The organism is Pseudomonas sp. 13159349 (assembly GCF_013305685.1).
In the GTDB taxonomy this organism is placed as follows: Bacteria; Pseudomonadota; Gammaproteobacteria; order Pseudomonadales; family Pseudomonadaceae; genus Aquipseudomonas; species Aquipseudomonas asiatica.
Map to the genome: position 1 here is coordinate 3429795 of NZ_CP045553.1, position 450784 is coordinate 3880578.

The 450784-nt window shown below is 63.9% G+C and carries 406 protein-coding genes, 3 tRNA genes and 4 pseudogenes (2 of these 413 only partly in view); 244 read left to right on the forward strand and 169 right to left on the reverse strand.

Annotation, left to right across the window (positions count from 1 at the left end; all coding sequences use genetic code 11):
* The 4 genes from GEV38_RS15945 to GEV38_RS15960 form a co-directional block, all read left to right on the forward strand.
* Positions 1–389: the 3' portion of a hypothetical protein gene (locus GEV38_RS15945; protein WP_015270634.1), read on the forward strand. 70 nt of this gene lie to the left of the window's left edge; only the last 389 of its 459 coding nucleotides appear in the window; its start codon lies beyond the left edge, outside the window; its stop codon occupies positions 387–389.
* Positions 390–640: 251 nt separating this feature from the next.
* The gene (locus GEV38_RS15950) at positions 641–1021 is read left to right on the forward strand and encodes a Mor transcription activator family protein (RefSeq protein ID WP_015270635.1); all 381 of its coding nucleotides are present in this window, start codon (positions 641–643) and stop codon (positions 1019–1021) included.
* Between the two features lie 64 nt (positions 1022–1085).
* Positions 1086–1745 (forward strand): DUF2589 domain-containing protein, encoded by a 660-nt coding sequence (locus GEV38_RS15955; RefSeq protein ID WP_173895881.1) that lies wholly within the window; start codon positions 1086–1088, stop codon positions 1743–1745.
* Between the two features lie 75 nt (positions 1746–1820).
* Complete coding sequence (locus GEV38_RS15960) at positions 1821–2375, forward strand: DUF2589 domain-containing protein (RefSeq protein WP_054573526.1); 555 nt, start codon at positions 1821–1823, stop codon at positions 2373–2375.
* 18 nt (positions 2376–2393) lie between these two features.
* Here GEV38_RS15960 and GEV38_RS15965 read toward each other — a convergent pair whose 3' ends face one another.
* Genes GEV38_RS15965 through GEV38_RS15975 form a run of 3 tightly spaced genes read right to left on the reverse strand, consistent with a single transcriptional unit; the run spans position 2394 to position 8510 of the window.
* Positions 2394–6068 (reverse strand): translocation/assembly module TamB domain-containing protein, encoded by a 3675-nt coding sequence (locus GEV38_RS15965; RefSeq protein WP_054573527.1) that lies wholly within the window; start codon positions 6066–6068, stop codon positions 2394–2396.
* Positions 6065–7807 carry an autotransporter assembly complex family protein gene (locus GEV38_RS15970; protein ID WP_015270639.1) on the reverse strand — a complete coding sequence of 581 codons (1743 nt, stop codon included), beginning with the start codon at positions 7805–7807 and terminating at the stop codon, positions 6065–6067. The genes GEV38_RS15965 and GEV38_RS15970 overlap by 4 nt, the downstream gene beginning before the upstream one ends.
* A gap of 52 nt (positions 7808–7859) precedes the next feature.
* Positions 7860–8510, reverse strand: coding sequence for an N-acetyltransferase (locus GEV38_RS15975; RefSeq protein ID WP_013972919.1), 651 nt, complete (start codon positions 8508–8510; stop codon positions 7860–7862).
* A 133-nt stretch (positions 8511–8643) separates the two neighbouring features.
* Here GEV38_RS15975 and xthA point away from each other — a divergent pair, with 133 nt between their 5' ends.
* Positions 8644–9456 (forward strand): exodeoxyribonuclease III, encoded by an 813-nt coding sequence (gene xthA, locus GEV38_RS15980; protein WP_013972920.1) that lies wholly within the window; start codon positions 8644–8646, stop codon positions 9454–9456.
* 99 nt (positions 9457–9555) lie between these two features.
* On the opposite strand, the gene GEV38_RS15985 is transcribed toward xthA, so the two are convergent.
* Positions 9556–10239 carry a TetR/AcrR family transcriptional regulator gene (locus GEV38_RS15985; protein WP_015270640.1) on the reverse strand — a complete coding sequence of 228 codons (684 nt, stop codon included), beginning with the start codon at positions 10237–10239 and terminating at the stop codon, positions 9556–9558.
* Positions 10240–10609: 370 nt separating this feature from the next.
* Between GEV38_RS15985 and GEV38_RS15990 the strand changes: the two genes are divergently transcribed.
* From GEV38_RS15990 to GEV38_RS16005, 4 genes are all read left to right on the forward strand, one after another.
* Positions 10610–11590, forward strand: a complete 981-nt coding sequence (locus tag GEV38_RS15990; protein ID WP_039614223.1) for an aliphatic sulfonate ABC transporter substrate-binding protein — start codon at positions 10610–10612, stop codon at positions 11588–11590.
* Positions 11591–11606: 16 nt separating this feature from the next.
* Positions 11607–12998, forward strand: a complete 1392-nt coding sequence (locus GEV38_RS15995; protein WP_015270642.1) for an LLM class flavin-dependent oxidoreductase — start codon at positions 11607–11609, stop codon at positions 12996–12998.
* Positions 12999–13104: 106 nt separating this feature from the next.
* Positions 13105–13941: a bifunctional allantoicase/(S)-ureidoglycine aminohydrolase gene (locus tag GEV38_RS16000; RefSeq protein WP_013972924.1), complete on the forward strand. Its 837-nt coding sequence runs from the start codon at positions 13105–13107 to the stop codon at positions 13939–13941.
* Positions 13942–14101: 160 nt separating this feature from the next.
* Positions 14102–14701 carry an START domain-containing protein gene (locus tag GEV38_RS16005; protein WP_054573529.1) on the forward strand — a complete coding sequence of 200 codons (600 nt, stop codon included), beginning with the start codon at positions 14102–14104 and terminating at the stop codon, positions 14699–14701.
* Between the two features lie 134 nt (positions 14702–14835).
* Here the strand turns inward: GEV38_RS16005 and GEV38_RS16010 are convergent, their stop codons facing one another.
* Positions 14836–15717 (reverse strand): LysR substrate-binding domain-containing protein, encoded by an 882-nt coding sequence (locus tag GEV38_RS16010; RefSeq protein ID WP_015270644.1) that lies wholly within the window; start codon positions 15715–15717, stop codon positions 14836–14838.
* Positions 15718–15787: 70 nt separating this feature from the next.
* Positions 15788–17578, reverse strand: a complete 1791-nt coding sequence (gene ggt, locus GEV38_RS16015) for a gamma-glutamyltransferase (RefSeq protein WP_054573530.1) — start codon at positions 17576–17578, stop codon at positions 15788–15790.
* 117 nt (positions 17579–17695) lie between these two features.
* Between ggt and GEV38_RS16020 the strand changes: the two genes are divergently transcribed.
* Entirely contained in the window at positions 17696–18346 is a 651-nt protein-coding gene (locus tag GEV38_RS16020) for an ankyrin repeat domain-containing protein (protein WP_015270646.1), read from the forward strand.
* Between the two features lie 139 nt (positions 18347–18485).
* Here the strand turns inward: GEV38_RS16020 and pobA are convergent, their stop codons facing one another.
* A complete protein-coding gene (gene pobA / locus GEV38_RS16025; RefSeq protein ID WP_054573531.1) occupies positions 18486–19673 on the reverse strand; it encodes a 4-hydroxybenzoate 3-monooxygenase in 1188 nt (395 codons plus the stop codon).
* A 172-nt stretch (positions 19674–19845) separates the two neighbouring features.
* On the opposite strand from pobA, the gene GEV38_RS16030 reads away from it, so the two are divergent.
* The 3 genes from GEV38_RS16030 to GEV38_RS16040 all read left to right on the forward strand — a co-directional run bounded on the left by GEV38_RS16030 (position 19846) and on the right by GEV38_RS16040 (position 22241).
* Positions 19846–20724 carry a helix-turn-helix domain-containing protein gene (locus tag GEV38_RS16030; protein ID WP_015270648.1) on the forward strand — a complete coding sequence of 293 codons (879 nt, stop codon included), beginning with the start codon at positions 19846–19848 and terminating at the stop codon, positions 20722–20724.
* 199 nt (positions 20725–20923) lie between these two features.
* Complete coding sequence (locus GEV38_RS16035; RefSeq protein WP_013972930.1) at positions 20924–21322, forward strand: MerR family DNA-binding transcriptional regulator; 399 nt, start codon at positions 20924–20926, stop codon at positions 21320–21322.
* A gap of 19 nt (positions 21323–21341) precedes the next feature.
* Positions 21342–22241, forward strand: a complete 900-nt coding sequence (locus tag GEV38_RS16040; RefSeq protein WP_015270649.1) for a hydroxymethylglutaryl-CoA lyase — start codon at positions 21342–21344, stop codon at positions 22239–22241.
* A 532-nt stretch (positions 22242–22773) separates the two neighbouring features.
* On the opposite strand, the gene GEV38_RS16045 is transcribed toward GEV38_RS16040, so the two are convergent.
* On the reverse strand, positions 22774–23292 hold the full coding sequence (locus GEV38_RS16045; protein ID WP_015270650.1) for an MgtC/SapB family protein: 519 nt from the start codon (positions 23290–23292) through the stop codon (positions 22774–22776).
* Positions 23293–23528: 236 nt separating this feature from the next.
* Between GEV38_RS16045 and GEV38_RS16050 the strand changes: the two genes are divergently transcribed.
* From GEV38_RS16050 to GEV38_RS16070, 5 genes are all read left to right on the forward strand, one after another.
* Positions 23529–23768: a DUF3203 family protein gene (locus GEV38_RS16050; RefSeq protein WP_013972933.1), complete on the forward strand. Its 240-nt coding sequence runs from the start codon at positions 23529–23531 to the stop codon at positions 23766–23768.
* Positions 23769–23889: 121 nt separating this feature from the next.
* The gene (gene ccoG / locus GEV38_RS16055) at positions 23890–25293 is read left to right on the forward strand and encodes a cytochrome c oxidase accessory protein CcoG (protein ID WP_054573532.1); all 1404 of its coding nucleotides are present in this window, start codon (positions 23890–23892) and stop codon (positions 25291–25293) included.
* A 50-nt stretch (positions 25294–25343) separates the two neighbouring features.
* A complete protein-coding gene (gene mapR / locus GEV38_RS16060) occupies positions 25344–26753 on the forward strand; it encodes a GntR family transcriptional regulator MpaR (protein WP_013972935.1) in 1410 nt (469 codons plus the stop codon).
* Between the two features lie 57 nt (positions 26754–26810).
* Entirely contained in the window at positions 26811–28466 is a 1656-nt protein-coding gene (locus GEV38_RS16065; protein WP_054573533.1) for a PAS domain-containing sensor histidine kinase, read from the forward strand.
* A 63-nt stretch (positions 28467–28529) separates the two neighbouring features.
* Positions 28530–30224 carry a response regulator gene (locus GEV38_RS16070; RefSeq protein ID WP_054573534.1) on the forward strand — a complete coding sequence of 565 codons (1695 nt, stop codon included), beginning with the start codon at positions 28530–28532 and terminating at the stop codon, positions 30222–30224.
* A 9-nt stretch (positions 30225–30233) separates the two neighbouring features.
* Here the strand turns inward: GEV38_RS16070 and GEV38_RS16075 are convergent, their stop codons facing one another.
* Together GEV38_RS16075 and GEV38_RS16080 are read right to left on the reverse strand one after the other, a co-directional pair.
* Positions 30234–30980 (reverse strand): SDR family oxidoreductase, encoded by a 747-nt coding sequence (locus GEV38_RS16075; RefSeq protein ID WP_024087260.1) that lies wholly within the window; start codon positions 30978–30980, stop codon positions 30234–30236.
* A 76-nt stretch (positions 30981–31056) separates the two neighbouring features.
* Positions 31057–32073: an FAD:protein FMN transferase gene (locus tag GEV38_RS16080; protein WP_043935679.1), complete on the reverse strand. Its 1017-nt coding sequence runs from the start codon at positions 32071–32073 to the stop codon at positions 31057–31059.
* A gap of 250 nt (positions 32074–32323) precedes the next feature.
* Here GEV38_RS16080 and rsxC point away from each other — a divergent pair, with 250 nt between their 5' ends.
* Both rsxC and GEV38_RS16090 read left to right on the forward strand, forming a co-directional pair.
* Positions 32324–33724, forward strand: coding sequence for an electron transport complex subunit RsxC (rsxC, locus tag GEV38_RS16085; protein ID WP_015270656.1), 1401 nt, complete (start codon positions 32324–32326; stop codon positions 33722–33724).
* Positions 33721–34671, forward strand: coding sequence for an RnfABCDGE type electron transport complex subunit D (locus GEV38_RS16090; RefSeq protein WP_015270657.1), 951 nt, complete (start codon positions 33721–33723; stop codon positions 34669–34671). The genes rsxC and GEV38_RS16090 overlap by 4 nt, the downstream gene beginning before the upstream one ends.
* A 42-nt stretch (positions 34672–34713) precedes the next feature.
* On the opposite strand, the gene GEV38_RS16095 is transcribed toward GEV38_RS16090, so the two are convergent.
* The 5 genes from GEV38_RS16095 to GEV38_RS16115 form a co-directional block, all read right to left on the reverse strand.
* A complete protein-coding gene (locus GEV38_RS16095) occupies positions 34714–36249 on the reverse strand; it encodes a DHA2 family efflux MFS transporter permease subunit (RefSeq protein ID WP_013972942.1) in 1536 nt (511 codons plus the stop codon).
* On the reverse strand, positions 36246–37439 hold the full coding sequence (locus GEV38_RS16100; protein WP_054573535.1) for an HlyD family efflux transporter periplasmic adaptor subunit: 1194 nt from the start codon (positions 37437–37439) through the stop codon (positions 36246–36248). The genes GEV38_RS16095 and GEV38_RS16100 overlap by 4 nt, the downstream gene beginning before the upstream one ends.
* A gap of 30 nt (positions 37440–37469) precedes the next feature.
* A complete protein-coding gene (locus GEV38_RS16105; RefSeq protein ID WP_054573536.1) occupies positions 37470–37943 on the reverse strand; it encodes a MarR family winged helix-turn-helix transcriptional regulator in 474 nt (157 codons plus the stop codon).
* A 243-nt stretch (positions 37944–38186) separates the two neighbouring features.
* On the reverse strand, positions 38187–38822 hold the full coding sequence (locus GEV38_RS16110; RefSeq protein ID WP_054573537.1) for a response regulator transcription factor: 636 nt from the start codon (positions 38820–38822) through the stop codon (positions 38187–38189).
* A 6-nt stretch (positions 38823–38828) separates the two neighbouring features.
* The gene (locus GEV38_RS16115) at positions 38829–40235 is read right to left on the reverse strand and encodes a sensor histidine kinase (RefSeq protein ID WP_054573538.1); all 1407 of its coding nucleotides are present in this window, start codon (positions 40233–40235) and stop codon (positions 38829–38831) included.
* A gap of 194 nt (positions 40236–40429) precedes the next feature.
* Here GEV38_RS16115 and GEV38_RS16120 point away from each other — a divergent pair, with 194 nt between their 5' ends.
* The 3 genes from GEV38_RS16120 (at position 40430) to GEV38_RS16130 (ending at position 45233) form a co-directional block, all read left to right on the forward strand.
* Positions 40430–42052, forward strand: a complete 1623-nt coding sequence (locus GEV38_RS16120; RefSeq protein ID WP_054573539.1) for an acyl-CoA synthetase — start codon at positions 40430–40432, stop codon at positions 42050–42052.
* 135 nt (positions 42053–42187) lie between these two features.
* Positions 42188–43957 (forward strand): acyl-CoA dehydrogenase C-terminal domain-containing protein, encoded by a 1770-nt coding sequence (locus GEV38_RS16125; protein WP_054573540.1) that lies wholly within the window; start codon positions 42188–42190, stop codon positions 43955–43957.
* Positions 43958–44225: 268 nt separating this feature from the next.
* On the forward strand, positions 44226–45233 hold the full coding sequence (locus GEV38_RS16130; protein ID WP_054573541.1) for a FecR family protein: 1008 nt from the start codon (positions 44226–44228) through the stop codon (positions 45231–45233).
* Positions 45234–45246: 13 nt separating this feature from the next.
* On the opposite strand, the gene GEV38_RS16135 is transcribed toward GEV38_RS16130, so the two are convergent.
* Positions 45247–46566: a Na+/H+ antiporter family protein gene (locus tag GEV38_RS16135; protein ID WP_013972950.1), complete on the reverse strand. Its 1320-nt coding sequence runs from the start codon at positions 46564–46566 to the stop codon at positions 45247–45249.
* 518 nt (positions 46567–47084) lie between these two features.
* Between GEV38_RS16135 and GEV38_RS28050 the strand changes: the two are divergent.
* The 8 genes and pseudogenes from GEV38_RS28050 to GEV38_RS16170 all read left to right on the forward strand — a co-directional run.
* Positions 47085–48050 (forward strand): annotated as a pseudogene (locus GEV38_RS28050) (HAMP domain-containing protein); the annotation flags it as partial.
* Positions 48051–48152: 102 nt separating this feature from the next.
* Complete coding sequence (locus tag GEV38_RS28055; protein ID WP_371034575.1) at positions 48153–48908, forward strand: methyl-accepting chemotaxis protein; 756 nt, start codon at positions 48153–48155, stop codon at positions 48906–48908.
* Positions 48909–49013: 105 nt separating this feature from the next.
* Positions 49014–50030, forward strand: a complete 1017-nt coding sequence (locus tag GEV38_RS16145; protein ID WP_054573542.1) for an ABC transporter substrate-binding protein — start codon at positions 49014–49016, stop codon at positions 50028–50030.
* On the forward strand, positions 50027–50875 hold the full coding sequence (locus GEV38_RS16150; protein WP_015270666.1) for a proline/glycine betaine ABC transporter permease: 849 nt from the start codon (positions 50027–50029) through the stop codon (positions 50873–50875). The genes GEV38_RS16145 and GEV38_RS16150 overlap by 4 nt, the downstream gene beginning before the upstream one ends.
* 108 nt (positions 50876–50983) lie before the next feature.
* On the forward strand, positions 50984–51847 hold the full coding sequence (locus GEV38_RS16155) for a LysR family transcriptional regulator (RefSeq protein WP_015270667.1): 864 nt from the start codon (positions 50984–50986) through the stop codon (positions 51845–51847).
* Positions 51848–52098: 251 nt separating this feature from the next.
* Complete coding sequence (locus GEV38_RS16160) at positions 52099–53016, forward strand: AEC family transporter (RefSeq protein WP_013972955.1); 918 nt, start codon at positions 52099–52101, stop codon at positions 53014–53016.
* Positions 53017–53051: 35 nt separating this feature from the next.
* Positions 53052–53663, forward strand: coding sequence for a cell wall hydrolase (locus GEV38_RS16165; RefSeq protein WP_015270668.1), 612 nt, complete (start codon positions 53052–53054; stop codon positions 53661–53663).
* A gap of 219 nt (positions 53664–53882) precedes the next feature.
* Complete coding sequence (locus GEV38_RS16170; RefSeq protein WP_015270669.1) at positions 53883–54734, forward strand: CAP domain-containing protein; 852 nt, start codon at positions 53883–53885, stop codon at positions 54732–54734.
* Between the two features lie 151 nt (positions 54735–54885).
* Here the strand turns inward: GEV38_RS16170 and GEV38_RS16175 are convergent, their stop codons facing one another.
* Positions 54886–55860: a GlxA family transcriptional regulator gene (locus GEV38_RS16175; protein WP_015270670.1), complete on the reverse strand. Its 975-nt coding sequence runs from the start codon at positions 55858–55860 to the stop codon at positions 54886–54888.
* A gap of 106 nt (positions 55861–55966) precedes the next feature.
* Here GEV38_RS16175 and GEV38_RS16180 point away from each other — a divergent pair, with 106 nt between their 5' ends.
* Complete coding sequence (locus GEV38_RS16180) at positions 55967–56578, forward strand: LysE family translocator (RefSeq protein ID WP_004376275.1); 612 nt, start codon at positions 55967–55969, stop codon at positions 56576–56578.
* A gap of 170 nt (positions 56579–56748) precedes the next feature.
* Here GEV38_RS16180 and GEV38_RS16185 read toward each other — a convergent pair whose 3' ends face one another.
* Positions 56749–57948, reverse strand: coding sequence for an MFS transporter (locus GEV38_RS16185; RefSeq protein ID WP_054573544.1), 1200 nt, complete (start codon positions 57946–57948; stop codon positions 56749–56751).
* 105 nt (positions 57949–58053) lie between these two features.
* Positions 58054–58959 (reverse strand): LysR family transcriptional regulator, encoded by a 906-nt coding sequence (locus GEV38_RS16190; RefSeq protein WP_054573545.1) that lies wholly within the window; start codon positions 58957–58959, stop codon positions 58054–58056.
* Between the two features lie 117 nt (positions 58960–59076).
* Between GEV38_RS16190 and GEV38_RS16195 the strand changes: the two genes are divergently transcribed.
* From GEV38_RS16195 to GEV38_RS16205, 3 genes are all read left to right on the forward strand, one after another.
* Positions 59077–59427 (forward strand): cupin, encoded by a 351-nt coding sequence (locus GEV38_RS16195; protein WP_015270673.1) that lies wholly within the window; start codon positions 59077–59079, stop codon positions 59425–59427.
* Between the two features lie 334 nt (positions 59428–59761).
* Positions 59762–62179 (forward strand): glucose/quinate/shikimate family membrane-bound PQQ-dependent dehydrogenase, encoded by a 2418-nt coding sequence (locus GEV38_RS16200; protein ID WP_173895883.1) that lies wholly within the window; start codon positions 59762–59764, stop codon positions 62177–62179.
* 128 nt (positions 62180–62307) lie between these two features.
* Positions 62308–63576, forward strand: a complete 1269-nt coding sequence (locus GEV38_RS16205) for a carbohydrate porin (RefSeq protein ID WP_054573546.1) — start codon at positions 62308–62310, stop codon at positions 63574–63576.
* A 324-nt stretch (positions 63577–63900) separates the two neighbouring features.
* Here the strand turns inward: GEV38_RS16205 and argE are convergent, their stop codons facing one another.
* Entirely contained in the window at positions 63901–65061 is a 1161-nt protein-coding gene (gene argE / locus GEV38_RS16210) for an acetylornithine deacetylase (RefSeq protein ID WP_173895884.1), read from the reverse strand.
* Positions 65054–65731 (reverse strand): DUF1028 domain-containing protein, encoded by a 678-nt coding sequence (locus GEV38_RS16215; RefSeq protein ID WP_013972966.1) that lies wholly within the window; start codon positions 65729–65731, stop codon positions 65054–65056. The genes argE and GEV38_RS16215 overlap by 8 nt, the downstream gene beginning before the upstream one ends.
* Positions 65732–66104: 373 nt before the next feature.
* On the opposite strand from GEV38_RS16215, the gene GEV38_RS16220 reads away from it, so the two are divergent.
* Together GEV38_RS16220 and GEV38_RS16225 are read left to right on the forward strand one after the other, a co-directional pair.
* Positions 66105–67424: an NAD(P)/FAD-dependent oxidoreductase gene (locus GEV38_RS16220; protein WP_015270678.1), complete on the forward strand. Its 1320-nt coding sequence runs from the start codon at positions 66105–66107 to the stop codon at positions 67422–67424.
* Positions 67424–67840, forward strand: coding sequence for a RidA family protein (locus GEV38_RS16225; protein WP_015270679.1), 417 nt, complete (start codon positions 67424–67426; stop codon positions 67838–67840). The genes GEV38_RS16220 and GEV38_RS16225 overlap by 1 nt, the downstream gene beginning before the upstream one ends.
* Positions 67841–67940: 100 nt before the next feature.
* Here the strand turns inward: GEV38_RS16225 and GEV38_RS16230 are convergent, their stop codons facing one another.
* The 4 genes from GEV38_RS16230 to pgm form a co-directional block, all read right to left on the reverse strand.
* A complete protein-coding gene (locus GEV38_RS16230) occupies positions 67941–70346 on the reverse strand; it encodes a TonB-dependent receptor (RefSeq protein WP_173895886.1) in 2406 nt (801 codons plus the stop codon).
* Positions 70347–70412: 66 nt separating this feature from the next.
* Positions 70413–71357, reverse strand: coding sequence for a FecR domain-containing protein (locus GEV38_RS16235; protein WP_054573549.1), 945 nt, complete (start codon positions 71355–71357; stop codon positions 70413–70415).
* Positions 71354–71866 (reverse strand): sigma-70 family RNA polymerase sigma factor, encoded by a 513-nt coding sequence (locus GEV38_RS16240; protein WP_015270682.1) that lies wholly within the window; start codon positions 71864–71866, stop codon positions 71354–71356. The genes GEV38_RS16235 and GEV38_RS16240 overlap by 4 nt, the downstream gene beginning before the upstream one ends.
* A gap of 78 nt (positions 71867–71944) precedes the next feature.
* Positions 71945–73582, reverse strand: coding sequence for a phosphoglucomutase (alpha-D-glucose-1,6-bisphosphate-dependent) (gene pgm, locus GEV38_RS16245; protein WP_173895888.1), 1638 nt, complete (start codon positions 73580–73582; stop codon positions 71945–71947).
* 301 nt (positions 73583–73883) lie between these two features.
* Here pgm and GEV38_RS16250 point away from each other — a divergent pair, with 301 nt between their 5' ends.
* Together GEV38_RS16250 and GEV38_RS16255 are read left to right on the forward strand one after the other, a co-directional pair.
* Positions 73884–74531, forward strand: coding sequence for a DUF1345 domain-containing protein (locus GEV38_RS16250; protein WP_015270684.1), 648 nt, complete (start codon positions 73884–73886; stop codon positions 74529–74531).
* A 274-nt stretch (positions 74532–74805) separates the two neighbouring features.
* Positions 74806–75066, forward strand: a complete 261-nt coding sequence (locus tag GEV38_RS16255) for a DUF1652 domain-containing protein (RefSeq protein ID WP_013972974.1) — start codon at positions 74806–74808, stop codon at positions 75064–75066.
* On the opposite strand, the gene GEV38_RS16260 is transcribed toward GEV38_RS16255, so the two are convergent.
* The 9 genes from GEV38_RS16260 to GEV38_RS16300 form a co-directional block, all read right to left on the reverse strand.
* Entirely contained in the window at positions 75063–77153 is a 2091-nt protein-coding gene (locus GEV38_RS16260; RefSeq protein WP_054573551.1) for a bifunctional diguanylate cyclase/phosphodiesterase, read from the reverse strand. The two genes, GEV38_RS16255 and GEV38_RS16260, sit on opposite strands and share 4 nt — an antisense overlap.
* Before the next feature lie 269 nt (positions 77154–77422).
* Positions 77423–78910, reverse strand: coding sequence for an efflux transporter outer membrane subunit (locus GEV38_RS16265; RefSeq protein ID WP_054573552.1), 1488 nt, complete (start codon positions 78908–78910; stop codon positions 77423–77425).
* Positions 78907–82014, reverse strand: a complete 3108-nt coding sequence (locus GEV38_RS16270) for an efflux RND transporter permease subunit (RefSeq protein ID WP_054573553.1) — start codon at positions 82012–82014, stop codon at positions 78907–78909. Before GEV38_RS16270 ends, GEV38_RS16265 begins: the two co-directional genes overlap by 4 nt.
* Entirely contained in the window at positions 82011–85109 is a 3099-nt protein-coding gene (locus GEV38_RS16275; protein ID WP_013972978.1) for an MdtB/MuxB family multidrug efflux RND transporter permease subunit, read from the reverse strand. Before GEV38_RS16275 ends, GEV38_RS16270 begins: the two co-directional genes overlap by 4 nt.
* The gene (locus tag GEV38_RS16280) at positions 85106–86428 is read right to left on the reverse strand and encodes an MdtA/MuxA family multidrug efflux RND transporter periplasmic adaptor subunit (RefSeq protein WP_015270688.1); all 1323 of its coding nucleotides are present in this window, start codon (positions 86426–86428) and stop codon (positions 85106–85108) included. Before GEV38_RS16280 ends, GEV38_RS16275 begins: the two co-directional genes overlap by 4 nt.
* 463 nt (positions 86429–86891) lie before the next feature.
* Positions 86892–87392, reverse strand: a complete 501-nt coding sequence (tpx, locus tag GEV38_RS16285) for a thiol peroxidase (protein WP_015270689.1) — start codon at positions 87390–87392, stop codon at positions 86892–86894.
* A 164-nt stretch (positions 87393–87556) separates the two neighbouring features.
* The gene (locus GEV38_RS16290; RefSeq protein WP_054573555.1) at positions 87557–88837 is read right to left on the reverse strand and encodes a serine/threonine transporter; all 1281 of its coding nucleotides are present in this window, start codon (positions 88835–88837) and stop codon (positions 87557–87559) included.
* Positions 88838–89183: 346 nt separating this feature from the next.
* The gene (locus tag GEV38_RS16295) at positions 89184–90380 is read right to left on the reverse strand and encodes an amino acid aminotransferase (protein ID WP_054573556.1); all 1197 of its coding nucleotides are present in this window, start codon (positions 90378–90380) and stop codon (positions 89184–89186) included.
* Between the two features lie 234 nt (positions 90381–90614).
* Entirely contained in the window at positions 90615–91640 is a 1026-nt protein-coding gene (locus GEV38_RS16300) for an Ldh family oxidoreductase (RefSeq protein ID WP_054573557.1), read from the reverse strand.
* 143 nt (positions 91641–91783) lie between these two features.
* Here GEV38_RS16300 and GEV38_RS16305 point away from each other — a divergent pair, with 143 nt between their 5' ends.
* From GEV38_RS16305 to GEV38_RS16355, 11 genes are all read left to right on the forward strand, one after another.
* Positions 91784–92656 (forward strand): MurR/RpiR family transcriptional regulator, encoded by an 873-nt coding sequence (locus GEV38_RS16305; protein WP_015270693.1) that lies wholly within the window; start codon positions 91784–91786, stop codon positions 92654–92656.
* 22 nt (positions 92657–92678) lie between these two features.
* Positions 92679–93431, forward strand: coding sequence for a transporter substrate-binding domain-containing protein (locus GEV38_RS16310; RefSeq protein ID WP_013972985.1), 753 nt, complete (start codon positions 92679–92681; stop codon positions 93429–93431).
* A gap of 171 nt (positions 93432–93602) precedes the next feature.
* Positions 93603–94322 carry an ABC transporter permease gene (locus tag GEV38_RS16315; protein WP_054573558.1) on the forward strand — a complete coding sequence of 240 codons (720 nt, stop codon included), beginning with the start codon at positions 93603–93605 and terminating at the stop codon, positions 94320–94322.
* Positions 94319–95029, forward strand: coding sequence for an ABC transporter permease (locus GEV38_RS16320; RefSeq protein WP_054573559.1), 711 nt, complete (start codon positions 94319–94321; stop codon positions 95027–95029). The genes GEV38_RS16315 and GEV38_RS16320 overlap by 4 nt, the downstream gene beginning before the upstream one ends.
* A 16-nt stretch (positions 95030–95045) precedes the next feature.
* Complete coding sequence (locus GEV38_RS16325; protein WP_054573560.1) at positions 95046–96290, forward strand: FAD-binding oxidoreductase; 1245 nt, start codon at positions 95046–95048, stop codon at positions 96288–96290.
* A 22-nt stretch (positions 96291–96312) separates the two neighbouring features.
* The gene (locus GEV38_RS16330; protein WP_013972988.1) at positions 96313–97095 is read left to right on the forward strand and encodes an amino acid ABC transporter ATP-binding protein; all 783 of its coding nucleotides are present in this window, start codon (positions 96313–96315) and stop codon (positions 97093–97095) included.
* Positions 97096–97585: 490 nt separating this feature from the next.
* Positions 97586–98395 carry a gamma-glutamyl-gamma-aminobutyrate hydrolase family protein gene (locus GEV38_RS16335; protein ID WP_015270696.1) on the forward strand — a complete coding sequence of 270 codons (810 nt, stop codon included), beginning with the start codon at positions 97586–97588 and terminating at the stop codon, positions 98393–98395.
* Between the two features lie 428 nt (positions 98396–98823).
* On the forward strand, positions 98824–99735 hold the full coding sequence (kdgD, locus tag GEV38_RS16340; protein ID WP_015270697.1) for a 5-dehydro-4-deoxyglucarate dehydratase: 912 nt from the start codon (positions 98824–98826) through the stop codon (positions 99733–99735).
* Positions 99736–99839: 104 nt separating this feature from the next.
* Positions 99840–101201, forward strand: coding sequence for an MFS transporter (locus GEV38_RS16345; protein ID WP_015270698.1), 1362 nt, complete (start codon positions 99840–99842; stop codon positions 101199–101201).
* 77 nt (positions 101202–101278) lie between these two features.
* Positions 101279–102832, forward strand: a complete 1554-nt coding sequence (gene garD, locus GEV38_RS16350; RefSeq protein WP_054573561.1) for a galactarate dehydratase — start codon at positions 101279–101281, stop codon at positions 102830–102832.
* A 165-nt stretch (positions 102833–102997) separates the two neighbouring features.
* A complete protein-coding gene (locus GEV38_RS16355; RefSeq protein ID WP_054573562.1) occupies positions 102998–104578 on the forward strand; it encodes an aldehyde dehydrogenase (NADP(+)) in 1581 nt (526 codons plus the stop codon).
* Positions 104579–104747: 169 nt separating this feature from the next.
* Here GEV38_RS16355 and GEV38_RS16360 read toward each other — a convergent pair whose 3' ends face one another.
* Positions 104748–105497, reverse strand: a complete 750-nt coding sequence (locus GEV38_RS16360) for a FadR/GntR family transcriptional regulator (protein ID WP_015270701.1) — start codon at positions 105495–105497, stop codon at positions 104748–104750.
* A gap of 114 nt (positions 105498–105611) precedes the next feature.
* On the opposite strand from GEV38_RS16360, the pseudogene GEV38_RS16365 reads away from it, so the two are divergent.
* The 3 genes and pseudogenes from GEV38_RS16365 to GEV38_RS16375 form a co-directional block, all read left to right on the forward strand.
* Positions 105612–105985: pseudogene (locus GEV38_RS16365) on the forward strand (DUF998 domain-containing protein); the annotation flags it as partial.
* 74 nt (positions 105986–106059) lie between these two features.
* Complete coding sequence (locus tag GEV38_RS16370) at positions 106060–106389, forward strand: hypothetical protein (RefSeq protein WP_023660807.1); 330 nt, start codon at positions 106060–106062, stop codon at positions 106387–106389.
* A gap of 261 nt (positions 106390–106650) precedes the next feature.
* Positions 106651–107559 (forward strand): LysR family transcriptional regulator, encoded by a 909-nt coding sequence (locus tag GEV38_RS16375; RefSeq protein ID WP_054572581.1) that lies wholly within the window; start codon positions 106651–106653, stop codon positions 107557–107559.
* On the opposite strand, the gene GEV38_RS16380 is transcribed toward GEV38_RS16375, so the two are convergent.
* Entirely contained in the window at positions 107560–108078 is a 519-nt protein-coding gene (locus GEV38_RS16380; protein WP_054572580.1) for a DMT family transporter, read from the reverse strand.
* Positions 108079–108282: 204 nt separating this feature from the next.
* Here GEV38_RS16380 and GEV38_RS16385 point away from each other — a divergent pair, with 204 nt between their 5' ends.
* Positions 108283–109047 carry a hypothetical protein gene (locus GEV38_RS16385; RefSeq protein WP_054572579.1) on the forward strand — a complete coding sequence of 255 codons (765 nt, stop codon included), beginning with the start codon at positions 108283–108285 and terminating at the stop codon, positions 109045–109047.
* 4 nt (positions 109048–109051) lie between these two features.
* On the opposite strand, the gene GEV38_RS16390 is transcribed toward GEV38_RS16385, so the two are convergent.
* Positions 109052–109633, reverse strand: a complete 582-nt coding sequence (locus GEV38_RS16390; RefSeq protein ID WP_013973000.1) for a hypothetical protein — start codon at positions 109631–109633, stop codon at positions 109052–109054.
* Positions 109634–109861: 228 nt separating this feature from the next.
* On the opposite strand from GEV38_RS16390, the gene GEV38_RS16395 reads away from it, so the two are divergent.
* Positions 109862–111991, forward strand: coding sequence for a TonB-dependent siderophore receptor (locus GEV38_RS16395; protein ID WP_054572578.1), 2130 nt, complete (start codon positions 109862–109864; stop codon positions 111989–111991).
* 220 nt (positions 111992–112211) lie between these two features.
* Positions 112212–112511, forward strand: a complete 300-nt coding sequence (locus GEV38_RS16400) for a hypothetical protein (RefSeq protein WP_003260568.1) — start codon at positions 112212–112214, stop codon at positions 112509–112511.
* Positions 112512–112528: 17 nt separating this feature from the next.
* Here GEV38_RS16400 and GEV38_RS16405 read toward each other — a convergent pair whose 3' ends face one another.
* Complete coding sequence (locus GEV38_RS16405; protein WP_015270707.1) at positions 112529–113341, reverse strand: class I SAM-dependent methyltransferase; 813 nt, start codon at positions 113339–113341, stop codon at positions 112529–112531.
* Positions 113342–113622: 281 nt separating this feature from the next.
* A complete protein-coding gene (locus tag GEV38_RS16410; RefSeq protein WP_013973003.1) occupies positions 113623–115809 on the reverse strand; it encodes an OsmC domain/YcaO domain-containing protein in 2187 nt (728 codons plus the stop codon).
* A gap of 389 nt (positions 115810–116198) precedes the next feature.
* Between GEV38_RS16410 and GEV38_RS16415 the strand changes: the two genes are divergently transcribed.
* The 4 genes from GEV38_RS16415 to GEV38_RS16430 are packed head-to-tail and all read left to right on the forward strand — an operon-like array spanning position 116199 to position 121310.
* A complete protein-coding gene (locus GEV38_RS16415; protein WP_003259224.1) occupies positions 116199–116654 on the forward strand; it encodes a (2Fe-2S)-binding protein in 456 nt (151 codons plus the stop codon).
* On the forward strand, positions 116654–118903 hold the full coding sequence (locus GEV38_RS16420) for a molybdopterin cofactor-binding domain-containing protein (RefSeq protein ID WP_015270709.1): 2250 nt from the start codon (positions 116654–116656) through the stop codon (positions 118901–118903). Before GEV38_RS16415 ends, GEV38_RS16420 begins: the two co-directional genes overlap by 1 nt.
* Positions 118904–118920: 17 nt before the next feature.
* Entirely contained in the window at positions 118921–120264 is a 1344-nt protein-coding gene (locus GEV38_RS16425; protein ID WP_015270710.1) for a cytochrome c, read from the forward strand.
* Positions 120265–120290: 26 nt separating this feature from the next.
* A complete protein-coding gene (locus GEV38_RS16430; RefSeq protein ID WP_015270711.1) occupies positions 120291–121310 on the forward strand; it encodes an XdhC family protein in 1020 nt (339 codons plus the stop codon).
* Positions 121311–121436: 126 nt separating this feature from the next.
* Here the strand turns inward: GEV38_RS16430 and GEV38_RS16435 are convergent, their stop codons facing one another.
* The 4 genes from GEV38_RS16435 to GEV38_RS16450 all read right to left on the reverse strand — a co-directional run bounded on the left by GEV38_RS16435 (position 121437) and on the right by GEV38_RS16450 (position 123610).
* The gene (locus GEV38_RS16435) at positions 121437–122225 is read right to left on the reverse strand and encodes an ABC transporter substrate-binding protein (RefSeq protein ID WP_054572575.1); all 789 of its coding nucleotides are present in this window, start codon (positions 122223–122225) and stop codon (positions 121437–121439) included.
* Between the two features lie 166 nt (positions 122226–122391).
* Positions 122392–123033 carry a LysE family translocator gene (locus GEV38_RS16440; protein WP_015270713.1) on the reverse strand — a complete coding sequence of 214 codons (642 nt, stop codon included), beginning with the start codon at positions 123031–123033 and terminating at the stop codon, positions 122392–122394.
* A gap of 50 nt (positions 123034–123083) precedes the next feature.
* Positions 123084–123284 (reverse strand): DUF1289 domain-containing protein, encoded by a 201-nt coding sequence (locus tag GEV38_RS16445; protein ID WP_003259230.1) that lies wholly within the window; start codon positions 123282–123284, stop codon positions 123084–123086.
* An 8-nt stretch (positions 123285–123292) separates the two neighbouring features.
* Complete coding sequence (locus GEV38_RS16450) at positions 123293–123610, reverse strand: hypothetical protein (protein ID WP_054572574.1); 318 nt, start codon at positions 123608–123610, stop codon at positions 123293–123295.
* 316 nt (positions 123611–123926) lie between these two features.
* On the opposite strand from GEV38_RS16450, the gene GEV38_RS16455 reads away from it, so the two are divergent.
* The gene (locus GEV38_RS16455; protein ID WP_054572573.1) at positions 123927–125675 is read left to right on the forward strand and encodes a BCCT family transporter; all 1749 of its coding nucleotides are present in this window, start codon (positions 123927–123929) and stop codon (positions 125673–125675) included.
* 66 nt (positions 125676–125741) lie between these two features.
* Here the strand turns inward: GEV38_RS16455 and GEV38_RS16460 are convergent, their stop codons facing one another.
* Positions 125742–126221: a VOC family protein gene (locus tag GEV38_RS16460; protein ID WP_015270715.1), complete on the reverse strand. Its 480-nt coding sequence runs from the start codon at positions 126219–126221 to the stop codon at positions 125742–125744.
* A gap of 206 nt (positions 126222–126427) precedes the next feature.
* Here GEV38_RS16460 and GEV38_RS16465 point away from each other — a divergent pair, with 206 nt between their 5' ends.
* Entirely contained in the window at positions 126428–127078 is a 651-nt protein-coding gene (locus GEV38_RS16465; RefSeq protein WP_015270716.1) for a TIGR04211 family SH3 domain-containing protein, read from the forward strand.
* A 123-nt stretch (positions 127079–127201) separates the two neighbouring features.
* Here the strand turns inward: GEV38_RS16465 and GEV38_RS16470 are convergent, their stop codons facing one another.
* The gene (locus tag GEV38_RS16470) at positions 127202–127474 is read right to left on the reverse strand and encodes a hypothetical protein (RefSeq protein ID WP_013973013.1); all 273 of its coding nucleotides are present in this window, start codon (positions 127472–127474) and stop codon (positions 127202–127204) included.
* Positions 127475–127580: 106 nt separating this feature from the next.
* Positions 127581–128489 carry a LysR family transcriptional regulator gene (locus GEV38_RS16475; protein ID WP_054572572.1) on the reverse strand — a complete coding sequence of 303 codons (909 nt, stop codon included), beginning with the start codon at positions 128487–128489 and terminating at the stop codon, positions 127581–127583.
* A 124-nt stretch (positions 128490–128613) separates the two neighbouring features.
* Between GEV38_RS16475 and GEV38_RS16480 the strand changes: the two genes are divergently transcribed.
* Together GEV38_RS16480 and GEV38_RS16485 are read left to right on the forward strand one after the other, a co-directional pair.
* Entirely contained in the window at positions 128614–129348 is a 735-nt protein-coding gene (locus tag GEV38_RS16480) for an SDR family NAD(P)-dependent oxidoreductase (RefSeq protein ID WP_054572571.1), read from the forward strand.
* Between the two features lie 17 nt (positions 129349–129365).
* Complete coding sequence (locus tag GEV38_RS16485) at positions 129366–129572, forward strand: 4-oxalocrotonate tautomerase family protein (RefSeq protein ID WP_015270719.1); 207 nt, start codon at positions 129366–129368, stop codon at positions 129570–129572.
* Between the two features lie 117 nt (positions 129573–129689).
* On the opposite strand, the gene GEV38_RS16490 is transcribed toward GEV38_RS16485, so the two are convergent.
* Positions 129690–130571: a LysR family transcriptional regulator gene (locus GEV38_RS16490; RefSeq protein ID WP_025338802.1), complete on the reverse strand. Its 882-nt coding sequence runs from the start codon at positions 130569–130571 to the stop codon at positions 129690–129692.
* 108 nt (positions 130572–130679) lie between these two features.
* On the opposite strand from GEV38_RS16490, the gene argC reads away from it, so the two are divergent.
* The gene (argC, locus tag GEV38_RS16495; RefSeq protein ID WP_054572570.1) at positions 130680–131621 is read left to right on the forward strand and encodes an N-acetyl-gamma-glutamyl-phosphate reductase; all 942 of its coding nucleotides are present in this window, start codon (positions 130680–130682) and stop codon (positions 131619–131621) included.
* Positions 131622–131700: 79 nt separating this feature from the next.
* Positions 131701–132387, forward strand: a complete 687-nt coding sequence (locus GEV38_RS16500) for a GNAT family N-acetyltransferase (RefSeq protein ID WP_013973019.1) — start codon at positions 131701–131703, stop codon at positions 132385–132387.
* Positions 132388–132484: 97 nt separating this feature from the next.
* On the opposite strand, the gene GEV38_RS16505 is transcribed toward GEV38_RS16500, so the two are convergent.
* From GEV38_RS16505 to GEV38_RS16525, 5 genes are all read right to left on the reverse strand, one after another.
* Positions 132485–133240 (reverse strand): ABC transporter permease, encoded by a 756-nt coding sequence (locus tag GEV38_RS16505; protein ID WP_015270722.1) that lies wholly within the window; start codon positions 133238–133240, stop codon positions 132485–132487.
* Entirely contained in the window at positions 133240–134445 is a 1206-nt protein-coding gene (locus GEV38_RS16510; RefSeq protein WP_173895890.1) for an ABC transporter substrate-binding protein, read from the reverse strand. The genes GEV38_RS16505 and GEV38_RS16510 overlap by 1 nt, the downstream gene beginning before the upstream one ends.
* Positions 134432–135253 carry an ABC transporter ATP-binding protein gene (locus tag GEV38_RS16515; protein WP_054572569.1) on the reverse strand — a complete coding sequence of 274 codons (822 nt, stop codon included), beginning with the start codon at positions 135251–135253 and terminating at the stop codon, positions 134432–134434. The genes GEV38_RS16510 and GEV38_RS16515 overlap by 14 nt, the downstream gene beginning before the upstream one ends.
* Positions 135250–136314, reverse strand: coding sequence for an acyl-CoA dehydrogenase family protein (locus GEV38_RS16520; RefSeq protein WP_054572568.1), 1065 nt, complete (start codon positions 136312–136314; stop codon positions 135250–135252). Before GEV38_RS16520 ends, GEV38_RS16515 begins: the two co-directional genes overlap by 4 nt.
* A 99-nt stretch (positions 136315–136413) precedes the next feature.
* Positions 136414–136974: a carboxymuconolactone decarboxylase family protein gene (locus GEV38_RS16525; protein WP_003259243.1), complete on the reverse strand. Its 561-nt coding sequence runs from the start codon at positions 136972–136974 to the stop codon at positions 136414–136416.
* A 102-nt stretch (positions 136975–137076) separates the two neighbouring features.
* Here GEV38_RS16525 and GEV38_RS16530 point away from each other — a divergent pair, with 102 nt between their 5' ends.
* The gene (locus GEV38_RS16530; protein ID WP_054572567.1) at positions 137077–137988 is read left to right on the forward strand and encodes an AraC family transcriptional regulator; all 912 of its coding nucleotides are present in this window, start codon (positions 137077–137079) and stop codon (positions 137986–137988) included.
* Between the two features lie 153 nt (positions 137989–138141).
* On the opposite strand, the gene GEV38_RS16535 is transcribed toward GEV38_RS16530, so the two are convergent.
* Positions 138142–139548: a cytosine permease gene (locus GEV38_RS16535; RefSeq protein WP_015270727.1), complete on the reverse strand. Its 1407-nt coding sequence runs from the start codon at positions 139546–139548 to the stop codon at positions 138142–138144.
* 317 nt (positions 139549–139865) lie between these two features.
* Here GEV38_RS16535 and GEV38_RS16540 point away from each other — a divergent pair, with 317 nt between their 5' ends.
* The 10 genes from GEV38_RS16540 (at position 139866) to GEV38_RS16585 (ending at position 149228) form a co-directional block, all read left to right on the forward strand.
* A complete protein-coding gene (locus GEV38_RS16540; RefSeq protein ID WP_003259250.1) occupies positions 139866–140351 on the forward strand; it encodes a flavin reductase family protein in 486 nt (161 codons plus the stop codon).
* 75 nt (positions 140352–140426) lie between these two features.
* Positions 140427–141467, forward strand: a complete 1041-nt coding sequence (locus GEV38_RS16545; protein ID WP_054572566.1) for an LLM class flavin-dependent oxidoreductase — start codon at positions 140427–140429, stop codon at positions 141465–141467.
* A 322-nt stretch (positions 141468–141789) separates the two neighbouring features.
* Positions 141790–142386 carry an amino acid synthesis family protein gene (locus GEV38_RS16550; protein WP_003258678.1) on the forward strand — a complete coding sequence of 199 codons (597 nt, stop codon included), beginning with the start codon at positions 141790–141792 and terminating at the stop codon, positions 142384–142386.
* Positions 142387–142454: 68 nt separating this feature from the next.
* A complete protein-coding gene (locus tag GEV38_RS16555) occupies positions 142455–143288 on the forward strand; it encodes an alpha/beta fold hydrolase (RefSeq protein WP_054572588.1) in 834 nt (277 codons plus the stop codon).
* On the forward strand, positions 143285–144766 hold the full coding sequence (locus tag GEV38_RS16560) for an aldehyde dehydrogenase (protein ID WP_024087305.1): 1482 nt from the start codon (positions 143285–143287) through the stop codon (positions 144764–144766). Before GEV38_RS16555 ends, GEV38_RS16560 begins: the two co-directional genes overlap by 4 nt.
* Positions 144767–144779: 13 nt before the next feature.
* Positions 144780–145265 (forward strand): flavin reductase family protein, encoded by a 486-nt coding sequence (locus GEV38_RS16565; protein WP_054572589.1) that lies wholly within the window; start codon positions 144780–144782, stop codon positions 145263–145265.
* Positions 145266–145452: 187 nt separating this feature from the next.
* The gene (locus GEV38_RS16570; protein WP_008100863.1) at positions 145453–145842 is read left to right on the forward strand and encodes a carboxymuconolactone decarboxylase family protein; all 390 of its coding nucleotides are present in this window, start codon (positions 145453–145455) and stop codon (positions 145840–145842) included.
* Between the two features lie 90 nt (positions 145843–145932).
* Positions 145933–146679, forward strand: coding sequence for a GntR family transcriptional regulator (locus tag GEV38_RS16575; protein ID WP_013973031.1), 747 nt, complete (start codon positions 145933–145935; stop codon positions 146677–146679).
* Positions 146680–146700: 21 nt separating this feature from the next.
* Positions 146701–147264, forward strand: a complete 564-nt coding sequence (locus GEV38_RS16580) for an NUDIX hydrolase (protein ID WP_054572590.1) — start codon at positions 146701–146703, stop codon at positions 147262–147264.
* A gap of 182 nt (positions 147265–147446) precedes the next feature.
* Positions 147447–149228: an ATP-binding protein gene (locus GEV38_RS16585; RefSeq protein WP_054572591.1), complete on the forward strand. Its 1782-nt coding sequence runs from the start codon at positions 147447–147449 to the stop codon at positions 149226–149228.
* A 3-nt stretch (positions 149229–149231) separates the two neighbouring features.
* Here GEV38_RS16585 and GEV38_RS16590 read toward each other — a convergent pair whose 3' ends face one another.
* Complete coding sequence (locus GEV38_RS16590; RefSeq protein WP_054572592.1) at positions 149232–149864, reverse strand: LysE family translocator; 633 nt, start codon at positions 149862–149864, stop codon at positions 149232–149234.
* A 240-nt stretch (positions 149865–150104) separates the two neighbouring features.
* Positions 150105–150719 (reverse strand): LysE family translocator, encoded by a 615-nt coding sequence (locus GEV38_RS16595; RefSeq protein WP_015270734.1) that lies wholly within the window; start codon positions 150717–150719, stop codon positions 150105–150107.
* 112 nt (positions 150720–150831) lie between these two features.
* Between GEV38_RS16595 and GEV38_RS16600 the strand changes: the two genes are divergently transcribed.
* On the forward strand, positions 150832–151284 hold the full coding sequence (locus GEV38_RS16600) for an Lrp/AsnC family transcriptional regulator (RefSeq protein WP_015270735.1): 453 nt from the start codon (positions 150832–150834) through the stop codon (positions 151282–151284).
* 412 nt (positions 151285–151696) lie between these two features.
* The gene (locus GEV38_RS16605; protein WP_015270736.1) at positions 151697–153109 is read left to right on the forward strand and encodes a cytosine permease; all 1413 of its coding nucleotides are present in this window, start codon (positions 151697–151699) and stop codon (positions 153107–153109) included.
* Between the two features lie 126 nt (positions 153110–153235).
* Here GEV38_RS16605 and GEV38_RS16610 read toward each other — a convergent pair whose 3' ends face one another.
* The 5 genes from GEV38_RS16610 to glnT all read right to left on the reverse strand — a co-directional run bounded on the left by GEV38_RS16610 (position 153236) and on the right by glnT (position 159056).
* Complete coding sequence (locus tag GEV38_RS16610; protein ID WP_013973038.1) at positions 153236–154540, reverse strand: ammonium transporter; 1305 nt, start codon at positions 154538–154540, stop codon at positions 153236–153238.
* 166 nt (positions 154541–154706) lie between these two features.
* A complete protein-coding gene (locus GEV38_RS16615) occupies positions 154707–156032 on the reverse strand; it encodes an FMN-binding glutamate synthase family protein (RefSeq protein WP_013973039.1) in 1326 nt (441 codons plus the stop codon).
* Positions 156033–156047: 15 nt separating this feature from the next.
* Positions 156048–156722 carry a protein glxC gene (locus GEV38_RS16620; RefSeq protein ID WP_013973040.1) on the reverse strand — a complete coding sequence of 225 codons (675 nt, stop codon included), beginning with the start codon at positions 156720–156722 and terminating at the stop codon, positions 156048–156050.
* A 27-nt stretch (positions 156723–156749) separates the two neighbouring features.
* Positions 156750–157655, reverse strand: a complete 906-nt coding sequence (locus tag GEV38_RS16625; RefSeq protein ID WP_015270737.1) for a glutamine amidotransferase family protein — start codon at positions 157653–157655, stop codon at positions 156750–156752.
* Between the two features lie 66 nt (positions 157656–157721).
* Positions 157722–159056, reverse strand: a complete 1335-nt coding sequence (gene glnT / locus GEV38_RS16630) for a type III glutamate--ammonia ligase (RefSeq protein ID WP_015270738.1) — start codon at positions 159054–159056, stop codon at positions 157722–157724.
* A 346-nt stretch (positions 159057–159402) separates the two neighbouring features.
* Here glnT and GEV38_RS16635 point away from each other — a divergent pair, with 346 nt between their 5' ends.
* Positions 159403–159996: a cupin domain-containing protein gene (locus GEV38_RS16635; protein WP_015270739.1), complete on the forward strand. Its 594-nt coding sequence runs from the start codon at positions 159403–159405 to the stop codon at positions 159994–159996.
* Between the two features lie 63 nt (positions 159997–160059).
* On the opposite strand, the gene GEV38_RS16640 is transcribed toward GEV38_RS16635, so the two are convergent.
* Positions 160060–160764: an NUDIX domain-containing protein gene (locus GEV38_RS16640; protein WP_015270740.1), complete on the reverse strand. Its 705-nt coding sequence runs from the start codon at positions 160762–160764 to the stop codon at positions 160060–160062.
* A 137-nt stretch (positions 160765–160901) separates the two neighbouring features.
* Between GEV38_RS16640 and GEV38_RS16645 the strand changes: the two genes are divergently transcribed.
* Complete coding sequence (locus GEV38_RS16645; RefSeq protein WP_015270741.1) at positions 160902–161552, forward strand: isochorismatase family protein; 651 nt, start codon at positions 160902–160904, stop codon at positions 161550–161552.
* Positions 161549–162748 (forward strand): nicotinate phosphoribosyltransferase, encoded by a 1200-nt coding sequence (gene pncB / locus GEV38_RS16650; RefSeq protein WP_054572593.1) that lies wholly within the window; start codon positions 161549–161551, stop codon positions 162746–162748. The genes GEV38_RS16645 and pncB overlap by 4 nt, the downstream gene beginning before the upstream one ends.
* A 114-nt stretch (positions 162749–162862) precedes the next feature.
* On the opposite strand, the gene GEV38_RS16655 is transcribed toward pncB, so the two are convergent.
* On the reverse strand, positions 162863–163750 hold the full coding sequence (locus GEV38_RS16655; protein ID WP_015270743.1) for a LysR family transcriptional regulator: 888 nt from the start codon (positions 163748–163750) through the stop codon (positions 162863–162865).
* A gap of 111 nt (positions 163751–163861) precedes the next feature.
* Between GEV38_RS16655 and GEV38_RS16660 the strand changes: the two genes are divergently transcribed.
* Entirely contained in the window at positions 163862–164923 is a 1062-nt protein-coding gene (locus tag GEV38_RS16660) for a YeiH family protein (RefSeq protein WP_054572594.1), read from the forward strand.
* Between the two features lie 207 nt (positions 164924–165130).
* Entirely contained in the window at positions 165131–166504 is a 1374-nt protein-coding gene (gene ppnN / locus GEV38_RS16665) for a nucleotide 5'-monophosphate nucleosidase PpnN (protein WP_054572595.1), read from the forward strand.
* A 398-nt stretch (positions 166505–166902) separates the two neighbouring features.
* Here the strand turns inward: ppnN and GEV38_RS16670 are convergent, their stop codons facing one another.
* The 3 genes from GEV38_RS16670 to katG all read right to left on the reverse strand — a co-directional run bounded on the left by GEV38_RS16670 (position 166903) and on the right by katG (position 172063).
* Positions 166903–168045, reverse strand: a complete 1143-nt coding sequence (locus GEV38_RS16670) for a GGDEF domain-containing protein (RefSeq protein ID WP_054572596.1) — start codon at positions 168043–168045, stop codon at positions 166903–166905.
* A gap of 226 nt (positions 168046–168271) precedes the next feature.
* On the reverse strand, positions 168272–169600 hold the full coding sequence (gene pssA, locus GEV38_RS16675) for a CDP-diacylglycerol--serine O-phosphatidyltransferase (RefSeq protein ID WP_081013954.1): 1329 nt from the start codon (positions 169598–169600) through the stop codon (positions 168272–168274).
* A gap of 216 nt (positions 169601–169816) precedes the next feature.
* Entirely contained in the window at positions 169817–172063 is a 2247-nt protein-coding gene (katG, locus tag GEV38_RS16680) for a catalase/peroxidase HPI (RefSeq protein WP_015270751.1), read from the reverse strand.
* A 362-nt stretch (positions 172064–172425) separates the two neighbouring features.
* Between katG and GEV38_RS16685 the strand changes: the two genes are divergently transcribed.
* A complete protein-coding gene (locus GEV38_RS16685) occupies positions 172426–173331 on the forward strand; it encodes a LysR family transcriptional regulator (protein WP_013973059.1) in 906 nt (301 codons plus the stop codon).
* A gap of 98 nt (positions 173332–173429) precedes the next feature.
* A complete protein-coding gene (locus GEV38_RS16690) occupies positions 173430–174026 on the forward strand; it encodes a hypothetical protein (protein WP_015270752.1) in 597 nt (198 codons plus the stop codon).
* Positions 174027–174203: 177 nt separating this feature from the next.
* Here GEV38_RS16690 and GEV38_RS16695 read toward each other — a convergent pair whose 3' ends face one another.
* On the reverse strand, positions 174204–175082 hold the full coding sequence (locus tag GEV38_RS16695; protein ID WP_015270753.1) for a DMT family transporter: 879 nt from the start codon (positions 175080–175082) through the stop codon (positions 174204–174206).
* Positions 175083–175329: 247 nt separating this feature from the next.
* Between GEV38_RS16695 and GEV38_RS16700 the strand changes: the two genes are divergently transcribed.
* On the forward strand, positions 175330–176154 hold the full coding sequence (locus GEV38_RS16700) for an aldo/keto reductase (protein WP_137137569.1): 825 nt from the start codon (positions 175330–175332) through the stop codon (positions 176152–176154).
* 136 nt (positions 176155–176290) lie between these two features.
* Here the strand turns inward: GEV38_RS16700 and GEV38_RS16705 are convergent, their stop codons facing one another.
* The 5 genes and pseudogenes from GEV38_RS16705 to GEV38_RS16725 all read right to left on the reverse strand — a co-directional run bounded on the left by GEV38_RS16705 (position 176291) and on the right by GEV38_RS16725 (position 181241).
* Positions 176291–178387, reverse strand: a complete 2097-nt coding sequence (locus tag GEV38_RS16705; protein ID WP_043935690.1) for a bifunctional diguanylate cyclase/phosphodiesterase — start codon at positions 178385–178387, stop codon at positions 176291–176293.
* Positions 178388–178515: 128 nt separating this feature from the next.
* The gene (locus tag GEV38_RS16710; protein ID WP_015270756.1) at positions 178516–179010 is read right to left on the reverse strand and encodes a GNAT family N-acetyltransferase; all 495 of its coding nucleotides are present in this window, start codon (positions 179008–179010) and stop codon (positions 178516–178518) included.
* 221 nt (positions 179011–179231) lie between these two features.
* Positions 179232–179600, reverse strand: a pseudogene (locus GEV38_RS16715) (catechol 1,2-dioxygenase); the annotation flags it as partial.
* A gap of 174 nt (positions 179601–179774) precedes the next feature.
* The gene (gene catC / locus GEV38_RS16720; protein WP_013973066.1) at positions 179775–180065 is read right to left on the reverse strand and encodes a muconolactone Delta-isomerase; all 291 of its coding nucleotides are present in this window, start codon (positions 180063–180065) and stop codon (positions 179775–179777) included.
* Positions 180066–180113: 48 nt separating this feature from the next.
* Entirely contained in the window at positions 180114–181241 is a 1128-nt protein-coding gene (locus GEV38_RS16725; protein ID WP_054572600.1) for a muconate cycloisomerase family protein, read from the reverse strand.
* A 135-nt stretch (positions 181242–181376) separates the two neighbouring features.
* Here GEV38_RS16725 and catR point away from each other — a divergent pair, with 135 nt between their 5' ends.
* Both catR and GEV38_RS16735 read left to right on the forward strand, forming a co-directional pair.
* Positions 181377–182255, forward strand: a complete 879-nt coding sequence (gene catR / locus GEV38_RS16730) for an HTH-type transcriptional regulator CatR (protein WP_015270758.1) — start codon at positions 181377–181379, stop codon at positions 182253–182255.
* The gene (locus GEV38_RS16735) at positions 182252–183586 is read left to right on the forward strand and encodes a D-serine ammonia-lyase (RefSeq protein ID WP_054572601.1); all 1335 of its coding nucleotides are present in this window, start codon (positions 182252–182254) and stop codon (positions 183584–183586) included. Before catR ends, GEV38_RS16735 begins: the two co-directional genes overlap by 4 nt.
* 155 nt (positions 183587–183741) lie before the next feature.
* On the opposite strand, the gene GEV38_RS16740 is transcribed toward GEV38_RS16735, so the two are convergent.
* The 16 genes from GEV38_RS16740 to GEV38_RS16815 form a co-directional block, all read right to left on the reverse strand.
* Positions 183742–184575 carry a LuxR C-terminal-related transcriptional regulator gene (locus tag GEV38_RS16740; protein WP_224765910.1) on the reverse strand — a complete coding sequence of 278 codons (834 nt, stop codon included), beginning with the start codon at positions 184573–184575 and terminating at the stop codon, positions 183742–183744.
* A 53-nt stretch (positions 184576–184628) separates the two neighbouring features.
* Positions 184629–186041, reverse strand: coding sequence for an aminotransferase (locus GEV38_RS16745; protein WP_054572603.1), 1413 nt, complete (start codon positions 186039–186041; stop codon positions 184629–184631).
* 34 nt (positions 186042–186075) lie between these two features.
* Entirely contained in the window at positions 186076–187179 is a 1104-nt protein-coding gene (locus tag GEV38_RS16750; RefSeq protein ID WP_015270762.1) for a polyamine ABC transporter substrate-binding protein, read from the reverse strand.
* Between the two features lie 437 nt (positions 187180–187616).
* Complete coding sequence (locus GEV38_RS16755; RefSeq protein WP_054572609.1) at positions 187617–188318, reverse strand: NAD(P)H-dependent oxidoreductase; 702 nt, start codon at positions 188316–188318, stop codon at positions 187617–187619.
* A gap of 43 nt (positions 188319–188361) precedes the next feature.
* Positions 188362–189777 (reverse strand): aldehyde dehydrogenase family protein, encoded by a 1416-nt coding sequence (locus GEV38_RS16760; protein ID WP_054572605.1) that lies wholly within the window; start codon positions 189775–189777, stop codon positions 188362–188364.
* Positions 189770–190960: a pyridoxal phosphate-dependent aminotransferase gene (locus GEV38_RS16765; protein WP_015270765.1), complete on the reverse strand. Its 1191-nt coding sequence runs from the start codon at positions 190958–190960 to the stop codon at positions 189770–189772. Before GEV38_RS16765 ends, GEV38_RS16760 begins: the two co-directional genes overlap by 8 nt.
* 23 nt (positions 190961–190983) lie before the next feature.
* The gene (gene alr / locus GEV38_RS16770; protein ID WP_015270766.1) at positions 190984–192213 is read right to left on the reverse strand and encodes an alanine racemase; all 1230 of its coding nucleotides are present in this window, start codon (positions 192211–192213) and stop codon (positions 190984–190986) included.
* 34 nt (positions 192214–192247) lie between these two features.
* Entirely contained in the window at positions 192248–193855 is a 1608-nt protein-coding gene (locus GEV38_RS16775) for a 5-guanidino-2-oxopentanoate decarboxylase (protein ID WP_054572606.1), read from the reverse strand.
* Positions 193848–195965 (reverse strand): acetate--CoA ligase family protein, encoded by a 2118-nt coding sequence (locus GEV38_RS16780; RefSeq protein WP_054572607.1) that lies wholly within the window; start codon positions 195963–195965, stop codon positions 193848–193850. Before GEV38_RS16780 ends, GEV38_RS16775 begins: the two co-directional genes overlap by 8 nt.
* 17 nt (positions 195966–195982) lie before the next feature.
* Positions 195983–197143 carry an acyl-CoA dehydrogenase family protein gene (locus GEV38_RS16785; protein WP_054572608.1) on the reverse strand — a complete coding sequence of 387 codons (1161 nt, stop codon included), beginning with the start codon at positions 197141–197143 and terminating at the stop codon, positions 195983–195985.
* 33 nt (positions 197144–197176) lie between these two features.
* On the reverse strand, positions 197177–197971 hold the full coding sequence (locus GEV38_RS16790; protein ID WP_015270770.1) for an enoyl-CoA hydratase/isomerase family protein: 795 nt from the start codon (positions 197969–197971) through the stop codon (positions 197177–197179).
* A gap of 462 nt (positions 197972–198433) precedes the next feature.
* Positions 198434–199840, reverse strand: coding sequence for an amino acid permease (locus GEV38_RS16795; protein ID WP_013973081.1), 1407 nt, complete (start codon positions 199838–199840; stop codon positions 198434–198436).
* A gap of 217 nt (positions 199841–200057) precedes the next feature.
* Positions 200058–202310 (reverse strand): hybrid sensor histidine kinase/response regulator, encoded by a 2253-nt coding sequence (locus GEV38_RS16800; RefSeq protein WP_054572621.1) that lies wholly within the window; start codon positions 202308–202310, stop codon positions 200058–200060.
* Positions 202307–203083: an ABC transporter substrate-binding protein gene (locus tag GEV38_RS16805; RefSeq protein ID WP_015270772.1), complete on the reverse strand. Its 777-nt coding sequence runs from the start codon at positions 203081–203083 to the stop codon at positions 202307–202309. The genes GEV38_RS16800 and GEV38_RS16805 overlap by 4 nt, the downstream gene beginning before the upstream one ends.
* A complete protein-coding gene (locus GEV38_RS16810) occupies positions 203080–203796 on the reverse strand; it encodes a response regulator (RefSeq protein WP_015270773.1) in 717 nt (238 codons plus the stop codon). Before GEV38_RS16810 ends, GEV38_RS16805 begins: the two co-directional genes overlap by 4 nt.
* A 75-nt stretch (positions 203797–203871) precedes the next feature.
* Positions 203872–204516, reverse strand: coding sequence for a TetR family transcriptional regulator C-terminal domain-containing protein (locus GEV38_RS16815; protein WP_015270774.1), 645 nt, complete (start codon positions 204514–204516; stop codon positions 203872–203874).
* 102 nt (positions 204517–204618) lie between these two features.
* On the opposite strand from GEV38_RS16815, the gene GEV38_RS16820 reads away from it, so the two are divergent.
* Complete coding sequence (locus GEV38_RS16820; RefSeq protein WP_015270775.1) at positions 204619–205365, forward strand: enoyl-CoA hydratase; 747 nt, start codon at positions 204619–204621, stop codon at positions 205363–205365.
* Positions 205366–205565: 200 nt separating this feature from the next.
* Here the strand turns inward: GEV38_RS16820 and GEV38_RS16825 are convergent, their stop codons facing one another.
* The 3 genes from GEV38_RS16825 to GEV38_RS16835 are packed head-to-tail and all read right to left on the reverse strand — an operon-like array spanning position 205566 to position 209738.
* A complete protein-coding gene (locus tag GEV38_RS16825; RefSeq protein ID WP_173895892.1) occupies positions 205566–206621 on the reverse strand; it encodes a lipocalin-like domain-containing protein in 1056 nt (351 codons plus the stop codon).
* Positions 206611–209073: an ABC transporter permease gene (locus GEV38_RS16830; protein WP_054572619.1), complete on the reverse strand. Its 2463-nt coding sequence runs from the start codon at positions 209071–209073 to the stop codon at positions 206611–206613. Before GEV38_RS16830 ends, GEV38_RS16825 begins: the two co-directional genes overlap by 11 nt.
* Entirely contained in the window at positions 209070–209738 is a 669-nt protein-coding gene (locus tag GEV38_RS16835; protein WP_015270778.1) for an ABC transporter ATP-binding protein, read from the reverse strand. Before GEV38_RS16835 ends, GEV38_RS16830 begins: the two co-directional genes overlap by 4 nt.
* A 343-nt stretch (positions 209739–210081) precedes the next feature.
* Here GEV38_RS16835 and tssG point away from each other — a divergent pair, with 343 nt between their 5' ends.
* Genes tssG through tssJ form a run of 3 tightly spaced genes read left to right on the forward strand, consistent with a single transcriptional unit; the run spans position 210082 to position 212434 of the window.
* Positions 210082–211092 (forward strand): type VI secretion system baseplate subunit TssG, encoded by a 1011-nt coding sequence (gene tssG / locus GEV38_RS16840; RefSeq protein WP_054572618.1) that lies wholly within the window; start codon positions 210082–210084, stop codon positions 211090–211092.
* The gene (locus tag GEV38_RS16845; RefSeq protein WP_054572617.1) at positions 211089–211658 is read left to right on the forward strand and encodes an FHA domain-containing protein; all 570 of its coding nucleotides are present in this window, start codon (positions 211089–211091) and stop codon (positions 211656–211658) included. The genes tssG and GEV38_RS16845 overlap by 4 nt, the downstream gene beginning before the upstream one ends.
* Positions 211655–212434: a type VI secretion system lipoprotein TssJ gene (gene tssJ / locus GEV38_RS16850; RefSeq protein WP_054572616.1), complete on the forward strand. Its 780-nt coding sequence runs from the start codon at positions 211655–211657 to the stop codon at positions 212432–212434. The genes GEV38_RS16845 and tssJ overlap by 4 nt, the downstream gene beginning before the upstream one ends.
* 117 nt (positions 212435–212551) lie before the next feature.
* Here tssJ and tssM read toward each other — a convergent pair whose 3' ends face one another.
* On the reverse strand, positions 212552–216214 hold the full coding sequence (tssM, locus tag GEV38_RS16855; RefSeq protein WP_054572615.1) for a type VI secretion system membrane subunit TssM: 3663 nt from the start codon (positions 216212–216214) through the stop codon (positions 212552–212554).
* A gap of 293 nt (positions 216215–216507) precedes the next feature.
* Between tssM and tssF the strand changes: the two genes are divergently transcribed.
* From tssF to mrdA, 10 genes are all read left to right on the forward strand, one after another.
* A complete protein-coding gene (gene tssF / locus GEV38_RS16860; RefSeq protein ID WP_173895900.1) occupies positions 216508–218271 on the forward strand; it encodes a type VI secretion system baseplate subunit TssF in 1764 nt (587 codons plus the stop codon).
* Positions 218272–218286: 15 nt separating this feature from the next.
* Complete coding sequence (icmH, locus tag GEV38_RS16865) at positions 218287–219090, forward strand: type IVB secretion system protein IcmH/DotU (RefSeq protein ID WP_025338729.1); 804 nt, start codon at positions 218287–218289, stop codon at positions 219088–219090.
* Positions 219091–219332: 242 nt separating this feature from the next.
* The gene (locus GEV38_RS16870) at positions 219333–222068 is read left to right on the forward strand and encodes a type VI secretion system Vgr family protein (protein ID WP_054572613.1); all 2736 of its coding nucleotides are present in this window, start codon (positions 219333–219335) and stop codon (positions 222066–222068) included.
* A 4-nt stretch (positions 222069–222072) separates the two neighbouring features.
* Positions 222073–226722, forward strand: a complete 4650-nt coding sequence (locus GEV38_RS16875) for an RHS repeat-associated core domain-containing protein (protein ID WP_173895903.1) — start codon at positions 222073–222075, stop codon at positions 226720–226722.
* A complete protein-coding gene (locus GEV38_RS16880; RefSeq protein WP_054572612.1) occupies positions 226719–227180 on the forward strand; it encodes a hypothetical protein in 462 nt (153 codons plus the stop codon). Before GEV38_RS16875 ends, GEV38_RS16880 begins: the two co-directional genes overlap by 4 nt.
* Positions 227181–227458: 278 nt before the next feature.
* Entirely contained in the window at positions 227459–228112 is a 654-nt protein-coding gene (locus GEV38_RS16885; protein WP_139832811.1) for a hypothetical protein, read from the forward strand.
* 197 nt (positions 228113–228309) lie between these two features.
* Positions 228310–228660 carry a hypothetical protein gene (locus tag GEV38_RS16890; RefSeq protein ID WP_054572611.1) on the forward strand — a complete coding sequence of 117 codons (351 nt, stop codon included), beginning with the start codon at positions 228310–228312 and terminating at the stop codon, positions 228658–228660.
* Between the two features lie 745 nt (positions 228661–229405).
* On the forward strand, positions 229406–229660 hold the full coding sequence (locus GEV38_RS16895) for a hypothetical protein (protein WP_054572610.1): 255 nt from the start codon (positions 229406–229408) through the stop codon (positions 229658–229660).
* 180 nt (positions 229661–229840) lie between these two features.
* On the forward strand, positions 229841–230305 hold the full coding sequence (locus tag GEV38_RS16900) for a hypothetical protein (RefSeq protein WP_152976805.1): 465 nt from the start codon (positions 229841–229843) through the stop codon (positions 230303–230305).
* A 1243-nt stretch (positions 230306–231548) separates the two neighbouring features.
* On the forward strand, positions 231549–233444 hold the full coding sequence (gene mrdA, locus GEV38_RS16905) for a penicillin-binding protein 2 (RefSeq protein ID WP_015270786.1): 1896 nt from the start codon (positions 231549–231551) through the stop codon (positions 233442–233444).
* A 209-nt stretch (positions 233445–233653) separates the two neighbouring features.
* Here the strand turns inward: mrdA and GEV38_RS16910 are convergent, their stop codons facing one another.
* Positions 233654–233962: a hypothetical protein gene (locus GEV38_RS16910; protein WP_015270787.1), complete on the reverse strand. Its 309-nt coding sequence runs from the start codon at positions 233960–233962 to the stop codon at positions 233654–233656.
* Between the two features lie 20 nt (positions 233963–233982).
* On the opposite strand from GEV38_RS16910, the gene GEV38_RS16915 reads away from it, so the two are divergent.
* Positions 233983–234225, forward strand: a complete 243-nt coding sequence (locus tag GEV38_RS16915; protein ID WP_015270788.1) for a hypothetical protein — start codon at positions 233983–233985, stop codon at positions 234223–234225.
* 94 nt (positions 234226–234319) lie between these two features.
* Here GEV38_RS16915 and GEV38_RS16920 read toward each other — a convergent pair whose 3' ends face one another.
* Positions 234320–234946 carry a glutathione S-transferase family protein gene (locus GEV38_RS16920; RefSeq protein ID WP_054572630.1) on the reverse strand — a complete coding sequence of 209 codons (627 nt, stop codon included), beginning with the start codon at positions 234944–234946 and terminating at the stop codon, positions 234320–234322.
* A gap of 171 nt (positions 234947–235117) precedes the next feature.
* Here GEV38_RS16920 and GEV38_RS16925 point away from each other — a divergent pair, with 171 nt between their 5' ends.
* Positions 235118–235435 carry a DUF2388 domain-containing protein gene (locus GEV38_RS16925; protein ID WP_003260922.1) on the forward strand — a complete coding sequence of 106 codons (318 nt, stop codon included), beginning with the start codon at positions 235118–235120 and terminating at the stop codon, positions 235433–235435.
* Positions 235436–235564: 129 nt separating this feature from the next.
* Here the strand turns inward: GEV38_RS16925 and glcC are convergent, their stop codons facing one another.
* Positions 235565–236365: a transcriptional regulator GlcC gene (gene glcC / locus GEV38_RS16930; protein WP_162491230.1), complete on the reverse strand. Its 801-nt coding sequence runs from the start codon at positions 236363–236365 to the stop codon at positions 235565–235567.
* 159 nt (positions 236366–236524) lie between these two features.
* Between glcC and glcD the strand changes: the two genes are divergently transcribed.
* The 7 genes from glcD to GEV38_RS16965 all read left to right on the forward strand — a co-directional run bounded on the left by glcD (position 236525) and on the right by GEV38_RS16965 (position 245370).
* Positions 236525–238024, forward strand: coding sequence for a glycolate oxidase subunit GlcD (gene glcD / locus GEV38_RS16935; RefSeq protein WP_054572628.1), 1500 nt, complete (start codon positions 236525–236527; stop codon positions 238022–238024).
* Complete coding sequence (gene glcE / locus GEV38_RS16940) at positions 238024–239076, forward strand: glycolate oxidase subunit GlcE (RefSeq protein ID WP_054572627.1); 1053 nt, start codon at positions 238024–238026, stop codon at positions 239074–239076. Before glcD ends, glcE begins: the two co-directional genes overlap by 1 nt.
* A gap of 9 nt (positions 239077–239085) precedes the next feature.
* Positions 239086–240321 (forward strand): glycolate oxidase subunit GlcF, encoded by a 1236-nt coding sequence (gene glcF / locus GEV38_RS16945; protein WP_054572626.1) that lies wholly within the window; start codon positions 239086–239088, stop codon positions 240319–240321.
* On the forward strand, positions 240314–240712 hold the full coding sequence (locus tag GEV38_RS16950) for a heme-binding protein (protein ID WP_054572625.1): 399 nt from the start codon (positions 240314–240316) through the stop codon (positions 240710–240712). The genes glcF and GEV38_RS16950 overlap by 8 nt, the downstream gene beginning before the upstream one ends.
* A gap of 152 nt (positions 240713–240864) precedes the next feature.
* Positions 240865–243036, forward strand: coding sequence for a malate synthase G (locus GEV38_RS16955; RefSeq protein ID WP_054572624.1), 2172 nt, complete (start codon positions 240865–240867; stop codon positions 243034–243036).
* Positions 243037–243204: 168 nt separating this feature from the next.
* Entirely contained in the window at positions 243205–243543 is a 339-nt protein-coding gene (locus GEV38_RS16960) for a hypothetical protein (protein ID WP_015270796.1), read from the forward strand.
* Between the two features lie 393 nt (positions 243544–243936).
* Positions 243937–245370, forward strand: coding sequence for a PLP-dependent aminotransferase family protein (locus GEV38_RS16965; RefSeq protein ID WP_015270797.1), 1434 nt, complete (start codon positions 243937–243939; stop codon positions 245368–245370).
* On the opposite strand, the gene GEV38_RS16970 is transcribed toward GEV38_RS16965, so the two are convergent.
* Together GEV38_RS16970 and GEV38_RS16975 are read right to left on the reverse strand one after the other, a co-directional pair.
* On the reverse strand, positions 245363–246559 hold the full coding sequence (locus tag GEV38_RS16970; protein ID WP_043935700.1) for a CynX/NimT family MFS transporter: 1197 nt from the start codon (positions 246557–246559) through the stop codon (positions 245363–245365). The two genes, GEV38_RS16965 and GEV38_RS16970, sit on opposite strands and share 8 nt — an antisense overlap.
* On the reverse strand, positions 246556–247014 hold the full coding sequence (locus GEV38_RS16975; RefSeq protein ID WP_054572069.1) for a nucleoside deaminase: 459 nt from the start codon (positions 247012–247014) through the stop codon (positions 246556–246558). The genes GEV38_RS16970 and GEV38_RS16975 overlap by 4 nt, the downstream gene beginning before the upstream one ends.
* A 196-nt stretch (positions 247015–247210) precedes the next feature.
* Between GEV38_RS16975 and GEV38_RS16980 the strand changes: the two genes are divergently transcribed.
* Positions 247211–247648, forward strand: coding sequence for a carboxymuconolactone decarboxylase family protein (locus tag GEV38_RS16980; RefSeq protein ID WP_015270800.1), 438 nt, complete (start codon positions 247211–247213; stop codon positions 247646–247648).
* 130 nt (positions 247649–247778) lie between these two features.
* Here GEV38_RS16980 and GEV38_RS16985 read toward each other — a convergent pair whose 3' ends face one another.
* Entirely contained in the window at positions 247779–248789 is a 1011-nt protein-coding gene (locus GEV38_RS16985; protein WP_003259468.1) for an AraC family transcriptional regulator, read from the reverse strand.
* 168 nt (positions 248790–248957) lie between these two features.
* On the opposite strand from GEV38_RS16985, the gene GEV38_RS16990 reads away from it, so the two are divergent.
* Genes GEV38_RS16990 through GEV38_RS17000 form a run of 3 tightly spaced genes read left to right on the forward strand, consistent with a single transcriptional unit; the run spans position 248958 to position 251598 of the window.
* Positions 248958–250142 (forward strand): acetyl-CoA C-acyltransferase family protein, encoded by a 1185-nt coding sequence (locus tag GEV38_RS16990; protein ID WP_013973108.1) that lies wholly within the window; start codon positions 248958–248960, stop codon positions 250140–250142.
* A gap of 13 nt (positions 250143–250155) precedes the next feature.
* Positions 250156–251004, forward strand: coding sequence for a 3-hydroxybutyryl-CoA dehydrogenase (locus GEV38_RS16995; RefSeq protein WP_054572070.1), 849 nt, complete (start codon positions 250156–250158; stop codon positions 251002–251004).
* 12 nt (positions 251005–251016) lie between these two features.
* Positions 251017–251598, forward strand: a complete 582-nt coding sequence (locus GEV38_RS17000) for a TetR/AcrR family transcriptional regulator (RefSeq protein ID WP_173895905.1) — start codon at positions 251017–251019, stop codon at positions 251596–251598.
* A gap of 109 nt (positions 251599–251707) precedes the next feature.
* On the opposite strand, the gene GEV38_RS17005 is transcribed toward GEV38_RS17000, so the two are convergent.
* Genes GEV38_RS17005 through GEV38_RS17025 form a run of 5 tightly spaced genes read right to left on the reverse strand, consistent with a single transcriptional unit; the run spans position 251708 to position 258207 of the window.
* Positions 251708–252085, reverse strand: a complete 378-nt coding sequence (locus tag GEV38_RS17005) for a response regulator (protein WP_003256176.1) — start codon at positions 252083–252085, stop codon at positions 251708–251710.
* 44 nt (positions 252086–252129) lie between these two features.
* On the reverse strand, positions 252130–253356 hold the full coding sequence (locus tag GEV38_RS17010) for a hybrid sensor histidine kinase/response regulator (protein WP_015270804.1): 1227 nt from the start codon (positions 253354–253356) through the stop codon (positions 252130–252132).
* Positions 253350–253925, reverse strand: coding sequence for a chemotaxis protein CheB (locus GEV38_RS17015; protein ID WP_013973112.1), 576 nt, complete (start codon positions 253923–253925; stop codon positions 253350–253352). Before GEV38_RS17015 ends, GEV38_RS17010 begins: the two co-directional genes overlap by 7 nt.
* Positions 253922–254743: a protein-glutamate O-methyltransferase CheR gene (locus GEV38_RS17020; protein ID WP_003259474.1), complete on the reverse strand. Its 822-nt coding sequence runs from the start codon at positions 254741–254743 to the stop codon at positions 253922–253924. Before GEV38_RS17020 ends, GEV38_RS17015 begins: the two co-directional genes overlap by 4 nt.
* Positions 254740–258207: a response regulator gene (locus GEV38_RS17025; RefSeq protein WP_054572071.1), complete on the reverse strand. Its 3468-nt coding sequence runs from the start codon at positions 258205–258207 to the stop codon at positions 254740–254742. Before GEV38_RS17025 ends, GEV38_RS17020 begins: the two co-directional genes overlap by 4 nt.
* Positions 258208–258453: 246 nt before the next feature.
* Here GEV38_RS17025 and GEV38_RS17030 point away from each other — a divergent pair, with 246 nt between their 5' ends.
* Complete coding sequence (locus GEV38_RS17030; protein WP_015270807.1) at positions 258454–258804, forward strand: response regulator; 351 nt, start codon at positions 258454–258456, stop codon at positions 258802–258804.
* A 77-nt stretch (positions 258805–258881) separates the two neighbouring features.
* Here GEV38_RS17030 and cobF read toward each other — a convergent pair whose 3' ends face one another.
* Positions 258882–259631, reverse strand: coding sequence for a precorrin-6A synthase (deacetylating) (cobF, locus tag GEV38_RS17035; protein ID WP_013973115.1), 750 nt, complete (start codon positions 259629–259631; stop codon positions 258882–258884).
* A gap of 67 nt (positions 259632–259698) precedes the next feature.
* Positions 259699–260988 (reverse strand): OprD family porin, encoded by a 1290-nt coding sequence (locus tag GEV38_RS17040; RefSeq protein ID WP_015270809.1) that lies wholly within the window; start codon positions 260986–260988, stop codon positions 259699–259701.
* A gap of 361 nt (positions 260989–261349) precedes the next feature.
* Between GEV38_RS17040 and GEV38_RS17045 the strand changes: the two genes are divergently transcribed.
* From GEV38_RS17045 to GEV38_RS17055, 3 genes are all read left to right on the forward strand, one after another.
* Entirely contained in the window at positions 261350–261709 is a 360-nt protein-coding gene (locus tag GEV38_RS17045; protein WP_015270810.1) for a histone-like nucleoid-structuring protein, MvaT/MvaU family, read from the forward strand.
* A 225-nt stretch (positions 261710–261934) separates the two neighbouring features.
* Positions 261935–262462: a lactoylglutathione lyase gene (gene gloA, locus GEV38_RS17050; protein WP_015270811.1), complete on the forward strand. Its 528-nt coding sequence runs from the start codon at positions 261935–261937 to the stop codon at positions 262460–262462.
* A 97-nt stretch (positions 262463–262559) separates the two neighbouring features.
* A complete protein-coding gene (locus GEV38_RS17055; RefSeq protein WP_013973119.1) occupies positions 262560–262802 on the forward strand; it encodes a hypothetical protein in 243 nt (80 codons plus the stop codon).
* 126 nt (positions 262803–262928) lie between these two features.
* Here the strand turns inward: GEV38_RS17055 and GEV38_RS17060 are convergent, their stop codons facing one another.
* Positions 262929–263750 carry a shikimate 5-dehydrogenase gene (locus tag GEV38_RS17060; protein WP_015270812.1) on the reverse strand — a complete coding sequence of 274 codons (822 nt, stop codon included), beginning with the start codon at positions 263748–263750 and terminating at the stop codon, positions 262929–262931.
* Positions 263751–263912: 162 nt separating this feature from the next.
* Here GEV38_RS17060 and GEV38_RS17065 point away from each other — a divergent pair, with 162 nt between their 5' ends.
* Both GEV38_RS17065 and GEV38_RS17070 read left to right on the forward strand, forming a co-directional pair.
* Positions 263913–264257, forward strand: a complete 345-nt coding sequence (locus tag GEV38_RS17065; RefSeq protein ID WP_015270813.1) for a hypothetical protein — start codon at positions 263913–263915, stop codon at positions 264255–264257.
* Between the two features lie 93 nt (positions 264258–264350).
* Positions 264351–264533 carry a hypothetical protein gene (locus GEV38_RS17070; RefSeq protein ID WP_014590513.1) on the forward strand — a complete coding sequence of 61 codons (183 nt, stop codon included), beginning with the start codon at positions 264351–264353 and terminating at the stop codon, positions 264531–264533.
* A gap of 73 nt (positions 264534–264606) precedes the next feature.
* On the opposite strand, the gene GEV38_RS17075 is transcribed toward GEV38_RS17070, so the two are convergent.
* A complete protein-coding gene (locus GEV38_RS17075) occupies positions 264607–265092 on the reverse strand; it encodes a glycoside hydrolase family protein (protein WP_015270814.1) in 486 nt (161 codons plus the stop codon).
* Between the two features lie 64 nt (positions 265093–265156).
* Complete coding sequence (locus GEV38_RS17080; protein ID WP_015270815.1) at positions 265157–265522, reverse strand: hypothetical protein; 366 nt, start codon at positions 265520–265522, stop codon at positions 265157–265159.
* Positions 265523–265684: 162 nt separating this feature from the next.
* Between GEV38_RS17080 and GEV38_RS17085 the strand changes: the two genes are divergently transcribed.
* Entirely contained in the window at positions 265685–266509 is an 825-nt protein-coding gene (locus GEV38_RS17085; protein ID WP_015270816.1) for a S24 family peptidase, read from the forward strand.
* Between the two features lie 137 nt (positions 266510–266646).
* Here GEV38_RS17085 and GEV38_RS17090 read toward each other — a convergent pair whose 3' ends face one another.
* Entirely contained in the window at positions 266647–266970 is a 324-nt protein-coding gene (locus tag GEV38_RS17090) for a DUF1654 domain-containing protein (RefSeq protein WP_043935705.1), read from the reverse strand.
* A gap of 237 nt (positions 266971–267207) precedes the next feature.
* On the opposite strand from GEV38_RS17090, the gene GEV38_RS17095 reads away from it, so the two are divergent.
* Both GEV38_RS17095 and GEV38_RS17100 read left to right on the forward strand, forming a co-directional pair.
* Positions 267208–267882 carry a polysaccharide lyase family 7 protein gene (locus tag GEV38_RS17095; protein ID WP_015270817.1) on the forward strand — a complete coding sequence of 225 codons (675 nt, stop codon included), beginning with the start codon at positions 267208–267210 and terminating at the stop codon, positions 267880–267882.
* A gap of 211 nt (positions 267883–268093) precedes the next feature.
* On the forward strand, positions 268094–268351 hold the full coding sequence (locus GEV38_RS17100; RefSeq protein ID WP_015270818.1) for a hypothetical protein: 258 nt from the start codon (positions 268094–268096) through the stop codon (positions 268349–268351).
* A gap of 97 nt (positions 268352–268448) precedes the next feature.
* Here GEV38_RS17100 and GEV38_RS27780 read toward each other — a convergent pair whose 3' ends face one another.
* Entirely contained in the window at positions 268449–268748 is a 300-nt protein-coding gene (locus GEV38_RS27780; protein WP_015270819.1) for a hypothetical protein, read from the reverse strand.
* A gap of 329 nt (positions 268749–269077) precedes the next feature.
* Here GEV38_RS27780 and pbpG point away from each other — a divergent pair, with 329 nt between their 5' ends.
* Positions 269078–270004, forward strand: a complete 927-nt coding sequence (pbpG, locus tag GEV38_RS17105) for a D-alanyl-D-alanine endopeptidase (protein ID WP_023662495.1) — start codon at positions 269078–269080, stop codon at positions 270002–270004.
* Positions 270005–270161: 157 nt separating this feature from the next.
* Here the strand turns inward: pbpG and GEV38_RS17110 are convergent, their stop codons facing one another.
* Complete coding sequence (locus GEV38_RS17110) at positions 270162–270596, reverse strand: hypothetical protein (protein WP_054572072.1); 435 nt, start codon at positions 270594–270596, stop codon at positions 270162–270164.
* Between the two features lie 202 nt (positions 270597–270798).
* Between GEV38_RS17110 and GEV38_RS17115 the strand changes: the two genes are divergently transcribed.
* From GEV38_RS17115 to GEV38_RS17155, 9 genes are all read left to right on the forward strand, one after another.
* Positions 270799–272133: a lysine N(6)-hydroxylase/L-ornithine N(5)-oxygenase family protein gene (locus GEV38_RS17115; RefSeq protein ID WP_054572073.1), complete on the forward strand. Its 1335-nt coding sequence runs from the start codon at positions 270799–270801 to the stop codon at positions 272131–272133.
* A gap of 261 nt (positions 272134–272394) precedes the next feature.
* The gene (locus GEV38_RS17120; protein WP_015270822.1) at positions 272395–273588 is read left to right on the forward strand and encodes a PepSY domain-containing protein; all 1194 of its coding nucleotides are present in this window, start codon (positions 272395–272397) and stop codon (positions 273586–273588) included.
* The gene (locus GEV38_RS17125; protein ID WP_054572074.1) at positions 273585–274124 is read left to right on the forward strand and encodes a hypothetical protein; all 540 of its coding nucleotides are present in this window, start codon (positions 273585–273587) and stop codon (positions 274122–274124) included. Before GEV38_RS17120 ends, GEV38_RS17125 begins: the two co-directional genes overlap by 4 nt.
* Positions 274121–274441, forward strand: coding sequence for a hypothetical protein (locus tag GEV38_RS17130; protein WP_013973133.1), 321 nt, complete (start codon positions 274121–274123; stop codon positions 274439–274441). Before GEV38_RS17125 ends, GEV38_RS17130 begins: the two co-directional genes overlap by 4 nt.
* Entirely contained in the window at positions 274438–275007 is a 570-nt protein-coding gene (locus tag GEV38_RS17135; RefSeq protein ID WP_015270824.1) for a DUF6162 family protein, read from the forward strand. Before GEV38_RS17130 ends, GEV38_RS17135 begins: the two co-directional genes overlap by 4 nt.
* A gap of 16 nt (positions 275008–275023) precedes the next feature.
* Entirely contained in the window at positions 275024–275926 is a 903-nt protein-coding gene (locus tag GEV38_RS17140; protein WP_015270825.1) for a metal ABC transporter substrate-binding protein, read from the forward strand.
* Positions 275923–276669, forward strand: a complete 747-nt coding sequence (locus GEV38_RS17145; RefSeq protein ID WP_015270826.1) for a metal ABC transporter ATP-binding protein — start codon at positions 275923–275925, stop codon at positions 276667–276669. The genes GEV38_RS17140 and GEV38_RS17145 overlap by 4 nt, the downstream gene beginning before the upstream one ends.
* Entirely contained in the window at positions 276669–277568 is a 900-nt protein-coding gene (locus tag GEV38_RS17150) for a metal ABC transporter permease (RefSeq protein ID WP_015270827.1), read from the forward strand. The genes GEV38_RS17145 and GEV38_RS17150 overlap by 1 nt, the downstream gene beginning before the upstream one ends.
* Positions 277565–278428 (forward strand): metal ABC transporter solute-binding protein, Zn/Mn family, encoded by an 864-nt coding sequence (locus GEV38_RS17155; RefSeq protein ID WP_015270828.1) that lies wholly within the window; start codon positions 277565–277567, stop codon positions 278426–278428. Before GEV38_RS17150 ends, GEV38_RS17155 begins: the two co-directional genes overlap by 4 nt.
* A 178-nt stretch (positions 278429–278606) precedes the next feature.
* Here the strand turns inward: GEV38_RS17155 and GEV38_RS17160 are convergent, their stop codons facing one another.
* From GEV38_RS17160 to GEV38_RS17180, 5 genes are all read right to left on the reverse strand, one after another.
* Entirely contained in the window at positions 278607–279659 is a 1053-nt protein-coding gene (locus tag GEV38_RS17160; RefSeq protein ID WP_054572075.1) for a DUF1615 domain-containing protein, read from the reverse strand.
* Positions 279660–279685: 26 nt separating this feature from the next.
* Positions 279686–280237: a hydrolase gene (locus GEV38_RS17165; protein WP_015270830.1), complete on the reverse strand. Its 552-nt coding sequence runs from the start codon at positions 280235–280237 to the stop codon at positions 279686–279688.
* 57 nt (positions 280238–280294) lie between these two features.
* Positions 280295–281014: a thioesterase II family protein gene (locus GEV38_RS17170; protein ID WP_015270831.1), complete on the reverse strand. Its 720-nt coding sequence runs from the start codon at positions 281012–281014 to the stop codon at positions 280295–280297.
* Entirely contained in the window at positions 281011–281232 is a 222-nt protein-coding gene (locus tag GEV38_RS17175) for an MbtH family protein (RefSeq protein WP_003256222.1), read from the reverse strand. The genes GEV38_RS17170 and GEV38_RS17175 overlap by 4 nt, the downstream gene beginning before the upstream one ends.
* A 103-nt stretch (positions 281233–281335) precedes the next feature.
* Positions 281336–281737 (reverse strand): hypothetical protein, encoded by a 402-nt coding sequence (locus tag GEV38_RS17180; RefSeq protein ID WP_015270832.1) that lies wholly within the window; start codon positions 281735–281737, stop codon positions 281336–281338.
* Positions 281738–281976: 239 nt separating this feature from the next.
* Here GEV38_RS17180 and purU point away from each other — a divergent pair, with 239 nt between their 5' ends.
* The 6 genes from purU to GEV38_RS17210 are packed head-to-tail and all read left to right on the forward strand — an operon-like array spanning position 281977 to position 288801.
* Positions 281977–282843 carry a formyltetrahydrofolate deformylase gene (gene purU, locus GEV38_RS17185; RefSeq protein ID WP_054572076.1) on the forward strand — a complete coding sequence of 289 codons (867 nt, stop codon included), beginning with the start codon at positions 281977–281979 and terminating at the stop codon, positions 282841–282843.
* A complete protein-coding gene (gene folD, locus GEV38_RS17190; RefSeq protein ID WP_015270834.1) occupies positions 282840–283751 on the forward strand; it encodes a bifunctional methylenetetrahydrofolate dehydrogenase/methenyltetrahydrofolate cyclohydrolase FolD in 912 nt (303 codons plus the stop codon). The genes purU and folD overlap by 4 nt, the downstream gene beginning before the upstream one ends.
* The gene (locus GEV38_RS17195) at positions 283733–284974 is read left to right on the forward strand and encodes an FAD-dependent oxidoreductase (RefSeq protein WP_015270835.1); all 1242 of its coding nucleotides are present in this window, start codon (positions 283733–283735) and stop codon (positions 284972–284974) included. Before folD ends, GEV38_RS17195 begins: the two co-directional genes overlap by 19 nt.
* 12 nt (positions 284975–284986) lie before the next feature.
* Positions 284987–285292, forward strand: a complete 306-nt coding sequence (locus GEV38_RS17200; RefSeq protein ID WP_054572077.1) for a sarcosine oxidase subunit delta — start codon at positions 284987–284989, stop codon at positions 285290–285292.
* Positions 285289–288192 (forward strand): 2Fe-2S iron-sulfur cluster-binding protein, encoded by a 2904-nt coding sequence (locus tag GEV38_RS17205; RefSeq protein ID WP_054572078.1) that lies wholly within the window; start codon positions 285289–285291, stop codon positions 288190–288192. Before GEV38_RS17200 ends, GEV38_RS17205 begins: the two co-directional genes overlap by 4 nt.
* 3 nt (positions 288193–288195) lie before the next feature.
* Positions 288196–288801, forward strand: a complete 606-nt coding sequence (locus GEV38_RS17210; protein WP_054572079.1) for a sarcosine oxidase — start codon at positions 288196–288198, stop codon at positions 288799–288801.
* A gap of 236 nt (positions 288802–289037) precedes the next feature.
* Here GEV38_RS17210 and GEV38_RS17215 read toward each other — a convergent pair whose 3' ends face one another.
* Positions 289038–289922 carry a LysR family transcriptional regulator gene (locus GEV38_RS17215; protein ID WP_054572080.1) on the reverse strand — a complete coding sequence of 295 codons (885 nt, stop codon included), beginning with the start codon at positions 289920–289922 and terminating at the stop codon, positions 289038–289040.
* A 145-nt stretch (positions 289923–290067) separates the two neighbouring features.
* Between GEV38_RS17215 and GEV38_RS17220 the strand changes: the two genes are divergently transcribed.
* Both GEV38_RS17220 and GEV38_RS17225 read left to right on the forward strand, forming a co-directional pair.
* A complete protein-coding gene (locus GEV38_RS17220; RefSeq protein WP_054572081.1) occupies positions 290068–291087 on the forward strand; it encodes an alpha/beta hydrolase in 1020 nt (339 codons plus the stop codon).
* Between the two features lie 54 nt (positions 291088–291141).
* A complete protein-coding gene (locus GEV38_RS17225) occupies positions 291142–291864 on the forward strand; it encodes a pirin family protein (protein ID WP_015270841.1) in 723 nt (240 codons plus the stop codon).
* Positions 291865–291990: 126 nt separating this feature from the next.
* Here the strand turns inward: GEV38_RS17225 and GEV38_RS17230 are convergent, their stop codons facing one another.
* Positions 291991–292284 carry a DUF1330 domain-containing protein gene (locus tag GEV38_RS17230; protein WP_015270842.1) on the reverse strand — a complete coding sequence of 98 codons (294 nt, stop codon included), beginning with the start codon at positions 292282–292284 and terminating at the stop codon, positions 291991–291993.
* A gap of 78 nt (positions 292285–292362) precedes the next feature.
* Between GEV38_RS17230 and ribBA the strand changes: the two genes are divergently transcribed.
* The 7 genes from ribBA (at position 292363) to GEV38_RS17265 (ending at position 300666) form a co-directional block, all read left to right on the forward strand.
* A complete protein-coding gene (ribBA, locus tag GEV38_RS17235; RefSeq protein ID WP_015270843.1) occupies positions 292363–293484 on the forward strand; it encodes a bifunctional 3,4-dihydroxy-2-butanone-4-phosphate synthase/GTP cyclohydrolase II in 1122 nt (373 codons plus the stop codon).
* A gap of 354 nt (positions 293485–293838) precedes the next feature.
* Positions 293839–294864 (forward strand): ABC transporter substrate-binding protein, encoded by a 1026-nt coding sequence (locus GEV38_RS17240; protein WP_013973153.1) that lies wholly within the window; start codon positions 293839–293841, stop codon positions 294862–294864.
* Positions 294861–295778, forward strand: a complete 918-nt coding sequence (locus GEV38_RS17245) for an ABC transporter permease (protein ID WP_015270844.1) — start codon at positions 294861–294863, stop codon at positions 295776–295778. The genes GEV38_RS17240 and GEV38_RS17245 overlap by 4 nt, the downstream gene beginning before the upstream one ends.
* 6 nt (positions 295779–295784) lie before the next feature.
* On the forward strand, positions 295785–296594 hold the full coding sequence (locus GEV38_RS17250) for an ABC transporter permease (RefSeq protein WP_015270845.1): 810 nt from the start codon (positions 295785–295787) through the stop codon (positions 296592–296594).
* A 19-nt stretch (positions 296595–296613) separates the two neighbouring features.
* Positions 296614–297762: an ABC transporter ATP-binding protein gene (locus tag GEV38_RS17255; protein ID WP_013973156.1), complete on the forward strand. Its 1149-nt coding sequence runs from the start codon at positions 296614–296616 to the stop codon at positions 297760–297762.
* A gap of 239 nt (positions 297763–298001) precedes the next feature.
* Positions 298002–299309 (forward strand): substrate-binding domain-containing protein, encoded by a 1308-nt coding sequence (locus tag GEV38_RS17260; protein WP_054572082.1) that lies wholly within the window; start codon positions 298002–298004, stop codon positions 299307–299309.
* 292 nt (positions 299310–299601) lie between these two features.
* A complete protein-coding gene (locus GEV38_RS17265) occupies positions 299602–300666 on the forward strand; it encodes a TerC family protein (protein WP_015270847.1) in 1065 nt (354 codons plus the stop codon).
* A 139-nt stretch (positions 300667–300805) separates the two neighbouring features.
* On the opposite strand, the gene GEV38_RS17270 is transcribed toward GEV38_RS17265, so the two are convergent.
* A complete protein-coding gene (locus GEV38_RS17270) occupies positions 300806–302035 on the reverse strand; it encodes an acyl-CoA dehydrogenase (protein ID WP_054572083.1) in 1230 nt (409 codons plus the stop codon).
* 140 nt (positions 302036–302175) lie between these two features.
* On the opposite strand from GEV38_RS17270, the gene GEV38_RS17275 reads away from it, so the two are divergent.
* Positions 302176–303102: a LysR family transcriptional regulator gene (locus GEV38_RS17275; protein WP_015270849.1), complete on the forward strand. Its 927-nt coding sequence runs from the start codon at positions 302176–302178 to the stop codon at positions 303100–303102.
* 171 nt (positions 303103–303273) lie between these two features.
* Complete coding sequence (locus tag GEV38_RS17280; RefSeq protein ID WP_054572084.1) at positions 303274–304428, forward strand: cysteine desulfurase family protein; 1155 nt, start codon at positions 303274–303276, stop codon at positions 304426–304428.
* 7 nt (positions 304429–304435) lie between these two features.
* On the opposite strand, the gene GEV38_RS17285 is transcribed toward GEV38_RS17280, so the two are convergent.
* From GEV38_RS17285 to GEV38_RS17295, 3 genes are all read right to left on the reverse strand, one after another.
* Positions 304436–304873 (reverse strand): RES family NAD+ phosphorylase, encoded by a 438-nt coding sequence (locus GEV38_RS17285; RefSeq protein WP_054572085.1) that lies wholly within the window; start codon positions 304871–304873, stop codon positions 304436–304438.
* Complete coding sequence (locus tag GEV38_RS17290; protein ID WP_013973163.1) at positions 304870–305319, reverse strand: antitoxin Xre/MbcA/ParS toxin-binding domain-containing protein; 450 nt, start codon at positions 305317–305319, stop codon at positions 304870–304872. The genes GEV38_RS17285 and GEV38_RS17290 overlap by 4 nt, the downstream gene beginning before the upstream one ends.
* Positions 305320–305417: 98 nt before the next feature.
* Entirely contained in the window at positions 305418–306071 is a 654-nt protein-coding gene (locus GEV38_RS17295; protein ID WP_054572086.1) for an oxygen-insensitive NAD(P)H-dependent nitroreductase NfsB, read from the reverse strand.
* 104 nt (positions 306072–306175) lie between these two features.
* On the opposite strand from GEV38_RS17295, the gene GEV38_RS17300 reads away from it, so the two are divergent.
* The 3 genes from GEV38_RS17300 to GEV38_RS17310 are packed head-to-tail and all read left to right on the forward strand — an operon-like array spanning position 306176 to position 308612.
* The gene (locus GEV38_RS17300) at positions 306176–307099 is read left to right on the forward strand and encodes a LysR family transcriptional regulator (protein WP_054572087.1); all 924 of its coding nucleotides are present in this window, start codon (positions 306176–306178) and stop codon (positions 307097–307099) included.
* Between the two features lie 47 nt (positions 307100–307146).
* A complete protein-coding gene (locus GEV38_RS17305) occupies positions 307147–307977 on the forward strand; it encodes an AraC family transcriptional regulator (protein ID WP_015270854.1) in 831 nt (276 codons plus the stop codon).
* 50 nt (positions 307978–308027) lie between these two features.
* Complete coding sequence (locus tag GEV38_RS17310; RefSeq protein WP_054572088.1) at positions 308028–308612, forward strand: LysE family translocator; 585 nt, start codon at positions 308028–308030, stop codon at positions 308610–308612.
* A gap of 139 nt (positions 308613–308751) precedes the next feature.
* Here the strand turns inward: GEV38_RS17310 and GEV38_RS17315 are convergent, their stop codons facing one another.
* On the reverse strand, positions 308752–309951 hold the full coding sequence (locus tag GEV38_RS17315) for a sugar transporter (protein WP_054572089.1): 1200 nt from the start codon (positions 309949–309951) through the stop codon (positions 308752–308754).
* Positions 309952–310155: 204 nt separating this feature from the next.
* Here GEV38_RS17315 and GEV38_RS17320 point away from each other — a divergent pair, with 204 nt between their 5' ends.
* Positions 310156–311475, forward strand: coding sequence for a hypothetical protein (locus GEV38_RS17320; protein ID WP_054572113.1), 1320 nt, complete (start codon positions 310156–310158; stop codon positions 311473–311475).
* 179 nt (positions 311476–311654) lie between these two features.
* Here the strand turns inward: GEV38_RS17320 and calA are convergent, their stop codons facing one another.
* Positions 311655–312707: a vanillin reductase gene (gene calA, locus GEV38_RS17325; RefSeq protein ID WP_054572114.1), complete on the reverse strand. Its 1053-nt coding sequence runs from the start codon at positions 312705–312707 to the stop codon at positions 311655–311657.
* A 180-nt stretch (positions 312708–312887) separates the two neighbouring features.
* Between calA and GEV38_RS17330 the strand changes: the two genes are divergently transcribed.
* Positions 312888–313793: an AraC family transcriptional regulator gene (locus tag GEV38_RS17330; protein WP_054572090.1), complete on the forward strand. Its 906-nt coding sequence runs from the start codon at positions 312888–312890 to the stop codon at positions 313791–313793.
* Between the two features lie 132 nt (positions 313794–313925).
* On the opposite strand, the gene GEV38_RS17335 is transcribed toward GEV38_RS17330, so the two are convergent.
* Positions 313926–314522 (reverse strand): TetR/AcrR family transcriptional regulator, encoded by a 597-nt coding sequence (locus GEV38_RS17335; protein ID WP_054572091.1) that lies wholly within the window; start codon positions 314520–314522, stop codon positions 313926–313928.
* A 93-nt stretch (positions 314523–314615) separates the two neighbouring features.
* Between GEV38_RS17335 and GEV38_RS17340 the strand changes: the two genes are divergently transcribed.
* Complete coding sequence (locus GEV38_RS17340) at positions 314616–315212, forward strand: NAD(P)H-dependent oxidoreductase (protein ID WP_054572092.1); 597 nt, start codon at positions 314616–314618, stop codon at positions 315210–315212.
* 1 nt (position 315213) lies between these two features.
* On the opposite strand, the gene thpR is transcribed toward GEV38_RS17340, so the two are convergent.
* Entirely contained in the window at positions 315214–315759 is a 546-nt protein-coding gene (thpR, locus tag GEV38_RS17345) for an RNA 2',3'-cyclic phosphodiesterase (protein ID WP_054572093.1), read from the reverse strand.
* A gap of 124 nt (positions 315760–315883) precedes the next feature.
* On the opposite strand from thpR, the gene GEV38_RS17350 reads away from it, so the two are divergent.
* The 6 genes from GEV38_RS17350 (at position 315884) to GEV38_RS17375 (ending at position 320961) form a co-directional block, all read left to right on the forward strand.
* A complete protein-coding gene (locus GEV38_RS17350; RefSeq protein WP_054572115.1) occupies positions 315884–316684 on the forward strand; it encodes a hypothetical protein in 801 nt (266 codons plus the stop codon).
* 148 nt (positions 316685–316832) lie between these two features.
* A complete protein-coding gene (lpxO, locus tag GEV38_RS17355) occupies positions 316833–317732 on the forward strand; it encodes a lipid A hydroxylase LpxO (protein ID WP_015270864.1) in 900 nt (299 codons plus the stop codon).
* A 119-nt stretch (positions 317733–317851) separates the two neighbouring features.
* Complete coding sequence (locus tag GEV38_RS17360; RefSeq protein WP_039614473.1) at positions 317852–318196, forward strand: carboxymuconolactone decarboxylase family protein; 345 nt, start codon at positions 317852–317854, stop codon at positions 318194–318196.
* A gap of 78 nt (positions 318197–318274) precedes the next feature.
* Positions 318275–318844 (forward strand): GNAT family N-acetyltransferase, encoded by a 570-nt coding sequence (locus GEV38_RS17365; protein WP_015270865.1) that lies wholly within the window; start codon positions 318275–318277, stop codon positions 318842–318844.
* Positions 318845–318922: 78 nt separating this feature from the next.
* Entirely contained in the window at positions 318923–320134 is a 1212-nt protein-coding gene (sstT, locus tag GEV38_RS17370; RefSeq protein WP_015270866.1) for a serine/threonine transporter SstT, read from the forward strand.
* 179 nt (positions 320135–320313) lie between these two features.
* Complete coding sequence (locus GEV38_RS17375) at positions 320314–320961, forward strand: YceH family protein (protein WP_025339663.1); 648 nt, start codon at positions 320314–320316, stop codon at positions 320959–320961.
* A 4-nt stretch (positions 320962–320965) separates the two neighbouring features.
* Here the strand turns inward: GEV38_RS17375 and GEV38_RS17380 are convergent, their stop codons facing one another.
* The 8 genes from GEV38_RS17380 to GEV38_RS17415 all read right to left on the reverse strand — a co-directional run bounded on the left by GEV38_RS17380 (position 320966) and on the right by GEV38_RS17415 (position 328521).
* Positions 320966–321154, reverse strand: coding sequence for a hypothetical protein (locus GEV38_RS17380; protein WP_013973178.1), 189 nt, complete (start codon positions 321152–321154; stop codon positions 320966–320968).
* A 169-nt stretch (positions 321155–321323) separates the two neighbouring features.
* Positions 321324–322886 carry an alkyl hydroperoxide reductase subunit F gene (gene ahpF / locus GEV38_RS17385; protein WP_054572094.1) on the reverse strand — a complete coding sequence of 521 codons (1563 nt, stop codon included), beginning with the start codon at positions 322884–322886 and terminating at the stop codon, positions 321324–321326.
* A gap of 124 nt (positions 322887–323010) precedes the next feature.
* Positions 323011–323574, reverse strand: a complete 564-nt coding sequence (gene ahpC, locus GEV38_RS17390; RefSeq protein ID WP_004375926.1) for an alkyl hydroperoxide reductase subunit C — start codon at positions 323572–323574, stop codon at positions 323011–323013.
* A 325-nt stretch (positions 323575–323899) separates the two neighbouring features.
* Positions 323900–325255, reverse strand: coding sequence for a glutathione-disulfide reductase (gene gorA / locus GEV38_RS17395; RefSeq protein ID WP_015270869.1), 1356 nt, complete (start codon positions 325253–325255; stop codon positions 323900–323902).
* 188 nt (positions 325256–325443) lie between these two features.
* Positions 325444–326283 (reverse strand): UTP--glucose-1-phosphate uridylyltransferase GalU, encoded by an 840-nt coding sequence (gene galU, locus GEV38_RS17400; RefSeq protein WP_013973181.1) that lies wholly within the window; start codon positions 326281–326283, stop codon positions 325444–325446.
* Between the two features lie 239 nt (positions 326284–326522).
* Complete coding sequence (locus tag GEV38_RS17405; protein WP_054572095.1) at positions 326523–327437, reverse strand: c-type cytochrome; 915 nt, start codon at positions 327435–327437, stop codon at positions 326523–326525.
* Positions 327434–328084 carry a cytochrome c gene (locus GEV38_RS17410; protein WP_015270871.1) on the reverse strand — a complete coding sequence of 217 codons (651 nt, stop codon included), beginning with the start codon at positions 328082–328084 and terminating at the stop codon, positions 327434–327436. Before GEV38_RS17410 ends, GEV38_RS17405 begins: the two co-directional genes overlap by 4 nt.
* Positions 328085–328161: 77 nt before the next feature.
* A complete protein-coding gene (locus tag GEV38_RS17415) occupies positions 328162–328521 on the reverse strand; it encodes a hypothetical protein (RefSeq protein WP_015270872.1) in 360 nt (119 codons plus the stop codon).
* Positions 328522–328681: 160 nt separating this feature from the next.
* On the opposite strand from GEV38_RS17415, the gene GEV38_RS17420 reads away from it, so the two are divergent.
* The 8 genes from GEV38_RS17420 to csrA all read left to right on the forward strand — a co-directional run bounded on the left by GEV38_RS17420 (position 328682) and on the right by csrA (position 334437).
* Complete coding sequence (locus tag GEV38_RS17420) at positions 328682–328984, forward strand: DUF1883 domain-containing protein (protein WP_004375922.1); 303 nt, start codon at positions 328682–328684, stop codon at positions 328982–328984.
* A 7-nt stretch (positions 328985–328991) separates the two neighbouring features.
* Positions 328992–329162 carry a hypothetical protein gene (locus GEV38_RS17425; protein ID WP_013973186.1) on the forward strand — a complete coding sequence of 57 codons (171 nt, stop codon included), beginning with the start codon at positions 328992–328994 and terminating at the stop codon, positions 329160–329162.
* Between the two features lie 43 nt (positions 329163–329205).
* Positions 329206–330294 (forward strand): nitronate monooxygenase family protein, encoded by a 1089-nt coding sequence (locus GEV38_RS17430; RefSeq protein WP_054572096.1) that lies wholly within the window; start codon positions 329206–329208, stop codon positions 330292–330294.
* Between the two features lie 80 nt (positions 330295–330374).
* A complete protein-coding gene (modA, locus tag GEV38_RS17435; RefSeq protein ID WP_054572097.1) occupies positions 330375–331133 on the forward strand; it encodes a molybdate ABC transporter substrate-binding protein in 759 nt (252 codons plus the stop codon).
* Positions 331133–331813, forward strand: a complete 681-nt coding sequence (gene modB / locus GEV38_RS17440; RefSeq protein ID WP_015270875.1) for a molybdate ABC transporter permease subunit — start codon at positions 331133–331135, stop codon at positions 331811–331813. Before modA ends, modB begins: the two co-directional genes overlap by 1 nt.
* Position 331814: 1 nt before the next feature.
* The gene (gene modC, locus GEV38_RS17445; protein WP_054572098.1) at positions 331815–332906 is read left to right on the forward strand and encodes a molybdenum ABC transporter ATP-binding protein; all 1092 of its coding nucleotides are present in this window, start codon (positions 331815–331817) and stop codon (positions 332904–332906) included.
* A gap of 57 nt (positions 332907–332963) precedes the next feature.
* Positions 332964–333986, forward strand: coding sequence for a DNA topoisomerase IB (locus tag GEV38_RS17450; RefSeq protein WP_015270877.1), 1023 nt, complete (start codon positions 332964–332966; stop codon positions 333984–333986).
* A gap of 253 nt (positions 333987–334239) precedes the next feature.
* On the forward strand, positions 334240–334437 hold the full coding sequence (csrA, locus tag GEV38_RS17455) for a carbon storage regulator CsrA (RefSeq protein ID WP_004375914.1): 198 nt from the start codon (positions 334240–334242) through the stop codon (positions 334435–334437).
* Positions 334438–334482: 45 nt separating this feature from the next.
* Here the strand turns inward: csrA and GEV38_RS17460 are convergent, their stop codons facing one another.
* From GEV38_RS17460 to GEV38_RS17475, 4 genes are read right to left on the reverse strand one after another with little or no spacing between them, the layout of a single operon-like run.
* A complete protein-coding gene (locus GEV38_RS17460) occupies positions 334483–334836 on the reverse strand; it encodes a response regulator (RefSeq protein WP_015270878.1) in 354 nt (117 codons plus the stop codon).
* Positions 334837–334847: 11 nt separating this feature from the next.
* Positions 334848–336293, reverse strand: a complete 1446-nt coding sequence (locus tag GEV38_RS17465; protein WP_015270879.1) for an ATPase domain-containing protein — start codon at positions 336291–336293, stop codon at positions 334848–334850.
* Between the two features lie 6 nt (positions 336294–336299).
* On the reverse strand, positions 336300–337457 hold the full coding sequence (locus GEV38_RS17470) for a nitrogen regulation protein NR(II) (RefSeq protein WP_043935714.1): 1158 nt from the start codon (positions 337455–337457) through the stop codon (positions 336300–336302).
* A gap of 42 nt (positions 337458–337499) precedes the next feature.
* Positions 337500–337775 (reverse strand): hypothetical protein, encoded by a 276-nt coding sequence (locus GEV38_RS17475; RefSeq protein ID WP_043935716.1) that lies wholly within the window; start codon positions 337773–337775, stop codon positions 337500–337502.
* A 201-nt stretch (positions 337776–337976) separates the two neighbouring features.
* On the opposite strand from GEV38_RS17475, the gene GEV38_RS17480 reads away from it, so the two are divergent.
* Positions 337977–338061 (forward strand) — tRNA-Leu (locus tag GEV38_RS17480).
* Between the two features lie 103 nt (positions 338062–338164).
* Positions 338165–338578, forward strand: coding sequence for a DoxX family protein (locus GEV38_RS17485; RefSeq protein WP_015270882.1), 414 nt, complete (start codon positions 338165–338167; stop codon positions 338576–338578).
* 1 nt (position 338579) lies between these two features.
* On the opposite strand, the gene GEV38_RS17490 is transcribed toward GEV38_RS17485, so the two are convergent.
* The gene (locus GEV38_RS17490; protein WP_015270883.1) at positions 338580–338777 is read right to left on the reverse strand and encodes a hypothetical protein; all 198 of its coding nucleotides are present in this window, start codon (positions 338775–338777) and stop codon (positions 338580–338582) included.
* A gap of 459 nt (positions 338778–339236) precedes the next feature.
* Between GEV38_RS17490 and adhP the strand changes: the two genes are divergently transcribed.
* Together adhP and GEV38_RS17500 are read left to right on the forward strand one after the other, a co-directional pair.
* Positions 339237–340247 (forward strand): alcohol dehydrogenase AdhP, encoded by a 1011-nt coding sequence (gene adhP, locus GEV38_RS17495; protein ID WP_013973198.1) that lies wholly within the window; start codon positions 339237–339239, stop codon positions 340245–340247.
* A gap of 165 nt (positions 340248–340412) precedes the next feature.
* Complete coding sequence (locus GEV38_RS17500; protein WP_013973199.1) at positions 340413–340649, forward strand: hypothetical protein; 237 nt, start codon at positions 340413–340415, stop codon at positions 340647–340649.
* A 317-nt stretch (positions 340650–340966) separates the two neighbouring features.
* Here the strand turns inward: GEV38_RS17500 and GEV38_RS17505 are convergent, their stop codons facing one another.
* A complete protein-coding gene (locus tag GEV38_RS17505) occupies positions 340967–342181 on the reverse strand; it encodes an aldose 1-epimerase family protein (RefSeq protein WP_054572099.1) in 1215 nt (404 codons plus the stop codon).
* 217 nt (positions 342182–342398) lie between these two features.
* Between GEV38_RS17505 and GEV38_RS17510 the strand changes: the two genes are divergently transcribed.
* From GEV38_RS17510 to GEV38_RS17535, 6 genes are all read left to right on the forward strand, one after another.
* A complete protein-coding gene (locus tag GEV38_RS17510) occupies positions 342399–343292 on the forward strand; it encodes a LysR substrate-binding domain-containing protein (RefSeq protein WP_054572100.1) in 894 nt (297 codons plus the stop codon).
* Between the two features lie 98 nt (positions 343293–343390).
* A complete protein-coding gene (locus GEV38_RS17515) occupies positions 343391–344095 on the forward strand; it encodes an SDR family oxidoreductase (protein ID WP_173895907.1) in 705 nt (234 codons plus the stop codon).
* Positions 344096–344150: 55 nt separating this feature from the next.
* Positions 344151–344705, forward strand: a complete 555-nt coding sequence (locus GEV38_RS17520) for a pyridoxamine 5'-phosphate oxidase family protein (protein WP_054572101.1) — start codon at positions 344151–344153, stop codon at positions 344703–344705.
* A 40-nt stretch (positions 344706–344745) separates the two neighbouring features.
* Positions 344746–345036 carry a DUF1330 domain-containing protein gene (locus tag GEV38_RS17525; RefSeq protein WP_015270891.1) on the forward strand — a complete coding sequence of 97 codons (291 nt, stop codon included), beginning with the start codon at positions 344746–344748 and terminating at the stop codon, positions 345034–345036.
* A gap of 721 nt (positions 345037–345757) precedes the next feature.
* Positions 345758–346051 carry a hypothetical protein gene (locus tag GEV38_RS17530; protein ID WP_054572102.1) on the forward strand — a complete coding sequence of 98 codons (294 nt, stop codon included), beginning with the start codon at positions 345758–345760 and terminating at the stop codon, positions 346049–346051.
* A gap of 202 nt (positions 346052–346253) precedes the next feature.
* The gene (locus GEV38_RS17535; RefSeq protein WP_015270895.1) at positions 346254–346475 is read left to right on the forward strand and encodes a hypothetical protein; all 222 of its coding nucleotides are present in this window, start codon (positions 346254–346256) and stop codon (positions 346473–346475) included.
* Positions 346476–347210: 735 nt separating this feature from the next.
* Here the strand turns inward: GEV38_RS17535 and GEV38_RS28060 are convergent.
* Complete coding sequence (locus tag GEV38_RS28060; protein ID WP_015270896.1) at positions 347211–347396, reverse strand: hypothetical protein; 186 nt, start codon at positions 347394–347396, stop codon at positions 347211–347213.
* A gap of 348 nt (positions 347397–347744) precedes the next feature.
* Between GEV38_RS28060 and GEV38_RS17540 the strand changes: the two are divergent.
* Positions 347745–348185: pseudogene (locus tag GEV38_RS17540) on the forward strand (Rad52/Rad22 family DNA repair protein); the annotation flags it as partial.
* A gap of 425 nt (positions 348186–348610) precedes the next feature.
* Here GEV38_RS17540 and GEV38_RS27785 read toward each other — a convergent pair.
* Positions 348611–348907, reverse strand: coding sequence for a hypothetical protein (locus tag GEV38_RS27785; RefSeq protein ID WP_054572103.1), 297 nt, complete (start codon positions 348905–348907; stop codon positions 348611–348613).
* A 114-nt stretch (positions 348908–349021) separates the two neighbouring features.
* Entirely contained in the window at positions 349022–349234 is a 213-nt protein-coding gene (locus GEV38_RS17545) for a hypothetical protein (protein ID WP_054572104.1), read from the reverse strand.
* A gap of 399 nt (positions 349235–349633) precedes the next feature.
* On the opposite strand from GEV38_RS17545, the gene GEV38_RS17550 reads away from it, so the two are divergent.
* Positions 349634–349900, forward strand: coding sequence for a hypothetical protein (locus GEV38_RS17550; RefSeq protein ID WP_054572105.1), 267 nt, complete (start codon positions 349634–349636; stop codon positions 349898–349900).
* 93 nt (positions 349901–349993) lie between these two features.
* On the opposite strand, the gene GEV38_RS17555 is transcribed toward GEV38_RS17550, so the two are convergent.
* Both GEV38_RS17555 and sohB read right to left on the reverse strand, forming a co-directional pair.
* A tRNA-Cys gene (locus GEV38_RS17555) sits at positions 349994–350067 on the reverse strand.
* A 154-nt stretch (positions 350068–350221) separates the two neighbouring features.
* Positions 350222–351241 (reverse strand): protease SohB, encoded by a 1020-nt coding sequence (gene sohB / locus GEV38_RS17560; protein ID WP_054572106.1) that lies wholly within the window; start codon positions 351239–351241, stop codon positions 350222–350224.
* Between the two features lie 197 nt (positions 351242–351438).
* Between sohB and GEV38_RS17565 the strand changes: the two genes are divergently transcribed.
* The 4 genes from GEV38_RS17565 to GEV38_RS17580 all read left to right on the forward strand — a co-directional run bounded on the left by GEV38_RS17565 (position 351439) and on the right by GEV38_RS17580 (position 354641).
* Entirely contained in the window at positions 351439–352149 is a 711-nt protein-coding gene (locus GEV38_RS17565; RefSeq protein WP_015270903.1) for a histidine phosphatase family protein, read from the forward strand.
* A gap of 56 nt (positions 352150–352205) precedes the next feature.
* Positions 352206–352523: an SCP2 sterol-binding domain-containing protein gene (locus GEV38_RS17570; RefSeq protein WP_003257405.1), complete on the forward strand. Its 318-nt coding sequence runs from the start codon at positions 352206–352208 to the stop codon at positions 352521–352523.
* A gap of 246 nt (positions 352524–352769) precedes the next feature.
* Positions 352770–353837 carry a phosphotransferase family protein gene (locus GEV38_RS17575; RefSeq protein WP_015270904.1) on the forward strand — a complete coding sequence of 356 codons (1068 nt, stop codon included), beginning with the start codon at positions 352770–352772 and terminating at the stop codon, positions 353835–353837.
* A gap of 36 nt (positions 353838–353873) precedes the next feature.
* Complete coding sequence (locus GEV38_RS17580; protein ID WP_054572108.1) at positions 353874–354641, forward strand: SDR family oxidoreductase; 768 nt, start codon at positions 353874–353876, stop codon at positions 354639–354641.
* Here GEV38_RS17580 and GEV38_RS17585 read toward each other — a convergent pair whose 3' ends face one another.
* Both GEV38_RS17585 and GEV38_RS17590 read right to left on the reverse strand, forming a co-directional pair.
* On the reverse strand, positions 354642–355463 hold the full coding sequence (locus GEV38_RS17585) for a bifunctional 2-polyprenyl-6-hydroxyphenol methylase/3-demethylubiquinol 3-O-methyltransferase UbiG (RefSeq protein WP_015270906.1): 822 nt from the start codon (positions 355461–355463) through the stop codon (positions 354642–354644). It abuts the gene before it with no gap.
* 151 nt (positions 355464–355614) lie between these two features.
* Complete coding sequence (locus GEV38_RS17590) at positions 355615–355965, reverse strand: hypothetical protein (RefSeq protein ID WP_015270907.1); 351 nt, start codon at positions 355963–355965, stop codon at positions 355615–355617.
* Positions 355966–356079: 114 nt separating this feature from the next.
* Between GEV38_RS17590 and GEV38_RS17595 the strand changes: the two genes are divergently transcribed.
* From GEV38_RS17595 to GEV38_RS17615, 5 genes are all read left to right on the forward strand, one after another.
* Complete coding sequence (locus GEV38_RS17595) at positions 356080–356370, forward strand: RcnB family protein (RefSeq protein WP_054572109.1); 291 nt, start codon at positions 356080–356082, stop codon at positions 356368–356370.
* 129 nt (positions 356371–356499) lie between these two features.
* On the forward strand, positions 356500–356691 hold the full coding sequence (locus GEV38_RS17600; RefSeq protein WP_003257401.1) for a hypothetical protein: 192 nt from the start codon (positions 356500–356502) through the stop codon (positions 356689–356691).
* Between the two features lie 74 nt (positions 356692–356765).
* Positions 356766–357149 (forward strand): glycine zipper domain-containing protein, encoded by a 384-nt coding sequence (locus GEV38_RS17605; protein WP_013973215.1) that lies wholly within the window; start codon positions 356766–356768, stop codon positions 357147–357149.
* Positions 357150–357287: 138 nt separating this feature from the next.
* A complete protein-coding gene (locus GEV38_RS17610) occupies positions 357288–359117 on the forward strand; it encodes an SLC13 family permease (protein WP_039614496.1) in 1830 nt (609 codons plus the stop codon).
* 137 nt (positions 359118–359254) lie between these two features.
* Complete coding sequence (locus GEV38_RS17615) at positions 359255–360679, forward strand: GGDEF domain-containing protein (protein WP_015270912.1); 1425 nt, start codon at positions 359255–359257, stop codon at positions 360677–360679.
* A 1-nt stretch (position 360680) separates the two neighbouring features.
* Here GEV38_RS17615 and GEV38_RS17620 read toward each other — a convergent pair whose 3' ends face one another.
* Positions 360681–361442: a TSUP family transporter gene (locus GEV38_RS17620; protein WP_015270913.1), complete on the reverse strand. Its 762-nt coding sequence runs from the start codon at positions 361440–361442 to the stop codon at positions 360681–360683.
* Between the two features lie 98 nt (positions 361443–361540).
* Here GEV38_RS17620 and GEV38_RS17625 point away from each other — a divergent pair, with 98 nt between their 5' ends.
* From GEV38_RS17625 to GEV38_RS17640, 4 genes are all read left to right on the forward strand, one after another.
* The gene (locus GEV38_RS17625; protein ID WP_054572110.1) at positions 361541–362446 is read left to right on the forward strand and encodes a LysR family transcriptional regulator; all 906 of its coding nucleotides are present in this window, start codon (positions 361541–361543) and stop codon (positions 362444–362446) included.
* Positions 362447–363284: 838 nt separating this feature from the next.
* On the forward strand, positions 363285–363863 hold the full coding sequence (locus GEV38_RS17630) for a cysteine hydrolase family protein (protein WP_054572111.1): 579 nt from the start codon (positions 363285–363287) through the stop codon (positions 363861–363863).
* A gap of 120 nt (positions 363864–363983) precedes the next feature.
* The gene (locus GEV38_RS17635; RefSeq protein ID WP_013973221.1) at positions 363984–364184 is read left to right on the forward strand and encodes a hypothetical protein; all 201 of its coding nucleotides are present in this window, start codon (positions 363984–363986) and stop codon (positions 364182–364184) included.
* A 320-nt stretch (positions 364185–364504) separates the two neighbouring features.
* Positions 364505–364690: a hypothetical protein gene (locus tag GEV38_RS17640; RefSeq protein ID WP_015270917.1), complete on the forward strand. Its 186-nt coding sequence runs from the start codon at positions 364505–364507 to the stop codon at positions 364688–364690.
* A gap of 347 nt (positions 364691–365037) precedes the next feature.
* On the opposite strand, the gene GEV38_RS17645 is transcribed toward GEV38_RS17640, so the two are convergent.
* A tRNA-Ser gene (locus GEV38_RS17645) sits at positions 365038–365125 on the reverse strand.
* Positions 365126–365259: 134 nt separating this feature from the next.
* Here GEV38_RS17645 and GEV38_RS17650 point away from each other — a divergent pair.
* The 8 genes from GEV38_RS17650 (at position 365260) to GEV38_RS17685 (ending at position 371342) form a co-directional block, all read left to right on the forward strand.
* Positions 365260–365931 (forward strand): Bax inhibitor-1/YccA family protein, encoded by a 672-nt coding sequence (locus GEV38_RS17650; RefSeq protein ID WP_003251184.1) that lies wholly within the window; start codon positions 365260–365262, stop codon positions 365929–365931.
* A gap of 317 nt (positions 365932–366248) precedes the next feature.
* Complete coding sequence (locus tag GEV38_RS17655) at positions 366249–367628, forward strand: nucleobase:cation symporter-2 family protein (protein ID WP_013973275.1); 1380 nt, start codon at positions 366249–366251, stop codon at positions 367626–367628.
* A 279-nt stretch (positions 367629–367907) separates the two neighbouring features.
* Positions 367908–368300 carry a sulfurtransferase complex subunit TusD gene (gene tusD / locus GEV38_RS17660; RefSeq protein WP_054573031.1) on the forward strand — a complete coding sequence of 131 codons (393 nt, stop codon included), beginning with the start codon at positions 367908–367910 and terminating at the stop codon, positions 368298–368300.
* 1 nt (position 368301) lies between these two features.
* Entirely contained in the window at positions 368302–368661 is a 360-nt protein-coding gene (tusC, locus tag GEV38_RS17665) for a sulfurtransferase complex subunit TusC (protein WP_054573030.1), read from the forward strand.
* The gene (gene tusB, locus GEV38_RS17670) at positions 368661–368957 is read left to right on the forward strand and encodes a sulfurtransferase complex subunit TusB (protein ID WP_054573029.1); all 297 of its coding nucleotides are present in this window, start codon (positions 368661–368663) and stop codon (positions 368955–368957) included. The genes tusC and tusB overlap by 1 nt, the downstream gene beginning before the upstream one ends.
* Positions 368954–369289 (forward strand): TusE/DsrC/DsvC family sulfur relay protein, encoded by a 336-nt coding sequence (locus GEV38_RS17675; RefSeq protein WP_015270963.1) that lies wholly within the window; start codon positions 368954–368956, stop codon positions 369287–369289. Before tusB ends, GEV38_RS17675 begins: the two co-directional genes overlap by 4 nt.
* The gene (locus tag GEV38_RS17680; protein WP_015270964.1) at positions 369286–370290 is read left to right on the forward strand and encodes a glycosyl transferase family protein; all 1005 of its coding nucleotides are present in this window, start codon (positions 369286–369288) and stop codon (positions 370288–370290) included. Before GEV38_RS17675 ends, GEV38_RS17680 begins: the two co-directional genes overlap by 4 nt.
* A gap of 92 nt (positions 370291–370382) precedes the next feature.
* Entirely contained in the window at positions 370383–371342 is a 960-nt protein-coding gene (locus tag GEV38_RS17685; protein ID WP_013973281.1) for a glutathione S-transferase family protein, read from the forward strand.
* 116 nt (positions 371343–371458) lie between these two features.
* Here GEV38_RS17685 and cysG read toward each other — a convergent pair whose 3' ends face one another.
* The 6 genes from cysG to GEV38_RS17715 all read right to left on the reverse strand — a co-directional run bounded on the left by cysG (position 371459) and on the right by GEV38_RS17715 (position 379118).
* A complete protein-coding gene (cysG, locus tag GEV38_RS17690) occupies positions 371459–372850 on the reverse strand; it encodes a siroheme synthase CysG (protein WP_013973282.1) in 1392 nt (463 codons plus the stop codon).
* Positions 372851–374131, reverse strand: a complete 1281-nt coding sequence (gene serS / locus GEV38_RS17695) for a serine--tRNA ligase (RefSeq protein WP_003258877.1) — start codon at positions 374129–374131, stop codon at positions 372851–372853.
* 30 nt (positions 374132–374161) lie between these two features.
* Positions 374162–374536: a fluoride efflux transporter CrcB gene (gene crcB, locus GEV38_RS17700; RefSeq protein WP_015270966.1), complete on the reverse strand. Its 375-nt coding sequence runs from the start codon at positions 374534–374536 to the stop codon at positions 374162–374164.
* On the reverse strand, positions 374533–375858 hold the full coding sequence (locus GEV38_RS17705; RefSeq protein WP_013973284.1) for a replication-associated recombination protein A: 1326 nt from the start codon (positions 375856–375858) through the stop codon (positions 374533–374535). The genes crcB and GEV38_RS17705 overlap by 4 nt, the downstream gene beginning before the upstream one ends.
* Before the next feature lie 12 nt (positions 375859–375870).
* A complete protein-coding gene (lolA, locus tag GEV38_RS17710; protein WP_054573028.1) occupies positions 375871–376506 on the reverse strand; it encodes an outer membrane lipoprotein chaperone LolA in 636 nt (211 codons plus the stop codon).
* 62 nt (positions 376507–376568) lie between these two features.
* Entirely contained in the window at positions 376569–379118 is a 2550-nt protein-coding gene (locus GEV38_RS17715) for a DNA translocase FtsK 4TM domain-containing protein (protein WP_371034493.1), read from the reverse strand.
* Positions 379119–379503: 385 nt separating this feature from the next.
* Here GEV38_RS17715 and aat point away from each other — a divergent pair, with 385 nt between their 5' ends.
* The 3 genes from aat to infA all read left to right on the forward strand — a co-directional run bounded on the left by aat (position 379504) and on the right by infA (position 381268).
* A complete protein-coding gene (gene aat / locus GEV38_RS17720) occupies positions 379504–380184 on the forward strand; it encodes a leucyl/phenylalanyl-tRNA--protein transferase (RefSeq protein WP_054573027.1) in 681 nt (226 codons plus the stop codon).
* Positions 380185–380239: 55 nt separating this feature from the next.
* Positions 380240–380947 carry an arginyltransferase gene (locus GEV38_RS17725; protein ID WP_013973288.1) on the forward strand — a complete coding sequence of 236 codons (708 nt, stop codon included), beginning with the start codon at positions 380240–380242 and terminating at the stop codon, positions 380945–380947.
* 102 nt (positions 380948–381049) lie between these two features.
* Positions 381050–381268: a translation initiation factor IF-1 gene (gene infA, locus GEV38_RS17730; protein WP_002553999.1), complete on the forward strand. Its 219-nt coding sequence runs from the start codon at positions 381050–381052 to the stop codon at positions 381266–381268.
* A 171-nt stretch (positions 381269–381439) separates the two neighbouring features.
* On the opposite strand, the gene clpA is transcribed toward infA, so the two are convergent.
* Together clpA and clpS are read right to left on the reverse strand one after the other, a co-directional pair.
* On the reverse strand, positions 381440–383710 hold the full coding sequence (gene clpA, locus GEV38_RS17735) for an ATP-dependent Clp protease ATP-binding subunit ClpA (protein WP_013973289.1): 2271 nt from the start codon (positions 383708–383710) through the stop codon (positions 381440–381442).
* A 30-nt stretch (positions 383711–383740) separates the two neighbouring features.
* Positions 383741–384103: an ATP-dependent Clp protease adapter ClpS gene (clpS, locus tag GEV38_RS17740; RefSeq protein ID WP_013973290.1), complete on the reverse strand. Its 363-nt coding sequence runs from the start codon at positions 384101–384103 to the stop codon at positions 383741–383743.
* A gap of 229 nt (positions 384104–384332) precedes the next feature.
* Here clpS and cspD point away from each other — a divergent pair, with 229 nt between their 5' ends.
* The gene (gene cspD, locus GEV38_RS17745; protein WP_054573025.1) at positions 384333–384587 is read left to right on the forward strand and encodes a cold shock domain-containing protein CspD; all 255 of its coding nucleotides are present in this window, start codon (positions 384333–384335) and stop codon (positions 384585–384587) included.
* 73 nt (positions 384588–384660) lie between these two features.
* On the opposite strand, the gene icd is transcribed toward cspD, so the two are convergent.
* The gene (gene icd / locus GEV38_RS17750) at positions 384661–385917 is read right to left on the reverse strand and encodes an NADP-dependent isocitrate dehydrogenase (protein ID WP_054573024.1); all 1257 of its coding nucleotides are present in this window, start codon (positions 385915–385917) and stop codon (positions 384661–384663) included.
* Between the two features lie 427 nt (positions 385918–386344).
* Here icd and GEV38_RS17755 point away from each other — a divergent pair, with 427 nt between their 5' ends.
* From GEV38_RS17755 to GEV38_RS17810, 12 genes are all read left to right on the forward strand, one after another.
* Entirely contained in the window at positions 386345–388570 is a 2226-nt protein-coding gene (locus GEV38_RS17755) for an NADP-dependent isocitrate dehydrogenase (protein WP_013973293.1), read from the forward strand.
* A gap of 202 nt (positions 388571–388772) precedes the next feature.
* Positions 388773–389213 (forward strand): NUDIX hydrolase, encoded by a 441-nt coding sequence (locus tag GEV38_RS17760; RefSeq protein ID WP_015270971.1) that lies wholly within the window; start codon positions 388773–388775, stop codon positions 389211–389213.
* A 60-nt stretch (positions 389214–389273) separates the two neighbouring features.
* The gene (gene mnmA, locus GEV38_RS17765) at positions 389274–390398 is read left to right on the forward strand and encodes a tRNA 2-thiouridine(34) synthase MnmA (protein ID WP_015270972.1); all 1125 of its coding nucleotides are present in this window, start codon (positions 389274–389276) and stop codon (positions 390396–390398) included.
* Positions 390395–391021, forward strand: a complete 627-nt coding sequence (hflD, locus tag GEV38_RS17770) for a high frequency lysogenization protein HflD (RefSeq protein WP_015270973.1) — start codon at positions 390395–390397, stop codon at positions 391019–391021. The genes mnmA and hflD overlap by 4 nt, the downstream gene beginning before the upstream one ends.
* 237 nt (positions 391022–391258) lie before the next feature.
* The gene (purB, locus tag GEV38_RS17775; RefSeq protein WP_015270974.1) at positions 391259–392629 is read left to right on the forward strand and encodes an adenylosuccinate lyase; all 1371 of its coding nucleotides are present in this window, start codon (positions 391259–391261) and stop codon (positions 392627–392629) included.
* Positions 392630–392710: 81 nt separating this feature from the next.
* Positions 392711–393877 carry a cupin domain-containing protein gene (locus tag GEV38_RS17780; protein ID WP_013973298.1) on the forward strand — a complete coding sequence of 389 codons (1167 nt, stop codon included), beginning with the start codon at positions 392711–392713 and terminating at the stop codon, positions 393875–393877.
* Positions 393870–394298, forward strand: coding sequence for a GNAT family N-acetyltransferase (locus GEV38_RS17785; protein ID WP_003258855.1), 429 nt, complete (start codon positions 393870–393872; stop codon positions 394296–394298). The genes GEV38_RS17780 and GEV38_RS17785 overlap by 8 nt, the downstream gene beginning before the upstream one ends.
* A 161-nt stretch (positions 394299–394459) precedes the next feature.
* A complete protein-coding gene (locus tag GEV38_RS17790; RefSeq protein ID WP_015270975.1) occupies positions 394460–396415 on the forward strand; it encodes a DNA topoisomerase III in 1956 nt (651 codons plus the stop codon).
* Between the two features lie 233 nt (positions 396416–396648).
* A complete protein-coding gene (locus GEV38_RS17795) occupies positions 396649–397938 on the forward strand; it encodes an FAD-binding oxidoreductase (protein WP_054573023.1) in 1290 nt (429 codons plus the stop codon).
* An 80-nt stretch (positions 397939–398018) separates the two neighbouring features.
* Positions 398019–398849, forward strand: coding sequence for an alpha/beta fold hydrolase (locus tag GEV38_RS17800; protein ID WP_054573022.1), 831 nt, complete (start codon positions 398019–398021; stop codon positions 398847–398849).
* 226 nt (positions 398850–399075) lie between these two features.
* Complete coding sequence (locus tag GEV38_RS17805; protein ID WP_015270978.1) at positions 399076–399981, forward strand: RHS repeat-associated core domain-containing protein; 906 nt, start codon at positions 399076–399078, stop codon at positions 399979–399981.
* 128 nt (positions 399982–400109) lie between these two features.
* A complete protein-coding gene (locus GEV38_RS17810; protein WP_039613166.1) occupies positions 400110–400889 on the forward strand; it encodes a TSUP family transporter in 780 nt (259 codons plus the stop codon).
* Here the strand turns inward: GEV38_RS17810 and nudC are convergent.
* Entirely contained in the window at positions 400857–401687 is an 831-nt protein-coding gene (nudC, locus tag GEV38_RS17815; RefSeq protein WP_054573020.1) for an NAD(+) diphosphatase, read from the reverse strand. The genes GEV38_RS17810 and nudC overlap by 33 nt on opposite strands.
* Positions 401688–401723: 36 nt before the next feature.
* Positions 401724–402536, reverse strand: a complete 813-nt coding sequence (locus tag GEV38_RS17820) for a crotonase/enoyl-CoA hydratase family protein (RefSeq protein WP_015270981.1) — start codon at positions 402534–402536, stop codon at positions 401724–401726.
* Between the two features lie 150 nt (positions 402537–402686).
* Here GEV38_RS17820 and nhaB point away from each other — a divergent pair, with 150 nt between their 5' ends.
* From nhaB to GEV38_RS17850, 6 genes are all read left to right on the forward strand, one after another.
* Positions 402687–404189, forward strand: coding sequence for a sodium/proton antiporter NhaB (gene nhaB / locus GEV38_RS17825; protein WP_054573019.1), 1503 nt, complete (start codon positions 402687–402689; stop codon positions 404187–404189).
* Positions 404190–404384: 195 nt separating this feature from the next.
* Entirely contained in the window at positions 404385–404999 is a 615-nt protein-coding gene (locus tag GEV38_RS17830; RefSeq protein ID WP_015270983.1) for a dihydrofolate reductase family protein, read from the forward strand.
* Between the two features lie 80 nt (positions 405000–405079).
* The gene (locus GEV38_RS17835) at positions 405080–405625 is read left to right on the forward strand and encodes a lipocalin family protein (RefSeq protein ID WP_015270984.1); all 546 of its coding nucleotides are present in this window, start codon (positions 405080–405082) and stop codon (positions 405623–405625) included.
* An 80-nt stretch (positions 405626–405705) separates the two neighbouring features.
* Entirely contained in the window at positions 405706–406167 is a 462-nt protein-coding gene (locus tag GEV38_RS17840) for an NUDIX hydrolase (RefSeq protein ID WP_015270985.1), read from the forward strand.
* A 16-nt stretch (positions 406168–406183) separates the two neighbouring features.
* Complete coding sequence (locus GEV38_RS17845) at positions 406184–407143, forward strand: ribonuclease Z (RefSeq protein ID WP_139657817.1); 960 nt, start codon at positions 406184–406186, stop codon at positions 407141–407143.
* 34 nt (positions 407144–407177) lie between these two features.
* A complete protein-coding gene (locus GEV38_RS17850) occupies positions 407178–407717 on the forward strand; it encodes a hypothetical protein (protein WP_015270987.1) in 540 nt (179 codons plus the stop codon).
* A 141-nt stretch (positions 407718–407858) separates the two neighbouring features.
* Here the strand turns inward: GEV38_RS17850 and GEV38_RS17855 are convergent, their stop codons facing one another.
* Both GEV38_RS17855 and GEV38_RS17860 read right to left on the reverse strand, forming a co-directional pair.
* Positions 407859–409142, reverse strand: coding sequence for a Zn-dependent hydrolase (locus tag GEV38_RS17855; protein ID WP_015270988.1), 1284 nt, complete (start codon positions 409140–409142; stop codon positions 407859–407861).
* 136 nt (positions 409143–409278) lie between these two features.
* Positions 409279–410769: an NCS1 family nucleobase:cation symporter-1 gene (locus tag GEV38_RS17860; RefSeq protein ID WP_015270989.1), complete on the reverse strand. Its 1491-nt coding sequence runs from the start codon at positions 410767–410769 to the stop codon at positions 409279–409281.
* A gap of 342 nt (positions 410770–411111) precedes the next feature.
* Between GEV38_RS17860 and hydA the strand changes: the two genes are divergently transcribed.
* The 3 genes from hydA (at position 411112) to preA (ending at position 415359) form a co-directional block, all read left to right on the forward strand.
* Complete coding sequence (hydA, locus tag GEV38_RS17865) at positions 411112–412551, forward strand: dihydropyrimidinase (protein WP_054573017.1); 1440 nt, start codon at positions 411112–411114, stop codon at positions 412549–412551.
* Positions 412552–412716: 165 nt separating this feature from the next.
* On the forward strand, positions 412717–414084 hold the full coding sequence (locus tag GEV38_RS17870) for an NAD(P)-dependent oxidoreductase (protein ID WP_054573016.1): 1368 nt from the start codon (positions 412717–412719) through the stop codon (positions 414082–414084).
* Positions 414085–415359, forward strand: coding sequence for an NAD-dependent dihydropyrimidine dehydrogenase subunit PreA (preA, locus tag GEV38_RS17875; protein WP_054573015.1), 1275 nt, complete (start codon positions 414085–414087; stop codon positions 415357–415359).
* Positions 415360–415506: 147 nt separating this feature from the next.
* On the opposite strand, the gene GEV38_RS17880 is transcribed toward preA, so the two are convergent.
* The 4 genes from GEV38_RS17880 to gnd form a co-directional block, all read right to left on the reverse strand.
* A complete protein-coding gene (locus tag GEV38_RS17880; RefSeq protein ID WP_015270992.1) occupies positions 415507–416127 on the reverse strand; it encodes a TetR/AcrR family transcriptional regulator in 621 nt (206 codons plus the stop codon).
* Positions 416128–416386: 259 nt separating this feature from the next.
* Positions 416387–418183: a glycoside hydrolase family 15 protein gene (locus tag GEV38_RS17885; protein WP_054573014.1), complete on the reverse strand. Its 1797-nt coding sequence runs from the start codon at positions 418181–418183 to the stop codon at positions 416387–416389.
* A gap of 144 nt (positions 418184–418327) precedes the next feature.
* A complete protein-coding gene (gene zwf, locus GEV38_RS17890) occupies positions 418328–419833 on the reverse strand; it encodes a glucose-6-phosphate dehydrogenase (protein ID WP_015270994.1) in 1506 nt (501 codons plus the stop codon).
* Positions 419830–420864, reverse strand: a complete 1035-nt coding sequence (gnd, locus tag GEV38_RS17895) for a phosphogluconate dehydrogenase (NAD(+)-dependent, decarboxylating) (protein WP_152976822.1) — start codon at positions 420862–420864, stop codon at positions 419830–419832. Before gnd ends, zwf begins: the two co-directional genes overlap by 4 nt.
* Before the next feature lie 152 nt (positions 420865–421016).
* Here gnd and GEV38_RS17900 point away from each other — a divergent pair, with 152 nt between their 5' ends.
* The 9 genes from GEV38_RS17900 to GEV38_RS17940 all read left to right on the forward strand — a co-directional run bounded on the left by GEV38_RS17900 (position 421017) and on the right by GEV38_RS17940 (position 434867).
* Positions 421017–421184, forward strand: coding sequence for a DUF6026 family protein (locus GEV38_RS17900; protein WP_015270996.1), 168 nt, complete (start codon positions 421017–421019; stop codon positions 421182–421184).
* A 594-nt stretch (positions 421185–421778) separates the two neighbouring features.
* A complete protein-coding gene (glgA, locus tag GEV38_RS17905) occupies positions 421779–423338 on the forward strand; it encodes a glycogen synthase GlgA (RefSeq protein WP_013973326.1) in 1560 nt (519 codons plus the stop codon).
* A gap of 14 nt (positions 423339–423352) precedes the next feature.
* Positions 423353–425095 carry a malto-oligosyltrehalose trehalohydrolase gene (gene treZ / locus GEV38_RS17910; protein ID WP_054573012.1) on the forward strand — a complete coding sequence of 581 codons (1743 nt, stop codon included), beginning with the start codon at positions 423353–423355 and terminating at the stop codon, positions 425093–425095.
* Entirely contained in the window at positions 425092–427161 is a 2070-nt protein-coding gene (gene malQ / locus GEV38_RS17915; RefSeq protein ID WP_054573011.1) for a 4-alpha-glucanotransferase, read from the forward strand. The genes treZ and malQ overlap by 4 nt, the downstream gene beginning before the upstream one ends.
* On the forward strand, positions 427158–429932 hold the full coding sequence (locus GEV38_RS17920; protein ID WP_054573010.1) for a malto-oligosyltrehalose synthase: 2775 nt from the start codon (positions 427158–427160) through the stop codon (positions 429930–429932). The genes malQ and GEV38_RS17920 overlap by 4 nt, the downstream gene beginning before the upstream one ends.
* A 14-nt stretch (positions 429933–429946) precedes the next feature.
* Positions 429947–430195 (forward strand): DUF2934 domain-containing protein, encoded by a 249-nt coding sequence (locus GEV38_RS17925; RefSeq protein WP_043935743.1) that lies wholly within the window; start codon positions 429947–429949, stop codon positions 430193–430195.
* Between the two features lie 153 nt (positions 430196–430348).
* The gene (gene glgX / locus GEV38_RS17930) at positions 430349–432502 is read left to right on the forward strand and encodes a glycogen debranching protein GlgX (RefSeq protein WP_015271001.1); all 2154 of its coding nucleotides are present in this window, start codon (positions 430349–430351) and stop codon (positions 432500–432502) included.
* A gap of 178 nt (positions 432503–432680) precedes the next feature.
* Positions 432681–433490 (forward strand): endonuclease/exonuclease/phosphatase family protein, encoded by an 810-nt coding sequence (locus GEV38_RS17935; protein WP_015271002.1) that lies wholly within the window; start codon positions 432681–432683, stop codon positions 433488–433490.
* A 300-nt stretch (positions 433491–433790) separates the two neighbouring features.
* Positions 433791–434867 carry an autotransporter outer membrane beta-barrel domain-containing protein gene (locus GEV38_RS17940; RefSeq protein ID WP_054573009.1) on the forward strand — a complete coding sequence of 359 codons (1077 nt, stop codon included), beginning with the start codon at positions 433791–433793 and terminating at the stop codon, positions 434865–434867.
* 117 nt (positions 434868–434984) lie between these two features.
* On the opposite strand, the gene glgB is transcribed toward GEV38_RS17940, so the two are convergent.
* The 3 genes from glgB to GEV38_RS17955 form a co-directional block, all read right to left on the reverse strand.
* Positions 434985–437195: a 1,4-alpha-glucan branching protein GlgB gene (gene glgB / locus GEV38_RS17945; RefSeq protein ID WP_054573008.1), complete on the reverse strand. Its 2211-nt coding sequence runs from the start codon at positions 437193–437195 to the stop codon at positions 434985–434987.
* Positions 437196–440513, reverse strand: a complete 3318-nt coding sequence (gene treS / locus GEV38_RS17950) for a maltose alpha-D-glucosyltransferase (protein WP_054573007.1) — start codon at positions 440511–440513, stop codon at positions 437196–437198. It abuts the gene before it with no gap.
* Positions 440514–440685: 172 nt separating this feature from the next.
* Positions 440686–442704: an alpha-1,4-glucan--maltose-1-phosphate maltosyltransferase gene (locus GEV38_RS17955; protein WP_054573006.1), complete on the reverse strand. Its 2019-nt coding sequence runs from the start codon at positions 442702–442704 to the stop codon at positions 440686–440688.
* 140 nt (positions 442705–442844) lie between these two features.
* Here GEV38_RS17955 and GEV38_RS17960 point away from each other — a divergent pair, with 140 nt between their 5' ends.
* Positions 442845–443006: a hypothetical protein gene (locus GEV38_RS17960; RefSeq protein WP_015271006.1), complete on the forward strand. Its 162-nt coding sequence runs from the start codon at positions 442845–442847 to the stop codon at positions 443004–443006.
* 340 nt (positions 443007–443346) lie between these two features.
* Here the strand turns inward: GEV38_RS17960 and GEV38_RS17965 are convergent, their stop codons facing one another.
* Positions 443347–445029, reverse strand: coding sequence for an AMP-binding protein (locus GEV38_RS17965; protein WP_054572482.1), 1683 nt, complete (start codon positions 445027–445029; stop codon positions 443347–443349).
* Positions 445030–445352: 323 nt separating this feature from the next.
* On the opposite strand from GEV38_RS17965, the gene GEV38_RS17970 reads away from it, so the two are divergent.
* The 4 genes in view from GEV38_RS17970 to GEV38_RS17985 are tightly spaced (at most 19 nt apart) and all read left to right on the forward strand, a layout consistent with a single transcriptional unit that may run on beyond the window.
* Complete coding sequence (locus GEV38_RS17970) at positions 445353–446516, forward strand: isovaleryl-CoA dehydrogenase (protein WP_025339821.1); 1164 nt, start codon at positions 445353–445355, stop codon at positions 446514–446516.
* A 19-nt stretch (positions 446517–446535) separates the two neighbouring features.
* Positions 446536–448143, forward strand: coding sequence for a carboxyl transferase domain-containing protein (locus GEV38_RS17975; RefSeq protein WP_054572481.1), 1608 nt, complete (start codon positions 446536–446538; stop codon positions 448141–448143).
* Between the two features lie 3 nt (positions 448144–448146).
* Positions 448147–448962, forward strand: coding sequence for a gamma-carboxygeranoyl-CoA hydratase (locus GEV38_RS17980; RefSeq protein ID WP_015271009.1), 816 nt, complete (start codon positions 448147–448149; stop codon positions 448960–448962).
* Positions 448959–450784 carry the 5' portion of an acetyl/propionyl/methylcrotonyl-CoA carboxylase subunit alpha gene (locus GEV38_RS17985; protein WP_015271010.1) on the forward strand. Its footprint extends 127 nt past the window's final position, so 1826 of the gene's 1953 nt are visible here — the first part of the coding sequence; it begins with the start codon at positions 448959–448961; its stop codon lies off the right edge, out of view. Before GEV38_RS17980 ends, GEV38_RS17985 begins: the two co-directional genes overlap by 4 nt.

The window sequence follows — 450784 nt, forward strand, 5'->3', positions numbered from 1 at the left end:
AGACCTCGGCCGAGCAACTGCTCGAACTGGGCCGCGAACTGGCTGCCCAAGCTGGCGCCAGCCAATGGCAACAACTGTGGCAGCGCGTGCGCCAGGCCGGTTACCTGCAGGCAAAAGGTGCGTCGGTGCATTTCACTGCCCCCCAGGCGCAACTGCCAGAGCTGGCCCGGCAAACCCTGGCCCAGGCCGACCGGGTACAAGCGCAACAGCAGACCCAGGCACTGTATCGCCGCCGCTTTGCCGACCAGGTCATCGGCCAGCGTGACGGGCAGCCGCTGCATGCCCTGTGCCTGCTGGTCGATTGGCGCACGCTGCCACAAGGCATGCGCGACTCCCCTCAGGCCTACCTGCGCAGCGCCAGCCTGTTGAGCAGCTATCCGTGTGATTGATGGTTATCACACCCTGCGCGCAACACAAGGAGTGAGCTGATGGGAAATCACCCGCTACAGCCAGATGTTGAAGCCATGTCCTACAACGCCGGATATCGCTGCCTGCAAAACCTGTTCGCGGAAGCTACAACCCCCAACCCATATGCCGCCTAGCGACATGCCTCGGCTGTCACAGAAAATCCAGTCACACCTTCGACATAACGCCGCTGGTGATCGGGTAGCACAGCCCATCCGTCCCGAAGGAGCGCCATATGCAAATGCCAGACTTGAGCCACATCGATATCAGCCAACTGCCCCACTCGCTGCAGGCCCTGATCGACTGCATCGGCATCGACAACGCCTACCAGCTGACCTGCGCCTACGGCGGCAGGCCCAAGTACATCCCCAAGCACCGCGAGCGCACCAAGCTTGCCGACGTGCTGCCGCCCGAAGCGCTCGACGCGCTGATCAAGCGCTTTGCCGGTGTCGCCCTGGAAATCCCCAAGGCTGACCATTTCATGCGCCAGTTGCGCAACCTGCAGATCCAGAAGGAAAGCGCCAGCGGCCTGTCACGCAGCCTGCTCGCTGACAAGTACGGCCTGAGCCTGCGCCAGATTGGCAACATCCGCCGGCAAGAACCTTGCGCGCGCTGAAGCCCCGGCATCGTCACCACCATTGACGGCCACGTTTTGAACCTAACCAGAAGAGAACCCAGCAATGTCGATAGATAACAGCCTCATCGGTTCCGTAATCAATGCCTTGCCGATGGACCGCATGATCGCAGGCCCCCTGCAGGCCATGGTCCAGGCCCAGGTCACCGCCAGCAAATCCTACGCCGACTTCCTGATGCAGGTGTGCGTCCAGGACGGCAAGGCCGTGGCCATCCAGTTCGACTACGACGAAACCATCGTCGACGAACAAGGCGAGTACAAGGGCGTGGTCAGCAAGACCATGAAAGTGCCGCTGGTGGCAGCCATCACCCACCCGAACATCTCCATCGAAGAAGGCAACGTCGAGTTCGAGCTGGTCATCAACCAGATGTCGGAAGACGTTTCCAGCAAGGACATGAGCGCCGAGGCAAGCGGTTCGCTGGGTTGGGGGCCGTTCAGGCTCAACGTGAAAGGCAGCGTCAGCCACAAGTCCACGCAAACCCGCAAGACTGACACCCGCGCCCGCTACGCCTTCAACACGACCTTGAAGCGCCAGGACCCGCCTGAAGCGATGATGCGGGTGATCGACTTCCTGGCCGACGCCGCGACAAAGCCGACCGTGGTCAAAACCGCCACACTGGAAAGCCAGGACTTGATTTCCCAGGCCGATACCTTGAAGAACCCTGCCGCCGACGGCGCTTCGGCCCTCGCCGCCGCCACCTCTTGAGACGCACCTCCCTGCCCCGAACAGCCCCCCTGACCAGCAACAGGGGGGCACCACCTGGCCTGAGGAGTCGAAGCATTGGATAAATCCCCCGCCCCCATGACTTCCATCGACCTGCGCGAAATCACCCGTGGCCTGCAGGAAGCCGCCAGTGCTACCAACAGCCTGATCGCGCAGCAGTACATCAACCTGTTCGACCAGTTCTTCGAATGCGACACCGAAGCGTTGGGCGCGCCCATGAAAGCCAAAATGGTCGAAGTGGCCATGGACGGCCAGCACATCATGCGCGTACCGCTGTTCGCGCTGGTGTCGCCAAAAGGCCTGGCCCTCGAGCGCATGCAGGTCGACCTTTCGGTAAGGGTCAAAGGCACCGAAGCACAGCAGGCACTGCTGACTGCAGGTGAAAACAAGGCGGCCAGCTTCAAGGTCACCATCGGCGGCCAAAGCCGTCAGGGCGACAGCCGTGACCCCGATGAAGTGCAGATCCGCATGCAGTTCCAGGCCAGCGAACCGCCGGAAGCCCTCAACCGGTTGATCGAGGAATACACCAGCCTGATCATCCCGGTACGCGCCCCCAGCCCGCCGCCATCGCCCGATACCAATGAGTTCATCGAAGCGGCCACTGTCCGTTGACGGCCGCCCTGCGCCAGCTCAGAAGTCGCGCTTGTAGAAGATGTCCAGTGAACTGGCCAGCCCGCTGGCAGCTTCGAGGTACACCTTCTTGCTCAGCTTGTAGCGCAATGCAATGGTGTTGGCGGGCTCGAACACCCCCACCCCGTAGCGCAGGCTCAGTTTCTCGGTGAGGTTGCCGCTGGCGACCACGCTGGTGGTATTGCCCGAACCTTCGGTGTCCAGCTGGAAGTCGTCGATGCCCAGGCTCGAGGCCAGGCTGCCGGTGATGCCGGCGCTACCCGCCAGGCCCAGGCCCAAGGCAGCCTCGGCGAGCATGTTGTTGTCTTCACCGGACGTGCCCAGCGGCCGCCCCAGTACCAGGTACGACAGCGCCTGCTCCTGGCTCATGGCCGGTTCCGAGAACACCTTGCTTGTGGGCTGCTCGGCACTGCCGCTCAGGCGGATACCGGCAATCACATCGTCGACCTTGCGGATCGCTTCAATGTCCAGGTATGGCTGGTCGATCGGGCCTGCGAACAACAACCGCGCACGGCGGATGGTCAGGCGCTGGCCGTAGGCGCGGTAGCGGCCATCGGCCAGGTTCAGCTCGCCACGGGTGTCGAGGTTGTCGCCGATGTGCACATGGCCGAGCAGGTTGGCCGTGAGACCAAAGCCGCTGAACGAAAGCTTGTCGCGGCCCACTTCGACATCGATGTCCATGGCCATCGCCATGGGCGGTTTGCCCTCTTCGGTCTGGTGGCCGACGATCACCGTGTCATCCGAGACCTTGACGGTGGACGGTGGCAGCTCGCGCACAGTGATCGCACCCTTGGGCACCTGTACCTTGCCGGTCACCGCCAGCTTGTCGTCGATCAGGCGCAAGGTCAGGTCTGGGGCGACCTCCAGCGTCGCATAGGGCTCGACCGTGACGGGCAGTTGCTGGCCCTGCAGACGCAGGTCCATGCCCAGTGCCTGGCCCCAGGTCAGGTTGCCATTGAGCTGGCCACGCCCCGCCTCGCCACTGCGCCAGCCGCCGTTGAGCTGTACCTGCTCGCCGGCAATCAACGCCTGCAATGACAGGTCCTCGAGGCTGACCGGCAGCTCGGCACCACTGACTTCGCCGCCACTGAGCATCAGGTTGCCGTTGACCTGCGGCGCCAGCAAGGTGCCCGACAACCTGCCACTGCCATTGAGCTGCCCGGCCAGACGCTCGACCATCGGCACGAACGGGCGCGCCACCGAAAGGTCGAGGCCTGCCAGCTGGAAATCACCCGACAGCGGTTTGTTGCTGCCCAGTGGATCCAGGCGGGTGTTGACGTTCAGCTCGCCCAGGCGCTCGCCGCGGAACGCCAGGCGGGTATCGATGCGCCTTGGCGCCAGCGTGCTGTCCAGGCGCAGGGCCTGGTACGGGAAGTCGACCCAGCGGTCCTTGTCGCGCACGCGCAGGGTACCGCCACTGGCGTCGACGACGATGTTGCCCTTGGGGCCGCTGGCCGGGATGTCCAGATTGATGTCGGCATTGAGCAGGCCCTGCCAGGCGAAGTCCTTCGGCAGCCACTGGGCCAGGCTGTCCAGCGGGAACTGCTTGAGGTGGTAGCGCAAGCGTGGCTCGGGGGCCAGACGCTGGTCGTCGCCGCACAAGCTGGCCTGGCCGGAGCGCCAGCAGTGCGCAGCAAAGTCCAGCTGGCCGCTGGCCAGCCGCTGCAGGCGCGCCGGTGCCTGCAGCCGCCAGTCCTGGCCGCCGGCCTGGATCCGCCCACTGGCCAGGCGCCCGCGCCAGTCACCCTTGTTCAACTGGCCATCCAGGCCGAGGTCGAGTTTGAGCTGCGGGCCGTCCAGCGCCAGGGTCAAGGCTTGCTGGCGAATGTCGCCTTTGCCGTTGGCCTGCAAGGTGCCCAATGCCGTGTCACCCAGGTGAATGCCGCTGGCCTTCAGTTCGATCACGCCACGCTGGGCGTTGTCCAGGCGGGCGTCCAAGTCCAGCTGCTGCACGCGGTTTTCCGCCTGGGCCAGCCGCTGGCCCTGCAGGGCCAGCGTACCTTGCGGGGCCTGCAAGGTGCCGGCGACGTCAAGCCGGCCCTTGACCTGGCCCTGCAACCTTGGCCACAACTGGCCCAGGCGCGGCAGGTCGAGGTCGAGCCGCCCGGCCAGGCGTTGCTGCAGGCTGCCACTGCCATTGATGCGGTTATCCCCCAGCTGGACTGCCAGGGTACCCAAGGTCCAGCTCTGCCCTGCCCCCTGGGCCTCGACCTTGAGCACTGCCGGCTGGCCGCGCAGGCGGCCTTTCAGGTCTAGCTGGGCATCGAGGCTCAAGGCGTCGCCTTTCATCTCGCCTTTGCTGCGCAGCGGCCCCGCCAGGGTACCCGGCAGCTCGGCCAGCCAATAGGCTGGGTCGAGCGCCGACAACTGCAGGTCGACATCCCATGCCAAGGTGTCGGCAAAGCGCACGGCGACACTGCCGGCAGCCTTGCCTTGACCGGCGGTCAGCGCCAACTGCGGCAGCTTCACCTGGCTCAGGTCACCTTCGAAGGGGCTGGCCAGGCTGAACGCGCCAGCCGGGCCATCCAGGTCGCCATTGAAGGTGCCCTGGTAGTTGCCATCGCGATAATGCACCTGGGCCATGAGCCGCTTGAGGGTGACCTCAGGGGGCGTCTCCAGCGGATACAGGCGCAGCCACGGAAAGTCCTGCCAGTCCAACTGGGCGTCGGCGACCAGGCCTTGCTGCCAGTCAGCCGTGGCTTGCATCTTGACCCGCTGGGTATCGCTGGCGCTCAGGTCCAGGGCATCAAGCCTGGCGCCTTTGCTGTCGACCAGCCCGGACAACAGCAAGGCGATCGGCGACTGCTCGGCTGGCAGGCTGGCCGACCCCGACAGTTGATAGCCCTTGAGCAGGTCGCCGCGGGCGTCGAGCTTGAGCTGGTTGAACTGCACGGTGTCGGGCAACGAGGCGGCCGGCTTGAATGCCTCGGAGCGGATCTGCAAAGTCGCCGGCAGGTGCTCGGCCAACGCCTGCAATTGCCCGTTCAGCGTGGCGTCGAGGTAACCGCTGCTGGTGCCGGCGAGTTTCAGGGTTTTCTGCAACTCGCCGGTGGCAGTCAGCGCCAACTGCCAGGGTTTGCCGTCTACCGTTGGCAGTTGCAGCTGCGCCTGGAGTTGTACCGGCCAGTCAGCTTCGGGCTGCAGATTGCCTTGCAGGTTCAATTGCAGGTCGTCACGCTTCAGCTGCAGGCTGTCGACGCGCAGCCCGGCATTGGTCCAGTGCGCCGCCAGTTGCAAGTCGCCAAGCAGGTCATTGCCATCCAGCCGCAACTGGCCAACCTTGACCTCACCCAGTTCGATGGCCAGCGGCAAACGCAGGGCCGGCAACTGCAGCGGGCCACTGTCGGCCGATTCGGCGCTGGGCGCAAAGGCCATGTCGATACGTTGCGCCTGCAACTGGTCAATGCACAAGGTAGAGCGCAGCAGGCATGCCGGCGACCAGGCCAGCAGCGGTGCCTGCAAATCTACCGTGCTGCCGGCATCGGCCCAGATAAGCCGGCTGGCTTGCCAGCTACCGGCCAGGCGGCCCTGGAAATCAGCCACCTCAAGCCCGGGCACCTTGCCCAGCACCCAGCGGCTGCCGGCTTCGGTCCCCAGCAACAGGCCGAGTACCAGGCCCAGGCTTGCGGTTACCCCCAGCAGGCCCGCCAGAATGTACTTGATCACGCGTTTCACAGCTCAGGCCCCATGGAAAAGTGCAGGCGAATTCCCCCTTCATCATCCAGCGCCTTGGCCAGGTCCAGGCGCAGCGGCCCGACCGGCGACACCCAGCGCACGCCAAAACCGACACCGGTCTTGAGGCTTGGCAGTTCCAGGTCGTTGAACGAGTTGCCCTGGTCGACGAAGGTTGCCAGCCGCCACTTCTCGGTCAGTGAATACTGGTACTCGACGCTGCCGGCGACCAGGTAGCGCCCACCAATGCGGTCGCCGTCGCTGTTCTTCGGCGACAAGGTCTGGTAGTCATAGCCACGCACGCTCTGGTCGCCACCGGCGAAGAAGCGCAGCGACGGCGGGATGTTGTTCTTGAAGCCATTGGTCGCGCTGCCACCGAACTGCACCCGGCCGAGCAAGCGATGGTCATGGCCAAGCGTGGTCAGGCCCTTGAGCAGCACGTTGCCATGCAGCAGGTTGGTGTCCGAGACCAGCCCTTCCTTGGCTACCTGTACATCGAACTGCAGGCGGTAGCCGTTATGCGGGTCGATGCGGTTGTCACTGCGCAGGAAGGAGTAACTCACCCCCGGCATCAACAGGTTGCTCAGCCCGGAGTCATCACCCAGACGGTACTCCTCGCGCTGGTACTTGAGAGAAATCACCCGCTGCCAGCCGCTTGGCAGCTTGCTGTGCCACTCGGGGCCCACCGTCAGCAGTTTGCTGAGGGTGTCGGTGCCGGCAATCTCTTCGTTCTGGTAGCCGCCGGCAAAGCGCAACTTGTCGGTCAGCGGCGGGTCGAGGGGGATGTCGTACCAAAGGCCGACGTTCTGCCGGGGTGCCGACAGTTCGGTTTCCCAGCCGTAGCTATGGCCTTGCGGGTTGACCCAGTGGCGGGTCCAGTTGGCCTTGCCGCGGGGTCCGACGTCGGTCGAGAAGCCCAGGCCCAGGCCCATGGTGCGCGGTTTGCGGGTTTGCAGGCGGACATCCACGGGGATTTCTTCGCCCACGGCGGCGGTGGGCGCCGCATCCACGCGCACGCCTTCGAAGTAGCCGCTCGATTGCAGGTCATTGTTCAGCTCGGCGATCAGTTCCGAGTCGTAAGGTGTACCCGGCTTGAACGAGACCATACGCTGCAGCAGATCGTCGTCCAGCGGTGTGTCGCCACCGAAGGTGACCGCGCCCAGGCGATAGCGCGGGCCGCTCTGGTAGACCAGTTCGATATCGGCCACACCGGCCTGGGGGTCTACCGCCAGGCGCTGGCGGCTGAAGCGCCCACTGAAGAAGCCGTAGCGCGACGCCTGGTTCTGGATCAGCCGCTTGGCATCTTCGTAATGGCCGTGGTTGAGTTGTTCACCCGCGCGCAGGGCCTTGCTGTCGGGCACGCGGAAAGCCTTCATCTCACTGGCGGGGCCTTCGATGCGTATGGTCACGTTGCGCAGGCGAATCGGCTCGCCAGGGTCGATGGTGATGATCAGTTGCGGGGAACGGTCAGCCTCGCTGGCGGGCTTGACCTCTGTGTCGATCTGCGCCTGGTAGTAGCCAAGTGCCTGCGCGGCTTTGCGCGCCTGCTCCTGGGCGCCGCGACTGAAGCGCAGCAGCGCTTCTTCATCGCGGTCGCCAAGGTTACCGATATAGCCTTCGACATTGGCCTTGAGCGCCTTGTTGGCCGGTTTGACCTTCACCAGCAACTCACTCTGGCCCCATGCTGCGAAACTGGCGACCCAGATAACCAGGCCCCAGGTCAATCTTCCTGAATACGTCATGCGGCGCATGCTACCAGAGCCGGGCGCTCAAGGGAGCCGTCGCGCGGTTCGCTCAGGCAAAAGCAGAATTGGAAGAGACCGGGTTGGGATGGAAGAACACCCTCTCACGGATTGGTCCTACAGCCACCTCGCCAATTTCCTCATAGCCCTGGCGCTGGTAAAAGGCCAGGTAGTGCTCGTTGCCGGTGTCCAGCACCACTCCCTGCGTACCAGGGTCGTCTGCACACCAGTCATGCACAGCTTGTAACAATTGCTCGCCGTAGTGCTTGCCCTGGAACTGCGGGTGCACGCCCAGCAGCGGCAGCACATGCACCTCGTCGGTGGGCAGGCAGGTGGCCAGGGCGGCCTGGTAGTCCATGTAGCGGCGCGTACAGCGCAGGCCGGTGCCCATTATCATGCGCAGGCGCCAGGCCCAGCTGTCGGCTACGCCCAGCCGGCGCATCGGCGGCACGATCAGGGCCATGGCGATCAGGCGGTCTTCCACCAGCAGGCCGATGGCGGGCAGTTGCAGGTAGAAGTGCTGGCGTACCCACTCGCGCACCATCACCCGCAGACGCCGCTCGTAGCCTGGGCGCTGGGCCTCGAAGATATAGGCGAAGGTAGGTTCGTGACGGTAGGCGTTATACAGAAGCGAACGCGCCTCACGACTGTAGCCGTCATCGAGCAGGCAGACACGGGCCGGAGCGGCAGTGGTTTCGGGCATTGCGGGCAGTCCTCCTGGAATGGGCTCATGGGTGCCTTGGAAAGGACGTTAGCAGCAGGCTGCCGAAGCCGCCATGCTGGTGATGGCAAGCGATGTCGGCTAGCATCGCGCCTTTTACCGGGATCATCTTTCCATGAAGATCGTCTGTTTCAACATCAACGGCCTGCGGGCCCGCCCGCACCAGCTGGCGGCGCTGATCGAAAAGCACCAGCCGGACGTGATCGGCCTGCAGGAAACCAAGGTCAGCGACGATCAGTTCCCGCTGGCCGACGTGCAGGCGCTGGGCTACCACGTGCATTACCACGGCCAGAAAGGCCACTATGGCGTGGCCCTGCTGTCCCGCCAGGCACCGCTGAGCCTTCACAAGGGTTTTGCCAGCGATGAGGAAGACGCTCAGCGCCGCTTCATCTGGGGCACCTTCGCCGATGCCGATGGCAACCCGATCACCATCATGAACGGCTATTTCCCTCAGGGTGAAAGCCGCGACCACCCCACCAAGTTCCCGGCCAAGCAGCGCTTCTACAGCGACCTGCAGGCGTTGCTGGAGGGCCAGTTCCGCAACGACCAGCCACTGCTGGTGATGGGCGACATGAATATCTCGCCGCAGGACTGCGACATCGGCATCGGCCCGGACAATGCCAAGCGCTGGCTCAAGACTGGCAAGTGCAGTTTCCTGCCGGAAGAGCGCGAGTGGATGGAGCGCTTGAAGGGCTGGGGCCTGGTGGACAGTTTCCGCCACCTTTACCCGGAAGTGGCCGACCGCTTCAGCTGGTTCGACTACCGCAGCCGCGGTTTCGAGGACGAGCCCAAACGCGGCCTGCGCATCGACCTGATCATGGCCTCCCAGCACCTGGTGCCGCGGATCAAGGATGCAGGTGTGGACTACGAACTGCGCGGGATGGAAAAGCCGTCGGACCATGCGCCGATCTGGCTGGAATTGAGCTGATCGCCGGGGGCTGCTACGCAGTCCATCGCCGGCAAGCCAGTTCTTGCACCCGTGGGCTGGCTTGCCGGCAAAGGAGCCGGCCCAGCCACTGGAGAATTTTCAGGGGCGGTGCTCGGTCTGGATATACCGCAACACAGCATCACAGATCATGGCCTTGTGACGCAGCTTGACCTGCTCATCGGACAGGTCGATCTGGAAGATCTCGCCAAAGGTGTGGCGGTTCGAAACCCGGTAGAAGCAGAACGAGCTCATCAGCATGTGCAGGTCGATGACCTCGATGCCGGTGCGGAACACACCTTCCTGCACCCCACGGCGCAAGGTATTGCCCAGAGCCTCGAGCACCAGGCTGCTCATTTCGCGAATCGCCGGCGACTGCTTGACGTACTCGCCATAGTGGATGTTTTCGGTGCAGATGATCCGCACGAAATCGACGTTGCGGTCGTGGTGATCGAAGGTGAACTCCACCAGCCGGCGGATCGCCTGCTCGGCCGGCAGCGACTCAAGGTCCAGGCTTTGTTCGGTCTTGCGGATGTCGCCGTACAGCTTGATCAGGCACTCGCAGTACAGCTGCTCCTTGCTGCCGAAGTAGTAGTAGATCATGCGCTTGGAGGTGGCGGTGCGCTCGGCGATGGCGTCGACGCGGGCACCAGCCAGCCCTTGCTGGACGAACTCGTTGATGGCGGCCTGGAGGATGTCCTCGCGGGTTTTCTCGGGGTTGTTCTTGCGCGTCTTGCGCCCCCCTTCGGTTTCAGGCTGGCCGAGGCTGACTACGGAATCACTCATACCCACTCACAGGCTGTTTATTGGAATGAGGGGGATTATCCGCGAGCGCGGCCATGCAGGGAAGCGCGCTGTTGGTCGGGTAGCCACCACCCCACGGCTGCTGCCTACCCGCAAACGCTGCCTGCACTGGCCAAGGGCCACGCTGGTCGCAGAACAGGCACCTCGGAGTGCGAAGGCCCTGCACGCTCTCGTCATCGAATGGCCTGCCGGGAGCCTGGCAAGTGAATGTGAAATGGACCAGACGTCACAAAACAAAAGGATATAAAAATAACAAAACAATCTAACAAAAAGAGATATAAAAATTGAATGCCAAACGCCACCTCCCTAGTCTGGGCGCATCGCTTCCCTCCCCGTTCAAGGAGCAATGCCCATGCCCGCCCGTGCCTTTTCCCCCCTGCGCCGCCTGTTGATCGGCGGCTTGCTGGCCAGTGTCGCCAGTACCCTGTTGCCCTGGTCCCAAGCCCTGGCCGACGAGGCCAGGACCCTGCGTATCGGTTACCAGAAGTTCAACAGCATCAACATCCTCAAGGGCAGCGGTGCCCTGGAGAAGGCCCTGGCGCCGCAAGGCGTGAAAGTCAGCTGGCACGAGTTCGCCGCCGGCCCGCAGTTGCTCGAAGCCTTGAGCACCGGCGCCATCGACCTCGGCCATGCCGCCGACGCCCCCTCGGTGTTCGCCCAGGCCGCAGGCAAGCCGGTGGTGTACCTGGCCGCCGAGCAGCCCTACCCACGTGGCATCGGCCTGGTGGTACGTGAGCAGGACCACCTGGCCAGCGTGCAAGACCTCAAGGGCAAGCGCGTGGCCACCGGCCGCGGCTGGAACGCCCAGTATCTGCTGGCCGTTGCCCTGGAACAGGCCGGCCTCAGCTACCAGGACATCACCCCGGCCTACGTCAACAACGCCGCCGATGCCGTGGCTGCCCTGCAATCGGGCAGTGTCCAGGCCGTGACCCTGTGGGACCCGTTCCTCGCCGCGGCAGAAAGCCAGCCGGGCCTGAAGAACCTGCGCGACGGCAGCGGCCTGTCCAACAACCGCACCTTCTACCTGTCCACCGCCAGCTTCGCCGACCAGCATCGCGCATTGCTGAAGACCTTCTTCGCCGAGCTGGCCAAGGTCAGCCAATGGGCCAACGCCAAGCCTGCGGAAGTCGCCGCACTGCTGGCCCCACAACTCGGGATCAACGCCAACGTGCTGCAAGCGGCCAGCGAGCGGCGCAACTACAATGCCGTGGCCATCACCCCAGAGATCGTTGCCGAGCAACAAAAGCTGGCCGACACATTCCAGGGCCTGGGCCTGATTCCACGCAAGCTGCAGGTGGCCGACGCGGTCTACCCGGCTTCCGTGTTGCCTTGAGCGGAGCGCGCCCACCATGCCCCGCCCGATTCGCTTCAACGCCTTCAGCATGAATGCCGCCAGCCACCAGTCCCCCGGCCTGTGGCGCCACCCGCGCAACACCAGCGTGGCCTTCAATTGCCTGGGCTACTGGACCGACCTGGCCCGCCTGCTCGAACGCGGCTTGTTCGATGCCCTGTTCATCGCCGATGTGCTGGGCATCTACGACGTCTACCAGGGCGGCCCCGAAGCCGCCCTGCGCGGTGGCGTGCAGGTGCCGGTCAACGACCCGCTGCTGCTGGTGCCGGCCATGGCCGGGGTTACCGAGCACCTGGGCTTCGGCGTCACCTTCTCGCTCACCTACGAACACCCCTACCCGTTCGCCCGGCGCATGTCGACGCTCGACCACCTGAGCAATGGCCGGGTCGGCTGGAACATCGTCACCGGCTACCTCGACAGCGCCGCGCGTAACCTGGGCCTGGCGCGCCAGTTGGGCCACGACCAGCGCTACGACCTGGCCGAGGAATACCTGCAGGTGCTGTACAAGCTATGGGAGAAAAGCTGGGACGACGATGCGGTGCTGCTGGAGCGTGACAGCGGGCGCTATATCGAACCCGCCCGGGTGCACCCCATCAACCATGTGGGCGAGCACTTCCAGGTGCCGGGCATGCACCTGTGCCAACCTTCGCCGCAACGCACGCCGGTGCTGTTCCAGGCCGGTGCTTCGGCACGCGGCCAGCAGTTCGCGGCGCGGCACGCCGAATGCGTGTTCATCAGCGGGCCGACGCCCACGGTACTGCGCCGCTACGCCGACGGCATCCGCCAGGCCAGCGAGGTGGCCGGGCGTGGCCGGGACGAGGTGCTGATCTACGCCCAGGCGCTGTTGATCGTCGCCCCCACGCGGGAGGAGGCCGAAGCGCGCTTCGCCGAATACCGCCGTTATGTCGACCTGGACGCCGCCCTGGCACTGCTGTCGGGCTGGACCGGCATCGACTTTGCCGGCCTCGACCCCGATGCGCCCATCGAATACGTCGAGAACGATGCCGGCCGCGCAGCCCTGGCCGCCTTCACCGCCGCCGACCCGAACCGCCGCTGGACCGTGCGCGAGGCTGCCGAGTTCGTCGGCCTGGGCGGCCGTGGCCCGGTGCTGGTGGGGGCTGCCAGCGAGGTGGCCGACCAGCTGGAAAGCTGGCTGGACCAGACCGGCATCGATGGCTTCAACCTGACCTACGCAGTGCAACCAGACGACCTTGCAAATGTGGTCGAGCTGCTGGTGCCGGAGTTGCAACGCCGTGGCCGCTACCCGCTGAGTTATGCCGAAGGCACCTTGCGCCACAAGCTGTTCGGCCAGGGCGACCGCTTGCCGGAAGGGCACGCTGGCCGGCAGGTTCGCATTCAGCCGGCAAATACCGGGTATTCCAACATTTAATTTGTGGATGGCACGCACTCGACCCTATTCTGTCGCCACATCCCCTGCGCCGCACCGGCCGGTGCGGTTCACGGCATGGGGAGAGAACAACAAGTCGAGATCGTCCATGTCGAACCATTCGTACTTCGCCCCCCACGGTGGGCACCCGGCTCAGACCGAGCTGCTGACTGACCGTGCCATGTTCACCGAAGCCTATGCCGTCATCCCCAAGGGCGTGATGCGTGACATCGTCACCAGCCACCTGCCGTTCTGGGACAAGATGCGCATGTGGGTCATCGCCCGCCCGCTGACCGGTTTTGCCGAAACCTTCTCCCAGTACATCGTCGAAGTGGCCCCGGAAGGCGGCAGCGAACGCCCTGAGCTGGACCCGAACGCCGAAGCCGTGGTGTTCATCGTCGAAGGCGAACTGGACATCACCGTCGAAGGCAAGCACCACACCCTGGTACCGGGCGGCTACGCCTTCCTGGCCCCGGGCGCCGAGTGGAGCCTGCGCAACAACAGCAAGTCCAACGTGACCTTCCACTGGCTGCGCAAGCACTACCAGAAGGTCGAAGGCCTGGACGTTCCCGAGTCGTTCGTCACCCACCGTGACAACGCCACCGTCATCGAGATGCCGGGCACCGAAGGCCGCTGGGTCACCACCCGCTTCGTCGACATGGCCGACATGCGCCACGACATGCACGTGAACATCGTCACCTTCCAGCCGGGCGGCGTGATCCCGTTCGCCGAGACCCACGTAATGGAACACGGCCTGTACGTGCTGGAAGGCAAGGCGGTGTACCGCCTGAACCAGGACTGGGTCGAAGTGGAAGCCGGCGACTTCATGTGGCTGCGCGCCTTCTGCCCGCAAGCCTGCTACGCCGGTGGCCCAGGCAAGTTCAGCTACCTGCTGTACAAGGACGTGAACCGTCACGTGCACCTGACGCTCAACCCTAAGCGTTGATGCATTGGGGGCGCTCTGCGCCCCTTTCGCGACACAAGGCCGCTCCCACAAAAGTACGGTGTACCCCGAACCCTGTGGGAGCGGCCTTGTGTCGCGAAAGGGCTGCAAGGCAGCCCCAGTAGCCGCATACTGAAAATCCTGCCCCCGCGCGGTACCAGCCATGAACCGCTGCCTGCTGCTCACCGCCCTGCTGTTCTGCACCCCCGCCCCAGCCGCCGACGACTGGAACCTGGCCTACGACCGCGAAGGCATCCGCGTTTACCTGAACGCCGCCCCCGACTCGCCCTACCAGCAATTCCGTGGTGTCAGCACCATGAAAGCCAGCGTTCGCACGCTCACCGACCTGCAGGAGAACCTGCGGGTGGCCTGCAAGTGGCTGTACGCCTGCGCCGAGATGCGCTTGCTGGATGTGCAAGGCGAAAACACCTGGGTGTACCTGACCACCAACCTGCCGTGGCCGACGATGCCGCGGGACATCGTGCTGAAGGTCACCACCGAACGCCTGGACGACGGCACGTTGCTGCGCCACCTGAGCGCCGAGCCAGACAGGATCCCCAAGGTAGATGGGCTGATCCGTGTGCAGCAGCTCAACGGCGAGTGGCGGATGAAACCGCTGGGTGAGCGCAGGACCGAGGTGACCTACCAACTGCAGGCCGACCCTGCCGGGGATGTGCCGGGGTGGCTGGCCAACCGGTTTGTGGTGGATGCGCCAGTGGTGACGTTGCGGACCCTGCGAGCGGTGGCCGAGCGCCAGCCCTAGAGGGTATTGAAAACCTGCACCGGCCTCATCGCCGGCAAGCCAGCTCCCACCTCGACCGCATTGGCCTCAAGCCATACGCAAACACTGTGGGAGCTGGCTTGCCGGCGATGGGCCGCAAAGCGGCCCCAACCCTGTCAGATCCCGCCACCCGCAAGCAATTGCGTCATCACCTCGGCCAGCGCCTTGACCATCACATCCGCCGTCGGCCGGTGGACGATGACGATTTCATAGCTGTCGACCTCAGGTAGCCCCTGCTCCGCACCGAGCACCCGATGCTCGCCGGTCGCCGCCCGTGGCGGCAGCAGGCTGATGCCCATGCCATCGGCGACCGCTGCCTGGATGCCGCTGAGGCTGGAACTGGTGAAGCTGATGCGCCAACGCCGGCCCATGCCTTCGATGGCGGTAATCATGTCGTCGCGGTACAGGCCGCGGGGCGGGAAGGTCACCAGCGGGATCGGGTCCAGTTCGAAGGCGGGCGTGCGCGCGCTGTCGATCCACTGCAGGCGCTCGGGCCAGCAGGCCACGCCTTCGCGGCTGTTGCGCCGCTGCTTGAGCAACACCAGGTCGAGCTCACCGTTGTCGTAGGCCTGGCTGAGGTCGCGGCACAGGCCGCTGGTCACTTCCAGCTTCACCTGCGGGTGCAGCCGGCTGAACGCCGACAGCGCATTGGTGGTACGCCCGCCCACGAAGTCCTCGGGCACGCCAAGGCGCACGGTCATGCCAACCATCGCCCCGGCCAAGGCTTCGAGCATCTGGTCGTTGAGGGCCAGCATGTGCCGGGCATAGCCGAGCAGGGTCTGCCCGGCGTCGGTCGGCAGCACGTCGCGATTGCCACGCACCAGCAGACGGTGGCCAACCATATCCTCCAGGCGGCGCACCTTCTGGCTGATGGTCGATTGGGTGGAGTGCAGGCGCGCAGCAGCCGTGGTGAAGCTGCCGCAATCGGCCACCACGACAATGGCACGCAGCAGGTCGAGGTCGAACAGGGCCCTATTCGATTTCACGCTGATGGACATCTTGGTATTCAACTTTTGAATGGCAAGACTAGCTTCTATCACGCCACCTGCCGCACCGCAACGCACACTGCTAGTCGCCGACTGCCACGCCTTCGCGCCGAGGGTCGGCACCACCCGACCAACCCTCGCCACTGCGCTGGATGATCTGCATGCCACTGGTCATGATCATCGGCGTCACCTCATGCCCCCAGGCTGCCAACTGCCGGATCAGTGCCGGGCTGGCCAAACCCGCCTCTACTTCGGTGCCGGCATTGCGGCTGCCGAAGTTGGGCAGGCCGGCGGCCTGCTGCGGGTCGAGCTGCCAATCCAGCAGGCCGATCAGCGCCTTGTTCACGTAGCCGATGATCTGCGAGCCGCCGGGCGAGCCCAGGCTGGCCACCAGTTCGCCGGAAGCTTGCGAGAACACCAGGGTCGGCGCCATGGCCGACAGCGGCCGCTTGCCCGGTTGCACCCGGTTGGCCACGGGCTTGCCTTGTTCCCGGGGGATGAACGAGAAGTCGGTCAGGTGGTTGTTGAGCAAGAAGCCCTTGACCATCAGGTGCGAGCCGAACGCTGCTTCCACCGAAGTGGTCATGGCCAGGGCCTGGCCGCGGTCATCCACCGCGCTGAGGTGCGAGGTGGAAATGCGCAGCGGCGAACGGTCAGGCGCCAGGGCCAGGTCGGCCCCCTGCGGCTGGCCCGGGCGGGCGCGTTTCATGCTGTACTCGCCGACCTGCGCGGCGCGGCTGGCCAGGTATGTGGAGTCGGTCAGGCCCTTGAGCGGCACCGGCACGTAATCGCTGTCGGCCAGGTACTGGGCGCGGTCGGCATAAGCCAGGCGCTCGGCCTCGGCAACCAGGTGCACGGCCAGCGGCGGGGCTTCCAGCCCGGCAACGGTCGAAGTGCGCAGCGGCCGCATGGCGGCAAGGTCGCGCTGTGGCGAAGCCCGCTGCAGTGCCTCCAAGATGCCCAGGGTCTGCAGCACCGTCACCCCGCCCGACGATGGCGGTGGCATGCCACAGATGCGCCAGGCCTTGTAAGGGCCACACAGCGGCTCGCGCACTTTGGCTCGGTACTGCTGCATATCCTGCAGCGACAGGTAGCCGGCATTGGCATGGCTGCGCACCTTGGCGACGATGGCTTCGGCGATCTCGCCGCTGTAGAACACCTCGGGGCCCTGCTCGGCAATCTGCTCGAAGGTTTGCGCAAGCTCGGGGTTGCGCAAGGTAGTCCCCACCGCCAGTGGCTTGCCCTGTTCATCCAGGAAGTAGCGGGCCATGGCGGGTGAACGGGCAATGAACGGGTCGCCCGCCACCAGGGTGTGAAGGCGTTCGGAAACCGCGAAACCGTTGCGTGCCAGCGCGATGGCAGGGGCAAACAGGTCGCGCCAGGGCAGCTTGCCGTGCTGCTCATGGGCCAGCTTCAGGGCACGCAGAACCCCTGGTACGCCCACCGAACGCCCGCCTATCTGCGCTGCCCTGAATGGCATCGGTGAACCATCGGCTTGCAGGAACAGGTTTTCCGTTACCGTCGCCGGGGCTGCCTCGCGGCCATCGAAGGCCTGCACGCGCTGGCCGTCCCAGTAGAGGATGAACGCCCCGCCGCCAATGCCACTGGATTGCGGTTCGACCAGGGTCAGCACCATCTGCATGGCGATGGCCGCGTCGATGGCGCTGCCACCGGCACGCAGCATCGCCCGCCCCGCTTCGCTGGCCAGCGGGTTGGCAGCTGCGGCCATGTGCCGGCTGGCATGCACCGGCTGCAGGCCAGTGCGGTAGCCAGAGGCCAGTTCCGGTGGCGCGGGCAGCACCTGGTCGGCACAGGCCCAGCCACTGGCAGCTACCAGGCACAAGGCGCCCATCAGAGGGGTGGAGAATTTCATCGTTGTGCTTCCTGCCATTACCTATTCAGCACGGCACTGTCTTTCATGCGCAAACTTAACTTCAAGCCCTGGCGTGTTTTTTCTAGGATGCGGGCAGGTCATCGAGGAGCCTGCCCCATGCGTTCACTACTTGCTGCGATGCTGTTCGCCCTGTGCACCAGCTTTGCCGCCCACGCCGAGAGCACTGCCATGGACAACCGCCTGCACAACGCTGCCCGTCACGATGATGTGCGCACCCTGCAACAACTGCTGGCACAAGGTGCGCAGCTGGAGAGCCGTGACGAGCAAGGGCGCACTGCCCTGCTGGTGGCCACCCACGGCAACCACATTGCGGCCGCGAAAGCGCTGATCGAGGCCGGTGCCAATGTGAATGCCAAGGACAACATCGACGACAGCCCGTACCTGTATGCCGGGGCTCGTGGCCTGAACGACATCCTGAGGCTGACCTTGAGCCACGGTGCCGACCTCAAGAGCACCAACCGGTATGGAGGCACTGCGCTGATACCCGCCGCCGAACGCGGGCATGTCGAGACCGTGCAGTTGCTGATCGATGCCGGGGTGGACGTGAACCATCTCAACCGCCTGCACTGGACTGCGCTGCTGGAGGCGGTGATCCTCGGTGACGGCGGGCCGCGGCATGTGGAGATCGTGCGCCGGCTACTGGCGGCCGGGGCGGATCGGCAGATTGCCGACAAAGATGGGGTGACCGCGCTGGAGCATGCGCGGCAGCGGGGGTATCGGGAGATGGAGGCGTTACTGGCCCGCTAGGCAAGGTTGCATGGCACGGGCTTCGCCCGTGATCGCCGGCAAGCCAGCTCCCACCAGGACCGCATCGACTCCAAGCCATACGCGGTCCCTGTGGGAGCTGGCTTGCCGGCGATGAGGCCAGGACAAGCAGCACAGGACCTCAGGCTACTTCTTCGAACGGCAGCCCTACATAGTTCTCGGCAATGTTCACCAGCCCCGCCGGCGAGGTCAGGAAGTACTCGCGGTCGGCTTCCTGCATCTTCTGGTCCCAGGCGTCCTTGTGGCTGCCGAAGTCATGCAGGAGCTGGGTCATGAACCAGCTGAAGCGCTCGCCTTTCCACACCCGGCGCAGGGCCAGCGGAGAATACTGCTGCAACAGGTCGGTGCGCCCTTCGCGGTACACCTTGACCAGGATCCGGTACAGGTAGTTGACATCCGATGCCGCCAGGTTCAGGCCCTTGGCGCCGGTCGGCGGGACGATATGCGCAGCATCCCCGACCAGGAACAGGTGGCCATACTGCATCGGCTCGACCACCAGGCTGCGCAGCGGCGCGATGCTCTTCTCCAGGGCCGGGCCGGTGACAAGGCGCGCAGCCACATCTTCGGGCAAGCGTGCCTTCAGCTCCTCCCAGAAGCGCTCGTCGGGCCACGCCTCCACCTGCTCGTCCAGCGGCACCTGCAGGTAGTAGCGGCTACGGGTGTGCGAACGCTGGCTGCACAGCACGAAACCGCGTTCGTGGTGGGCGTAGATCAGTTCGTGGTTGACCGGTGGCGTGTCTGACAGCATGCCCAGCCAGCCAAACGGGTAGACCCGCTCGTACTGCTTGAGGATGCCCTCGGGGATGCTCTGACGCGAGACACCGTGGAAGCCGTCACAGCCGGCAATGTAGTCGCAGTCCACGCGGTGCATCTGGCCGTCTTTTTCGTAGGTCAGGTAGGGCCGTTCGCCCTTGAGTTCGTGCGGCTGGACATTGCCTGCCGAATAGATGATCGGCGCACCGCTGGCTTCACGTGCCTGCATCAGGTCACGGGTGACTTCGGTCTGGCCGTATACCATCACCGTCTTGCCACCGGTCAGGGCCTTGAGGTCCAGGCGTTGGCGGCGCCCGCCGACCAGCAGTTCGACACCCTCGTGTACCAGGCCTTCACGGTCCATGCGCTCGGCCACACCGGCTTCACGCAGCAGGTCGACCGTGCCTTGCTCCAGCACCCCGGCACGGATGCGGCCAAGCACGTATTCGGGCGTCTGGCGTTCGACGATGACGGTATCGATACCGGCCTTGTGCAGCAGTTGGCCCAGCAGCAGGCCAGACGGACCTGCACCAATAATTGCGACCTGAGTTTTCATTGTTGTTGTCTCTGTGCGGACGATGCCGGCCCTGGACTGGCAGTGGGGCGGCATCTGCTGTTAGGGTTTGCCCTTGCATTTTTACTGGCAAAAACAGCCATTGAAGTGTGCTATCCCATGCATAACCTGCACTTTTACAAAAAACGTTCGATTAACGGACAGGCCTGCACGCATGAAATCCACCCTCCCCGGTGTCCCCTTGTTCAAGTTGTACGGCGAAAACCAGGCCTGGCCCGGCACCGACCTGCTGCACTGCGAGTCGATCCCGGCGCGTAGCCGTTTGCATCACTGGGAAATCAAACCGCACCAGCACGCCGAGCTGTTCCAGTTGCTGTATGTGCAACGCGGCCGGGCCGAAGTGGAGATCGAGGGGGTGCGCAGCGCCATCAGCGAAGCGGCAATCCAGGTGGTACCGCCGATGACCGTGCACGGGTTTCGCTTCAGCGCCGATATCCAGGGGCATGTGCTAACCTTTGGCACGGCACTGGTGGCCAACCTGGAGCAGCGCCTGGGCGCGCCGCTGGCGGTACTGGCGAAGGCGGCGTGTTACCCGCTGGGCCGGGACCGGGTGCATCTGCGCAGCCTGATCGACACCCTGCAGCAGGAGTACCAGGGCAACGCCCCGGCGCGGGCGGCCTTGCTCGAAGCACTGGTGACGGCGCTGATGGTGTGGATCAGCCGCCGCCAGCAGCTGGTGCAGGCACCGCGCAACCGCGATGAACGTGACCGCCACTTGCTGGGGCAGTACCTGCGCCTGGTCGAGGCGCATTACCGTGAGCACCTGTCGGTGGAGGATTTTGCCGCGCGGTTGAATATTCCGAGTCTGCAGTTGAACCAGCTGTGCCGGGCACTGAGTGGGCAGACCGCGCTGCAGGTGGTGCACCAGCGGTTGCTGCTGGAGGCTCGGCGCAACCTGATCTATACGCGGATGAGCATCGGGCAGTTGTCGGATAGCCTGGGGTTTACCGACCCGACGTATTTTGCCCGGTGGTTCAAGCGGTTGACTGGGCAGACGCCGAATGGGTATCGCAGGTCGGGGTTGTCTGAGTAAATTTTTCGCCTGTGCAGGCCTCTTCGCGGGCTTGCCCGCTCCCACAGGTATTGCATTGACCTAGAGGGCACCGCTGTCCCTGTGGGAGCGGGCAAGCCCGCGAAGAGGCCGGTACAGGCAACACACATTCCGCGCCCCTGCTTGACGTATACGTCAACCTGCCCTCAGGATACCCGCATACCCCACGCCGAGCCCCAGCATGAGCACCCAGACCTACAGCATTTCCGACCTGTCCCGCGAACTGGACATCACCACCCGCGCCATCCGCTTCTATGAGGAACAGGGCCTGCTGAGCCCCGAGCGCCGTGGCCTGGAGCGTATCTATTCGGCGCGTGACAAAGTCAGTTTGAAACTCATCCTGCGCGGCAAGCGCATCGGCTTTTCGCTGGCCGAATGCCGCGAGCTGATCGAACTGTACGACCCCTCCAGCGGCAACCTAAAGCAGCTCAACAGCATGCTGGCGAAAATCGCCGAGCGCCGCGCCCAGCTGGAACAGCAGATGCTCGACATCCACCAGATGCAGCTGGAGCTGGACACCGCCCAGGAGCGCTGCGAACAAGCCCTGGCCGCCACCCTGAACAACAAAGACAACCGCTGAACGCCACAGGAAACCCGCCATGTCCTTGCCCAAACACGTCCGCCTGGTCGAAGTAGGCCCCCGCGACGGCCTGCAGAACGAAGCCCAGCCCATCAGCGTCGCCGACAAGGTGCGCCTGGTGGACGACCTCACCGAAGCGGGCCTGGCCTATATCGAAGTGGGCAGTTTCGTCTCGCCCAAGTGGGTGCCGCAAATGGCGGGCTCCGCCGAAGTGTTCGCCGGCATCCACCAGCGCCCGGGTGTCACCTATGCGGCGCTTGCCCCCAACCTGCGCGGTTTCGAGGACGCCCTGGCCGCCGGCGTGAAGGAAGTGGCGGTGTTCGCCGCCGCCTCCGAAGCCTTCTCGCAACGCAACATCAATTGCTCGATCAGCGACAGCCTCAAGCGCTTCGAGCCGATCATGGAAGCCGCGCGCAACCACGGTGTGCGCGTGCGCGGCTATGTGTCGTGCGTGCTCGGCTGCCCCTATGAAGGCAAGGTCAGCGCCGAGCAGGTCGCCCCGGTGGCCCGTGCCCTGCACGACATGGGCTGCTACGAGGTATCGCTGGGTGACACCATCGGCACCGGTACCGCCGGCGAGACCCGGCGCCTGTTCGAGGTGGTCGCGGCACAGGTACCGCGCGAGCAACTGGCCGGGCACTTCCACGATACCTATGGCCAGGCCCTGGCCAACGTGTATGCCAGCCTGCTCGAAGGCATCAGCGTGTTCGACAGCTCGGTGGCCGGGCTGGGCGGCTGCCCCTATGCCAAAGGCGCTACCGGCAATATCGCCAGTGAAGACGTGGTGTACCTGCTGCAGGGGCTGGGCATTGAAACCGGCATCGACCTGGACCGACTGATCGCCGCCGGCCGCCGCATCAGCAGCGTGCTGGGCCGCGACAACGGGTCGCGGGTAGCACGGGCGCGCAGCGCGCAATAAGTCATACGGGTGTCACATTGGTGTGGGTGAAGTGTTACCGCCCCCACGTTTTGCAGCAAAAAATCGGGTAACAGGGAAACAAATCGGCAGAATTTCAGGCCAGTCGATTTCGACTGAAATCGCCAAGTGCTTGATTTTAAAGGGCTTTCAAAAGTTGGCACGCACCCTGCTATATCTCTGGTACAACAACAAAAAAAATGTGACACCCAATAAAAACAACAGGTAACGGCTCTGACATAACAAGAACAACACGGCAGAGGCGTAGCAAGCAGATTTTTTTGGAGTCGACACGCTTTTCAGGGGTACGCCCCGCGGTCTGGCACAGAACAATAAAACTACCTCCAGGTAGCGGCAGCCAGGTTCGGATCAGCAATGATGAAAGCAGGTCAGCGCTCAAAAAAATACGTTTGCTCTTGACCCCGCATGGGGGTCGCCCGCAACACCAGGACAGGCTGACAAAAACAAAAACAGGCCGGTCCCAATAATAAAAAAAGAGCAGGCAACAACGCTTTGAGGGGAGCTTCGGCTCCCCTCAGTGCTTCCTGCCCTCTTCCTCCTCCTGCTTTCCCTCATCCTGCCCTTCGAGCTTGTCCACCAGCAACGGCATCGTGCCCAGCACCAGCAGGGCCAGTATCGTGCTGATCAACGCCGTGGCTTCGCGGCCCATGCCGGCTGCCGTACCGATGGCGGCGGTCATCCACAACCCGGCAGCAGTGGTCAGGCCCTTCACATGGCTGGCGTCCTGGCCGTTGCCCTTGAGAATGGTGCCCGCACCCAGAAAACCGATACCGGCGACAATGCCCTGGATCACCCGGCTCAGCGCTTGCTCGTCGGCCCCGGCCATGCTCGGTGTCAGCACGAACAGCGCGGCGCCCAGCGAAACCAGCATATGCGTACGCACCCCGGCGGCCTTGCCCTTGTGCTCGCGCTCGAAGCCCAGCACAGCGCCAAGCAGGGCTGCCATCAGCAGGCGTACGAGGATTTGCGTGACCTCGCGCTCGTCGGTGATATCGGCGAATTCGGCCTGGATTGCTTGCCAGATGAGGTCCATTGCTTTCTTCCCATGTGGAGCATTGTGTTGTCAGGCCCGGCCCGTTCGCGGGCACGCCCGCTCCCACAGGGATCTGAGAAACACCTGTGGGAGCGGGCGTGCCCGCGAAGAGGCCAGGCCTGCCATCTGCAAGGGTTGACCCCCGAACAAATGACAAAGTGCCGTTCAGCCTGCTGATGCAGCAACCTTCCCCTCAGCACGGTCCACCCTGTAACCACCCCCAGGAGGACTACTCCATGCCCATTGAAATCGACGAAACCACCCGCCGCTGCACCCTGATCGCCGAAGACCTGCGCATCGAGGGTGATGGCCCGTCCATCGAAATCGTCACCGACGAACAACTGCGCATGTCCGTGGCCCTGCTCGCCGGCCAGCGTGTGCCCATCACCGAAGCCGAGGCCGATGCACTGACCGTGGCGGGTGCGGTGGATAGCCGCAGGCATCTGAAGGCCAGCACGCCAGGCTCGGTAATCTGAGGCCTGGCGGGGCCTGCCGGGAAATCTGATACGGTTTTTATCGCAAAATCTGAGCCTGTGCTGATAACAGTCTCAGGGCCATAGTGCTCATGCCTGATCGAGGCCTGATGAGCACCGAGCCATGAACGATAGAATCCCTTTCACAGAGATCGCCACCGCCCCAGCCAGCCCCCAGCCACGCCGCGCCGACAATGGCATCCATACCCGCAGCTTCACCGGGCTGTACCGCAACCTGCGCATCGGCTTCGCCGGCGCCCTGTTCGTGCTGTTCTTCGGCACCGCCTGGCTGAACTGGAACGGCCGCCAGGCCGTGCTGTGGGACCTGAGCAACAGCAAATTCCACATCTTCGGCGCCACCTTCTGGCCGCAGGACTTCATCCTGCTGTCGGCGCTGCTGATCATCTGCGCCTTCGGCCTGTTCGCCATCACCGTGTATGCCGGCCGCGTGTGGTGCGGCTACAGCTGCCCGCAAAGCACCTGGACCTGGCTGTTCATGTGGTGCGAAAAGGTCACCGAGGGCGACCGCAACCAGCGCATCAAGCTGGCCGCCGCGCCCTGGAGCCTGAACAAACTGGCCCGGCGCATGCTGAAGCACAGCCTGTGGCTGGCCATTGGCGTGCTCACCGGGCTGACCTTCGTCGGCTACTTCACCCCGATCCGCCCACTGGCCGCGGAACTGTTCACCTTGCAACTGGGCGGCGTGGCGCTGTTCTGGGTGCTGTTCTTTACCGCCGCCACCTACATCAATGCCGGCCTGCTGCGCGAAGCGGTGTGCCTGCACATGTGCCCCTATGCACGCTTCCAGAGCGTGATGTTCGACAAGGACACCCTGGCGGTCGCCTATGACCCGCGTCGCGGCGAAGCCCGTGGCCCGCGCAAGAAAGGCAGTGACCTCCGCGCCCAGGGCCTGGGCGACTGCATCGACTGCACCTTGTGCGTGCAGGTGTGCCCCACCGGCATCGATATCCGCGACGGCCTGCAAATGGCGTGCATCGGTTGTGCGGCGTGCATCGATGCCTGTGACGGGGTAATGGACAAGATGGGCTACGCCCGTGGCCTGATCGGCTACAAGTCCGAACGCAGCCTGCAAGGTGGCACCCCCCATTGGCTGCGACCGCGCCTGCTGGGCTACGCCGCCGCGCTTGGGGTGATGATCGCGGCACTGGTGGTGGCCTTGCAGCTGCGCCCGATGGTGTCGCTGGACGTGATCAAGGACCGCGGCCTGTTCCGCGAGAATGCCCAGGGCCAGATCGAGAACATCTACCTGCTCAAGGTCATCAACAAGACCGAAAGCACCCGGCACTATGAGCTGCGCCTGCTGGACGCCGACGGCTTCAGCTTGCAGGGCAAGACCTCCTTCGTGATCCCGGCCGGTGAAATGAGTGAACTGCCGGTGTCGGTGGCGATGCTCGCCGAGCGCCCGGCCAGCAGCTCGCAGACGCTGAGCTTCGAAATCAGCGAGCGCGACGACCCCGCCATCCGCAGCGTGGCCCACAGCCGCTTCGTCGCGCCGATGAACCGTTGATCCCTTACACTGAGTCCAGCTTGCCTGCCAGGCTTCGACAGAAGGCCAGAATGAAACGCTACGAACGCTTTGCCGACGACATCGCCGAACTGATCCGCTCCGGGGTGCTGGGCCCCGGCCAGCGCGTACCCTCGGTGCGCTATGCCAGCCAGACCCACGGGGTCAGCCCGTCCACCGTGTTCCAGGCCTACTACCTGCTGGAGCGGCGCGGGCTGATCCGTGCCCGGCCGCGCTCGGGCTATTTCGTCAACGCCCACGCCCCGCGCCAGTTCAGCGAGCCGCAGGCATTGCAGCCGGTAAGCGAATCCACCGACGTAGACGTCAGCGCGCTGGTGTTCTCGATCCTCGACTCGATCAAGGACCCCAACACCGTGCCGTTCGGCTCGGCCTTCCCCAGCCCCGAGCTGTTTCCGCTGCAACGCCTGTCGCGCTCGCTGGCCAGCGCCAGCCGCAGCATGGACCCGCGCATGGTGGTGACCGACCTGTCACCCGGCAACCCGCAGCTGCGCCGGCAGATTGCCCTGCGCTACATGGTTGGCGGGCTGATGCTGCCGATGGAGGAGCTGCTGATCACCAACGGCGCGCTGGAAGCCCTGAACCTGTGCCTGCAGGCCGTCACCCAGCCCGGTGACCTGGTGGCCATCGAAGCCCCCGCGTTCTATGCCTGCCTGCAGGTACTGGAGCGTCTCAAGCTAAAGGCCGTGGAAATTCCTGTGCACCCGCGCGAAGGCATGGACCTGGGCGTGCTGGCGCAAACGCTGGAGAAACACCCGGTCAAGGCCGTGTGGTGCATGACCAACTTCCAGAACCCGGTGGGCGCCAGCATGCCGGAGGCGAAAAAGCAGGCACTGGTGGAGCTGCTGGCGCGTCATCAGGTGCCATTGATCGAAGACGACGTGTACGCCGAACTGTACTACGCGCAACAGGCACCCAAACCGGCCAAGGCGTTCGACACCCAGGGGCTGGTGATGCACTGCGGCTCGTTCGCCAAGAGCCTGGCGCCTGGCTACCGCATCGGCTGGGTGGCAGCCGGGCGCTTTGCACAGAAGATCGAGCGGCTCAAGCTGATGACCTCGCTGTGCGCCTCGATGCCGGCCCAGGCGGCCATCGCCGACTACCTGCAGCACGGCGGCTACGACCGCCACCTGCGCAAGCTGCGCTATGCCCTGGAAGGCCAGCAGGCCAACATGCTGGCGGCCATCGCCCGGCACTTTCCGGCGCAGACGCGGGTCAGCCAACCGTCCGGCGGCTACTTCCTGTGGCTGGAGCTGCCCGAACAGATGGACGCCCTCAAGCTGTTCCACATGGCCTTGGCCCAAGGCATCAGCATCGCCCCCGGCCCGATCTTCTCGCCCACCCGGCGCTTCGGCAACTGCATCCGCCTGAACTACGGCAGCCCCTGGCATGAGGATGCCGAACGGGCCATGGAAACCCTGGGGCGGATCATCCGCTCGTTCTGATGACTGGCGCCCCGGCAGGCGGCTATAGTTGCTTGATCCGCTCACCGGTCCCTCGCCATGCAAGCAGACTCGCTCCCGTCATTGGCACAACTGCAAGCGCGTGTCGCAGAACTGGAAGCTCGCCTGGCAGAGCGCGACGACACTGCACAGGCCCACATCCAGCTACTGGGCGAACTGCTCGACAACAGCCGGGCCAACGTGTTTGCCGCCGACAGCGAGATGCGCCTGGTCGCGATCAACCGCACGGCCCGGGAAACCTTCGAGCATTACCGGGGCTTCGTGCCGCAGATCGGCGATTACGTGCCACAAATTCTGCTCAACCACCCTGACATCATGGGCCGCCTGGCACCGGTGTGGCCACGCGTGCTGGCCGGCGAAGCCTTCATCGACACTATCTCACTCGGCCCCTCCGATGCCCCCCGCCATTACGAAATCCGCTATCACGCATTGCTCGATGCACAACAGCAAGTCCAGGGCGGGTACCTGTTCGCCTATGACATCACCGAGCGCATGGCCGAGCAGGAACGCCTGCGCCAGGCCGAAGAGGCCCTGCGCCAGTCGCAGAAAATGGAGGCGGTCGGCCAGTTGACCGGCGGCATCGCCCACGACTTCAACAACTTGCTGGGTAGCCTGCTTGGCGCGCTGGAGCTTGCAGAGCAGCGCCTGGGCGAGCAACGCCTTGCCGACACCGCCCGCATGCTCGGGCTCGGCCGCAGCAACGCAATGCGCGCCGCAGCCCTGGTGCAGCGGTTGCTGGCCTTTTCGCGCCAACAGACGCTGATGCCACAAGCGGTGGATGTGCACCGCCTGGTCGCCGACATGCATGACCTGATCCGCAGCTCGACCGGCCCGCACATTGACTTCCAGGACCGCACGCTGGCCGCGCAATGGTCGATCCGCATCGATCCGCAGCAGCTGGAGAACGCTCTGCTCAACCTGTGCATCAATGCCCGTGACGCCATGCCGCTGGGCGGCACCTTGCGCATCGGTTGTGAAAACGCCGATCTCGCAGCGGCCGAGGCCAAGCGCCTGGACCTGCCGACGGGGCACTATCTGCACATTCGTGTCGAGGACACCGGCGTGGGCATGCCCAGTGAGGTGCTGCAACACGCTTTCGAGCCCTTCTTCACCACCAAGCCGCTGGGCCAGGGCACTGGCTTGGGATTGTCCATGGCCTATGGTTTTGTTCGCCAGTCCGGGGGGCAGTTGCTGATCGACAGCGTCACCGGGCAAGGCACTTGCGTTCACCTGTACCTGCCCCGTGACCAGAGCGCTTGCGCAACCGGCCACGGCGAGCCAGCCACATCCGCCACCGCGACGTTGCAGCCGCGGATGCACCGGATCATGCTGGTGGCGGACCAACCGGCCCTGCGCCTGGTACTGGTCGAAGTGCTGACGGAACTGGGCTATCAGGTGCAGGCTTTCGAGAGTGGCCACCGGGCTCTGGAATCGTTGCAGAAAGGGCCGCCACCGGACCTGCTGATCACCGATGTCGGCCTGCCTGGGCGACTCGACGGTTACCAGCTTGCAGAGGCCTGCCAGGACCTTGTGGCGGATGCCCCGGTATTGCTGATTACCGGCTACGAAACTGCCGAAACGGTGCACTGTGCCCGGCCCGGCAGGCGCACCGAACTGCTGCACAAACCCCTCGACCTGAACACCCTCGGCGAACGGATCGAGCGCCTGTTGGGCATTGCGTCACACCCGCGTTGACTGGCTATTCGCCTGTTGCCGAACACGCTAAAGTCTGGGCTTCATCCACTGTCGGACGTCGGCATGCCCTCCCGCGACCTGCTTTCACTGCGCCAACAAGTCGAAGCCCTGCAGCAACAGAACGCGCTGCTGGAAGCCCGCCTGGCAAGCCATCAGCAACACGATCAGGACTTCTACCGCTCGCTCTTCGACACCATGGACGAAGGCTTCTGCATCATCGAGTTCTTCGACGGCCCGCACGGCCCACTGAGCGACTATGTGCATGTGCTGGCCAATGCGGCCTATGCCAAGCATGCCGGCATCCCCAACGTGGTCGGGCAGAAACTGCGCGAGATGGTGCCCGATGAGGCCGACGATTGGGTCGCCCGTTATGGCGCGGTGCTGCGCACGGGCGAGCCGCTGCATTTCGAGCAGGAACTGGTCGCCACCGGCCATGTGTTGTCGGTGACCACCTTCCGCGTAGAGCCTGCCGAAAAGCGCCAGGTGGCGGTACTGTTCAAGGACGTCACTGCACGCCGACGGGCAGAGCAGGCCCTGCAGCGCCTGAACGAGGAACTGGAACAACGGGTGAATGCGGCACTGGCAGAACAGGCCAAGGCCGAGGAAGCCCTGCGCCAGGCACAGAAGATGGAAGCGGTCGGCCAGCTCAGTGGCGGCATCGCCCACGACTTCAACAACCTGCTGGGCGGCATCCTCAGTGCCCAGGAGCTGATGCGCCAGCGCCTGGAGCAATCCCGTTTCGACGCCCTGGAGCCATTGCTGAAGCTGTCCAACGGCTCGGCGCAGCGGGCCTCTTCGCTGGTACACCGGCTGCTGGCATTTTCCCGTCAGCAGACCCTGCAGCCCTGCTCCACGCAGGTAGCCACGCTGGTGGGCGGCATGGAAGAGCTGCTGCGCCGCACCATCGGCCCCTCCATCACCCTGACCAGCCGATTCCCCTGCCAGCTGTGGCCGACCTTCATCGACCCGCCGCAACTGGAAAGCGCCCTGCTCAACGTGTGCATCAATGCCCGCGATGCCATGCCTGCCGGCGGCGTGATCGATATCCTCGGTGACAACCTCCTGCTCGACGACCAGCAAGCCCGTGCACTGGAACTGCCAGCTGGCGAATACGTACGGCTGAGCATCAGCGACAACGGCAAGGGCATGTCGGCGGAGGTGGCCGAGCGCGCCGTCGACCCGTTCTTCACCACCAAGCCCATGGGCCAGGGCACTGGGCTGGGCTTGTCGATGACCTATGGTTTCGTGCGCCAGTCGGGCGGGCAGCTACGGGTGTTGTCGACACTGGGCGAAGGCACCCGCATCGAGCTGCTGCTTCCCCGCCACCACCAGCACCCCGAAGCCCCGGCACCCAGGCCACCGCGCACACTGCTGGAAAAAAGCAGCAGCGCCACGCAGCGTATCCTGCTGGTTGAAGACCAGGCCGCCTTGCGCGTGGTCGTCTGCGAGGTGCTGGAAGAACTGGGTTATCGGGTCGATGCATTCGAGAACGGCCCAGCCGCCCTCGCCCACCTGCAAGCTGGCGAGCGGCCAGACCTGCTGTTGAGCGATATCGGCCTGCCCGGCGGCCTGAATGGCCGCCAGTTGGCTGAACGTTGCCGCGAGCGCCACCCCGACCTCAAGGTACTGTTCATCACCGGCTACGACGAAAGCGCGGCGCTCAGTGACGGCCAGTTGTTGCAAGGCACTGAGGTGCTGACCAAGCCGTTCGAGCTGGCAGTGCTGGCCGAACGGGTACGCACGCTGTTGGAGGATTGACCGGCGCGTTCAGCGCCCGCCGCCCAGGTCGATGAAGCTGCCGGTGGAGTACGAGGCTTTGTCCGAGAGCAGCCAGAGGATGGCCTCGGCCACTTCCTCCGGGCGCCCGCCGCGGCCCATGGGCAAGCCGGGCTCGAGCTTGCTGACCCGGTCGGGGTCGCCCGACAGCGCGTGGAACCCGGTATGGATGTAGCCTGGCCGCACACCATTTACCCGCACGCCCTCGCCTGCCACTTCCTTTGCCAGGCCAATGGTGAAGGTGTCGAGGGCGCCCTTGGAAGCGGCATAGTCCACGTATTCGTTGGGCGAGCCCAGGCGGGCGGCCACCGACGACACGTTGACGATGGCCCCGCCCGGCCCGCCGTGCCGGCGTGCCATGCGCTTCAGTGCGTGCTTGGCGCAGAGCATGGGGCCGACGACGTTGGTCTTCATGACCTTGAGCAGGCGGAACTCGGACATGTCCTCGACCCGGCTTTGCTGGCCAATGGTGCCTGCGTTGTTGACCAGCGCGGTGACCGGGCCGAGTTCTTCGTCAACGCGCTGGAACAGCTGGATGACCTCATCCTCGACACTGGCGTCGGCGCGCACGGTGATGGCCTTGGCGCCCAGGGCTCGGACCTGGCCGAGGATGTCCTCGGCGGCCTGGTCGTCGGCGTGGTAGTTGATGCAGATGCGGTAGCCCTGACGGGCGGCCAGCAGCGCCGTGGCGGCGCCGATGCCGCGGCTGGCACCGGTGATGACTATGACTTGCTCCATGGGTCTGCCAATCGTTTGGAAAGGGAGCATCGACAATAGGGGAAAAGGCAGCGCGTGGGAATGACCTTTCCTTCTGCTACTGCGTGGGTTTGCCTTGCCCGGGAAACAACGTCTCGAACCGCGGCGTCGCCCGCGCAACGAACCCCAGCCCCTGGTGCATGATGAAGTAGGCAGCGATTTCATTCCGCTCGGCGAAGGCATAGCCTTCCTCCGGGCCCAGCACCATCAACAGTGTGTCCAGGGCATCGGCACGCAACACCGAAGGGTCGACCACCGACACTGCCGCCAGCGCGTGCTTGACCGGCCTGCCGACACGGGGATCGAAGGTGTGCGAATAACGCTGGCCACCTTCCTCGAAATAGTTGCGGTAATCGCCGGCGGTGGCAACGCCGTAGCCATCCAGGGCGATGGCGCGCTCCACTTGCTGTTCGCCCCCACCACTCGGTACCTCGAGGGCGATGCGCCAGGGCGAGCCATCCGGTTTGCGGCCAACCCCCTTCAGTTCGCCGGTGATCTCGACCAGATAGGCCTGGATACCCAGGGCCGCAAGCCTGTCACCCACCCGATCCACTGCATAACCGGCGAGCATGCTGTCGAAATCCAGCTGCGCCGCCACATCCTTGCACAGCTTTTCTCCATCCAGGTGCAAGTGCTGCAGGCCTACCCGTGCCTGCTCCCGCGCCAGCGTGCTGGCATCCGGCACCTGTCTGCCGCGTGACTGTGGGCCGAAGCCCCAGAGGTTCATCAAGGGCAAAACCGTCAGGTCGAAAGCCCCGCCACTCTGGCGGAACAGAGAAACACCGTACGCCAGCAATTGCTGCATCTCTTGCGGCACTGCCTGACAGGCGCCGGCCGGCAGGTTGTTGAAGCGGGAAACCACGGAATCGCCGCGCCAGTTGGAGAACTGCTTGTCGAGGGCCTGGAGAACAAGCTCGACTTCGGCCTTTACCTGCCGCGAATCGGGCGTCTGTGCAGTGGGTACGTACTGGATCGAATACGTACTCCCCATGGTCGGCCCGCCAAAGCGTTCAATCCTGTCGCCGCAGCCATACAGCAACGTCACCAGCATCACCAGCAGGCTTGCGCGCATCATTGGACACCTCGCAGACTCTGGCCGCCCGTTCGCGGCGCAGGCTATTTCACCAGAGTTGCGAGATGGCAATTGGCCTACCGTTCATCAGCAAACCTGGTCAAAAACCGAACAAACTCCTCTTCGAACACTCTGATCTGCGCGGGTGATCATTCATCCCCCTCCCTTTCCGCTTAACGTCCCGGAAGCAATAAAACAACCATGTGCATAAGCGCACAGGGGCGTTCTTTGCCCAAAAATTGGAGGACATTACATGTCTAGCCATTCGTTGCAGAGCGTCGAACGCCTGCAGAGCCGCATCCGCGCCCAGCGTCAGCCGCAACAGAAACCTTTCTGGCGCCGTCTGCTGGCCATCGCCTCATCCTCTCAGCGTAGTTGGCACGGAGGGATCGAGCTCAGGGGATACAAGGAACTATCCAACGCCACGACGGTTGCCCCGGTCGTGGTCGGTAAAATCCAGCTGGCGATTCCGCTCGGGCGGGGTCGGCGGTTTGTCCAGCCTTGCGTGCAGCCGGGGCAGCATGTGCGCAAGGGCGAAGTGATCGGTATTGGCGACAACACCACCGCTTGGGTGCATGCCAGTACCTCCGGCATCGTGGACCGGATCGATCACGTCTTCGCGGCCGACTCGGCCGAACCAGTCATGGCCGTCATCCTGAACGCAGATGGCCTGGACGAGTGGCTCGAACGCCCGGCACCGGGCCTGCCGCAAACGCCAGAGGCGCTGGTCGAGCACGCATTGCAGATGGGCATAGTCGGCCTTGGTGGTGCGGGTTTCCCCACGGCCCTCAAGCTGGCCGGCGCACAGCAGCCCGACCTGCTGCTGATCAACGGTGCCGAATGCGAGCCCTTCCTTACCTGCGATGACCGCCTCATGCGTGAAAATGCCGAAGCGTTGATCGAGGCTGCCGACTATGTCGCCGCGCTGCTGGGAATAACGGCAACCCGTTTCGGCATCGAAACCAACAAACCGGAGGCGATGGCCACGTTACGTGCCGCCGCACGCCAGGCGCGCACCCGGGTCGAGATTTGTCCACTTCCGGAGCGTTACCCAGCAGGTGGGCAGCCGTTGATGATCAAGAGCCTCAGTGGCCGCAACCTGGCCCCGGGGAGCCGCCCCGCCGATATCGGCGTCCTCGCCCTGAATGTCGCAACGCTCTACGCGCTGGGCCGGGCCGTCTTCCAGGACGAACCACTGACCAGCCGCGTGCTGACACTGACCGGTGACTGCGAGCGCCCCGGCAATGTGCGGGTGCCGGTGGGTTACCCGGTCAGCGAACTGCGCGCGATTGCTGGCGCGTCCCCCACAGGGCAGTTGACCCAGGTCGGTGGCCCGATGATGGGGCAGCCGCTACCGGACGCCAACGCCTTCGTCAGCAAGACCAGCAGTTGCCTGATTTTCGGCGCCGAGCGCTACCTGCCGGCTGCTCGCCCCGCCAGCAGTTGCATTCGCTGCACGCGCTGTGTGGATGTCTGCCCGATGTCGCTGCGGCCGCTGGACCTCTACGCTGCCGCCGAGCGCCTGGACAAGGCCAGCCTGCAGGAACTGCGCCTGGACGCCTGCATCGAATGCGGCAGCTGCAGCAGCATCTGTCCAAGCAATATCCCGCTGCGCGAACGCTTCCGCCAAAGCAAGACGGAGGTCCGCGCATGAGCCTGATACGCCACCCCATCCCGCAACGGCTGCGCACGGTGATGCTGCTGGTCGTCCTGTGCCTGCTGCCGGGCACCGCCCTGTATGCCTGGCAATTCGGCGTCGTGGTCTGGTTGCAGGTGTTCTGGTGCGTGCTGTTCGCCCTGGGCTTCGAAGCCGCCCTGCTGCGCCTGCGCGGGCATGACGTACGCAAGGGTTTGAGCGACCTCAGCTGGCTGGTGCTGGGCCTGATACTGGCTCGGGCATTGCCGCTGATGGTGCCGTTGTGGATGATCGCCCTGGCCAGTTTTGCTGCTCTGGCACTGTGCAAGCACGCCAGTGGAGGCCTTGGTCGCAACCGTCTCAACCCTGCCATGGTTGGCCTGGGGGTGGTTGCCATCTGCTTCTATCAGCAGTTGTACCCCGCGCCATCGAACCATGCCCCCTGGACCGCAACCCTGGACGCCAAGGCGGTTCTGCTGCAACAGCTACAGTTGGTGCCACGCCTGGAGCTCGATGCGTTCGCCGGCGCCACTCAACTGGCGCAGAACGAGTTCACCCATATCACCCACAATCTTTCGGGGTTCGGCTACATTGCCGGCGGTTTGCTGCTGGCTTCGCTGCGGGTGATCCGTATCGAGATTCCGCTGGCGATGATCGCGAGCACAGTATTGCTGTGCATGGCTGCCGGCCACAGCCTGCAGGAAGCCGTTTACAACCTCAGCCTCGGCGGCTATCTCTTCACCGCCTTCTTCATCGCCACCGATCCGGTCACCAGCCCCGATACCCGCGCCGGTCGCATCCTCTTCGGCGTGACCGTCGGCACGCTGACCGAGCTGATTCGCGAGTTCGGCCTTTACGCCGATGGCCTCTGCTTCGCCGTGCTGGCCGGCAACCTGCTGGTGCCGCAAATCGACCGGTTGGTGCTGCGCATGCAGCGGCCCTGGTACGCAGCAGCGAGTGCCTGACATGGCATTTGGCAAAGAGCCTGGGCCTTGTTCTGGCCCGGCTCAGTGCCCTGCCGACGCCGGCCCCGCCTTGGCGGTAAAGGGCGGTTTGGCGAACCACACCAGCAGGATCAACCCGGCAAACACCCAGGTCATCAGGGTGAAGTAGTCCACCGTCGACATCATGTACGCCTGCCCGTTGAGTATCTGCTCCAGCTGCGCATAGCTCTGCGGGCTGGCCCCGCCCAGCTGCTCCAGGGTATGCCGCGTGGCCGGGTCGAACTGGCTGATGTGCTCGCTCAGGTAGGCATGGTGCTGGTCCGCCCGGCGAATCCAGATCCAGGTGGTCAGCGACGCCGCGAAACTGCCGCCCAAGGTACGCAGGAAGGTCGCCAGGCCCGAGCCATCGGCGATCTGCTGCGGTGGCAGGTCGGACAGCAGGATGCTCAAGGTCGGCATGAAGAACAGCGCAACGCCAATACCCATGAACAACTGCACCAGCGCCACATGCTGGAAGTCCACCTCGCTGGTGAACCCGGCACGCATGTAGCAGCTGCTGCCGATCGCCAGGAACGCCAGCCCGGCCAGCACACGCAGGTCGAAGCGGTGCGCGTACTTGCCCACGAACGGCGACATCAGCACCGGCAACAGGCCGATCGGCGCCACCGCCAGGCCGGCCCAGGTAGCGGTATAGCCCATCTGCGTCTGTAGCCACTGCGGCAGGATCAGGTTGATGCCGAAGAACCCGGCATAGCCCCCTACCAGCACGATGGTGCCCACGCGGAAGTTGCGGTGCGCGAACAGGCGCAGGTTGACCACCGGGTGACGGTCGGTCAGTTCCCAGATCACGAACACCGCCAGGAACACCAGCGAGACCAGGCTTCCGGCAATGATGAACGACGATTCGAACCAGTCCAGATCGTTGCCTTTGTCCAGCACCACCTGCAAGGCGCCAACGCCGATGATCAGCGTCAGCAGGCCGATGTAGTCCATCGGCTGGCGACTGGTGACCACCGGCCGGGTGCGCATCTGCTGGCGGACCACGGCGGCGGCGAACAGGCCGATGGGCACGTTGATGAAGAAGATCCACGGCCAGCTGTAGCTGTCGGTTATCCAGCCGCCGAGAATCGGTCCGGCAATCGGCGCCACCACCGTGACCATCGCCAGCAGCGCCAGGGCCATGCCGCGCTTGGCCGGGGGATAGACGGCGATCAGCAAAGTCTGGGTCATCGGGTACAACGGCCCGGCCACCACACCCTGCAACACGCGAAAACCGACCAGCTCCGGCATCGACTGGGCAATACCGCACAGGAACGAGGCCAGCACGAACAGCAGCGTGGCCCAGATGAACAGCTTCACCTCGCCAAACCGTCGGCTGAGCCAGCCGGTGAGCGGCAAGGCAATGGCGTTGCTCACCGCGAACGAGGTGATGACCCAGGTGCCCTGCTCGTAGCTCACCCCCAGGTTGCCGGAAATGGTCGGCAAGGCCACGTTGGCGATGGTGGTGTCGAGCACCTGCATGAACGTCGCCAGCGACAGGCCGATGGTGGTCAGCAGCAGGCTCGGCGGCGTGAACTGGGCAGCAGCGTTGTTGCTCATCGCTGGGCCGTCTTGCCGGTTGCGCTGTTTTCGTGGATCAGCCGGGCGATCAGGTTGTCGGCTTCGACCAGCTGGCGGTCATACACCTGGGTGGTATAGCTGGCCTGCTGCGGTGGCTGCAGGGCCAAGGTCGGGCCGCTCTGGTCGTGCAGGTCGACCTCGACCACGGTGGACAGCCCGATACGCAGCGGGTGGTCCTTGAGCTGGTCGGGGCTGAGGTGGATGCGTACCGGCACGCGCTGGACGATCTTGATCCAGTTACCGGTGGCATTCTGCGCCGGCAACAGGGCGAAGGCGCTGCCGGTACCAGCGCCAAGGCTGTCGACCGTGCCGCTGTACTTGACCTCGCTGCCGTACAGGTCGGCGCTGATCTGCACCGGTTGGCCGATACGCATGTCGCGCAGCTGGGTTTCCTTGAAGTTGGCATCGATCCACACCTGGTCCAGCGGGATCACCGCCATGGTCGCGGTACCCGGTTGCAGGCGCTGGCCCAGCTGCACGGTACGCTTGGCAACGTAGCCGGTTACCGGTGCCACCAGGGTGGTGCGGGCATGGTCGAGGTAGGCCTGGCGCAGGTCGGCGGCGGCGGCCATCACCTCGGGGTGCGAGGACACCACGGTGTCGTCGACCAGTGCGCTGCTGGTGCTGAGCTGCTGGCGTGCACTGTTGACGGCGGCCTCGGCCACGCTCAGGTCGTCGCGGGCATGGGACAATTCTTCCGCAGCTATCGCGCCGCTGTCGGCCAGTACCTTGCGCCGGTTGAAGTCCTGGCGGGCCTTGCGCAGCTCGGCCTGGCGGGTTTCCAGCTGGGCCTTGAGCGCGTCGACGTTGCTGTACAACCCGCGCACCTGGCGCACGCTGCGCGCCAGCCTGGCTTCGGCGGCCTGCAAGGCCACCTGGCTGTCGGCCGGGTCGAATTGCAGCAATACCTGGCCGGCGTGGACCAGGTCGCCGTCATCGGCACCGATGCTGGTGACAGTGCCGGTGACCAGCGGGGTGATCTCTACCACGTTGCCGTTGACGTAGGCATCGTCGGTGCTTTCGTGCCAGCGCCCGACCAGGCTGTACCAGGCCCAGGCTCCGACGCCGGCAAGAATCAGCAGCAACACCAGGCCAAGCAGCCAGGCCTTGCGCTTGCGCGACGGTTCGGGCGCGGCGGAGGGAGTCGGGGTGTCTGCGGGAGTGGCCATGGCAATACCTTGGATAATTCGTGACAGGGATCAACGATCGCCGAAGCGGCGGATCGTCAACGGGTCGCCGGCAGCGAGCAGGACCTTGGCCAGCAGGCCTTCCAGGGTCTCGAGCTCTTCGGGTGCCAGCGCGCCGCACAGCTCGTTCATGGCCGCCGCGCCGATTTCCGGCAGGCGGTCAGCCAGGCGCTGGCCATCGGCGGTAAGCGCCAGGCGCACCTGGCGACGGTCGTCGGCGCAACGGTTGCGCACGATCAGTTCCTTCTGCTCGAGGCGGTCGAGCATGCGGGTCATCGATCCGCTGTCCAGGCCCAGGTACCGGCACAGCTCGGCCGGGGTGTCCACCTGGTACTGGGTGACGATGATCAGCACCTTGAACTGCGCGGCGGTGACGCCTTCGGATTCGAGGTGCCAGTCGAGAATGCGGTCCTTCAGGATCGCCGCCCGGCCAAGCAGCATGCCGATGGCGCAGGTCTGGAAGTTTTCGGGAGAGAAATGGGCCATCGGAGACTGCTCGGGTAATTGTGTGGAAATATTACTGCCTAGGCAGTGAATGTCAAAGCTTTGATTAGGTTGCTATGAAAAATTTCATGATTTCTGCCCCTTGCGCCCCCCTGTAGGAGCGGCCTTGTGTCGCGATGGGGCGCGAAGCGGCCCCGCAATTTCTGCTGGGGCACAAAACCTGGGGCCGCTTCGCGCCCCATCGCGACACAAGGCCGCTCCTACAGGGCCATGCGTCAAGGCCTGCTACGGTGTTCGCAGGCCCAGTGCCTCCACCGCCCCGCAGGCAATGGCCATGCCCACCAACTCCGCCAGGCTATCGGCCTGCAACCGCTTCATCACCCGCCCCCGGTACAGGTCCACCGTCTTCACGCTGACGCCCAGCCGTTCGGCAATCTCGCGGTTGTTCAACCCTTGGGCCAACGGCACGAACACGTCGCGCTCGCGCGGGGTCAGGCCATCGATGCGCGCCTGCACCCGGGCCAGCGCCTGGTCGTCCTGGCGTGCCCGCCCGGCGCTTTCCAACGCGGCCTGCACGCTGTCGAGCAGCAACTGGTCGTTGTAGGGTTTCTCGATGAAGTCGCAGGCGCCGGCCTTGAATGCCCGCACCACGATCGGCACATCGGCATGCCCGCTGACGAATATCACCGGCAAACCCAGGCCACGCTCGCGCATCGCCTGCTGCACCGCCAACCCGCCCAGCCCCGGCATGCGCACATCCAGCAGCACACAGGCCGGCCCATCGTCGACGCAGGCGTCGAGAAACGCCTGCCCGCCGGCGAACGGCAAGGCCTGCAAACCCACCGACTGCAACAACCACACCGTCGAGTCCCGCATACCCTGGTCGTCATCGACCACATACACCTTCGCTTGCACCGCCATCTCCCCTTACCCCCTGCTGACCGCCAGGCGGCAGCACAGTACCAGTCCGCCATTGTCACCGGCTCGCGCCCACAGGCTGCCGCCAAAACCTTCGATCAGGCTACGGCTCATGCTCAAGCCCAGGCCCAGGCCGTCGGCCTTGCTGGTGGTGAACGGCGTGAAGATTTCATCCAGGCGCTCGGGCGCCACGCCCGGGCCCTGGTCCGCCACCTCGACCAGCACGCCATCACCATCGCGCGCAGCGCCCAGCAGGATACGTGACGGCCGCTCGCCATGCTGCTCGCGGTTGGCATCGATGGCGTTGCGCAACAGGTTCAACAGCACCTGCTCCAGCAGTACCCGGTCGGCATACACCAAGGGCAGCTGCGCGCTCATGCGCAACTCGACCACCACCTGGTCACGCGCGGCTTCCCAGGCGCACAGGCGCATGGCTTCGCCGGCCACCTCGGCCACGTCCAGAGCCTGCAGGCGGCGCGGCCCCTTGCGCAGGAAGGCGCGCAGGCGGCGGATCACTTCGGCGGCATGGGTGGCCTGTTCGCTGATGCGCTGCAGGCCCTGCCCTACCCGCTCTCGGGCCTGCGGGTCGCGCTCCAGGCCCAGCAGGTAACGCTGGCTGGCGTTGGCATAGTTGACCACCGCGGCCAACGGCTGGTTGATCTCGTGGGCAATGCCCGAAGCCAGCTCGCCCAAGGTGGCCAGCCGGGCACTGTGCGCCAGGCTTTCCTGGGCCTCGATGCGCAGGGTGATGTCGCGAGACACGCTGACCACCTCCACCACCGCGCCGGTGTAGGTTTCGCGGATGGCCCGGCTGGCGATCTCGAACCAGCGGTAGCCGCCTGCGGCCTGGCGCACTCGACAGGTCATGGTGTGGTAGCCGTCCTGGTCCAGGGCGGCGGCGGCCTGGCGCAGCACCTGGCGGCGCTCGCGCGGGTGCAGCAGGGTATGTACGGCCATGCCGCGCAGTTGCTCGGGCCACAGGCCAAGCAGGCGGAATGCTGCCGGCGAAGCATCGAGAAAACGGCCATCGGGGCTATGCCGGGAGATCAGGTCGGTGGTGTTCTCGATGATCAGCCGGTACAGGCGCCGGGCGCGGCTGGCCTCGCGTGCGCCATGACGCTCGTCGCTGGCGTCGCGGCCACGCGCCAGCACCTGCTGGCCCTGGTCGTCAGGGATGAAGCTCCACAGCACGATGCGTTCACCGACCTGCACCTCGACATCGGCGATCGCCCGGCGCTGGCGCAGGCAGGCGCGCACCAGGGCGGCGCAGTTGCCCGGCAGCCAGCTGGCCAGTGCCGGGCCTTCATCGACCCAGGCCTGCAGCGCCGGGTTGAGTGCCAGCGGCCTGGCGTCGCCGGCCAGCATCAGGCTGGGTTGCGGGTCCTTGGCGAGCAAGGGATAGGCAGTGTTGTCCACGGTAGGCGGCTCGTTGTTATAGTAGTTTTACTATATTGCTATAGTCGATATTCCTAATACCATAGCGACTCGCGTAAAACTGCGACAAGGGGAGCGGCCCACCGTCCGCCTCCCTGCACCCTGAACAGAGCTAACAATCAGCCACCGGGGGTCAAGCGCACAGGTTGTGCCTGCCTCCTCTACAGGATTACCGCATGTCGATCTATGCCCAGGGCCTGATGCCCGCTGCCGTCAACCATGTCGCCCTCACCCCGCTGAGTTTCATCGAACGCACCGCTGCCGTATATGGCGATTATCCGGCGGTGATCCACGGTGCCATCCGCCGTAACTGGCAGCAGACCTACCAACGCTGTCGGCGCCTGGCCAGCGCCCTGGTGGGCCGGGGTATCGGCCGTGGCGACACCGTAGCGGTGATGTTGCCCAACATTCCGGCCATGCTCGAAGCCCATTTTGGCGTGCCCATGACCGGCGCCGTGCTCAATACCCTGAACGTACGCCTGGACGCCGAGGCCATCGCCTTCATGCTGCAGCATGGCGAGGCCAAGGTACTGATCACCGACCGCGAGTTCCACACGGTCATCGAGGCTGCCCTGGCCTTGCTCGAGCACCCGCCATTGGTGGTGGATGTGGATGACCCGGAGTACGGCGAAGGCCGTGCGGCCAGCGAACTGGATTATGAAGCGTTCCTCGCCGAAGGCGACCCGGACTTTGCCTGGGAATGGCCCGATGACGAGTGGCAGGCGATCTCGCTCAACTACACCTCCGGCACCACCGGCAACCCCAAGGGCGTGGTCTACCACCACCGTGGCGCTTACCTGAACGCCCTGGGCAACCAGATGGTCTGGGGCATGGGCCATCGCCCGGTGTACCTGTGGACCCTGCCGATGTTCCACTGCAATGGCTGGTGCTACCCATGGACCATCACCGCGCTGGCCGGCACCCATGTGTTCCTGCGCCGGGTCGACCCGCAGAAGATCCTGACCCTGATCCGCGAGCACCGGGTCAGCCACCTGTGCGGCGCGCCGATCGTGCTCAACGCCCTGGTCAACATGCCCGAGGCAGCCAAGGCGGCCATCGAGCACCCGGTGCAGGCCATGGTCGCCGGCGCCGCGCCACCTGCAAAGGTCATCGGCGCAGTGGAAGAGATGGGCATCCAGGTCACCCACACCTACGGCCTGACCGAAGTCTACGGCCCGGTGACCGTGTGTGCCTGGCATGACGAATGGGATGAACTGTCGCTGGAAGAGCGGGCACGGATCAAGTCCCGCCAGGGCGTGCGCTACCCGACCCTCGACGGCCTGATGGTCGCCGACCCGCAAACCCTCGAGCCGGTACCGCGCGACGGCAACACCCTGGGCGAGATCTTCATGCGGGGCAACACGGTGATGAAGGGCTACCTGAAGAACCCCGAGGCTACCGCCGAAGCCTTCCGGGGCGGCTGGTTCCATACCGGTGACCTGGCCGTGTGGCATACCGACGGCTATGTCGAGATCAAGGACCGGCTCAAGGACATCATCATTTCCGGTGGCGAGAACATTTCCACCATCGAGGTCGAGGACGCCCTGTACAAGCACCCGGCGGTACTGGAAGCCGCGGTGGTGGCGCGCCCGGATGAAAAGTGGGGGGAAACCCCGTGCGCATTCATTGCCCTCAAGCCGGGCCGCGAAGACACCCGCGAAGCCGACATCACCAGCTGGTGCCGCGAGCACCTGGCCGGGTTCAAGGTGCCGAAGACCGTGGTGTTCGGCGAACTGCCCAAGACCTCCACCGGCAAGATCCAGAAGTACGTGCTGCGCGACCGGGCCAAAGCCCTCTGATCCAGTGGTGGCCTCTTCGCGGGCATGCCCGCTCCCACAGGGACCGCACCGGCCTCGCACCCTGTGCTTTACCTGTGGGAGCGGGCATGCCCGCGAAGAGGCCAGCCCATGTTTCCATTATTCCAAGAGCCCCCGATGACTACCTACTCCGCCCCCCTGCGCGACATGCGCTTCGTCCTGCATGACGTGTTCAACGCCCCGGCCCTGTGGGCCCGCCTGCCCGCCCTGGCCGAGCGCATCGACGCCGATACCGCCGATGCCATCCTCGAGGAAGCAGCCAAAGTCACCGGCCAGCTGATTGCCCCGCTCAGCCGCAACGGTGACGAGCAAGGCGTGCGCTTCACCGCTGGTGAAGTCACTACACCCGACGGCTTCCGCGAGGCCTGGCACACCTACCGTGAAGGCGGTTGGGTCGGCCTGGGCGGCAATCCTGAACATGGCGGCATGGGCATGCCGAAAATGCTCGGTGTGCTGTTCGAAGAAATGCTCTACGCCGCCGACTGCAGCTTCAGCCTGTATTCGGCATTGAGCGCCGGCAGCTGCCTGGCGATCGATGCCCACGCCAGCGAAACACTCAAGGCCACCTACCTGCCGCCCCTGTACGAAGGCCGCTGGGCTGGCACCATGTGCCTCACCGAACCCCATGCCGGCACCGACCTTGGGCTGATCCGCAGCCGCGCCGAGCCCCAGGCCGACGGCAGCTATCGCATCAGCGGCAGCAAGATCTTCATCACCGGCGGCGAACAGGACCTGACCGAGAACATCGTCCACCTGGTGCTGGCCAAACTGCCGGATGCGCCCACCGGCGCCAAGGGCATCTCGCTGTTCCTGGTGCCCAAGTACCTGGTCGAGGCCGATGGCCGCCTGGGGGCGCGCAACGCCGCCCATTGCGGCTCGATCGAACACAAGATGGGCATCAAGGCCTCGGCCACCTGTGTGATGAACTTCGATGGTGCCGTCGGCTACCTGGTCGGCGAGCCGAACAAGGGCCTGGCGGCGATGTTCACCATGATGAACTACGAGCGCCTGTCCATCGGCATCCAGGGCATCGGCTGTGCCGAGGCGTCCTACCAGAGCGCCGCCCGCTACGCCAACGAGCGCCTGCAAAGCCGCGCCGCCAGCGGCCCGCAGGCACAGGACAAGGTTGCCGACCCGATCATCCACCATGGCGATGTGCGGCGCATGTTGCTGACCATGCGCACCCTCACCGAAGGTGGCCGGGCGTTTGCCGCCTACGTCGGCCAGCAGCTGGACCTGGCGCGCTACGCCGAAGACGCCGGCGAGCGCGAACATGCGCAGCGCCTGGTGGCGCTGCTGACGCCAGTGGCCAAGGCGTTCTTCACCGACAACGGCCTGGAAAGCTGTGTGCTCGGCCAGCAGGTGTATGGCGGCCATGGCTACATTCGCGAATGGGGCCAGGAGCAGCGGGTGCGCGATGTGCGCATCGCGCAGATCTATGAAGGCACCAACGGCATACAGGCCCTCGACCTGCTCGGGCGCAAGGTGCTGGCCGACGGTGGCCAGGCGCTGGCCGGCTTTGCCGCCGAGGTGCGGGCCTTCAGCGTGGATGCGCCACTGCACCGTGAAGCCCTGCAAGCGAGCCTGGCGCGGCTGGAGGCGACCAGCGCCTGGCTGCGGGCGCGTGCCGGCGAGGATGCCAACCTGGTCAGCGCGGTGGCGGTGGAATACCTGCAGCTGTTCGGGCTGACTGCGTATGCCTACATGTGGGCGCGGATGGCGGCGGTGGCGTTGGCCAGGCGTGACGAGGATGCCGCGTTTCATGGGGCCAAGCTTGCGTGTGCGGAGTTCTTCTTCCAGCGGGTCTTGCCGCGCGGGTTGGGGCTGGAGGCCAGTATCCAGGCGGGTAGTGGCAGCCTTTATGGTTTGGAGGCGGCGCAGTTCTGAGAGACCATGGGGGCGCTTTGCGCCCCATCGCGACACAAGGCCGCTCCTACAGGGGAACGCGATTCCATGTAGGAGCGGCCTTGTGTCGCGATGGGCTGCAAGGCAGCCCCAACGATTTCAGCCTGAATTTACCTGCGCGAAGGGTTCTCAAACGCTGAAAAACCATCACCAATCCGACGAAAACCGGCACAACTGATAGTCATTCGCCATTACCTCGGTTCTCGGGAGCCCTCCAGCAAGGGTAGAATGCGCAAAACCCGGAGCCGCAATGAACCACGACCGCCTCAATCCCAGCCCAGACGATGCCATCACCGACGCCGCCGCGCACTGGTGCATGCGCCTGCACGCCGAAGATTGCTCGGTGGCCGAGCGCGAGGCGTTCGCCCGCTGGCTGGCGGCCGACCCGCGGCATGCCGAGGAATACCAGGCAATGCTGGAAATCTGGCAAACCGCAGACCTGCTGCCGCGCAATGCCACCGTCATCGACTTCAACCCGCCGCTGCAAAAGGCCGCGCGCCAGCGCAACTGGCGGCCGCTGGCATCCGCCGCCGCGATCGCCCTGGCAGTGCTGCCGCTGGCCGGCTGGGTGGGCTGGGAACAAGGCTGGCTGCCCAATCGCTACCAGCACTTCGAAGCTGGCGCGCACATGCAGACCGTGCAGCTGAGCGACGGCAGCATGGTGCAGCTCAACCTCAACACCGAGCTCACCTACCTCAACTACAAGGACCAGCGCCAGGTCACGCTCAAACGTGGCGAGGCGTTCTTCAAGGTGCAGCACGACAGCAGCCACCCGTTCATCGTGCATGCCGGTCGTGGCCAGGCCCGCGTCACCGGCACCCAGTTCAACGTGTGGAAGTACCAGGACCAGGTCAAGGTCACCCTGGTGGAAGGTTCGGTACTGGTATCCAGCGACGGCAGCACCGGTGGCTACCGCCTGGGCCCTGGTATGCAGGCCAGCTATCACAAGGGCGACTTCGAGCCGCAACTGGAGCAAAGCGAGGACTACGGCAACAGCCTGGCCTGGCGCGACGGCAAGCTGGTGCTCGACAACCTGAGCCTGGAACAGGCCCTGCCGATAATCAACCGCTACCTCGACGCACCGCTGCTGCTGGCCGACGCCAGCACTGGCCGCATCCGCATCAGCGGTATCTACAACACCCGTGAGGTGGGGCGCCTGGTCAACAACCTGCCCAAGGTGCTGCCGGTCTACCTGACCCGCAGCAAGGACGGCAGCACCGTGCTCAACCGCATCTCGCCGCCGCCCGACAAGGGCTGACGCCCTCCCCGTCTTACAGCGTCATCGCCGCCAACCAGCCGAACGCCAGCAATGGCAGGTTGTAGTGGATGAAGGTAGGCACCACGGTGTCCCAGATATGGTGGTGCTGGCCATCCACGTTCAACCCCGAGGTCGGGCCCAGGGTCGAGTCCGAGGCAGGCGAGCCCGCGTCGCCCAGGGCACCGGCGGTACCCACGATGCAAACGGTGGCCAGCGGGTCGAAGCCCAGCTGCACGCACAGCGGCACGAAGATCGCGGCCAGGATCGGCACGGTGGAGAACGACGAGCCGATGCCCATGGTCACCAGCAGGCCCACCAGCAGCATCAGCAAGGCACCGACGCCCTTGCTGTGGTCGATCCACTGCGCCGAGGTTTCCACCAGGCTGTTCACCTCACCGGTGGCCTTCATCACGTCGGCAAAGCCTGAGGCGGCAATCATGATGAAGCCGATCATGGCCATCATCTTCATGCCTTCGGTGAACAGGTCGTCAGTGTCCTTCCAGCGCACGATGCCCGACAGCGAGAAAATCAGGAAGCCGACCATGGCGCCGATGATCATCGAGTCCAGCCACAACTGGACGATGAACGCCGAGGCAATCGCCAGCCCGGCCACCAGCAGGGTCAGCGGGTTGTACTGCACGCTCACCTGCTCCACCTGCTCGATGCGCGCCAGGTCGTAGTCACGCTTCTTGCGGTAGCTGACGAATACCGCCAGCAACAGGCCAGCCAGCATGCCAGCGGCCGGGATGGCCATGGCGTGGGTGACATTCACGCCACTCACGTCGACACCCGCGCGGGCGACGTTGGCCAGCAGGATTTCATTGAGGAAGATGTTGCCAAAGCCCACCGGCAGGAACATGTACGGGGTTATCAGGCCAAAGGTGATCACGCAGGCGATCAGCCGGCGGTCGATGCGCAGGCGGGTCAGCACGTACAGCAGCGGTGGCACCAGCAAGGGGATGAAGGCGATGTGGATAGGCAGGATGTTCTGCGACGACACTGCCACCACCAGCATCAGGCCCACCAGCAACCATTTGACCTTGCCGCCACTGGCATGGCCCTGGCGGTCGATCATGGCCAGGGCGCGGTCGGCCAGGGCATGGGCCAGGCCGGACTTGGCGATGGCCACGGCAAAGGCGCCCAGCAGTGCATAGGACAGGGCTACCGTGGCCCCGCCGCCGAGGCCGCCGTTGAAGGCCTTGAGCGTACCTTCGATGCCCAGCCCCCCCACCAGCCCACCGGCCAGGGCCCCGACAATCAGGGCGATGACCACGTGCACGCGGGACAGGCTGAGTATCAGCATGATGCCGACCGCGGCGATCACTGCATTCATGGTTGGCTTACCTCATTGCGACAGAAAAAAAGCGCGCACTGTGAAGCAGTGGGCAGCAGATGTCAAAAGCGCCATGTTGCGGCGGATTACCAACGCCTCGCGCGGCCTGCGGATTAAATTGAACGTTTGAATAAAGAAAAGCCCGCGCCAGCCGACACATTCGTCAGCCACACTCTTATTACAAGGGACCCACCCCCATGCCTTTGCGACAACTTTCCATCCAGTGGAAGATCACCCTGCTCGCCGGTCTCTGCCTGGCCGGCATCGTCACCCTGCTCGTCGGCCTGTCGCTGTATCGCATGGACCACAGCTCGGACCTGGTCAAGGCCAGCAGCATGCAGATGCTGACCGAATCGGCCCAGTCGCGCATCGAGTCGCAGGGCGAGGTGCAGGCGCTGAACATCCGCCGCCAGTTCATGGACGCCTACCAGTACGGCGCCGGTTTCGCCCGCCAGGTGCTGTTCCTGCGCGAGCAGGCGGAAAAGCGCTTTCTCGATGCCTTCGACCTGCGCGAGGACATGACCCGCCAGGTGCGCGCCGCCCTGCAGGCCAACCCTGAACTGCTCGGCCTGTCGCTGGTATTCGAGCCCAACGCCCTGGACAACAAGGACAGCCTGTTCGCCGGCAAGGCAGAACTGGGCAGCAACGAAACCGGGCGCTTCGCCCTGTACTGGTCGCAGCCGCGTGTCGGCCAGCTGACGGCCATGGCCCTGCCCGAACATGACATGGCCAACACCGAGATCGGCCCCAGCGGCCAGCCAGCCAATACCTGGTGGGTGTGCCCGCGCACATCCGGCAAGGTGTGCGTGGTGGAGCCCTACTTCTACGACATCGATGGCCAGCAAGTGCTGATGACCAGCATCGTCTTCCCGCTGGCAGTCGACGGCAAGGTGATCGCCACCCTGTCCATCGACATCAACCTCAACAGCCTGCAGGCCCTGAGCCAGGAGGCCAGCCGCAGCCTGTACGAAGGCCGCACCACGGTCGGCATCCTCAGCCCGGTCGGCCTGCTGGCCGGCTACAGCGCCGATGCCAGCAAGCTGGCCCAGCGCTTCGACCAGGTCGACACCGCCAAGGGTGCCGAACTGGTGCGCAAGCTGGCCGACGGCAAGATGACCATCGTGCACGACCAGCAGCGCCTGAAGGTGCTGGCCGCCTTCCAGCCGATTCCGGATGCCCAGCCCTGGGGCGTGCTGCTGGATGTGCCGGAAAACGCCCTGACCGGGCCGGCCGAAGCGCTGAAACAGGAACTGGACGCGCTGAACACCAGCGGCACCCTGCTGGAACTTGGCCTGGGCCTGGCGGCGGCGATCGCCGGCCTGCTGATGGTGTGGCTGATGGCCCGCGGCGTTACCCGGCCGATCCTCGGCGTGGCAAGCATGCTCAAGGACATTGCCAGCGGCGAAGGTGACCTGACCCGCCGCCTGACCTACCAGAAGCAGGACGAACTGGGCGAACTGGCCGGCTGGTTCAACCGCTTCCTCGACAAGCTGCAGCCGACCATCGCCGAGGTCAAACGCTCGGTGCAGGCCGCCCGTGGCACCGCCGACCAGTCTTCGGCAATTGCCACCCAGACCAGCGCCGGCATGGAGCAGCAGTACCGCCAGGTCGACCAGGTTGCCACTGCCTCGCACGAAATGAGTGCCACCGCCCAGGACGTCGCCCGCAGCGCCGCCCAGGCCGCGCAGGCCGCCCGCGATGCCGACCAGGCCACCCGCGAAGGCCTGGCGGTGATCGACCGCACCACCCACAGCATCGATGCCCTGGCCGCCGACATGAGCAACGCCATGAGCGAAGTGGAGGGCCTGGCGCAGAACAGCGAGAAGATCGGTTCGGTGCTGGAGGTGATCCGCTCGATCGCCGAACAGACCAACTTGCTGGCGCTCAACGCCGCCATCGAGGCGGCCCGCGCCGGTGAAGCCGGCCGTGGCTTTGCCGTGGTCGCGGACGAGGTGCGCAACCTGGCCCAGCGTACCCAGGAATCGGTGGAAGAAACCCGCCAGGTGATCGAGGCCTTGCAGAACGGCACCCGCGAAGTGGTCGGGGCCATGGACAACAGCCACCGCCAGGCCCAGAGCGGCGTGCAGCAGGTTGGCCAGGCAGTCACCGCGCTGCAGCGCATCGGCCAGGCAGTGACGGTGATCACCGACATGAACCTGCAGATCGCCTCGGCCGCCGAGGAGCAGAGCGCAGTGGCCGAGGAGATCAACAGCAACGTGGCGACCATCCGTGATGTCACCGAATCGCTGTCGGGGCAGGCCAACGAGTCGGCGCGGGTAAGCCAGTCGCTGAACAGCCTGGCCAACCAGCAACAGGCGCTGATGGACCAGTTCCGCGTCTGAGTCGCTTGCAGGCCGCTGCCAATCGCGTGCAGCGGCCTTCCTGCCGGGCCTGGAGCCGGTCGTCTACACTTGCGGCAACTCAGTAGCGTCACTCCAAGAGGCCCCATGAAAAAGATTCCGACGCTGCTGGCCGGCCTGCTGCTCGCCGTCGGCCTGGCCAGCACCGACAGCGCCGCCTCCGCAGAACGCACCACGCCCATCCGCTTTGGTGCCATCGGCTGGGAAAGCGGCGCACTCACCACCGAGATCCTGCGCCTGATCGTCGAGCGCGGTTATGGCTACCCCACCGACACCCTGCCCGGCAGTACGGTCAGCATGGAAGTGGCGCTCGCACGCAACGACCTGCAAGTAATCGCCGAGGAATGGGCCGGGCGCAGCCCTGCCTGGGTCAAGGCAGAACAGGCCGGCCAGGTGTTCGCCTTGGGCGACACGGTCAAGAACGCCGAAGAAGGCTGGTGGGTACCGGCCTACGTGATCGAGGGCGATGACGCGCGCAAGCTGAAAGCCGTGGCGCCGCAATTGCGCAGCGTCGAGGACCTGAAACGTTACCCGCAGGTGTTCCGCGACCCCGAGTCCCCCGGTAAAGGGCGCTTTCTGAATAGCCCCAGCGGGTGGACATCCGAAACCGTCAACAGCCAGAAACTCAAGGCCTACGGGCTGAATGATCTCTATACCAACTTCCGCAGTGGCTCCGGGGCTGCAATGGATGCCGAAATCGGCTCGGCCATCCGCCGTGGCCAGCCGGTGCTGTTCTACTACTGGAACCCGACCCCTTTGATGGGGCGTTACAAGCTCATACGCCTGCAAGAGCCGCCGTTCGATGCCCAGGCCTGGGCCACCCTCACCGATGCCGGCAACCCCGAGCCCAAGGGCAGCAGCTCGCTGCCGGCCAAGTTGTCGATTGGCGTATCCAAGGCCTTTCGCGAGGGCTACCCGGAGCTGGTGAGCGTGTTCGAGCGGGTCGATCTGCCCATCGACCGACTGAACAAGGCACTGGCCGACATGAGCGAAAAGCGAACGCCGCCCCGCGACGCGGCCCTCACCTTCCTGCGCGATAACCGCGAGGTGTGGAAAGCCTGGTTGCCTGCGGACATTGCCACCAAGGTCGAGGCCAGCCTGTGAGCGGCGGCTTCCCCGAGGCCCTGCAATTCTCCTTTGCCGACAGCGTCAACCGCCTGGTCGACTGGCTGGTACTGCATTACGGCGATCACCTGCGCAGCGTCTCGGACCAGTTGCTGCAACTGCTGGTCGGCCTGGAAACCCTGCTGCGCCTGCTGCCGTGGTGGCTGCTGCTGTTGCTGATCGGCCTGCTTGCCTGGCATGCCAGCCGCAGCGTGCTGCGCAGCGCGGTACTGGTGGCGCTGCTGGCCCTGATCGGCATGCTCGGGTTGTGGGACAAACTGCTGCAGACCATGGCGTTGGTGCTGGTCAGTACCGGCCTCTGCGTGCTGGTGGGCGTGCCGCTGGGCATCCTGCTGGCTGCCCGGCCGCTGGCGAAGCGCTTGCTGTTGCCGGTACTGGATGTGATGCAGACATTGCCGGCCTTCGTTTACCTGATCCCGGTGCTGATGCTGTTCGGCCTGGGCAAGGTGCCCGCCGTGTTCGCCACACTGATCTATGCCCTGCCACCGCTGGTGCGGCTGACCGAACTGGGCCTGAGCCAGATCGACCCTTCGCTGCTGCAAGCCGCCCATGGTCTTGGCGCCAGCCGCTGGCAGCGGTTGCGGCGCATCGCCCTGCCGCTGGCGCTGCCGAGCATCATGGCCGGGCTCAACCAGTCGGTGATGATGGCCCTGTCGATGGTGGTGGTGGCTTCGATGATTGGCGCCCGCGGGCTGGGCGAGGACGTGCTGTCGGGGATCCAGACGCTGAATGTCGGCCAAGGCGTCGAGGCCGGGCTGGCGATCGTCGCCTTGGCCATGGTGATCGATCGGATCAGCCAGGCCTATGGGCGTGGTGTGCGCTGAGAAATATTGCCTCTACCAGCCTCGACTCGCTGTAGGAGCAGCCTTGTGCTGCGAAAGGGCCGGGCCTGACAATGCAGCTCTGTCAGCTTGAAACCGGACCACACCCGCATGTCCCTCAAAGCCCTGCGCACTCTGGTGACCATCGCCCGCCACGGCACCTTCGCCCGTGCCGCCGACCTGCTCAGCCTTACCCCTTCGGCGGTGAGCCTGCACATCAAGACCCTCGAAGACGAACTGCAGGTGAGCTTGTTCGACCGCAGCCGCAGGCAGGTCTCGCTGACCGAAGCCGGCCAGTTGGCGGTGGCCCGCGCCGAGACCATCCTGGCTAGCTATGACGAACTGGCCGACGCCCTGGCCAGCGGCCCGAGCCTGCGCGGCCGCCTGCGCCTGGGGGCGATCCACACGGTGCTGGCGCGGCGCCTGCCCAAAGCGCTGGTGTGGATCAAGGCGCACCATCCGCAGCTGCATGTCAGCGTGGCCTCCGGCATGTCGGCGGAACTGGCGCGACGGGTGGAAGACGGCGAGCTCGATGCGGCGATCACCACCGAGCCGGTCAGCCCCTACCCGCAAAGCCTGGACTTCACGCCGTTGTTCGAAGACCGCTTCTGGGCGATCGCCAGCCCCGACCTGGCCGGGCTAAGCGTGCCGCAGTTGCTGGCCAGCCAGCCGTTCCTGCGCTTCGACAAGCGTGCCTGGGCCGGGCGGCAGATCGAGCAGGAGCTGCGCCGCCAGCATCTGCAGGTGAGCGAGCAGATGGAACTGGACAGCCAGGAAGCGCTGGCGCGCATGGCGGTGATGGGCCTGGGCGTGGCAATCATCCCCATGGCCGATGACGACCTGCAACGCTTGCCACCGGCTACCTGCCTGCCATTTGGCGAACCACAGCTGACCCGGCGCGTGGTGTTGCTGGAGCATGAGAAGAGCCAGCGGCGGCATTTGAGCGCGGTGCTGAAGACTGCGCTGGAGGCGTGAAGGTTCGCAGGGCCTTGTAGGAGCGGCCTTGTGTCGCGAAAGGGCCGCAAAGCGGCCCCGGCAATTTTGTGGCGATGCCGATATCCTGGGGGCGCTTCGCTCCCCTTTCGCGACACAAGGCCGCTCCTACAAGAGCCAGTGTCGACTTCAACCATGCATTTTTCCTCAATGGTCAGTGCAGAAAACAACGTTTTTACAGATCGATCCGCACCCGTAGTCTGTGCTCCGTACCCGACCACGGAACGTCGATCATGCTCCACCTGCTGCTGACTACCCTGCTGCCGATCATCCTGCTGATTGCCCTGGGCACTTTCCTGCGCCTGCGCGGCTTTCTCGCCGATAACTTCTGGCCCGGCGCCGAGCGCCTGAGCTATTACGTACTGCTGCCGTCGCTGTTTCTCCATGGCCTGGCCACCGCCAACCTCGATGGCGTGCCGGTGCTGGGCATGGTTGGCGTGCTGATGCTCTCGACCCTGGCCGGGGCCGTGCTGCTGGTGCTGTACCAGGGCGCCATGAACCACGACGGTGCCGACTTCACCTCGGTGTTCCAGGGCGGCATCCGCTTCAACAACTACATCGGCGCCACCCTTGCAGCGGGTATCTACGGCAGCGCCGGCATTGCCCTGGCAGCGGTGGCCAACGCCGCCATCGTGCCACTGGTCAACCTGCTTTGTGTGCTGGTTTTCGCCCGCTTCAGCGCCCGCCATAGCTCACCGGCCACGGTGTTGCGGGCCATCTTCGCCAACCCCTTGATCGTCGGTTGCGCCGGCGGATTGCTGCTGCGCGCCAGTGGGCTGGGCTTGCCAGCGGGTATCGAACCCACGGTCAAGGCCCTGGGCCAGGCCGCCCTGCCGCTGGGCCTGCTGTGCGTCGGCGCAGCCCTGGGTGGCGCCCGCCTGGGCCAGCAGGTGCGCCCGCTGATGGCGGCGTCGGCATTCAAGTTCCTGGTCATGCCGTTGACCACCTGGGGCTTGTGCCGCCTGCTTGGCCTGGGTGGCCAGGCAGCGGTGGTGGCGGTGCTGTTCCAGGCACTGCCGACCGCGTCATCTTCCTATGTGATGGCCCGGCAAATGGGCGGTAACGCACCGCTGATGGCCACCATCATCGCCCTGCAGACCGTGTTGGCTGCCGCCACCCTGCCTTTGGTGCTGATGCTTGCGCTTGGCTAGACTGTGAACCAGCCCACAGTTCGGGAGCTTGCATCATGCGCCTTTCGTGGATGGTGATCGGCCTGGTTTCGGCCCTGCTCGCAGGCCCCTTGCACGCGGCCGACCCGGCCAAGGCTGCCGTCGCCGAGGACAAGGCCGAGGTGCTCGAGGAAAAAGTGGTGAATGACACACCACCCCCGAAAAAGGCCGAAACCCTCACACCGGGCGAAGCACAGGCAGTGGACCCGGCCGGCCAGGCGCCGCTGGATGACAGCATCACCTGCCTGGCCCGCACCATCTACTGGGAGGCCAAGGGTGCGGACGCCGAAGACATGGCCGCCGTGGCCAACGTCGTGCTCAACCGCCTGGGCCACGATGGCTTCCCGGATACCATCTGCGGCGTGGTCAAGCAGGGGGTAGAAAGCAAGGCCTGCCAGTTCTCCTGGTGGTGCGACGGGCGCCCGGACCAGGTCGAAGAAGCGCAACGCTACGACATTGCCAAGGAAATCGCGCGCAAGGCGCTCAACCAGCAATTGAGAGACCGCACCGGGGGTGCCTTGTACTTCCATGACCGCAACGTGCGCCCGGACTGGGCCAAAGCCTACCGCCGGACGGCGCAGACCAGGCATTTTCTGTTCTACAAACCGAACCAGGCGGTGGCGCGCTGATAGCCGCCGGGCGCCAGCAAACCGGCAGACAGCGTGGTTCGATAGGAATGATTACCAACTATTCGCACTTTTCAGATGAACAGTGGTCTACTCCCTCTTTTGCCGCCAGCAAAGAATGTTGGCGTTTTCATTGCTTCGCACGAGCCCGGGCCAAAAGCCCCGGGCTTGTGTAGGATGAGCAGCGCGAACCACGACGCTGCCAGTCATAGGGAGATCCACATGCGCGTCCTGTCATCCGTTGCCGCCTTGTCGCTGGGCCTGGTCGTCTCGGCCGGGGCCATGGCTGCCACCGGCGAAGAAGCGCAACTGATCGATTCGATCAATGCCTACCGCAGCAAGGCCCAGCCCTGCGGTGGCGAAGCGTCGTTGGAACTGCCGCCGCTCAACAGCGATACCCGCCTGGCACTGTCGCCAGAGGGCACCCGCGACCTGCAGCAAGCCATGACCCGCGCCGCCTACCCGATGGTCAACGTGCAGGCCATCAGCCTGTCGGGGCCACGTGATGCGCGCGCTGCCATGCATGCCATCGAAGAGAGCTTCTGCCAGGTGGTGCTCGACCCGCAGTTCGTCGATATCGGCGTCAGCCAGGAAGGCCGCGACTGGCGCATCGTGCTGGCCCGGCCGCTGCTCAGTGGCCGCCTGGGCGACTGGCAGGCCGAGGGACAGAAGGTGCTGCAGGAGATCAATGCCGCGCGCAAGGTACCGCGCCAATGCGGTGGCCAGCCCTTCGCCGCCGCCCCTGCGTTGAGCTGGAGCACGGTGCTGGCCGGGGTTGCCGCCAACCACACCCGGGCCATGGCCAACCAGAATTTCTTCGACCACATCGACAAGGATGGCCGCACCCCCGGGGACCGGGCAGAGTTGGCCGGTTACCTGTACCAGCAGATCGGCGAAAACATCGCCGCCGGGCGTGACACCGCGCGCAAGGTGGTCGATGGCTGGCTGGATAGCCCGGGGCATTGCGCGACGCTGATGAACCCGGACTTCCGCGAGCTGGGCGCTGCGTATGCAGTGGACCCGAAGAGTGATGCGGGGATTTACTGGACGGGGTTGTTCGGGACGCCGCAGTAAGCCCGGCTGACGCGCTTTATGTAGGAGCGGCCTTGTGTCGCGAAAGGGGTGCGAAGCGCCCCCAGGATATCGGCATCGCCACAAAATTGCCGGGGCCGCTTTGCGGCCCTTTCGCGACACAAGGCCGCTCCTACAGAGTGCGCGCCGGGCTTCAGGGCGAGATATTGCGGTCACGCAACGCTTGGGCCGTGCAACCAAACCGTCGCCGCACGCACTTGCCCAGGTAACTGGCATCGCCCAGGCCCACTTCATCGGCAATCTGCGCCAGGCTGTGGCTGGAATTGAGCAAACGCCAGCGCGCCTGTTGCAGGCGCATCTCCAGCCACCAGGCCTTGGCGCTCATGCCATGGCTGGCGTGAAACTGCCGGTCCAGCTGGCGCCGGCTGATGCCCAGCTCAGCCGCCAACTGCTCCGCGGTCAACGGCGTACCCAGGTGATGACGCATCAACGCCTGCGCACGCTGCACCTGCCGCCCCTGCCCGGCCCCCAGCTCCAACGAGCGCAAGGCATGGCGGCTATCGCGGGTTTCATCCACCAGCATGTCGGCCAGGCCCTTCAGCGCCCTGGCCCTCCCGCAGGCGCGTGACAACAGCGCGACGGCCAGGTCGATGGCCGCGGTGCCGCCGGCGCAGGTGATGCGGCTACCGTCGATGCAATACAGCTGCTCACTCAGCACCTGCAAATGCGGGAAGGCCGCACGGAATTCGGCTTCGTGTCGCCAGTGCACCACCACCTTGTGCCCCTGCAGCAACCCGCAGGCGGCCAACAGGAAGGCGCCATTGTCGACCCCAACCAGCTTGACGCCAGCCTTGCCAGCCTGCCTCAGCAAGGCCCGGTAGCGAGGCGCCAGCGCGGCAGTGGCCATCGCGTTGCGCCCGCCGAACACCACCAGGTAGTCGAAACTGGCCAGCTCGAGCTGGCCAGCGACGGCCTCGACCTGCACCACCGCGCCACTGCTCGAAGGCACCGGGTCGAGTGTCAGCCCTGCCACGGTCCAGCTGCAGTAGCGCTGCTGGCTGTAGTCCTCGTCGTCGGCGCTGAAACGCAACTTGTCGAGAAAGGCACCGAACGGCAGCAGGGCAAAATCCGGTAACGGCAAGATCAGCAAGCGGATATCGGGCTGCATTGGCTTCGCGTCCAGAAACGACCATTCAATGTCCGGATCATACCCTTGCCCGACAAGATCGGCGCCATAGACTGGCGCCCTCTCCATCAACAAGGCATTCCCCACCATGGCACTCGACACCTGGCTCATCTACCTGCTGGCGAGCATCGGCCTGTCGCTGACCCCAGGCCCCAACAGCCTGCTGGCCCTGACCCACGGCGCCCTGTATGGCGCACGCCGGACGTTGTTCACCATCATCGGCGGGGTGTTTGGCTTCAGCGCCCTGATTGCCTTGGCCATGTTCGGCCTCAGCGCATTGCTGCAGGCCTCGGCCTCGGTGCTGAGCGTGCTCAAGTGGGTGGGTGGCGCCTATCTGGTCTGGCTGGGTATCCAGCTGTGGCGCAGCCCGGGCCTGCACCTGGAACTGACCGCGCAAAGTGCGCGGCTGGGCAATGCCGGCCTGTTCCGCCAGGGCCTGCTGTCGGCCATGGCCAACCCCAAGGTGCTGCTGTTCTACGGCGCTTTCCTGCCGCAGTTCATCGACCCGCAGCGTGGGTTGCTGCTGCAGTTCGTGGTGATGGCGGCGACCTTTGCCAGTGTCGAGTTCCTGGTCGAATACCTGTTGGCACGCCTGGCGTTTCGCATCCGGCCATGGCTGGCCAAGGGCGGCAAGGGCTTCAACCGCTGCTGCGGCAGCCTGTTTGCCTTGATTGGTGTGGCGTTGCCGCTTGGGCGGTAGCACTACGCAAAGGCTGTCGCGATCCCTGTAGGAGCGGCCTTGTGTCGCGAAAGGGCTGCAACGCAGCCCCGGCAATATCAGCAGCGAAGCCGATATCCCGGGGCCGCTGCGCGCCCCATCGCGACACAAGGCCGCTCCTACAGGGATCGCGACAACCTGTGGGCTCGCATTCAACCCCGGCGCGCTTTGGCCAGGAAGATGATCAAGGCCACGCCCGGCAACCCCGCCCCCACCAGCGCCACACCCTGCCAGCCGAACTGGCTGAACACCGCACTGGCCACCGCCGAACCCAGCGCCCCACCCAGGAAGATGCTGGTCATGTACACCGCGTTCAGCCGCCCGCGGCTGGCCGGGTCCAGCGCGTACACTTCACGCTGGCCGATGACCATGTTCATCTGCACCGCAAAATCCAGCAGCACGCCAGTCAGCCCCAGGCCGATCACGCTGTAGCCCGGCACGGTCAGCCCCAGCAACAGTGCCACCGGTGCCAGTAACAACGCCAACAGCGAACCGGCCCGGGCATGCCCGGCATCGGCCAGGCGGCCGGCCATGGGTGCGGCGACGGCGCCTACCGCGCCCACCAGGGCGAATACCGCGATCTGGCTCTGCGACAGGCCATGCTCGGTTGCCAGGGCCATCGGCGCCGCCGTCCAGTACAGGCTGAACGCCGCGAACATCAACGCCTGGTACAGCGAGCGCTGGCGCAGCAAGGGATAACGGCGCAGCAGCGTGAGCAGCGACAGCATCAGCCCGGCATAGCTGGCCTTGTGCTCGGGCACCCGCCGCGGCAAGGTCAGGGCCAGCAGCAGGATGATCGCCAGCATCACCCCGGCAGCGCCAATGAACACCGCACGCCAGCCGAAGTAGTCGGCCACCAGGCTGGACAACGGCCGCGCCAGCAGGATACCCAGCAGCAGGCCGCCCATGATGTTGCCGACCACCCGCCCACGCTGCTGCTCCGGCGCCAGGTGCGCCGCCAGCGGAATGAGCATCTGCACCGCCACGGAACTGAAACCGATCAGCAGTGCATAGCCGAGGAACAGCTGGCCCTGGCCGCTGCTGCTGGTGCCCGCCAGCAGCAGGCTGACGCAGGCCAGCACGGCGGTAGCCACCATCAAGCGGCGGTTTTCCAACAGGTCGGCCAGCGGTACCAGCAACAGCAGGCCCAAGGCATAGCCAAGCTGCGTGAGCGAAACGATGAGGCTGGCATGCTCGGTGGACAGCCCCAGGTCCGGGGCGATCAGGCCGACGATGGGCTGGGCGTAGTAGATATTGGCGACGATCGCGCCGCAGCAGAACGCCAGCAGGGCGACCAGGGCCCGGCTGAGGCCGGTGGCGGCAGGCTGCGCGGCGGCAAGGGAGGGATTCATGCGAGTGTCCTCGGCGATGGCTGGAATATGCCGGCCACCTTACCCAGACGCACTCCTGGCGAGAATCCAGCGCTGGCGCAACAGGGCTTTGCGCACTGCGCAACACTAGGTGCTGCGCTGCAGCAAATTTTCGCAAAAGTCGATAAAGGCGTTCACCCGCCGCGAACCACGATGGTTGGGCAGGTACAGGGCGTTGATGCTGTCATTGGCCGCGCCAGGGCTGGCCTGCCAATCGGGGAACAGCCGCTGCAGGCGCCCGGCCGCCACATCCTCACGCACCAGCCAGTCGGCCAGCAGCGCGATGCCGCTGCCCGCCAGCGCGGTTTCGCGCAGCATGTCGGCATTGGCGCTGCGCAACGGCCCGCTCACGTCCAGTTCCAGACTGTCCTGCCCACGGGCCAGGCGCCAGGGGCGGCCTTTCTGCCCGTAGCGAAAGCGCAGGCAGGCGTGCTCGAGCAGCTGCCGCGGATGCTCCAGCGGGTCACGCCCGGCCAGGTAGCCCGGGCTGGCCACCAGCCAACGCTGGAAGCGACCCAGCTGGCGGCATACCAGCTCGTCATTGGGCGAGGGGTCGCCCAGGCGGATCGACAGGTCATAGCGCCCGTCAAGCAGGTCATCCAGGCGGTCGCTGAGGTCGATGTCCAGCTCCAGAGCCGGATGTTGCGCCAGGAACGGCCCCAGGTGCGGGGCGATGACCCGCCTGCCGAACTCCACCGGCAAGCACAGGCGCAGCACGCCAACCGGTTCTTCACCCCGGTCGGCGACACTGGCATCGGCCTCGTCCAGGGCCTCGAAAATACCCCGCGCGCGCTCGTAATAGCGGGCGCCGGCCTCGGTCAGGCTGACCTGGCGCGTGGAGCGGTTGAGCAAGGTGGCGCCCAACGCCGCTTCCAGGGCATCGACCAGGCGCGTCACCGACGATGTCGCCAGCCCAAGCTGGCGTGCGGCGGCAGAAAAGCCTTGGGCATCGACGGTGGCCACGAACATTTTCATCGCCAGGAGTTTGTCCATTTGTTGCCCGTCTTCCAAATCCCGGAAAGTTCTTACAAACAGCGGGGCCGGTCAAGAAGCGCGGCGCGCGGCAATTGCGTCCATAGTGGAACTACCCCCTTACAAGCGAGGTTTTCCATGATCCCGACCAACCTGCTGACTGCCCTGCCCCCTTGCGACCCCACCAGCTCCGAACGGGTCGACCAACTGCTCAGCCGCCCAGGTGTGCGTGTTGAGCGTATCGTTTCCAGCGGCCAGGCCAGCCCGCCCGGTTTCTGGTACGACCAGGCCGAGGGCGAATGGATCGTGCTGCTCAGTGGCGCCGCCGGCCTGCGCTTCGAGCACGAGAGCCATACCCGCCTGCTGGCGCCGGGCGATTGCCTGGACATCCCGCCGCATTACCGCCACCGCGTGGAATGGACCGCCCCCGGCACCGCCACCATCTGGCTCGCGGTGTTCTACAGCAGCGGCACTCCGTGGCCGACATGAAACGGTGGCCGCCTGTAGGAGCAGCCTTGTGCTGCGAAGGGGCCAGTCCTGCCGACACACCCGCTGCACTCGTAGCGGCCTCTTCGCAGCACAAGGTTGCTCCTACACAGAGCACACCGCCGACCTTCACACTCAAGCATAGCCTGAGTGCCCGCTACATGAATCAGCACGAACACCTCGTAGAATGCAATTTTAATCGCATGATCTAGACTTTTAGCCACACCTTGCAGAGTTCAGCCCTGCGACAATCCGCCCCACAAAATTATGTACCAACTTGTTAATTAGCAAGCTAAGAGATTACACTGCGCGCATTCCACCTGCTGAGATCCCTGGCATGAAAGAAACACCGCGCGCCTCTGGCGCCACAAACATCATCCCGGTCGGCCTGGGCGTGATCATCGCCCTGCTCGGCCTCCTCCTGGCTGCGGGCGGCGTCAAGCTGGCCGGCCTGGGCGGTTCCTGGTACTTCCTGATCGGCGGCCTGGCCATGGCCATCGCCGGCGTTCTCATCGCTCGCCGCAAGCCGGCTGGCGCCTGGCTGTACGCGGCGTTCCTGGTCGGCACTGCCATCTGGGCGCTGATCGACGCAGGCCTGGTGTTCTGGCCGCTGTTCTCGCGCCTGTTCATGTTCGGCGCAATCGGCATGGTGGTGGCACTGGTCTACCCGCTGCTGGCCCGTGCCAATGGCACCAGCGCCGGCCGCGGTGCCTATGGCGTTGCCGGGGTGATGGCCGTGCTGCTGGTGGTCGCCGCCGGCAACATGTTCGTCGCCCACCCAAGCGTCGCCCCCACCGGCAAAGGCCCGGGCATGACCCCGGTCGAGGCCGGCAAGGCGCAGAAGGACTGGGCTCACTACGGCAACACCGAAGGTGGCAGCCGCTTCGCCGCGCTGGACCAGATCAACCGCGACAACGTCAACAAGCTGAAAGTGGCCTGGACCTACCGCACCGGTGACGTGGCGCTCAGCGACGGCAACGGCGCCGAAGACCAGCTGACCCCGCTGCAGGTCGGCAACAAGGTGTTCATCTGCACCCCGCACAACAACCTGATCGCCCTTGATGCCGACACCGGCAAAGAGCTGTGGAAGAACGCGATCAACGCCCAGTCCAAGGTCTGGCAGCGTTGCCGTGGCATGGCCTACTTCGACGCCACTGCCGCCATCGCCCAGCCGACCCAGCCGAACAGCTCGCCAATCACCGCGGCCAGCGTACCGGCCGGTGCCAACTGCCAGCGTCGCCTGCTGACCAACACCATCGATGGCCGCCTGATTGCCGTCGACGCCGACACCGGCGAGTTCTGCCAGGGCTTCGGCAACAACGGCCAGGTCGACCTCAAGGCCGGCCTGGGCGATGTGCCGGACTCCTACTACCAGCTGTCCTCGGCCCCACTGATGGCCGGTACCACCGTGGTGGTCGGCGGCCGCGTCGCCGACAACGTCCAGACCGACATGCCAGGCGGCGTGATCCGTGGTTTCGACGTGATCACGGGTGAAATGCGCTGGGCCTTCGACCCCGGCAACCCGGAAGATCGCCAGGCACCGCAGGGCGACAGCACCTATGTGCGCAGCACCCCCAACAGCTGGGCCCCGATGTCCTACGACCCGGCGATGAATACCGTGTTCCTGCCGATGGGCTCGTCGTCCACCGACATCTACGGTGTCGAACGCAGCAAGCTGGACCACACCTATGGCGCTTCGGTACTGGCGCTGGACGCCACCACCGGCAACCAGAAGTGGGTGTTCCAGACCGTGCACAACGACCTGTGGGACTTCGACCTGCCGATGCAGCCGAGCCTGATCGATTTCACCAAGGACGACGGCCAGTCGGTACCTGCAGTGGTAATCGGCACCAAGGCCGGGCAGATCTACGTGCTCGACCGCGCCACCGGCAAGCCACTGACCCAGGTCGACGAAGTACCGGTCAAGCCAAGCAACATTCCCAACGAGCCGTACTCGCCAACCCAGCCGAAGTCGGTGGGCATGCCGCAGATCGGCGCGCAGACCCTGACCGAATCGGACATGTGGGGCGCAACCCCGTACGACCAGCTGCTGTGCCGCATCGACTTCAAGAAAATGCGCTACGACGGCCTGTACACCGCCCCGGGCACCGACCTGTCGCTGAGCTTCCCGGGTTCGCTGGGTGGCATGAACTGGGGCAGCATTTCCACCGACCCGGTACATGGGTTCATCTTCGTCAACGACATGCGCCTGGGCCTGTGGATCCAGATGATCCCGTCGCAGAACAAGGGCGGTGCCGCTTCCGGTGGCGAAGCGCTGAACACCGGCATGGGTGCAGTACCGCTCAAGGGCACCCCGTATGCAGTGAACAAGAACCGCTTCCTGTCGGTGGCCGGCATCCCGTGCCAAGCGCCGCCATTCGGCACCCTGACCGCCATCGACATGAAGACCCGCCAGGTGGCGTGGCAGGTACCTGTGGGTACCGTCGAGGACACCGGCCCGCTCGGCATCCGCATGCACCTGCCTATCAAGATCGGCCTGCCGACCCTCGGCGGCACCCTGTCCACCCAGGGCGGCCTGGTGTTCATCGCCGGCACCCAGGACTTCTACCTGCGCGCCTACGACAGCAGCAACGGCAACGAAATCTGGAAGGCTCGCCTGCCAGTGGGCAGCCAGGGCGGCCCGATGACCTACGTTTCGCCGAAAACCGGCAAGCAGTACGTGGTGGTCACGGCTGGCGGCGCGCGCCAGTCGACTGACCGTGGCGACTACGTGATTTCTTACGCTCTGCCGTAAGACCGCGTCGCCTTCTTCGCGGGCACGCCCGCTCCCACAGGGACTGCACCGTCCGCTTGGGCAGTGATCATCCTGTGGGAGCGGGCTTGCCCGCGAACAGGCCCCAGAAAAGAATACGAGATTCAGCAATGCCATCCGCAATTCGCATCACCCCCACCCTGCTGCTGGCCCTCGCCAGCAGCACCGCCCTGGCCGGCGGCGACCTGATGACCCGCAGCACCATGACCGGTGACTGGGGCGGCCTGCGTCACCAACTGGAAGAAGACGGCGTCAGGTTCACCGGCGACTACAGCGGCGAAACCGCCTACAACGCCCACGGTGGCCTGCACCGCTCGGCGCGCTACTCGCAAAACCTGAAACTGGGCGTGCAGTTCGACCTGTCGAAACTGTATGGCCTGGACAACGGCGGCAAGGTCCAGCTGACCATCAACGACCGCCGCGGCAACAGCGCCTCGGAAGACCTGGTGGGCAACCGCCTGCCGATCCAGGAAAACTTCGGTGGCCTGTACACCCGCCTGACCGAGCTGAGCTACGAGCGTACCCTGTTCACCCCGGCGCTCAACGTCAAGCTCGGCTACATGGCCATGGGCAACGACCTCGGCGGCCTGGACAGTGGCATCCTGTGCAACTTCATGAACGCCGGCTTCTGCGGCCACCCGCTGAACATGTCTGGCGGCAGTGGCTGGACCAATTACCCCAATGCCCACCTGGGCGTGCGGGTGAAGTACGACCTGTCGCCGTCCTGGCAGTTGCGTGTGGCGGCGTTCAACGTCGACCCGGAAAGCAACGGCAACTCCAGCCGCGCCTGGCACCTGGGCCCCAAGCACACCACCGGCACCGTGGTACCGGTAGAGCTGGTGTACAAGCTGCAGGGCGAGCTGCCTGGCGAGTACAAACTGGGCTACTACTACGACAGCTCCGATGTGAAGCGCATCGGCAGCGACGAGGAAGTGTCCGGCCGCGGCGGCCACTATCTGCTGGTCGACCAGGCCGTGTGGAACGACCAGGGCTTGCCGGGCCGCAGCCTGCATGCCTTCGGCCAGTACTCGGCGTCGAGCAAGGCCGCATCGCCATTCACCAAGTGGTATGGCGCCGGCGTGGTGCTGTACAAGCCGTTCGCAGGCCGCGCGAAGGATACTGTGGCCCTGGGCTATGGCCGTGCCGTACCCAACCCGCGTAGCCGCGAGGTGCTGGAAGATGCCGCGTTCGATGCCGGGCAGCAGTTCCCCGATATCGACAGCGCCGAGCAGCTGGTCGAGCTGAGCTATGGCTACCAGGCCACGCCGTGGCTGAATCTGCGCCCGGATGTGCAGTACATCATCGAGCCGGGCGCGTTCTCCGGGAAGGACATCGACAACGCGCTGGTGGTTGGCCTGCAGGTCAAGGCTACCTTCTGAAACCTTGACTGGGGCTGCTCTGCAGCCCTTCGCGGGCACGCCCGCGCTCATAGAACAACACATGACTCATTGGTTCGGCGAGGTTCTGTAGGAGCAGCCTTGTGCTGCGAAGAGGCCGGGGCTGACAAAGCCTGTCTATTGGCTGTACCGGCCTCTTCGCAGCACAAGGCTGCTCCTACAAAGGACGCGTCAGACGAGCGATATTGGTTCTCTGCGCGAAAGCGCAGCCCAAAGGGCTGGGCAATCTCCCACAGGTATATCACCGGCTGGCCTGGCGGTGCTGTACCTGTGGGAGCGGGCGTGCCCGCGAAGAGGCCAGCGCAATCAACCCTGCCTGAGGTAATCCACCAACCTCAGCAACATGGCATCACACCCCCGCAACTGCTCGACACTGACGAACTCATCCGGCTTGTGCCCCTGGTCCATGCTCCCAGGCCCACACACCACAGTCGGGATGCCCGCCTGGTCGAACAGCCCACCTTCGGTACCGAACGCCACCGTACCGAACTCATCCGAACCACTGAGCAACGCCAGCAGGCGAGCCGCCTCGCTATCCGCTGGCGTGGCCAGCCCCGGATATGCACTCAACGGCTGCAGGCGAATGGCGCTGGCGGCATTGACCTTGCGCATGCGCGGCAGCAGTTCGGCCTCGGCATAGGTTTGCAGCTGGTCGGCCACTGCCTGCGCCTCGAACCCCGGCAAAGCCCGTACTTCGAAATCGAATTCGCATTCCGCCGGCACGATGTTCAGCGCCCTGCCCCCTTTGATCACACCGGTCTGCACAGTGGAGAACGGTGGGTCGAAGCGCTCGTCGTGATGCTCCGGCAACGCCAGGGCATCACCGATATCACCCAGCTTGCCGATCAGCTTCGCCGCATACTCGATGGCATTTACCCCATACGGCGCGTACGCCGAGTGGCAGGCCGCGCCATGTACCTGGCAACGCATCGCCAGCTTGCCCTTGTGCCCCAGCACCGGCTTGAGTTCGGTGGGTTCGCCAATCAGGCACAACCGTGGCTTGTGCGGGCGCTGCTCGAGCGCGGCCAGCATCGAGCGCACCCCCAGGCAGCCGACTTCCTCGTCGTAGGAGAACGCCAGGTGCACCGGCATGCGCAACGGCTGGGCGAGAAACGCGGGTACAGCCGCCAGCACCGAAGCGATGAAACCCTTCATGTCGGCCGTGCCGCGGCCGTACAGGCGCCCGTCGCGTTCACTCAGGGCAAACGGCTCGACTGTCCAGGCCTGGCCGTCCACCGGCACCACATCGGTATGCCCGGACAACACCACGCCGCCAACATCCCGGGGGCCGATGGTGGCGAACAGGTTGGCCTTGGTACCTTCCGGGTTATGGAACAGTTCGCTTTCCACCCCCAGCTCGGCCAGGTAGTCGCGGATGAAGCTGATCAGTTCGAGGTTGGAATCCCGGCTGACCGTGGCAAAGCCGATCAGCCTGGCCAGCAGCGCGCGACTGGCAAATTCACTCATCGCCCGGCACCCCGTAGCTTGGCGCGGCAGTCGGGTTGAGGGCGCGGGTGACGTAGTCCTGCATCTGCGGCCGATATGCCTGCCACAGGCCATCGAGCACACCGATCGGGTCTGCTTCGGCCCAGTCCACACGCAGGTCCACCAGTGGCCAGGTCAGTTCGCCGGCAATCTTCAACGCCGCCGAGTGCACAGGCCCCGCCTCGCCACCTGCGGCCATCGCCGCGTGCATGGCCGCCAGCAGGCGGTCGGCCAGATGCCCGCCGGCTTGTTCAAAGGCCTGCACCATCGCCTCGATCACCTGGGTCGAGGCCAACAGGTTGCCTGCCGCCGCACATTGCTCACCGGCCACGGCGTGGTGGGTGCCCAGGGCTTCCTTGCCAGTGAACAGCGCGACCTGGCCATGGCTGTCGATCACCGTGAGCTGGCGATACTCGCTCCAGCCGTTGGCGCTCAGCACCCGGTCCAGCGCAGCGGCAGGCGGCAACTGGCCCTGTTCCAGGGCATCGAGAATCTGCGGGCCCAGCGCTGGCAAGGTGATGTTCTGGGTGGCGACCGCGCCCACACCGGCACGTACCCACGGGCAGCGGGCGCCCACGGCGATGCTCGAAGAGCTGATGGCGATACCGACCTGGCCGGTTTCCTGGCAACGACCGATGATGGAAAAAGTCATGTCATGGTTCCTGTTGTGCTGTGCGATACACGGCATTCTGGGTTGAACCTTTCGGCCGGCGAAACGACCTTTTTCCGAGGGGTTAGGCAGGAAAAAACTTTGCTCTGGCTGAGATCGAGCGCCGCCCGCGCGGCGCTTCGCAGCACAAGGCTGCTCCTACATCTGTTTCGGGCCAATTATTCCTGTCGGCACAGCGCGCGCGGTCCCTTGGCGTCCAACTCGCAAGCCACAGAATCCAGGGCCTTCGCCGTTTTATCGGCAAGCCCCAGCTAAATACTATTTTCGCCATTTCCACAGCATCCCTAGTCTGGCCCCAGGCAACGGCGGTCCTCCAAACCGACCTGACAAAAACCGCCTGAACAAGGGCTCGGACATGACACTGAACAACCTCGAAATCGACACCCTCGTCGTCGGCGCCGGCCAGGCCGGCGTGGCCATGAGCGAACACCTGAGCAAGCTTGGCGTGCCGCACCTGGTGCTGGAGCGCAAGCGTATCGCCGAGGCCTGGCGCACCGGTCGCTGGGACTCGCTGGTGGCCAACGGCCCGGTCTGGCACGACCGCTTCCCGGGGCTGGAATTCAACCTCGACGCCGACGCCTTCGCCGGCAAGGACCAGGTGGCCGACTACTTCGAGCAGTACGTACGCAAGTACAACCTGCCCGTACGCACCGGCATCGAAGTGAAGAAAGTGCTGCGCAACAGCGACCGCCCCGGTTTTACCATCGAAACCAATGAAGGCGTGATTCGCGCCAACCGCGTGGTCGCCGCCACCGGCCCGTTCCAGAAACCGGTAATCCCGGCCATCGCGCCGAAAGACAGCAACCTGCACCAGATCCACTCCGCGGCCTATTACAACCCCGAGCAGTTGCCAGAAGGCGCTGTGCTGGTGGTCGGCGCCGGCTCCTCCGGCGTGCAGATCGCCGAAGAACTGATGCGTGCCGGGCGCCAGGTGTACCTCTCGGTCGGCGCCCACGATCGCCCGCCACGCGCTTACCGCAACCGCGACTTCTGCTGGTGGCTGGGCGTGCTGGGTGAGTGGGATGCGGAAATCGCCAAGCCTGGCCGCGAGCACGTGACCATTGCCGTCAGTGGCGCCCGTGGCGGCCACACCGTGGACTTCCGCGCCCTCGCCCACCAGGGCATGACCCTGGTCGGCCTGACCCAGTCGTTCGAGAACGGCGTGGCGCGCTTCCAGGACAACCTGGTCGAGAACATCAACCGCGGCGACGAAAACTACCTGGCCCTGCTGGATGCCGCCGATGCCTACATCGAACGCAACGGCCTGGACCTGCCGGAAGAGCCCGAAGCCCGCAAACGCCTGGCCGACCCTGAGTGCATGCGCAACCCGCTGCAGCAACTGGACCTGGCCAAGGCCGGCGTCACCAGCATCATCTGGGCCACCGGTTACGGTGTCGACTTCAGCTGGCTGCAGGTAGACACCTTCGACGCCAACGGCAAGCCCCAGCACCAACGCGGCGTGGCCCGCGAGCCGGGTGTGTACTTCCTTGGCCTGCCGTGGCTGTCGCGTCGTGGCTCGTCGTTCATCTGGGGCGTGTGGCACGACGCCAAGCACGTCGCCGGCCACATCGCCACGCAACGCACCTATGCCGCCTACCGCGACCGCGAACAACGCGCAGCGGATGAGCAGCAGCAACCCAAGATCAGCAACGTCAGCACCCTCGGAGCCCACTGATGCCTACTCATACCCGCATCCGCATGTTCAACACCAAGGCCACCTACCCCAACCAGACCCTGGACAACGACCTGTGCCAGGCGGTGCGCGCCGGCAACACCATCTACGTGCGCGGCCAGGTCGGCACCGACTTCGAAGGCAACCTGGTGGGCCTGGGTGACCCACGGGCGCAGGCCGAACAGGCAATGAAGAACGTCAAGCAACTGCTCGAAGAAGCCGGCTCGGACCTGTCGCACATCGTCAAGACCACCACCTACATCACCGACCCGCGCTTCCGCGAGCCGGTGTACAAGGAGGTAGGCAAGTGGCTCAAGGGCGTGTTCCCGATTTCCACCGGGCTAGTGGTGGCCGGGTTGGCCCAGGCCGAGTGGCTGATGGAGATCGATGTGATCGCCGTGGTGCCTGATTCGGTCTGACCGATCGGTTCAACCTGTAGGAGCGGCCTTGTGTCGCGAAAGGGCCGCAACGCGGCCCCAGGATTGATGCGCAACGGAACGCACCCACTTTTAAAATGGGCTAGAAACCCACTGTCGCCGACAGCAGGTAGGTACGCGGCGTAGACAGCGTCAGCCCCGGCTCGCTGTCATCCGAGGCCCCGGCCGAACTCCAGTAGCGGTCGTCCAGCACGTTCTCGACACTGGCACGCAATGTAACCTGGGCGGAATTCACCTTGAACGCATAACGCGCGCCCACGTCATAACGCTCCCAGCCGTCGATCTGCTTGCTGTTGTTCTGGTCCAGGTACTGCGAGCTCGAGTGGATGCCCCGCGCCGTCAGGGTCAGGCCGTTCACCCCAGGCACATGCCATTCTGCGCCGAGGTTGACGTTGTACTCGGGCGTGGCCGGCGCGCGGTTGCCATCGTAGGCGCCACCGATGGTGTCGGTCAGTTCGCTGTCGATATACATCACCCCGCCCAGCACACGCACGCCTTGCACGGGCTCGCCGAACACGCTCAGTTCGATACCGCGGTTGTCGCGCTTGCCATTGGGGCCGAACACCCGCGATATGGGGTTGGTTTCATAGGCGGGCTGGCGGATGCGGAAGGCACTGGCGGTAAAGGCGACCTGGCCCAGGTCGTACTTGGCCCCCACCTCGACCTGGCGGCTGGTGAACGGCGGGAAGATCTGGTCTTCGTTGACCGATGTCGACGGCGCAATCTTGCCCTGGCTCAGGCCCTCCATGTAGTTGGCATACAACGACAGCTGGTCGGTAACCTTGAGCAGCACGCCGCCCGAGGGCGACACCTTCTCTTCATCGTAGGCGGTATCCCCCTTGATGCCGTCGCTCCAGTCATCCACCTGCACCCGCTGCCAGCGCGCCCCAAGGGTCAGCAGCAGGCGGTCGTCGAAGAAGCCCAGGGTGTCGGCCAGGGCCACGCCGGAAAAGCGGTTTTCCGTGTACACCTCAGGATCGATGCGGGTTGGCGTGCCCGGTGTCGGCGTGGCCACCGGGTGGTAGAGGTTGCTGGGCGCCGAGGCATAGCGGGCGCCGCCGTTGGTGAAGTCCATGTAGAAGTAGGTGGCGGCCAGGTTCAGCTCGTGGCTGACCGGCCCGGTATGGAACCAGTTGCGCACGCCGGCCATGGCGGTACGCACGGTTTCATCCCGGGTGAAGTCGCGCGGCTGCACGGTGAAGTCGCCGGCATCGTTGCTGATCGACACGTTGTGGCGCAGGAAGTCATGGTTGCTCTTGCGCGCGCCGACCGCGCCATAGGCCAGCAGCGACTCGCTGATATCGTACTCGGCATGCAGCGCACCGAAGGTGTCGTTGGTGCGCGCCTTGCTCCAGGCCTGGGCGTAATTGTGGCGTACGTCGTTGGCATCCGGCACCTTGGCATTGGCACCGACCAGCAGCCGCTCCTGCGGTGCATCGGTATCGCGCTCGGTATGGCCAAGGTCCGCCGAAAGCCGCAGGCGCTCGCCACGAAAGTCCAGGCCCAACACCGCCATTTCACGTTCGACTCGCTGGTGGTCCCATTCGGTATCGCCCGCCTGTTTCACGCCATTGAAGCGCACGCCGAACTGCTGGCCTTCGCCAAAGCGCCGACCAACGTCCACCGCACCGCCTGCCTGGCCGGCCGAGGCATAGCTGCCGGTAAACTCGGTGAGCGGCTGGTCGCCGGCTCGCTTGGGCTGCACATTGATGCCGCCGCCGACACTGCCTCGCGGCGAAATGCCGTTGATCAGCTGGCTGGGGCCTTTGATGATGTCGACCCGGTCAGCCATTTCCATGTCGATCGAGTAGGTCGGCAGGATGCCGTACAGGCCGTTGTAGGCCACATCACTGTTGAACAGGCTGAAGCCGCGAATGGTGAACTGCTCGAAGCGCCCACCCGCCGGGTTGGTGGCGCGTACCGATGGGTCGCTGGCGATCAGCTCGCCCAAGGTTCGCGCCTGCTGGTTCTTCACCAGTTCGCTGGTGTAGCTGGTGATGCTGAACGGGGTTTCCATGAAGTCGCGCGTGCCGAGCAGGCCCTGTGAACCCTGACGGGCCACCTGGCCACCGGCATAGGGTTGCGTTTCGTTGCCTGCGGCCAGGCCACCGACGATGCTGGTCGGGGCGATTTCAAGCGCACCACCCGCCTGGGGTGCCGGCATCAATGTGAAAGCGCCCTCGCCCACCGGCAGCAACTGCAGGCCGCTGCCGCGCAGCAGCTGGGTGAAGCCTTCGTCGACGCTGTAGCTGCCGGACAGGCCATTGCTCTGCCGGCCGTTGACCAGCGCCGGGTCCAGCGACAGGCTGACCCCGGCCTGGTCGGCAAACTGGGTAAGTGCCGCACCCAGGCTGGCGGCTGGCACCTGATAGCTGCGCCGGGCAGGTTCATCGGCCCAGGCCGGTGTACACAACAACAGGCTCATGGCGAACAACGGATGTGCCGCACGCGCCAGTGGGCGCAGGCGGCTGGACATGACAACAGGCATTGAACAAGGCTCCCCTTTATTTGCTCCTACCGGTAATGACCGGTGAGCGAAAAAAAGGGGACAGCCTCATGCGCGATTTTCCCGCGCGGCCAGGCTCACCCAGTAACGCGTGCGCGTGTGCACCTGCAACGGCAGGCTGGCGGCGAGCAAGGCCAGCACCCGGTCGGTGTCGTCGAGGCGGAACGTACCGGTCACGCGCAGGGCCTCCAGTTCGGGCGCCCAGCGCAGCACGCCGGGGCGGTACCTGCGCAGCTCGTGCAGCAGCTCGCCCAAGGGGCGATCCTCCAGCCGCAGTACCCCTTCGCGCCAGCCCAGCAGCCATGCGTCCAGGCCGGTGACAGGGCCAACCCCGGCCACTTGCAGGCTGGCCTGCTGCCCGGCCTGCAGCAGCAGCGCCGGGCCTTGCCGCGGCTGCAGGTTGGCCGCGCCCTTGAGCACCGATACCCGGCAAGCCTGATCGACCAGGCGCAAGCACACCTCGCCAGCATCCAGCGCGACCTGGCCATAGGGCACCTGCAACGTCAGGCTCAGGTTGCCGGGCAACCTGACTGCCACTTCGCCACGCAGCAATGTCAGGCGACGCGCGCCCAGGTCGATATCCACCGCACTGTCGGTGTTCAACTGCACGAATGTGCCATCGCTCAGCAGCACCTGCCGGCGCTCCCCGACCGCGGTGCGCATGTCGGCGGCCCAGGCCTCCAGCGGCAGTTCGCGGCTTGCCAGCCAGGCCGCCGGCAACAATGCAGCCACGCCCAGGGCCTGCTTGAGCAGCGCCCGGCGGCCGCTATCCGGGCGGTCCAGGGTGGACATGGCCAATGCGCCGGGTAGCGCGGAAAAGCGCTGGCGCAACAGCAGTGCCTTTTGCCAGGCGTGTTCGTGCAAGGTGCTGCTGGTGCGCCATTGTTCCAGGCGCTGCAGGTCACCCTCGCTGGCAGCGCCAGAGTCCACCAGTGCCAGCCAGCGCGCGGCGGCCTGCAGTGCCTCGCGGGTTTCGGGGGAATGGCTGGTCATTGCAGTTCGGCCAGCAGGCAATGCTCGTAGGCCTGCGCCATGTAGCGTTTGACCGAGCGCTCGCAAACGCCCAGGCGCTTGCCGATCTCGGCATAGCCCAGGCCCTCCAGCTGGCTCCAGAGAAAGGCCTTGCGTACCGGCACCTTGAGGCCGTCGAGCAACTCGTCGAGGGCTTGCAGGGTTTCCAGCAGTACCCAACGCTGCTCTGGCGAGGGCACATGCTGCTCGGGCAACTGCGCCAGTGCATCGAGGTAGGCTTGTTCCAGGCTACGCCGCTGGTGGAAGTTGCTCAGCAGGCGCTTGCCCACGGTCAGCAGGTAGGCACGCGGTTCGCGAATGTCTGCCAGCGGCTGGGCGCTGGCCAGGATACGCAGGAAGGTATCCTGGCTGAGGTCGGCGGCATCCCAGGCATTGCCCATGCGCCGCCGCAGCCAGGTTTCCAGCCAACCGCGGTGTTCCCGGTACAGGGCAGGCAGGCTATGCTCCGGTGGCGGCGCGGCGTCGATCATGGGGAAGGCCCTGCGGTGGTGTAAATAAGATTAATTCTAATTTACAGCGCACCACAGAACCAAGCGGTTTGTTACCAGTCAGGCAATCGCCGCATCCACCAGCACTTGCGCTTCCTGCACCAGGCGCTGCAGGTGCGCCTCGTCGATGAAGCTTTCGGCGTAGATCTTGTAGATATCCTCGGTGCCCGACGGGCGTGCGGCGAACCAGCCATTGGCGGTCATCACCTTCAGCCCGCCGATCGCCTGGCCGTTGCCCGGCGCATGGCTGAGGATCTGCACGATCGGCTCACCCGCCAGCTCGGTCGACTTCACCTGCTCCGGCGCCAGCTTGCTCAGCAAAGCCTTCTGCCGGGCATCGGCCTTGGCTTCGACACGGGTGGCGAACGGCTTGCCCAGCGCCTCGGTCAGGTCGGCGTAGGCCTGGCTCGGGTTGCGCCCGGTGCGGGCGGTCATCTCGGCAGCCAGCAAGGCCGGGATCAGCCCGTCCTTGTCGGTGGCCCAGACCGAGCCATCGCGGCGCAGGAACGAAGCCCCCGCACTTTCCTCGCCACCAAAGCCCAGCGTGCCGTCGAACAGGCCCTGGGCGAAGAACTTGAAGCCCACCGGTACTTCGTACAGTTCACGGCCCAGGCGCTGGGTGACGCGATCGATCAGGCCACTGGACACCACGGTCTTGCCGACGGCGGCATCGCTGCGCCATTGCTGGCGGTGGCGGTACAGGTAGTCGATGGCCACGGCCAGGTAGTTGTTCGGCTGCAGCAGGCCATCGGGGGTGACGATGCCATGGCGATCGTGGTCCGGGTCGCAGGCGAAGGCCACGTCGAAGCGTTCGCGCAGGCCGATCAGGCCCTGCATGGCATAGGGCGAAGACGGGTCCATGCGGATCTGGCCGTCCCAGTCGACAGTCATGAAGCGGAAGGTCGGGTCGACCTCGGTGTTCACCACTTCCAGGTCGAGCTGGTAATGCTTGGCGATCGCCGACCAGTAGCGCACCCCTGCCCCGCCCAGCGGGTCGACGCCCAGGCGCAGCTTGGCAGCGCGGATGACGTCGAAGTCGATGACGTTTTCCAGGTCGGCCACGTAGTTGCTCACGTAGTCGTGACGCTGGGTGGTGGATGCCTGCAGCGCCTGGGCATGGTCCATGCGCTTGACGCCCGCCAGGTCAGCAGCCAGCAGTTCGTTGGCCTTGGCCTCGATCCACTTGGTCACGTCACTGTCGGCCGGGCCGCCATTGGGCGGGTTGTATTTGAAGCCACCGCTTTGCGGCGGGTTGTGCGACGGGGTGATGACGATGCCGTCGGCCAGGCCCTGCTCGCGGCCACGGTTATGGCAGAGGATGGCATGGGAAACCGCTGGTGTTGGCGTGTATTCGTCGTCCTTGGACAGCATTACCTGCACGCCATTGGCAGCCAGCACTTCCAGGGCGCTGGCGGTAGCCGGTGCCGACAGTGCGTGGGTGTCGGCGCCGATGAACAACGGGCCATCGATGCCCTTCTCCTGGCGATACAGGCAGATGGCCTGGGTAATGGCCAGAATGTGGTACTCGTTGAAACTCAATTCAAGCGAAGTGCCCCGGTGCCCAGAGGTGCCGAAGGCCACCCGCTGGGCCGCCACGGCAGCGTCGGGGCGGCCGGTGTAGTAGGCGGTGAGCAGTCGGGGAATATCGACCAGCACGCTGGCCGGAGCCGGCTTGCCTGCCAAAGGACTGAGCGTCATGCAGAAACCTCGAGTTCAACGGATGTTGGTGTTGGAGCGTGCAGTGTACTGAGAGTTGCAATGCCGTGCGATGGGCGGCAGCAAAGAAACATCAGGCCACGTAGCCCGCTTTTTGTAGGAGCGGCCTTGTGTCGCGATAGGGGTGCGAAGCGCCCCCAGGATCTTCGCACCTCCAGGAATTGTCGGGGCCGCTTTGCGGCCCTTTCGCGGCACAAGGCCGCTCCTACATGGACCGCGCATGCCGCTCATCTGCCTCATGACGGTCTAGAGTAAAAGCCATGCACCCTGCAAAAGAGACCCCATGGCTTTCCACCGCCTGACCCACACCCACCCGCGCCTGAGCATCGCCACTTTGGTCGGCCTGCTCGGCGCCTGGCTGATCCCCGCCAGCGACAGCGTGCAGCACATCCTCGCCGGTTGGAACCTTGGCGTATGGCTGTACCTGCTGCTGGTGCTCTACCTGACCTTGAGCGCCAATGCGGAAAAGGTACGCAAGGTCGCCCGCGTCGAAGACGAAAACGCCGGCCTGGTCCTGCTCACCGTGTGCATCGCCGCCATCGCCAGCCTCGCCGCCGTCACCCTGCAACTGGTGTCCAGCCGTGGCCTGCAAGGCACGGCGCTGGTCGTGCACTACCTCTACACCGGCCTGACCGTGGCCGGCTCCTGGCTGTTGATCGGCTGCATTTTCAGCCTGCACTATGCGCGGCTGTTCTATACCGGACAAAACCACGAACCGCCGCTGCGCTTCGCCGATGGCGAACGCAACCCCGATTACTGGGACTTCCACTACTTCTCGTTCACCATCAGCGTGGCGGTACAAACCTCCGACGTGGGCATCGCCGGGCGGGAGTTGCGGCGGGTAGTGCTGGCACATTCACTAGTGGGGTTCGTATTCAACACGGCGATCCTGGGATTCACCATCAACATCGCTGCCGGGTTGCTCGGCTGATCACACCGCTCGTCCGAAAACATCGCGCGGCAAATTCGATCAAATTGGCAGCACCTGGCGGGTTATCTGCCGTCAACATGCCAGGAAAACGTTTGCCTTGCGGGCCTGCGCAAAATGCCGTCCAAGACAAAGCTGTGACCTCTGTCATGCATCAGTGAATTTGTCTTATTGCCCGCCGAGAATAGTGCGTGACAGGTGCTATGGTTACCTTCCCGGCGGCCGCATCGATGTGGCCACCCGCTCACCACGTCCAGGTACGGACAAGGAGGCTGGCATGAACAAGATGACGTTCCCCAACGCCTGCCAGGTGATGCGCTGGCATTTCCACCCGCTGGGCTTCGAAGCCAGCATGGATGCGCCACGCAGCATGGTCGCGCGGCTGTTCGACCGCGCCACCGGCGAAACCCTGCTGGCGATCGCAGGCATTCCCTGCTCGGCAATCATGGCCGCCGCCGACGTAGAGCGCATCATCGAGGCCGTCGAGGCGGAGATGGATACCTTCATGCCCGCCTTCACCTTGCGCGACGCGGTCTAGCCCGCTGCGGTGCTTTCCTGGCGCATGGCCTGCAACTTGCCCATGAACTGCTCGGCCGGCACCGGCTGGCCCAGCAGGTAGCCTTGCAGCGAATCGCAGCCCAGGCGGGTCAGGAAGTCCTGCTGCCTGTCAGTCTCCACCCCTTCAGCAACGATGCGCAGGCCCAGCGCCTGGCCCAGCGCCACGATAGCCGAAACGATCGCCGCATCGTCGCTGTCCTGCTCCAGGTCGCGCACGAAACCGCGGTCGATCTTCAGCTCGTTGGCCGGCAGGCGCTTGAGGTACATCAGGCTGGAATAACCGGTGCCAAAGTCATCGATGGACAGGTCCACGCCCATGTCGGACAACCGTTGCAGCACCGTCAGGCTGGCATCGGCGTCGTGCATGGCGGTGGTTTCGGTAATTTCCAGGGTGAGGCAGTTGGCCGGCAGGCTGTTCTGCTGCAGGGCTCGGGCCACGCTCTCGACCAGCCCGGCATGGCAGAACTGGATAGCCGACAGGTTCACCGCCATGCGCCAGCCGTGGTGCCCCTGGTCCAGCCACTGGCGCATCTGGCGGCAGGCCTCAATGAGCACCCATTCGCCAATGGGGATGATCAGGCCGGTCTTTTCTGCCAGGCCGATGAAACGGTCGGGCAGCAACAGGCCCTGCTGAGGGTGCTCCCAGCGCAGCAAGGCCTCGGCACCGATCGGCTGGCAATTCTGGGCGTCGAACTTGGGCTGGTAGTGCAGGCGGAACTGGCGCTGCTCCAGGGCCTGGCGCAGGTCCTGCAGTAGCTGCAGTTGCTGGCGGGCGTTGCTGTTCATCGACGCGTCGAAGAAGCTGTAGCCATTCTTGCCGGCGCTCTTGGCGTGGTACATGGCAGCGTCGGCATTGCGCAGCAGCTCATGCTGGTCCAGGCCATTGCCCGGGTACAGGACGATGCCCAGGCTCGCTGTCAGCTGCAGGTCATGCTCGGCCACGCGGAATGGCCGTGACACCAGGTTGACCTGCTTGACCGCCACATCCATGGCATCGTTCGGCTCGCGCAGCTCCACCAGCAGCACGAATTCGTCGCCGCCGATGCGCGCCAGCGTGTCCTGGCTGTGCAGGTGCCCGCGCAGGCGCGCCGCCACAGCCTTGAGCAGCAAGTCGCCGATGTGGTGGCCGAAGGCATCGTTGACGGGCTTGAAGCCGTCCAGGTCGATGAACATCAGGGCAAAGCAGCCGCCCTGCTCCGCTACCTTGGCAATAGCCTGCTCGATGCGGTCGGCCAGCAACGTACGGTTGGGCAGGTCGGTGAGCGTGTCGTGCAGGGCCAGCTGGGTCAGTTCCTGATTTGCCAGCGTCAGCGAGCGGGCCAGCTCGGCGGTACGCGCCTCCAGCCGGGCATCCAGTACCGAGGTGAGCAAGGCCACCGCGAGTACCGCCAGCGTGGTGATCAGCACCAGGTAGACCAGACCGTCGCCTTGCAGGCCTCCCGCTGCCAGCGCACCGCAGAAGCTGCCTTCGGGGAAGTTCGCCGCGGCCATGCCGGTGTAGTGCATGCCGACGATGGCAACGCCCATCACCACCGCCGCCAGGCCGCGAATCTGCCGCACATAGGGCGTGTGCGCGCGGAGGCGGAAGGCGATCCACAAGGCCGCTGCCGAGGCGCCCACCGCAATCAGCAGCGAGGCCCCGAACAGCGTGGGGTCATAGTCGATGCCCGGCAGCATGCGCAGCGCGGCCATACCGGTGTAATGCATACAGGCGATGCCAGCGCCCATGATCAGCGCACCAAACCCCAACTGCAGCCAGGGCAGGCTCGGCTGGCTGACCAGCCACAAGGCAAAGCCTGAAGACAAGACGGCGATCAGCAGCGAGAACGCGGTCAGGGCAAGGTCGTAGCCCAGGTCGATGGGCAGGCTGAAGGCGAGCATGCCGATGAAGTGCATCGACCACACGCCGATGCCCATGGCCAACGCGCCACCCCCCATCCACAGGCAGGCAGCCCGGCCTTTGGCCGTGGCGATGCGGCCGGTCAGGTCAAGGGCGGTATAGGACGCCAGAATCGCCACGCACAGCGAAATCAACACCAGCGAAGAGGAGTAGCTACCGATCAGCATCGAGAGTTCCAGCGGGGCGGGAGGCCCGGAAAAGCTGATGATTGTACTCAAGGTCAGGCGAAACGCACGGGGTTTTTGCGAATGGGAATGGATCCAAAGACTGCGAGGGCCTGGACGCATACGCGGTAGCTGTAGGAGCGGCCTTGTGTCGCGATCGGGCTGCGAAGCGGCCCCAGCGATCTGTGCTTGTACACAAAGTTCTGGGGCCGCTCTGCGGCCCGATCGCGACACAAGGCCGCTCCTACAGAGGTACGCGTCTGCGGGTCGCTTCAATCCTGCTCGGCGAAGGCTTGCCCGGCATCCCAACCACCACCCAGGGCAGCAACCAGCTGCACGCTGGCCACCAGGCGCCCTTGCAGCAGGTTCAACACACTGCGCTCGTTGCTCAGCGCCGTGGTCTGCACGTTGACCACATCCAGGTAGCCGATCAGCCCGGCGCGGTACTGGTTCTCGGTCAGGCGCAGCGACTCGCGGGCAGCATCCAGCGCCTCCTGGCGCACCACCGCCTCATCGCCATACACCTTCAACTGCACCAGCAGGTTTTCCACTTCCTTGAACCCGTCGAGCACGGTCTGGCGGTACTGCGCCACGGTCTGGTCATACACCGCCACCGTGCGGTCCACCTCGGCACTGCGCTTGCCGGCGTCGAACAAGGTCAGCGCCAGCTGCGGGCCCACCGACCAGTAGCGGTTGGGCAGTTCGATCCAGTTGCTGAAGCTGCTGCTGGAGTAACCGCCATTCAAGCTCAGGCTCAGGTCCGGGAAATACGCCGCCCGCGACACGCCGATGTTGGCGTTGGCAGCCATCACGTTGCGCTCGGCCGCAGCGATGTCCGGGCGTCGCTCCAGTAACTGCGAAGGCAAGGCCACCGGAATTTGCGGCAGCGCCGGAATGGATTTGCTGTCGGCCAGGGCGAAGTCCGCCGGGGCCTTGCCCAGCAACACGGCAATGGCATTCTCGAACTGTGCGCGCTGCCAGACCAGGTCGATCAGGTCGGCCTGGGTGCTCTTGAGCTGGGTACGCGCCTGGGCCACTGCATCCGGGCCGGCGACGCCAGCGCGATACTGGTTTTCGTTCATCCGCAGGGAACGTTCATACGCTGCCACGGTGGCTTCCAACAGGCGTTTCTGCTCGTCGATCACCCGCAACTGCAGGTAGTTCTGCACCAGTTCCGACTGCTGGCTGAGGCGGATCGAGGCCAGGTCGGCCAGGCTGGCTTCGGCACTGGCTTCGTTGGCGTTCAAGGTCTCGCGCAGCTTGCCCCACAGGTCGATTTCCCAGCTGACGCCGAGCTGGGCATTGTAGGTGTTGCGAATGCCACTGCTGTTGTTGGACAGGCTCGAGCTGGAGCTGCCGGTACCCTGGGCCGAGCGGGTCTTGCCGACGCTCAGGTCCAGGCTGGGGAACAGCGCCGCCCGGCTGCTGCGCACCAGCGCCTGGGCCTGGCGATACTGGGCCTCGGATTGGGCCACGGTCTGGTTGCTGCGGTTGAGCTCTTCGACCAGTGCATTGAGCCCGGCATCGCCGTAGATTTCCCACCAGGCGCCGCGGGCGATGGCATCGGACGGCGTGGCCTGGGTCCAGCCTTCGGCGTGCTTGAACTGCGCCGTGCTGCTCAGCTCCGGGCGATGGTAGTCCGGGCTCAGGGTGCAGGCGCTGAGCAAGGCGACGCACAACCCGGCGCCGAGCAGGCGCGAGCCACGCCCACGGGTCAGCGTCTGCAGGGCACGGTGAAGTGGGGTCTGGGCAAAAGTCATAGCGGGGTTTCCAGGGCGGCGTCGGTGCGCACGCCACGCCAACGGTTGAAACGGTGACGCAGGCGGTCCAGGTACAGGTAGACCACCGGTGTCGTGTAAAGAGTGAGGACCTGGCTGAACACCAGGCCGCCAATGATGGTCAGGCCCAGAGGCTGGCGCATTTCCGCGCCTTCGGCGCGGCTCAGCAGCAGCGGCAAGGCACCGAGAATGGCCGCCAGGGTCGTCATCAGGATCGGCCGCAGGCGCAGCAGGCAGGCCCGGCGGATCGACTCTTCCGGTGTCAGGCCCTGGTGGCGCTCCAGCTGCAAGGCCAGGTCGATCATCAGGATGGCGTTCTTCTTCACTACGCCGATCAGCAGGAACAGCCCCAGCAGCGAGATCAGGCTGAACTCGCCGCCGGTGACGTACAGCGCCAGCAAGGCACCCACGCCGGCCGAGGGCAGTGTCGAGAGGATGGTCAGCGGGTGAATGTAGCTTTCGTAGAGGATGCCCAACACCAGGTAGACCAGCACCAGCGCGCCAAGGATCATCAGCGGCTGGCCTTCCTGGGTCTTGGCGAAGGCATCGGCGGTACCACCAAGCTTGGCAATCACTTCCTCGGGCAAGCCCAGCTTGGCCACCGCACGCTCCAGCGCCGCCATGGCCTGGTCGGGGCTGTAGCCTTCGGCGACGTCGAAGGCGATGCTTTCGGCGGCGAACTGGCCTTCGTGGCTGACCCGGTCGTTGGCCAGGCTGTTCTCGTAGTGGGCGATGGTCGACAGCGGTACGCGGGCACCGTCGGCGGTAATCACCTGTACCTGCTCGAGGGTGCTCGGGTCCCAGGCGTACTTCGGGTTGATCTCGAGCACTACCTGGTACTGGTTGAGGCTGTCGTAGATGGTGGATATCTGCCGCTGGCTATAGGCGTTGTTCAGCACCGAGGTGACCATGTCCATGTCGATGCCCAGGCGCTTGGCCTGGTCACGGTCGACCACCAGGGTCACCTGCTGGGTGCCAGCACCGTCGCGGGCGTCGATGGCAGTCAGTTGCGGCAGTGCACGCAGCGCCGCCACCACTTTCGGGAACCATTCGCGCAGGGCCGCCAGGTCTCCGCTCTGCAGGGAGTACAGGTACTGCGAAGAGGTCTGGTCACGGCCACCACCGCCCAGTTGCAGGTCCTGGTCGGCCATCAGGAACAGGCGCCCGCCGGGTACCTTGGGCATTTCCTTGCGCAGGCGTTCGATCACCTTCTGGGCGTCGAGCTTGCGCTCGCTGATCGGCTTCAGGCGCACCAGCACAAAGGCATTGTTGGTCCCGCTGTTGCCACCGATGAAGCCGGCAACGCTCTGCACTGCCGGGTCGGCCAGCAAGGCGCGGCGGTAGATTTCCATTTTCGGTTGCATGACGCTGAACGACAGGCCATCGTCGCCACGGATGAAGCCTATCAGCTGGCCGGTATCCTGCTGCGGCATCAGCGTCTTCGGCACCACCACGTACAGGGCGATGTTGATGCCGATGGTGGCCAGCAGGCTGATCAGCGTCAGGCGTTTGTGGCGCAAGGCCCAGCCCAGGCTGCGGTCATAGGCATCGACCATGCGCTGGTGCAACTGTTCGCTCCAGCGCTGCAGACGTGTCGGCTCGGCCTGGTGCGGTTTGAGCCAGCGGGCGCACAGCATCGGCGTGAGGGTCAGCGACACCACCAGCGACACGATGATCGCCGCCGCCAGGGTGATGGAGAACTCCTGGAACAGGTTGCGCACGATGCCACCCATGAACAGGATGGAAACGAATACCGCCACCAGCGACACGTTCATCGACAGCAAGGTGAAACCCACTTCCTTGGCGCCCAGGAAGGCCGCTTTCATAGGTGGTTGGCCGTCCTCGATGTGCCGGGATATGTTCTCCAGCACCACGATGGCATCGTCCACCACCAGGCCGGTGGCGAGGATCAGCGCCATCAGCGACAGGTTGTTGAGCGAGAACCCGCACAGGTACATGACCGCGAAAGTGCCCACCAGTGACACCGGCACCGCCAGGCTGGGGATCAGCGACGCCCGCAGGCTGCCGAGGAACAGGTAGACCACCAGGATCACCAGCACCACGGCGATCAGCAGGGTGTGCTCGGCTTCCTTGAGGGTGGCCTTGATCACTGGCGAACGGTCCATGGCCACGTTCAGTTGCACGCTGGCCGGCAGCAGCGACTGCAGGGCCGGCAACTGCGCCTTGATCTGGTCGACCGTTTCAATGATGTTGGCGCCTGTCTGGCGGTTGACCACCAGCAGCACCGCGCTCTGGTCATTGAAGAAGCCGCTGTTGTAGCGGTTCTCGACACCGTCGGTGATGGTCGCCACGTCGGAAAGGCGCAGGATGGTGCCGTTCTGCTGGCGGATCACCACAGGCTCGTAGTCCTTGGCGCTTTCCAGCTGGTCATTGGCGCGCACCTGCCAGTTGCGCTCGGCGTCCTCGACAAAGCCCATCGGCCGGCGCTGGTTGGCGTTGGACACGGCAGTACGTACTTCATCCAGCGACAGGCCGTACTGGTTGAGCAATTGCGGCTCGACAGCAATGCGCACCGCCGGCAGCGAACTGCCACCGATCTGCACCTCCCCTACCCCGGGCACCTGGGCCAGGCTCTGCGACAGGATGGTGTCGGCCAGGTCGTACAGCTGGCCCTTCTGCAGCACGTCCGAAGTCAGCGACAGCACCATGATCGGTGCCTGCGACGGGTTGATCTTCTTGTAGGTGGGCATGCTGCGCATACCGCTGGGCAACAGGTTGCGGGTGGCGTTGATCGCCGCCTGCACCTCGCGCGCCGCACCGTCGATGTCGCGGCCCATCTCGAAGCCGATGATCACCCGTGTGGAGCCTTGGTTGGAGCTGCTGGTCAGGGTGGTCACGCCGGCAATGCTGCCCAGCTTGCGCTCCAGCGGCGTGGCCACGGTGGAGGCCATCACTTCCGGGCTGGCGCCTGACAGGTTGGCCGACACCACGATTACCGGGAAGTCCATCTGTGGCAGCGGAGCCACCGGCAGCAGACCGAAGCTGACCCCGCCCAGCAGCATGATCGCCAGGCTCAACAGCATGGTCGCCACCGGGCGACGGATGAAAGGACCGGACAGGTTCATGCCTCGGCCTGCTTCACGTCAGTGGCCGGGCGCCAGCGGCGGGCCAGGCGGTCGAAGTACAGGTAGATGACCGGGGTGGTGAACAGCGTCAGCACCTGGCTGACCAGCAACCCGCCGACCATCACCAGGCCCAGCGGCTGGCGCAGCTCGGCACCGGAACCGGTGGCGAGCATCAGCGGCACGGCGCCGAACAGCGCGGCCAGGGTAGTCATCAGGATCGGCCGGAAGCGCAGCAGCGCCGCCTGGTAGATGGCATCGCGCGGGCTCATGCCCTGCTGGCGCTCGGCCTCGAGGGCGAAGTCGATCATCATGATCGCGTTCTTCTTGACGATGCCGATCAGCAGGATGATGCCGATGATGGCGATCATGCCCAGGTCGTTGCCGCTGATGAGCAAGGCCAGCAAGGCGCCGACCGCTGCCGACGGCAGGGTCGAAAGGATGGTCACCGGGTGGATGTAGCTCTCGTACAGCACGCCCAGCACGATGTACATGGTCACCACCGCCGCCAGGATCAACAGCAAGGTGCTCGACAGCGATGCCTGGAAGGCCTCCGCCGCGCCCTGGAAGCGAGTCTGCACGCCCAGCGGCATGCCGATGTCCTTCTGCACCTGCTCGATCACCTGCACCGCCTTGCCCAGCGAAGCGCCGTGGGCCAGGTTGAACGACAAGGTCACCGCCGGGAACTGGCCAATGTGGGAAATGGCCAGCTGGGCCTGGCGCTGCTCGATGCGTGCCAGCGCCGACAGGCGCACCTGGCCGCCATCGGTGGCCTTGACGTGGATCGACTCCAGCGCCTGCGGGCCGATCACCGCCGCATCCTGCGACTGCAGCACCACGCGGTACTGGCTGGCCTGGGTGTAGATGGTCGAGATCTGACGCTGGCCGAAGGCGTCATACAGGGCGTTGGTGATTTGCGACACGCTGATGCCCAGGCGGCCGGCCATGTCGCGGTCGATCACCAGGTACACCTGCAGGCCCTTGTCCTGCAGGTCGCTGGCCACGTCGGCCAGTTCCGGGCGCTGCTGCAGCGCCTGCACCAGCTTGCCGCTCCACTGCGCCAGCAGGTCGGCGTCGGGCGACGAGAGGCTGAACTGGTACTGGGTCCGGCTGACCCGGTCCTCGATGCTCAGGTCCTGCACCGGCTGCATGAACAGGCGGATGCCCACCAGCCGATCGACTTGCGGCTGCAGGCGGTTGATCACCTCGCTGGCAGTGACATCACGCTCGCCATGGGGTTTGAGGTTGATCAGCAGGCGGCCGCTGTTGAGCGTGGCGTTGTCGCCATCGACACCAATGTAGGACGACAGGCTCTGCACCGCCGGGTCCTGCAGGATCACCTTGCTCAGCGCCTGCTGGCGTTCGCTCATGGCGGCGAACGAGGTGGACTGCGGCGCTTCGGAAATGCCCTGGATCACCCCGGTGTCCTGTACCGGGAAGAAGCCCTTGGGCACCACCATGTACAGGAATACGGTGAGCGCCAGGCTGGCCACGGCCACCAGCAGCGTCAACGGCTGGCGCTTGAGCACCCACTGCAGGGCGCTACCGTAGTGCCTGATCAGCCAGTCGATCCAGGCGCCACTGGCGCGGTAGAACCGGCCCTGTTCCTCTTCCCTGGGCTCGCGCTTGAGCAGGCGCGCGCACATCATCGGCGTGAGGGTCAGCGATACCACCAGGGAAATCAGGATGGCCACCGCCAGGGTGATGGCGAACTCGCGGAACAGGCGGCCGACCACATCGGCCATGAACAGCAGCGGGATCAGTACCGCAATCAGCGAGAAGGTCAGCGAGATCAGGGTGAAGCCGATTTGCCGGGCGCCCTTGAGCGCCGCCTGCATGGGCGTCTCGCCCTCCTCGATGTGCCGGGAGATGTTCTCCAGCATGACGATGGCGTCGTCGACCACGAAACCGGTGGCGATGGTCAGGGCCATCAGGGTCAGGTTGTTGACCGAGAAACCGGCCAGGTACATCACGCCGAAGGTGCCGATCAGCGACAACGGTACGGCGATCGACGGGATGAGCGTGGCGCTGAAACGGCGCAGGAAGACGAACGTGACCATTACCACCAGGGCGATGGCGATCAGCAGTTCGTGCTGCACGTCCTTGACCGCGGCGCGGATAGTCTGGGTGCGGTCGGTGAGCACCGACACATCGAGGCCGGCCGGCAGGTTGTCGGTGATCGACGGCAGCAGGGCCTTGATGCGGTCGACCACTTCGATGACGTTGGCGCCCGGCTGGCGCTGGATGTTCAGCAGCACGGCGTGGTTTTCGTTGGCCCAGGCAGCCAGGCGCTCGTTTTCGGCGCCGTCGACGATTTCTGCAACATCCTTCAGACGCAGAGGCGCGCCATTGTTGTAGGCCAGGATCAGGTTGGCGTATTCCTCAGGGGAACGCAGCTGGTCGTTGGCGTCGAGCATCGACACCCGGGTCGGGCCGTCGAAGTTGCCCTTGGGCTGGTTGACGTTGGAAGCGCCGATCAGGGTGCGTACGTCCTCCAGGTTCAGGCCGTTGGCGGCCAGGGCATCGACGTTGACCTTGATCCGCACCGCCTGGCGCTGGCCACCGGCGATGCTGACCATGCCCACACCGCTGATCTGTGCGAGCTTCTGTGCCACACGGGTATCGACCAGGTCGTTGAGCTTGGGCAGCGGCATGGTCTTGCTGGAGATGGCCAGGGTCAGCACCGGGGTGTCGGCCGGGTTGACCTTGTTGTACACCGGCGGCGCCGGAAGGTCGCTGGGCAGCAGGTTGCTGGCGGCGTTGATCGCGGCCTGCACCTGTTGCTCTGCAACGTCCATGTTCATGTCGAGGTTGAAGCGCAAGGTCAGCACCGAGGCGCCGCCGGAGCTGGTCGAGGCCATCTGCTCCAGGCCTGGCATCTGGCCGAACTGACGTTCGAGCGGCGCGGTAACCGCGCTGGTCATGACCTGCGGGCTGGCGCCTGGGTACAGGGTCATGACCCGGATGGTCGGGTAATCCACCTGCGGCAATGCGGAAACCGGCAGCAGCTTGTAGGCGATCAGGCCGGCCAGGACGATGGCCAGCATGCTCAGCGTGGTGGCAACCGGTCGCAGGATGAACAGACGCGAGAGGTTCATGCGCCCGCCTTGCCTGCTGCGCTACCAGGCTGTGCTTCACCGGGCTGCACATCGCCAGTGCTTGCCGAACCCTTGCCTTCCTGGCCTTGCAGGTGCTGGCCCGGGGTGGTCGGCACCTGCGAGCTGTCTTCGACAACTTCCACCTTGGTGCCTTCGCGCAGGCGGTCGGTGCCTTCCAGCACCAGGCGGTCGCCGGCCTTGAGGCCCTCGAGAATGACGCTGTTCTCGCCGTCGCTGGCGCCGACCTTGAGCTTGCGGATGTTGACCGTGTTCTGGTCATTGACCACATAGGCGAAGGAGCCGTCATTGCCGAACTGGATGGCCGCCGCCGGGGCCATGGTCACCTGCTTGAGGGTGTCGGCCAGCAGGCGCACGTTGACGAACTGGTTGGGGAACAGGGCCAGGTCCTTGTTCTCGAAGCGGCCCTTGAACTTGAGGGTGCCGGTGGTGGTGTCGATCTGGTTGTCGATGCTGCCCAGCACGCCGGTGGACTGCAGCTTGCTGTCACTGCGGTCCCAGGCCTCGACCGGCAGACTGGCGCCGCTGCGGTAGCGTTCCAGCACGGTGCTCAACTCGGTTTCCGGCAGGGTGAAGGCAACGCTGATCGGCTCGGTCTGCGTGATCACCACCAGCGCGGTGGTGTCGTTGGCCGCCACCAGGTTGCCCAGGTCGAGCTGGCGCAGGCCTACGCGGCCGTTGATCGGCGCGCGGATCTGGGTGAAGTCCAGGTTCAGGCGGGCGTCATTGACCTGCGCCTGGTTGGTCTTCACCAGCCCCTGGAACTGTGCCACCTGCGCTTCGGCGGTGTCGAGGGTTTGCTTGGCGATGCTGTCTTCGGCGTACAGGCCTTTATAGCGGGCCAGGTCGACCTGGGCGTTCTTCAGTTGCGCCTGGTTCTGCGCCAGGGTGCCCTCGGCCTGCTGCAGGGCAATGCGGTACGGGCGCGGGTCGATTTCGGCGAGCAGGTCGCCGGCCTTGACCTGCTGGCCTTCCTTGAAGTGGATCTTGACCAGCTCGCCAGCCACGCGGCTGCGCACGTTGACGGTGTTGGTGGCGGTGACTGTGCCCAGGGCCTTGTAGTACAGCGGGAAGTCGCCCACCCGCACCGGCTCGACGCGCACCGGCACCGGGTCGCTGGAGCCGCCGAAGCCCGGGCGACCGCCCATCATGCCCATGCCCTTGCCACCGCGCCCGCCACCGGCTTCTTTATGCGCAGGCGTCGCTGCGGGCCACAGCCACCAGGCCAGTGCAGCCACCAGCAGCAGGATCAGCAGGCCGACGAGCCAGCGACGAGGGGAGCGGGAATTGGACACTTGCATGGGTTGAACGAACCTTGTTCGGAATGACGGCTTGGGGAGAATGAACGATAAGCACTGGCATCGTTTTAGCAAAGCGCCTTTACCAGAGGTTTACCTTTGCCTGACGTTGCCAAGGGGTTGAACTTTAAATGAAAACGGCCCGGAAAGCGTTCCGGGCCGTTTACAGGGTGTTGCCTGGAGCGGTGGGTGGCGGGCTGAAGGGTTTCGGCTGCCTGTGTCGGCCCCTTCGCGGGTAAACCCGCTCCCACAGGTGCAGTGCACTACCTGTAGGAGCAGCCTTGTGCTGCGAAGGGGCCGGCACGGCAAAAGAGACTCTGTGGCAGTAATGGCCTCTTCGCAGCACAAGGCTGCTCCTACATAGGTACCGCGCAGTCCTGAAGCATTGTGCAGTACCGGTGGGAGCGGGTTTACCTGCGAAGAGGCCGGCACAGGCGATCGACGCCCGCCCTGCCCCACACAACTCTTACTTCAGCACAGCCAGAGCTGCGTCGTAGTTCGGCTCATCAGCGATTTCGCCAACCAGCTCGCTGTGCAGCACCTTGTCGTTTTCGTCCAGCACCACCACGGCACGGGCAGCCAGGCCGGCCAGTGGGCCATCGGCGATGGCCACGCCGTAGTTTTCGAGGAACTCGCGGCCACGCAGGGTCGACAGGTTCTTCACGTTGTCCAGGCCTTCGGCGCCGCAGAAGCGTGCCTGGGCGAACGGCAGGTCGGCGGAGATGCACAGCACCACTGTGTTGGCCACATCGTTGGCCTGGGCGTTGAACTTGCGCACGGAGGTAGCGCAGGTCGGGGTGTCGACGCTCGGGAAGATGTTCAGCACCTTGCGCTTGCCGGCGAAGTCTTTCAGCGACTTGTCAGCCAGGCCTTCACCGACCAGGGAGAAAGCCGGAGCCTGGGCGCCGGTTTTCGGCAGCTCGCCGTTGACCTGAACCGGGTTGCCTTTGAGAGTCACTTGAGCCATGACGAAATCCTTATGCGGGTTTGAAAAGGACACTGAGTTAAGCATGAAGGCGGCCGGGTGCCTATGGGGACAGTGAAATTGTTCTATTACCGGACAATTCTTGTGGACAAAAAAATGCCCGGGTGGCTACAAGCGCCCCGGGCATTACTTTTGCGGATGACGTATCAGCCCAGCAGGCCGTATACCACCGAGGTCAGCGCAACCAAGCCGACCACTACCACGAACACGTTGGAGGCAGCACCGCTGTACTTGCGCATGGATGGCACGCGGCGAATGGCGTACATCGGCATCAGGAACAGCAACACCGCGAGGATCGGGCCACCGAGCGACTCGATCATGCCGAGGATGCTCGGGTTGAGGGTGGCGACAATCCAGCACACCACCAGCATCAGCGCGGCAACCACCCGGTCCAGGGTCTTGCCCGCCGGGCGTGCACCAGCCTTGGTGATGATGCCCTTCAGGCCTTCGCTGGCGCCGATGTAGTGGCCGAGGAACGACTTGGCAATGGCCACGAAGGCGATCAGCGGTGCAGCGAACGCGATGGTCGGGTTGCTGAAATGGTTGGCCAGGTACGACAGGATCGACAGGTTCTGCGCCTTGGCCTCGGCCAGCTGGGCGCTGCTCAGGGTGAGCACGCAGCTGAACACGAAGAACAGCACCATCACCACCATCAGCAGGTGGGCACGGCGCAGGACCTGGCCGCTACGCTCATCGGCATGCTCGCCGTAGCGGCGCTTCTGGTCGACGGCAAAGGCGGAGATGATCGGCGAGTGGTTGAACGAGAACACCATCACCGGAATCGCCAGCCACAGGGTGTGCAGTAAGGCCGAAGCTGGTGGTACCTGGGTGGCGCTATCGAGAATGCCACCGGTCCAGTGCGGCACCAGGTACAGGCCCAGCAATGCCAGGGCGACGATGAACGGGTAGACCAGCAGGCTCATGACCTTGACCGTGGCCTGCTCCCCGCAGCGCACGATGGCCAGCAGGCCGAGGATCAGCACGAACGACAGGATGGCCCGTGGCGGCGGCTGCATGTGTAGCTGGTGCTCCATGAAGCTGGACACGGTGTTGGTCAGCGCCACGCTATAGATAAGCAGGATCGGGAAGATCGCGAAGAAGTACAGCACGGTGATCGAGGCGCCGGCGGTAATGCCGAAGTGCTCCTTGACCACTTCGGTGATATCGCCGTCATTGCGCCCGGAAAGGACGAAACGGGTCAGCCCGCGGTGAGCGAAATAGGTCATCGGGAAGGCCAGCATGGCCAGGATCAGCAACGGCCAGAAGCCGCCAAGGCCGGCGTTGATCGGCAGGAACAGGGTTCCGGCGCCGATCGCTGTGCCGAACAGGCCCAGCATCCAGGTGGTGTCGTGACGCGACCAGCTGCCGAGGGTGGCGGGGGTCGATTCTGCAAAGCGTTGTTCAACGCTTGGGGCCTGCTCATTCATTCCGGGTGAAGCTCCACTCGCAAGACTGCAACAGGCTGAGAATGGCGAAATAGACGTTTCGCCCAACTCAACCGAAAAAGGGAGCGCGATTGTGCACGGAAAGGTTGCACTTGCGAAGCCCTTTTCCGAGGAGCGGTTGCACTTGTCTTTACAAGCGGGTTGTGCCCGTGGACTGCAGGAGGGATTTGACAGGTGTAGGAGCGGCCTTGTGTCGCGAAAGGGCCGCAAAGCGGCCCCGGCAATATTCGCGGCGAAGTTGCAAACGTTGGGGGCGCTGCGCACCCCTTTCGCGACACAAGGCCGCTCCTACAAAGGCCGCGCCCCACAGAAGCGGCCTGGTACGGTGTTACTTCTGGACGGCGGCGAAGGCTTCGGCAACCCGTTGCAGGTTGGCCGGACGCAGGCCGGACATGCATACGCGGCCGCTGTCGATCAGGTACACGCCGAACTCGTCACGCAGGCGGCGCACCTGCTCGACGCTGAAGCCGGTGTAGCTGAACATGCCGCGCTGGCGCAGGAAGAACTGGAAGTCCTGGCCTGGCAGCAGCACGGCCAGGGCATCGACCAGCGCCTGGCGCATGTCGAGGATACGTTTGCGCATCACTTCGACTTCCTCGGCCCACTGGGCATTGAGGGCGGCATCGCCGAGCACGCCAGCAACCAGCTGGGCGCCGAAGTTGGGCGGGCTGGAGTAGTTGCGGCGCACGGTAGCCTTCAGCTGGCCGAGCACGCTCTGGGCAGTGGCTTCATCGTCGCAGACCACCGACAGGCCGCCGACACGCTCGCCGTACAGCGAGAAGATCTTCGAGAACGAGTTGCTGACCAGGCACGGCACGCCGGCGCGGGCCATTTCGCGGATGGCGTAGGCGTCTTCCACCAGGCCTTCGGCGAAGCCCTGGTAGGCGATGTCGAGGAACGGGATCAGTTGGCGTGCCTTGACCACTTCAACCACCTGTTGCCACTGGTGCTGTTCCAGGTCGGCGCCGGTGGGGTTGTGGCAGCACGGGTGCAGCAGCACCACGCTGTTGGCCGGCAGGGTCTGCAGGGTGGCCAGCATGCCGTCGAAGTCCACGCCACGGGTGGCCTGGTCGAAGTACGGGTAGGTGTGCACCTTGAAGCCGGCGCCTTCGAAGATGGCGCGGTGGTTGTCCCAGGTCGGGTCGCTGACCCAGACTTCGGACTGCGGGAAGTAGCGCTTGAGGAAGTCGGCGCCAACTTTGAGGGCGCCGGAACCGCCTACGGTCTGCACGGTGGCCACACGCCCGCCGGTAACAGCCGGGTGATCGGCACCGAACAGCAGCGCCTGGATCGCCTGGCGGTAGCTGGCCAGGCCTTCCATCGGCAGGTACAGAGAGGCTTCGTGGTCCTGGCCGGCGATGCGTTTCTCCACCGCATCCACAGCCGCCAGTTGCGGCACCACGCCGGCCTCATCGTAGTACAGGCCGATACTCAGGTTGACCTTGTCGGCGCGCGGGTCGGCCTTGAAGGTTTCCATCAACGAGAGGATCGGGTCGCCGGCATAGGCATCGACATGTTTGAACACAGCGTGCAGCTCCTTGGATCAGGACAGTTCGAAAAGGCAGCCCTGAGCATACCCGGAGTGCGGGCTCAGGAACATCAACTATTGTGCAAGGTTGTCTATGCAACATTGCATGGCTGAGGATTGGCGCAGGCAGTGAGGGCCTCATCGCCGGCAAGCCAGCTCCCACAGGTACACCACAGGCCTTAAGGTTTGTGGTGTACCTGTGGGAGCTGGCTTGCCGGCGATAGGGCCGGGTCAGCCAAGCAGCTCGTTCAGGCCTTGCAATTCCTGCTCGGTCACCGCCACCCCCTCCTCCTCGGCCACCTCGCGCTCGCGGTAACGCCGCTCGCCCGGCATGCGCGTCAGCCCTACCGCCTGCATCTGCTCGACCAGTTCGCGGCTGCGCTGGGCAAACCGCTCGCCCTCGGCCTTGTTCGGGTCGATGACGATGATCAACTGCCCGGTCCACGGCGTCTTCGCCCCCGGGTGCCCCGACCAGTCGAACTCCCAGGAAAAATTCCCGCCGGTCAGCGCCGCCGCCAGCAACTCGACCATCATCGACAAGGCCGAGCCCTTGTGCCCGCCAAATGGCAGCAACGCGCCGCCTTCCAGAATCGCCTTGGGGTCGGTGGTCGGCTCGCCATTGGCATCCACACCCATGCCCTGCGGCAATTGCTGGCCAGCACGCGCGGCAATCTGCACGTCGCCATGGGCCATGGCGCTGGTGGCCATGTCGAAGACGATCGGGTCATGTTCGGCGCAAGGTGCGGCAAAGGCGATGGGGTTGGTGCCGAACAGCGGCTTGCGGGCGCCGTGCGGCACCACGCAGGTCATGCTGTTGACCACGCTCAGGGCTACCAGGCCTTCGTCGGCGAAAGGCTCCACATCCGGCCACAGCGCGGCGAAGTGGTGCGAGTTGTGGATCGCCAGCACGGCGATGCCAGCGTTGCGCGCCTTCGCCACCAGAAGTTCACGGGCCGCCGCCAGCGCCGGCTGGGCGAAGCCGCCTGCGGCATCGACGCGAACATAACCGGGCGCCACGTCGCTGACCTTCGGCGTGGCCTGGCCATCGACCCAGCCGCTGGCCAATGTCGAAACATAGCCGGGCATGCGGAACACCCCATGGCTATGGGCACCATCGCGCTGGGCGCTGGCGCAGTTGTGGGCCAGCACCCGGGCCACGCTTTCGCTGCAGCCATGGCGCTGGAAAATGCTCTGCAACAGGCCCTGCAGCTCGGTAAAAGGCACACGCACGACGGTGCTGGTGGAAGGTGCGGACATCTGAAGCTCCTTGTTGGAATTGGAATGGCTACAGCGTTGCAACGACAAAAACTTTCCTGCATGTGACAGCTATCTGTCAAATGTTGACTTGATGACAGAAAACAGCCATTTTCTTTCGCAAGCCTTACCCCTGGAGCCGCAGCATGAGCCAACCGATCAAGCAACGCTTGGAAAACAGCCTCGAAGGGGCCGCTGCTTCGGGCCGCAAGATCGCCACCTACATGCTCGCCAATCTGCAGGAACTGCCGTTCCAGACCTCGGCCAGCATTGCCGCCAAGCTGGGCGTCAGCGAATCCAGCGTCGGCCGTTTCTGCCGCTCATTGGGTTATGCCCATCTCAAGGCGTTGAAGCAAGACCTGCAGAACGACCTGGGCGATGGCCCGTGGCTGGTCGGCGACCGCCTGCAAGATTACCGCCAGAACCAGGACGCCAGCGACAACGCCGGCAGCCTGGAGCTGGAAATCGCCGCCCTGGTGCGCGTGCACGAGTATCGCCAGAGCAGCGCCTGGCACAGCGTCGCCCAGCGCCTGGCAAGCAGGCAGCGGGTGTTCATCGCCGGCTTCCAGACCGAGCGTGGCATCGCCATGTGCATGAGCCACCTGCTGCAGTACCTGCGCGATGGCGTGCAGCTGGTGGATATGAGTGCCGGGCACTTTGGCGAAGTATTGCTGGGCCGCGCCGAAGACAGCGCCCTGGTGGTGTTCGAAGCCCGCCGTTATTCCCGCCATGCCCTGCTGTTGTGCCAGAAGGCGCGCGAGGCTGGCATAGCGGTCACCCTGGTGACTGACACCTTCTGTGACTGGGCCGATGCCAACGCCGACGAGGTGTTCCGCATCCCCACCGAGTTCAACCTGTTCTGGGAGTCCACCTCGACCATGCTGTCGTGGGTGCACCTGATGGTCAACGAGGTCTGCAAGAAGCTCGGGCCGGATGTTGAAAAGCGCTTGGAAGCAACTGCCGCTCTACATAACGAATTCGTCGGCTACACCTCGTGGTCGACGGGAAAACAACAATAGCAAGAGTGCAATGAGGTGCGAGATGAAAAAGACCATGGCCTTGGTGGGTGCGTGCGCCCTGCTGCTGTCGGGTGCCGCCAGTGCCGAAACCCTGCGCTTCGCCACCGAGGGCGCCTACCCGCCCTTCAACTATGTCGACGCCAATAACCAGTTGCACGGCTTCGACGTCGACATCACCCACGCCCTGTGCGAGCAGATGAAAGTCGAGTGCACGCTGGTGGCCCAGGACTGGGAAGGCATCATCCCGGCGCTGATGGCACGCAAGTACGACGCAGTGGTCGCGTCGATGATCAATACCGAAGAACGGCGCAAGAAAATCGCCTTCACCGACCACTATTACCGCACCCCGCTGACCGTTGCCGTGGCCAAGGACAGCAAGATCAACGACGCCCAGACCACCTTCGACGGCTACACCGTTGGCGCCCAGTCGTCGTCCACCCAGGCCATCTACGCCGAAGACGTCTACGCCAAGGCCGGTGCCGACGTGAAACTGTACCCGACCATGGACGAAGCCAACGCCGACCTGGCCGCGGGCCGCCTGGACGGGGTGATTGCCGACAAATTCCCGCTGCATGAGTGGATGACCAAGAACGGCGGGGACTGCTGCAAGATCCTCGGTGACGTGGCCGACACCAAGGCCGATGCCGCCATTGCCGTGCGCAAGGACGACGAAGCCCTGCGCCAACGCCTGAACACCGCGCTGCAACAGATCGTGGCCAACGGCACCTACCAGAAGATCGCCAGCAAGTACTTCGCTTTCGATATCTACAACTGATCTTCAGGAAACTGCGCAATTTCTGTAGGAGCGGCCTTGTGTCGCGACAGGGCCGCAAGGCGGCCCCGGCAATCCCTGCTGCGGCATAGATCCTGGGGCTGCTAAGCAGCCCTTTCGCGACACAAGGCCGCTCCTACAAAGAGTCCGCATTGCCCATCCTAGGGGTTTGTCATGCTCGATCAATTATCCTTGCTGTCCTTCGCCAGTGGAGGCTGGGGCCAGGCGTTGCTGGCCGGCGCCCTGGTCACTGTTTCCCTGGCCCTGGCCTGCCTGCCCATCGGCCTGCCGCTGGGCCTGGTCGTCGCCCTTGCAGCACGCTCGCGCAAGCGCTTGCCGCGAGCCTGGGCCACCACCTTCTCCACCGTGTTCCGTGGCCTGCCCGAACTGCTGACGCTGCTGATCATCTATTACGGCTGCCAGATCGCCGCACAGAAGACTCTCGCAGCCATGGGCTACCAGGGTGAGTTCCTGATCAATACCTTCCTCGCCGCGATGATCGCCTTCAGCCTGGTGTTCGCCGCGTTCTCCAGCGAGATCTGGCTGGCAGCCTTCAAGACCCTGCCCAAGGGCCAGCTGGAAGCCTGCTCGGCGTTGGGCCTGAGCAAGCGCACCGGCTTCTTCAAGGTGCTGCTGCCGCAATTGACCCGCATCGCCCTGCCCGGCCTTTCCAACAACTGGCTGTCGCTGCTCAAGGACACCTCGCTGGTCTCCACCATCTCGCTGGTCGACCTGATGCGCCAGACCAACCTGGCCGTCAGCGTGACCAAGGAGCCGATGTTCTTCTATGGCGTCGCCTGCCTGGGCTACCTGCTGTTCGCCGCCATTTCCGGGCGCGTGTTCGCCTTCATCGAACGGCGCAGCAACCGCCACCTGCAAGGAGCACGCGCATGAGCTTCGAACAACTGCTGGCGCTGATACTCGACCCCGACCTGCTGGAACGCTACGGCCCGCGCTTCCTCGATGGCCTGCTGGTAACGGCCAAGCTGGTGGCGATTTCCTTCAGCCTGGGTGCGGTGCTCGGCCTGTTGCTGGCCCTGGCGCGCATGTCGCGCAGCCTGCTGCTGCAGCGCATGGCCGCCGGCTATGTGTACTTCTTCCGCGGCTCGCCGCTGCTGGCCCAGCTGTTCCTTCTGTATTACGGCCTGGGTTCGCTCAAAGGCTTCTGGCAGGACGTCGGCCTGTGGTGGTTCTTCCGCGAGGCGTGGTTCTGCACCCTGCTGGCGTTCACCCTGAACACCGCCGCCTACCAGGCCGAGATCTTCCGCGGCAGCCTGATGGCCGTCGCCCCCGGCCAGCATGAGGCGGCGCGGGCGCTGAACCTGAAGCGCTCGACCACCTTTTTCAAGGTGATCCTGCCGCAGTCGCTGCTGGTGGCCATCGGCCCGCTAGGCAACGAACTGATCCTGATGATCAAGGCCAGTGCGATCGCCTCGCTGGTGACCATCTACGACCTGATGGGCGTGACCAAACTGGCCTTCTCGCGCAGTTTCGACTTCCAGATCTACCTGTGGGCCGCCGTGCTCTACTTGCTGATCGTCGAACTGGTGCGGCGCCTGCTGAAACACCTGGAAGCCCGTCTGGGCCGCCACCTGAACTGACCGAAGGATACGTTCCATGCATTGCCAGACCCTTGTCCTCGGCGCCGGCATCGTCGGCGTCAGCACCGCGCTGCACCTGCAGGCCCGCGGGCGCCAGGTGATCCTGATCGACCGCGACGAACCGGGCTGCGGCACCAGCCACGGCAACGCCGGGCTGATCGAGCGCTCCAGCGTCATCCCCTATGCCTTCCCGCGGCAACTGGGCGCACTGCTGCGCTATGGCCTGAACCGCCAGCCCGACGTGCGCTACAGCCTGCTGCACCTGCCCAAGGCCGCACCCTGGCTGTGGCGCTATTGGCGCCAGTCGGCCCCCGGGCGCCTGGCCGGGGCCGCCGCCGACATGCTGCCGCTGGTGCAGCGCTGCGTAGAGGAGCACGACGTATTCATTGCTGCCGCCGGCTTGGAAGGGCTGGTGCAGGCCAAAGGCTGGATCGAAGTGTTCCGTGACCCGGCGCTGTTCGAGCAGGCCAAGGCCGACGCCAAGGGCCTGAGCCGTTATGGCCTGCAGTTCGAAATCCTCGAATGCGGGCAGTTGCAGGCCCGCGAGCACCAGCTGGACGCCAGCGTGGTCGGCGGCATTCACTGGCTCGACCCCAAGACCGTGAACAACCCCGGCGCCCTCACCCGCGGCTACGCCACCCTGTTCACGCAGCGCGGCGGGCAGTTCCTGCATGGCGATGCGCGCAGCCTGCGCCAGGTCGACGGCCAATGGCGGGTCGACAGCCGCCGCGGCCCGATCACCGCCGACGAGGTGGTGGCCTGCCTCGGCCCGCAGTCAGCCGACCTGTTCAGCGGCCTTGGCTACCAGATCCCGCTGGCGATCAAGCGTGGCTACCACATGCACTACAGCACCCGTGACGGCGCGCAACTGGAGCATTCCATCTGCGACACCCAGGGCGGCTACGTGCTGGCGCCAATGGCCCGCGGCGTGCGCCTGACCACCGGCATCGAGTTCGACGCCAGCAGCGCGCCGGGCAACCAGATCCAGCTGGGCCGTTGCGAAGCCCTGGCGCGCAAGCTGTTCCCGGCCCTGGGTGAGCGCCTGGACGACACCCCGTGGCTGGGCCGCCGCCCGTGCCTGCCCGACATGCGCCCGGTGATCGGCCCGGCGCCGCGCCACCCAGGGCTGTGGTTCAACTTCGGCCACGCCCACCACGGCCTCACCCTGGGCCCGGTCAGCGGCCGGCTGGTGGCCGAACTGGTCACCGGCGAACGCCCCTTCACCGACCCCGCGCCCTACAGCGCGACCCGTTTCGACTGAACCCCTGCGGGAGAACAACAAGATGACCGCACCACTGAGCCTTGCCACCCTTGCCCCCGAACCCGACCCGCGCCCGGTGCTGATCCGCATCGAAGGCCTGAACAAGCACTACGGCGCGTTCCACGTGCTGCGCGACATCGACCTGCAGGTGCGCGAAGGCGAACGCATCGTGCTGTGCGGGCCGTCCGGCTCGGGCAAGTCGACCCTGATCCGTTGCATCAACCGCCTGGAAGTGGCCCAGCAGGGCAGCATCAAGGTGGATGGCATCGACCTGGCGGCCACCACCCGCGAAGCGGCGCAGGTGCGCAGCGACATCGGCATGGTGTTCCAGCACTTCAACCTGTTCCCGCACATGAGCGTGCTCGACAACTGCCTGCTGGCCCCCACCAGCGTGCGCGGCCTGTCGCGCAAGGACGCCGAGGAGCGGGCGCGCATGTACCTGAGCAAGGTCGGCATCGAAAGCCAGGCGCACAAGTACCCCAGCCAGCTGTCCGGCGGCCAGCAGCAGCGCGTGGCGATTGCCCGGGCGCTGTGCATGAAGCCGCGGATCATGCTGTTCGACGAGCCCACCTCGGCGCTGGACCCGGAGATGGTCGCCGAGGTGCTGGATGTGCTGGTGCAACTGGCCGGCACTGGCATGACCATGCTTTGCGTCACCCATGAAATGGGCTTTGCCCGCCAGGTAGCCGAGCGGGTGCTGTTCCTCGAGGGCGGGCAGATCATTGAAGACAGCCCGCCGCAGGTGTTCTTCAACCAGCCGCGTACCGAGCGGGCCAAGGGGTTCCTGGCGCAGATACTGCACTGATTGAAAATGATGAAAGCTGGCGCAATATCTGTGTAGGAGCGGCCTTGTGCCGCGAAAGGGCTGCGCAGCAGCCCCAGGGTTTCAGCGCAGGTGCACAAATTGCCGGGGCTGCTTTGCAGCCCTTTCGCGACACAAGGCCGCTCCTACAGGTTCCGCGTCAGCCGAAGGAGTGAGCGACTCTGCCGGCCCTTCATTGCACCGCTGCAAAGACCCAACTGCATCGTTAAATATTATTGACCTTAACCCCCGCCAAACCCACGCCGCCACAGGCCCGCATCGGTTTCAGCCCCCAAAAACCGGCGCATTCCCTGCCATCAAGCCCTGCTCCGTCGTTTGACATATCGAACGGCTCTGGCAAGCTATCTACAAGCCCCGACCGGAATCGTCGCCTCCGACGAGCCGGCAGTGCTCGGGGCTACAGGTTGCACCCATGGCCCCGCGCCGTGCACCTGCACAACAACGACAGGCCGAACCTGTCCCAAGGTGACATATGTCCAACAGCAACATTGGCAACAAGCAACCCTCCCTGCGCAAACCCGTCGTCCTGATGACCATGGGCAGCCAAGAGCGCAAAGGCCATGACTACCAGGTCATGACCCACAAATACATCACCCCGCTGGTCGAGTTTTCCGATTGCGTCCCGGTGCTGGTGCCCACCTGCTGCGGCATCGAAGACCTCGAGACCTATCTGGACATGGCCGACGGCGTGTACCTGACCGGCGCCGGCAGCAACATCGACCCGGCCCTGTACGGCCAGGAAAACGAGACCCCCGGCAAAGGCCAGGACCAGAACCGCGACCTGTTCGACATCCCGCTGGTCAAGGCCGCGATCAAGCGTGGCCTGCCGATCTTCGGCATCTGCCGTGGCATGCAGGAAATCAACGTGGCCCTGGGTGGCGACATCTACCAGAAGGTGTACGCCGAGCCTGGCTTCAACGACCACCGGGAAAACCCGGAAGACCCGGTCGAGGTGCAATACGCCCAGGTGCACGGCGTGAAGATCAAGCCGGACAGCTGGCTGCGTGACACCCTGGGTACCGACGAGATTCGCGTCAACTCGCTGCATGGCCAAGGCCTGCACAAGCTCGGTGCCGGCATCGAGGCCATCGCCCACGCCGAAGACGGCTTGGTCGAGGCGATCCATGCCCCGAGCATCTCGCCATTCCTGTTCGCCGTGCAGTGGCACCCGGAGTGGCAAGCGGCGAAGAACCCGGATTCGATCAAGATTTTCCAGGCTTTCGGCGACGCTTGCCGGGCCCAGGTACGCAAGGCGCAGATCAAGCGCCAGCACGCTGCCTGACCCCAGTTTCCTCTGCTTTGATCGCGGGGCGGCGCAAGGCCGCCCCCGTTTTCCCCGGTCACCCTCTGCTGGTCCCAGAACACTTCCCGTGGAAACGGGCGGCGGGCTTGTGCCTGTCTCCGCGATCTTTTTTCCTGCCCCTCAAGAGATACGATGACTGATCGCGATTAGTCTGCCATCTATGTCTCATGCATCTCTTGTTGTCGCCTGTTCTGGCCTCTTCGCGGGCAACCCCGCTCCTACAAGCGCGACGCGGTCCCTGTAGGAGCGGATTTACCCGCGAAGAGGCCGGCACAGGCAATAACACGCCTTCCGCCCCTCCACAAAAAAATCTCCCCAAGGGACTAGTCATCGTACAAGTTGTACGATAACTTACCTCCAACGCAAAACATCACCCTTCACCCAAGCGCCACAGGATGCCAACAACAATGACTCCACAAGAACTCAAATCCATCCTCTCCCACGGCCTGCTGTCTTTCCCGGTCACCGACTTCAACGCCCATGGCGACTTCAACCCGGCTGGCTACGTCAAGCGCCTGGAATGGCTGGCCCCGTACGGCGCCAGCGCCCTGTTCGCCGCCGGTGGCACCGGTGAGTTCTTCTCGCTGGCTGCCAGCGAGTACAGCCAGGTGATCAAGACCGCCGTCGACACCTGCGCCAAGTCGGTCCCTATCCTCGCCGGCGTCGGTGGCTCCACCCGCCAGGCCATCGAATACGCGCAAGAAGCCGAGCGCCTGGGTGCCAAGGGCCTGCTGCTGCTGCCCCACTACCTGACCGAAGCCAGCCAGGAAGGCGTCGCCGCCCACGTCGAAGCCGTATGCAAATCGGTAAACATCGGCGTAGTCGTCTACAACCGCAACGTCTGCCGCCTGAACGCCGACCTGCTGGAAAAACTCGCCGAGCGCTGCCCGAACCTGATCGGCTACAAGGACGGCCTGGGTGACATCGAGCTGATGGTGTCGATCCGTCGCCGCCTGGGCGACCGCTTCAGCTACCTGGGCGGCCTGCCGACCGCCGAGGTGTATGCTGCTGCCTACAAGGCCCTGGGCGTGCCGGTGTACTCCTCCGCCGTGTTCAACTTCGTGCCGAAGACCGCCATGGACTTCTACAACGCCATCGCCCGTGACGACCACGCCACCGTGGCCAAGCTGATCGACGACTTCTTCCTGCCTTACCTGGACATCCGCAACCGCAAGGCCGGCTATGCCGTGAGCATCGTCAAGGCCGGCGCCAGGATCGCCGGTTATGACGCCGGCCCGGTGCGTACTCCGCTTACCGACCTCACCGCCGACGAGTACGAAAAACTCGCCGCGCTGATGGACAAGATGGGCCCGCAGTAAGCGCCGCCCGCGGCCTGCCAGATGCCGCGCCCGGAGTGGGCCAGCCCCGCTCCGGTTACAATTCGTGAGCCCGCACAAAAATAACTAGTGGGAGTACTACCAGCATGCAAGCGACGAAGAAGACGCATGTGCGCTACCTGATCCTGTTCATGCTGTTCCTGGTGACCACGATCAACTACGCTGACCGCGCCACCATTGCCATCGCGGGTTCCAGCCTGCAGAAAGACCTCGGCATCGATGCCGTGACCCTCGGCTACATCTTCTCCGCCTTCGGATGGGCATACGTGGCTGGCCAGATTCCTGGTGGCTGGCTGCTCGACCGCTTCGGTTCCAAGAACGTCTACGCCTTCAGCATCTTCACCTGGTCGCTGTTCACCCTGCTGCAGGGCTTTGTCGGTGGCCTGCCGGTAGCCTGGGCGGTGGTGACTTTGTTCACCCTGCGCTTTTTGGTCGGTTTTGCCGAAGCCCCGTCGTTCCCCGGCAATGCGCGCATCGTCGCGGCCTGGTTCCCGACCCAGGAACGCGGCACCGCCTCGGCCATCTTCAACTCGGCGCAGTACTTCGCCACCGCACTGTTCGCACCGATCATGGGCTGGATCGTGTTCAGCTTCGGCTGGGAGCACGTGTTCGTGGTGATGGGCGCACTGGGCATCGTGTTCTCCATGGTGTGGCTGAAGACCATCTACAACCCGCGCCAACACCCACGCATCAGCCCAGGTGAACTCGAGCACATCGAGCAGAATGGCGGGCTGGTGGACATGGACCAGAAGCGCGGCAACGACGGCCCGAAATGGGGCTACATCAAGCAACTGCTGACCAGCCGCATGCTGCTGGGCGTGTACCTGGGCCAGTACTGCATCAACGCCATCACCTACTTCTTCCTCACCTGGTTCCCGGTGTACCTGGTGCAGGAGCGCGGCATGACCATCCTCAAGGCCGGCTTCATCGCCTCGCTGCCGGCGGTCTGCGGCTTCATCGGTGGTGTGCTGGGCGGGGTGATCTCCGACTGGCTGTTGCGCCGCGGCAACTCGCTGACCTTCTCGCGCAAGCTGCCGATCGTCTGCGGCCTGCTGCTGTCGACCACCATGGTGTTCTGCAACTACGTCGACGCCGAGTGGATGGTGGTCGGCTTCATGACCCTGGCGTTCTTCGGCAAAGGCATCGGCGCGCTGGGCTGGGCGGTGGTCGCCGACACCTCGCCGAAACAGATCGCCGGGCTGTCGGGCGGGCTGTTCAACACCTTCGGCAACATCGCCTCGATCACCACGCCAATCGTGATCGGCTACATCATCAGCGCCACGGGTTCGTTCAAGTGGGCCCTGGTGTACGTCGGCGCCAACGCCCTGGTGGCGGTGTTCAGCTACCTGGTGATCGTCGGCCCGATCAAGCGCATCGAGCTGCGTGAAAGCCCAAAGCCTGACGCCGAGCCAGCGGCCGGCAGCGAACTGGCCGGCTCGCGCCACTGAGTGAACACGCCCGCGTCGGCCACCCCGCCGCGGGCGGATGTACAAAAGCCTGAGAACCTGACAAGTAGGGCCCGAACATGCAGTTGATCGAACATTCCGACTCGCCCCGCTACGTCCGCCTGCACGACGATGACAATGTCGTGGTGGTGGTCAATGATGGCGGCCTGGGCGAAGGCGCCCGCTTCGCCGACGGCCTGACCCTGGTCGAAGGCGTGCCACAGAGCCACAAGGTGGCCACCGTAGCCATCGCCAAGGGCGAACCGGTGCGCCGCTACGGGCAGATCATCGGCTACGCGCTGGAAGACCTGCGCCAAGGCAGCTGGGTGCAGGAAAGCCAGCTGGCCATGCCGGCCGCGCCGGAGCTGGACAGCCTGCCACGCTGCGACGCCGTCCCGCAGCCGCTGCCGCCGCTCGAAGGCTTCACCTTCGAAGGCTACCGCAACGCCGACGGCACCGTCGGCACCCGCAACATCCTCGGCATCACCACCACCGTGCAGTGCGTGGCCGGCGTGCTGGAGCATGCGGTAAAGCGCGTTCGCAGCGAGTTGCTGCCCAAGTATCCCAATGTCGATGACGTGGTGGCGATCACCCACAGCTACGGCTGCGGTGTGGCGATCAACGCGCGCGATGCCTACATCCCGATCCGCACGGTGCGCAACCTGGCGCGCAACCCCAACCTGGGCGGCGAGGCCCTGGTCATCAGCCTGGGCTGCGAAAAGCTGCAGGCCGGCCAGGTGATGCACGACAACGACCCGTCGGTGGACCTCAGCGCCCCGTGGCTGTACCGCCTGCAGGACGCCAGCCTGGGCTTTGTGGAAATGATCGAGCAGATCATGGAACTGGCCGAGACCCGCCTGAAGAAACTCGACCAGCGCCGCCGCGTAAGCGTGCCGGCCAGCGAACTGATCCTGGGTATGCAGTGCGGGGGCAGCGATGCCTTCTCGGGCATCACCGCCAACCCGGCGCTGGGCTACGCCGCCGACCTGCTGGTACGCGCCGGCGCCACCGTGCTGTTCTCGGAGGTGACCGAAGTGCGCGACGCCATCTACATGCTCACCTCGCGGGCGGAAAACCAGGAGGTCGCAGAAGCCCTGGTGCGCGAAATGGACTGGTACGACCGCTACCTGCAGCAAGGCGCCGCCGACCGCAGCGCCAACACCACGCCGGGCAACAAGAAAGGCGGCCTGTCGAATATCGTCGAGAAGTCCCTGGGGTCGATCGTCAAGTCCGGTAGCGGCGCCATCCAGGGCGTGCTCGGCCCGGGCGAGCGGGTCAACCGCAAAGGCCTGATCTTCTGCGCCACCCCGGCCAGCGACTTTGTCTGCGGCACCCTGCAACTGGCTGCCGGCATGAACCTGCATGTGTTCACCACCGGCCGCGGCACGCCATACGGCCTGGCCATGGCGCCAGTGGTCAAGGTATGCACCCGCAGCGAGCTGGCCCAGCGCTGGCCCGACCTGATCGACATCGACGCCGGGCGCATCGCCAGCGGCCGCTCGACCATCGAGGAGCTGGGCTGGGAGCTGTTCCACTACTACCTGGACGTGGCCAGCGGCCGCAAGCAGACCTGGGCCGAACAGCATCGCCTGCACAACGACATCACCCTGTTCAACCCGGCACCGATTACCTGATGACCCGGCTTCTCGACAGTGTCGCGATCCCTGTGGGAGCGGGCGAGCCCGCGAAGCAGGCAACCCGGTGTATGGCACCGGCTGCGCCGGTGTTCGCGGGCTCGCCCGCTCCCACAGGTCATGCGACAACCTGCCAGATTTTCTCTCAACCTACAGGAGCACCCCATGCCTGAAATCCTCGGCCACAACTTCATCGCCGGCCAGCGCAGCGCCGCTGGCCCGCAGCGCCTGCAGAGCCTGGACGCCAGCACCGGCGAGGCCCTGCCCTACAGCTTCGCCCAGGCCACCGAAAGCGAAGTGGACCAGGCCGCCAAGGCCGCGGCCGCCGCTTTCGCCGAATTCCGCCAGCTGGCCCCGGCGCGGCGCGCCGAATTCCTTGACGCCATCGCCGCCGAGCTGGACGAACTGGACGACGCCTTCGTCGCCATCGTCTGCCGTGAAACCGCCCTGCCCCCCGCCCGTATCCAGGGCGAGCGCGGCCGCACCAGCGGCCAGATGCGCCTGTTCGCCCAGGTGCTGCGCCGTGGTGACTTCCTCGGTGCACGCATCGACCTGGCCCTGCCCGAGCGTCAGCCCCTGCCACGCGTGGACCTGCGCCAGATGCGCATCGGCGTCGGCCCGGTCGCCGTGTTCGGCGCCAGCAACTTCCCGTTGGCCTTCTCCACCGCCGGTGGCGATACCGCTGCGGCCCTGGCCGCCGGTTGCCCGGTGGTGTTCAAGGCCCACAGCGGCCACATGGCCACCGCCGACCTGGTCGGCTGTGCCATCCAGCGCGCCGCCGAGCGCACCGGCATGCCCAAGGGCGTGTTCAACATGGTGTTCGGTGGCGGCGTCGGTGAGTGGCTTGTCAAACACCCGGCCATCCAGTCCGTCGGCTTCACCGGCTCGCTGAAAGGCGGTGACGCCCTGTGCCGCATGGCCGCCGAGCGCCCGCAGCCGATCCCGGTGTTCGCCGAGATGTCCAGTATCAACCCGGTCATCATCCTGCCGGGCGCCCTGGCCAAGCGTGGCGAAGCCATCGCCCGAGAACTGGCCGGTTCGGTGTGCCTGGGCGCAGGCCAGTTCTGCACCAACCCGGGCCTGGTGATCGGCCTGCAGTCGCCGCAGTACAGCCAACTGCTGGCCGAGCTTGGCCAGCACCTGAGCCAGCAGGCCGGCCAGACCATGCTCAACGCAGGTGGCCTGCGCAGCTACGTCGGTGGCCTGGAGCACCTACACGCCCATGCCGGTATCGAGCACCTGGCCGGCCAGGCGCAGGCAGGCAGCCAGGCGCGCGCCCAGCTGTTCAAGGCCGATGCCCGCCTGCTGATGGAGTCTGACCCGCTGTTGCAGGAAGAAGTGTTCGGCCCGACCACTGTTGCCGTGGAAGTGCAGGACAACGACCAGTTGCGCGCCGCCCTGCTCGGCCTGCGCGGCCAGCTGACCGCGACCCTGATTGGCGAGCCGGAAGACCTGCAGGCCTTCGCCTGGCTGGTACCCGTGCTGGAAGAGAAGGTCGGGCGGATCCTGGTCAACGGCTACCCGACCGGTGTCGAGGTGTGTGATGCGATGGTGCACGGCGGGCCTTACCCGGCCACGTCGGATGCGCGCGGCACGTCGGTCGGCACCCTGGCCATCGACCGCTTCCTGCGCCCGGTGTGCTACCAGAACTACCCGCAGGCACTGTTGCCTGAGGCACTGCGCGACGGCAACCCGCTGGGGCTGCGCCGGCTGGTAAATGGCCAGTGGAGTGAGGGCGCGATCTGATCGCCCCTTGAAACCAGAAAGCCCCGCGCATGGCGGGGCTTTTCTTTTGGCTGTACCGACCTCTTCTCGGGCACGCCCGCTCCCACAAGTATCGCTGCACCCTCAAGATAAGGTGATCCCTGTGGGAGCGGGCGCGCCCGCGAAGAGGCCGGTACAAGCGACGAAGGCCTCAGGCCCCCTGCGCCTCGGCCTCTTCATGCGCCTGGCGCAAGCGCTCGCGGCTGTTGCTCAGGTGCATGCGCATGGCCATCTTCGCCCCTTCGCTATCACGCCGGGCGATGGCTTCGTAGATCGCCTCGTGCTCATGCATCAGCCGGCTCATGTAGTGCGCCTGGTCATCATGGGCCAGCCGCGCCGAATTCAACCGGGTACGCGGGATGATGCTGGTGCCCAGGTGGTTGATGATGTCGGCGAAGTAGTGGTTGCCGCTGGCCTGGGCAATGCGCAGGTGGAACTGGAAATCCGCCGACACCGCATCCGTGGCGTGGGCAGCCCCTTCGTTGAGTTCGTCCAGCGCCGCACGCATGCCGGCCAGCTCTTCGTCGCTGCGCCGCTGCGCCGCCAGGCCCGCCGATTCGATCTCCAGGGCAATGCGCAATTCCAGCACCGCCAACACTTCGCGAAGGGTGACCACGGTCGCCGGGTCGATACGGAAACCACCCGTTGCTGGCGCGTCCAGCACGAAGGTACCGATGCCGTGGCGGGTCTCGACCTGCCCGGCAGCCTGCAGCCGCGAGATCGCTTCACGCACCACCGTGCGGCTGACACCCTCTTCGGCCATGATCTGCGATTCGGTCGGCAGCTTGTCGCCGCGCTTGAGCTGGCCGCTGCGAATGCGCTCGGTCAGCACCGTGACCAGTTCCTGAGCCAGACTGCGCGGCTTGCGCCGGGTCTTTGCCTGTACCTGCTGCTCTGTCATTGCCCTGTATTTCACCTTGAAAGACAGCGCTCATCATAGCGCAAGCAGTTGTACGATCACATACACGCAGTGCGGTATTTCCCGGCGTCCGTAGGCGACACGCAGCCCTGAACGAATGGTCTGGGCAGCCTGGGTACCGGCTGGTTTCCCTGCGACCAAGGTTGCGCTCCGGCGCAGCCTTCCCCTTCACAGCAGCTACACAACCTGTCCGGCTTGCTGATGTTCCTTTCGCTGACCCTTGCAAGCGCACTGTGGGCCTGGTTGGGCAATCGCATTGCCGGCTCCAGGGCACTGGGGCTGTTTTCCCTGGCCTGCGTGGTGCTGGCGATCCTGACCGTCGTACTCATGGGCAAGGCAGCGCAAAGCGGCCAATGGTTCGGCCTGTACCAGCGCCTGAACTACGGCGTATCGGTGATCTGGGTCGCCAGCCTGCCTGGACCAGCCTTCGCACCCACCGCGCCAGCCCGTTGCGGATGGCAACAACCTGACGGCAATTTGCTGGCCCCCGGTAGCTGCTTGTGAAGGCAAACTTCGTTTTCCTTCAGATGCTTAGGACAGCAACATGCGAGTACTTCTAGCAACGATGGCCGGCTGCCTGCTAGCCACGCTCGCTTTCGGCGCCCAGGCACGGGCGCTGAGCCAGAACGATCGCCACACTTGCGGCTGGGGCGCACAGATAGCCGCCGAAGCGCAGCAGGCCAAGCTTTCCGGGGTAACCCTGTATGCCACGCGCAAGAAGTTGCAGGCGCGCAAATTCCCCAAACCGTGGATGCGCATGACCGCCTTCGGCATTACCGAACAGACCTACAACAGCCGCTCGCGGCTAAAGCCTGCAGCGATCAAGCAGACCTATTACGAGCAGTGCGTGCAACATGCGGTAGCAAGGCGATAAAGCTCTGGCTCTTTGGGCTGCGCTGTCGCGCAGAAAACAAATATCGCTCGTTTGAAGCGTCCTCTGCAGGAGCAGCCTTGTGCTGCGAAGAGGCCGGTACAAGCAATAGACAAGCTTTGTCAGTACCGGCCTCTTCGCAGCACAAGGCTGCTCCTACAGAACTTCACTAAACCAATGAGGCATGTGTTGTTCTATGAGAGCGGCCTTGGGCATTTGTTAAACTGATGAAAACTGTCGGACGCAACCAAGACCATTCGCAACATGGATGAACTACGCAAGATCGACCTCAACCTGCTGCTCGCCCTGCACGCCCTGCTGAGCGAAAAGCACGTCACCCGCGCCGCCTTGCGCCTGCACCGCAGCCAACCGGCGGTAAGCCACGCCCTGGCGCAGTTGCGCAAGCACTTCGACGACCCCTTGCTGGTGCGCCAGAACGGCCGCATGGCCTTGACCGCCCGCGCCCAATCGCTGGCCAAACCGCTGCACGACGCCCTGGGCAACCTCAACGGCCTGCTGGCCGCCCCACAGTTCGAACCGGCCAAGGCCCAGCGTCGCTTCAGGCTCTCGCTGTCCGACTATTCCTCGCGGATCATCCTGCCACCCCTGCTGCGCCACCTGCGCCAGGTCGCGCCCGGGGTAGACCTGGCCATCAGCCAGGCCAGCCGCGAAACCATGCTGGCCCAGTTGCTCGATGGTGAACTGGACCTGGCCCTGGGCATCTTCCCGGACTTGCCCCAGGCCATCACTGCGCAGCCGCTGTTCACCGACAGCTTCATCAGCGTTGCCGACCGCCAGGTGCTGCCGGCCAGCGGCGGCCTGGCCCTGGACGACTGGCTGGCCCGTCCGCATGTGCTGATGGCCATGCACCCGGATGCCTTCGATGAAATCGAACGCGCTCTCGCCGCGAAAGGCCTGCGTCGGCGGATTGCCCTGGCCTTGCCGCATTGGAGTGCGGCGGTCGAGGTGCTGGCCGGCACCGACCTGATCCTGACCGTGGCCAGCCGCGCGGTGGGCTCGCTGCACCAGCACAAGACATTGCGCCAGTTCGAGCCGCCACTGGCGATTGCTTCGTTCGATTACCAGCAGGCCTGGCACAGCCGCAAAGAGGACGACCCGGGGCATCGCTGGCTGCGAGAAACCGTGTGGGCGTGCAGCCAGCCGGGGCGCTGATCAGCCTTCCGACTGTTTCTCCACGGCAGGGGCATTGGCCGGCGAGCCTGCTGCCCAGGTGCCCTGCACCAGCAGAACGCCGCAGAGGATCAGCACCACACCCGCCAACCTGGCCAGACTGAGCGGCTTGCCTCCCAACCCCATCACCCCAAAGTGGTCTGCGACCACCGCCGTGATGATCTGCCCCGCCACCACCAGCACCAGGAACCCCGCTGCCCCAAGCCGGGGGGTGAGCGCAGCAGCACCGGCCACGTACAGCGCCCCCAGCACACCACCAATCCACAGCCACCAGGGCCCCTGCAAGGCCTTGCCCATGTCCGGCGCCGGCACCCTGAGGATCAGCAGCGCGGCGATCACTACCAGCGAACTTACCGTCAATGACGTGAACGCACCCCACAACCAGTGCCCCAGCGCCCGGCCGACGGCGGCATTACCCGCAGCCTGGAACGGCAGCACGGCACCGGCAAGCAACGCCAGGGCAAAGGGAAGTACCAGAAGGCACAAGGTCTTGCTGAACATGGCAGTCCTCATTGGTGACAGATGTTCAGGCGATGATCGGAAAATTCCCTTTATCCATGGAAATCGAAAGTGTGCACTCATGCTATTCGTCACATGGATACCAGCCAATTGGGCTAGGATGCTGCGCAGCCTCGCCGCCCGCGGCCTGAGCCGGCGGGTTCACGACTGAGGCCAGACCAAACCGTATGTGATGGAGCACATTCGATGACAGATGAACGTACAACCCTGATCGACCATGGGCAGTTGCCCACCCGCAACCTGGCCGAATGCCTGGCAGTGGATCAAAGGACCTTGGTCAGTGCACTGGCAGGCCAGTTGCCCGACACGCTGATCGAACAGCTGGCTACCTGCGCCGAAGAAACATGCTCGCAGGGCCTGTCAAAAAAAATTGCGGGGATCGGCCTTGCCCTTGGGCAGTGGCTGGAACCCGCACCTGCGCACCAGCGCCAGCAGGTGTTGGAGCAGTGCAGCGCGCACAGCTCCGATACGGTGCGCAGCTGGGCGGCCTTCGCCCAGGCGCACCTGTCGCGCACGGTCGATCTCGAAGCCGCATTGCTGGCCCAGCTGCGTTTTGCTCGCGATGAACATTTTGGTGTGCGCGAATGGGCCTGGATGGCCCTGCGCCCGCGCCTGGCTCAAGCGCTGGATGATGCCCTGGCCCTGCTTGCCCGGCATGCCGGCGACAGCAACCCACTGGTACGACGCTTCTGTATCGAGGTGCTGCGCCCACGTGGCGTGTGGTGCGAGCACATCGCCGCACTCAAGCAAGCGCCCGAAGTGGCCGAGCCACTGTTGGTGCCGCGCCTGGCTGAGGCAGACAAGTATGCCCAGGACTCGGTTGCCAATTGGCTCAACGATGCCAGCAAGACTCGGCCCGATTGGGTGATGCAGCTGTTCGAACGACATCCGCCGTCATGCAAGGCATCACGGCGGATCCATGCGCGGGCAACCCGTAGCCTGCCCCAATGAATGGTCAGCGCGAGGTTTCGACGCGCAGCACTTCGGTGTAGATCGCGTCGACCGTCTGGCCGACCTTGAGGTTTTTCATGCGTGCCTGCAGGTCAGGGTTCTCTACCTTGACCACCTGCAGCTTGCCCTCCGGCGGCAACAGGCTCACTTCATGCGTCTTGAGGTCGATCTTCTTGATCTGCGAGGTCACCCTGACCTGGCGGAACGCCTCGCCGCCCGGGTTGGGGTTGTCTGCCGTGGCGCGAATGGTACCGGACTCTTCAGTCGCCTTCGGTGCACCGCCCACCTCCGGGTTGAGCACATAGGCCACCGCACGGGTCACGTAGATGTCGACTTGGTCACCCACCTTGAGGTTGGGCAGCGCCTTGGCCTTTTCAGTGAGCTGGAAGGTCACATCCTTCTTGGCGTCAGGGCCTTTCACCGTGACCTGTCGGTTAGCCAGGTCGATGGCCGTGACCTGCGTGGTGACGTGGCTTTCCAGCGCCTCGCTACCAATGGGAATACCGGCAGCCTGCACCGTGAAGCTGAAGGCAGACGCCAGGGTGGCAACGGCAATGGCACGAGCGAGAGAGCGAATTGGATTCATAGGCCTGCTTCCATGTAATCGAGACCGGGTAGGGACGTGAAATGTTCACGCGCCAACAAGCATAGCCCTTGCCTGACACATTGCCGGCCCTTCCCCCTCACGACGCGTTTTGTCGCTTTTTCTGCCAGCTGCATTCTTGCAATAGCAAATACGAACTCTTTACACTTGCTTTACATTTGCAAATCATTACTATTCGTGACCTTCAAATACAACAAAGAGTCACCTGTAATGGCAAAAAAGTCTGTTGTCCCAGCATCCATTTCCGTGCTGGGCATTCTGGTTGTACCTGCTGTTCACGCGGTCCAATCTGAATCGCAGGGTTCCCTCGCCTTGCCCGCCACTGCGGTCACCAGCGCCTACGAGCAGCAAAGCTACAAGGCCAGCGAAAGCCGCAGCGCCATGAAGATCGACGCCCCGCTGCGCGACATCCCGCAAACCGTCAACGTCGTGCCCGAAAGCGTGATCAAGGACCAGGGTGCGCAGTCCATGGAAGACGTGCTGAAGAACGTGCCCGGCGTCGGCCTGTCCAACGGCGACGGCCAGCGTGACCAGGTGACCATTCGCGGCTTCAGCGCCATTGGCGACATGTACATCGACGGCGTGCGCGACGACGCGCTGTACTTCCGCGACCTGTCCAACATCGAGCGGGTCGAGGTGATCAAGGGCCCTGCCGCCGTGCTGTATGGCCGCGGCTCTTCGGGCGGCCTGATCAACAGCATCAGCAAGAAGCCGAGCTTCACGCCCAAGCGCGAAGTCGGCATGAGCTTCGACAGCGAAGGCAAGCGCCGCACCCAGTTCGACACCGGCTGGGCCGACCCGCAAAGCAACCAGGCCTACCGCGTGACCGGCGCCTTCGAAGACAGCGACACCTTCCGCGACGATGGCTATATCGACCGCAAGGCCATCGCGCCATCGGCCTACTTCCGCCTCTCCGACGACCTGGAACTGAACCTGGGCGCCACCTACCTGTACGACAAGCGCCTGATCGACTTCGGCATCCCGGCGCTGGGCAACCGCCCGGTAGATGTGGACCGCGACAAGCGCTTCGGCTCCGGCGATGCCGACCAGGACTACGCCCGCAGCGAAGTGTTCTCGCTGACTGCCAGCCTGGACTACCGCATCAACGACGACTTCACCCTGACCAACACCAGCCGGTACTACCGCTACGACCTGGACCGCAACAACACCTTGGCCGACAGCAGCCCTACGCGCTTCGTCACCGCGCCTGACGGCGAACTGCTGGTCAAGCTCAACCGTGGCAACGTCGCCCGCGACGAGTACGGCATGTTCAACCAGACGGAACTCAAGCAACAGGCGCAGCTTGCCGGCATGCAGCACAACCTGCTGTATGGCGTTGAAGTGGGCTTCCAGGACAAGCACCAGCGGGTGCTGAGCCAGAACAACGTGGCCCAGGTGCCGGTGTACCGCGACGCCCTGGTGCCGGTGCCGGAGCACGCCGCCAACCTGTCGTCCAAGGGCACCAACTTCCAGCAGACCGCCGGCCTGTATGTGCAGGACATGATCGAGCTGAACGAGCACTGGAAGGCCCTGGTCGGTGTGCGTTATGACATCTTCGGCCAGGAGTACGACGACGACCGCGCGCAGAACGTCGACCTCGACCGTACCGACAAGACCTGGAGCCCACGTGCCGGCCTGGTGTACCAGCCGGATAACATCCAGTCCTACTATGTGTCGGTCAGCCGCAGTTACCAGCCTTCGGGCGAAGTGTTCGCGGTCAGCCCGACCAACCAGCATCTGGAGCCGGAAGAAACCACCAACTACGAAATCGGCGCCAAGTGGGACCTGCTCGACAGCCGCCTGTCGGTGACCGCAGCGGTATTCCGCCTCGAGCGCACCAACATGAAGACCGCCGACCCGGCCAACCCCAACCTGACTGTGCTGGCCGGCGAACAGCGCACCGACGGTTTCGAAGCCACCGTCAGCGGGCAGCTCACGGACAAGTGGCAGATCTACGCCGGCTACGCCTACCTGGATGCCGAGATCACCAAGTCCAACAACAAGACCAATGGCGTGGCCAACGAAGGCCAGACTCCTACCCTGACGCCGCGTAACAGCGCCAACGTCTGGCTGGTGCGCACGCTGACCCCGGAATGGCGCGTGGCCGCCGGCGCCAACTACGTCGACGAGCGCTACACCGCACTCGACAACGTGGTGGTGATGCCGGGCTACACCACCTTCGACGCCGCGCTGCTGTACAGCGTGCCGCAGTGGGATGCCGCGCTGCGCCTCAAGAACGTGTTCGACCGCGACTACTATGCCTCCGCGCACGGTTCGGTTGACCTGATTACCCCAGGTGCACCGCGCACGCTGGAAGCCAGCTTCAACTACCGGTTCTGATCGCTGCCCCAGGCGCAAGGCCTTGCCATGGTGCAAGGCCTTGCGCTGCATCTGATGCAACGCAAGCGTTCACCGCTTCGCTTGAATGCAATATCCTGTGCAGTGTATGGCACCGGCCTTGCCAGTGTTCGCGGCGGTTCGACGCCTCGGTAAACCCACTCCCACAGGGGCAGCACCTTGCTTGCGATCGCAGAGTCCTGCACCTCGGTAAGGAGAGCATATGAGCAGTAAACCGATTCGCCCCTCCACGTCCTGGGCGCTGACCACCCTGCTCGCCTTCAGCCTGGCACTCACCGCCGGCTGCTCCAGCAAAGCCAGCAAGGCCAGGTACGCAACGCCGGCAACGGGCTCCAACTGCTTCGCCAAGGCCGTCCCCACCACCGGCGAAGGCGGCCTCGCGTGGGGCAATACGCTGAGCATTGCCCGGCAGAAATCGCTGAACAACTGCGTGCGTTATGCAAGCCGGTCAGGAGGCACACCGAAGACTTGCCAGGTGGTGATGGCCAAGTGCAAGAACTGAGCGCTTGGCCCGTGGGCTCAACCTCGAATGATCACCACTTCAAGGTACTCACTCGGCACCACCAACGACGACGAGCCGCCCACATTGCTTTCGTTCAGCAACTGGGTCAGATCCCGCTCCAGCGCCCCGGCCGCTTCCGGCTCCAGCGAGGCAAACGCTTTGTGCACCGGCCCGTACCAGGTGCGGAACACCTCGATGAAATGCGCCGCCGAGCGATAGCGGAAGTTGAAGTGCTGGCGGCTGACCTTCAATTCGCCCAGCGCCTCCTCGAACATCACGCGCAACTGTTCTTCATCACCCCAGCGTGAAGGCGGCAGAGCCCCGGCCGGTGGCGGTACATGCCGCCCGAGGGTCTTGAACATCTGCCCGACGAACCCTTGCGGGGTCCAGTTGGCCAGGCCGATCCGGCCACCGGGCCGGCACACCCGGCCCAATTCACGCGCGGCCTGGGCCTGGTCGGGCGCGAACATCACGCCGAAAGTGGACAGCACGGCATCGAAGGTGCCATCGGCAAACGGCAGCGCTTCGGCATCGGCGACCTGGAACACCACATTGAGGTGCTCGGCCCGCGCGCGTTCTTCACCGCGCTTGAGCAGCTCGGGCACATAGTCGGTGGAGGTGACACAGCAGCCGCGCCGGGCAGCAGCCAGGGTGGCATTGCCGTTGCCGGCGGCGACATCCAGCACCTGCTCGTCCCAGCGCAGGTCACAGGCTTCGGCCAGGCGTTCGCCAACCAGTTGCAGGGTGGTGCCGATTACCGCGTAGTCGCCACTGGCCCACGCGGCTTGCTGGCGGGCTTTGAGGGCATTGGTATCCAAAGGGGTGCTCATGGTCTGCGCCTTCTTGTTGTGCGCGGCCGAGGTCCTTCTGGCGGTCAACGCGCCATGGATCGAGAGGATGGGAGCAAAACGCTACGCGCCTGGCAGGCGAAGCGGCAAGACAGATTGGGGATAGCGGTTATTTGAAACCGATATATGAAGGCGATCGACGTCGCTGTAGGAGCGGCCTTGTGTCGCGATGGGCCGCAAAGCGGCCCCCGTTTTGGCATTGAAGCTGATATTGCCGGGGCCGCTTTGCGGCCCATCGCGACACAAGGCCGCTCCTACAGGAGTCAGGCGAACTTGGCCCGGGCCGCGTGCAGCTTCTTGTAGCTTTCGATCAGGCGCAGGTGGCGATCGAGGCCTTCGAGCTTCATGCTGGTCGGGGTCAGGCCATGGAAGCGCACGCTGCCGTCCACCGAACCCAGCACCGCGTCCATGCGCGGGTTACCGAACATGCGGCGGAAGTTGGCTTCGTAGTCGTCCATTTCAAGTTCGTCGTCCAGTAGCACTTCCAGCACCACGTTCAGCGCCTGATAGAACAGGCCGCGCTCGACGGTGTTGTCGTTGAATTGCAGGAACGCCTCGACCAGTTCCTTGGCATCCTCGAAGCGCTGCACAGCCAGGCAGATCAGCAGCTTCAGCTCGAGAATGGTCAACTGGCCCCACACCGTGTTCTCGTCGAACTCCACGCCGATCAGCGTGGTGATGGTGGTGTAGTCATCCACATCGCAGTTGTCCAGGCGCTTGAGCAGCAGCTTGAGGGAACGGTTGTCCAGGCTGTGCAGGTTGAGGATGTCGGCGCGGAACGACAAGGCGCGGTTGGTGTTGTCCCAGATCAGGTCCTCGACCGGGTAGATCTCCGAATAACCCGGCACCAGGATGCGGCAGGCGGTGGCGCCAAGGTTGTCGTACACCGCCATGTACACTTCCTTGCCCAGGTCCTCGAGGATGCCGAACAAGGTCGCGGCCTCCTGCACGTTGGAATCCTCGCCGTGGCCGGAGAAGTCCCACTCGACGAACTCGAAGTCGGCCTTGGCACTGAAGAAGCGCCACGACACCACGCCACTGGAGTCGATGAAGTGCTCGACGAAGTTGTTCGGCTCGGTCAGCGCATGGCTTTCGAAGGTCGGTTGCGGCAGGTCATTCAAGCCTTCGAAGCTGCGGCCCTGCAGCAGTTCGGTGAGGCTGCGCTCCAGCGCCACTTCCAGGCTCGGGTGGGCGCCGAACGAAGCGAATACGCCGCCGGTGCGCGGGTTCATCAAGGTCACGCACATCACCGGGAACTCGCCGCCCAGCGACGCATCCTTGACCAGCACCGGGAAGCCCTGCTCTTCCAGGCCCTGGATGCCGGCGACGATGGCCGGGTACTTGGCCAGTACCTCCTGCGGCACATCCGGCAGGCACAGCTCGCCTTCGAGGATTTCGCGCTTCACGGCGCGCTCGAAGATTTCCGACAGGCACTGCACCTGCGCCTCGGCCAGGGTGTTGCCGGCGCTCATGCCGTTGCTGAGGAACAGGTTCTCGATCAGGTTGGACGGGAAGTACACCACCTGCTGGTCGGACTGGCGCACGAACGGCAACGAGCAGATGCCGCGCGCGGTGTTGCCCGAGTTGGTGTCGTACAGGTGCGAGCCACGCAGCTCGCCGTCCGGGTTGTAGATTGCCAGGCAGTGCTCGTCGAGGATCTCGGCCGGCAGCGCATCGCGCGGGCCGGGTTTGAACCACTGCTCGTTCGGGTAGTGCACGAACGGCGCGTTGGCCAGGTCCTCGCCCCAGAACTGGTCGTTATAGAAGAAGTTGCAGTTCAGCCGCTCGATGAACTCGCCCAGCGCCGAGGCCAGCGCAGCCTCCTTGGTCGCGCCCTTGCCATTGGTGAAGCACATCGGCGACTGGGCGTCGCGCACATGCAGCGACCACACGTTAGGCACGATGTTGCGCCACGAGGCGATCTCGATCTTCATCCCCAGCCCGGCGAGGATGCCCGACATGTTGGCGATGGTCTGTTCCAGCGGCAGGTCCTTGCCGGGGATGTAGGTGCTGGTGTCCGCCACCGGCATCAGCAGGCCCTGGGCATCGGCATCGAGGTTGTCGACCACTTCGATCACGAACTCGGGGCCGGTCTGCACCACCTTCTTCACGGTGCAGCGGTCGATGGAGCGCAGGATGCCCTGGCGGTCCTTCTCGGAAATGTCCTCGGGCAGCTCGACCTGAATCTTGAAGACCTGGTTGTAGCGGTTTTCCGGGTCGACGATGTTGTTCTGCGACAGGCGAATGTTTTCGGTGGGAATGTCGCGGGTCTGGCAGTACAGCTTGACGAAGTAAGCCGCGCACAAGGCCGAAGACGCCAGGAAATAGTCGAACGGCCCCGGGGCCGAGCCATCACCCTTGTAGCGGATCGGTTGGTCGGCGATCACCGTGAAGTCGTCGAACTTGGCTTCGAGACGGAGATTGTCGAGAAAATTGACCTTGATTTCCATGCGGGATTACCGTGATTTAAACGTGCAAAACGAAATTGGCCGGCATTATCCGGGTTTTCGTTGCGGAAGTCCTCCTCACCTCCAAATGCGCTTTCTTGTAGGAGCGGCCTTGTGTCGCGATGGGCCGCAAAGCGGCCCCTTACAATACTGCATGCTGCCAAGACCCCGGGGCCGCTGCGCGCCCCATCGCGACACAAGGCCGCTCCTACAGGCGATAGCGCACATCGCCGCTTGCGCATTTCACCGAATTGCTTGCCTGATCCTCTGAACCTGCCCCCGTCAGCAGACCGGCGGTCACCCCGCTGTGCTAGCGTTTCTGCACTGGGGAGCACCGTATTCCCCGATCACAAGAAACCAAGCGACAGCAACCGTTGACGGGCAGGTGAACCATGGAACTACGCATCAACCAGAAGACCTACCAGGTCGAGGCAGACGCCGACACGCCCCTGCTGTGGGTGATCCGCGACGACCTGGGGCTGACCGGCACCAAGTATGGCTGCGGCCTGGCCCAGTGCGGCGCCTGTTCGGTGCTGGTGGACGGCAACGTGGTGCGCGCCTGCGTCACCCCGGTGGCCGGCGTGGTCGGGCGCGAGGTGACCACCATCGAGGCGATCGAGGCCGATGCCGTCGGCAAACGGGTGGTCGCGGCCTGGGTCGAGCACCAGGTGGCCCAGTGCGGCTACTGCCAGTCCGGCCAGGTAATGGCGGCAACGGCGCTGCTCAAGCACACGCCCAAGCCCAGTGACGCACAGATCGAGGCAGCCATGGTCAACCTGTGCCGCTGCGGCACCTACAACGCCATCCATGCTGCCGTGCATGAGCTGGCCCAAGGGGAGAAGGCCTGATGAACACACCAGTCGATACCCCCGCCGAACTGCTCAAGCTGCAATTGGGCGAAACGGTCAACCTGTCGCGTCGGCGCTTTCTTGCCGGCACGGCTGTCGGTGCCCTGGTGCTGGGTTTCGGCCTGCCCATGGGCTCGGCCCGCGTGCAGGCAGCCGCCGCAGCAACCCCGGAGCGCGGTACCCAGGTGCCGGCGTTTCTGGAGATCCGCCCGGACGGCAAAGTACGCCTGCTCAGCCCGTTCATGGAAGGTGGCCAAGGCCCCTTCACCGCCATGGCGCAGATCGTTGGTGAAGAGCTGGACGTCGACCCGGTCAATTTCGTGGTCGACAGCGCGCCGCCCGGCGAAGCCTATGTAGTGATGGAAAACGGCATGCGCATCACCGGCGGCAGCATGTCGGTGCGCATGAGCTACCCGACCATGCGCCGCCTGGGCGCCCTCGCCCGGGCCATGCTGCTGCAGGCGGGTGCCGAGCAGCTGGGCGTGCCGGTCGAAGAACTCTCCACCACGCCGGGTCACGTGGTACATACCACGACTGGCCGCTCCATCCCCTACGGAGAACTGGCCGGGCGGGCCATGGACCTGCCAGTGCCAGACCCGGCCAGCGTCAAGCTGCGTGACCCCAGCCAGTTTCGCTGGATCGGCAAGCCGGTACGTCGCCTGGATGCCTACGACAAGTCCACCGGCAAGGCGGTGTACAGCATCGACATCAAGGTCGACGGCATGCTCCACGCTGCCGTGCAGCACGCGCCACGCCTGGGTATGACCGTCGGCAGCCTGCGCAACGAAGACCAGGTCAAGGCCATGAAGGGCGTGCATTCGGTGCATCAGTTGCCGGGCGCCGTGGCCGTGGTAGCCGAACGCTGGTGGCATGCCAAGCGCGCGGTCGAGGCCATCCAGGTTGACTGGAAGGAGCCTGCGGCCGACAGCCCGGTACGGCCGATGCCGGCCGACTTCTCCAGCGATGGCTGGCGCGAGCACCTGGCCACGGTCACGGGCCCGGCGCGCGACGACGAAAACCAGGGCGATGTGGCCGGCATGCTGGCCAATGCCAAGACCCGGGTCGAGGCAACCTACCATAACCAGTACCTCAACCACGCCCAGTTGGAGCCGCCGTCGGCACTGGCGCGCTTCAACCCGGACGGCACCCTGGAGGTGTGGCTGCCCAACCAGGCGCCGGACATGTTCCGTGACGACATTGCCAAGCGCACCGGCCTGGCCCCGGCACAGATCACCTTGCATTCGCCGTTGCTGGGCGGTTTCTTTGGCCGCCACTTCCTGTACGACTCGGCCAACCCCTACCCACAGGCCATTGCCTTGGCCAAGGCGGTCGGCCGGCCGGTGAAACTCATCTGGAGCCGCGAGGAAGAATTCCTCCGCGATGTGCTGCGCCCGGTCGCCGTGGTGAAATTCCGGGCCGGGCTGGATGCCGACGGCCTGCCAGTGGCCCTCGAAGCCGTGAGCGCCACCGAAGGCCCGACCGAGGCCCTCGCAGGCAAGCAAGGCGAAAAGCTCGACCCGACCGCGCTCGAAGGCCTGTCGGGCAAGTCCTACGCCATCGCCAACAAGCGTATCGCGCAGATCTACGTGAAAGGCCCGGCCATGCTCGGCTACTGGCGCTCGGTGGGCAACTCGCTGAATGACTTCTTCTATGAGTCGTTCCTCGACGAACTGGCCGACAAAGGCGGCAAGGACCCGTTCGAACTGCGCCTGCACCTGCTGCGCGACAACCCGCGCCTGACCAACCTGTTGCAGGCCGTCGCCGAGCTTTCCGGCGGCTGGAAGCGCGGGCCGTTCACCGCCGAGGACGGCAGCAAGCGGGCGCGTGGCGTGGCCATGGCCTCGCCGTTCGGCTCGGAGGCAGCGGTCATTGCCGAGGTATCGATCGAGAACGGCCAGGTCAAAGTGCACGACATCTGGCAGGCCATCGACCCGGGCAGCATCGTCAACCCGGCGATCATCGAGCATCAGGTCAACGGCGCCGTCGCCCTGGGCCTGTCGCAGACACTGCTGGAAGAAGCGGTGTACGTGGATGGCAAGCCGCGCGCGCGCAACTACGACCTGTACCCGATCTTGCCGCCATCGCGCATGGCCAGGGTGCATGTGCGCATTGTCGAAAGCGGGGCGAAGATGGGCGGCATCGGCGAGCCACCGTTGCCCGCGGTGGCACCGGCGGTAGCCAACGCAGTCGCGCAGCTGTCCGGCCAGCGCGTGCGCAGCCTGCCATTGAGCCGCCATACCTTCAGCTGAGCACACAAGGACGCCCCATGACCCATCGTTTCGCAAGAACCGCTGGCTGGCTGGCGCTGCCGTGCCTGGTCGCGGCAGGCCTGCTGGCCTGGTACGTCACCCGCGAGCCTGCCTCGCCATTTGCCGATGCGCAGGCCACCACCGCGGACCCGGCGCTGGTCAGCCGTGGCGAGTACGTAGCCCGCCTCAGCGACTGCGTGGCCTGCCACAGCCTGGCGGACGGCAAACCGTTCGCCGGCGGGCTGGAAATGGCCACCCCGCTGGGGGCGATCCACGCCACCAACATCACCCCCGACCGCGACACCGGCATCGGTGGCTACAGCCTGGCCGACTTCGACCGTGCCGTGCGCCACGGCGTAGCCCCCGGTGGCCGACGGCTGTACCCGGCCATGCCCTACCCGTCCTACGCCAAGCTCAGCGATGACGATGTAAAGGCGCTGTATGCCTTTTTCATGCAAGGCGTGCAGCCGGTGCAACAGGCCAACCTGGCCAGCGACATTCCCTGGCCGCTGAACCTGCGTTGGCCCATCGCCTTGTGGAACGGCCTGTTCGCCGCCACCACGCCCTACACCAACCAGGCCGGGCAGGATGCCCAGTGGAACCGCGGCGCCTACATCGTCCAGGGCCCTGGCCACTGTGGCAGCTGCCATACGCCGCGTGGCCTGGCCTTCAACGAAAAGGCCCTGGATGACAGCGGCAAGCCGTTCCTCGCTGGTGCCCTGCTCGATGGCTGGTATGCACCGAGCCTGCGTGCCGACCCCAACACCGGGCTGGGGCGCTGGAGCGAAGCCGAGATCGCGCAGTTCCTCAAGACCGGGCGCAACCGGCATGCGGTGGTATTCGGCTCGATGACCGAGGCATTCAACAACTCCACGCAGTTCATGAGTGACGACGACCTGGCCGCCATCGCCCGCTACCTGAAGTCGCTGCCCGGCGACCCGCAACGCGACGGTGCGCCGTGGCAATACCAGGCCGAAACGACGGCGGCGCGGCTCGACAGCCCTGGGGCGCATACCTATGTAACCCGCTGTGCGTCGTGCCACGGCATGGACGGCAAGGGCCAGGCCGAATGGATGCCGCCTTTGGCCGGCGCTACTTCGGCACTGGCCAAGGAAGACGCCTCGGCGATCAACATCACCCTCAATGGTTCGCAGCGGGTGGTGACGGCCGGGTTGCCCGATGCCTATCGCATGCCGGCCTTCCGTGAGCAACTGAGTGACCAGGAAATTGCTGATGTGCTGGGTTTCGTGCGCAGTGCCTGGGGGAACAATGGTGGCGCGGTGAATGCGCAGGCGGTGAGCAAGTTGCGTGGGCATACCGACCCGGCCAGCAGTAGCCCGATCATTTTGCACATGCGCTGAATTTTGGTGGCTGTACCGGAGTCCCCATGGAAAGCATCGACCTGCTGGTCCTTCGCACCACCCGAGACTGGCTCGCCGCCGGCCATCGCACCCTGCTCGCCACGGTCGCCCGCACCTGGGGTTCCTCCCCCCGCCCGGTGGGCTCGATGATGGCCCTGCGCAGCGACGGCCGTGTGGTTGGCAGTGTCTCTGGCGGCTGCATCGAGGACGACCTCATTCACCGCTACACCAGTGCCTACGCCGGCCCCGGCATGCCCAGCGGCCTGCCCCAGGTGGTGCGCTATGGCGTCAGTGCCGACGAGGCCCACCGCTTCGGCCTGCCCTGTGGCGGCACCCTCGAACTGGTGCTGGAATTCGCCCCGTCGCTGCCACACCTCGAACAATTGCTCGCCGGCCTCGACGGCGGCAGCCTGGTACGGCGTGGGCTCGACCTGCGCAGCGGCAAAGCCAGCCTCAGCGCCACCACCACGCCCGAGCTGTTCAGCTTCGATGGCCAGCACATGCTCAGCACCCTCGGCCCCGGCTACCGCCTGCTGTTGATCGGTGCCGGCGCGCTGGCCGAATACCTGGCGACCATGGCCCTGTTCAATGGCTTCAGCGTTTCACTGTGCGACCCGCGCCCCGAGTACACGGCAGGCTGGAACGTTGCCGGCGTCAACCACCTTGCCGGCATGCCGGACGACGTCGTCCGCGCCTTTGCCCCGGACCTGCGCAGCGCCATCGTCGCTGTCAGCCACGACCCCAAGCTGGACGACCTGGCACTGCTCGAAGCGCTGCACAGCCCGGCGTTCTATATCGGTGCCATCGGCTCACGGCGCAACAGCCAGCTGCGCCGCGAGCGCCTGATCGAACACTTTGGCGAAAGCGAAGCGTCGTTGCGGCGCCTGCACGGCCCTATCGGCATTTATATCGGTAGCAAGACCCCGGCCGAGATTGCCGTCAGCGTCATGGCCGAGATCCTCGCGGCGAAGAACGATGTCACCCTGCCCGGCGCAGTCAGCGTGACCCGGGCCAAGGAAGCCGAGCAACTGGCCCGGTCCCTGTAGGAGCGGCCTTGTGTCGCGATGGGGCGCGAAGCGGCCCCGGCGATATCTGCGGCGAAGCTGAAAACAGGGGCCGCTGCGCGCCCCATCGCGACACAAGGCCGCTACAAGGGACCGCATACCAGGCTGCTATTGCCAACGCTCCAGGTTTTGCTGCAGCAGTTGCTCCGGCAATGCCCCGGCAACGATCTTTTCCATCTCCCTTGTCAGTGCCTCACGCAGCTTCGGCTGATTGCAGGGCGAGTCATGCGAAAGCGCCAGGTACAGCCCTTCGCTGGATACCGGTGGCTCCAGCACCTGTAAATTGTCGGCAATCCCCAAGGTGCGTGCCAGCGCCAAGCCGGGATACTGCTCGTACACCACGTAATCGCTGCGCTTGTGCATCAACTTCTCGAATGCCTGCCTGGCACCGGGTACCGCTTCGAGGGTGAGGTTGGTCCTGGCGTAGTCGTCGAACTGCTGGCCGTGGCTGTTGTTGACCAGCGTGCCGCCTTTGCGACCCTTCAGGTCGGCCCATTGCTGGTAGGCAAAGGTATTGTCCTGGCGCACCCAGATAACACTTGGGGTATACAGGAATGCCGGGGTAATGAAGTCCATCTGCTGCTGACGGGTCTTGGTCAGAAAGTACCCGGCCATCAGGTCGATCCGGCCCGTGCGCATTTCTTCCTGGGCGCGCGACCACGGCCCGCCGTAGACCACCTCGATTTCCAGCCCCAGTTGCTTGCCCAGGTACTTGAGCAGATCGGCATTGGCACCGATCAGTTGCTGGGGGTTTTGCGGGTCGCGCCACAGGTAGGGGGGGTATTCCGGGTTGCCGGTGGCAGTCAGCCGCCGGCATTCCTCATGCGCTACCGCCGCCAGCGGCAGCAGCAGGCACGGCAACAGCAGCAAGGCGTGGCGAAAGCAGCGCTCGATCATCGACAACCCTCGGCACATGTGACATCCGCAGACCCGGAGCGGTGGCCAATGGTTGCCACGTCCTGTGGTCGACTGCAGCACCCATCTGTGCGTGCTGCAGACAGTCTGGACCATGTATGGCCATCAGGTTGGCCTTTTATCGGCCAGATGGAGCGCCCCTCGTACTTCAGGCCCCCTGCCGGCGCATCGCCAGGATCGCCGCGCCAAAACCGATAAAGGTGGTGCCCACCACCCGGCTCACCCAGCGCGACAGGGACGGCCGGGTCAGCACGCCCTTGGCCCGCGCCGCCAGTGCGGCATACAGGCTCAGCGAAACCAGCGACAACGCTACGAATATCCCGGTCAGGATCAGGAACTGCGGCAACAGCGCCGCCCCCTGGTCGATGAACTGCGGGAACAGCGCGGTGAAGAACATGGTCGCCTTGGGGTTGGTCACTGCCGTGAGGAAGGCCGACTTGTATAGCTTCAGCGGCGTGGGCCGAACCTTGGCCACACCCTCTGCGTCGCCCTGCGCCAGCATCGGGCTCTTTTTCAGCAATTGCCGCGCGCCCAGATAGAACAGGTAGCCCGCCCCCAGGATCTTCACGGCGTTGAACAGCATTTCGGAACTGGCCAGCAGCGCGCCCAGCCCCAGCATGGCGGCTGCCGACAGGCAGAACAGGCCCGAGCCATTGCCCAGCGACGACCAGATCGCGCTGCGCTGGCCATGGGCAAGGCTGTTGTTGATGGCCATCAGGGTGGCAGGGCCGGGGCTGGCGATCGCGATGGCAGCGACCAGGGTAAAGGCAAACAGCGAGTGAGAATCCATTTTCAGGCTCGTCAGACAATCAGGAAAAATTGCGCACAGGGTGCGCAGGTTCAGTCGCCATTCTGCCGCTTGGCCGCCTTCTTGGCGATAGCCTTCATCCGCGTTGCCGCCCGCTGCACGGTGGCCATCTTCTCGGGGCGCTTCATGCCCCGCCATTTGCGAATTTCGTCACGGCTGCGACCGCAGCTCACGCACAGCTCGCTATTGAGCTGGCACAGCGAGACGCAGGGGTTGTCGATGTCTTTGGCCATGCCGCCACTCAGCCGGGCATTTCAGCCTGCGCGCGCTCGGCGGCGGCGTGGAACACCTGGCGTACTTCTTCGGCCTTGACCTTGGTGACCGACCTGGCAGCCAGCAGCTCGTCGACCACGCGCAAGCCCTGTTCCAGGGCGGTGGCCAGTTGCTCGAGGTCGGAGGCGTCAGCGATATCACCCAGATAAGGAGCGATGAGATACACGTAACGGTCCTGCAGCTTGAGCGCTTCCAGCGCGTCGAGGGCTTTCTGGAACCGATCGGCAGCGGCAGGGCTCATGCTCAATTTATCGAAATGAATCAGGCTCACACGGTCAGTGGCCATCTGGACGAATCTCCGTTTCCTGGTACGGCCAGGCCCACAAGCGGCAGCGCTTCTACGATGCCCGGATGTGCAGGCCTGGGTAATGCCCACAGGGTACCAGAACCCGAGGCAGAAAGGGCCATCGCCCCCAGAACTAAAAGTATCTGGCAGGTCGCGCAATGGACGTCCCGGGGCGTTATCGGGACAGGAGCCGCCGTTTAGTGCGCAGGATAATCCCGCCAGCAATCTCCCCGCCGAGGCAGTCATCGAACTCGGTAGCCCACACAAAACTACAAGCCTGCACCAGCCGGTAAGCCAGAAAGGGGCCTCATCATTCATGGCAAAGGAACACATCACCGAAACGCTCGACCTTGGCGTGACGGATCCCTCGAAAACCGCGGAAGCACGCCAGGACCGGCGTTTCGAGGGCAAGCTCGACTGGATCGTCTTTGGTTTCACCAGCCTCCTGGCCATCGCTTTCGTCCTCTGGGGCTTCCTCAACCAGGCAAGCCTCGCCAGCAGCGCCTCCAGCGCGCAATCCTGGGTCATTCTCAACTTCGGCTGGTTCTTCGTGCTTACCTCCACGCTGTTCGTGGTGTTCGTGCTGTGGCTCGCCGCCAGCCGGTACGGTCGGGTCCCGCTGGGCCGTGATGGCGAACAGCCAGAATTCCGCACGGTGTCCTGGGTGGCGATGATGTTCAGCGCCGGCATGGGCATTGGCCTGATGTTCTTCGGCGTTGCCGAACCGCTGTCGCACTATGTATCGCCACCACCAGGGACGGCCACCGGGCAGTCCAGCGAAGCGATGCAGGTGGCCATGGCCACAACGTTGTTCCACTGGACCCTGCACCCCTGGGCCATGTACGCCATCGTCGGCCTGGTGATTGCCTATGGCACCTTCCGCCGCGGCCGCTCGCAGCTGATTTCCGCCGCCTTCCGGCCGTTGATCGGCAAGCATGCCAACGGCCCGCTCGGCCGCCTGATCGACATGATGGCGATCTTCGCCACGCTGTTCGGCTCGGCGGCCTCGCTGGGCCTGGGCGCGCTGCAGATTGCCGGTGGCCTGGAATACAACGGCTGGATCGAAAGCCCCGGCAAGCTGTTCTACATCTCGATCATCACCCTGCTGACCATTGCCTTCGTTACCTCGGCGGTGTCGGGCATCGGCAAGGGCATCCAGTGGCTGTCCAACACCAACATGGTGCTGGCGCTGGTGCTGGCGGTGTTCGTGTTCATGGTCGGCCCGACCCTGCTGATGCTCAACCTGCTGCCAACCTCGATCGGCATCTACGTCAAGATGCTGCCGGAAATGATGGCCCGTACCAACGCCAGCGGCGGTGAACAGATGAACAACTGGCTGGCCGGCTGGACCGTGTTCTACTGGGCCTGGTGGATTTCCTGGACGCCGTTCGTGGGCATGTTCATCGCCCGCATCAGCCGCGGCCGCACCATCCGCCAGTTCGTTACCGGGGTGCTGCTGGTACCGAGCCTGGTCAGCCTGGTGTGGTTCACCATCTTTGGCGGCGCGGGTATCGACGCCCTGCGTGAAGGCGCCTTCCAGCTGGCCAATGGTGCGGTCAACAGCAACCACGCGCTGTACCAGTTGCTGGACAGCTACCCGCTGGCCTCGGCGACATCAGTGCTGGTGATGGTTCTGGTGGGTATCTTCTTCGTCTCCGGTGCCGACGCGGCCTCGCTGGTGATGGGCACGCTGTCGGAACACGGCACCACCACGCCATCGCGACGTACGGTGATCTTCTGGGGTGCGCTGACCGGTACGGTGGCGGCGATCATGCTGGCAATCGGTGACCCGCGCGACCCCGGCGAGGCACTGACCGGCCTGCAGAACCTGACCATCGTCGTGGCCCTGCCGTTCGTGGTGGTGATGGTGCTGCTGTGCCTTGCGCTGTACCGCGACCTGCGCAAGGACCCGATGATGCTGCGCCACCTGCGCGGCAACGAACTGATCGAGAAGGCCGTGTTGTATGGCGCGGTGAAGCATGGCGAAGAGTTCTACATCGTGGTGCAGGAGAAGAAGACTTCGACCAAGCCGGCGTCGGCAGAAGCCGAAGTGACCGGCAACTGACCTGGCAAGTTTGTGGAATCGGGGGCTGCTGCGCAGCCCCCGATCAAGATGCCCTCACTGCCGTGATCAGCCCTTCAACGCCGCCTCTATCCTGGCCACATCGATCTTGCCCATCTGCATCATGGCATCAAACGCCCGCTTGGCCGCCGCCCGGTCGGGGTGGCCGATGGCTTCGATGAGGATGCGCGGGGTGATCTGCCACGAAATCCCCCATTTATCCTTGCACCAGCCGCAGACACTGGCCTCCCCGCCGTTGCCGACAATGGCATCCCACAAGCGGTCGGTCTCGGCCTGGTCCTCGGTGCTGACCTGGAATGAAAACGCCTCGCAATGCGTGAAGGCCTTGCCTCCGTTGAGCCCCACGCAGGGAATACCCATGACGCTGAACTCCACGGTAATCACGTCACCCTGTTTCCCGGATGGATAATCAGCAGGTGCCTGATGCACCGCTATCACTGTCGTGTCAGGGAAGACGCTGGCGTAAAAGTTCGCGGCCTCCTCGGCGTCGTTGTCGTACCAGAGGCAGATTGTGTTCTTGGCTGTCATGGTCTTGTTCCAAGAAAGGGTCTGAGCCTTTGAGTCTAGTCTCACAGTCGCCGGTTGAAGTCCTGCAACATCCTGCAGACATTTCCGACATCAGGTAGTGAACCTGCTGACAAAAAAACGGTCTTTCGCTGACGGTCAACCCACCGACCGGTTCATCGGCCCAGTCACCGGGCCTACTTTTTGTCCTGTTTCAGCGAAGACCCAACATGCCCGATTCCCGCCCAACTGCTTCCGCCCTCACTGCCCTGCGCGGCGGCCTGATCGCCACCCTGGTGGCCCTTGCCGCACCGGTGCACGCCGAAGAGCCTGCCAGCGATGCACGCTGGGTCAGCGACAGCCTGAGCACATACGTGCGCAGCGGCCCCACCGATGGCCACCGCATTGTCGGTACGCTCAAGTCCGGGCAGAAGCTGACCCTGATCGGCAGCCAGGGCAACTACAGCCAGGTGCGCGGGCAGAACGGCGATGTGGTGTGGATTCTCAGCAACGACCTGCAGTCGGTGCCAGGCCAGGGCGAGCGCCTGCCGCAGCTCGATGCCCAGGTCGCGGACCTGACCGGGCAGCTGAAGAACATCGACGACAGCTGGAAGAATCGCGTACAGGGCATGCAGGAAACCCTCGATTCACGCAAGAAGCTGATCGACGAACTGGAAGCACGCAACAAGGCGCTGAATGAACAGCTCGACCAGAGCCAGTCGCAGCTGCGCGATACCCAGGCACGCCTGGGGGACGAGAACAAGCAGGTGATGATGCGCTACATGGTGTATGGCGGCAGCATTGCCGGCGCGGGCTTGCTGGCGGGGCTGATCCTGCCGTCGCTGACCCGTGGGCGCAGGAAGAACGATCGCTGGTTCTGAAGACGGCGCCAGCCTGCGCTGGCCTCTTCGCGGGTAAACCCGCTCCCACAGTAACCACGCTGGCCTTGAGCCTGTTGGAGATACTGTAGGAGCGGGTTTACCCGCGAAGAGGCCAGCAAGGGCTTACTTGCTACGTGCCTTGTTGTAAATAGTCTTGGCTTGGTCCGCCGAGGCCTGACACTGAGTCATATCGCCCTTGCTCTGAGCATCCTTGGCATTTTGCAAGTGGACTTTGAAGTCATGGGCCATGCCGCCATGCATTGCCTGGCCACTGGCCTTTTCGAAATCCTCAAGCTCCTTGATCTTGGCCGCACAGTTGCTCGCCGGGTCTGCGTGTGCGGCAAAACTGAGGACCGAGGCAATCACCAGCAAAGGTATGCATTTAGTGGATTTCATGGAGCGTTCTCCTGGAAAACCTGAGGGGTCGTCGAGATGACACTGGCTCGACGCAGCAAACAGCATAGTCGGCCATACGCCCCGGCGCCTCGGCTCAGCCCGGGGGCTATGCCCCCTCGGCAAACAGGAAATCGATGAACACCCGCACCCGCAACGGCATGTGCCGGGCCTGGGGGTAGATCAGCATGAACGGCCGCGAGGTGCCGCCAAACTCGGCGAGTACTTCCACCAGTTCGCCACTGGCCAGTGCGTCCTGCACGGTAAAGCGGTAAGCCTGCATCAGCCCGCCGCCGTGGCGCACCAGCGTGGCGGTGGCGAGGAAGTCGCCCAGGCAGGTGAACCCACCCTGGGTTTCGATCTCCACCTGCTGGCCATCCTGAAGGAAGCTCCACGGCGGGCGGCGGCCACTGCTGGGCAGTTCGAACTGGATGCACTCATGTTGCAGCAAGTCGTGCGGTGTTCGTGGCGTGCCGGCACGGGCCAGGTAGCCCGGCGTGGCCACCACCACCAGTTCGGCATCTTCCAGGCGACGCGCCACCAGCCGCGAATCGGCCGGCTCGCGGCCACGAATGGCCAGGTCGAACGGCTCCTCGGCAAAGTCGACGTTGCGGTTGCTGACATGCACATCCACCTGCACCTTGGGGTAGCGCTGGCGAAACCGCGGCAGCAGCGGCAACAGCCGGTGATGAGCATAGGGCGTGGGTGCACTGATACGCAGCAGACCGCTCGGCTCGACCTGCCCGCCCGTGACCTGGCGCTCGGCCTCCACCAACTGCCCCAGTGCCTGCCGGCATTGCTGATAGTAGGCCTGGCCGGCTGCGGACAGGCGCATCTGCCGGGTGGTGCGGACGAACAGGCGCACACCCAGGCGCTCTTCCAGGCGCGCCACGCTGCGGCTGACCGCCGCCGGGGTAACGCCGGCTTCCGTGGCCGCAGCGGTGAAGCTGCCGCTGTCGGCGGCCAGGCAGAACAGTTCCAGGCTGCCCAGTTGCAGGTCATCGAAATGGCGGGTCATGTCGGCTCGATTGATTACATGATGTATCGATTGAAATGCCCAGCGCCTCATTTTTCAAGTGCTGATTGCAACCTACAGTGGCTTCACACCGAGCCCATAGCTCACTTCACTGGAGATCATGCACATGAACACGCCACGCACCGTCATCATTACCGGGGCCTCGAGCGGCCTGGGTTTCGCCCTGGCCGAGGCCTTCCTCGAACGCGGCGACAACGTGGTCGGCAACGCCCGCAGCCAGGCCCGCCTTGAGCAAGCCGCCGCCCGCCTCGGCAACCCATCGCGCTTCATCGGCGTGGCTGGCGACATCGCCGAGCAGGGCACGGCCCAGCGCCTGTTCGCCAGCGCCGAGCAAGCCTTTGGCGGGGTCGACCTGCTGATCAACAACGCCGGCATCTTCATTGCCAAGCCGTTTGCCGAGTACAGCGAAGCGGATGTCGACGCCCTGGTCGGCACCAACCTCAAGGGCTTCTTCTACCCGGCCCAGGAAGCGGCGCGGATCATGACCAGACAAGGGCATGGGCAGATCATCGCCATCACCGCCTCCATTGCCTTGCAACCGGACACCCGCGTGCCGGCCCTGCTGCCGGTACTGGTCAAGGGTGGCCTGAACCAGGCGGTGAAAGGCCTGGCACTGGAACTGGCAGCCAGCGGCGTGCAGGTGAATGCGGTGGCACCGGGGATCATCGATACACCGCTGCATGGCGGCAATACGCAAGGCATGGGCGCGCTGTCACCCAGCGGCCGCACCGGCTCGCCACAGGATGTCGTGGATGCAGTGTTGTACCTGGCCGACTCACGCTTCGTCAGCGGCGTGATCCTGCCGGTGGATGGCGGTAGCACCGCTGGCACCTGGCATTAACAGAGGAGCGAGCAACCATGCCTTATGTCCATATTCGCGTGACCGATGAAGGCGTCAGTGCTGAGCACAAGCGCCAACTGATCGAACAGACGACTTGCATGCTGGAGCGGGTGCTGGGCAAGCCGCCGGCCAGTACCTTTGTGGTGATCGAGGAGGTACCGACCGATAACTGGGGGGTTGGCGGCGAGACAGTGACTGCGGTGCGGGCCCGAGAGCGGGGTTGAAGCTTGGGGCCGCTGTGCGGCCCTCTCGCGACACAAGGCCGCTCCTACAAGAGGTCGCGTTCCCATGTAGGAGCGGCCTTGTGTCGCGAAAGGGCTGCAAAGCAGCCCCCAGGGCCCTCACTGGCGCAACCGCTCCAACGCCTGCAACACATACCCCGTGGCCCGCTCCACCTGCCCTTCCCGGCAGGCAATGCCCAGTTGCCGCCACAACCCCGGCCGCAGCGGCCGGCGGGCAATGCGCCGGTCCAGCTCGGCCGACTCCCCCTCCTGCGGCAGCAATGTCGCTCCATACCCGGCCCCGACCAGGCTCTTGATCGCATCGTTGTAGTTCAGCTCGATTCGCGGCTCAGGGTACAACCCCGCTGCCGCGAACCACTCGCCGGTCACCCGCGAAAGCTGGGTGCTGCTGTCGTTGAGGATCAACGCCCGCTGCGCCAGCCAGGCCGGCGTAACCTTGGCCGGTGGCTGCCAGTCGGCCGGCACGTAGGCCAGGATCGGGTCGCGCCGCCAGGGCGTAACCGCAAGCCCTTTACCGGCCACCTGTGGCAAGGCCACCAGGCCGATATCCAGCGTGCCCTCGCGCAGGCGCGCCAGCGAGGCCTGGGAGGTCAGCACCTGGACCTGCACATCGATCCCTGGGTGCACCGTACGCAGGTGCTCCAGCGCCTGCGGCAGCAAGTGGGCGATGGCACCGGTGGAGGCGCCCAGGCGCACTCGGCCGGTCAGGCCCTCGACCTGCCGGCGCACTTCATCCAGCGCCAGGTCGGCGTCGGCCAGCAGGCGTCGGGCACGGGCCAGCAGGGTTTCGCCGATGACCGTGGGCCGCACCTGGCCGCGGGTGCGGGTGAGCAACGGTGCGCCAATGCGCGCTTCCAGCTCGGCCACGTGCAGGCTGATGGTGGGCGGTGCCAGGTTGAGCTGGCGGGCGGCTTCGGCAAACGAGCCCAGGTCGGAGATGACCACCAAGGTGCGGAGGCGATCGAGGCTGATTTCGCGCATGGGCCAATCTCGTTCAGAAAAGATGAATATATCGATCATCATATTCAAATTTTCTTTACCAGAGCCACAAGCGAGCATAGGCCATCCCTACCCGACCGGACTTTGACCATGCACACACCTGTTGTCTTCATCGACGGTGACCAAGGCACCACCGGCCTGCAGATCCATGCCCGGCTGCAAGGCCGCAGCGATCTGCGCCTGCTGACCCTGCCCGAAGCCGAACGCAAAGACCCGCAACGCCGCCGCGAGGCAATCAACAGCGCCGACATCGCCCTGCTGTGCCTGCCCGACGATGCCGCCCGCGAGGCCGTGGCGGCGATCCACAACCCGCAGGTGCGGGTGATCGACGCAAGCTCCGCGCACCGCACCAGCCCAAGCTGGGTCTATGGCCTGCCGGAGCTCGACGAGCAGCAAGCCGAGCGCATCGCGCAGAGCAAGCGCGTCAGCAACCCCGGCTGCTACCCCACCGGCGCCATCGCCCTGTTGCGCCCACTGGTCAAGGCCGGCCTGCTGCCAGCGGACTACCCGCTGAACATCCACGCCATCTCCGGCTATTCCGGTGGTGGCCGCGCCTCAGTCGAACGGCATGAACAGCCCGCCGCCGGCAAAACCCCGGCCCTGCAACTGTACGGCCTGGAACTGGCGCACAAGCATGTGCCGGAAATCCAGCAGCACGCCGGACTGTCGGCGCGGCCGATGTTCATGCCCGGTTACGGTGCCTACCGCCAGGGCATCGTGCTGAGCATCCCGCTGCAGTTGCGCCTGCTGCCCGGCCAGGTCAGTGCCGAACAGCTGCAGGCCTGCCTGCAGCAGCACTACCAGGGTGCCCGCCACGTCCAGCTGATGCCCCTGCACCAGCACGGCGCGGCGCCGAACCTCGACCCCGAGGCGTTGAACGACAGCAACGACCTGCGCCTGGCGCTTTACGCCAACCCTGAGCATGGTCAGGTGCTGCTGACCGCAGTGTTCGACAACCTCGGCAAAGGTGCCTCCGGTGCGGCGGTGCAGAACCTCGACCTGATGCTCGGTGCATTGCAGGTACAAGGCTGATCGGCAAAAACGGTTAGACTGTACAGCCCGCGCCCGCATGGCGCGGGCCGTCCATCTACCCGCCGGAGCCCGCCCCCCGATGTTCATCCTGAGCCGCCTCGACAGCGTGCCGCCTGAATCTTTCCAGAACCAGATCCGCGAACTGGTGATCCACCACGTCGGCGAACTGAGCAGTGTCGCCATCAGCGCCGACAACCCGCTGTACCCGCTGTACCAGTACGGCGTTGGCATGGAAGTGCACCAGTACCTGCAAGCACTGGACGGCACCCGCGGCCTGGCCGTGGCGCTGACCCTGGCGCTGGATGCCGAAGAGCCGGACCAATTGCTGGGGTTTGCCCTGTCGCTGCCGGCCGAGGACGATGAACAGGCTTGCGCCCTGGCGTTCCTGGCCGTGCGCGCCAGCCATCGTCGCCAGGGCATCGCCCGCGCCCTGCTGGGCGACCTGCAGGCACGCCATGCCTGCGTCGAGCTGAATGCCTTTGCCAGCCAGGTACCGTGGTTCGAGGCGATGGGCATGCAAGTGGTGGCCGCCAATGGGCCGCAGGTGCTGATGAGCAGTACCGGGCGGGCTAGCGGCGCGCTGATCGGGCGACTGGATATTGCGCCGATCTACCAGACGGCGGAAGTGATGCAGATCCATACCTACCTGCTCAACCAGCAGGGTGAGGATGCGATGATCGAAGCGGAACAGATGCGGGATGAGCGGCTGGACGAACTGACCGCTCAGGCCCAGGAGTGTGTACGGCAGCGCAAGACCGTGCATTGATCCAAGGGCCTGTTCGCGGGCTTGCCCGCTCCCACAGGGATGTCACAAGGCCAAACTGTGGGAGCGGGCAAGCCCGCGAAGAAGCCGCACTGGCCCCTCAGCCATGCACCCAGCGCCGATGCAGCCCACGCGCCAGGGCATCCAGCACAAACCCCAGCACCCCGATCAGCAGCACCATCGCCATCAGCTCGGAATACGCCAGCCGGTCGCGGGTATCGAGAATGAAGTACCCCAGCCCCGCACTCACCCCGAGCATTTCGCACGGCACCAGCACGATCCACAGGATGCCGATGGCCAGGCGCACGCCGGTCAGCACATGGCCGATCACCCCGGGCACGATCACCTTGCACAAGGTCTCCCGGCGCGTGGCACTCAAACTGCGGCTCAACTGCAACCAGCGTGGGTCCAGCTGCCTTACCCCGGCCGCCGTGTTCAACAAGATCGGCCACAATGCGGCAAACGCCAGCAGGAAGTAGATAGGCTGGTCCCCCACGCCCATCAGCATCACCACCACCGGCATCCACGACAGCGGCGAGATCATGCGCAGGAACTGGAACGCCGGCGTGGTCGCCGCCTCCAGGTGCCGGTAGCTGCCCACCAGCAAGCCCAGCGGCACGCCGATCAGCAGCGCCAGCAGCAGCCCGACCAGGATACGTTTGAGGCTGACCCAGATATGCCCGTACACCTCGCCCTGCCCCAGCAACTCGACCAGGCTGGCCAGGGTCGCTGCCGGCGAAAAGCGCGCCGACAGGCCATCGGCCTGGCCGAACAGCGCGACACCGGCCCACCACAGCAGCAACAGACCCAGCAACCCGGCCAGCCCCAGGCCGGCATGAACGACATGCGTGCGCATCAGACCGCGAACTCCTCGCTACGCTCGAAGTTATCGGCGATGCCGAACACCGACGGCCCGCCAACGGTAGCAATGGCGTTGCGCACGAAGCGGTCGTCGACCAGGTCGCGGGCGGTCTGTGCCGGGTCCAGGCCGGCCAGGAACGCGCTGTCGCCCTCGATCAAGGTGGTTTTCAGGCGCTTGACCAGTTCTTCGGTGTAGCTGGGGAACGGGTAAGGCTGGAAATCGATGCGCTTTTCGTCCCACTGCTGGTGGCGAATGGCGCCACTGGCAATATAACCGGCCCGGTCCTCGGCGGCCGGGGCCAGCACTTTGCCGAGCACCGCTGGTTCATGCGGCGTGTACTTGTTGGGGCCGGCCTTGGACAACAATGCAGCGGCCTCGGCGCGGTGGTCACGGGTCCAGTGCTGGGCCTTGACGATGGCGTTGACCACCTTCTGCGACCACTCCGGGCGGTTGTTCAGGTCATGCTCGTGCATGAACACCACGCAGCAGGCGTGGTTGCGCCACACATCGCCGGTAAAGCGCTGCACGCGGCCAACCTTGAGGTTCTCGGCCAGAGCGTTGAAGGGCTCGGCGACGATATAGCCAGCGATGCGCTTGCTGGCCAGTGCAGGCGGCATGTCGGACGGCGGCAGCACCAGCAGGTTGACTTCGTTGCCGGCCAGTGGCGCATTGGCCGGCTTCGACACCGGGGTCAGGCCGTTGTCGTCGAGCATCTGTTGCAGCACGACGTTGTGGATCGAGTACCAGAACGGGATGGCCACGGTCTTGCCGCCCAGCTGTTTCATGTCGCTGATGTCCGGGGCCACGGTCAGCCCCGAACCGCCCACGTGGTTCCAGGCCACCACCTTGGCCGGCACCTTGCTGGCGTAGCGGGCCCACACGGTCATCGGCGACAGCAGGTGGATGACGTTGACCTGGCCGGAGATGAACGCTTCGATCACCTGCGCCCAGCTGCGCAGCAGCACCGGGCGCTCGGCCTTGATGCCTTCGGCCTCGAACAGGCCGTTGTTGTGCGCCACCAGCAGTGGCGTGGCGTCGGTGATCGGCAGGTAGCCAATACCCACCGGCGCGTCCGGCTCGGCGGCGGCCCGGGCCTGCAGGCTCGACAGCAACGGCAGTGCTCCGGCGGCCGTGAGCATGGCGCCGAGCTTGAGGAAATCGCGACGCGAAGAAGAGGAACAGCAGTCATCCATGCACATGGACAGCCTCCGAGGGCAACGGGGTTGGGGTAGGTTCGACTGTGCGGCTTGCCCGCCGAAGGGTTTTGAGGATTTCGATGCGCAAGGCGCCCAGTTCCTCGACCCGCTGCGTCCGTGGTTGCGGCAGGTCGATGTGCCACTGGCCGAGGGTGTGCGCTGGGTGGTTGCCCAGTAGCAGGACCCGGTCGGACAGCAGCAGGGCTTCGTCGATATCGTGGGTGATCAGCACCGCTGCCGTGTTGTGGGTGGCGATCAGTTGCAGCAGCAGTTGCTGCATGTCGGCCCGGGTCACTTCATCCAGCGCGCCGAACGGCTCGTCGAGCAACAGCACTTCGGGCTGGCGGGCCAGGCAGCGGGCCAGCGCGGTGCGCTGGGCCATGCCGCCGGACAACTGCGCCGGGTACTGGCCACGGGCATGGGCCAGGCCCACGGCGGCAATCGCATGGTCGATGCGTGCGCGCCGTTCGGCGGCGGCAAGTTTCGGCTGGCGGGCGAAGTCCAGGCCGAAGGCGACGTTCTTCTCCAGGTTCAACCAGGGCAACAGGCTCGGGTCCTGGAAGGCCACCGCCAGGCGTGGGTGCGGGCCCTGCAGCGGCTGGCCGTGCAGGGTCACGCTGCCACCGCGGGGCTGCTGCAGGCCGGCCAGCACACGCAGCAGGCTGGACTTGCCGACCCCGCTGGGGCCGAGGATGGTCACCACTTCGCCGGGTGCCAGCTGCAGGTCGAACTGTGCCAGCACCGCCTGCCAGCCACCCTCGCGCGGGTAGCCCAGGCTGATGTCGCGGGCTTCGAGCAACACTGGGCTCATGCCGCGCCCGCCTGGCGTTGCAGTTCGGCGCGCAGCTGCACCAGGCTGGGCGTGACGATCGGCACGAAGGCCGACTCGCGCCAGCGGCGGGCAAAGCCTTCACCGTACTCGCTTAGGTAGGCCTTGCCACCACTGGCCTGCAACTCCAGTTGCACGGCGTCGGCAGCGCTTTCGGCCAAGGTGATGCGCAGCTTGAACAAGGCTGCCGGCTGCTGCTGGAAGCGGCCATCGAGCAGGCCCTGCTTGAGCTCGTTCACGGTGTTTTCCAGGCGTTCGCTGAGCACCTGACGTGCTTCGTCGAGGAACGAGGCACGGCCATGCAGGTGTGCCTGCACTTCCGCCAGCGCCCGCCGCGCCAGGCCAATGGCCATGCCGCACTGCAGCGCCAGGAACGCCGGGCGTACCCGGGGCAGGAACTCGCGGGCATTTTCGTGCAGCAACCAGCCACGCTGCAATTGCACCTGGTGGAAGGCCAGTGCTGCGGTGTTGCTTGACTGCAGGCCCATCAGCTGCAGGTCGTCGGAACGCTCCAGGCCCTGTGCGTCGGACGGGATGGCCAGCACGAACGGTGCACCACCGGCTTCATCTTCGATAGCCGCAGCCACCACGAAGCCGCTCTTGCGCAAGTTGGTCACCCAGTGCAGGCGCCCTTCCAGCTGCCAGCCATCGGTTTGCGGGCGGCCACGCACCTGCAGCGCTTCGATGCCGGACAGGAACTTCATGGCGTTGGACAGCCCGGTGGCGCCGGCCAGTTCGCCAGTCAGCAGGCGCGGCAGCAGGCGCTCGCGCAGGGGCTGGTTGGGGCTGTGCAACAGGTATTCGATGAAGGCGCGCTGGCCCCAGCAAACGAACGCCGCTGCCAGCGAGCGGCTGGCGATCGCGGCGATGGCCTCGACCGCGTCGCTCACCTGCCCGCCCGTGCCGCCCAGGGCCGGGTCGACACCGACGCGCAGCAGCTGCGATTCGGCGATTTGCGCCAGCACCAGCTGCGGCTCGCATTGGCCCCGGTCAATGGCCTCGGCATTGGCATCCAGCCATTGTCGAAATGCACAATCTTGCATGGTCTTGCTCCTTTGAAAACGCCGGGGCCGCCTGGCGGCCCATTCGCGGCACAAGGCCGCTCCTACAACGATCGCGGTACGACCGGTGTCACACGCAGATCATGCAGAAGGTTGCCAGCGGTACTTGCCGAGCTCGTCATTGAGCGGCGTCTGGGCGAACACATTAGCAAAGTTGCACAGGGTTGCGAGGCTCACGCCCAGAATCACCTCCAGGGCGTTGCCTTCGCTGAAACCGGCTGCGCGGAAGGCCTGGTAAGTGGCCTCGCTGACATTGCCGCGGGTGGCGATTACTTCGCGGGCGAACGCGGCCAGGGTTTCATACCGGGCATCGGGCAGCTCGCCACGGGCACGCAGGGCATCGACCACCTCCTGCGGCAGCTTGGCCTTGTTAAGGGCCACGGCCGTGTGGCCGGCCACGCAGAAGTCGCAGCCATGCTGGGTGGCGGCAATCAGTTGCACCACTTCACGCTCGGCCAGGCTCAGTTCGGCTTTGCCGTTGAGTGCCGAAACGGTCACGTAGGTTTCCAGCGCCGCCGGGGCATTGGCCAGCACGCCCAGCAGGTTGGGGATGAAGCCGGAATTCTTCTGGGCGTTCTCGAGGAACGGACGGGCCGCTTCCGGGGCGCTCTGCAGCGTGTGTAAAGTAATGCGCGAGGACATGGAGTGGTCTCCTTTGATGAGTGTCACTACAGTCTGTTGGTTATAAGAACTACCCTCCATATTCATCAGTCGCCTTTCCTTGCTCTTGAGTCTTTGCATTAGATGATTTCGTCCAGCCACCTTGTCGATTGGTTATTAGAGGGCCTGGAGCTCGATGCCAGCCTGTTCCATGTGGGCCGCTACTGCGGCGGCTGGCACGCCAGCACCGAAGGCATGGGCCGGGCCAGCTTCCACCTGGTGGTGCAAGGACATTGCTGGCTGCACATCGACGGGCAGCCCGAGGCACTGCGCCTGGAGGCCGGCGATGCGGTGTTCCTGCTGCGCGACCTCGGCTATCGCCTGGCCAGCGACCAGGACCCTGCCAGTGCCTGCGCCCAGCCACGCCAGCAGATGCAGGCCATGGACGTTGATGCGGTCGATGGCGTGGGCCTGGTATGTGGTTTCTTCCACTTCAGGCCGGGGTTGTCGGCGCTGATCGTCGACGGCCTGGCCGACTGGATATTGCTGCGCGCCGATGAACCGGCCGGGCATGCGGCGGGGGCGTTGTTCGAGCTGATCCTGGAGGAGTGCCGGCGCGCCGCCGGGCCTTCCCAGGCGTTGCTGGAGCGGCTGACGCACTTGCTGTTCCTGTATGTGCTACGCCAGCAGGTGCATGCCGGGCAATCGCTGGGCGGGCTGGTCGCCCTCGCCCGGCAACCGGCGTTTGCCGGTTTGCTGGAGCAGTTGATCGAGCAACCGGGGCAAGCGTGGACGCTGGAAAGCATGGCCGCCTGTACCGGGTTGTCGCGGTCGGCGTTTTTCAAGCGTTTCAATGAACTGGCGGGGCAGTCGCCGGGGCAGGTACTGCTGGCGTTGCGGATGCGCCTTGCCAGTCAGTTGCTGCGCACGGGGCATACCGTGGAGCAGGTGGGGGCACAGGTGGGGTATCAGTCGGTGGCGGCATTTACCCGGGCGTTTGCCAAAGCGGTGGGGGTGCAGCCGGGGGCGTATCGGCGGCAGCATGAAGGGCGTTAGCCTGCACTGGCCTCTTCGCGGGTGAACCCGCTCCCACAGGGGTATCACAATCTCTGAAAAGCAGTTCCTACATGCAACGCGATTCCTTTGTAGGAGCAGCCTTGCGCTGCGAATGGGCTGCAACGCAGCCCCTGTTACAGCAACGCCAATCTGTCAGTCATTCACACTCACAACCCGCCCCGCCTTCTCGGCAGCCTTGCCCCGGGTCGCCAGGCAGTAGTACAGCGGCACCGTCACCAGCAAGCCGAACAGCCACGACAGATCAGCCCCTTCGACGATATTGGAATACGGCCCCACATACAGCGACGTGTTGGCAAACGGCAACTGCACCAGGATGCCGCAGGCATAGGCAATGATCGCGTGGTGGTTGAAGCGGCCATAGATGCCGCCGTCAGCACTGAAGATCGAGGCGATATCGTACTGGCCCTTCTTGATCAGGTAGAAGTCGATCAGGTTGATCGACGCCCACGGCACCAGCACCAGCAGCAGTGCCAGGATCAGGCCGATGAACTGGCCGATGAAGTCCGCCGAGGCATTCAGCGCTACCAGGCCGCAGCCCACCAGAATCACCGAAGCCAGCACCACCCGCACCTTGATGCTCGGCGTCCACTCGGCGACGAAGGTCTGGATCGCGGTGACGATCGACAGCACTGCGCCATACAGGTTGAGGGCGTTGTGGCTGATGATGTTGAGCAGGAACAGCACCATCAGGATCGGGCCCAGCCAGCCGGTGGCCTGCTTGACCGCATCCATTGCATCGGTGCCTTCCGGCACGCAAAGCACCGCCACCGCACCAAAGCTGAAGCACAGGATGGTGCCCAGGGTAGCGCCGAAGTAGGTGGCCCAGAACGGCTTGGCAATGCCCACTTCACGCGGCAGGTAGCGCGAATAGTCGGAGGTATACGGCGAGAAGCTGATCTGCCAGATGGTGCCCAGCGACACGGTGGCGATGAAGCCCGACAGGTTGAACGCGCCACGGCTGAAGAAGTCGGCCGGCAGTTCCTGGGCGAACATCATGATGAAGCCGGCCAGCAGCGCCGAACCCATCACCCAGGTACCGATGCGGTTGAGGATGTGAATGAAACGGTAGCCGATCACGCCAATGGCGGTGGCACTCAGCGCACCGATCACGATCGCGCCGGGCATCGGCACGCTCGGAGTGATGCCGTGGATGGTCTTGCCCGCCAGGACGATGTTGGAAATGAAGAAGCCGACATAGATCAGTGCGGTGAAGAACACGATCAGCAAGGCGCCGTAGCGGCCGAACTGGCCACGGCTCTGCACCATCTGCGGAATGCCCAGCTGCGGTCCCTGCGCAGAGGCAAGGGCAATGACCACGCCCCCGACCAGATGGCCCAGCACGATGGCGACCAGCCCCCATAACAGGTTCAGGTGGAATACCTGGACCACCATGGCGCCGGTGACGATGGGCAGTGGCGCGATGTTGGTACTGAACCAGAGGGTGAACAGGTCGCGCGCCTTCCCGTGGCGCTCGGCAGGTGGAACGTAATCGACCGTGTGATTCTCGACAAACTGGTGTTGCGACGACGGTTGGGACATAGGATTCAGCTCGAAAGGTCGTTTTTATCTTTGTAAGGAAACCGCATCTAGGCGGCCTCTCAGCTGCGGACCATATTATGGTATTCCAAACTTTTGACAACACTGATCCGTAGGAAAAAACGCCCACTGATCCGCTCGCGCAACCCCTGCGGCAAACCGCCTCACCGCTCAAGCCCACGGTATACGCGGGCTTGAGCCGTTCATCGCGCAACACCCCCGCTTGAAAATTCCGCTTGCAAAATAGGTATTACGGTATACCATCAGACACATCAACGATAAAAACCGCGGACCACCGCAGCCCTATAGAGGTACACCAGATGATCGACGCAACCGTCTACAAGCATGTCCTGGGCTCCTTCCCGTCCGGCGTTACCGTCATCACCACCCTGGACGACGATGGCTCGGTCGTCGGTCTGACCGCCAGCGCCTTTTCCTCCCTGTCGATGGACCCGCCGCTGGTGCTGTTTTGCCCCAACTACACCTCCGACTCCTACCCCGTGCTGATCAGGCAGAAGCGCTTCGCCATTCATCTGTTGTCCGGTGAACAGCAGGCCGAAGCCTATGCGTTCGCCAAGAAGGGCAAGGACAAGGCCAGCGGTATCGAGTGGTCCCTGAGCGAACTGGGCAACCCGATCCTGGCCGGGGCCACCGCAGTCATCGAATGCGAACTGTGGCGCGAATACGAAGGTGGTGACCACGCCATCATGGTCGGCAAGGTGCACAACCTGATCGTCCCTGAAGAGGCGCCACGGCCGATGGTGTACTGCCGCGGCAAGATGGCCAGCCTGCCGGCCTTTGCCTGAAGCCTATTCTGAATCGAGACCGCTGGTGCCAACCCTGCCAGGCGCCAGCCCCTTTCAAGCGTTGAGGAAAGCCCCATGAAATTTTCGTTGTTCGTGCACATGGAACGTTGGGATGAACAGGTCAGCCACCGCCAGCTGTTCGAAGACCTGACCGAACTGACCCTGATGGCCGAGCACGGCGGTTTCAGCACCGTGTGGATCGGCGAACACCACGCCATGGAATACACCATTTCGCCAAGCCCGATGCCGCTGCTGGCCTACCTGGCTGCGCGCACCGACAAGATCCGCCTGGGCGCCGGCACCATCATCGCGCCGTTCTGGAACCCGATCCGCGTGGCGGGCGAATGCGCCCTGCTCGACGTGATCAGCAAGGGCCGCATGGAAGTGGGCCTGGCCCGTGGCGCCTACCAGTTCGAATTCGACCGCATGGCAGGTGGCATGCCGGCCACCGACGGCGGCAAGGCTCTGCGTGAAATGGTGCCGGTGGTGCGCAAGCTGTGGGAAGGCGACTACGCCCATGACGGCGAAGTGTACAAGTTCCCCACGTCCACCAGCGTGCCGAAGCCCTACAACGCCGTACCGCCGATGTGGATCGCCGCCCGCGACCCGGACTCGCACAACTTCGCCGTGGCCAATGGCTGCAACGTGATGGTGACCCCACTGATGAAGGGTGACGAGGAAGTGCTGGACCTGAAGAACAAGTTCCAGGCCGCCCTGGACAACAACCCGGGCGTGCCACGCCCGCAACTGATGGTGCTGCGCCACACCCACGTGCACAGCCCGGCCGAGCCGGAAGGCTGGAAAGTTGGCGCCCAGGCCATCTCGCGCTTCTACCGCACCTTCGATGCCTGGTTCGGCAACAAGACCACCCCGGTCAACGGCTTCCTCGAGCCGAGCCCGGAATCGAAGTTCGCAGAAGTGCCGGCGTTCGAGCTGGAGAACATCCGCAAGAACACCATGATCGGCACGCCGGAAGAGATCATCGCGCGTATCAAGTACTACCAGGAACTCGGCGTCGACGAGTTCAGCTTCTGGTGCGACAACAGCCTGCCCCACGCCGAGAAAAAGAAGTCGCTGGAGCTGTTCATCAAGGAAGTGGTGCCGGCGTTCGCCTGATTTCCCATTACCTGAAACATTGCGGGACGCGCCCGCTCCCGTGGGCCCTGCGGCCCGCGTGAGCGGGCTTTTTTTTGAAGCCTGCACCGGCCTCTTCGCGGGCTTGCCCGCTCCCACAGGGACAGCACAGGCCATGAATGCCGTGCGATCCCTGTGGGAGCGGGCAAGCCCGCGAAAAGGCCAGTACAGAAACCGCAGGAATCAAGGCATCAGGCCACCTTTCGTCCCCTCGCAAGAGAAATTTCCAGCCACCTATTGCACAACAAATATTATGGTATACCATCAGACAACAAGAGCTGATAACCCTCACCAGGAGCCACCCATGAGTTTCGAAATCCGCAAGATCGTCACCTACTCCGAAGAGACCCGCATCGAAGGCGGCAAGGCCACCGACAAGCCGGTGACCATGGTCGGCCTGGCCGTCGTGATCAAGAACCCATGGGCCGGTCGCGGTTTCGTTGAAGATCTGAAGCCGGAAATCCGTGCCAACTGCTCGGACCTGGGTGCCCTGATGGTCGAGCGCCTGACTGCAGCCATCGGCGGCGCCGACAAGATCGAAGCCTACGGCAAGGCCGCAGTCGTCGGTGCCGACGGGGAAATCGAACACGCCTCGGCGGTGATCCATACCCTGCGCTTCGGCAACCACTACCGTGAAGCGGTACAGGCCAAGAGCTACCTGAGCTTCACCAACAAGCGCGGCGGCCCGGGCACCTCGATCCAGATCCCGATGATGCAGAAGGACGACGAAGGCCTACGCTCGCACTACATCACCCTGGAAATGCAGATCGAAGATGCCCCGCGCGCCGATGAAATCGTCGTGGTCCTGGGCGCCTCCGACGGCGGCCGCCTGCACCCGCGCATCGGCAACCGCTACATCGACCTGGAAGAACTGGCTGCCGAAAAAGCCAACGCTCAATAACAACAACCAAGACGGGCCGGGGCGTGGCGTGCTTACCCGCCGCGCCCGACCTTCAAGGAGCGCCCTCCATGATTCAGCCTGTCGCTGAACGCACACCCGCCGGCACCAGCTACCTGTCCGTCGGCCAGGGCCAACCCGTGGTACTGATCCACGGCGTGGGCCTGAACAAGGAAATGTGGGGCGGTCAGTTCGTTGGCCTGGCCAACGACTACCGCGTCATCGCCTACGACATGCTCGGCCACGGCCAGAGCGCGCTGCCAGCCGCCGACATTGGCCTGGAAGGTTATGCTGCACAACTGGCCGAACTGCTCGACCACCTGCAGATCGCGCAAGCCACCGTGATCGGCTTTTCCATGGGCGGCCTGGTCGCCCGGGCGTTCGCCCTCGAATACCCACAGCGCCTGGCTGCACTGGTAGTGCTCAATAGCGTGTTCAACCGCACCCCCGAGCAGAGTGCCGGCGTTATCGCCCGCGCCGCCCAGGCTGCGCAGCTTGGCCCCGACGCCAACGTCGACGCCGCGCTCGACCGCTGGTTCAGTCGTGAATACAAGGCTGCCAACCCGGCGCAGGTCGCCGCCATTCGCCAGGTGCTGGCAAGCAATGACCCGCAGGGTTACCACACCACTTATTCGCTGTTCGCCACCCAGGACATGTACCGCGCAGGCGACCTGGGCAGCATCCAGGTGCCGACGCTGATCGCCACCGGCGAACTCGACGCAGGCTCCACCCCGGCCATGACCCGCCAGCTCGCTGCCAGCATTCCTGGCGCGCAAAGCGTGGTCCTCGCCGAACAACGGCATATGATGCCGGTGGAAGCACCGCGTGAAGTCAACAAGATGCTGCTGGACTTCCTCGCGCAAGCCCGCACCCTCACCGAATCCGCCAAGGGGATTGTTGCATGACCCTCGTTCGTTTCCAGATGTGCATCGACGGCCAATGGCGCGATGCCCAGAGCGGCAAGACCTTCGACAGCCTCAACCCGGCTACCGCCCAGGCATGGGCGCAATTGCCCGACGCCGACGAGGCCGATGTCGAGCTGGCCGTGCAGGCCGCCCAGCGCGCCTTCGACAGCAAGGAGTGGCGCAGTATCACCGCCACCGCGCGCGGCAAGCTGCTGCGTCGCCTGGGTGACCTGATTGCCGAAAACAAGGAACACCTGGCCCAGCTGGAAAGCCGTGACAACGGCAAGCTGATCCGCGAAACCCGCGGCCAGGTCGGCTACCTGCCAGAGTTCTTCCACTACACCGCAGGCCTTGCCGACAAGCTTGAAGGCGGCACCCTGCCGCTGGACAAGCCCGACCTGTTCGCCTACACCGTGCACGAGCCGATCGGCGTGGTGGCCGGGATCATCCCGTGGAACAGCCCGCTGTACCTCACCGCCATCAAGCTGGCCCCGGCCCTGGCCGCCGGCAACACCATCGTGCTCAAGCCGTCCGAGCACGCCTCGGCGACCATCCTCGAGCTGGCCCGCCTGGCCCTCGAGGCCGGCTTCCCGGCTGGTGTGGTCAACGTGGTCACCGGCTACGGCCCCAGCACCGGCGCGGCGCTGACCCGCCACCCGCTGGTGCGCAAGATCGCCTTCACCGGCGGCGCCGCCACCGCCCGCCACGTGGTGCGCAGCAGCGCCGAGAACTTCGCCAAGCTGTCGCTGGAGCTGGGCGGCAAGTCGCCGAACATCATTTTCGCCGATGCCGACCTGGACAGCGCCATCAACGGCGCCGTGGCAGGCATTTATGCCGCCTCCGGGCAAAGCTGCGTGGCCGGCTCGCGTCTGCTGGTGCAGGACGAGATCTTCGACGAGTTCGTCGAACGCCTGATCGCCCGCGCCAGGCGCATCCGCATCGGCAACCCGCAGGACGACGCCAGCGAAATGGGCCCCATGGCCACCGCGCAACAGCTGGCCGTGGTCGAAGGCCTGGTGGCCGCTGCCAAGGCCGAAGGCGCCAAGCTGCACATGGGCGGCAAGCGTGCCGAGGTCGAGGGTGACGGCTGGTTCTACGAGCCGACCCTGTTCGAGTGCGACAGCAACTCGATGACCATCATGCAGGAAGAGGTGTTCGGCCCGGTTGCCGCGGTAATCCGCTTCAAGACCGAGGAAGAGGCCCTGGCCATCGCCAACGACTCGCAGTTCGGCCTGGCCGCCGGCATCTGGACCCGCGACCTGGGCCGTGCCCACCGCCTGGCCCGCGACGTGCGTTCGGGGATCATCTGGGTCAACACCTACCGTGCCGTGTCGGCCATGGCGCCGATCGGCGGGTTCAAGAACAGCGGCTACGGCCGTGAGAGCGGCATCGATTCGGTGCTGGCCTATACCGAGCTGAAGACGGTGTGGATCAACCTGTCCACCGCGCCGATGCCCGACCCGTTTGTGATGCGCTAAGAGGTAGCACGAGATGATCGAACCAGGCATCTACAAAGACGTGATGGGCTCGTTCCCGTCCGGCGTCACCGTGGTCACCACCCTGGACGCCGACGGTGGCATCGTCGGCATCACCGCCAGCGCGTTCAGCGCGCTGTCGATCGAACCGGCGCTGGTGCTGTTCTGCCCCAACTACGCCTCCGACACCTACCCCATCCTGCGTGACAGCAAGCAGTTCGCGATTCACCTGCTGTCCGCCGACCAGACCGCCGAGGCCTATGCCTTCGCCGGCAAGGGCAAGGACAAGGCCAAAGGCATCGACTGGCACCTGAGCGAGCTGGGCAACCCGCTGCTGGCCAAGGCCACGGCGATCATCGAATGCGAGCTGTGGCGCGAGTACGACGGCGGTGACCACGCGATCATCGTCGGCGCGGTGAAGAACCTGGTGCTGCCGGCCGAGCCGGTGACCCCGATGGTCTACCACAAGGGCAAGCTGGGCGCCCTGCCCCCCTTGGGTTGATAGACCGCGTTGGCTTCTTCGCGGGCTCGCCCGCTCCCACAGGTACTGCGCAGGTTTCAGCACCTGTGCAATCCCTGTGGGAGCGGGCAAGCCCGCGAAGAAGCCAACACCGATGACCCTGTTTTTAGGGGCCGCGTCATCGTCTCACCCTCGGTTGCGTCCCCTGTTTTATTCTGGAGTACTGCACATGAGCAATGAAAAGTACGAAAAAGGCCTGCAGATCCGCACCCAGGTACTGGGCGAGGACTACGTCAACCGCTCGATCCAGAACGCCGACGACTTCACAAAGCCGTTGCAGGAGCTGGTCACCGAATACTGCTGGGGCCACGTCTGGGGCCGCGAAGGCTTGTCGCTCAAAGAGCGCAGCATGATAAACTTGGCCATGATTTCCGCGCTCAACCGGCCCCACGAGCTCAAGCTGCACATTCGCGGCGCCTTGCGTAATGGCCTGAGCCGTGAACAGATTCGCGAGATCCTGCTCCAGGTCGGCATTTATTGCGGCGTGCCCGCGGCGGTGGACAGTTTCCGCCTGGCCCGCGAAGCGTTCGCTGAAGCCGATGCGGAGTCAACCCGTTAACACCGGGCTGTTCGAACCCACGCAAGGAGCACCCAAGGTTCGTGGTGCTGTTGCGGTTGCGGCCGGGCAGCCTCTTTAAGAGCGCACTTGATGAAACGCCAGCCACTCGACGACAGCTTCAAGGTCAATCGCAACCCCGTTACCCTGCGCGAAATCGTGCTCGACAAGCTGCGCGCCGCGATCATGAACTTCCACCTGCTGCCAGGCGACCGCCTGGTCGAGCGCGACCTCTGCGACCGCCTCGGCGTCAGCCGCACCTCGGTGCGTGAAGCCCTGCGCCACCTGGAGTCCGAAGGCCTGGTGGAGTTCGCCGACGCCAAGGGCCCGCGCGTGGCCATCATCACCCTGGAAGACGCCCGCGACATCTACGAGCTGCGCTGCGTGCTCGAAGGCCTGATCGTGCAGCTGTTCACCCTCAACGCCAAGGCCAAGGACATCCGCGCCCTGGAGCGCGCGCTGGAGGTCAACCGCGAAGCCCTCGAGGAAGGCGAACTGCAACAGGTGCTGGACTCGGTACAAGGTTTCTACGATGTGCTGCTGGAAGGCTCCGGCAACCAGGTGGCCGCCCAGCAGCTGCGCCAGTTGCAGGCGCGCATCAGCTACCTGCGCGCCACCTCGGTGTCGCAGGAGAACCGCCGCGGCGCCAGCAACCGCGAAATGGAAAAGATCGTCGAGGCGATCAAGAGCGGCGACCCGCTGGTTGCCCACCAGGCCTCGGTTGACCACGTCCGCGCCGCCGCCAAGGTGGCCCTGGACTACCTGCGCCAGAAGCAGGATGACAACGTCAAGGTGCGCGAGATGGTTGAGCCCCTGGCCTTGAAGGACCCACGCATATAAGCCACCCACAGGCCACCGATCATGCCCAACGCCCCGCGCTACTGCCCGCACTGCACCATGGAACTGGCCCGGGGCGTTCCCACAGGCGACACCCACGAACGCCTGCACTGCACCGGCTGCGGCTACATCCACTACATCAACCCGAAGATCATCGCCGGCTGCATCATCGAGCGTGATGGCAAGTACCTGCTGTGCCAGCGCGCCATCCCGCCGCGCCCCGGCACCTGGACCTTGCCGGCCGGGTTCATGGAGGCCGGCGAGACCACCGAGCAGGCGGCCTTGCGCGAGGTCTGGGAAGAAAGCGGCGTACGCGCCGAAATCGTCTCGCCGTACTCGATCTTCAGCGTCCCGAAGATAAGCGAGGTCTATATCATCTTCCGCGCCATCGCCACCGAGGAAACCGGGCAGTACGGGGCGGAAACGCTGGCCTACAGGTTCTTCGAGCCCGACGAGATCCCGTGGGACGAAATCTACTATCCGGCAATCCGGCAGATTCTCGAGCGCTATATCCTCGAGCGGCAAGCCGGGGTTTATGGCATCTACATGGGCAATGACGACACTGGCAAGGTGCACTTCATTCGCTAGCTTGTACCGGCCCTATCGCCGGCAAGGCAGCTCCCACCTGGACCGCATCGACTTCGAGTCATGTGCAGTCCTGTGGGAGCTGGCTTGCCGGCGATAGGGCCGGTACAGCCACCAAAAATTCTCGCCAAACGTCTATTCTGGATGCACCCTTCAGGCCTTACGCAAAAGGACCAGCAGAGCACATGGCAAAATGGCTAGACGGCGGCGGTCTGATGGCCGAGCGCATCCGCAACCACGATTGGGCCGCCACCCCGCTGGGCCCGCTGGAGTACTGGCCCGACCCGCTGAAAACCAGCCTGGCGCTGTGCCTGGCCTCGCGCTTTCCGCAAGCCGTGCTCTGGGGCCCTGACCTGCTCACCCTGCACAACGACGCTTTCTCACAGATTCTCGGGCAGAAGCCCTCGGCATTGGGCATCCCCTTCCGCGCCGTGTGGCAGGAGGCCTGGGCCGACATCGGCCACATGGCCAACCGCGCCCTGGCCGGCGAGGCGGTGTACATCGAAGACTTCCCGCTCGTCATCGACCGCAACGGCGGCCCCGAACGGGCCTATTTCACCTTCTGCTACAGCCCCATCCGCGACCACGACGGCAAGGTCCTGGGCATGCTGGATACAGTCACCGAAACCACCGCCAGCGTGCTCGCCAACCAGCGCCTGAGGTTCCTCGACGACCTGGGCCGTGCCGTGGCCGACGCTACCGACCCGAACCAGATCCTTGCCACTACCACGCGCATGCTGGTCGAGCACCTGCAACTGTCGAGTTGTGCCTACGCGGTGATGGAGCCAGACGAAGACGGTTTCACCATCTGCGGTGACGCCGTGGCGCCCGGCTCGCCGCATCTGTTGGGCCGCTATCGATTGCAGGATTTTGGCAAGCTGGCGCTCGGCCGCCTGCGCAATGGCCTGCCGTTGGTCATCCAGGACAACCTGAGCGAGCTGTCCCCGGAGGAAGCTGCCACCTTCCAGGCCATCGGCATTACCGCGACCATTTGCATGCCCCTGATCAAAGGCGGCCGACTGACCGCGCTGATGGCCATCCACGACAAGGTGCCACGGGAGTGGACCCACTATGAACAGACGCTGATCAGTGAAGTCACCGAGCGCTGCTGGGCGCATATCCAGCGGGTACAGGCCCACGCCGAGGTCCGCGAAGCCATGACGGCACTGGAGGCGCTGAATGCCACCCTCGAACAGCGCGTGGATGAACGCACCAGCCAGTTGCTGCACACAGAAGCCGTGCTGCGCCAGACCCAAAAGCTCGAAGCCATTGGCCTACTTACCGGTGGCGTGGCTCATGACTTCAACAACCTGCTGACCATCATTCGCTCGTCGCTGCATTTTCTGCAGCGCCCCAACCTCGATGCACAGCGTCGCGAACGCTATCTCAAGACCATGTCCGACACTGTCGACCGCGGCACCAGGCTGACCGGCCAGTTACTGGCCTTCGCCCGCCGCCAGGCCTTGAGCCCGCAAGTGTTCGAGGCCGGGCCACGGCTGGAGGCCATGGCCGACATGCTCGACACTGCCACCGGTGCGCGGATCCAGGTCGAGCTGCAGTTGCCACAGGCGCCTTGCCATATCCGCGCCGACCTCAATCAACTGGAAACCGCGGTAATCAACCTGATGCTCAACGGCCGCGACGCCATGGCCGGCGAAGGCACCTTGCAGCTGCGCCTGCAGGCTGACCAGTCACTGCCCGCCCTGCGCGGCCAGGCGCCACAGCCGGGCCCGTTCGCGGCGATTTCGGTGAGCGACAGCGGTGTCGGCATTGCCACCGAACTGCTGGAGCGTATCTTCGACCCGTTCTTCACTACCAAGGCACCGGGTGAAGGCACCGGGCTCGGGCTGTCGCAGGTGTTCGGTTTTGCCAGGCAGTCCGGGGGCGATGTGCAGGTGAAAAGTGTGCCGGGCCAGGGCACCACCTTTACCTTGTACCTGCCCCAGGAGCCGCCGCCTGAGGCCTAGCGGTCAACGCCGCCCTTCGGCCAGCATGCGCACGGCCAGGCCCGCCAGCACCGTACCCATCAGCCAGCGCTGAACCTGCTGCCATAGCGGGCGACCGCCGAGGAATACAGCGATCGACCCGGCCATGATCGCGATCAGTGCATTGACCGAAACGCTGATGGCGATCTGCGTCGACCCCAGCACCAGCGACTGCAGCAGCACGCTGCCATGCCCCGGCTCGATGAACTGCGGCATCAACGACAGGTACATGACGGCGATCTTGGGGTTCAGCAGGCTGGTGGCAAAGCCCATGGTGAACAGCCGCCGCGGGCTGTCGGCAGGCAGGTCGCGAACCTGGAACGGCGACCGGCCACCAGGGCGCAGCGCCTGCCAGGCCAGGTACAACAGGTACAGCGCGCCACCGATGCGCAGCGCGTCGTAGGCAAAAGGCACGGCCATCACCAGGGCGGTGATGCCCAGCGCGGCGCAGAACATGTAGATGACGAAGCCCAGGGCCACACCACCCAACGAAATCAGCCCGGCCTTGCGGCCCTGGCAGATCGAGCGGGAGATCAGGTAGATCATGTTCGGCCCTGGGGTCAGGACCATGCCGAGGCAGATCAGGGCGAAGGTGAGCAGTTGCGTGGTTTCGGGCATGGGGCACATCCTGGTTGTGCGTTGAAGTGCTGCGAGTTTATCCGAGGCCATGCATGTCGTCTTTACCCTTGGCTCTCGCCTGCCAGGTTAACGCGGCAACCTGTAGGAGCGGCCTTGTGTCGCGATAGGGCTGCAAAGCAGCCCCAGGATTTCAGCGCAGGTGCACAAATCGCCGGGGCTGCTTTGCAGCCCTATCGCGACACAAGGCCGCTCCTACAAGGGCCAACGCACGCCAGTGAGTCAGCTGATCTGGCCGGCTATCAAGCCCAGGGCCACCGTGATCATCGCCACCCCCGACACCCGCCCGACCAGCTTCGCCGCCCCCGGCCGGGTGCTCAACACGGCTTTGGCGCCATAACCGACCAGCGAGTAGATCACCAACGAGCTGCACAGGTGCACCAGGCCCAGCAGCAAGATCTGCAACGGCACCGGCCAGCTCGACTGCGGGTCGGTGAACTGCGGCAACAACGCCAGGAACAGCAAAAACACTTTCGGGTTCAGGCCACTGACGCAAAACCCTTTCAATGCCCAGCGAGACCCCGACTCCCCCGCACCATCCTGCCCGGCCGCCGGCAAGGCCGGGCTCAGCAGCAGGTTGCCACCCAGCCACAGCAGGTAGCTACACCCCGCCAGGGTCAGCAAGGTCAGCGCCAGCGGGTGGCCGGCCAGCAGGCTACCGACCCCTGCCGCCACCACCAGGGTCGCAAGGAAATGCCCCGACAACATCCCCGCCACCGCGGGCATCACCCAGCGCCCCCGCATGCCGGCCGAAATCGCGTAGGCCCAGTCCGCGCCCGGGGTAATCACGAACAGCATCGACACGGCCCAGAACGCCGTCAGAACACTGAGAGCCACTTGAATCTTCCTTTTTCCACTGCTTTGGGATGACGAAAGATTACGGATTCCGCCGAGGGATTTTCTTTCGTATATTCCTCAACAACCTTCAATTACTGGAAGATCCTTCTCAATGGACAGGACCGATCGAAAAATTCTTGCCGAACTGCAAAAAGATGGTCGGCTATCGGTGACCGAACTGGCCGACCGTGTGGGGCTCAGCCTGTCGCCCTGTCATCGGCGCTTGAAGGCGCTGGAGGAGTCGGGGGCGATTCTTGGCTATCACGCCCGCTTGGCGCCGAGCGCCCTGGGGTTGAACTTTGCCGCGCTGGTATTCGTGACCTTGCGCGAAGTCACTCGCCAGCCGGTAGCGGACTTTGAAGCGGCGCTGGCCGAAATCCCGCAGATCGTCGAGGCGCAGCGGCTGTTTGGCGACCCGGATTATCTGCTGCATGTGGTGGCCAAGGATTTGCCGGCGTTCCAGAAGCTGTATGACGAGCAGCTGACCAGCATTCCCAATGTGAAGCGGTTGAGTTCGACGCTGGTGATGAAAGAGGTGATTCAGGATCGGTTGTTGCCGATGTAGCGTTGTTGCCTGTGCCGGCCCTTTCGCGGGCCCGCCCGCTCCCACAGGTACGGCGCAGCTTTCAGGTTCTGTGGTGCACCTGTGGGAGCGGGCGAGCCCGCGAAAGGGCCGGCACAGGCAACCATTCAGCTGCCCTGAAAATGCGCACACCGCACCACCACCGCCCACCACAAACTACCTGCCACCCCGCCAGCCCCTCTAGACCAAGCCCTCCCGCACCCTGGCACCCTCCTTGCTACCGTCGCCCGCTTAACCTTTTGTCAGCCTTAGGTTTTTTAAGGTTTATGGGCACATATTTACTAATTTCTCGTTATCCCCGCGCCCCGCATCATCGCTCCAACAAGAACGCGTCGCCCTTCGCCGGCACGCCCCCGGGCAGCTCCCGATGCCCTACCTTGCCTTGGAGTCAGTCATGACCAGTGCAGCCAATTCGGCACCCCTCATAGAAAAACACACGATCGGCTACGTGCCCCCGCAAGACCGCCATGGAAAGGTAAGGGATCTGTTCACACTGTGGTTCGGCGGCAACATAGCGCCGCTGCCCATCGTCACAGGCGCGCTGGGCGTGCAACTGTTCCACCTGAACCTGGTATGGGGCATCGTCGCCATCCTGGTCGGCCACCTGGTCGGTGGCGTACTGATGGCGCTGCACTCGGCCCAGGGCCCGCAGATGGGCATCCCGCAGATGATCCAGAGCCGCGCCCAGTTCGGCTCGCTCGGCGCGCTGCTGGTGGTGGTGATCGCCGGGGTCATGTACATCGGCTTCTTCGCCTCCAACATTGTCCTCGCCGGCAAGTCGCTGCACGGCGTGGTCGATGCCGTGCCGGTACCGGTGGGCATCGTCATCGGTGCGCTGGGCTCGGGCATCATCGGCATCATCGGCTACCGCTTCATCCACGTGCTCAACCGCATCGGCACCTGGGTGCTGGGTATCGGCATCGTGGTCGGCTTCGGCTACATCTTCAGCCACGTGCAGAGCGACGACTTCCTCACCCGCGGCGGCTTCAACCTGGCCGGCTGGCTGGCCACCGTGTCGCTGGCTGCGCTGTGGCAGATCGCCTTTGCGCCCTACGTGTCGGACTACTCGCGCTACCTGCCGGCGGACGTGAAGGTCAGCTCGACGTTCTGGACTACCTACCTGGGCTCGGCCCTGGGTTCAAGCCTGTCGTTCATCTTCGGCGCCGTGGCGGTGCTGGCGATCCCGGCCGGCATGGACACCATGGATGCAGTCAAGCTGGCCACCGGTACCCTCGGCCCGATCATGCTGGTGCTGTTCCTGCTCAGCGTGATCAGCCACAACGCACTCAACCTGTATGGCGCAGTGCTGTCGATCATCACCCTGGTGCAAACCTTCGCCCACCGCTGGATCCCCACCGCCAAGAGCCGCGCCGTGCTGTCGCTGGTAGTACTGACGGCCTGCTGCGTGGTGGCGGTGTTCGCCTCGGCGGACTTCATCGGCCACTTCGTCGACATGGTGCTGGTTCTGCTGGTGGTGCTGGTGCCGTGGACAGCGATCAACCTGATCGACTTCTATGCCATCCACAAGGGTGACTACGATATCCAGTCGATCTTCCAGGTCGATGGCGGTATCTACGGGCGCTACAACCCGCAGGCGCTGATCGCCTATGCCGTGGGTATCGTGGTGCAGATCCCGTTCATGAACACACCGCTGTATGTCGGGCCTATTTCCGAGCATATCAACGGAGCGGACCTGTCGTGGCTGGTGGGGCTGGTGGTTACTTCGCCGCTTTACTGGTGGCTGGCCAGCCGTGATAGCGCCTACCGTCGCCGGCAGATGAGTGCCAAGGTGGCCATGGGGCACTGATTCAACCAGTGCCGGCCTCTTCGCGGGCTTGCCCGCTCCCACAGGGACACCACAGCCTTCGAGGCCGGTGACATTCCTGTGGGAGCGGGCAAGCCCGCGAAGAGGCCGGTACAGGCAACACATCAATCAGAGGTTGTAGGCCCGCTCATTGTGCTCCGCCAGGTCCAGCCCCTGTTCTTCCTCTTCCCGGCTGGCCCGCAGCCCGATGGTCAGCTTGATCGCCCCCAGAATCGCCCAACTCACCACAAAGCAATACACGAAGGTGAACGCCACCCCCTTCAACTGCACCAATGCCTGCCCGACCGGTGATGCACCCTCCACATAGCCGCCCAACGCAGGCGCGGCAAAGACCCCGGTAAGGATCGCGCCGACCATTCCGCCCACGCCATGCAGGCCGAACACATCCAGGCTGTCGTCATAGCCCAGCGCCTGTTTCAACCGGGTCACGGCAAAGAAGCAGATGGCCCCGGTCAACAACCCGATCACCAGCGCGCCCAGCGGCCCGACAAATGCACAGGCCGGGGTAATCCCGACCAACCCTGCCAAAGCCCCTGAAGCCGCACCCAAGGCCGTCGGCCGACCATGCGCCACCTTCTCGGTCAGCAACCAGCCGACAATCCCCGCACAGGCCGCCACCATGGTCGCCAGCATCACCACCCCTGCCGCCTGGTTGGCCGCGAGCCCCGAGCCGACGTTGAAGCCGAACCAGCCCACCCACAGCAACCCGGCGCCCACCAAGGTGAAACCGAGGTTGTGCGGCGGCATGGCCACCTGCGGGTAGCCCTTGCGCTTGCCCAGCATCAACGCCGCAGCCAGCGCTGCCACGCCGGAGTTGATATGCACGGCGGTACCGCCGGCAAAGTCCAGCACACCCCAGTTGACCATCAACGCCCCCGGCCCGCCCCAGACCATATGCGCGATCGGCGCGTACACCAGCACGAACCAGGCGGCCATGAACAGCAACGAAGCACTGAACTTCATGCGCTCGGCAAAACCACCGGCAATCAACGCCGGGGTAATGATGGCGAAGGTCAGCTGGAACACTGCGAACACGCCTTCGGGGATGGTGCCGACCAGGCTGTCATGGCCGATGTCCAGCATCAGCGCCTTGCCCAGCCCGCCAATGAAGCTGTTGAGGGTCAGCTGGCCCTCGACCATGCCGGTGGTGTCTACCACCAGGCTGTAGCCGAACAGCACCCAGAGAATGCCGATCACCCCGGCAACGGCGAACAGCTGGGTGAATACCGAGAGGAAGTTCTTGGCCCGCACCATGCCACCGTAGAACAGTGCCAGGCCCGGGATGCACATCATCAGCACGAACATCGCGGCGCAGATCATCCAGGCGGTGTTGCCGGTGTCCAGGGTGGGGTCGGCGGCGTGGGCCCGGGTGGTCAGGGCTAACAACATTACAGCGAGGGTGAGGTGCTTCATGGAGTCACTCCTGTGTGAATGGTGGGGGTGCCCTGGGGCTGCCTTGCAGCCCATCGCGACACAAGGCCGCTCCTACAGGGGGCCGCGCAGGCTCAGAGACGCGGTCCCCTGTAGGAGCGGCCTTGTGCCGCGAATGGGCCGCAAAGCGGCCCCAATTACCGATAACTCAGTACTGCGCCTGCCCCGGCACCCAGGCGGTCCCCGCCAACGGCACCCGTGCCATCGCCGCAGCCTCCACGGTCAACGCAACCAGGTCCTCCGGGTCGAGGTTGTGCAAGTGCGACTTGCCACACGCCCGCGCCATGGTCTGCGCCTCCAGCACAAGCACCCGCAGGTAGTTGGCCAGCCGGCGCCCGGCCTCCTCCGGGTTCAGGCGCCTGGCCAGCTCCGGGTCCTGGGTGGTAATGCCGGCCGGGTCGCGGCCGTTCTGCCAGTCGTCATAGAAACCGGCCGCAGAACCGATCTTCTTCAGTTCGGCATCCAGCCGCGGGTGGTTGTCACCCAGCGCGATCAACGCCGCAGTACCAATGGCCACCGCATCAGCCCCGAGGGCCATGGCCTTGGCCACGTCGGCGCCATTGCGAATACCCCCGGAAACGATCAGCTGCACCTTGCGGTGCATGCCCATTTCCTGCAGCGCCTGCACTGCCTGGGGGATGGCCGGCAGGATCGGGATGCCGACGTGCTCGATGAACACTTCCTGAGTCGCGGCGGTACCGCCCTGCATGCCGTCGAGCACGATCACATCGGCACCGGCCTTCACCGCCAGCTTCACGTCGTAGTACGGGCGGCTGGCGCCGATCTTCACGTAGATGGGTTTTTCCCAGTCGGTGATCTCGCGGATCTCGGCAATCTTGATCGCCAGGTCATCCGGCCCGGTCCAGTCCGGGTGGCGACAGGCGCTACGCTGGTCGACGCCGATCGGCAAGGTGCGCATGCCCGCCACCCGCTCGGTCACCTTCATGCCGAGCAGCATGCCGCCACCGCCCGGCTTGGCACCCTGGCCGAGGACGATCTCGATGGCATCGGCCTTGCGCAGGTCGTCGGGGTTCATGCCGTAGCGCGACGGCAGGTACTGGTACACCAGGTGCTGCGACTGGCCGCGTTCCTCCGGGGTCATGCCGCCGTCGCCAGTGGTGGTGCTGGTGCCGGCGATGGTCGCACCACGGCCCAAGGCCTCTTTGGCGTTGGCCGACAGCGCGCCAAAGCTCATGCCGGCGATGGTCACCGGAATTTTCAGGTGGATCGGCTTCTTGGCGAAGCGGGTACCCAGCAGCACATCGGTGCCGCACTTCTCGCGGTAGCCTTCCAGCGGGTAGCGCGACACGCTGGCACCGAGCAGCAGCAGGTCGTCGAAGTGCGGCACGCGGCGCTTGGTGCCGCCGCCGCGGATGTCGTAGATGCCGGTTTCGGCGGCACGCTGGATTTCCTGGATGGTCAGGCGGTCGAAGGTGGCCGACTCACGCAGTACCGGGGGGAATTGCTCGCTCATGGGAATGCTCCTGGATCAGTACGCGCTGGCGTTGTCGACTTTGAAGTTGTACAGCTGGCGAGCCGAGCCGTAGCGTTTGAAATCGGCAGCCTTGTGGTCCAGGCCCGCCTTGTTCAGCAGTTCCTGCAGCTCTTGCAGGTGCTCGGCGCGCATCTCTTTCTCGATGCAGTCCGAACCCAGTGACTGCACCGAACCCTTGACGTAAATGCGCACCTCGTACAGCGAATCGCCCAGCGCATCGCCGGCATCGCCACACACCACCAAACGCCCGGCCTGGCCCATGAAACAGCTCATGTGGCCGATGCTGCCGCCGACGACGATATCCACGCCCTTCATGGAAATACCGCAGCGCGCGCCGGCATCACCCTCGATCACCAGCAGCCCGCCATGGGCTGTGGCGCCGGCGGCCTGGGAGGCGCTGCCCTTGACCCGCACCGTGCCGGACATCATGTTCTCGGCCACGCCGACACCGACGTTGCCATGCACGGTGACGCTGGCCTGCTGGTTCATGCCGGCGCAGTAGTAGCCGGCGTGGCCTTCGATATCCACGGCCACGGCGGCGTTGATGCCCACGGCCAGGTTGTGCTTGCCGTCGGGGTGGGTCACCCGCCATTCGTGGTCCTGCACCTCACCGTGCAGGGACTGGTTGAGGACACGCACCGAGGTGCTGGAAAGGTCGATCGTATTCATGTGGTTCTCCAGTGGTTCGGTGGCAGGTCAGGCGCTTTCGCGTTCCCAGACGTACAGGGTGGCCGGCGCCGGTTCCCAGACCTTGGCGTTCTCGATGCCCGGCAGGCTGGCCAGTGCCTGGTACTCCGAGGCCATGGCCACGTAGTCGTCGGTCTCGGCCAGCACGGCGGGCTTGCAGGCGATCGGGTCGCGGATCACGGCAAAGCCATTGCGGGTGCCGATGGCGAAGGTGAAGAAGCCGTCCAGGTCTTCCAGGGCGCCATCCAGGGCCTGGGCCAGGCTGTCGCCCTGCTGCAGGCGCCAGGTCAGGTAGCCGGCGGCCACTTCGGTGTCGTTGTCGGTCTCGAAGCTGATGCCTTCGCGCTTGAGTTCCTGGCGCAGGCGGAAGTGGTTGGACAGCGAGCCGTTGTGCACCAGGCACAGGTCGGCGCCGGTGGAGAACGGGTGGCTGCCCTCCATGGTCACGGCGCTTTCGGTGGCCATGCGGGTATGGCCGATGATGTGGCTGCCTTTCATGCCGGCCAGGCCGAAGCGGCTGGAGATTTCCGCCGGCAGGCCCATGCCCTTGAGGATCTCGATGCTCTGCCCGGCGCTCATGATGCGCACGTCAGGGGCCAGTTCGCTCAGGGCCTGGCGGGCCGACGCCTCGCGGGTGTGTACCTTGAGCACGGCAGCGCTGGCGTTCTGGAACCAGTCCAGCGAGCAGCCCAGGCGCCCTTCCAGCTGGCCCATCAGGGCCGCCCAGGGGTAGTTGACGTCAGTGGCCTGAAGGGTCAGCTTGACCCAGCCATCGGCCACTTCGTCGCCGTAGATGGCAAAGCCGGCGCTGTCTGGGCCACGGTCGGTCATGGCTTCGAGCATGGGTTCGAAGAGCTTGCCGAGCTGGGCTTCCAGCTCGGTTTTTTTCAGGTACAGACCTACGATTCCACACATGATGATGCTCCTTACTAGGCAGTGGGCGACCGCTTTCGTGCTGGCTGCCCAAGGGATTGGGGGCGCTCAGAAGAATTCGGTGTAACGCTGGATTTCCCAGTCGGAGACGTGGCGGCAGTATTCCACCCACTCCATGCGCTTGAGCTTGATGAACTCGTCGACGATCTCGGCGCCCAGCACTTCGCGGAACAGCGGGTCGGCCTCCAGGGCGTCGGCGGCTTCCTTCAACGACTGCGGCAAGGTCTTGATGCCACGTGCGGCAATCTCTTCCAGGCTCAGGTTGTAGAGGTTCTCGTTGCACATCTCACCCGGCTCCAGTTGGCGGTCGATGCCATCGAGGCCGGCGGCGATGATCGCGGCGGTGACCAGGTACGGGTTGCAGCCAGCGTCCGGCAGGCGGAACTCCAGGCGACCATAGGGGATGCGCACCATCGCCGAGCGGTTGTTGGCGCCGTAGGCGACAAACGCCGGGGCCCAGGTGGCGCCGGAAAGCGAGCGGCCGACCACCAGGCGCTTGTACGAGTTGACCGTGGGCGCGGCGAAGGCGCACAGCGCCGGGCCATGGGCCAGCAGGCCTGCAGCAAAGTGGTAGGCCAGCTTCGACAGGCCCATGCCGCTGCTGTCGGACGGGTCATGGAACAGGTTCTTGTTGGTACTGCTGGCCAGCGACAGGTGGAAGTGCATGCCATTGCCAGCGCGCTTGGGGTCGGGCTTGGGCATGAACGAGCAGATCATGCCCAGGTCGTTGGCGATCTCGCCGGCGGCCATGCGGAAGAAGGTGAAGCGGTCAGCCGACTCCATGGCGTCGCTGTAGGTGTAGTTGATCTCGAACTGGCCGTTGGCGTCCTCGTGGTCGATCTGGTAGATGTCGAAGCCCACCGGCTGCAAGGCCTCGGTCAGGCGCTCGAGGAACAGCCGCGAACGCGACAGGCCCTTGTAGTCGTAGCACGGCTTGTCGAGGTTGTCGGAGGCATCCACCAGTTGCAGCTTGCCATCCTCGTCGCGGCGGAACAGGCTGAATTCGGGTTCCAGGCCGGTGTTCAGGGTCCAGCCCTTGTCGGCCAGGCGCTGCACCTGCTGCTGCAACACATAACGGCTGTCGTAGGGCCAGGGTTGGCCGTTCACGTGGCCTACGCACACCACCCGGCCGTAGCCGGGCTGCCACGGTACCGGGATCAAGGTGGAAAGGTCGCCGCGGGCCATGAAGTCGGGGCCGTGCGGCTCCATGCCCATACCGCAGATGGCGAACCCGGCAAAGCCGGCGCCCTCCTCGGCCACCATCTTCAGGCCCGAGACCGGCACCGATTTGGTCTTCGCCGAGCCATGGATATCGACGAACTGTGCCAGCACGTATTTGATGCCGTGCTGATCAAGGGTGCGCTGGGTTTCTGCTGGCAACATGGGTTGAACACTCCTGGGCAAGGGGCAATGATTCCGCATGAGAAACTTACTTTCCTCACAGGAATGCAATGGGCTTGCCAACTTTGTTCAGAGTGCAACCTTGTGTTGCCTGTTCGGGCCTCTTCGCGGGCACGCCCGCTCCCACAGAGTTCGCCGCAGAGCCCTGTGGGAGCGGGCGTGCCCGCGAAGAGGCCGGTACGGGCAGCACAAAACCCAAGCAGATTTCCATGCTCCATTTATGGGAAACTTGTTTTCACCCGAGGAAAGATGCAGCCACCGTAGCTGCATTTCGCACTTTCCCAGTGCGAAAACTTTATTCTTGAACTGAAACCGTGCAGGACATTCGATGCCAACCGAAACCGAACCGCGCCTTCGCCTGGAGCAGTACCTGGGCCTGCAGATCAAGCGCCAGCGCCAGGCCCAGTCCCTCAAGCTCGCCGACGTGGCGCGCATCGCCGGCATCAGCCAAGGCATGCTCAGCAAGATCGAGAACGCCCAGGTGTCCACCAGCCTCGACACTCTCAGCCGCCTGTGCGACGTGCTGGGCATGCCGATGGCCAAGCTGTTCAGCCAATATGACCAGCCCGACGGCAATGCCTTGTTGGTGAAAGCCGGTGAAGGGCTGGAGGTGGTGCGCCGCGGTACCGAGAAAGGCCACACCTACCATTTGCTCAATCACGCCAGGGGGCCGAAGAAGAATTTCGAGGCGTACATGGTGACCATGGACGACGCCAGCGAAGAGTTCCCGACCTTCGCCCACCCCGGCACCGAGTTCCTCCACTTGCTGGAGGGTGAACTGGTGTACCGGCACGGCAACCAGCTCTATCACATGCAGGCCGGTGACAGCCTGACCTTTGACGGCGAGACCCCGCACGGCCCCGAGCAGTTGGTGCAAGTGCCCATCCGCCTGTTGTCGATCATGAACTACAGCGACGAGTGACGCGGCGCGCCAGGCACCCGCGGAGAACAGGATGCCAACCGCTGCGCACACTGATGCAGGCGACTAAGCGCCCTCAGGCAGCAGACTGCGATCGAACATGAACGCCCGCTCCCCCTGTGGCGTGTACTGATACAACTGCTGCGGCCGGCCCAGCCTGGGCTGGTTCTTCTCCCCGGTGTCCCTCACCCACCCCAGCTCGCGCAAGCGCTCCAGGCGTTTGCGCAGTGAGGTGTTGTTCACCGCCTGCCCCAGGCACGCCTGCACCGCGCCTAGCGCATCCAGCACAGTGAACTTCTCCGCCAGCAGATACAGCGGCAGGCTGCTGTACACCGTCTTCGCCGCCAGCCGCTCACGGGCGCGCTCCACCAACAGGTTGTGATCAAAGGGCAACAGCACCTTGCGCGCCAACACGCTGTCCAAGTCGAAAAATGCCAGGTGCTCGCCCTCGACGGCCTGCCCGGGTTCGAGCAAAGCCAGGTAATAGGTGCTGAGTGACCATCCACGCGGGTCGCGAAAGGCATTGCCCTCGGTACCTACCTGTTCCATGTAGCACGGTACAACCTGGGTTTTCTCGCGCAGTGCACGCTCGGCAGCAGCTTCCAGGCTGGTGTCGGGGGTGCGGCCATTGACGATCACCCCGGGCAAGGCCCACTGGCCGGCATGCGGTTCACGCTCACGACGGTGCAACAGCACCTGCAGATGCTGAGCTTCGGGGGCCATGCGCAGGGCGACGATATCGACGCTGGCCAGGACTTCGACTGTACTCACGGGGCGACTCCTTGTTCAGCTCACCATAATCCACCAGAGCATCTAAGTAAGGCAAGCAGAAAGCCCGTTTCAAAAGTTGCTTGACACACTTAATACACCAAGTGAATTATGTATCCATTCCAGCGAGGAGAACCGCCATGAAGATCGCCAGTTTCGATGTCGACGCCCAGAACGGCTTCACCAGCAACGTGCCGCAAGAGCTGCCGGTTCCCGAAGGCCATGAAATCGCGGTAGATCTTAATACCATGGCCTTGCGCGCCGACCTGCGCCTGGGCAGCAAGGACGCCCACCCGGCCAACGCCGCCTGGGTAGTCGCCGACCCCGCGCACATGCTGCAGCCCCTGCAGCTGGCCAACGCCGACCTGACCTGGGTCAGCCACTGCGTGCCCGGCACACCCGGCTTCGAGTTGCTGCCCGGCCTGCCGGCCCCCATCGACTATGACTATTTCGTATGGAAAGGCGTCGAGCCCGACCTGCACCCCTACGGCGCCTGCTACCACGACCTGGCCGAACGCCGCTCCACCGGGGTGATCGAGTACCTCAAGGTGCAGCAGGTGGGCGCGGTGATCGTCGGTGGCCTGGCCCTGGACTATTGCGTCAGGACCACTGCGCGCCAATTGCGCCAGGCCGGTTTCCAGGTGCTGTTGTACCTGCCGGCCTGCCGCGCCCTCACCCAGGCAGGCGCCATCGAAGCATGTGGCGCCTTGGCCGCCGAGGGCGTGATCCTCTGCGGCGACGAAGCCGCGCTCGACCACCAGCTCTCTCTGATCAAGGAAGACCGCCCATGAGCGACAGCGTTTTCGGCCCACGCATCATCCAGAACCTGCTGGACACCGACTTCTACAAGATCACCATGATGCAGGCGGTGCTGCACAACTACCCCAACGCCGAGGTGGAATGGGAATTCCGCTGCCGTAACGGCGAGAACCTCGCACCTTACCTGGCGGAAATCCGTTACCAGGTAGAGCAACTGGCCGATGTCAGCGTCACGCATGACCAGCTCGCCTACCTGGAGAAGATCCCGTTCATCAAACCGGATTTCATCCGTTTTCTCAGCCTGTTCCGCTTCAACCTGCGCTATGTGCAGGTGGGTCTGGATGATGCCGGGCAACTGGCGATTCGCGTGCGCGGGCCGTGGTTGCACGTGATTCTCTACGAGATCCCGCTGCTGGCGATCATCAGCGAGGTGCGCAACCGCTACCGTTATCGCGAGGTGGTGATCGAGCAGGTCCGCGAGCGCCTGTATCAGAACCTCGACTGGCTGAAGGCCGAGGCCAGCGCCGAAGAACTGGCCGGTTTCCAACTGGCCGACTTCGGCACCCGGCGGCGCTTCTCCTACCGGGTGCAAGAAGAGGTGGTGCACATTCTGAAGCGTGACTTCCCGGGCCGCTTTGTCGGTACCAGCAACGTGCACCTGGCCCGCGAATACCAGCTCAAGCCGATCGGCACCATGGCCCACGAGTGGTTCATGGCTCACCAGCAACTCGGCCCGCGCCTGGTCGACAGCCAGGCTGCCGCGCTGGAATGCTGGGTGCGGGAGTACCGGGGGCTGCTGGGCGTCGCCCTGACCGACTGCATTACCATGGACGCGTTCCTGCGCGACTTCGACCTGTACTTCGCCAAGCTGTTCGATGGCCTGCGGCACGATTCAGGCGATCCGCTGGCCTGGGCGGAAAAGGCCATTGCCCACTATGAGCGGCTGGGGATCGACCCGAAGAGCAAGACCCTGATCTTTTCCGACGGGCTGGACCTTGCAAAGGCGCTGGGGTTGTACCGGGCGTTGCATGAGCGGATCAATGTGAGCTTTGGCATTGGTACCAGGCTGACCTGCGATATCCCGGGCGTGGAGCCGATGAATATCGTGATCAAGATGACGGCCTGCAATGGGGCACCAGTGGCCAAGATTTCCGACAGCCCAGGCAAGACACAGTGCCGGGATGAGAACTTCGTGGCCTATCTGAAGCATGTCTTTCAGGTGGATTGAGGTTGCCTGTGCAGGCCTCTTCGCGGGCTCGCCCGCTCCCACAGGTACCGCACCGCATTCAAGAACCGTGAGAAACCTGTGGGAGCGGGCAAGCCCGCGAAAAGGCCAGCACAATCACCCCACCTCTTGCAGACCAACACACAACTCCAGAAACCGCGCCGCAGCCCGCGACGGGGTGGCTGCATGCGGCACCAGAATGGAAAACCGCCGCACCAACGCCTGCGGCACAACCTGCAACCGCTGCAACGCCCCGTCCTCATGTCGGATCGACATCGCCGACACAAAGCCAATCCCCATCCCGGCTCGCACTGCCTCCTTCACCCCTTCCACGCCAGCAATTTCCAGCGCCACGCGCATCGCCACGCCGCTGCGGGCAAATGCCCGCTCGACGATCTGTCGCACACCCGAGCCGCTCTCGCGCAGCACCAACGGGTAAGCCCCCAGCGACGCCAGTGTCTGCCGATCACTGCCGGCCAGCGGATGACCACGTGGCACGATGGCCACGATCTCGTCTTCCCGCCACGCCGTCACCGCCGTGCCCAATGGCAGCTCCTGCCCAGGCGGCCCTTCGATCAGGGCGATATCGACGCTGTCCAGCGCAGCGACGATTTCTGCCGTATTGCCATTGGAAGTGCTCACCAACACCTCCGGGTAGCGGGCATGGAAATCGGCAATCAGGTAAGGCAGCAGGTAGCTGGCCGGCGTGGTACTGGCGCCGATGCGCAAGGTACCGCGCTCCAGCCCGCGCATGGCCTCGCGTAGTGCCTGGGCCTGACGGAAGGTTTCACGCAGGCGCTCGGCATGGGCCAGCAATTGCTCGCCAGCTGCTGTAAGCCGCACACCACGGCCGGCGCGCTGATACAGCGGCTCGCCAAAGGCCTCCTGCAGCAGTTTGAGCTGGCCAGACACCGCCGGCTGCGACAAGTGCAGGGCCTGGGCCGCATGGCTGATGTTGCCGTGCTCGGCGACGGTGGCGAACGTTATCAGTTGTTCTGGGGTCATGAAGGAAAAATATCAGCTAAACGGATATTTGCCATCCTAAATTACGATTTTTTATAAGCTTATAACCAGACTAACGTAGTCCATGTCGAAACACCTTTCCGGAGGACTCACATGGCCACGGCTCCGTCCAACCCCGCCTTTGCACCTACCCTTTCTACCCGAGGGCGGCTCAATGGCATTCTGTTCGTCGCGCTGTTCGCGCTTGCGGTCACCCAGTTGGCCGCCCTGCCCGCCATCGCCAACCTGGGTATCAGCCCGCTGATCGTCGGTATCGTCGCCGGTGCGCTTTACGGCAATGCACTGCGTGACGGCGTTCCCGCCAGCTGGGCGGCGGGTATCAACTTTTCCGCCCGCGGCCTGCTGCGCATTGCCGTGGCCTTCTTCGGCCTGCGGGTGAGCCTGCAGGAAATAGCCGAAGTCGGCTGGTCCGGGCTCATCGTGTCGTTGCTGGTGGTGTCCAGCACCCTGCTGATCGGCCTGTGGTGCGGCATGAAGCTGTTCAAGCTGGACCGCGATACCGCCTTGCTGACCGCCGCAGGTAGCGCCATCTGCGGCGCCGCTGCGGTTCTGGCCTTCGAGTCGGCCCTGCGCAGCGCACCGCATAAAAGCGCCATGGCGGTTGGTAGCGTGGTGCTGTTCGGCACCCTGTCGATGTTCCTCTACCCATTGGCGATCAATGCCGGCTGGCTGCACCTGGATACCATGGGCGCCGGGTTGTTCCTGGGTGGCACCATTCACGAGGTGGCCCAGGTGGTCGGTGCGGCCAGCAACGTCAGCCCAGAGGCCACGCATATCGCCACCATCGTCAAGATGACCCGGGTGATGCTGCTGGTACCGGTGCTGCTGGTGGTGGGCCTCTGGATCAGCCGCGCGCGCCAGCCGGGCCAGGCACAGGGCAACGGGCGCATCGCCATGCCCTGGTTCGCCTTCGGCTTCCTCGCGCTGGTACTGGTGAACTCGCTGCAGGTGTTGCCGGGTAGCGTGACGCAGGCGGTCAACAGCCTGGATACCTTTGCCCTGACCATGGCCATGACCGCGTTGGGGATGGAGACACGCCTCAGCCAGATTCGCCAGGCCGGGCCGCGGGCGCTGGCCACCGGGGCGATTCTCAACCTCTGGCTGGTGTTTGGTGGTGTGGCGATTACCCTGGCCGTGCAGAGGCTGTTGGGATGACTTGAGAGCGAGTCGCCTGCTTCGCGGGCATGCCCCACACAGGTACAGCGCAAGCCCTGAAAGCGGCGCGGCCCCTGTAGGAGCGGGCGAGCCCGCGAAGAAGCCAAACTGGTCTCAAGCTTTTTCCACTCCCCCCTCGTTGCCGTCCAAATTTCTCGGTATGGTGTTGTCAAAGAAGGATGTTTTACCCGCACAGGAAAGACTTAGATGCCTCAACGCCATGTCATCAATGCATCCGTCAGCCCCAAAGGCAGCCTGGAGACGCTGTCACAACGTGAAGTGCAGCAACTGAGTGAAGTCGGTACCGGTAGCCTTTACACCCTGTTCCGCCAGTGCGCCCTGGCCATCCTCAACACCGGCGCCCATGTCGACAATGCCAAGACCATCCTCGAGGCCTATCAGGACTTCGAGGTGCGTATTCATCAACAGGACCGCGGCGTGCGCCTGGAGCTGCTGAATGCCCCGGCCGATGCTTTCGTTGATGGCGAAATGATAGCCAGCACCCGTGAAATGCTGTTCAGCGCCCTGCGCGACATCGTCTACACCGAAAGCGAGCTGGCCAGCCAGCGCATCGACCTGGAAAGCTCCCAGGGCATCACTGATTACGTGTTCCACCTGCTGCGCAACGCTCGCACCCTGCGGCCGGGCGTGGAGCCGAAGATGGTGGTGTGCTGGGGTGGCCATTCGATCAGCAGCGAGGAGTACCAGTACACCAAGAAGGTCGGCCACGAGCTGGGCCTGCGCAAGCTGGACGTGTGCACTGGCTGCGGCCCAGGAGTGATGAAAGGCCCGATGAAGGGCGCCACCATTGCCCACGCCAAGCAACGCATGCACGGCAGCCGCTACTTGGGCCTGACCGAGCCCGGCATCATCGCCGCCGAAGCGCCCAACCCGATCGTCAACGAACTGGTGATCCTGCCGGACATCGAGAAGCGCCTGGAAGCCTTCGTCCGTGTCGGCCACGGCATCATCATCTTCCCGGGCGGTGCCGGCACGGCCGAGGAGTTCCTCTACCTGCTGGGCATCCTCATGCACCCGGACAACCAGGAGCTGCCGTTCCCGGTGGTACTCACCGGGCCGCGCAGCGCCGAGCCGTATCTGCAACAGCTGCACGCATTCGTCGGCGCCACGCTGGGTGAGGCGGCGCATCGCTTGTACGAGATCATCATCGATGACCCGGCGGAAGTTGCCCGGCACATGGTCGAAGGGCTCAAGGCGGTGAAGCAGTTCCGCCGCGAGCGCAACGATGCCTTCCATTTCAACTGGCTGCTGAAGATCGAGGAGAGCTTCCAGCGCCCGTTCGACCCGACTCACCAGGCCATGGCCGACCTCGACCTGCGCCGCGAGCTGCCGGCCCACGAACTGGCTGCCAACTTGCGCCGGGCGTTTTCCGGCATCGTCGCCGGCAACGTGAAGGACAAGGGCATCCGCCTGATCGAGGAACACGGGCCGTATCAGATCCGTGGCGACAGCGCCGTGCTGGACCCACTGGGCCGGCTGTTGCAGGCGTTCGTCGACCAGCACCGGATGAAGCTGCCGGGCGGCGCGGCGTATGTACCGTGCTATCAGGTGGTGACCTGATTCGCCATTCTTGCTGAGGCCCCATGGACGGGGCCTGCAGCTATTTGGCTTTTTGGCTTTTTGGATATGGCATTCGCATCGAGTAGACATTCATTCGCGATGGTGGCGCCAAGTCACCTTTCCGCCCTTACGGCGGGTCCCTTTTTGTCGTGGCAAAAAGGAACCAAAAACCGTCGGCTCCCATCATCCGGCCCCTACGCTTCGCTCCGGGGTTCCCTCGCTACGGGCCTGCTCCCGGAAGTACGCGCTGCAGGCCCCATCCATGGGGCCTCAGCGCTTGACGGGCATCCATGCCCGTCACCTCCCTCCGCAGTCCCTTCGCTCGGCCTCCTGAAGTCGCAATCGGCGGCGCCTGAACTATCGCGCGCTTAGAAGCAAAAGCAAAAGCAAAATTGCTACTAACTGAGGTCGGCCATCGGTCGTTCGACGAAGCGGATGCTGTCGCGCCCACCGCGCTTGGACTGGTACAAGGCGACATCCCCTTGCTCGATCAAGGCTGCCAGGCTCGTCGGCGGTTGGTCGAACAGGTTGGCGCCGATGCTCAAGGTGACCGGCTGCGGCGTAGGCACCGTCTTGCTTGCATACTGCTGAAACTGCTCGCGCAGCAGTCCACCCAGCTCCATGACCCGCTCGCTGCTCGTACCACACAGCAGAATGACGAACTCATCACCGCCCAGCCGCGCCGCCAGCGAGCGCTCGGGCAGCACCGTGCGAATCATCTCGCTCAGGGCAATCAGCAAGCGGTCCCCTGCAACATGCCCGTGCAGGTCGTTGACCAGCTTGAAGTTGTCGATGTCGATCAGTAGCAAGGCCCCGGGCTGCGTTGAATCCACTGCCTTGAAGAAAGGCCCCGCCCGAACCTCCAGTGCGCGCCGGTTGTACAGCGCCGTCAACGGATCCCGGGCCGCCAGACGGGCAATCCGCTCCTCTCGGCGGTAACGCACGGTGCCGGTCATCGACAAGGCAATCAGCATGATCGCCATCGCACCTTCGACCAACGAAACCTGAATGATCAACCCACCGAAGGTGGCCAGGTCAATCAGCGTACCCGGTGTGATCGCAATGATCGCCTTGGCCACATAGAACAACCCATGAACCAGCAAAACGTAGCGCAACTGCACGGCACCAACACTCAGCGACTTGCCATGCGGCCGCAAAAGCCAACTGGCCTTGAGCGTCAACAGCGCCACCAGCAACGAGTTGACCATCAGCATCACCTTCGACCACTGCGGCCCCACAGGCAACAGCAGCAAGGCGAACCACACCAGCACCACCGATAACCAGATACGCGACAGCCGCACCTGGGTGAAGCGCAACACGCCCATCAGGAAGAACCAGTGCGCCACCACCAGCAAGCCGTTGGCGAACCAGATACCGATCAGCAACAAACCGATACCGCGCAGCAAGGCCAGGGTGGAACCAATCGTGATGGTGGCAAAGCCTGCGCTCCAGAACAGCAGCGACGGCTCGCGAACGCTGCGCCACTCGATCGCCAGGTACAACGCAGCCGCGGCAGCCAGGGCGATCGAGATAGTCAGCATCGTGGGTGGATCAAGCGCCATAAACGGATTGGCCTATCTGGTTAACGAGGAAAAGGCCCGATTGTATGCGCTCGTGATGACTTTTCAGAGGAGCCTTACACCACCAGCCTGCAAATGATAGCCCAGCCCTGGCCAATACCCGTGCGGGCGAAATGTCATATTGACATCAGCGTGCCGTTTACACCACACGACACAAGGCCGCTTCCGCAAAAGCGCGCAAATGACCTTAGAGCACCCGCTTGATCAGCGGCTCCAGCCGGCTATAGCGCAGCCGCCGCAGGAACCTGCGCACATCCTTGGGGTGCTCGGCCTTGGCCCCCAATTCCTCTGCCGAGCCGATCTTCGGCGCATGCCGGCGCAGCTCGGCCAGCTCTGCTTCCCTTGGCCCCAGCCATTGCCCTTGCGGGTCATCGATCAGCAGGCCGTTCTCCAGGTCCAGATTGAAGCCGCGCGGATTCAGGTTGTTACCGGTCAGCAACGAATAGCGTTGGTCGACCCACACGCCCTTGGCATGAAAGGTATGCCCGGGGTCGTTCCAGATCCGCACCTGCAGCTGGCCGCTGGCAATCGCAGCGTGGCGACGTCGAGTGAAGGCGCGCAGGTTGTCTTCATACAGGTAGGGCAACGCACCGCTGGCACTGAACGGCTCGCCGGGGGCGATATAGAAGTCGTTGGCCGTGCGATCACCAACGATCAGTTCCACCCGCACGCCACGCGCCAGGGCATGGTCGAGTTCGCGCATCAGCACCCGGGGAGGGTTGAAATACGGCGTGCTGATGATGACCTGCGTGCGTGCCGCAGCCAGCAAGGCGCACACTGCACGGTTCAGCGGGTTGCCACGGCCCACACCCAACAGCGGGATAACCCGCAGGCCCTGCCCCGCCCCGCTGGCCGGTGCCTCATAGGCCATGCGCCGCAGCCGCGCGCGCAAGCGCCGGATGTCGCCGCGCAGGCTGCGGGTGGAGGGTGGCGCCGGCAGGTCGAGGCGCGGTGTGGCGGTGTGGTGCAGCAGGCGACGCACCAACCCGACCATGGCGTCGGCCAGCTCTGGTGACTGGAACAGGTGGTAGCGGTCCAGGCGGTAACGGTCGAAACGGTGCAGGTACACATTGTTCAGGCTGGCGCCGGTGTAGATCACGCAGTTGTCGATGATGCTGCCCTTCAGGTGCAACACGCCAAACAGCTCGCGGGTCTGCACAGGCACGCCATGGATGACGATATCCAGCCCATGGTGCTGGCGCTGGGCCTGGTACCAGGCGGCGTTACCCGGCTGGCGCCCGGCACCCAACAGGCCGCGGCGGGCACGGAACCAGTCGACCACGATGGTGATTTCCAGCCCGGGCCGCGCGGCCTTGGCCTGGTACAAGGCATCCAGCACTTCCTGGCCAGCCTCATCTTCCTGCAGGTACAGCGCAACGATGACGATACGCCGGGTTGCGGCGCGGATGCGCTCGAGCAGGCAGGCGCGGTAGGCCTTGGCATCGGGCAGCACCTGGATCGACTCGGCCGACATGGCGTAGCCTGGCAATGCCGCCAGCATGGATTCGGGGTTCAAGAACGATCACCTTCTGTGTGCAATCACTGTCGTGCATCAGCTTGCACAGGAAGTTTGAAATGGTCCAGCCCCCGGATAGCATGGGGCTGCTTTGCAGCCCTATCGCGACACAAGGCCGCTCCTACAAGCCAGCGCCGAATCCACATGCGGCGCCGAACCTGTGGGAGCGGCCTTGTGTCGCGATAGGGGCGCAAAGCGCCCCCATTTCTGACAAAGCTATTTCAGGTCAAAGCGATCCAGCTCCATGACCTTTTCCCAGGCCGCGACAAAGTCCCGCACGAACTTGTCCCGGCCATCACTGCTGCCGTACACCTCGCTCAATGCCCGCAACTGGGCATGGGAGCCGAACACCAGGTCAACCCGGCTACCGGTCCACTTCACCTGGCCGGTCTTGCGATCACGCCCTTCGAAGGTTTCGTTATCCGCCGAGGTCGGCTTCCACTCAACGCCCATGTCCAGCAAGTTGCGGAAGAAGTCGTTGCTCAGGGTACCGACCTTGTCGGTGAACACGCCCTGTTGGCTGCCGCCATGGTTGGCGCCGAGCACACGCAGGCCACCGATCAGCACGGTCAGTTCCGGCGCGGTCAGGGTCAGCAATTGGGCCTTGTCCAGCAGCAGTTTCTCGGCCTTGACGCTGTAGCGGGCCTTGGTGAAGTTACGGAAGCCATCGGCCAGCGGTTCCAGCACGGCGAACGACTCGACGTCGGTCTGCGCCTGGGAGGCATCGACACGCCCAGGGCGGAACGCCACGCTGACGTTGTGCCCGGCGTCCTTGGCAGCCTTTTCCACTGCGGCGCCACCGGCCAGAACGATCAGGTCGGCCAGGGAGATTTTCTTGCCACCGGCATTGAACTCGGCCTGGATTTTCTCCAGCGCCGCCAGCACCTTGCCTGTGCCCTGGTTCGCCGCCCAATCCTTCTGCGGCGCCAGGCGCAGGCGGCCACCATTGGCCCCGCCACGCTTGTCCGAACCGCGGAAGGTCGACGCGGCTGCCCAGGCAGTGGCCACCAGCTCGCCAACGCTCAGGCCCGCCGCCAGCACCTTGGCCTTGAGCGCGGCAATGTCCTGCTCGCCTACCAGCGGGTGATCGACTTTTGGCAGTGGGTCTTGCCACAGCAGCTCTTCGTTGGGCATTTCCGGGCCCAGATAGCGCGCCAATGGGCCCATGTCGCGGTGGATCAACTTGTACCAGGCGCGGGCGAAGGCGTCCGCCAGCTGGTCAGGGTTATCCTTGAAGCGGCGGGCGATCGGCTCGTAGATCGGGTCGAAACGCAGCGCAAGGTCGGAGGTGAGCATGGAAGGCGCGTGGCGCTTGGCCGGGTCATGGGCATCCGGCACGGTGCCTGCCCCCTTGCCCTCCTTCGGCCGCCACTGGTGGGCACCAGCCGGGCTCTTGGTCAGTTCCCAGTCGAAGTTGAACAGATTGTTGAGGTATTCGTTGCTCCATCGGGTGGGGGTCGAAGTCCAGGTCACTTCCAGGCCGCTGGTGATGGTATCGCCACCCTTGCCGCTGCCGAACTTGTTGGCCCAGCCCAACCCCTGCAGCTCCAGGCCTGCTGCTTCCGGCTCGGGGCCGACGTTGTCGGCAGGGCCGGCACCGTGGGTCTTGCCAAAGGCGTGGCCACCGGCGATCAGCGCCACGGTTTCTTCATCGTTCATGGCCATGCGGCCGAAGGTGTCACGGATGTCCTTGCCCGAGGCTACCGGGTCGGGGTTGCCTTCCGGGCCTTCCGGGTTCACATAGATCAGGCCCATCTGCACGGCGGCCAGCGGGTTTTCCAGGTTGCGCTCGCCCTCCAGGGTACGGCCCTGCTCCTCGGGGCGCTTGGCCGGCTCCGCCACCAGGTCGCCCTTGCCGGGCGGCTGGGCCTTGCCGTAGCGGGTGTCACCGCCCAGCCAGACCTTTTCCGAGCCCCAGTACACATCTTCGTCCGGCTCCCACACATCGGCACGCCCGCCAGAGAAGCCGAAGGTCTTGAAGCCCATGGACTCGAGGGCGACGTTGCCGGTGAGCACGATCAGGTCGGCCCAGGAAATCTTGTTGCCGTACTTCTGCTTGATCGGCCACAGTAGCCGCCGGGCCTTGTCCAGGCTGACGTTGTCCGGCCAACTGTTGAGCGGGGCGAAGCGCTGCTGGCCAGAGCCTGCACCACCCCGGCCATCGCCAATACGGTAGGTACCAGCGCTGTGCCAGGCCATGCGAATGAACAACGGGCCATAATGGCCGAAGTCGGCGGGCCACCAGTCCTGGGAGTCGGTCATCAAGGCGGTCAGGTCTTTCTTCAGCGCCTGGAAGTCGAGGCTCTTGAACGCCTTGGCATAATCGAAATCCGGGTCCATCGGGTCGGATTTGGAGGAATGTTGATGAAGAATTCTCAGGTTGAGCTGGTCAGGCCACCAGTCACGGTTGGTGGTGCCGCCACCTGCGGTTTGATGGAACGGGCATTTCGATTCGTTCGACATCTGCGGGTACCTTTGGGTCGGTTATCCAGATTTCCGGTCTATGCCAGGTGTTCTTTCAGCCGAGCGCGTGGGCTCGTGCTACCCCTCATCAGGTCTACACGGGGCTTGCGAAGCTGTCATGACGGGGTTGGCGTGGTCTTGCACAAAGGTGCTGACATGCCGCCCGCTGGCAGAATTCGCGGGGCCAGGGGAAAGACTAGCCGAGCTTGGGCAGAGTTCTAATAGAGTGCCTATTGAGGGGCGATAGCTTGGCTCTGTCAGGTTCGTGCCCGCGAACAGGCCGGCACATCCATACAAGGCAACCAAGCTGTCCGCATGCTCCAATACAACGCCAACCCTTCCAACCCGGAACCCGTACCCTCATGAATCGCAACGACCTGCGCCGCGTCGACATGAACCTGCTGGTACTGTTCGAAGCCCTGATGATCGAACGCAACCTGACCCGGGTCGGCGAAAAGCTGTTCATTACCCAGTCCACCGTCAGCGCCGCCCTCGCCCGCCTGCGTGAGCTGTTCGACGACCCGCTGCTGATCCGCAACGGCCGGGCCATGGAGCCCACGCCACGGGCCATGCAGATCTTCGCCGAGCTGGGGCCGGCCATGGATGTGATTTCCGCCGCCATCAGCCGCGCCCGCGAGTTCGACCCGGTCAACAGCTGCAACGTGTTCCGCCTGGGCCTGTCGGACGATGCCGAATTCGGCCTGTTCCCGGCCCTGCTGCAGGCGCTGCGCGAAGAGGCCCCGAATATCAGTGTGGTGGTGCGCCGGGCCAACTTCCTGCTGATGCCGGGGCTGCTGGCCAGCGGCGAAATTTCGGTGGGCGTGAGCTACACCACGGACCTGCCGGCCACCGCCAAGCGCCGCAAGCTGCGCAACATCGGCGTGCGGGTGCTGCGCGCCGATGACCGCCCGGGCCCGCTGACCCTCGACGAATACTGCGCCCGCCCGCATGTGATGGTGTCGTTCTCCGGTGACATGAGCGGCAATATCGACCTTGACCTGGCACGCATCGGCCGCTGCCGCAAGGTGGTGCTGGCGGTGCCGCAATTCGGCAGCCTGCGCGCCCTGCTGCGCAACACCGAGCTGATCGCCACGGTGCCAGACTATGCCGCCTGCGCCCTGGCCGACGACGGCAGCCTGCGCGCCGACCCGGCGCCGTTCGACATCACCGAGGCCGAACTGTCGATGGTCTGGAGCGGTGCCCAGGACAATGACCCGGCCGAGCGCTGGCTGCGCGAGCGCATCCTGCAGTTCATGGCCACGCAGTGATGCATCGACCTCATCGATAGCCACCATGAATGCCATCAAGTTCCCCTGCGGTCAGCCCGGGCGGAAGATGGCGGCATACACCGATTGATGAGGCTCCCATGAAAACCGGCATGATCGCTGCCCTGCTCGCCTTGTTGGCCGCCCTTGGCGGTTGTGCCAGCCCGGCAGCTACCGACACGCAGCCTTACGGGCACTTCTATTCGGCCACGGCAATTTCCAGTGTCGCCCTGGCCCCTGGCCAACGGGTGGCGGTACTGCTGGGGCGTGATGCCGAAGCGACCCTCGAATACCTCGGCAGCCATCGCACCCAGGCAGGCGCACCGGCCCATGGCCAACGTGTCCCTGTTGCGACCCTGGGCAGCGAAAGCCAGGCGTATGACTGGCTGGCGCGGTCACTGGCGCAGCAGTTTGCCGAAGTGACTTTCTATGACGACCTGGACACACTGCTGGGCGACCACCCGGACGTGATCGTGCTGCTGGACACCGAAAGCCGTTTGGCCAGTGCGGATATCGAAAGCAGGGTAGTAGCGCGCTTTTTCGATGACCAGCTGACCTATATCGGCCGCGCTGAGGGACGGGCAAGCAAGAGTCTGGGCGATGTGGCGAGGGTGGTCGAGGATGAGCGGGCGGTGCAGGCGGATGCGCTGCGGGACTTTGACGATTCGTTGCAGGCGCTGTTGAAGGGTCGCGTTTGAGGCCCCCTTCACTGATATAGCGCAAATGCTCGGGCACAGCACCGGCCTGTAGGAGCAGCCTTGTGCTGCGAAGAGGCCAGTACCGCCACAGAATTTCTTCTGCCACACCGGCCCTTTCGCAGCACAAGGCTGCTCCTACAGGTCGGTGCTGTAGCTGTAATAACCGCGGTAAAGCTTCTACTTACCCCGCTGCATCCACGCCGCCCCCAGCCCGCTGAGGCAGATCACCGAGATGCCCACCAGGCTCAGGGTGTCCGGCACCTGGCTGTAGACAACCAACCCAAGCAACCCGGCGAACACGATCTGGCAATAGCTGAATGGCGCCAGCAAGGCAGGTGCCGCATGGCGGAAGGCCTGAGTCAGCAGCAGGTGCGCCGTCATGCCAAAGCCCCCCAGCGCCAGCATCAGCAGCGCATGGTCCCAACGCGGCATCTCCCAGAAGAACGGCACCAACGCACTCATCGCCAGGGTGTTGCACAACCCCGCATAGAAATTGCTGGTGGTCGGGCTGTCGTGCGCGGCCAGGATGCGCGTCAGCAACTGATAGAAGCAGAAGCCCAGCGCCGATCCAAACGGATACAGGATGGCCGGGGTAAACATCGCACCGCCCGGGTGCACCACCACCAGCACGCCGATGAAGCCCATCACCACCGCCACCCACTGCCCCACCGTCACCCGCTCCTTCAGCAGTGGCGCCGACAGCGCAGTGACCAGCACCGGGGCAAGGAAGTTGACCGCCGTGGCCTCGGCCAGTGGCAGGTACTGCAGGCCGGTGGTGAACAGCAGGCTGGTACTCAGCAGGCTCAGGGCGCGTAACGTCTGCAACAGAGGGCGGCGAGTGCGCAGCACGTTGAGGCCGGCCTTGGGGAGGAAGATCCCGGCCATCAGCAGCGTGTGCACCACATACCGCGCCCACACCACCATGATGATCGGGTACAGGCCGCCCAGGAACTTGGACAGGGCATCGTGACTGGCGAACAGGAACGTCGCCACCACCACCAGGGCGATGCCGCGCAGGGGTTGGTTGACTCCGGACAGCGGTGTGCTGGAACTCATGGCACTCTCGATGACGGCGCGGCTGGATGCGGCGCCCAGTGAAGGCCGCGCAGGCCTTGCCTGGCGGATGCAACAGCTCGAATTTTAGAAGAGATGCCGAAGAATAAGGAAGTTCAATCGCCGCCAGCCAAGGCCGACTGCAATTTCTGTTCGCTGATCGACCACTTTCCGCCCCACGCGCATGGCCCGTACCGTGCTGATCGTCGACCATCGAATGCGAACCCTGCACACCCTACAAGGAATTTACATGCAAAGGCTCACCACCCGTAACGGCCTGGCCCTGCCCGCGATCGGCCTGGGCACCTGGCCAATGACCGGCAGCGAGTGCACCCAGGCCGTGCGCCAGGCGCTTGAATTGGGTTACCGGCACATAGACACTGCCACTGCCTATGACAACGAAGCCGCCGTCGGCCAGGCACTGCGCGAAAGCGATGTACCGCGCGAGCAGATTCACCTGACCACCAAGGTATGGTGGGATCGCCTGGCGCCCAAGGCCATGCGCCAGTCACTGGAGGACAGCCTGCGCGCCCTGGGTACCGAGCAGGTCGACCTGTTCCACATCCACTGGCCCAGCCAGGACTGGGACCTGGCCCACAGCATCGAAACCCTGGTGGCCCTGCGTGACGAGGGCAAGGCGCGCAGCATCGGCGTGGCCAACTTCCCGCTGGGGCTGCTGCGCCAGGTGGTGGAAACCCTGGGCGCGCCATTGTCGGCGATCCAGGTGGAATACCACGTGCTGCTCGGCCAGCAACCGCTGCTGGACTACGCCCGCCGCCACGACCTGCTGCTCACCGCCTACACCCCGCTGGCCCGTGGGCAGGCGGCGGCTCAGCCGGTGATCCAGGCGATCGCCCGCAAGCATGGCGTACTGCCCAGCCAGGTGGCGCTGAAGTGGTTGCTGGACCAGGACGGCGTGGCGGTGATCCCCAAGGCCGGCAGCCGCGAGAACCAGCTGGCCAACCTGGCGGCGTCGAACGTGCAACTGGATGACGAGGACCGCGCGGCGATCGCCGGGTTGCCGAAGGACCAGCGGGTGGTGAGCCCGCCGTTTGCGCCGGACTGGAACCTCTAGGAGCGGCCTTGTGTCGCGAAGGGGCGCGCAGCGGCCCCACATTTTCAGCTGCGCCGCTGATATCGCCGGGGCCGCTTTGCGGCCCTGTCGCGACACAAGGCCGCTCCTACAGGAGACCGCGGCAGGCCAACGGGCACTATGCCAGCGTCACGACCTGCTTCAACCGCTCGTTCGCCGGTGCCGGTCGCCCATACAGGTAACCCTGGAAGTGCGAGCAACCCTCCGCCACCAACCGGCGCATCTGCTCCTCCGACTCAACCCCCTCGGCCGTGGTCTTGATCATCAGGCTGTTGGACAGGTCGGTAATGGCGCGAATGATCGACATCGCCTCGCGGCTGTCACACATGTCATGCACGAACGACTTGTCGATCTTGATCCGGTCGAACGGGAACGAACGCAGGTAACCCAGCGAGGAGTACCCGGTGCCGAAATCGTCCAGCGAAATGGACACGCCCAGGTCCTTCAGTGCACGCAGGGTACGCACGTTTTCCTCGCTGTTGCCCAGCAGCACCGACTCGGTGACCTCCAGTTCCAACCGCTGTGGCGGCAGGCCGGAGTCGGCCAGCGCCAGGGCCACGGTGTGCACCAGGTTGGCATTCTTGAACTGCACCGCCGACAGGTTGACCGACACCGTCTGCTCGCTGTCCCAGCTGGCCGCCTCCTGGCAGGCCAGGTTCAGCGCCCGGTTGCCCAGTTCGTGGATCAGCCCGGTTTCCTCGGCGATGGGGATGAAGTCCATGGGCATGACCATGCCACGGGTCGGGTGCTCCCAGCGCAGCAACGCCTCATAGCCGGTAACGCTGCTGGTCTGCTGGTCGACCACCGGCTGGTAGTGCAGCTGCAACTGGCCCAGGTGCAGCGCAGTGCGCAGGTCGGTTTCCACCAGGCGGCGCTGGCGGGCGGCGACGTCCAGTTCGACGCTGAAGCACTCGTAGCGGTTGCGACCGTTGCGCTTGGCCTCGTACAGCGCCATGTCGGCGTAGCCCAGCAGTTGCTCGGCCTGGTCGCTGTCTTCCGGCGCAATGGCAATGCCGATGCTCACCCCCACCGTGAACTGGTGCCCCTCGATCTGGAACGGTGGGCAGATCGCGTTGATCAGGCGCTGCGCAGTGTTGCATGCGGCCTCCCGGCCTTCCAGGCCGGTCAGCACCACCGCAAACTCGTCGCCGCCCAGGCGGGCCAGGGTGTCGTGCTCGCGCAGTTCGCGGCGCAGGCGCTTGCCCAGCGCGCGCAGCAGCTTGTCGCCAAAGGCGTGGCCCAGCGAATCGTTGATGTTCTTGAAGTTGTCCAGGTCCAGGCACAGTGCAGCGGTCAGCTTGGCGTGCTCGCTGTCACGCACCAGGGCCTGGCGCAGGCGTTCGTTGAACAGGGTGCGGTTGGGCAGCCCGGTCAACGCATCGTGGTGCGCCATGTGGTGGATCTGCGCGTGGGCGGCCAGCTCTTCGGTGGCATCTTCGGCAACGAACAACACATAGTCGGCCTGGCCTTCACGGTTCTGGCTGAGCAAGGTGCGGCTGCGCAGGGTGCGCGGGCCACAGGCCGTGTCGACCCGGGTTTCGGCAGCATGCCCCTTGGTGCTGCGGGCGCCACGGGCCAGTTGCTGTTCCAGGTAACCGGCAACGCCCGGTGCCAGGCACTCGCCGGGCAACTGCCCGATCATGCTGCGCTGCGGCCCGCCGAACAGGCGTTCGGCCTGCTGGTTGGCCAGCAGGATGCGCTGGCTCTCCAGGTCCTGGACAATGACGCTGGCGGGGATGTTGGCAATCACCGAATCAAGGAACTGCGACAGCTTGGCCATTTCCTGGCTGTACTGCTCGGCCAGCTCCTTGGCCTGCAGCAGTTCCAGCTCTTGCCGGTGACGCTCGGAAATGTCGCGGGTTACCTTGGCAAAACCCACCAGTTGCCCGGCATCGTCGTACACCGCGTCGATCACCACATGGGCATGGAAGACCGTGCCGTCCTTGCGCAGGCGCGAACCGATCTCTTCGAAGCGCCCGGTGCTGCGGGCCTGCTCAAGGTTCAGCGCCGGCAGCCCGGCGGCGCGCTCGGCATCGGTGTAGAACAACGAGTAGTGCTTGCCGACGATTTCCTCGGCCAGGTAGCCCTTGGCGCGCTGGGCGCCGGGGTTCCAGTTGGCGACGATACCTTCGGGGGTGAGCAGGTAGAAGGCATAGTCCACCACGCTCTGGATCAACAGCCGGTACATGATGTCGGGGCTTGCGACTAGCGACATGAACTTTACCTGGGCCTTCGAAAGGCATGAAAAGGATTGGTGGCATTATGCCTTCGACGACGACTTTGTGAAGTAGCTCACAAAAAGCCACGATCCCTTCAATTAGCGAACGAAGGCTGGCAACCCCCTCAATGGCGGGCGCCCGTGACCAGAAAATTGAGCAAGCCCGGTTCGTCATCCAGGGCTATGGGCTGCGCCGGGCGCGACAGCTCGGCCAGCACGGCATTGCAGAAGGCCACGGCAGGCATGTCCTGTGCGTAACAGCGCATCAGCCAGTCGCCCTCGCCGCCCAGCAGTTGCAATGCCACCGCCCGGCCGATGCCCTGTCGGCGGTACTTTTTCAGGATGAACAGGTCAGCCAGTTCGAACGCGTCGATGCCCGGCAGCTCGCTGCGTTCGACCAGCACGAAACCGGCGATGAAACCGTCTGCCAGCACCAGGTACGCGCCCCAGCCATCGGCCCCCCAGTAACGTTGCAGGTGCTCGTCATGGATATAGAAGCGGCCGTCCACTTCGACGTCTTCCTGCTCCCAGTCCGAGGACTCGTAGGCGTAGAACTGATAGAGGTTGCGAATCAGCGGGGCCTGGTCGGCAGTGGTTGCCAACAGTTCGATGGGCAGCATGGTGAGGGGCTCGGGTAAAAAGGCGGATTCTAGATCAACCGCCCCTGGCAGCAAAAAGCCCAGGCCCTCCCCGCACGGAAAGGCCCAGGCAAAAACCAGTCATCGATTGGTAGGAGCCCCTGTGGGAGCGGGCATGCCCGCGAACACCGGCAAAGCCGGTGCCATACACCGCGGTGCCTGCTTCGCGGGCACGCCCGCTCCCACAGGGATACCTTCAGGGCTCAACTGTTTTGCAACGCGCGCGAGCGGTGGCTGCGTGCCTCGGCGTCTGGCGCCTTGGCCGCCTGTAGATGGAAGTCGAACGCCAGCTCGGCAAAGCGCTCACCCTCTACGCCGCGAGCACGCGCTGCCGCAGCATCCTCGACAAAGCGCAGCTCGCCGACCAGCCCGTCACGGGTGGCATAGGCAAAGTCATCCCACAAGTACTTGTCGCCGGCCAGGTTTATCTGCGTGGTCAGGTGCCGGTGCCCGGGCGCAGAGATGAAGAAGTGCACATGCGCCGGGCGCTGGCCGTGACGGCCGAGCAGGTCCAGGCATTCCTGGGTTGGTCCCTGCGGATCGCAACCGTACCCCGACGGCACGATGGAACCAGGCGTGCAGTGTCCTGCAGCACACGCAGGATGATCTGCTTGAATCGTGGGTTGCCTTCGGCATGGCCCAGGCCGGCCACTTCCTTGAAGAACGCCTGAACATCGGCAGTGTGGGAAATTTTCACGGTCATCGTGCTTGCCTCATCTTGTTCTTGTCAGGTAGACAGGTGCGACTCAGCGGTCGTCGCTGTGAATCGACGAGGGGTGCCGGCACAGGCCGTCGACTTCGATGTCCATGTACGGGAACAGCGGCAGCTGCATCAGGGTGTCGTGCAGCGCCTCGACGCTGGGTACATCGAACACGCTGTAGTTGGCGTAGTGCCCGGCAATGCGCCACAGGTGGCGCCAGGTGCCTTCGCGCTGCAGACGCTGGGCCAGTTCCTTTTCGTCGGCCTTGAGCCGGGCGGCCTTGGCCGGGTCCATGTCGACCGGCAGTTTCACGGTCATCTTCACGTGGAACAGCATGCTGGTTTCTCCTTTCTCTGATTTGGCGCGAACACTGTGGGAGCGGGTTTACCCGCGAACACGGGCGAAACGCGCCAGGCGCTGTTCGTCCAGGGTCAGGCCCAGGCCTGGGGTGCGTGGAATGTGCAGCTGGAAGTCGCGGTATTGCGGCGGCTCGTTGACGATTTCTTCGGTCAGCAGCAGCGGCCCGAACAGCTCGGTGCCCCAGGTGAGCTGGCGCAGGGTCAGGAAGGCATGAGCCGAAGCCAGGGTGCCGATCGAGCCTTCGAGCATGGTCCCGCCATACAAGACGATGCCGGCAGCCTCGGCGATTTGCGCGGTACGCAGTACGGCACGCGGGCCGCCGTTCTTGGCTATTTTCAGGGCGAAGATGCTGGCCGCGCCGTCGGCAGCCAGGCTGAAGGCGTCCTCGACGCTTTCGATCGACTCGTCGGCCATGATCGGTGCCGGGCTGCGCTGGTTCAGGCGCACCTGGCCGCTGCGGTTGATACGCGAAATCGGTTGCTCGATCAGGTCGATGCCGTTTTCGCCAAGCACCTGGCAGGCACGGATGGCCTGGGATTCGTCCCAGTACTGGTTGACGTCGACCCGCACGCTGGCGCTGTCGCCCAGCTCGCGCTTGATCGCCACCACGTGCTTGAGGTCCTGGGCCAACGGGTTGGCGCCGATCTTCAGCTTGAACACCCGATGCCGACGAATCTCCAGCATGTGCTGGGCTTCGGCGATGTCGCGGGCGGTATCGCCGCTGGCCAAGGTCCAGGCCACTTCCAGGCTGTCGCGCACGCGGCCACCCAGCAGTTCGCTGACCGGCAGGCCCAGGCGTTTGCCCTGGGCATCGAGCAAGGCGCTTTCGATACCCGACTTGGCGAAGGTATTGCCCTTGGCCAGCTTGTCCAGCTTGAGCATGGCGGCGTTGATGTTGTCAGCCGGCAAGCCAACCAGCGCCGGCGCCAGGTGCGCATCGATGTTGGCCTTGATGCCCTCCGGGCTTTCGTAGCCATAGGCCAGGCCGCCGATGGTGGTGGCCTCGCCGATGCCTTCCACGCCATCACTGCAGCGAACACGCAATACCACAAGGGTCTGCTGCTGCATGGTGTGCATCGCCAGCTTGTGCGGGCGAATGGTCGGCAGGTCGACGATAATTGCCTCGATACGTTCAATCAGCACGCTTGTCATTGTTGCCAGGTCCCGTTGTTTCGGGCTGCCAGCCGCAGGCCCGAGTGGTGCATTTACTTGCTTGTTCAAGGATTGCGCGAGACCCTGATAGCCGTCCAATATCGAATGAATCTCCCACCATACCCTGGAGGTCTGATGGAGCTGCGCCACTTGCGTTACTTCAAGGTCCTGGCCGAAACCCTGAACTTCACTCGCGCCGCTGAGCTTCTGCACATTGCCCAGCCGCCGCTGAGCCGGCAGATCAGCCAACTCGAGGACCAGCTCGGTACCTTGCTGGTAGTGCGCGAGCGCCCGCTGCGGCTGACGGAGGCGGGTCGCTTCTTCTACGAACAGAGCTGTACCGTGCTGCAGCAGCTGCAGAACATCAGCGACAACACCCGTCGCATCGGCCAGGGCCAGCGCCAGTGGCTGGGGATCGGCTTCGCCCCGTCGACCCTGTACAAGGTGCTGCCGGAGCTGATCCGCGAGCTGCGCCAGGACAGCGAGCTGGAACTGGGCCTCAACGAGATGACCACGCTGCAGCAGGTGGAGGCGCTGAAAAGCGGGCGCATCGACATCGCCTTCGGGCGCATTCGCATCGATGACCCGGCCATTCACCAGCAAGTGCTGTGCGAGGACCCGCTGGTGGCGGTATTGCCCAAGGGTCACCCGCTGGCGAGCAGCCCGCTTACACTTGCCCAGCTGGCTGGCGAGGCGTTCATCCTCTACCCGGCCAACCCGCGGCCCAGCTATGCCGACCATGTGCTGGCACTGTTCGCCCACCACGGCATGAGCATCCGCGTCAGCCAATGGGCCAACGAACTGCAGACCGCCATCGGTCTGGTGGCCGTCGGCGTAGGCGTGACCCTGGTGCCGGCGTCGGTGCAACAGCAGCACCGCACCGATATCGAATATGTAAGCCTGCACGACAACGGCGCCGTCAGCCCGATCATCCTCAGCCGACGCAAGGGCGATGTGAGCCCGATCGTGCAGCGCTGCCTGACATTGATTGCACAACAGGAAAAAACAGCATGATTCACGGCAAGACACTGCAAGCATGGTGCAGCTCCCACCCCCTGATCGACGACCTGGTGGCCCTGCGCGAAACCCGTTGGTTCAACCCGCACATTGCCCCTGCCGCCCAGGCCCTGGCCGACGTCGGTTTGAGCGCCGCCGATGTCAGTGCTGCCAGTGCCCGCCTGGCACGCTTTGCCCCCTACCTGGCCAGCGTGTTCCCGGATACCGCTGCCACCGGCGGCATCATCGAGTCGCCACTGCGCCCGCTGCCCACCCTGCACGCCACCTTGCTGCAGGCAGCGGGCCTGCCTGCCAGCGGTTCACTTTGGCTCAAGGCCGACAGCGAGCTGCCGATCTCTGGCTCGATCAAGGCCCGCGGCGGCATTCATGAAGTGCTCAAGCATGCCGAAGACCTTGCCCTGGCAGCCGGCCTGATCAGCCTCGACAGCGATTACCGGGAACTGGCCAGCGACCAGGCCCGGCAATTCTTCAGCCAGTACAAGGTTGCGGTCGGCTCGACCGGCAACCTCGGCCTGTCGATCGGCATCATGAGCGCCAGGCTTGGCTTCCAGGCCACCGTGCACATGTCGGCCGATGCCCGCCAGTGGAAGAAGGACAAGCTGCGCGCCCATGGCGTGAACGTGGTCGAGTACGAAAGCGACTACAGCGTGGCGGTGGAGCAAGGGCGCCAGCAGGCGGCGGCGGACCCGGGCTGCTACTTCGTCGACGACGAGAACTCGCCACACCTGTTCCTCGGCTATGCAGTGGCGGCCGAGCGGCTGGCCGCCCAGTTCGAAGCCGCGGGCATCAAGGTAGATGCCGAGCACCCCTTGTTCGTCTACCTGCCCTGTGGGGTCGGCGGTGGCCCCGGTGGCGTGGCGTTCGGCCTGAAACTGATCTGGGGCGACCATGTGCACTGCATCTTCGCCGAGCCCACCCACTCACCGTGCATGTTCCTGGGGGTGTATAGCGGTTTGCATGACGCCACCAGCGTGCAGGATTTCGGCATCGACAACCTGACCGCCGCCGACGGCCTGGCGGTGGGCCGCCCTTCCGGCTTTGTCGGCAAGGCGATGCAGCGTTTGCTCGATGGCTATTACACAGTCAGCGACGAGGCGCTGTACCGGCTGTTGGTATTGGCCCATGACCAGGAGAATGCGCGGCTGGAGCCTTCGGCGATGGCGGGGATGCCGGGCATGGTCAGGGTGCTTGAAGCGCCTGAGTACCTGGCGCGCATGGGCCTGTCGGCCGGGCGCATGCAAAGGGCCACGCATTTGGTCTGGGGGACCGGTGGCAGCATGGTGCCGGAGGCAGAGTTTGCGGCCTATCTGGCCAAAGGGAGGGGCTGAGGATTTCTGGAGCTCCCATAGGTACTGAGCTGGCTTTCAGTTCCCACTTTACCTGTGGGAGCGGGCATGCCCGCGAAGCAGGCGACGCGGGGGATGGCACGGGCTTCGCCCGTGTTCGCGGGCACGCCCGCTCCCACAGAGGACCGCGTTAGCCTCTAGATTTCCAAGCAATCACCGCGCAGCCAGTCGATAAACCGCGCAAACAACTCCGACTGCGAGTTGATCTCCAGCTTCAGGTACAGGTTCTTGCGGTGCATGCGCACGGTTTCCGGCGAGATGCCCAGCTCCAGCGCGGTGGACTTCACCGAATGCCCACGCAAGATCATGTGCGCCACCTCCCGCTCACGGTCGGTCAGCACCTGGCAGCCGAAACTGTCGAACGCCGCCTGCAGGCTACCACGCTCCGCCGAAGCGGGGCCGGGCTCCAGATGGTGCCGGGCGTAGCGCCCCAGCAGTTCACGTACCATCGGCTCCAGCGCACGCAGCAGGTCGATCTGCCCCGTACTCAGCCGCGTACCGCTGCAACCCTGGAACAGGCTCAGTGACAATTTGCGCCCAGCGCTGAGGTCGGCGATGTAGTAGCTGTCTTCACTGCAACCGGTACCCAGGTAATAGGCCTTGTAGTAGTCGCTGTCGAAGAAGTTGTCCGGGGCGATTTCCTGCAGATGGTAGAAGCCCTCGGCCAGGCCGCTCTGCACGGCCAGGCAGAACGGGTCGAGCAGGTAGCCGGCAGTGAAGTAGCGCTCCAGCACGGCGGCGCGGTGCAGGTCGGGGATGCCTTGCTGGTACAGCAATTGCGGTGCCCGCCCCTGGCACTCGAGGCTGATCATCATCGATTCCACCTGCACCAACTGGCCGATGGCGGCCGCCACATGCGCCAGCGCCTCGGGCGTTTCGCTGTGGGCCAGTGCGCGCTGCAGCGCCGCATGCCACTGCTGCAGCGCGCCCAGTGAAAGGGTAAGCGGGGTGTCGGGAGAGGCCTGGGTCATGCCCGGCAGTCTAGCCTGCCAGGCACGCCCGCGCACAGCCCTTTGCGCCAGGTTCATCGGCCGTGGTACAGGCCAAGCGCCGTGAGTTCGCGCGCGGTTTCGATGATGCACTGGCGCAGGGTTTCGACAATCTCGTCCACTTGCGCATGGGTAATGATCAACGGCGGCGACATCACGTTCAGGTGCATGATCGGCCGCACCAGCAGCCCTTTGGCCTGGGCCTTGCTGTGGATGCGTTCGCCGATGTTCACCTCGTCGGCGAACAGGGCCTTGCTGGCCTTGTCGGCAACGAACTCGACACAGGCCATCAGCTTCATGCAGCGCACATCCCCCACCAGCGGCAGCTCGCGCAGGCTTTGCAGGCGCTGTTCCAGGTAGCCGCCAACGTCCTTGACGTGCTCCAGCAAATGCTCGCGCTCGATGATCTCGATGTTCTTCAGCGCCGCAGTGCAGCACACCGGGTGGCCGCTGTAGGTGAAGCCGTGGGTGAAGCAGCGGCCCTTGCCCGGCTCGGCGATCACCTGCCAGATGCGCTCGGAGAAGATGCACGCCCCCAGCGGCAGGTAGGCCGAGGTCAGGCCCTTGGCGGTAGTGATGATGTCGGGGGTTACGCCGAACAGTTCCTCGCTGGCGAAGAAGGTGCCCAGGCGCCCGAACGAGGTCACCACTTCGTCGGCGACGAACAGGATGTCGTAGGTCTGGCACAGCTGCCACATGCGCTGGAAGTAGCCCGTGGGCGGAATGATCACCCCGCCCGAGCCCATGATCGGCTCGGCGAAGAACGCCGCCACGTTGTCGGCCCCCAGCGAAAGGATCTTGTCCTCGAACTCGGCCACCAGGAAGTCGAGGAACTCGGCCTCGTCCATGTCGTGCGGGGCGCGGTACGGGTTGGGGTTGGACACATGGTGGATCAGGTCGTGGTGATAATCGAACTCCGGCACCCGGTCAGCGGCCTTGTTGCCGATCGACATGGTCAGCGTGGTGGAGCCGTGGTAGGCGTTGTAGCGGGCGATGATGTGCTTCTTGTGCGGCTTGCCACGGCAGTTCTGGTAGTACTGGATCAGCCGGTAGGCAGTGTCGACCGCGGTCGAGCCGCCAGTGGTGAGGAACACATGGTTCAGGTCACCCGGCGCCAGCTGCGCAAGCTTCTGGCACAGCTCGATGGCCACGCCGTTGGCCATGTCGGAGAACGGGTTGGAATAGGCCAGCTGGCGTACCTGGTCGGCGATGGCCAGGGCCATTTCCTCGCGGCCCAGGCCAATGTTGGTGCACCACATGCCGCCGACTGCATCGAGGAAGCGGTTGCCGTGGGTATCGCGGATGTAGGCGCCCTCGCCGGCAACGATGTTCAGCGCGCCTTGCTCGCGGTGCTCGTCGAACACGTGGTAGCCGTGCATGTAGTGGGCCTTGTCGGCTTCCACCAGCGGGTCGTGGGCAATGGCGAATGCTTTGCTTGGGGTGGCCATGGGCAGCTCCTTGGCAGTGATCGTTGGGCAGTGTTCAGAAACCGGTCTTGACCGTGCTCCAGACCCGGGTGATGGCGCGCATGTCCTTCGGGCTCTGGGTTTTCTGCGCGAACAGGCGCTCGCGGGTTTGCGCGTCGGGGTAGATGGCCGGGTCCTGGCGGATCTCGTCGCGCACCAGCGCCGTGGCGGCGGCGTTGCTGTTGGCGTAGTGGATGTAGTCGGTGACCTTGGCCATGGTCTGCGGCTGCAGCAGGAACTCGATGAAGCGGTGGGCATTGGCCGCGTGCGGCGCATCCTTGGGGATGTACAGGTTGTCGAACCAGATCAGCGAGCCTTCCTGGGGGATGAAGAACGACAGCTTGATGTCCTTCTTCGCTTCCACCGCGCGGGCCTGGGCGGTGGCGTAGTCGCCGGACCAGGTCAGGGCCAGGCAGACATCGCCGTTGGGCAGGCTGGTGAGGTAGTTGACCGAATCGAACTTGCGAATGTACGGGCGAATGCCCAGCAGCAGTTGTTCGGCCGCCTTGAGGTCGGCCGGTGATGCGCTGCGTGGGTCCTTGCCCAGGTACTGCAGGGCCAGCGGGATGACTTCGGTCGGCGCGTCCATCAGGGTGACGCCACAGTCGGCGAAGCGCGAGACGATCCTGGGGTCGAACAGCATGGCCAGCGAGCCGATGGGGGCATCGGGCATGCGCGCGGTGATCTTGTCGACGTTGTAGGTCACCCCCGAGCTGCCCCAGGTATAGGGCGCCGAGTATTTCAGGCCGGGGTCGTAGCCTTGCAGGTTGTTCACCACCTGCTGGTCGAGGTTGTGCCAACTGGGCAGTTGCCGCTTGTCCAGCGCCTGGAACACCCCGGCGCTGATCAGCGGGGGGACCAGGGAAGCGTTGAGCATGACCAGGTCGTAGCCGGAGCGGCCGGTGAGCAGTTTGGTCTGCACCGTTTCGTAGCCGTCGAAGGTGTCGTAGATGACCTTGATGCCGGTGGCCTTCTCGAAGTCGGCCAGGGTGGTTTCGCCGATATAGTCGGTCCAGTTGTACAACCGCAACGTGTTACCGCTGTCCACCTCTGCCGCCTGGGCCAGGCTGGCGCCAGACGCCAGCAGCAGACCGCCAATCACCTTCAGTACCTTGCGCATGGCAACTCCATCGTGTGAGTGCTCGGGATCGAGCCGATGGGGGCACTATCGAGGGATTTGCCGAAGGGGGACATACCCCGAATGTGTGGGTGGTCGCTTTTTTTGCCGGTGAATTTTGTATGAAGGCCACAGGCTCAATCGCCGGCAAGCCAGCTCCCACAGGTCCTCCACAGTCCTGAAGCCCTGTGATTTCCCTGTGGGAGATTGCCCAGCCCTTTGGGCTGCGCTTTCGCGCAGAGAACCAATATCGCTCGTCTGACGCGTCCTTTGTAGGAGCAGCCTTGTGCTGCGAAGAGGCCGGTACAGCCAATAGACAGGCTTTGTCAGCCCCGGCCTCTTCGCAGCACAAGGCTGCTCCTACAGAACCTCGCCGAACCAATGAGTCATGTGTTGTTCTATGAGAGCTGGCTTGCCGGCGATTGGGCCAGAACAGTCAATCACGCCAGCGGGTAAAGCGCCTCATCAAACTGCTCCAGGCGCGGGAACACCAGTGGCTGGTCGTCCGAGAGCTGCTCCAGACGCTGCCGGTACTGCTGCAAGAACGCCTGCCGCGCCTCGTCACTGATGTACGGCACATGCCAGGCCACGAACGGCGGCAACACCTCGAACCCCACGTAGGCCAGGGTGCCGCGCAAGATCGGCCGCAGCATGTCTTCCAGCGGCCCATGAATCGCCCGGTCGCCAAACATGTGCTCACGCCCGCCCAGGGTCACGGTCACCAGCGCTTTCTTGCCCGCCAAACCGCCCTGGTCGTAGAAGCGCTTGCCGCCATAGCACACCCCCGACACCAGCACCCGGTCGATCCAGCCCTTGAGCATGGCCGGCGCCGAGAACCAGAAGATCGGGAAGTTCAGCACCAGCAAGTCGGCCCACAGCAGCTTGTCCAGCTCCTGCCGGATATCCGCGGCAATGGCGCCACGCTTGACCCCTTGGCGCTGCTCCAGGGCATACACCAGGTACTCGGGGTTCTCGCGCTGGCTGAAGTCATCGGCGCTGGCCACCGGGTTCCAGCCCATGGCGTACAGGTCGCTGACCTGCACCTGGTGGCCCTGGGCGCGGAAGGTTTCCACGGCCTGGTCACGCAGGGCAGCAGTGAACGATTGCGGCTCGGGGTGAGCGTGGACGATCAGTACATTCACAAACATTCTCCTCACACAAAACAGGTTGTCTTCCAGCTGTGGCTCAGCACTGCACCGCTTTCACCTCGACGAACTCCGCAAGGCCCTCCTCACCCCACTCACGCCCGTTGCCCGACTGCTTGTAGCCACCGAACGGTGCCTGGTAGTTGAACCCGCCACCGTTGATGAAGCACTGCCCGGCGCGTATCTGCCGCGCCAGGGCCAGGCCGTGCTCACGGCTACCGGCCCACACCGCACTGGACAGGCCGAACGGCGAATCGTTGGCCAGGGCCAGCGCCTGGGCCTCGTCGGCATAGGGGATCAGGCACAGCACCGGGCCGAAGATTTCCTCCTGGGCGATGCGCATGCGGTTGTCGACATCGGCGAACAAGGTCGGCGCCACGTAGAAGCCGCGCTCGAAGCCGGCCGGCGTATCACCGCCGCACAGCAGGCGCGCGCCCTCTTCCTGGCCCAGGCGAATGTAGTCGAGCACGGTGCGCCGCTGGCCTGCCGAACACATCGGCCCGAGGAAGCTGGCCGGGTCACGCGGGTCGCCCATGACCAGCGAACGGGTCTCGGCCTCGGCAATCTCCAGCGCCTCGGCGTAGCGGCTGGCCGGCAGCAGCATGCGGGTCAGGGCCGTGCAGGTCTGCCCTGAGTTGATCATCACGTCCTGCACGCCATGGCGCACCGCCGCGTGCAGGTCGGCGTCGGCGGTGATCAGCAGCGGCGACTTGCCGCCCAGCTCCAGGCACACCCGCTTCACCGTCGGCGCGGCCGCCTGGGCCACGCGCACCCCGGCGCCGGTGGAGCCGGTAAACGACACCATGTCCACCTGCGGGTGCCGGGCCAGGGCCTCGCCAACCTTGGCCCCCGGCCCGCTGACCAGGTTGAACACCCCGGCCGGCAGGCCGATGGCCTCGATCATCTCGGCCAGCAGGAATGCATGCAGCGGTGTTTCCTGGCTGGGCTTGACCACCACCGTGCAGCCGGCGGCCAGGGCCGGCGCCAGCTTGCCGATCATCTGGTGCAGCGGGTAGTTCCACGGGTTGATGAACGCGCACACGCCAACGGCTTCGCGGTACACCAGCGAGTTGCCGACTTCGCGCACCTCATCCATCAGCCCGGCCAGTTCGGCGTACTGCTCCAGCCCGGCAATCGGGCCCTCCACCTGTACCGCCTGGCACCACTGCACCGGCATGCCCAACTCGTCGGTGATGACCGAGGCCATTTCCGCCGCGCGGCTCTTCAGCTGTGCGGCCAGCGCCGTTATGAACCCGGCACGCACGCTGGACGGCGTGCGCGACCAGCCATCGAAGGCCCGCCGCGCAGCCATCACCGCCCGTTCGACATCGGCCTCGGCGCCCAGCGGCACCCGGCCGATGGCCTGTTCGGTGGCCGGGTCGATCACCTCGGCCATGCCCTGCCCGCTCGGTACCTGCCAGGCGCCGTCGATGTACAGCCGCGCATATTCACGCATGGGCCTGCCCCTGCATCAGTGCGGCGGCGCAGCGGGCGATGCGCCGGCAAGCGTCGGCCAAGGCCTCGTCACCCAATACCAGGCCCAGGCGGATATGCCCGGCAGCGCTGGGGCCGAAGGCTTCGCCAGCGAGCACCGACACACCCTGGCTGTCGAGCAGGCGATCGGCGAAGGCCTGGGCGCTGAGGCCGGTCTCGCGGATGTCGACCATCACGAACATGCCGCCATCGGGCTTGAGCACCTTGATGCCCGGGCAGTCGGCCAACTGCTCGCACACCAGGTCGCGACGCTGGCGATAGGCTTCGCGCATGACATCCAGTTCCGGCAGCTGCTGCTCCAGTGCCACCACGGCGGCGTCCTGGATGAAGTCCGGCGAACCGTACAGCATGCACAGGGCGAGGTTTTCCAGATGGGTGGCAAGTTCGGTCGAACCGACCACCCAGCCCACCCGCCAACCGGTCATGGCATGCGACTTCGACAGGCTGTTGAGGGTGGCGGTGCGCTCGGCCATGCCCGGCAGGCTGCCAGGGCTGACATGCTCGCCGTCGTACAACAGCTCGCTATACACCTCGTCAGAGATCAACCACAGATCGTGGGCGATGCACAGCTCGGCCAGCGCCTCCCAGGTGGCGCGCGGCAGGCTCGCCCCCGAGGGGTTGTGCGGGCTGTTCAGGGCCAGGGCGCGGGTGCGCGGGGTGATGCGCGCGGCCACGTCACGCGGGCACACGCGAAAGCCGTTCTCCGGCTTGACCGGCACCGGCACCACCTTGGCGCCACAAGCCCCGAACACCGCCTCGTAGGTCACGTACATGGGCTCGGCGACAATTACCTCGTCACCCGGGTCGAGCACGCACTGGGCCACGCAGTACAACGCGCACTGGGCCCCCGCCAGCACCGTCACCTGGTCGGCATCGACGGCCTGGCCGCTGCGCTGGCGGTGGCGGTTGGCGATGGCCTGGCGCAGCGCCAGCTTGCCGCGCACATCGGCGTAATGGGTGTGGCCCGAACGCAGGCTGTCGATGGCCGCCTCGACGATCGGCGCGGGGGTGTCGAAGTCCGGGTCACCCACCGAAAGCAGCAGGATATCCCTACCCTCGGCCTGCAGCGCCAGGGCGCGATAGTGGATGTCCCAGGCCGCAGCCCCGTCGCCGGCGATGCGTTGAGTGAGCTTGGCGTAGCGCATGGCAATCTCCCTTCATTGGCAGTTCAGTCGACGAGAATCTTCGGGTTGGAACTGCCCCATACGGTGTAGAGGTCGGCGAGCAACGCGCCGTTGATTTCTTCTATCTCGGCCTGGGTGATCTCCCCCCCGGCCTGTTTGCCGAACAGCACCACTTCGTTGCCCCCCTTCACATCGGGGAAGTCGGTGACATCGACCATCAAGGTGTTCATCGACACCTTGCCCACCACGGGCACTCGGTGGCCGTTGATCAGCACATGGCCCTTGTTGGTGAACACCCGGCGGTAGCCATCGGAGTAACCCACGGTGATGTTGGCCAGGCGCGAATCACGCGCCAGGGTGAAGGTGCGGTCGTAGCCGACGGTGTTGCCTGCCGGGTAGCTGTGCACCGCCGCCACGTGCGACTTGAACTGCATGACACGTTGGTATTCGGTGCGCGTCGGCACGGTGTCGCCGAACAGCGCGCCACCGGTACGCACCATGTCCAGGTGCGCTTCCGGCACTTCCAGCGTAGCGAAGGAGTTGGCGGCATGCAGGGTGAGCTTGCTGCGATCAAGTTTCGCGTGCTTGATCAGCCAGTCGGTCTGTTCGTTGAACGCTGCCAGGCCTTTGCGCACATCGTCCTTGTCTTCCACGGCGAAGTGAGTCATCAGCGCGACCAGCTGGAGGTGCTTCTGGTCAGTGATCTGCAGCGCTTCACCCCGGCCGGACCAGGTGGTCATTTCCACGCCGTTGCGGCTCATGCCGCTGGAATTGAGCGCCATGTGAATGCGCAGGGTCTTGCCGTGGCGTTCGGCGATGGTATCGAGCTGGCGGGCGAACTCGGCGCTGCCAACCAGCTCTTCCATGTCGTACTGCAAGGCATCTTCCACTTCGCCGAGGCTGGCCAGGCGTACCCGCACCAGTTGCCCGGTGAAGCCGCTGGCGCGGACCACGCGGGCCTCCTCGTTGCTGGCTACCGCCACGCAAGGCACGCCCTGGGCGATGATCGACGGCATGACCAGGCCGATACCGTGGCCATAGGCGTCGGCCTTGAGCACGGCGCACAGCTTGGACTTGCCGCCCAGCTCGGCCTGCAAGGTACGGATGTTGTGTTGCAGTGCGCCGGCACTGATTTCGACCCAGGCGTTGCTGTTCTGCGCGGTCAGGGCGGCGGTGCCGTTGTCCATCGACAGGGGCGGTGCGGCGTACAGCGGGGCCTGGCCAGTGATCAGCAGAGCGAGGGATGCAGCCAGGAGGGTACGGCTGAATTGCATGGTGATTTCTCTTGTTGTTCGTTGTGTCTGCCGCTTAGCAGACGCAGGTGTGTTTGAGTTCGATGAAGGTGACGCCGGGGGTGGCGAAACCGCTGGCCAGATCGGCCTGCAGCGCGTCCAGATCACGCGGCTGGCGCACCGTGCAACCAAAGGCGCGGGCCAGGCCGACGAAGTCCGGGTTGCGTGGCAGTACGCCGACCGGCTCGATGTCCAGGCCGAGCATGTCGTCGCGGATCTGGCCAAGGGCGTCATTGTTCCATAACAACACGACCAGTGGCCGGTCCAGTTCTTCGACTGCCGTGGCCAGTTCCTGGGCGGTGTAGAGGAAGCCGCCGTCGCCCACCAGCACCAGGCCTGGCCGGTGGTCGCTGGCGAACATGCCGCCGATGCCGGCCGGCAGGCCATAGCCGAGGGTGCCGTAGCCGGTGGGGTGCAGCCAGCTGCGCGGCGCCCGGCTGGCGAAGGCGTAGTTGCCGGTATAGGCCAGTTGGGTCATGTCGCTGCTGACGAAGGCATCGTCGGGCAGCACGGCGGCAATGCGGTCGAGGATTGCCTGGTGCACGGCCTGCAGCGGAGCATGCCCGCTGCGAATGGCCTGGCGCAGGTTGGCCACGGCTTCGCTGGCCTGGGCCGGGTCACGGTCCAGCGCTGGCAGGTGCTCGAGCAGGCCGGCCAGGGTTTGCCGGGCATCGCCGTGCAGGGCAATGGCACAGGGGTAGAAGTCGTTGAACTTGCGCGGGTCGATGTCCACGCGCAGCAGCTCGCCGCTGATCGGCAGGCGCTCGCGCCAGAAGTCGGTGTCGGCCATTTCGGTACCCACTGCCAGCACCACGTCGGCCTGGCTGATCAGCTGCCAGCCGGGCTCGACGCACAGGCTGGCGCCGGCATTCATTGGTGCGTCCGCTGGCAGCAGGCCCTTGCCGGCCACGCTGGTGAACAATGGCGCTGCCAGTCGGGTGCTCAGCTGCTGCAACTGCTCGGCCGCGTGCAGTGCCCCACCGCCGGCAATGATCATCGGCCGCTTGGCGGCGACCAGCTTCACGGCGGCCTGGTCAAGGATGTCGCGGCAAGGCTGGCCGCGCCCGGGGCGGCGCACCACCTCATTGCTCCAGTCACGGCTGACCGGCGCGGCCAGTACGTCCAGCGGCACCGAGATGTGCACCGGGCGCGGCCGTTCGCTGTCGAACACAGCCCATGCACGGGCGATCAGTTCGGGCAGGTCGTCGCCGCGCAGGGCCACGGCGGAGAACGCGGTAATCGGCGCGGTCATGGCGCGCTGGTCCTGGGTTTCGTGCAGGCAGCCCCAGCCCTTGCCCAGGCTGGCAGTATGGTTGACGCTGGAAATCACCAGCATCGGGATGGAGTCGGCATAGGCCTGGCCGATGGCGGTGGCGGCATTGGTCACGCCCGGGCCGGTGATGACGAAGCACACCCCCGGTTTGCCGCTTACCCGTGCATAGCCGTCGGCCATGAAGCCGGCGCCCTGCTCGTGGCGGGTCAGCACATGGCGGATGCCGCTGCCCGGCAGGCCTCGGTACAGCTCCAGGGTGTGCACGCCGGGGATGCCGAATACCGTTTCCACGCCGTAGTTGGCCAGCAGGCGCACCAACGCCTGGCCGGCGGTCGGGGTGTGCTTATTCATGTCGTTCTCCTTGCGCCTTGCCGAGGCGGATCAGCGCGTCGACCGCGATGGTGCCGTGGGCACCGACCATCAATGGGTTCACATCCAGCTCCAGCAGTTGCCCGGCGTTCTCGCAGGCGTAGTCGACCACCGCGCGGATAGCCGCAACCAGTGCGTCGAGGTCGGCGGCCGGGCGGCCACGGAAGCCTTGCAGCAGGCTGGCACTGCGCAGGCCGAGCAGCGCGCTGCGGATGGCATCGTCGGTGGTCGGCAGCAACAGGCTGACACTGTCCTTGAGCAGCTCGACCAGCACGCCACCGGCACCGATCACCAGAGCCAGGGCGAAGTCATGCTCGCGCTTGATGCCAACGATCAGTTCGGCCAGCGGCGGCTCGGCCATCGGTTCGAGCAGCACCTGGTCGAACGCTACCTGCGGGGCGTAGGCGGCGATACGCTGGCGCATCTGCACCAGCGCAACCTCGAGGGCGGCGGCATCGCGCAGGTTCAGCGCCACCGCACCGGCTTCGGTCTTGTGCGGCAGTTGCGCGCTGACCGCCTTCAAAACGAGCGGGTAGCCGACACGGGCGGCATCTGCCACGGCACGCTCGGGTGTGCTCAGCACCCCTGCCGGTACCGGCAGGCCGAAGGCACGCAGGGCTTGCTTGGATTGCCATTCGTCCAGCAGCAGGCCCTCGCCCTCAAGGGCCTGCGGGCACAGCGGCACCCGCGTGGCCTCACCCTGTTCCAGCAGCCGCTGGCGGTTGCGCTGGTAGGCGACGATGCGCCCCCAGGCTGCCAGGCCATCCTCCACGCCCTGCAGGGCGGCGATGCCACGCGCGTGCAAACGCTCGCGCGCGCAGGCGGGCAACAGCTCCGGGAATGCCGAGGTGACGAAGCCGATCTTGCCGTGGCGTTCCAGTGCATCGCAGTACAGTGCAAGCAGCAGGTCGCATTCCTTGCGTTCGCCGGTGAACGCCGCCGGGTAGTCCAGCACCAGCATGGCCGCGTCGGCTGCGCCGCTCAGGGTGCTGTCGAGCATGCGTTGCAGGGCCGCTGCATCACCCCAGATGGCCGTGGTGAAGTCCAGCGGGTTGACCAGGTTGGCATAGGCCGGCAGCACCTCGGCCAACTGCGTCACCTGCCCTTGTGCGAGCTTCGGCAGGACCAGCTGGTTGCGCTCGGCATAGTCGGCGATCAAGCCGGCATCGCCACCCGAGCAGGCCAGGGCGATCAGCTCGCCATTCACCGGCAGGCGCCCACAGGCGGCGGCCTTGAGGGTTTCAACGAAGCTCACCGGGCCACTGACGCGGATCACGCCCAGGCGCTGGAACAGGCTGTCGTACAAGGCATCGGAGCCGGACAGCGAGCTGGTGTGGCTGAGCGCCAGTTCGGCGCCAATCTGCGACACGCCGGTCTTCAGCGCAATGATCGGCGTGCCCTGCTGCAATGCCTTGCAGGCAGCACGGGCGAAGCCCGGCACGTTCTTCAGGCCTTCCAGGTGCAGGCCGATGGCGGTTACCCGTGGGTCGTCGAGCAGCACGTCCATCAGCTCGGCCACGCCCAGTTGCGCCTGGTTGCCGACCGAGGCCATGTAGGCCACCGGCAGCGAGCGGTCGCTCATCGACAGGTTGTAGGCGAAGTTGCCGCTCTGGGTGAGGATCGCCACGCCCTTCTCCACCTGCTGGCCACCATGGGCCACCGGCCACAGGGCAGCGCCGTGCAGGTAGTCGAGCAGGCCGTAGCAGTTGGGGCCGAGCAAGGCCATGTTGCCGGCGGCGGCGAGCAGGCGCTGCTGCAGCTGGCGGCCCTCTTCGCCGCTTTCGGCAAAGCCCGAGGCATAGCAGATGGCGCCACCGGCACCGCGTGCGGCCAGCTCGGCAACGCACTGCAGGGTCAGTTCGCGGTTGGTGGCGATGAACACCGCGTCCGGGGCATGGGGCAAGTCGGCCACACGCGCCACACAGGGGATACCTTCGAGGCTGTCATGCTGCGGGTTGACCAGCCACAGCTCGCCGCCAAAGCCACCTTCGGCGCAGCGCTTGAGCGCCCGCGCCATGCTGCGCCCGCCGACGAAGGCCAGGTGCCGGGGGGCCAGCAGGCGCTTGAGGTTGTCACGAATCGAATGCGACATGGGTGTTCTCCTCGCGCTCAGCGCAGCAGCGGGCGCAGCAGTTCGCGGGCGATGATGTGCCGCTGGATTTCCGAGGTGCCTTCCCAGATGCGCTCGATGCGTGCGTTGCGCCAGATGCGCTCGACCGGCCCTTCATCCATCAGGCCCATGCCACCGAAGATCTGCACGGCTTCGTCGGCAACCTTGCCCAGCACCTCGCTGGCGAACAGCTTGGCCATGCCGGCCTCGCCGTCGGTCATGCTGCCCTGGTCCATCTTCCAGGCGGTGTGCAGGGTGAGCATTTCCGCAGCGCTAATCTGCGTGGCCATGTCGGCGAGCTTGAACGACACGCCCTGGTAGCTGCCGATGGCCTGGCCGAACTGCTTGCGGTCGGCGGCCCATTGCAGCGACAGGTCGAGGGCTCGTTGGGCCTGGCCCACGCAGTTGGCGGCGACCATCACCCGGCCGGCGGTGAGCCAGGCGTTGGCCACCTCCCAGCCCTTGCCGACCTCGCCCAGCACCTTGCTGGCCGGCACCCGGCAGTCGTCGAAGAACAGCTCGTAGGTGTGGTAGCCACGATTGCTCACGCACTTGGGGCCACGGCGGATGGTCATGCCCGGCGTGCCCCGGTCGACCAGGAAGGCCGTTACCGCGTTGCGCTTGCGCCCATTGTGCTCGTAGGTGTCGGTGACGGCGAAGACGATGGCGAAATCGGCGTGGCCGGCATGGCTGATGAAGTGCTTGCTGCCGTTGATGACGAAGTCGTCACCCTGGCGCACGGCACGGGTCTTGATGGCGTTGGCATCGGAGCCGGCGCCCGGCTCGGTGAGGGCAAAGCAGTCGATCTTCTCGCCCTGCACGCAGGGCAACAGGTAGTCGTTGATCTGCTCGTCCTTGCAGGCCATGAGGATTTTCGATGGCCGCGCGACGAACACGTGCAGGGCCCAGGACACCTTGGACAGTTCGCGCTCGATAAGCGCCTGGGACAGATAGTCCAGGCCACCGCCGCCGACCTCCTCGGGCATGTTGAAGGCATAGAACCCGGCGGCGATGGCCTTGCCGCGGATCTGCGCAGCCAGCTCGGGCGATACGGCATCGGCACGGTCCACTGCCTCCTCATGGGGCAGCAGCTCCTTGGCGACAAAACTGCGTACCGCTTCCACCAACATTTCTTGTTCTTGGGTCAGTTGGAAATTCATCTGCGAAGGTCCTGGTGAGGGTCGGTTATCGGGTTACTGGCCGGTAAAACGGGGTGCGCGGCGCTCCACCGAGGCTTGCAGTGCCTCGGCACCGTCCTGGCTACGGCCGCACAACAGGCCGGCCTGGCGCTCGGCCTCCAGCTGCTCGGCCAGGGTGCGCCGCGCGCCATCGCGGATCAGCCGCTTGGTCTGCGCGTAGGCGAAGGTAGGGCCGTTGGCCAGGCGCCCGGCCAGCTCGGCGGCCACGGCGGGCAGTTGCTCGTCGGCACAGACTTCGCTGACCAGCCCGGCCGCCAGGGCACGTTCGGCACCCCACAGCTCATCGAGGAACAACAGGCGCTTGGCCTGCTCGCTGCCGATCAGCCGTGGCAGGTGCCAGCTGGCACCTGCGTCGGGGCTGTAGCCCATGCTGGTGTAGCCGGCCTTGAAGCGCGCCGATGCCGCGGCGATGCGCAAGTCGCAGCACAGGCTGAGGTCCATGCCACCGCCCACGGCGGTGCCGTTGATGGCAGCGATGGTGGGCTTGTCGAGGCTGTGCAGGCGCAACATCAGGGCGTGGGCGGTTTCGGTCCAGCCGTAGCTTTCCAGGGTGCCCTGGGCTTCGGCCGCGGCCCATTCGGCCAGGTCGGCACCGGCGCAGAAGCTGCGGCCGCTGCCGGTCAGCACCACCACGCGCACGGCCGGGTCGCTGTTGCAGGTTTCCAGCAGGGCGTGCAGTTGCTTGAGGGTGGGGATGTCCAGCGCGTTGCGCTGCTCGGGGCGGTTGAGGGTGATCCAGGCAACGCCGGCTTCGACCTTGCTCAACAGTGACGACGACGGGGTGGTCATGGGGGGCCTCGGTGTTGTTGTGATGGTTTGAGAGGGCTTGATGAGGGAGATACTAAACGAGTGTTCAACAAGGCGGGATGGGCTGTTACAACTTCGCACAACTCGGTTTTTGCTGTTACGCGGTTTTCTTTTGGCATTGCATTTTCGTTGCCTGGGAGATCGAGCGCCGCCCGCGCGGCGCTTCGCGGGACAAGCCCGCTCCCACATTTGTTGCAACGTGGCCATGCCTGTGGGAGAGGCGTTGTCCGCCTTGGTGTATTGTTTGAGGCCGGTGAGGTGGCGGTAGCGCCAGCCGGAAAACCGCGTCAAGGCAACAAGGCTGACAACCATGGCCTGTCAGGTTCGGCACGTTGCAACAAATGTGTGAGCGGGCTTGTCCCGCGAAGCGCCGCGCGGGCGGCGCTCGATCTCACAGGCAATAAAAATGCTTCGACGAACACTTACAACCAACGACCCACGGCATCAAACCCCTGGCACGCTCGGCTCGAAGGCCCCCTGCCGACGGCGGTTGACGAAGAAGTACGCCGCGTAGCACAGGGCAATGAAGCCAAAGCCCCAGTACAACGACGGCCGCTGGGTTTCATCCAGCGCCAGGAACACGAACAGCGAGCTGCACAGGGTGATGCACAGCAGCGGCACCAGCGGGTACAGCGGCGCCTTGTACTTCAGGTCCTGCAGTTGCCCACCATCTCGCAGGTAGGCCTTGCGGAAGCGGTATTGCGCCAGGGCGATGACGATCCAGGTCACGGTGCCGGACATGCCACTCACCGCCATCAACACCATGAACAGGGTGTCGGCGGCAATGAAACTGGTCATCAGCGAGATCAGCGCAAAGCACAGGGTGATGCTCAGCGCCCGCAACGGCACGCCACGCTTGCTCAGCGGCGACAGGCTTTTCGGCGCCATGCCGCTCTTCGACATGGCCCAGAGGATGCGCGTGGAAGCATAAAGCCCGGAGTTGCCCACCGAGAGGATGGCGGTGAGGATGACGAAGTTCATCAGGTCGGCGGCAAAGGGAATACCCACCATGTCGAACACCTGCACGAACGGGCTTTCCATCAGCCCGGCCTGCTCGAACGGCACGATGGCCGAGAGCACGGCAATCGCCAGCACGTAGAAGATCAGCACGCGGAACACCACGTTGCGCACGGCCCGCGGGATGCTCTTTTCCGGGTGCTCGGTCTCGCCGGCTGCCACCCCCATGATTTCACAGCCCTGGAAGGCATAGACCACGGTCATCATCACCGCGAACACCGCCGACAGGCCATGGGGGAACAGCGACTCGCCCACCAGGTTGTCCAGCATCGGTGCCGGCGCCCCGCTGCTCAGCGGGATGGCGCCGAAGATCACCAGCAGGCCGATGATGATGAAGCCGAGGATGGTCGCCACCTTGATCCCCGAGAACCAGTACTCCGCCTCGCCGAAGGCACGGGTGGCCAGGGCGTTGAGGCCGAACAGCACGACCACGAACAGCGCCGACCAATACCAGATCGGCACCTCCGGGAACCAGCGGGTCATCAGCATGCCGGCGGCGGTGAACTCCAGGCCCACGGTGGTGGCCCAGCTCATCCAGTACACCCAGCCGATCATGAAGCCGGTGGCCGGGCCGATGAACTTGGTGGCGTGGGCCTGGAACGAACCGGACACCGGCATCTGCACCGACAGCTCGCCCAGGCAGACCATCACCAGGTACATCAGCAAACCCGCGACCAGGTAGGCCAGGATCGCGCCTATCGGGCCACCCTGGTTGATGGTTACGCCCGAGCCCATGAACAGCCCGGTGCCGATCACCCCGCCCAGCGACAGCATGAAGATGTGCCGGCTTTTCAGCGCGCGGGTGAGCTGGATCTTTTCGCGGTTGTCAGTCATGGCGCACCTCGCCTTTGCGGCCGGTGCCAGGCCGCCCGGGGGTGCCGCGCGGTGTGTTGGGAAGGAGGGGCTGAGCGCTACGGCATGTCATTATTCTTGTCTCCAATAAGCCTCATGGACCGCGTGCAACACGGTTGCCTTGGATTATTGGAAACGGATGTAAGGTGCCGTTGTACGAACGGATCGAAGATGTAAAAAGTCGTAAGTTTTTTGTACGTCAGCTCTGGATCAGCTGTTCCAGGGTGGCGCGGGCCTGGGCAAGCTCGGTGGCCAGCGGCTCGCCGAGCGCTTTCAATGCCTGTTCGTCATGCTGCCGGGCAGCGTCCTCAAGGCGACGCAACAGCGCAGCCAGCCCAGAAAAACCCAGGGAATCGCAACTGCCGGCCAGGCGGTGGGCCAGGTGCAGCACTTCGGTAAAGTCCTGGGCCGGCAGCGCCTCGGCCAACGCGGTGGCGTGCTGCTCCAGCGACTGGCGCAGCACCTTCAACAGGCCTTGCAGCTTCTGTTCACCCAGCAGAGAGCGATGGGTGTTCAGCAACGACCAGTCCATTGTCGCGTCGACGCCAGCCAGTTCAGCGGGCGCCGCTTCGGCCAGCGCCTGGCGCAGGTTGTCCAGCCGCAGGGGTTTGGCCAGCACTCCCTGCATGCCGGCAGCCAGGTAGCCTGGGACTTGCCCCGGCTGCACGCCAGCCGTCAGTGCCAGGACCCGGCTATGGCGGTTCGGCCCGGGCGTGGCACGCAGTTGTCGGCACAGCTCCACCCCGCTCATGCCGGGCAGATGCACGTCTAGCAGGATCAGGTCGAAGCGCCGCTGTGCGCAGGCCTGCAGGGCCTGCCCGGCGTCCTCGGCAAAACTCACCCGGTGGCCATCGCGCAGCAGCAACCCACCGGCCACCTCGCGGTTCAATGCCACGTCCTCGACTACCAGGATATCCAGGCTGGCCATGGGAGACGGGGCTGGTGAACTGGCCTGCACCGGCTGCCCGCGAGCCATGTCGAGTTCGAACCAGAAGCGACTGCCCTGCCCTTGCACGCTGTCCAGGCCAATGCAGCCCCCCAGTTTTTCCACCAGGTGCTTGCAGATCGCCAGGCCCAGGCCGGTGCCGCCGTAGCGCCGGGCCACCGCCTCGCTGGCCTGGACGAAGCGGTCGAAGACCCTGGCCTGCACAGCCGGCTCGATGCCGATGCCATTGTCGCTGACCGACACCCGCAGGCGCTGCGAGCCCTGGTCACTGGCCAGTACCTGCACTGCAAGCCGCACTTGCCCCTGTTCGGTGAACTTGATGGCATTGGCCAGCAGGTTGCTGAGCACCTGGCGCAGGTACTGTTCGGCACCGTGCTGGTAATCGGCCAATTGCTCGTCGATATCCAGCTGCAGGGTGTCGCCATTGTCCCGGGCCATGGGTTCGAGCAGCGCCAGCACTTCCTGGCACAACTGGCGTAGCGAAAAACCGACCAGCTCGGCGCGGCTTTCGCCCTCCTCGAGCCGGGCGAAATACAGCACCTCGTTGAGAATCGCCAGCAACCCCTCGCCGGCCTTGTACAAGGCCTCGACGCGCTGGCGGTCGGCCGCCTCCAGCCGGCCGCCGCGCAGCAGCTCGGCCATGCCGAGAATGCCGTTGAGTGGTGTACGCAGCTCATGGCTCATGGTCGCCAGGAAGCGTGACTTGGCCAGGTTGGCGGCTTCGGCCTCGTCCTTGGCCCGGGCCAGGCTGGCGGTACGCCGCTCGACCATGGCCTGCAGTTCGTCGCGCTTGTCCTGCAGCGCCAGGCGGTCGCGCTCGCGGCGTTCGATGTCGCTGAGGATGGCGCGGCGCATGTCATCCAGGGCATTGGCCACGGTGTCGATTTCGTCCGGGCGCGTCGACGGGCGGCGCCCCAGGCGCAACGGTTCCTGCCATTGGCCGGCGCCAATACGCCGGGCGAACTCGGCCATCACTTGCAGGTGGCGGGTGACCAGGCGGTAGAACAGCCCCGACAACGCCACCGCCAGGCCACACAGGAACACGCCCATCCACAGCAGGCTGGCAAGGCCCGTGGCATACAGCCGCCGGTGCACCGCGCCCAGGTCGATGCTCACTTCCAGCTCGCCCAGGTGCCTGGCCGGCCCCGAGGGCGGCTGGTAATCAAGGGCGAAGCGTTCGATGCGCAGCGGCCCCTTGGGTTCGGCGAGGCCGCGCAGCATCTGGAAATCGTCACTGACCAGACGCACCCGAGCGACATCGGAAAAGTCCACCAGGCCGCGCAGTTGTGTATCCAGCTGTGCCTCGTCCAGGTCCCACAGGCTGCGCTCCAGGCTGGCCAGGTAACCGGCGCGGATCAGCGCCATGCGCGCCTCGATATCGCGCATCTCGCGGCGGTACTCGAAATACAGCTGCACCGAGCTGGCCAGCACGGTAAAGCACAGGCTGAACAGCAGGATGAACAGCAGCAGGCGGCGCAGCAAGCCATCGGTGCGCAGGCGGATCATCGGGAGTCCGCCGGCAGGTTGACCATGTCGCGGTAGATAACTTCGCTCTGCTCCAGCCAGCGCTCGATCTCGCCCGCCTGGTTCATGCGCAGCAACTGCGCGTCTATTTCGTCCATATGCTGGCTCAAGGGCGATTGCCGTGATATCGCGACGCGCAGGTAGTCCACGCTCAGGGCCGTGGGCAATACGCGGATGTCCTGCGCCCCGGGCAGGTGTTCGATGAACAGCTGGCCGGTGCGCCGCTCCTGGATCACGTAGTCGATGCGCCCACGGATCAGCTTGCCGAAGTTCTGCTGGCTGGACGAAACCCGTTCGATGTTCTGGTGGCGGGCGACGAAGCGGTCGAAATCGGCGCCGTAGCTTTCGCCGTACAGCAGGCCGCCACGGTAGCTGGCCAGGTCCTCCAGGCGTTGGAACTGCACTGGCCGCAGGCGGTTGTAGAACACCGCCACTTCCTCACGCACTACCGGCACCGTGGAAAAGCGCATGCGTTGGTCACGCTGGTCGCTGTTGTAGGCCAGCACCACGTCCACCCGCCCGGCGGCAGCGTCCATCAGGCAGCGCTTCCAGTTGCCCAGCACCACGGTCTGCACTTCGTAGCCCATGCGCGCGAACAGCTCTCGTACCACGGTGGGGGCCAGGCCACGCACCTGGTGGCCGTCACTCCAGGAAATCGGCGGGTACACCGGGTAATCGCAATAGCGCACCGGCTGCTTTGCACTGGCTTGCACGGCGAACAATGCCAAGGCCAGCACCCAGGCGCTGCGTGTCATGCCGCCACGCTGGCGGTGAACAGGTAGCCGGTGCCGTGGATGGTGATGATCAGTTGGGGCTCGGCCGGGTCGTCGTGCAGCTTGCGCCGCAGGCGGCCGACCAGCACGTCGATGGAGCGGTCGTTGGGCACCCACTCGCGGTTGCGGATCTGGTCCATCAACTGGTCGCGGCTGAGGGTGTGGCCGCTGTTGCGCAGGAACACGCTGAGCAACTGGAACTCGCCATGGGTCAGCAGGGTTTGCCCGCCACGGGCGTCGATCAGGCGCCGGCGGTCGGTGTCCAGCGCCCAGTCGGCGAACTGCTTCAGCGATTGCGCGCAGGCCGGCGTCGGGTGCACCTCGCGGGCATGGCGCACGCGGCGGATCAGGTTCTTGGCGCGGGATACCAGTTCGCGGGGGTTGAGCGGCTTGATCACGTAGTCGTCGGCGCCGCATTCCAGGCCGACGATACGGTCGATGTCGTCGTTGCGGCCGGTGATGAGGATGATGCCGACCTCCGAACGTACCCGCAGCTCACGGGTCAGGGTGAGGCCGTCCTTGCCGGGCAGGCGGATGTCCAGCAGCACCAGGTCGACATCCTGGCTGCCGAGCAGTGCTTCGGCCTTTTCCGCGGTGTCGGCGCAGTGCACGTCATAGCCTTCCTGGGACAGATAGGCCTGCAGCAAGTCACGAATAAGCGGATCGTCATCGACGATCAATACCCGAGGCGTCATTGCGTGTCGTCTCTTTTTTTTATTGGTTTGTTCTACACACTCGCGACAGCAGCCTACTCGTTACTGAACAGGCGATCAACAGCCCTCCGGCAGGCTGAAGCGGCGCCGGCCACCGGCCTGCAGGCCATCGACCCAGGCCTCGCAGATCAGCACGCCCTGCTCGGGGGTGAAGGTACCGGGGTTGAGCCCCGACTCCAGCCACAGGCCATCGAGCAAGGCGCTCAGGCTGATGGCCGCCAGGTCGGCATCGAAGCCCTGCCAGCCCTCCTCCCCGGCCAGCGTGGCCAGCAGCCCGCTCAGCTCATTGCGGTATTCGCCATAGGAATGGTCATGCACCTGATTGATCGCATCGGCGGTCTTCACCGCGCCCCAGAACGCCAGCCAGGCGTCGAGCAACTGCGGGTCGAGCAGCTCGGCGCAAAACGAGGCACGGAAGAACGCCGACAGCCGCTCGCGAGCATTGGGCGCGGCCTGGGCCATGGCCTCGCGCAGCAGGCCCATCACCCGACCGGTGACTGCCATGTAGGCTTCGGCCACCAGCTCATCCTTGCCGGCATAGTGATGGCTGATCAATCCGACCGAAACCCCGGCTTCTGCTGAAATCTTGCGGATCGACGCACCCTGAAAGCCATGGCGCTTGAGGCATACCAAGGTCGCCTCGACCAGGTTGGCTTTGCGCAATTCCGGCAGCATGCGGTGGTAGCGGGCTTCCTGGTTCATCGGCGGCTCTCGGGCTAGGGGCTGGACTGAACGACTGTACAACAAGCCGGACTGCGTGATAAACCCTTGGCACCCATGCCCATAACAACAAAAGCGGCTGCCATGAACGACCTGATCACACGTGACCTGGACCAGGGCCTGCTGACCCTGGCCTTCAACCGCCCCGACAAGCTCAATGCCTTGAACACCGCCATGTACCAACAGCTGGGCGACCTGCTGCTGGCGGCAGGTGAAGACCCTGATGTAGAAGCCATCATCATCACCGGTGGGCCGCAGTGCTTTACCGCCGGCAATGACTTGCGCGACTTCCTCGACAACCCGCCTGCCGACCTGGACAGCCCGGTGTTCCGCCTGATGCGGGTGGTGATGGGCCTGGACAAACCGCTGATTGCCGCGGTCAGTGGCGCGGCGATCGGCATCGGTGCCACCTTGCTGTTGCATTGCGACCAGGTGCTGGTCAGCCGTACGACCAAGTTGCGCATCCCTTTCGCGCCGTTGGGCGTGTGCCCGGAGTTTGGTTCCAGCCTGCTGCTGCCGCGTTTGCTTGGCCATGCCCGGGCGGCTCGCCTGCTGCTGGCAAACGAGTTGCTCGACGGTGAACGGATGGTGGCCTGGGGGCTGGCCAATGAACTGCATGAAGACGGTGAACAGTGCCTTGCAGCTGCCCGGCGCCTGGCGCGACAGCTGCAAGGTTACCCGCAGGCGGCGCTGCGCATCAGCAAGCGGCTGCTCAAGGACGGCCAGCGGGCCGAGCTCGAGGCGACAGTGGCGCGGGAGGCCCGGTTGTTCATCGAATGCTTGCGCACTGAAGAAGCGCGAGCGGTGTTGCGAGGGTTGATCAAAGATTGAAACCCAGGGGCCGCGTTGCGGCCCATCGCCGGCAAGCCAGCTCCCACCTCGACTGCATCGACCTCAAGCCTTATGCAGTACCTGTGCGAGCAACTGTCTCGCTCAAATTCTAAAAGTTGGCGCGATTCCCTGTAGGAGCGGCCTTGTGTCGCGAAAGGGCTGCAAAGCAGCCCCAGAAAAACTCAGAAACCCCAGGATTGCTAATAGCCGGTCATCTCCAGATACCCACGCCCACCCGCACTCCCGGTCAAGCGCACCGGCCCCTCCCAGTACGGGAACCGTGTCTCCATCCAGGCCTGCGATTCCACAGCCTCGACCCGCACATCCACGCCATGCTCCGGCACCTGCACCCGCCATCGCGTCGGCACCTGCTTGCCGTTCTTCTGCCGGGCCCAGGCCAGCGCCTGCAGCTGGATCTGCGCCCCCTGCAGCACCACCACTTCACCCTGCGGGCCGACCCAGGTCCCGGCGCGATACGCCTCCCCCTGCACCTCGCGCACCTGAAACAGCATCAGCCTGGCGCCACTGTCCAGGTGCAGGGAAAACCAGTCCCAACCCGTCTGCCCGGCAGCCAGCGGCTGGCTGCTCCATTCCCGGTCCAGCCAGGCCTGGCCGGTGACGGCAATGCACTGGCCGTCACGCTGCACTTCCCCACTCACCCGATAGAACGGCTGACTGTAATAGTACGAAGCCTGCCCCTTGCCGGACTTCTCGCTGTAGCCCTGGTCCCCGAGCAGCACCAAGGGCCGATCGCTGTGCAGTTGCAGGTCATAGCGAAAGCCGTCACCACCGGCGACCATTTGCAGATGCTCGATGCCATTGCTGCCCTGCAACGACCAGTCATTGATCCACGCCCGGAACGGCTGGGCCTGCACGCCAGCCTGGCCGATACCCCCGCGCGCCAAGGTTTCGCCAGACCGATGCCTCCCGGGGCCGGTCAACGCCGCGTGCCCCATCCACAGGTTCGGGCTGTTCCAGCCAGCAGCTTCGGGGCCTGGGCGCAGGGCCGAGCGAAACAGCGTCCACTGCGCGCCCCAGTCCCGCCCCTGGAGGTCCTGAAGGTTGGCGGTGACATACCACCATTCGATGCGAAAACCATCGTGGGCCCCGTGGTCACGCGGAAATTCCAGGCGATGGCCGCGGCTTACCTGGCTGAACTCGCCCGCCTGCTGCCCGAGCCCGGCATAGCTTTGCTCGGCGGGCTGGTCACAGCCGCCCAGCAACCCACACAGCAACAGCCAGGCGCTACGCTTCATCGGCAAACGGCCTCAACAGTTCGCGCGGCTGGCGACGCGCCAGCTGCCACAAGGGCCACGCGCTGGCCAACAGGCTGGTAAGCATGCCCAGCACCGCCAGGTGCAGCAGTTGCGCAGGGAACACGTAGAGCGGCAAACGCCAGCCGAATGCCTGCACGTTCACCACCGCGACCAGGCACCAGGCCAGCAGGATGCCCAGCGGAATCGCCAGCAGCACGGTAAGGCTGCTCAGCAACAGTGTCTGCCCGAGGCTCAGCCACACCAGGTGCGTGCGCCGCACACCCAGTGCCCACAGCGGCGCCAACTGGCCCAGGCGAGTCTGGCCCAGGGTCAGCAAGTTGATGAACAGCGCCACGCCTGCCACGCCAAGAGTGAGGCTGTTGAGCGCGGCGGTGGCGGCGAAGGTGCGGTTGAACACGTCGGTCGACCAACGTTTGAGACGCGCCTGCTCGACCAAGCGGCTGTCGTCCAGGGCGAAGCGCTGCTGCAATGCAGCCTCGAGCGCCGACACCTGGTCGCCCACCAGATCGACACTCAACCCGGTCAGGGTTGCCTGTGGCCAATGCCCGCGCAGCCAGCCGGCATTGACCAGCATGTGCCCCTTGGGGTTGCCGTAATCGGCATAGATGCCCACAACGCTCAGGGCTGGCGAAGTGTCTGCGGGCAGCCTCAGGCGATCGCCCAGCTGCAGCTTCAGTCGCCTGGCCAGCTGTTCACTGAGCATCACGGCCTGCCCGGCGGCCAGTTGCTGCCAGGCCTGCTTTTGCTGCGCCAGCAATGGCCAGCGTCTGCGATAGACGGGATGATCGACGATGCCCTGGACCTGCACCGGCCAGCCCTGCAGCTGTGTTTCCACACGCCAGCCGGGCAATACCACCTCCACCGAAGGTTGCTGCCCGAGCCACTCGGCTATCTGCAAGCCCTGGGCGGTGTCCCTTGGCGTGACATACAGGTCGGCGGACAGGCGCAGGTCAAGCCAGCTGACAAAGGTCTTGCGAAAGCCCTCGGTCATGCTGCCCACCCCGACACTGGCCGCCAGCGCCAGCAACAGTGCCATCAACGCCAGGCTCAGGGCAGGCAATTGCTGGCGGCTGTCGGCGACGAACCATTGCGCCAAAGGCCGCCGGCAATGCCGCGCCAGCCAGGCCAGCACCCGGTCGAGCAAGGCCGGCAGCAGCAGCGCCGCCGCCAGCAGCAAGCCTGCCAGCAGGCCGAACGCGCTGGGCAGGCTGTCGCCCAGCACGCCACAGCCCAGGGCCAGCAAAAGCAACAGGCCGGCCACCCGGGCCTGGCGCCGCAACCAAGGCCCCTGGGCCAACCGCCATGCCTGAGGTTGCGCCAGCGCCAGCAACGGCAACCGCGCCGCACGCAGTACACTGCCCAAACCCGCCAGCAGCGCCCCCAGCACACTCACCAGCACGCCCATCAGCCACCACCCTGCGGGCAGGCTCAGCGCCCCGGCGACCTGGGCGCCATACAGGCCGCGCAAGCTGGCGGCCACATCGGGCAGCAACCACGCGGCCAGCCCGTAACCACTGGCCACGCCGGCAAGACCGCCCAGCACCGCGAACAGCCCCAGCTCCAGCACCAAGGCGCACAGCAAGGTTTGCAGGCCGATGCCACAGGCGCGCAGGTTGCGAATCAGGCCGCGCCGCTGTTCCAGTGCCAAACCGATTGCGGCATGGGCAATGAACAGGCCGACGACGAACGCCAGCAGGCCAAGGGCGGTCAGGTTGAGGTGGAAACTGTCGGTCAGCCGCTGCAAGCCGCCATCGTCCTGCCGGGGTTGCAGCTCAAGGTAAGGCGCGATATCCGCCGGCAGCGGCCCCGGCATGGCAGCCACCAGCAAGCGCGACAACTGCCCGGGTGCATGCAGCAACGCCTGGGCGTGGCCGATATCGACCACGATCACCCCTGGGGCCAGCGCTGGCTGTAGAACCAACGGCGGCAGCAGCTGCCCTTCGCTGTCGCGTGCTGAGGCCCCGGGGCCGGCATGCAGCTGGCGCAAGGTGTCCGGCCCGACCCAGGCTTGCCCGGGCATGCCGATAAAGGCTTGCAGATCGAACGCCCCGGGCTGCACACCGGCGATGCTGCTGGCCGGCGGCAGGCTCAACGGCTCGATGCCGATCAACCGCACGCTGCGCGCCGGCTCACCAGCAAAACGCAAGCGCCCTTCCAGTACCGGCGTCACCGCCCAGCCCAGTCTGCGCAACTGCACGTACAGTGCCTGGTCGAAGCGCTCGCCACGGCGCGGCACCAGTTGCGCCTGCAACGGCCCGGCCAGCACCGCGCTGGCGCGGGCATAGTCGCTGCGTGCCTGGCTGTTCAGCGCCTGCACGCCGGTCCACAGCGCCGTTGCCAGCCACAGGCCGGTGAAGATGCTGAAAAACTGCACGCGATGGCGCCGCCAGTGGCTGAGCAGCGCCAGCAGGGCCAGCGATAGAAGCCTCATCCGCCCTGCTCGGGCCGCACACGGCCGGCCTGCAGGTAACAACGCTGTTGCAAGCGCGCCGCCAACCGCGGGCTGTGGGTCACCATCAGCACCCCACTGCCAGCCTCGGCGACCAGCTGCAACAGCAGGCTCAACACCTCATCGCTGCTGGTTTCATCGAGGCTGCCGGTGGGTTCGTCGGCCAGCAACCAGGCCGGGCGCCCGGCCAGGGCGCGGCCGATGGCAACCCGCTGTTGCTGGCCACCAGACAATTGCTCCGGGTAACGCGCCAGCAAATCCGCCAAACCCAGGCGCTGCGCCAGATAGGCCAGCCAATCGGGATCATGCCGACCGGCCAGCCGCGCCTGGAACGCGAGATTGGCCCCCACGTCCAGGCTGCTGATCAGGTTGTACTGCTGGAACACCAGGCCTATGCCCTCCCGCCGCCACAACGCCAGCGACGCCTCGGAACGGCTGTCGAGCGGGGTATCGTCGATCAGGATGCGGCCACTGTCGGCACGGTCCAGGCCGGCCACCAGGTGCAGCAAGGTGCTCTTGCCGCTGCCCGACTCGCCCATCAGCGCCAGGCTGCTGCCGCGCGCCAGGCGCAGGTCGACGCCCAGCAGCACGGGGAGCGGGCCCAGGGGGGTGGGGAATGATTTGTGCAGTTGCTCGATGACCAGCATCGACGGGCCTTGGTGAGTTCAGGGGTCTTCTTAGGAATAGCAGGTTCATCGCGGCGTGAACGAACACTCGTCGTTTTCCCCGATAAAGCAATTTCCGGCTCAATTCGAAAAGCGGTTTCCAACTTCAACCCTCGATGAACTTATTAATTCCACGCCCCTGAATGCCTTACCGAAAAGTCAACATAAACAGCCTTGCACCAATAAAAAAAGACACTTCCTACAGAAAGTTCTTTTTATTGGCCGATATTCACTTTCTGAAGAGAAAACAATGACCTGAATCAGAAACCATCGACTACGATCAGCATTCACTTCGCACCCGTTAGTTACGGCAAGAGACTCAACCATGGAAAAACCAGTAGTTCTGCACGCCGCTGGCCAGGTCGATATCGCTTTGGAAAGCGCCCACCAGTACGCCTATTTCCAGCTACTGGAATTGCTGTATCACGTACACGACGACGATCTGGAACAACGCCCACTTGCTCGAGAGACGAGACGCCGATTACGGCTGGAAGTGTCCCCCAGCCTGTCTTTCCCTGTTGCCGACGTGTTGCGCGCCGATCGCTTGAAGGACGACCGCTACCGCATCCAGGCAAGTTTTCTGGGCCTGCATGGCACAGACTCGCCACTGCCCACTTACTACCTTGACGAGATCGCCTACGAAAACGCACACGGCATCGGTTTACGCCCGGCTTTCCTCAATTTCTTCAACCATCGCCTTCATACCCTGCTCCATCAAGGATGGCGCAAGTACCGCTACTACGTACGCTTCCAAGCGGGCGCGAAGGACGGTTTCTCCCGCTATGTCTTCGCCCTGATCGGCCTGGACGACTCAGCACTACGCGGCGCTACGCCGCTACCCTGGAGCCGCTTGCTCAGTTTCGTGGGAATGATCGCCAGCCGCAGCCGCTCCCCCGGCATGGTAGCCGGCATGATCGCGCATTGCTTCGACCTCCAGCAGGTTGCCATCCGCGAATTCGAAAAGCGCACCGTCTCGATTCCCACTTCCCAACGCAACTGCCTGGGGGCCAGAAACTACCAACTCGGCAACAACTTCCTGGTTGGCGACAGCATCGAGTCACGCAGCAGCAAGTTCACCATTGTGATCGCAGGCCTGAATCAGCAGCAGTTCCGCGAATTCCTGCCCAGCGGTGACAACTACCAGAGGCTGGCGCGGCTGGTGGAATTCCTGCTCCGTGATGTCGGGGCCTATGACCTGGAGTTACGCATGTGTGCCAAGCAAGCCCCACCCTTCAGCCTACGGGCCGAGCATGGCACCCACCTCGGTTGGACAAGCTTCATCGCCAACCGCAATGACCCCACGCCTCCCCCTGTTCGCATCACGGTACGCACATGAGTACAAATGTTCTCTCCCCCAGCGTCACGCTCACCGTCCTCAACCCGGAAAAACTCTTGCACGGCAGCGAACCGCGGCATCGCTTCGATCGGGCTGGCGGCTCCATCGGCAGTCAAGGTGCTTGGCGCCTGCATGATCGGGGCGTTCGCATCCTGCCGGTGCACTGCGAAATCGGCTGGCATGAAGGCCATTTCTGCATCATTGACCACAGCGGCAAGAGTTTCATGAATGGCAGTGACACCCAGTTGCTTTCGGGTACGCCTGTCCGCCTCAGGCACAACGACAGACTGCAGATGGGTGACTATCAGATTGCCATACACCTGGGCGAGGACGAGGAAGAGCCGCAGCCGCATACCCGCAGGGACCCGCTCTCCGAGCTGGGGGTTGATCAGCAGATGTGCCCGCTGCAGGTACTTGGCGTACCGATTACGGATATCGCCGGATTTTTCCAGGCCTCAATGCCTGGTCCCGTGGATGAGCTTGATCCGTTGGCGAATCTGGACAGGGCCGCACAAGCCCGGGTTGACCCGGCCATAGTCGAAATCTTCGGCAAGGAGGTGCAATGAACAAGCCTGTAGGTTTGCTACTGGCCTGCCTGGCGATCAGTGGTTGTACTTCGATCAGCAAGATCTACCAGGTGGCGATGGATCCGGCTTTGCCAGTCGGTGGCCCCAACAATGACATCAGCCACCTGGCGCTGAGCCTCTACGCCGCAGACCCGCCTGCGCCTGTCAGCCTCGAACCGACAGATTCAGGCACACACCTACCGCTGCATGACCACCCGGAACAGCTGGCGGCCAACCTCAGCGCCACAAGTCCTGTCGAGCTGACTGACAAGCTGAGCTCACTGGCGGAGCAGCTGCACCGCAACTACCCCACTTCTGTCGAGGGCGAGCAAGCCATCGTCGGGCCGGCGCCTGCGGCATTGGCCAGTTACGCAACGCCCCAAACTGCTTTGCCTGAGGAACTCGACCTGCAACCACAACACCAGGCCCCGTCATCCATCGTTTTCAAGGTACTTCAACTCCGGGACGATTCGTTGTTGCTGGATGCCACTTATGAGCAAGTCGAAGAAGACCTGGATAAAGCACTGGGCACCACGCTGATCAGCGTCGATGACTACCGTCTGACCCCTGGCCAGTTCAAGTTCATCGAACACGAAGAAATCAACGAGCGCACCCGCTACATCGCCGTCGTTGCTCGCCTGGGCGATAACCCCAAGGGCCGCTGGAAAGATGCAGTACGCATCCAGGCACGCGGTTACAACCATACCGTACACGTTCACTTCGAGAACAACGCCGTTGAACTCAGGCAAGACAGTGAATACCGCCGTGACAAATGATCCGTCCAATAAAAAAAAAGCATCCTGTGAAGGCCGGACCAGGCACCGGAACAAACAGACAACGAATCCCGACCCAGGCCACTGGTATCGGGATTCTTGGGTGGCCTGCGCCGTGCCCTATCGCCCGGCCACCTCGCTGGCCGGGCTGTCACGCAACAACCGCTGCGGCAGGGCGAACCCTGCAAAGAGCGGGCGGGTGAAGGGGTTGTTTGCGCCCGTGGTGTGAACCTTGTAGCGCGCCGTATCGCCGGCAATCATGAAACCGAGATCGATACTGGTGGATGTACGGGCATTCAGCCCACCGCGGCTGAGCAGGCGGTAGAGCGACCAGGGGCCGTGATAGCCCAGGCTGACAGTGGTACCCGCAACCTGCACCAGGGTGACACGGCTATGCCCACTCTCCCCGGCAGGGCCCGGCCAGGTCATGCCGATCGGCTCCTTGCCCCGGTCCGCAAACGCATGCAGCTGCCCATCCAGGTCGAAGACGCTGCCGCGCAAGCCACCGCTGATCGCCAGAGGCTCCAGGCCAAAGCTCACGTTCAGCTCCCCGCGATTGTCGAAAAACGCGTTGCGTATGGCTTCAGCCTGCTTGAGCTGCACCATGACTTCGGGGCGGACCAGGTAACCTTCATCCGCACGGGAGTACAGCGCATCGAGGTTGTCTTCGAGAAACACCGCAAGGTACTGGTCCTGGAAGCGCTTGAGCTGGCCTTGCGGGCCAAAGAAGGCTTCAAAATCCTTGAGCGACACATCCGGCCCGGCCGGGTCGATGGGATAGCGTGAGGCCAGTCGTTCCTGGTAGACGCTGTAAACCTCGGCATCCCAACGCTGCTCCAGCTCCCGCAACGCCATGACCATCAGCACCTGCGAAGTCTGCTCCGCCAGCTGGCGAACATGCCGATTGAGGGGTTCCGGCAGGCCCGTGGCAATGCGCTGAAGGTTGCGAATGGGGTCGGGCGCCGTTTCCGAAAAACGGCTCAACACTAGCGCCAGGGCGGCCTTGCCCCGGTCAGGGCTGTCCTGCACCGCCTTCAGGTAGTCGTGTACAGCGCTGATCGCCTGGAGTGTTTCGTCATGGTAGGACGGTTTGTCACCCCGCACGTCGAGCATCCCCGAAAGCCCCGCGAAAGACCGATAGATGCCCATGGCCTGCATGCGAACCTGCGGATCGGCTTTCGAATCCTTCTCGCTGTCCGCGGCCTGCGGATAGATCAGCGTATTGCTGCGCACGGTTTCCAGCAGCCGGCGTATCGGCGCTGCCGGGCCGCTGACTTGTTCCAGAACACCCAAGGCATGCGCAAGATCGCTGAATTCGGCAACCGAAAATTGGTTCAGCACACGCCGCCAACTGTCGATGTAGTCGGCGCTGTACAGGGCTCGCAGACGCTCCGCCAGGGCCTGGCGGTCCATGTCGGAGTAGTCGAGGCTACGCCGCTCCCCTAGCACCCACTGATCGACCAGGGCGAGGTCGGCCACGTTCTGGCTATGCTGGTCGAAATAGTCGCGAAAGCCCGTCGCCGTCAGTAAAGGTGGCAGGGACAAATTGCCGTCGACGGCCGCCTGGTGATCGCGCTCGGCCAGTGGCCTGTAGACGATATCGAACGCTGGGCCGATCTCGTTGCGCAAATCCAGCTCACCGTGCAATTGCTCCCGAGCCTGCTGCCTCAAGCCGATGTAGACACGCTCGGCCAGCGGCAGCTTGCGCAGCTGCTGCTGCGCTTGGGCAACGACTTTCCGATACTCCGGCAGCTCGACATCTGCGTAGGCCAAAGCGTACCTGAGGTGGCGCATCAGCGCGGCCTGCAGCTGGCCCTGGCCCGGATACGCCCTTTGCCACTCGCGAGCCATCCATTGCTCGACCATCTCTGCCCGACGATTACCGCGATCCTCGATCATGCGATACACGCGCAATGCCGCCAACTGCTCGTCGCTACCGGGGGCGGCTTGCTTGACAGACGCTGCCACGCCGCCCGCAATCACCGGTAGAAAGCGCTGGGCCAGGGCATTCAGGTACGCCTGGTCCACTTGCGGGCCAATGGCTTTGCCCTGGTACAGCCCCATATCCGTGAACACGCTCCAACCAGAGCGATAATCGCCGTACAGGCTCACGGCATCACGGATCTCATTCAAGGGCAGCAGCAGGCTGCGCCCGGTCAAATCATCCTTGGCGTCCGTGCTGGTGTCGCTGAACGCAAGGCTTTTCTCCAGCACCTGCTCCGCCTTGTCACGGTTGACGCTGTAGAAGTACGCCCAACCACCGGCCATGGCCAACCCGCACACACTCGCCGCCACGGCGCCGCCCTTCAACAGGCGGCCCTTGCGCCGGGCGACCTTGCGGTTGTCGCCCGCCAGGCCGGCCTCTGGGTAGACCACGCGTTGCAACAGCCGCTGCGCGAAATACACCACGGAGGTGCCTTGCGGCTTGGTCGACAAAGCCGGGGCAGCGAAGGCAAAGGCGCGGGCAGAAGCATCCGCCAGCAGGTTGCGCACTTCGCCTCGCTGGTAGACCGAGGAAAAGTACAGGCCACGAACCAGGGGTGGGGTGCTGTAGCGGTCACTGACCAGTACATCACCAAGGAAATTCAGCAACATCTCCTGCGCCCCGCTCAGCTCCCGAAGCAGCGAGCAGGCGCTCTTGCCCGTGGTGCCAGGCGCGCCCACGGTAGCGCTCATCAGTTGCCTGCCGAGGCGCCCCAGAAAGCCCTGATAGGCTCCCTCCAGCTCGTGCAGCCAGGCATCGAAGTCCTTTACCGAACCCAACGTGAAGGTAAAGCCCTGCACCTCTTCCCGCTCACGGGCCGGGAGCGCGGCGAACAGTTCCTCGAAACCGTCCAGCAAGTCGAACTTGCTCATCACCACGTACAGCGGCAAGCGCGTACCCAACTCACCGCCCAGCTCCGTCAGGCGCGCGCGCAGCATCAAGGCCAGGTCACGTCGCGCCTTCGCCGATCGCCCGAACAGGTTGACCATATCCACCAGCAAGACCACGCCATTGAGTGGCCGTCGGCTGCGGTTCTGGGCAAGCCAGCCAATCATGTGCCGCCACAGGCGTCGCTCGACGCCCGCCGGCAAGCCTGTGGGCTCGGCCGGTGCTCTCGCCGTCAGTGCAGCCTCCTGCACTGCTGGCAGCGTGTTGTTATCGCCCCCCTCCTCCTTGATGGGCTTGACCACACGCGCCGGGCGCTCAGGCTGGCTGATGAACTCGCCCGGCGGATCGATCAGCACCGCGTCGTCACCTACCCACCAGTCGATGCCAAAAGCCAGGTCCGGATCCGTACTGGCCTGCTGGGTGGCGCCATCGGTGCGGGCGAGTGCAAAACGCTGATCCGAACGGCTGACGAAGCTCGACTTGCCCGCATTCTGTTCGCCAAGGATGAGGTACCACGGCACATCGTAACGGTGCCCGCGGCCACCTTGGCTGTCGCGCAAGCGGGCCAGGCTGCTGTCGAGGGAGCGCTGCTGGGCCTGCAGATACACCAGGCACGGGTCTTCCACCTCGCGCCGCTGCCGTTGCTGTTCGCGTACGATCGAGCGGTTGCGCCGATGCACCCACGCGCTCCATGCCAGCAATGGCAGCATCACCAGCAGCACGGTTGCCGCAATCCGCACCGGCAGGTCAACCAACGGTTGCTGCTCACGCCAACGCCATTCAGGCCCCAACCACCATAGCCAGACCACTGCGGCAGCAACGCCGAGCAGTACCACACCAACAACTACCGGCATTGCCTGACGCTGCACCAGCAATACACCGCGCAGCAGACTGTCCTTGTTCACTTTCATAGCGGCAAACCTTACCGACTGCATATCCGAATGATTTAAGGCACCTCACAGTGCACACTGGCAAAAACAGTAGCAGCATTGAAAAACACTATTCAATGATATCAAGCAAGAAATACCAGCTAACACTTTTCTTACAGACGCCGGTGACTTTCCTGAATTATTAAATAAAAAAGCACTTGCTCCAGGAAAGTTAAAAACCCATCAACTTGTGGGAACTTTCCTACAAATAAGCCATGCACACTTTTCATCAACCCCGGCACATGCCACCAGATAGAGCGTCCAACGCGATAAACATGAAGTTCAAAGACTGGTTCATGCAGGAGCAGCAGACCCTACGGGAATTGGGTGACGACTTTGTCGAGGACGACCCGCGTCTGGCGCCTGTCCTCGGTCGCACCGCCTCGGACCCGGCCAGCGAGTACCTGATGGAACACTTCGCCTTCCTGACCGCTCGCCTGGTCATGAAGATCGAAGACCATCTGCCCGAGCTGACCCACCCGTTGCTGCAGCTGCTCTACCACAATTTTCTGCGCCCGCTGCCGAGCATGACACTGATGCAGTTCCAGCCTGTCGACCACGCGCTGAGCGAAACCCAGGTGCTGCCCAAGGGCACCCCTGTGTTCTCCCGAGCCGTTGACGGCGTGAGCTGCGAGTTCCGCACCTGCGTGGACCTGGCTATCGCGCCGCTGGAAATTCGCAGCATCACCACGCAACCCAGTGCCGAAGCACCGGTAGTGCGCATCGACCTGGGCGCCTTGTCCGAGCAGCCGCTGCGGCAGATGAAGTGCGACCAGCTGCGGTTTCATCTGGCTGGCAGTAAACGCAATGCGCTCACCCTCTACCAGTGGCTGGCGCGGCACCTGAACAAGCTTGATCTGCATATCGGCCAGCACCGCTTTGCGCTCCCCCCCTCAGTGGCCTTCGTCGGTTTCGAGGCAAATGAAGCGCTGCTGCCCAGCCCCGGCGAGCAGATGGATGGCTACCGCATCCTGCACGAATTCTTCTGCTTCCCGGAGCGCTTTCATGGGTTTCGCATCGACGGGCTAGGCAGCTACTGGCCTGACGAGGCCGCCGTTCATATCCAGCTGGAGTTCGGTTTCAGTGCGCCCCTCCCGCCCGACATACAGATCGACCAGACAACGATCCTGCTCAACTGCATCCCTGCCATCAACCTGTTCAGTTGTACGGCAGAGCCCATCCCGTTGAATGGCCAGGCGCTGTGTGAAACCGTGCGAATGGGGCGCCAGGGCGGCAAGAAAGGTGAAATTTTCAGCATTGATCGGGTCAGCAGCCAACGCCAGAAATCCAGCGATCACGTACAGGACTTCAAACCCTTCGAGGCCCTGGACCGCGACTTCCCGTTGGCCGAGCCGACGCCCGCCCGCTACTACAAGCTGGACATCGAGCAGGAACCCGTCAATGACAAGGTGCAACACAGGATTAGCCTGGTGCATCACAACCTTGCGCCCTACCTTGGCCTGCACGAAGAACTGAACATCGACCTTACCTGCAGCAACGGGCCCCTTGCGCAGCAGCTCAGGGTTGGCGAGGTCGATGTGACCACCCAGGACACCCCCTCGTTCGTCACCTATCGCAACCTCACCCGCCCCACCCGCAGCTACCCGCCGATGCTGCAGAGCGGTGGCCAAGGTGAGCGCCACTGGGCGCTGGTCTCCAACCTTGCGCTGAACAACCTGTCGCTGTCTTCTCCTGCAACCCTTGCCGCGGTACTGCGGGTTTACGACTTTGTCGCCGCCCATGACCTGCAGCAGGAGCGCAATACCACCCAGCGCCTCGACGCCATCAGACAGGTGGACAACGAGCCCTGCGATTGGCTGGTCAAGGGCGTGCCGGTTCGGGGCATGCGCACCACCCTGCACATCGACCCTGCCGGCTTCGAATGCGAGGGTGAGGTGCAGCTGTTTGGCAACGTGCTGTCCCACTTCATGACGTTGTACGCCAACAGCAACTCATTCCATCAACTGCAGATCATCAACACCGCCAACGCAACCCGCCAGCTATGGCCCGCCCGGACCGGGCGGCAGCCGGTGATGTGACCAGGAGGTCCGCTCATGAACAACGCGCCCGAGAAAGACTTCGAGAACACCCGGGTAGACGCCCGCGCCGCTCCCCCGCTCAGCGAACTGTTCCCTCATGTCGACGCGCTGGGGTTCGACACCCGCTCGAACACCACATTCCCGCTCTTCGACATCGCCTCTCCCCTGTTCGGCCTGGTCATTCGCCTGGAAGGCACCGAACACTATGACCACGTCGAGCAGTTGCATGCCCACGTCAAGAACATGATCCACGGCATGGTCGAGCAGGTACGCCAGCTTGAACACTGCGACGAAGGCGACCGCGTGGTGTTTTCCTACTGCTTGTGTTGCGTGGTCGATGAAGCCGTGATGACCACCTCCTGGGGGCGCGACTCGTCCTGGAAGGCCCAGTCCTTGCTCAGCGCCATCCATCAGGAAACCTGGGGCGGCGAGAAATTCTTCAGTGTGCTCGAACGCTTGCTGGACGCCCCCGAACAGCGCTACGACCTGTTTGTGTTCCTGTTCTGGTGCCTGGCACTGGGCTACCGCGGCAAGTACGCCAACCAGACCAATGGCGATGAGCAACTGGCCGCCTGGCTCAAGCGGGTCCATGACCGGATCGTTGAACTGCATGGCCCCGAAGCCGAATCGCAACCGCTGACCGACCCGCTGGCCAATGTCGCGCCCCGGCATTACCGCATGAACCGCCAACTGCCCTGGTGGACGCCCTGGGCCGTAATGGGCGTGTTCTGCACAGGCCTGTATTTCTACTTCGCCACCAAACTTGACGGCATTACCCAACAAGTACTGGCATCACTGCAGGCGATGCTGCAGCCATGAACTCGACAACCTCGAACTGACATGACGCAACAGTCACTGTGCCGATGGGCGCAGCAAGTAAAACTTTGCCCGAAACAAGATAGATCCTGCATTTAGCGAAACTTCCTACAAATTTTTAGGAAGCAACTTTCACGACCAGGAACGGATTCCTCATTACGGTCGTGAGCACAACTAATGCCTCGCGTCATAGGACGCGTCCGGTTTCATGAACCTGCCCGATGGGACGAACCGCAGGAGTACGCATGAGCAACCTGAATGATGTGCGCTTTACCTTCAGTACCCCAGCCGACGAAGCCATTCAGTTTGATGTCGTGTCATTCGAGCTGACCGAAGGCGTCAGCCAGTTGTATCGCCTGGAAGTCGAACTGGTGAGTTTTGCCGACGATGCCGACTTCGCCACTCTGCTCGACCACCCCGCGCTGCTGACCATCTGGCAGCAGGAGCAACCGGTGCGTCACGTGCATGGCCTGATCAGCAGCTTCGAACAGGGCAAGACCGGCCATCGCCGCACCCGCTACCGCGCCATTGTCGAACCGCAGCTGGCCCGCGCCGGCCTGCAGTCGGACTGGCGCATCTTCCAGCACCGCCCCGTGCCGCAGTTGCTCGAGGAACTGTTCCGCGAGCGCCGGTGGGGAGCGTTGACCCAGCACCTGGTCAACCCGCACCAGACGCGTGAGTTCTGCGTACAGGCCGGTGATCTGGACCTGAATTTCTTCTGGCGGCTATCGGCAGAAGAAGGCCTGATCTCGGTCTTCGAGCACAGCCAAGGCAGCCATGGCGTCATCCAGGCGGACCAGATCAGCCAGTTCGGCAGCCTGGAAGGCGACCCGGTGCTGTACGTGGCCAACCGGGGTGGCACGGCGCGCCAGCCCTGCCTGCATGACTTCCGCTATCGCGAGCAGGTACGCACCAGTATCCAGGTCCAGCGCGACTACACCTTCACCCACCCGCGCTACAACCTGGAACACACCCTGTACCCCAGGGACATGGGCAACCAGGGCAACGAGTACGAGCGCTACGACTACCCCGGCCGCTACAAGCACGACAACGCCGGCAAGCCGTTTACCCAGACCCGCGTCAACGCCTTGTTCGGCGATGCCCGGGTGGCCCAGGTCAAAGGCGACGACGCGCGCCTGCAGCCGGGCATTGCCTTCCAGCTGGCCGGCCATGCCCGTGAGGACCTGAACATCCTCTGGCGGCCGATGCAGATCACGCACAAGGGGCAGCAGTTCACAGCGCTGGAAGAGGATGCTGCCGAAGCCGAAGTCGGTACCTCCTACACCTTCACCGCCACCTTGATTCCAGCCCGGGTCGAATGGCATGCCCCTGCGTGCCCCAAGCCCGTGATCGACGGCCCGCAGATGGCCAAGGTGGTCGGCCCGCCCGGCGAGGAAATCTACTGCGACGAGCACGGCCGCGTGCGCGTGCAGTTCCCCTGGGACCGCCTGGGCCAGGATGACGACAAGAGCTCGTGCTGGGTGCGGGTGACCCAGGCCTGGGCCGGTGCCACCTGGGGCCATATGGCCATACCCCGCATTGGCCAGGAAGTGGTGGTCAGTTTCCTCGATGGCGACCCTGACCAACCGATGATCACCGGGCGTAGCTACCACATCGTCAACCGCCCGCCGTATCGCCTGCCCGAGTTCAAGGCGTTGAGCCCGATCCGCAGCAAGGAGCACCACGGCAAGCGGCATAACGAACTACGCCTGGACGACACCACCGGGCAGATCAGCGCGGCGCTGATGAGTGACCACGACCACACCGCGCTGCACCTGGGTTACCTGACCCATCCGCGTCACTTCGGTGGCCAGCCCCGTGGGCAAGGTTTCGAGCTGCGCACCGATACCCACGGGGTGATCCGCGCAGGCGGCGGCCTGCTGCTGACCACCGAGCTGCGCGCCCGCGCCGTCCAGCACCACACCGACCTGGCCGAAACCGCCGAACGCCTGCAGACCGCACAGCAGTACCACACCACCTTCGCCAGGGTCGCCCGCGACCACCTGGCCCAGGAAGGTGGCGATCAGGATGAGGTCGGTGAAGCGCTCAAGGCACAGCACGACGCCATCTGCGGCTACGGCGGCAACCCTGAAGCCAACCGGTTTCCGGAACTGGCCGACCCGCAGCTGGTGCTCGCCAGCCCGACCGGCATTGCGACCACCACCCCGGAATCCACCCACATCGCTAGCGGCGAACATCTGGGCCTGAGCACGGGTGGCCACACCAGCCTGGCCATCGGCAAGCGCCTGCTGATCAGTGCCAGCCGAGGGGTACGCCAGTTCGTCCAGAGCATGGGCTGGCGACTGGTCGCGGCCACCGGCGACATCGACCTGAAGGCGCTCAAGGACAACATCAACCTGCTGGCCAAGCTCAAGGTCAGCGTCACCGCCGAACGCATCACCATCAGCGCCAAGGAGGAATTGGTCATCCAGGGGGGCGGTAGCAGCAGCACCTACAACGCAGGCGGGATTCTGCATGCCACCGCTGGCCAGTACACCGCGCACGCGACCGGCTTCTTCTACAAAAGTGCACAAAGCCAGACGGCCACGTTCCCGGACGCGCCCAAAACCGACAAAGGCAACCTCGACCTATTCCGCAACTACGCCAACAACCGCCCCTTGAAAGGCTCCGGGTACCAGGTAGAGGACGCGCTGGGCCAGGTGCTCAAAGGCACGCTGGACGAACAAGGATTTGCGGCGGTAGCAGCTGTAAGCCCGGGCCCCACAGCCGTTGATTTCGAGAAAGACCCAGCCGACCCATGGGTAGCCGGCAGCTACTTCGGCAACCTGAGAAAGGACTTTTCAGGCCCGGCTGCAGCGCTGACGCTACCTGCCGCCCTGCAGGGCACCGAAAACCTCGCGAAGCATGCGGCACAAGCGTTCAAGGCCCCGCTCGACGCCATCGCCCCCTCGGCACCTCCCCCTTCCCGGCTCGGCACTGCCAGTGCCTTGGCTACCTCACTCGTCCGGGAAGGGAATTGAAACGATGACCCCACAAGAAAAGAAAGAAATCGAAGAACGCGAAATCGCACTGGTCCCGTTGAACAACCTGGTCGCCCAGGATATCGGCCAGGGTGAAGCCACGGTAAACGCCTGGCTGCTGGAACTCAGCGGCAACACCATCGACCTGGCCACCGTCAAGGCCTGGGCCGGTGCAGTGCCGGTGGTGGGCAACATCGTCGCCTTGTTCGACGCCTTGGGCGACATCATCCATCTGGCCAAGACCGGCTCGAATGACCCGCTGGACTGGGTCAGCCTGGGCATCAACCTGATCGGCGTAGTACCCGTCCCGCCGACCATGGCCGCCGCACGGATGACGTTGCGCCCGGTGCTGTTCCTGGCCCGACAGCAACTGAAGAAAAACAAAGGTGACTTCGCCCAAGCCGTCATGAACATCATGGTCGGCCACCTCAGTGCCACGCTGATGGGCGAAATCGAAACCTTCGTCGAGCGCGCCGAAACCGAACTGCCTGGCATCTTGAACAATGCCGCCAACACCGGCTTCCAGACACTCAACAGCCTGGCGGATGCCATCGAGCGCATCGCCAAGGGCGAGATCGACACCACCCAGCAGCGCAAGGCGATCATCAACAGCGCCCAGGCAATCTACGCCCCCATCGAAGAGCCGTCCCTCTGGGACCTGCTGACCCGGGCCGAAGCGGTCATCAGCGCCACCGCTGGTGCGGTTCAGTACGGCGCGACCGAGGGGTACAAAGCTGCAGCGAGCAACACTGGCTGGGTCCTGAAGCTCGTCCAGCCACACACCAATGTGCTCAGGGGCCTGGCCCAGCTGATCCGGCAGATGCTGACCGCCCTGGCCGACCCCGCCACGCAAAACAGCATTGCCTGGCTCCTCGCCCAGCTCAACGCAGGCCTGCGCAAGCGCAAACCCGCGCGCCGGGTGTCGGCCAATACCCCGGCGCACGGCTCGGGTGTGGCAAAGGACAAGGGCACCGAAAGCCGCGTGGAAGCCACCCGCAACGAGGCCCGCCCTAAAAACGACCCACGCTGCGACCTGAACGGCACCTGCCCCGGCACCAGCAAGAGCATCAGCTATGCACGCGGTACCGAAACCCTGGTGCATGTCGACTTCAACCTGCCGGGCGTGTTTCCTGTCGCCTGGGCACGCACCTACCGTTCCAGCCTGGACGCCTACGATGACAGCGAGTTCGGTGCCCGCTGGATCACGCCATTCTCGATGCGCTTCGATGTGGTTGACGAGGGTGTGCTGTACCACGCCGACGATGGCCGCACCCACAGCTACGCCCTGCCCAAGGTTGGCAAGCCCCATTACGACCCGGTAGAGAAGACGGTACTCATCCGGGTCGACGACAACCACCTGAGCCTGGCCCACGGCCACCAGCGCCAGGAACACTACCAGCGCGTCGGCGATCACTTCCGCCTGGTCGGCATCATCCAGCGCGGCGGCGCGCGCATCGCGTTGCATTACGAGCACCAGCACGCCGGCAAGGCAGTGCTCTCCGACCTGGTCACCTACCAGGATGAAGACCAGCACCAGCATGTGCATACCCAGCTCGATGAGCAAGGGCGTATACAGGCACTCTGGCTGATGCAGGACGGCCGGCAAACGCGACAGCTGGCCAGCTACGACCATGACGACCAGGGCGACCTTCGCGCGGCACGCGATGAACATGGGGCGCAGTGGACCTACCAGTACCAGCACCACCTGGTCACGCGCTACACCGACCGCACCGGGCGGGGCACCAGCCTTGAATGGCAGGGCGAAGGCCCGGACGCGAAAGCCGTGCGCGAATGGGCGGATGACGGCAGTTTCGACACGCGCCTGAAATGGAACAAGCATATCCGCCTGACCACCGTCACAGATGCGCTTGGCCAGGAAACCCGCCACTACTACGACTACCTCGGCTACACCTACCGCATCATCTACCCGGACGGCAACGAAGAGTGGCTGTTCCGCGACGATGGCAAGAACGTCATCCAGCATGTGCATACCGACGGCAGTATCGACCGCTATGTCTACGACGAGCGCAGCAACTTGCTGCAGCACACCCGCCCCGATGGCTCCGCGGTGCACCACGCCTACGACGACCTCGACCAGCGCTTCAAGACCCGCGACGCCGAGGGCGGCCTGTGGAAGTACGACTACGACCAGCGCGGCAACATCATCGAAACGCTCGACCCGCTGGAGAACAAGACCCAGTACACCTACAACAGCGATAACCTGCCCATCGCCATCATCGACGCCAACGGTGGCGAGAAGAAGCTCGGCTACACCCGCGACGGCCAGCTGGCCAGCTACACCGACTGCTCGGGCAAGACCACGCTGTGGAAGTACGACGGGCTCGGGCAACTGAGCAAAGCGATCAACGCAGCGGGGGAAACCACCGAATATCACTACCAGGCCGGTCAGCTGGCCCGCCTGGTATACCCCGACAAGACCCAGGACCGCTTCGAACACGATGCCGAAGGCCGCCTGCTCAGCTATACCGACGCGTTGAACCGTCGTACCGCCTGGGCCTACAACGAGGCCGGCCTGATTCACCAACGCCACAACCCCGACGACAGCACCCTCACCTACCACTGGAACAAGCTCGGCCAGTTACTGCGGTTGCGCAACGAGAACAACAGCGAGGCCAGCTTCAAGTACGACCCGGCCGGGCGATTGATCATGGAGACCGGCTTCGACAAGCAGGTCACCGATTACCTCTACGATCAAAGCAGCAACCAGCCCACCCGCCGCATCGATGGCGACCGCATCACCCGCTTCGAATACGACGCCATGGGCCGCCTGGTGAAAAGCCATGCCGGCCAGCGCGGTGGCAAGGAGTGGGAAAGCGAAACCTTCGCCTACGACGGCAACGGCAACCTGCTACTTGCCGAGAACAAGGCCTGCAAGCTGCAGTGGTTCTACGACCTGGCGGGCAACAACACCCGCGAGCACCAGCACTTCAAGTACATGAAGGAAGCGAAGGTCGCTGTCTTCAAGCATGAGTACGACGCCCTCAACCTGCGTATCGCGACCACCCGCCCTGATGGCCATCGGGTCAGCTGGCTCACCTATGGCAGCGGCCACCTGCTCAGCCTCAAGCTCGACGAGCACGAACTGCTCAGCTACCAGCGCGACGACCTGCATCGGGAAATTGGCCGCGAGCAAGGCAACGGCCTGGTTCAACGCCAGACCTGGACCCCGAATGGCCAGTTGCAGCAGCAGACCCTGGCCCGACGCGGCGCCACCCGGCGCATCGCGGTGCGCGACTATCAATACGACCTCAGCGGCCAGCTCACCCGCGTGGATGACCTGAACCGTGGTGACACCTATTACCGCTACGACCCGGTCGGCCGCCTGCTGGAAGCGGGCGATTTCTACAAGAAAGAGCTCTTCGCCTTCGACCCGGCGAGCAACCTGCTCGACCCACAAGCCCCGCCCGGCCCCAACCCACACTCACCCCGCCGGATCAACGACAACGTACTGCGCAGCTACTGCGGCACGCAGTACCGCTATGACGAACGCGGCAACCTGGCGGAGCGCACCACGGGCAGCACGAAAGGCCACTTTGACTGGGACCTCTACAACCGCCTGCGGCGGTACGAGGATGACCGACTGATTGTCACCTATGCCTACGACGCGCTCGGGCGGCGGTTGTACAAGCACTCACGCTCCAAGTACCGCGACCGACCACAGGCCGGCCCGGTGTGGAACCAGAATGCCCGGCGGCAGCGGGATGAAGAGTTGGGTTGTGGGTACACCTGGTATGTGTGGGAAGGCGACACGCTGGCATTCGAGTGCCGGGACCGGGAAGGCAAAGGCCACACCACTCACTATGTTTTCGAGCCCGGGACCTTTGTGCCGGTGGCACAGGCGGTGTCCAACCATGTCGTCGAGTTGTTGCGCCAGCCGGTGTATGTGTTCCCGTATGACATCGACAAGGATCCGGTGTGGCTGCATAAGCCGATGCCGAAAGCGTTTGATGCAATGGCTTGGTACCAGTGCGATCAGCTAGGGACGCCGATGGAGTTGACCGGTGAAGATGGGGAGATTGCCTGGAGCGGGAGGTACAAGGCCTGGGGTTTGGCGGAGGAGCAGCGGAGTGACGGGGCGAAGTGGGCGGAGATTCGTAATCCGCTACGCTTTCAGGGGCAGTATTGGGATGTTGAGACGGGGCTGCATTATAACCGACATCGGTACTATGACCCGCAGGTCGGGCGGTTCATAGGTAAGGACCCAATTGGTTTCTGGGGTGGGATCAATTTCTATGCCTTTGCTCCGAATCCAATTGAATTTACAGATCCGCTAGGGTTAGTAAAAAAAACACCTGCTTTAGGCAGTGAAAAAAATCCCTTTGCTACATCCCGAGGAGCGCGACGTGAAGCCATGAGACAAATACATTTACCGACGAGCCAGCAACCTGTCAGCCAATCGAGAAACCAGTCAGGATTTGAATATCGCTTTGAAACATCCCAAGCTGGAGGAGGAAAGGGATTGGCATCGGTACAGCAACAAACAATGGATCTAAGCCACCCAGATAAGCCTCACTGGGAGGCAGGAACGGTTAAACTTGATGATCAAGGCAACCCAAGAATGAGCAAACACTCACGCCCGCAAATTCAAAATGGAAAAGGCAAAGCATTTTATGAAAAGGAGTGCTGCCAATGAAAGCCGACCACTATAAAAAAGAATTACTTTACCGAAAAGCACAGGGAAATAAGCGCCTGAACAAATTTGAGTCAAAAAAAGAGAATTTGATTTCAAACGCAAAAAATTGCGCCACACAACTTAACCTACAAGAAACCGATAAACTAATCCAAACAATCGGGGCAGCACACTGGTCTTCGTTCACCAGTGCAGCCTTTCCATCCACCGCAGATTTCTTTAATTACATCGAAAACAAATTAAAACAAAAGGAATACCACATACTAATTGATGATGACTGGAGATATTGCGGAGCAATACTTGCAAAGGATAACTGCGAATTAAATAAAAATTTCAATTTTGACGAAAACGAAAGCGATGAAATTAGATTTATTTCTGCAGACCTCTCTACATTTGCATCAATAGATTACATTCACAACCACTACCCTCCCTACTATGAATACTTAATTAAATGGCGCTAAAGCAGAGCAACAGGGTCCGGATGGCGGGGGGTGAGGACGAATATGGGGAGATTGTCTTAGGCGGGAATTACTTAGCGGAGGATACACGGCGCGACGAGGCCAAGTGAGTAGAACTCGCAATCTACTACTTTTTTGGCAGCATTTTAATATGGAGACGAGGCTACACTACAACGAAAGGAACCGGCAGGCAGGTCCCTCTCTAGCACTAGCAAAAGCAACCAACTCCTAACAGCGCGCCCAAAAACCAATGAAAACAGCAAAGATAACCCACCATCCATATGATTACTGACAACAAAATAGAGATAGCGAAAAATATCTACGAACAAAATGACGTATTCAATGTCAGCAGCAAGCCTGCGCGAGTCAGAACTGCTTTATCTGCAGCACTGGTGGAATATAGATCAACGAATCTTTTGAACTGCCACGCGAGCGCAATGGACCAGCTCTACCATCAAGTAATTTCCTATTTACCTGAATATACTTGCTGGCTCCTATTAAGCAATGGCGGAATGGTTAAATCTAGCAGAATTGTCGAGCGCTATCGACTTTGGGGCGGGCTGGATAAAGGTGGGATCACCCTCCCCCTAGGGCAAAGAACCAAGGAGTATAGCTTAAAGAACGGGAATGAAATTCAGTATTTTGGAGCCATACAATTGGAAAATCCTAATTTCTTTCACATCGCCAAACTAATCTCAACTCACTCTTCAACGCATCTCATATTATCAAAGAGCAATTCTGTCGTGGAGAAAATACTTGACGATGGATGGAGCTATGGCTCGAGAAAACATCCCGACAAAATACTATACCATTTAGAAAATGAGTCAGTTTTTCTAATTACCCCCATAGGTGAATTTGATGACACGGAGGGAGGCGCGGTCATAATTGCCAGATCAGAATTAATTCAGAAATGCTATGGAATTAGACCGACATAAAGAACGGGGGATCACAATTTTCATTACATTATGCGTATCGCGACCATCCCGTTCTGATGGCCATCGGGTCAGCTGGCTCACCTATTGCAGCGGCGATCTGCTCAGCCTCAAGTTCGACGAGCACGAACTGGACAGCTATCAGGCGAGCGCGTTGACATGGAGAACATTACTGGAAGCGCATTCGAGGAGTAGACATAATGCATGACGACTACTTAACCAATCCAAGCACCTACATGGCGCTCGAGCAGTTATTTCTGGATGCATTTATAAAAACCATTAGCGAATACAACAACCAGGAAGAGTACACCGCACCTTTTTACAGAACCACATACAACAACGGACAATCTTTTGGTGATGCAAACCCAATATTCTCAGCCAGAAATGCAAAACGCAAAAAGATAATTAGAATTATCATAGACGAGGACGAAAACGAAATTTCTACAGCGTACAAAAACACCGAGCATGGAGTCGAGACCATAGTATTCGGCGGGGTATCAAACCTCCCAGAACTTATAGCCTTCCTAGACAATTGGACTAAACAACCCTAGAAATTAACAGCAAACAATAACGAAATATTACGCCATAACCATAAATGCACAGACATTGAAATAATTTTCGACCATACCCGCAAGGAAAAATGATGTTTAAAGATTACCTTAGCAACCCAGACACATACCAAAAATTGGAGTCATTTTTCACTTCAGCGTTCAATGAACACCTTTACTCCAAAAGAATCAACCCAGCCAAATACCGCACACCTTACTACAACACCACATGCGTTGACGGGACACGATTAATGGAGGCCAACCCGATATTTTCCGTTCGCAACACAAGCACTCAGAACATTCTGAGAGTAGTAATCCATGAAGCCGTCAAAAGCTACTCCACAATTCATAATAAAATAGATGGAGCCGAAGAACCATGCTTAATTATTAAGATTTCCGATTTAGATCGTGTAACTAACGATGCAAACAAATGGATAGATAAGCAAGAAAACCAGGGGTAACATAAAACAAGGGCGATGCAACCGAGCAATATTCATTAGTTATCCAGCGACAACCATGCCGACATATTTTGCTCTTTAAAAACCATCTTGAATATTTTAAGCAAACGACACTATCGGCCGACTGGTGAAAAGCCATGGCGGCCAGCCCGGTGGTAAGGAGAGGGAAAGCGCGACCTCCGCGAGCATCAGCACTTCTTATGCGATTCTCAGATCCACAAGTCATGTAAAAACCTGACAGCGCTTACAGGAACTGCAAAAGATATTCTTGGAGAAAAAGGATTCAATCTATGATCAAGCTCAACAACATGAGAGCATGGGGCACCGAAGTCGGTAGCGATGAAACTTTGAGGCTCGATGAGATTTCATTACTTACAACGCCAGCCATGATTCGTACCTTGGGTGTATTTTTGATAACCGCAGCTTATGAAATGGAGGAAAACGATGCTGAGCATATACATCTTCAAGATCTATCCTCTAACTTCTCACACAAAAAACATGTTGATATAATTCTGGTTAATCAGAATAAATTTAAAAACAGCTAAGACACCAACTAAGGAGCGACATGCCGGCCCTTCTCCAGCGCTGCTGGAGCGCAGTACGGATGATGGCTGCATAGGTCGATACCGAAGGTGTTCAAGGAGCCATTCAAGCACTGAGGGAGTTCTGGACGTATTGGATTCCGAAACTGGCGTGCGAACCATCCGAGAGGTCATAAATAAGTCATGAAGAAAGATTCTACAAAAAAAATCTTTCAGCGAGTTGCCGCCAAGTTTGGCCTTCGCGGGAGAGACAAAACCTTTTTCATGAGACATGGCGACGCTTACTTAATAGTCAATTTGCAAAAAGCTTCCGGCACCTGCAGCTTTTACATCAATGGCGGGCTAAGCTATATAGACCTGCTTTCAAGCAGTGATTTAGTGTGCTCTCCATTTTCAGCCTACAACAACCAATCCACTCAACTCCCAATCCATGTAGACTTTAGAGCAGAAAACGTTCCCAATAGCCCCATTACGCAAGCTGGAATTGATGCCGCTGCATCTAGCCACGATGCCATGGCAATAGAAAATATAATCTTTATCGCATTAGAATCCATGATACTTTTCGCCCGCAATCATGGAGACAGAAAAGAAGTCCGCAGACTAAAGCAAGCCAAACTCTTTCCAGCAATAATAAAAAAAGAGGTTTGACGCACTTCGATTAAACTTGTATCAAAAACCAAAACTGACAGAATCGGCACGCTTTCAAAGAAATATTTATCAGCAGAATGCAATAAAACCTGGTGTCACCCAGGCGAACTCCACTGAAGCAACAGCGCCATACTAAATATTAATTGCGTAACCGCCTAAGATTACCTCACGGGCGACAGCAATCGTGAAGAGCTCTCAATAGCCGTCATAGCTCGTAAAAATAACCGACCACTAACACTCACCCAAAAATCCCAATGAAAATTGCAAACATAAATTATATTCACCACCTATATTACCCGCTAATCTCGATGACAGACGAAGATATTAGCAAATTCGAAATAAACAACAGGAAAGATAGATACAGACTCTTCCGCCTAATGAGCGCACTATTGAAAACATTCGGACCAATTGCAGCAGAAAATATTTCAGACTGCCTTGAGCACGTGATCTTTACGCGGAGCTACGAAAATTACTGGCGAGATCTAATACCGCACGAAATACCTTTAGACGACGTAGATGACAAAGAAGAGTACATAAACGAACTATTTTTTGCGCTTTTTCAGCGCCCACCATTACGCCAAGAAAGTGGAAGCATAACGATTTCACAGCAAGTACCGCCTCAAGGTTTGAAAACGAACGAATAGAGGTTTATCACTCGATGCTGCAAATTAATGGCACGGGCTGTGCCCGTGTTCGCGGGATCGCCCGCTCTCGTAGAACAACACATGACTCGTTGGTTCAGCGAGGTACTGTAGGAGCAGCCTTGTGCTGCGAAGAGGCCGGTACAGACAATAGACAGGCTTTGTCAGTACCGGCCTCTTCGCAGCACAAGGCTGCTCCTACAAAGAGCGATATTTGTTCTCTGCGCGACAGCGCAGCCCAAAAGGGCTGGGCAATCTCCCACATTGCGCCCGACAGTTTCTCCCGCAGAGGCACGCACAAGCTTTCTAGCGCTTGACCAATACCTCCGCTCAATCACGTCCGGCTTTTAGCCACCCCCACCAACGCACTGCCGCCATGAACAAATCTTCATTTTGCTGGCGAGCGCCCTGATTGCGGGCGTGGCAGCCCTCTTCGCTTCTGCTGCCGCAGGCCTTCACCTTGAGGGGGCTCACTACCTTGCGTAGCATCACCGCCCCCCGGGGCCGCTATGCGGCCCATTCGCGGGCACGCCCGCTCCCACAGGCGCGTGCCCACAGCGCTCACACCTCACCCAGCCACACCATCAGCAGACAGAACCCCGATGCCGCAACCCATACCCCTCAAGGACCACGAAAAGGAAAAGCACCTGGTCAACCGCCGGCTTCTGGCCTGCGCCGCCCTGGTCTTCAGCCTGGTCGCCGTCCTGGTGGGCCGGCTCTATGTGCTGCAGGTGCTGCAGCACGACCAGCAGACCGCCGTATCGGAAAACAACCGCGTGCACGTGCTGCCCATCGCCCCCGAGCGCGGGCTGATCTACGACCGCAACGGCGTGGTGCTGGCCGACAACAAGCCCAGCTTCGACCTGACCATGACCCGCGAGCGGGCCGGCGGTGACACGGCCAAGGTGCTCGATACCCTGGCGCAGGTGCTGAGCCTGACCGACGACGATCGCAAGCAGTTCGACAAGGACCTGCGCCGTGGCCGCAAGCCGTTCGAACCGGTGACCCTGATGGTCGGCCTGAGCGAAGAGCAGATAGCCCTGGTGGCGGTGAACCAGTTCCGCCTGCCAGGCCTGGAGGTGGAACCACAGTTCATCCGCGAGTACCCGCTGGCCGAGCATTTCGCCCACTCGGTGGGCTATGTGGGGCGCATCAACGAGAAAGAGGCCAAGACCCTCGACAGCACCGAATACCGGGGCACCCAGTCGATCGGCAAGACCGGCATCGAGCACTTCTACGAAAGCCAGCTGCACGGTCATGTGGGCTACGAGGAGGTCGAGACCAACGCCCAGGGCCGGGTGATGCGTGTGCTCAACCACAAGGCCCCGACCCCGGGCCAGGACATCGTCCTGACCTTGGACGCCCACCTGCAACTGGCCGCGGAAAAGGCCCTGGGTGACCGCCGCGGCTCGGTGGTGGTGCTCGACCCGGCCAATGGCGACGTGCTGGCGATGGTCAGCAACCCCAGCTTCGACCCCAACCTGTTCGTCAAGGGCATCAGCTTCAAACAGTACGCCGCCCTGCGCGATTCCATCGACCGCCCGCTGTTCAACCGCGTGCTGCGCGGCCTGTATGCCCCCGGTTCGACGGTGAAGCCGGAGGTGGCCATCGCCGGCCTCGACAGCGGCGTGATCACCCCGGGCAGCCGGGTGTTCGACCCGGGCTACTACGAGCTGCCCAACTACGACCACAAGTACCGCAACTGGAACCGCAGCGGCGATGGCTGGGTGGATATGTACACCGCCATCATGCGTTCCAACGACACCTACTTCTACGACCTGGCGCACAAGCTGGGCATCGACCGCCTGCACGACTACATGGCCGAGTTCGGCCTGGGCCAGAAGGTGTCGCTGGACATGTTCGAGGAGGCGTCCGGGCTGATGCCGTCGGCCGAGTGGAAGCGCGCCACCCGGCGCCAGGCCTGGTTCCCGGGCGAGACGCTGATCCTGGGCATCGGCCAGGGCTACATGCAGGTCACCCCGCTGCAGCTGGCCCAGGCCACCAGCCTGCTGGCGAGCAAGGGCGTGTGGCACCGCCCGCACCTGGCCATGACCGTGGGTGGCGATGCGCCGGTAGACCCCAACCCGATGCCCAATATCGTGCTGCACGACAGGCACGCCTGGGACCAGGTCAGCCAGGGCATGCAGATGGTCATGCACGACCCGCGCGGCATCGCCCGCGCTGCCGCGGCCGGTGCGCAATACCGGATTGCCGGCAAGAGCGGCACCGCGCAGGTGGTGGCGATCAAGCAGGGCGAACGCTACAACCGCGACAAGACTCTGGAGCGGCACCGCGACAATGCCCTGTTCGTCGGCTTTGCCCCGGCTGATCACCCGAGTGTGGTGGTGGCGGTGATGATCGAGAACGGTGAAGCCGGCGGCCGGGTGGCAGGGCCGGTGGTGCGGGAGGTGATGGATGCCTATCTGCTGGATGAGCAGGGGCATCTGAAGCCGGAGTATGCGGGTGGGGTAGTGCCTCGGAGCGTGCCGCATGCTTGAGACCGCTGGAAGCCGCTCTATGGCCTGTTCGGGCCTCTTCGCGGGCACGCCCGCTCCCACAGGTGCTGCGCCAACCTTGAAAGCGGCGCGATACCTGTGGGAGCGGGCGTGCCCGCGAAGAGGCCGACACAGACACCCAAATTGCTAGTTCCGGTCGCCTCCGCGATCGTCCCCAACGTCATGCTCAGCCCCATCGTCGGCGCCATGCCCTACACCGTGGGGCTCGCCCACATCGTGATTCGCCTCATGATTGGCTTCGTGGTTGGCCTCGTGGTCGGCACCATCATCTGCACCATTGCGCCCGCTGCCATCATGCCCACCACCATCGCCACTGTGCCCGCTGCCACTGCCGCCGTGGCCACCACCCGAGCCACCACCGCCGCTACCGCCACCTCCACCGCCATGGCCACCGCCGCCGCCACTACCACCGCCGCCACCATGGCCACCACCACTACCACCACCTCCGCCGCCATGGCCACCGCCACCACCACTACCGCCGCCGCCACCATCCTTCGCATACGCGCTGGAGGTACCGCCAATGGAGTCCGGCACCAACACGGCCGAAGCCGACAACACTGCACCGATAGCCAAAGCCAACAAGCATTTCCTGAGCATCATGATGTCTCCGCTTGGAGTAGCACCGGGTTGCACGATGAACCCTGTGATTTCCGGCCCCCCATGGGGCGACTTGCTAACCAGCGCGGCCTTCCATCTGCAGCGGTTGAACGAGATCCTTCAGGGCCTGCCGGCCAAATATTTCGGGATGTTTCTTGATTTTTGAGCGTAGCCACGCCGCTGCGCTTGTCACCGACCGGCCATCAGAATGGCTGGCTCGCCAAAGGCCCACTGCACCATGGCCCGGCGAGCCGGATTGCTCAGGATGCCGCGCGAGGCATCAGTTCATACGGGTGCTTCCACCCTGGCAACGCCTGGATTCGCGCTTTCCATGCCTCGATGTGGGTGAACTGCGCCAACGCAATGCCAGTGTCCTCCGGCATGAACACATACCCGGCCAGCGACAGGTCAGCGATCGTCAGCCGGCCACCGACCATGAACGGTGTCTTCGCCAGGTGCGCGTCAACGATACGGTAGGCCGCCATGGCACGTTCACGCAGGAACCGGGTCACATGCGTTTCACCGGTTTTCTTCAGGCAGAAAAGAAAACGCAGCGCCGCGTAGTAGCTGGTGAACTTATGGTTATCGAACAGCATCCAGCGCCAGATCTCGCGCTTTTCGTCTTCGTCGCTGGGGCCGAACTGCCCGGTTTTCTCCGCGAGGTAGTCGAGGATCAGCGCAGACTGGGTAAAGGATTTGCCGGCGTGTTCCAGCACCGGCACCTCGCCCTGTTCGTTCACGTCGTCGCGCCAGGCTTGTTCGCGAGTCTGGCCATTGAAGAAATCGACAAACACCGGCTGCCAGTCCTGGCCTGTGAGTTCAAGCATCAGGGCGGCCTTGTAGGCGTTACCGGATTCGGCGAAACAATGCAGCTTGTAGTCGGGCATGGGGAGAACCTTCATCCATTGAATGATTGGGCCAGCAGCCCGAGCAGATCACGCCTGGCTCAACAGGGTCAATGCCTGTTTCCGATACGAAGGGAACTACCTCCCCACCTGCGCTTTCTTAATCACTGAGTGGTTCAATTACTTGGGCTTCACGCTACTGGAGAACACACCATGCGCCACCTACTCCTCGCCCCTGCGCTGCTGCTCCTGCTGCCTGCCGGTGCTGCCCTGGCTGACGTCGACGCAGGCGACGTCGCAACCTCGGCCGGTGTTTCCGCTTCGCTTTACTCGACCTTCAAGGACGACAAACGGATCATCCCGGCGCGTGACGAGCTTTCGGCCTACGTCGCCAGCGGTGGTGCAATCCGTGGCGCCTATGTGGAGTCGGCGCTGGAACAGGCCCGCAAGGACAACCCAGGCCTGCAGGCCAATGATGAAGAGCTGGCCCGGGCCCTCCTCTCGCAGGATGACCGCATAGCCGATCATTGATTGGGCTAATTCTGCACCGGCCTCTTCGCGGGTAAACCCGCTCCTACAGGCACCGCACCGACTTGAAACCCAGTGCAGCCCCCCTGTAGGAGCGGGTTTACCCGCGAAAGGGCCGACACAGGCAACACTTCAACCCCAGCCATCCATGCGCATGGTAGCCCTTACCAGCCGCTGCTCTTCCTGCTCGATCTCCCGCAAACTGTCGCTGATCCCGTTGATATGCTCGCGCGCCGCGCGCTGCGCCTGCTCGGGCAACTGCTCCATCACCGCGTGATACAACCGCGCATGCTGGCGGTCGATCTGGCGCTTCTGCGCCGGCCGGCAATACAGGTTGTTGACCGAGGCGAACACCGTGCTCAAGGTCAGGTCACTGAGCGATTGCAAGGTATGCACCAGCACCGGGTTGTGCGAAGCCTCGCTGATCGCCCGGTGAAAGGCATGGTCGCGGCGGGCATGTTCACGGGCATCCATCGCTTCGGGGGCTTCGTGCGCAGCCAGCATCTCTTCATAGCGCCGGCGGATCAGCAAACGGTCGACCTCGGTGGCGCGCAGTGCCGCCAGGCGCGCCGATTCCGCTTCCAGCAACGCCCGCACTTCCAGCAGGTCGAACAGCGTACGCGGCTGCGAGCCGAACAGGTGCATCAACGGCGTGGCACCCGCATGGCCCGTCAGGTCGGCAACGAACGAGCCCCGCCCCTGCTCGGTGTCGATGATGCCGCGCCCGCGCAGGATGCGCAGGCCCTCACGCAGCGCCGAGCGCGAGCAGCCCAGCTTGTCCACCAGGCGCCGCTCCGACGGCAGGGCCTGGCCCACCTTGAGCACGCCTTCGACGATCAGCCGCTCGACCCGTTCGGCCACCTGGTCGGCGACCTTGGCCTTGCCTTCAGTACCCACTGCGTACCCTCCTGCTGGTAGGACCACTTCGACCATCTGCTTCAATCTAGCCGGGCAAAGCCGTCAATAACCAGTACCCGTCGCAAAAACTGGTAGGACCAGTTCACCCCGTGCTCGACCGCGGCGGCTGCCACGCGCAGGCTGCAAGGGTGAGCGCTTTGCCAACAACAACAAAAACCGTTGCCGAGTGAGCCGATGAATATCCTGTATGACGAACGCGTCGATGGCGCGCTGCCCGACGTGGATCGGGCGGCGCTGCTGCAAGCGCTGCGCGCTGCCCTGCCGGACCTCGAGATCCTGCACCGCGAGGAAGACCTCAAGCCCTATGAATGCGACGGCCTCTCGGCCTATCGCACGGTGCCGCTGCTGGTGGTGCTGCCCGAGCGCCTGGAGCAGGTGCAGGCCCTGCTCAGGCTCTGCCACCAGCGTGGTGTGCCGGTGGTGGCACGAGGCGCCGGTACCGGCCTGTCGGGCGGCGCCCTGCCGCTGGCAAAAGGCATCCTGCTGGTGATGGCGCGTTTCAACCGCATTCTCGAGGTCAACCCGCAGGGCCGCTTTGCCCGTGTGCAGCCCGGCGTGCGCAACCTGGCCATCTCCCAGGCGGCCGCGCCCCACGGCCTGTACTATGCGCCGGACCCGTCCTCGCAGATTGCCTGCTCCATCGGCGGCAATGTCGCCGAGAACGCCGGTGGCGTGCACTGCCTCAAGTACGGCCTGACCGTGCACAACCTGCTCAAGGTGGAAATCCTCACGGTCGAGGGCGAACGCCTGACCCTTGGCAGCGATGCCCTGGACAGCCCCGGTTTCGACCTGCTGGCACTGTTCACCGGCTCCGAAGGCATGCTCGGCATCGTCACCGAAGTCACCGTCAAGCTGCTGCCCAAGCCCCAGGTGGCGCGAGTGCTGCTGGCCAGCTTCGACAGCGTCGAGGACGCCGGCCGGGCAGTGGCCGAGATCATCGCTGCCGGGATCATCCCCGGCGGCCTGGAGATGATGGACAACCTGGCGATCCGCGCTGCGGAGGACTTCATCCACGCCGGCTACCCGGTTGACGCTGCGGCCATCCTGCTGTGCGAACTGGATGGCGTCGAAGCCGATGTGCACGATGACTGCGAACGGGTCGCCGCCGTGCTGGCCCAGGCCGGTGCGCGTGATGTGCGGCTGGCCTGCGACGAGGCCGAGCGCGTGCGCTTCTGGGCCGGGCGCAAGAACGCCTTCCCGGCGGTGGGGCGCATCTCCCCGGACTACTACTGCATGGACGGCACCATCCCGCGCCGCGAACTGCCACGGGTGCTCAAGGGCATCAGCGACCTGTCCGCCGAATACGGCCTGCGCGTGGCCAACGTGTTCCATGCCGGCGACGGCAACATGCACCCGCTGATCTTGTTCGATGCCAACCTGCCAGGCGAGCTGGAACGTGCCGAAGCCATCGGCGGCAAGATCCTCGAGCTGTGCGTGGCCGTAGGCGGCAGCATCACCGGCGAACACGGCGTGGGGCGCGAGAAGATCAACCAGATGTGCGCACAGTTCAACAGCGACGAAATCACCCTGTTCCATGCGATCAAGGCCGCCTTCGACCCGCAAGGCCTGCTCAACCCCGGCAAGAACATCCCCACCCTGCACCGCTGCGCCGAATTTGGCGCCATGCACGTGCACCATGGGCAACTGCCCTTTCCCGAACTGGAGCGTTTCTGATGAGCATGGACCGCGACATCAGCCAGGCCCTGCTGGAGCAGGTCAACCAGGCGCTGAACCAGGCCACGCCGCTGCGTATCCAGGGTGGCAACAGCAAGGCCATGCTCGGCTGCCCGGTGGCCGGCGAGGTACTCGACACCCGCAGCCACCGCGGCATCGTCAGCTACGACCCGACCGAGCTGGTGCTGACTGCCCGCGCCGGCACGCCGCTGCGCGAGATCGAGGCAGCGCTGCACGAGGCTGGCCAGATGCTGCCCTGCGAACCACCGCACCTGGGCCCCGACGCCACCCTGGGTGGCATGGTCGCGGCCGGGCTGTCCGGTCCCAGGCGGCCGTGGGCCGGGTCGGTGCGCGACTATGTGCTGGGCACACGGGTAATCACCGGCTACGGCAAGCTGTTGCGCTTTGGTGGCGAAGTGATGAAGAACGTTGCCGGCTACGACGTGTCGCGGCTGATGGCGGGCAGCTTCGGCTGCCTCGGGCTGCTGACCGAGGTGTCGCTGAAAGTGCTGCCCCGCCCGCGCCAGTGCCTCAGCCTGCGCCTGCCGATGGGCCGCCACCAGGCGCTGGCGGAGCTGGCCGAATGGGGCCAGCAGCCGCTGCCGATCAGTGCGGCCTGCCATGACAGTGACGCGCTGTACCTGCGCCTTGAAGGCGGCGAAGGCTCGGTGCAGTCGGCACGCCAGCGTCTGGGCGGCGAGGCACTGGACAGCAGCTTCTGGAGCGACCTGCGCGAGCAGCGCCTGGCGTTCTTTGCCGGCCCCGCGCCGCTGTGGCGCTTGTCCGTGCCCAACACCACCGGCGAGCTGGATTTGCCCGGCCAGCAGCTGATCGACTGGGGTGGCGCGCAGCGCTGGCTCAAGTCCACGGCACCGGCGCAACACATCCGCGAGCAGGTCGCCAAGGTTGGTGGCCACGCCACCTGCCATGCCCCTGGCGCTGCCAGCAGCCCACCGCTGCCTGCCGCGCTGATGCGCTACCACCGAGCGCTCAAGCAGCAACTCGACCCCCAGGGTGTGTTCAACCCTGGCCGCCTGTACCCGGACCTGTGAGGCCAGACCATGCAAACCAACCTGAGCGAAACCGCCCGGCACCTGGCCCGCGCCGACGAGGCCGAAAGCATCCTGCGCTCCTGCGTGCACTGTGGCTTCTGTACCGCCACGTGCCCCACCTACCAGCTGCTGGGCGATGAACTGGACGGCCCACGCGGGCGCATCTACCTGATCAAGCAGATGCTCGAAGGCGCGCCGATCACCGCCAGTACCCAATTGCACCTGGATCGCTGCCTGACCTGCCGCAACTGTGAAACCACCTGCCCGTCCGGGGTGAAGTACCACGACCTGCTGGACATTGGCCGCGCCGTGGTCGAACAGCAGGTGCCACGCCCGCTCGGCCAGCGCCTGCTGCGCCAGGGCCTGCGCGCAGTGGTGCCACGCCCGGCGCTGTTCAAGGCCCTGACCCGCAGCGGCCAGGCCCTGCGCCCGCTGCTGCCGGCCACGCTCAAGCGCAAGCTGCCGGCGCGGGTCACCGCCCCCGGCCAACGCCCCGCACCGCGCCATGCGCGGCGGGTGCTGATGCTGGAAGGCTGCGTGCAACCGGCCCTGTCGCCCAACACCAACGCAGCCGCCGCACGCCTGCTAGACCGCCTGGGCATCAGCGTGGTGCCGATCCGGCAGGCCGGCTGCTGTGGCGCGGTGGACTACCACCTCAATGCCCAGGAACAAGGCCTGCAACGGGCGCGGCGCAATATCGATGCCTGGTGGCCTGCCATCGAAGCCGGCGCCGAGGCCATCGTGCAAACCGCCAGCGGCTGCGGCGCGTTCGTGCGCGATTACGGCCACCTGCTGGAAAAGGACCCGCGCTACGCCGCCAAGGCCGCACGGGTCAGCGCTCTGTCCCGCGACCTGGTGGAGGTGCTGCGCGACGAGCCGGTCGAGCAACTGGGCGTGTGCGTCGAACAGCGCTTGGCCTTCCATTGCCCATGCACCCTGCAGCACGCGCTGAAGCTGGGGGGTGCGGTGGAGGCATTGCTGACACGCCTTGGCTTCACCTTGACCCCGGTACCGGACGGCCACCTGTGCTGCGGCTCGGCCGGCACCTATTCGCTGACCCAACCCGAGCTGTCGCTACAACTGCGCGACAACCGCCTCAACGCCCTGGAAAGCGGCAAACCGCAAGTCATCGCCACCGCCAACATCGGCTGCCAGGCCCACCTCGACGGGGCCGGGCGCACACCGGTGCGGCACTGGATCGAAATCGTCGAAGCAGCCTTGAACCCGGAGAACCACCATGCATAGCAAGTCCGTTATCGGCCAGGCCGAAGTCGCCAAAGTGCTGACCGCCGCCCGCCAGGAAGCCCAGGCACAACAATGGAACGTGACCATTGCCGTGGTCGACGACGGCGGCCACCCGCTGGCCCTGGAGCGCCTGGACGGCTGCGCGCCGGCCAGCGCCTACATCGCGATGGAAAAGGCCCGCACTGCCGCACTGGGGCGCAAGGAGACGCGAGATTACGAGGAAATGGTCAATGGTGGCCGTACTGCTTTCGTTACCGCGCCGCTGCTGACCAGCCTGGAAGGTGGCGTACCGCTGCGGGTGGATGGCCAGGTGGTGGGGGCGATTGGCGTGTCCGGGGTCAAGGCCGAGCAGGATGCCCAGGTGGCCAAGGTCGGGGCGGCTGCCCTCTGAATCCTGTGCCGGCCTCTTCGCGGGCTTGCCCGCTCCCACAGGGCTTTCACAAGGCCTGAGACGGGTGCAGCACCTGTAGGAGCGGGTTTACCCGCGAAGAGGCCGGCAAAAGCAACATTTATCCAGAAGCCTGAACTTCGAGCGAACAGACAATGCCAAACCATCCACTCCAGATCGCCCCCACCCTGCAGCGCTTCATCGAAGATGAGGTCCTCCCCGGCACCGGCATCGAAGCCCGCACCTTCTGGCAAGGCTTCAGCACCCTGATCCACGACCTCGCACCACAAAACCGCGCCCTGCTCGCCGAACGCGAGCACCTGCAGACAGAACTCGACAACTGGCACCGCCAGCACCCCGGCCCGATCCGTGACATGGCCGCCTACCAGCATTTCCTGCAAGGCATCGGCTACCTTGTAGAGCCCCCGGCAAGCGTGCAGGTCAGCACCCGCAACGTCGACCGCGAGATCGCCGTGCAGGCCGGCCCGCAACTGGTAGTGCCACTGAGCAACGCCCGCTACGCCCTCAACGCCGCCAACGCCCGCTGGGGCTCGCTGTACGATGCCCTGTACGGCACCGATGCCATCGCCGAAACCGAGGGCACCGAACGTGGCCAGGGCTACAACCCGCAACGCGGCGCCAAGGTGATCGCCTATGGCCGGCAGTTCCTCGACACCGCGGCCCCCCTCGACGGTGCGTCGCACAACGACGCCAAGGCCTACGCGATCAGCCAGGGCACGCTGCAGGTAACCCTGGCCGATGGCCGCCAGGTCGGCCTCAGGCACCCCGCGCAACTGCGTGGTTACCAAGGTGAGCCGAACACGCCAACAGCGATCCTGTTGCAGCATCACCAGCTGCATTTCGAAATCCAGGTCGACCCGGCCAACGCCATCGGCCGGCAGGACCCGGCCGGGGTCAAGGACATCCTGCTGGAGGCCGCGCTCACCACCATCATCGACTGCGAAGACTCGGTAGCCGCCGTGGATGCCGACGACAAGGTCAACGTCTACCGCAACTGGCTCGGCCTGATGAAGGGCGACCTCAGCGAACAGGTCAGCAAGGGCGGCAAGACCTTCGAACGCACCCTGGCCAAAGACCGCCACTACCACGGCGCAGACGGCCAGCCCCTGACTCTGCCAGGCCGCTCGCTGCTGTTCATCCGCAACGTCGGCCACCTGATGACCAATCCGGCCATCCACGACCGCGATGGCCGGGAAATCCCGGAAGGCATCCTCGATGCTGTGGTCACCAGCCTGATCGGCCTGCATGACCTCAAGCGCCGTGGCAATTCCCGCGAGGGCAGCCTGTACATCGTCAAGCCGAAGATGCACGGGCCGGCCGAGGTGGCCTTTGCCGACCAGCTGTTCGGCCGCGTCGAAGCCCTGTTGGGCCTGCCCGCACACACGCTGAAGATGGGCATCATGGACGAGGAGCGGCGTACCAGCGTCAACCTCAAGGCCTGCATCGCCAGCGCCGCGTCACGGGTGGTGTTCATCAATACCGGCTTCCTCGACCGCACCGGTGACGAGATGCACACGGCCATGGAAGCCGGCGCCATGCTGCGCAAGGGCGACATGAAAGGCAGTGCCTGGATCCAGGCCTACGAGCGCAGCAACGTACTGGTGGGGCTGGCCTGTGGCCTGCGCGGCAAGGCGCAAATCGGCAAGGGCATGTGGGCCATGCCCGACCTGATGGCGGCCATGCTGGAACAGAAAGTCGCCCAGCCCAGGGCCGGCGCCAACACGGCCTGGGTGCCCTCGCCCACAGCCGCGACACTGCATGCGCTGCACTACCACCAGGTGGATGTGGCGGCCGTGCAGCAAACGCTGGAACAGGTTGACCTGAATGCCCAGCGCGCCGAGTTGCTGCATGACTTGCTCAGTGTCCCGGTCAGCCCCGAGCGGCTCTGGAGCGCAGCCGAAATCCAGGCCGAGCTGGACAACAACTGCCAGGGTATCCTCGGTTACGTGGTGCGCTGGGTCGAGCAAGGGGTGGGCTGTTCCAAGGTGCCGGATATCCATGATGTGGGCTTGATGGAAGACCGCGCGACCCTGCGGATTTCCGCGCAGCACATTGCCAACTGGCTGCACCACGGGGTGGTCGATGCCGAGCAGGTCGAGGCGACCTTGCAACGCATGGCCGGCGTGGTCGACCAGCAGAATGCCGGGGACCCGGCGTACCGGCCGATGGCCGCCGGTTTCGAGGCATCGCATGCCTTCCGCGCTGCGAGGGAGCTGGTGTTCAAGGGGCGGCAGCAGCCCAGTGGCTATACCGAACCGTTACTGCATGGCTGGCGCTTGCTTTTCAAGCAGGAGGTTGGGCGCTGATGCTGACAGGGGCCGCTATGCGGCCCCACTGCATGAAAACAAGTGGTATTCCGGCACTTTCAGAAGTTTCCTATTCGGCGCTCGGAAGCGTCCTACTTGTTGCCTCTGCCCTCTGAAAACATGATCGGCACTGGATGACGCAAGGTAGCGATCCAGAGGAGGTTCCGCATGCACCTGTACGCCCGCCCCACTGCCGAATTGCGCAGCACCCTGCGCGAACTGCTGGCCCATGACATGAACAACCCCGATGACGACCCGCACCTGTCGGGGGTGATGTTCTTCTGCGCTACCGATGAACGCTCCCGCCAACTGATCGAGCGTATCGAGTTGCTGGCCAGCGAGTTGTTCTTCGACCCGAACGGGCGGGCCATCTCCGAGCATATGAAAGCGGCGGCGGTGGAAGGCGTTCGCATCAAGCGCAACCGCAAGGCGCCGGCGGACGAGACGGTGATACGTATCGCGCTGGCAGACAAGGGCTACATCACGGTGAGTACGGCACGCTTCTGATTACCTACCGCTTGCCTGGGGGCCGCATTGCGGCCCATCGCCGGCAAGCCAGCTCCCACCTCGACTGCACCGACCTCAAGCATTGTGCAGTTCCTGTGGGAGATTGCCCAGCCCTTTGGGCTGCGCTTTCGCGCAGAGAACAAATATCGCTCGTTTGACGCGGCCTGTGTAGGAGCAGCCTTGTGCTGCGAAGAGGCCGGTACAGCCAATAGACAGGCTTTGTCAGCCCCGGCCTCTTCGCAGCACAAGGCTGCTCCTACAGAACCTCGCCGAACCAATGAGTCATGTGTTGTTCTATGAGAGCTGGCTTGCCGGCGATGGGCCGCAAAGCGGCCCCATGCCCTTCCCCGACCAATCCGCTATCCTGAGCACTTCCCCGCTCCGGACCGCTCCATGGAACTGCACATTCGCCTGGAAGGCCGCAAAGGCCTGGCCGACCAGCTTTACCAGCAATTGCGCGCCGGCATCGACAGCGGCCACCTGGCCGCCGGCACCCAACTGCCGCCAAGCCGCCTGCTGGCAGAGCAGCTGGGCGTGTCGCGCAAGACCGTGGCCGAGGCCTATTCCCGGCTGACCTACGACAACCTGCTGAGCGGCGTGGTCGGCCGGGGCACCTTCGTCACCCCGCGCCAGCCGCTGCGCAGCAGCGAATCGCCCGCCATTCCCCTGGCTGGTGCCGCGTCGCTCGAGCGCTGGCAGCAGCGCGCCACCGTGCTGAGCCGACGCCAGCTGGAGGCTCCGTCGCGTTACGACTTCATCGGCGGGGCCTCGAGCAAGGCGCAGTTCCCGTTCGACCAGTGGCGCAGTTGCCTGAACTATGCCCTGCGCCGCAGCCAGCGCCATCCCGAGCGGCAGTTCCCTGCCCAGGGCCTGCCGGAGCTGCGCGAGGCCATTGCCCATCATGTCGCCTATGCCCGCGGCGTGCACTGCAGCGCCGCTGACCTGCTGGTGTGCAACGGCGCCCAGCAGGCACTGGACCTGATCGCACGGGTACTGGTCGAGCCGGGTTGCCAGGTAGCCATGGAAGACCCGGGCTACCCGCCAGCGCGGCAACTGTTCCTGGCCCTGGGTGCGCGCCTGCAATCGGTACCGGTGGACGATGAAGGGCTGTGCGTGGAGCAGATCGCCGACGGCACCCGGCTGATCTATGTGACGCCCTCGCACCAGTTCCCGCTGGGCATGCCGATGAGCGAGCCACGCCGGCACGCCCTGCTGGCACGGGCCGCCGAGCTGGGTGCGTTGATCATCGAAGACGACTACGACTGCGAGTTCCGCTACCACGGCCCAGCCGCAGACGCTCTACAGCGCCTCGACCGCCATGGCCTGGTGGCCTATGTGGGGACCTTTTCCAAGACCTTGCTGCCCGAGTTGCGCCTGGGCTACGCCGTACTGCCGCCCGACGTGCTGAAGGCGGCCTGCGTGGCCAAGCACCTCAGCGACTGGCACAGCCCGACCCTGTTGCAGTGGGCACTGGCGCGCTTTCTCGGCGAAGGCCACCTGAACAAGCACATCCGCCGTTGCCACGAGGTCTACAGCGCCCGTCGCGAACGCATCCTCGCGCGGCTGGGCGGCGACTTGGCACCGTGGTTCAGCGCCATCCCCGCCAGCGCCGGGTTCCACCTCAGCGCCCTGGCTAAACCTGGGGTCGATGTCGAGCTGCTGGCCAACCTCGCACGCAAGGTGGAGGTCGGCCTGTATTCGCTCGCGCCGTTCTTCAGCGAAGCGCCAGTGCGCCCGGGGCTGTTGCTGGGCTTCGGCGCCATCGAGCTGCTGGACATCGACCCGGCGCTGGACCGGGTGCGCGACACCCTGCAGCGCCTCAGTTGACCGGCGCGGCCTTGCCCGCCACTACCGGGCGGGCAATCGCCGCGGCATAACCGCGAGGGTTGAACCACGTGGTAACCAGCAGCATCGCCACCACGGTCACGGTCAGCAGCGTCCACGAGGCCTGGAAATCACCGCTCATGTCGCGCAACCAGCCGGTGACGTAAGGCACGATGCCGGTGATGATGAAGCCGATGCCCTGCACGAACGCCGCCAGGCTGCCAGCCTCGGCAGGTGTCTTCAGGTGCTCCAGGGTCAGCGTCAGGCTCTGGCTGAAGCAGGCGCCCAGACCGAAACCGATCATCGCCACCCACAGCCCCGAGGCCAGCGTGGGTGCCAGCAGCAGGCCGAGAAAACCCACCAGCTGGATCGCCAAGGCCAGCCACAGGCCCGGGCGTCGGTCTGCCCAGCGCCGCAGCAACAGCGGCAAGCCCAATGCACCGGCCACCTGAAAGATGGTCATCAGGCCAACCAGGTCGGCACCGCCCTGGGCGCTGCCACCATGCTCGATGTGATAGGCCGGCAACCAGGCCACCATGCTGGTGTAGCCACCGTTGATCAAGCCAAAGTACAGCGCCAGCAACCAGGCCCGACGCGTACCGAACCAATGACCGCCGGCGGCACCGGCCAGTTTCGGCGCCTCCTGGCGCGGCCGCAGCACGGCCCAGGCCAGCACCGCCAGCACAGCCGGGATCGCCCACACGCCCAGGCCGACCTGCCAATGACCGAAGTAGCCACTGATGTGCGGCCCAAGCACGGCGGCCAGGCCGCCGCCGCTCATCAGCGCTGCCGAATACAGGCCCATCGCCCCCGCCAGGCGGCCGGGAAACCAGCGGTTGACCAGCCCCGGCATCATGCCCTGCACTACCGCCACCCCCAGGCCGGCGACCACCGCACTGGCAATCAGCGCCCAGGCGCTGCCCAGTTGCAGGCGCCACAGGCAGGCCAGGGCGATGGCAGACAGGCCAGCGAGCATGCCGCCATGTTCGCTGATCCAGCGCCGCAACCAGGGTTGCAGCAAGGGCACCAGGCCCATGCACAGCACCGGCAACGCCGTCAGCAAGGCCGCCTGCTGGTAACCCAGGCCAGTACTTGCGCGCATGGGTTCGAGCAACGGGCCGATGCTGGTCAGGATCGGCCGCAGGTTCAGTGCCAGCAGGATGACCAGCAGCAGGTTCAATGCCGCTCTCATTGTGCGTTGGCCTGTTTCCACTCAAGGTAAAGACCGGCTTCGCCGCTGGGCTTCAGGGCGCGCAGCGGCAGGCTCTGTTGCTGGGGCGGGCGAGCCATCTGCGCGTATACCGCCGCGGTGGACAAGCCGTAGGGTTCGCCCTCGGCGTTGTCGTAGGCAAACCAGGCCCGCTCGATACCGCACAGGTGCATGGCCGCCAGGCACATCGGGCACGGGTGGCCGCTGGCGTAGACTTCGGCGCCGTCCAGGCGTGCCTGACCCAGGGCATGGCTGGCCTTGCTGATGGCCTGCATCTCGGCGTGGGCGGTCGGGTCCTGGGTGCTGTGGATCTCGTTGACCGCACGCGCCAGCACCTGCCCCTGGTACACCAGCACGGCGCCGAAGGGCCGGCCACCGGCCTGAATGTTGGCGCGGGCCAGGTCGAGCGCTTCGCGCATGTAGCGTTCTTCGGACATGAATCGGTTCCCCTGTTGCAAGACCTGATCATTATCCGGGCTTCGGCGGCCTGGCAGAAATGAAGAGATTGGATGCCTGTCAGTGGCCTCCCAAATGGCCGATTGGCCTCCCGCTTATGCGCGTGATTGGCTATCGGGGAGGCCAACGTGCGGCGCTACAGTAGCGCCATCCCCCCCACACCCTTTGGAGACAGCCATGCACAACCGTATCGAATGGGCCAAGCACGCCCCCGAGGCCTACAAAGCCATGGTCGGCCTGGAGCAGGCCCTGGCCAAGAGCGGCCTGGAGAATTCCCTGCTGGAACTGGTGCGCCTGCGGGCTTCGCAGATCAACGGCTGCGCCTACTGCGTCAACCTGCACGCCAACGATGCGCGCAAGGCCGGTGAGACCGAGGCACGCCTGCAGACCTTGTGCGTCTGGCAGGAAACCGCCTACTTCACCCCGCGCGAACGTGCTGCGCTGGCCTGGGTGGAGAGCCTGACCAGGCTGCCCGAGCATGGCGCGCCGCAGGCGGAATATGAAGCCTTGCAGGAACACTTCGAGCCGGCCGAGGTGGCCAACCTGACCCTGGCAATTGCCGCCATCAATGCCTGGAACCGCTTCGGGGTCGGGTTTGCCATGGTGCCGGCCTGATCATTGAGCGGTAGCCTGTACCGGCCTCTTCGCGGGCTTGCCCGCTCCCACAGGGATCGCACAGGGCTTGAAAGCTGTGCTGCACCTGTGGGAGCGGGCAAGCCCGCGAAAGGGCCGGTGCAGGTGAACACTACCGCCCGGCCAACCGCGCCCGGTAGCTCCCGGGGCTCTGCCCGGTCCACTTCTTGAACGCCCGGTGAAACGCACTGGGCTCCTGGAACCCGGTCTGCTCGGCAATCTCGGCAATGCTCAACTCCCCTTCGCGCAACCGCTCGAAGGCCATTGCCCGACGCACCTCATCCTTGATCTGCTGGTACGAACGCCCTTCCCGCTCCAGCTGCCGACGGAAAGTACTGGCACTGACCCCCTGCTGCTGCGCCAGCGCCGCCAGCGTCGGCCACTGCCCATAACGCCGCGCCCGCAGGTGCCGGTACACTTCGGCCACCAGCCCGTTCTGGTTGCGAAAGCGAATCACCAGCCCCTGCGGCGCACTGCGCAGGAAGGTTTTCAGGGCCGCCAGGTCCTGCACCACCGGCAGGCGCAGGTAGGCGCTGTCGAACTCCACCTCGGTGCGCCCGCTGCCCAGGCGCAGGTCCGGCCCCCACAGCAGCAGGTCGTCTTCCTGGGCCGGGCGCGACACCGCCAGCTCGGTGCGGTCGATGGCGATCCGCCGCCCGGCCAGCCAGCACAGCATGCCGATCATCAGCACCAGGTAGGTTTCCTCGGCATATACCCGGGTCAGCGGGTCGGCGATGCTCGACTGCACGCTGATCAGCGCCCGCCCGCCACGCACCGTCAGGCTGCCGCGCAGATCGCGCAGGAACAGGCCAAAACCGCCCATGCACTGGCGCAAGGCCTTCTCCAGGTTCGGCTCCAGGATCAGGCCCCGGCAGATCAGGGCGAAACTGCCCGGCGGCATGCCGTGGCTGTCGAGGCGGAAGAACTCATCGTCCAGGCGCTGGATCAGCGCCAGCCACAGCTGGGCGAAGGCCTTGGCCGGTACGCGCGCCTGGGGCTGCTCGAGCAGTTGTGGGTCGATGCCCACCGCACGCAGCTGCGCATCGCGTTCGGCGGGGCAGTCGCGCAGGGCATGGAGCATGGCATTGAGGAAGTACACGGCGACCGAATCGCTATCGCGCATGGCGGTTTTCGCTGTCTATGCTGAGTGGCAAAAAGTGCCAGGTTGTCTGAACAGTTCCGGCATAGGCTGCAACAGAGCCTTTGCCTAGACTCGGTCCCACTCCGGGATCGTCGGCCATTCTCGCAGAGCCTGGCCCGGTCCCGCCATGCCTTCGCAATCGGAGCCCCTATGAGCAGCGCAGAAATCTACGTCGTCAGTGCCGTCCGTTCAGCCATTGGTGGCTTTGGCGGTTCCCTCAAGGACCTGCCGCTGGCCGACCTGGCCAGCGCCATCACCCGCGCCGCCATCGAGCGCTCGGGCGTGGCCGCCGAGCAAGTCGGCCACCTGGTGATGGGCACGGTGATCCCCACCGAACCGCGTGACGCCTACCTGGCCCGCGTAGCAGCAATGAACGCCGGCATCCCCAAGGAAACCCCGGCATTCAACGTCAACCGCCTGTGCGGCTCGGGCCTGCAGGCCATCGTCTCGGCAGCCCAATGCCTGCTGCTCGGCGACACCGACGTGGCCGTGGCGGCGGGCGCCGAATCCATGAGCCGTGGCCCGTACCTGCTGCCGCAGGCACGCTGGGGTGCTCGCATGGGTGACCTGCAAGGCATCGACTACACCGTCGGCGTGCTGCAGGACCCGTTCGAACACTTCCATATGGGCATCACCGCCGAGAACGTTGCGGCCAAGCACGGCATTACCCGCGAAATGCAGGATGAACTGGCCCTGACCAGCCAGCGCCGCGCCGCTCGCGCCATTGCCGAAGGCCGCTTCGCCAGCCAGATCGTTCCGCTGGAACTGAAAACCCGCAAGGGCAGCGTTCAGTTCAGCACTGACGAGCATGTGCGTGGCGAGGTGACCGCCGAGCAACTGGCAGGGATGAAGGCGGTGTTCAAGAAAGACGGTACCGTTACCGCCGGCAACGCCAGTGGCATCAACGACGGCGCTGGCGGCCTGGTACTGGCCACTGGTGATGCGGTGCGCCGCCTGGGCCTGAAGCCCCTGGCCCGCCTGGTGGGCTATGCCCATGCCGGCGTCGAGCCTGAACTGATGGGCCTTGGCCCGATCCCGGCCACCCGCAAGGTGCTGGAGAAGACCGGCCTGAGTGTGCAGGACCTGGACGTGATCGAGTCCAACGAAGCCTTCGCTGCCCAGGCTTGCGCCGTCGCTCGCGAACTGGGCTTCGACCCGGAAAAGGTCAACCCCAACGGTTCGGGCATTTCCCTGGGTCACCCGGTGGGCGCCACCGGCGCGATCATCGCCACCAAGGCCATCCATGAGCTGCAGCGCATCCAGGGCCGCTATGCCCTGGCCACCATGTGCATCGGTGGTGGCCAAGGCATCGCCTTGGTCTTCGAGCGCGTCTGACGGAGCCTGACACATGAGCATTGAACAGATTGCCGTGATCGGCGCAGGCACCATGGGCAACGGCATTGCCCAGGTGTGCGCGGTGGCCGGCTACCAGGTGCTGCTGGTGGACGTTTCCGACGCTGCGCTGGAGCGCGGCGTGGCCACCTTGAGCAAGAACCTCGAGCGCCAGGTCGCCAAGGGTACCTTCGACGCCGACAAGGCGGCAGCTGCCCGCACCCGCATTCGCACCAGCACCGACTACACCCAGCTCAGCAGCGCGCAAATGGTGATCGAAGCCGCCACCGAGAACCTGCAGCTCAAGCAGCGCATCCTGCAGCAGGTGGCCGCCAACGTCGCCGCCGACTGCCTGATCGCCACCAACACCTCGTCGCTGTCGGTCACCCAGCTGGCGGCCGGCATCGAGCACCCCGAACGCTTCATCGGCGTGCATTTCTTCAACCCGGTGCCGATGATGGCGCTGGTCGAGATCATTCGCGGCCTGCAGACCAGCGACAGCACCTACGCCCAGGCGCTGGTGGTGACCGAAAAGGTCGGCAAGACCCCGATCACCGCCGGCAACCGCCCAGGGTTCGTGGTCAACCGCATCCTGGTGCCGATGATCAACGAAGCGATCTTCGTGCGCCAGGAAGGCCTGGCCAGTGCCGAGGACATCGACACCGGCATGCGCCTGGGCTGCAACCAACCGATCGGCCCGCTGGCCCTGGCCGACCTGATCGGCCTGGACACCCTGCTGGCAATCATGGAGGCCTTCCATGAAGGCTTCAATGACAGCAAGTACCGCCCTGCCCCGTTGCTCAAGGAAATGGTCGCGGCCGGTTGGCTGGGGCGCAAGAGCGGCCGCGGTTTCTTCACCTACTGAGGAGCGAACGCCATGCCCCCGGTCAATGCCGCGATGCGCTGTGCCAACTTTGAAGAGCGACGTGACCGGGCCATGGCGCTGTTTGCCGAAAAGGGCTTCGGCCAGGTCAGCATGCGCGAGCTGGCGGCCCATGTGGGGCTTACCGCAGGCTCGCTATATCACCACTTCCCCAGCAAGCAGGACCTGCTGTACGACCTGATCGAGGAGTTGTACGAGGAATTGCAGGCCACCCTGGACCAGGGGCGCCGGGCAATGGCTCGCGGGGCGTCGGCGCTGAGCTGCCTGATTGCCGCGCACTGGCAGCTGCATGCCGAGCGGCCCATGCAGTTTCGCCTGGCGGAGCATGACTTCTGTTGCCTGAGCGACGACCAGCAGGCGCGCCTGGCCTTGTTGCGCAAGCGCTATGAGGCGGGGTTGCTGAGGTTGATCGCACCGCAGGCGAAGTTGCAGGGGGAGGCCCTTGTGGCCACGGCGCATGTGGTGGCGACACTGCTGAACCAGTTGCCGGGGCTGTTGAAGGCCTTGCCCGAAGAACAGGGGCTGGGGTTGATGGAAAGCATGCTGGTGGGTGGGCTGGAGCGGACACTGCGCTAGCCTGTTGCGGCCTCTTCGCGGGCTTGCCCGCTCCCACAGGAAACCCGCAGGCTTCAAGGTTTGCACAGAACCTGTGGGAGCGGGCGCGCCCGCGAAGAGGCAAACACAGTCAGCGCAGGAGCGACTGGATCTGCTCGTGCAAGGTATCCAGGTCGAACGGCTTGGCCAGGATCGGTGCCTTGCGGGTGATCGGGCTGCCGGACTCGAGAATCTCCGCCGGGTAGCCGCTGATGAAGATCACCTTCAGGTCCGGCCGCAACTTCACCGCCGGCTCGGCAATGTCCACCCCGGAAATCCCGCCTGGCAAGCGGAAGTCCGTCACCATCAGGTCGAGGTGCGGCTTGCTCGCCAGGATCGCGAACGCCTGCTCGCCATCCTCGGCCACCAGCACGTGGTAGCCCTCGCCTGCCAGGTAATCACGCAGGATCATGCGAATCGCCGGTTCGTCCTCGACCACCAGTACTACATCTTGTGCATCTTCACTCATGTCAACGCCTTGAAATACTTACAACTGGCCATCAGACCCCAGGCTCACGCAGAGGTTGCCCTTGCCTGGTCGTTTTGTTGTTCGCAGGTTGCCAGTGGCAATTGCAAGGTGAAGGTGGCGCCTTTGCCCTCTTCACTCTCCACCAATATGCGCCCGCCATGGGCCTGGACGATCTGCTCCGATATGTACAGCCCCAGGCCCAACCCACCACTGGCCTGCTGGGTGGCGACCCGCTCGAACTGCTGGAAGATGCGCTGCTGGTTGGCCACGCAGATGCCGATGCCATGGTCCTGCACCTGCACGCAGGCCTGGCCGTCCTGCTCGAACACCCGCACCTGTACCGGTTTGCGCTCACCATAACGCAAGGCATTGGACAACAGGTTGGCCAGCACCTGCTCGATGCGAAACTCGTCCCACTCGCCCAGCAGCGGCTCGCAGCGTTGCAACTCGATATGGGTGTCCAGTGCGCTGGCCTGGGCGGCAAAGTTCTCCACCAGGCCGCGCACCAGCAGGCCCAGGTCGAACGCCTTGGGCCGCAGCGACAGTTTGCCGGTGCGGATGCGCGATACATCGAGCATGTCTTCGACCAGGCGGATCAGGCTGTTGATCTGCCGCTCGTCGCGCTCGACCATGGCCTGCAGCTTGTCGACGCTGAAGGCGGCAAGGTTGCCGCGTGCCAGGTGCAGCTTGCGCAGCTGGGTTTCCAGGATCAGGCCATTGAGCGGGGTGCGCACCTCGTGGGACACGATCGACATGAAGTCATCGCGCATGCGCACGGCATGCTCCAGTTCACCCCGCGCCGTCTGCAGCTGGGCCAGCAGCAGCTCCTGCTCCTGGCGGCTGCGTTCCAGGGCCTGCAATTGGCGGTCGAGCACCTTGCGCTGGCGGTACAGGTCGACGAACACCGACACCTTGCTCTTCACCGCCAAGGTGTCGAGCGGCTTGTGCAGAAAGTCCACCGCGCCGCTTTCATAGCCTTTGAACGCGTAGTTCATCTCGCGCCCGGCGGCAGTGACGAACACGATGGGGATGTTGCGGGTCTTTTCCGTGCCGCGCATCAGCTCGGCCAGCTCGAAACCGTTCATGCCCGGCATCTGCACGTCGAGAATGGCCAGGGCGAACTCGTGCTCGAGCAACAGTGACAACGCTGCCTCGGCCGACTGGGCCTGGTGCACCTCGCGGTCTTGGCCCTGGAGCAGGGCGTCGAGGGCCAGCAGGTTTTCTGGCAGGTCGTCGACGATCAGCAGTTTGGCGATGGTGTGGCTTAGCATGCGCTGGGTTCCAGGGCGGCGAGCAATCGCTCGATGCCACTCAGAGAAAGAATATGGTCGGGCTGGTGCAGGGCCAGTGCGGCCTCCGGCATCAACGCCACTTGTGCGTCGCAAGGGTCCTGGACCACGGTCCGGCCCCCGTTGCGCTTGATATAGGCAAGGCCTTCTGCGCCATCCTCGTTGGCCCCGGTGAGCAACATGCCCAGCAGGCCGGCACCATAGGCATCGGCCGCCGACATGAACAGGTAGTCGATCGCCGGCCGGGAAAAATGCACCGGCGGCTCCTGGCTCAGCGACAGGGTCAGGTCACGCTCCACCGACAGGTGATAACCTGGCCCGGCCACGTAGATCTGCCCGGGGCGCAGCGGCTGTTTGTCACAGGCCTCGCACACTGGCCGCCGCAGGCGACGTTGCAGCACCTCGGCCAGCTGGCTGTGGCGGTCATCCGGCAGGTGCAGCACGCAAATTACCGGAATGGCGAAGCCGGCCGGCAACGCGCCCAGCACACTGAACAGCGCTGTAACGCCGCCGGCCGAGGCGCCGATCACCATCGCGCGTACGCCTTTCATGACTTGCGGTAGATCCGTTCGGGCTTGACCAGCGGTTCGAAGCGCTCGCTGTAGGCGGAAAAATCCACCGATTCCTTGCTGCCCAGCACCAGGAAGCCGCGGTGGCACAGGGACTCGTGGAACAGGCCCAGGGCGCGGTCCTGCAGTTCCTTGTTGAAGTAGATGAGCACGTTGCGGCACGACACCAGCTGGGTTTCGGAAAACACGCTGTCGGTGGCCAGGCTGTGGTCGGCGAAAGTCACGTTGTCCCGCAGGGTGCTGTCCATGATGGCGTTACCGTAGGCTGCCGTGTAGTACTCGGCAAAGTCCCGTCGGCCACCGGCGATGCGATAGTTTTCGGCGTACTCGCGCATGCTCTGCATCGAGTAGATACCCTGCTTGGCCTTGTCCAGCGAATGCGGGTTGATGTCGGTGGCATAGATGATGGTGCGCTCCAGCAGGCCCTCCTCGCGTAGCAGGATGGCCATTGAATACACCTCCTCGCCCGTGCTGCAGCCGGCAATCCACACCTTGATCGACGGCCAGGTGCGCAGCAGCGGCACCACTTCGTTGCGCAGCGCCAGGTAGTGCCCCGGGTCGCGGAACATCTCGCTGACCGGGATCGTCAGGTACTGCAGCAACTGCATGAACATGCCAGGGTCGTGCAGCACGCGCTCCTGCAGCGCCGACACCGTCAGGCAGTCGAACTGGCGCAGCGCATGCAGGATCCGGCGTTTGATCGACGCGCCGGAATAGTTGCGGAAATCGTAGCTGTACTTGAGGTAGATGGCCTCGATCAGCAAGCGGATTTCGATATCGGTGTTACGTTCGCTAGTCAAATTCGCTCCAGTTGTGGCAGCCACACACGGATCAGCGAGAACAAGCGGTCCAGGTCGATCGGTTTGGCCAGGTAATCGTTGGCGCCAGCCTGCAGGCAACGCTGCTGGTCATCCTTCATCGCCTTGGCGGTCACGGCAATGATCGGCAGCTTGCGCCAGCGTGGTTGCTGGCGGATCAGCCGGGTAGCCTCGAAGCCGTCCATTTCCGGCATCATCACATCCATCAACACCAGGTCGATGTCGTCATGCTGCTCCAGGCGCTCGATGGCCTCGCGGCCGTTGCGGCCGATTTCGACGATCGCGCCCTTGTGCTCCAGCGCGCTGGTCAGGGCAAAGATGTTGCGCACGTCGTCGTCCACCAGCAGCACCTTGCGGCCTTCGAAAACCTTGTCGCGGCTGCGCGCGGTCTTGAGCATGCGCTGGCGTTCGTTGGACAGCTGCGACTCGACCTTGTGCAGGAACAGCGTCACTTCGTCGAGCAGGCGCTCCGGCGAGCGGGCGCCCTTGATGATGATCGAGCGCGAATACTTGAGCAGGTCGGCTTCTTCTTCGCGGGTAAGGTTGCGCCCGGTATACACGATCACCGGCGGGAAGGCACGGATGTCTTCGGCGGTCATGCGCTTGAGCAACTCGTTGCCGAGCATGTCCGGCAGCTTGAGGTCGATGATCATGCAGTCGTAGATATTCTCGCGCAGCAACGCCAGGGCATCCTGGGCCAAGGCCACAGCGGTGATCTCGACATCGTCGTCGCCGATCAGGCGGGCAATGCTCTCGCGCTGCAGGTCGTCGTCTTCCACCAGCAGGATGTGCTTGAGCTTCTGGGTCAGCTTGGCCTCCAGCCGGGCGAAAACTTCCTTGAGTTGTTCACGGCTGGTGGGCTTGACCGCGTAGCCGACGGCACCCATGTGCATGGCGGCCTCGACGCGGTCCTCAACGGAAATGATATGCACCGGGATGTGCCGGGTGCTCGCTTGCTCCTTCAGGCGTTGCAGCACGGTCAGGCCGGAATGGTCGGGCAGGCGCATGTCCAGCAGGATGGCATCGGGGATGTACTGCACGGCCAGTTCGAAGCCCTCGTCGGCGCCCTGCGCCACCAGGCAGCTGTAACCCAGCTCGTGGGCCAGGTCGAAGAGGATGCGGGCGAAGTTCGGTTCGTCTTCGATCACCAGGATGCAGCGGTTGCCGAACGGCGCGCGCTCACGGTCATCGGCAAACACTGGTGTCGGGCGTTTCGGTGCTGCCACCACTGGTGCCTGCTGCGCGGGTGGCAGGCTATCGACCGCAGGGCGCAGGCTGAGCGGCTCGATATCCTGCGCCACGCGCTCATAGCGCTCCGGCAGGATCAGGCTGAATACACTGCCCTGGCCGGGGCTGCTGTCGACGCTGATCTGCCCACCCAGCAGGTGCGCCAGGTCGCGGGAAATCGACAGGCCCAGGCCTGTGCCGCCATAACGGCGGTTGCTGGTGCCATCCACCTGGTGGAATGCGCCGAAGATCGCCTGCTGCTGGTCGGCGGCGATGCCGATGCCGGTATCGCGCACGGCAAAGACGATGCCGGTGCCAGGCTGGTAACCGATGTTCAGGCTGACCTGGCCGCGCTCGGTGAACTTGATGGCGTTGGACAGCAGGTTCTTGAGAATCTGCTCCAGGCGCTGGCGGTCGGTGAACAGCGTGGCCGGCACCTGCGCCTCGGTGGTCACCTCGAAGGCCAGGCCCTTGTGCCCGGCCAACGGCTCGAACATGCCACGCAGGCCTTCGACCAGGCGTTCCAACTGGGTGCTTTCGGGGCGCACTTCGAGCTTGCCTGCTTCCACCTTGGCGATGTCGAGAATGTCGTTGATCAGGTTGAGCAGGTCGTTGCCGGCCGAATAGATGGATTCGGCGAACTTGACCTGCTCGTCGCTGAGGTTGCCCTCGCCGTTTTCCGCCAGCAGCTTGGCCAGGATCAGCGAGCTGTTCAGCGGCGTGCGCAACTCGTGGGACATGTTGGCGAGGAATTCGGACTTGTACTTGCTCGAACGCTGCAGTTCCTCGGCGCGCGCCTGCAGCTCGTCCTGGGCCTGGAGCAGTTCGTCGTTCTTGCGGTCCAGCGCCTCGGTGCGCTCCGACAGCTGCTCGTTGGTCTGCTCAAGCTCCGCCTGCTGGGTTTCCAGGTGGGCCTGGGACTCCTTGAGCACGCGGGATTGCTCTTCGAGCTCTTCGTTGGCGGTTTTAAGTTCTTCCTGCTGCACTTGCAGCTCTTCGTTCAGTTGCTGGGTTTCGGCCAGCACCTCCTGCAGGCGCTGCCGGTAACGGGCGCTTTCGATGGAAATACCGACGTTGCCACGGACCCGCTGCAGCATCTCTTCGTCACGCTCCTGCAACGGCCGCAGGAAGCCCAGCTCCAGCACGCCGTTGATCTGCCCGTCGTCGCTCGAGGGCATCAGCATGGCACTGCGCGGCAGGCCCCTGCCAAGGCCGGAACTGAGGTGGAAATAGTCTTCAGGCAAGTCGTCCAGACGCAGCAGCCTCGCTTCGCGCACGGCCTGGGCCAGCAGCCCCTCGTGGTCACCCAGTACCTGCTCGCGCGCCTGCTCCTCGGCATCCAGGCCATAGCTGGCAACACGCACCAGGCGGCCATGTTCGTCACGCACGTACAACGCACCTACCACGCTGCCCAGGTAGCTGGCGAAGAAACGCAGGATGTTGTCACCGAGCATGGGCAGGGTCAGCTGGCCAAGCACCTGTTCGGACAGTTGCGTCTGCCCGTTGCGCAGCCAGGCCTGATGCTCCAGGCGTTCGGCGGCGCGCTGCTGGGCCTGGAAGTTTTCGTCATAGGTAGCGGACAGCGCCAGCAGGTCGCGCCGCCCGAGGTAGGCCAGCAAGGCGCTGAGGCCGACGATGAACAGCACGAAGGACGACATGACCGTGACGGTCACACTGTTGACCCGCTCGTTGCGCGCCATGCGCAATTGTTGTTCGCTGCCGATGAGGTTGTCGAACTCCTTGCGGATCTCGTCGGTCAGGCGCTTGCCGCGGCCGTTGCCGATCAAGGCGCGGTAATCACCCTGGCTGCGGCGCAAGTTGATCATCTCGCTGCCGAAGGTGTTCCACGCTTGCTGCAGGGCGATCAGCCGGTCGATGCGTTCGACCTGTTGCGGGTTGTCCTCGACCATGCCGCGCAGGCTCTGCAGGCTGCCGAAAATGCGCGGCTTGGCCACCTCGTAGGGGTCGAGGAAACGCTCATCGCCGGTGATCAGGAAGCCACGCATGCCGGTTTCCATGTCGATCGACAGTTTGACCGCTTCGTTGGCATTGCCGATCACCCGGTCGGTGTGCTCGACCCACTGCAAGGCCGAAAGCAGGTAGTTGATCACCGCAACGAAGGCCACGGCCCCCAGCAGGCCAACCCCCAGGGGTAGGCCGACGTTGCGGCTCAACAGCTTGCGGAAGCTTCGCTGGTCCATCGAGGCTGCTTGAATCATGTGAAAACGCCCGAGCTAAAAGTCCATTGAAAGGTGTGGCGGATCTGTCGTTGTCATTATCTGCCACTGCGCCGTCCTGTTAAGCGAGTCTAACCAGCTTTGCCGGGTCTGGCAGGGCATTTAGCCAGTATTTGAAGGCAGCGTGCGCCAAACGTTCCATCTGATTGCAGTGCCCGGTATCCTCGGGAACTTCTGCTGCCATCTGGAGCACAGATTAAAGACATTCATTAGCACAGGATCCGAACCATGCACCTTCTGGTAGTCGAAGACGACGACATCGTACGCATGCTGATGGTCGAAGTGCTCGACGAACTGGGCTACACGGTCATCGAGGCGGACAGTGCCGGCGCGGCGCTGCGCATTATCGAGGACCCGGGCCAGGAGTTGGCGCTGATGCTGACCGACGTGGGGTTGCCAGACATGGGTGGCGAAGAGCTGGCCGGCAAGGCGCGCGAGCTGCGGCCGCTGTTGCCGGTGCTGTTCGCCAGTGGTTATGCCGAGAACGTCAATGTACCGGAGGGCATGCACCTGATCGGCAAGCCGTTCAGCATCGACCAGTTGCGCGACAAGGTACAGGCCATTCTGGGTAACCCTTGAAATCGGTGTCGCCTGGTTCGCGGAATACCTGTGGGAGCGGGCGAGCCCGCGAAGAGGCCGGCACAGGCTGTAGCTGACTACAGCTCCCTGCGTAACAGGTAGCTATCCATGATCCACCCCTTGCGCGCCCGCTCCCGCTCACGCACCTCCAGTATCTGTGCCTTCACCGTTTGCAACGGCCCGGCAATCAGCACCTCATCCGCAGTCCCCAGGTACGCGCCCCAGTAGATCATCAACGCCGGGTCATCGAGCCGGGCAAACGCGCACTGCCCGTCGAGCATCACCAGCACATTGTCGATCTGCCCCTGCCCGGCCAGGCGCCGCCCTGGCAATACGGTCAACGGCTCACCGATGCGGTTGAGCGGCACCTGATGGCGCGCAGCCAACGCCTGCACGCTGCTGATGCCCGGAATGACCTGCAGGCGCAGCGCCACACCACGCTCGCGGACCAGGCCAAGGATGCGCAGGGTGCTGTCGTACAGCGTCGGCTCGCCCCACAGCAGAAAGGCGCCGGTTTCCCCAATGCCTATCTCCTGTTCGATCAGTTGGGCATACAGCGCCGCACGCTGCCGGTGCCAGTCCTGCACCGCGCCCAGGTAGTCATCGGCCTGGCCATCGCGTGCAGGGTCGGCCACCTGCACCAGGCGGTAGCCGCCCTCGGGCCGGTAGCGTTGCAGGATGGCCTTGCGCAGGCGCAGCAGTTCGTCCTTGTCGCCGCCTTTGTCGAGCACGAAGAACACACTGGCCTGGCGCAGTGCATCGACCGCCTCGTAGGTGACCTGGCGCGGGTCACCCGGGCCGATGCCGATCAACAACAGGTCTTTCATTGCCCTGCCCTTTGCGGGAACCAGCAGCCATTGTCAGGTGGCTGCCGGTATTTGGCAAAGCGCCCCGTCAGAAGATGGAGAAGTTGTAGCTGACGATGACTCGTGTCTCGTCCATGTCACGCGCCCATTTTTCATAATTGCTGCGGTAAGTGGAATTACGCAGGCGCACGCTTACGTCCTTGAACGTGCCACTTTGCACCTGGTACTTGAACTCGGTGTCGCGTTCCCATTCTTTGCCTTCGGCCGTACTGCCCGGCACCTTGATATTGTCACCGTTGATGTAACGGGTGAAGAAGGTCAGGCCAGGCACGCCCAGGGCCTTGAAGTCATAGTCATAACGCACCTGCCAGGAACGCTCCTGGGCGGCGGCGAAGTCGTTGACCTGGGCATAGTTGACCAGGTACGGGTTGGTGCCATCCAGGTATGGCATGGCACTGTCGCCATACATGCGCTGCCAACCGGCACTGAGCTTGTGGCCACCCAGGCTGTAGCCGAGCATGCCGCTGAACGCGCGATGGTCGATTTCGCCGGCGCGGGCATTGCCGATGTCATCACTCTTGATCAAGCGCAGGTCTGCCGACAGGCTGCCCACCGCCAATGGCTGGCTGGCCACCAGGCCGAGGAAGTGCTGGCGGTAGATGTTCTCCAGCTTGGCCACCTGGTACTGGGCGCTGAAGCGTTCGTTGAAACGGTAATCGACACCAGCCAGGTCAAAGTGATCAGCCTCGATATCGCAGGCATAGCGCTTGTTCTTGCAATGCACGCGAATGTCCTGGCGGTCGGTGGAATCCCGTGCGGTGTACTTGTCCAGCCGGGCCAGGGTGAACTTCAGGTCGCGCACTTCTTCGGAAGTGAGCATGGCGCCATGGAACATGGTCGGCAGCAGGCGGCCATCGTTGTACTTGAGCAGCGGTACATCCGGCATCATCGAACCGTATTTAAGCACGGTACTGGAAACCTTGACCTTGGCCGCCAGGCCCATCTTCGCGTACTGGTCGGCCGAGTGGCGCGGGTCGTGACCGGAAGACGGCAACAGGCCGCTGTTACTGTCCGCCGGGCTGGAGTCAAGTTTGAAGCCGAACATGCCCAGCGCATCCACGCCAAAACCTACCGGGCCCTGGGTATAACCCGACTGCACATTGAGGATGAAACCTTGTGCCCATTCTTCGCGTTTGGACGCACCCTGGCTGGAACTGCTGTGGCCGTCACGAAAATCCCGGTTGAAATAGACATTGCGTGCTTCGACCTTTGCACTGCTGTCTTCAAGAAAACCGGCGGCCTGGGCATTGACGCCGGCACACAACAGGAACAAGCCGGCAACACGACGCCCGGGGGCGAGGGGGAAAGGGGCAAACATGGGAGAAAACATCCAGAATCAAGGCGAGTAAACAACCTGTGGCACGTGCTGGCCACGGTACTGCGAGGGGGCCGAACAATAGCCGGCCATCATCTGAAATTATCGCGCGAAGGCTCTGGCACGGGCCATTGGACCATGGTCTAAGCGCACCGCAAGGCAACCGCGAAAAAACCGGACAATACCGCGCGCAAAACTAGGAAAGTTCCCGGCTTACTTACAAAAAGTTTGCAGTTTACCCAGTACCCATGAATGACTACACTCGATATCAGCGAACAGCGGAACCCACCCGCGTGGCCGGCGTTTTTATTCTTCTTCAATGTTCGTCACGCCCTGCCACGACCGACGTACAGGAGTGATTACAGTGTCCAGACTTGCAGAGTTTCGTGCTGCCGAAAAAGCGCTCCAGGAACAGATGGCGCAACTGGAAGCGTTGAAAAAGGATGCCGGCCTCAAACGCGAAATCGAATTCGAGCAGAAACTAGTCGGCCTGATGAAAAGCTACGACAAGAGCCTGCGCGATATCATCGCCATCCTCGACCCGAAGGCAGTGGCCCGGGTTTCCAGTGCAGCACCCAAGCAACAGCGCCGCGCGCGCGTGGTGAAGGTTTACACCAATCCGCATACCGGCGAGCGAATCGAGACCAAAGGCGGCAACCACCGTGGGCTCAAGGCCTGGAAAGAACAATACGGCGCCGCCACGGTAGAAAGCTGGGTACGCTGATGAAACGTCCACACGCACTTCACACTTTTTTCACAAGGGCTGGCTCAGTATCGAGACAGCTAAAGGACTAGCGACCCCATCACGCGCCCGCACATGCGGGCCTCTAATTCCAGCGCCCTGCCTTGTGCAGGGCGCTTTCATTTGCGCAATCGGCACACTGCCGTATCATGGCCAGCCTGTCTGTTTTGCCGGTGCCCTGCGCCCGGCCCCGTCTCAGGAGTTCCCATGAGCCTGCACGATCTGCAAACCCTGCCTGGCGTCACCGCCCAACCGGATGCCGCCACCGCCCAGTTCGTCTTCAACCACACCATGCTGCGGGTCAAGGACATCGAGAAGTCCCTGGACTTCTACACCCGCGTGCTGGGCTTCCGCCTGGTGGACAAGCGCGACTTCCCCGAAGCTGCCTTCAGCCTGTACTTCCTGGCCCTGGTCGACCCGGCGCAGATCCCGGCCGATGACAACGAACGCCACCAGTGGATGAAGTCTATTCCGGGCGTGCTGGAACTGACCCACAACCACGGCACCGAAAACGATGCCAATTTCGCCTACCACAACGGCAACACCGACCCGCGCGGCTTTGGCCACATCTGCGTCTCGGTACCGGACGTACGCGCCGCCTGCGCACGCTTCGAGGCACTGGGTGTACCGTTCCAGAAACGCCTGCAGGACGGGCGCATGAACCACCTGGCCTTCGTCAAGGACCCGGACGGTTACTGGGTCGAAGTCATCCAGCCGACCGAACTCAAAGGCTGAGCATTCATCGCTGTTCGCTCGTCGGGCCGGGAACTCCCGGCCCTTTGCTGTGGTATATGAAGGTAACTGCTTCACATGCCACAGCGAGGTAAGGACGATGCAATCTCTTCACTGTGAATATCGCAAGCACACCATCACCGCCAGCGTGATGCCCCACCCCGATTCCCCCCTGCCCTATGCCGCCGGGTGCCTGATTACCGACCCCGACGGGCACACCAGCAGGCGCATGTCGATGCCGATGAAGTTCTTCTCCGACCTCGAGAATGCACAGCATGTATCGCTGGCCCATGGCCGGGCACTGGTCGACCAGCAGCTGGATGAGGGGCACAAGGTATTTTGACCTTGTTTATGCCTGTTCCGGCCTCTTCGCGGGCTTGCCCGCTCCCACAGGTACTGCACAGATTTCAGATCCTGTGAGGTCCCTGTGGGAGCGGGCAAGCCCGCGAAAGGGCCGGCACAGGAGTAATCAGATATCCCGGGCGTACGCCACCGCCGCCTCCACCTGCGCCAGGGTGGGTCGCACCCCGGTGTAAAGCACGAACTGCTCCAGCGCCTGCAGCGCAATCACCTCCAGCCCGGTGATCACCGGCTTATCCAACGCCCGCGCCCGTCGGATCAACGGAGTGCTCTCCGGCATCGCCACAACATCGAACACCCGCGCCGCCGCGGCGATGGCGTTCTCGGAAAACGCCAGCTCCTCGGCCTCGGGCCCGCCCGCCATGCCGATCGGCGTCACGTTCACCAGCATGGGTGGGCACAGATCGCCCAGCTCCGCCACCCAGCGATAACCACACACATCCGCCAGCTGCCGCCCCGCCTGCTCGTTGCGCGCAACGATGATGCCTTCGGCGAACCCGGCATCGCGCAAGGCACTGGCTACCGCCTTGGCCATGCCGCCACTGCCGCGCAGGGCAAACGCCGTGGACGGGTCGACCTTGTGCTGCGCCAGCAATTGGCGAACGGCCAGGTAATCGGTGTTGTAGGCCTTCAGGTGGCCATTGGTATTGACCAGGGTATTGACCGACTCGATGGCCGCAGCCGATGGGTCGATCTCGTCGACCAGGGCCATGCAGGCCTCCTTGTACGGCATCGATACCCCGCAACCGCGGATGCCCAAAGCGCGAATGCCCGCCACCGCCGCCGGCAGGTCATCGGTGCGCATGGCCTTGTAGTAGAAGTCCAGGCCCAGCTGCTGGTAAAGGTGGTTGTGGAACCGTACACCGAAGGTGCCGGGGCGGCCGGCCAGGGAGATGCACAGCACGGTGTCTCTGCTTGGAGTTGCCGACATAACCTGCTCCTTTGTCATAACTGAAACGTTTGTTCAGCGTAACAGAGGTAACCGCTGGTCGTCCCTTACACAACCTTTACCGTTCCCCCGTGCTCAGCTGACGAAGAGTGGAGTCATAGTAATAGGACCCCACACTTGGGGTGTCCTTGCGAGGGTTTCTTCATGAACCGTCACATTCCCGGAATCGCCCTGCTGGTCGGTGCCCTGGCCATCAGCGCGCCCGCTGTCGCCCACGGCGGCCATGGCCATGGCGGTTGGTATGGCCCCGGCCCGCTGCTGGGTGCGGCTGTGGTTGGCGCCGTGGTCGGGGCGACGGTTTATGGCGGGCGTGACCGTACCGTGTACGTCGAGCGCCAGCCGGTCTACTACGGGCCTCCGCCGGTGTACATGCAACCACCGCCACCGCCGGTGTACTACCAGCCGTACTACGTGCCAGCACCACCGCCCCCGGGCTACCGCACCTACTACGGCCCGCCACCGGTGTATTACGGCCCGCCGCGCTGGTAAATGTTGATGGAACCAATGACCACTATCGAGGAAGTTAATTTCAAACCGCACCGGCTGCTGCGTAAGGTAGGGCCATGTTTACAGGAGGTCCACATGGCCACTATCCAGATCATGTCCGTTGTTGGCAGTGCCGTCCCCGCTTCGCTGCGTGAGCAGGGCCTGCTCGCATGCTGGTACCTGGTGCGCAACGGCGAAGCCGTAAGCGGCCCGATGCCGACCCGCGCCTCGGCCCAGGCCCTGGTCGAACAGTTGCAACCAGGCACTTTGGTCGCCTGACCCGTATTTGTTGTGCGTTGCTCCCTACGCCCTTCTGGCCCGCCTACCTGGCGGGTCTTTTTTTGCCTGGGCGTTACGCCTGCACCTCCCCACTGCAGGCTATGAACATTGCCAACAACGCGGCCAACTGGTGCTCACGCTGACCGTAGCCCGCGCCAGGCAAGCTGGCCCAGATAGGCGCGGCCTTGGCGATCGCCTGGGCAATGCGGCCAGCCTTGATCAGTGCCAGTGCGCCGCACTCGCTCAGCAACTTGATTGCCGCCAGGTCCTGGGCCTCAGGGGTAAAGCGGCCATTGAAGCCATAGGTGCTCACGATGGCATCCCAGGTACCGGCCAGAATCTGGTACCGCCCAGCCGCAGAACTGTGGATGCCGTAGCTGGGCAACCACACCTTCTGCTTCGGGTGCCCGCTGTAGTCATTGAACAGTTGGCCGCCTACCAGGACGTTGTAGCCATCGTCGCTGGCAGCGATGGTCGAGGTACCTTCGGACCAGGCCAGCATGTCCAGGAACGCGAGCACGTTCGCACCGCCGACAGCGGCAGAATCCAATCGAGCCATGTTGTCTCCATACAGAAGAAGCCCATACGCATGGGCGTGAACAGAATTTGTCTTGCGGGCCGCCTCACTCACCCTGCTTCCCGCGCAGGCGGGCGACGCCCTCGCCCTGGACGGTGACCTGCCGGGGAGGATGGCCGCCCCGAATGGTCAGCGCTTCGATCTTGCCTTCCAGGCGCCCTACAGTGATCACCAGTTCATTGCGTTCCTTTGCAAACTGATCGGCCCTGGCCTGCGCTTCCCTTCGGGCATCACGCTCGATATCGAGCAACTCGTTCAGGCGCCGGACCACGCCAATATCAGCGTTGTCCATGGCACGGTCAGCCGCATCCCTGGACAGCCACTTGCGCAGCCAGAGGAATGCACCCAGCAACACGGTGCCTGTTCCGCCCAGCCAGGTGATGGTGCCTGGGCCGAGGTCAGTCGGATCCATGAAAACCTCATTACCAATGGTGATGTCGTAAGCCTGGAGAACAGCTTCTCGGTGGCTTTCCTTGCTTGCATATTTAATTTAGCCTACGGCTAATATCATGACAAGGGAAATTTAGCCTTGAGCATATTTAGCAGCAAGCTAAACACTGGCATGCTTCGCCCCATGGACATCTACGAAATTCGCAAGCACAACCTGGTCAAGCTGATCGGCAACCAGAGAAAGGGATCCTGCGCGGAGCGCTGGGGGATGGCGCCTGCACACCTGAGCCAGATCCTTTCGGACAAGACAGCGAAGAACCTGGGCGATGACGTGGCCCGCCGAATCGAGGGCATCGAAGGCTTGCCGCGGGGGTGGTTCGACGCGATGGCAGTGGGCGACCAGACGCAGGCGCCGGCCGAGGCGGGTGACAGCAAGCTTTCCGCAGCTGACCTGGTCAAGCAGATGCTTGCCAGAAGCGGCAGAGGCATCCCCGAAGAAACCCGGCAAAGGCTGCTGGCCGCCGCCGAGGAGCCGGCAGATTCGACACTGGTGGCCGCTGAACCTGCTCGGCCAGGCCTGGTGGGCGACGAAGTGTGGATTGCCCACTACGACGTCCGCGCAGCCATGGGTGGCGGGCAGATCCCCCACGACTACCCCGAGATGTTCAAGGATGTTCGCGTCAGCCCAAGCCACCTGCGCGAGCTGGGCGTGGAGTTCAGCGAGCACCACCACCTGAAGATGGTGACCGGTTGGGGCCAGTCGATGGAGCCGACCATCAAGCACCGCGACCCGCTGATCGTGGACGTCAGCATCCGCGAGTTCGTCGGCGATGGAATCTACTTCTTCTCCTGGGGCGACCACATCTACATCAAGCGGCTGCAAATTGCCGACGAAGAGCATTTCGAGATGATTTCCGACAACTCGCGACACAAGGACCGCATGATTCGCCGGGAAGAGACCTACATCCAGGCCAGGGTACTACTGGTGTGGAATGCGCACCTTGTGTAAGCCTCATTGATCTGGCAGGGCACTGTAGGAGCAGCCTGGTGCTGCGAAGAGGCCAGTACTGACAATGCATATCTGTTGCCTGTTCCGGCCTCTTCGCAGCACAAGGCTGCTCCTGCAAAGTGGGCATTTTCCGATGTTCAGAAAGGTGCCGCCTCCTCGGCCTGCTGCTCGCTGTCCTGCTCGACGATAAAGTCGTCGCGCTCCTCCACGCTGCCGCGCTCCCAACGTACCGTCACGCTCTCGTCGTCGTTGAAGGTCAGTTCCAACTCGGGCGTCTCGGCCAGCAGGCCCATCACCTCCTCCCACTCGGCATCACCGTCGGTATCCAGGCGATGCACCGTCACCCAGCGCTGCGTCTGCGCGAGCGGGTGGTTGATCATTGCTGACACGCGCAAGCTCAGCCGCTCCATTCCGGTCATTTCCTGGCGCTGATGGGGCGTCGACTTCAAGTGCTTAGACATATTCTTATCCTGATAGCTGTATATTCGTACAGTATTCAAGGGAAGCTTATCTCACCGCCAAATCAAGCGTAAAGCCCCGCTGCGGAAAATTTTCGCCAACAGGTAATTTGTCGCTCGGCGAAATAATTTTAGCCATAAGCTATTGACGATGATTTAGCGCAAGGCTAATTTTCACTCCAGCAGCCGCCACCGTGCTGCTGCGGCACCAACCGACATTTCCATTCAGGAGTTCCCCCCATGAGCGTAGATATCAGCAACCTCACCATCGCCGTTCCGGTGGCCGAATCGTCGATCAGCACCGTAGCGGTCGAACTCACCGGCAGCGAAGCGATTGCCCTGTACCCGAACTACGTGAAAGTGCTCAGCGATGGTTCGGTCCAGTTGTCTGCCCCCACCAAAGGCGCTTCGAGCAAAAGCACCCGCAGGACCCGCTGCGAGTGGTCGGAGCCGGAATACTGGACCCTGGGCGGCGCCTTGGATCACTGGAATCGCCAGGAAATGACACTGACCAAGGTCAACTGGGCGCAGAAGGTGGTCATCGCGCAGATGCACGTCTACGGGGACGACAGCCCGCCCGTGAAGGTGTTCTGGAAAAAGGGCGACATCACCCTGGGTTTTCGGCGGACCTACAACCAGACTGACCCGATCAACTCGACGGTGCTCAAGGGGGTACCGCTGGGGGCAAAGTTCGAGGTGAGCATCCATGCCACGTCGGCAGGCGTGGTTACCGTTACAGCCAAGTGCAACGGGATGACCGGATCGTCCGGCGATCTGCAGTTCGACAGCACCTGGGCTACACAGCTATTAGAGTTCCACGGCGGGGTCTACAACCAGGTGGACTACACCGATACCACGCCCGCCGATGACGGCTCGATCTGCATCATCAGCGACCTATCGTTGATCCATGCCTGAGCCCAGGCAACTGGCAAGACATCCCGATGCCCTGCATCCCAGCGCAGGTTGCATCGGGATGCCGATTGGCGTTGAGCCGCCCCCAAGCGCTACATACAAGCTAAGCTCCACCTTCGGGCGCTTTTTCGATGGCCCCGGCACCATGCATCTACATCGTCGCTCTCGCGATCCATACCACCTGGCCAGATTTGGCCTTGAAGAGGATGCACCCATGGCGACAATCGAGACTCAAGCTCTTGCGCAAGGTCTCTCGCAAGTAGAAAGCAGCTGGCAAAAGTATGTAATTTCCCAAAAAAATACTGAAGGCCTAAGCGGATCCGAACTCAAGGCTGCCCTGAAAGCTAGTGCGCAAGACTATAAAAGGTTTCAGAATCACAGCCAGCAATTTTATGCAGAGGTTCGCAAACGGGTGACTGATGCTGAAAAACTGGAACAAGACAAGCAACTCTACCCTCACTATTACACTTGACGGGTTGATTTGATTTTCTTGTGAACCCAGGTTAGCTCTCAGCATTTCCTGGTAGTGCCCAGCATATAGCCGGGCATTTCCTTATAGGTTTTGCCCCCTATCTCGAGGCGGTGACAGGGTCTGCAGCGGGAGCGACCTCATCGGCGACTCGACGCGCGCGGCCAACTCCCCAAGCAAGCGCTCGGGCCATAGACTCATTTGGCCGGGAGTCGAAGGCCTCTTCGTGGAGTGCCATGCCGGACCGCGCATAGATACCGATGAACACCTGCGTGCTGCCGGTGCGCGAAAGCCTCACCCGCACATCGATAAAAGTGCCGTCAACAAGGGTTTCCTCGTGAGATCGGTGGTGGAGCGTAGGGTCAGCCCAGGCCCAGTACACATCGCCGCGCACGCGCATACAGCCCTCCTGCAACCGTTTGGTGGATGGTCATTAATCCAAAAAATAGCCAAGACGAAGCGGTGATCAAGGCTGTCCAACAGGTTTGAAAGCCAACCCGACAATTGGCTGTTTGCTCCCAGAATTCCCCCCTCAATTCACTGCTGCGACATGGCGAACTGGCGAAACTGGAGACAAACGTAATTGGTACAGGATTAAATTTCGTTCACGTTGCGCCCTTTAGTCATAAGGCATTCGACAGCAAATCAGCCATACTCCAGAATGCAGCGGTTTTTTGGGGGAAAACCCTTGCACAGCCAACGACATACCAACTTTTAGTGAGCCTCAACGTGAAAACATCCCTGTCCATCCTCAGCCTGCTGCTGTTGCTCACAGGTACTGCGACCCTTCCGTCGACCGCTGCTGCACAACCCCCGGCCCAGGTTCAACGTGACCCATCCAAGCTGCACCTCGCCTCGGGCAGCGCCCTGCTGATAGACCTGAACACCAACCAGGAGCTGTATTCGAGCCACGCCGACCGCGTGGTGCCGATTGCCTCGGTGACCAAACTGATGACGGCGATGGTAGTGCTGGATGCCAAGCAGCCCATGGATGAAATGCTCACCATGACCATTGCCAACAACCCGGAAATGAAAGGCGTGTATTCGCGTGTGCGCCTAGGCAGCCAGCTCGACCGCCGCGAAACCTTGCTGATTACCCTGATGTCATCGGAAAACCGTGCGGCCAACACCCTGGCCAACCATTACCCTGGCGGCTACCCGGCGTTCATCAAGGCGATGAACGCCAAGGCCCGCAGCCTGGGCATGGCGCACACCCGCTACGTCGAGCCAACGGGCCTGTCGACGCAGAACGTGTCCACGGCCCGTGACCTGGCCAAGCTGCTGATGGCGTCGCGCAAGTACCCGATGCTGAGCGAGCTGTCGACCACCCGCGAGAAGACCGTGGCCTTCCGCAAGCCCAACTACACCCTGGGCTTCCGCAACACCGACCACCTGGTGAACAAGAGCAACTGGGACATCAAGCTGACCAAGACCGGCTTCACCAATGAAGCCGGGCACTGCCTGGTGCTGCTGACCCGCATGGACAACCGCCCGGTGGCCATGGTGATCCTCGACGCCTTTGGCAAGTACACCCACTTCGCCGATGCCAGCCGCATGCGTCAGTGGCTGGAAACCGGTGCTGCCAAGCCGGCGCCGGCGGTGGCCATGCAGTACAAGGCAGAGCGGCAGAACAAGGGGCGCCTGGCGGCCGAATGACCGCCGCCTGATGCTACCCGGCCCTTGTAGGAGCGGCCTTGTGTCGCGATGGGCTGCAACGCAGCCCCGACGATTTGTGCATTGATGCCAACATCCCGGGGCCGCTTCGCAGCCCATCGCGACACAAGGCCGCTCCTACAGGGGACCGTATCCGCTGTCAGGCCGTGGTGCTGACCATCCCGCCCGCGCTGCTGCCACCCGTTTTCTGTAGCGCTTCGAGCAACTGCGCGGTGGCCTGCAGGATTTCACCATTGATGGTGGCGATGCTCGCCTGCTTGGCGGACACAACTGCCAGCTTGGTGGTTTCGTCCATCTTCTGCGCCATCAACTGGGCCAGTTGCTTCTGTTCCTCGGCCAATTGCTTCTGCAGCTTCTTGATCATCTCGCGCAATTGCCTGATGTGCGCAGGCTCCGAACTTTCACTGCTGCCCTGGGCGCCTTGAGCCTGGCCGCCACCGTTCAATTTCGACGTGTCGGCCTGAGTGCCGGCCCCACTCTCTTCAGTCTTTTGCGCATCCTGGCTGTCGGCGACCTGGGTTGTGCTCACCGCCTGGGCCGTGGTGCTGATGCTGACTGCTGCAATACCTGTCATGTCTTTCTCCCTGCGTTGCAAATGGGTCCTTGGGTTGTTCTGCCTATCGGCCGACAGGCGCAGGCCTTTAGCCCCCTGCTGCAAGTGGCCGATCGGCCGCCAGTAAATTCCCCATCGTTTGGCTCGTTCCACCCAATGTACAAACGCAGGCGCCGGTCTCTCCCGGCGAGCGTCAACATTCGACCATTATGGAACCGCAGCCATGAGCCAGTCTGCAAAACCGGAAACCATCAAGGACCTGATCGGCGTGGGCTTCGGCCCTTCCAACCTGGCCCTGGCCATCGCCCTGGAAGAACTCGCCGAGTCCCACGGCCATGCCCTCGACGCGCTGTTCATCGACAAGCAGCAGGACTATCGCTGGCATGGCGAAACCCTGGCCACCCAGAGCGAGCTGCAGATCTCGTTCCTCAAGGACCTGGTGTCGCTGCGCAACCCCACCAGCCCCTACAGCTTCGTCAACTACCTGCACCAGAAGCAGCGCCTGGCCGACTTCATCAACCTCGGCACCTTCTACCCCTGCCGCCTCGAGTACAACGACTACCTGCGCTGGGCCGCCGAGCACTTCGCCACCCAGGCGGTATATGGCGAGGAAGTGCTGCGCATCGAGCCGGACGTGCAGGCGGGCCGAGTCGAGCACCTGCGCCTGGTCTCGCGCGACGCCCAAGGCCGCGAATATAGCCGCCGCACCCGTTCGGTAGTGGTCGGCAGCGGCGGTACGCCAAAAATCCCGGAAAAGTTCGGTGCCTTCAAGGACGACCCGCGGGTATTCCACCACTCCCAGTACCTGAGCAGCCTGAACAAGCTGCCATGCACCGCCGACAAGCCGATGCGCATTGCCGTGATCGGCTCGGGCCAGAGCGCCGCCGAGGCGTTCATCGACCTCAACGACAGCTATCCGTCGGTCAAGGTCGACATGATCCTGCGCGGTTCGGCGCTCAAACCCGCCGATGACAGCCCGTTCGTCAACGAGATCTTCTCGCCGGACTACACCGACCTGGTCTACAACGAACCGGCCGACCAGCGCAGCAAGCTGCTGGGCGAATACCACAACACCAACTATTCGGTGGTCGACCTCAACCTGATCGAACGCATCTACGGCATCCTCTACCGGCAGAAGGTCGCCCACCAGTACCGCCACAACGTGCTGTGCCGGCGCCAGGTCGAAGCCGTGGTGGCCACTCGCGAAGGCCTGGAGCTGACACTGCGCGACCTCGCCACCGGCCAGCAGCAGACCCACCGCTACGATGCGGTGATACTCGCCACCGGTTACGAGCGCCGCTCGCACCGTGACCTGCTGGCGCCCCTGGCCGGCTACCTGGACGATTTCAACGTCGACCGCAACTACCGCGTGCTGACCAGCCCCGACCTGCAGGCCTCGGTGTACCTGCAGGGCTTCTGCGAAAACAGCCACGGCCTGAGTGACACCCTGCTCTCGGTGCTGCCGGCGCGCGCTGCGGAAATTGGCCGCGCGCTGTACCAGGACCTGGCGCAGCTGTACGGCAAGCCGCAACCGGCAGTGGCTCTGACCCGCGCCTGATCCTCTAGGCATTTAACAGCATCTGTAGGAGCAGCCTTGTGCTGCGAAGAGGCCGGTACTGACAGTGCATCTCTGTTGTCAGTACCGGCCTCTTCGCAGCACAAGGCTGCTCCTATAGGGTCGCGCCAGCTTTCAGGTTTCTTTGCCCGAAACATTTGCTTGCATTTAAAACGGCAGGTTTTCGATTCTCATTCGTCCTTATCAATACAGCCCCTCTTTGGCTGGGCACACGCTCGACTCCCCATTGCAGAAGACCGTCAGATGGCCAAATCACCGAAAAAATCCAAATCCAGGCTGTGGTTCCTGGTCCACAGCTGGCTCGCCTTGCCGATCTGGTTCTTTGTCCTGATCGTCTGCTTCACCGGCATGCTCGCGGTGGTCAGCCAGGAAATCGTCTGGCTGGCCGACCCCGCCGTGCGCGCCAACAAGCCCGACGCCGACGCCGAGCGCCTGAGCTTCCAGCAGGTACTGGACGCCCTGCACAAGGCCGAGCCGGACATGGTGGTGGAGCGGCTGATCCAGCCCGACGGTTCGCACTTCGCGGTCAAGGCCAATGTCACCCTGCCTGACGGCACCAGCCCGACGCTGTATGTAAACCCCTACACCGGGGCCATCCAGGGCAAGACCCCGGACTTCAACTTCGAAGCCTTCACCCGCGCCTTGCACGGCTGGTGGCTGGTGCCGTTCACCAGCGGTTTCAGCTGGGGCTGGTACCTGGTGTCGTTGCTCGGGCTGCCCATGCTGGCTTCGCTGGTAACCGGCCTGGTGGTGTACAAGAAGTTCTGGAGGGGCTTCTTCAAGCCAGTGCGCACCGGCCATGGTTCGCGAATTTTCTGGGGCGACCTGCACCGCCTGGCCGGGGTCTGGTCGATCTGGTTCATTGCGGTCATTTCCATCACCGGCACCTGGTTCCTGATCCAGGCAATCCTGGCCGACAACCACATCACCATTTCCAGCCGGCCCATCGTGCCGGTGATCGCCCGTGAGGACGTGCCGCAAACCCCGAATGGCAGCCCGGCAGCGCGCATCGACCTGGATGAAGCGGCACGCATCGCCGGCCTGGCGGTCCCGGGGCTGGAGATCAGCTTCATCTCGCTGCCGGCTACCGCCTACAGCCACATCACCCTGGCCGGACCAGGCTGGTACCCGCTGATGTTCCAAAGCGCCTCGGTCAACCCGTACACGCGCAATGTCGACAGTCAGTTCCTGATCAGCGACCGCTCCGCCCTGGAGTTCGTCACCGAATCCATGCGCCCGCTGCACACCGGCGATTTCGGCGGCTTGCCGATCAAGCTGGTGTGGTTCTTCTTCGGCCTGGTCCTCACCCTGATGGTGTTCAGCGGTTTGCTGATCTGGACCAAACGCACCGCCCAGGCCACCGCCGCCGCCCTCAAGCGCAGCGAGCGCGCACCGCGCATGGCGCGCCATGAACCCACAGTGGAGATCCGCCCATGAACCAGGCCCAAGCCGTGACCGTCAGCCCGCTGAAGCAACTGTGGCTGAAGTGGCGTTTTCACTTGAACATCCTGCTGATCCTCATCCCGCTGGGCTTCATGCCCAAGTACTTCGCCGAGGCCAAGCTGTTTCGCGGCGAAGCAGGGCTCGGCGCCAATGTGATCCACGACATCCAGGTCGGCCCCTATACCCTGGACCTGGCCGAGATGCGTGACGAGGCTCCCCGCGCCGATGGCCCGGCCGGCCACTTCAAGGTCTTCAATGCATCGCTGTGCAAGGCCTGCGTCAACGGCGTCAAGGCGGCCTACCTGCGCATCGGCAAACCGCGCAGCCTGCGCGCCGCCGGCACGATTTTCTTCGGCGCGCCGTACAAGATGGGCACCTCGTTGCCGATCCCGCCACGCACCAAGCCCGACGCGCAGATCTGGATCACCCTGGAAGGCTGGGACGGCAGCATGCACCAGGCGTCCGTCCCTCTGGCCAAGGCATCGCCAGCCACCGTGGCCTGGCTCGAGAAACAAGGAGGCAAGAAATGAAACACCTGATACGCACCCTCGCCCTGCCCTTGCTGGTGCTGGCCGCCTGCCCGGCCCTGGCGCACAACCCGATGTGCGAGTGTGAAGAGCTGGCCGGCGGCCAGGTCAAGTGCACCGGCGGCTTCTCGGACGGCAGCGGCGCCCCCGGAGTTACCCTGGATGTGATCGGCTACGACGAACAGGTGCTGGTCGGCGGCAAGCTCGGTGATGACTCGACCCTGACCTTCAAGCGCCCGGACGGCGAGTTCTACGTGCTGTTCGATGCCGGCCCCGGGCACGTGGTGGAAGTCGACTACGCCGATATAGCCCAGCCATGAGCCGCGCCCAAGTGATTCGCCCGGCCGGCGCCGGGCACGAAACCCTGTACGTGCTGCTGGTCAGCCTGCTGATCGTGGTACTCGCCATCGGTGTGGTGCTGCTGCGCGGCGAACGCGAGGATGAACAGGCCATCGCCAGCCACCAGATAGACGCCCGTCGCGACCTGACCGCCGCCGAGCAAGGCCTGTACACCGACTTGCGGGTGGCCTTCGACGAAATCCAGCTGCTGCGTGAAGAGAACACCGCTGCGCCCAGCGTACAGGCACTTGCCGAGGAAGGCCTGCCACCGTTCGTGGTCGATGCCGGCAGCCAGAGCCGCGGCAGCCACCAATGGTCGTGGCTGGAGACCGGGGCCTACCTTGGCCGCAGCCAGGCCCCGGAAGTGGCCGGCAGCCTGCTGCTGATCCTGCCGGCCGACAGCACCGGCCAGGCCGATGTCTGGCTGCGCCGCGACAGCGCCGCCGTGACCCCGGACGACCTTGGCCAGGCCGCCCTGATCGCCGCCGGCTGGCAGCAGGTGGTCAGCCATTACGACGCCGGGGTCACCCGCGAACACCGTCATTGAACCCAAGGACTTCCCCATGCTCCGCTCCGCCCTCGCCCTGCTCCTGGCCATTGCCCTGCCGGCACAGGCCCTGGCCGATAACGGCAAGCCCCTGCGTATCGGCATTACCCTGCACCCCTACTACAGCTATGTGAGCAACATCGTCGGCGACAAGGCCGAAGTGGTGCCGCTGATTCCGGCAGGGTTCAACCCCCATGCCTACGAGCCACGGGCCGAGGACATCAAGCGCATCGGTACCCTGGACGTGGTGGTACTGAACGGCGTCGGCCATGACGATTTCGCCGACCGCATGATCGCCGCCAGCGAGAAGCCCGACATAAACACCATCGAGGCCAACCAGAACGTACCCTTGCTGGCGGCCACCGGCATTGCCGCCCGCGGCGCCGGCAAGGTGGTCAACCCGCACACCTTCCTGTCGATCAGCACCACCATCGCCCAGGTCAACAACATCGCCCGCGAACTGGGCAAGCTCGACCCGGACAACGCCAAGCTGTACACGCAAAACGCCCGCGCCTATGCCAAGCGCCTGCGCGCACTGCGCGCCGAAGCACTGGCCAAGGTCACCGAGGCGCCCAGCGCCACCTTCCGGGTCGCCACTATCCATGCCGCCTACGACTACCTGGTACGTGACTTCGGCCTGGAGGTGACTGCGGTGGTCGAGCCAGCCCATGGCATCGAACCCAGCCCGGCCCAGCTGAAGAAGACCATCGACCAGCTCAAGGCGCTGGACGTGCGGGTGATCTTCTCGGAAATGGACTTCCCGTCGGCCTATGTCGAAACCATCCAGCGTGAATCCGGCGTCCGCCTGTACCCGCTGACGCACATTTCCTATGGCGAATACACCAAGGACAAGTACGAAGTGGAGATGAAGCGCAACCTCGACACCGTGGTCCGCGCCATCCAGGAGAACCGCGCATGACCGCCGCCGCCAACCTGGTGACAGCCTGCGGGCCGCGCATCGAGTTTGCCGGCATCGACCTGACCCTGGGCCGCACCCGCATCCTCGAACAGGTCAGCTTCAACGTCGCCGCCGGCAGCGTGCATGCCATCGTCGGCCCCAACGGCGGCGGCAAGAGTTCGCTGATCAAGACCCTGCTCGGGCAGATGCCGCACCAGGGCCAGCTGACCCTGCACTGGCCCGGCGAACGCGAAGTGATCGGCTATGTGCCGCAGGCGCTGGAGTTCGACCGTGGCCTGCCGATGACCGTGGACGATTTCATGGCTGCCATGTGCCAGCGCCGCCCCGCCTTCCTCGGCCTGTCGCGCCGTGTGCAGCCGGCCATCGACGCAGCCTTGGCGCGGGTCGGCATGCTCGACAAGCGCAAACGGCGCATGGGCGCGCTTTCCGGTGGCGAACGCCAACGCGTGCTACTGGCCCAGGGCCTGATTCCCGAGCCGCAACTGCTGGTGCTGGACGAGCCGATGTCGGCCCTGGATGAAGCCGGCATCCAGGTGTTCGAACAACTGCTGCAGGGCTGGCGCCAGGCCGGCACCACCGTGCTGTGGATCGAACACGACCTGGAAGCCGTGCTGCGCCTGGCCGACCGGGTTACCGGCCTGAGCCGCCAGGTACTGTTCGACGCCCCGCCCGCCCAGGCCCTTACCCCAGAGCGCCTGCTCGGCCTGTTCTCCGTTCACCCGCGTAGCGAGAGCCTTGCCTGATGAGTTTTGAAATCTTTCGGCAAACGGTCCAGGACTGGGCCACTGCCGGCTACCTGCCCGAGGCGCTGGCCTACGGCTTCGTGGTCAACGCTTTGCTGGCCGGTTTGATGATCGGCCCGGTGCTGGGCGGCCTGGGCACCCTGGTGGTGGTCAAGCGCTTTGCCTTCTTCTCCGAGGCGGTCGGCCATGCCGCGCTGACCGGCGTGGCCATCGGCATCCTGCTGGGCGAGCCCTACACCGGCCCCTTCGGCAGCCTGTTCGGCTACTGCCTGCTGTTCGGCATCTTGCTCAACTTCCTGCGCAACCGCACCGGGCTGTCGCCGGACACGCTGATCGGCGTGTTCCTGTCGGTGTCGCTGGCGCTGGGTGCCAGCCTGCTGCTGATGCTGGCAGGCAAGATCAACGTGCACATCCTCGAGAACGTGCTGTTCGGCTCGGTGCTGACCGTCAGCAGCCAGGACCTGGTGGTGCTGGGCATCGTCGCGGTGCTGGTGCTGGCATTGGCAGTGCCGCTGTACAACCGCATCATGCTGGCCAGTTTCAACCCACAGCTGGCAGCCGTGCGCGGGGTGGCGGTGAAAACCCTGGACTACCTGTTCGTGGTGCTGGTGACCCTGGTCACCGTGGCCTCGGTGAAGGTGATCGGGGCGATCCTGGTCGGGGCGTTGCTGGTGATCCCCGCTGCCGCCGCACGCCTGGTCAGCCAGTCGCTGAAGGGCTTTTTCTTCCTGTCGGTGCTGATCGCCACGCTGAGCACGCTGCTGGGCATCCTGCTGCCGATCGTTTTCGACCTGCCGGTGCCGTCCGGCGCCGCGATCATCCTGGTCGCCGGCATCTGCTTCGCCCTGGCGGCGCTGGCCCGCGCCCTCGTCCCCCGCCTGCAAGGAAACCCGGCATGAACCTGAAACGCCTGACCTTGGCCCTGGCACTGGCCGGCCTGCCGTCGCTGTCTTTCGCCACCCAAGTGCTGACCACCCTGCCCGTCACCCACAGCCTGGCCAGCGCCTTGCTCGAGGGCACCAAGGTGCAGCTCAAGCGTGCAGCACCCGCCAACCTGCCTGCCAGCCGCCAGCCTTCCTATTTCAGCGGTCGCGGTGGCGCCAGCCTGCACAAGGCCGCGCAGCAGGCCGACGCGGTGATCGGCGTGCGCTCGATCTGGCGTGACGACCCGCTGTACCCGATGGCCCGGCGTAGCAATATCCGGATCGTCGAAATCGACGCCGCACGGCCAGTGGATGGCGCGCTGCCGGGCATAGCGGTGAGCGGCGACGAGGCCTATGGCGCCTACCCCTGGCTCAACCCGACCAACTTCGGGCGCATGGCCGACGTGGTAGCCAATGACCTGGAGCGGTTGGCGCCGGGCGACAAGGCGCAGATCCAGGGCAACCTGGCCGGGCTCAAACGCCAGTTGCTGGAGCTTTCGGCCAGCAGCCAGACACGCTTGGCCAAGGTCGACAACCTGACGGTGGTGAGCCTGTCGGAACGGCTGGGTTATCTGGCCAGCGGGTTGAACCTGGACGTGGTCGAGCAGCCGCTGCCAGCCGAGTGGGATGCGACTGCGCTGAAGGCGCTAGGGGACAACCTGAAAGCGCAGGATGTGGCGCTGGTGCTGGACCATCGGCAGCCGGAAGCGGCTGTGGCCGAGGTGATCAAGGCGTCCGGGGCGAAGCTGGTGGTGGTGGAAAGTGACCCTGAGGATGCGTTTGCGGGGCTGAAAGCCAGCGTCGACCGTGTGGTTGGGGCATTGGGCGAAAGCTGATGTTCTCCTCGCAGTCCCACAGGCCTGCACGGTCCCTGTGTAGGAGCGGCCTTGTGTCGCGATGGGCTGCGCAGCAGCCCCAAGGGTTCAGCGGTGCTGCACAATCTTGGGGCTGCTGCGCAGCCCATCGCGACACAAGGCCGCTCCTACAGGACCGCGCTCGCCAGCCAGGCCACCATTAACGCTTCATGCACCGCTGATAACGCTCATCCACCCGCCCGGCAAACCACGCCGTGGTCAGCTTGCGGGTGATCTTCGGGCTTTTCAGCTGGATCCCCGGCAGCACCGCCCGTGGCACCGGCTTGCCGGCCGCAGCATCAGCAAGGGCGAACACCCCGCTGTACAGCTTGCTGTCCTCGAAGGCCAGACTATCGCCCTGCTCCAGCTGGCTGCGAATCTGCGGGTTGCGCAGGCCCAGCTTTCCTCCCAGTTTGCGTGCCGCCTTTTCAGTGGTCCCGGGCATGATCGAGCCCGGCGCCACCAGGTCGCCATCCAGCGCCAGCGTTACCCCCGTCACCTTGCTCAGTGCCGCCTGAAATGCCGCATTGCGGCTTGCGTACCAGCCCGCGTTGAAATCGGCAAAGCGGTACAGCTGGCGATCGTAGTTGGCCGAATAGCCCAGCAAGTGGGCGATACCGAAATACATGCCGCCGCGCCGGGTGAACACTTCCTGGCGAATGCTGCCGTCGTGGCTGTAGGGGTAATCCCGCGCATGCTTTTCGGCAAAGTCGATGCTGACCTGCATCGGCCCTCCGGTATGCACCGGGTTCAGCCCGCCCAGCAAGGTCTTGCCCAGCGGTACGCGAGCGATGACTTCGTCGTACAGTTCGCTCAGCTGCTTCTCGCTGCGCACCGCCTGCAAACGTTGCTGGTAGCTCTTGCCATTACCCGACGGCGCCTTCAGTGCACCGTCGACCAGCAGCTTGGGGATGTGCAGGCGCGCAGCGCGGCGGTCGATTTCCTCTCGGGCGATACGCCCCAGGTTGGGCACTTGCGGGTCGGCATTGAAGGTCGATTCCTGCTCGGTCACCGCCAGCACCGCGCACAGGTTGCTCTTGCTGGGGGCAATTCGCTGGGCCTCGAACGCCACCTGAATGTCCCGGGCCCAGCCATCGCGGTCCTTGGCCTGGGCGGGTAACAGCCGCAGCAGTTGGGCGCGGACCTTGGCCGGGTCCGTTTCGGGCGCGTCCTCACGACGCCCGGCGCAGCCTTGCAGCAGCGCCAGGGCCATCAACCCGGCAGCCAGTAACCGGCCGTTCAGGGCTGTTCACCGACCAGGTAGGTCTTGCTGATGTGCCGGAACAGCGGGTGGCTGGCACTGCCCATGAGCTCGAACAGAACCATTTCGCGGGTCACCACCTGCGCCCCCGCGGCCCGCATGCGCGCCAGCCCTGCGGCCTTGCTCGCCGGCGTACGGCTATCACAGGCATCCTCGACCACGAACACCTGCTTGCCCAGTGCCAGCAGGCCAAGCACGGTCTGCAACACACAGACGTGGGTTTCCATGCCACAGACAATCACTTGCTCGCGCGCCATCAGACTTGCTGGCAGGCACTCGGCGGCCACACAGGAAAAATGGCTTTTCTCCACCACCTCGGCGGCCGGCGCTGCGGCCAGCAGTTCGGCCAAGGTATGGCCCAGGCCCTTGGGGTACTGCTCGGAAATCACCGTCGGCAGTTCCAGCTCGTTCGTCGCTGCCAGCAGCCATCGGGCCCGCGCGCGGGTGCCTTCAGGGTCGCTCATCGCGCCGATGAGTTTTTCCTGGATGTCGACGACCAGCAGCGTGGCCTTGTGGGGATCGATCAGCATTGTCTGCCTCTTGCCTGGGAAAAGGCCTAGCCTCCCCCAGGCAAGCGGTGACGTCAATCAGGCGGACAGCCGAAGCGGTTGCAGCGACGCGGTGAGTGCAGCGAGCACTCGGTCTTCATGCTCATGGATGAAGAAGTGGCCGCCTGGGAACATCTGCAGCGAGAACGCCCCGAGGGTTTCCTTGCGCCAGGCCTGCAATTGCTCGTCACTGGCGCGGTCCTGCATGCCGCCCAACACGTACAGTGGGCACTGCAACGCCGGCCGCTGGCGGTAGGCGTAGGTACCACACAGCAGGAAGTCGGCGCGCAGGGTGGGCAAGGTCAGGCTCATCAGCTCGGCGTTGGCCAGCACTTCCTCGGGCGTGCCCTGAAGCTCGCGCAACTCGCCGATCAACTCGGCGTCGCTCTTGGGCTCGCGCCAGTTCTTGCCATCGTAGTCCTCGCGGCGGGTCGGCGCTGCGGTACCGCAGGCAAACAGGGCCAGTGGCGCCGGGCAGCCCAGCGCTTGCAGCTCATGGGCCAGCTCGAAGGCCAGCAAGGCGCCAAGGCTATGGCCGAGCAGCGCGTAGGGGGTGCTGGCCGCCAGGCGCTGTTCGGCAGCCAGTTGCCGGGCCAGGGCCTGCATGTCGGTGTGCAGTGGCTCGGCAATGCGCGCACCACGCCCGGGCAGTTCCACCGGGCGCACCTGCAGCCACGTCGGCAGCTTGCGCCGCCAGCGGCTGTAGACCATGGCGCTGGCCCCGGAATACGGCAGGCACAGCAGGTTCAATGCAGTCACTGGGCGGCGGCTTCGGCCATTTTCTGGCGCAGGCTCAGCGGGCGCATGTCGGTCCAGACTTCATCGATGTAGGCCAGGCAGTCCTTTTTCAGGCCGCTCTTGCCTACGGCACGCCAGCCGTTGGGGATGGCTTTGTAGTCGGGCCAGATCGAGTATTGCTCTTCGTGGTTGACCACTACCTGGAACTGGATATCGTCGCGGTCGAAAACGGAAGTCATTGCCTGTCTCCTTGAGTGATGGGTGCCGCTGCGCGCCTGGCGCAGGGGGGCTTTCAAGTAGACGTGGCGTGCGGCGAAAAAATTAGTGGGGCTGACGCGGTCTTCAGGTATCCCGCAACAGGTCGTGGGTATCGAGCAAGCGGAAGGCCACCTGCGGGTTGCGCTCCAGCCCACGGCGGATCGCCGCCGGGATCGACTGCCGGGTCTTGCGGCATAGGCCGGGCTGGTCGTCCAGTTCGATGACGATGCCGCGCATGGTTCGCACTTCGTTGAAACCGGGGGCAATGTGCACGCGAATGCCGAGGTTTTCATACATCCGCTGCTGCAGGCGTTGCAGGTCTTCCAGGTCCTTGAGGTTTTCCAGGCGGTCGAGCAGGCGTTTCTCTTCCTGGCGGGTCAGCAGGAGGATGCGCTGAGCGGCCTGCGGGTGATCGACCAGGTGTTCGCGGCCGCAGTCGCAGGCGCCAGGGGGGCAAGGTTGGCGCAGAGGCGGTGTAGTGCTCATGGAGCAATCATAGCCTGTACCGGCCTATTCGCGGGTGAACCCGCTCCTACAGGTTCCGGCTAAAACTTTCCTGCCAGGCAAAAAAAATTCACAAAACTCTAGACCGTCACCCGCCTCTTCGCCTATAAATCGCCTAAAGGAAATTTATATTCCTACCAAGAAATATTTCTTCGCCTCCACGCGAAGTCTCTTTGCCCTTGTGCCCGACCTGCCCCACTCCATCACGAGGCCTATCCGACATGCATCCCGCTCCCGATCACTTCATCCTGCGCGTCAGTTGCCCGGCCGTGTCCGGCATCGTCGCCGCGGTGACCACCTACCTGGCCGAGCACGGTTGCTACATCAGCGAGATGGCGCAGTTCGACGACGAGGACAACGGGCGCTTTTTCATGCGCGCGGTGTTCCGCTACAACACCGGTGTCACGGGTGACACACCGCAGCTGGAAGCCGGCTTCGCCGATGTCGCCCAGCGCTTCGACATGCAGTGGAGCCTGCACAGCAGTGCCCGGCCGATGCGCGTGCTGCTGATGGTGAGCAAGTTCGACCACTGCCTGTCCGACCTGCTGTACCGCCATGCCAAGGGCGAGCTGGACATGCAGATCACCGCCGTGGTCTCCAACCACCTGGACCTGCGCCCGATGGCCGAGCGCCAGGGCATCCGTTTCGTCTACCTGCCGGTCAGCAAGGACACCAAGGCCGAACAGGAAGCCGCGCTGCTGCGCATCGTCGAGGACACCGGCACCGAACTGGTGGTGCTGGCGCGCTACATGCAGATCCTCTCCGACGACCTGTGCCGCCAGCTGTCAGGCCGGGCGATCAACATCCACCATTCGTTCCTGCCCGGTTTCAAAGGCGCCAAGCCTTATCACCAGGCCTACCAGCGCGGGGTGAAGCTGATCGGTGCCACCGCCCACTACGTCACCAGCGACCTGGACGAAGGCCCGATCATCGAGCAGGAAGTGCAGCGCGTGGACCATGCCTACACACCGGATGACCTGGTGGCCATCGGCCGCGACACCGAGACCATCGCCCTGTCCCGCGCCGTGAAATACCACCTGGAGCATCGGGTGTTCCTGAACCACGACCGCACGGTGATCTTCAAATGAACGCCATTCCCAGTATCAAGCTGATCGACGGCAAGGCTACCGCGACGCGGGTGCTGGCCGAGGTACGCGAGCAGGTGCAGGAGCTGCGCCAGGGCGGCGTGCAACCGGGCCTGGCGGTGGTGCTGGTCGGTGCCGACGCTGCCAGCCAGGTGTACGTGCGCAACAAGGTGCTGCGTGCCGAAGAGGTGGGCATCCGCTCGCTGGAGCATCGCCTGCCCGCAGACACCAGCCAGGCCGAGCTGCTGACCCTGATCGACCGCCTCAACCGCGACACCGAGGTCAACGGCATTCTCGTGCAACTGCCGTTGCCGGCCCATATCGACGAACACCGCATTCTCCAGGCGATCAGCCCACTGAAGGATGTGGACGGCTTCCACAGCGAGAACGTCGGCGGCCTGGCCCAGGGCCGCGATGTGCTCACCCCGTGCACGCCCAGCGGCTGCATGCGCCTGCTGCGCGATGCCTGTGGCGAACTGCGTGGCAAGCATGCGGTGGTGGTCGGCCGCTCGAACATCGTCGGCAAGCCCATGGCCGCCCTGCTGCTGCAGGCCGACTGCACGGTGACCGTGGTGCACTCGCGCAGCCGCGACCTGCCGGCCTTGTGCCGCCAGGCCGACATCCTGGTGGCCGCAGTGGGCAAGCCGCGGCTGATCGGTGCCGACTGGCTAAAGCCCGGCGCGGTGGTGATCGATGTCGGTATCAACCGCATCGACGAAGGCGGCCACAGCCGCCTGGTCGGCGATGTCGACTTCGCCGCCGCCCTGCCCCAGGTGGCCGGCATCACCCCGGTGCCCGGCGGCGTCGGCCCGATGACCATCGCCTACCTGATGAAAAACACCCTGCTCGCCCTCGACCTGCAACAACAGGCCGCCCACCAGGAGCGCACCGCATGCCTTTCGCCCTGCTGAAATACGGCCTGAGCGCCGATTACCCGGTGGAGGTCGACCTGCCACCACCGTGCGAACTCAAGCCACGCTATGACGTGGTGATCATCGGCGGCGGCGGCCACGGCGTGGCCATCGCCTACTACCTGGCCAAGTACCATGGCATCACCAATGTCGCCGTGCTGGAGAAGGCCTACCTGGGCGGCGGCAATACTGCGCGCAACACAGCGGTGATCCGCTCCAACTACCTCACCAGTGAGGGTGTGCGCTTCTACGCAGAATCGGTGCGCATGTTCCAGAACCTGTCGAACGAGTTCGACTTCAACATCATGTATTCCGAACGCGGTCAGCTCACCCTCGCGCACACCGACGCCACCGTGCGCGCCTTTCGCCAGCGCGCCGAGGTCAACAAGCATTTCGGTGGCCGCACGGAGATGATCGACCGCCAGCAGATCCACGAACTGGTGCCAAGCCTGAACCTGAACCCAGGCCACCTGCCGGTGCTGGCCGGCCTGTGGCACATCGACGGCGCCACCGCGCGCCACGACGCAGTGGCCTGGGGCTACGCCAGGCAGGCGGCCAAGCGCGGCGTCGAGATCCACCAGCTGACCGAAGTGCAGGACTTGCTGATCCGCAACGGGCGCATCGAGGCGGTGAAGACCAACCGTGGCACCGTGCAGTGCGGTTGCGTGGTGCAGGCCGTGGCCGGGGTCAGTTCGCTGCTGATGGCCAAGGCCGGCATTCGTGCGCCGATCCACACCTACCCGCTGCAGGCCATGGTCACCCAGCCGTTCAAGCCGTTTCTCGACCCACTGGTGAGCTCCTCGGCGCTGCACTGCTACGTGCAGCAGACCAGCCGCGGCGAGATCGTCTTTGGCGGCGGCTCCGACCCATACCCGCTGTACAACACCCGCTCCACCCTCGACCTCAAGGAGAGCCTGCTGGCACACGCCATCGAGATGTTCCCGTTCATGGCCAACGCCAAGCTGATGCGCCAGTGGGCCGGGATCACCGACATGACCCCGGACTACAGCCCGATCATGGGCCTGTCGCCGGTGCACAACTATTACCTGGACGCCGGCTGGGGCACCTGGGGTTTCAAGGCCACGCCGATCTGCGGCAAGACCATGGCCGAGCTGGTCGCCAGTGGCGGCAAGGTGCCGGAACTGATCGCACCCTTTGCCCTGGAGCGCTTCAGCCGCTTCCAGCAAGTCAACGAAATGGGCGCCACCGCGGCCAGCCACTAAGGAGCGACGACGATGAAGATCCTGACCTGCCCCTTGAACGGCCCGCGCAATATCAGCGAGTTCACCTACGGCGGCGAATTCAGGCATATGCCCGACCCGGCCAGCTGCAGCGATGCGGAATGGGCCGACTATGTGTTCAACAGCGACAACCTTGCCGGCGTGGTGATCGAATGGTGGCTGCACAACGCCTCCAGCTACTGGTTCCTGGCCGAACGCCACACGGTGAGCGACCAGGTGCTGCGCACCTTCGACCCGAAAGAACTGTTCGACCGCCGCGTCGACTTCACCCCCGCCGCCACCCCGGAGATTGCCGGATGAACAGCCACACTCGCCTCCCCGCGCCCATGGGCCTGCTGATCGACCGCGAGCAGCCCCTGCACTTCCAGTTCGACGGCCAGGCCTGCCAGGGCTTTGCCGGTGACAGCATCGCCAGCGCCCTGCTCGGCAGTGGCCGCTGGCTGCTGTCGCGCTCGTTCAAGTACCACCGCCCGCGCGGCCCGCTGAGCATGGCCGGGCAGGATGCCAACACCCTGGTGCAGCTGCCGGACGAGCCCAATGTGCTGGCCGACCTGGAAGCCGCCCGCGATGGCCAGGTAGTCGAAGGGCAGAACTTCAACGGTAGCCTGACGCATGATCGCGACGCCTACCTGGGCAAGTTTTCGCGCTTCATGCCGGTGGGCTTCTATTACCGCTCCTTTTACAAGCCCAAGGGCATGTGGAAGGTGTGGGAGCCGCTGATCCGCAAGAAGGCCGGCCTGGGCGTGCTCGACCTAGGCTTCAGGCCGCAGTACTACGACAAGGCCTATCTGTTCGTCGATCTGGCCGTCATCGGCGCTGGCCCGGCTGGCCTGCGTGCGGCACTGGACGCGGCCAATGCCGGGGCCAAGGTGTTGCTGATCGAGCAACAGCCGGTACTTGGCGGCTCGCTCACCTACGCCCGCTTCGACATTGCAGGCACCCGCGCTACCAGCCTGCGCCAGGAACTGCTGGCTGCCGTCGAGGGCCACCCGAACATCCAGGTGCTGCTGGACGCCACCTGCAACGGCTGGTTCACCGACAACTACCTGCCGGTGATCCAGCACAAGCGCCTGTACAAGGTGCGCGCCAGCCGCTGCCTGGTGGCGGCCGGTTCGTTCGACCAGCCAGTTGTGTTCCGCAACAACGACCTGCCGGGGGTCATGCTGACCAGCGCCGTGCAGCGGCTGATGAAGCTGTACGCGGTAAAACCCGGCCAGCGCGCGGTAATCCTCACCGGCCACGATGACGGCTACCTGGCCGCCCTCGACCTGCAGGACCAAGGCGTGGCCGTGGCCGCGGTGGTCGACATGCGCGCTGCGCCAGCCGATGCCGCACTGGCCGCAGAACTGAAGCGCCGCAATATACCCGTGCACCTGGGCAGCACCGTGTACGAAGCCCTGCACGAAGCGGGCATGCGCCACGTGAGTGGCGTGGATATTCGCCCGATCACCGGCCAGGGCAAGGTCGGCCCGCATGGCCTGCGCCTGGCCTGCGACCTGCTGTGCATGTCGGCAGGCTACATGCCGGTGTACCAGTTGCCGTGCCAGGCTGGCGGCAAGCTGGCCTACGACGTCAACCGCGACGAGTTCGCCATCAGCAACCTGCCGGCCGGGCTGGACATCGCCGGCTCGGTGAACGGCCGTCACGCACTGGGCAATGTGCTGGCCGACGCCACTCGCGGGGCTGCCGATGCGCTGGCAGCGCTGGGCCTGGAAGCGCCGGTGCAGCCCGTGTTCAGTGCCGAAGCCAAGGTCAACTTCCCCTGGCCGATCTTCCCCCACCCCAAGGGCAAGGATTTCGTCGACTTCGACGAAGACCTGCAAGTGCGCGACATCGTCAACGCCACGCGCAGCGGCTACCGCGATGTGCAACTGGTCAAGCGCTTCTCCACGGTCGGCATGGGCCCGTCCCAGGGCCGCCACTCGGCGCTGCCGACCGCCCGCCTGGTGGCCCACGCCACCGGGCGCAGCATCAGCGAAACCGGGGTGACCACCGCCCGTCCACCGTTCCAGGCGGAAAAACTGGCCCACGTCGCCGGCCGCGCCTTCGACCCGTACCGGCAAACGCCAATGCACCGCCGCCACCTGGAAGCCGGGGCGAAGATGATGCCGGCCGGCATCTGGCAGCGCCCTGCCTATTATGGCAAGCCCGAGGACCGCGAACGCTGCATGCAGGAGGAAGCCCGCCATGTGCGCGAGAAGGTCGGCCTGATCGACGTTTCCACCCTCGGTGGCCTGGATGTGCGCGGCCCCGACGCCGCCGAACTGCTGGAGCGCCTTTACACCTTCGGCTTCGCCAAGCTGGCCATCGGCCGCACCCGCTACGCGCTGATGACCAACGAGCATGGCGTGGTGATCGATGACGGCGTGTGCGCCCGGCTGGGCGAGCAGCACTTCTACGTCACCGCCACCACCAGCGGTGTCGACCGCATCTACCAGCAGATGCTGAAGTGGAATGCGCAATGGCGCCTGGATGTGGACGTCACCAACGTCACCGCCGCCCTGGCCGCGGTCAACCTGGCCGGGCCGCTGTCACGCCAGGTGCTGGCCAAGGTGTGTGACGATGTGGACCTGTCGGCCGAGGCCTTCCCTTATCTCGGCGTACGCCAGGGCACAGTGGCCGGCATTGCCGCGCGCATCCTGCGGGTGGGCTTTGTGGGTGAACTGGGCTACGAAGTGCACGTGCCGGCGCGCCACGCCGAGCGCCTGTGGGATACCTTGATGCAGGCCGGCGCGGGGTTGGGCATTCGCCCGTTCGGCGTCGAGACCCAACGCCTGCTGCGCCTGGAAAAGGGCCACGTGATCATCAGCCAGGACACCGACGGCATGACCCACCCGGCGGAGATCGACATGCAGTGGGCCATCGGCCGCAAGAAGCCATTCTTCGTCGGCAAACGCTCGATCGAGATCCTCGAAGCGCAGCCGCTCAAGCGCAAACTGGTCGGCTTCACCCTGCCCAAGGGCAGCCCGCAGCCGCTGGAGGGGCATCTGGTGCTGGACGGGGCGGACATCAGCGGCAACGTCACATCCTGCGAATACTCGCAAACCCTGGGGCAGATCATCGGCCTGGCTTACGCCGGTGCCCATCAGGCCACGCCTGGCATGCACATCCCGATCCGCGTGGAGGGCGGTGTGATGGTCAATGCCAAGGTGGTGCCACTGCCGTTTCACGATCCCGACAACCTGCGCCAGGAGCTCTGAGCCATGACCAGTTTGCAAGCCAAAGCTTTTATTTCACCCGGCCCGCGGGCCGAACTGCTGCATACCTGCGCGTTGACTGACCTGACCGATCTGGCACGGGTCGGGTTTCGTGGGGGCGACAGTGCCGCTTGCCTGCAGGTGCGTGGCTACCGCTTGCCGTCGCTACCCAACCAGGCCGTGCGCCAGGAAGACGGTGGCTGGGTAGCGCGCTTGTCGCAGACCGAGTACCTGCTGCTGGGCAGCCTGGCCGACGGCGGTGCACGGGTGGCTGCCGAAGAGGGTGGGTGGGTGCAGGATGCTCGGCGCAACTACCTGCTGCCGCGCCAGGATAGCCATGCCTGGCTGCAGCTGTCGGGGGTGCATTGCAGCGCGGTGATGGCCAAGTTGTGCGGGGTGGACTTGCGCGCCCGGGCGTTTCCCGTTGGGGCGGTGGCGCAGACCTCGGCGGCGCGGATCAACGTGATCGTGCTGAATGTGGGGAGCGATGAGAGGCCGGCGCTGCAGTTGCTGTTTGATCGGGCATCGCTGGCGTATTTCCGTGAAGCGGTGCTGGATGCCATGGATGAGTTCGATGGTGGGTGGGTCGGGGTAGATGAACTGATGCGTTGACCTGCACCGGCCTCTTCGCGGGTAAACCCGCTCCCACAGGGTAATCACTGGGCTTGGGGCTGTGGAGTACCTGTGAGAGCGGGCAGGCCCGCGAAGAAGCCAACGCGGTGGCTGGCACCGGCTGCGCCGGTGTTCGCGGGCTCGCCCGCTCCCACAGGGTCATCACTGGGCTTGGGGGCTCTGGAGTACCTGTGGGAGCGGGCGTGCCCGCGAAGAAGCGCACTCGGTACCGAAGGTCAGAGCTGCACCAAGCGCTCACGCAGGAAGTTCACAAACCCCTGAACCGGCCGCGCCACCTGCCGGTGCTGGGGGTACACCGCCGACAACTGCAGTGCTGGCGGCTGCCACTCATCCAGCACTTTCACCAGTCGCCCATCCGCCAGCGTCTGTCCCACGATGAAGGTTGGCAGATAAGTCACCCCCATCCCGGCAATCGCCGCATCCCTTAGCAGCTCGCCGTTGTTAGCCCGCATCCGCCCGACTACCTGGATCGCCTGTACCTTGCCGCCCTGGCGGAACTGCCACTGCACCTGCCGCGAATGACCATACGGCAGGCAATCATGCCCAGTCAGTTGCTCCGGCCTGGCCGGCACGCCCCGAGCCTTCAGGTACGCCGGGCTCGCACAATACACCCGCTCGACACTGGCAATGCGCCGCGCAATCAGGCTGGAATCCTCCAGCGCACCAATCCGTAGCGCCAGGTCATAGCCCTCGCCGATCAGGTCCACTGCGCGGTCGCTCAAATCCACCTCCACATCCACCTGCGGGTGCAACTGCAGGAACTCGGTCAGCAGGCACCCCAGGTGCGCCATGGCGAACGACAGCGGCGCACTCAGACGCAAGGTGCCACGCAAGGCCTGGGCCTGGCCGCTGATGTCGTGCTCCACCTGCTGCACTTCGCCGAGCAGGCGCAGCGCCGACTGGTAGTAGTGCTGGCCCAGCGGCGTGGCATCCAGGCGCCGCGTGGAGCGGTTGAGCAGGCGCACGCCCAGGCGCTCCTCAAGCTGCATCAGGCGCCGGCTGACCGATTGTTTGGACATTCCCAGGCGGTCGGCAGCCGCAGTGAAACTGCCAGCTTCCATGACCTGGGCAAAGATCCGCATGTCTTCGTAAGGGTTCATTGTCTCGCTCTTGGTGACAGTCAAACGCTTTATAGCGGCTTTTTCCCATCAACGCATCTCCCTAATCTACGCACAAGTCGCAGCGATGGCCCTGAAGGCCAGGCAAGACGCCCACTACCAACATTCAACAGAAAAGGATTCGCTCATGAACATTGTCCACAAAACCCTTACCGCTTCCCTTCTGGCCCTGTCCGTTTCCAGCGCCTTCGCCGCTGGCAGCCCGGGTATCGAACAGCACACCCAGGCCTTCCTCGAAGCCCTGGAACAAGGCGGCGGCAAGCCACTGGAGCAGCTCAGCCCGAAAGACGCCCGCGCGGTGCTGACCGGTGCCCAGGCCTCGGTCAAGGTCGATCTCTCGGGTATCGAGGTGAAGGAACGCGCCATCCAGGCCAACGGCGAGTCGATCAAACTGCAAGTGGTGCGCCCGGCCAACGTGAAGGGTGACCTGCCGGTGTTCATGTTCTTCCACGGTGGCGGCTGGGTGCTCGGCGATTTCCCGACCCACCAGCGGCTGATCCGCGACCTGGTGGTTGGCTCTGGCGCAGTGGCGGTCTACGTCGACTACACCCCGTCGCCGGAAGCGCACTATCCGACGGCGATCAACCAGGCTTACGCCGCCACCCGCTGGGTGGCCGAGCACGGCAAGGAAATTGGCGTGGACGGCAAGCGCCTGGCCGTGGCCGGCAACAGCGTCGGCGGCAACATGGCGGCAGTAGTGGCCTTGAAAGCCAAAGAGGCCGGCACCCCGGCCCTGCGTTTCCAGCTGCTGTTGTGGCCGGTGACCGATGCCAGCTTCGAAACTGCGTCGTACAAGCAGTTTGCCGAGGGGCACTTCCTGACCACCGGGATGATGAAATGGTTCTGGAACAACTACACCACCGACGCCAAGGCCCGGGAACAGATCTACGCCTCGCCGCTGCGGGCCAGCAGTGAACAGCTCAAGGGCCTGCCGCCGGCACTGGTGCAGACGGCCGAGTTCGACGTGCTGCGCGATGAAGGTGAGGCTTATGCTCGCAAGCTGAATGCCGCTGGCGTGACTGTGACCTCGGTGCGGTACAACGGCATGATCCATGACTACGGGCTGCTCAACCCGCTGCATCAGGTGCCGGCCGTGCAAGCGGCCATGCGCCAGGCCGCCGGCGAGCTGAAAGTGCACCTGCAGTAACCTTATCCACGCATGCGGCAGGGCCTGGTGCCCTGCCGGTTCAGGAGGTCCGTCATGCTCACCGTTCGCAACGCCAAAGACCGCGGCCTGGCCTTTCATGGCTGGCTGAAATCGTTCCACACCTTCTCCTTCGGCCACTACCGCAACCCGGACGAGCAAGGGTTCTCGGACCTGCTGGTGATCAACGACGACCGCGTCATCCCCGGCAAGGGCTTTGGCCAGCACCCGCACCGCGACATGGAGATTTTCTCCTACGTGCTGGAAGGCGCGCTGGAGCACAAGGACACGCTGGGCACCGGCTCGGTGATCCGCTCGGGCGATGTGCAGCTGATGAGCGCTGGCCACGGCGTGGCCCACAGCGAGTTCAACCACAGCCAGGTGCAGCCGGTGCACTTCCTGCAGATCTGGATCGTACCGAACGTGCAGGGGGCAACGCCGCGTTACCAGCAACAGCATTTCAGTGCCGAGGAAAAGCGCGGCAAGCTGCGCCTGATCATCTCGCCGGATGGCGCCGAGGGGTCATTGCAGGTAAGGCAGAATGCGCGGGTGTATGCCGGCCTGTTCGACGGTGACGAGCGTGCCACCCTGAACTTGCCGGAAAACCGCCATGCCTATGTGCATGTGGCCCGGGGCAGCATCGAGCTCAATGGGCAAGTGCTGAATGAAGGGGATGGGGTGCGAATGAGGCAGGAACAGGTGCTGGAGCTGGGCAACGGGGTGGATGCCGAGGTGCTGGTGTTCGACCTGCGGCCGCATGAATTGCCGGGCATGCCTTGAGTTTCTGCTTCGACAGTAATGGCCCTATCGCCGGCAAGCCAGCTCCCACAGGTACTGCACAGGTCTTCAAGGCAGTGTTTAACCTGTGGGAGCTGGCTTGCCGGCGATAGGGCCAACAGCCATCACTCAGGGCTCGAACCCTTCGACGATGATCACCTCAGCCTTCGCCACCCCCTGGCGATGGCTGCAAGCCTCCTGGTACAGCTCGGACCGGTAACACGCCAGCGCCTGCTCGTACGAATCGAACTCGATCACCACGCTACGCTGAGGGGTAGGCCGCCCTTCCATTGCCTCGCTACGCCCGCCACGGGCCAGGAAACGGCCGCCGAATGCCTTGAAGGCAGCCGGGGCGCGCTGGGTGTACTGCTGGTATTGCTCGGGATCGTTCACGTCCACATGGGCGATCCAATAGGCCTTCATGCGCTGCTCTCCTGTTACGGCGATATTTGTGTATGATGGTATACCATAATAATCATCCCACCACAGTGAGCGTGCAACATGGCTTTCAACACCATCGAAGAACTCCTCGAGGACTACCGGCAAGGCAAGATGGTCCTGCTGGTGGATGACGAGGACCGGGAAAACGAAGGCGATCTGCTGATCGCCGCCGAGCGTTGCGACGCCCAGGCCATCAACTTCATGGCCCGTGAAGCGCGCGGGCTGATCTGCCTGACGCTGACCGACGATCACTGTCAACGTCTGGGCCTGGAGCAGATGGTGCCGGCCAACGGCAGCGTTTTCAGCACCGCCTTCACCGTGTCGATCGAGGCTGCCACGGGCGTTACCACCGGTATTTCCGCTGCTGATCGGGCACGTACGGTGGCAGCGGCGATGGCCCCCAATGCCCGCCCGGAAGACCTGGTGCAACCCGGCCACATCTTCCCCCTGCGCGCCCGTGAAGGCGGTGTACTGACGCGCGCCGGCCACACCGAAGCCGGCTGCGACCTGGCGCGCCTGGCCGGGTTCACCCCGGCGTCGGTTATCGTCGAAGTACTCAACGATGACGGCACCATGGCCCGCCGCCCGGACCTGGAGGTGTTCGCTGCCCGGCACGGCATCAAGATAGGCACCATCGCCGACCTCATCCACTACCGCCTGAGCACCGAGCAGACCATCAAGCGCATCGGCGAACGCGAACTGCCGACCGTGCATGGCACCTTCCGCCTGGTCACCTACGAAGACCGCATCGAAGGTGGCGTACACATGGCCATGGTCATGGGCGATATCCGCCGCGAGCAGCCGACCCTGGTGCGAGTGCATGTGATCGACCCGCTGCGCGACCTGGTCGGCGCCGAATACGCCGGCCCCGCCAACTGGACGCTTTGGGCGGCGCTGCAGAAGGTGGCCGAGGAAGGCGCCGGCGTGGTGGTGATCCTGGCCAACCATGAGTCCTCGCAGGCGCTGCTGGAGCGCGTGCCGCAGCTGACCCAGCCGGTGCGGCCTTACCAGCGTGGGCAATCGAAGGTGTACTCGGAGGTGGGTACAGGCGCGCAGATTCTGCAGGATCTGGGCGTGGGCAAGCTGCGCCACCTGGGCCCGCCGCTGAAATACGCGGGGCTGGCGGGGTATGAGCTGGAGGTCGTGCAAAGCATCCCCTTCGAGCCCGGACTGGTGAGCTGATACAGGCCCGTGTAGGAGCGGCCTTGTGTCGCGAAAGGGCCGCGAAGCGGCCCCGACAATTCATGTGTCGACGCTGAAATCCGGGGGCCGCTTTGCGGCCCTTTCGCGACACAAGGCCGCTCCTACAAAGGTTCGCGGCAACTTGCAGAGGACGGAGTGATGGCCGGTAGCCTCATACCTCTTGCCAAAAGTTTGGAATACCATAATATGATATCCCGTAGACCTTGAATCTGCAGGCCGGCACCTACAATCAAAAACGGCCAAAAAACACTTTGTTTTAGCTGCTCCCCGAACACTATTGGCGGGCGCACCACAAGCCCCGCCTCGAATAACAAAAGCAACGAGGGCGTAACCATGCTGTTGAGCAAACGTGTAACCGCAGTGCTGTCCGCCAGCCTGCTGACCCTGGCATGTCAGGCTGCCCAGGCCGCCGACAGCCTGAACTTCGTCAGCTGGGGCGGTACCACCCAGGACGCCCAGAAAGAAGCGTGGGCCGTACCTTTCACCAAAGCCACCGACATCAAAGTCGTCCAGGACGGCCCCACCGACTATGGCAAGCTCAAGGCCATGGTCGAAAGCGGCAACGTGCAGTGGGACGTGGTCGACGTCGAAGCCGACTTCGCCCTGCGTGCCGCCAGCGAAGGCCTGCTCGAACCCCTCGATTTCACCCAGATCAAGCGCGACAAGATCGACCCGCGCTTCGTCTCCGACCATGGCGTCGGCTCGTTCTTCTTCTCCTTCGTGCTCGGCTACAACGAAGGCAAGCTAGGTGCCAACAAACCGGTGGACTGGACCGCCCTGTTCGATACCAAGACCTACCCCGGCAAGCGCGCCCTGTACAAATGGCCCAGCCCAGGCGTACTGGAACTGGCCCTGCTGGCTGACGGCGTAGCCCCCGACAAGCTGTACCCGCTGGACCTGGACCGCGCCTTCAAGAAGCTCGACACCATCAAGAAAGACATCGTCTGGTGGGGCGGTGGCGCCCAGTCGCAGCAACTGCTGGCCTCGGGTGAAGCCTCGCTCGGCCAGTTCTGGAACGGCCGCGTCTATGCCCTGCAGCAAGACGGTGCACCGGTGGGCGTGAGCTGGAAGCAGAACCTGGTCATGGCCGACTTCCTGGTCATCCCCAAAGGTGCCAAGAACAAGGACGCGGCCATGAAGTTCCTGGCCAACGCCAGCAGCGCCGAAGGCCAGGCCGAGTTCGCCAACAAGACCGCCTACGCGCCGGTGAACGTCGACAGCGTGGCCAAGCTGGACAAAGACCTTGCGCAGAACCTGCCGACCGCCTACGCCCAGGACCAGGTCACCCTCGACTTCGCCTACTGGGCCAAGAACGGCCAGGCCATCGCAGCCCGCTGGAATGAGTGGTTGGTCAAATGAAAGTCGCCATCAACGCCCTGCATAACGCGCAAGGTGCCCCCACGGGCACCGGCGCCCCGGGAACGGCCCCCCGCCGCGTCAGCCTGAGCCAGCGCTGGAAAGGCAGCCGCAATCTGCTGCCGGCGCTACTGTTCCTTGGCCTGTTCTTCTTCGCCCCGCTCGCCGGCCTGTTGCTGCGCGGTGTGCTGGAGCCGACGCCGGGCCTGGGCAACTACGAGCAGCTGTTCGCCAACTCGGCCTATGCGCGGGTGCTTTTCAACACCTTCTCGGTGGCCGGCGTGGTCACCCTGATCAGCGTGCTGCTGGGCTTCCCGCTGGCCTGGGCAATTACCCTGGTGCCCAAGGGCTGGGGCCGCTGGTTGCTGAACATCGTGCTGCTGTCGATGTGGACCAGCCTGCTGGCGCGCACCTACTCGTGGCTGGTGCTGCTGCAGAGCTCGGGGGTGATCAACAAGGCGTTGATGGCCATGGGTATCATCGATGCCCCGCTGGAAATGGTGCACAACCTGACCGGCGTGGTGATCGGCATGAGCTACATCATGATCCCGTTCATCGTGCTGCCGCTGCAGGCGACCATGCACGCCATCGACCCGATGGTGCTGCAGGCCGGCTCGATCTGTGGCGCCAGCCCGTGGACCAATTTCTGGAAAGTGTTCCTGCCGCTGTGCCGCTCGGGGCTGTTCTCCGGGGCACTGATGGTGTTCGTGATGTCGCTCGGTTACTACGTCACCCCGGCCCTGCTGGGCGGTGCACAGAACATGATGCTGCCCGAGTTCATCATCCAGCAGGTGCAGTCGTTCCTCAACTGGGGCCTGGCCAGCGCCGCCGCCGCACTGCTGGTGGTGATCACCCTGGTGCTCTTCTACCTGTACCTGAAGCTGCAGCCGGAATCCCCGGTTGGCAACGCGAGGTAAACCGCCATGCTCCTGTCTCCCAATGCCATGGGCCGCCCGCTGCGTACGGGCCTGTACCTGACCACCGGGGTCATCGCGGCCTTCCTGCTGCTGCCGGTGGTGTTCATCGTGTTGCTGTCGTTCGGCTCGTCGCAGTGGCTGGTGTTCCCGCCGCCGGGCTGGACCTTCAAGTGGTACGGCCAGTTCTTCTCCAACCCGGAGTGGATGGACGCCGCGCTGGCCAGCCTGAAGGTGGCCGTGCTGACCACCATCGCCGCCGTGCTGCTCGGCCTGCCCACCGCGTTTGCCCTGGTGCGTGGCCGCTTCCCGGGCCGCGAGCTGCTGTACGGGCTGTTCACCATGCCGATGATCGTGCCACTGGTGATCATTGCCGTGGCGGTGTACGCGCTGTTCCTCAAGCTCGGCTACACCGGCACGCTGTTCGCCTTCGTGGTCAGCCACGTGATCGTCGCCCTGCCCTTCACCATTATCTCGATCATCAATTCGCTGAAGCTGTTCGACCAGTCCATCGAGGATGCTGCGGTGATCTGCGGCGCCTCGCGCCTGCAGGCGATCTTCAAGGTGACCTTCCCGGCGATTCGCCCGGGGATGATCGCCGGCGGCCTGTTCGCCTTCCTGGTGTCGTGGGATGAAGTGGTGCTGAGCGTGATGATGGCCAGCCCCGACCTGCAGACCTTGCCGGTGAAGATGTGGACCACCCTGCGCCAGGACCTCAGCCCGGTCATCGCCGTGGCCTCGACCCTGCTGATCGGCCTGTCGCTGCTTGTCATGTTCATTGCCGCCGCCTTGCGCCGGCGCACCGAAGCCAACGCCTGAGCGCGCGGAGAAAACAACAATGAGTGCAGTGATCAAAGACAACGCGCACGGCAAGACCCTGGTCAGCCTGCGCGGCCTGAACAAGCACTACGGCGACTTCACCGCCGTGGACAACCTCGACCTGGAAATCCAGGACGGCGAGTTCCTGACCTTCCTCGGTTCCAGCGGCTCGGGCAAGTCCACCACCCTGTCGATGCTGGCAGGCTTCGAAACGCCGAGCAGCGGCGAGATCCTGGTCGATGGCCAGTCACTGGTCAACGTGCCGCCGCACAAGCGTGACATCGGCATGGTGTTCCAGCGCTATTCGCTGTTCCCGCACCTGAACGTGCGCGACAACATCGGCTTTCCGCTGGCCATTCGCAAGCTTAGTGCCAGCGAAACCAGCAAGCGCGTCGATGCCATGCTCAAGCTGGTGCAGCTGGAGAAGTTCGCCCACCGCAAGCCGTCGCAGATGTCCGGTGGCCAGCAGCAGCGCGTGGCTATCGCCCGGGCGCTGGTGTACGAACCGCGCATCCTGCTGATGGACGAACCGCTCGGCGCGCTGGACAAGAAGCTGCGCGAAGACCTGCAGGACGAACTGCGCCAGTTGCACCGGCGCCTGGGCATCACCATCGTCTACGTCACCCACGACCAGGAAGAAGCCATGCGCCTGTCCCAGCGCATCGCCATCTTCAGCCATGGCAAGATCGTCGGCCTGGGCACCGGTTACGACCTGTACCAGAACCCGCCGAATGCCTTCGTCGCCTCGTTCCTGGGCAACTCCAACTTCCTGCGGATCAAGGCCAGCAGCAATGGCGCGGGCAGCTTCGAGGGCCAGCCGGTGGCCATCCGCCTGACCCCGGGCCTGGCCGCCTCGCAGGATGCACTGATCATGGTGCGCCCGGAAAAGGCCCTGGCCCTGACCGCCGAACAAGCCGCGCGCGAGCCGCTGCCGGCGGGCTGGAACGAGGTCAGTGCCAAGGTTGGTGAAGTGCTGTTCCTGGGCGAGAGCCAGACCTGCCATGTGGTGACAGCGGGCGGTACCGAGCTGACGGTAAAGGCGTTGTCGGCGGCGGGCATGCCGATGCAGCCGGGGGATACCGTGAAGGTGCGCTGGGCGGTGGCGGATGCGTGCATCTATACCGAGTGGGCAGAAAGTGACCTGAGCAAGTCTGCCGGGGCGCATTGATACCGCTGGGGCCGCTTTGCGGCCCTTTCGCCGGCAAGCCAGCTCCCACAGGTACAGCGCAGATTTCAGGATTGGCACGGCCCCTGTGGGAGCTGGCTTGCCGGCGATGGGCTGCACAGCAGCCCCATTAACGCGAACTTACAAGCATCAGGCAAAGCCCACTGCCCCATGGACTGTCACATTATCATCACGCCACTGTCGTAATCTGCCGGCCATCTCTATGCCATAGGCCTTCCGGCATGCCCCGCCTGCTTGTCTTGCTGCTCACCCTGCTACCGCTGGCGACCCTGGCCGAGCCCGCTCACCTGCGCGTCCAAGGCTCCAACACCATCGGCGCGGCCTTGCTGCCGGCGCTGGTGCAAGGGCAATTGCGCGCGCAGCAAGCTACCGCCATCGAACAATACCCGGGCAAGCTGGCCAACGAGACTGTCATCACCGCTCGCGATACGCGTGGCCAGCCTTTGCGCATCGACATCGCCGCACACGGTTCCAGCACCGGCTTCGTCGCCCTGGGCCATGGCGAGGCCGACCTGGCCGCCGCGTCGCGGCCTATCAACGACAACGAAGCAAGCCAACTGCAGGCTTTGGGCGACCTGCGCGCCGCTGCCGCCGAACAAGTCATCGGCCTGGATGGCGTCGCGGTCATCGTTCACCCCGACAACCCGCTGCCACAGCTCACCACGGGGCAACTGGCACAGATCTTTGCCGGGCAGATCCAGCGCTGGGAGCAATTGGGTGTTGCCGGCGGGGCCATCCACCTGTACGCCCGTGACGACCGCTCCGGCACCTTTGAGACCTTCAAGGCCCTCGTGCTGGAACCCCAGCAAAGCGAACTTTCAGCCAAGGCCCAACGTTTCGAGTCCAGCGACGAGCTGGCCGCGCGAGTGAGCACCGACCGCCAGGCCATCGGTTTCAGCAGCCTGGCGGCGGTGCATGGGGCCAAGGTGCTGGCGGTGGCCGAAGGTGACGCGCCGGCCATGCTGCCGGAGCGTGCACTGGTGGCCAGCGAGGACTACCCGCTATCGCGGCGCCTGTATTTCTATCTGCCGGCCAACCCCAAGCCCCAGGCCAAGGCCCTGGCCGATTTCGCTCAGAGCCCGGCGGGCCAGGCGATCGTCGCCCAGCAGGGTTTCGTTTCGCAGCAGATCAAGGCCCAATCTGTAGCACCCCAGGCCGACATGCCGCCGCGCTATCGCACCCTGGCCCAGCAGGCACAGCGGTTGAGCGTTAACTTCCGCTTTCAGGAAGGCAGCGCCAGCCTCGACAACAAGGCCCTGCGCGATGTCCAGCGCGTTGCCGACTACCTGCGCCAAGCGGGCAAGTTGCAGCGCAAGGCGGTGCTGGTGGGCTTTGGCGACCCCAAGGAAACACCCGGTCGCGCCGCCCTACTGTCCCGCCTAAGGGCCCAGGCGGTGCGCCGCGAGCTGGCGCGCGATGGCGTGGAGGTGCTGGAGGTGACCGGGATGGGAGATGAATTGCCAGTGGCAGGGAACGAACTGGAGCAAGGGCGACTGCGCAATCGCCGGGTGGAAGTGTGGGTGCATTGATCTGAAAGCAGCACACATCCCTGTAGGAGCAGCCTTGTGCTGCGAAGAGGCCAGTATGGCCAACACATTTGTGCAAGGTTGACCGGCCTCTTCGCAGCACAAGGCTGCTCCTACAAGAAGCGTGCTTAAGTGTGTGCCGTGCTTGGCAAAGAAATGTAACAGCTCCCCATTCGGCATCACCGGCAAACGGGTCTAGGCTCAAGCCCATGTGATACCGGGCCCCTCTGACGGCTGCCAGGCCGCCATGTCGGATCACTGTTGCCATGCAACGTCGACATTCAAGGAGGGGCTCATGACAGCTCTACACACATTCCTCACCACCCCGTTCCTCGGCACCAGCACCTGGTTGTGGCTGGTGTTCATGGCCATCGTCATCGGTTTGCTGGTACTCGATCTCGGCGTGCTGCACCGCCACGACCGGGAAATCGAAATGCGCGAGAGCCTGCTGCTGTATTCGGGCTATTTCAGCGTCGGCGTGCTGTTCGGCGTCGGTGTCTGGTACCAGTTGGGCGCGCAGTCGGCGCTGGAGTTCTACACCGGGTTCCTGGTCGAACAGTCGCTGTCGATGGACAACGTGTTCGTCATGGCGATGATCTTCAGCTATTTCGCCATCCCCCGCCGCTACCAGCACCGCGTGCTGTTCTGGGGCATCCTCGGGGTGGTGTTCCTGCGGGCGATCATGATCGGCGTGGGCGCGGCGCTGGTGCAGAACTTCGCCTGGGTACTGTATATCTTCGGTGCCTTCCTGCTGTTTACCGGGGTGAAGATGGCGCTGTCGAAGGAAGATAGCCGCCCCGACCTGGCCAACAACCCGATCCTCAAGTTCGTGCGCCGGCACATGCGGGTCACCGAGCAGATTCACGGCTCGCACTTCTTCGTGCAGCAGACCCCGCCCGGGCAGCACAAGGCGCTACGCCATGCCACCCCGCTGTTCATGGCGCTGGTGCTGATCGAACTGGCCGACCTGGTGTTCGCCGTCGACAGCGTCCCGGCAATCTTCGCCATCACCCAGGACCCGTTCATCGTCTACACCTCCAACATCTTCGCCATCCTCGGCTTGCGCTCGTTGTATTTTGCGCTGGCGGCGCTGATGCACCGGTTCGTTTACCTCAAGTACGCGCTCGCGCTGGTGCTGATCTTCATTGGCTGCAAGATCTTCTACCACGGCATGGTGGGCAAGGTGCCGGCATTGCTGTCGCTGGGGGTGACGTTCGGGTTGTTGCTGGGTGGGGTGGTGGTTTCGTTGGTCAAGACGCGGGGGGAAAAGCCGGAAATCAAGAATGGTCAATCCAAGCAGCCTTCAAATGCCGATCGTACAGTCAGCGAGAAGGAGGAAGACCCGCAGATGCGGGTCTGACCATCCAGAGGAACCAGTGAGCCTTCAAGGGCGTCTTCGCGGGCAAGCCCGCTCCTACAGATATTGTGCACAGCTTGGAGGCGGCACAGTACCTGTGGGAGCGGGCAAGCCCGCGAAGAGGCCGGAACAAGCCGGTAAATCATCGTCCGCTACGTATCATCTCCGCCGGCACGTACTTGCCGATCTCATACTTGCCAATCGCCGCCCGGTGCACTTCATCTGGCCCGTCGGCCAGGCGCAAGGTGCGCTGCATGGCGTACATGTAAGCCAGCGGGAAATCGCCACTCACCCCTGCCCCCCCATGAATCTGGATCGCGCGGTCGATCACCTTCAATGCCACGTTCGGCGCCACTACCTTGATTTGCGCAATCTCGCTGCGGGCCACCTTGTTGCCGACCGTGTCCATCATGTAGGCCGCTTTCAACGTCAGCAGCCGGGCCATGTCGATCTCCATGCGCGAGTCGGCAATCTTGTCGACGTTGCCGCCCAGACGCGCCAGTGGCCGGCCGAAGGCGGTACGCTCCACCGAGCGCTTGCACATCAGTTCCAGCGCGCGCTCGGCCATGCCGATCGAGCGCATGCAGTGGTGGATACGGCCGGGGCCAAGGCGCCCCTGGGCAATTTCGAAGCCACGGCCTTCACCCAGGATCACGTTCTCATACGGTACCCGCACATTCTCGAAGAGCACCTCGGCGTGGCCATGGGGAGCATCGTCATAGCCGAACACCGGCAGCGGGCGGACGATCTTCACCCCAGGCGCATCGGTGGGCACCAGCACCATCGAGTGCTGCTGGTGGCGTGGCCCTTCAGGGTCGGACAGGCCCATGAAGATCATTACCTTGCAGCGCGGGTCGCAAGCGCCGGAGGTCCACCACTTGCGGCCGTTGATTACCCATTGGTCACCGTCACGCACGGCGGTGGCGGCCATGTTGGTGGCATCCGAGGAGGCCACGTCCGGTTCGGTCATGGCGAACGCCGAACGGATCTCGCCACGCAGCAGCGGCTCCAGCCACTGGCGCTTCTGCGCTTCACTGCCATAGCGCACCAGCACTTCCATGTTGCCGGTGTCCGGCGCCGAGCAGTTGAACGGCTCCGGGCCGAGCAACGAACGACCCATGATTTCCGCCAGCGGGGCGTATTCCAGGTTGCTCAGGCCGGCACCGTATTCCGATTCGGGCAGGAACAGGTTCCACAGCCCTTCAGCGCGGGCCTTGGCCTTGAGTTCTTCCATGATCGCGGTGGGCTGCCAGCGGTCACCCTCGGCGACCTGGCGCTCGAACACCGCCTCGGCGGGGTAGACATAGGCCTCCATGAACGCGCTGACGCGCTCACGCAGTGCCTGGACCTTGGGCGAATAGGCGAAATCCATCGGGGCTACCTTCACGGTTCGGAGTACATGGGCCAGAGCCTAGAGCAGCATGGCCTCATCCACCTAGCCTATTTTCCGCGTGTATAAACATTCATAACCGATATATGATCGGCCAATAATTCCAACAAAGAGCGGCGCCCATGAACCTCAGCAAGGTCGACCTCAACCTGTTCATCGTGTTCGATGCGATCTACACCGAAGCCAACCTGACCCGCGCCGGGCAGATCGTCGGCATCACCCAGCCGGCAGTGTCCAACGCCCTTTCGCGGCTGCGCGAAACCTTCAACGACCCGCTGTTCGTGCGTACCGCGCAAGGCATGGTGCCCACGCCCATGGCGCAGAACATCATCGGCCCGGTGCGCAACGCCCTGGCACTGCTGCGCACCTCGGTGCAGGAAAGCCGCATCTTCAACCCGCAACAGGCCAACAAGACTTTCCGCATCAGCATGACCGACCTGACCGAAGCGGTCATCCTGCCGCCGCTGTTCCAGCGCTTGCGCCGCCTGGCGCCGGCGGTGCTGATCGAAAGCTTTTTGTGCAAGCGCCGCGAGACCACCAAGGAACTTGCCGCCGGCCGCCTGGACTTCGCCATCGACGCACCGTTGAACACCGACCCGCAGGTACGCCACGTCAAACTGATGCAAGACCGCTATGTCTGCGCCCTGCGCCAGGGCCACCCGCTGGCCGACAGCAAGCTGACCCTCGACAACTACCTGGGCATGACCCACATCCATATTTCCAGCCGCCGCAACGGCCTGGGCTATGTCGACCTGGCCCTGGGCAAGATGGGCGTGCAGCGCAAGGTTGCCTTGCGCTCGCAGCATTACCTTATGGCCTCGCAGGTGTTGCAGCAGACCGACATGGCGATGACCGTCCCCGAGCGCTTCGCCCGCCGCCATCAGTTGCGTTACCAGCCACTGCCGGTCGAGGTGCCTGCGCTGGAAACGCACCTGTACTGGCATGAAAGCACCGATCAGGACCCGGCCAACCGCTGGATGCGCGAGCAGATCACCGAGTTGTGCGAACGTGTGGTGGCCGAGGAAGAGAGGGCCTCGGAACCAGCCTGAACAGAATGGCGGGATGCGGAGAAAAAAATTCCAAGAAAAACTTGATAGATAGAAATTTTTCTTGATCATTTCCAGAATAGAGCCGCTGGAAGTGAAAAATATCTCCGAAGTAGCGGGTACGCTTGCTCCAACGATTGCCGATTTCACGGCGACAGACACGGACCCGCCCTCATGCCCAGCGCCCCGCTCTATTTCGATTACGCCGCCACCACTCCGGTCGACGACCGGGTCATCGAAACCATGCTCGCCTGCCTTGGCAGCCAGGGCAACTTCGGCAACCCGGCGTCCAGTGGCCATGCCTTCGGCCAGGCAGCCCGCCACGCCGTGGAGCAGGCCCGTCAGCAAGTGGCCGAACGCGTCGGCGCGCAGGCCGATGCACTGGTCTGGACCTCAGGTGCGACCGAGTCCAACAACCTGGCGCTCAAGGGCATTGCCCAGGGCCTCGGCCAGCCCGGGCACCTGATCACCAGCCAACTGGAACACAAGGCCGTGCTCGATACGGTGGCCGAACTGGAGCGCCAGGGTTGGGCCGTTACCCGCCTGGCACCGGATGCCGCCGGCCTGATTCAGCCTGCGGCGGTGCAGGCAGCGTTGCGCGCCGACACCCGCCTGGTATCGCTGATGGCGGTGAACAATGAACTGGGCACGATCACCGACTTTGCCGCGATTGGCGAACAGGTACGTGCCCACGGTGCCCTGCTGCACGTGGATGCGGCGCAGGCGGTGGGCAAACTGGCCATCGACCTGAACGCCATGGCCGTGGACCTGATGTCGTTCTCGGCGCACAAGGTGTATGGGCCCAAGGGCATCGGTGCGCTCTACGTGGGGCCACGCGCCCGCACGCTGATGCGTGCGCAGATGCACGGGGGCGGCCATGAGCAAGGCCTGCGTTCCGGCACCCTGGCGACCCACCAGATTGCCGGCATGGGCAGTGCCTTTGCCCTGGCCGGCCAGCCCGGCGACAGCGAACACCTGCGCCTCGAACAATTGGCCAGGCGCCTGCGTGAAGGCCTGCTGGCCCTGCCCGGCGTCACCCTCAACGGCTGCGCCAAACAACGCATTCCCCATACGCTGAACCTGTGTATCGACAGCAAGGGCTTCAACAGCGCGGCGCTGGCCAGCGAGCTGGCGTTGTCAACCACCTCGGCCTGCAATTCGGCGAGCAATGCAGCCTCGCATGTGCTGCTCGCGTTGGGGCTGGATGAACGCCAGGCACGTAACAGCGTGCGCCTGAGCATCGGGCGTTTCAGCAACGAGGCCGAAGTGGACAAGGCCCTCGAAGTGTTTGGCCGGGTGCTGACAGCGGCGTCAGCGGCACTTTGGTGAAACTTCCCTAAAACAGCCGGCTGTCCGGGGTGAAGTCCTCGACCTCGAGCCTGGCGCTGTTTGCCTGCAGATGGCGCGGGTTGAACAGGTAATTGGTGGTGCTGGGCATGATCGCGCTCGGCACCGGCAGCAGCAACGCCGAACACTCATCCAGAAAACGGTTGCCCAGGCCCCGGGTCAGTTCGGTCTGGCTCGACCAGCCAGGCTGCAAGGCAGGCAACTGCGCTTGCGAAACGGTGTCGGGCAACTCGATACGCAGCAGCCGCATGGTGGTGGGGAAATCCTCAGGGTCGATCTCCAGGTGCACCAGCACCTCCAGCATTGCCCCGGCCGGGCTGGTGGCGGCATATACCACTGGCCGGCCCGCCTGGTGCCAGCGGCCGCTGACACGCAAGCCGCCCGTTCCGCTCAAGTCTGCATAGGCGCTGATACGCCACAGAATCACAGGCCGAAGCCCTCGGCGATCTGCAGCAACATCTCCTCGACCTGGGTGGTGCCCTGCTGGGTGGTGAGCATCTGCATCGGCGTCAGCCCCGAGAAGCGCTCCTTGGGCTTGGACAGCCAGCGTTTTGCCTTGCCCGCTTCACCGAACACGGCTTCGGCCATGGCGGTGATATGGGCCGAGCGGAACAGCCGGTCGCTTTCTTCCACGGTCAGCGGCTGGTCACGTTCGATGCGGGTTTTCAGCGTGCGCAGGGGAATGATCTGGTCACGCTCCACAGGGGTGAACACGCCGAGTTCGGTCAGTTTCACCAGCCAGGTGGCAGCGAAGCCATGGGTGATACGGGTGTGGATTTCGAAGTCACTGGCGAGTTCGGGGATTTCCAGCAGTGCATGCAGGCGCGCCCGGTACTCGTGGTAACCATTGTCGCGAAGCACTTCGGCAAGCATGGCGCTCTCCTTTCCGGCGTTTGCCGACAAGTATGCGGCATATGCCGGATTTTGCAAGCCGACCGGAAAGACGGGGCCGCAGAGCGGCCCCGGCAACCTCACAGGAAGGTGAACACCTGCGAAGCCGGCAACCGCGACTTGTTCAGCCCGGCATTGAAGTCCGCCTCGCTGCGATAGCCCAGGCTGAGAATGACCACACTGGTGAACCCACGCTCACGCAAGCCCAGCTCGGCATCGAGAATCTTGCTGTCGAAGCCTTCGATCGGGGTGGCATCCAGCCCATGTGCCGCAGCCCCCAGCAAGGCAGTACCCAACGCCAGGTAGGTCTGCTTTTCCATCCAGTGCTGCAGGTCCTTCTGATCGAAGCGGTGCAGGTCGACGTAATGCCGGCGGCTCTGGTTCTGCCCGGCACGCGCCTGCTCATCGCGGAAGCGGCCATCGGCGCCTTCCTGGTGGAGCACGGCATCCAGGTGCGCTTCGGTCATCTCGGTTCGGGTGCAGAACACGATCACATGCGAGGCATCGAGGATCTTCGGCGAATTGTAGGCATAGCGCTCTGTGGTGCTCTTGGCCAGGCGAGCCTTGCCTTCGGCGCTGTCGGCAACGATGAAATGCCACGGCTGCGAGTTGACCGAGGAAGGGCTATGGCGCAGTTGTTCGAGCAAGGCATCGACAGTCGCCTGGGGAATGCGGCGCGAGGCATCGTAGGCTTTGGTGGTGTAGCGGCGCTTGGCCAGCGAGACGGTATCCATGCAACAACTCCGGGAATGAACAGGGGATTTGCCGGGCATCTTATCTTTCCTGCAGAAAAGAAAAACCGGCACAATGCAGCAACACTTTCATCCCTGGAGTGAAAATGCTGCGCATCGCCGACCTCGAACTGTTCGTCCGCAGCAGCGTGCTGGGCAGCTTTACCGCCGCCGCCCATGAGGCCGAACTGCTGCCGGGGCAGGTGGCCGCCGCGATCAAGCGCCTGGAGCGCGACCTGGATGTGCGCCTGTTCGCCCGCACTACCCGCAGCCTGCGCCTGACCGCCGAAGGCGAGTTGTACCTGCCGACTGCCCTGAATGTGCTGGAGAGCCTGCGCCAGGGGCGTGAAGACCTGCATGGCAACGCCAACACCCTGCGCGGTACTCTGCAGGTTTCGGCACCGTCCGACCTGGGCCGCAACATGTTGCTGCCGTGGCTGAGCGCCTTCCGCCGCGAGCACCCGGCCCTGCACCTTCGCTTCTTCCTGTCTGACCAGATTGCCGACCTCAACCGCGACCCGGTAGATGTGGCGATCCGCTACGGCCTCAACCAGGACGCCAACTACATTGCCCTGCCGCTGGCAGACTGGAACCGCCGGGTGCTGGTGGCGGCGCCCGACTACCTGGCCCGTCACGGCCGCCCCCTCACGCCCGACGCCCTGCAGCAGCATGCCTGCCTGCTGTATATGCAGCACAACCGGGTCTACGACAAGTGGCGGGTGGGCAACCGCACCGTGCAGGTGCGTGGGCCGCTGATCAGCGACGATGCCGACGTGATCCGCCGCCTGGCCTTGCAGGGCGAAGGCATCGTCTACAAGTCGTGGCTGGACGTAAGCGCCAACATCGCGGCCGGCGAACTGGAAATCATCCTGCCCGAGCACTTTGGTGAACCCGCCCCGGTCACCCTGGTGTGCCCGCACCGAAAGCAGCTCACGCCCGCAGTGGCGCAACTGCATCTGTGGCTGCGCGAACGCTTCGAGGCCTTGCGTAACCGGGCGCTGGCCAACGGTTGCACAATCGTTCCAGACTGAGCCTGGCCGTTGCGCTAAGGTAACGATTTCTGCCACGGCACGCCCCCATGAGCAACTGGATCGACCTCAAGCAAGACGCCGACACCGGCATCGAGTCGGTCCGCGCGCATTTCGTGGGGCATGCCTACGACCCGCACTGGCACGACAGCTTCCTGGTTGGCGTTACCGAGCAGGGCGTGCAGCAATTCGATTGCCGGCGAGTGCGCCATCGCAGCACGCCGGGGAACGTATTCCTGCTGGAGCCCGGTGAAATCCATAACGGCCATGCGCCCACCGAGGACGGCTTCACCTATTCGACCCTGTACCTGGAACCCACCTGGGTGGACAGCCAACTGCGGGCACTTTTCGAACACGCGCCGGGCGACAGCCTGCCCAGCTTCGCCGATACCTTGTGCCACGATGAGCGCCTGGCGCGTGCCACTGCCCTCGCCTTCCAGGCCGTGCATACCCAGGACTTGCGCATTGTCCGGCAGACGGCCATGGACGACCTGCTGGCCTGCCTGACCCGCCACCTGCACTGGCGCCGGCGCCTGAACCCGGACCCGCGCCTGCCGCTGACCGCGCAGCGCGCGCGGGATTACCTGCACGCCAACCTGGAGCGCGACATCGGCCTGGAAGACCTGGCCCAAGCCTGTGGCATCGACCGCTTCCGCCTCACCCGCGCATTCAAGGCCGCATTCGGCCTGGCGCCGCATGCCTATCTGATCCAGCTGCGCCTGGCCCGGGCGCGGCGCCTGCTCGCCCAGGGCCAGACTCCCACCGAAGTGGCCATGGCCCTGGGCTTTGCCGACCAGAGCCACCTGGGGCGCTGGTTCCGCCGTGCCTACCAGCTGACCCCGGCCGACTACCGCAGGCGCTGCTCAAACCTTCCAGACTGAAAGGCGGCGGGCAGCGAGCATGGTGCTTCGTTTATCCGGAGCCCTTGATCATGTCGCAGTCGTTGTTGCCCTTCATCCTGTTTGCGTTGGTATCCAGCATCAGCCCCGGGCCGACCAACCTGTTGATTCTTGCCCATGGGGCCCGCTTTGGCCTGTGCGCGAGCCTGGCGCCGGTCGTTGCGGCCTGCGGTGCCGCAGCGGCGATCGTGCTGATGGTGGGCCTGGGGCTGGGTGAACTGCTGCTGCGCCACCCGCTGGCCCAGCAGTTGATGAGCTGGACCGGGGTTTTGTGGTTGAGCTGGCTGGCGTGGAAGATGCTGCGCAGTGCCGCCGCTCCGCTGCAGGCGACCACGGCGCAAGGCTTCAGCGCACTCAGCGCAGCCTCGTTGCAAGTGGTCAACCCCAAGGTGTGGTTGATGGCCGTGGCGGTGGTCGGGGTGTTTGCCTCGCCGTCGTTGCCGGTATGGCAGCTGGCGCTGGTGTTCTGGCTGATTGCCCTGCCATGCATGGCGGCGTGGGCGCTGCTGGGGGTGGGCAGCGCGCGATGGTTGCAGGCACCGCGGCGGTTGCGGGTGTTCAACCAGGTGTTGGCGGGGCTGCTGTTGATTTCTGCATGGGCTGCCGTACTGGCTTGAGCCTGTAGGAGCGGCCTTGTGTCGCGATAGGGCTGCGCAGCAGCCCCCGGCGATATTCGCTGTGACGCTGAAATCCGGGGCCGCTGCGCGCCCCATCGCGACACAAGGCCGCTCCTACAAAGAACGCGCCAGCGCCAGGTCAGTGCGTCAGCGCCTCGCGGAACTGCCGGGTGCTGGCCACAGCCAGCAGCAACCCGGCCACTGCCACGCTACCGCCCACCAGGCCGATATCCGCCACATCCAGCTGGCTGCTGACGATACTGCCCAGCAACGCGCCACCGCCAATACCGATGTTGTAGATACCCGAGAACAGCGCCATGGCCACATCGGTGGCATCGGACGCCAGTTTCAGGGTCTTGGATTGCAGCGACAGGCTGAAGCTGAGGATCGCCACACCCCAGAACATGCTCAACGCGGCGAAAACATAGAAGTTGCCCGACAGCGGCAACAGCAGCAACAGGCACGCCGCCAGCAGGCCGATCGAACCTACCAGGAAGCCATGCGGGAAGCGGTCGCTGTAACGGCTGAACAGCACCGAGCCGAACACCCCGGCGCCGCCGAACAGCAGCAGCAATAGCGTGGTGCGCTCTCCGCCTATCTGCGCCACGTGCAGGGCAAACGGTTCAATGTAGCTGTAGGCAGTGAACTGCGCGGTAATCACCAGCGTCACCAGCACATAGGTGATCACCAGCGCCGGGCGCTTGAACAGTATCGGCAGGCTGCGCAGCGAGCCCGAGTTCTGGCTGGGCAGCAGCGGCAACGACTTCATCAGGCACAGCATGGTCGCCAGCGCCACCCCGGCAATGCTCAGGAAGGTGATGCGCCAGCCCAGCGCTTCGCCCACCACGCGGCCCAGCGGGATGCCCAGGACCATGGCCAGGGTGGTGCCAGTGGCCAAAAGGCCCAGCGCCTTGGCCTGCTGCCCTGGCGGCGCCACGCGCACCGCCAGGGAAGCCGTGATGGCCCAGAACACCGCATGCGCCAGGGCAATACCGATACGGCTGACCAGCAATATGGCAAAGCTCTGTGACATCCACGACAGCAAGTGGCTGACGATGAACACCAGGAACACGAACAGCAACAGCCGCCGCCGCTCGATGTTGCGCGTCAGCAGCATCATCGGCAGCGAGGCCAGCGCCACTACCCAGGCGTAGATGGTCAGCATCAGGCCGACTTGCGCGGTGCTCATGTCGAAGCTGCGGCCAATGTCGCTGAGCAGCGCCACCGGGACGAACTCGGTGGTGTTGAAGATGAAGGCCGCCAGGGCCAGGGCAATGACGCTCAGCCAGCTGCCGCTACCCGCCGTGGGTGGCATGTTGGTGGGTATGGGTCCATTCATGGGTACAAACCGCTTCTCCGCAGGCAAGGCAACAGGACGCACGTCAGCCACCCACTTGCCGGGGTGTCGACGCACGCTTTGTTATTGGAAGGAATGCCCGGCATGGTACGCGTCAAGCCGGGGGCTCACAACCGCGAGGCGGGCAGAAGGAGTAACATGCGCGCTTTGTGCGAACGCGTATGCAACAAGGAGCCCGATCCGCTCATGGACCAGCAGCACTCCCAGCAGCAACAGTGGCAGCAGGCGGTCACCGCCTATGCCCAGGCCGTCAACGACTATGTCGCGCAGGGCCGCGCGCAAGGCTGGGATGACCTCGAAGAGCCCCTGCCGCAGGCCACCGAGCATTTGCTCGATGCCTGGCTGCAGGCCCTGCAAGCAGCCAACCGGCCCGGCGTCGAAGCCTTTGAGCAGCAAGCCTTCCGCGAAGCCTGGCCGCCCGCCCACCACCCCTTGCTGCCGCTGATCAAGGAGCACGGGCAAGGTATCGGCAACGTCCTGCTGCTGGAGGATGGCAGCCTGCTGGCACGTATCGGCATGCCGCGTGACAAAGGCCAGGTGGTGCGCATCGACCCTCTCGGGGTGACCCCGGTGATCGGCGTCGATCACTTCGGCCGCTGCCCGGCCCGCCGCTATTTCGCCCTGGCCAATGCCGAGGGCATACGCGTGACCGATGGCTGGGGCGGCCCGCAGGTGCTGCGCCTGGCCTGGCCCACGGGGCTGGAGGGGTTGCCGCCGGGTTACCCGTTCGAGCCGTTCGACCTACCGCCCACGCCGACCGCGCTGATCCCCTTCCCGGATGGCCAGCGGGTGCTGCTGGTGAGTGCCGAGGGTATCTTCCTGCTGACGCGCCACGGCGCGACCCGCCTGCTGCCGCACCAGGCGCGGGTGCTCGACGAGCTGGACGAAGGCACCGACCCCGACGACATCAGCCTCGGGCTGAGCATGGAGCACGGTGCGGTGTCGGCGGATGGCCGGTTGATCGTGGTCGGCGAGCAAGGCAGCCGTCACCTGGTGCTGGACGACCAGCTCAGGCCCGTGGCAGCAATCGGCCCGGCCAGCGAGTATCCGCACTTTGCGCTGTTCAACCGCGCGGGTGACCAGTTGGTGGTCAACGCCTGCCATTTCTACAGCGGTGCCACACTGGCTGTCAGGGTGGCCGACTTGCCGGGGCTGGATACCGACTACTACAGCCAGGACCCGCGTACCCCGCTGGTACAGGATGGCGCACGGGTGTATGCCGGCGTGGCGCGCGACGGCGAGTACATCGTGGGGGATGCCTATGGTTACCTGCGGGCATTTGGCGAAGACGGCATGGAGCATTGGCAGCATTACCTGGGGTCGACCATCAGTGCGCTGGATATCAGTGCGGACGGGCGTACGCTGGTCGCGGCGAGCCATGCCGGGTTCGTTTCGGTGATTGCCCTGGACAACGGGCGGCCGGCCTGGCAGATCGGTACCGGGGCGCATGGCGAGGTACGGCGGTGGTTGTTCTGGAAAGGCTGGGACAGGGCATTGGCCTGGTAACAGATCCAGCATTTTCATTGCCTGTACCGGCCTCTTCGCGGGTAAACCCGCTCCCACAGGGACATCACAGGCGCCAAGGTCTGCGCAGTCTCTGTGGGAAGGTTCAATACAGAACCTGAAACCTGCACGATACCTGTGGGAGCGGGTTCACCCGCGAAGAGGCCGGGGCAGGCAACCAATCAGCCTTGCAAAGTAGCCATATCGATCACGAACCGGTACTTCACGTCCCCGGCAATCATCCGCTCATACGCCTGGTTGATGTTGCGGATATCCAGCAACTCGATATCACAACGAATCGCGTGCTCGGCACAGAAGTCCAGCACTTCCTGGGTCTCGGCAATACCACCGATCAACGACCCCGCCAGCACCCGGCGCTTCATCACCAGATTGGCCGCATGCACCGCCGGGTCGATCGGCTCGATCAGCCCGACCAGGATGTGCACGCCATCGAATTTCAGGGTTTCCAGGTACGGGTTGAGGTCGTGCTGCACCGGGATGGTGTCGAGCAGGAAGTCGAAACGGCCCGCCGCGGCGTGCATCTGCTCGGCATCGGTGGACACGATCACATGGTCGGCACCCTGGCGACGGGCTTCCTCGGCCTTGGCCTGGGAACGGGTGAACAGGGTCACTTCGGCACCCAGGGCCTTGGCCAGCTTGATGGCCATGTGGCCCAGGCCGCCCATGCCGAGGATGCCGATCTTGTGACCGGGGCCGACACCGTGGTGCTTGAGCGGCGAATAGGTGGTGATGCCAGCGCAGAGGATTGGCGCGGCACTGGGCAGGTCCATGCCGGCCGGGATGCGCACCACGAAGTGCTCGCTGACCACGATGCTGCTGGAGTAACCGCCCATGGTGTTGCTACCGTCGACCCGGTCCGGGGTGGCGTAGGTCATGGTCGGGCCTTCCAGGCAATATTGCTCCAGGTCCTTGGCACAGGCTTCGCAGTGGCGGCACGAGTCGACCATGCAGCCAACGCCGACCAGGTCGCCGACCTTGTGCGCGGTCACTTTGTCGCCCACCGCGGTGACGCGGCCGATGATCTCGTGGCCCGGCATCAGCGGGTACACGGCAATGCCCCATTCGTTGCGCGCCTGGTGAATGTCGGAGTGGCACACGCCGCAGTACAGGATATCGATGGCGACGTCGTCAGGGCGCGAGCTGCGACGCTCGAAGGTCATGGGAGCCAGAGGGCTGGTGGGGGTCTGGGCGGCGTAACCGATGGCGGTGTACATGCAGGGCCTCGCTATGAAGTGAAACGATTCAGGCGGCGCATTCTGCGCGCCATGCGCCGCCTCGCCCACGGCTGATTCTCCGGCATCGATGCCTGATTCTCCGAAGATGCCCTGCAGCACCTGGCGCCGAGCGTTCATTCTGCGATGATCAGACTGTCTGATCCTCTGCCCAGGTCCATCATGCAACTGACCCGCCACGTCGACGCCAATGCGCCGCTTTGCACGCTGATCCGCAGCCTTGCCACGCGCCCGGGCTTCGTGCCCACGCACCTGCCCCAGGTGCAGGTGCTGAGCTGGGACCACTATGTGGCCAGCAGCCCGCAGATCTACGAACCCAGCCTGATGATCCTGGCCCAGGGCAGCAAGCTGGCGCGCCTGGGGCCGCGTACCCTGGAGTACGGCGCCGGGCATTACCTGGTGCAGGCATTGTCGGTGCCGTTCATGTGCGAAACCTTCGCCACCCCCGAAGCACCGTTGCTGGGCGTGGCGGTGGACATCGACCGCGGCGTGCTGGGTGAACTGGTGCAAAGCATGGCCCTGGCGCCGGATGCCGCTGTGCAGGCGCAAACCCCGCAGTCGATGACCTCGGCGGCACTCGATGCGCCGATGCGCGAATGCGTGGAACGGCTGCTGCGCTGCCTGCAGGACCCAGTGGACGCCAAGGTGCTGGGGCCGGCGCGGGTACGCGAGGTGCTGTACACCGCCTTGCGCGGCCCACAGGCAGGCGTATTGCGGGCGCTGGTGGAGCAACAAGGGCACTTCGCCCGCATCGGCGCCGCCCTTGCCCACCTGCGCGAACACTACACCGAGCCGCTGAGCGTGGAAGCGCTGGCCGCGCGCGCCAACATGAGCGTTTCGACCTTCCACGAGCACTTCAAGCGCTGCACCGACATGGCACCAATGCAGTACCTCAAGCGCCTGCGGCTGCTGAAGGCGCAGCAGATGCTGATCGGCGAAGGCCTGGGGGTGGCGCAGACCGCGCACCGGGTGGGGTACCAGAGCACCTCGCAGTTCAGCCGCGAGTACAAGCGCCAGTTCGACCGCAGCCCGGGGGATGAATTGCCGTACCAGAGCCTGCCAGTGTAATCGCCTGCCCTGGCCCCATCGCCGGCAAGCCGGCTCCCACAGGGACTGCACATGGCTTGAAACCGATGCGGTTGATGTGGGAGCCGGCTTGCCGGCGATGGGCTGCAGAGCAGCCCCGGCACTCTCAAGGCTTCATTGCCGCTCGACCATCGCCACTATTGCTGCCCGCAATTCGGCCTTGGCCTGCCCCACCTCCAGCTCCCCTGCGGCAGCCGCCTGCGACAAGGCATCCGCCGCCCCCACCAGCAGGCGCATGCCCGCCACCCCAATGTTGCCACTGGGCGAAAACCCGGCCAGCGCCTCACGGCATTTGTCCAGAAACGGCTGCTCATAGGCCCGCTTCAGCGCTTCCATTTCCGGCGAGCCGGCCAATGCCGCCGACACTCCGGGTATCTCCAGCCCCTGGCTCATCACACAGTCCACATACGCCTCGGCAATCACCCCGGCGCGACTGGCCAGGCTAGCGTCACAACACGCCAGCGCCTGCTCCAGCATCCGCGACTGCCGTGCATCGTATTGCTGGTACAGCGCCACCAACAGCCCGGTGCGGGTCTCGAAATGGTCATAGACCACCGGCTTGGTCACCCCCGCCTGCTCGGCCAAACGCCCCAGGCTCAAGGCATCGGTGCCCTCCTCCCGTACCAGCTGCCAGGCCACATCGAGCAACTGTCGACGGCGCTCTTCGCGGCTCAGGCGCTTGCGCGAGCGGCCTTGATCATCGCTTGACATCGTTTACCTACCAAAAGTAACTTACTAAACGTAACTTACCTTGAGTATATAGCGCTCCGGGTAACCCTGCATCCCCATCTTGGAGAGCCCACCATGCATGCCCTGATCGTCGTCGGTCATCACGACCCGCAATCCCTCACCCATGCCCTGGCCCGACAGATCGCCGCCGGCCTGGCCAACGCCGGCCACGGCAGCGAAATCGCCGACCTGGCCAGTGAAGGTTTCGACCCGCGTTTCGGCCTGGCCGACCATGCGGTGCACCGCAGGCTGGCAGCCCCGCCGGCGGATGTACTCAGGGAGCAGGGACGTATCGAACGCGCCGATGCGCTGGTGCTGGTCTACCCCATCTATTGGTGGTCGCTGCCGGCCTTGCTCAAAGGCTGGGTCGAGCGGGTGTTCAGCAATGGCTGGGCCTTCGATTATGAAGGGGGCATCACCGTCAAGAAGCTGCGCGGCATGAAGGTGCACCTGGTCGCCGTCGCCGGTGCCGACAGCGGCACTTTCGAACGTCACGGCTATGGCAAGGCGATGCATGTGCAGATCGAGCACGGCATTTTCGACTACTGCGGCGCCGAAGTACTCAGCTCCACCCTGCTGGACGACAGCGAGGGCGCAGCCCCGGCAGCGCATCTGCACACTGCAAGCACGCTGGGCGAGCAGATGTTCGCAGGCTGCGAGGCCATGGCCTGAATCAGCTTGAAAGCGGCCATTGCGCCAATGGCCAGTAAGCGCCCTTGCGCGACTCGTACAGTGTGAAATGGCGGGCGGCGAGGTAGAAATCCGGCGCGCTGCTGGCTTCTGGCGGCTGGCCGCGGTAATCCCTGGCCAGCGTCAGGTGCGGGCGATACTCGCGGTCGGCCGCTTCCACCCCCAACGGCAGCAGCGCCTGCTGCAAGCTGTACACCAGTTGCAACAGGGCCGGTGGGGTCTGCTGCGCCTCCAGCACCAGTGCACTGGCCCGCTGCCATACCTGCAGGAGGTCCAGCAACAACCGTGGTGCCGTGGCCGGTAGCGCCAGCTGGTCGACCACCGCGCAAATAGCAGGCACATGGGCGGTATCCACATCGCCGAGAAACAGCAGTGTCACATGGAAGTTGGCGGCCGGCACCGGCTTGCCGCTGCGCAGGTTCAGGCCACGTCGCCACTGGGCCAGGGCGCGGCGCTGGGCATCGCTGACCGGCAAGGCGAAGAACAGGCGCTTGAATGGTTTTTCGATACGTCCGCTGACCGGTGTCATCGTGCCGCTCCTCGAGATGGCAAAGCACGTACTGATGCGTTGGGAAACCCGCAGGTCTGTCAGTTTCGCGGGCAGGCACCCAAACCATACGCTGAGGCCTCAATTCAATCACATAGATACGGCCATGAAACAGCACCAGCAAACACGGAATACCCAGCCTGCCATGCAAGCGAAACTGAAGTGGGGCAACCAGCGTGAGCGCGAGTTCACGACTGATGCCATAGATACAGATGTCAGTAATGGCAACCGCTCATTTTTCGCCATTCAGTACACGGAGGGATCAGATACCGCTTATAGCTATATATTCCTGAATATCCCGGAACGTTACCTGGTGGCGGGCGCATCCCTCAAGATCGGTGCAGGCGAGAAAGCCGAGATCAACGCCTATTTCGGTTCGACTTCGATTGGTCGCTCAGGTTGGGCGACCGGGGGCTCAATCGATATTACCGAGATGGATGAGGCTTCCAAGGCATTTGCCGCAACGTTCCACTACACCATTGAACACACCATGGGCATGGTCGAGATCGTGGATGGCTCGTTGTCCTTGTCACTGGCCAAAGATGCAAGGACCAACGGCACCGGCCGGGTCACCGCCAACCTCGACCCCGCCATTTTCCCCTCGCTGGGTAACCTTGACGCTCAAACCATCGAATCCAAGATACTTCAGGACGGCCGCATCCAACTCATCGCCAGACAGCAAGTGGACAACGCAATCCAAGGCATCATGATGCTGTTCAGTGAACAACATGCACGCCTGTTCTTCTCGATTGGCGGTATGCACTATCTCTTGAGCGGAGGCCGCCTGCAGCATGAGTGGAACGTGGATAAAAAGACCCTGACCGCCGACTTTACTGATTATGTAGTCAGTTACCAAGGCAGGGACCATCGCATCACGGATGGCCGCATCGAGGTCACTCTGGCCTGATGCATCGCCATGCAGACCTTGGTACAGCGGTGACGCTTGTACCAAGGTCTGCCATCGCTGCGTAACATTCTCCTACAAAGCATCGGCTCGATTGTTTATGCTGGCGGGCTTAGCCATCACGCATGGCCATTACTTGACGTATCCGCCCATGAAAATCGCCTTAGTCCTCATCTTCATCCTCTCGATCGCCTATGTTCACCTGCGCGGTCGCGTCCGCCACAAGCTGACCCGTCAGCTGGGCGACCACTCCAGCTTCCTGGCGCCGATCAACAGCTTCCTGTACCTGTTTTCCCGGCACCCTGCAAAGCCGTACCTGCCGGTGGAGGCCTTCCCCGAACTGCAGACGCTGCAGGACCATTGGCAGGAAATCCGCCAGGAAGCCCAGCAACTGCTGCATGTGGGCGAAATCAAGAAGTCCGACAATTACGATGATGTCGGTTTCAACTCATTCTTCAAGACCGGCTGGAAGCGCTTCTACCTGAAGTGGTACGGCGAAAGCCACCCGTCGGCGATGACCCTGTGCCCACGCACCACCGAGTTGCTCAAAGGCATCGGCACGGTCAAGGCCGCCATGTTCGCCACCCTGCCACCGGGCGCCAAGCTGGTGCGCCACCGCGACCCGTATGCCGGCTCGTACCGCTACCACCTGGGCCTGGACACGCCGAACGACGATGGCTGCTACATCGATGTGGACGGTGAGAAATATTCCTGGCGCGATGGCGAGGGCGTGGTCTTCGACGAGACCTACATCCACTACGCGGCCAATACCACCGAGCACAACCGCATCATCCTGTTCTGCGACGTGGAACGCCCGCTCAAGTACCGCTGGGCAACCGCGTTCAACCGCTGGTTCAGCCGCAACGTCATGGCCGCTGCCGCCGCCCCCAACGATGCCGGCGACAAGACCGGTGGCATCAACCGGCTGTTCACCCGCATCTACAAGATCCGCGAACGTGGCAAGGCGCTGAAGAAGCGCAACCGCACGCGCTACTATCTGGAGAAGTGGGCGTTCGTCGCGGCGTTGGTGCTGGTGTTCATCTATATCTGATCGATATGGTTGCGCGCAGTCCAAAGGCCTGCGCGCAAACAACCAAAGTACAAGCCTCACACTTTCCACTCTTCGACTAGCCTGAAAGCTCCACTCGCAACCTCCCCAAGGTGAAGACGATGAGCATGATGGACTGGGACGCCTACCGTAAGCAGTTGATGGCCGGCATCGGCGATCTCAAGCAGCTATCCCCTGACACCGTGGCTGGCTACATGACCGCCAGCGGCGCAGGGGCCAAGACCAACCACCTGGACGCCAAGACCCGCGAGCTGATCTCCCTTGCCGTGGCCGTGACCACCCGCTGCGATGGCTGCATCGCCGTGCATTCACAGCAGGCCGTCAAACACGGCGCCAGCCGCGAGGAAATCGCCGAGGCCCTGGGCGTGGCCGTGGCGATGAATGCCGGCGCCGCGCTGGTCTACTCGGCACGTGCCATGGATGCAGTGGGCAAGGCCAACAGCTGAGCGCAAATGGCGTCGCCGCCCTTGCGCGACGGCGCCGCGCCACCCAGACTGGGCGGCCCAGCCCTTGCAGGAACCCGCATGATCCACATCCGCCCCATGACGCCGGAAGACTTCGAGCGCTTCTGGCCCACCTTCCAGGCCGTCGTACAAGCCCGTGAAACCTACGCATTCGACCCGGCCCTCAGCTTTGAACAGGCCCGCCAGCTGTGGCTGGAACTGCCCATGCGCACATTCGTGGCCGAGGAAGACGGCGCGATGCTGGGGTCGTATTACCTCAAGGCCAATGCCGCCGGGCCCGGTGGGCACGTGGGCAATTGCGGCTACATGGTCTGTGAAACGGCACGCGGCCGCGGCGTCGCGCGCTTGATGTGCGAGCACTCACAGAAACAGGCACGCCAGGAGGGCTTTCTGGCCCTGCAGTTCAACTCGGTGGTGGCCACCAACGAGGTGGCAGTGGCGCTGTGGCACAAGCTGGGCTTCGAAACCGTTGGCCGCTTGCCCAAGGCCTACCGCCATGCCCGCCTGGGGCTGGTGGACTGCCTGGTGATGTACAAATGGCTGGCGGACGAGCCGGTAGTGGAGAAGCCGCCACTGCTGATCGGGCGCAAGAACATCGAGGCGCGGGTGTCGCGGCGGCGCGGGCGCTGACTTCTTCAGGCCGCCCTGCTCGACGAAGGTCTATGGTAAAGTCGCGCCCTTTTTGAACATGCTGGGATATCGTTGCACATGACCCCCGTCCTCCGCTTCCTCAACCGAACCAGCCTGGTGACGCAGATCGTCATCGGCCTGATCGCCGGCATCGCCCTGGCCCTGCTTGCGCCCGCCATCGCCCGCGACATGGCCTTCCTCGGGAAAGTCTTCGTCAGCGCCCTCAAGGCGGTGGCGCCCGTGCTGGTGTTCATTCTGGTCATGGCATCGATCGCCAACCACCGTCACGGCCAGGAAACCCATATTCGCCCGATTCTCTGGCTGTACCTGCTGGGCACCTTCAGCGCTGCGGTAGTCGCCGTGGTCGCCAGCATGCTGTTCCCGTCCAACCTGGTGCTGACTACCAGCGACGCTGCGCTGAGCGCGCCGGGGGGCATTACCGAGGTGCTGCAGAACCTGCTGCTGAGTGCGGTCGACAACCCGATCAACGCCCTGCTCAACGCCAACTTCATCGGCGTACTGACCTGGGCCATCGGCCTGGGCGTAGCCCTGCGCCATGCCGGCGAAACCACCCGCACCGTGGTAGAGGACCTGTCCAATGGCGTGACCCTGATCGTACGCGTGGTCATCCGCTTCGCCCCGGTGGGCATCTTTGGCCTGGTCAGCGCCACGCTGGCCCAGTCGGGCCTGGGCGCCCTGCTCGGCTACCTGCACCTGCTGGCGGTGCTGATCGGCTGCATGCTGTTCGTGGCGCTGGTGATGAACCCGCTGATCGTATATTGGAAAATCCGCCGCAACCCCTACCCGCTGACCCTGCTCTGCCTGCGCGAAAGCGGTATCACCGCGTTCTTCACTCGCAGCTCGGCAGCCAACATCCCGGTCAACCTGGCCCTGTCGGAGCGCCTTGGCCTGCATGAGGACACCTATTCGGTGTCGATCCCGCTGGGTGCGACCATCAACATGGCCGGCGCCGCCATCACCATTACCGTGCTGACCCTGGCGGCGGTGCATACTCTGGGTATTATGGTGGACCTGCCGACCGCCGTGCTGCTCAGCGTGGTGGCGGCGGTCTGTGCCTGCGGCGCCTCGGGCGTGGCCGGTGGCTCGCTGCTGCTGATTCCACTGGCGTGCAGCCTGTTTGGTATCCCTAGCGAAATTGCCATGCAAGTGGTGGCGGTTGGCTTCATCATCGGCGTGCTGCAGGATTCGGCCGAGACGGCGCTGAATTCTTCGACCGATGTGCTGTTTACCGCGGCGGCGTGCCAGGCTGAAGAGCGGCGCAACGCTTGAGTTTGCCGGGGCCGCTTTGCGGCCCTTTCGCAGGCAAGCCAGCCCCCACAGGGATAGTGCCGGCCTTACGGCTTGTGCTGTACCTGTGGGAGCTGGCTTGCCGGCGATGATCCCAGTGATTGCTTAAGCCTGGCGCTTTACCTAGGCTAGTGGCCTTTCCCCAGCAATGAGACAGGGCCATGTCAGAACACGAAACCGCCGGCGAAGGCCGCTTCAACAGCATCGAGATCCGTATTCTCGGCTCGCTGATCGAGAAGCAGGCCACCAGCCCGGAAAGCTACCCGCTGACCCTCAACGCCCTGGTCCTGGCCTGCAACCAGAAGACCAGTCGCGAGCCGGTCATGAACCTCACCCAAGGCCAGGTCGGCCAAGCCCTGCGCGCCCTCGAAGGGCAGGACATGACCCGCCTGCAGATGGGCAGCCGCGCCGACCGTTGGGAACAACGGGTGGACAAGGCGCTTGAGCTGGTGCCGGCGCAACTGGTGCTGATGGGCCTGATGTTCCTGCGCGGGCCGCAAACCCTCAACGAACTGCTGACCCGCAGCAACCGCCTGCACGACTTCGACGACACCGAGCAGATCCAGCACCAGCTGGAGCGCCTGATATCGCGCGGCCTGGCCTTGCACCTGCCGCGTCAGGCCGGCCAGCGCGAAGACCGTTACACCCATGCTTTGGGCGACCCGGCCGAAATCGAGGCAATCCTGGCTGCCCGGCAACAAGAAGGTGGGGCACGCAGCAGCGGCGGCAATGTGTCGGAAGAACGCATCGAAGCCCTCGAAGCGCGCATCGCGGCGCTGGAAGCACGCCTGGCCGAACTGGAAGGCTGAGCCGTCACGGCTCGGGGTCGGGGAAGTTGCGGCAGCTCTTGCGCTCGGCCAGCTCCCGGTCACTGGGGCGCTGGTCGACGAACACGGTGCGGCCGTCGGCATAGATTTCCAGGTAGCCCCAGTGCAGGTCCTGCTCTTGCTGCCCGGGCTTCGGGGGGACTAGCCACCAGGGTTCGCGGCTGATCAGGGTCATGGGTGTGATTCCTGAGGGTGTCTGCAGTAATCATAGACATCCTCAGATTCAGCTTTGTCAGTTCTGACGCATTCGCGGGCATGCCCGCTCCTACAGGGTTCCTCACAAATCTCAAGACCTGTGCAGAACCTGTGGGAGCGGGCATGCCCGCGAAAGGGCCGGTACAGGCTTATGCCGGTACCGAAGTGCGGATCAGGTGGTCAAAGGCCGCCAGCGATGCCTTGGCCCCCTCACCTACCGCAATCACGATCTGCTTGTACGGCACAGTCGTCACGTCACCCGCCGCAAACACACCAGGGATGCTGGTCTGGCCCTTGGCATCGACGATGATCTCGCCACGTGGCGACAGCTCGACGGTGCCTTTCAGCCAGTCGGTGTTCGGCAGCAGGCCGATCTGCACGAAGATGCCCTCCAGCGCCACTTCATGCTGCTGGTCGGTGGTGCGGTCCTTGTAGCGCAGGCCAGTCACCTTTTCGCCATTGCCAAGCACTTCGGTGGTCAACGCACTGGTGATCACCTTCACGTTCGGCAGGCTGTGCAACTTGCGCTGCAGTACCGCATCGGCACGCAGCTGGCTGTCGAACTCGATCAGCGTTACCTGGGCGACGATACCCGCCAGGTCGATGGCCGCTTCCACACCCGAGTTGCCTCCACCGATCACCGCCACGCGCTTGCCCTTGAACAGTGGGCCGTCACAGTGCGGGCAGTAAGCCACGCCACGGGCGCGGTATTCCTGTTCGCCCGGCACGTTCATCTCACGCCAGCGGGCACCGGTAGCCAGGATCACGGTCTTGGCCTTGAGCGAGGCACCGCCGGCCAGACGTACTTCGTGCAGGCCGCCATCGGTGGCCGGGATCAGCGCTTCACCGCGCTGCAGGTTCATGATGTCCACGTCGTACTGCTTGACGTGCTCTTCCAGCGCCGTGGCCAGCTTCGGCCCTTCGGTTTCCTGTATCGAGATGAAGTTCTCGATGGCCAGGGTATCGAGCACCTGGCCGCCGAAACGCTCGGCCGCAATACCGGTGCGGATGCCTTTACGCGCGGCATAGATGGCTGCCGAGGCGCCGGCCGGGCCACCACCGACCACCAGCACATCGAAGGCGTCCTTGGCGTTGATCTTTTCGGCCTGACGGCTGCCTGCGTTGGTGTCGATCTTGCCGAGGATTTCTTCCAGGCCCATGCGGCCCTGGCCAAACACTTCGCCGTTCAGGTAAATGCTCGGCACCGCCATGATCTTGCGCGATTCCACTTCCGCCTGGAACAGCGCGCCATCGATGGCCACGTGGCGTACGTTGGGGTTGAGGACCGCCATCAGGTTCAGCGCCTGGACCACGTCCGGGCAGTTCTGGCACGACAGCGAGAAGTAGGTTTCGAAGGTGAACTCGCCTTCCAGCGCCTGGATCTGTTCGATCACTTCGGCACTGGCCTTGGACGGGTGGCCCCCGACCTGCAGCAGTGCCAGCACCAGCGAGGTAAATTCGTGGCCCATGGGGATGCCGGCGAAGCGCAGGTTTATGTCGGCTCCCGGGCGGTTCAGCGAGAACGATGGACGACGGGTATCGCTGCCGTCCGCGCTGAAGGTAATAAGGTTCGACAGGCTGGCAATTTCCACCAGCAGGTCGTGCAATTCGCGGGATTTCGCGCCGTCGTCGAGGGAGGCAACGATCTCGATCGGCTGGGTGACCCGCTCCAGGTAGGTTTTCAGTTGCGATTTAAGCGTGGCGTCCAACATACGGGCGATTCCTTTTTCAAAACTCGGATACAAAAACGCCCAGGCGAACTCGCCCGGGCGCTTTACGGGGCGGTAGGTACTTCAGCTTTGGCGGCTGGCTACCGCCCGCGACATACACATCGGCTTAGATCTTGCCGACGAGGTCCAGCGACGGGGCCAGGGTGGCTTCGCCTTCTTTCCACTTGGCCGGGCAAACTTCGCCTGGGTGAGCGGCAACGTACTGGGCAGCCTTCACCTTGCGCAGCAGTTCGGCAGCATCGCGACCTACACCACCGTCGTTCAGTTCGACGATCTTGATCTGACCTTCCGGGTTGATCACGAAGGTACCGCGATCGGCCAGGCCGGCTTCTTCGATCAGCACGTCGAAGTTGCGCGAGATGACGTGGGTCGGGTCACCGATCAGTGGGTACTGGATCTTGCCGATGGTGTCCGAAGTGTCGTGCCAGGCTTTGTGGGTGAAGTGGGTGTCAGTGGACACACCGTAGATTTCCACGCCCAGCTTCTGGAACTCGGCGTAGTTGTCAGCAAGGTCACCCAGCTCGGTCGGGCAGACGAAGGTGAAGTCGGCCGGGTAGAAGAACACGACAGACCACTTGCCTTTCAGGTCGGCTTCGCTGACCTGGACGAACTCGCCTTTGTGGTAGGCGGTGGCGTTGAACGGTTTGACCTGGCTGTTGATGATTGGCATGAGAGACGCTCCTTCATGGGGTTGGAATCAGTTGATGGAGAGAATCCTAACCGCTGGTCCCGATAAAGGCTCATTGGCAAAGCTCATGCTTTTGATTGGTTTTGGCTATAACCGGTAGTAACTAATAGAAGGGAATGGGCTGAGCAAAGGATTGCGGGGTCATGCCCCTGACTCCATGGTCGTGTCACTCCTGTAGGAGCGGCCTTGTGTCGCGATGGGCTGCGAAGCAGCCCCTGTGTATCTCACGATTGCAGAAATACTGGGGGCTGCTTCGCAGCCCATCGCGACACAAGGCCGCTCCTACAACGGTATGCGTTCCGTTGAGTCAGCGCGTCGCGGTGCGCATGGTCACGAACTCTTCGGCCGCCGTCGGGTGCACGCCGATGGTTTCGTCGAACTGTTGCTTGGTCGCACCGGCCTTCAGGGCAATGCCCAGGCCCTGGATGATCTCGCCGGCGTCGGGGCCAACCATGTGGCAGCCCAGCACCTTGTCGGTCTCGGCATCGACCACCAGCTTCATCAGGGTCTTTTCCTGGATGTCGGTCAGGGTCAGTTTCATCGCACGGAAGCGGCTCTCGAATACCTGCACCTTGTGCCCGGCCTCCAGCGCCTGCTCCTCGGTCAGGCCCACGGTACCGATGGGAGGCTGGCTGAAGACTGCGGTGGGGATGTTCTGGTAGTCCACCGGGCGGTATTGCTCAGGCTTGAACAGGCGCCGGGCCACGGCCATGCCCTCGGCCAGAGCCACCGGGGTCAGTTGCACGCGGCCAATCACGTCGCCAATGGCCAGGATCGACGGCGCGGTCGTCTGGTACTGCTGGTCAACGCGAATGTAACCGCGTGCATCCAGCTCGACGCCGGTGTTTTCCAGGCCCAGGTTGTCCAGCATCGGGCGCCGGCCGGTGGCATAGAACACGCAATCGGTGACCAGCTCGCGGCCATCCTTGAGGGTGGCCTTGAGGCTGCCGTCCTCGAGCTTGTCGATGCGCTGGATGTCGGCATTGAACTGCAGGTCGAGGCCGCGCTTTTCCAGTTCTTCCTTCAGGTGCGTGCGCACCGAACCGTCGAAGCCACGCAGGAACAGGTCGCCACGGTACAGCAGTGTGGTAGCCGACCCCAGGCCCTGGAAGATGCCGGCGAACTCGACGGCAATGTAGCCACCGCCCACCACCAGCACCCGGCGTGGCAGGTCCTTGAGGTAGAAGGCTTCGTTGGAGGTGATGGCCAGTTCCTTGCCCGGAATGTCCGGCACCTGTGGCCAGCCACCGGTGGCGATGAGGATGTGCTCGGCGGTGTAGCGCTGGCCTTCCACTTCCACTTCATTGGCACCGGTCAAGCGCGCATGCCCCTGCAGCAAGGTAACCCCGCTGTTGACCAGCAGGTTGCGGTAGATGCCGTTGAGGCGCTCGATTTCCCGGTTCTTGTTGGCAATCAGGGTGCCCCAGTCGAAGTGCCCTTCTTCCAAGGTCCAGCCGAAGCCTGCGGCCTGCTCCAGTTCGTCGGCGACGTGTGCGCCGTACACCAGCAGCTTTTTCGGCACGCAGCCGACGTTGACGCAGGTGCCGCCCAGGTAGCGGCTCTCTGCCACTGCCACCTTTGCCCCGAAGCCGGCGGCAAACCGCGCCGCGCGCACACCGCCGGACCCGGCACCAATCACGAACAGATCAAAATCGTAGGCCATGTATTCACTCTCCTAGGCAGGCGCCCAGCATAACGCACTGGGGCCGCTTTGCGACCCTTCGCGGGCCCGCCCGCTCCCACAGTACCGGCGCAACCTTAAAGGCCTGCACAATACCTGTAGGAGCGGGCGTGCCCGCGAAGGGCTGCAAAGCAGCCCCAGTTATCAGCTTTGATACAAGTAGCGGCTTATCAGTAAGCCTTGCCAGTCTTGTAGTAGTTCTCGAAGCAGAAGTTGGTCGCGTCGATGTAACCCTCAGCGCCACCGCAGTCGAAACGCTTGCCTTTGAACTTGTAGGCGATCACGCAGCCGTTCTGCGCCTGTTGCATCAGGGCGTCGGTGATCTGGATCTCGCCACCTTTGCCCGGCTCGGTGTTGGCGATGATGTCGAAGATGTCCGGGGTCAGGATGTAGCGACCAATGATCGCCAGGTTCGACGGGGCGTCTTCCGGCTTTGGCTTCTCGACCATGTTGGTGACACGGAAAATGTCGTCACGGATCATGTCGCCGGCGATCACGCCGTACTTGTTGGTTTCCTGCGGATCGACTTCCTGGATGGCGACGATCGAGCAACGGAACTGGTTGTACAGCTTGACCATCTGGGTCAGTACGCCGTCACCTTCCGGGTTCACGCACAGGTCGTCCGCCAGCACCACGGCGAACGGCTCGTCGCCGATCAGCGGGCGGCCAGTCAGGATGGCGTGGCCCAGGCCTTTCATTTCGGTCTGGCGGGTGTAGGAGAACGAGCACTCGTCGAGCAGGCGACGGATACCAACCAGGTATTTTTCCTTGTCGGTGCCCTTGATCTGGTTTTCCAGCTCGTAGCTGATGTCGAAGTGGTCTTCCAAAGCACGCTTGCCGCGCCCGGTGACGATGGAGATCTCGTTCAGACCGGCATCCAGTGCCTCTTCAACGCCATACTGGATCAGTGGCTTGTTGACCACCGGCAGCATTTCCTTGGGCATGGCTTTGGTAGCGGGCAGGAAGCGGGTGCCGTAACCGGCTGCCGGGAACAAGCATTTTTTGATCATATACGTCCTTACAAAAGGCTAGGCCAGTGGAATTCGGCGCAGTCTAATCAGGCGGCAGTCACCTTACAATGCCCTACCTGTGGCCGATCGATGGGAAGATAGAGATAACCTAGTGTAGATAGTTCCGGGGGATCGTAAATATTGCTGTCATCCATGCCCGTTGGATGACAGGAAATCGGGGTTTCCTGTACTGGCCTCTTCGCGGACAAGCCCGCGAGGAGGCCAGTACAGGCAATACATCAGCTACCGGTGCCCTGCCCTATGAGCACACCATCGACCTTCTGCCCATACAGGTTCACCCCGTCATTGGCATGGAACTTCACCCGCGTTTTCTCGATGGAGCCCTCCACCAGCCGCGGGTCCTGCGGCCGTTCATGGCGATTGACCCAGGCCGCCACATCCCAGGCCTGCTGATCGCTAAGGCTGCCCGGCTTGCCCAGCGGCATGTTGTACTTGATGAACGACGCCGCGGTATTGATCCGGTGCATGCCGGCGCCCCAGTTGTAGGAGTCCTTGCCCCACAACGGCGGCATCACGTACTCGCCCGCCACCTTCTGCCCTTCGCCATTGTCGCCGTGACAAATCGCACACTGCTCACGATAAACCTGCTGACCGCGCTTGAAGTCGTATCCGCCCTTTGGCTGCGGCACCTCCGGGTACCCGCGCCCGGCAATCTCGACGCCGGTCGGCGCCTTGGTCGACAGCCAGTACGAATACACCGCCAGCGCCGTCATCTGCGGGCTATCGGCCGCAGGCGGCTTGCCGTTCATGCTGAACTGGAAGCAGCCCTGGATGCGCTCGGCATAGGTGTTGACCTTGTCATTTTTCTTGCGGTAGGCGGGGTACATCGGGTACGCCCCCCACATCGGCGCGGAATGCGCCAGCCGCCCCTGGTCAAGGTGGCAGTTGCTGCAGTTCATGCCGTTGCCCACAGCCTCGGGCATCAACCTGCGGGTGTCGACGAACAAGGCATGCCCCTCGCGTACCATCTTGCCAAAGGCATTGTCAGGCAACTCGCTTTCCGCTGGTGGCACGAACTGCGGCGCGGCCTGCACGCCAGGCACTTTCAACTGCGACTGGTCTTCCATGGCAATCTGGGCGGCGTGTGCGCTGCCCATGGCCAGCAGCAGCAGGGCTGGAATCATCGGTTTCATGGCTTGACCTCCTGGCTGGCGGGGCGGGCGAAGAACTCGGCAACGGCCTTGATCTCGTCATCGGTCATGGCCTTGGCCACGCCGACCATCAGCTGGTTGGGGTCATTGCTGCGCGTGCCGTCACGCCAGGCATTGAGCTGCGCCACCAGGTAACTGGCGGGCTGGCCGGCCAAGGGCGGGAAGTGTTCGCCAACCCCGCCACCGCCCGGGCCATGGCATTGCACGCAACCAGGAATCTGCCGGCTCCAGTCACCGTACAGGGCCATGCGGGTGGTGGGGTCATCGGCGATCTGCTGGCGACGCAGGTCGCCTGCAGGGTCTGCCGGCAGGCTGGCCAGATAGGTGCTGACCGCCTCGATCTCATCCTCGCTCAGGGCATTGGCAAGCGGCTCCATCACCGGCTGCTTGCGGCTGCCGTTGCGCCAATCATGCAATTGCTTGCTGAGGTAAGCGGCCGGCAGCCCGGCCAGGCGTGGGAAGCCGGCAGCGGCAATGCCTTTGCCGTCCGGGCCATGGCAACCCAGGCAAGCCATGGCGGCGGGGTTGGCCCCACCCTGGGTGAAGACTTTCTGGCCATCGGCGGCATGCGCCGTGGGCCAGGCCAGGATCAGCAGGCTGCCGACCAAGGCGCGACTCAACGGTGTCATCACGAATCTCCCTTTCTATTGTTATAAGCTTAGGCTTAAAACATATAAGTAAAAGGAGCGTGATCAGTTGCCCTGGATCAACTACCGGAAATGCATTGGGTGGCTGCGGTGCGCACGTCGCCCAGGCGCAGCGGGAAATTGTTCAGCCGCTCGTGCAACTTGATGCTGCTGCCGCTGCCACGCTTGTCGATATCCACCAGCGCCGCCGGGCCCACGCCCGAGCTGATTTTTTGCGGCACGATCAGCCGCAGGCCATCGCCACGCTGCTCTTCCACAAGCGGGTCCCGGGTATCGGCCAGCTTCTGCTTGACGCAATCGGCATACGCGCGTGGGGACTTGCCCGAGATTACATCCAGCGTTTCATGCGACTGTTCCAGTTCCGTAACACTCACACAGCCACCCAGCGTCATCGCCAACGCCGCCACCATCCACTTCATTTGCAGCACCTCTGCCTTCAAGAATCCGCTTTGACCACAGCCAGGCTGTTTTGCTCCCTGCTTTGGCAGATTTATCTATGCCTGGCGGAACAGCGCGGCAGTGTAACCCGACATCGTGGTATCTTTCGCCTTTGCAGAACCAATCCTTGCGGAGCATCACATGAAATTCGTACACCAGCGCGAGCACCTGAACGAGGACGATATCGTCGTCATCGAGTGCTCCCAGCGCTGCAATATCCGCCTGATGAACGACGCCAACTTCCGCAGCTTCAAGAACGGCGGCCGTCATACCTACCACGGTGGCCATTTCGACAAGTTCCCGGCGAAGATCACCGTGCCAAGCACCGGTTTCTGGAACATCACCATCGATACCGTGACCACCCGCCCGATCTCGGTTACCCGCAAGCCAACCTTGACCCACAAGATCAAGATCGTCCGTCGTTCATCGTCGAAACTCAGATAAGGCCACCATGACCCAGACCACCAAGTACGTCATCAAGTACAAGCTCGACGGCCAGCGCCGCTGGGACTTCGCGCTGATGCCCGACGCCTCCCTCGAACAAGCCCTGGAAGCCCTGCGCAAGATTCACGGCGAAGACGCCGAGAAGATCAGCGACATCCAGGTCAGCAAAGCCTTGTAAATACCCGCCCCACCGTACCGCCCGCCCGCGCAAGGAGAATCGCATGAGCCACTGGCCCGACCGCCGCATCCTCGACCTGCTGGGCATCGAGTTGCCCATTCTGCAGGCCCCCATGGCCGGTGCGACGGGCTCGGGCATGGCCATTGCCGTGGGCCTGGCGGGCGGTTTGGGCGCCCTGCCCTGCGCCATGCTCACGGGCGACCAGGTGCGCACCGAGATCGCTGCCTTCCGCGCCGGCTGCCCGGGCCGCCCGTTGAACCTGAACTTCTTCTGCCACCAGCCGCCAGCGCCCGATGCCGAGCGCGATGCACGCTGGAAGCAGGCGCTACAGCCCTATTACAGCGAAGTGGGAGCCGACTTCACGGCGCCCACACCGGTGTCCAACCGGGCGCCTTTCGACGAACATAGCTGCCAGCTGGTCGAGCAACTGCGCCCGGAGGTGGTGAGCTTCCACTTCGGCCTGCCACATGCCGGCCTGCTGCAACGGGTAAAGGCCAGTGGTGCCAAGGTGCTGTCCAGCGCCACTACAGTAGAGGAAGCCGTGTGGCTGGAGCATCACGGCTGTGATGCGATCATTGCCATGGGCTATGAGGCGGGCGGCCATCGCGGCATGTTCCTCAGCGACGATATCACCAGCCAGATCGGCACCTTCGCGCTGGTGCCGCAGGTGGCCGATGCGGTCAGCGTCCCGGTGATTGCCGCTGGCGGCATTGCTGACCACCGCGGCCTGTTGGCGGCATTGGCCTTGGGTGCTTCGGCAGTGCAGATCGGAACTGCGTACCTGTTCTGCCCCGAGGCCAAGGTGTCGCCGGCGCATCGCCAGGCCCTGGACAGCGCACCTGCCAGCGACACGGCGCTGACCAACCTGTTCACCGGCCGACCGGCGCGTGGCATCAACAACCGCATCATGCGCGAGCTGGGGCCGATGAGCGATTTGGCCCCGCACTTCCCGCTGGCCGGCGGGGCCTTGATGCCTTTGCGGGCGATTACGGATCCGCAGGGCAATAGCGATTTCAGCAACCTCTGGTCGGGGCAGGCGTTGCGGCTGGGCAGGCATATGCCGGCGGGTGAGTTGACCCGGGAGATTGCCGAAAAGGCGCTGGCCATGATCGGCCGCCAGGCGTCTGCATAAGCAGGTCTGGCCCCTTCCCGGCCCATGGCCTACCGCTATATAGTTAAGGATATAACGATAAGCCCCAAGGAGCTGTCTTCATGCGTATCCGCCCACCCCACTTGGCTGCCACCGCCCTGACCAGCCTGCTTGCCTTCAACACTGCCTGGGCCGATGAAGTCCAGGTCGCGGTCGCAGCGAACTTCACAGCCCCTATCCAGGCCATTGCCAAGGACTTCGAGAAAGACACTGGCCACAAGCTGGTCGCTGCCTATGGCGCCACCGGCCAGTTCTACGCACAAATCAAGAATGGCGCGCCGTTCGAGGTATTTCTCGCTGCCGACGACAGCACCCCAGCCAAGCTCGAGCAGGAAAACGCGATTGCCCCGGGCTCACGCTTCACCTACGCCATCGGCACCCTGGCGCTGTGGTCGGCCAAACCCGGCTATGTCGACGCCAACGGCGAAGTGCTGAAGAACAACCAGTTCAAGCACCTGTCCATTGCCAACCCGAAAACCGCGCCCTACGGCCTGGCCGCCACACAGGTGCTGGACAAGCTGAAGCTGACCGAAGCCACCCGGCCCAAGCTGGTCGAAGGGCAGAACATTACCCAGGCGTTCCAGTTCGTATCCACCGGCAACGCCGAGCTGGGCTTTGTCGCCCTTTCACAAATCTACAAGGACGGCAAGGTCGAAAGCGGTTCGGCCTGGATCGTTCCCTCGTCCCTGCACGAACCCATCCGCCAGGACGCGGTAATCCTCGAAAAAGGCAAGGACAACCCCGCCGCCAAGGCCCTGGTCGACTACCTGAAAGGCCCGAAAGCCGCGGCAGTGATCAAATCCTACGGTTATGAAATCTGATGCCACTGGATGCCAGTGACCTGGGTGCCATCTGGCTGACCGTGAAACTGGCCAGCATGACCACCCTCATCCTGCTGATCGTCGGCACGCCCATCGCCTGGTGGCTGGCGCGCACGCGCTCGTGGTTGCGCGGGCCGGTGGGCGCGGTGGTGGCCTTGCCGCTGGTACTGCCACCCACAGTGATCGGTTTCTACCTGCTGATCGCCCTCGGCCCACATGGCTGGCTGGGCCAGGCGACCCAGGCGCTGGGCCTGGGCAGCGTGGTGTTCAGTTTTACCGGCCTGGTAATAGGCTCGGTGATCTACTCCATGCCGTTCGTGGTCCAGCCGCTGCAGAATGCCTTCGGCGCCATTGGCCAGCGCCCGCTGGAAGTGGCCGCGACGCTGCGCGCCAGCCCCTGGGACACCTTCGTCCACGTGGTGCTGCCGTTGGCCCGTCCGGGCTTCATCACCGCCAGCATCCTCGGTTTCGCCCACACGGTGGGCGAGTTCGGCGTGGTGTTGATGATTGGCGGCAACATCCCCGACAAGACACGCGTGGTCTCGGTGCAGATCTTCGACCATGTCGAGGCCATGGCCTATTCGCAAGCGCACTGGCTGGCCGGTGCCATGCTGGTGTTCTCGTTCCTGGTGCTGCTCCTGCTTTACGCAGGACGCCGCGGCAAGGCTGGCTGGAGCTGAAATGAGCGCATCGATTGTGGCGCGCCTGCAACTGGCACGCGACGACTTCACCCTGGACGTAGACCTGCACCTGCCCGGCCGCGGCATCAGTGCGTTGTTCGGCCACTCCGGTTCTGGCAAGACCAGCTGCCTGCGTTGCCTGGCGGGGCTGGAACGGGCCGCCAGCGCCTACATCGAGGTCAACGGCGAAGTCTGGGAAGACAGCGCCCGCGGATTCTTTCTGGCACCACACCTGCGCCCGGTAGGCTACGTGTTCCAGGAGGCCAGCCTGTTCCCGCACCTGTCGGTACGCGGCAACCTGGAGTTCGGCTGGCGCCGGGTGGCCGCTGCCGAGCGCAAGGTCAGCCTAGACCTGGCCTGCCAGCTGCTGGGTATCGGCCACTTGCTGGCACGCCGGCCGGCGACCTTGTCCGGTGGCGAGGCGCAGCGGGTGGGCATTGCCCGCGCCCTGCTCAGCAGCCCGCGCCTGCTGTTGATGGACGAGCCACTGGCTGCCCTCGACGGGCCGCGCAAACGCGAAATCCTGCCCTACCTGGAACGCCTGCACGACGAACTGGACATCCCGCTGGTGTATGTCAGCCATGCCCAGGAAGAAGTGGCGCGGCTGGCCGACCACCTGGTGTTGCTGGAGCAAGGCCAGACAGTGGCCAGCGGCCCGATCGGCGAAACCCTGGCCCGTCTCGACCTGTCGCTGGCCGAGGGCGAGGATGCCGGCGTGGTGTTTGAAGGCCTGGTGGTGGCACATGACGCGCACTACGACCTGCTCGACCTGCGCCTGCCCGGCAACGACGGGCCGCTGTTGCGTATCACCCACCCTGCCCAGGTGATGGGCAGCACCTTGCGGGTCAAGGTGCAGGCGCGTGACGTCAGCCTGGCCCTGGCAGCTGACAGCACTTCGAGCATTCTCAACCGCTTGCCGGTGCGCGTGCGCGAAAGCCGCCCGGCCGCCAACCCGGCCCATGTATTGGTCAGCCTGGATGCTGGCGGCAACGCCTTGCTCGCGCGCATCACCCGCTTCTCGGCAGACCAGCTCGGCCTGCACCCGGGCCAGGTGCTGTTTGCCCAGATCAAGTCGGTGGCGCTGCTGGGCTGAGCATCGGCCCCGTCGCTGGTGTCCATTGATCAGTGACCTGATCGAGGCCTGCCAACCATGCTTGACTGCCCCCTGCCGCGCACCCTGCACTACGTCGACGACAGCCAGCCGGGCCTGACCCGGCGGCGCTGGAGAGAGCGCTTCATCTACCTGGATGCCGACGGCCAACGAGTGCGCGACAGCGATACCCTTGCCCGCATCGCTGCACTGGCAATCCCACCGGCCTATACCGAGGTGTGGATCTGCGCCGACCCGCAAGGCCACCTGCAAGCCACAGGTCGCGATGCCCGTGGCCGCAAGCAATACCGCTACCACGCGCAGTGGCGCGAAATACGCGACCAGCACAAGTACGGGCGCATGCTGGCGTTTGCCCAGGCCCTGCCGAAATTGCGCGCACAGCTGCACGACCACCTTGCCCGGCCAGGCCTGGACCGGGAAAAGGTGATGGCGCTGGTGATCAGCCTGCTGGACCACACCCTGATCCGCATCGGCAACCAGCGCTACCTGCGTGACAATCAGTCCTATGGACTGACCACACTGCGCAACCGCCATGTCGAGGTGAAGGGCAGCAGCATCCGCTTCCAGTTCCGCGGCAAGCGCGGCGTCGAGCACAACGTCAGCCTCAACGATCGGCGCCTGGCCAACCTGCTCAAGCGCTGCATGGAACTGCCCGGCCAAGCGTTGTTCCAGTACCTGGACGACGACGGCCAGCGCCATAGCGTCGGCTCCAGCGAGGTCAACCAGTTTCTGCAGCAGCTGACCGGTGCCGACTTCACCGCCAAGGACTACCGCACCTGGGCCGGTAGCAGCCTCGCCCTGGACCTGCTGAGGCCCTTGGCCTGGGAGCCCGAGAGCGAAGCCAAGCGCCAGGTCGCCGCCATCGTCCGTCAGGTAGCATCACGCCTGGGCAATACACCGGCAGTGTGCAGGCGCTGTTACATTCACCCGGCTGTACTTGAACACTATGCCCTGGGGCGCCTGGCCAACTTGCCGAAGAACCGTGTGCGCAAAGGCCTGGACCGTGAAGAAGTAGCCTTGCTGTTATTTCTTCAGGCACTCGAGGAACAGGATGACCATTAACCCGGTCTATTCACACCATGATGCGAAGAAATTTCCCATTGGCCGCCAAGCCCCCTATTCTTGCCACCGAGCACCTTGGCCGACAAACCGCTGGCGGTTTGCTTCGGCACCTGCGACTGAAGACACGCAACAGAATTTGTCTGTCGGGGAATTACTATCCGCCGAAAGCGTCTTTAATGAGAAGGAAGAGGGACAAGCTCCCGCCGCCGTGGCAACTAGCCCGACGGACTTTTACATCACCAAGGAGAACTACATGCTGATACTCACCCGCAAGGTTGGCGAAAGCATCGTCATCAACGATGACATCAAAGTCACCATTCTGGGCGTCAAAGGGATGCAGGTGAGGATCGGTATCGATGCACCGAAAGACGTCCAGGTCCATCGAGAAGAGATCTTCAAGCGTATTCAGGCCGGCAGCCCGGCCCCGGAAAAGCACGACGACTCGCACTGAGCGACCTGCCTCAAGCCGCACGGACGCGCTTGATCGCGCCGCGCCTCAGGTGCCCAGCAGTTCGCGCACCTTGGCGATCATACAGTCCATGTCGAACGGTTTGTCGAACACCGCGGCGAACAGTTCCGGGCATCCCTGGTTGGCCTGCGCGCCACTCATGAGGATGACCGGCAACTCGCTCAAGGCCGGGTCTTCACGCATCGAGCGCACAAGCTCCTCACCGTTGAGCAGTGGCATCATGTAGTCGGTGATGACCAGCTGAACGCGCTTTTCCTTCAGTGCCTCCAGCGCCTTGTAGCCGTTGCTCGCCTTTTCCACCAGAAAACCCTCGTCCTCCAGGGCAAAACCGAGGATGTCGGCAATCAGGTACTCGTCATCGACGATCAGGATGGTGTTCATCGCCCGCCTCGTCACCCGCTCCCCTGCGGCACCGGCGTTCCCGAAAGCACACCGCAAGCGCCTTCGAACGCCTTGCGCAGGGTAATGCCCTGCGGCCCGATCAGCAGCTCGTGCAAGGCAGGGTCATGGTGGCTGTCACGCACCTTGAGGATCGACAGCATGCGCCGCAGCTGCGAATCCAGCTCGACGAAGCGCATCAGCATCAAGTTGTCGACGATGCTTGACAGGTCCGGGGCCGGGGCGCTGATTTCCGCGCCGAAAATGTCGCGCATTTCCCAGGTCAGCATCACGCTGACATCGCGCGCGCGCAGTTCGCCGACCAAGGCGCGGAAAAACGCATTGAGCCGCGCCGGGTCGATGGCCAGGCGGCTGAACGCCCCCAGGCTGTCGATCAGCACGCGCTTGCTGCCTTGCGCTTCGACCCGCTCGAGCAGGCGCGCCCCGACCTGGTCCAGCAGGCCCTCGGTAGTCGGCTGCCAGCAAAGCTGCAGGATGCCTGCCTGCTCCATGGCTGCAAAATCGTAACCCAGCGACGCGGCCTTGATACGCAGGCGCTCCGGCGTTTCGTAAAAGCCGAAATGCAGCCCCGGCGCCTGCGGGCTGCTGGCACCGAGAAATGCCAGGCCCAATGACGTCTTGCCAATACCCGAGGGCCCGATCAGCAGGCTGACCGAGCCCGTGGCCAGGCCGCCACCGAGCATTTCATCCAGGGTCGCCACCCCGCTGCGGATGCGCTCCAAGGTGGCGCTGCCCGCCTGGCTGGGGTGGCTGAACAGTGACTCCAGGCGCGGGTATACATGCATGCCGGTTTCATCGATGAGGCATTCATGGCGCCCCGACAACGCCGCACTGCCCCGCGTCTTGCGCAGCTGGATATGACGCACGGCGCGGCTGCCAAACAGTTGCTCGCCCAGTTCGATCACCCCGTCGACCATCGTGTGCTCCGGGCTGCCCTCGTCCAGCCGGGCGCTGGTCAGCAGCAGCACGGTGCAGCCCGCAAAGGCCGCATGGCCCTGTAGTTCAGAGACGAATTTCTTGGTATCCAGCGCGGTTTCCGCACGCACCCGGGCATTTAGCACGCCATCGACGATCAGCAGGCTGGCCTGCTGGCGGGCGATTTCCTGGCGCAGCAGCCGTACCACGGCGTCCAGGCCTTCCTGCTCCAGGGTATCGAAGGCACTGACGAACTGGATCGGATCACCTACCAGCGCCGGGTCGAAGAACTCCAGGGTCGCCAGGTACTGGAACAGCCGCTCGTGCGACTCGCTGAGCAAGGTGGCCACCAGCACCCGGCCACCACCGCGCACATGCCCGCAGGCCAGCTGATTGGCGAGGATGGTCTTGCCCGCCCCCGGCGGGCCCTGAATGATGTAGGACGCGCCAGCCACCAGGCCACCCTGGAGCAACGCATCGAGCCCATCGATCCCCGTCACCAGCCGCCTGAGTGCCTGTGCCATGGTGTTCTACCTGTCGAGTTGGCTGTCCGTGTGCTGATAGATTGGCAAGTAAAGCTGCATGCAAGTTCCCCGGCCGGGCTCGCTGTCGACGCAAATGGCACCACCGCTCTGCCTGGCAAAACCATACACCTGGCTGAGGCCCAGGCCAGTCCCCTTGCCAAAGGGCTTGGTAGTGAAAAACGGTTCGAAGATCCGCGGCAGTACCGCTGGCGCGATGCCCTCGCCGCTGTCTTCGACCTCGAAACGCACAAACCCGCCGTGCAGGCCCTCCACCTCACCGGTCAGCTCGACCACCTCGACTGTCAAGCCGATCCGGCCCTGCCCCGTGATGGCATCGCGGGCATTGAACAACAGGTTGAGCAGTACCATCTGCAATTGCCCGGCATCCACCTCGATCAGGGGCAGGTCCGGTTGCAGCACCACCTCCAGGTCAATCGATCCAGGCAGCGCATGCTCCAGTAGACCACGGGTGGCGGCAACAAGGTTCGCCGGGGCGACGCAAGCCACATCAAGCTTGCGGTGGCGGGCAAAGCTGAGCAACTGCTGGGTCAGCTCGGTGCCCCGCTGCCCGGCATCGAGAATGTGCTGCAACATGCGCTGGGCGCGTGCCGGGTCCTGGGTGGCCAGCGCCAAGCGCGCCGAGCTGATGATGATGGTCAGCATGTTGTTGAAGTCATGCGCCAGGCCACCGGTCAACTGGCCGAGGGCCTCCAGCTTCTGTGCCTGGAACAGCTGGGCGCGCACCGCGTCCAGTTGCAGCGCCGACTCGCGGCGGTCGGTGATGTCCCGGGTCACCTTGGCCAGGCCGACAATCTGGCCCTGGTCATCGCGAATCACATCCAGGGCGGCCAGCGCCCAGAACTGCGTGCCATCCTTGCGTACGCGCCAGCCCTCATCCTGCGCCTCGCCCTGCTCCAGCGCCTGGCGCAGCAAGCGCTCCGGGCGGCCCTCGGTGCAATCCTGCGGGGTGAAGAACAACGAGAAATGCTGGCCGATCACTTCATCGGCACGGTACCCCTTGATACGTTGCGCGCCTGCGTTCCACGACACCACATGGCCGGAAGGATCAAGCATGTAAATGGCGTAATCCACCACCGACTGAACCAGCTGTTCATAGCGTTGGGCAGTCATGACAGGGTGATCGAGACAGTCAGCTGAAACCATGCGAACTCCACCGGCACAGCAGGAGGGAAAATATTGCGAGGTTCAACGCCCAGGCTCAACCAGCACAAGGCTGATGCGCCGAGGCATCGCCACTTTCAGCAGCCACAAGCCGACCAGCAGGATAAGCCCTCCACCGGCCAGGGCCATCAGCCGCTGCGGTTGAGAGTGTTCGGCATCGAACCCAAGCATCAGCAGATAACCGCCCAGGCTGATCAGGCTCAGGTAGAGAAATGCCGCCAGCACGACGACCAGCACGAACAAAAGTCGCCACAATAGCCGTGGGTGCACTATACGCTCGGGAGTATCGGACAGAGTCATCACCGCACACTCTTTGGATCCAATAAAAGGGCAACAGTGGCGTAATGATAGCAAGGTGTCAATTGCCCATTCGATCGACCTTCATTCTGTTGATCATAGGCGCTGTGGTTGACTCAACTATAACAATGGGTTATAAAGCGCGCTTGATTGCGAAGCCCTTCTGCTTAGAAGCGAGCTGGTCGTTACGGCCCCTTCAAGCGTGCGAGTGTGGTGGAATTGGTATACACAGCAGACTTAAAATCTGTCGGCGTGAGCCTTGCGGGTTCGAGTCCCGCCACTCGCACCAAATTCCTTGCGAAGGCGCCCTTGCGGCGCCTTTTTGCTGCCCGCCAGCAATCCTTTGCGCAGCTGCTAGAGTGGTGCTTGTACCCGTCCACTGGAACGCCGCCATGCGCTACTCCCTGTTCGATGGTCAACGCGACATCATTATCCTGATTGCCCGTGTGCTGCTGATGATCCTGTTCGTCTTGTCTGGCTGGGGCAAGCTGACCGGGTTCGAAGGCACGGTCGGCTACATGACTTCACTGGGCGCTCCTGCCCCCATGCTGGCAGCGGCAGTAGCCGTGCTCATGGAATTCGCCGTTGGCATCCTGCTGATCCTCGGATTCTACACCCGGCCGCTGGCCTTCCTGTTTGCGTTGTTCGTGCTGGGCACGGCGCTGCTGGGCCACCCGTTCTGGAACATGGTCGACCCTGAGCGCAGCGCCAACATGACCCAGTTCCTGAAAAACCTCAGCATCATGGGCGGCATGTTGTTACTGGCGGTAAGCGGCCCCGGGCGTTTTTCGGTGGACGGGCGCTGAGTCAGTCGTCTTCGCAGTCGTCGAACCAGGCTGGGTGACCACGCTCTTCTTCATCAAGGTCATCCAGCGTTTCTTCGTCTTCCTCGATGTCATCCTCGACGCCTCGGGCATCGGCTTCTGCCTCAGTGTCGTCGTAGAGGAATTCGTGATCAAGCAGGTGATCATGTTCGGGTTCGTGCAGGTCATCTTCGTCGCGCATGCTGACTCCTGGGCTGGTGGCAGGCCTGTATAGGCGGATCGGCTGCACAGGTCAATGCATTACCGCTTAATGCTGGGTTAACCGGCCGGACCCAAGCTGCAGGCTCTCCCTTCAAACGTTGCTTGCCCGCCATACCCGGCGGGCTTTTTTATTGCTGCCACTCCCCCTGCGTCCAGTGCAGTGAAATCACATGGAACCCGGCCCATGCTGACCACACTCGAGCTGAGCCATGCATGACAAGTCCATCACCTGAGCTTCACAAAATGCTGACATCCCGCTGGGCACACTAACCCTGCTCCCTATGTTCTTACAGCCCGCCGCATCGTTGCCGCGGGCTTTTCTTTTTGTGGCATGCACAGTGCCTCTGACCATGACCTGAGGCAGTTTTACCGTATCGGCCCAGGGCTATGCTTAGCCGGCGATAAGCAAGCCCATTCGGAACAGGATACGGAGGCTCGTATGAAAGCTGCTGTTGTTGCACCAGGCCGTCGCGTGGAAGTGGTGGAGAAAACCCTGCGCCCCCTCGAGCACGGTGAAGCGCTGCTGAAGATGCAATGCTGCGGTGTGTGCCACACCGACCTGCATGTGAAAAATGGCGACTTCGGTGACAAGACCGGTGTGGTGCTAGGTCACGAAGGCATCGGCGTGGTCCAGGCAGTAGGGCCAGGCGTCACCTCGCTCAAACCGGGCGACCGCGCCAGCGTGGCCTGGTTCTACCAGGGCTGCGGGCATTGCGAGTATTGCAACAGCGGCAACGAAACCCTGTGCCGCGAAGTGAAGAACTCCGGCTACACCGTGGACGGCGGCATGGCCGAAGCCTGCATCGTCAAGGCCGACTACTCGGTCAAAGTGCCCGACGGGCTCGACTCCGCTGCCGCCAGCAGTATTACCTGCGCCGGCGTCACCACCTACAAGGCGGTGAAGATCTCCAACATCCGCCCCGGCCAATGGATCGCCATCTACGGCCTCGGCGGCCTGGGCAACCTTGCCCTGCAATATGCCAAGAACGTCTTCAACGCCAAAGTGATCGCCATCGACGTCAACGAAGAGCAACTGCGCTTCGCCAGCGAGATGGGCGCTGACCTGGTCATCAACTCACGCACCGAAGATGCCGCCAAGGTCATCCAGGCCAAGACCGGTGGCGCCCATGCCGCCGTGGTTACCGCCGTTGCCAAGGCTGCCTTCAACTCGGCCGTTGACGCCCTGCGTGCGGGTGGCCGCCTGGTTGCGGTCGGCCTGCCGTCGGAAGCCATGAACCTGAACATCCCTCGCCTGGTGCTGGACGGTATCGAAGTGATCGGCTCGCTGGTCGGTACCCGCCAGGACCTGCAGGAAGCTTTCCAGTTTGCGGCGGAAGGGAAAGTGGTGCCGAAGGTGACTCTGCGACCGATCGAGGATATCAACCAGATCTTCGATGAGATGCTGGAGGGCAAGATCAAAGGGCGGATGGTGATTCAGTTCGAGGGGTGATGACCCATGTGCGCTGGCTGTTGGTGCAGCGCACACTACCCTGAAATGGGCGCGCCTTAGGTCCTGGTTTCAGGTAAGCGCTATGCTTGATACACGATTTTATCCAAGTCGTGGTTTGTAGTCGGTTCGCAAGCAGAAGACTGGCTAGCACATCGGAGTGAACGTATGGGCATCCGCAGCTTGGCGAAAAACCTGCCACCCGACCCGGACAATGACGGCTGGGTACTTGGATGGGGCGTACTGAGAGACCGGCATCCCTGGCATTTCGTCGATGTGTTTGCCGACCAGAGGACCGCCAGGGCCGAGGCGGTGCGCCGCGGGGCAGGCTATGTTGTGGAGTTCGGCTCGCACCGCCTGGGATCGGATGAATTCGTTTGTGGGATATCCCCGCCTGAAGGCTAGCGTTTGAATGGGCGGAGCGGCGGGCGATGGATCCTAGGGCCGTAGTCGACAGACAGCTATCGACCCATAGCGGAAATCTGTAACCAGGGCCGCTTCGCGGCCCATCGCCGGCAAGCGCGACTCCCACAGGTACAGCGCATGCCTGACGGCTGGTGATATTCCTGTGGGAGCCGGCTTGCCGGCGATGAGGCCGGTACTGACTACAGAGCTTTGGATCAGTGTCCGCCGTGGGTCGAAAGCAGCCTTTCAGCAAAGGTATGAACCCAACAACTTGATAGATCTGACTAGTCGACAGGGCCGACATGCCCTGGTCGGCGTTACCCCTTGGTCAGATCAACCAATGGCCTCTGCCGCACCTCGGTTTCGCGCCCACCTTGTATCTCGCCAACCTGCTTCAAGGCCTTGTCCACTGCCACCTTGTCCGCCAACAAGCTGTAGCTGATGTGGAACTGCCTGTGTTCCTTCGGCCCGATTGTCGGCACCAGGTTCAGTGGCCGCTGGTAACGGCGGTTGTAGGAAAAACTCGTCCCCGGCTCGAGCCCGGTCACATAACCCTGGCCTTGTGTATCGGTATTTTTCCACAGGGAAAATACAGGCAATGTCCGAGTATTGAAGCCGACCGAAACGCCCAGATTGCCAGCCTTGTCATGCAACACGGTCAACGTATTGCCCTGGTCATCGGCATACGGCACCACGTTGTAAACCGTTTCGTCATAGTCCTTGGTCGGCGCTCGGTAGGTTTGCCAGTCGGGCAGATCTGCCCTTGCCTTGTCGTTGAATGGCGACACTTGCTTCACTGGCGCGGCAAAACGAGCGCCCTGCTCCAGAAACGGGGTGCTGAAGTTACTGTGATAAAGCGCCTGGTATTCCGTCGGATAGTCACCGCTGTTGGTCAAGGTGTCGTTGAGGGCGAACTTCACGCTGCCGGGTTCGGTGACCAGTTCGGTCACGACGGAGAAGTCGACTTTCTTGAATGCCTGCTCTTTCAGTACACCACGCAAGGTAATGGCGTAAGGGGGCTTCTCATCAATGTGCAGGGTGACTTGGTTCGCAGGAGTGTTGGCAGCCCGACCGTGCAGGGTCAGCAGTTCGCCGTTGTCGACGCCAGGGTGGCCGACCCATTCGTAACCGCAGCGGGTGACCAGTTCATTGAAACCTTCCAGCCAGCCCAGGCCATTGCGCCCGTTGAGGTCGATGAAGGACGGGTTGACCACTTCCTTGACCGGCGAATCCCAGCCCATGCGCACATTGCCGACCGACGCCTGCAAGACGTTCATTCCACGGGTCGGCACGACCGAAAGTTTCATCGTACCGTTATCGATGTCGACGATGCTGACACCCTCTTGCCGACCGCCGTGCAAGGTGCGCAAGGTAACGCTGAAGGGCTTGTCGGTTTTTACGCCAAGTTGCTGGCTGGTGATCTGCCAGTTCTGGGCGGCTTTGTCGGTGTCGAGCAAAACGTAATCCCAGGCCAGGGTGTTGGAAGCCGCAGTCAGGGCGCCAAGCGCAACGAATAGTTTGAGGAGGGGCATGGCAGGTTGCCTTTCTTGGAGTTGTTCCCTTTTATAGACTCGAAGAAACGTTTCAGCAAGCTAGCCAAGCGATGCTTTCGATTGGCACGGGTTTCTTTAGCTATTTTCGGGGAGTAGCCTCGGCACAGTGAATCTTTCGAGCCCGATCAGGTTATCAACCTTGTGAAGGCATCAGAGAAACAGAAAAACTGCACAACTCGATAGAATTTTCATTGCCATGCCAGACGGTTTCCCTGATTTGCCCTCACTGAACGCGTTGCGTGTTTTTGAAGTGGTGGCTCGTCGCTTGAACTTCCGTGTGGCTGCCGAGGAACTGGGTGTGACCCAGGCGGCAGTTGCCCAGCAGATACGCGGGCTGGAAGCGAGCCTGGATCTGCGTTTGTTTGAACGCCTACCCCGCGGTTTGGCGTTGACTGATGCAGGCCTGGGCTATAGCGGGAGCATTCGAAGTGCACTGGCCATGATCGACGAGGCAACACGCCTGCTTCGGCCACAGACTTCTCACCTGACAGTCAGCGTTACACCTACCTTCGCCTCAAAATGGCTGATTCCCAGGCTCGGCAATTTTGCGCAGAGTCATCCAGACATCGATTTGCGTGTGCTGGCAACCGATCGGCTGTCGCACTTCAGCACCGATGGTGTGGATATCGCTGTCCGTTATGGCAAGCCCGAGTTCGGAGCGGGCTTGAATAGCGAACTGCTGATGGAGCAGCTAATCGTTGCGGTGGCCAGCCCAAAGCTGTTCGAAGGCAGCGAAATACCTGCAAGCTTTGCGCAATTGCAGGATTTCGTCATGTTGCACGATGCCCATAATTTCTGGCCTCAGTTCCTTGCAGAGCTGTTCCCACAACACATGCAGCCCACAGCCAGAAACCTGCGTTTCAATCAGACCTCATTGGCCATTGAAGCGGCAATCAGCGGTCAGGGCATTGCCCTGGCCAGCCCTGCGTTCGTCGGTGATGACATTGCCGCAGGCCGGCTGATGCAGGTTTTTACCCAGCAACTCAGGATCGACAAGTCGTTTTATCTGGTCTGGCCACGCAAGATGAAACAGCCGGACTCGTTGAGCGTGGTCCAACGCTGGCTCAAGCAACAAGCTGCCGATAGTTAATCTATCGTAATAGTGAAGTTTAGCTGTCTCCCTCACCAATGGGGCTGCTGCTAAGGTGAATGCACCTGAAAAATCAGCATTGGGAGATTGGAGGCAGCATGTCAGTAGAAAAAGTTGCGATTATCACGGCAGGTGGCAGCGGCATGGGCGCCGCAGCAGCGCGACGCCTGGCCGCCGAAGGCTTCAAGGTTGGGGTTCTTTCCTCTTCGGGCAAGGGCGAGGCGTTGGCTGCCGAGCTCGGCGGTATTGGTGTAACCGGTAGCAACCAGTCGGTTGAAGACCTGCAACGCCTGGTCGATGCTGTCGTGGAGAAGTGGGGCCGTATCGATGTGCTGGTCAATAGCGCCGGCCATGGTCCACGCGCGCCAATCCTGGAAATCAGCGACGAGGATTGGCACAAGGGCATGGATACTTACCTGCTCAATGTCATTCGCCCGACTCGCCTGGTGACGCCTTACATGCAGCGTCAGAAGAGCGGAGTGATCATCAACATCTCCACTGCCTGGGCGTTCGAACCCAGCGAGCTGTTCCCGACTTCGGCGGTATTCCGCTCGGGCCTTGCCGCATTCACCAAGATCTTCGCCGACAATTTCGCCGGCGATAACGTGCGCATCAACAATGTCCTCCCCGGCTGGATCGACAGCTTGCCGAGCACCGAGCAACGCCGCGACAGCGTGCCGCTCAAGCGCTACGGCACCAGCGAAGAAATCGCTGCGACCATTGCGTTCCTTGCTAGCGAAGGCGCGGTCTACATCACTGGGCAGAACATCAGGGTCGATGGCGGCGTAACACGCAGCATTTGAACGTCCGTGGCCGCAGCACTGCTGCGGCCCTCGTTTCATGGAGCCTGGTTTTTTCATGCTGGACGATCTGTTTCAAAGCATATGGGCGCAACTGGCGATCCCGGTCGGCCCGGTGCGCAACCCTTATCGGCTCATGCAACTGTCCACCCTGGACGAGCAAGGATGGCCCGTCTCCAGGACAGTTGTACTGCGAGATGCCGACGCCCGTGCAGGCGCGCTGTACTTTTACGCGGACAGGCGCTCGGCAAAATGCACGCAGATTGCCGTTGATCCACGCGTTGCACTAACGGCACTGAGCCCTTGCGGCCTGACCCAGGTGCGCATGGAGGGGCTTGCCACCCTGGTCGAGGACATCGAGTATCGACGACGCTGCTGGTCGACGGCGCGTGACAAGACACAGGCATTGTTCCGTCATGGCGCTGTGCCGGGGCAGGTGATTGAAAGCCCTGAAGTCGCCTACGAACGCATCCAGGGCGGTTTCGAGCACTTCGCAATCCTATGCATCGAGCCGCGAGCGCTTGAGTGGCTGGATCTCACACGACCCGTTCAGCAACGGGCGCGCTTCCTGCGCCATGAAGGATTGTGGCAATCCTGCTGGCTGGCTCCCTGAGGCAGGCTTCTCGTACAGAACATGCAAACAGGAGTAATTGATGAAAGGTTACTGGATCATTCTGGGGACTGCTGTTACCGACACGCAGGCGCAGCAGGAATATGGCCGGTTGTGGGCGCCAATCGCCGAGCATTATGGCGCCAGGCTCAAGGCTCTCGATTCGACAGCGCTGGTCGAGTCGCATACCAGCACACGGGCGCTGGCGGTCGAGTTCGACAGTTATGCCCAGGCCCAGGCGTGCTATGCCGATCCCGCCTATTCGCAAGCAAAGGCGATGGCATTACGCGCCTATCGTCGTGAGTTGCTTATCGTTGAGGGGGATTTAGGCTGATCAAGGGTTCGCTGATACGGATGCCATGGGACGATAGCGTCCGGCATTGTTCCTCTCCTCCAGTGCAATACTGAACAGCTCTGCCAAAAGAAAAGGCACCCGCAGGTGCCCTCTCAATACCGTTTACGGAATGAATCGAGTGCCACAAGCGTGGCACATCCAAGTGCGGCGCCACTCTTCCAATTTGTCGTACTGTGCGACGTTGAATTTCCAGTGGCGAACGAATCCAATTACACCGACGGTGATAAATATCGCGCCTATGAAGAACCTTGACCAATCAACGCCCCAGAAGGTGTTCATAAGCTTGAGGCCATCGTACAAGATGATTGCACCAACCCCCGTAAGGATGACCGGGCCAAGCAAGCGCTTACCTGGAGGTGGACCGACGCTTGCCGCCAAATTGGTCTGATGCCGACCTGAAGTTTCAACGGTCACGCTTGGTCCGAATCCGGATTGGGACTGCGCTTGGTGGGTTGCTTGTATGTGAGAAGTGCCAGCAGCATGGATGATAGACAGAAGCTGGACGTTTTGACCTTGGCATTGCGGGCAGCAGATTGCGTTATTGCTCACCACGTATTCATTCCTTTGAGGGGTGAAAGGCGAGCATTCTAAGGCAATTGCATACATCAGCGCACTACGCGACTTTATCCGAGCGCTATTCACGACTTACCCCGCCCACAAACAAACCTACCATCCACCCCATCTGTGTAGGAGGACCGCCATGGGCGCACTTCGAGCAGCACAATGGCAGTACGACAACCAGTTGCCGCCTCCGGTGAGCGAGAGCGCGGCTGAGGAAGCTGAGGCGCGCTGGTTCGACGATGGCATCGCGGAGCTGTTGGCGCGCCGTAACGTAGTCTTCCAGCGCAACTTCCACCAGCGTGGCGTGACCTACGAGCGCTTCGCCCAAGCGGTGGATGAGTTCGCGATGGGCCAGCTTGAAGAGATAGCTCGGCAGCTACTCACTCCTTTTGCCAAGGAAGCGGTGCTGGCCCAGGCCGAGGACGCGGAATGAATCCCCACAGCGTGGCGGTGAGCGCCATCGAGGCAGCAATCGAGACGATGCTTCTACCGGGTCTGGCCCGGTGGAGGATGCGAAGGCGGAGACGATGGTCGTCGCCTACTTCTCCATCCTCGATCCTCGTCATCGACTCCAACGAGTTCAAACATTACTGCGAGCGCATTCGGCGTATTGCCGTTCGGCGCAAGGAGGCTGCATGACAACGCCACTGATCACCACGCTCATTGATGAGCAGGTCGCTGAACTGCCCGAGAGTCAGGCAATGCCCGGCGACCGGGTGCTGATGTTGTTCAAGGGTCCAACCTTCGCGGCCGCGATGCACCAGGCCGAACTGGCCAGTATCGAAAATCCGCAGGCCTGGAACTGCCGGGCCTGCATCTGCGGAGAGTCGACCTTGGGCTACGAGGTTCGGGTGTGAACTCCTACCAGCGGGCCCGCCACTTGGTCATTTGGCGCGAAATCAACACCCAAAGAGCCCGGCACCGGGCCAGGCTTTTACATTTAGGCCCATCTACAGCTGAACGTTATTCCAATGGGCGCTTGTGATAACTATAACGCTCTGCATGGGATACCCTCGATGGGTCCGGCGGGCCCTGCTTCTGCCCTCTTCGAAAGGGAGGGCTGTCGAAATTGTCGTCACAGTTCTCTTGGAAAGCGCTCTCACTCTGATCGACTGATCTCTGTAGCCGCCCCTCATTATCGGCTGGCTGACTGACCTGTCTGTCACTATCTACGCCATACCTATCTCTGGACATACACACCTCTCAATGCTCAGAAGTCCTGAGCTATTTGAGTATGCGCTTCCCACTCTTCCAGAAGAGATAAAGCGGACCACTGGGACAGGGCTTGGGCTGAGTTGGCATCCAGATCGTATGCTCAATCCAGCTCACTCATACGCCTGTCGCCTGTTTCTTTCATTTTGAAAAGGAGGGTGAAACTGCCGGTAAGGCTTTGCCGTAGCTCTTGGGGCATTGCGAAGGAAAAATGGATGAGCCACGAACCATCTTTCAATCGAAATGTATCACCCCGGTAAAGAGCTACATCCGCCTCGCTCACTCCAATCCGCACGGCAATATCTGAATCACTTGGCGCATCAAACAAGGTTGTGCCCTCACGTTCACCATGGAGCGAGCAAGCAGTGCATCTGGGCGCGCTATCGTTTGTGAATCGGCTTGGCCGTGTGAGGGTTCGTCCAAACGACCTTCGGCTTGCTCGCTAGCACGCCGCTGACTCCAGAAGGAACGCTTTCAATTTGGCCTCCCTGCTTGATGAACAAGTCAGTCTGTTCATTCAAGCGCTCATGGGCACGCTGCGTCTCTGGGGATATGGCCTGGTGCATAAAAGCTACCTCTTAAGTGAGAAGCCGCAGAAAACGGCTACGCAGTCACTATACAGGGAATTTGAAGCACCCGTGGGAATTAGAGCAAGATACTGAAAAATGCCGACATAATAAACGCAAAATCCTGCAAGTTTTGTTTAGAAATCCGTAAACCAAACCATCCGCCGCCGCTATAGCGCAGCATCTGCAAGCATTTATCGCCGCTTTTCTTCGCGTCCCGGTGAGGCGCAAATGCCCGCCATAGCGCACAACCATAGCCGACGCACAGGCCGCTTGGCCTACATCAGGGCTTGACCTGGCATTTCCCCTATTTCAACTGACGGCGCCGGCCTGGCGCGAGGTTTTCCAATGTCCACAACCAACATGCGCATCTGGGAGCAGGTGCAGACCACCGATACCCGCTGCACCAAGAACGCCGAGGTCGGCGGCCAGAAGATCACCAACCTGAACGGCACCGCGATGGTCATGAAGGCGACCGAAATGTTCGGCCCGGTCGGTATCGGTTGGGGCTGGAAGGTGCTTGAGGAGCGATTCGACGACGGTCACGAGGTGTTTTCCGGCGAAGGCGACAAGCGAATCTGCTTGGGCCGGGAGATCGGCCACACCGTCAAAATCCAGCTCTGGTTCATGCAGGACGGCCAGCGCGGCGAGGTCGAGCAGTACGGGTGCACCCGGCACCAGTACAAGACCAAGTACGGCATGACCTCTGATGGTGAGGCGCCGAAGAAGTCGTTGACCGACGCCATCAAGAAAGCCCTGTCCATGCTGGGCTTCAGCGCCGATGCGTATGCCCATCCTACGTCGCCGGCGTCATCAAGGTGGACGTGGCAGCTCTCTGGGCCGAGCAACCCGACAGGATGACGACCGTATAGGTCGAAAGCTTCGCATGCAGGCGCAGGCGCCGAGAGGCATGAAACCTAGTTTTCGACGTGGCATCCAGCTTCTTGTACAGATTCTTAAAGCTATCAGTTCCCGACATTGCGCGTCCTCCGTGCGACAGGCGCGCATCTTGTAATTGAGGCTTTCCCAGCCCACAGAAAACCGATCCAGCAACACCGACCCACGCGATGTGTTCATCAGGCTCAACCCGCTCGGCCTGAGCGAGCAAGTACTGCGCAAGGACAGTAATGGCTTCGAAGACCAGCGCACCCACAGCGACTACCTGCTGCTCCTGGCTGGCTACCGCGAAACGCACCAGCAACCCCTCTCCCCTATCACGAGCAGGCTACCTGGTCGAATTTTGGGAGAGTTTCTGTGGCAATGCGGCGAGCCCGTCCGACGCCCCAGGCTAAAGCCCTGGTCATTGATTCACCGGGACGGGAATCGAACGCCTCCTCGTGAAGGGCCATGCCCGTCGAGGCATAGACTCCAATGAACATTTGCGTGTTACCTGCGCGCGACAGTCGCACCTGTACATCTATGTGCGTTCCATCGCCAAGGGTCTCGTCATGAGTGCGGTGGTGAAGCGAAGGATCAGCCCATTGCCAGAAAACTTCACCGCGTATCCTCATGTCGATCTCCTACGACTTTAGTTGTATGCGATAGGTGAACTTTCACAATAGCGAACACGAAGCGGTTATCAACCGCAGCGGGAGATACTGAAAACTGAATCGGACAAGCGGCGATCAGTCTTCGTCCGGCGGCTCAGGCAGGTGCATCGTTGCAGCAAAAGCCATCCATTCTTCAAAAATGCGTCGGTGCTGGTCGCAATCCGATCGCCAGCTGGAGGAGGACGTCACACCATACACAACCTGACTCATCGTTTGAGCCGTGTAGGTATCGAGCTTTCGAAGCAGTTCGTACGCATGAAACTGTTGATCCTTGCTAATAGAGCTCATGTGATCCACCGCTAATGAGGAGCGAAGCACTCCTCGTGACCGGTGGACACCCCGCCACAGATTAAAGTCACCAGAACTTAAACTTTTTTCGCCAACTGCCGCGATATGGCGGCCAAGGACGAAGTCATGCCTGAAGACAGCAACCGGCTTGGCCGGACCACTTCCGCTATATCGACGAGATTAGCACTGACGGGATAGGCGCCGGTTTGCGTACCCGGATAAAGCGAAGGCCCTTCATTCCTACAAAGTGAGGAAGCGGCACCAGCTCGGACATGCCCAGCTCGCCATGGAGCGTGCCAAGACTGCTCTGGAAGATCTCAATGGCGTGGACGCGATTGCAGACGAGCGACTGTGCTCGGGTGGCGACTTCATCAAAGAACTGAACCGGGATGACTATTAATGACCCGCCTCGCCCTCTGCCTCCTGCTGCTGGCCACCGGCGCCAGCGCAGGCGAATTGCCCAAAGGTGTTGACGTCTTCCACGACGACGAGCGCGGCGCAACCTGCTGGACCTTCGGTTTCGACTGGCGCGACGGCATAAGTTGCATCCCCGACAGCCAGCTGCAGGCCGGCAACCAGCTCCAGCTTTCCCCGCACGAAACCCAACCCGAACCTACACCCGCTCTGGCGCCTGGGCGCTGGATTGATGAGAGGTATCAGCCGTGAGCCCCAGGATTGTCCCAAATGGCCGGGGTCAACAAAATCCGCAGGCATTAAAAAATGCCCCGCAACCTCAATGGTTGCGGGGCTTTCGAATGGTGGAGGCCGAGGTCGGAATCGAACCGGCGTAGACGGATTTGCAATCCGGAGCATAACCACTTTGCTACTCGGCCTCAAAGGTCGGATCTAGCAGCTTGCGCTTCGCTATCTCCTTGAAACGCTGAACCTTTTTCAAAGTTTGCTGCGTTTCGATGGGCGCCATTATGTCTTCATTCCTTTAACCTTGCAACCCCCTGAACGAAAAAAAATTTCAACGGGTTCAAGGTGTTAGCGCAGGCGGCCGAGTTTACTCCACAAGCCCACCACTGTTTTCTCCACGGTGCCACTGGCAGCCATGCCGATTCGCTCCTGCAGGCTCTTGCGTTCGGCGTAGTGCAGGTGGAACAGGTTGGTGTTGCGCGCGCGTTCGCTGAGGTACTCGTCGCTGGTCTGCAACTCGTCCACCAGCTTGCGGTTGAGTGCCGCGACGCCCAGCCAGACTTCGCCGGTGGCCACTTCGTCGATGTGCAGCTGCGGGCGATAGCGGGAAACGAAGTCCTTGAACAGCTGGTGGGTGATGTCCAGGTCTTCCTGGAACTTCTCCCGGCCTTTCTCGGTGTTCTCGCCGAACACGGTCAGGGTGCGCTTGTATTCACCGGCGGTCAGCACTTCGAAATCGATGTCGTGCTTCTTCAGCAGGCGGTTGACGTTTGGCAGCTGCGCCACCACGCCAATGGAACCCAGTACGGCGAACGGTGCGCTGACGATCTTCTCGCCAATGCAGGCCATCATGTACCCGCCACTGGCGGCTACCTTGTCGATGCACACGGTCAACGGGATGCCGGCCTGGCGAATGCGCGCCAGCTGCGATGCGGCCAGGCCATAGCTGTGCACCAGGCCACCACCGCTTTCAAGGCGTAGCACCACCTCGTCGCGCGGGGTGGCGAGGGTGAGCAGCGCGGTGATTTCGTTGCGCAGGCTTTCGGTGGCAGAAGCTTTGATGTCGCCATCGAAATCCAGCACGAAGACCCGGCCCTTTTCCTCGGCCTTGCCCTTCTTCTGCCGCTTTTCCGCCTTGGCCTGCTGCTTGCGCAGGGCCTTGAGCTGGGCCTTGTCGAGCAGGCCGGATTCCAGGCGCTCGCGCAGGTCCTTGTAGAACTCGTTCAGGCGGGTGACCTGCAATTGCCCACCCGATTTGCGCCGCCCCTTGCCGCGCAGCCCGGCGATGGCCGACAGCACTATCAGGATGGCGATGACCAGGGTGGCGGTTTTGGCGAGAAAGCTTGCGTATTCAGCAAGAAACTCCACGTTGACTCCTTAAAGACTTGCGCCACTACGGCGCGTAACTGTAGCAAGCATACCGTTGCGCCTGAGGTGCTGCCAGCCGTGGCAAACGCTGGCAACACCTTTCAAACAACCTTTTCAAACGCTTGTATGTTTTTTCGTTGACAGCCCGTGTGCCGCATCCTAACCTCGCAGCAACCTCCAACAGGCCGGAACCTTTCGTGGGCAACCTCTACCTGATCCGACATGGCCAAGCCTCCTTCGGCGCCGATGACTACGATGTCCTCTCGCCCGTGGGCGTGCGCCAGAGCCAGGCCCTGGGTGAGCACCTGGCCCAGCTCGGTGTAAGGCTGGACCGCTGCGTGGCAGGCGACCTGCGCCGCCAGCAGGATACCGCGCGCCTAGCCCTGGATGCATTGCACGCCAATGGCTGCCCGGTGCCGGCTGTTGAGACCGATACAGCATTCAATGAGTTCGATGCCGATGGTGTGATCCGCGCCTTGTTGCCCGGGCTGCTGCCTCAGGAGCCCGACGCCCTGCACATCCTGCGCAATGGCGCGCAGCACCGCAGCGAGTTCCAGCGCCTGTTCGCACTGATGGTGCAGCGCTGGCACGATGGCGAACATGCCGACGATGACCTGGAGACCTGGCAGGCGTTCACCGCCCGCGTGCAAGGCGGCCTGCAGCGCGTACTGGATGCTGCCGGTAGCGGCGACAATATCGCCATCTTCACCTCGGGCGGTACCATTGCCGCCCTGCTCCACCTGGTTACCCGTATTACCCCCGGACAGGCGTTCGCGCTGAACTGGCAGATCATCAACACGTCGCTCAGCCAGCTGAAGTTCCGCGGCCGCGACGTGGCACTGGCTTCCTTCAACAGCCAGGCCCATGTGCAGCTGTTGAGGGCGCCGGAGCTTGTCACCTATCGATGAGCCCGGCTTGTTGTGTCCCTGCGGGGACGTGTAAATCACTCTATAAGGAATGCGCCATGACCTCCGTAGCTGATGCCGTCAAAAAGATGCAAGAGAAGTTCAACCCATCCGCTGCCGCCGGCCTGGACCTGGTGTTCGGCTTCAACATCACCGACGAAGACAAGCACTACGCGCTGATCGTCAAGGACGGCACCTGCGACCTGCAGGAAGGCGAAAACCCGGATGCCAACTGCACCCTGGTGATGGATAGCGAAACCCTGAAGGGTATCGTCAGCGGCGAAACCGACGGCATGCAGGCATTCATGGGCGGCAAGCTGCGCGTTGAAGGCGACATGATGCTGTCGATGAAGCTCAGCGAGCTGTTCCCGTCCTGAGGGCTGGAAATAGCGGATGATCGAAAAACCGAAGCCTGACCGGCTTCGGTTTTTTTTTGCCCGTGCCCAACAGCCCGCACAAGGCCGCCTGGCTTGTGGGCACTTCCACAAAAACAAGTGAGCGCTATCAAGGCAGTTGATCAAACAGCAACACCCTCACCTATATGGCATCTGGCACGCTTGTCCCATCCCCGGCGGACCATTAGATTAGCCAATAGTCCTTGCGATCGAGAATAAGGAAAACGCATGACGCTCACCGACCAGTCCACCCAGGTACGCCCCGGCGAAGAACTCGACGCGGCTGTCATCGACCCTTACCTCAAAGCCAACATCCCCGGCCTGGATGGCCTGCCGAGCATCAGCCAGTTCCCTGGCGGCGCCTCCAACCTTACCTACCTGGTCAGCTACCCGGGCCGCGACTTCGTGCTGCGCCGTCCACCGTTCGGGCAGAAGGCCAAGTCGGCCCACGACATGGGCCGCGAGTTTCGCATCCTCAACCAGCTCAACAGCGGCTTCCCCTACTGCCCCAAGGCCTATGTGCACTGCACCGACAGCAGCCTGATCGGCGGCGAGTTCTACGTGATGGAACGGGTCAAGGGCATCATCCTGCGCTCGGACATCCCGGCCGAGCTGGACCTTGACGCCAACCGCACCGAAGCCCTGTGCAAGAGCTTCATCGACCGCCTGGTGGAACTGCACCAGGTGGACTACAACGCCTGCGGCCTGGCCGACCTGGGCAAACCGGAAGGCTATGTGCAGCGCCAGATCGAGGGCTGGACCAGCCGCTATGAAAAGGCCCTGACCCCTGACGCCCCGCGCTGGGAACAGGTGACCGCCTGGCTGCACGAGAAAATGCCCGCCGACCACCCGCGGCCCGGCATCGTGCACAACGACTACCGTTTCGACAACGTGATCCTCGATGCCGACAACCCCATGCGCATCATCGGTGTGCTGGACTGGGAAATGGCCACCCTGGGCGACCCGCTGATGGACCTGGGCAACAGCCTGGCCTACTGGATAGAGGCCGACGACCCGGCGCCAGTGCAGCTGATGCGCCGCCAGCCGAGCAACGCGCCGGGCATGCTCACCCGCCGCCAGTTCGTCGATTACTACGCCGAGCGCGCCGGCATCCGCCTGGACAACTTCGATTACTACTATTGCTATGGCCTGTTCCGCCTGGCCGGCATCGTCCAGCAGATCTACTACCGCTATTACCACGGCCAGACCCAGGACAAGCGCTTCGCCCAGTTCATCCACATGAACCGCTTGCTGGAGCAGATGACCATGCAGGTCATCGCCAAGTCCAGCCTCTGAGCCCCGACCTAGACGACGGATAACAAGGAAAACAGCATGTCCAAGACCCACCTGTTCGACCTCGACGGCAAGATTGCCTTCGTTTCCGGCGCCAGCCGTGGCATCGGCGAGGCCATCGCCCACCTGTTGGCCCAGCAAGGTGCCCATGTGATCGTGTCCAGCCGCAAGCTCGACGGTTGCCAGCAGGTGGCTGACGCCATCATCGCCGCCGGTGGCAAGGCAACGGCGGTAGCCTGCCACATCGGTGAACTGGAGCAGATCCAGCAGGTGTTTGCCGGCATCCGCGAACAATTCGGGCGGCTGGACATCCTGGTCAACAATGCCGCTACCAACCCGCAGTTCTGCAACGTGCTGGATACCGACCCGGGTGCTTTCCAGAAGACCGTGGACGTGAACATCCGGGGCTACTTCTTCATGTCGGTCGAGGCCGGCAAGCTGATGCGCGAGCATGGTGGCGGCAGCATCATCAACGTGGCGTCTATCAACGGGGTTTCACCCGGCCTGTTCCAGGGCATCTACTCGGTGACCAAGGCGGCAGTCATCAACATGACCAAGGTCTTCGCCAAGGAGTGCGCGCAGTTCGGGATCCGCTGCAACGCCCTGCTGCCAGGCCTGACCGACACCAAGTTCGCCTCGGCACTGGTGAAGAACGACGCCATCCTCAACGCCGCGCTGCAGCAGATCCCGCTCAAGCGCGTGGCCGCCCCCAAGGAAATGGCCGGCGCCGTGTTATACCTGGCCAGCGATGCTTCCAGCTACACCACCGGTACCGCACTCAATGTCGACGGTGGCTACCTGTCCTGATCAGGCTTTTACTGCAACCAGGGTGTAGCTCAGGGGCAGGCGTGCGGGCTGCTCGCGCAGGCGATATTCACCGTCGTCGCCCTTGACCATCTGCCCCGGCAGCGCCTCCCAGGGGATACTCTGGTGCTCGACCAGAGCGGTCAGTTGCAGGCCGTGGGCCAGCAAGGCGCTGATCACCTCGCCCAGGCCGTGGTTCCACTCGTGGGTTTCGGTGTGGGAAAGGCGCTGCTCGGTTTCGACGTAGGTTTGGTCGTTGTGCCACACCGTCGGCTCTTCGTGTTCGAAATACGGGTATTCGAGTTGCAGGCGGTCCTGGTGGTCTTCGTTGACTGCCATCAGCATCGGGTGCCCGTCGCGCAGGAACAACCGACCACCCGGCTTCAGCAGGGCCGCGACAGTACGCGCCCACGGCTCGATGCGAGGCAGCCAGCAGAGCGCGCCGATGCCGGTGTAGACCAGGTCGAACGTGCCGGCCGGCAACACCTTGTCGGCGGCGTAGACGTCGGACTCGACATACGCGATGGGTGCCGCACAGCGCTGGGCCAACGCACGCGCCTCGGCCAGCGAAGCCGCGGAATAGTCCAGGCCACAGACCTTGGCACCAAGGCGCGCCAGCGAGAGGGTATCGGTACCGATGTGGCACTGCAGGTGGACGGCGTTGAGCCCGTCGATATTGCCAAGCAATGGCAGGTCGAAGCGTACGGTCTCGGAAAGGTGTTCGGGATGCTGGATGAGCCGTTCGACTTCGTAGTCGTTGGAAGCAGCGTGCAGCGGGGCACGTTCATCCCAGCTGGCGCGGTTGAGTTGCAGTGAGCGGTCCATGGTGTCTTCCTTGATTCGTGGGGGCTCATGCTAGCCCCCACCAATCTCCCTGCGACAGGACTGCCTTGCTAAAAATTGTAAAGCTGGCGCGCTCCCACCCGACCCCACAGAGCCCCTGCCAAGTCAACCAGCCATGTGAAGTCGCCAGCCGTTACAGGCAGGTCGCCGCCGCCGCCCGGCGCTGCAGGGCCACACCGTCGTTCTTCTGCGCGTAGTAATCCACCCGCGCCCCACCCACCTGCGGGTACACGTCCACGAACGCCTCGGCCTCACGGGTATACACGGTGAAGCCACCTTGCTTGCGTGGTTCCAGATAACCACTGGCGTCGTCGCCGAATACCTTCTCTTCCTGCCAGCTGAACTGGATGCACTGGGCCACCAGCTCTGGCGCCTTGTGCGAGTCGAGCTGCGCGGTCGGCTTGCCGCCTCGGGCCGTTTCCATGGTCGCAGAAGCACAACCGACCAGCATCAACGCCGCGGCCATCGGCAGAATCGCACGCATGTTCCATCCTCAGGATAAAAAAGAAGGCGACTCTAGCACTGGCAAGCATCGCGAGTGAATTGTCGCGCTCAGGTGGCTGTCGCAGATAAGGCATTCCGTCACAAGGAGATAACCATGAAACTGCACCACCTGCTGTTCGCCGTCCTTGCCAGCCTGCCCCTGGCTGCCACCGCAGCCCCCTCCAGCGAAGAAAGCGTCACCACACCAGAAACCCACAACCGAGAGCTCAAGGTCGGCGACAAGGCACCCGACCAGTACAAACGCGATGACCAGGCTATCAAGGACTGGAAAGCCAAGGGCCTGCCAGCACCGGAAAAGGAAAGCCACTGGGTAAACATGGGTGGGCGCTACGTGCTGGTGCAGATCACCAACGGTGTGGTGCTGACGATCCAGCCAGCCCGCTAATTCAACACTCTTCACTCCCGCCGCTCTCGCTGGCACGACAATTTTTTGCCTGCCAGCGAAACCAAATGGATCCTTTCCAGTCTCAGGAGGTGTGCCGTAAACCATTGCGGATCAAGGACCTATATCGTGATGACCCGTCTTGCAAGCCTTTCGCTGATTGCTGTTGTCCTGCTGACTGCCGGGTGCCATAGCCATCGCTACCATGACGACGACGATGGCTGGCGTGACCGTGACCGTGACCATCGCCACCACCATCGGCATGACCGCGACGACGATGATGACGACTATCGTCGATATCGTGGTGACCGCTACTACCGCTGAAACGTCTTTTTCAACCCTGGCCCGCCGCCCATTGCGCGGCACCTTAACCTGATGATTCCTTTGAGGTTCGTATCATGCGTCTGACTCTGCCTTCCCTTGCCCTCGGCCTGCTGCTGTGCCAGGGCGCTTTCGCCGGTGACGGTACCGCCGCCATTGGCGGTGGCCTGGGTGGTGTTCTGGGTAACGTTGTCGGTCAACAGATCGGCGGCAAAACGGGGGCGGCCATCGGCGCCGGCCTCGGCGGCGCAGCCGGCAGTGCGGTAGGTGCACGCAAGGGCAACCGTACCGAAGCCGCCATTGGCGGTGGCCTGGGCTCGGCGGGCGGTTCGCTGCTGGGCGGCGCGGTGGGCGGCAAGACCGGCTCCACCGTGGGTGCCGGCCTGGGTGGTGCGGCCGGTGGTGCCATCGGCAACCACCTGGGCGACAACAACGGCAAGCACCACCGTCACCGTCACTGATTCCAGTGACAAAGGGGCCGCAATGCGGCCCCTTTTGTTTTGCAAACCCTGCAGTACATCAACACCCCCTTCAGCACAATCCGGCACACTGGCTGCTACTGTCTATCGTGCCCCCGTGTGAAGGAACACCCCCTCCCCATGAACCAAGAGCTGCTATGGGTCCTCGGCCTGCTGGCCATCGTCATCACCCTGTTCGTCATCAACCGCCCACGCATGGACGTGGTCGCGCTACTGGTGATCCTCGCCCTGCCGCTGTCGGGCATCCTCACCGTGGAGCAGGCGCTGGCCGGTTTCAGTGACCCCAACGTGGTGTTGATCGCCGCCTTGTTCGTGATCGGTGAAGGCCTGGTGCGCACCGGCATTGCCTACCGTATCGGCGAATGGATGAGCGAGCGGGCCGGCAACAGCGAGGCACGCCTGCTGGTGTTGCTGATGGTAGCCGTGGCGGGGCTGGGTTCGATGATGAGCTCCACCGGCGTGGTGGCCATTTTCATTCCGGTGGTGCTGAGCATCGCTGCACGCCTGCAGCTTTCGCCCGCCCGCCTGATGATGCCGCTGGCTTTCGCCGGCCTGATCAGCGGCATGCTCAGCCTGGTGGCCACACCGCCCAACGTGGTGGTACACAGCGAGCTGGTACGCCATGGCGAAGCGGGATTCAGCTTCTTCAGCTTCACCCCGTTCGGCCTGGTGGTGCTGGTGCTGGGCATCGGCTACATGCTGCTGACCCGGCACTGGCTGAATGGCGAAGTGCGCAAGGACGGCCGCGTGGAAAGCCGCCGCACCCTGCTGGACCTGGTGCTGGACTACAAGCTCAATGGCCGTGAACGGCGCCTGCGCATCCGCCCCCATTCACCGCTGATCGGTCATACCCTGGGCGAGCTGGAGCTGCGCACCCGGCATGGCGCCAACGTGATCGGTATCGAGCGCCAGCACAAGTTCACCACGCGGGTGATCGCCGCCGACTCCAGCACCGTGCTGCACCAGGGCGATGTGCTGCTGCTCGACCTGTTCGCCAACCGCGACGACCTGCGCAGCCTGTGCCAGACCATGCAGCTGGAGCCGCTGCACTTCAAGGCCGCCTACTTCATCGACCAGTCCCAGGAGCTGGGTATGGCCGAGGTATTGCTGCCACCAGGTTCGAAACTGCTCGGCAAGAGCATCCTCGAACTGGCCTTTCGCACTCGCTTCGACCTCAACGTTGTCGGCTTGCGCCGCGAGCAGGTGGCGATCGAAGAACAGCTGGTGGAAGAAAAGCTGCGCCTGGGCGACACCCTGCTGGTAGTCGGCCCGTGGAAAGCCGTGCGCCAGTTGCAAAGCAAGCCCAAGGACTTCCTGGTACTGAGCCTGCCCGCAGAAATCGACCTGGTCGCGCCCGCCCGCACCCGCGCACCACAGGCGTTGCTGAGCCTGGCGGTGATGGTCGGGCTGATGGTCAGCGGCGCGGTCCCCAATGTCATTGCCGCGCTGATCGGCTGCCTGCTGATGGGCGCAGGCCGCTGCATCGACATGAACAGCGCCTACCGGGCCATCCACTGGCAAAGCCTGGTGCTGATCGTCGGTATGCTGCCCTTTGCCCAGGCACTGCAGAAAACCGGCGGCATCGACCTGGCAGTGGGCGGCCTGGTCAGCGTGCTGGGCGGTGCCGGCCCCAGCGCCATCCTCGCCTGCCTGTTCGCGGTCACGGCGGTGATCGGCCTGTTCATCTCCAACACGGCCACTGCGGTACTGATGGCACCCGTGGCCGTCAGCACCGCCACGCAGCTGGGCATGTCGCCCTACCCGTTTGCCATGACCGTGGCGCTGGCTGCCTCGGCGGCCTTCATGACGCCGGTGTCATCGCCGGTGAACACCCTGGTACTTGGCCCGGGGCAATACCGCTTCGCTGACTTTGTCAAAGTTGGCGTGCCGTTCACCATACTGGTGATGCTGGTGACCGTGTTGATGGTGCCGTGGTTCTTTGGGCTGTAGGGTTTGGCTACGAATGAAGGCAATTTGGCATTATCTCGACCGATCGCGGCAGATTGACATCAAGTCCCCTGACGAAACACACTTATGCGCAATTGCCCCAGGTGCTTCAAGCCGTTGTCCTGGATTTCGTTCCCGCCTTGCCGGTCGAGCCCATGGTTTTTCCAGCCCAATCGCGCTTGTTGCACTACGTCGTTCTACTCGGCCTGACCTTCGCCCTGACCCTGGGCGGCATCCTGGCCCGCCCGATCGAATCCCTGTCGCTGTTCTGGCCGGTCAATGCGGTCCTGGCTGGGGTGCTACTGCGCTACCCCCGCCAAGCCACGCTGACGGGGTTTACCCTGGTCTGGCTGGCCATGGTCGGCGCCGACCTGCTGTGCGGCAGCGCCTGGGTGCCTGCCCTGTGGTTCAACCTGTGCAACCTGGGCGTGGTGGTCACCCTCTGGCTGATGCTCTCGCGCTTGCCACGCCTGCACCGACGGATGCGTACTCCCCACGGCGTCCTCAGCGTGTTCGGCGCCAGTGCCGCCGGGGCAATAGTGGCTGCCAGCATGGCGGCGGCAGTGGCCGCGCCGTGGTTCGAACAGTCGTTGCGCGCCACCTGGCTGGCCTGGTTCAGTGAACAGTTCTCGACCAGCGTGCTGGTGCTGCCAGTGCTGCTGACAGCCCCTACGGCACGAGCGCTGGTGCGCGGTGGCGCCCAGGCCATCCGCCTGGCGCCGTTGCTGGTGCTGCTGGCCTCGCTGGCGTTCAGCATTGCCTTCGGCGGCCCCGGGGCCATTGCCTTCCCGATTGCCGCGCTGCTGTGGTGCGCCTGGACTTACTCACCGTTCCTGGTTTCTCTGCTGACACTCACCGCTGGCAGCACGCTGATCGTGGCGGTGGCGCAAAACCTCATGCATTTCAGCGTGCCGCAAAGCGAGCCCGGAGTGACCACACTGATGTCGGCGCGCCTGGGCATCGCCATGCTGGTGCTCGGGCCGCTGGTGGTGGCCTGCGTCAGCCAGGCAAACCGCAGCCTGATGGCCCGCCTGGCGCATCAGGCCAGCATCGACCACCTCACCGGTGTGCTCACCCGCAGCGCCTTCACCCGCCGCGCCAACGCGCTGCTGGAAAGCCGCCAGCAACACGCCCAGGCGCTGCCGCTGACCCTGATGATGCTGGACATCGACCACTTCAAGTCGATCAATGATGTCCATGGCCATGCGGTCGGTGACCAGGTGCTGCGCCAGTTCGCCAGCACCCTGCAGGACCAGTTGCACGATGGTGAACTGTTCGCTCGCCTGGGCGGCGAGGAATTTGTCGTGGTCCTACCGGGTCTGGCGCCAGATCGGGCCAAGTTCACTGCCGAGCGCCTGCGCCGTGCGGTGCAGGACCTGCATGTGATGCAGGCCGGCCAGTCCCTGCAGATTACCGTCAGTATCGGCCTGGCCGGTTGTGCCGCCGACATGCCGGCCCCCACCCTCGATGAACTGCTGGCACGCGCCGATCAGGCGCTGTACCGCGCCAAGGCCCATGGCCGCAATCGCGTCGAACAGGCCGAGCCACAACGCCAGGCGATGTGAACTAGCCACCCAGCAGGTCCCACGTCAACTTGGCGATCAGCACGCACAAGAGCACCAGGAACAACCCACGCACAAAGCCCGCGCCCTTGCGCACCGCCAGCCAGGTACCGGTCAGCGCGCCGAGGATGTTGCAAGCCGCCATGGGCAAGGCGATGGCGTACAGCACATTGCCTGATGGCACGAAGAACACCAGCGCCGCCAGGTTGGTGGCGATGTTCACCACCTTGGCCGACGCCGAGGCGTGCAGAAAGTCCAAAGCGAAGAAGCGGATGAACAGGAAGATCAGGAAGCTGCCAGTACCCGGACCGAACAGGCCGTCGTAAAAACCGATCGCGCCACCGATCAGCACCGCCAGGCACTGCTCCTTGCGGCCGATCCTTGTGGGTTTGTGCAGCGTGCCGAAGTCCTTCTTGCAGAAGGTGTAGATGGCCATCAGCACGATCAGCACCAGCACCGCCGGGCGCATCACGCTGGGCGGCACCAGCGACACCGTGGCGGCACCGGCGAAAGACATTACGAACGCACTGAGCGCTGCCGGCACGATCAACCCCCAGTCCAGCGTCACCCTGCGGATGAACGAACGCGCAGCGAAGGCCGTGCCACACACCGACGCCAGCTTGTTGCTTCCGAGCAATGCCGCCGGTTGCGCGGTGGGCAGCACGTTGAACAAGGCCGGAATCTGGATCAGCCCACCGCCACCCACGGCGGCGTCGATCAGCCCAGCGGCGAAGGCGAACACGGAAAGCACAGCGATATCCATCATGACGCGGTTCCAGGCAGTGAAGACGCCTGCAAGGCTAATCAAAGTGCCGCGCTTGTGTTGAAATGCCATATTGCGAAAACTGCAACGAGGAGCAGGCAATGGCATTGGACATGCTGCGGGAAATCCAGGCGTTCGTCAGCGTGGCGCACAAGCGCAGCTTCGTCGCCGCCGCCCGCGCCCTGGGGCGCTCCCCCAGCGCGGTAACCCGCGCGGTACAAACCCTGGAAGACAACGCCGGGAGCAAACTGCTCAACCGCAACGCCAATGCCGTGACCCTGACCGAAGCCGGCGAGCGCCTGCTGCCACACGCCGAACGCTTGCTGGATGTGCAACGTGATGCCGCCGACGAACTGGCCGCGCTCAGCGGCAGTGCACAAGGCTGGATCCGCTTCGCCGTGCCGCAGGTACTGGGCGAACATGTCCTGCCCCAGGTGCTTGCCGAGTTTTCCCGCTGCCACCCCCAGGTAACCCTGGACGTGCAGTACAGCGACGGGGCCTTGGACCCGCTGCAAGGCAAGTTCGACTTCGTGGTGCGCGGTGCCTTCCCACAGTCGAGCGAGCTGATCGGCTACCCGCTGTGGGATTACCAGCGTCACCTGTATGCAAGCCCTGAATACCTGGCACTGGCCGGCACGCCACAACAACCCGAGGACCTCGAGGGCCACGCGCTGATCCTGCACACCGCCCCGCGCATCCTCAAGGCCTGGCACTTCTGCCGCGACGGCCAGATCACCAGCCTGCGCCCCAGGCCCAGGCTGCGCCTGGACTCAGGTGACGCGGTGTACCACAGCACCTTGGCCGGCGCCGGTATCGCCCGCCTGGCCGCCTGGGTCGGCGAAGCGCAGGTCAAGGCCGGGCGGCTGGTGCGGGTATGCCCGCAGTACCGCCTGACCTCCAGCAACGGCCGGGACCCGCAGATGCATGCCGTGTACCCCGCCGGCGAGCTGCCGGCGCGGGTACGCGACCTGCTGGCAGCCCTGCGCCGCGCCGGCCTGGCCTACTGAAACAACGCCCTGAAACGGCTGTTCAATTTCTGCTCAATTTGACAGAGCCCGCCACGGGCTTGGCTTGCAGAACTTTATCCACAGACCTACCCACGTTTTTTGTGGACAGTTTTCCCAGTGCAAAGAATGACTTATCGTACAAATCGGTAGGGTGAATCGGCCAACAATGAAGAGGAATGGGCCCGCCCGAAGGACAGGCAGGCCGCGAGGGATAGGTGTGGTGAACGTCAGCTTGGCGGAATGGTGCCAAGGATACCGATCAGAATGGTCAGCAGCAGAAAACCACCCAGGAATAGCGCGAGCTTGCCCATTGGAACCTCTACAAGTGTGATGCGGGAATGGGCATATTGTCGGGCTTGGGCTGATACCGTTACAGATTCAGCTTTATGGAAAAAAAGCGGATCAGATGTGAGGCACCGGTTCTTTTGTGGGAGCGGCCTTGCTTCGCGAAAGGGCCGCAGGGCGGCCCCGGCAATCTTGAGGGATGCATCGAAAACCTGAGGCCGTTGCGCACCCCTTTCGCGACACAAGGCGCCGCTCCCATAGAACTGCACATAACTCATTGAATTAGCAGGGGCCCTGTGGGAGCGGCTTCAGCCGCGAACACCGGCGCAGCCGGAGCCATGCACCGCGTTGGATTCTTCGCGGCTAAAGCCGCTCCCACCGGGTACGCGGATTGCTTGCAATTTCAGTTATCTACGCGACAGCGCAGCCCAAAGAGCTGGGCCATCTCCCACAAGAGCGGCGCATCTGGCCCTTACGCGTGACAGCAATTTTTGCAGTCATCCACGCTGTGCTAGGGTCAAGCGCTCGAACCTGCCAGGAGTGCCATCCCTTCATGACCGCTTTCGCGACCAACGCTGCCTTGTTGTTGATCGACCTTCAGATTGGTATCCACCACCCGCGCCTGGGCCGGCGCAACAACCATGAGGCCGAACTGCGTATAGGCGATCTGCTGGCTGCGTGGCGTCGGTCAGGACGCCCGGTGATCCATGTGCGCCACCTGTCCCGCTCGGTAGACTCGGTGTTCTGGCCGGGCCAGTCCGGTTGCGAATTCCAGCCTGCATTTACCCCACTGGCCAGCGAAACCGTGTTCGACAAACATGTGCCTGATGCCTTCGCCAACTCCGGCCTGGAGCGATGGCTGCACGCGCGCAGCATCAACGCACTGGTCATCGCCGGGGTGATTACCAACAACTCCGTGGAATCCACCGCACGCTCGGCGGGCAATCTCGGTTTCGATGTGGTGGTGGTGGAAGATGCCTGCTTCACCTTTGACCAGCACGACCTGCAAGGCCGGCTTTGGCCGGCGGAGGATGTACATGCGCTGTCGTTGAGCAACCTGGCTCTGGATTACGCGCGCATCCTGCGCACGGAGCAGGTTCTGATTGCTGACTCGCTTCAGGTCAACCGCTGAAGCTTCTGCGCAGGCAACCAGCCAACTCGTCATTGCCATGGCGGCGACACCAGACCCAGCCATTGAGCGGGCGCACCATCTACACCTGCTCTTGGCGAAGCGGATGGGCGCAGATGCCCGATGTCTACCCGCCACTCGACCACCACCCTGCCACACCGTTTCAGCCGTACACTGCTCGCCTGTACCCTGCTGCCACCTGGCCTGCTGACGGCGGACATCACCACGGCTGCAGCACAGCAGCCCCAGCCAGCCGCTACAGCGGCGGATGACTTCGACCCGCTTAACAACTTGCCGCAGGAAGCGCCTCAGACATTCACCTAGGCGGTGATGGATGCGGACCACCTGTAGCGCGCGGGGCGGCAATTGCTACATAAGGTTTCGAAAAGCACTGCAGCCTCTGGATCAATCCGCCTTGAGGGCCTGCATTGCCAAACACCTATCATCGCCACCTACCATGCGGGCTCAGGAGGGTTTGAAAGACATGATTTGAAACGCTGACTGTAGGATCTTTTACCGCGCAATGTAGGAAGAATCTATGTAGTGGGATTTGCCTGTATGAAACATCAGTTTCTCCAGCAAATTCGAACTGCTACGGTCCAGTTTTCCTACAGCGGCACGGAAGCCTACAGCATGAGAAAAGCATGGATCCGTTCAATACCTCGGCCCTGAAACTACAGAAGAATTTGCTTAACCTGCGCCTTGAGCGTGACCGCCTGAGAAGGGAGGGCAAGGACAAGGAGGCGGACGAACTTGCGGCACCGATCGAGCGGATAGAGGCAGCTATTCGTCAATTACCGGATGACATGAAGCCAGTGACCCTGCAATAAAACCTGCGGGAGCGGGCATGACCACGCCTGCATCAAACGCCTGCAGGCTACTGATGTGGAGCAAGGTTGGGTCCAGCCTACGGATCCGATTTCCGCGCAGTTGTCAGTAATGCAATTTGGCTTGAGAGGCTGCGGCTAGCGCTCAGTAGCAAGCGAGGAGCCCGCCTCGGCGGGCTTTTTCGTGCCTGTAAGAATGGGATGAAGCCAGGTAAGTTGGAGCCTTGGCGAAACCGACCAAGCAAGAAGTATCGGAAGCGCCGAAACAAACCATTCCCACGGATGGTCCCGTGGATGGTTTCCTATGCCCCAGAAACGCAAAAAGCCCTGAATAATCAGGGCTTTGAATATGGCGGAAGCGTAGAGATTCGAACTCTAGGATAGTTGCCCATCGACGGTTTTCAAGACCGTTGCCTTAAACCACTCGGCCACGCTTCCAGCTCGTTTTGCGGCCGCCATAATACCGTAATGAAACAAGCTGTCAAACTCTCTGTGTCGCGGGTTGCGGGAGCTCTGATAGACTCCTAGCATCTGAACGTTTGAAAACCACAGGTTTACCAAGGAGTGTCGCCATGCGCGAACAGGATTACGCCGTACACCACGGCCAGCAGGTCGAGCAGCAGGAGATCAGCAAGGTCCTGCGCAACACGTACAGCCTGCTGGCGCTCACGCTCGCCTTCAGCGGTGTCATGGCCTTCGTGGCCCAGCAGATGCGCGTCGGCTACCCGAACGTGTTCGTGGTACTGATCGGCTTCTACGGGCTGTTCTTCCTTACCAACAAACTGCGTGATTCGGCCTGGGGCCTGGTATCCACCTTCGCGCTCACCGGCTTCATGGGCTTTATCCTCGGCCCTATCCTCAACCGCTACCTGGGCATGGCCGGTGGCGCCGAGGTGGTCAGCTCGGCATTTGCCATGACTGCCCTGGTGTTCGGCGGCCTGTCGGCTTATGTGCTGATTACCCGCAAGGATATGAGCTTCCTCAGCGGCTTCATCACTGCGGGCTTCTTTGTCCTGCTGGGTGCTGTCGTGGCCAGCTTCTTCTTCCAGATCAGCGGCCTGCAACTGGCGATCAGCGCTGGCTTCGTGCTGTTCTCGTCGGTCTGCATCCTGTTCCAGACCAGCGCGATCATTCACGGTGGCGAGCGTAACTACATCATGGCGACCATCAGCCTGTATGTGTCGATCTACAACCTGTTTGTCAGCCTGCTGCAGCTGTTTGGCATCATGGGTCGTGATGACTGATTGATATCGGCAAGAGAAAGCCCGCTTCGGCGGGCTTTTTTATGGGCGCTCAACTCATCGATTTAGCTGGAGCCTTGTGGGAGCGGGCGAGCCCGCGAACACCGGCGAAGCCGGTGCCATATACCGAGTCGCATTCTTCGCGGGCACGCCCGCTCCCACAGGTTCGACTCCTGGGAAAAAGCGCCCAATAATTGACCATAAAGTCAGATAACCGGGCGAATGGTCGTCGATCATGCCGCCATCGTGCTTTTCTCTACCCCAATTCGCCATCACCCCGTAGAATGCGCTCCTTTTTTCTTCCGGGGCAGCTTTTCGCAATGAGCTCACACGAACACAGCCCAGGCGCGGCGGCGCCTGCCAATGAACTGGTGCTTGGTCTGGAGGACAAGCCACGGCTGTTGATCGGCCTGCTGGCAGCACTGCAGCACCTATTGGCGATCATCGTGCCCATCGTCACTCCTGGCCTGCTGATTTGCCAGGCTCTGGGTGTTTCGGCACGAGATACCAACCTGATCGTCTCCATGTCACTGGTAATCTCGGGTATCGCCACTTTCGTCCAGTGCAAGCGCTTCGGGCCATTCGGTGCCGGGCTGCTGATCGTCCAGGGCACCAGCTTCAACTTCGTCGGCCCGCTGATCGCCGGCGGAGCGCTTATGGTCAAGCAAGGCACCCCAGTGGAAGGCGTCATGGCAGCTATCTTTGGCGTAGTAATCGCCGGCTCGTTCGTCGAGATGGGCGTGTCGCGCATCCTGCCCTTCGTCAAACGCCTGATCACTCCGCTGGTAACCGGCATCGTGGTGTTGATGATCGGCCTGACCCTGATCAAGGTCGGCCTGATCAGCATGGGTGGCGGCTTCGGCGCCATGGCCAATGGCACCTTCGCCAATGGCGAGAACCTGCTGCTGTCAGGCGTGGTGCTGGCGATCATCGTCATCCTCAACCGCATCCCGGTGGTGTGGATGCGCAGCTGCGCCATCGTTATCGCCCTGGCGGTCGGTTATGCGCTGGCCGGCTACCTGGGCCGCCTGGATTTCACCGGCATGCACGAAGCCGCGCTGTTCCAGGTGCCGACGCCGCTGCACTTCGGCCTGGGCTTCTCCTGGGCACTGTTCATCCCGATGCTGGTGATCTACCTGGTAACTTCGCTGGAAGCCATCGGTGACGTCACCGCCACCAGCAAGGTGTCGCGCCAGCCGGTCGAAGGGCCGGTGTGGATGCAGCGGATCAAGGGCGGTGTGCTGGTGAACGGGGCCAACTCGCTGCTGGCCGGTTTGTTCAACACCTTCCCGAGCTCGATCTTTGCCCAGAACAATGGCGTGATTCAGCTGACAGGGATCGCCAGCCGCCATATCGGCATGTGGATTGCCGTGATGCTGGTGCTGCTGGGGCTGTTCCCGAGCGTTGCCGGGGTGATCCAGGCGGTGCCGGAGCCGGTGCTGGGCGGTGCGGCCATGGTCATGTTCGGGGCGGTTGCGGCTTCGGGGATCAATATCCTGGCCAGCACTCGCCTGGACCGTCGTGCCCTGCTGATCATCGCTGTATCCCTGGCCCTGGGCCTGGGTGTGGCGCAGGTGCCGGAGTTCCTGGCGCACATGCCGGCGGCGATTCGCAATGTGCTGGAGTCGGGCGTGGCTACCGGGGGTATCTGTGCCCTGGTGTTGAACTGGTTCTTGCCGGAGAGCAAGGAACAGGCTTGAGCCTGGTGTTCGACTGTCAGGGCCATGGGGCTGCTGCGCAGCCCATCGCAGGCAAGCCAGCTCCCACCTCGACCGCATTGATCTGAAGCCATGCGCAGTCCCTGTAGGAGCCTGGCTTGCCAGCGATGAGGCCAGTACAGACAACACAAGGCAGTTGCCCCTACCGGGATAGCGCCGGCCTTCAGATTGGTTCAAGACAGAAAGCCCGCCCCGCCATGCACAAGCGGGCGCGGGCTTTTTTGCTTTATCATGGCACCATTCCTTTTGCATGAGTTATCCATGAAATTCGCTATCGCGGTGTTCTCCCCGGCCCATGCGCCCTCCTCGCGGCGTGCCCTGCGCTACGCCGAGGCGGTGCTGGCCGGCGGGCATGAGATTGCCCGGCTGTTCTTCTACCAGGACGGGGTACACAGTGCCTCTGCCAACGTGGTCACCCCCCAGGATGAGCTGGACGTCGCCGGCCAATGGCACGCCTTCATTACAGCCAACCAGCTGGACGCAGTGGTGTGCATCGCCGCCGCCCTGCGCCGTGGCGTGCTCGACGAGGCCGAGGCCAACCGCTACCAGCGCCCGGCCGTGAACCTGCCCAAGCCTTGGGAGCTGTCGGGGCTTGGCCAGCTTCATGAGGCGGCGCAAGTTGCCGATCGCCTTGTCTGCTTCGGAGGCGACTGAAATGGCCAAATCCTTGTTGATCATCAGCCGCCAGGCGCCCTGGAACGGCCCATCGGCCCGTGAAGCACTGGACATCGCCCTGGCTGGCGGCGCGTTCGATCTGCCGCTGGGCATGCTGTTCCTCGATGACGGCGTGCTCCAGCTCGCCGCAGACCAGCAGCCCACCGTCGTGCAACAGAAGAACCTGACCGCCAACTTGCAGGCGCTGCCAATGTTCGGCGTCGAGGAACTGTTCTCCTGCAGCCACAGCCTCACTCGCCGCGGCCTGGCAGCCGACAATCTGGCGCTGCCGGTGCAAGTGCTGGACGACGCGGCCCTGACCGCACTGATCGCCCGTTTCGACCAGGTGGTAACGCTCTGATGACGACCCTGCATGTAATTGCCCACTCACCGTTTGGCGACGAGCGCCTGGCCAGCTGCCTGCGCCTGCTCGGCACCGACGACGCCCTGCTGCTGTGCGGCGATGCTGTATATGCCCTGCGCACCGGCAGCGAACCGCACCGCCGGCTGCAAGACGCCGGCCTGGCCCAGCGCCTGTTCGCCCTGGAAGAAGACGTGCAGGCCCGCGCGATCGCCAACGAACTGGCCAAGGCCGTGGACTACGCCGGGTTCGTCGAACTGTCGCTGCATTACGACAAGGTCAACAGCTGGCTATGAATACCCTCAACGTTGGCGATCAGGCGATCGCCCTGGACAAGGACGGCTTCCTGGTCGACCTGCAAGACTGGTCGCATGCCGCCGCCGAGGCTTTGGCCGCGCGCGAGGGCATCCCTTTGACGGAGGACCACTGGGAAATCCTCGAACTGCTGCGCCAGTTCTACCAGGAATACCAGCTGTCCCCGGCCACGCGCCCGCTGATCAAGTACACGGCCCTCAAACTGGGCCCGGACAAGGGCAACAGCCCGCACCTCAACCGCCTGTTCAACGGCACTCCCGCCAAACTGGCCGCCAAGCTGGCGGGCCTGCCCAAGCCGACCAACTGCATATGACAGAACCTCGCCCGCTTACCCTGGAAACCCCTGCCGAACACCCGTTCGCCGAGTTCGTGCGCATTCTTGGCAAAGGCAAGCGCGGCGCGCGTGGCCTGACCCGTGAAGAAGCCCGCACGGCCATGACTCTGCTGCTGGAAGGCAAGGTCGAAGATGCCCAGCTCGGTGCCTTCCTCATGCTGCTGCGGCACAAGGAAGAAAGCGCCGAAGAACTGGCCGGCTTCACCGAGGCCCTGCGCGCCCACTTGCAGTCGCCGCGCATCGCCGTGGACCTGGACTGGCCCACCTACGCCGGCAAGAAGCGCCACCTACCCTGGTACCTGCTGGCTGCCAAATGCCTGGCCAACAATGGCGTGCGCATCCTGATGCACGGTGGCGGTGCGCATACCGCCGGGCGCATGTACACCGAGCAGTTGCTGTCCTTGCTGGAAATTCCGTTGTGCCGTGACTGGGCTGCGGTCAGCCGGACCCTGGACCAGCAACGCCTGGCCTTCTTCCCGCTGCAGGACTGGGCGCCGCAGTTGCAGCGCATGATCGACCTGCGCAACACCCTGGGCCTGCGTTCGCCCATCCATTCGCTGGCCCGGGTGCTCAACCCGCTGGCTGCGCGTTGTGGCCTGCAGAGCATCTTCCACCCCGGCTACCAGGCAGTACACCGCGAGGCCAGCCGCCTGCTGGGCGACCATGCCGTGGTAATCAAGGGTGATGGCGGCGAGATTGAGGTCAACCCCGATGTCATCAGCCATCTATACGGCACCACCGCCGGCGAAGCCTGGGACGAGGAATGGCCAGCGCTGAGCGAACGCCGCCACGTGAAGCCGCCAAGCCTGCAGCCGGAGCAATTGCTGGCGGTCTGGCGCGGCGAGACCGAGGACAGCTACGGTGAGATGGCCGTGGTCGCAACCATCGCCCTTGCCCTGCGCGGCCTGGGCCAAGACCGTGAGCAGGCTTTCGCCACGGCACGCGGTTACTGGGGCGCACGCAACCAATCTAATAACTAGATAGTAAGAGTGCAGTCTTTGCGCTAGTTATTCGAACGTTTTTCCCTAGACTGGGCTCCAACGACAAACAACTTTGTTCCGAGGAGCTCACCATGGGCCTTTTGATCGACGGCCGCTGGCATGACCAGTGGTATGAAAACGGCAAGGACGGCACGTTCAAACGCGAAAACGCCCAACGCCGCAATCAGCTGCCCGCTCCCGAAGCTGGCCGTTACCACCTGTACGTCTCGCTGGCCTGCCCATGGGCACACCGCACCCTGATCTTCCGTGCCCTCAAGGGCCTGGAGCCACTGATCGACGTGTCGGTGGTCAGCTGGCTGATGCAGGACCATGGCTGGACTTTCGACCAGCAGCAAGGTTCCAGCGGCGACCACCTCGACGCGCTGCAGTACCTGCACCAGCGCTACACCCAGGATGACCCGCACTACACTGGCCGCGTGACTGTACCGGTGCTGTGGGACAAGAAAGAGAAACGCATCGTCAACAATGAGTCGTCGGAGATCATCCGCATCTTCAACAGCGCGTTCAACGAACTGACCGGCAATACACTGGACCTGTACCCAGAGCCGCTGCGCCCGACCATCGAGGCGCTGAACGAGCGCATCTACCCGGCGGTGAACAATGGCGTATATCGCGCAGGCTTTGCCACTACGCAGGAAGCCTACGAGGCTGCGTTTGACGAAGTGTTCAACGAACTGGACTACCTGGAAGACTTGCTGAGCCGCAACCGCTACCTGGCCGGGGAATACCTGACCGAGGCCGATGTGCGCCTGTTCACCACCCTGGTGCGCTTCGATGCCGTGTACCACGGGCACTTCAAGTGCAACCTGCGCCGCCTGAGCGACTATCACAACCTGTCGAACTGGCTGCGTGAACTGTACCAGTGGCCGGGGGTGGCGGGCACAGTGGACATGGAGCATATCCAGAAGCACTACTACATGAGCCACAAGACCATCAACCCGAACGGGATCGTGCCCAAGGGGCCGCTGCAGGACTTCAACCTGCCGCATGATCGGGAGCGGTTGGCAGGCAAGGGGATTTGGCAGGCTTGAGATTGCTGGGGCTGCTTTGCAGCCCATCGCGACACAAGGCCGCTCCTACAGGGGATCGCTGTCTCCTGTAGGAGCGGCCTTGTGTCGCGATGGGCCGCAAAGCGGCCCCAACGATTTCAGCTATTCTGCGAACCTTCGAACCAGGCCAGCTTGTCACGCAACTGCACCACTTCCCCGACAATCACCAGGGTCGGCGCATGCACTTCATGCTGCGCCACCAGGTCCGGCAAGTCCGCCAGGGTGCCGGTGAACACCCGCTGATTACGCGTAGTCCCCTGCTGCACCAGCGCCGCAGGGGTACTGGCCGCGCGGCCATGGCGAATCAGCTCGGCACAGATGGTCGGCAACCCCACCAAGCCCATGTAGAACACCAGGGTCTGCGCCGGCGCTACCAGGTCATGCCACGGCAGATTGCTGGTGCCATCCTTCAGGTGCCCGGTCACGAAACGCACCGATTGGGCATAGTCGCGGTGAGTCAGCGGAATCCCGCCATAGGCGGAACAACCGCTGGCTGCGGTAATGCCCGGCACCACCTGGAACGGGATGCCGTGCTCGGCCAGCTCTTCGATCTCTTCGCCGCCCCGGCCGAAGATGAACGGGTCGCCGCCCTTCAGGCGCAACACACGCTTGCCCTGCCGGGCCAGGTCGACCAGAAGGCGGTTGATCTGGTCCTGTGGCACGGCATGGTCGGCGCGACGCTTGCCCACGTAGATACGCTCGGCATCACGTCGGCACATCTCGATAATCGCCGGTGCCACCAGGCGGTCGTACAGCACCACGTCGGCCTGCTGCATCAGGCGCAAGGCGCGGAAGGTCAGCAAGTCCGGATCGCCCGGGCCAGCCCCCACCAGGTACACCTCACCGCCCTGCTGCACCGGTGCACCGTCGACCATCGCCTGCAACAGGCGCTCGGCCTCGGCGCCCTGCCCGGCCAGCTGACGCTCGGCAATAGGCCCTTGGAACACGGTTTCCCAGAAGCCACGGCGCTGGTTAACGTCCGGGTACAAGGCCTTGACCTTGTCGCGGAAGCGTGCGGCCAGGCCGGCCAGTTCGCCGTAGGCGGACGGGATCCAGGCCTCCAGCTTGGCGCGAATCAAACGCGCCAGCACCGGAGCATCACCGCCACTGGACACCGCAACCACCAACGGCGAACGGTCGACGATCGCCGGGAAGATCACCGTGCACAGGGCCGGCGCATCCACCACGTTGACCGGCAGGCTGAGTGCCTGCGCATCCGCCGACACCTGGGCATTGAGCCCCGGGTCGTCGGTGGCCGCAATCACCAGCCGGCAACCGACCAGGTCGGCTGCCTGATAGCCGCGCACCAGCACCTCGCCGCCACCTTCCCGGGCCAGCGCGGCCAACTGGCCGTCGACATCCGGTGCAACCACGCGCAGCGCGGCGCCGGCGTCGGCCAGCAGGCGCGCTTTGCGCAAAGCGATCTCACCGCCGCCAACGACCAGCACGCGGCCGCCCTGCAGCTTGTGGAACAGCGGCAGGTAATCCATTTAGCGGATGACCTCGACGCCGCCCATGTAAGGCTTCAGCACTTCCGGCACACGGATGGAACCGTCGGCCTGCTGGTAGTTTTCCAGTACGGCAACCAAGGTACGGCCTACGGCCAGGCCGGACCCGTTGAGGGTATGCACCAGCTCTGGCTTGCCGGTTTCCGGGTTGCGCCAGCGGGCCTGCATGCGGCGCGCCTGGAAATCGCCGCAGTTGGAACACGAGCTGATTTCGCGGTACTTGTCCTGGCTTGGTACCCACACTTCCAGGTCGTAGGTCTTCACCGCGCCAAAGCCCATGTCGCCGGTGCACAGGGCCAGCACGCGGTACGGCAGCTCCAGCAGCTGCAGCACGCGCTCGGCGTTGGCAGTCAGGCCTTCCAGGGCTTCCATCGACTTGGACGGCTCGACCACCTGCACCATCTCGACCTTGTCGAACTGGTGCTGGCGGATCATGCCGCGGGTGTCACGGCCGGAAGCACCGGCTTCGCTGCGGAAGCACGGGGTGTGGGCAACCAGCTTCAGTGGCAGCTGCTTGGCATCGAGGATTTCACCGGCCACCAGGTTGGTCAGCGACACTTCGGCAGTCGGGATCAGGTAGAAGTCGGCCTCGCCTTCGCGGCTGATCTTGAACAGGTCTTCCTCGAACTTCGGCAGCTGGCCGGTACCCTGCAGGGCCGGGGCCTGGACCAGGTACGGGGTGTAGTGCTCCTCGTAACCGTGCTCGCCGGTGTGCAGGTTGATCATGAACTGCGCCAGGGCGCGGTGCAGGCGGGCAACTGGACCACGCAGCACGGCAAAACGCGCGCCAGACAGCTTGGCGGCAGCTTCGAAATCCAGGCCACCGCTGACTTCGCCGAGGGCGACATGGTCCTTGATTTCGAAGTCGAAAGCCTTCGGCGTACCCCAACGGCGCACTTCGACGTTGTCGTCTTCGCTGGCACCAACCGGTACGCTGGCGTCCGGCAGGTTGGGGATGGTCAGCAGGATGCCATCCAGTTCGGCCTGGATGCCGTCCAGTTCGGTCTTGCCGGCAGCCAGTTCGTTGGCCATGCGCTCGACGTCAGCCATCAGCGGCGCAATATCTTCGCCCTTGGCCTTGGCCTGGCCGATGGACTTGGAACGGGCGTTACGCTCGGCCTGCAGCTGCTCGGTGCGGGTCTGCACCGCCTTGCGGCGCTCTTCCAGTGATTCGATGCGCGCGACATCCAGGCTGAAGCCACGGGAGGCCAGGCGATCCGCCACTTCCTGAAGTTGGCCGCGTAACAGTTTGGAATCGAGCATATCGTTCTCTCGTTATGTGTAGGTGTTGGTTCAGAATCGGGTCAGGGACAGGCCGGCCCAGGTCGCGAGCAGCCCGCCCACCACGCTGATACCGGTATAGCCCAAAGCCAGGGGCACTTGCCCGCTTTCCAGCAGGCGTACGGTATCCAGCGAAAAGGAGGAAAAAGTCGTCAGGCCGCCGAGGAAGCCGACGATCAGCCCGGCGCGCAGCTCGACCGGCACGATCGGCTTGTGCAAGAACAGACCATAAAGCAGGCCGATCAGCAGGCAGCCAACCAGGTTGACCGCCAGCGTACCGAGATAGAAGTGCCGTGGCCAGTGGGCAGACACCCAGTTGGTGGTGGCAAAGCGCAACAAGGTACCGGCAATACCGCCAGCGCTGACGGCGGCAATCAGTGCAATCACGGCTTTCTCCGCTGGCGGGGGCTGTTGCGGTCAAGGTCGGCCAGGTGGCGCAGCTTCTCGCCAATCTTCAGTTCCAGGCCACGGGGCACCGGCTGGTAGTACTGGCGCGGCTCGAGTTCCTCGGGGAAGTAGTCTTCGCCGGCGGCATAAGCGTCGGGTTCATCGTGGGCATAGCGGTACTCGTCGCCGTAGCCCAGTTGCTTCATCAGCTTGGTCGGGGCGTTGCGCAGGTGCAACGGCACTTCCAGCGAGCCATGCTCGGCGGCCTCGCGCAGGGCGGTCTTGAAGCCCATGTACACCGCGTTGCTCTTCGGCGCACAGGCAAGGTAGGTGATGGCCTGGGCTACCGCCAGTTCGCCCTCGGGGCTGCCCAGACGCTCTTGCACATCCCAGGCCGCCAGGCACAGGCTGAGCGCGCGCGGGTCGGCGTTGCCGATGTCTTCGCTGGCCATGCGCACCACGCGGCGGGCAATGTACAGCGGATCGCAGCCGCCATCGAGCATGCGCGCGAACCAGTACAGGGCGCCATCGGGGTTGGAGCCACGCACTGACTTGTGCAGCGCGGAAATCTGGTCGTAGAACGCCTCGCCACCCTTGTCGAAGCGGCGGCGGCTGTCGCCGAGCAGGCTCTGCAACATCTCGACATCGATCTCGCTGCCGTCTTCAGCCAGGTCCGAGGCGTTTTCCAGGAAGTTGAGCATGCGCCGGCCATCGCCGTCGGCGGCGGCCATCAGCATCTTGAAGGCGTCGTCGCCAACCCGCAGGTTGCGCTTGCCCAGGCCGCGCTCTTCAGTCAACGCGCGGTTGACCAGCTTGCGCAGCGCCGCCTCGTCCAGGCTCTTGAGCACATACACCCGCGCCCGCGACAACAATGCGTTGTTCAGCTCGAACGACGGGTTTTCGGTGGTGGCGCCAATGAACAGCAGGGTGCCGTCTTCCACATAGGGCAGGAAGGCATCCTGCTGCGACTTGTTGAAGCGGTGCACTTCGTCGACGAACAGGATGGTTCGGCGGCCGTACTGGCCAGCCTGCTGCTTGGCCACCTCGACCGCCTGGCGAATCTCCTTCACCCCGGCCAATACCGCCGACACCGTTTCGAAGTGCGCATCGCAGAACTGCGCCAGCAGCCGCGCGAGGGTGGTCTTGCCCACGCCCGGCGGCCCCCAGAAGATCATCGAGTGCAGCGCACCCTGCTCCAGCGCTTCGCGCAGCGGTTTGCCGCGCGCCAGCAGGTGCTCCTGGCCGACGTACTCGTCCAGGTTGGACGGGCGCAGACGAGCAGCCAGGGGCTGGGCGACGGGTTCGCTTCGAAACAGGTCCATGGCGAGCTCTGGTTACTCCTTGATGACGTCCGCGCCTTTGGGGATGTCGAACTTGAACTTGCTGTCCGGCACCGCCTGGTTGGCTTTCACGCCATTGAACAGGATGTTGGTGCGCTGGCCGACACTGTCGATCAGTTGCATGTCGTTGATCAGGCCCTTGCGGAACGACACGCGCAGCGAGTCGAACAGGGTGTCCTTGGTCTTCGGCTTGAGGGTGAAGTCCATCACTTCGCCCTGCTCCTTCGAGCTGATGTCGAAGCTCTGGCTGATCTTCGACACGTCACCGGACAGCAGCAGCGCCGGGGTCTGGTTCAGGCGCTGGTCGAGTTTCTTGATGGTTGCCTGCTCCAGGTCCGGGTCCCACAGGGTGACGTTCTTGCCGTCGGATACCACCACCTGCTCCTGCGGCGCATCGGTGTGCCAGTAGAACAGGCCAGGGCGCTTGACGGTCATCTCGCCGGAGGTTTCCTGCAGGCTGGTGCCGCCGGCGTCCAGGGTCAGCTGGGAAAAGTTGGCCTCGATGGTCTGCGACTTTTCCAGCAATTGGGTCAGGCGTTGTACGTCTTGCTCACCGGCATAAGCCGATACGGTGGCCGACACAGAAGCCGCGGCCAGGGCAGAAACCAACAGCATGCGAATCGCGCGCATGGGAGTCCTCATCGAGCATTGAAAAGGCCGGGCGCCACCGTTGGCGCACGGCAAGGTGTTCGTCAGTCGCGCGGGCCGCCCGGGGCTATCACTTCCCGCGAGCCGTTGCTGTTCATGGGGGTGACCACGCCGGCCATTTCCATGGCTTCGATCATGCGGGCGGCGCGGTTGTAGCCGATCTTCAGTTTGCGCTGCACGGCCGAGATGGACGCGCGGCGGCTTTCCAGCACGAACTGCACGGCCTCATCATACAGGGCGTCGCTTTCCGAATCTTCGCCATCGCCACCACCACCGCCGCCTTCGAAGCCGCTGCCGGCCTCCTCGACGCCGTTGAGGATGTCGTCGTTGTAGTCCGGGGCGCCGCGCAGCTTCCACGCTTCGACCACGCGGTGCACCTCGTCGTCGGAGACGAACGCGCCGTGCACGCGAATCGGCAGGCTGGTGCCCGGCGGCATGTACAGCATGTCACCGTGGCCCAGCAGCTGCTCGGCACCACCCTGGTCGATGATGGTCCGCGAGTCGATCTTGCTCGACACCTGGAACGCCATGCGGGTCGGGATGTTGGCCTTGATCAGGCCGGTAATCACGTCCACCGACGGGCGCTGGGTGGCGAGGATCAGGTGGATACCGGCGGCCCGCGCCTTCTGGGCGATACGGGCGATCAGCTCTTCGACCTTCTTGCCGACGATCATCATCATGTCGGCGAATTCGTCGACCACCACCACGATGGTCGGCAGGGTTTTCAGCGCAGGCGGCTCGTCGTCCATGCTCTCGCGGCGGTACAGCGGGTCATGGATGATCTCGCCGGCTTCCTGGGCGTCCTTGATCTTGCGGTTGAAGCCGGCCAGGTTACGCACGCCCATGGCCGCCATCAGCTTGTAGCGCCGCTCCATCTCGGCCACGCTCCAGCGCAAGGCGTTGGCGGCGTCCTTCATGTCGGTGACCACCGGGCACAGCAGGTGCGGGATGCCCTCGTAGATCGACAGTTCGAGCATTTTCGGGTCGATCATGATCAGCCGCGCGTCTTCCGGGCTGGACTTGAACAGGATCGACAGGATCATCGCGTTCACACCCACCGACTTACCGGAACCGGTAGTACCGGCCACCAGCAAGTGCGGCATCTTGGCCAGGTCGGTGATCACCGGCTTGCCGCCGATGTCGTGGCCCAGGGCCAGGGTGACCGGCGATTTCTGCTCGTCGTACTGCGGCGTGGCCAGCACTTCGGAGAAACGCACCATCTGCCGGTTCTCGTTGGGGATCTCGATACCCACGGTGGTCTTGCCGGGGATGACCTCGACCACACGCACACTGGTCACTGCCAGCGAACGCGCCAGGTCCTTGGCCAGGTTGGCGATACGGCTGACCTTCACACCGGCGGCCGGCTGGATTTCGTAACGGGTAATCACCGGGCCCGGGTGGATCGAGTCCACCGCCACTTCCACGCCGAATTCCTTGAGTTTGATTTCCAGCAGCTGGCCGACACCGGCCAGGGATTCCGGCGAGTACTCGATCTTCTTCTGTTCGGCCGGGTCGAGGATGGAGATCGACGGCAAGGTGCCTTCCACCGCGCTGTCGACGAACAGCGGCGCCTGCTTCTCCTTCATCACCCGCTTGCTCGGCTCCGGCGCCCTGGCGGGTGTCGGCGGCACGATCATCGGGGCCGCGGCAGGTGGTTCGCGAGAGATTACCGGCTCACGAGGTGCCGGCGACTCGCGTGGCACCACAGGCTCGCGCGACAGGGTTGGCTCACGTGGTTCGACCGGCTGGGCAGGTGCTTCTTCACGCTTGAAAATGCGCTCGCGCAGCGCCGGCTTGGCCGGTTCGCGCTTGTCGGCGGCCATTGGCGCGGCCTTGACCACCGGTTCATCCTCACGCAGCTGCGCCTCCAGGCGCTTGCGCTCGTTGCGCGCTTCCCACCAACGGTTGGCGGCGCCCTGCACCAGCTCGAACAGGTCGAGGGTGATCTTGCCGGTCAGGTCCATCACCTTGAACCACGACAGGTCGGTGAACACGGTCAGGCCGAACAGGAACAGGGCAATGAACATCAGCGTGCTGCCCTGCACGTTCAGCAGGTTGCGCGCCAGGTCGCCGAGGCTCTCGCCCAATGCACCACCGGCGGAGAACGGCATGCTCGCAGGCGGGTGGAAATGGATATGGGCCAGCGCCGCACCAGACAGCACCAGAAACACCAGGCCGATCAGCCGCCAGGAGAACAGCCAGCCGCTCCAGTCCCAGGGCTGGTGGCGTTCGCGGAAGATCTGCCAAGTCTTTATCGCCAGCAGCAGCGGGAAGATGTAGGCGAAGTACCCCAGTACCATGAACAGGATGTCGGCGAAGTAGGCACCGGCACGCCCGGCGGCGTTCTGCACCTGGTCGACGTTGCTGGTGTGGCTGAAGCCCGGGTCCGACGTATCGTAGGTCAGCAGCGCCATCCACAGGTACAGGCACAGGGCGCCGACAGCGATCAACGCACCTTCCTTGAGGCGATAATGCAGCTGCTGCCGCCACAGAGGGACGGGCAAGGGAGCTGGAGTTGCGGTGGATTTCTTCAAAACGCGTCTATTCCTGCGCGTGCTGCGCGTCCAATAGTGATCGGCCGACGGTGCGGCCAATGAACCACTACTTTTAACATTACTGCCCGCCAGCCGCCATGGCGGCACGCCAGATGGGAGTTTGGCCGGGGGCGACTTTCATATAGCTGCAATTTGAGCATGCATTTTCTTTTGTGACAAAGGCTTATGCTGTGTTTTTGCACAGGTGTGACAGCAAATGTAGCGGATGGTGCCTGCGGTTTCATGAATGTGTAGGAAATTGCCTATTTTCATCACCTGTGCCGGCCTCTTCGCGGGCTTGCCCGCCCCCACAGGTACCCCGCAGGCTTCAGAGCCTGCACATGGCCTGTGGGAGCGGGCGCGCCCGCGAAGAAGCCAAAGAGATTGACCCTGCTTTTCACCCGCGCCATGCTGCCCTCTCCCCTCCCCCACCGCACGATAGACCATGCTCACCTGGCTGACCCGCGACTCGCTGACCTTCCCGCCTCTGGAAAAGGCCCTGCATGATCCCAACGGCCTGCTCGCTGCCGGCGGCGACCTGAGCCCCGAGCGTCTGGTGCAGGCCTATCGCCATGGCTGCTTCCCGTGGTATCAGGACGGCCAGCCGATCCTCTGGTGGTCACCCGACCCGCGCACGGTGCTGCTCCCGGACCAGCTGCACGTGTCGCGCTCGCTGGCCAAGCTGATGCGCCAGGGCCGTTACCAGGTCAGCTTCGACACAGACTTCCCCGCGGTGATCGCCGCCTGCGCCGCGCCACGTGACTACGCCGACGGCACCTGGATCACCGACACCATGCGTGCCGCCTACTGCGAGCTGCACCGACGCGGCATCGCCCATTCGGTGGAGGTGCGCCAGGACGGCGAGCTGGTCGGTGGTCTGTATGGCTTGGCCATGGGCCAGCTGTTCTTCGGTGAATCGATGTTCAGCCGCGCCGACAACGCTTCCAAGGTCGGCTTCGTGACTTTGGTCAACCACCTGCGCCAGGCCGGTTTCGTCCTCATCGACTGCCAGATGCCAACCAACCATTTGCACAGCCTGGGAGCCCACGCCATCAGCCGCGCCGAGTTTGCCGACTACCTGACACGCCACCTCGACCAGCCCAACAGCGCCACATGGCTTCCCTAGGCGAGTTCCCGTAGCTGGCTTACACTTAAACAAAGTCTCACCGAGGGGGTTGATCATGACAGAGTTGGCGCGGTTGAAGTTCTATGCCACTCAACCCCACTCCTGCAGCTACCTGCCCGACGAACAGGCAACCACGCTGTTCCTCGACCCCAGCCAGCCGATGGACGTGCACGTGTACGCCGATTTGTCGGAAATGGGCTTCCGCCGCAGTGGCGACCACCTGTACCGCCCGCACTGCCAGAACTGCAATGCCTGCGTGCCGGCACGCATCCCGGCGGCGCGCTTCATCCCAAACCGCCAGCAACGGCGCATCCTCAAGCGCAACGCCGACCTGACCGTGACCGCCGCACGCCCGGCGTTCAAGGAAGAGTACTTCGAGCTGTACCGGCGCTATATCGAAACGCGCCATGCCGACGGTGACATGTACCCGCCCAGCCGCGATCAGTTCTCCACCTTCCTGGTGCGCGACCTGCCGTTCTGCTGGTTCTATGAGTTCCGCCTGGAAGGCCGCTTGATGGCGGTGGCGGTGTGCGACCTGCTGCCCAACGGCCTGTCGGCTGTGTACACCTTCTACGAGCCGGACGAAGAGCGCCGGAGCCTGGGCCGCTTTGCCATTCTCTGGCAGATTACCGAAGCCCTGCGCCAGGACCTGGAAGCGGTTTACCTGGGTTACTGGATCAAGAACTGCAAGAAAATGAACTACAAGACACAGTATCGACCTATCGAATTGCTGATAAACCAGCGCTGGGTCACCCTCAACTGAAAGGCATTGGCTTGACACACAGTTTTCGGGCATAATCCACGCCACTTTTTTGCCCGGTGCGGTTATGCGTCGGGCCAACACTGGATCCGAGGGCTCTACTGCATGTCGAAAGAAGACAGCTTCGAAATGGAAGGTACTGTCGTCGACACCCTGCCCAACACCATGTTCCGCGTGGAGTTGGAAAACGGGCACGTCGTAACCGCGCACATCTCCGGAAAGATGCGCAAGAACTACATCCGTATTCTCACTGGCGACAAGGTCCGCGTCGAACTGACGCCCTACGACCTGAGCAAGGGCCGCATCACCTACCGTGCGCGCTAAGCTCTAGCCATGAAAAAGCCCGGCCATGTGCCGGGCTTTTTTGTGCCTGTCAGATTGCAGGGGGCTGCTTTGCAGCCCGCTCGCAGCACAAGGCCGCTCCTACAAGGGGAGCATGCATTCCCTGTAGGAGCAGCCTTGTGCTGCGAATGGGCCGCAACGCGGCCCCCGCTGTCACGCAACCTCAGCCGTGGTCTCGAAGTCGAACACCAGCTCGCCATCGCGCAGGTCGACGTGCACCACGCCACCATGCTCGGCCAGTTCGCCAAACAGGATCTCCTCGGCCAGCGGCCGCTTGATCTTGTCCTGGATCAACCGCGCCATCGGCCGCGCACCCATCTGCACGTCGTAACCCGAGGCCGCCAGCCAACCGCGCGCATCATCGCTGACCTCCAGCAACACACGCTTGTCTTCCAGCTGCGCCTGCAGTTCGATAAGGAACTTGTCGACGATGCTCTTGATCGTCTCGTGGCTCAGGCGGCCGAACTGGATGATGGTGTCCAGGCGGTTGCGGAACTCCGGCGTGAAGCTCTTGCGGATGACTTCCATGGCATCGGACGCATGGTCCTGATGGGTAAAGCCGATCGAGGCCCGCGCGGCGGTTTCAGCGCCAGCGTTGGTGGTCATGATCAGGATCACGTTGCGGAAGTCGGCCTTGCGCCCGTTGTTGTCGGTCAGGGTGCCGTGGTCCATCACCTGCAGCAGCAGGTTGAAGACTTCCGGGTGGGCCTTCTCGATTTCGTCGAGCAGCAATACGCAGTGCGGTTGCTTGGTGATCGCCTCGGTCAGCAAACCACCCTGATCGAAGCCAACATAGCCAGGAGGCGCACCGATCAGGCGCGACACGGTGTGGCGCTCCATGTACTCGGACATGTCGAAGCGCACCAGTTCAACCCCCAGCGCCTTGGCCAGCTGCCGCGCTGCTTCGGTCTTGCCGACGCCGGTCGGGCCGGCGAACAGGAACGAACCGACAGGCTTGTCCGGCGACTTGAGGCCGGCGCGGGACAGCTTGATAGCGGTGGCCAGCGAATCGATCGCCTGGTCCTGACCAAATACGGTCAACTTCAGGTCACGCTCGAGGTTGCGCAGCAGTTCCTTGTCGGAACTGGTGACGTGCTTCGGCGGAATGCGCGCAATCTTGGCGACGATGTCTTCGACCTGCGGCACGTCGATGCGCTTGACGCGGTTGGCCTCCGGCTGCAGGCGCTGGTAGGCACCGGCTTCGTCGATCACGTCGATGGCCTTGTCCGGCATGTGCCGGTCATTGATGTAGCGCGAGGCCAGTTCAGCGGCGGCGCGCAAGGCTTCGTCGCTGTACTCGATATTGTGGTGGCTTTCGAAGCGCCCTTTCAGGCCACGCAGGATGCCCACGGTGTCTTCGACCGACGGCTCGCTGACATCAACCTTCTGGAAGCGCCGTGCCAGGGCACGGTCCTTCTCGAAGATGCCACGGAACTCCTGGAAGGTGGTCGAACCGATGCAACGAATTTCACCCGACGACAGCAGTGGCTTGAGCAAGTTGGACGCATCCATCACCCCGCCCGACGCCGCGCCAGCACCAATGATGGTGTGGATTTCATCGATGAACAGGATCGCCTGCGGGCGTTTGCGCAGTTCGCCGAGCAGCGCCTTGAAACGCTTCTCGAAATCGCCCCGGTATTTGGTACCAGCCAGCAGTGCGCCGAGATCGAGGGAATACACCACGCTCTGCGCCAGCAGGTCGGGCACCTGGCCATCGACGATGCGCTTGGCCAGGCCTTCGGCGATGGCGGTCTTGCCCACGCCTGCCTCACCCACCAGCAGCGGGTTGTTCTTGCGCCGACGGGCAAGGATTTGCGCCACGCGCTCCACTTCCTGCTCGCGGCCTACCAGCGGGTCGATACGGCCGGCACGGGCCAGCTCGTTCAGGTTGCTGGCATAGGCATCCAGCGGGTTGCTCGAAGAGGCGGTATCGCCGCCCTCTTCGTCCTGCATTTCCTGGTCGCTTTCGGAATGCGAACCATGGCCCGGCACCTTGGAGATGCCATGGGCGATGTAGTTGACCACGTCGATGCGGGCCACGCTCTGCTGCTTGAGCAGGAACACGGCCTGGCTTTCCTGTTCGCTGAAGATCGCAACCAGCACGTTGGCGCCAGTGACTTCACGCTTGCCGGAGCTTTGCACGTGGAACACGGCACGCTGCAGTACACGCTGGAAGCCCAGGGTCGGCTGGGTTTCACGATCTTCGTCGTTGACCGGAATCAGGGGTGTGGTGGAATCGATGAACTCTTGCAGGTCGTGCTTGAGTTTGTCGAGATTGGCGCCACAGGCGCGCAGAACGGTCGCGGCAGCCTCATTGTCAAGGAGTGCCAGCAGCAGATGTTCGACGGTCATGAACTCATGACGCTTCGAACGAGCCTCCTTGAAGGCAAGATTGAGGGTGACTTCGAGCTCGCGGTTTAACATAGCTTCACCTCATACCCAAGTGGTCGGCGATTAACCGTCCTTCTCGATTTCACAGAGTAGCGGATGCTGGCTTTCCCTGGCGTATTGGTTGACCTGCATAGCCTTTGTTTCGGCGATGTCACGGGTAAACAATCCGCACACTGCCCGCCCTTCGGTATGGACGGTCAGCATGATCTTGGTCGCCAGCTCGCGGTTCAGATTGAAGAACGTCTCGAGCACTTCGACGACGAAATCCATCGGCGTGTAGTCATCGTTGAACAAAACCACCTTGTACATAGGTGGCGCCTGCAGGATCGGCTTGGCTTCCTGAACTGCAAGACCTGAGCCGTCGTCCTCATTCGATTGCGGGCGATCCTGATTGAATGTTAGTCGAATCTCACTAGGTGCATGCATGGAAAGAATTTCATCATGAGCGACAGGTTAAGGTTGTGGGTTGACTGCGAAGGGCACGGCCAGCGCAGGCGCCGGGCGACCTTGACTATCGGCAAAACGGTGTTACAACCAATAAGAACCCACCGTGGTCGATAAAGATCCGCGCAGTCAACCAGATTTTTCGCATGGTTCGTATGCGGATGAGTGGATGATACTCCAGTGATGGAGTCCTTTGCAGAGGGACATAGGGATGGCAAGCGGTAAAGTCAAGTGGTTCAACAATGCCAAGGGCTACGGATTCATCAATGAAGAGGGCAAGGATGAAGACTTGTTCGCTCATTACTCAGCCATCCAGATGGACGGATACAAGACGCTCAAGGCCGGCCAGGCCGTGAGCTTCGACATCGTCCAGGGCCCCAAAGGCCTGCACGCGGTGAATATCAGCAGCGCCGCTGCCGCCACGGTCGCCAGGGCTCCGCAAACCAGCAGCACTGCCGACGCCTGAACTGCCGCGCCGCCTGCCGGTACACTTAAAAACCGGCCGCCTCCTGACTGGAAGCGGCCGGTTTTCCATTGCCCTACATATGCTTGATCATTTCATCGCCAAAGCCTGAACTGCTCACCAGTGTGGCACCCTCCATCAGGCGCTCGAAGTCATAGGTCACGGTCTTGGCGGCAATCGCGCCGTTGGTACCCTTGATGATCAGGTCTGCCGCCTCGGTCCAGCCCATGTGCCGCAGCATCATCTCCGCCGACAGGATCACCGAACCCGGGTTGACCTTGTCCTGCCCGGCATACTTGGGCGCGGTGCCGTGGGTGGCCTCGAACATGGCCACGGTGTCGGACAGGTTGGCACCCGGCGCAATGCCGATACCACCCACTTCCGCCGCCAGGGCATCGGACAGGTAGTCACCGTTGAGGTTGAGGGTGGCGATCACGTCGTACTCGGCCGGGCGCAGCAGGATCTGCTGCAGCATGGCGTCGGCGATGGCGTCCTTGACGATGACCTCGCGCCCACTCTTGGGGTTCTTGAACTTCATCCACGGGCCACCATCGAGCAACTCGGCCCCGAACTCGTCGCGCGCCACTTCATAACCCCAGTCCTTGAAGGCACCCTCGGTGAACTTCATGATGTTGCCCTTGTGCACCAGGGTCAGCGACTCGCGGTCGTTATCCACCACGTACTGCAGGGCCTTGCGCACCAAGCGCTTGGTGCCCTCGCGAGACACCGGCTTGACGCCAATGCCACAGTCCTGGTCGAAGCGGATCTTGGTAACGCCCATTTCCTCCTTGAGGAACTTGATCACCTTGTTCGCCTCTGGCGAGCCGGCCTTCCACTCGATGCCGGCATAGATGTCCTCGGAGTTCTCACGGAAGATCACCATGTCCACATCGCCTGGCTTCTTCACCGGGCTGGGCACGCCCTGGAACCACAGCACCGGGCGCAGGCACACGTACAAGTCCAGCTGCTGGCGCAAGGCCACGTTGAGCGACCGGATGCCACCGCCCACCGGGGTGGTCAGCGGCCCTTTGATCGACACCACGTAATCACGTACGGCATCGAGGGTTTCCTGGGGGAGCCAGGTGTCCTGGTCGTACACCTGGGTGGCTTTCTCGCCGGCGTACACTTCCATCCAGGCGATCTTGCGTTTGCCGCCGTAGGCCTTCTGCACGGCGGCGTCGACCACCTTGATCATTACCGGCGAGACATCGACGCCAATCCCGTCGCCCTCGATATAAGGAATGATCGGGTTGTCAGGAACGTTGAGCGAATGGTCGGCATTGACGGTGATCTTGGTGCCGTCGGTCGGAACCTTGATTTTCTGGTATCCCATGCTTGCACTACTCCGCTGTCGGGTGTGATTGGACATCATGCGATCCACTGAGCCTAAACCACATCTGCCGACCTGCAAGGCATGCGACAACCCGCCACATTGCCGCTTAGTCTTTGGTCTTATAAATGGGCCGATATCACTTGGCCTTGCTGATTAGCCCGAATGGTTTGGTATACTCCGCCGCGACCGAAGGGTCATCGGGGCGATCCCTTGGAAAAATGCGGACCGCCCTTGGCCATGAATGGACACAAAGCCTGGCCATAAAGCCTGGGTTGTTACCGCAGCTCAGCACTTGACGCTCGACTGATGCATCCACCATCACCGCTCGCAGCCTCTCGACTTTCCGCTCATGGCGCTGCCAGGGCGATGCGCCTACCCTGCGCACCACGAGACTCGAGCACGCTCAGCACACAGAGAGTTAACCCGCATGCCCACCCGTTCCAAGATCATCTATACCTTCACCGACGAAGCCCCCGCCCTCGCCACTTACTCGCTGCTGCCAATCATCGAAGCCTTCACCGCTTCGGCTGACATCGCCGTCGAAACCCGCGACATCTCCCTGGCTGGCCGCATCCTCGCCGCCTTCCCGGAGCAACTGGGCGCAGAGAAGCAAGTAGGCGATCACCTGGCGGAACTGGGCCAGCTGGCTACCACCCCTGAAGCCAACATCATCAAGCTGCCGAACATCAGCGCCTCGGTACCGCAGCTGAAAGCCGCGATCAAGGAACTGCAAGGCAAGGGCTTCAACATCCCTGACTACGCCGACGAGCCGGCCACCGCGGAAGAGAAAGAATCCCGCGCCCGCTACGACCGCATCAAAGGTTCCGCCGTGAACCCGGTCCTGCGCGAAGGCAACTCCGACCGCCGCGCGCCGCTGTCGGTCAAGAACTACGCCCGCAAGCACCCACACAAGATGGGCGCCTGGGCTGCCGACTCCAAGTCGCACGTTGCCCACATGACCCAGGGCGACTTCTACGGCAGCGAGAAAGCCGCATTGATCGAAGCTGACGACAGCCTGCGCATCGAGCTGGTCGGCAAAGACGGCAACACCACCGTACTGAAAGAAAAGACTGCGGTAAAAGCTGCCGAAGTCATCGACTGCGCCACCATGAGCCGCAAGGCCCTGAAAGCCTTCATTGCCGAGCAGATCGCCGATGCCAAGGCCTCCGGCGTGCTGCTGTCGGTACACCTGAAAGCCACCATGATGAAGGTCTCCGACCCGATCATGTTCGGCGTCATCGTCGAAGAGTTCTACAACGACGTGCTGGCCAAGCATGCCGCCGCCCTGGCTGAAGTTGGCTTCAACGCCAACAACGGCATCGGCGACCTGTATGCCCGCATCAAGGACCTGCCAGCCGAGAAGCAGGCCGAGATCGAAGCCGACATCCAGGCCCTGTACGCCCAGCGTCCGGCTCTGGCCATGGTCAACTCCGACAAAGGCATCACCAACCTGCACGTGCCGAGCGACGTCATCGTCGACGCCTCGATGCCGGCCATGATCCGTGACTCGGGCAAGATGTGGAACGCCGCCGGCGAACTGCAGGATGCCAAGGCGATCATCCCGGACCGCTGCTACGCCGGCATCTACCAGGCCACCATCGAAGACTGCAAGGCCAACGGCGCCTTCGACCCGACCACCATGGGCAGCGTACCGAACGTCGGCCTGATGGCGCAGAAGGCCGAAGAATACGGTTCCCACGACAAGACCTTCCAGATCAAGGCTGACGGCGTCGTGCGCGTGGTCGACAGCAAAGGCCAGGTCGTTCTCGAGCAGAACGTCGAAGCCGGTGACATCTTCCGCATGTGCCAGGTCAAGGACGCGCCGATCCAGGACTGGGTCAAGCTGGCCGTCAACCGTGCCCGCCTGAGCAACACCCCTGCAGTGTTCTGGCTGGACCCGGCCCGCGCCCACGACGGCGTGATGATCGAGAAGGTGCAGAAGTACCTGAAGGATCACGACACCACCGGCCTGGACATCCGCATCCTGGCACCGGTCGACGCCATCAAGTTCTCCTTGGCCCGCATCCGCGAAGGCAAGGACACCATCTCGGTGACCGGCAACGTGCTGCGCGACTACCTGACCGACCTGTTCCCGATCATGGAACTGGGCACCAGCGCCAAGATGCTGTCGATCGTGCCACTGATGAACGGCGGTGGCCTGTTCGAAACCGGCGCCGGCGGTTCGGCACCGAAGCACGTGCAGCAGCTGGTGGAAGAGAACTTCCTGCGTTGGGACTCGCTGGGTGAATTCCTGGCCCTGGCCGCTTCCCTGGAGCACCTGGGCAACACCTACGACAACCCGCGCGCCAAAGTGCTGGCCAATACCCTGGACCAGGCCACCGGCAAGTTCCTCGACACCAACAAGTCGCCTTCGCGCAAAGTTGGCGGTATCGACAACCGCGGCAGCCACTTCTACCTGACCCTGTACTGGGCCCAGGCCCTGGCTGCGCAGAACGACGACGCTGCCCTGCAGGCACGCTTCGCACCACTGGCCAAGACCCTGACCGAGAACGAGGAGACCATCGTCGCCGAGCTCAACGCCGTCCAGGGCAAGCCGGCCGACATCGGTGGCTACTACGCTCCGGATGCCGAGCTGACCGCCAAGGTGATGCGCCCAAGCCAGACCCTGAACAGCGCCATTGCCGCCCTGTAAGGTTCGCTTGAAGTAACAGCACAAACCCCGGCCACGCACCGGGGTTTGTGCTTTCTGGGAAATGGGGTTGCTCTGCAACCCATCGCCGGCAAGCCAGCTCCCACAGGTATTGTGAATGCCTCAAGCTTGCACTGCACCTGTGGGAGCTGGCTTGCCGGCGATGGGCCGCAAAGCGGCCCCACCAATCTGAAGGGACATACAAATGACCTGGCAACCCCACATCACCGTCGCCACCATCGTCGAACACGAAGGCAAGTTCCTTTTCGTCGAAGAGTTCAAAGCCAACCAGCACGTCTTCAACCAGCCCGCCGGCCACCTCGAACCCAACGAGACCCTGCCCCAGGCTGCCCTGCGCGAAACCCTCGAAGAAACCGCCTGGGAAGTCGAGCTCACCGGCTTGGTCGGCATCTACCTGTACACCGCCCCAAGCAACGGCGTGACCTACCAGCGCATCTGCTTCGCCGCCCGCCCCGTGCGCCATCACGCCGACCTGGCGCTGGACAGCGACATCGTCCGCGCCGTGTGGCTGACCCGCGACGAACTGCTGGCCAACCCCGCCCGCTGGCGCAGCGAACTGGTGCCACGCTGCCTCGACGATTACCTCAAAGGCCCCTTGCACAGCCTCGACCTGCTGCGCGACTGACGCGCCGCCGCAGGTTTGATAGAATTGGCGTTTTTCCCCCTTTGATACACACCGGTACCCATGACCAGCCCAGCACTCAAAGACCCCGCCAAGACCCGCGTCATCGTCGGCATGTCCGGCGGCGTGGACTCTTCCGTCTCCGCCCTTCTGCTCATGGAGCAGGGCTACCAGGTGGAAGGGCTGTTCATGAAGAACTGGGAAGAAGACGACGGCACCGAATACTGCACCGCCCGTGAAGACCTGGCCGACGCCCAGGCCGTGTGCGACCGCATCGGCATCAAGCTGCACACCGCCAACTTCGCCGCCGAATACTGGGACAACGTGTTCGAGCACTTCCTCGAAGAGTACAAGGCCGGCCGCACGCCCAACCCGGACATCCTCTGCAACCGCGAAATCAAGTTCAAGGCGTTCCTCGACTACGCCCTGTCGCTGGGTGCCGACCTGATCGCCACCGGCCACTACGTGCGCCGCCGCGACACCGGTGAACTCACCGAGCTGCTCAAGGGCCTGGACCCGAACAAGGACCAGAGCTACTTCCTGCACGCCGTCGGCGGCAAGGAAATCGCCCGCACCCTGTTCCCGGTTGGCGAGCTGGAAAAGCCCGAAGTACGCGCCATTGCCGAAAAGCACGGCCTGGCCACCGCCAAGAAAAAGGATTCCACCGGCATCTGCTTCATCGGCGAGCGCCGCTTCAGCGACTTCCTCAAGCAATACCTGCCGGCCCAGCCGGGCAACATCGAGACAACCGACGGTGAAGTGATCGGCCTCCACCACGGCCTGATGTACCACACCATCGGCCAGCGCCAGGGCCTGGGCATTGGCGGCCTGAAGGACGCCGGTGACGAGCCGTGGTACGTGCTGCACAAGGACCTGACCCGCAACGTGCTGGTGGTCGGCCAGGGCAATGAACACCCGTGGTTGTTCTCCCGCGCCCTGCTCGCTTCGGAAATTTTCTGGGTCAACCCGGTCGACCTCAGCAGCCCGCGCCAGCTCACCGCCAAGGTGCGATACCGCCAGAGCGACCAGCAGTGCACCCTGGAGCTGACCGAAAGCGGCTACCGCGCAGTGTTCGACGAACCGCAACGCGCCGTTACCCCGGGCCAGTCGGTGGTGTTCTACGACGGCGAAGTGTGCCTGGGCGGCGGCGTGATCGAAGCCGCCGAGCCGTGGAGCCCGCGCGCATGAGCAACCTGCAGGAGCAGCTGATTGCGTTGGGCGGTGTGTTCCAGGCCGCCGTACTGGTCGACCGCATCGCCCGCACCGGCCAGGCCAGCGAGGCCAACATCGGCTGCATGCTGGGCAGCCTGCTGGTCCGTGACCCCAAGGACACCCTGGAGGTGTTCGGCGGGGACGACCTGAACCTGCGCGACGGCTATCGCGCGCTGGTCGGTGCGCTGGAGCGCGACCCCAGCAGCCTGCAGCGCGAGCCACTGCGCTACGCCCTGTCGATGCTGGGTCTTGAACGCCAGTTGAACAAGCGCGGCGACCTGCTCGACACCATCGGCAACCGCCTGCCGCAAATCCAGTCCCAGGCCGAGCATTTTGGCCTGGTTCATGAAAACGTCATCGCTTCCAGCGGAGCCTTGTACCAGGACACCCTGAGCACCTTGCGCCAGCGCATCCAGGTGCATGGCGACATGCGCTTCCTGCAGCAGGCCAGCAATGCCTCGAAAATCCGCGCCCTGTTGCTGGCCGGCATCCGCGCCGCACGCCTGTGGCGCCAGCTGGGCGGGCACCGCTGGCAGCTGGTATTCAGCCGGCGCAAGCTGTTGAACGAACTGTACGACATGATGCGCAGCCCCTCCTGACAGGGGTTTGACAGTTCCGGCCTCATCGCCGGCCAGCCAGCTCCCACAGGATATGCACTGTGCTCAAGACCGGTGCAGTACCTGTGGGAGCTGGCTTGCCGGCGATAGGGCCAGAACAGGCAATGCACAATGCCACAGCTGATTTATGGCCCGACCTTTGGTCAGCCACCCGACTCGGGCGCGAAATTCATGTATGATATGCGCCCTTCCAAAAGCCTGACTGTCCGAGAACACCCCATGCAGCTTTCTTCGCTCACTGCGGTTTCCCCTGTAGACGGCCGTTATGCCGGCAAAACCCAGGCCTTGCGCCCCATTTTCAGCGAATTCGGCCTGATCCGTTTCCGCGCCCTGGTCGAAGTGCGCTGGCTGCAGCGCCTGGCCGCCCACCCGCAGATCGGCGAAGTGCCGGCGTTCTCCGCCGAAGCCAACGCCCTGCTGGACAGCCTGGCCACCGACTTCAAGCTCGAGCACGCCGAACGCGTCAAGGAAATCGAGCGCACCACCAACCACGACGTCAAGGCGATCGAATACCTCCTCAAGGAGCAGGCCGCCAAGCTGCCTGAGCTGGCCAAGGTCAGCGAGTTCATCCACTTCGCCTGCACCAGCGAGGACATCAACAACCTGTCCCACGCCCTGATGCTGCGCGCCGGCCGTGACGAAGTGCTGCTGCCGCTGATGCGCCAGATCGCCGACGCCATCCGCGCCCTGGCTCACGCCCACGCCGACGTGCCCATGCTGTCGCGCACCCACGGCCAGCCGGCTTCGCCGACCACCCTGGGTAAAGAACTGGCCAACGTCGTGTACCGCCTGGAGCGCCAGATCGCCCAGGTTGCCGCCGTGCCGTTGCTGGGCAAGATCAACGGCGCCGTGGGCAACTACAACGCCCACCTGTCGGCCTACTCGCAGATCGACTGGGAGCAGAACGCCCGCGCCTTCATCGAAGACGAGCTGGGCCTGCAGTTCAACCCGTACACCACCCAGATCGAGCCGCACGACTACATCGCCGAGCTGTTCGACGCCATCGCCCGCTTCAACACCATCCTGATCGACTTCGATCGCGATGTGTGGGGCTACATCTCGCTGGGCTACTTCAAGCAGAAGACCGTTGCCGGCGAAATCGGCTCGTCGACCATGCCGCACAAGGTCAACCCGATCGACTTCGAAAACTCCGAAGGCAACCTGGGTATCGCCAACGCGCTGTTCCAGCACCTGGCCAGCAAGCTGCCGATCTCGCGCTGGCAGCGTGACCTGACCGACTCTACCGTGCTGCGCAACCTGGGCGTGGGCTTTGCCCACAGCGTCATCGCCTACGAAGCCAGCCTGAAAGGCATCGGCAAGCTGGAAGTCAACGAAGCCCGCATTGCCGCCGATCTGGACGCCTGCTGGGAAGTGCTGGCCGAGCCGATCCAGACCGTGATGCGCCGCTTCAACATCGAAAACCCCTACGAGAAGCTCAAGGAGCTGACCCGTGGCAAGGGCATCACCCCGGAAGCGCTGCTGACCTTCATCGACAGCCTGGACATGCCAGCCGAAGCCAAGGCCGAGCTCAAGCAGCTGACCCCTGCTACCTACATCGGCAACGCGGCAGCACAGGCCAAACGCATCTAAGCTGACCGTCGCGTTCAACGCCCGGCCTGGCCGGGCGTTTTTATTCCCGGACGAAAATTACATTTTTTCAATAGGTTGAACATGAATCCTGATACTCCACTGCAGCTGCTCGGCGGCATCTCGGCCCGCGAATTCATGCGCGACTACTGGCAGAAGAAGCCGCTGCTGGTGCGCCAGGCATTCCCGGACTTCATCAGCCCGATCGACCCCGACGAGCTGGCCGGCCTGGCCCTGGAAGAGGAAGTAGAGTCGCGTATCGTGCTCGAGCACGGCGCGCACCCGTGGGAGCTGCGCCGCGGCCCGTTCACCGAAGACACCTTCGCCGAGCTGCCGGAAAAGGACTGGACCCTGCTGGTGCAGGCCGTGGACCAGTTCGTCCCGGAAGTAGCCGAACTGCTGGAAAACTTCCGCTTCCTGCCCAGCTGGCGCATCGATGACGTGATGATCAGCTTCGCCGCCCCTGGTGGCAGCGTCGGCCCGCACTTTGACAACTACGACGTTTTCCTGCTGCAGGGCCACGGCCAGCGCAACTGGAAAATCGGCCAGATGTGCAGCAGCGACAGCTCGCTGCTGGAGCACGCCGACCTGCGCATCCTCGCCGATTTCGAGCAGAGCGATGAGTGGACCCTGGAGCCCGGCGACATGCTCTACCTGCCACCACGCCTGGCCCACTACGGCGTGGCCGTGGATGACTGCCTGACCTACTCGGTAGGTTTCCGCGCGCCAAGCGCCGCCGAAGTGCTGACCCACTTCACCGATTTCCTCGGCCAGTTCCTGCCCGATGAAGAACGCTACAGCGACGCCGACGCCCAGCCGGTCAGTGACCCGCACCAGATCCAGCACGATGCCCTCGACCGCCTCAAGGCGCTGCTCGACAAGCACATGGGCGACAAGGACCTGCTGCTGACCTGGTTCGGCCAGTTCATGACCGAGCCGCGCTACCCCGAGCAGATCGTCGGTGAAGAGCTGTCCGAGGAAGAACTGATCGATGCCCTGGAACAAGGCGCCATCCTGATCCGCAACCCGAGCGCGCGTCTGGCCTGGTCGGAATTCGAAGAAGACCTGCTGCTGTTCGCCAGCGGCCGCAGCTGCCCGCTGCCGGGCAAACTGCGCGAGCTGCTGAAGCTGGTTTGCGCGGCCGACGCCCTGCACATCGACAACCTGGGCGAATGGCTGCAGGATGAAGATGGCCTTATGCTGGTACAGCAGCTGGTCAAACAAGGAAGCCTGGGATTCGCCAATGAATAAGATTCGTGTGCGCCTCGCCGACTGGCACAAGGACAACGCCGACATCCGCCGCATCCGCGAAGCGGTGTTCATTGCCGAACAGCACGTTCCACCAGAACTGGAGTGGGATTCGGATGACCCGACCGCCGCGCACTTCCTGGCCCTGGAAGGCGACTACCCGATCGGCACAGCGCGCCTGCTGCCTGACGGCACCATCGGCCGGGTCTCGGTGCTGAAGGACTGGCGCGGGCTGAAAGTGGGTGACGCGCTGATGAACGCGGTGATTGTCGAAGCACAGAACCGCGACCTTAAACAGCAGATGCTCAGCGCCCAGGTGCACGCCACGCCGTTCTACGAGCGGCTGGGCTTTCGCGTAGTCAGCGAAGAGTTCCTCGAAGCCGGCATCCCGCACGTGGACATGGTGCGCGACTCGCGCGCCTGATCCCTGTACCGGCCTCTTCGCGGGTTTGCCCGCGAAGAGGCCGGCACAGCAAAATACATCTCCCCTGACAAAAAGCTGTACATCCATCCAGATAAAACTTGCCTCCGCGCCCTCGCTTGCGCATCCTATCGCCCATCACCCCCGATGAAGCGTCTCCGGCCATGCGCCTGTTCCTCTGCGAAAAACCCTCCCAGGCAAAAGACATCGCCAAAGTGCTCGGCGCCAACCGCAAGGGCGATGGCTGCTGGCAAGGCACCGACGTCTGCGTGACCTGGTGCATCGGCCACCTGCTGGAAACCGCCCCGCCCGACAGCTACGACGAACGCTACAAGCGCTGGAACCTGGCCGACCTGCCGATCATCCCGGAAAAGTGGAAAATGCTGGTCAAGCCCAAGACCGCCAGCCAGTTCAAGGCAGTCAAGCGCCTGCTCGGCGAAGCACGCGAACTGGTGATCGCCACCGACGCCGACCGCGAAGGCGAAATGATCGCCCGCGAACTGGTCGAGCATTGCCGCTACCGCGGCCCGGTGCAGCGCCTGTGGCTGTCGGCACTGGACGACGCCTCCATTCGCAAGGCCCTGGCGCGGCTGCTGCCGGGCCACGAAACCTTCAACCTGTACCACTCGGCGTTGGGCCGTTCGCGCGCAGACTGGCTGATCGGCATGAACATGAGCCGGCTGTTCACCCTGCTGGGCCGCCAGTCGGGCTATCAGGGCGTGCTGCCGGTGGGCCGGGTGCAAACGCCCACCTTGCGCCTGGTGGTCGATCGAGACCGCAGCATCGCCGACTTCGTGCCGGTACCGTTCTGGGCCATCGACGTGCAGCTCGAACACGCAGGCTTTGGCTTCAACGCCCAGTGGCGCGCCCCCGATGACGCCTGCGACGACCAGGGCCGCTGCCTGAACCAGGCCCTGGCGCAGCAGGCTGCCGCCGACATCGGCAATGCGGGTACTGCCCGGGCCGTGAAGGTGACCACCGAACGCGTGCGTGAAGCAGCACCCCTGCCCTTCGACCTTGGCACCCTGCAGGAGCTGTGCTCGAAAAAGTTCGGCCTCGGCGCCCAGGAAACCCTCGACATCGCCCAGGCCCTGTACGAAACCCACAAGCTGATCACCTACCCGCGCAGCGACTGCGGCTACCTGCCGCAAAGCCAGCACGCCGAAGCGCCAGCCATCCTCGCCGCCCTGCAACGTTCCGATGCCAGCCTGGCGCCGCTGCAGCCCTACCTGGAGCCGCAACGCCGCTCACGGGCGTGGAACGACGCCAAGGTCAGCGCCCACCACGGCATCATCCCCACTGCCGCTGCCAGCGACCCGTCGCGCCTGCCAGCCAAGCACAAGGCGGTGTACACCCTGATCCGCGCCCGCTACCTGGCGCAGTTCCTGCCCAACCACGAGTACGACCGCACCCAGGCCGACTTCGACTGCGCCGGCCATGCCCTGCGTGCCGTAGGCAAGCAGATCGTCGAACCAGGCTGGCGCCGTGCGCTGCCCGAGGCGCTGACCCCGGCCAAGGGCCGCGAGGCACCACCGGCCCAGGTGCTGCCGGCGCTGCGCGAAGGCCAGGACTGCACGGTGCAGGGCCTGCAACTGAAAGACCTGTGGACCCAGCCGCCCAAGCCGTTTACCGAAGGCGACCTGATCAAGGCAATGAAGAACGTGGCCAAGCTGGTGGACGACCCGCGGTTGAAGCAGAAGCTGAAGGAAACCACCGGTATCGGCACCGAAGCCACCCGCGCCAGCATCATCCAGGGCCTGCTTGACCGCGGCTACCTGGTGAAGAACGGCAAGGCGCTGTCCGCCACCCCTGCGGCCTTCAGCCTGATCGACGCCGTACCTCGCGCCATTGCCGACCCTGGTACCACAGCTATCTGGGAGCAGGCGCTGGACATGGTGCAGAGTGGCGAGATGACGCTGGAAGAGTTCGTCGCCCGGCAGTCGGCATGGATGGGCAAGCTGGTCGAACGGTGCAGCGGCATGCGCATGACCATCAGCGGGCCGGCAGCCGGGGCTGCGCCGCCGTGGAAGAAAAAGCGTAGAGGGAGTGGGAAGAGTAAAGCGGCTGGAAGCAAGGCTGCCAGCAAGCCGCGGCAGCCCAAGAGAAAAGCTTCAACCTGAGGCTTTTGCACTGCCATTACAGCCCTATCGCTGGCAAGCCAGCTCCCACAGGTACCACACAGCTTTCAAAACCTGCGCAGGACTTGTGGGAGCTGGCTTGCCGGCGATAGGGCCAGGCCAGGAATACAGAGAATTCAGACAAACCACAAAACCTGACCAACATACTGGCGCCATGAATTTTTAATGCTAAATTTTCATGAAAATAATTAAAGCAAATTTCATGAGACCCCTGCATGTTCAAACAATCCGCCCAGCACGTCGCCAGCTACTACGCCCAGACCTACCCCGCCAGCATTCCCCTGCACCCTACCCTGCAAGGCAGCCACGACACCGAAGTCCTGATCATTGGCGCCGGCTTCAGCGGCCTGCACACCGCCTTGCGCCTGACCCAGGCCGGCAAGCGTGTAACGCTGCTGGAAGCCAGCCGCGTGGCCTGGGCCGCGTCCGGCCGCAACGGCGGCCAGGCACTGCTCGGCTGGTCGTGCGACATGCCGCCGCTGGAAAAGGCCTTGGGCACCGAACGCACCCAACGCCTGTGGGCCAGCATGTGCTGGGCCGCCGATGAAATGCGCAAACTGCCCGAGCGCCATGGCTTCGACATCGACTACCGGCTGGGCAGCCTGTGGACCGCCGTGCTGCCGCGCCGGGTGAAGATGCTGGAAGAAGCCCTGCATGAGGCCGAACACAAATGGGGCTACGACGCCCTGCGCCTGATCGGCCGCGACGAGCTGCCTCAATGGATCGACAGCCCGCGCTACCAGGCCGCGCTATACGACGCCAAAGGCGCCCACCTCAACCCGCTGAAGCTGGCCCAGGGCCTGGCCAGTACCATCGAGGCGGCCGGTGGGCGTATCTACGAACAGAGCCAGGTGCTCAGCTACCAGCGAGCTGGCGACGGCTATGTCGCCCGTACCGACCGCGGCGAAGTACGCTGCCAGGTGTTAGTGCTAGCCTGCAACGCCTACATCGACCGCCTCGACCGTAACCTGTCGCGTCGCCTGTTGCCGGTCGGTTCCTACCAGGTCGCCACCGCGCCGCTCGACGCCGATTTCGCCCGATCATTGCTGCCGCGCAATAGCTGCGTGATCGACAACCAGTTCGTGCCCGACTATTTCCGCATTACCCCGGACCATCGCCTGCTGTTCGGCGGCGGCTGCACCTACCTGGGCGGTATTCCCAAAGATGTCGCCAGCGCCACCCGCCCCTACCTGGAGCGGGTGTTCCCGCAGCTGGCCGGGGTGGTCATCGACTATGCCTGGGGCGGCCATATCGACTGCAGCATCCAGCGCACCCCGGATGTCGGCCGCGAGGGCCAGCGCTACTGGCTGCAGGGCTTCTCCGGCCATGGCGTGCTGCCGACCCTGGCCGCAGCCCGGACCGTGAGCGACGCCATCCTCGGTGACGACGACCTGCTGACGCTGTACCAAGGCATCGACAACGGCCGCTTCCCCGGCGGCGACCTGCTGGCCGCACCGCTGGAAGCCGCCGCCAAGGCCTGGTACAGGATGCGCGATCGTATCTGAAGACGGCCGGCGCTTACTGCGCAGAAATCTCTCCTATTCTCAATAGCTCCCTTCGCTTCCTGCACACAGGAGACCCGACCATGAGCTATGTAACTACAAAGGACGGCGTACAGATCTTCTACAAGGACTGGGGCCCGCGCGATGCACCGGTTATCCACTTCCATCACGGCTGGCCTCTCAGCGCCGACGACTGGGATGCGCAGATGTTGTTCTTCCTCGCCCAGGGTTATCGCGTGGTCGCCCACGACCGCCGCGGCCATGGCCGCTCCAGCCAGGTATGGGACGGCCACGACATGGACCATTACGCCGACGATGTGGCGGCGGTAGTCGCTCACCTGGGCATCCAGGGCGCCGTGCATGTCGGCCACTCGACCGGTGGCGGTGAAGTGGTGCGCTACATGGCCCGGCACCCTGAAGACAAGGTGCTCAAGGCCGTGTTGATTGCCGCCGTACCGCCATTGATGGTGCAGACTCCCGGTAACCCCGGTGGCCTGCCCAAATCGGTGTTCGACGGTTTCCAGGCCCAGGTCGCCAGCAACCGTGCGCAGTTCTACCGCGATGTGCCGGCCGGGCCGTTCTACGGCTACAACCGCCCTGGTGTAGAAGCGAGTGAGGGCATCATTGGTAACTGGTGGCGCCAGGGCATGATCGGCAGCGCCAAGGCCCATTACGATGGCATCGTGGCATTTTCCCAGACCGATTTTACCGAGGACCTGAAGGGCATCCAGCAACCTGTGCTGGTGATGCACGGCGATGATGACCAGATCGTGCCGTATGAGAACTCCGGAGTGCTGTCGGCGAAGCTGCTGCCCAATGGCGCGTTGAAGACTTACAAAGGCTACCCGCATGGCATGCCGACCACCCATGCCGATGTGATCAATGCGGATTTGCTGGCGTTCATACGTAGCTGATGTAGTCGCCTGCACCGGCCTCTTCGCGGGCACGCCCGCTCCCACAGGTACTGCATCTTGAGATATACATATAACCTGTGGGAGCGGGCGAGCCCGCGAAAGGGCCGGCACTGTCAACATACTTATTTCATGAGTGTATGCAACTGGCAAAACTGCCAGTTGCGCGCCTGTCTATTTTGCATGAAGGTAATTTAAATTCAGTACTTCTCGCACCAGCAGGCTGACCATGGCACAGAACTGGAAGCAGCGTTTATTCTACAAGAATGGCCAACTGTCCTTGGAGATCGGCAGCGATCGTTCCGTCACAGTCTTTTCAATCTCAAACCTTTCTCTAGCGCAACGCTCGACCGAGACACTACTACTGGCGGCAGACTCTCAGAGTTCCATAATCAACCGTTCTCATCGCGAAGGCATTCACAACCTGGCCTACACCGCTTACGGATACAGCTCCACAGCTCATATGATGGGCTTCACCGGACAACGCTACGATAGCGTCACAAACTGCTACCTCCTTGGAAACGGCTATCGTGCCTTTAGTACTAGACTGGCGCGATTTTACTCAGCGGACAGCCTCAGCCCGTTTAAGAAACACACACATAACGCCTACGCCTATTGCTTGGGAGACCCCGTGAACCATCACGACCCTTCAGGGCATATGTTGCGTCGCGCCAGGACAATGTGGAATAACGTAAAGGATAAGTTTGTAAAACCCAGAATCCATTACATCAATAAAGCAAGGGAAGCAATTACCGAGAATCCGAATCTCGAAAAGTATTCCGCTGTCATTGATGACGAGAACGTAACCATAAAAACCCTCAAGGCGATTTACAAGCTTCCGAAGGGTGATGCCATGCTCAGCGATCTCAAGGATACAGCAGTCCGCAACTGGCGCTTAAAGCATGGCAACATTGAAGGCCCCATCACTCATGACTTTAACTACGAAAAATACCTATACATGGACGAGCAGCTTAATTACATAGCCCTAGAGGCAAAAATCCTTGAGTACAGAACCCTACTGAGCAACTTGGCGTCACATGAAACCACTACAATGAATTCGAGCAGTCAGTTGTCACCTGCGTCACCTGAGGCATCACGCCCTACAACTGCCAGATCAGCGATACGTGGTACCTAGATACCCCTGCAGGGTCGGTTTGAAACAAGTAAGCGGCCGGAAACACTGTCAGCCTTGGGGACGTGGGATTATCATGCCCGTTTATTTCTCCATTAGCCGCAAACCGACCCTCCAGCCTGAAGCCTCCCATGCCCTTCGAACTCACCGTAGAACCCCTCACCCTGCTGATCCTGGCCCTGGTCGCCTTCGTCGCCGGTTTCATCGATGCCATCGCCGGCGGTGGCGGCCTGCTCACCACCCCGGCGTTACTCACCGCGGGCATGCCGCCGCACCTGGTACTGGGCACCAACAAGCTCAGCTCTACCTTCGGCTCGGCCACCGCCAGCTTCACCTACTACAGGCGCAAACTGTTCCACCCGGCGCAGTGGCGCCCGGCATTGTTCGCCACCTTGGTCGGCGCTTTGCTCGGTGCAGTGATCGCCCACTACATGCCGGCCGAATGGCTGAACAAGATGCTGCCGGTGATTGTCTTCGCCTGTGGCGTCTATCTGCTGTTCGGTGGCACGCCCAAGGCGCCGCTCGATGCCGATGCACCCATCAAGAAGAAATGGCAAATGCCGCAAGGCTTTACCTTGGGTTTCTATGACGGCGTGGCCGGCCCGGGCACCGGGGCGTTCTGGACGGTCAGCACCCTGCTGCTGTACCCCATCGACCTGGTCCGTGCCAGCGGCGTGGCGCGCAGCATGAATTTCGTCAGCAACATCGCAGCGCTGACGGTGTTCATCATTTCCGGGCAGGTGGATTACATCGTCGGCCTGTGCATGGGCCTGTCGGTAATGGTTGGCGCCTTCTTCGGCGCACGCACGGCGATCAGTGGCGGCAGCAAGTTCATCCGCCCGGTGTTCATCACCGTGGTGCTGGCATTGACCGTGCGCCTAGCGTGGCAGCACTGGTTCGGCCAAGCCTAGGCGGCGCGCAACGTACAGATCGATCAGGTAGCGGGCAATCGACCGCCCGGCCGGTAGCGGCGGCAGGTCGTGGACGCTGAACCACTTGGCATCCTCGATCTCGTCCGGCTGCATGACGATATCGCCGCCGGCATACTCGGCATGGAAGCCCAGCATCATCGAATGCGGGAACGGCCAGCACTGGCTGCCGACGTACTGGATGTTCCTTACTTCCACCGCTACCTCCTCACGCACTTCGCGCACCAGGCAGTCCTCGGCCGACTCGCCCGGCTCGGCGAAGCCTGCCAGGGTGCTGTACACCCCGGTGACGAAGCGTGGCGAACGCGCCAGCAGGATTTCGTCGCCACGTGTCACCAGTACGATCATGCTCGGTGAAATGCGCGGGTAGCTGCGCAGGTCGCAAGGCTGGCAGTACATCGCCCGCTCCCAGCGAATCTGCGTCATTGCCTGGCCGCAGCTGCCGCAGAAGCGGTGCTCGCGGGCCCAGGTGCCGATCTGCGCGGCATAGCCCAGCACTTTGTAGGTGTCGAAATCACCCTCGAGCATGAATGCACGCAGGCCGCGCCAGGCGCAGCCGGGCACCTCGGTAGCGCTGCGCAGCTCCAGCAGGAAGACCGGCTGGCCGTCGAAGTGGCCGATGCCGTGCTCGCACAGTACGTCGAGGTCCTGGCGCTTGAGCCAGTCGCGAGGGAACAGCGCGCCGTTGTCGTCCACCAGGAACCCTTCCGGGCTGCGGGCCACGGCCAGCCCCCCGGTGATCTGCGGGTCGAGTACTGCGGTAGTCCAGCGTGCTGACATGTCGGGGGTTCCCTTACTTCGCGTCCCCCGGCCTGATCAGTCGGCGAACGTCGGTTTCTGTTTGCTCATGTGCGCCGCCACCGCCACGCGCAGGTCTTCGGACTGCAGCATCGCGGCGTTCCAGGTGGCGATGTACTCCAGGCCATCATCGATGCGATGGTCACGCATGTAGCTGAGCATTTCCTTGGTGCCGGCCACGGCGATCGGCGATTTTGCGGCAATCTCGCCAGCGATGGCAAAGACCCCGTCCATCAGCGCAGCCTGATCATCATAAACCCGGTTGACCAAGCCGATGCGCAGCGCCTCTTCTGCCTCGACATTGCGCCCCGTGTAAGCCAGCTCACGCATCATGCCGTCACCGATGATACGAGGCAAACGTTGCAGTGTGCCGACATCGGCGGCCATGCCCATGTCGATTTCCTTGATCGAGAACTGCGCGTCGCTGCTGCAGTAGCGCATGTCGCAGGCCGAGATGAGGTCGATGGCGCCGCCAATGCAGTAACCCTGCACCGCGGCCAGTACCGGCTTGCGGCATTTGTCCACGGCATTGAACGACGCCTGCAGGCGCAGGATGGTGCTGCGCAGGAAGCGTGCATTACGGCCCACGTCCTTGCCCATCTGCCCGGCCAGCGAAGCCAGCATCATCAGGTCGATGCCGGCGGAAAAATGCTTGCCGGCACCGCTGATCACTACCGCTCGCACTGCATCGGTGTCGTCGACCCACTGGAAGATGTCGATGATCTCCTCCCAGAAGGCAGCGTTCATCGCATTGCGCTTGTCCGGGCGGTTGATCTGAACGTGGGCGATGCTGTTGGTCAGTTCGACCTTGAATGCGCTGTACTCGGTCACGGGCGGCACTCCTGCGGATAAAGGGTTCATGGCACGGATGTTAACCCAGCCCGATGACCGCACTTGTGCCAAAAACGGGACTATACGCCTTGCCTAAGAGGCGCTGATCCGGCACCGTGCGCCATCGCCGAATCATAAGGATACAAATTCATGTCGCGCTCCCTGACCGGCGCCCTCGCCCACAGCTTTCTGGGCCAATCGCCGCTTTGGTACAAGGCAGTCATCTGCCTGTTCCTGGTGCTCAACCCACTGCTGCTGATGGCCGTCGGCCCGGTCGCTGCCGGCTGGGCACTGGTGCTCGAATTCATCTTCACCCTGGGCATGGCCCTGAAGTGCTACCCGCTCATGCCTGGCGGCCTGCTGCTGGTCGAAGCCCTGCTGTTGCAGATGACCACCCCGCAAGCCCTGTACGAAGAGCTGCAGCACAACTTCCCGGTGATCCTGCTGCTGATGTTCATGGTCGCGGGCATCCACTTCATGAAGGAACTGCTGCTGTTCCTGTTCTCGCGCATCCTGCTGGGGGTGCGTTCGAAGGCGATCCTGGCGTTGCTGTTCTGCGTGCTGTCGGCATTCCTCTCGGCGTTTCTCGATGCACTGACCGTGACCGCCGTGATCATCAGCGCCGCGGTCGGTTTCTATGCGGTGTACCACCGCGTCGCCTCCGGGGCCAATCCGCGCGAAGACAGTGCTCTGGACAGCGACCAGCAGGTCGCACAGTTGCATCGTGAAGACCTCGACCAGTTCCGCGCATTCCTGCGCAGCCTGCTGATGCATGGTGCGGTGGGCACCGCCCTGGGCGGCGTGTGCACGCTGGTGGGCGAACCACAGAACCTGCTGATCGGCCACGAAATGGGCTGGCACTTTGCCGATTTCTTCCTGAAGGTGGCACCGGTGTCGGTGCCGGTGCTGGGCGCCGGCCTGCTGACCTGCGTGCTGCTGGAGAAGCTGCGTCTGTTCGGCTATGGCACGCTGATGCCCGAGCCAGTGCACCAGGTGTTGGCCGCCTATGCCGCCGAGGACGATGCTGCACGCACGACTGCCCAGCGCATCGCGCTGTGGGTGCAAGGGTTCGCTGCACTGATCCTGATCTTCTGCCTGGGGCTGCACGTTGCCGAGGTCGGCCTGATCGGCCTGATGGTGATCGTGCTGATCACGGCATTCACCGGCATTACCGACGAACACCGCCTGGGCCGCGCCTTCCAGGACGCCATGCCGTTCACCGCTTTGCTGGTGGTGTTCTTCGCCGTGGTGGCGGTGATTCATCAGCAGCAACTGTTCAGCCCGTTGATTGCCTGGGTGCTGGCGCTGCCGGCCGAGCAGCAACCGGGCATGCTGTACCTGGCCAACGGCCTGCTGTCGGCGATCAGCGACAACGTGTTCGTTGCCACCATCTACATCACCGAGGTGAAGCAGGCGTTCCTCAATGGCAGCATGAGCCGTGAGCATTTCGAGACGCTGGCGGTGGCGATCAACACCGGCACCAACCTGCCGAGCGTGGCGACGCCGAATGGGCAGGCGGCGTTCCTGTTCCTGCTGACTTCGGCGATTGCGCCGCTGATCCGGCTGTCGTATGGGCGAATGGTGTGGATGGCCTTGCCCTATACCGTAGTGATGGGTGGGCTGGGGTGGTGGGCGGTGACCTACTGGCTTTGAGGTAGCCTGCACCGGCCTCTTCGCAGCACAAGGCTGCTCCTACAGGCACTGCACCGCTTTCTGGAGCTGTGGTGATCCTGTGGGAGCGGGCATGCCCGCGAAAGGGCCGGCACAGGTTTGCGTTGTCGATTCTGTCCGCCGCCATTCGACTATCCCATGCCCCCAGCCACCCCGGCTGCCAACAGGAGAGTCCCCATGCGCAAACTCATCGTAGCCGCCTTCATCAGCCTCGACGGTGTCATGCAGGCCCCAGGTGGTCCGCAGGAAGACACCAGCGGCGGCTTCACTTACGGCGGCTGGATCGTACCTTACGCCGAGGAAGTCTTCGGCCAAGCCATGCAAGCCCTGTTCAGCCAGCCTTTCGAACTGCTGTTGGGCCGGCGCACCTACGACATCTTCGCCGACTACTGGCCAAAGGTAAAAGGCAGCTCGGAAGACTTCTCCATCGCCAACCTGTTCAACAACGTGCCCAAGCACGTGGCCACCCACACCCCCGCAACCCTCGACTGGCACAACAGCCATGCACTGGGCGCAGACATCACCGCAGCGGTCCACGCGCTGAAACAACAGGACGGCGCCAACCTGCTGACCCAGGGCAGCAGCGAGCTGGTGCAGCAACTGCTGGCGACGGGCCTGGTCGATGAACTGCAACTGCTGATTCACCCGCTGCTGCTCGGCCACGGCAAGCGCCTGTTCGGCGATGATGCAGCAGCGGCGGCCTTCACACTGCAGCATTCGCAGGTTTCGCCCACGGGCGTGCTCATCGCCCGTTACGCGCGTGCAGGTGAAGTGCAGACCGGTTCGTTCTGAAAGGCATAATCCTGTACAACTTTTGCCTCTCGCTCGCATCGAAACCCAAGTAAGCCCCGTCCGTATCAAGGAGGTTCACCATGGCGCTACGCACCACGTTGCTGCTTTCCTGCATGACCTTGGCCCTGCTCGGCTGCGCCGGCAACGATCACCCGGCACCGCCGCGTACCCAGCAGGTCGACCTGCAACGTTACCAGGGCACCTGGTACGAACTCGCCCGGCTGCCGATGTTCTTCCAGCGCAACTGCGTGCAGTCCGAGGCGCAGTATGGCCTGCGAGAGGATGGTCGCCTCGACGTGACCAACCGCTGCCAGGAAAAGGACGGCCAGTGGAACCAGGCCAAGGGCATCGCCGAAGCCCAGCAACCGGGCAGCACCGACAAGCTCTGGGTGCGCTTCGACAACTGGTTCAGCCGCCTCGCGCCCGGCCTGACCAAAGGCGAGTACTGGGTGCTGTACCACGACCAGGACTACCGCGTAGCCTTGGTCGGCCACCCGAATCGCGAATACCTGTGGCTGCTTTCGCGCACGCCCGCGGTCACCGACCAGCTACGCGAGCAACTGCTGACAATTGCCCGGGAGCAAGGCTATGACACCAGCAAGCTCATCTGGCGGCAGGCCGAGTAGGCAAGACCTGGGGGCCATCGACGACATGCGGCAATCCGGCTAAGGTGTGCGCCCCATGTCACCTCGAAGGAACGAGCCCGTTGAGTACCAAGCCGCTGCCAGCACACCGTATCCGTTTTCTCGCCCTCTGCGTGTTCCATCACCAAGGCAAGATCCTGGTGAACGTGTTCAACGACCCGGCCACCGGCCAGACCCTGTGCCGGCCGCTGGGTGGCGGCATAGAGTTCGGTGAACTGGGCCGCGATGCCATCGCCCGGGAAATCGACGAAGAACTGCGCCAGCCGATCAGCGACGTGCGCCTGCTCGGCACCCTGGAGAGCCTGTTCACCTATGCCGGCAAGCCAGGGCATGAGATTGTGCAGGTGTACGATGCACGCTTCGACGACGCCAGCCTGTACCAGCAAGCCTGGCTGGACGGCCAGGAGTCCGACAGCAGCCCATTCCGTGCCCGCTGGTGCGACAGCGCCGACCTGGCGCGCATCGGCGCGCTGGTACCGCAAGGGCTGCAGACGTTGCTGCGCGACCTGTCGCTGCTGGGCTGAAACAAGGAGCCAGACCATGGACCTGCTGTTCCTGGGCACCTCCGCCGGCGTGCCGACCAAGACACGCAATGTGAGCGGTACCGCAGTAATCGAGGCCAGTGGCAGCCACTGGTACCTGGTCGACTGTGGCGAAGGCACCCAGCACCGGCTGCTGCACACACCGCTGTCGATCCGCGACCTGCGCGCCATCTTCATTACCCACGTGCACGGCGACCATTGCTTCGGCCTGCCGGGCCTGCTGGCCAGCGCCGGCATGAGCGGGCGCACCCAGCCGCTGGACCTTGTCCTGCCCGCCGCCCTGCACGACTGGGTGCGCCAGGGGCTGGTGGCCAGCGATACCTTCCTGCCGTTCGAACTGCGCCTGCTGGCCGTGGAAGAGCTGGTGGAATGGCGCAGTGACGCCCTGGAAGTGACCAGCGTGCATTTGTCGCACCGGGTGCCGAGCGTCGGCTTCGTGTTCACCGAGCTCAACCCCGAACCGCGCCTGGACATACCGCGCCTGGAAGCCGAAGGTATCCCCCGCGGCCCGCTGTGGGGCGAGCTGGCCAAGGGTTTGACGGTGCAGCATGGCGGTCGGCGGCTGCACGGCAAGGATTACCTGCGCCCTTCGCGCCCGCCGCGGCGGGTGATCGTGTGCGGCGACAACGACAACCCCGAGCTGTTGGCCGACGCCGCCAGGGGCGCGGACGTGCTGGTGCACGAGGCCACGTTCACCCAGGCGGTGGTCGAGCGCACGGGGGTCACCTTCGGCCACAGCACCGCGGCTGCGGTGGCGCGCTTTGCCGAAGCGGCGGGCGTGCGCAACCTGGTGCTGACGCACTTCAGCGCCCGCTACCAGCACGACCCACGGCGCAGCCCGAGCATCGACGATGTGCGCGACGAAGCCCTCGCCCACTACAGCGGGCAGCTTACCCTGGCGCAGGACCTGCAGCGCTATCACATCGGGCGCGATGGCTGTCTCGAACCGGCCGGATGATTTAGCATGGCCGGTTTTCCAAAAGGACTTGGCCATGCAACGCATCGTGATTCTGGGCAACGCCGGCAGTGGCAAATCGACCCTGGCCCGGCAGATAGGCGCACGCTTGGGCGTGCCGGTGGTGCACCTCGATACGTTGTTCTGGGAGACCGGCTGGGTCGAGCCGGATGCCGAGACCTTCCGTACCCGCGTGCGCAATGCGGTGGCTGGGGAGGCTTGGGTATGCGAGGGCAATTATGCCCGCCGCACGTTCGACCTGCGTCTGCCGCGGGCCGACCTGGTCATCTGGCTGGATACGCCGAGACTGACCTGCCTCAAGCGGGTGATCCTGCGCAGTGTGCTGAACAAGCCCCGACCGGACCTGCCGGCGGGATGTACCGAGCGGCTGGACCGGGCGTTTCTGACCTTTTTGAAGTTCGTATGGACGTTCGATCGGGGGTATCGGCCGGGGATCGAGGCGAGCCGCCAGGCCACAGGGCCGCAAGTGCCGGTGGTGCATTTGCGAGGTGAACGGCAGATTGCGGCGTGTCTGGCAGATCTTACCCAACCCGCCCCGGCAGCGCGGCCCCTGTAGGAGCGGCCTTGTGTCGCGAAAGGGCCGCAAAGCGGCCCCGGCGATGCCCGCGTCTACTTCAAGATCCTGGGGCTGCTGCGCAGCCCGATCGCGACACAAGGCCGCTCCTACAAAAAGCGCGTACTCCTGATACTGACGGCGCTAGGCCGCCAACCGCCCACTGGCAATCGCCTCCGACGCCGCCAGCATCGCGCGCAGCAACACTGCGCAGCCCGCAGCCAGGTCCTCGGGCGTGGCGTTCTCGATCTCGTTATGGCTGATACCGTTCTCGCACGGCACGAATATCATCCCCGCCGGCCCCAGTTCGGCCAGGAAGATCGCGTCGTGCCCCGCGCCGCTGACGATGTCCATGTGCGGCAGGCCCAGCGCCTGCGCCGATTTGCGCACGGCATCGACACAGGCATTGTCGAAGTACAACGCCGGGAAATCAGCCGTAGGCACCAATTCGTGGCTCAGGCCATGCCTGGCACAGGTCGCCTCGATCACCGCACGCACATCGGCAATCATCGCATTCAGCTGCTCACCCTCCAGGTGGCGGAAATCCAGGGTCATGCGCACTTCGCCCGGGATCACGTTGCGCGAGCCCGGGTAGGCCTGCAGGCACCCCACCGTCCCACAGGCATGGGGCTGGTGGCCGAGGGCGGTGCGGTTGACTGCCTCCACCACTGCCGCCGCGCCGACCAGGGCGTCCTTGCGCAGGTGCATGGGCGTAGGGCCGGCGTGGGCCTCGACACCGCGCAAGGTCAGGTCGAACCACTTCTGGCCCAGCGCACCCAGCACCACGCCGATGGTCTTGGCCTGATCTTCGAGGATCGGGCCCTGCTCGATATGCGCTTCGAAGTAGGCACCCACCGGGTGGCCTGATACGGCGCGCGGGCCGGCGTAGCCGATGGCGTTCAACGCCTCACCAACACTGACACCCTGGGCGTCGCGCTTGGCCAGGGTTTCCTCCAGCGTGAACTTGCCGGCGAACACCCCGGAGCCCATCATGCACGGCGCAAAGCGCGAGCCTTCCTCGTTGGTCCACACCACCACTTCCAGCGGTGCTTCGGTTTCCACGCCGAGATCGTTGAGGGTACGAATTACCTCCAGCCCGGCCATCACCCCGAAGCAACCGTCGAACTTGCCACCGGTGGGCTGGGTGTCGATATGGCTGCCGGTCATCACCGGGGGCAGCTTGGGGTTACGCCCAGGGCGACGGGCGAAGATGTTGCCGACGGCGTCGATGGTGACCGTGCAACCGGCGGCCTCGCACCACTGCACGAACAGGTCGCGGGCCTGACGGTCGAGGTCGGTCAGGGCCAGGCGGCACACGCCGCCCTTGGCGGTGGCACCGAGGCGGGCCAGGTCCATCAGGGACTGCCACAGGCGGGTGCTGTCGATGTGGTGGGCGGTGGTCTTCAGGATCTCTTTGACTGGGGTCACGGGTTTCTCCTTCAGGCTTTTTGTTGTCTGTGCCGCCTCTTCGCGGGCATGCCCGCTCCCACAGGATCACCACAGGTCTGGAAAACCGTGCAGTACCTGTGGGAGCGGGCGAGCCCGCGAAGAAGCCAGCGCGGTCTCACGGCAAGGGCTTGGCCACCCGCGCCGGGCTGCGCGCGACCACACGGGCCAAGAGGTAATACAGCGCCCCACCCAGCAGCGAACCGGTGAACCAACCGTAGTCGTAGAACCAGCTGAAACTGCTGTTGCCAATCGCCATGACGGTCAGCGCCACCGGCAACGCAAAGGCGGCAAAACCGGCCCAGTTCCATGCCGGGTACACGTCGTCACGGTACAGCCCGGCCAGGTCCAGCTCCTGCCGGCGGATCAGGAAGTAGTCCACCACCATGATCCCGGCGATCGGCCCCAGCAGGCTCGAATAGCCCAGCAGCCAGTTGGAATACACGCTCTCCAGGCTCAGGTCGGAAACGATCCAGCCCAGCTTCTTCAGCAGCTCATGGCCCATCAGCGCCAGGCCGATGAAGCCGGTCAGCCACACCGCGCGGCTGCGCCCGATCAGGCGTGGGGCGATGTTCTGGAAGTCGTTGGTCGGCGACACGATGTTCGCCGCGGTGTTGGTCGACAGCGTGGCGATCACGATCAGCGCCATGGCCAGGGCCACCCAGAACGGGCTGTGGATCTTGCCGATCAGGCTGACCGGGTCGGACACGGTCTCGCCAACCAGCGATGCCGAGGCTGCGGTCAGCACCACGCCCAGCGCAGCAAACAGGAACATGGTCAGCGGCAAGCCGAAGATCTGCCCGAGAATCTGGTCCTTCTGGCTGCGGGCATAGCGGCTGAAGTCGGGGATGTTCAGCGATAGCGTGGCCCAGAAACCGACCATGGCGGTAAGCCCGGCGCAGAAGTAGCCGAGCATGTTCGCCCCTTCCGGGCGCTTGGGCGGCTGGGCCAGCAATTCGGTCATCGACATGTGCGGCAAGGCCCAGAACAGCAGGCCGACACCCACGGCCACCAGCAGCGGTGCCGACAGCGTTTCGAGCCACTTGATCGACTCGGCGCCACGCAGCACCACCCACAGGTTCAGGCACCAGAAGATCATGAAGCCGATCACCTCGCCGGTGCCGCCCAGGGCCTTCCAGCCGTCGAACACCGAGCCCAGGAACAGGTGGATAGCCAGGCCACCGAACATGGTCTGGATGCCGAACCAGCCACAGGCGACCACCGCCCGGATCAGGCATGGCACGTTTGAGCCGAGTATGCCGAACGACGAACGCAGCAGCACCGGGAACGGAATGCCATACTTGGTGCCAGGGAAGGCGTTGAGGGTGAGCGGGATCAGAACGATCAGGTTGGCCAGCAGAATAGCCAGCAAGGCCTCGCCCACGCTGAGGCCGAAGTAGGCAGTGAGCACGCCGCCGAGGGTGTAGGTGGGCACGCAGATGGACATGCCCACCCACAGGGCGGTGATGTGCCATTTGTTCCAGGTGCGCTGGTGCACCTTGGTCGGGGCGATGTCGTGGTTGTAGCGCGGGCTGTCGAGGACATCGCTACCTTCGGACAGCTCGAACAGGCCATCGCGCTCGACCACTTCCGATCTGCTCTGCTGCATGGGGGGCTTTCTCCAGATTTTCTTCTAGTTGTTGCCCATCGGGCTGATGCGATGGCCGGAGTACTCACGGTTCATGTGCTTGAAAATCTCGACCAGATTTTCATCTTGTCAAGTAAGTCAAAGCATCAGAAAGCTACGCAGTCAGCACCAATAATTAAATTAACCCATTAATTTCAATCACTTAAAAACCACAAAATTAATGGGAAAATTTTCTTGCTGAATCCCGGATCAGCATCTAGCCTCGAATCTTGTCAGGCCTGACAGGATTAACCGCCCTGCCCGCCCTGCATCAAGAAAACTCCAAGAACCGGCCCAGACCGGTCAGCCTGCGAGGAAAACGGCATGTCCCTGTTGATCCGTGGCGCCACCGTGGTCACCCACGAAGAGAGTTACCCCGCTGATGTCCTGTGTGCCGATGGCCTGATCCGTGCCATTGGGCAAAACCTCGAACCGCCCACCGACTGCCAGATCCTCGACGGCAGTGGCCAGTACCTGATGCCCGGCGGCATCGACCCGCACACCCACATGCAGCTGCCGTTCATGGGCACGGTGGCCAGCGAGGATTTCTTCAGCGGCACCGCCGCGGGCCTGGCCGGTGGCACCACTTCGATCATCGACTTCGTCATCCCCAACCCGCAGCAGTCGTTGCTTGAGGCCTTCCACACCTGGCGCGGCTGGGCGCAGAAAAGCGCCAGCGACTACGGCTTCCATGTCGCCATTACCTGGTGGAGCGAGCAGGTAGCCGAAGAGATGGGCGAACTGGTGGCCAAACATGGGGTGAACAGCTTCAAGCACTTCATGGCCTACAAGAATGCGATCATGGCCGCCGACGACACCCTGGTGGCCAGCTTCGAGCGCTGCCTGCAACTGGGTGCAGTGCCCACCGTGCATGCCGAGAACGGCGAGCTGGTGTACCACCTGCAGAAAAAACTGCTGGCCCAGGGCCTGACCGGGCCGGAAGCCCACCCGCTGTCACGCCCATCCCAGGTCGAGGGTGAAGCGGCCAGCCGAGCCATCCGCATTGCCGAGACGCTGGGCGCACCACTGTATCTGGTGCACGTTTCCAGCCGCGAAGCGCTGGATGAAATCGCCTATGCCAGAGGCAAGGGCCAGCCGGTCTACGGCGAAGTCCTGCCCGGCCATCTGCTGCTGGATGACAGCGTCTACCGTGACCCTGACTGGGCCACCGCCGCAGGCTACGTGATGAGTCCCCCGTTCCGTCCGCGTGAACACCAGGAGGCGCTGTGGCGTGGGCTGCAATCGGGCAACCTGCACACCACCGCCACCGACCACTGCTGCTTCTGCGCCGAGCAGAAAGCCATGGGGCGCGACGATTTCAGCCGTATCCCCAACGGCACTGCCGGCATCGAGGACCGCTTGGCGGTGCTGTGGGATGCAGGGGTCAACAACGGGCGCCTGTCGATGCATGAGTTCGTTGCGCTGACCTCCACCAACACCGCGAAAATCTTCAACCTCTTCCCTCGCAAGGGTGCCATTCGTGTTGGTGCCGACGCCGACCTGGTGCTGTGGGACCCGCAAGGCACGCGCACCATCTCGGCCAAGACCCACCACCAGCAGGTGGACTTCAACATCTTCGAAGGCCGTACCGTGCGCGGCATCCCCAGCCATACCATCAGCCAGGGCAAGGTGCTCTGGGCCGATGGCGACCTGCGTGCGGAAAAAGGCGCGGGGCGGTATGTGGAACGGCCGGCGTATCCGTCGGTGTACGAGGTGCTGGGGCGCAGGGCCGAAGTGCAGCGGCCGACGCCCGTACAGCGCTGAAGCCATTGGGGCTGCTGCGCAGCCCATCGCGACACAAGGCCGCTCCTACAGGAGTGCGCGGTTCCTTGTAGGAGCGGCCTTGTGTCGCGATGGGGCGCGCAGCGGCCCCAGAAACCACCGCAATGCTTGTCGCCTGCATCCATAAAAAATAGAGAGGCTACAACCGTGATCGACGCCCTGAACCACTTGCCGCGCCCACGGGCCGGCGCCGACCAGCTGGCCGAGCGCTTCAGCGACCTGGCCCCACCCCTCACCGCCCGCCAGGCCGCCGTCGAAAGCGCACGCTGCCTGTATTGCTATGACGCCCCCTGCGTCAACGCTTGCCCCAGTGACATCGACATCCCGTCGTTCATCCACCGCATCAGCGACGAAAACCTGCAAGGCGCCGCCGAGCGCATCCTCTCGGCCAACATCCTCGGCGGCAGTTGCGCCCGCGTCTGCCCCACCGAAATCCTTTGCCAGCAAGCCTGCGTGCGCAACAACGCGCAGGAATGCGCACCGGTGCTGATCGGCCAGCTGCAGCGCTATGCTCTGGACAACGCCCACTTCACCGAGCACCCGTTCCAACGCTCGCCGGCCACCGGCAAGCGCATCGCCGTGGTCGGTGCCGGCCCTGCCGGGCTGTCGTGTGCCCACCGCCTGGCCATGCACGGGCATGATGTGGTGGTGTTCGAGGCCAGCGACAAGGCCGGTGGCCTCAACGAGTACGGAATCGCCCGCTACAAGCTGGTGGACGACTATGCCCAGCGTGAAGTGGAATTCCTGCTCGGCATCGGCGGCATCGAGATCCGCCATGGCCAGCGCCTGGGCAGCAACTTTGGCCTGGGCGAGCTGCGCGACCAATTCGACGCAGTGTTCCTCGGCCTGGGCCTGAATGCCGTGCGCCAACTCGGCCTGCCTGATGAAGAAGCCCCCGGCCTGCTCGCCGCCACCGCATACATACGCGAACTGCGCCAGGCCGACGACCTGAGCCAGTTGCCCCTCGCCGACCGCTGCCTGGTGATCGGCGCCGGTAACACCGCCATCGACATGGCCGTGCAGATGAGCCGCTTGGGTGCCCGCGACGTCAACCTGGTGTACCGCCGTGGCCATGCCGACATGGGCGCCACCGGCCACGAGCAGGATATCGCCAAGGCCAACCAGGTGCGCCTGCATACCTGGGCCCGCCCCGATGCCGTGTTGCTGGACGACAGCGGCAAGGTGCGCGGTATGCGCTTTGCCCGCACCGAGCTGGCAGACGGCCGCCTGCGCGACACCGGCGAAACCTTCGAACTGGCTGCCGATGCCATCTTCAAGGCCATCGGCCAACGCTTCGACGACGCCAGCCTCGTCGACCCGGTGGCCGCACAACTGGCGCGCGACGGCGAGCGCATCCGCGTCGACGAAACGATGCAGACCAGCCTGCCGGGCGTCTATGCCGGCGGCGACTGCACCGCCCTGGGCCAGGACCTTACCGTCCAGGCCGTGCAACACGGCAAGCTGGCCGCCGAAGCCATCCATGCCCAACTCATGCTCAACGTGGAGGCTGCGTAAATGGCCGACCTGTCCATCGAATTTGCCGGCATCAAGGCACCCAACCCCTTCTGGCTGGCCTCCGCTCCGCCAACCGACAAGGCCTACAACGTGGTCCGCGCCTTCGAGGCCGGCTGGGGTGGCGTAGTGTGGAAAACACTCGGTGAAGACCCGGCGGCAGTCAACGTGTCGTCGCGCTACTCGGCGCATTACGGCCCCAACCGCCAGGTGCAGGGCATCAACAACATCGAGCTCATCACCGACCGCTCACTGGACATCAACCTGCGCGAAATCACCCAGGTGAAGAAGGACTGGCCCGACCGCGCACTGATCGTGTCGCTGATGGTGCCCTGCGTGGAAGACTCGTGGAAGTTCATACTGCCGCTGGTGGAAGCCACCGGGGCCGATGGCATCGAACTGAATTTCGGCTGTCCGCACGGCATGCCGGAGCGCGGCATGGGCGCGGCGGTCGGCCAGGTGCCGGATTACGTGGAAATGGTCACCCGCTGGTGCAAGACGTACTGCTCGCTGCCGGTGATCGTCAAACTCACGCCGAACATCACCGATATCCGCCAGTCGGCCCGCGCCGCGCACCGTGGCGGGGCGGATGCGGTGTCGTTGATCAATACCATCAACTCGATCACCAGCGTCGACCTCGATCGCATGGTCGCCCACCCCATCGTTGGCGACCAGAGCACCCATGGTGGTTATTGCGGTTCGGCGGTGAAGCCGATTGCCCTGAACATGGTCGCGGAAATCGCCCGCGACCCGCAAACGCTCGGCTTGCCCATCTGTGGTATTGGCGGCATAGGCAGTTGGCGTGACGCAGCCGAGTTCATGGCCCTGGGCAGTGGCGCTGTACAGGTGTGCACGGCAGCGATGCTGCACGGCTTCCGCATCGTCGAGGACATGAAGGACGGCCTGGCGCGCTGGATGGACCAGCACGGGCACCCCAACATCGAAGCGTTCCGCGGCCAGGCGGTGGGGCATACCACCGACTGGAAGTACCTGGACATGAACTACAAGTCGGTGGCGCACATCGACCAGCAAGCATGCATTGGCTGCGGGCGCTGCCACATTGCCTGTGAGGACACTTCGCACCAGGCGATTGCCAGTACGCTGAAGGCCGATGGCACGCATGCCTACAGCGTGATCGAGGAGGAATGCGTGGGCTGCAACCTGTGCCAGATCACCTGCCCGGTGGAGAGCTGCATCGAGATGGTGGCTCAGGATACCGGCAAGCCGTACCTGAACTGGACGCAGGACCCGCGTAATCCCTACCGCGAGGCCAGTTGAGGCAATTGGGGCTGCCTTGCAGCCCTTCGCGGGCACGCCCGCTCCCACAGGGATCGCGCCGCTTGGGAGGGCAGCGAAACACCTGTGGGAGCGGGCGTGCCCGCGAAGGGCCGCAAAGCGGCCCCAATCGCTCAGCGTACACCGACCTCAAGGCTCCAGCCCGATCCCCCGCAAGATCACGCTGGTCACCGTCTGCACGGCATTTTCAAAGGCCATGTCCGACAACGCCTCCCCGCCATTGAGCAACGTCACCTGGTAACCAAAGTCGGCATAGTGCTGGGTCGAGGCCCAGATCATGTACAAAAGTGCCGACGGCTCCACCGGCAGGATGCGCCCCTCCTCCACCCAGCGGCGGATCTTGGCTTCCTTCAACTTGGCCCAGGGCACCAGGCTTTCATCCAGGTTCACCCCCAGCACCGGCGCCCCATGCAGCATCTCTTCGGCCCAGATCTTCGAGCCCAGCGGCCGCGAGCGCGAGTGGCCCATCTTCGCCCGGATGTAACTGGTCAGCACCACGCGCGGGTCGTCGAAGTTCTCGAAGCACAGCGCGTCCTGCTTCCACACATCCAGCAGGTCCTGCAGCACTGCGCGGAACAGATCGTCCTTGGTGCTGAAGTAATAATGCAGGTTGGAACGCGGCAGCTCGGCCTGCTCGGCGATATCACCCATCGACGTGGCGCCGTAGCCCTTCTCGGCGAACACCTTTTCCGCCGCCTGCAGGATCTTCTCGATATTGCGCCGGCGGATTTCGATCTTATGATTGGCCATCAGGCTTGGGCCGTCCACACCGCCAGCTCATAACCGTCTGGGTAGATGAAATTGAACTCGATGTTGTCGATCTGCCGATCAGTACCGCGAATGCCCATGTGTGCTCCGTGCCGAAGGGGTATGCCCTAGTCTACTCCGCTTACTCCAAGCCGGCGCAATCCCTGTAGGAGCGGCCTTGTGTCGCGAAAGGGGTGCGTAGCGCCCCCGGGATTTCAGCCTCACTGCATGAATTGCCGGGGCTGCCGGCGAGACCGCCACCTTAGCCACAACTCGCCCGATCACGCACCGGGCACTGTGCGCGGTGCAGGTTCAGTGCGGTGTTGATGATGCCGATATGGCTGAATGCCTGGGGGAAGTTGCCAAGCATGCGCTGGCCCGCCGGGTCGTACTGTTCGGCCAGCAGGCCAACGTCGTTGCACAGGCCGGTCAGACGTTCGTACAGTGCCTGCGCTTGTGCCTGGCGGCCCAGCAATACATACACGTCGGCCAGCCAGAACGAACACACCAGGAAGGTGCCCTCCCCTGGAGTCAGGCCATCGCTACAGCTGTCGCTGTCATAGCGCAGCAGAAGACCGTTTTTCATCAGGCGCTGTTCGACCTGTTCAAGCGTGCGCAAAAAGCGTGGGTCATCAGCCGGCAGGAAGCCGGTCAGGGCAATCTGCAACAAACTGGCGTCCATCTCGGTCGAGCCATAGGCCTGGACGAAAAAACGGCCGCTGGGGTCCAGACCCCGCGCGCATACTTCACGACGAATCTCGTCAGCCACCTGGCGGTAGTGCTGCCCACGCTCGCGGCCTTCCTCGGTGGTGTCGGCCAGCCCTGCGGCACGGTCGAAGGCAACCCAGGCCATGACCTTGGAGTGCACGAACTGCTGCCGGCCGCCGCGCACTTCCCAGATGCCCTCGTCCGGCTGGCGCCAGATGCGCTCGACGTAAGGCAGGATCAGTCGTGAGATGGCGGCGCTACGTGGATGGCGGGGCAAGCCCCCCTTTATTGCCTGGGTCATGGCATCGGCGAGTTCGCCGTAGATGTCCAGTTGCATCTGCCCTGACGCTGCGTTGCCCACCCGCACCGGTTGCGAGTGCTCGTAGCCGGCCAGCCACGGCAAGGTGTATTCCTGCAGGTCGCGCTCACCGGCCAGGCCGTACATGATCTGCATCTGCTCGGGGTTGCCGGCCACCGAGCGCAACAGCCATTCCCGCCAGGCCTGGGCTTCGTCGAAGTAGCCGAGGTTCATGAAGGCCAGCAGGGTCATGGTCGCGTCGCGCAGCCAACAGAAGCGGTAGTCCCAGTTGCGCTCGTGGCCGATGCGCTCGGGCAGCGAGGTGGTGACGGCGGCAACGATGCCGCCGGTGGGCGCGTAGGTCATGGCCTTGAGGGTCAGCAGCGAACGGCGCACCAGGGCGGAATATGGGCCCACCTGTGGGCAGCGGGCGGCGAAGGCCTGCCATTGGTCGATGGTCTGCGCCAGCGCTTGGTCGATATCACAGCCGGGCTGCACCGGCAGGTGCGAGGGCTGGTGGCGCAGGCTGAACACCTGGCGTTCGCCCGCGCCAACGCGAAAGCGGGCGACCGTGTGCTGGTCACGGGCATGCGGGGGGACGGTGCTGCACAGGATCAGCCGGTCGGGGCCGGCGACGGCGCTGAGGGTCAGCGGGTCTAGCCGTTCTACCCAGGGCACGCTGCGGCCATAGTCGAAGCGCATCACCAGGTCCATCTCGAAGTTGGTTTCGCCTGCGAGGCCCTCGACGATACGCACCAGCGAGTTGACCTCGCCCAGCGGCATGAAGTCGAGCACACGGGCGCGGCCGGTGGCGGTGACCCAGGTGGTTTCCAGCACCAAGGTGTCGTCCACATATTGGCGGCTACTGTATTCGACCGGGTCGCAGGGGGCCAGGCGCCAGCGGCCGTTTTCTTCGTTGCCCAGCAGGGCGGCGAATACCGCGGGGGCGTCGAAGCGTGGCAGGCACAGCCAGTCGAGCGAGCCATCGCGGCTGACCAGGGCGGCGCTGCGGCAGTTGCCCAGCAGGGCATAGTCTTCGATGTGGGCAGGCATTGGGGCTCCTTTGTGTGTTTGCCTGTGACGGCCTCTTCGCGGGCACGCCCGCTCCCACAGGTGCACCACAGCCCGTGAAGGCGGTGCAATACCTGTGGGAGCGGGCGTGCCCGCGAAAGGGCCGGCACAGGCTCTACAAAAAACTCACCCCAAGCGATGCCACTCGCGCTTGTCCCGCGTCAGCAATTCATTGCCGGCCTCGGGCCCGTCTTCACCGGCCGGGTACTCATGCACCTCGCCGCCCTGGGCCCAGGCATCGAGGAACGGCTGCACCGCGCGCCAGCCGTTCTCGATGTTGTCAGCCCGCTGGAACAAGGTCTGGTCACCGGTCAGGCAATCGTAGATCAGCGTTTCGTAGCCGGTCGCCGGGGTCATCTTGAAGAAGTCCTTGTAGGCAAAGCCCAGCTCGACATTCTCCATCACCAGCTCCGGCCCGGGGCGCTTGGCCTGCAGGTCGAACCACATGCCTTCGTTGGGCTGGATCTGGATCTTCAGGTAATTGGGCTTGGGCCGCTCCAGCTCCGACTCGCGGAACTGCGCATAGGGCGCAGGCTTGAAGCAGATGGCGATTTCGGTATCACGCACGCTCATGCGCTTGCCAGTACGCAGGTAGAACGGCACGCCGGCCCAGCGCCAGTTGTCGATCATCACCTTGAGCGCCACATAGGTCTCGGTCTGGCTATCCGCCGCGACGTTGGGCTCGTGGCGGTAGCCAGGCAACTGCTTGCGCCCCTGTTTGCCGGCGCCGTACTGGCCACGCACGGAATTTTTCAGGGCCATCTTCGCCGACCATGGGCGGATGGCGCCGACCACCTTGGCCTTTTCGCTGCGCACGGCATCGGCGGCGAACGCGGCCGGGGGTTCCATGGCCACCATCGCCAGCAACTGGAACAGGTGGTTGGGCACCATGTCGCGCAGCGCTCCGGTGCTGTCATAGAACGCACCACGGGTCTCGACGCCGACGGTTTCCGCGGCGGTGATCTGCACATGGTCGATGTAGTGGTTGTTCCAGAACGATTCGAACAAGCCGTTGGAGAACCGGCTGACCAGGATGTTCTGCACCGTCTCTTTGCCCAGGTAATGGTCGATGCGGTAGATCTGCCGCTCGCCCATCACCTTCAGCAGGCAGGCGTTGAGCGCCTCGGCGCTGGCCAGGTCGGTGCCAAAGGGCTTTTCCACCACGACCCGGCGAAAGCCGCCGGCCGATTCGTCGAGCAGCCCGGCCTGCCCCAGGCGCTGCGCCACCTCGGGGAAGAAGCGCGGCGAGGTCGCCAGGTAGAAGATGGCGTTGCCATGGCGGGTCGTGTCGATGCGCTTGGCGAGGGCCTGGTAGGTGGCCGGGTCGAGGAAATCGCCGGTCTGGTAATCCAGGCGCTTGGCCAGGCGTGCCCAGAGCTTCTCATCCAGGCACTTGGCCGTGCCCTCGCCGCCTTTGTCACGCTCGACCATGAACGCGTGCAGGCGTTCGGCGAATTCCTCGGCAGTGGCCGGGTTGTGGTCGACGCCAACAATGCGCAGGTTGCGGTCCAGCAGACCGTCACGGCTGAGGTTGTAAAGCGCCGGCATCAGCAGGCGCTTTACCAGGTCGCCATTGGCGCCGAACAGGAACAGGGTGCATGGCGGAGCAGCCGGAGTGCTCTGTTTGGTCATTCGGCTTTTTTCTCGACGTGGCCACCGAAGCCCAGGCGCATGGCCGAGAGAATCTTGTCACCATAGGTGCCTTGCTGCTGGCGCGAGCGGAAGCGGGCGAACAGCGCGCTGGACAGCACCGGCACCGGCACCGCCTGCTCGACGGCGGCGTCGATGGTCCAGCGGCCCTCACCACTGTCGGACACCGAGCCACTGAATTGCGACAGCTGCGGGTCGGCCACCAGCGCATCGGCGGTGAGGTCGAGCAGCCACGAGGTGACCACGCTACCGCGCCGCCACACTTCGGCGATTTCGGCCACGTTCAGGTCGAAACGCTGGTCTTCCGGCAGTTCGTTGCCGCCCTTGCTGCGCAGCAGGTCGAAGCCTTCGGCGTATGCCTGCATCAGGCCGTATTCGATGCCGTTGTGCACCATTTTCACGTAGTGCCCGGCACCGGGTGGGCCGGCATGGATGTAGCCGTGCTCGGCACGCTGGTGCTCGCCGCTGCGGCCATGGGTACGCGGGATGTCACCCACGCCCGGGGCCAGCGCCTTGAACAGCGGTTCCAGGCGCTCGAACACTTCCTTTTCGCCACCGATCATCATGCAGTAGCCACGGTCCAGGCCCCACACACCGCCCGAGGTGCCGACATCCAGGTAATGCAGCCCGCGCTTGGCCAGTTCGGCGGCGCGGCGCATGTCGTCCTTGTAGAAGGTGTTGCCGCCGTCGATGATCGCATCGCCCGGCTCCAGCTGTTCGGCCAGTTGGGCGATGGTCTGCTCGGTGGGCTCGCCGGCGGGCAACATGACCCACACCGCGCGCGGCGCTTTCAGCTTCTGTACCAGCGCACCGAGGTCGTGCGCACCCTGGGCGCCCTCGCCCTCCAGACCGGTGATGGCCTCACGGTTGCGGTCATGCACCACAGTACGGTGGCCTGCGCGCATCAGGCGCCTTGCGATATTGCCGCCCATGCGGCCCAGCCCGATGATTCCCAGTTGCATGAGCCGATGCTCCCCTTTCGAAATAAATGACAACACAATCCAGCTTTTCAGATTAGTCCAGCGTACCGCTCGAGGGTTCAGCGACGAACGGCGGGACCACGATAAACAAAAAAGTTCCCAAGACCTGCGAAAGAATTCAGAATGCGCCCGCGTGAAGCGTCTACGCTTTAACTTGTCACCAGCCAAAACCGCGAGGTGTGTCCATGGGTACTTTGATGCCTGCAACCCCAACCCAGACCCTCTATGTCTCCGTGCGCCGTGATGAGCTGCGTAAACTGAAGGACGAACGTGACCAGCTGCGCCAGCAGGTCGCCCAACTGAACCTGCTGCTGGCGCAACAACGCGCTGAAGACAAAGCTGTCAGCCTCTGATTGTACCTTCTTCTCGTGGGAGCTGAACGGCTCCCACCCTGCTTGTCTCTCTCTGATTCCTCTTTTCCAGGCCCGGCCTCTTCGCGGGCACGCCCGCTCCCACGAAGACTGCGAAAGAATCCAACATCTGCCTTGCGCCCCACTCTGGTGCATCAGCACCTGAAAGCCACAATTTGGCGCACCATCCCCATACCCCCGCCCGCACCTTTTCACATCCGGTCACAAACGCCAACGTTTGCGTCTATTCCGCGGCATGACAATAGTGACCAGCGGGTCACCTTTTCATCTATTTCTCTCCTACACTCGGGTTTCGGCCCGCCATTTGCTCAACGGAAGAGTGACGAAAAAAAGTCGAACTTTCCGGAACGCGGGCAGGTCAGGAACTAAGTAGGCCAAACGCAAAGGGACTTCCCTGCATCGGCCCACATACCCCACCAGCCCAATCGCCTTCGGCCGGAATGCCGATCGCGCCGTGCCTGCGTGCACGACCCTGGGGCATGGAACGCACTACGCAGAATCCAGAATCAGAGAGAACCAACACGAAACATCGCCACGGGTGCCAGCACCCGGCCAAGCATAGGGACGGAGAGAAGTATGATCAGTGCCGCTGTCGAGCCTCACGTAGATTCATTCAACCCGGACAACCGCGAACCGCTCACCCCGGACTTCGCCACGACAGGCAAGGCACCCGGCGCCCAGCGCCAGCACAACCGCAACAAGCGCAAGATTTTGTTCGTGACCTCGGAAATCGCCGACCTGGTGAAAACCGGTGGCCTGGGAGACGTGTCCGCAGCCCTGCCCCGTGCCCTGGCGCACCTGCACGATGTGCGGGTGCTGATCCCCGGCTACCGGCAGGTGATGGAAAGCGACAACCCCATCCACATCGTCGGTGAACTGGGTGGCCACGCCGCACTGCCGCCGTGCAAGATCGGGCGCATGGACATGGCCGACGGCCTGGTCATCTATGTGCTGATCTGCCCCGAGCTGTACCAGCGTGACGGCACTCCCTATGGTGCCAACAACGGCCGCGACTGGCCCGACAACCACATCCGCTTCGCCCGCCTGGGCCTGGCCGCCGCCGAAATCGCCGCCGGCGAAGGCAGGATCCACTGGAAGCCCGAAGTGGTGCACGCCCACGACTGGCCCGCCGGCCTGGCACCGGCCTACATGCACTGGCGCGGGCTGAGCACGCCAACCCTGTTCACCATCCACAACCTGGCCTACCAAGGTGTGTACAGCCGCGGCTGCAGCCCGGAACTGGCAATCCCCGAACACGCCATGCAGCAGGAAGGCATGGAGTTCTACGGCAAGCTGTCGTTCCTCAAGGCGGGCCTGGCCTACGCCAGCCACATCACCACGGTCAGCGCCACCTATGCCCGGGAAATCACTACCCCGGAATTTGGCTGCGGCCTGGACGGTTTCCTCGCCAGCAAGGCCCAGCAAGGCCTGCTCGGCGGCATTCCCAACGGCATCGACGAAAGCTGGGACTCGGCCACCGACAAGCACCTGCAGCACAACTTCAGCATCAACGACTGGGAAGGCAAGGCGCGCAATGCCCAGGAAGTGCGCGCGCTGTTCGAACTGCAGCCCTCCGAAGGGCCCTTGTTCGCAGTAGTTTCGCGCCTGGTCTACCAGAAAGGCCTGGACCTGACCCTGGGTGTGGCCGACTACATCGTCGAGCAAGGCGGGCAGATCGCGATCATCGGCCGCGGCGAGCCGGAAGAAGAGCAGGCCATGCGCGAACTGGCGCTACGCCACCCGGGCCGTATCGGCGTGCGCATCGGCTTCAACGAAACCGATGCCCGGCGCATGTTCGCCGGCAGCGACTTCCTGCTGATGCCGTCTCGCTACGAGCCATGCGGCCTCAGCCAGATGTACGCACAGCGCTTCGGCTCGCTGCCGGTAGCGCGCAAGACCGGTGGCCTGGCCGACACCATCGAGTGCGGCGTTACCGGCTTCCTGTTCAACGAGTCCACCGTCGAGAGCTATCGCGAGGCACTCAGCCGCGCCTTCTATGTATATGGCAAGAAGGACCTGCTGAATGCCATGCGCTGCCTGTCGATGACCCAACCGTTCAACTGGTGCCAGGCCGTGGAGCCCTATGCACGTCTGTACGAGGACCTGGTCAAGCAGGCGCAGCACAGCCACTACTGAACGGGGAGTTGAAGATGCACAGGCATGGCGCACACCTGCTGGACGCCACGTCGGCGCGCTTCGCCCTCTGGGCCCCGGATGCGCGCAGCGTGAGCGTGGAACTGGAGCAGCAGCCGGCCATCGAGCTGTTGCCCGACGATGATGGCTGGTTCACCGGCGTGGCCCCGTGCCAGGCCGGTGACCTTTACCACTACCGTATCGACGGTGCACTGAAGGTGGCCGACCCGGCCTCGCGCTATCAGCCCGATGGCGTGCAGGGGCCGAGCCAGGTGGTGAATGTGGCCAGCTATGCCTGGCGACACCCCTGGCAAGGCCGGCCCTGGCACGAGGCGGTCATACAGGAGCTGCATGTCGGCCTGCTCGACGGCTACGCCGGGGTCGCCCGGCAACTGCCGCGCCTGGCCGAACTGGGCATCAGTGCCGTCGAACTGATGCCGCTGGGGCAGTTCCCCGGCGAGCGCAACTGGGGTTACGACGGCGTGTTGCCCTATGCGCCGCAAAACACCTATGGCAGCCCCGAGCAGCTGTGTGCGCTGGTCGACCAGGCACATGGCCACGGGCTGATGGTGCTGGTCGATGTGGTGTACAACCACTTCGGCCCTGACGGCAATTACCTGCACCAGTACGCCAGCCCGTTCTTCCGCGAAGACCGGCAGACCCCCTGGGGCGCAGCCATCGACTTCCGTCGCCCGCAGGTGCGCGAGTTCTTCATCCAGAACGCCCTGATGTGGCTGTGCGACTACCGCTTTGACGGCCTGCGCCTGGATGCCGTGCACGCCATCGACCAGCCCGACTTTCTGGTCGAGCTGGCGCAAAGGGTACGCGCTGCGGTGGAACCGGGCCGCCACGTATGGCTGGTACTGGAGAACGAACACAACCAGGCCTTCCTGCTGGAGCAAGGCTTCGATGCCCAGTGGAACGACGACGGCCACAATGCCCTGCATGTGCTGCTGACCGGCGAAACCGAAGGTTACTACGCCGACTACCAGCAGCGCCCCATCGACCAGCTGGCCCGCTGCCTTGCCGAAGGTTTCGTGTTCCAGGGCCAGGCCAACCGCCATGGCACGCCCCGCGGCGAGCCCAGCGCGCACCTGCCACCCAGCGCTTTCGTGCTGTTCCTGCAGAACCATGACCAGGTCGGCAACCGCGCCCTGGGCGAGCGCCTGACCCGTCTGTGCCCACCGCAGGCGCTGCGGGCGGCCACCGGGCTGTTGCTGCTGGCGCCGATGATTCCGCTGCTGTTCATGGGCGACGACGATGGCAGCTGCCGGCCGTTCCTGTTCTTCACCGACTTCCATGACCAGCTGGCCGACGCCGTGCGCGAAGGCCGGCGCGGCGAGTTCGCCCATTTCGCCGCCTTCGCCGACCCCGAGCAGCGCCAACGCATCCCCGACCCCAACGCCGAACAGACCTTCGAGGCCTCCCGCCCGCAAGGCAAGGAAGTGATCGCCGGCTGGCACGGCCTGTACCAGCACCTGCTCGAACTGCGCCGCCGCCATGTGATCCCACACCTGCCCGGCAGCCGCGCGCTGGGTGCCGAAGTACACGGCGACAAGGCCCTGACCGCACGCTGGTGCCTGGGCAATGGCACCACCCTGCGCATCGACCTGAACCTGGCCGCCACCCCGCAGGTGGTCGAGTTGCCCGCGCCGGCCAACCGCCTGTTCGACAGCAGCGACACCCGGCACCCCGATACCCATCTGGCCGCATACAGCTGCGTGGTCAGCCTGCTTCCCCCTGCCCAGGAGCGCCCATGAGCGAAACCGCCCTGCACCGTCTGGCGAGCCGCGTCGGGCTGAGCCGCGACTGGATCGACGCCAATGCCCGGCCCCAGCGTGTCAGCGACGAGGTACTGCGCAACATACTTGAAGGCCTTGGCCACCCTGCCAACGATGACGCCGCCATCGCCGCCAGCCTGCGCGCCGTGGACGCTGCCGAAGACAGTGAGCACCTGCCGCCGCTGCTGACCGCCGACCTAGGCCAGCCATTGGCACTGGCGCGCTACTTCAGCGCCGCCAGCGTCGTGCACTGCACCCTGGAGGACCACAGCGCCCTCACCCTCAGCCTTGACGACCAGGCCCGCCTGCCCGGCGCGCTACCCATCGGCTACCACCAGGTGGAAATCGACAGCCGCCGCTTCACCGTGGCCGTGGCCCCGCTGCGCTGCCACAGCCTTGAAGACCGGGTGCAACAGCCGCCACCGCGCTGCTGGGGCCTGGCGGTGCAGCTGTACAGCTTGCGCCGCCCCGGCGATGGCGGCTATGGCGACTGCCTGGCCCTGGAACAACTGGCCCGCGCGGCTGCCGAACGCGGCGCCGATGCCTTGGCCATCAGCCCGATCCACGCCCTGTCGGCCATCGACCAGACGCACTACAGCCCCTACTCGCCCTCCAGCCGCCTGCTGCTCAATACCCTGTACGCCAGCCCAGCCGCGCTGCTGGGCGAGCGGGAGGTGCGCGTGGCCATCGAAGCCTGCGGCCTGGAGCAACAGCTCGAAGACCTTGAGCAAGGCCCGCTGGTAGACTGGCCGCGTGCCGCCAGCGCCCGCCAGCGCCTGCTCGAAGCCCTGTACCAGGGCTTCAGCCAGGGCGACCACCCGCTACGCAAGGACTTCGACAGCTTCCGCAAAGCCGGTGGCCAGGCGCTGGAACACCATTGCCGCTTCGAAGTGCTGCAGGCGCAAGCCGTGGAGCATGGCCTGGGCGCCGACTGGCGCCACTGGCCCAAGGCCTGGCACGACCCATACCACCCGGAAGTGGAGGCCTTCGCCAACGCCTACCCGGCCAAGGTCGAGTTCCATGCCTTCTGCCAATGGCTGACCGAACGGGGCCTGCAACGCGCCCAGGAAGCAGCGCGCGGCAACGGCATGGCGGTCGGCCTGATCGCTGACCTGGCGGTGGGCGCCGACGGTGCCGGCAGCCAGGCCTGGAGCCGCCAGGACGAGCTGCTGGCAGGCCTGAAGGTGGGTGCACCGCCTGACATCCTCAACCGTGCCGGCCAGGACTGGGGCATCTGCGCCTTCTCGCCTGAAGGGCTCAAGCGCAACGGCTACCGCGCTTTCATCGAAATGCTCCGGGCCAACCTCGCCCACGCCGGCGGCCTGCGCATCGACCATGTCATGGGCCTGCGCCGGCTGTGGCTGATCCCGCAGGGGGCCAAGCCCAGCGAAGGCGCCTACCTCAACTACCCGCTGGAAGATCTGTTACGCCTGCTGGCCCTGGAGTCGGTGCGCCACCAGGCAATCATCCTCGGCGAAGACCTGGGCACCGTGCCGGACGGCCTGCGCGAGCAACTGGCGGCCAAGGCCGTGCTGGGCATGCGCGTGCTGCCCTTCGAGCAGACCCAGCCCGGCCATTTCAAGCCGATTCTCGACTGGCCGGATAACGCCCTGGCCACCACCGGCACCCATGACCTAGCGCCGCTGGCCGGCTGGCTGGAAAACCGCGACATCGACTGGAGCCACCGCCTGCAACTGATCGATGCTGCCACCGAACTGCACTGGCGCCACGAGCGGCAGAAGGAGCACGATGGTTTGCGCCGCACCCTGGAGGCCAACTACGGCACGCTGCCGAACAACGACGCGCTGATCGACGCTGCCATCCGTTACGTTGGCCACACCCGCGCACCGCTGGTGCTGGTGCCGCTGGAAGACCTGCTGGGTTGCGACGAGCAACCCAACCTGCCGGGCACCACCGCCGGCCACCCCAACTGGCGCCGACGCTTTGCCCGGCCGGTACGTGAACTGCTCGACGACGAAGACGCTGCGCGGCGCCTGGAACTGCTGGCCCAGGCCCGCGAACAGGCTTGGGAGCGTGACCGATGAAAGCGCTGACCGCGACCCTGCGCCTGCAGTTTCACAGTGACTTCACCCTCGATCACGCCGTGCCGCTGGTGCCGTACTTCGCCCAGTTGGGCATCAGCCACCTGTATGCCTCGCCCATCCTCAAGGCTCGCGCCGGCTCGCGCCATGGCTACGACGTGGTCGACCCGACCTGCGTCAACCCCGAGCTGGGCGGCGAAGCGGCGCTGCAACGGCTGGTCGCCGCCCTGCGTCAGCACGGCATGGGGCTGATCCTCGACACGGTGTCCAACCACATGGCCGTGGGCGGTGCCGACAACCCCTGGTGGCAGAGCCTGCTGGCCTGGGGTCGGCGCAGCCCGTATGCAGAGTTCTTCGACATCCAGTGGCACTCCAGCGACCCACTGCTGGCCGGCCAGTTGCTGTTGCCGTTCCTCGCCAGCGACTATGGCGTGGCGCTGAAAAATGGCGAGATACCGCTCGAGTTCGACAAGCACCATGGGCTGCTGCAGGTCGCCCATTACCAACACCGCTTCCCGATCTGCCCGGTCGACTATGGCTGGATTCTCGCGCTCAGCCCGGAGCCGGCGCTCAAGGCCCTGGCCGAACGCTTCACCGCGTTGAACGCATCGGCCACGCCGCTGGCCGACGCCCTGCCCCTGCAAGCTGAACTGGCGCGCCTGGCGGGCGAAGGCGCTGACCTCGAATCGGCTCTGGTGGCGTTCGACAGCCGCAGCGAGAATGGCTTCAAGCGCCTGCACCTGCTGCTGGAACGCCAGACCTACCGCCTGGCCAGCTGGCGTACCGCCGCCGACGACATCAACTGGCGGCGCTTCTTCGACATCAACGAGCTGGGCGGCCTGCGGGTGGAACGCGCGGTGGTGTTCGAGGCCACCCACGCCAAGCTGTTCGAACTGATCGAGCGCGGCCTGGTGGACGGCCTGCGCATCGACCATATCGACGGCCTGGCCGACCCGCGCGGTTACTGCCGCAAGCTGCGCCGGCGGGTAGATGGCCTGCTGGCACGGCGGCCGTTGAACGCCGCCCTGGGGCATTTCCCGATCTACGTGGAGAAGATCCTCGGTGCCAACGAGCACCTGCACCGCGACTGGCTTACCGACGGCACTACCGGCTATGAATTCATGAACCAGGTTTCGCTGCTGCAGCACGACCCGGCGGGCGAAGCAGCGCTGACCGAGCTGTGGGCCAATGTGAGCGAACGCCCCGACTTCCCCGAAGAAGTGCGTCAGGCCCGCCACCTGGTACTCAATGCCAGCCTGGCCGGCGACTGCGAGTCGGTGGCCCAGGCACTGTTGCAGGTGGCGCGCAACGACCTGATGACCCGCGACCTGACCCTGGGCGCGATCCGCCGTGCCTTGCAGGCGCTGGTGGCGCATTACCCGGTGTACCGCACCTACTTCAATGCCTGCGGGCGCCCGGCAGAAGACGAAGGGTTTTTCCAGCAGGCCCTAGCCAACGCCCGCCTCGACCTCGGCGAAGCCGACTGGCCACTGCTCGAGCACTTGCAACAATGGCTGGGCGGGCAAGCCTGGCGCCGCCTGCCAGCAGGCCGGGCGCGCAAGCAGCTGCGCCACGCCTGCGTGCGCTTCCAGCAACTGACCGCGCCCAGCGCCGCCAAGGCCGTGGAAGACACCGCCTTCTACCGCAGCGCGCGGCTGCTGTCGCGCAACGATGTGGGCTTCGACGCCGAGCGTTTCAGCGCCCCGCTCGAGCACTTCCACAACGAGGCCCAGCGGCGCCTGCGCGACTTCCCCGACAACCTGCTGGCAAGCGCCACCCATGACCACAAGCGCGGCGAAGACACCCGTGCGCGCCTGGCCGTGCTCAGCGAGCGCGGCCCGTGGCTGGCCAGCCGCATGGAACACTGGCGCGAACTGGCCACGCCATTGCGCACGCAACTGGATGACGGCCCGGCGCCCAGCCCCGGCGACGAGCTGATGCTGTTGCAGACGTTGCTGGGCAGCTGGCCGCTGGACCTCGACCTGCACGATGACAACACCCTTGGCCAGTACGCCGAACGCATTCGCCAGTGGCAGCAGAAAGCCCTGCGCGAGGCCAAGCTGCGCAGCAGCTGGAGCGCGCCGAACGAAGCCTACGAAAGCGCCTGTGCCCGCTACATCGATGGCCTGCTGCTGGACGGCGAGAACCAGCAGCTGCGCAAGTCGCTGGCCGACGCCGCGCACCTGCTGGCCTGCCCCGGTGCCCTCAACGGCCTGGTCCAGGCCCTGCTGCGCATGACCACGCCGGGCGTACCGGACCTGTACCAGGGCAACGAATACTGGGATTTCAGCCTGGTCGACCCGGATAACCGGCGCGCCGTGGACTACGCGTGCCGGCGTCGCACCCTGGACGATGCAACGCCGGTTGCCGAGCTGCTGGAACACTGGCGCGATGGCCGCCTCAAGCAGGCGCTGATCGCCCGGGTGCTGGACTGCCGCCAGGCCCATGCCGAGCTGTTCCGACGTGGCGCCTACCTGCCCCTGACCGTGCAGGGTCGGCATGCCGACAAGGTGATCGCGTTCGCTCGCCTTGGCGAGGGCGAACGGGCCGTCATCATCGCGCCACGCCTGGCCAGTACCTTGCTTGCAGGTGCACCGATACCCCTGATCCCGGCACAGAACTGGGACGACACCCGGGTAAACCTGCCGTTTGCCTTGTCGCCTGCCAACTCGACGGGACTTTTCCCCAGTGCTGCGGTCAGCTCTTGCAGGGAGCTGATGTTGAGCGCCGTGCTGGCGGAGTTTCCGGTCAACCTGCTGATACAACAATCTTGAACATCAGGAGCGTCATGATGAGTGTTGATGAAAAACGTATCCGCGAATTTGCCTACCAGATCTGGGAGTCCGAGGGTAAGCCCGTTGGCCAGGAAGACCGCCATTGGGACATGGCTCGCAAGCTGGCCGAAGCCGAGGCACTGGCACCCAAGGCGGCGCCGCGCAAACGGGCCCCGGCCAAGCCCAAGGTAGCGGCTGAACCGGTCGAGAAGGCCGTGGCGGTGAAGAAAACCCGGGCGGTGAAAAAGCCGGCTGCCGGTTGAGCCTGTACCGGCCTCTTAGCGGGTGAACCCGCTCCTACAGGGATAGCGCCAGGCCTGAGGATGACGGTGTACCTGTGGGAGCGGGTTCACCCGCGAAGAGGCCGGTACAGGCCTACGCAGCTCCCTCCCCCACCACGGCAACAGAGGACCGCCATGAGCCCCCGCACCCCGAAGAAAACCCGCTCGGTCGCCCCGTCGCGTATCCGCGAAGGCCTGCCTTTCCCCCTCGGCGCCACCTGGGATGGCCTTGGGGTCAACTTTGCCCTGTTCTCGGCCAATGCCACCAAGGTCGAGCTGTGCCTGTTCGACTCCACCGGCGAGCACGAAATCGAACGCATCGAGCTCCCCGAATACACCGACGAGATCTACCACGGCTACCTGCCTGACGCTCACCCAGGGCTGGTCTACGGCTACCGCGTGCACGGCCCCTACGAGCCGGAGAACGGCCACCGCTTCAACCCCAATAAACTGCTGATCGACCCGTATGCCAAGCAACTGGTCGGCAGCCTGCAATGGTCCGAAGCACTGTTCGGCTACACCATCGGCCACCCCGACGGTGACCTGTCGTTCGACGAGCGCGACAGCGCGCCCTTCGTGCCCAAGTGCAAGGTGATCGACCCTGCATTCACCTGGGGCCGCGACCAGCGCGTGCAGATCCCCTGGGAGCGTACGATCATTTATGAGGCCCACACCCGTGGCATCAGCATGCGCCACCCGGCGGTGCCGGAAAAACTGCGCGGCACCTTCGCCGGCCTGGCCAATGACGAGTTGCTCAAGCACATCAAGGAGCTGGGCGTTTCCAGCATCGAGCTGCTACCGATTCACGCTTTCGTCAACGACCAGCACCTGCTGGACAAGGGCCTGAACAACTACTGGGGCTACAACAGCATCGCCTTCTTCGCGCCCCACCCGCGTTACCTGGCCAGCGGCAAGATCGCCGAGTTCAAGGAAATGGTCGCGCACCTGCACGACGCCGGGCTGGAGGTGATCCTGGATGTGGTCTACAACCACACCGCCGAAGGCAACGAGCGCGGCCCCACGCTGTCGATGCGCGGTATCGACAACGCCTCCTACTACCGCCTGATGCCGGACGACAAGCGTTACTACATCAACGATTCCGGCACCGGCAACACCCTGGACCTGAGCCACCCCTGCGTGCTGCAGCTGGTCACCGACTCGCTGCGCTACTGGGCCGGCGAAATGCACGTGGACGGCTTCCGCTTCGACCTGGCGACCATCCTTGGCCGCTACCACGACGGCTACAGCGAACGCCACGGCTTCCTCGTCGCCTGCCGCCAGGACCCGATGCTGAGCCAGGTGAAGCTGATTGCCGAGCCCTGGGACTGCGGCCCGGGCGGCTACCAGGTGGGCAACTTTGCCCCGGGCTGGGCAGAGTGGAACGACCGCTTCCGCGACACCGTGCGCGCCTTCTGGAAAGGCGACGAAGGCCAACTGGCCGACTTTGCCTCGCGCATGACAGCCTCGGGGGACATGTTCAACAACCGTGGCCGGCGTCCCTATGCCTCGGTCAACTTCGTCACCGCCCACGATGGTTTCACCTTGCGCGACCTGGTGTCGTACAACCACAAGCACAACGAGGACAACGACGAGAACAACCAGGACGGCACCGATAACAACCTGTCATGGAACTGCGGTGTCGAGGGGCCAACCGACGACCCGGCCGTGAATGCCCTGCGCATGCGCCAGATGCGCAACTACTTCGCTACCCTGCTGCTGGCCCAGGGCACGCCGATGATCGTCGCCGGCGATGAGTTCAGCCGTACCCAGCACGGCAACAACAATGCCTATTGCCAGGACAGCGAAATCGGCTGGGTGAACTGGGACCTGGACCAGGAGGGCGAAGAGCTGCTGGCCTTCGTCAAGCGCCTGACCCGCCTGCGCCTGGCCTACCCGGTACTGCGCCGCTCGCGCTTCCTGGTGGGCGACTACAATGAAGCGATCGGCGTCAAGGATGTGACTTGGCTGGCACCGGATGGCAACGAGATGAGCGTGGAGCAATGGGAAGACCCGCACGGGCGTTGCCTGGGCATGCTGATCGATGGCCGTGCCCAGGTCAGCGGCATTGCCAGGCCAGGCGCCGAGGCCACCGTGCTGCTGATCGTCAATGCCCACCATGACATCGTGCCGTTCAAGCTGCCGACCGTGCCCGAGGGGGATTACTGGAGCTGCCTGGTCGACACCGACCGGCCAGAGCTGCGCAAGGGGCAGCATCTGCACTTCGACAGCACCTTCGAGGTGAAGGGGCGGTCGTTGCTGCTGATGGTGTTGCAGCGTGATGAGGAGTGAACCTGAAACGCTGGTATGTGTCCCTTGTGTAGGAGCGGCCTTGTGTCGCGATCGGGCCGCACAGCGGCCCCAGCTATTCTTGCCTTGGTGCTGACAAACGGGGCCGCTGCGCGGCCCGATCGCGACACAAGGCCGCTCCTACAAGGATCCGCGCAAACCCGTTGACCGAGGAGTAACCGTGAACCCCGAAGCCGGCAGTAAAGGTTTCGCCAGTGTCAACCAGGCCCCAGCCGTGAAGCGGTTGCGGGTGCTGACGGTGAATACCCACAAGGGCTTCACCGCCTTCAACCGGCGCTTCATCCTGCCGGAACTGCGCGAGGCGGTGCGCAGCACCCAGGCCGACATCGTCTTTCTCCAGGAGGTGCTCGGCAGCCACGACCGCCACGCCGCGCGCTACCCCGGCTGGCCGCAGACCTCGCAGTACGAGTTCCTCGCCGACAGCATGTGGAGCGACTTCGCCTACGGGCGCAACGCGGTCTATCCTGACGGCCACCACGGCAACGCGCTGCTGTCCAAATACCCGATCATCGAACATCGCAACCTCGACGTGTCGATCACCGGCCCCGAACGACGTGGCCTGCTGCACTGCGTCCTCGACGTGCCTGGCCAGCATCAGGTGCATGCCATCTGCGTGCATCTGTCGTTACTGGAAAGCCACCGCCAGAAGCAGCTGCAACTGCTGCGCAAGCTGCTCGAATCCTTGCCCGCCGACGCCCCGGTGATCATCGCTGGCGACTTCAACGACTGGAAATCCCACGGCAACCGCACCTTGGGCCTGCAGCGTGACCTGCACGAGGCCTTCGAACGCCACCATGGCCACCTGGCCCGCACCTATCCTGCGCGGCTGCCGCTGTTGCGCCTGGACCGTGTCTACCTGCGCAACGCCGAAAGCCATGGGCCGCGAATTCTGGGGCACAAACCTTGGTCGCACCTGTCGGACCACCTGCCGTTGTCGGTCGAAGTCAGGCTTAGCAATCATTCTTCATAGCCGCAGCACGGCAAATAGCGAACCTGGCTATACCTAGCCGAATTATCTTGTGATTCAACAAGTTGAACAAAGCCACGGAACCTGAACACTTCCTTCACGCTTTCTTGACGCAAGCGGCGCCTTCTCCTTAGCTGAACATATCAAGCAGTAATGATCTCGCGCAGGGCCTCTAGCTCGCGCCTTCGTGCGCGCTGCAGAAAGCCAGGCGTGCTGGTTTGGGTCGCCCACTGTTTTTGCCGTACAGCTCGTGACAACAGGCCAGGTCCTAGGGCTGTAACACAAAAACAGAGGAGATCCGCCATGAAAAGCACCTCGAGCCCCTTGCGCTTCGAAAGCATTTTCTACGCGGTTTCCACGTCGCTGCTTCTGGCAACCCCGGTGGAAACTATCGCGTATGAACTGCAGGACGACCCGACCTCGCCCGGCTTCCTGCAACAACCGGCAGTACCACAGCTTACGCTCGACCCGGTCAGCGCCAGTGGCTTGAGTATCGGTACCTTGAACGCGTTCTCGCAAAAGATGAGCGAACGCCATGGGCAGCCTGCACCGGACCTGGTCGCCAGCCAGTGGGCGCAGTTCTTCCCCACCACCGCGCGCAGTGGCGCGCAGCCTCCAGACCAGCTGGAGGCCCCCAGCCAGCAACTGATGATCGGCCCGGACCTGTTCGTGCGTGAAACTGCAGCGGGCAATGTGCACCGCGCGGGGATCTTCGTGGGGCAAAACAACCTGCAGACCAACTTCAACGGCATGCGCCAGCTGTTGGGCGACAAGCAACGCAACGCCGTGAACCTCAGCGGTGAAAGCCTGGGGGTGTACTGGAGCATGACCCATGAACAGGGCTGGCACCTGGATGCCGTGGCCATGGGTTCGCGCATCGACGTCAATGGCCGTGGCGAGAACGGCCAGCGACTGGACGACAGCGGCCACGCGATGACCTTCTCGCTGGAAGGCGGCATCCCCATCGGCCTGGGTGGCGGCTGGGTGATCGAGCCGCAGGCGCAGTTGATCAACCAGCAGTTCTTCCCCGGCAGCCGGGCGCAGGAAGAGACCTTGCAGGCCTTCGACAGCCAGCCGAGCTGGAGCGGTCGGGTCGGTGCCAGGCTGTCCGGGCGTTATGAAGTACGCGGCATGCCGATCGAACCCTATGTGCGGACCAACGTGTGGTATGACTTCAGCAATGCCGATGAGGTGAAGCTGGACCAGGTCGACAAGATCTCCAGCTCGCGCTACTCGACCACGGTGGAACTGGGGTTGGGGCTGGTGGCGCGGGTGACACCCACGGTGGCGCTGTTTGTCAGTGCCGATTACAGCAGTGACGTCGACGACAATGATCTGAACGGGTTGATTGGCAGCCTTGGGGTGCGGATGCGGTGGTAGGCAGGGTCGGCCCTTTCGCGGGCACGCCCGCTCCCACAGGGATAGCACAGGGCCAGAGGCGGGCGCCGTACCTGTGGGAGCGGGCATGCCCGCGAAGAGGCCAGTACAGGCAGAAGATCAGACCGGCTTCATCACCAGCACACCCAGCGGCGGCAGGTTCAGGACCAGCGACTGCGGCTGCCCATGGCTGGCTATCTCGTCACTTTGCACGACCCCCAGGTTGCCGACATTGGACCCGGCATACAGCTCTGCATCACTGTTCAACAGCTCCTGCCAGCGTTCGCCGAACGGCACGCCAATGCGATACCCCTCGCGCGGCACCGGCGTGAAGTTGGCCACCACCAGCACTGGCTCGCCACTGCTGCTCCAGCGCAGCCAGGCATACACGCTGTTCTGCGCATCGTCACCAATCAGCCACTGGAACCCCTGCGGCTGGCAATCCTGCTCGTGCAACGCCGGCACCTCGCGGTACAGGCGGTTGAGGTCACCTACCAGGCGCTGTACACCCTGGTGCTCAGGGTACTGCAGCAGGTACCAGTCCAGCTCGCCATCGTGGTCCCACTCACGCCACTGGCCGAACTCGCAGCCCATGAACAGCAGCTTCTTGCCCGGATGCGCCCACATGAAGGTGAGGTAGGCACGCAGGTTGGCGAACTTCTGCCAGCGGTCGCCGGGCATCTTGTCGATCAGCGAATGCTTGCCGTGCACCACTTCGTCGTGGGAGATGGGCAGGATGAAGTGCTCGGAATAGGCATAGATCAGCCCGAAGCTCATCTCGTTGTGATGATAAGTGCGGTGCACCGGGTCGTTCTGAATGTAATGCAAGGTGTCGTGCATCCAGCCCATGTTCCACTTGTAGGCAAAGCCCAGGCCGCCCTGCTGGGTCGGCTGGCTGACGCCGGGCCAGGCGGTGGACTCCTCGGCGATGATCAGCGCGCCCGGGGCCTCATGGGCCGCCACGCCGTTGAGGTGGCGGATGAAGTCGATGGCTTCCAGGTTCTCGCGCCCGCCGTGGCGGTTGGGCACCCATTCGCCGGCCTTGCGCGAGTAGTCGCGGTACAGCATCGAGGCCACTGCATCGACACGCAGGCCATCGATGTGGAAGTGCTTCAGCCAGTGCAGCGCCGAAGCCATCATGAAGCCGCGCACTTCGTTGCGGCCAAGGTTGTAGATCAGCGTGTTCCAGTCCTGGTGGTAGCCCTCCAGGGGGTTGTCGTATTCGTACAGGGCGGTGCCGTCGAAACGCGCCAGGCCGTGTTCGTCGGTGGGGAAATGCGCCGGTACCCAGTCCAGCAGTACACCAATGCCCCCTTGATGGCAGGCGTCGATGAAGGCGGCGAAGTCCTCGGCGCTGCCGTAGCGCGATGTGGGCGCGAACAGCGACAACGGCTGGTAACCCCAGGAGCCGCCGAACGGGTGCTCCATGATCGGCAGCAGTTCGATGTGGGTGAAGCCCAGCTCCTGAACGTACGGCACCAGGCGCTCGGCCAGCTCGCGCCAGTTGTAATAGCGCCCGACCTCACCCGCCTCATCCAGCTCGCAGCGCCACGACCCCGGGTGCAGTTCGTAGATCGACAGCGGCGCGCTGTAGGCATGGCGTTGCGCGCGTTGCGCCATCCAGTCGTGGTCTTGCCAGTCGTGGCTGAGCGCCCCTGCCACCTTGGATGCGGTGCTCGGCGGCAGTTCGGTGGCGCGCGCCAGCGGGTCGGCCTTCAGGGGCAGTATGCCGTCCTTGCCAAGCACCTCGAACTTGTAGGTTTCGCCCACGCCCAGGCGCGGCACGAACAGCTCCCACACCCCGGCGCTGTGGCGCAGGCGCATGGGGTGGCGGCGGCCATCCCAGTTGTTGAAGTCACCCACCACCGACACCCGCCGGGCGTTCGGTGCCCACACCGAGAAACACACGCCATCGACGCCATCGACCTGGATGGGTTGGGCGCCGAAGCGCCCGGACAGGTCGCGATGGTTGCCTTCGGCGAACAGGTACAGGTCCATGTCGCCCAGTTGCGGGCCGAAGCTGTAGGGGTCTTCGGTGACCTGCTCGCCACCGGCCCAGCCGATCTGCAGCAGGTACGGGTGTGCCTCATCGAGGTGCGCGGTGAACAACCCTGGCAGGCTGCCCTGCTCCATTTCGGCGAGGATGCGCCCGTCATGCCGGGCCAGGATGCGCACATTCAGGGCGTTGGGCAGGAAGGCGCGGACTACCTGCCCGCCGGCGCCGTCGCCATGGGGGCCGAGTACCGCAAATGGATCGGCGTGCTCGGCGCGGGCCAGGGCGTCGAGGTCCCGTTGCCGAAGGCCGCCGTTTTCACGCGTGGTTGCATTCATCTATGACTCTCCCCAGGTACTGATCAGTCCATGCAGGCCATGCAAAGGCACGGCCAGCCAGCTCGGACGGTTCTCGGCTTCGTATGTAATTTCGTAGGCGGCTTTTTCCAGGCAGAACAGCTCCAGTGCAGCACGCTCGCCCTCGGCCTGTTGCCAGGCGTGAGGCATGGCCGCGGTGGCCAGGCCATAGGCTTCGACAAAGGCATGCCGCGACTGGTGCAGGTACTGCCTGGCAACCCGTTGCCGGGCTTGGCGCGCCGGGTCGGAAAGGTCGACCGCAGACGCGCTGCGCAAGATCATGGCAGCAGCATAGTCGAAGGATCGCAGCACGCCGCTGACATCCTTGTACGGGCTGTGTTTTGCCCGACGCTCTTGCAGCGGCCGGGCCGGTTCACCTTCGAAATCGATGAGGTAGGCGTCGCCCTGGACCACCAGCACCTGGCCCAGGTGCAGGTCGCCGTGCACGCGCATCAACAGGCCGCCCTGGGCCTGGCGGGTCAGGTTGGCGATGTGCTGGGCCAGGCCGTCGCGCTGTTGCTGCAAGTCGTCGACCAGCGCCTGGCTTTCGCTGTCGAGGCTGTCGCGGTACTGGGCCAGCAGGTCGAGGGCATGGGTGAGTTCGGCGCTGATCTGCGCACTCCAGCGTTCGCTGTCGTCGGCATCGCTCGGGCGCGGCTGGAAGGCCTCGTCGTTGGTCGGTGCGGCCAGCAGCAGGTGCATCTCGCCCAGGCGCTGGCCGAGCAAGGCGGCAAAGCCGGTGAGTTCGGCCAGTGCATCGGTGTGCGCATCGGCGTCGAGGCTGGAAGGCTCCATCTGGTCGCGGATGGCCCGTTCCAGGGTGTTCTGGGTCCAGGCCCAGGCGTCACCCTGGTTGCTCAGGTAGCCCTGGGCGATCATCAGCAGGTGTGGCGCGCCCTGCTCGTCCACCCGGCTGACCCAGGCCAGCAGCGGCGAAATGTTGGCAAAGCCTGCGGCGGTCAGGTAGGCACTCATTTCCAGCTCGGGGTGCACACCCGGGTTGACCCGGCGAATCAGCTTGAGCACCACCTGGTCGCCAATCACCACCGAGCTGTTGGACTGCTCGGCGCTGAGGTAGCGCACGCTGCTTTCGTCGTTCAACGCCAGGCTCGCCAACTGCTGCGTGCTTTCGAAGCGCAGCTCGCCCTCGCCGTTGCCACAAGGCAGATGCATGCCGCCCTCACAGGCACGCAGCACCGCGCGGATGAATGGCTCGAGGACGAAGGCATCGGTGATCAGGCCAACCTGATGGGCACGGCGCACCCGCGCCAGGGCCAGCTGCTGCGGCAGTGCGGTACTGATCTGCTCTTCAGGCAGCAGGCCGAACGGCAGCTGGTAGCGGGTAGCCATACCCTCGCTGAGCACTTCGATTTCACCGAGCAGCACCGGCGTGGTGGTAGTGCCGAAACGCGCGCCGTAGCACAGGCGCACCTGGTCGATCGGCCCTTCCTTGCCGGCGAACCAGCGCCGCTTGGGCAGGTACTGCGGCAGGATGGCGCTTTGCAGGGTATCGCTGGAGGGGGCCTCCAGCAGTTCTTCCATGCGCTTGCGCAATACCAGTGTGGTCAATTCGGGTAACCCCTCGGTGGCCTGGATGTGCCAGCTGGGCATGCGGTCGTGGCTGGCCAGCAGGAACCAGTAGAAGGCGTAGGGTGGCAATGTCAGCAGGAACGGCAGTTGCCCGATTGGCGGGAAGGCGCTGCCGCCGAGCATCTCCACCGGTACTTTGTCGGCGTATTGTGACAATTCCAGTTCAGCTGCCTGGGCGGCGCGGGAAACGTTGGCCACGCACAGGATGACTTCAGTGTTGCCATCGGCGTCGGTGTACTCGCGCAAGTAGGCGAGGATGCGCCGGTTGTTCGGCGTGAGGGTGCGCAGGCTGCCGCGGCCGAAGGCCTTCTGCTGCTTGCGCACCGCCAGCATGCGCCGGGTCCAGTTCAGCAGCGAATGCGGGTCGTTGGCCTGGGCTTCGACGTTGACGGTCTGGTAACCATACAGCGGGTCCATGATCGGCGGCAGTACCAGGCGCTGCGGGTCTGCACGGGAGAAACCGCCGTTGCGGTCCGGCGACCATTGCATGGGCGTGCGCACGCCGTCGCGGTCGCCCAGGTAGATGTTGTCGCCCATGCCCAGTTCGTCGCCGTAATACAGGGTGGGCGTGCCGGGCATCGACAGCAGCAGGCTGGTGAGCAGTTCGATGCGCCGGCGGTCGCGCTGCAGCAGCGGAGCGAGGCGGCGGCGGATGCCCAGGTTGATGCGGGCGCGGCGGTCTTCGGCGTAGTAGTTCCACAAGTAGTCGCGCTCGCGGTCGGTAACCATTTCCAGGGTCAGCTCATCGTGGTTGCGCAGGAAGATCGCCCATTGGCAGTTGGCGGGGATTTCCGGAGTCTGGCGCAGGATGTCGGTGATCGGGAAACGGTCTTCCATGGCCAGGGCCATGTACATGCGCGGCATCAACGGGAAGTGGAAGGCCATGTGGCATTCGTCGCCCTCGCCTTCGCCGAAGTACGGGCGGGTGTCCTCGGGCCATTGGTTGGCCTCGGCAAGCAACATGCGGTCGGGGTAGTTGGCGTCGATTTCGGCGCGGATCGCCTTGAGCACGTCGTGGGTTTCGGCAAGGTTCTCGTTGTTGGTGCCGTCGCGCTCGATCAGGTAGGGGATGGCGTCCAGGCGCAGGCCATCCACACCCAGGTCGAGCCAGAAGCGCATCACCTTGATCACAGCCTTGAGCACTTGCGGGTTGTCGAAGTTGAGGTCGGGCTGGTGCGAGTAGAAGCGGTGCCAGAAGTACTGGCCGGCGACCGGGTCCCAGGTCCAGTTGGACTTCTCGGTGTCGAGGAAGATGATGCGCGTGCCGTCGTACTTCTGGTCATCATCCGACCACACGTAGAAGTCCCGTGCCTTGCTGCCGCGCTTGGCATGGCGGGCGCGCTGGAACCAGGGGTGCTGGTCGCTGGTGTGGTTGATGACCAACTCGGTGATTACCCGCAGGCCGCGTTTGTGCGCCTCGGCGATGAAGCGGCGGGCATCGGCCAGGTTGCCGTAGTCGGGGTGCACGGCCTTGTATTCGGCGATGTCGTAGCCGTCGTCGCGGCGTGGCGAGGGATAGAACGGTAGCAGCCACAGGGTGTTGACGCCCAGCTCGGCGATGTAGTCGAGCTTGCTGATCAGGCCGGCGAAATCGCCGATGCCGTCGTTGTTCGAATCGAAGAACGATTTGATGTGCAGCTGGTAGATGACGGCGTCCTTGTACCACAGCGGGTCGTCGATGAAGGCTGCCGGGCGGGAACGCTTGGCCATGTGCGACTCCTTTCAATTTCTGGTTGCTCTGGCCCTGATGCACAAGCAACTGACTTGACACGATCCCTGTGGGAGCGGGTTTACCCGCGAACACTGGCGAAGCCGGTGCCATGCTCCGCGGCGCCTGCTTCGCGGGTAAACCCGCTCCCACAGGGGATGGCGTATCCCGTCGCTAACGGGCCTTTTCGATGCGCCAGATACCGAAAGGCAGATGCCAGGGTTCGATGCGCATCCATTGGGTCTTGCCGTACCACGACCAGCGATGTCCGGTCATCAAGTCCTCACCATGGGTTTCGGCGTTGTCATCCAGCCCCAGCTCCCACAGCGGCAGCTCGAAATGCGCCTCCTGGGCGTTGTGCGGGTCGAGGCTGATTGCCACCAGAATGTAGTTGTCGCGCTCGGGCGTGCGCTTGGCGAAGTACAGGATGTTGTCGTTCCAGCAGTTGAAGAACGCCACGCCCAGGTGGGTCTGCAAGGCGCGGTTCTGCCGGCGGATGCGGTTGAGCTGGGCGATCTCGGCAATGATGTTGCCGGGTTGGCTGAAATCGCGTGGGCGGATTTCGTACTTCTCCGAATCCAGATACTCCTCCTTGCCCGGCAGCGGTGTGCCTTCGCACAGTTCGAAGCCCGAATACATGCCCCACAGCCCCGACCCCATGGTGGCCAGTGCAGCGCGTATGAGGAAGCCGGCACGGCCGGAGGTATGCAGGAAGTACGGGTTGATGTCGGGCGTGTTGACGAAGAAGTTGGGCCGGTAGCACTGGCTCCATGGCGGCTGGTTGAGCTGCTCGAAGTACTCGCGCAGTTCCTGTTTGTGATTGCGCCAGGTGAAGTAGGTATAGCTCTGCGCGTACCCGACCTTGCCCAGGCGGGCCATCATCGCCGGTTTGGTGAAGGCTTCGGCGAGGAAGATGACCTCCGGGTGCCGGCTGCGCACATTGGCGATCAGCCATTGCCAGAATGGCAGTGGTTTGGTGTGCGGGTTGTCGACGCGGAAGGTCTTGACACCCTCCTCGACCCAGCCGACCACTACGTCACGCAAAGCCAGCCACAGCGAGGGTACGGCCTCGGGCGCGTAAAAATCGACGTTGACGATGTCCTGGTATTTCTTCGGCGGGTTCTCGGCATAGCGGATGGTGCCATCCGGTCGCCAGCTGAACCAGCCGGGGTGCTCCTTGAGCCAGGGGTGGTCCTGGGAGCACTGGATCGCGAAGTCGAGGGCGATTTCCAGGCCATGCTCGGCCGCCGCGGCCACCAGGCGGCGGAAGTCGTCGCGACTGCCCAGTTGTGGGTGAATCGCCTCGTGACCACCTTCCGCGCTGCCGATGGCATACGGGCTGCCCGGGTCGCCGGGCTCAGCGGTGAGGGCGTTGTTGCGGCCCTTGCGGTGCTGCATGCCGATGGGATGGATCGGCGGAAAATACAGTACGTCGAAGCCCATGTCGCGGATCATCGGCAGGCGCTCGTGCACATCGTTGAACGTGCCGTGGCGCTCGGGGCTGTCGGTGACCGAACGCGGGAACAGCTCGTACCAGCTGGCGAACTGCGCGGCCGGGCGGTCGACATCAACGGGGAATTCGCGGCTGCGGGCCAGGTAGCTGCGGTGCTCGGCGTCGCTCATCAGGCGGGCGGTAGCGGGGTCGAGAAACAGTGCCACCTGGTCGTCGGCATTCAGCGTGGGCAGGCGCTGCTGCAACGCCTGGAGCTCCTCGCGCAGGGCACCGTTGCACAGCTCGATGCCCTTGCCCAGCATCAATCGGCCTTCCTCCAGCTCCAACCTGACCTCGACACCGGCGTGGTACTTCTTCTCCAGGTCGTGGCAGTAGGTAGCGAACGGGTCGATCCAGGCCTCGATGCTGAACAGGTGCGGGCCCAGTTCAGTGGGGGTGAATTCGGCCAGCCACAGGTCGTTGCCCGGCGAGTGCATGGGCACGCAATGCCAGCGCCGGCTGTGGGCCTGGCGCCAGTTGAGCATCACGGCCAGGCGGTCGTGGCCGTCGCTGTAGACCTTGCTGCTGACCGCCACCGGCTGGCCACTGATGGCCTTGGCGGCGAAAGTGCCGCCTTCGAGCACGGGTTGGGTGTCTTCGATCACGATGCGCGGCGCCAGCAGCGCCTGGGACAGGCTGATGGCCTGGTCCGGGTGATCGTTGGCCATGGGCACGCTTTCGAAGGGCTCGTTTCGTGACATCGGACCTTGCTCCCTCAGGCTGGTGGCGATAAGGGTTCAGAGCCGGGCACAGGCGTGGGGTTCAAAAAAATTGAGCGAACGGCAGCTGCGAGGGGTCGAAGCCTGCAGCACCTCTTCAATTACCCAAGCGAGGTCAGGCCATGAACATTCCCATTCCACCGGAGACTCCCGATCCCAACATCGACGACCCGAGCCTGCCGCCGCCCGTGCCGGAGGAAGAGCCGGACGAGCTGCCGATCAAACCGACCGTGCCGCCGACAGTGGGCGACCCGCCGAGCCAGGAACCACCGGTGAAGGCTTAAGGGTAGACCAGGATCTACGCAGGCAGGACCGGCCCTTTCGCGGGTGAACCCGCTCCCATAGAACAACACATGACTCACTGGTTCGGCGAGGTCCTGTAGGAGCAGCCTTGTGCTGCGAAGAGGCCGGGGCTGATAAAGCCTGTCTATTGGCTGTACCGGCCTCTTCGCAGCACAAGGCTGCTCCTACAAAGGACGCGTCAGACGAGCGATATTGGTTCTCTGCGCGAAAGCGCAGCCCGAAGGACTGGGCAATCTCCCACAGGGACCGCGCCGATTTCGAACGCGGCGCTGTACCTGCAGGAGCGGGTTTACCCGCGAAAGGGCCGGCAGCATCAATACATCAACCAGCAGTTAAAGCCGATATCTCCGCCACACTGATCTCCCGCATGCGGAACTTCTGCACCTTGCCGGTCACCGTCATCGGATACTCGTCGACAAAGCGGATATGCCGCGGCACCTTGAAGTGTGCAATGCGCGCCTTGCACCAGCCCTGTAACTCTTCGACCGTGGCACTGTGCCCCGGGTGCAGCTTGATCCAGGCGACGATCTCCTCGCCATAACGGCTACACGGGATGCCGATCACCTGCGCATCGGCCACCGCCGGGTGGGTGTAGAAGAACTCTTCCAGTTCACGCGGGTAGATGTTCTCGCCGCCGCGAATGATCATGTCCTTGTTGCGCCCGACAATGCGCACGTAGCCGTGCTCGTCCATCACCGCCAGGTCGCCAGAATGCATCCAGCCGGCCGGGTCGATGGCATCTGCCGTGGCCTGGGGGTTGTCCCAGTAGCCGAGCATCACGCTGTAGCCGCGGGTGCACAGCTCGCCGATCTCGCCGCGCGGGACGATGCAGCCGTCGGCGTCCACCAGCTTGTTCTCCAGCTGCGGCTGGGTGCGGCCGACGGTGGTCACGCGTAGCTCCAGGTCGTCGTCCGGGCCGGTCTGCAGTGACACCGGGCTGGTTTCGGTCATGCCGTAGGCGATCTGTACTTCGGCCATGTGCATCTGGTCGATGACCCGGCGCATCACCTCGATCGGGCAGGTGGCGCCGGCCATGATGCCGCTGCGCAAGGTCGACAGGTCCATTTGCCCGCGCGCGGGGTGGTCGAGCATGGCGATGAACATGGTCGGCACGCCATAGAGGATGCTGGCGCGCTCTTCGGCCACGGCGCGCAGGGTGAGCTCGGCGTCGAAGGCGTCGTTGGGGTAGATCATGGTGCTGCCATGGGTGATGCAGCCGAGGTTGGCCATGACCATGCCGAAGCAGTGGTACAGCGGTACCGGGATCACCATGCGGTCGCGTGCGGTCAGGCCCAGGCTTTCGCCGACCATGAAGCCGTTGTTGAGGATGTTGTAGTGGCTGAGCGTGGCGCCCTTCGGTGCGCCGGTGGTGCCGGAGGTGTACTGGATGTTCACCGGCTGGTCGAACTGCAGGCTTTGCTGGCGCGCCGCATAGGCCTCGGTCGAGGTCTGCCCTGCCCGCTCGGCCAGCGCTTGCCAAGGCAGGAAGCCTGCCGGCGGGTTGGCGGCCAGGCTGACCACACCGCGCAGGTCCGGCAGGCGTTCACTGGCCATTTCACCGGGGACGGCGCTGGCCAGCTCCGGTGCCAGCTCCTGGACCATGGCGTGATAGTCGGACGTCTTGAAGGCATCGGCACACACCAGCCAGCGGCAACCGGACTGGCGCAGCACGTATTCCAGCTCGCCCACGCGGTAGGCCGGGTTGATGTTGACCAGGATGGCACCGACCTTGGCGCTGGCCAGCTGCAGGATGCACCACTGGGCGCAGTTGGGCGACCAGATGCCGACCCGATCGCCGGTGTTCACGCCCAGGGCCATCAGGGCACGAGCATGCACCTCGACCTGCTCGGCCAACTGCCGCCAGCTGTAGCGCAGGCCCTGATGGCGCGACACCAGGGCCTCGCCGTCGGCACAACGGGCCACGGTGGCGTCGAAGGCCTGGCCGATGGTCTGGGTCAGCAAGGCTTGGTCCTGACGACCGCGGGTATAGCTTGGTTGACTCATGGGTGTCCCTTCTTGTGGTTGTTCTGGGCACGACTGAAGCAAGCGGGAATACTCTGGCGCAGATTTACGTTTACGTAAAGGTTATGAATGGATTGACAGTGACCTTCCGCAGGTTTACGTTAACGTAAAGGTGATGAACGACACCGCCCCTCAGGCATGACGCCGAACCCTGTGGGAGCGGGCGTGCCCGCGAATGCGATCACTCAGGCAATGACGGTGGTCCTGCTGACGCATTCGCGGGCAAGCCCGCTCCCACAGGGTCCGGCGCCAGATCCTTGAGCCAGAGTGTTTCCCATATTTCAAGAACAACAAGGTGCCCCAGCATGCATTACCCCACCCTGAACTTCGCCCTGGGCGAAACCATCGACATGCTCCGCGACCAGGTGCGCACCTTCGTCGCCGCCGAACTGGCCCCACGCGCCGCGCAAATCGACCACGACAACCTGTTCCCTGCCGACATGTGGCGCAAGTTCGGCGACATGGGCCTGCTGGGCATCACCGTGCCGGAAGAATACGGCGGTGCCGGCCTGGGCTACCTGGCCCACGTGGTTTCGATGGAAGAAATCAGCCGTGGCTCGGCCTCGGTGGCCCTGTCCTACGGTGCCCACTCCAACCTCTGCGTCAACCAGATCAACCGCAACGGCAGCCACGAGCAGAAGCTCAAGTACCTGCCCAAGCTGATCAGCGGCGAGCACATCGGCGCCCTGGCCATGAGCGAGCCCAACGCCGGTTCCGACGTGGTATCGATGAAGCTGCGCGCAGAAAAGCGCGGCGACCACTACGTGCTCAACGGCAGCAAGACCTGGATCACCAACGGCCCGGACGCCAACACCTACGTGATCTACGCCAAGACCGACCTGGACAAGGGCGCGCACGGCATCACCGCGTTCATCGTCGAGCGTGACTGGAAAGGCTTCAGCCGCAGCAACAAGTTCGACAAGCTGGGCATGCGTGGCTCCAACACCTGCGAGCTGTTCTTCGACGGCGTCGAAGTGCCGGAAGAAAACATCCTCGGCCAGCTAAACGGTGGCGTGCGCGTGCTGATGAGCGGCCTGGACTACGAGCGCGTGGTGCTGTCCGGCGGCCCGACCGGCATCATGCAGAGCTGCATGGACCTGGTAGTGCCCTACATTCACGACCGCAAGCAGTTCGGCCAGAGCATCGGCGAGTTTCAGCTGATCCAGGGCAAGATCGCCGACATGTACACCCAGCTCAACGCCAGCCGCGCCTACCTGTATGCCGTGGCCCAGGCCTGCGACCGTGGCGAAACCACCCGCAAGGACGCCGCCGGGGTGATCCTGTACACCGCCGAGCGCGCCACGCAAATGGCCCTGGAGGCGATCCAGATTCTCGGCGGCAACGGCTATATCAACGAATTCCCGGCAGGCCGCCTGCTGCGCGACGCCAAGCTGTACGAGATCGGTGCCGGCACCAGCGAAATCCGCCGGATGCTGATCGGCCGCGAACTGTTCAACGAAACCCGCTGAGCACAAGGGACGGGCGCACATGGCTACCTTGCACACCCAGATCAACCCGCGTTCGGCAGAGTTCGCCAGCAACAGCGCGGCCATGCTCGAACAGGTCCAGGCCCTGCGCGGCCTGCTCGCCCAGGTGGCCCAGGGCGGTGGGCCCAAGGCTCAGGAGCGGCACACTTCGCGTGGCAAGCTGTTGCCACGCGAGCGTATCGACCGCCTGCTGGACCCGGGCTCGCCGTTCCTCGAAATCGGCCAACTGGCTGCCCATGAGGTGTATGGCGAAGACGTGCCCGCTGCGGGCGTGATCGCCGGCATCGGCCGCGTCGAAGGCGTGGAATGCATGATCGTGGCCAACGACGCCACGGTCAAAGGCGGTTCCTACTACCCGCTGACGGTGAAGAAGCACCTGCGTGCGCAGACCATCGCCCTGCAGAACCGCCTGCCGTGCATCTACCTGGTGGACTCCGGCGGCGCCAACCTGCCACGCCAGGACGAAGTGTTTCCCGACCGCGAGCACTTTGGGCGGATCTTCTTCAACCAGGCCAACATGAGCGCACTGGGCATTCCGCAGATCGCCGTGGTGATGGGTTCGTGCACCGCCGGCGGTGCCTACGTGCCCGCGATGGCCGACGAAGCGATCATGGTGCGCCAGCAGGCGACCATCTTCCTCGCCGGCCCGCCACTGGTGAAGGCGGCCACCGGTGAAGTGGTGAGCGCCGAAGACCTCGGCGGCGCCGATGTGCACTGCCGTACCAGCGGCGTGGCCGACCACTATGCCGACAACGACGAACATGCCCTGGCCCTGGCCCGACGCAGCGTGGCCAACCTCAACTGGCACAAGCTGGGCAAGCTGCAGCGCCTGGCCCCGGTGGCACCGCTGTACGCCGCCGATGAGCTGTATGGCGTGGTGCCGGCCGATGCCAAGCAACCGTTCGACGTGCGCGAGGTTATCGCGCGTCTGGTCGACGGCTCGGTGTTCGACGAGTTCAAGGCGCTGTTCGGTACCACCCTGGTGTGCGGCTTCGCCCACCTGCACGGCTACCCGATGGCGATCCTCGCCAACAACGGCATCCTGTTCGCCGAAGCGGCGCAAAAAGGCGCGCACTTCATCGAACTGGCCTGCCAGCGCGGCATCCCGCTGCTGTTCCTGCAGAACATCACCGGCTTCATGGTCGGCAAGAAGTACGAAGAAGGCGGCATCGCCAAGCACGGCGCCAAGCTGGTCACTGCCGTGGCCTGCGCCCAGGTGCCGAAGTTCACGGTGATCATTGGCGGCAGCTTTGGCGCCGGCAACTACGGCATGTGCGGCCGTGCCTACGACCCGCGCTTCCTGTGGATGTGGCCCAATGCGCGGATCGGCGTTATGGGGGCCGAACAGGCCGCCGGCGTGCTGGCCCAGGTCAAGCGCGAACAGAGCGAGCGCAGTGGCCACCCGTTCAGCGCCGAAGACGAAGCCAGGCTCAAACAGCCGATCCTTGACCAGTACGAGCACCAGGGCCACCCCTACTACTCCAGCGCCCGCCTGTGGGACGACGGTGTCATCGACCCGGCACAGACCCGCGACGTGCTCGGCCTGGCGTTGTCCGCCGCGCTGAACGCACCGATCGAACAGAGCCGCTTCGGCATTTTCCGGATGTGACCCATGAGCGATTTCAGCACCCTCGAAGTGATCCGCGACCCGCGCGGCTTCGCCACCCTGTGGCTGAGCCGCGAGGACAAGAACAACGCCTTCAACGCCTTGATGATCCGCGAGCTGATCGTCGCCCTCGACCAGTTGGCCGAGGACGCCAGCCTGCGCTTCGTGCTGCTGCGCGGCCGCGGCCGGCACTTCAGCGCCGGCGCCGATCTGGCCTGGATGCAGCAGTCGGCGCAGCTGGACTTCAACACCAACCTGGATGATGCCCGCGAGCTGGGCGAGCTGATGTATGCCCTGCACCGCCTCAAGGCGCCGACCCTGGCTGTTGTGCAAGGCGCTGCCTTTGGCGGCGCGCTGGGCCTGATCAGTTGCTGCGACATGGCCATCGGTGCCGAAGACGCTCAGCTGTGCCTGTCGGAAGTGCGCATCGGCCTGGCCCCGGCAGTGATCAGCCCGTTCGTGGTCAAGGCCATCGGCGAGCGTGCCGCGCGCCGCTATGCCCTCACCGCCGAGCGTTTCAGCGGCGTGCGGGCCCGCGAGCTGGGCCTGCTGGCCGAGGTGTACCCGGCCAGCGAACTGGACGCCCAGGTCGAAGCTTGGGTGGCCAACCTGCTGCAGAACAGCCCACAAGCGCTGCGCGCCACCAAGGACCTGCTGCGCGAAGTGGACGACGGCGAACTCAGCCCGGCCCTGCGCCGCTACTGCGAAAACACCATCGCCCGCATCCGCGTCAGCGCCGAAGGCCAGGAGGGCCTGCGCGCCTTCCTGGAAAAACGCCGCCCCGCCTGGCAAACCGACGACAAGAAGGAGCCGCGCCCATGAGCCGCCCCGCTTTGACCACCCTGCTGGTCGCCAACCGCGGCGAAATCGCCTGCCGGGTGATGCGCACCGCCAAGGCCATGGGCCTGACCACCGTGGCCGTGCACAGCGCCACCGACCGTGATGCCCGGCACAGCCGCGAAGCCGATATCCGCGTCGACCTCGGCGGCACCAAGGCTGCCGAAAGCTACCTGCTGGTCGACAAGCTGCTGGCCGCCGCCAAGGCCAGCGGCGCCCAGGCCATCCACCCGGGCTATGGCTTCCTGTCCGAGAACGCAGGCTTCGCCCGTGCCATCGAAGAGGCCGGGTTGATCTTCCTCGGCCCACCGGCCAGCGCCATCGACGCCATGGGCAGCAAGTCGGCGGCCAAGGCACTGATGGAAGCCGCTGGCGTGCCACTGGTGCCGGGCTACCACGGCGAAGCCCAGGACCTGGACACCTTCCGCGCCGCAGCCGAACGCATCGGCTACCCGGTGCTGCTCAAGGCCAGCGCCGGCGGCGGTGGCAAGGGCATGAAAGTGGTCGAAGAAGAAAGCCAGCTGGCCGACGCCCTGGCCTCGGCCCAGCGTGAGGCGCAGTCGTCGTTCGGCGATGCGCGCATGCTGGTGGAAAAGTACGTGCTCAAGCCACGCCACGTAGAAATCCAGGTATTCGCCGACCAGCACGGCAACTGCCTGTACCTCAACGAGCGTGACTGCTCGATCCAGCGCCGTCACCAGAAGGTGGTGGAAGAAGCCCCTGCGCCAGGCCTGTCAGCCGAATTGCGCCGGGCCATGGGTGAAGCGGCGGTACGCGCGGCCCAGGCCATCGGCTACGTGGGTGCCGGCACCGTGGAGTTCCTGCTCGATGCCCGTGGCGAGTTCTTCTTCATGGAGATGAACACCCGCCTGCAGGTGGAGCACCCGGTCACCGAGGCCATTACCGGGCTTGATCTGGTGGCCTGGCAGATTCGCGTGGCCTGCGGCGAGGCCCTGCCGATCACCCAGGAACAGGTGCCGCTGATCGGCCATGCCATCGAAGTGCGCCTGTATGCCGAGGACCCGGCCAACGAATTCCTGCCCGCGACCGGCAAGCTGGCGCTGTACCGCGAGTCGGCAGCCGGCGAAGGGCGACGGGTGGACAGCGGGGTCAGCGAAGGTGATGTAGTGTCGCCGTTCTACGACCCGATGCTGGGCAAGCTGATCGCCTGGGGCGAAGACCGCGAGCAGGCGCGCCTGCGCTTGCTGGCAATGCTCGACGAGTTTGCCATTGGCGGGTTGAAGACCAACATCGCCTTCCTGCGGCGCATTCTCGCCCACCCGGCGTTTGCTGCAGCGGAACTGGATACCGGCTTCATTCCGCGTCACCAGGAAGTTTTGCTGCCCGCGCCGCAAGCGCTGCCGGCAGGCTTCTGGGAAGCAGCGGCCGAGGCCTGGCTGCAGGGTCAGGCCGCACATCAGCGGGAGGACGACCACAGTTCGCCATGGGCCGAGCGCAACGGCCTGCGCCTTGGCTTGCCGGCGCGCAGCAGCCTGCATCTGGTGAGTGGCGGGCAGGACCAGGCAGTTGCCTTGGAGCGCAGCGCTGCGTCTACCTGGCAGTTGCTGGGCGAGCAGTTGGTACATGACCAGGCTGGCGTGCGTCGCCAGCATCTGGCGATACGCCGCGGTGGCACGCTGTACTTGCACTGGGACGGCGAGATGCATGCCATCGAAGCCTTCGACCCGATCGCCGAGGCCGAGGCCAGCCACAGCCACCAAGGCGGCCTGGGCGCGCCCATGAACGGCAGCATCGTGCGGGTGCTGGTGGAGCCTGGGCAGGTGGTGGAAGCAGGTACGGCGCTGGT

What these genes read in the sequence shown, in the direction of transcription:
- GEV38_RS17450 (WP_015270877.1), top strand. Translation starts at nt 332,964, where the DNA reads ATGCTTGACTGCCCCCTGCCGCGCACCCTGCACTACGTCGACGACAGC.
- GEV38_RS17335 (WP_054572091.1), bottom strand. Translation starts at nt 314,522, where the DNA reads ATGTCAAGCGATGATCAAGGCCGCTCGCGCAAGCGCCTGAGCCGCGAA.
- GEV38_RS16430 (WP_015270711.1), top strand. Translation starts at nt 120,291, where the DNA reads ATGGAAAGCATCGACCTGCTGGTCCTTCGCACCACCCGAGACTGGCTC.
- GEV38_RS17245 (WP_015270844.1), top strand. Translation starts at nt 294,861, where the DNA reads ATGAAAGTCGCCATCAACGCCCTGCATAACGCGCAAGGTGCCCCCACG.
- GEV38_RS16335 (WP_015270696.1), top strand. Translation starts at nt 97,586, where the DNA reads ATGTCCAACAGCAACATTGGCAACAAGCAACCCTCCCTGCGCAAACCC.
- GEV38_RS17080 (WP_015270815.1), bottom strand. Translation starts at nt 265,522, where the DNA reads ATGGATCCGACTGACCTCGGCCCAGGCACCATCACCTGGCTGGGCGGA.
- GEV38_RS17225 (WP_015270841.1), top strand. Translation starts at nt 291,142, where the DNA reads ATGCTCACCGTTCGCAACGCCAAAGACCGCGGCCTGGCCTTTCATGGC.
- GEV38_RS16215 (WP_013972966.1), bottom strand. Translation starts at nt 65,731, where the DNA reads ATGACTTTTTCCATCATCGGTCGTTGCCAGGAAACCGGCCAGGTCGGT.
- GEV38_RS17165 (WP_015270830.1), bottom strand. Translation starts at nt 280,237, where the DNA reads ATGCTGATCGATCCCCACAAGGCCACGCTGCTGGTCGTCGACATCCAG.
- GEV38_RS16065 (WP_054573533.1), top strand. Translation starts at nt 26,811, where the DNA reads ATGCAAGCAGACTCGCTCCCGTCATTGGCACAACTGCAAGCGCGTGTC.
- GEV38_RS16090 (WP_015270657.1), top strand. Translation starts at nt 33,721, where the DNA reads ATGAGCCTGATACGCCACCCCATCCCGCAACGGCTGCGCACGGTGATG.
- folD (WP_015270834.1), top strand. Translation starts at nt 282,840, where the DNA reads ATGAACGCCATTCCCAGTATCAAGCTGATCGACGGCAAGGCTACCGCG.
- GEV38_RS17500 (WP_013973199.1), top strand. Translation starts at nt 340,413, where the DNA reads ATGGGCATCCGCAGCTTGGCGAAAAACCTGCCACCCGACCCGGACAAT.
- GEV38_RS16360 (WP_015270701.1), bottom strand. Translation starts at nt 105,497, where the DNA reads ATGACAGAGCAGCAGGTACAGGCAAAGACCCGGCGCAAGCCGCGCAGT.
- GEV38_RS17725 (WP_013973288.1), top strand. Translation starts at nt 380,240, where the DNA reads ATGACAGAGTTGGCGCGGTTGAAGTTCTATGCCACTCAACCCCACTCC.
- nhaB (WP_054573019.1), top strand. Translation starts at nt 402,687, where the DNA reads ATGTCGCGCTCCCTGACCGGCGCCCTCGCCCACAGCTTTCTGGGCCAA.
- GEV38_RS16110 (WP_054573537.1), bottom strand. Translation starts at nt 38,822, where the DNA reads ATGGCGGTGCAAGCGAAGGTGTATGTGGTCGATGACGACCAGGGTATG.
- GEV38_RS17600 (WP_003257401.1), top strand. Translation starts at nt 356,500, where the DNA reads ATGACCCGTCTTGCAAGCCTTTCGCTGATTGCTGTTGTCCTGCTGACT.
- GEV38_RS17365 (WP_015270865.1), top strand. Translation starts at nt 318,275, where the DNA reads ATGATCCACATCCGCCCCATGACGCCGGAAGACTTCGAGCGCTTCTGG.
- GEV38_RS17620 (WP_015270913.1), bottom strand. Translation starts at nt 361,442, where the DNA reads ATGATGGATATCGCTGTGCTTTCCGTGTTCGCCTTCGCCGCTGGGCTG.
- catR (WP_015270758.1), top strand. Translation starts at nt 181,377, where the DNA reads ATGGAGCTGCGCCACTTGCGTTACTTCAAGGTCCTGGCCGAAACCCTG.
- GEV38_RS17795 (WP_054573023.1), top strand. Translation starts at nt 396,649, where the DNA reads ATGTTCAAACAATCCGCCCAGCACGTCGCCAGCTACTACGCCCAGACC.
- GEV38_RS16130 (WP_054573541.1), top strand. Translation starts at nt 44,226, where the DNA reads ATGAACCACGACCGCCTCAATCCCAGCCCAGACGATGCCATCACCGAC.
- GEV38_RS17215 (WP_054572080.1), bottom strand. Translation starts at nt 289,922, where the DNA reads ATGAACCCTTACGAAGACATGCGGATCTTTGCCCAGGTCATGGAAGCT.
- GEV38_RS17925 (WP_043935743.1), top strand. Translation starts at nt 429,947, where the DNA reads ATGATGAGTGTTGATGAAAAACGTATCCGCGAATTTGCCTACCAGATC.
- GEV38_RS17685 (WP_013973281.1), top strand. Translation starts at nt 370,383, where the DNA reads ATGGGCCTTTTGATCGACGGCCGCTGGCATGACCAGTGGTATGAAAAC.
- GEV38_RS16775 (WP_054572606.1), bottom strand. Translation starts at nt 193,855, where the DNA reads ATGAATAAGCACACCCCGACCGCCGGCCAGGCGTTGGTGCGCCTGCTG.
- adhP (WP_013973198.1), top strand. Translation starts at nt 339,237, where the DNA reads ATGAAAGCTGCTGTTGTTGCACCAGGCCGTCGCGTGGAAGTGGTGGAG.
- GEV38_RS16195 (WP_015270673.1), top strand. Translation starts at nt 59,077, where the DNA reads ATGATCCCGACCAACCTGCTGACTGCCCTGCCCCCTTGCGACCCCACC.
- GEV38_RS17090 (WP_043935705.1), bottom strand. Translation starts at nt 266,970, where the DNA reads ATGTCTAAGCACTTGAAGTCGACGCCCCATCAGCGCCAGGAAATGACC.
- GEV38_RS16455 (WP_054572573.1), top strand. Translation starts at nt 123,927, where the DNA reads ATGGCAAAGGAACACATCACCGAAACGCTCGACCTTGGCGTGACGGAT.
- GEV38_RS17135 (WP_015270824.1), top strand. Translation starts at nt 274,438, where the DNA reads ATGAGCCGCGCCCAAGTGATTCGCCCGGCCGGCGCCGGGCACGAAACC.
- GEV38_RS16670 (WP_054572596.1), bottom strand. Translation starts at nt 168,045, where the DNA reads ATGCTGACTATCTCGATCGCCCTGGCTGCCGCGGCTGCGTTGTACCTG.
- modB (WP_015270875.1), top strand. Translation starts at nt 331,133, where the DNA reads ATGCCACTGGATGCCAGTGACCTGGGTGCCATCTGGCTGACCGTGAAA.
- katG (WP_015270751.1), bottom strand. Translation starts at nt 172,063, where the DNA reads ATGTCGAACGAATCGAAATGCCCGTTCCATCAAACCGCAGGTGGCGGC.
- GEV38_RS16075 (WP_024087260.1), bottom strand. Translation starts at nt 30,980, where the DNA reads ATGGAGCAAGTCATAGTCATCACCGGTGCCAGCCGCGGCATCGGCGCC.
- GEV38_RS28060 (WP_015270896.1), bottom strand. Translation starts at nt 347,396, where the DNA reads ATGCACCAGGCCATATCCCCAGAGACGCAGCGTGCCCATGAGCGCTTG.
- GEV38_RS17755 (WP_013973293.1), top strand. Translation starts at nt 386,345, where the DNA reads ATGCCCACCCGTTCCAAGATCATCTATACCTTCACCGACGAAGCCCCC.
- GEV38_RS16395 (WP_054572578.1), top strand. Translation starts at nt 109,862, where the DNA reads ATGGCAAAAAAGTCTGTTGTCCCAGCATCCATTTCCGTGCTGGGCATT.
- GEV38_RS17415 (WP_015270872.1), bottom strand. Translation starts at nt 328,521, where the DNA reads ATGAAGTGGATGGTGGCGGCGTTGGCGATGACGCTGGGTGGCTGTGTG.
- sstT (WP_015270866.1), top strand. Translation starts at nt 318,923, where the DNA reads ATGACCCCCGTCCTCCGCTTCCTCAACCGAACCAGCCTGGTGACGCAG.
- GEV38_RS17265 (WP_015270847.1), top strand. Translation starts at nt 299,602, where the DNA reads ATGACAGCTCTACACACATTCCTCACCACCCCGTTCCTCGGCACCAGC.
- GEV38_RS16230 (WP_173895886.1), bottom strand. Translation starts at nt 70,346, where the DNA reads ATGCCTGTTGTCATGTCCAGCCGCCTGCGCCCACTGGCGCGTGCGGCA.
- mnmA (WP_015270972.1), top strand. Translation starts at nt 389,274, where the DNA reads ATGACCAGCCCAGCACTCAAAGACCCCGCCAAGACCCGCGTCATCGTC.
- GEV38_RS16560 (WP_024087305.1), top strand. Translation starts at nt 143,285, where the DNA reads ATGACCCTCGTTCGTTTCCAGATGTGCATCGACGGCCAATGGCGCGAT.
- GEV38_RS17810 (WP_039613166.1), top strand. Translation starts at nt 400,110, where the DNA reads ATGCCCTTCGAACTCACCGTAGAACCCCTCACCCTGCTGATCCTGGCC.
- GEV38_RS17880 (WP_015270992.1), bottom strand. Translation starts at nt 416,127, where the DNA reads ATGGCCAATCATAAGATCGAAATCCGCCGGCGCAATATCGAGAAGATC.
- GEV38_RS17320 (WP_054572113.1), top strand. Translation starts at nt 310,156, where the DNA reads ATGGACCAGCAGCACTCCCAGCAGCAACAGTGGCAGCAGGCGGTCACC.
- GEV38_RS17510 (WP_054572100.1), top strand. Translation starts at nt 342,399, where the DNA reads ATGCCAGACGGTTTCCCTGATTTGCCCTCACTGAACGCGTTGCGTGTT.
- GEV38_RS16910 (WP_015270787.1), bottom strand. Translation starts at nt 233,962, where the DNA reads ATGCGAAGGATGGTGGCGGCGGCGGTAGTGGTGGTGGCGGTGGCCATG.
- argC (WP_054572570.1), top strand. Translation starts at nt 130,680, where the DNA reads ATGCACACACCTGTTGTCTTCATCGACGGTGACCAAGGCACCACCGGC.
- GEV38_RS16480 (WP_054572571.1), top strand. Translation starts at nt 128,614, where the DNA reads ATGAACACGCCACGCACCGTCATCATTACCGGGGCCTCGAGCGGCCTG.
- GEV38_RS17505 (WP_054572099.1), bottom strand. Translation starts at nt 342,181, where the DNA reads ATGCCCCTCCTCAAACTATTCGTTGCGCTTGGCGCCCTGACTGCGGCT.
- GEV38_RS16435 (WP_054572575.1), bottom strand. Translation starts at nt 122,225, where the DNA reads ATGATCGAGCGCTGCTTTCGCCACGCCTTGCTGCTGTTGCCGTGCCTG.
- GEV38_RS16080 (WP_043935679.1), bottom strand. Translation starts at nt 32,073, where the DNA reads ATGATGCGCGCAAGCCTGCTGGTGATGCTGGTGACGTTGCTGTATGGC.
- GEV38_RS16975 (WP_054572069.1), bottom strand. Translation starts at nt 247,014, where the DNA reads ATGTCCGAAGAACGCTACATGCGCGAAGCGCTCGACCTGGCCCGCGCC.
- GEV38_RS17040 (WP_015270809.1), bottom strand. Translation starts at nt 260,988, where the DNA reads ATGTTTGCCCCTTTCCCCCTCGCCCCCGGGCGTCGTGTTGCCGGCTTG.
- GEV38_RS28055 (WP_371034575.1), top strand. Translation starts at nt 48,153, where the DNA reads ATGGAGCAGCAGTACCGCCAGGTCGACCAGGTTGCCACTGCCTCGCAC.
- GEV38_RS17065 (WP_015270813.1), top strand. Translation starts at nt 263,913, where the DNA reads ATGAACCGTCACATTCCCGGAATCGCCCTGCTGGTCGGTGCCCTGGCC.
- GEV38_RS16990 (WP_013973108.1), top strand. Translation starts at nt 248,958, where the DNA reads ATGAGCAGCGCAGAAATCTACGTCGTCAGTGCCGTCCGTTCAGCCATT.
- GEV38_RS17305 (WP_015270854.1), top strand. Translation starts at nt 307,147, where the DNA reads ATGAGCAACTGGATCGACCTCAAGCAAGACGCCGACACCGGCATCGAG.
- GEV38_RS17350 (WP_054572115.1), top strand. Translation starts at nt 315,884, where the DNA reads ATGAAACAGCACCAGCAAACACGGAATACCCAGCCTGCCATGCAAGCG.
- GEV38_RS16185 (WP_054573544.1), bottom strand. Translation starts at nt 57,948, where the DNA reads ATGAATCCCTCCCTTGCCGCCGCGCAGCCTGCCGCCACCGGCCTCAGC.
- serS (WP_003258877.1), bottom strand. Translation starts at nt 374,131, where the DNA reads ATGCTCGATTCCAAACTGTTACGCGGCCAACTTCAGGAAGTGGCGGAT.
- GEV38_RS16545 (WP_054572566.1), top strand. Translation starts at nt 140,427, where the DNA reads ATGAAATTTTCGTTGTTCGTGCACATGGAACGTTGGGATGAACAGGTC.
- GEV38_RS16005 (WP_054573529.1), top strand. Translation starts at nt 14,102, where the DNA reads ATGAACCGCTGCCTGCTGCTCACCGCCCTGCTGTTCTGCACCCCCGCC.
- GEV38_RS17610 (WP_039614496.1), top strand. Translation starts at nt 357,288, where the DNA reads ATGAACCAAGAGCTGCTATGGGTCCTCGGCCTGCTGGCCATCGTCATC.
- GEV38_RS17780 (WP_013973298.1), top strand. Translation starts at nt 392,711, where the DNA reads ATGAATCCTGATACTCCACTGCAGCTGCTCGGCGGCATCTCGGCCCGC.
- GEV38_RS17250 (WP_015270845.1), top strand. Translation starts at nt 295,785, where the DNA reads ATGCTCCTGTCTCCCAATGCCATGGGCCGCCCGCTGCGTACGGGCCTG.
- GEV38_RS17175 (WP_003256222.1), bottom strand. Translation starts at nt 281,232, where the DNA reads ATGACTTCCGTTTTCGACCGCGACGATATCCAGTTCCAGGTAGTGGTC.
- GEV38_RS17230 (WP_015270842.1), bottom strand. Translation starts at nt 292,284, where the DNA reads ATGAAGGCCTATTGGATCGCCCATGTGGACGTGAACGATCCCGAGCAA.
- GEV38_RS17060 (WP_015270812.1), bottom strand. Translation starts at nt 263,750, where the DNA reads ATGTCGGCAACTCCAAGCAGAGACACCGTGCTGTGCATCTCCCTGGCC.
- GEV38_RS17075 (WP_015270814.1), bottom strand. Translation starts at nt 265,092, where the DNA reads ATGGCTCGATTGGATTCTGCCGCTGTCGGCGGTGCGAACGTGCTCGCG.
- cobF (WP_013973115.1), bottom strand. Translation starts at nt 259,631, where the DNA reads ATGAAAGACCTGTTGTTGATCGGCATCGGCCCGGGTGACCCGCGCCAG.
- pobA (WP_054573531.1), bottom strand. Translation starts at nt 19,673, where the DNA reads ATGAAAACTCAGGTCGCAATTATTGGTGCAGGTCCGTCTGGCCTGCTG.
- GEV38_RS16785 (WP_054572608.1), bottom strand. Translation starts at nt 197,143, where the DNA reads ATGAATTTCCAACTGACCCAAGAACAAGAAATGTTGGTGGAAGCGGTA.
- GEV38_RS16490 (WP_025338802.1), bottom strand. Translation starts at nt 130,571, where the DNA reads ATGCGCGAAATCAGCCTCGATCGCCTCCGCACCTTGGTGGTCATCTCC.
- tssF (WP_173895900.1), top strand. Translation starts at nt 216,508, where the DNA reads ATGAAGTTCAAAGACTGGTTCATGCAGGAGCAGCAGACCCTACGGGAA.
- GEV38_RS16880 (WP_054572612.1), top strand. Translation starts at nt 226,719, where the DNA reads ATGAAAGCCGACCACTATAAAAAAGAATTACTTTACCGAAAAGCACAG.
- icmH (WP_025338729.1), top strand. Translation starts at nt 218,287, where the DNA reads ATGAACAACGCGCCCGAGAAAGACTTCGAGAACACCCGGGTAGACGCC.
- alr (WP_015270766.1), bottom strand. Translation starts at nt 192,213, where the DNA reads ATGCAATTCAGCCGTACCCTCCTGGCTGCATCCCTCGCTCTGCTGATC.
- GEV38_RS17280 (WP_054572084.1), top strand. Translation starts at nt 303,274, where the DNA reads ATGCCCAGCGCCCCGCTCTATTTCGATTACGCCGCCACCACTCCGGTC.
- GEV38_RS16445 (WP_003259230.1), bottom strand. Translation starts at nt 123,284, where the DNA reads ATGGCCAAAGACATCGACAACCCCTGCGTCTCGCTGTGCCAGCTCAAT.
- GEV38_RS17205 (WP_054572078.1), top strand. Translation starts at nt 285,289, where the DNA reads ATGAACAGCCACACTCGCCTCCCCGCGCCCATGGGCCTGCTGATCGAC.
- GEV38_RS16530 (WP_054572567.1), top strand. Translation starts at nt 137,077, where the DNA reads ATGATTTCGTCCAGCCACCTTGTCGATTGGTTATTAGAGGGCCTGGAG.
- gorA (WP_015270869.1), bottom strand. Translation starts at nt 325,255, where the DNA reads ATGGCCTACGATTTTGATCTGTTCGTGATTGGTGCCGGGTCCGGCGGT.
- GEV38_RS16320 (WP_054573559.1), top strand. Translation starts at nt 94,319, where the DNA reads ATGAGCTTCGAACAACTGCTGGCGCTGATACTCGACCCCGACCTGCTG.
- ahpF (WP_054572094.1), bottom strand. Translation starts at nt 322,886, where the DNA reads ATGTTGGACGCCACGCTTAAATCGCAACTGAAAACCTACCTGGAGCGG.
- GEV38_RS16380 (WP_054572580.1), bottom strand. Translation starts at nt 108,078, where the DNA reads ATGTTCAGCAAGACCTTGTGCCTTCTGGTACTTCCCTTTGCCCTGGCG.
- GEV38_RS16000 (WP_013972924.1), top strand. Translation starts at nt 13,105, where the DNA reads ATGTCGAACCATTCGTACTTCGCCCCCCACGGTGGGCACCCGGCTCAG.
- GEV38_RS16010 (WP_015270644.1), bottom strand. Translation starts at nt 15,717, where the DNA reads ATGTCCATCAGCGTGAAATCGAATAGGGCCCTGTTCGACCTCGACCTG.
- GEV38_RS16870 (WP_054572613.1), top strand. Translation starts at nt 219,333, where the DNA reads ATGAGCAACCTGAATGATGTGCGCTTTACCTTCAGTACCCCAGCCGAC.
- cspD (WP_054573025.1), top strand. Translation starts at nt 384,333, where the DNA reads ATGGCAAGCGGTAAAGTCAAGTGGTTCAACAATGCCAAGGGCTACGGA.
- GEV38_RS16685 (WP_013973059.1), top strand. Translation starts at nt 172,426, where the DNA reads ATGAATCGCAACGACCTGCGCCGCGTCGACATGAACCTGCTGGTACTG.
- GEV38_RS17800 (WP_054573022.1), top strand. Translation starts at nt 398,019, where the DNA reads ATGAGCTATGTAACTACAAAGGACGGCGTACAGATCTTCTACAAGGAC.
- GEV38_RS17275 (WP_015270849.1), top strand. Translation starts at nt 302,176, where the DNA reads ATGAACCTCAGCAAGGTCGACCTCAACCTGTTCATCGTGTTCGATGCG.
- GEV38_RS17295 (WP_054572086.1), bottom strand. Translation starts at nt 306,071, where the DNA reads ATGGATACCGTCTCGCTGGCCAAGCGCCGCTACACCACCAAAGCCTAC.
- GEV38_RS16505 (WP_015270722.1), bottom strand. Translation starts at nt 133,240, where the DNA reads ATGCGCACGCATGTCGTTCATGCCGGCCTGGGGCTGGCCGGGTTGCTG.
- GEV38_RS17310 (WP_054572088.1), top strand. Translation starts at nt 308,028, where the DNA reads ATGTCGCAGTCGTTGTTGCCCTTCATCCTGTTTGCGTTGGTATCCAGC.
- GEV38_RS17160 (WP_054572075.1), bottom strand. Translation starts at nt 279,659, where the DNA reads ATGGCCCTGGCGCTGCTGCAAGGCTGCGCCGGGCGTCGTGAGGACGCG.
- GEV38_RS17920 (WP_054573010.1), top strand. Translation starts at nt 427,158, where the DNA reads ATGAAAGCGCTGACCGCGACCCTGCGCCTGCAGTTTCACAGTGACTTC.
- GEV38_RS17955 (WP_054573006.1), bottom strand. Translation starts at nt 442,704, where the DNA reads ATGTCACGAAACGAGCCCTTCGAAAGCGTGCCCATGGCCAACGATCAC.
- GEV38_RS17085 (WP_015270816.1), top strand. Translation starts at nt 265,685, where the DNA reads ATGGACATCTACGAAATTCGCAAGCACAACCTGGTCAAGCTGATCGGC.
- GEV38_RS16410 (WP_013973003.1), bottom strand. Translation starts at nt 115,809, where the DNA reads ATGGAAATCAAGGTCAATTTTCTCGACAATCTCCGTCTCGAAGCCAAG.
- ribBA (WP_015270843.1), top strand. Translation starts at nt 292,363, where the DNA reads ATGGCTTTCAACACCATCGAAGAACTCCTCGAGGACTACCGGCAAGGC.
- GEV38_RS16330 (WP_013972988.1), top strand. Translation starts at nt 96,313, where the DNA reads ATGACCGCACCACTGAGCCTTGCCACCCTTGCCCCCGAACCCGACCCG.
- pgm (WP_173895888.1), bottom strand. Translation starts at nt 73,582, where the DNA reads ATGACGCTCAGTCCTTTGGCAGGCAAGCCGGCTCCGGCCAGCGTGCTG.
- GEV38_RS17270 (WP_054572083.1), bottom strand. Translation starts at nt 302,035, where the DNA reads ATGGATTTCGCCTATTCGCCCAAGGTCCAGGCACTGCGTGAGCGCGTC.
- GEV38_RS16605 (WP_015270736.1), top strand. Translation starts at nt 151,697, where the DNA reads ATGACCAGTGCAGCCAATTCGGCACCCCTCATAGAAAAACACACGATC.
- GEV38_RS16460 (WP_015270715.1), bottom strand. Translation starts at nt 126,221, where the DNA reads ATGACAGCCAAGAACACAATCTGCCTCTGGTACGACAACGACGCCGAG.
- GEV38_RS17525 (WP_015270891.1), top strand. Translation starts at nt 344,746, where the DNA reads ATGAAAGGTTACTGGATCATTCTGGGGACTGCTGTTACCGACACGCAG.
- GEV38_RS16145 (WP_054573542.1), top strand. Translation starts at nt 49,014, where the DNA reads ATGAAAAAGATTCCGACGCTGCTGGCCGGCCTGCTGCTCGCCGTCGGC.
- GEV38_RS16995 (WP_054572070.1), top strand. Translation starts at nt 250,156, where the DNA reads ATGAGCATTGAACAGATTGCCGTGATCGGCGCAGGCACCATGGGCAAC.
- GEV38_RS17475 (WP_043935716.1), bottom strand. Translation starts at nt 337,775, where the DNA reads ATGACTCTGTCCGATACTCCCGAGCGTATAGTGCACCCACGGCTATTG.
- GEV38_RS17425 (WP_013973186.1), top strand. Translation starts at nt 328,992, where the DNA reads ATGACCCAGACCACCAAGTACGTCATCAAGTACAAGCTCGACGGCCAG.
- ggt (WP_054573530.1), bottom strand. Translation starts at nt 17,578, where the DNA reads ATGAAATTCTCCACCCCTCTGATGGGCGCCTTGTGCCTGGTAGCTGCC.
- GEV38_RS16725 (WP_054572600.1), bottom strand. Translation starts at nt 181,241, where the DNA reads ATGACAAGCGTGCTGATTGAACGTATCGAGGCAATTATCGTCGACCTG.
- GEV38_RS17655 (WP_013973275.1), top strand. Translation starts at nt 366,249, where the DNA reads ATGAGCTCACACGAACACAGCCCAGGCGCGGCGGCGCCTGCCAATGAA.
- GEV38_RS17330 (WP_054572090.1), top strand. Translation starts at nt 312,888, where the DNA reads ATGCAACTGACCCGCCACGTCGACGCCAATGCGCCGCTTTGCACGCTG.
- GEV38_RS16390 (WP_013973000.1), bottom strand. Translation starts at nt 109,633, where the DNA reads ATGAATCCAATTCGCTCTCTCGCTCGTGCCATTGCCGTTGCCACCCTG.
- kdgD (WP_015270697.1), top strand. Translation starts at nt 98,824, where the DNA reads ATGACTCCACAAGAACTCAAATCCATCCTCTCCCACGGCCTGCTGTCT.
- GEV38_RS16625 (WP_015270737.1), bottom strand. Translation starts at nt 157,655, where the DNA reads ATGTGTGGAATCGTAGGTCTGTACCTGAAAAAAACCGAGCTGGAAGCC.
- GEV38_RS16175 (WP_015270670.1), bottom strand. Translation starts at nt 55,860, where the DNA reads ATGCAGCCCGATATCCGCTTGCTGATCTTGCCGTTACCGGATTTTGCC.
- GEV38_RS16620 (WP_013973040.1), bottom strand. Translation starts at nt 156,722, where the DNA reads ATGAATACGATCGACCTTTCCAGCACCTCGGTGCGTGTCCTCAACCAG.
- GEV38_RS17585 (WP_015270906.1), bottom strand. Translation starts at nt 355,463, where the DNA reads ATGGACCGCTCACTGCAACTCAACCGCGCCAGCTGGGATGAACGTGCC.
- GEV38_RS17145 (WP_015270826.1), top strand. Translation starts at nt 275,923, where the DNA reads ATGACCGCCGCCGCCAACCTGGTGACAGCCTGCGGGCCGCGCATCGAG.
- GEV38_RS17005 (WP_003256176.1), bottom strand. Translation starts at nt 252,085, where the DNA reads ATGAGTGAAGATGCACAAGATGTAGTACTGGTGGTCGAGGACGAACCG.
- GEV38_RS16325 (WP_054573560.1), top strand. Translation starts at nt 95,046, where the DNA reads ATGCATTGCCAGACCCTTGTCCTCGGCGCCGGCATCGTCGGCGTCAGC.
- glcF (WP_054572626.1), top strand. Translation starts at nt 239,086, where the DNA reads ATGCAAACCAACCTGAGCGAAACCGCCCGGCACCTGGCCCGCGCCGAC.
- GEV38_RS17030 (WP_015270807.1), top strand. Translation starts at nt 258,454, where the DNA reads ATGCACCTTCTGGTAGTCGAAGACGACGACATCGTACGCATGCTGATG.
- GEV38_RS16515 (WP_054572569.1), bottom strand. Translation starts at nt 135,253, where the DNA reads ATGAGCCCAGTGTTGCTCGAAGCCCGCGACATCAGCCTGGGCTACCCG.
- GEV38_RS16645 (WP_015270741.1), top strand. Translation starts at nt 160,902, where the DNA reads ATGAAGATCGCCAGTTTCGATGTCGACGCCCAGAACGGCTTCACCAGC.
- GEV38_RS17530 (WP_054572102.1), top strand. Translation starts at nt 345,758, where the DNA reads ATGGGCGCACTTCGAGCAGCACAATGGCAGTACGACAACCAGTTGCCG.
- GEV38_RS17150 (WP_015270827.1), top strand. Translation starts at nt 276,669, where the DNA reads ATGAGTTTTGAAATCTTTCGGCAAACGGTCCAGGACTGGGCCACTGCC.
- GEV38_RS16690 (WP_015270752.1), top strand. Translation starts at nt 173,430, where the DNA reads ATGAAAACCGGCATGATCGCTGCCCTGCTCGCCTTGTTGGCCGCCCTT.
- GEV38_RS16385 (WP_054572579.1), top strand. Translation starts at nt 108,283, where the DNA reads ATGACAGATGAACGTACAACCCTGATCGACCATGGGCAGTTGCCCACC.
- hydA (WP_054573017.1), top strand. Translation starts at nt 411,112, where the DNA reads ATGTCCCTGTTGATCCGTGGCGCCACCGTGGTCACCCACGAAGAGAGT.
- GEV38_RS16070 (WP_054573534.1), top strand. Translation starts at nt 28,530, where the DNA reads ATGCCCTCCCGCGACCTGCTTTCACTGCGCCAACAAGTCGAAGCCCTG.
- GEV38_RS17470 (WP_043935714.1), bottom strand. Translation starts at nt 337,457, where the DNA reads ATGGTTTCAGCTGACTGTCTCGATCACCCTGTCATGACTGCCCAACGC.
- GEV38_RS16040 (WP_015270649.1), top strand. Translation starts at nt 21,342, where the DNA reads ATGTCCTTGCCCAAACACGTCCGCCTGGTCGAAGTAGGCCCCCGCGAC.
- infA (WP_002553999.1), top strand. Translation starts at nt 381,050, where the DNA reads ATGTCGAAAGAAGACAGCTTCGAAATGGAAGGTACTGTCGTCGACACC.
- GEV38_RS16105 (WP_054573536.1), bottom strand. Translation starts at nt 37,943, where the DNA reads ATGGCCCATTTCTCTCCCGAAAACTTCCAGACCTGCGCCATCGGCATG.
- GEV38_RS16830 (WP_054572619.1), bottom strand. Translation starts at nt 209,073, where the DNA reads ATGAGGCTTCTATCGCTGGCCCTGCTGGCGCTGCTCAGCCACTGGCGG.
- GEV38_RS16165 (WP_015270668.1), top strand. Translation starts at nt 53,052, where the DNA reads ATGCGCCTTTCGTGGATGGTGATCGGCCTGGTTTCGGCCCTGCTCGCA.
- galU (WP_013973181.1), bottom strand. Translation starts at nt 326,283, where the DNA reads ATGATCAAAAAATGCTTGTTCCCGGCAGCCGGTTACGGCACCCGCTTC.
- clpS (WP_013973290.1), bottom strand. Translation starts at nt 384,103, where the DNA reads ATGCATGCACCTAGTGAGATTCGACTAACATTCAATCAGGATCGCCCG.
- pncB (WP_054572593.1), top strand. Translation starts at nt 161,549, where the DNA reads ATGAGCGACAGCGTTTTCGGCCCACGCATCATCCAGAACCTGCTGGAC.
- GEV38_RS16155 (WP_015270667.1), top strand. Translation starts at nt 50,984, where the DNA reads ATGTCCCTCAAAGCCCTGCGCACTCTGGTGACCATCGCCCGCCACGGC.
- GEV38_RS16120 (WP_054573539.1), top strand. Translation starts at nt 40,430, where the DNA reads ATGTCGATCTATGCCCAGGGCCTGATGCCCGCTGCCGTCAACCATGTC.
- GEV38_RS17545 (WP_054572104.1), bottom strand. Translation starts at nt 349,234, where the DNA reads ATGAGCTCTATTAGCAAGGATCAACAGTTTCATGCGTACGAACTGCTT.
- GEV38_RS16160 (WP_013972955.1), top strand. Translation starts at nt 52,099, where the DNA reads ATGCTCCACCTGCTGCTGACTACCCTGCTGCCGATCATCCTGCTGATT.
- GEV38_RS16950 (WP_054572625.1), top strand. Translation starts at nt 240,314, where the DNA reads ATGCATAGCAAGTCCGTTATCGGCCAGGCCGAAGTCGCCAAAGTGCTG.
- GEV38_RS16220 (WP_015270678.1), top strand. Translation starts at nt 66,105, where the DNA reads ATGACACTGAACAACCTCGAAATCGACACCCTCGTCGTCGGCGCCGGC.
- GEV38_RS17575 (WP_015270904.1), top strand. Translation starts at nt 352,770, where the DNA reads ATGACGCTCACCGACCAGTCCACCCAGGTACGCCCCGGCGAAGAACTC.
- aat (WP_054573027.1), top strand. Translation starts at nt 379,504, where the DNA reads ATGCTCACCTGGCTGACCCGCGACTCGCTGACCTTCCCGCCTCTGGAA.
- GEV38_RS17125 (WP_054572074.1), top strand. Translation starts at nt 273,585, where the DNA reads ATGAACCAGGCCCAAGCCGTGACCGTCAGCCCGCTGAAGCAACTGTGG.
- treZ (WP_054573012.1), top strand. Translation starts at nt 423,353, where the DNA reads ATGCACAGGCATGGCGCACACCTGCTGGACGCCACGTCGGCGCGCTTC.
- GEV38_RS16540 (WP_003259250.1), top strand. Translation starts at nt 139,866, where the DNA reads ATGATCGACGCAACCGTCTACAAGCATGTCCTGGGCTCCTTCCCGTCC.
- GEV38_RS16290 (WP_054573555.1), bottom strand. Translation starts at nt 88,837, where the DNA reads ATGAATGAGCAGGCCCCAAGCGTTGAACAACGCTTTGCAGAATCGACC.
- GEV38_RS16825 (WP_173895892.1), bottom strand. Translation starts at nt 206,621, where the DNA reads ATGAAGCGTAGCGCCTGGCTGTTGCTGTGTGGGTTGCTGGGCGGCTGT.
- GEV38_RS17240 (WP_013973153.1), top strand. Translation starts at nt 293,839, where the DNA reads ATGCTGTTGAGCAAACGTGTAACCGCAGTGCTGTCCGCCAGCCTGCTG.
- GEV38_RS17010 (WP_015270804.1), bottom strand. Translation starts at nt 253,356, where the DNA reads ATGCTAAGCCACACCATCGCCAAACTGCTGATCGTCGACGACCTGCCA.
- GEV38_RS16980 (WP_015270800.1), top strand. Translation starts at nt 247,211, where the DNA reads ATGCACAACCGTATCGAATGGGCCAAGCACGCCCCCGAGGCCTACAAA.
- GEV38_RS17180 (WP_015270832.1), bottom strand. Translation starts at nt 281,737, where the DNA reads ATGAGCACTACACCGCCTCTGCGCCAACCTTGCCCCCCTGGCGCCTGC.
- GEV38_RS16750 (WP_015270762.1), bottom strand. Translation starts at nt 187,179, where the DNA reads ATGCGCAAGGTACTGAAGGTGATTGGCGGTCTGCTGCTGGCGTCTGGC.
- GEV38_RS15950 (WP_015270635.1), top strand. Translation starts at nt 641, where the DNA reads ATGCAAATGCCAGACTTGAGCCACATCGATATCAGCCAACTGCCCCAC.
- GEV38_RS17975 (WP_054572481.1), top strand. Translation starts at nt 446,536, where the DNA reads ATGGCTACCTTGCACACCCAGATCAACCCGCGTTCGGCAGAGTTCGCC.
- ppnN (WP_054572595.1), top strand. Translation starts at nt 165,131, where the DNA reads ATGCCTCAACGCCATGTCATCAATGCATCCGTCAGCCCCAAAGGCAGC.
- purU (WP_054572076.1), top strand. Translation starts at nt 281,977, where the DNA reads ATGCATCCCGCTCCCGATCACTTCATCCTGCGCGTCAGTTGCCCGGCC.
- GEV38_RS16565 (WP_054572589.1), top strand. Translation starts at nt 144,780, where the DNA reads ATGATCGAACCAGGCATCTACAAAGACGTGATGGGCTCGTTCCCGTCC.
- GEV38_RS16575 (WP_013973031.1), top strand. Translation starts at nt 145,933, where the DNA reads ATGAAACGCCAGCCACTCGACGACAGCTTCAAGGTCAATCGCAACCCC.
- tssM (WP_054572615.1), bottom strand. Translation starts at nt 216,214, where the DNA reads ATGAAAGTGAACAAGGACAGTCTGCTGCGCGGTGTATTGCTGGTGCAG.
- GEV38_RS17830 (WP_015270983.1), top strand. Translation starts at nt 404,385, where the DNA reads ATGCGCAAACTCATCGTAGCCGCCTTCATCAGCCTCGACGGTGTCATG.
- GEV38_RS17850 (WP_015270987.1), top strand. Translation starts at nt 407,178, where the DNA reads ATGCAACGCATCGTGATTCTGGGCAACGCCGGCAGTGGCAAATCGACC.
- GEV38_RS16875 (WP_173895903.1), top strand. Translation starts at nt 222,073, where the DNA reads ATGACCCCACAAGAAAAGAAAGAAATCGAAGAACGCGAAATCGCACTG.
- GEV38_RS16695 (WP_015270753.1), bottom strand. Translation starts at nt 175,082, where the DNA reads ATGAGTTCCAGCACACCGCTGTCCGGAGTCAACCAACCCCTGCGCGGC.
- GEV38_RS16790 (WP_015270770.1), bottom strand. Translation starts at nt 197,971, where the DNA reads ATGACCACCCCGTCGTCGTCACTGTTGAGCAAGGTCGAAGCCGGCGTT.
- GEV38_RS17590 (WP_015270907.1), bottom strand. Translation starts at nt 355,965, where the DNA reads ATGCGTGCGATTCTGCCGATGGCCGCGGCGTTGATGCTGGTCGGTTGT.
- xthA (WP_013972920.1), top strand. Translation starts at nt 8,644, where the DNA reads ATGAAGATCGTCTGTTTCAACATCAACGGCCTGCGGGCCCGCCCGCAC.
- GEV38_RS15990 (WP_039614223.1), top strand. Translation starts at nt 10,610, where the DNA reads ATGCCCGCCCGTGCCTTTTCCCCCCTGCGCCGCCTGTTGATCGGCGGC.
- GEV38_RS17100 (WP_015270818.1), top strand. Translation starts at nt 268,094, where the DNA reads ATGGCGACAATCGAGACTCAAGCTCTTGCGCAAGGTCTCTCGCAAGTA.
- GEV38_RS16610 (WP_013973038.1), bottom strand. Translation starts at nt 154,540, where the DNA reads ATGAAGCACCTCACCCTCGCTGTAATGTTGTTAGCCCTGACCACCCGG.
- GEV38_RS16030 (WP_015270648.1), top strand. Translation starts at nt 19,846, where the DNA reads ATGAAATCCACCCTCCCCGGTGTCCCCTTGTTCAAGTTGTACGGCGAA.
- GEV38_RS16300 (WP_054573557.1), bottom strand. Translation starts at nt 91,640, where the DNA reads ATGTCCGCACCTTCCACCAGCACCGTCGTGCGTGTGCCTTTTACCGAG.
- GEV38_RS16035 (WP_013972930.1), top strand. Translation starts at nt 20,924, where the DNA reads ATGAGCACCCAGACCTACAGCATTTCCGACCTGTCCCGCGAACTGGAC.
- GEV38_RS15975 (WP_013972919.1), bottom strand. Translation starts at nt 8,510, where the DNA reads ATGCCCGAAACCACTGCCGCTCCGGCCCGTGTCTGCCTGCTCGATGAC.
- mrdA (WP_015270786.1), top strand. Translation starts at nt 231,549, where the DNA reads ATGCCGCAACCCATACCCCTCAAGGACCACGAAAAGGAAAAGCACCTG.
- GEV38_RS17210 (WP_054572079.1), top strand. Translation starts at nt 288,196, where the DNA reads ATGACCAGTTTGCAAGCCAAAGCTTTTATTTCACCCGGCCCGCGGGCC.
- GEV38_RS16615 (WP_013973039.1), bottom strand. Translation starts at nt 156,032, where the DNA reads ATGAGCGAGCAATTCCCCCCGGTACTGCGTGAGTCGGCCACCTTCGAC.
- GEV38_RS17970 (WP_025339821.1), top strand. Translation starts at nt 445,353, where the DNA reads ATGCATTACCCCACCCTGAACTTCGCCCTGGGCGAAACCATCGACATG.
- modA (WP_054572097.1), top strand. Translation starts at nt 330,375, where the DNA reads ATGCGTATCCGCCCACCCCACTTGGCTGCCACCGCCCTGACCAGCCTG.
- GEV38_RS16710 (WP_015270756.1), bottom strand. Translation starts at nt 179,010, where the DNA reads ATGCTGCCCATCGAACTGTTGGCAACCACTGCCGACCAGGCCCCGCTG.
- GEV38_RS16580 (WP_054572590.1), top strand. Translation starts at nt 146,701, where the DNA reads ATGCCCAACGCCCCGCGCTACTGCCCGCACTGCACCATGGAACTGGCC.
- GEV38_RS17110 (WP_054572072.1), bottom strand. Translation starts at nt 270,596, where the DNA reads ATGACAGGTATTGCAGCAGTCAGCATCAGCACCACGGCCCAGGCGGTG.
- GEV38_RS16225 (WP_015270679.1), top strand. Translation starts at nt 67,424, where the DNA reads ATGCCTACTCATACCCGCATCCGCATGTTCAACACCAAGGCCACCTAC.
- GEV38_RS17605 (WP_013973215.1), top strand. Translation starts at nt 356,766, where the DNA reads ATGCGTCTGACTCTGCCTTCCCTTGCCCTCGGCCTGCTGCTGTGCCAG.
- GEV38_RS17520 (WP_054572101.1), top strand. Translation starts at nt 344,151, where the DNA reads ATGCTGGACGATCTGTTTCAAAGCATATGGGCGCAACTGGCGATCCCG.
- GEV38_RS17220 (WP_054572081.1), top strand. Translation starts at nt 290,068, where the DNA reads ATGAACATTGTCCACAAAACCCTTACCGCTTCCCTTCTGGCCCTGTCC.
- GEV38_RS16280 (WP_015270688.1), bottom strand. Translation starts at nt 86,428, where the DNA reads ATGCAAGTGTCCAATTCCCGCTCCCCTCGTCGCTGGCTCGTCGGCCTG.
- GEV38_RS17885 (WP_054573014.1), bottom strand. Translation starts at nt 418,183, where the DNA reads ATGCCTGCCCACATCGAAGACTATGCCCTGCTGGGCAACTGCCGCAGC.
- GEV38_RS16890 (WP_054572611.1), top strand. Translation starts at nt 228,310, where the DNA reads ATGCATGACGACTACTTAACCAATCCAAGCACCTACATGGCGCTCGAG.
- GEV38_RS17315 (WP_054572089.1), bottom strand. Translation starts at nt 309,951, where the DNA reads ATGAATGGACCCATACCCACCAACATGCCACCCACGGCGGGTAGCGGC.
- argE (WP_173895884.1), bottom strand. Translation starts at nt 65,061, where the DNA reads ATGAGTGAATTTGCCAGTCGCGCGCTGCTGGCCAGGCTGATCGGCTTT.
- GEV38_RS17300 (WP_054572087.1), top strand. Translation starts at nt 306,176, where the DNA reads ATGCTGCGCATCGCCGACCTCGAACTGTTCGTCCGCAGCAGCGTGCTG.
- GEV38_RS16815 (WP_015270774.1), bottom strand. Translation starts at nt 204,516, where the DNA reads ATGAACCAGGAAGCCCGCTACCACCGCATGCTGCCGGAATTGCGCAAA.
- GEV38_RS16915 (WP_015270788.1), top strand. Translation starts at nt 233,983, where the DNA reads ATGGAGTCCGGCACCAACACGGCCGAAGCCGACAACACTGCACCGATA.
- GEV38_RS17640 (WP_015270917.1), top strand. Translation starts at nt 364,505, where the DNA reads ATGGATCCGTTCAATACCTCGGCCCTGAAACTACAGAAGAATTTGCTT.
- GEV38_RS16125 (WP_054573540.1), top strand. Translation starts at nt 42,188, where the DNA reads ATGACTACCTACTCCGCCCCCCTGCGCGACATGCGCTTCGTCCTGCAT.
- catC (WP_013973066.1), bottom strand. Translation starts at nt 180,065, where the DNA reads ATGCTGTTCCACGTGAAGATGACCGTGAAACTGCCGGTCGACATGGAC.
- GEV38_RS17625 (WP_054572110.1), top strand. Translation starts at nt 361,541, where the DNA reads ATGGCATTGGACATGCTGCGGGAAATCCAGGCGTTCGTCAGCGTGGCG.
- garD (WP_054573561.1), top strand. Translation starts at nt 101,279, where the DNA reads ATGCAGTTGATCGAACATTCCGACTCGCCCCGCTACGTCCGCCTGCAC.
- GEV38_RS16240 (WP_015270682.1), bottom strand. Translation starts at nt 71,866, where the DNA reads ATGATCGACGCCGCGCCGCCACCGGAGCATAGCCTGCCTGCCCTGTAC.
- glcD (WP_054572628.1), top strand. Translation starts at nt 236,525, where the DNA reads ATGAATATCCTGTATGACGAACGCGTCGATGGCGCGCTGCCCGACGTG.
- GEV38_RS16190 (WP_054573545.1), bottom strand. Translation starts at nt 58,959, where the DNA reads ATGGACAAACTCCTGGCGATGAAAATGTTCGTGGCCACCGTCGATGCC.
- GEV38_RS17860 (WP_015270989.1), bottom strand. Translation starts at nt 410,769, where the DNA reads ATGCAGCAGAGCAGATCGGAAGTGGTCGAGCGCGATGGCCTGTTCGAG.
- GEV38_RS16760 (WP_054572605.1), bottom strand. Translation starts at nt 189,777, where the DNA reads ATGCGTGAATATGCGCGGCTGTACATCGACGGCGCCTGGCAGGTACCG.
- GEV38_RS16425 (WP_015270710.1), top strand. Translation starts at nt 118,921, where the DNA reads ATGACCCATCGTTTCGCAAGAACCGCTGGCTGGCTGGCGCTGCCGTGC.
- GEV38_RS16900 (WP_152976805.1), top strand. Translation starts at nt 229,841, where the DNA reads ATGAAGAAAGATTCTACAAAAAAAATCTTTCAGCGAGTTGCCGCCAAG.
- GEV38_RS16355 (WP_054573562.1), top strand. Translation starts at nt 102,998, where the DNA reads ATGCCTGAAATCCTCGGCCACAACTTCATCGCCGGCCAGCGCAGCGCC.
- mapR (WP_013972935.1), top strand. Translation starts at nt 25,344, where the DNA reads ATGAAACGCTACGAACGCTTTGCCGACGACATCGCCGAACTGATCCGC.
- GEV38_RS16095 (WP_013972942.1), bottom strand. Translation starts at nt 36,249, where the DNA reads ATGAGCAACAACGCTGCTGCCCAGTTCACGCCGCCGAGCCTGCTGCTG.
- GEV38_RS16405 (WP_015270707.1), bottom strand. Translation starts at nt 113,341, where the DNA reads ATGAGCACCCCTTTGGATACCAATGCCCTCAAAGCCCGCCAGCAAGCC.
- GEV38_RS17805 (WP_015270978.1), top strand. Translation starts at nt 399,076, where the DNA reads ATGGCACAGAACTGGAAGCAGCGTTTATTCTACAAGAATGGCCAACTG.
- GEV38_RS16020 (WP_015270646.1), top strand. Translation starts at nt 17,696, where the DNA reads ATGCGTTCACTACTTGCTGCGATGCTGTTCGCCCTGTGCACCAGCTTT.
- GEV38_RS16250 (WP_015270684.1), top strand. Translation starts at nt 73,884, where the DNA reads ATGGCTTTCCACCGCCTGACCCACACCCACCCGCGCCTGAGCATCGCC.
- GEV38_RS17015 (WP_013973112.1), bottom strand. Translation starts at nt 253,925, where the DNA reads ATGAAAGGCGTACGCGCGATGGTGATCGGCGCCTCGGCCGGCGGCGTT.
- GEV38_RS16800 (WP_054572621.1), bottom strand. Translation starts at nt 202,310, where the DNA reads ATGATCCGCCTGCGCACCGATGGCTTGCTGCGCCGCCTGCTGCTGTTC.
- GEV38_RS16655 (WP_015270743.1), bottom strand. Translation starts at nt 163,750, where the DNA reads ATGACCCCAGAACAACTGATAACGTTCGCCACCGTCGCCGAGCACGGC.
- GEV38_RS16270 (WP_054573553.1), bottom strand. Translation starts at nt 82,014, where the DNA reads ATGAACCTGTCCGGTCCTTTCATCCGTCGCCCGGTGGCGACCATGCTG.
- ahpC (WP_004375926.1), bottom strand. Translation starts at nt 323,574, where the DNA reads ATGCCAATCATCAACAGCCAGGTCAAACCGTTCAACGCCACCGCCTAC.
- GEV38_RS17845 (WP_139657817.1), top strand. Translation starts at nt 406,184, where the DNA reads ATGGACCTGCTGTTCCTGGGCACCTCCGCCGGCGTGCCGACCAAGACA.
- GEV38_RS17465 (WP_015270879.1), bottom strand. Translation starts at nt 336,293, where the DNA reads ATGGCACAGGCACTCAGGCGGCTGGTGACGGGGATCGATGGGCTCGAT.
- GEV38_RS16370 (WP_023660807.1), top strand. Translation starts at nt 106,060, where the DNA reads ATGCGAGTACTTCTAGCAACGATGGCCGGCTGCCTGCTAGCCACGCTC.
- GEV38_RS17630 (WP_054572111.1), top strand. Translation starts at nt 363,285, where the DNA reads ATGACCGCTTTCGCGACCAACGCTGCCTTGTTGTTGATCGACCTTCAG.
- GEV38_RS17650 (WP_003251184.1), top strand. Translation starts at nt 365,260, where the DNA reads ATGCGCGAACAGGATTACGCCGTACACCACGGCCAGCAGGTCGAGCAG.
- GEV38_RS17490 (WP_015270883.1), bottom strand. Translation starts at nt 338,777, where the DNA reads ATGCGCGACGAAGATGACCTGCACGAACCCGAACATGATCACCTGCTT.
- GEV38_RS17410 (WP_015270871.1), bottom strand. Translation starts at nt 328,084, where the DNA reads ATGACACCGTTGAGTCGCGCCTTGGTCGGCAGCCTGCTGATCCTGGCC.
- GEV38_RS16810 (WP_015270773.1), bottom strand. Translation starts at nt 203,796, where the DNA reads ATGACGCCTCGGGTATTGATCGTCGATGACGATCCGCTTATTCGTGAC.
- GEV38_RS16400 (WP_003260568.1), top strand. Translation starts at nt 112,212, where the DNA reads ATGAGCAGTAAACCGATTCGCCCCTCCACGTCCTGGGCGCTGACCACC.
- GEV38_RS17140 (WP_015270825.1), top strand. Translation starts at nt 275,024, where the DNA reads ATGCTCCGCTCCGCCCTCGCCCTGCTCCTGGCCATTGCCCTGCCGGCA.
- GEV38_RS16740 (WP_224765910.1), bottom strand. Translation starts at nt 184,575, where the DNA reads ATGACCCAGGCCTCTCCCGACACCCCGCTTACCCTTTCACTGGGCGCG.
- GEV38_RS17580 (WP_054572108.1), top strand. Translation starts at nt 353,874, where the DNA reads ATGTCCAAGACCCACCTGTTCGACCTCGACGGCAAGATTGCCTTCGTT.
- GEV38_RS16265 (WP_054573552.1), bottom strand. Translation starts at nt 78,910, where the DNA reads ATGACTTTTGCCCAGACCCCACTTCACCGTGCCCTGCAGACGCTGACC.
- GEV38_RS17290 (WP_013973163.1), bottom strand. Translation starts at nt 305,319, where the DNA reads ATGCTTGCCGAAGTGCTTCGCGACAATGGTTACCACGAGTACCGGGCG.
- GEV38_RS17430 (WP_054572096.1), top strand. Translation starts at nt 329,206, where the DNA reads ATGAGCCACTGGCCCGACCGCCGCATCCTCGACCTGCTGGGCATCGAG.
- GEV38_RS16180 (WP_004376275.1), top strand. Translation starts at nt 55,967, where the DNA reads ATGGCACTCGACACCTGGCTCATCTACCTGCTGGCGAGCATCGGCCTG.
- cysG (WP_013973282.1), bottom strand. Translation starts at nt 372,850, where the DNA reads ATGGATTACCTGCCGCTGTTCCACAAGCTGCAGGGCGGCCGCGTGCTG.
- GEV38_RS16600 (WP_015270735.1), top strand. Translation starts at nt 150,832, where the DNA reads ATGGACAGGACCGATCGAAAAATTCTTGCCGAACTGCAAAAAGATGGT.
- GEV38_RS16965 (WP_015270797.1), top strand. Translation starts at nt 243,937, where the DNA reads ATGGAACTGCACATTCGCCTGGAAGGCCGCAAAGGCCTGGCCGACCAG.
- calA (WP_054572114.1), bottom strand. Translation starts at nt 312,707, where the DNA reads ATGTACACCGCCATCGGTTACGCCGCCCAGACCCCCACCAGCCCTCTG.
- GEV38_RS16345 (WP_015270698.1), top strand. Translation starts at nt 99,840, where the DNA reads ATGCAAGCGACGAAGAAGACGCATGTGCGCTACCTGATCCTGTTCATG.
- GEV38_RS17380 (WP_013973178.1), bottom strand. Translation starts at nt 321,154, where the DNA reads ATGACCCTGATCAGCCGCGAACCCTGGTGGCTAGTCCCCCCGAAGCCC.
- GEV38_RS17550 (WP_054572105.1), top strand. Translation starts at nt 349,634, where the DNA reads ATGACCCGCCTCGCCCTCTGCCTCCTGCTGCTGGCCACCGGCGCCAGC.
- csrA (WP_004375914.1), top strand. Translation starts at nt 334,240, where the DNA reads ATGCTGATACTCACCCGCAAGGTTGGCGAAAGCATCGTCATCAACGAT.
- clpA (WP_013973289.1), bottom strand. Translation starts at nt 383,710, where the DNA reads ATGTTAAACCGCGAGCTCGAAGTCACCCTCAATCTTGCCTTCAAGGAG.
- tssG (WP_054572618.1), top strand. Translation starts at nt 210,082, where the DNA reads ATGGAAAAACCAGTAGTTCTGCACGCCGCTGGCCAGGTCGATATCGCT.
- GEV38_RS15995 (WP_015270642.1), top strand. Translation starts at nt 11,607, where the DNA reads ATGCCCCGCCCGATTCGCTTCAACGCCTTCAGCATGAATGCCGCCAGC.
- GEV38_RS16485 (WP_015270719.1), top strand. Translation starts at nt 129,366, where the DNA reads ATGCCTTATGTCCATATTCGCGTGACCGATGAAGGCGTCAGTGCTGAG.
- GEV38_RS15985 (WP_015270640.1), bottom strand. Translation starts at nt 10,239, where the DNA reads ATGAGTGATTCCGTAGTCAGCCTCGGCCAGCCTGAAACCGAAGGGGGG.
- glcE (WP_054572627.1), top strand. Translation starts at nt 238,024, where the DNA reads ATGAGCATGGACCGCGACATCAGCCAGGCCCTGCTGGAGCAGGTCAAC.
- GEV38_RS17200 (WP_054572077.1), top strand. Translation starts at nt 284,987, where the DNA reads ATGAAGATCCTGACCTGCCCCTTGAACGGCCCGCGCAATATCAGCGAG.
- GEV38_RS16735 (WP_054572601.1), top strand. Translation starts at nt 182,252, where the DNA reads ATGATTCACGGCAAGACACTGCAAGCATGGTGCAGCTCCCACCCCCTG.
- GEV38_RS17940 (WP_054573009.1), top strand. Translation starts at nt 433,791, where the DNA reads ATGAAAAGCACCTCGAGCCCCTTGCGCTTCGAAAGCATTTTCTACGCG.
- GEV38_RS17055 (WP_013973119.1), top strand. Translation starts at nt 262,560, where the DNA reads ATGCAATCTCTTCACTGTGAATATCGCAAGCACACCATCACCGCCAGC.
- GEV38_RS16255 (WP_013972974.1), top strand. Translation starts at nt 74,806, where the DNA reads ATGAACAAGATGACGTTCCCCAACGCCTGCCAGGTGATGCGCTGGCAT.
- GEV38_RS17095 (WP_015270817.1), top strand. Translation starts at nt 267,208, where the DNA reads ATGAGCGTAGATATCAGCAACCTCACCATCGCCGTTCCGGTGGCCGAA.
- GEV38_RS17115 (WP_054572073.1), top strand. Translation starts at nt 270,799, where the DNA reads ATGAGCCAGTCTGCAAAACCGGAAACCATCAAGGACCTGATCGGCGTG.
- GEV38_RS16310 (WP_013972985.1), top strand. Translation starts at nt 92,679, where the DNA reads ATGAAAAAGACCATGGCCTTGGTGGGTGCGTGCGCCCTGCTGCTGTCG.
- GEV38_RS17255 (WP_013973156.1), top strand. Translation starts at nt 296,614, where the DNA reads ATGAGTGCAGTGATCAAAGACAACGCGCACGGCAAGACCCTGGTCAGC.
- tpx (WP_015270689.1), bottom strand. Translation starts at nt 87,392, where the DNA reads ATGGCTCAAGTGACTCTCAAAGGCAACCCGGTTCAGGTCAACGGCGAG.
- GEV38_RS16170 (WP_015270669.1), top strand. Translation starts at nt 53,883, where the DNA reads ATGCGCGTCCTGTCATCCGTTGCCGCCTTGTCGCTGGGCCTGGTCGTC.
- GEV38_RS16955 (WP_054572624.1), top strand. Translation starts at nt 240,865, where the DNA reads ATGCCAAACCATCCACTCCAGATCGCCCCCACCCTGCAGCGCTTCATC.
- GEV38_RS16780 (WP_054572607.1), bottom strand. Translation starts at nt 195,965, where the DNA reads ATGTCGCATTCGATTCGTGACAACCTCAAGCGCCTGCTGGCCCCCCGG.
- GEV38_RS16415 (WP_003259224.1), top strand. Translation starts at nt 116,199, where the DNA reads ATGGAACTACGCATCAACCAGAAGACCTACCAGGTCGAGGCAGACGCC.
- GEV38_RS17195 (WP_015270835.1), top strand. Translation starts at nt 283,733, where the DNA reads ATGCCTTTCGCCCTGCTGAAATACGGCCTGAGCGCCGATTACCCGGTG.
- modC (WP_054572098.1), top strand. Translation starts at nt 331,815, where the DNA reads ATGAGCGCATCGATTGTGGCGCGCCTGCAACTGGCACGCGACGACTTC.
- GEV38_RS17000 (WP_173895905.1), top strand. Translation starts at nt 251,017, where the DNA reads ATGCCCCCGGTCAATGCCGCGATGCGCTGTGCCAACTTTGAAGAGCGA.
- tssJ (WP_054572616.1), top strand. Translation starts at nt 211,655, where the DNA reads ATGAACAAGCCTGTAGGTTTGCTACTGGCCTGCCTGGCGATCAGTGGT.
- GEV38_RS16200 (WP_173895883.1), top strand. Translation starts at nt 59,762, where the DNA reads ATGAAAGAAACACCGCGCGCCTCTGGCGCCACAAACATCATCCCGGTC.
- GEV38_RS16235 (WP_054573549.1), bottom strand. Translation starts at nt 71,357, where the DNA reads ATGACCAGCCATTCCCCCGAAACCCGCGAGGCACTGCAGGCCGCCGCG.
- GEV38_RS17070 (WP_014590513.1), top strand. Translation starts at nt 264,351, where the DNA reads ATGGCCACTATCCAGATCATGTCCGTTGTTGGCAGTGCCGTCCCCGCT.
- glgB (WP_054573008.1), bottom strand. Translation starts at nt 437,195, where the DNA reads ATGAATGCAACCACGCGTGAAAACGGCGGCCTTCGGCAACGGGACCTC.
- GEV38_RS16590 (WP_054572592.1), bottom strand. Translation starts at nt 149,864, where the DNA reads ATGCCCGAAACCACGCAACTGCTCACCTTCGCCCTGATCTGCCTCGGC.
- GEV38_RS16700 (WP_137137569.1), top strand. Translation starts at nt 175,330, where the DNA reads ATGCAAAGGCTCACCACCCGTAACGGCCTGGCCCTGCCCGCGATCGGC.
- GEV38_RS16635 (WP_015270739.1), top strand. Translation starts at nt 159,403, where the DNA reads ATGCCAACCGAAACCGAACCGCGCCTTCGCCTGGAGCAGTACCTGGGC.
- GEV38_RS16925 (WP_003260922.1), top strand. Translation starts at nt 235,118, where the DNA reads ATGCGCCACCTACTCCTCGCCCCTGCGCTGCTGCTCCTGCTGCCTGCC.
- GEV38_RS16525 (WP_003259243.1), bottom strand. Translation starts at nt 136,974, where the DNA reads ATGTCCTCGCGCATTACTTTACACACGCTGCAGAGCGCCCCGGAAGCG.
- lpxO (WP_015270864.1), top strand. Translation starts at nt 316,833, where the DNA reads ATGAAAATCGCCTTAGTCCTCATCTTCATCCTCTCGATCGCCTATGTT.
- GEV38_RS17790 (WP_015270975.1), top strand. Translation starts at nt 394,460, where the DNA reads ATGCGCCTGTTCCTCTGCGAAAAACCCTCCCAGGCAAAAGACATCGCC.
- zwf (WP_015270994.1), bottom strand. Translation starts at nt 419,833, where the DNA reads ATGACCAAACAGAGCACTCCGGCTGCTCCGCCATGCACCCTGTTCCTG.
- treS (WP_054573007.1), bottom strand. Translation starts at nt 440,513, where the DNA reads ATGGCCAAGCGTTCCCGCCCGGCAGCCTTCATCGACGACCCGCTGTGG.
- GEV38_RS17785 (WP_003258855.1), top strand. Translation starts at nt 393,870, where the DNA reads ATGAATAAGATTCGTGTGCGCCTCGCCGACTGGCACAAGGACAACGCC.
- GEV38_RS16805 (WP_015270772.1), bottom strand. Translation starts at nt 203,083, where the DNA reads ATGACACGCAGCGCCTGGGTGCTGGCCTTGGCATTGTTCGCCGTGCAA.
- GEV38_RS16420 (WP_015270709.1), top strand. Translation starts at nt 116,654, where the DNA reads ATGAACACACCAGTCGATACCCCCGCCGAACTGCTCAAGCTGCAATTG.
- GEV38_RS16970 (WP_043935700.1), bottom strand. Translation starts at nt 246,559, where the DNA reads ATGAGAGCGGCATTGAACCTGCTGCTGGTCATCCTGCTGGCACTGAAC.
- GEV38_RS16660 (WP_054572594.1), top strand. Translation starts at nt 163,862, where the DNA reads ATGGCCACGGCTCCGTCCAACCCCGCCTTTGCACCTACCCTTTCTACC.
- GEV38_RS17025 (WP_054572071.1), bottom strand. Translation starts at nt 258,207, where the DNA reads ATGATTCAAGCAGCCTCGATGGACCAGCGAAGCTTCCGCAAGCTGTTG.
- tusD (WP_054573031.1), top strand. Translation starts at nt 367,908, where the DNA reads ATGAAATTCGCTATCGCGGTGTTCTCCCCGGCCCATGCGCCCTCCTCG.
- GEV38_RS16450 (WP_054572574.1), bottom strand. Translation starts at nt 123,610, where the DNA reads ATGGCCACTGACCGTGTGAGCCTGATTCATTTCGATAAATTGAGCATG.
- GEV38_RS27780 (WP_015270819.1), bottom strand. Translation starts at nt 268,748, where the DNA reads ATGCGCGTGCGCGGCGATGTGTACTGGGCCTGGGCTGACCCTACGCTC.
- GEV38_RS16555 (WP_054572588.1), top strand. Translation starts at nt 142,455, where the DNA reads ATGATTCAGCCTGTCGCTGAACGCACACCCGCCGGCACCAGCTACCTG.
- GEV38_RS27785 (WP_054572103.1), bottom strand. Translation starts at nt 348,907, where the DNA reads ATGAGGATACGCGGTGAAGTTTTCTGGCAATGGGCTGATCCTTCGCTT.
- thpR (WP_054572093.1), bottom strand. Translation starts at nt 315,759, where the DNA reads ATGACACCGGTCAGCGGACGTATCGAAAAACCATTCAAGCGCCTGTTC.
- glcC (WP_162491230.1), bottom strand. Translation starts at nt 236,365, where the DNA reads ATGGTCGAAGTGGTCCTACCAGCAGGAGGGTACGCAGTGGGTACTGAA.
- GEV38_RS16795 (WP_013973081.1), bottom strand. Translation starts at nt 199,840, where the DNA reads ATGACTGACAACCGCGAAAAGATCCAGCTCACCCGCGCGCTGAAAAGC.
- GEV38_RS17260 (WP_054572082.1), top strand. Translation starts at nt 298,002, where the DNA reads ATGCCCCGCCTGCTTGTCTTGCTGCTCACCCTGCTACCGCTGGCGACC.
- lolA (WP_054573028.1), bottom strand. Translation starts at nt 376,506, where the DNA reads ATGCGCGCGATTCGCATGCTGTTGGTTTCTGCCCTGGCCGCGGCTTCT.
- GEV38_RS17405 (WP_054572095.1), bottom strand. Translation starts at nt 327,437, where the DNA reads ATGAAACCGATGATTCCAGCCCTGCTGCTGCTGGCCATGGGCAGCGCA.
- GEV38_RS17705 (WP_013973284.1), bottom strand. Translation starts at nt 375,858, where the DNA reads ATGGACCTGTTTCGAAGCGAACCCGTCGCCCAGCCCCTGGCTGCTCGT.
- GEV38_RS16920 (WP_054572630.1), bottom strand. Translation starts at nt 234,946, where the DNA reads ATGCCCGACTACAAGCTGCATTGTTTCGCCGAATCCGGTAACGCCTAC.
- GEV38_RS16510 (WP_173895890.1), bottom strand. Translation starts at nt 134,445, where the DNA reads ATGTGCATGGATGACTGCTGTTCCTCTTCTTCGCGTCGCGATTTCCTC.
- nudC (WP_054573020.1), bottom strand. Translation starts at nt 401,687, where the DNA reads ATGTCAGCACGCTGGACTACCGCAGTACTCGACCCGCAGATCACCGGG.
- GEV38_RS16375 (WP_054572581.1), top strand. Translation starts at nt 106,651, where the DNA reads ATGGATGAACTACGCAAGATCGACCTCAACCTGCTGCTCGCCCTGCAC.
- GEV38_RS16985 (WP_003259468.1), bottom strand. Translation starts at nt 248,789, where the DNA reads ATGCGCGATAGCGATTCGGTCGCCGTGTACTTCCTCAATGCCATGCTC.
- GEV38_RS17420 (WP_004375922.1), top strand. Translation starts at nt 328,682, where the DNA reads ATGAAATTCGTACACCAGCGCGAGCACCTGAACGAGGACGATATCGTC.
- GEV38_RS15970 (WP_015270639.1), bottom strand. Translation starts at nt 7,807, where the DNA reads ATGACGTATTCAGGAAGATTGACCTGGGGCCTGGTTATCTGGGTCGCC.
- hflD (WP_015270973.1), top strand. Translation starts at nt 390,395, where the DNA reads ATGAGCAACCTGCAGGAGCAGCTGATTGCGTTGGGCGGTGTGTTCCAG.
- GEV38_RS15955 (WP_173895881.1), top strand. Translation starts at nt 1,086, where the DNA reads ATGTCGATAGATAACAGCCTCATCGGTTCCGTAATCAATGCCTTGCCG.
- GEV38_RS17375 (WP_025339663.1), top strand. Translation starts at nt 320,314, where the DNA reads ATGTCAGAACACGAAACCGCCGGCGAAGGCCGCTTCAACAGCATCGAG.
- GEV38_RS16550 (WP_003258678.1), top strand. Translation starts at nt 141,790, where the DNA reads ATGAGTTTCGAAATCCGCAAGATCGTCACCTACTCCGAAGAGACCCGC.
- GEV38_RS17570 (WP_003257405.1), top strand. Translation starts at nt 352,206, where the DNA reads ATGACCTCCGTAGCTGATGCCGTCAAAAAGATGCAAGAGAAGTTCAAC.
- GEV38_RS16465 (WP_015270716.1), top strand. Translation starts at nt 126,428, where the DNA reads ATGCCCGATTCCCGCCCAACTGCTTCCGCCCTCACTGCCCTGCGCGGC.
- GEV38_RS16960 (WP_015270796.1), top strand. Translation starts at nt 243,205, where the DNA reads ATGCACCTGTACGCCCGCCCCACTGCCGAATTGCGCAGCACCCTGCGC.
- tusC (WP_054573030.1), top strand. Translation starts at nt 368,302, where the DNA reads ATGGCCAAATCCTTGTTGATCATCAGCCGCCAGGCGCCCTGGAACGGC.
- ccoG (WP_054573532.1), top strand. Translation starts at nt 23,890, where the DNA reads ATGAACGATAGAATCCCTTTCACAGAGATCGCCACCGCCCCAGCCAGC.
- GEV38_RS17960 (WP_015271006.1), top strand. Translation starts at nt 442,845, where the DNA reads ATGAACATTCCCATTCCACCGGAGACTCCCGATCCCAACATCGACGAC.
- glgA (WP_013973326.1), top strand. Translation starts at nt 421,779, where the DNA reads ATGATCAGTGCCGCTGTCGAGCCTCACGTAGATTCATTCAACCCGGAC.
- GEV38_RS17595 (WP_054572109.1), top strand. Translation starts at nt 356,080, where the DNA reads ATGAAACTGCACCACCTGCTGTTCGCCGTCCTTGCCAGCCTGCCCCTG.
- GEV38_RS16500 (WP_013973019.1), top strand. Translation starts at nt 131,701, where the DNA reads ATGTTCATCCTGAGCCGCCTCGACAGCGTGCCGCCTGAATCTTTCCAG.
- GEV38_RS17980 (WP_015271009.1), top strand. Translation starts at nt 448,147, where the DNA reads ATGAGCGATTTCAGCACCCTCGAAGTGATCCGCGACCCGCGCGGCTTC.
- GEV38_RS17485 (WP_015270882.1), top strand. Translation starts at nt 338,165, where the DNA reads ATGCGCTACTCCCTGTTCGATGGTCAACGCGACATCATTATCCTGATT.
- GEV38_RS16260 (WP_054573551.1), bottom strand. Translation starts at nt 77,153, where the DNA reads ATGCTGATCGGTAGCTACTCCTCTTCGCTGGTGTTGATTTCGCTGTGC.
- GEV38_RS17760 (WP_015270971.1), top strand. Translation starts at nt 388,773, where the DNA reads ATGACCTGGCAACCCCACATCACCGTCGCCACCATCGTCGAACACGAA.
- GEV38_RS17535 (WP_015270895.1), top strand. Translation starts at nt 346,254, where the DNA reads ATGACAACGCCACTGATCACCACGCTCATTGATGAGCAGGTCGCTGAA.
- preA (WP_054573015.1), top strand. Translation starts at nt 414,085, where the DNA reads ATGGCCGACCTGTCCATCGAATTTGCCGGCATCAAGGCACCCAACCCC.
- GEV38_RS17360 (WP_039614473.1), top strand. Translation starts at nt 317,852, where the DNA reads ATGAGCATGATGGACTGGGACGCCTACCGTAAGCAGTTGATGGCCGGC.
- GEV38_RS16705 (WP_043935690.1), bottom strand. Translation starts at nt 178,387, where the DNA reads ATGTCGCTAGTCGCAAGCCCCGACATCATGTACCGGCTGTTGATCCAG.
- GEV38_RS16585 (WP_054572591.1), top strand. Translation starts at nt 147,447, where the DNA reads ATGGCAAAATGGCTAGACGGCGGCGGTCTGATGGCCGAGCGCATCCGC.
- GEV38_RS17675 (WP_015270963.1), top strand. Translation starts at nt 368,954, where the DNA reads ATGAATACCCTCAACGTTGGCGATCAGGCGATCGCCCTGGACAAGGAC.
- GEV38_RS16745 (WP_054572603.1), bottom strand. Translation starts at nt 186,041, where the DNA reads ATGGCCACCCCAAGCAAAGCATTCGCCATTGCCCACGACCCGCTGGTG.
- purB (WP_015270974.1), top strand. Translation starts at nt 391,259, where the DNA reads ATGCAGCTTTCTTCGCTCACTGCGGTTTCCCCTGTAGACGGCCGTTAT.
- GEV38_RS16535 (WP_015270727.1), bottom strand. Translation starts at nt 139,548, where the DNA reads ATGTCCCAACCGTCGTCGCAACACCAGTTTGTCGAGAATCACACGGTC.
- GEV38_RS17635 (WP_013973221.1), top strand. Translation starts at nt 363,984, where the DNA reads ATGTCTACCCGCCACTCGACCACCACCCTGCCACACCGTTTCAGCCGT.
- malQ (WP_054573011.1), top strand. Translation starts at nt 425,092, where the DNA reads ATGAGCGAAACCGCCCTGCACCGTCTGGCGAGCCGCGTCGGGCTGAGC.
- icd (WP_054573024.1), bottom strand. Translation starts at nt 385,917, where the DNA reads ATGGGATACCAGAAAATCAAGGTTCCGACCGACGGCACCAAGATCACC.
- GEV38_RS16135 (WP_013972950.1), bottom strand. Translation starts at nt 46,566, where the DNA reads ATGAATGCAGTGATCGCCGCGGTCGGCATCATGCTGATACTCAGCCTG.
- GEV38_RS16835 (WP_015270778.1), bottom strand. Translation starts at nt 209,738, where the DNA reads ATGCTGGTCATCGAGCAACTGCACAAATCATTCCCCACCCCCCTGGGC.
- GEV38_RS17130 (WP_013973133.1), top strand. Translation starts at nt 274,121, where the DNA reads ATGAAACACCTGATACGCACCCTCGCCCTGCCCTTGCTGGTGCTGGCC.
- GEV38_RS17680 (WP_015270964.1), top strand. Translation starts at nt 369,286, where the DNA reads ATGACAGAACCTCGCCCGCTTACCCTGGAAACCCCTGCCGAACACCCG.
- GEV38_RS16315 (WP_054573558.1), top strand. Translation starts at nt 93,603, where the DNA reads ATGCTCGATCAATTATCCTTGCTGTCCTTCGCCAGTGGAGGCTGGGGC.
- GEV38_RS16050 (WP_013972933.1), top strand. Translation starts at nt 23,529, where the DNA reads ATGCCCATTGAAATCGACGAAACCACCCGCCGCTGCACCCTGATCGCC.
- rsxC (WP_015270656.1), top strand. Translation starts at nt 32,324, where the DNA reads ATGTCTAGCCATTCGTTGCAGAGCGTCGAACGCCTGCAGAGCCGCATC.
- GEV38_RS16845 (WP_054572617.1), top strand. Translation starts at nt 211,089, where the DNA reads ATGAGTACAAATGTTCTCTCCCCCAGCGTCACGCTCACCGTCCTCAAC.
- GEV38_RS17460 (WP_015270878.1), bottom strand. Translation starts at nt 334,836, where the DNA reads ATGAACACCATCCTGATCGTCGATGACGAGTACCTGATTGCCGACATC.
- GEV38_RS16440 (WP_015270713.1), bottom strand. Translation starts at nt 123,033, where the DNA reads ATGGATTCTCACTCGCTGTTTGCCTTTACCCTGGTCGCTGCCATCGCG.
- GEV38_RS16205 (WP_054573546.1), top strand. Translation starts at nt 62,308, where the DNA reads ATGCCATCCGCAATTCGCATCACCCCCACCCTGCTGCTGGCCCTCGCC.
- GEV38_RS17120 (WP_015270822.1), top strand. Translation starts at nt 272,395, where the DNA reads ATGGCCAAATCACCGAAAAAATCCAAATCCAGGCTGTGGTTCCTGGTC.
- GEV38_RS16885 (WP_139832811.1), top strand. Translation starts at nt 227,459, where the DNA reads ATGATTACTGACAACAAAATAGAGATAGCGAAAAATATCTACGAACAA.
- GEV38_RS17515 (WP_173895907.1), top strand. Translation starts at nt 343,391, where the DNA reads ATGTCAGTAGAAAAAGTTGCGATTATCACGGCAGGTGGCAGCGGCATG.
- GEV38_RS17965 (WP_054572482.1), bottom strand. Translation starts at nt 445,029, where the DNA reads ATGAGTCAACCAAGCTATACCCGCGGTCGTCAGGACCAAGCCTTGCTG.
- GEV38_RS17155 (WP_015270828.1), top strand. Translation starts at nt 277,565, where the DNA reads ATGAACCTGAAACGCCTGACCTTGGCCCTGGCACTGGCCGGCCTGCCG.
- GEV38_RS16045 (WP_015270650.1), bottom strand. Translation starts at nt 23,292, where the DNA reads ATGGACCTCATCTGGCAAGCAATCCAGGCCGAATTCGCCGATATCACC.
- GEV38_RS16470 (WP_013973013.1), bottom strand. Translation starts at nt 127,474, where the DNA reads ATGAAATCCACTAAATGCATACCTTTGCTGGTGATTGCCTCGGTCCTC.
- tusB (WP_054573029.1), top strand. Translation starts at nt 368,661, where the DNA reads ATGACGACCCTGCATGTAATTGCCCACTCACCGTTTGGCGACGAGCGC.
- GEV38_RS17340 (WP_054572092.1), top strand. Translation starts at nt 314,616, where the DNA reads ATGCATGCCCTGATCGTCGTCGGTCATCACGACCCGCAATCCCTCACC.
- GEV38_RS16100 (WP_054573535.1), bottom strand. Translation starts at nt 37,439, where the DNA reads ATGGCCACTCCCGCAGACACCCCGACTCCCTCCGCCGCGCCCGAACCG.
- glgX (WP_015271001.1), top strand. Translation starts at nt 430,349, where the DNA reads ATGAGCCCCCGCACCCCGAAGAAAACCCGCTCGGTCGCCCCGTCGCGT.
- GEV38_RS16895 (WP_054572610.1), top strand. Translation starts at nt 229,406, where the DNA reads ATGATCAAGCTCAACAACATGAGAGCATGGGGCACCGAAGTCGGTAGC.
- GEV38_RS16765 (WP_015270765.1), bottom strand. Translation starts at nt 190,960, where the DNA reads ATGCGCTACGCCAAGCTCACTCAACGCATCGCCGGCGACGGGGCTGCG.
- GEV38_RS17835 (WP_015270984.1), top strand. Translation starts at nt 405,080, where the DNA reads ATGGCGCTACGCACCACGTTGCTGCTTTCCTGCATGACCTTGGCCCTG.
- GEV38_RS17900 (WP_015270996.1), top strand. Translation starts at nt 421,017, where the DNA reads ATGGGTACTTTGATGCCTGCAACCCCAACCCAGACCCTCTATGTCTCC.
- GEV38_RS16305 (WP_015270693.1), top strand. Translation starts at nt 91,784, where the DNA reads ATGAGCCAACCGATCAAGCAACGCTTGGAAAACAGCCTCGAAGGGGCC.
- gloA (WP_015270811.1), top strand. Translation starts at nt 261,935, where the DNA reads ATGAGCCTGCACGATCTGCAAACCCTGCCTGGCGTCACCGCCCAACCG.
- GEV38_RS16520 (WP_054572568.1), bottom strand. Translation starts at nt 136,314, where the DNA reads ATGCAAGATTGTGCATTTCGACAATGGCTGGATGCCAATGCCGAGGCC.
- GEV38_RS16570 (WP_008100863.1), top strand. Translation starts at nt 145,453, where the DNA reads ATGAGCAATGAAAAGTACGAAAAAGGCCTGCAGATCCGCACCCAGGTA.
- glnT (WP_015270738.1), bottom strand. Translation starts at nt 159,056, where the DNA reads ATGTTGCCAGCAGAAACCCAGCGCACCCTTGATCAGCACGGCATCAAA.
- GEV38_RS16275 (WP_013972978.1), bottom strand. Translation starts at nt 85,109, where the DNA reads ATGAACCTCTCGCGTCTGTTCATCCTGCGACCGGTTGCCACCACGCTG.
- GEV38_RS16475 (WP_054572572.1), bottom strand. Translation starts at nt 128,489, where the DNA reads ATGACCCGCCATTTCGATGACCTGCAACTGGGCAGCCTGGAACTGTTC.
- GEV38_RS16820 (WP_015270775.1), top strand. Translation starts at nt 204,619, where the DNA reads ATGAACGACCTGATCACACGTGACCTGGACCAGGGCCTGCTGACCCTG.